The following is a 392980-nucleotide window of genomic DNA, read 5'->3' as shown; positions in this document are numbered from 1 at the left end:
TGAGCTACTACATCTGCCTTGCTGTAATAGAGCATGACTTCATGAAAGAAATCTGATAAAGGTGTCTCTTGAATTTGCACACTTGGAATACCTTTTATTTCATTTTCAGGAACTAGATTTCTACCCTTTAATTGAGCGACTACAACATTTGCATCTCCTCTCGCATACTCGTGAAAAGGAGTTAATGTTTCTTCAAGTGTAGGATCAGATAATACCGTTGTTCCATCAGCATTTTTTACAGGTATAGCGGTAGCTGTTTTATTTTTTAAAACCGGCTTTCCATCTTGCTTTGTAAAAGTAAGGTCAATACGTGAGATATGCGTTCCATATTTATCTGGTTCTGTAATAATAACACCATTTACAACTTCTTTTTTTACAAGTTTATGCATATGAGCTGCAAAAATAGTGCTTAGTTCCGGACAAGCATTCGCAATATCTTGAACCCCAGTACCAGGGATTCCATTCTCATTTTCTAGTCCCATATGCATAACCCCTACCATTACATCTACTTTACCTTCTAATTCTTTAATTGCCTTTTTTGTCTCTTCTACTGGATTTTTCACCACTAAACCATCCAAATGATCTGTCCCTTTTTCAAAATCACTAATCATTGGTGTATTCATACCAATAATTCCAACTTTAATTCCACCTTTTTCAACAATCGTATATGCAGGAAGAAAACGCTCTCCATTTTCCTTATAAATGTTTCCTGCTAACGTCTTTCCCTTATATTGCTCACTGACTTTTTTTAATGTATCTAATCCAAAGTTGAATTCATGATTTCCAAATGCCCAAGCATCATATCCCATTGTATTCATCGCTACCATCATTGGAGATTGTGGCTTATCATTGAATAATTCTACTGAGTTTCCTTGAATTGTGTCCCCGGCATCTAATAATATGGTATTCGGATTTTCCTGACGCACCTTCTTTATAACCGTATAAAGCTGCGTTAAACTTCCACTCGTATTTGCTCCATCAAGTGCATAATCCCAAGGCATAAATCTACCATGAATATCTGCCGTACCTAACAATGTAATATTAACATCAGATTCCTCAGCCTTAGAAATAGCTGGTTTGGCTGTTACTGCTGTTACAAGAAGCATAAGAATAATAAAATAGCATACATAGTTCTTCCATTTCATTTTTTGCATAATGACAATATTTCTCCCCTTTTTGTACTGCTATAAAGTTGCTTGAACTTTAAAAATGTAACTTATTATTCGGAAAAATTCAACTGCAAAAGATAATTTTGGAGGTGGTTCTGTTGTGAAAATATAGAGAATAAAATGCATATACCCCCTAGCAGAATAGTATTTACTTCTTCCTCCAACGTGTGAAGAGCGCTAAACCAATGGTAGATGTATATGTACTTTCAAAATTATGGACATATAACTCATTTCCGAAAATCATTATAACTTAAAGATATAGTGTGTAATGCTGATTACATTTTCGGATTTCATTGCTAATTTATTTCCTTCTAAATGAAAATGCTGAGATCATTTCCAAAAATAATAACCCCGCCTTCATTTAAGACGAGGTTACACTTATACAGTAATTCGGATTCAGTTTTTTTCGAATGTTCGTTTCCTTTTCAAGAGTAAGATCTGCTAGTTTCTTATTTCCTTCTGCTCATTGGTTTCTTTCAACTAAATTCATCATAATTTTAATCAGGATTTGTATTTTATCACTCGAACCCTTGATGCTATCCTAAATCGCTCAATAAATAGATAATAATTTTTACTTTTCAACTTCACAAAGCAACTTTATCTCTTTGATTTGTTCTATATGACGCTGTTCATGCAAATAGATTAACTCTATCCACTGATCAAGAAGTAATTCTCCAAGAGCTGGATGGATCACTGATTTTTTTGCTAATTTAGATTCATCTTCTATTGTACTCAGAAAACGCATCAATTCTTTTCTAGAGTCGTTTAACAAATCAACCATTTGCAGCACTTCAAATGGTTCTATACTTGGTTCAATCATTTCTGGTGCTATAAATTTTATCGATCTATCTAATACAATATTGTGAATTTCTTTACGCTCATTTTGGAAACTATCCATCTTTTTTAATCCTGACGAAATAACCGTTATAACTCTCTCATCTAATAAAACTAAGTGATGACAAACTTGTGCTATACTCCATTTATCCTTATCTGGTTTTTTATTAAATTGAGCATCACTTAACAAAGTAATTTCCTCAAATAATTGATTTCTCGTTTCATAAAACTTGTCATTTACAAATATATTCATGTGAATTCTCCTTTCATTAGAACCTATATACTTAGATTCCTGCGTTAGAAATATTCTCTATAGAAAAAAGATTTTCCTTCACTACTATTTCAATCAAATCTTTTCTTGCTTTAATAGTTTCGCTAATTCACGACTAAATATATGAGTTTTCTCAACATCCTTGAAGATTTCCTTGAGGTTATCATGTGCTACAGCTACACCCTAATACTTTCCACCGAATCCTTTCAATACAACTACATAAAACGTTCCTAATTATCAATCTAGCATTAAATAAATGTAAAAAATGCCCCTATTCATTCATTTTTCATGCGTATGTATGTACATTTGTTAATTTATTCGATATATTATGTGTATTGAATGATTACGAAAAGCTTATAGGTCGCTAAAAAACACCTTATATTTTTATATCCATGAAAACTACAAAATGTATAAAATTCCATTTGTCAAATGAATTTAATGCGGAAGGAGGTTTGTGGTTACTTCATCGGGATATAATCATCAGTTTTGAACTGATAAAAATATAGGAGGCGACAAAATGTTTCGTACGATTTCAAATTTCATGAGAGTAGCTGAGATAAGAAGGAAAATCCTTTTTACATTGGCGATGTTAATCGTTTTTCGAATTGGCACGTTTATTCCAGTTCCTCATACTAACGCAGAGGTATTAAAGGTACAAGATCAAGCCAACGTTTTAGGTATGCTAAACGTATTTGGTGGAGGAGCATTGCAACACTTCTCGATCTTCGCTGTAGGTATTACACCATATATTACAGCTTCCATCATAGTACAATTACTACAAATGGACGTTATACCTAAATTTTCGGAATGGGCAAAGCAAGGTGAAATGGGCCGTAAGAAGTCAGCTCAATTTACTCGATACTTTACAATCATTCTCGCATTCATACAATCCATTGGGATGTCTTATGGTTTTAATAATATAGCAGGTGGGCAATTAATAACAGATCAAAGCTGGACTACATACTTATTTATTGCGACAGTTTTAACTGCAGGTACTGCATTTTTACTTTGGTTAGGCGAACAAATTACCGCTAACGGAGTAGGTAATGGTATTTCGATGATTATCTTCGCAGGACTTGTTGCAGCGATTCCAAATGTTGCGAACCAAATTTATTTACAACAATTTCAAAATGCAGGCGATCAATTATTCATGCACATCATAAAGATGGTTTTAATTGGTCTCGTAATTTTAGCGATAGTTGTTGGCGTTATTTACATTCAACAAGCCGTGCGTAAAATACCAATTCAATATGCAAAAGCTGTTTCAGGAAACAATCAATATCAAGGAGCAAAAAACACTCATTTACCTCTTAAAGTAAATAGTGCTGGTGTAATTCCAGTAATCTTTGCTTCCGCATTTTTAATGACGCCGCGTACAATTGCGCAGCTCTTCCCTGATTCAAGCGTATCAAAATGGTTAGTTGCAAATCTTGATTTTGCACATCCAATTGGAATGACACTTTATGTCGGTCTTATCGTTGCTTTCACATACTTCTATGCATTCATTCAAGTAAATCCTGAACAAATGGCTGAGAATTTGAAAAAGCAAAATGGATATGTACCTGGTATTCGTCCTGGTAAATCAACAGAACAATATGTAACTAAAATTTTATACCGTTTAACATTTATCGGTGCAATTTTCTTAGGCGCAATTTCAATTTTACCGCTCGTATTCACGAAAATTGCTACATTACCACCTTCTGCGCAAATCGGTGGTACAAGCTTACTTATCATCGTCGGTGTAGCACTTGAAACAATGAAGACTTTAGAAAGTCAGCTTGTGAAACGTCATTATAAAGGATTTATAAATAAAGCGAATTAAGTAAAAAACACAGTTGGTTATTTTTCCAACTGTGTTTTTAATTCTACTACCTCTAATTTTCCCACTAATGTATCTATTACATTTTCCAACTTCATTATTTTTTCTTCTAAAGCTTGAATGCGTTTATCGCTATCTTCTACTTTATTATATTTTAAATCATCATTGGACGATTTGAACTGCTCCCATAATTCGAAAATAGTATTTTCAGTAGATGATTTTGATTTTTCACCATTATCGGTTGCAATAGTATTTGATTTTAATTCAAATTGAAGCTCATATGTATTTCCAGTTAACTCTTTTGCTATATGCGAAATTAAATCTTTATAAGACTTTTCAACCCACTCTTGTTGAAATTCGTTTTTAAAATAAATAGTCAATGAATTTTCATGTATACTGGCTGTCGTTTCTTTGATCCATGTTTCATATGAAGGTCTTGAAATTGTTACTTGTATTTTATCTTTTATTTGATTCCAAATTATTTTTGATTCCTCTTGTCCGGAAGTGAGTTGCTTATTTTGCATATGATGAGTTTGTGATATTGAAGCGGCGTTTGATCCTATTTCAAACCAAATTTGATATTCTTCATTAGTAATTTTCTGTACGGTATTTGAAATTATATTTTTATACTCACCTTCAAGCAAATCACGATGAAAAGCATCTTTACAAAAGATTATTAACTTATTCTCATCTATAATAGCATTTGTATTTCTAATCCATGTCATAAATGTTTTCTCAGCTACTTTTGGCCTTAATGCTTTCTTTACTTCATCCCAGCTATTAAGCCTTTCTTTTTGAACATCTTTCAATTTATTTGGTTCGTCATTACATAAATCAAACTGAATTTCAAACGTCGTATTAAACATTTCTCTTAATGTATGAAATACTAATTCTTTGTAATGAGATTCTAACCAGTCACGTGCAAATTCATTCGGACAATAAATCGTTAATATATCATCCTCTAATAAAACAGTAGTATTAGAAAACCAAGTTTCATATGATGGTTTTGAAATTTGCGGTCGAATTTTTTCCTTTACTTCAGTCCAATTCATTTTCATAATAACTCCCCTCTTTTTACAGTTCTCTTTCATATAGCTTAATAATATTACGCCTTTCCAATAAATAAAGTCAATCCGTATCGTTAATAAAATTCAAGCAGCCCTATATATAACAGGGCTGCTTCTTTATACAACTACATTTCCTTCTCAAATAATTTCCCTTGTTTGAAATAGCTCCGGAGTGTGGATCGATTAGCTAAAAATACACCAACCAAAATAAAACAAGCACCTATGCCCATTGTAGGATTTAAAGGTTCTCCTAATATGATATATCCTACAATAATAGCAATTAGCGGTGATACATATAACCACGTTGACGGGAATACAGGGTTTGTTTTTGATAAGAGCCAATAATATAATCCGTGCCCACCAATTGATCCGATAAAGATAAGATATAAAATAGGCCACTGTACACTCCATGAAGCTAATACAGATACACTCGGTTGTTCTACTATGACGGATATAATTAGTAATAAAACTCCTCCGTAAAACATTTGAATACCATTAATGAGAAATGGTGACACACTTTGTAAATCCGAAAGTATTTCTTTTGAGCGAATAGAGCCTATTCCGTAAAATAACTCTCCTATTATTAAAACAAAACAAGCGATACTCCATATGAGATTTATTTCTTGGTGCATTCCTGGTAAAGAAACAAAAATAACACCTATTAGTGCAATAATTAATGCTACGAGTTGCTCTTTTTGTAATTTCGCCTTATTTCTCTTTGCTTGTAATAATAAAATCATCATCGGCCCCGTAGCAGAAAGTACAGCAGCTAACCCTGAAGAAATATATTGTTCCGCCCAGTACAAAGTTGCGAATGTCATAAACGTTAAGCAAAAACCAGCATATATAATACGTTTTGAAAATACATGTGGAATAATTTCTTTTCGCTTTAACTTAAATATAATCATCAGAATTAAGCCTGCTAAAAAGAAACGAATTCCTGCTGAAAATAATGGGGGCGCTCCTGCTTCAATTCCGATTTTTATCGTTAAAAATGTTGTTCCGAAAATAATACATACTAAAATATAATTGAAAATGACCATTTTTCTTCCTCCTTTTTACTCTTAACATGAGTATAGAAGGTATGGTGTATAACAGTGTATCTATGTATATAACAGTTACTAAAAATTGTAGTTGATTCTCTTTATATTTTTCGCTTTAATAAAATAAAAACGAAAAAGGTGAAACCATGAAGATTGTCCTTCGTAAAGAATCCAACATACCGTATTACCAACAAATATATATGCAAATCGTTGAAAGAGTACAAAGTGGCATGCTTGCGCATGGTGACTCCCTTCCATCTTTACGCTCTATGGCCGAAGATTTGCAGATTAGCCTATTAACTGTTCGTAAGGCATATAAGCAATTAGAAAAGAAAGAATATATACGCATTGAGCAAGGAAAAGGTGCTTATATACATAAACATGTAAAGAAAGATTTCAAACCAATTCCGTACAAATGGCAACAAACGAAAACGATTAATGTTATGCGATCTCAATATGCAATGAATCAGCACCGAAAATATTACGATTTTTCACAAGCAATTTTATATCCTCGTTTATTGCCAAATCCATTCTTAGCAGACGAAATGCATAAAATACTTCATAAAGACCAGATGATCCTAGCAACTTATGGGCCAGTACAGGGTGATTATGAACTGCGAGTTGAAATAGCAAATTACTTAAGTGAACACCAAAATTTAGTGACCGATCCATCTCAATTATTAATTACAAGCGGAGCACAACAAGGACTTGATTTAATTGCTCAAACATTATTAAAACCTGGTGATATTGTATTAGTGGAAAATCCTTGTTACAGTTCTGCACTTGATATTTTCATCAATAAAGGCGCTAAAATTATACCAGTTTCTCTTGATAATCATGGAGTTCGATCCGACTTAATCGATGATATTTGTCAAAGTAAAAATCCCGTATTATTGTATACGAATCCAACTTTCCAGAACCCGACAGGTACAGTAATGAGTAATGAAAGGCGAATGGAACTTATAGAATTAGCAGAGCTATATGAGTTTTTTATAATTGAAGATGATTCTTTCGGAGAAATATATTTTGAGGGTGCTACTATTCCCCCTCCTATCAAAAAATTTGATACGAACGGTCATATAATATATATAAAAGGATTTAGTAAAACGTTAGCACCAGGATTGCGTATCGCATCTCTTATTGCCGATGGGCCTATTTTTGAATGGTTATATGCTGTAAAAGGTTCAATGGATATCGGTAGTCCTTTATTAACGCAAAAAGCACTCCTTCCTTTTTTACGTGCAGAACGTATGAAAAATCATTTAGAAAAATTACGTACGGCTCTACAAATTAGACGTGATATAACGATTGATATGTTATCACCACTTAAAGAATTACGATTTGAAATACCAAATGGTGGCTTTAATTTATGGATTACACTTCCTGATTTGATAGATCCCTTTACCTTATTACAAAAAGCAAATGAAGTAGATGTCTCTTTTTTACCAGGAACAGCTTGTCTATTAAATACCGATATAAGTAATAATCAATTACGGATTAGCTACTCAATGTTAAATGAAAAAGATATGTTGATTGGTTTAGAGAAATTACATGATACAATACGAAATTGTATATTATTGAAATAACATTACATATCCAATAATAAATACTAGCCCAAAATGAAAATGTGAATTTTGGGCTAGTATTTATTTCTAAGTTTTTTCCTGGTTCAACTTCACTTTCTCTACAAGCCACTATCTTCATTATCCTCCGACTTTCATTACAATTTTACCTCTAACATGTTGACCTTCACTCAAAATATGAGCTTCTCTAACCCCTGCTTCATAAAACGGCACAACTTTACTTATGATTGGTTTTATTTTTCCATGTACAATTAAATTTGATAATTCTTCTAGTTGCTTTCCATTTGGTTTTAGCCATAAAAAACCTGATTTTATCCCTTTTACTTTTTGAATTGGCTCATGAACAATCGAAACGAAAACACCACCAGGTTTTATAATTTGAAAACTTTTTTCTTGTACTTCACCACCTATTGTATCTAACACAATATCAAAATCAAATAGTAGTTCTTCAAATTTATCTTTTTTATAATCAATAACAAGATCCGCTCCTAAAGACTTTAAAAACTCTTCATTCTTACTACTTGCAGTTGTGGCAACAAAAGCTCCAAATGATTTTGCGATTTGGATTGCTAAACTTCCAACTCCGCCAGCTCCAGCATGAATGAGTACTCGGTCATGTTTTTTTATTTTTGCGTAATCTACAAGACTTTGCCACGCTGTAAGTCCTGCAAGAGGAATAGAAGCTGCCTCTTCGAAACTTAGATTAGTAGGCATATAAGATACTAAATCCGATTTTACTGTAATGAATTCAGCATAAGAGCCCTTCCCTATATTTTCAGGTTTCGTAAATACTTTATCTCCTACTTTGAAGCACTCTACCTCTTCCCCAACTTCTTCAATAACCCCAGCTACATCCAACCCTAAAATAATTGGAAATGAAAATCGTAACTGTTGTTGTAAGTCTCCTTTTCTTATTTTCCAATCAACAGGATTAATAGATGTTGCGAGAATGCGTATTAATACCTCGTTATCTTTAACAACCGGTTTTAAAACTTGTCTTTCTGTTAATTCTTCAACACTACCATATTGATCTATAACAATTGCTTTCATTTCCATTCCTCCTTGCTATTTATTTTAATAACATACAAATATTTCTCAAAATTTTTTGCCTTGAATTATCATAAACTTATTTTTGGGGGTAATTACGTAAGAAGCGTTATGAATTCCGTAAAAAAACGTACACTCACCTTAGAATCACTCAAAACTGTATTTTCAATTACATTCAAAAGAAATGGGGAGAACTCTATGACTGAAAAGATATTTAAAATAAACGAGATTGATATATGTACAGAAAGCTTTGGGAACCCTAAAAACCCAGCTATTTTATTAATTATGGGTGCTACGTGTTCAATGGTTTATTGGGATGAAGAGTTTTGTGAACAGTTGGCTAACACGGGGAAATTTGTTATTCGTTTTGATAACCGTGATGTGGGATGCTCTGTTACATATGAGCCTGGAACTTCCAATTATACAGTTACAGATATGGCTGAAGATGCAATTGGGGTACTCGATGCTTATCATATTGATAAAGCACATCTATTTGGTATGTCATTAGGTGGTATGATCGCTCAAATCGCTGCTGTAAAACATCCCGAAAGAATTTTAACGTTAACATTACTGGCTACAAGTGTGATAGGCTCTGACGATAACACGCGCGATTTACCTCCGATGGACGAAAGAATTTTAACACATCACGCAAATGGCACGCATTTAGATTGGACAAATAAAAATGTTGTAGCAAAATATTTAGTTTCCGGATCTCGCCTATTATGTGGATCCAAACGAACATTTGATGAAAAAAGAGTCTATAATCAAGTAAAACAAGAAATAGAACGCGCAAACAATCTATTAAGTATGTTTAATCACGCTTTACTTCAAGGTGATGATGCTTATGAAGGTGTGCTTCACTCCATACAAGCACCTACATTAGTTATTCACGGAACAGACGATACTGCACTCCCTTTTGAACATGGTCTCGCACTTATTGATGAAATTCCTAACTCAGTCCTACTAACCCTTGAAGGCGCAGGACATGAAAATCATCCTGATGACTGGGAAGACATCATTCATGAAGTTATTGAACATACATCTAAAATATAGATAAATAACGAATAGAAGAGGCACACCATAATTCGTGCCCCTTCTATTCGTTACATGTAAAAAAGCCCATCACTGTATCCGTATGTATAGTGATGGGCAATACTTATTTTTTCTATGTTTAAAAAAACGGACAATCTAATTGATCAACAGATTCCCATGATTTTTTTTTTATATTTTCGGTGGATTTATTAGCTTCTAGTGGCACGTTTTTAAAGGGATTTACTTCGACCTTTAATAAAGATGATGGCTCCACGTATAATGAGAAAACATGGCTACTTGGTATAGCTTTTGACACATCAATATCTCCTACTTGTTTAAAGAGTTGCTGCGCTGCAAAGAAAAAGAAATTGGTTGGGTTTGATTGTTTATTCAGCCATGCAATCATTTCAGGTGATACTGATTTATGAATATTGATTTTTACTCGATCACCACGTTTATATCGCCTAGATCGCATACTTCCACCAACTAACTTATCGTTAAGTTTGTAAATCCTAACTCTTTTTGCTTATGCTCTCTATATTTTGGCGAACAAGTGTAGACTAATAATCCACGTGCATTTGTAAATAATGGATTATCTACAAAGATTACATTTGTTAGTCGTCCTTTTTGTTTTAAAATCATTTTTAAACTGTTTTTAATAATTACTGCGCCCCCGCCATAAATAAATACGTATGGATCGTCCTTCATGTCATCAATTTTGTTTATAATATCTGTTGCGACACGCGCTGCTAAACCTAATAATGCTGGTTGTGATTCTTCAACTAGTAACGCATTTCTTGGGTGCTTTTCATTTAAATAAATTTGGTTAAACTCTGTAATACTATCAATCGTCTTTGTTGGATACTTCCGATTCCATCTTGTAATAATTTGTAGTAACGTTTCTTTCACACCGTATGATAAGCCCTTACTTAGTTGTGGTCTAAAGTTCACACCTAGTGAAACTACTTCTTCTGTCGTCCCTGCACCAATATCAAAAGACAATAAAGTTTTATCAACAAAATCAATTTCTGAAACTTGATTTTGTTCACATTCTATTTTATGTTTCACAACATTTCCTTCTTCATCATATACAATGCCCCACGTACCAGAAGCGCCCTCAGGTAGGCATTTACAATATTCGATTGAAATATTAATTGTCACATCACGTCCGTTTGGATAATGGAACACAACCTTATGATTCCCCATATAACGTTTCGCATTTTCCGCAGCTATTTCTTGTGTAATAAGCTGCATAGGAAGAGCAACAGATAAATCATAACGAATATTAATATGACTTGAAGTTGGACTTTGACGCATAGCACTTACTGCTAAACCAGATAGAATTGTAATAACCATTAACTCATCAGTTGACTTATTTGATTTCTTCTCAACCTCAGTGCCTTTTAATTGATCTTGAATGACTTTTTCCCCAACGATATACCGCACGTTATTTAACATTAGTGATGGAGAACTAATGGTCACGTCAATGTGATTTTCTAATTCGGATAATGAAACATCACTCTCATCTAACAATCCTGTAGGCTCTCCTATATATAAAGAATATATACTCGGAATAAAAATAGGGTCTTGCCCTTTCACCATTAACTTCAAACCGTTATTTCCTGCATCAGCACCAGCTTTTAATAGAATAGACATAACTACCCCCTAAATTAATCTGACATCCCTTCCAAATATATGCGAGCCCATTCTTTTACATTCAAATGTAATGTAATTTTTTATTAATCATAAAAACAAAATATCATGTTCTTGCACCATTTATGTAAAAAGTATTTGACATAAAACTTTTCCAATTTTATACTATGGATGTAAAGAGTTTTTTACAACTATGGAGGTGTTATTTCTAATATGAATCACAAAAATTTCATTTTACTAACAATCGTTTTATCGTTACTTGGAGTACTTATACATGGAGTCTATAAATACATCTCTGAAGGTGCGATTTTAGGTGGAACAATCTTCGCAAGTGCAATAATAATTAGCTACCTCATCAATCATATTACGTGGGGAGATCCAAACGGAGTATCAGAAGAAAGCAAAGATGAAATGGGACAGCAAATACAATATAAAAGTTTTAAAATTGCTTATTTTGTACTTATATGCCTTATGTTTTTTATTTTAATATTATCAGAAGGATTTGCATTCCTATTACTCGATGAAATAAAGAATCTTCCTCTTTTTATCGCCCTTTGTTCTTCGTTCTTTATTTATCCTATCGTCGAACTTATAGTCGCAAAACAATATAAATAAAAAGATGAGATTTTGTAAAGTGATAATAATGTTATTTAATTCTGATTAAAAAATATAAGAGCCTCACTACAAATCATATTGTAGTAAGGCTCTTTAAAGTTGTTTAATTTCTAACCTTTTAAATGAGTTTGTAGACAAATATAAATAATAAATTTGTTTAAATCTTGTTCAACTAAAGCTCCCATTAGTTGAAGTGTAATTCTTCAAAAATTATTGAGATTCTTCTAGAAAATTAAAATCACCATCAATAAGATCCTGTAAATACTCATCAAAGCTGTTTGCAATCACTTCATATTCATCAGGGTCATGTAAAAAACGAATAATTTGACCACATACCCCTTCGTCAGAAGGATTAAAATCAATATACAGCTTGGATGTTCCACCGTTGTTCATGCAATCTGAAAAGTGAATATATGTGCCAGGGAGAAGTCCTTTTGGATTTATTTTAGAGTCAACAGCATCCTCTTCATCTTGGTATTCTAAAAGATAGGAGACGTCTTCTCCTTCTTTTGAACTTTCAATCATCTCCTGTGTAGAAAGCAAATAATATGGATACTCTTCAACATCTGAACCTAAAATACATACCGTGACTTCGTTTTCTCCATATTTTCGCCAATATGTACCATCGATATTTTCAAGTAAAGAGATTAATGATTCTGGACAATTTGGATATTTCGTCCTTAATATATCAATGTCTCCTTTTGTAGCACCGCACGATTTATTTAGTGCTTCGAGATCATCTGTTGATAATGCTGCTCTCAAGCCGTTTAAAAATTTGTTTACCAAATCCATTATATTCTCCTCCCAATAATGAAATATAAAATTTTTTAGTCTATATTCTTAACATAAATGAGATTTGACCTTTAACGATTTTCACATCTAATTTAATTAGTACCATTACGCTCTAGCTCTTCACGATTAAAGTATTGTTCTAGTAGCTCTTTACCTGTTTTGATTGTTGTATAGTACTCTCCATCATACAGTTTTCCTTCTGATGGATTGTGAAAATCTTCGTATTTCTTGAATTCTTCATTTTCTTCAAATGATTTCTTTGCAAGGTCCATGTCTTCTGCTTCTATTTTAGCAAATAATCTACCTATATCGAATACCCCTTCTTCATCAATACTCTCTTCTAAAAGGTAGTGTTCCTCTTCCTCTATAGGTGTTAATTTACTTTTTGTTACAGAATATAAATGTTTCGTTTCTTCTACTTGTACCATGATAAAAATCCAACCAACTCTTACAACCGTACATGGTGCCAACCCTTCAAATGTAAATGCAACTACCTTTTGGTCTTTCATAAATTTCCCCATCTTACCTACCCCTTAATTCGTTTATTTTATACTATAACCATAGTCTCTTAAACATTTATCTGCTCTAAGTGAATCTCATCTTTTTATATTTACATTCCCTCAACTATCGCTTTTAATTTATTCACAGTCCGCCAATTTCTTACTGTAGCTGGTGTATGTAACTTCTGAAACTGGTTCATTAATTTAGAATTTCGAATGCTATTTTTGAAAAATAAATACACAACTTTTTCATAAATATAGCAATCTTCAGTCTCGTTTTTTTGCATAAGCAGCTGATCTTTTTCTTTTTCAGAAAGTTCGTTTGCTAAGAAAGCAACATGTATACTTTCACCTTCTAGCAATGAATCGGCTTCATAGGGGCATCTTTTTATCATATTTATAAATTCCTCATGTGTTCTTAACATGACTGGAACATCCAAACCAAAAACGTTTTTAATTTCCGATTGTATTCGTTTATTTAAAAAATCAACATCATTTTCAGATTCGAACACGATATTACCGCTTTGAATATATGTTTTTACTTGTTTTAACTCTATTGATTCAAACATTTGTTTTAAATCCGCCATTTTGATTACCTTATGCCCGCCTACATTGATTCCTCTTAGTAATGTAATATAAATTGTCATATCATTTCTCCTCGTTTAAATGTGTTTCAAAGTTGATGTAAAGTTATTTAATATAACCTATAAGAACCTTGCTACATTTTATTGTAGTAAGGTTCTTGGTGTTTAATTTCATTTAACGAAAGCACCTGTTTGTTGAATAAAAAGTGCTTTCGTTATAGAGCCGTTGACTTTTTAAACAAAGGTATGTACCCTCCACTAGGCCCATAAGCAACTCCAATTTCTTTCCATCCATATTTTTCATAATATCCGTTAAGATCTGAAGTAAGATAAAGAAATTGATACCCTCTCTTTGCAGCTTCTAGCAGTCCATGATTCAACAATTTTGCTCCTATAGAGTTGCCCCTAAATTTTTCATCTACAAACAAACACGCTAGCCACGGGCTCAAATCTTGACGACTATTTAAATCATTGCGAATTAATGCATACGTTCCGACAATCTTATCATCTACTTTTGCAATGTAAAAACTTGGTATGTCATTTGGATCAGTTAAAGCATTAGTCATACAATCTTCATAAAAAGCACGCCCACCTTCCTCACCCCATTCTTTCCAAAAAACATCTACTGCCTTATTAAATAAGTCATCCTTCTTTAGTAATTGAATTATTTCCATAAAGCTATGACCCCCAAAAGTATTATTTAATGATTGTACAACTAACTAAAATTAATGCTTTTCAAGTATCTTTATTTTTTTATGTAACTAGCTATAATTTCTTTACTCTTAAATATAGCCTTTTAATATTTATTCTCTTGTCTTTCAAAATAAAAAACTTACTACTTTGTTATGCAAGAGTAAGTTTTTTTTATCGTTATTTCATGATGGATAAATGCATTATAATTTGTTGACCAATTGGTCCCATTCTTCTAAAGCCTTTATCTTGGAAGCCGACTTTTTCATATAAATTTTGTGCAGGAATATTTTTTTCATTCACAGCAAGTACAACTTCATTTTTCATCGGAAAATAACGTTTTACAAACCCTTGTAATAAAGCCAATGACTTTTTAGCATATCCTTTTCTTTGTCTATTTTGATTTATAGAAAACGAAGTTAAAAGTAGAGCGTTTTCATTATCTGTGAACTCCTGTACTCTATCTCCCGTTTGCAAGGCGAAAAGACCAACAGGTACCCCATTGTAATCTAAAATAACAATCACATTTTTTGTTCGATCACTTTTTGCTTTCTCCAATAATTCACCTGGATCTGATGTGAATTGAACTTGTTCACTTGGTAAAGTAAATGTTTGTATAACTTCTTTATATTTCTCCTTATACGGAACTAATTGAATTTCCCCTGTATGTATGTTCATGCTAAACTCTCCCATTTTTCAACTTATTAACTTAAACCTTGCTGCGCTTTTGAATGCACTTTTCCATCTAAAAAGGTAATTTCAACTAATGAAGTTGGATCGCTTCCCTTCCATGAAAAAATTTGTTTAATTTGTGTAGAATCTTCTACACCTTCTTCTATAAGTAAATTACCATCAAAACCAATTACATCTTTCACTTCTATATAAGTCATTCCTTCATTTATATTCGAGAAATGATTTATATTGATAGTCTCTTTCTTCTCACTTTCCAACACAGTAGAAGAAGTCGCTGTTTGTTTTTTCATTTCCTTCTTCTGTTCACACGCTGTCATACTGAAACCTAAGCATAAGCTACATACTATTAATGCGCTTTTTTTCATCATAACAGTTGTCCCCCCCATCATAATTAAACCATATATTCCCTTAAAAATAAACTGAATATTAAATATTATATTGAAAAATCCCCGTACATTTTAGTACGGGGTTAGTTTTATTTATTCAAATGATTATTTGATTGGTCATTCTGTTCTTTTCTTAGTTCTTGTTCTTCATCTTTTGGTAATTGTTTATCATTATCTTTAATTGGATTCGTTTCTCGATTTTCAATCATGTCATTTGGAACTTGTGGCATTACTCGGCCAACAATTGCTGCTAACTCATCAAGTATACCTTCACCTGTTTTTCCTTTTTTAATTTGCTTTCCAATTTGTTTCAGTCGCTCATACGTATCAACATCCGCTACAACGACTGCATTAGCACCATCCGGATCGTTTTTTAAACTTTCTGCTACAGAGTATTTAATGGACTCCACGCGAGTTCGATCGAGTTTCGCTTTTACATCAATACCTACAATAGCATATTTCCCCACAACTACCGCTGTTGCATCATTGACACCTGGCACACTTGCGGCTAAAGATGCTAAATGATCCGCTGCTTTTTCATTTGGCTTATTTGGTTTGTTTGTATAATTAACATTTTTCGTCGAAACATTTTTTTGCTCTGGTTTTTCGTTTGGATTGTCCTTTTTTCCAATACTGCATCCTGTTATAAAAAAGCAAATCATCAACATATATATTAAGATTTTCATTATTCTCACCACTTTACTATTAAAGTTTAATCATAAATTTTTTCAACAGCTTGCATTTTCTTCACTTTTTCCTCTGCTCCGCTATTTGCATTAATGAAAATTTGGTACGTATCTTTCCGTAAAGTACCTACAAATTCATAGCAAAGTACTTCATTATGCAAATCATTTACTACGACAGCTTTACGTTCTTCCATAACTTTAACATCTGGATTGATTTTCTTTCTTGCTTCTGCCGCAGTTAGCTTTGCTGAGGGAACTGTTCGTTTTTGGTGTGATGCTAAATATTCTTTTGCGGAAAAACCAACGATAGAACCATCATCTAAAGCAATTTTCATTTGAATTGCTTCTGGATAAATTCGTACGCCATTCTCATTTACTACATACGTAAATACACCAACGTTATCATATTGTGAGCTATCAAAAAGCTCCATATTATTAAACTTGTGGTCCTTTAAAAATGTCAAACCTTTACTTCCTGCATCGTTTAAACTAATTTTCTGTTCTTTAATTTCTCGGTTATTCATAACCCAAATTGGATATCCGCCTTTTCCGGTAATATCCATATAAAACTCATTATTTGTTGCTTCGTCTTTAATTTTCACACTATAAAAAGATTCTTTCGCACCTTTTCCGCTTTTCTCAACATCTACTTTTTCATTTCCTTTTAAGTTCAAAAACGATTTTGCAATTTTCGCTGCTTCATCTTTAGAAATTGCTTTTCCTTCTGCTTCAAATCCGCCTTTTTTATTTTTTTGCGCACTAGTAAAGGTCGGTCCGAAGTTTGTAGACGAATACGATGTTACGTTTTTCTCTACTGTTTTTAATCCATCAATAATTGTATTGTCTGCAGGATCACGATTTGATGCGAGTGCCATCTCAACATCCATCCAGCGTAAATTATTTTTCAAAACAAGATGTTGTACTTTTCTTAGTTCATCTTGTATATTGCCTGCATTTGAATATAAAGTTTCCAACGTTTTGTATTCTTGATCATTTAACGGCTCTTTTTCTAAATCACGAATGGCTGCACGGTAACTAAAATCACCGATATTTGCTAAAAATTCTTCCGTTTTATTAAAAGGCATTAATGTTAAAGGCAGTTGTCCTACATCCGAACGAGCTACAGATGTTATTCTCCATACGTCTGCTAATGCAGGTGATAAAGATGCACGTGAATTCATCGCAAGCGTTGTTCCAATTTTGTCGTGCAATAAATCAACCTCATACGCTAAATCATGAAACGCACGTTGATAGCTATTTTCTGCTCGAATTAATACTGCATTCTTCTCTTGGTGCTCTTTATAGCCCCAGTATCCAGTTCCAACTACACCGATTGTTAATAATACGATTACAATACCTCGTAACACAATTCCACCTCCGCTCTATTTACAGAAAATATGTTTCCCGATCTTTTTAATTTGTGGACGAGTCCAAATCCATTTACTTGTTGCGGTATCTGGATTGAAATAGTACAATGCATTTCCTGTTGGATCCCATCCATTAACTGCATCTAATACAGCTTTTTTCGCTGTTTCATTTGGCGTTAAATATATTTGTCCGTCTGCTACCGCTGTAAATGCTCTTGGCTCAAAGATTACACCCGAAACGGTATTTGGGAATGATGCACTTGTAACTCGATTTAAAATAACCGCAGCTACTGCAACTTGCCCTAAGTACGGTTCACCACGAGATTCTCCATATACCGCGTTTGCCATAAGCTGAATGTCATTTTGAGAATAACCATTTGGAACATTTGTCCCTTTATTTTGAGATGGTTTATTTTCTTGTGCAGTACCACCACTATTTCCTTTATTCGTTGTCGTTCCTTTATTAGCTGTTGACTTGTCATACTTCGTTGCTTTTACTAGCATTTGCTTCGTTTTAGCTCCAGCTAAACCATCAACAGGTAGTCCAAATTTCTCTTGAAAATTTCGAAGTGCCCAGTATGTACCCCATCCGAAAACACCATCCACTTTTCCCGTATAAAATCCGTTATATTTCAAACGAGATTGCAGTTCAATGACATCTTCGCCAGATGCTCCTCTTTGAATGACTTGATTAGAAAAAGCTTCAACATTTTTTAGTTGTATACTACTGACCATCAAAGATAGTCCTATGAACGCAAGTAAAACTGCTATTTTAAAAATAGCTTTTTGACGCATGATTTTCCCTCCTTAATTATGTAAATGATTTCTTGGTTATGTTTTGTAAAAGCCTCGCTTTTATGTAAAGAAGACAAAAAAATCCAAACTCATATCGTTGAAAAAATATGTAAACAATATAAAAAAAGATAAAAGGAGTTCATCATGAAAAAATTGTTAAAGCGTATCGCACTCGTCATTTTGTTCATAACTACATGTTCAAATATATATACTGTCCCATCAATTGTTCATGCGCAGCCTCCGTATGCCAAATGGGGGAAACTTGCTGTAGAAAAGACGAAAGAACAATACCCAAAAGCGGAGATTATTGATTACCTTCATATAGGTAGAAAACCGAAAACCGTTCAAATAACGGTTGAAAAATTTAAATTGTGGCTACGTGAAGATGGAAAAGAATATGGTGTTTTTGTTGATGTTGAGTTTGAAACGAAGACGGATAAATTTATAAAAATGTCGTTTCATAAGACAAGTAGATAAAATGAAAGAAACCCCACTATTAAAATGTTAACAGTGGGGTTTCTTTCATTTCTAAAATTCTTTCCTAAAATCTCGATTCCCTAAAAACCTTACCAATATACAAATAGCACCAATTACAATCGCTATCCCTATACTGTATAAAAGTACTCTACCATATCCGCCTATTCTCGGATCTAAAAACGGATAAGGATACCAATTTACAATCGTGCCACGTATTAAGCTGTACACAACGTAAAAGAACGGGAATAAGAGCCAACTTGCAGCTTGTTTCCAAGTGATTTTCTTATTAGGTGGATTTATAATCCAATCTAAAAGCATGGCAATTGGCATGATATAATGTAGCACCGTATTTACCCATGGTATTGCGGTTTGAAGTGATTCTTCTAATCCTCTTAATAGCAAAAAATAAATGAGTCCTGTCGTAAGTATATATACAGTTGCGGCACCACGAAGTATACTAAACTGCTCTGACCGACCAAATGTAGCTGTTCCGATGCTACTTAAAAGGAGAATACATGCAACTAAGATGTTACTTTCGATCGTAAAGAAACTAAAAAAGTTAACTGGATTGAACGGTTTCACTTGTGCCCTTATTATAAATTGCGTAATAATGGCGCTACATGCTAGAAGACTTAAACATAGTCTAAATAAAGATAATGTTTTTACACTTCTCATACATTCTCTCCTCTTCTTATATCAACTTATCATTCTCTTGTACATGTTCAATAAATAATTTCAATGGAACGAGTCCACGTTTTGGCATATGACTACTTATTACAGCAACAAGCTCTAATTGAGGTATGATAACGATGTATTGTCCGCCGTACCCCATAGCAAAGTACATACAATACGGTATGTGAAATCTTTCGTTATTCAATACCCACCAGTGATATCCATATGCCCCGACATGTTCATACGTTTCAAATAGAGGTGTACTTGATTCTTCTAACCATTTCGAGGATACAATTTCATTCCCCTGCCAATATCCATTCTGCAAACATAATATTCCGAGCTTTAATAAATCTTTAGATTTCATTTTCATACCGAAGCCGCCGACATGTATGCCTTGAGGATCTTGCTGCCACTTATATTCAGTAATTTGTAAAGGATCAAATAAATATTTTTTCGCAAACTGTTCTGTCGGTATTCCAGTAGCTTCTTGAATAATATAACTAAGCAAATGTGAAGACCCTGAGTTATAATTCATTTTTGTAGCGGATTCTTCAATTATTGGTTGTTCTAATATGTACTGCACCCAGTTTTCCGATTCTACAAAATCATTTGGGAACACTACTCCATTTCCGAACTCTTTCCAATCCTCACCTGTAGTCATCGTTAATAAATGATAAAGAGTCAAACCCTGCTTTTCATTAGATACATTTTCAATCCATTCTGTAATCGGTGTATGTATATCATTTATATATCCTTTATCGATTGCAATACCTACTAATATGGACACAATACTTTTTGTAATCGAATTTATTTTATATAAATTACTTGCACATTCTATCGTTTTATAATATTCATTTGTTAGCTCAACTTTTTGATAAACGAGAAATGTATTTACTTTTTTCTTTTCAAATTTATTTTCTAGTTGCTTGAAATCCAACACTTTACCTCCAATTAAATCATTACCTTATTTATTATATCTTGTAGCTTTAATTAAAACATAAATGTGTTCAAATAAAAAACAAACCTGCCAGTAATAAACTGACAGGTTTGTTTTTTATAATTTTGTACGAACATTCCAAAGCTCTGGGAAGAAACATTGATCAAGTACCCTTTTCAAATAAGATACACCAGAAGATCCACCTGTTCCCATTTTATGTCCGATAATGCGTTCTACCGTTTTCATATGACGGAAACGCCATTGTTGTAGCCAATCTTCGATATCAATTAATTTTTCAGCAAGCTGATATAAATCCCAATATTTCTTCACATCTGCATACACTTCTATCCATGCCGCTTCTACCGTTGCATCTTCTTCATAAGGCTGCGTAATATCACGGTTTAACACATCTTTATGAATAGGGAATCCTTCTTTTACAAGAGCTTGAATTGCGACATCATACAAACTTGGTGTATGTAGCGCTGTATGAAGGCGAGCGTGTAATTCTGGATCTTTTTCATAAATTTTTAATGCGTGAGGCGTTTTATAGCCAAGTGCATACTCAATCATACGATATTGATACGATTGAAAACCAGAAGCTTGACCGAGTGAATCACGAAACTCAATGTACTCTGATGGCGTTAATGTCGCAAGAATATCCCAAGATTGAATAATTTGCGACTGAATTTTTGATACACGTGCTAACATTTTAAAAGCTGGTTGTAATTTATCATTTTTAATAGATTCGATTGCTGCGTTTAACTCATGTAAAATAAGCTTCATCCAAAGTTCACTTGCTTGGTGAATCACGATAAACAACATTTCATCATGATGATCTGATAATCTCTTTTGAGAAGATAGTAAACTATCTAATTGTAAATACTCCCCGTACGTCATATTCTCTTTAAAGTCCGTATGAATTCCTTTTTCCATAATTACCTTTTCATTTTCTTTCATATTAGCCAAACGCCCCTTTGCCCCTTTTTATATAATTCTACTTATATTGGTCTAATAACTGCTCGAACTGGACTTCCATCTGCATCTGTTAAGGCAAGTGGTAATGCGATTAATTCATAATCGCCGTCTGCTACATGATCTAGTACGACATTTTCTAAAATGTGTATGCCATGTTTAAACAATTGATGGTGCGCTGCTAATTCTTTATCATCTAATGGATCAACTGATGGTACATCAACCCCAATTAAACGAATTCCCTTTTCAGAAAGAAATGGTGCGATATCAGCACGTAAATGCGGGATTACAACTGGGAATTCATTCGCTTTACCATGTGAAGATGTGCGTAACAACAAGCGTTCTACGCCTTCTAAATGAAAGTTTTCTAATTCCTTTTTCCCAATGCTTTCAAGATTAGAAACATCAATGATCCGTGCTGGACCGACATAAACTTGAACATCTAAATCTATTACTTTCTTTCCATCATTATCAAAATGAAACGGTGCGTCAATATGAGTACCTGTATGAATACTCATCGTTAACTTTCCGACATTTACTGAACCACTTTCTTCTTTTGACCATGAAACTTCATACGAGAACGGCGTATCTCCTGGCCAAGTGGCAATATCATTATTTAGCGGTTGTGAAATATCAATCCACTCTGATGATTTCATGTTTATGCCACAACCTCTCGCTTATTTTCAAACTGCTTATATTCTTCATCTTTCATGATTTTCTTTAAAATTTGAACAGAATGCCATACTTCTTCGTATGTATTATATAAAGCAACTGGCGCAAGTCTAACGCCATTAGGTGCACGGAAATCAGGGATAACTCCATTTGCTTTTAGCGCTTTACATATGCGTGCTGCTTCTGCATGCTCTAAATAAATATGCCCGCCTCGTTTTTCATCCTCTAATGGATTTCCAATTGTAAATCCAAAGTCTTTTAATTCATGATTAATTAAATTAAGCATGTATCTTGTAATATGTAGCGATTTTTCACGTAAACGTTCTATTCCAGCATCTTTAAAAATTTCAAGAGAACCGATTAAAGGTGCAGTACTTAATACGTGCGGTGTACCAATTTGATAAGCACCTGCATGATCAGCAGCTGTTAATGTATGTTCCATATCAAACTGCTTATCTTTTCTAGAACTAAACCACCCTGATAATCCAGGAAGTCTATTAAAATGCTTTTTATTTACATAAAGGCCCGCAACACCACCAGGTCCTGCATTTAAGTATTTATAATTACACCAAATTGCGAAATCAACATCCCATTCTTTGAAATAATGCGGAATAGAACCGATTGAATGACATAAATCGAATCCAATATGAATACCACGCTTATGTGCTTCCGCTGTTAAACGTTTCATATCAAGGATTTGGCCACTTCTATATAGTACAGAAGGTAATAAAATTAACGCGATATCATCTGTCATTGCGTGAATAATATCATCTTCAGAAAGTGTTCTACCATCTCGGCTTTTCACTCGTACTAAATGCTCATCTGGATCTAATCCTTTTAAACGAATTTGACTTTGAAGTGCATATATATCTGACGGGAATGTTAATTCATCAGCAAGGATTTTTGTGCGTATTCCTTTCGGCTCATAAAACGTCGCAATAACTTGGTGTATATTCGTAGTAGTGGAACCGGTTACAATTGTTTCTTCCGGTAAAGCTCCAATAAGAGGCGCTGTCAATTCACCTAATTTCTCTGAAAGGAAAAACCACGGATGCTCACCTTCAGTCCAGCCGTCAATTCCATACTCTTTCCATGAATGTAGCAACGTAAGTAACGATTTCTCTGCTCTTTTTGAAAGTAGTCCTAATGAGTTTCCATCTAAATATATTGTTCCTTCTTTTTTATAGAATTCAGTTTGAAAATCTTTCAGTTCATCATGTTTATCACATTCAAGCACATATTCATAAGTTGGTTGAAATGGTTCTTTATACATGGTGTCACCTTCTTTTAATTTTCTTTTTATTCTAACTAATTGAAATATATCACCTTAGTTGATATAACGTCAATGATATTATGTCAGTTGACTTTATATATAAATTCCTTTTACAATACAATTATATTTTCAGATATTTCAGTATAAAGAGGTGATTCTTTGAAAAACAATACTCTTTCAGCAAGAAAACACCGCTCCTTAGAAACAAAGAAGAAACTATTACACGCTGGGTACACTATTTTTATACGTAACGGATTTCAAAAAACGACAATTACACAAATTATTAAACATGCAGAAACTGGTTATGGAACGGCATATGTATACTTTAAAAACAAAGATGATCTCCTCATAGTTTTAATGGAAAATGTTATGAATCAATTTTATGATATTGCTGAGCGCTCCTTTTCGCCTCAAACAAAAGAAGAAACACGTAGCATGATTCAAAATCAAGTTAGAGCATTTCTACAATTAGCAGAGAAAGAACGAGCTATATTGCAAGTTGTACAAGAAGCAATCGGATTATCAAAAGAGATACGTCAAAAATGGGACGAGATACGGGAACGCTTTATAAAAAATATTACGCAAGATATTACGTACTCTCAAGAAAGTGGATTAGCACAGCCTGAATTAAATAAAGAAATTGTAGCACGTGCTTGGTTCGCGATGAATGAAATGTTTCTTTGGGCGATTGTGAAAAATGATAAAGAGATCGACTTAGAAGAGATTGTACATACGTTAACTGAGATGTATACGACAGGATTATATAAATAGCACACCTTCAAGAAGTAAGGTGTGCTATTTTACATCTATAAAAATATTTTATCTGGGTACGGTAACGCTAAAGGTGGCTTTTCGGATAAAGAGAAATATTGTAGTTTTAAAGATTCACCATCTATCGATTTTAGCTCGCCACTAGTAACTTCACACTCAAACACAACAACAATATATTCCACTTGATCGCCATTTGGATATGTATGACGGTACTCTTCTCCTCCAAATACCCCTTTTTGTTTTTTCACTTGCACTTTCAATCCTGTTTCTTCCCAAACTTCCCGAACTACTGCTTCTTCTGGAGTTTCCCCAAGTTCAATTGCTCCAGCTGGCAAACTCCAGTATTCTCCACCAGGATATTGAAATAAGATTTTCTCTTGCTCATTTTTAATAACAGCAGCTACACTCGGTATTAGAATTAGTTCATGGCCTAATTGCTCACGGATTTTTTTATAATATAGCGACATCGACATATAAATCTCTCCCACTCTATTAACGAATAACTGTATTTTCTGATATTAATTGTATAATATTTTTAATGCTAACTTCTATATAGAGAGGAAAAAAATATGTCATCAGAAAAACTAGTAAACGAATTTCTATCATTTAATGATAATGTCTTAAAACGATATTTCCAAGGTAAGAAAAGCGAACATAGTCTTACCTCTTCTGAACTTGCTTATTGGATAACAGAAAGATTTTGTATTGATAGAAAGATGTGCCAAACAGCAACTACTATTTTTAATGAGAAAACTTCAAAAAAATAAACTTTTACTCAACATGTTAAGTAAAAGCTCATTTTAAATATTTCATTAACGATACAATAATACAAAATAGCGATGTAAGTAAAAGTAACAGCCCCATATTCTTATTCTCTTTTTCATCCTTTTTAACATTTTGTATCCCCATTCCAGCAAGCATTAAACCTAACAGTAATTGCAAAATAAGCATACTTTGCTTCGAATCATCATTCCAACTGTAAATAGAATAGCCCATTACAATAATAGCGAGTATGAATGTGGTAATTCTAATCATAAAAACACCCCCTATTTAATTCTATTGTTTTAACCTACTTACAATTCCAACAATAAACTTATACTCATCTCTACTTTTTCTTACTTTCTTAACCCCTTCTTTCGTATCAAAAATAAAACACGTTTTCCGAAACCAAATTCGTACATATAAAGACTCAAAATAAATAGGTTTTATAATTCCTCGTTCCTCAAATTCAGTTCCATCTTTATTTTCAGTTTCCGTTCGAACAAACCACCTATTTCCGATGCCAATTTCAATATACTTCACAAAAGTCCACCTGCCGGAAATTAATTTCTAACTATTCTATTATTTCCCCGGTAAGCGCACATTCCGACAGAACATGAGCCCACAAAGAAAAAGTAGATTACAAAAATCTACTTTATAGCTTATATTTTTGCATTCGTTTATAAAATGTACTTCGAGGTACATCTAAAAGTTTGGCAGCTAATGAAACATTTCCGTTTGTCTTTTCTAGCGCTTCAATCATGCTATCACGCTGTATTTTTTCCCGGAAATTTAATGTATGCTCCGTTTTATTTTCTGTTTGCAATGCAAGTTGATGTTGATTTTCCATCATAGTTTGTAATAAAAAAGAGATTTGTTTTTCGCATATTTCGCGACCTTGCGACAAAATGTAAATGCGTTCTAATACATTTAATAATTCTCGAATATTTCCGGGCCATGTATGCTGAGAAAATTGATTACAAATGCTTTTTGGAAATACAACATTCCAATTCTTTCGTTCACAAAAATCTTGTATGAAGTATGGAATATCCTCTTTTCTTTCTATTAACGATGGAACATATAGCGGATAAACATGTAACCGATAATATAAATCTTGACGGAATTTCCCTTCTTCTACTAATCGCAGTAAATCTTTATGTGTCGCTGTAATAATACGAATATTTACTGGTACTTCTTTTGAACTGCCAATCGGGGTTACTGTTCGTTCTTGTAAAACACGCAATAATGCTACTTGCATCTCTGGCGGCACTTCACCAATTTCATCTAAAAATATTGTTCCACCGTCTGCTTGTTCGAATTTCCCTTTATATCCTTGGCGCCGCGCACCTGTAAACGCACCTTCAGCATAACCGAATAATTCACTTTCCATTAATTCTTTCGGCAATGAACCACAATTAACAGCTATAAAAGGGCCATTTTTTCTTGGACTATTTTCATGAATCGCTCTCGCTACATATTCTTTCCCTACACCTGTTTCACCACAAACATATACACTAGCGTCAGTTGGAGATACAAGCTTAATTTCTTCTAAAGTATGTTGAAATGCATTGCTTGTCCCAATAACTCCTGGGAAAGTAATTCCGTTTATAAATGGGGAAGTTGAAAATACATTTCCTTGTTTATTTTCCTGTACATAAATACATTTCCCGATCATTCTATCATTACTATATACTGGTACTTCTAATTTAGGCTTCAATCCATGTTGCATTAAATCTTCAAGTTTCATTCGTGACCAATTAGAAACTCGTTCTCGAACCTTCTTGCTTGCAGAAACGATAACATCACGATGATTACAAATGACAACTTGTTCATCACTGTCAATTACATCTAAAAAACGATGGATTAAATGTAATTCATTTTGATGCACTCGAATACTACATTCACGTTCAATCGCATGTGCAATCGAGGTTACCATCCCGAGCATATACGGATGTGAAAATTCAATTGGACAAGAGAAATCTAGAACTCCAATTAATTTCCCGTCATCATTATGAATGGGAGCGGCCGCACAGCTCCAGCTATGAGATGCGACAGAATAATGCTCTGTACCACTTATCATAATAGCCTCTTCAATCTGTAACGCGGTTCCTATCGCATTTGTACCAACAGCTGCTTCCGTCCATTTCACACCCTCAATGAAGTTAATATGTTTCGCTCGTTTTAACGTTTGTTGATTTCCGCTTAACGATAGAACGTAACCGTCTGGATCAATTAATAATGCCATCATTTGCAGTTCATCAATGGTTTTCCTCATATTTTGTAATTGAGGTATTGCTATATCAAGGAAGATTTCACTCTTTTTCTTTTGATCTTGAAAAATATTAGAAGACAAAATTTTCTGACCTTTATTCATATGAGGATTCACATTTGCTTGTTTACATCGATGCCATGACTCTGAAATTCTTTCGTTCATACGGTTCGAATCAAGGACTCCTTCATCAACAAACTTTTTCCATGTATGTAAGTAAAACGGTGAAGCTAACATTGTATCATCTCCCTATTCATTATTTTGGAGATCTGTAAAAACATACTTTTATTATAAAACTGAATAAAAGCGTTTTCAATAAAACTAGAAAGACGACACAAATATGTTAATAATTTGAATATCTTAATGCGCTTCTTTATTCTTTTTTAGTAAAACTATATTTTGTATAATAGACGCAAAGAAAATACATAACCAAAACCACTTTTGTGGAGTGCCGTTTATAAAGAAAACTATCACCGCTATTGCAAATAAAATAGTGGATGCTAAACTAAAATATAATTTTGTTTTCATTCCCCTTATCCCTCACCTCTCTATCACTTTATAGTACATACTAACTCTTCATTTTTCATCTCTACTATGTACTTCTGTAAAACATATTCTCTTCCGCCATGTTTTTCATACCAATCCTGTATTCTTTTAACATGCATCTCGTCACTTCTAATTTTTGATTCAATTTCTTTATACTGTTCATAACTATCATATTCCCATATGGCGAATATTTCTGTTGTACCATCATTATTATCTTTCATCCAGCGTCCTATTAGCCTGGAACCATGCTTTACCTGATTAGGTAAGTTCGTGTTATTGAAATGATCATTAAAAATTTTAATAAATTCATTTTTTACTATATAGTACTTTCTTATATAAAACATACATTTCCACCTCTTTTATGAACAGACTCAAATACACCTTCCCATTACTACCGTATTATAATACTTCCCGTCCGACAGTCTTTTATCATGTTTCAAAATACCTTCTACTTCAAAACCTAATTTTTTATATAGTTGAATGGCTTTTTCATTTGTCTCTAACACTTGTAATGATATCTTTTGCACTTCATTTTCATCAGCCCACTGAATAGATTGTTGCAAGAGACTCTTACCGATTCCATATCCCCAAAACTCTCTTAAAATACAAACGCCAAACTCTACTTTATGGGATAATCTTTTCAAATTTGATCCTTCACATCTTGAAAATCCTACGATTTGGTTGTGCGCTTCTGCAACTAAAAACAAATTCTTTGTCTCTTCACTATCTGTTTTTATTATTTTTTGAAACCCTATCTTATCTATAAATCCCTCTCCAGCTTCTCTATCCATATTTTCAGTTTCTCCATCGATCTGAACTCTAATTTCCGATAACTGCTCAGCATCCGTTTCAGCTGCAGAACGAATTGTATAAGTTAATCCATTTATATGAAACTCTTGTCCTTTTATAATCATTACAAACTCCTTTTAAATGCAGTCTATTGATGCTATCAAAATTTCTTTGCCTTGTTTCTCAAATTGTTGAATCTTTTCTTTACTAGTCTCTTCATCTGTTATAATAAGGTCAATTTCTCTCAGTGACTCTCCTTTTATAAAGCAATTTGTTCCGAGTTTATTATGAGGAGCTAAACAAATGTTTCTTCTAGCAATTTTACTTACTGTTTTTCCAAAATAAGCAACTTCCGGCGTTGCAGTACTTATACCATTCAATGAAATACCACCACCTGTAGAGAAATACAGATCAATAGATAATCTACTGATCAATTCTGAGGCAAGTGTATCTGTCATATTTCCTGATGGTTTCACCTTTCCACCAATTAAGTACGTATCTACATTCTTATACTCCCGTAACTTACTAGCAATTTCTAAAGCATTCGTAATCACTGTAAACGATGTTTCAGGTAAATACTTTAACATGGCATAATGAATAGAAGCCCCGCCAATAAAAACGGAATCTCCTTCTTTTATGTAGGATGCAGCAACTTTCGCAATCGCTTCTTCACCTAGTGAACTATCACGATAACGTTTCGATGGTTCAGCAGTTAAATTCCTTACTCTAGTAAGTTCGATTGCACCTCCATGTGTTCTTTTTAACAAGCCATCCTTCTCCATAATAGATAAATCTCTTCTTATAGAATCAATAGACATATCGAAACTTTCCGCAAGATCTTTAGCAATTACCCTTCCATCTTTCTTCAGTAACTCTAAAATTTTTTCTCTACGCTCTTCAGTAAACATGTTCCCACCACCATTATTGAAGATTCAGAAATTTAATCTTTATTTTAATTATATGCATGTTTCTTCCGTTTTACAATATTTTCAATTCTTATTCACTCCGTTTTATTCAGCTTTTTCCCTCTTTCTATTCCGTTAACTTCAGAACCAAATAAATGTATATTTGCATATTCCACAAACATACTTCCATTTAACTTCCTATTGATGTAAAATTATTCCTATGTTTTACTTTTTAACACAGAAAGGAATTATTATGAAATCTATAATTAAAGTAACTTGTACAGCATTATTATTTACAGGACTAATGGCAGGATGCAATGCACTATGGGGAAATATATAAAAATGAATACTATAGAGCAACTGTTGAAAATGCTAAATTCGAAAAAATAGATAAAGAGTGGCGTCTCACAGCTCGAGTTACTATAAATAATGCTCGTACTGACGGACAAACGATAGATCTTTCAGAAATAAAATATTTCATAAAAGATGAAAAAACGGGTGAAAAATACGAAGGTGAAGTTATACAAAATGAAAATGCTAAAAAGGTTCCATCTGAGTTTTCTTTAACTACCGACATTGTATTTAATATGAAAACTTCTCCAAAAGATTTAAATAATATGTATTTATACATAGATAGCAAAGCTGCGCCGTTAACAGATACATATTGGAAACTTAATAATTTAGCATCTAAATAAAAACAGTCATGTAAGACTGTTTTTTTCGTTAGTAAAGTTATAAAGTTTACTAGTAACCTTTCTCAAGCAATACATCTTTTGCACAAATCGTCACTTCTTCAAATGGGCAATCAAATAAAACACCCAATTCGAACCCTTCATTAGTAAGATCTATTTCATGACATAACCACCAAGCGCCTTCAAAATGTTCCGGAATAGAACATTTCGTTACTCCTGTAAAAGTTACTTCCAGTTTATCAAATTCACTGAAAGTACCACTGCAATCTAACGTAATAATTAGCTTATCTTTTGATCTTCTGTCTACTGATTTGACTACACTGTCATGTAGTGAGTAATCATGTAACTGAATAACATTTGTTGGGAGTTTTTTCTTAATCGAATGGAATTGCTCTAAGTAGAATCGATCTAAATGAGCCCTTCTTTTCTCACAATCCTCTATCCATTCTTTCATAAGTTTTTTCAATTCACTAGAAGGATATTCTGAATTAATTGTGGTGCTATGAATAAATGGGTGTATGGATTCAGGAAGGAATTTTAATAAATCTGTTTTCCTTTCCTTTATTTCCTCTATTAAACTTTGTATATCCATTTCTGACCATTCTTTTATAGACTCTATAAAACTTACAAATTCTATAATTTGCATTTCTTTATACCAATCTCCAGTGAAATTCTTCAATCGCACCTCTCCTAAAACATTTTAACATCCAACAAAAGCAATACATCTATTTATTATATCATTCCAATAACTATTTTTTCTAAAGAAAAAATGCAAAACTATAAATATTCCGCCTTTTATTTCTAAAACTTCAGAATATTTACAATAGTTGATAATTAGCATACATTTTACTAGTACAAAGTTTCACCTGTACAAAATCTAAACAAAAAGGGATGGTTATATGTTGAAGAAATTAGTAGCAGGTACACTAGTAGCGGGATTTGCATTCACTGGAGGACTAGGAGTAGCAAGTGCTGAAGAAAAAAGTAATGAAATTAAATCATTTGATTATTTAAAAGTTGATGAACAGAATGTTACTTCTTTTACAAAATTAAGTGAGCAGGCGAAAAAAGACATCCAAATTACTATGGTTCTACCTGAGCAAAATGAAAATGGAGATTGGTTAGCTTACGGGTTTACTAGTAGAGAAACATTGGACGCTTATGTTGAAAAGGATAAAAAAGCAATTAAAAATAAAATTAATCCTTTAGGTAGCGGTGCTGGTAGTACAGATTTTTATGAACATATTAATAAAGGTGGACAATATATTTACTGGAGCAGCGGTTTTAAAAACTTACCTTCTAGCTGGAATGACAGAATTTCTTCTGTAAGTACAGCATCGCCTTCAGCAAGTTATTCAACGACACTTTGGGAGCATACTTCAACACAAGGATTAGGAAAAGGTGTTGTATTTAAACATGCTGATTGGTATGGTAAAACTGCTAATTTATCTGCTGAATGGAACGATAAAACTTCAGCTATTGACATTAAAAAATAATAAGGTATTTAATTTCTTCTATAAAAATTCAAACCACTATTCTCTCTTTCATTTAGAGAATAGTGGTTTATTATATTTCCATTTAAGCATGTATAGCATGTCCTACAGCTTGCAATAACGCTTCATGAATCGCTTCAGATAAAGTTGGATGTGCTGCAATATAATCTCTCATAATATCAGCGGTAACTTCTGTATGAATCATTACAGTTCCTTGTCCGATTAGTTCGGTTGCACGAGGACCGATAATAGAAATCCCAACAATTTCTTGATATTTAGGTTCCACAATAACTTTTACTTTACCCGTTTGTTCTCCAATAATAAGCGCTTTTCCGTTCGCTGTAAAAGGAAATTCTCCGATAAGAATATCACCATATTGTTCTCTTGCATCTTTTTCGCTTAAACCAACACTTGCGATTTCTGGGGATGTGTATATACATCGAGGTACTGCATGATAGTTTACTTTTACATCTTCTCCGCTCGCGTGTAATGCTGCTGTCGTTCCTTCATGGAAAGCAACGTGAGCAAGTTGTATTCCACCAATCACATCACCTGCTGCGTAAATATGTGATACATTTGTTTGCATATGTTCATTCACAGAAATTCCTTTATTTGAAAATTGAACACCTGCTTTTTCTAAATCTAATTTTTGTACACGTGGTTTTCGGCCGACAGAAACGAGAACATATTCCGGATTGGCTTCTTGGATACTTCCTTCATATTCAAATGAAGCTTGCTTCTTATAATTATTTAATCCTTTTAAAGCAGCTCCTGTAAATATTTCTACGCCATCATTTTCTAGTTTATCTCTTAAAATATGTGCGATATCTTCATCTTCACCAGGTAATAATTGCGACGCCATTTCAACAATCGTAACTTTTGTTCCAAGACGACTATAAATACTTGCAAACTCGCAACCTATTACACCACCGCCAACGATTAATAATGATTTCGGTATATTTTCTAGGGACATTGCATGGCTACTATTTAAAATCCACTTCCCATCAAATGGAGCAAAAGGTAATTCAGTTGGTTCTGATCCTGCCGCTATAATGAACTGGTCTCCATCTACTATATCTACATTATCACCGTGTGTAACTCGCACACGGTGATCCGTTTCAAATTTCACTTTACCTTGTATAACTTTTATTTTATTTTTCTTCATTAAATATTGAATTCCTTGGACGAGCTGCGTTACGATTTGTGATTTCCTCGCCTGTATTTGCTTCCAATCAATAGATATACTTCCTTCGTTAAACATAACTCCATAATTATTCGCTTTTCTCACAATGTCATGCACTTCCGCACTTTCTAACAATGATTTTGTAGGCATGCAACCAACATTTAAACAAGTCCCGCCAAGATCCGCTTCATCAATAAGAGTGACATCTTTCCCATTTTGAGCCGCGGTAATTGCTGCTACATAGCCAGCAGGTCCGCCTCCAATAACGACTAATTTACTCATTCTCTCACCTTCTCTTTATAAAAGAATTGTTACAGGTTCTTCTAAATAACGTTTAATTGTGCGTAAAAATGCAGCTGCTGGTGCACCATCTAATACACGATGATCGAATGTTAAACTTAAAGGTAATATACTTCCTTTTCTTAATTTTTTCCCTTTATATACTGGAACATGTTCAATTGCCCCAACACCTAAAATACCAGTTTCAGGCGTATTTAATACTGGTGTGAAATATTCAATACCGAAGCTACCTAAATTACTAATTGTAAAGGTTGTTCCTTGCATATCATCACTACTTAGACTACCTTCTCTTGCTTTTTGTGCAACGTTTTTAATTTCTTTAGATAACTCTACTAAAGATAAATGATTAGCAAAGCGAATAGCCGGAACTACTAATCCTTTTTCTAACGCGACTGCCATACCTAAATGAACATGTTCAAATTGATGAATTGCATCATCTATATAAGTGCTGTTCATTTCTTTATGCTCCGCAAGTGCTACTACAACAGCGCGAGAAACAAAATCCGTAATGCTTAGTTTGTTATCATAGCGTTTTTGTACAACTTCCGCTATTTCTTTATGTAAAGCTACTAAATCTGTCACATCTACTTTCATCGTTAATGTTAATTGCGCACTATTTTGTAAGCTAGCATGCATACGGTTCGCAATTGCTTTTCGCATACCAGTAACAGGAATGACTTTACTTTCTTCTTGTTCAAGTACTTCTGAAATTGCAACTCTTTCCTCAAGTGTCTTTAAAACATCTACCTTTGTAATTCTTCCTCCAGGTCCTGTACCAATTAATGATCTAATATCAAGATTTTCAGTTTTTGCAATCTTTTTCGCAACTGGAGATATTTTGATTCTTTGCTTCGCTACTTCTTTCGCATATGGTTCTGTATGTTTTATATTTTTAGGTTCTGCATTAGGTGTTTTTTCTTCTACAACATTTGTATTTTCATAGACTTCTACTTTTTCGTTCGGCTTACCGATATAGCAAATTACAGTACCCGGCGGCACTCCCTCATCTTCACTTACAGCTATATCAAGAACAGTTCCATCCGCTGGTGCTTCTATTTCAGTTTCGATTTTTTCCGAGTTAATACTAGCAATTAGTTCACCTTTTTCTACATTATCACCTGCTTTAATATTCCAGCTTGTAATAATACCTTCTTTCATCGCCATACCTAACTTTGGCATTACAACTTCAACAGCCATGTTTCTCTCTCCCTTCTCATCGTTTCATTACACATGTAATAAAGATTGGTCTCCGATCATTTCTGATACGGTTTCAATTACTTTTTCCGGCGTTGGTAAATATAACTTTTCAAGTGGTGGAGAGAACGGAACTGGTGTATGTGGTGCTGTAATTCGTTTAATAGGTGCATCTAACAGATCGAATCCTTTATCCGCTACAATTGCTGCAATATCCGTTGCGATACTACATCTTGGATTTGCTTCGTCAATAACAATTAGGCGATTCGTTTTTTCAACAGATGCTAAAATCGTATCTTCATCCAGTGGTGATAAAGAACGTGGATCAATGACTTCTACTTCAAGTCCCTTTTTCGATAATTGCTCAGCAGCTGCAAGTGCTGTATGAACTTGTTTTCCAATTGCGACGATTGTTACATCAGAACCTTCACGTTTAATATCTGCTTTCCCTAAAGGAATTGTATAGTACCCTTCTGGTACTTCGCCTTTCATATTGTAAAGTGTTTTATCTTCAAAGAAGATTACTGGATCATCATCTTCAATTGCCGCTAATAATAAGCCTTTTGCGTCATACGGAGTAGAAGGTACGACAACTTTTATACCTGGAATGCTCGTAAATAACGCATATAAACTTTGTGAATGCTGTGCCGCTGCGCTAAAACCAGCACCATGCATCGTACGTACTGTAACTGGCACTTTCGCTTTACCACCGAACATGTAGCGGAACTTTGCGCCTTGGTTTAATACTTGATCAAGGCAACTACCTATAAAGTCATTAAACATTAATTCAGCAATCGGACGTAATCCTGTTGCAGCAGCTGCCATTGCCGCTCCCATATAACCCGCTTCTGAAATAGGTGTATCTAAAATACGATTTCGACCAAATTCTTGTACAAGGCCTTTCGTAACACCGAGCACACCGCCCCATGCTTCATCGTCTTGCAAGTGATCAACTTGTGCACCGCCTGCAACATCTTCTCCGATTAAAATTACATTTTCATCACGACGCATTGATATTTTCATCGCTTCATTAATTGCAGTTGACATACTTACTGTTCTAGTCATTATTTTTCACCCTCCTCTTATTTGTAAGAAACGTATACATCTTTTAATAATTCTTCATCCTCTGGATATGGACTATTTTCACTAAATTCAATTGATCTTTGAACTGCTTCATCTACTGCCTTTTCTATATCGACAAGTTCAGATTCAGTTAATAGCGCTTCATGAATTAAATGCTTACGGAAATTCACAATCGCATCTTTTTCATTTAAATGTTCTTCTTTTTCTTCTGAAGTTTTATACGTTTGTGCTTCACCTTCGAAATGACCGTAATTGCGATATGTCATACATTCAATTATTGTTGGACCACCACCATTACGCGCACGTTCTACCGCTTCTTCCGCGGCTTTATATACTGCAAGTAAATCTTTTCCATCCACTTGAACACCTGGAATATTGTAAGCTTTTGCTCGATCTGCAATGGAATCACAACTTGACGCATATTCAAATGTCGTTGCTTCACCGTAACCGTTATTTTCGGCGATAAAAATAACTGGTAACTTCCAAATCGCTGCTAAGTTAACCCCTTCGTGAAATGTCCCTTCATTATTTGCTCCGTCACCGAAGAAGCAAACACTCACATCTTTCGTTCCTTTATATTTAGCAGTTAATGCTGAGCCGCAAGCAAGTGGAAAACCTCCGCCTACAATCCCATTTGCACCAAGCATTCCTTTATTTAAGTCGGCAATATGCATGGAACCGCCTTTACCTTTACATAACCCTGTCACTTTCCCGAAAAGTTCGGCCATCATCCCGTTTAAATCACAGCCTTTTGCGATGCAATGTCCATGTCCTCTATGCGTACTTGTAATACTGTCACAATCCGTTAAGTGGGCACATACACCAACTGCTACTGCTTCTTCACCTGCGTATAAATGAACGAAACCTGGCAGAACGCCTTGCGCGAATAATTCATGCACCTTATCTTCAAACTTACGAATTTCTAACATTTTTTCATACATCCAACGAGCTTGTTCTTTCGTAATTTCATTCCCTTTACTTTCAGTTGTTTTTAACATGTTCAGCCCTCCTATTTTCTTGTTCATCTTTTATATTGCAAGTACTGTGCCAAATTCTAATCCCTGATTTCATAGGTTTTCTCTTTTCTTTCATAATAAAAAAGTGGACAAAATGAGACATATGTCTCGTTTTGTCCACTTTTGTTCACCTAATTTGAGAATTATTATCTTATTCATTCTCAAAACTCTTCTGTAACTTCCGGATGTAAATAATTTGACCAATATGATAAGCGTTATGAGTTGTTACATTCGCTAATATTTCCCACCATTTTGCAGAAACAGGAAATCCAACTACATCACTTTCAACCTTCTCTTCATTTATAAGCTTTTGCCATTGTAACAGTTTCTCTAGTAGTTTTTCTCTCAACTCATCGAAGGTTTGATTATTTGAAAGCATAAAACTTTTGTTATTATCACCAATAGCCGGCACGGCATTCACATTCGATTCTTTGTACCTAGTTTGCCACGTTGAATTCCAATACAGTAAATGTTGTACAATTTCAGCTATACTATTACTCTCTTCATTCGGTTTCCAGAAAGCTTCTCTCTCAGGTAGATCTTTCACTGCATCTGAAAATGGAATATACCAACTAGGGTCGTTTGCATTTGCTAATAATTGATCTGCTAAAACATCTTTCACATGGGCCATTTTTTTCCCTCATTTCATTAACATATTCATACTCACTTCTCTATATACGCTGAGTCTTTATAATTCCCTTTTTTAAAAATCCCATAGAATATAGAATTAACAGGTATTGCTCTCAAAACGAATGTAAGAATAATAGATTTTCTTTTCATAACTCGTTATGATAAAAGAAAAAGAAAGCTGGCGAAAAATGGATGAAAAAATCGCAGTTATAACCGGGGCTTCAAGTGGTTTCGGTCTTTTAACAACACTTGAGCTTGCGAAAAAAGACTATTTAGTCATAGCTACAATGCGAAACCTTGAAAAACAAGTGAACTTAATATCTCAAGCTACTCAACTCAACTTGCAGAAAAACATAACTGTTCAAGAATTAGATGTAACCGATCAAAACTCAATACATAACTTTCAATTATACTTAAAAGAAATAAACAGAGTAGACCTTCTCATTAATAATGCAGGATATGCACATGGGGGCTTTGTAGAAGAAATTCCAGTAGAGGAATACCGTAAACAATTTGAAACGAATCTTTTTGGGGCAATATCAATCACTCAGCTTGTTTTACCTTATATGAGAGAACAAAAAAGTGGAAAAATCATAAATATAAGCAGCATTAGTGGTCAAGTTGGATTCCCTGGTCTATCCCCTTACGTTTCTTCAAAATATGCGTTAGAAGGCTGGAGTGAATCACTTCGTTTAGAAGTAAAACCGTTCGGAATAGATGTTGCTTTAATTGAACCTGGTTCTTATAACACAAATATTTGGGAAGTGGGTAAACAACTAGCTACTAACCAATCTGATACACCTTCTCCTTACAAAGAATATATGGATAAAATACAAAAACATATTAATAGCGGCAGTGATACATTTGGTAATCCGATAGATGTTGCTAATAAAATTGTAGAGGTTGCTGAATCTAAGCGTACGAAATTACGATATCCGATTGGAAAAGGTGTAAAATTTATGATCTTTGCGAAGAAGATTCTTCCTTGGAGATTGTGGGAATACCTTGTTTTGAGAAGCTTTAAGAAAATGTAGTTTACTTTTTTGATAAACATTTTGAAAGAGGTGCTAATCAAATGTTAGGTTTACCGTTTGGAAAAGTGTTTTTAGTTCCATGGACTGAAGAATGGCAAATTGAGTTTATGAAAGAAAAACAACTCATTGAAGAACAAATTGGCAAACATATTTTAGCGATACACCATATTGGTAGTACCTCTATTCCACATTTAAGTGCAAAGCCAATTATTGATATTGCAATCGAATTAGAAAATTATACGGATGGTTTAACATGTATTAAAAAATTAGAACTACTAAACTATAAATACAGAAAAGATGCATTGCCTGAACGATATTATTTTAATAAAGGAGAACCACGAACTTATCAAATTCATATGTATGAACAAGGAAATACATATTTAATAGAACAATTACAATTCAGAGATTACTTAATAGACAATAAAACTTCTCGTATTCAGTATGAACAGTTAAAGATTCAACTTTCACAAGCTAACCCTAATGATAAACATAAATATGCAGAGGATAAAACAAATTTCGTTACATCTATTATAGCTAAAATAAATGATAAATTTAAATAAGAAACCATTTACTACTCAATGGTTTCTTATTTATTAGTTAACTCTTGATTTGTACCATCAATTATATAATCTGCAAATTCATGTGGTTTATGACTTTCTACATACATATCTTCAGCAACCATCCAATTGTTTTCCCACATATCACGTGCTGTTTCGCCATCTCTAGCAATCCCTCTTTTTATACGTGTTTCACGAGGACAATTCACCCATATTTTCAAATCATATATTTCCGCCAGTTCCTGACGTGTTGCATATACACCTTCTATAATAACAATTCCATTTGCAAGGACAGTATGAGATTCTGCTAAAGAATCCGTTTCCAAATCGTAACGTTTATAACATCCTTCAATGCCATTACTAATCGGATCTAAAACTTCTTGTAAAAGGCGTTTCCAATCAAAATCTGCACCAATCGATTTATTCGTAGGATGTTCATTTATAATTTGTGAGGATGGTAAATAAAAATCATCCATATGAACAATAGTTACAGTTGAAAACTTACTTTTTATTTTATTAGCTAACGTACTTTTTCCTGCACCACCACAACCATCAATACCTATTAGTAGTGATTGTTCTACAGACTTCACTCGAATTTGTTCTAATATGTTATTTAACCCCAAACCATTTCATCCCCTCGTTTTATATCTATAGACTTACTTTTACGCTGAAATCGGATCGAAGTAAAAGTAGCAATGAAATCATAACTACAAATGCAAGTAAACCGATTGTAGAAAAGATGTATTCTTTCGATTCTCTATCAAATTTCCACTCCATCCATGCGCGTAACGTCCATAACGTTGCAAAAAAAATGAAAAAGGCATACCCTATGTTTGCATTTTCATCTCTATTAACATAAATAATAATACTTACAAAATAAATAATGAACAATACAATTTCCAATTTTACATGCAAGCTATTTACATACTTATATCCAAAGAAACCCCTCTTCTCCATATTCAACTTTCTTCTTAAAAATTGCTCTAAAGAATATCCGCCTATAGCAATTCCTATAATTATTATCCAAACAGAAGGATTCCACATGTTCAATCCCTTCCTATTACTACGTTGCATTATTTAAAATAAAGTAGACTATATTATGGTTATCCTTTTCTAAATAACTTACAATCCCTTCAGGGTATGTTGGCTTCGTTTTTAATTCTTCCACTCAAAAATATGCTCACTTACAATTGCTAACTTTTGAACATCAACTTTCAAATCATATTCTTCCATCAACTCCCGCATTATTGCTTCTTGTGCATCTCGCCAAATTCAATAGAACCTCCTGGAAAACGATAAAATGATTCATTCTCATCACATTGAACAAGCATTTTAGAATGATCTTCATTTAAAATCATTACTTTAGCACGTAATTTAGGATTTTTCATTTGTCTCCCCATTCATTCCACATATGATTAAATCCAATAGTTATAAAAGAAATGATTAATCATAATTCCTGTTATTATTAATAATGGAACTGTTCCTAAAGAAATGACATATTCCCTCGATTCTTTATCATATTTCCACTCCATATATGATTGAAAGCAGGATAAAATTATTAAAAATAAAATGGGTAAATTACTAATATAAATAGGATTTAAAGTGGCACATATCATCGTTACAATTATATAAGAAATGATAAGAGCCCTAGTGCCCCATTTATGAGCGTTGTTTACATATTTACTATTCCAGTCAGTTTGTTTCGGTATATTTAATTTTTCCCTCATAAATTTTTCCAAAATAACTAATAATATGATCCATAATACTAATAAAATCCCTTTAGCTAAAAGCAGTGATGTCTCCTCCTTTACCTTTTATCCGGTTGATCACTCGGATACGTAGCATTCTCTTTGTTTTCAACGTCCCAACTAATAATTGTCGCACTATCTCGTCCGAATTGATGATGAACGTGCTCTAATACATGATGAACACTTTCTTCAAGTTCTATATTATTTCTATTCATATCATTATACAGATTCAATGGTGTTTCATAATGACGTTCCCCGCATTCTAATACCCCATCTGTGACCATGACAATTCGATTCTTTCCAGCACGTAATTCACGAATTCCTGTTGAATAGCAAGGAACGGTTAAATCAAAAGTGTTTACATTTCCAATCCATTCGTAAAAATGACGTTGATTTAATGCATATTGTCCTAACTTATGTAACTCTTCATGAAATACATAAATGAGGCAATCGCCAATAGACAACCACCATATATAATTTTCTTTTCTTACACATATTAAGCAAGCTGTTTCACCTTTAATACTTTGGCACTTTTCCTTAAATGAAGAGGATTGAAAGATTGTAAGTAGATGATTTTCAACAGATCGAAATACTGTATCAATCGATTCATTCATCATTACTTTTATATTTTCATATTCCTTTTGGATTGTATTTACTACTAAATCAACACTTTCCGCACTATTATGTCCATCTAAAATAGCTGCAAATTCCCAATCACCATTTGACCAAACTAACGCACCATCTTCATTCTTTTTTGCTCCGGCGCTTATATTTCCACCATATGTACCGAGCACAATGTCACCATATTGTTTTACTAAAACTTCGTCTAAACACATCTTCTTATTTCCAACCCATGAACATTGTCTATTATTTGTTGTATACATTTCCATCACCAACCTTTCCATATATAATATCATAAAAAAAGGAAAAACAGGATTTATATTCCGAAAATTCATTCTTTTAATGATGCGATTTTTTAAATAAATTTACAACTCATTATTTCTTCAAAAACGTAATCCCAATTACGATTCCAATCACAATTCCAATTACTAAATTATTAGTAAAAAACCCTTGAAACACACCGATTACAACCCCTATACCGACACCTATCGCCATTGCATCATTTCTATTTTTATTTTTAGTCAAAATTGCATCGCCTCCCATCGTTTCTCCCTAAATAACATACACTTACTTGAATGTATTAATATATTCACTATCTCACTTGAATATTTCCCCAAAATATACTTTAACTTCATATATAATATTTTTCATTTTCTGTACATAATCCTTTTATCACAATAAAATTTCAAGTGACCATTAATTATACATAGGCATTTACTATAAGAAAGCTTCGTAATTTATTGAAGGAGGAAAGATTTAAATGCATCCTCACTGGAATCCAAATATAAATCAACAATATGTGTATTCCCCCCATCCCGTAAGAAATAAACTGCATCATGATTCACAATATATGATGCAGCGTATCGCAAGTCTTGAAAGTCAATTAGCGAAACTAATCTCATTAATCGAAGAAAATAATCAATTAATTAAATCAATGGAACAACAACAAAACCAAGTTTGTGCGCCAGCTGGCGGTTCTGTTATCGTTCGTATGTAATTTTTTGAACAAAAAAACACACTTTGTATAATAAAGTGTGTTTTCCTTTTATCTTCTTTTTTGATGAAATCCTTGTGTAATGCGGTCTAATATAATCGCAATGACAACAATAGCTAGTCCGGCTTCAAATCCCATTCCGATATTAACTTGTGTTACAGAGCGGTATACATCAACTCCAAGACCTGGTGCTCCTACAAGAGATGCTGTTACTACCATCGATAAAGAAAGCATAATGCTTTGGTTCACACCAGCCATGATCGTTCCAGTTGCAAGTGGCAATTGTACTTTAAATAATTTTTGTGATGCGGTAGAGCCAAACGCATTCGCTGCTTCAATTAAATCTTCTGGAACTTGTCTAATTCCTAAGTCAGTAAAACGAATTGTCGGTGGCATTGCAAAGATTACTGATGCGATAATCCCAGGTACAACACCTACTCCAAAAAATGTAATCGCAGGAATGAGATATACGAATGCCGGCATTGTTTGCATAAAATCTAATGTCGGTTTTAAAAAATTTGAGAAGCGTTCATTTTGAGATGCTAAAATTCCGATTGGGATTCCTACAATAATTGAAATAATAACAGACGTAAGTACAAGTGCTAATGTTTGCATCGTCTGTGCCCAGTAGTTAATATTTAAAATAAATAATAAACCGATCAGTGTAAAAATAATTAAAGATACTTTTCTCGTTGTGTACCAAATGAGGAAACAAAGGATAATAATCATCAATATGGCTGGTATTATTGTTAAAAAATTAGTGAGTAAATCAACGAATCCACCGATAATATAAGAGAATCCTCGGAATAAGCCTTCAAGGTGCTCATATAAACTTGCAACAAATGAGTCGACCCATTCCCCTAATGGAATACGGGGTATACTATTCATCGTCTTTCACCTCTTCCTCAATGTTACCTGCAAGAGCTTGAATGACACTTTCGCGTTTAATAATTCCTCTTAGCCTTTTCTTCTCATCAATTACGGGTAACGGATATTTCATCTCCGCCATTTTTGCATATGTTTCTTCCAGTAAAGTATCTAAATACACGTGCGGAATATCGTTTAGTAATAAATCAGCAATTGGCCATTGTTTTTGAACGGCTTTACTCGCATCATCCGCAGTTAATATACCTAAAAACTCATACTTTTTGTTAACAACATATACAGTTGAAACACCTGCATTTCTCATAATCTGAAGTGCTACACGTGGTCCACGATCAATTAATAAAGTCTCTGGTCGTTTTAATATAGATTCCGCCGTAATTACTTTTCCTAAATTTACGTCCGCAACAAACTTCTCAACAAATTCATTGGCAGGGCTCATCATAATTTCTTCCGGCGTTCCAATTTGAACAATCTCTCCATCTTTCATTAACGCAATCCGATCACCAATTCGAAGCGCTTCATCTAAATCATGCGTAATAAATATAATTGTTTTCTCCATTTTATCTTGTAGCTCTAACAATTCATCTTGCATTTCTTTGCGAATCAGTGGATCTAAAGCACTAAATGACTCATCCATTAACAATACATCTGGATTATTTGTTAATGCCCTTGCGATTCCAACACGCTGCTGCATACCGCCACTAAGTTGACTAGGATAATTATCTTTATGATGATCAAGTCCTACTAACTGTAGCGATTCTAATGCTTTATTCTCCCGTTCCTCTACTGGAACTCCTTGTATCTCTAACCCGTATGCAACATTTTGTATCACTGTACGGTGCGGAAATAAAGCAAACTTTTGAAAGACCATGCTCATCTTTGTTCTTCTCACTCTTCGTAACTCTTCTTTTCCCATCGTTGCGATATCTTCACCATCTATGTATATATGCCCCGCTGTTGGTTTAATTAATTGGTTTAACATCCGAACTAACGTAGATTTCCCGCTACCAGACAAACCCATAATAACAAAAATCTCTCCAGTATATACTTCAAAGGTTGCCTTTTTTACACCAACGTTCATTCCTGTCTCTTTCAAAATTTCCGATTTGCTTTTTCCTTCTTTTAATAAAGACAGCGCTCTTTGCGGGTGTTTCCCAAATACTTTTGTTACGTTTTCAACACGCACCTTTGTATTATCCATGTCACTACTCCTTTTCTACCCATCTATTCATATAGTGTTGCGATTTTACAAAGAAATATTACATAAAAATGACATTCATAAGATTTCTTTAAAATTCGCGTTTCCGTTCATAATAAGAATGCTTACTTATACATTTATTTAAAAAGGCAAACGTTTCTTAGGAGGGTTTCGATGAAAAAGAAAATATGGCTTATATGCCTTGCATTATTTATTACTATGATTTTCTCTTCATGTAATGCAACAAATGCAAATTCGAAAGGAAAAATTAAACTTGGTGTAACAAGTTGGAAAGAAAACATTGCAACGGCAAACATGTGGAAAGTTTTATTAGAACAAAAAGGTTACAAAGTTGAGCTCATGTACTTAGAAAAAGCTGCAATTTGGACTGGCGTTGCTCGTGGTGATGTTGATGCTAATTTAGAAGTATGGCTACCCGTTACGGATAAACCGCTAAATGCTCGTTATAAAGATGATATTGTCTTAAAATCAAAATGGTATGAAGGTACTGGCCTTGGCCTTGTCGTCCCTTCTTATGTGAAAAACATTAACAGTATTGAGGATTTAAATGCTCATAAAGATGAACTAGATAACAAAATTGTCGGTATCGAACCCGGTAGTAGTCTTATGAATTTAACGAATAAAGCGATGAAGGAATATGATATTAAATTAAAACTTGTCCAATCTTCTGAAGCTGCGATGATGAGTGAATTAAAGAAAGCATATAAGAAAAAGAAACCAATCGCTGTTACGCTTTGGAATCCGCATTGGGGGTTTTCAGAATTTGACTTAAAATATTTAAAAGACCCTAAGAAAGTATATGGTGAAAAAGATGACATTTATTACTCTGTTCGTAAAGGTTTCGAAAAAGATTATCCGGATATTGTAAAATACTTTGACAAATGGAAAATGAACGATGAACAGCTTGGTACATTAATGGTCGAGTTAAATAAAACGAAAGATCCCGAAGAAGCGGCGCGAAAATGGATTAAGAAGAATCAAGCGCTAGTTGATGAATGGGTAAAAGATTAATAAAAACAGGCTAGAGGGTTCGCATATCCTCTAGCCTGTTTTTATCTTATTTTTTCGTAACAACATCATCTACAATCCCATATTCTTTCGCTTCTTCAGCAGTCATAAAATAATCTCTTTCTGTATCATGTGCTACTCTTTCAATCGATTGCCCCGTTTTTTCTGCAATCATTTTATTAATATCACGCTTTAACTTTAGTATTCTTTTCGCTGTTATTTCAATTTCTGTTGCCTGGCCTTGCGCACCACCAAGTGGCTGATGAATCATAATTTCACTGTTAGGGAGCGCAAACCGTTTTCCTTTTGCACCTGATAATAATAACAATGCACCAAATGATGCTGCAAATCCCATGCATAGCGTTTGTACATCTGGTTTAATGAGATTCATCGTATCTAATATGGCAAAACCCGCTGTTGTTGAACCACCTGGGCTATTGATGTATAAATAAATATCTTTCTCTGCATCTTCCGCTTCTAAAAATAATAATTGAGCTACAACACTACTCGCTACTTGATCATTTATTTCTGAACCGATAATAATAATGCGATCTTTTAATAACCTTGAATATATATCATAGGAACGTTCTCCTAATTTCGTTTGTTCTACTACATATGGAATTGCATTCATTTTAAATCCCTCCAATAATTGTTATGCCGCATAAAGCATACAACTGTAGGAAGAAGGTTTTTTCGCATTAAATTGTAAGACTGGCTGTTTAGATGGTAACTTAGTAAAATCTATTATAGGAAGAAGTTTTGTTAATAATTCCGGCTTTTCCTCCCGAATAGAAGTTACTACAACTTCAATGTCATCTGTGAATTCGACTATCTCAATCCCTTCTTCACTTACAGTTTTCAGTCTATTTCTACTCCGAAATAAAGAAGCTTTCACTGCACCTTCTGATACGGAACATACTTTAGCAATATCAGCGATACTATATTGAAAAACATCCTTTAATAAAAAAATTGTGGATTGTTGTACATTTAATGACGATAATACTTTCCCTACCATTTCATGCAAATCTGCAATGTTCTCTTGTGGGTCTTCAAAAGTAATTTGTTCCTTTATTTTTTCATAAACTGATTTTGATTTTATCTGGTCTAACCAACGATTTCTAGCTATTTTATATACAAGCGTCATACAAATATCTTTATTACTATATTTTTGAATAACTTTACAAACTGTTTCTTGGGCAAGATCTTCGCCGTCCCATTTGTTTTTCGTTAAAAATGTACAGTACCTTTTCAATTCTCCATATTGCTCAATTAAAAAGTTTATATTTGAATGATTCATATCGATATGATTCTTTAAAATCTGAGTTACTTTTGTGCACAAAATAACCACTCCTTTTCAGCGCTTACTTAATTAACGATTAAACAAATAAAAAAGTTACGGGGCATATAAAAAAATTATGTTTATGTTCAATAATTTGCGGTCATAAATATGTTATGTACAATTTTACGTGAGGAGGAACAAATTTGCCAAAATTAACAATTGAAGGTGCGGGAACTTTTGATGTAAAAGAAGGCACAAAGTTAGTATTAGCGATCGAAGATAACGGTGTACACATTCTCCATCGCTGCGGTGGGAAAGCACGCTGCACAACTTGTAGAGTAGAAATTATAGCAGGTGAGTTTTGTGAAGCCAGTTCTAATGAAAAAAATGCGATTACAGAAAAAGGAATTGAAGATCACTTACGTTTATCATGCCAAATGCACGTACATAAAGATATAGTCGTTCGTCCTATACTTACAGTAGAAAATTCAGGTCTTGATGCAGGCCCACGTCCAGCAGAATGATATGCTAAATTTCAAACAGCTCGCTGGTGAGTATGCTGCTAACCTTGTAAAAGATGGGATGAAAGTTGGACTTGGTACAGGTTCTACTGTATATTGGACGATACAAAAATTAGGTGAGCGTGTAAAAGAAGGCTTATCATTTCAAGCTGTACCAACGTCAAAAGAAACGGAAGTATTAGCTAAACAACTAAATATCTCTCTAATTTCGTTAAACGACGTACAAAGTCTTGATCTTACAATTGATGGAGCGGATGAAATTGATGCTAATTTACAGCTTATAAAAGGTGGTGGTGGCGCATTACTTCGCGAGAAAATTGTTGCCACTTCCTCCAAAGAACTAATTATTATTGCTGATGAATCGAAACTTGTAACACATTTAGGTACTTTCCCATTACCTGTTGAAATTATACCGTTTTCATGGAAACAAACCGAAAGGAAAATTCAATCTTTAGGTTGTCAAACAACGTTACGTTTAAAAAATAATGAAACATTTATTACCGATAACAATAACATGATTATTGATTGTATATTCCCTCATAACATAACTAATCCTACCAATTTACACACTCAATTAAAAATGATTACAGGTGTAGTTGAAACAGGGTTGTTTGTTAATATGACTAGTAAGGCGATTATTGGAACAAAAAATGGGATAAAGGAATTATAATGAAAGCTGACTCTTACAGTCAGCTTTTTATATTTTCTCTTTATTGCGTATCATTATGATATACTATGAAAACAAAAGCACATCACACTAGAAAGGGCTGAACAATTTGCACTCCAAACTCATAACAGAACTTACAGATTTAGAAACTGCCTTTCATATTCGAAAAGAAGTATTTGTAAAGGAACAAAATGTACCTCTTGAAGATGAATTCGATACATTCGATGAAATCGGTGAGGAATGTAAACATATTTTAGTTTATTATAACGAGCTTCCTGTAGGTACAGGTCGTATACGATTTGTTGAGGGCGCAGGAAAATTAGAACGCATTTGTATTTTAAAAGACTATCGTAAATATGGATTAGGTAAAGTCATCATTCAAATGTTAGAAGAAATTGCTCGTAATGAACAAGCTACAAAAGTGAAATTACACGGGCAAACACAAGCTGAAGGATTTTATAGGAAATTAGGCTACGAAACTTCTTCTGATATATTTATGGAAGATGGTATTCCACATATACTTATGATGAAAGTGTTATCATAATAGAAAGGTGGCTATATTGTTTATTCATATAGTTACCTTTCTGTATCTTATTCACTTGAAAGCAAAGAACCTAGCATACATAGTCTAAAAAGAACCTTAATGAATTGGCGTTCTCTAGTTTTCTATTCGCACTATATTCTGTTTGCTTTCACTTTAAAAAGATTATTTTATTAAACTCACTATGAATTGTTATCTACTATCTCTTGTCTTTCTTCTCTTATTTGACCGATTAATGAAACTACAGAACCAACTGCTTGAATCCAGCTCCCCGTAATTACTATAATCTGTCCATCCTCCTCATTGCCTTCCGAAATTCCCTCCACTTTATCCCGACTAGCTTTCAATTCATCAATTCCACCTATTGCCTGTAATGAATTTCCAGTCGCTTGTAACACATTCCCGGCAATGTTATACGATTCATCTATATCGGAACTATCCTCTAATTCTCCACCTATTGCTGTAATACCACCTAATGCTTGTATCCAATTCCCTGCAATCACTACTTTTTTTTGTGTATTATCTTCAAATTCTATAATGAGTCCTGTTAAAACCGTTACATTACCAATTGATTGGATTTCATTACCGATTTTTTCAAGAGATATTTCCCCTTGTCCATCAGCTTCCAGACCGTTCCCTGTTGCCTGTAATACATTCCCCCATATGTTTAAATCTCTTCTTAATTCGTCGTTCAATTTTTTAAAAGGTGTACTACCAACTGCAGCAATAATTGTCCCTACTGCAACAAACCAAGCACCAACTATCTCCTTAATCGGATCATCCATTTTCAATCTATCCCGTCATTAATTTACTACTTACAGGATATGAATTTATGCATCTCCATGTTAATAGCCTACTTCTCTCCATTTGAATAAAACTCGATATTTCGTTAATACTATAAATACATCAAGTATGACATCCCTGTTTGGAGCAGTTAGCTTTTGCTAATCGCTCTTTTATTTCGTTCTTGCTTCTCGAAGAATTCTTTAAATACGCTTCCCAATACGTACACATTCTGTATTCCCCCTCGAATACAATACATAACTCAATATAATATCTATGTATCTAGATTACTCCTCCTGTATCGGCTAGTTAAACTTGACTAACTGCTCCTTTATTTATAATAAAATTAAATTTCTATAATTTTTTTAAAAATTCATCTCGATATTCATAATTCCAAACATCTAAAATCAAAAAATATAATTGTATCATCACAGGAAAATTTTCCGAATAACTTTTTTGTTAAAAAGTTTTCACCTTAAAATTAGACAAGCATATGTTATTGAATGGAGATTCTCCATTCATAAGATTCTTACCTTTCTTATCTAGAGCACACTTTAATGTGTGCTTATTTTTAGTTAGAAACTACAACATCCTCAAATATATTTCTTTTTTTACAAAAGCGGATATTATTCTTTTGTACAAGCACTCTTTCCTTTTAATTAATAATATATATTGATATCCCAAAGAAAGGAGAGCAAAATATTTATGGCTAATTATTTTTATAAAGATGGTAAAAAATATTATAAAAATCAATCGCATTCGAACGATCAAAAAAATAACTGTTTTATTGAAACTCATACGATAACTGGTTCTGCAGAAAATGCAAATGGAAATATACCTTTATCTGTTTTCCTTGAAACCACCGCGCCACAAACTGTATTTGAGGATTTCACAAACAATCATAATAAAACATTAATTCAGTTATTCGTTGTCGGGATGAGTGCACCCGTTCAAGTAACTATTCTAACAAGAAAATCTAGCCGCCCAATTACTGCAACATTACAACCTGTTCAAACAAAAATATTTCAAGTTGAAGATTTTCAAAGTCTTACTTTTACCAAACAGGAAGGTCCTACTAGTATAGTTAGTTTATTTGTGCAAAAAACATTTTGTATTTGCTGTAACGATAATAAGGATTCGTGTGATGAATATTATCAAGATTGTAATTAATAGATGAACGCAGCAAAAGAAACCGTTTTATACAGGGTTCTTTTTATTTCGCCCATACATTTTCAAAAACATTTTAGAATCATACACTATGATTTTTCTTTAAATCTCTCCCTCCCCGTTATTTTATGAAAATAACACTTTAGTTTAATTACGGGACTTATCATCATTTAATGAAGGAAAGTAAAATTTAGAAAAAAAGACGACGTATTCAACGTCGTCTTTTTTATAAACAGAAAAGTGAATTCTCAAGATTTCTTTTTGCATCAAAGCCCATTATCTCTTAGTTCATACCTAGGTAAAGCTTACACTGTTTTCCATAATGATAAGGCATAAATCCAGTTTGGATCCCCATTTCCTTGATAGCTCTGGACTGCTTCATATACTTTTCCTTCGTGTAGAACTCTATCTCCCTTTTCATATGCTTTCTTTGCATCCCAACCTTCATATGAAGCGCTTTCAGTTTTTGTAGTAATTGTGAATATATCACTCTGTACAGATTCATTTCCAGCTACATCAACAGCTTTCACTACATATTTATAAGTCGTATTAGAGAGTAAATTTTTATCCATATAAGCAGTCGTATTAGATGTTGCAATCTTTTTCATTAATCCTTCTGTTTCTCTATAAATATCGTAATGGTCTACACCAATATTATCGTCAGATGGACTCCACATTAAATCTACGCTTGACGCTGTCGTTCCCATACTATGTAATCCTTTTGGTTGTGTTGGTACTTCTGTATCAGGAGCCTCAACTGTTGTTTTTACTGTAAGCATTGCACTTTCTTTCGAGACATTTCCAGCTGCGTCAATAGCTTTTACAGTATAAGAGTATTTTGTACTTGGTTGTAATTTTTTATCAATAAAATGAGTTCCTGGTACTGTATCAATCATCTCTCCGTTACGGAAGATTTGATACCCTTTTACCCCTACATTATCCGTAGAAGCGTTCCACGTTAGTTCTATACTATTCGCTGTTACGTTTTGTGTCTGAATTCCATTTGGAGTACTTGGAGCTTCTATATCTGGTTTCACATCATTGATAAGATTAATATCAATTACATTATAGAATGCATTTGCTGTATCAGCTACATCCCATACTGCTAAAATCACATGATATCCACTTCGATCAGTAGGTACATTGATTTTGTGAGTTAAATGATTTGAGGCTGCAGAACCATCATGTAGTACAGTTCCAATTGGTTCAAAATCTGCTCTTGTGAGCGCTTTATTTGGATTCCATCCTCTTTTTGTAATATAGTAATGCCATTTGCTCGTTAAGTGAGGCGCTGTATATTTCCAAGTAAAAGTATTTTCCCCGCCTGTGATTATATTTTTAAACCAACGATCAGCTATTTGTTGATCTAAAACACCACCAAATTTACCACCTGCAGAAGCGATTTGGCCATCAACTGGGCCAGCTTGCGGGAACCCTTTTGGAGCTTCCAAACTTTGTGGTTCATACATAACACTTCCGCAGTTTACATTTAGTGCACCATAAGTTGGACTACATAAAGCAGATCGACTACCAGGCTTTTCAACAAAACCGTGTGCGTATGCGTTTTGAGGAATAAGTGTCGTGCCAATAATTCCGGCTGTTAATGCAACAGCTCCTAGACTTTTTTTGTTCATTTTCATGTTTTGTAGTTGTTTTAAAAATCGATTATTCATGTTCCTGTCCCCTTCTTGTTATACTTTGTAGTGTAATGTGGGCTTCGATGTAAAAGAATAACAAGAGACAATCTTGTATCGATGTATGTGTTATTTATTCATACACCATAGTGAGAATATATTTCGTTTCTTGTGAAATATTTCACTTAACGAATATATCATGACATAGAAATCACTAAAATATGTGCAGAAGTTGCGCAGAAACTGTGAAAGCATTACTAACACGTAAAACTATCGCCTAAATTTATAATGCAGATATTTAACCTTTCAAAACAATCGATTCTTCGCTTCATATAACAGAAGAGTGCCTATATCCTTTCATATAGACACTCTTCTCATGTATAATTTTCTAATTATTACTGGCCTGCAAATGTAGTAATTTCATCAACAGCTTGCTTATATCCACCTGCTTTTCGGAAAGACTCCTTCAAATTCAAAGCTGCTTCTTTAAATGAAGGATTATTTAATACGATTTCTACACTTTCACGTAGTTGTTCCTCAGTTAATTCCTTCATAGACAACTTAATCCCAGCTCCGAGATTCTCCACTTGCTTTGCGATTACTGGTTGATCTGCACTTTGCGGAATTACAATGAGTGGAATCCCGTTATATAATCCTTCATGTGTACTGTTCATTCCGCCATGTGTAATAAATAACTTTGCATATGCGAGTAGTTTCGTTTGTGGTACATAGTTTTTCACAATGAAGTTTTTAGGAATATTACCTAAATCACTTATTTTCGTTTTATTACCAATAGACATCACAATTGTATGATCACTATTCTCGAACGCCTTCATACAAAGTTTATAAAAATCAAGCGCTTCATTGAAAACAGTACCTAATGAAATGTAAATCGGGCTTTTTTCTTCAAGTGTAGTAATATCAAACTCTTTATTTTTTATTTGTGTAGAGATGGATGGACCTACAAATTTAAATGTTTCATCAAACATATCTCCAAAAGGTTGGAATTCCTTTATTGTATACACAATAGTAAGTGGCGCTGGATTACAGAAAACTTCATACTGTGAGTTTATTTCAACACCATATTTTTCTGCAATTCCCTTCGTTAAGCTTTCAAAATCATTATGTATCTTATCCTGAACTTCCACGGGGATATTTTTAGACAAGTGGTCTAACATTTGTTCAAATGATTTTTCATCCTGTGCAAACGATGTACAGGAATTTATTGCTGGAAGCTTTAGAATTTGAGCAATTATATGTCCACAACCAAACATTGAATCATGAATGATGTAATCAAAATGTTCCCCTTCAATTTGTTCAAGAACATTTGGTATAATAACATCTGCCGTATGTAAAAGACCATTTATTCTCTCTGATAAATAATTTCGACCACCAGAAAGAAAAGCTTTTAAAAACTTTTGCTCGTCAATTGTTCGTACAGTAGCACCTGTCTTTTCAATACGATCTCTAAAAGATTCAATTGAAAAATAAACTACCTCTTCCCCGCGTGAAACTAATTCTTCTACAACTTGCAATGTTGGATTTATATGTCCTTCTGATCCAGTATTAACGAATAAAACACGTGCCACTTTAAACACTCCTTAATTTAAATCTTTTTCTAAGTTGTCATTAGAATTATAGGTATTTTGTCTTATTCTTCTAAATGGACCTAGCAAGCCTAAACCCAAGGTCATCTATATGAAATGTAGGATGACTACGGCGACGACAAGTCGCACCGCAACCTCTAGCTGCTTCAGCCCAGCTACCACCTCGGAAAATTCGGTACGATCCATATACCTTTTCATCATACAAATCAAAGCACCATTCCCAAACGTTTCCTAACATATCATACAAACCCCATGCATTCGGCTTTTTTTTACCGATTTCATGAATACGTCCATCTGAATTTTCATTATACCAAGCAATCTCTTTCAGTTCTCCATATATGTATCCCGTAGTTCCTGCCTTACACGCATATTGCCACTCTGCTTCAAAAGGTAATCGGTAGCCATTTGAATCTAAATTACAACTAACAATTAGACCATCTTCACTAATAGAATAATATTCTTTTAATCCCGCTTTTTTGGAAAGTAAATTACAAAATATAATGGCATCATTCCATGAAATATTTACAACTGGTTTATTTTTATCTTTGAATAAATTTGGTTTATTATTCGCAATCGCATCATATAATTCCATCGTTACAACGTACTTTGCTAGAAGAAATGGTTTAACTTGGACTTGCCATTCTTTTTTAATTCGATCATCTCTTAATACTACTTTTCCTTCTGGAATTTTCACCATATTAGAATCAACCGGGCCAATGAATCTATTCAATCCTATCCCCCCATTTTACTTCTTTTTATAATCTAACTATTTATGGTATCGTACTTCTCTAAAAATAGTCTTACTTCATTTGAGGATTTTAAAATAATAACTTCTTTATCTTTACTCAATTGATTTAGCCTCTTTAAAATTGAAGGTCGTTTCGTTTTAGGATATTGCCATATCCATTTGAAAAATTGCAAATCAAACCTTTCTTCACATCCAGCACCCATATCCGGTCTTGTTTTATTCCGATATTGTACAACCCTTTTAAAAGCACGATAAACACATATTGTTCTATGAATATCAAGAAAGATAATTGTATCAGCTGCGTTAATTCTTATGTCCATTGTCCCGCCATAATTCCCATCAATAATCCAATTTTCCCCTTTAACTAATTCATTTTGAACCGTTCTTTGCTCCTCTTTCGGTACACCTTCCCAATTCGGTTTCCAAAATAACGCATCAAGATGATGTACTTTAATATTTAATTTATTCCCTAACTGTTTTGCTAATGTAGATTTTCCTGAACCACCAGAACCTATTAATATTATTTTTTTCATAAATACCCCTTCTTACATCTTTTATTTCTTCCGTAACATAAACTCACAAAACATTCCAATCCCAACACCAATTGTATAAGCAACTAAATCACTCCACAAAAATCCGTAACCTAATACGAGTCCACCTAAGGTTGTTGCACGAATGCTATCTATCCATTCGGCATGGTACAATTGGCTCAATTCAATCCCGTAACAAAACAGCAAACTTATAAAAGCCAATTTCTTCGTTTCCATTTTAGGAAATAAAAATCCGAATCCAGTAAAAATCATACATGCCCATAAAGCATCTCCTAAGTAGTCATTTAATAGATGAGGTAACGTAAATGCAAATTTTCTGGAACATAGACCTAAAATAATTACAACTATAGTAAACAATGCATATAATAATCTATTTCTTTTCATATTCATCTCAATATCCCCTAATATGTAATTTAAAACTGTAAATAGCTAGTAAAATATAATTATTTTACTAGCTATTTTTTAATGGCTTTCATAATAAGAAAATGTGGGTTTGTATTTAGATAATGATATGATTTTTCGTTTACTTCTCTCATTTTTTCAACCGGCCTCGGTTCCTCCATTTTATCTAACACAAAATAATTTGTTGTTTCATTAATTATATCTTGGAGTGATCTTCTAAAAAAGCTAACTTCTATTGTAATATTTGGTTTAGTCCACGTATCTACTAATAATTGTTTTTCAAAATAATTTTCACAAGGAAACTTTGTAAAATCCATAAAAGGATGATGAATGGAGTATATAAATTCGCCACCTGGCTTCAATACTCGATGAAACTCCTGAAATACTTTATTCCAATTTTCTAAGTAATGAAGCGTTAACGAACTTACAATAACATCAAAAGTATTATCTTCAAATGGTAATACTTCTTGCAAATCATGACAAAGAAACGTTGCTTTATTACCCGTACTTTCCTTTGCAGCTTTTACCATTTCAGAACTTACGTCAATTGCAGTAACATTTGCTCCCCCTTCTACAAATTGGGTAGTATACCACCCAGCTGCACATCCAGCATCTAATATACTCTTCCCTTCTAAATTCTTTGGAATCATCTCCATCATCGCTGGTCTTTCATAATAACTGTTATATGGATTTGCCAAGTCTAGATTTTCTTTATATGTACTCGCTAATTTATCATATGTATCTTTGATCGTGTCTTTCATTACTTCCACCCCTTATACATATTAATCTAATAACTCTTGCTGCTTTTTCTTTGAAAATGATTGTAGAACTAAATCATATGACCAATCAATCATCTTATTAGTTTGCTCTTGCTCTACATCTTTATGTATATACACTGTATTCCAATGCTTTTTATTCATATGATACCCCGGAATGATTGCTTCTGGATACTCTTCTCTTAATCTTAATGCAAGTTCTGGATCACATTTTAAAGTAATCGCAGCTTTTTCTCCTTCTTCATGGTTTATTATCGCAAATATTTTATTATTAAGCCTCATACATGTTGCATTCCAACCATCAGGAGAATCTTCAGTCGCTTTTCTTTTTGATAAACAATATGTTCTTGTTGCATTCATTTTCATTGGCACCTCTTATTCTTTCACTATTTGATTTCGATGCATTACAATTTGTTTCGTCGCTTGAAATTGGTGTTCACCATAAAACTTTATTAATTTCTCTCCACAAAATAGACTAACAATATGAACATGAGAAATCTCTTGAAGTAACATTGTAAGCATCTTCTCCCCAATCCCTTTATTTCTTACAATCTCATGCACAACAACATCTTCTATGTACGCTCGAAAAACACCATCAGAAACAACTCTAGCAAATCCGATTAATTCATTTTCTTCCCATACCCCAATTGCTATACTATGCTTTAACATTTTTTGAATATCGATTTCTTTTCTTTCTGGCCACCAACCGACAGAGTCATAAAGTTTTTTTATTTTTCCTACGCAGATTGGTTGTTCATGTTGTAATTTATACGTGTACATTTTCTTTCTCCCATCAAATTACTCATTATATTTATTTTGTCTTACTTTACTTCCTTCAATATAAGCTATAGAATCCAACCTGTTATTAAACCCTTTATAAAATTAATTTATAATATAGATATTACAATTGCAATATAAACAGTCCCTCTCTCATCCTTTCCTATTTTTTCTATATTAAAAATAGCACATAATATATTAAGTTGACTAATGATAAAAACCGCCCAATAGGACGGCTTTTATCTTCATTTAACTTCATACCACCAACCTTTTCGATCAAGCCAACCCTTCATACCGTTTAATTGCGCATCGCTAGTTGGATCCGAAATAAAATACGTTAAGCCATCCGATTGTAAAATGAAGGTAGCGGTCATTTTAACTGATGTTAATGCTTTCATAGCTTCAGGAGCCTCATATGGTGAAAAAGCACCTGATTGAATGATGTTTTGTTTAGAAACTTGTGCTTGTACATTCTCTTGTTTTGGTACTGATTCAGTAAACCAGGAAAGTGGTTTATTTCCTATTAATTGATTTAAATCACATTTGCCGATACCTGGTACATTACCTGTCTCGGTGTATTGCCAAATATCACAAGGATATGCTGGTTTATTACCGCCATACCTAGGAATCCATAAAAAATCACTTTTTACGTTCGCCATACCGAAAGGCTCATATACATGATGCCCAACATATAAGCCAACTTTCTTAGCACCTAATCGGCGTAACTCGTCGATAAAAGCTTGTGTACCAGCTCTCATATCATCTATTGTTTTCACTTCTACGTCAGCAGCCCAAACTGTAGCACTCTTATCACCGCGATTCCAAAAATCTTGCGCTTCCTTCTTCGCATCAGCAATTGAAATAAAGCGACAGAATGCATAGTTACCAAATGGAATATTTCTAGTTTTCATTGCTTGGACATAGTTTTTATATAAAGGATCTACATAATTTGATCCATCTTGTACCCTAGCGATTACGAAATCTAGTTGTGGAGCTGCTACATCCCAGTTAATGTTACCGTTCCATTTCGAAATATCTACAATATAACCGATTGCTTAACACCTCCTTTATTAGTATTATATTTAGAGCTCGTCTTATTGCTCTTCCACTCCTAAAAATTCAATAGTATTTGCTAGTATATATAGTAAATACGACAAGTGTCTTCAACAAAGACAGTAACTCATTTCCATTAAAAAAGAAAATCATAGCTATACGAATCGTACTATTTGTCCCCATAATTACATCAGGTTGAGTAGTTGCTTTAAAATTAAAATAGCATCACCTTGTTTGGTGATGCTTTTAAAATCAATTTTTCTTCTAGAGCACGAATCCAATCACTATAACCGCTTCTCTAAAAAGTGTTGACTATATCCTTTAGGATGATCTTCAACAACACCATATTCTCGGTAGCCGTGCTTTTTATAAAAATCTGGCGCTTGAAAACTAAATGAATCTAATAATATTAATCTACACCCTTTTTTCTTCGCGATGTCTTCGATTTTATGTAACAGTTGACTGCCATAACCATCATGACGAACTGTTTCATCAACCCATAAAAAATCTATATGAAGATGATAAAAATACATCGTTCCTGTTACCCCACCAAATATTTTTCCATCCTCATCTTTTACTACGAAACTTACTTGCTCCATCGGCTGTTTTGCTTCATCTCTTAAAATCGACATGTTATATTGAATTACTTTATTTTTTATGTATTCTCCTTCAGTTGGAGTACCACTTTCTATATGTTTCATATATTTCTTCCTTTCAACTTAGTAAGCTACCTTTAATTTTTACTTTTCCTTTTTATAATACTAATAAATACGAATCCACCATAAGTAACAAAACATGAAAAACCAATTATCCCTGGTACAGAGACATAGCCTATTGTTATATAACTTATAACAGCAAAACTAACGATAGACAATAAAATAGATGGCCAAAATATAAGTGCTGTTTTTCTTCGTCTCTGTTTCGATGTACTTGCTTTCTCTTCAGAAACACGTGTGCCAAAAAGCAATACAATACAAATGAGGATTGCTGCAAAGTAAATCGTATCCAATGACAGATTATGATCATAAATCGCGATTCCAACTTCAATAGCGATAATTGTTAAAATTAATATGATAATTGTTGAAGTTTTTAAGTTTCTATTCAATTACTTGCCCCCTAGAATGCTTTCACTATATATATGTCGTATATGTACTTCAAAGCTGATGCAATAGTTTCATCGGCTTCTTTATTTTCAAATCGATTAGACAAATCTTTTCCTCCAATAACATAAAGAAGCGGAAATTCATTAAACACTCCTAGTATACCAATATTTATTATAGCTTTTGGCAATCCACCTGTCATATGTGCTAAATGATTATGCGGTATCCCCTCATATTCTCCTTGCTGCCTTACCATTCCATTTATTATTGGTTCCCATAATTCCGGCTCAGTTTTATACCCTCGAAAAATTTGCACTAAAAGTGAATGTATTTCATTTAACTCTCCAACATTTTGTTCATCTCTAGGGTTTTCTTGAACATGTATGTTAGGGAAGTACGTTGAAACATACTTTCTAACAGTATCCCATCCTCCGCAGTGCAATACAATCGCCTTTGCAATATAACTGTCATGACACGCTATCATCACTTCAACAGCTTTACTGAGTGATATTGTATCTCTTCCTTGCAAATGTGGATATAATTGTGCACTATCTTCTTTTGGATTAAATTTAATTTGGTGAAGCATATCATTCCAACTAATTTGTTTGTTTTTTACCATGTTTGCTACTGCAAATCCAATTGCCACTTTTGCTGCTGATGCTAAAGGAACATATAGTTCATTATTATAGGAGGCAATTATATCTTCAGATTTTGTAGAAGACACAATCACTCCAACTTGACCAGATTGTATTTCTTTCATTCTTTCAATGACAGTTTGCATATTCGCACCTCTTTTTATATTGTTTTATTACATTCTTAAATTTCGATATAGAATGTATAAAACCTTTTTTGTTACTTGATATGTATGCATACAATAAAAAAGATAGCATGAAACTTTCCCATGCTATCTTTCTAAATTAAATATTAAGCAAAACTCAATAATCTATTCTTCCGTAGGTTTTTTAGGACCTTTAAGCTCCAATTGATAAAAAGCTAAATCTAACCACCTGTTAAACTTATAACCAGCCTTCTTAATTGTCCCCGCATGAACAAATCCATAGTTTTCATGTAAGGCAATGCTTTTCTCATTTTCTGCATCAATTCCAGCAATTAAGGTCATATATTCCCTTTCTTTTGCAACTGTGATCAATGCTTTCATTAAAGAAGCTCCTATCCTATTTTTTCTATATTCCTTATGAACATACACAGAATGCTCAATTGAATATTTATAGGCAGGCCAAGCTCTAAACGGCCCGAATGTCGCAAACCCTACTACTTTATTATCTAATTCGTATACTAAAATTGGATAACCTTCAGCCTTTTTTGTTTCATACCAGTCTATTCTATTTTCAAGGGTTACAGGTTTATACGTATATACGGCTGTTGTATACAGTATGGCATCATTATAAATATCTAACATGTATGTTACATCTTGTTTCCTTGCTTCCCTTATCATCGTTTTCTTCCTTTCCTAAAGTTTATCTTCTTTCTTTTCACTACTACATACGAATACGAGCTTTTCGAAAACCATCAAATATATTTAATGCAGCAGATATAATGTAAATGATAATACCTCCACCTATTAACCACGTTTTAAATTCCTCTGGAGAAGTAGTAAACACATTTGCCACAAACGTAATAAATCCTTCGTTAAATAAATGCGGATTTACTACAATTACAATGAATACTATTGTTCCAGCTATTTGAAGAAAAGCATTCCCAATTGCCAACTTTTTCGTCCATTGTTCCTGTACTAACTTATAAAGAGATATACCTATTTCAAAAACAATCATAATTACAACGATTGGCCAATACTGAAGTAACACATCTTGATTAAAAGTTGGCGCGACAAACTTCAGTCCGTTTTCTGTACCATGATATACACCTACAAGATGATTCGCATAAAAATAAAGTGTTGCCCATATTGCCGTCCACATTAACCCGCCAAATACTTCGAACTTTGAGATCGACTTTTTCTTTGGAACATACGAAGTATTTTTCAAATCATCAGGCGTCCATTTTTTTAAACTTGTCGTCAACGGTTGGGTACCTTTGTCTTTATCTGTTCTTTCTAAAATTGCAAATACAAGTGTCAACCAGAAAAACACATGGAGGACTACTTCGATAATTTCCCCAATTCCTTTACCTATCAAATTTAAAATAACGTTTAATACCGCTTGCTCACCATTATATCCTACAAAATTTTCTGCAACCATTGCAATGAGTGCGATAACAGTTGCAATTGGTATAATCATTTTTAATAACGTCGTATATACATCAAAATAACGTGGTCCAATTAAATGCATCGGTCTATCCAAATATCCATTAGCCAATGAAACGGGACTTCCTAATTTTTCAAGAACTCTTTTTTCGTCGTTTTCACTATAATCATCAGGTAACATATCCTCGATTGTTGACCGTAATTCAAGAATAATATCTTCACGATTTTTTTCAGGTAATCTCTTCGCTACTTCTTCTACATAAATATCAATCAAATTCATTTTTGTCCTCCTCCTTTAATAAGTTATAAAGCTCTTTCGAATCCTTTATCCATTCTTTCTTCAGCTGCAAAAATATCTCTAATCCGTATTCACTTAAAACGTAATACTTACGAGGTCTACTCTCCGTTTTATCCCAACTACTCGTTACTAGCTCCTGCTTTTCTAATCGGCGAAGTAGTGGATATAAAGTACTTTGATCGATTATAATCCCTGATTGTTCCAATAATTGGACAAGTGAATACCCATACTGCGGTGTTCTTAACTGGCTTAAAACCGCTAATGTTAATGTACCTCTTCTTAGTTCAGTAATTAACGAATTTAATAAAGCATCCATTCACTCACCTCATTTCCATTACTATATGTCATACAGTATGTGTTTTATACTATGTATCGTACAGTATTAGTGTGATAAAAACAATACGTATTTACAAAAAATAGATAACAAGAAAAGCACAAACTATATAATTTGTGCTTTTCTTGTTAATTTAAACGGCTATTACAATCTTAATTTTGTACCTCGTGTAATATAAACTCTCCTTTTTCTTTAGTAAATGGGGTAACACCTACAATTGCCTCAATATTAATTACTCCATATACATGCGGATATTCTTGACCGTTAGAAGCAAGTTCGTATTTTATTTCTGCTTTTATTAAGGATGGATCGATTGTCAGTAATAAAACATCTTCTTCATGATTAAAATATTTTTCAGCAACTTTTAAAGCTTGCTGTAAAAATGAACAATGAATAAATCCCTCTTCTTTAAGTGAAGCTTCATTAACTTCTCCATCTACCTTTGCGATTTCCCAATTTCTTTTTGTTATTATCTTTGTAATCATAGTTAGTTTCTCTCCAAGTCTTTATATAGAAAAACAAGAGGTTCTTCTTTTTGTTACTAGAAAACCCTCTTGTTTTTCATATTTATTTTAATCCTTTTATTAAAGACGATGCTTCTCCGCTATGGAAAATCCATAAATCATGGAGCGATCTTGTACATCCGACATACAATAACTTCGCATCGTGTTTTGTATTTTTATAATGTTCTTCGTCAACATCGATTAGTAGAACGGCATCAAATTCTAGCCCTTTCGCCAAGTATACAGGTACTACTGAAATACCACCTTCATATTTACTTTGATCTGCTTCAATCACGTTTACGGCCAATCCTGCTTTTGTTAATTTCTCATATATATCGCGGCATTCATCGTCTGTTCTTCCTATTACCGCAATGGTTTTCACATCTTCGTTTTGTAAATGTTTTAACGTCTTCATAATCTCATTAAATTGATCTTCTGCATGGATTACTTTAACCTCTTCACCACTACGAAAAACTGGTGTTGCGAGTCCAACTGGAATCTCTGCATTTTTAATTATTTCGTTCGCAAATTCTATAATTTCTTTTGTAGAACGATAACTTCTCGTTAATTCATAATAACCTGTTTCTTGAAATACTTCCTTAAAAGCACTCCAATCTTCAATCCCTTGATAATCATAAATTGCTTGAGATAAATCACCTAATATAGTGAAAGAATTACCTAGTGTAATTTCTTTTAATACATACACTTGGAATGGTGAGAAATCTTGTGCTTCATCAATAACAACGTGATGGAATTTCTGTCCGATTTCAATACCTGTTATGCGGTGATGTATGTAAATTAAAGCTGGTAAATCTTCTACATACACTTCTTTTTTACGACAATTCTTTTCAGTTTCTTTTACAAGTTCTTCAGGCAATATTTCGAGTATTTCTTTACTTTTCAATATTGAACTATATAGTGAAAGTGCACTCATTTTCGGCCAAAACTTCATATAGGTGTTCAATCTCTTTGTCGCTTCTTTTTTTAATAATTTCTTCTCGTTTGTTTCTCCATACTTTTTCAGTTCAATTTCAATCCAGCGCTTCATTCGGCCGACTAATCTTTCTCTTCTTTTCTTTAATGGATAGTGTTTATATTCAACTTGCATCCATTTTTTTATGTCTTCTACTGGAATAATAGCTTTGTCCCATGCCTCAAAATCACTTGTTGGTATTAATTCTTTTTCAAATTGAACCATTCTCTCTTCAATAAAGGACTTAAATTCCAGCGTGCCTTTCAATTTACCGAGCATAACCTTTTCTTCATCACGATTAATAGAAAATGCTTCTTTCAATTTTTCTTCTGTCTGCTTCAGTTTCACCGAATCATCTAACATGCGTAATGCCCAATCCGGAAATGTTGTTTGACTAATATTCCCGACACCTAATTCAGGAAGTACACTCGAAATATAGTCCAAAAACAGACTATTCGGAGCGAATACAATCATTCTCTCAGCTTCCAGCTGCTCACGATATTCATAAATTAAAAAAGCAAGGCGATGTAAAGCGATTGTTGTTTTTCCGCTCCCTGCAACCCCTTGAATTAATAATGGTAAGTTTCTTTCCGCACGAATAATATCGTTTTGCTCCGATTGTATCGTTGAAACAATATCCTTTAGTTTATTATCTTTATTCTCACCTAATCGATATAGAAGAAAATCATCGGCATGCGATACATCTTCATTTCCTTTTACATATGTATCAACAACACGTTCTAATTCTCTTTTTCGAATAGAGATATTTCGCTTTAAATAAACATCACCTTCTACTAATCCATCCGGTGATTGATAAAACGCTAATTCTTCACCGCCGGTAAATGAATAAAACATACTTGCGACAGGTGCCCGCCAATCAATTACAATTGGTTTCATCGTATCTTTATGTGAAACACCTACTTTACCGATATAAATCGGCATAACGTCTTCCTTTCCATCCTCCTGAAAATCTAATCTTCCAAAGTACGGCTCTTGTACACCGATACGTAAGTTTTGCCTATTAGATTCTCTCATACTTTCAAGAATTTGTTCTTTAAAATCATCCCCATAATAAACTGGAATTTTTTCAAGCTGTTCTAATTGATCATCCATCGTACGTAATGTATCTTTCATTTTTTGTAACTCTTCTTCAAAAATGTTGTTCATTTGATGATTCCCTCCTGTCCGTTCTAATTTTTCAGTCGAAATATAATTGTATTAAAAATCCATTTATAAAGTCAATAGTTTCAATTTAAATTTTCCGAAAAAACTCACTTTTCATCTTTCTAATTTTGAAATCTTATCGTTATTTTTACATTATAAGAATATAAAACATCTAAGTTACAACACTTTACATATAATAAAATAATGCATATAAATACTATTACTTTCTATTAATAATAACGATTTATACACTAACTTACTAAACTCTCATCTACCTTTCTATCGATTTCCCCCTTTCACTTGTAAAATAATGAGAAGTGTCAATAGGTAAATACCAAAAATAAAAAAGGAGTTTATTCGAAATGACTACAACCAATAGAAAGCATGTAAAGTTACACTTAATTATTTTTGTGTTAATTGTGCTAGCAAGTGGTTGGATCGGTGTATTTCTTGATTCTCTTCTAACAGATCAGCCTGAAGGAAATTCTTTAGGCATGGGCTTATGGCTTATACTTCCTTTCTTCGTCAGCATATTACTTAGAGTTCTTAGCCGAGATTGGCATGATTTTGGTATTAAACCAAATTTAAAAGGAAGCTTTAAATGGTATTTCGTAGCAATACTTATTTATCCATTCGTTACACTTATAACTATAAGCTTAGCTCTATTTTTCGGAGTCGTTAACATATCTAACTTTGAGATATCCTCATTATGTTCACTCATACTCATGTCTACTATAGGTAATTTTATTAAAAATATTTTCGAAGAGTTCTCTTGGCGCGGTTATTTAACCCCAAAGCTTATTGAATTAAAGTTAAACGATTGGCTAATTTATTTAGTTTCTGGTTTTATTTGGGCTCTTTGGCATGCTGCTTATTATATAGTCTTTTTACCAAATGAATATTTCGAATCCATTTCAAGATTAAATATGCTTTTATCAGGCTGTATACTTATGGTTTGTTGGTCTATTATGTATGTCGAAATATATAGACTTACAAAATCTGTGTGGCCATGTGTGTTCATGCATGCACTTGAAGACGCCGTACCTACTGTTTTAATAACTATAACCGGTATTATTACGCTTACAAATAGTAGTGATTTTTGGTTAAATCCTATTAATGGTGTCGTTGCTACTTCTTTATTTCTTGGCATCGGGATTGTACTAAGATCTATAAGGATAAAAAAGAACGACAATTAAATACGAAAGACAGTCAATTATTCACACTATAAAAGTAAAAAAGAGTAAGGAATTAATCCTTACTCTTTTTTACTTTTATACGATATGATAAACATTCATTTAATGACGCTTGCTCTTTATATTTTCCCTCTTCAAAGTCATACGCTCCTCCTGGGGAAATTCCAACTATACTGAAATGAGCCTCTGCACATAAATTACTAATCTCATCTATCGTATAGCAACGTAAAGATTGTGTCACGATATCATTTGAAGAATCTGTTTCCCACCAGTGGTCCAGCATCCTAGCATTTTCACTATCATATTCATATTTTCGCATTGCAGAATAAATCGGCATTTCTTGTCCATTTGCTTTTTCCCAATATAATGGTTGATAAATATCAATAAGTGCACACCCATCATCTTTCAACCAATTATGGATTCGCTTTAATAAAACCAATTGTTCTTCATCTGTTCCCACACCAAATCCGTCTAAATAACTAACAACATCAAACTTTTCTTCAAAGTTAATTTTATAAAAGTCAGCACAATGAATCACAATGTCGTTAGTAGAATGTTCTTTAGCAAACATAACTAACTCTGGTACAAGCTCAACCGTAGTCATTTTTATATCCAAATTAGACATCGCTCTTGCAAACCCGCCATTTCCAGCACCTAGTTCTAACATCGTCTGAAATGGATATCCCACTTGCTCTTTAATTTCTTCAGCAACTTCCTGTAACCAATTTTCATTATTTATATCATGGCTTAGTAATTCAAATTGTTTTTTATAAAATTCTTTTACATTTAATTCGTTCATTATTATTCTCCTCCTGTACGTTATTTTTCTACTACAGGTGAGAAACTAAATTTCTGACACCCATGAAAAACCCTCCTTTTTATTCCCCTATATTTACAATTTATCAAAATAATAAGAAATTTAAAAGTCTAAATATAAAAAATAGATAATGGATTATTCCACTATCTACTCTTTAGTTACTCTTATTTTTCTTTTTGATACTCCACCCAATCTCCAGAATCAATCACTTTCAATATCATCTTTTTATCTTGAGCGATATATACATATGCCTCTATTTCCCTATCAGCAGCATATACTGTTTGCTTGATTCGATCATATAAATCATTCTCCGCATTACCTGTATATTCTTCTAGTTCATCTAACTTACGCAATATCTCATCATTTACTTCATAAACTTCACCATAGACCTTTTCTTCATTTGAATAAATCATCGCCGGATAGCCTTCGTTTGTATCAAATAATTTGCCATACGTCCACGCTCCGTCTGCGATGCATATTGCACCTTGCATAAAATGAGCATTCGTTTGCTCTTTTCTTAACGTGCCATACACAAAAACGTGATGCATTAATCCCTTTCCCCTTTACATGTCACTACTTTCTAATTTGTAAATAAGCACGAATCATAAAGTAACTCACTTCATTCGGAAGTTGTTCCTTTATAGATTTCAAACCACCATCAGCATTTTGCACAGCAGTTTCAATCAGTTGTTCATATTCTGCAGGAACAAAACTGTTCCAGTCTACTTCCATTCCATCTTCAAAACAACGAATTAAATGATTTTCAATCGTTTGTCTTGATAATCCACGTTCTTTCGCAATTTCATCTAGATCAATGCCTTGTTTATACATTTCATACGTTTCCAAATGAGAATTTGCTGAAGCTTTCCCTGACTTCTTCCGCTCTGACACCACTTCTGTTTTAATAGTTTCAGCATAGTTTGGGTTTTCCTCAATAAAGTGCTGAACTGCTTGTAAGAAGTGAGAACCATACTTCACAAGTTTATGTTCACCAATCCCTTTCACTGTTAAAAGTTCAGAGTCACTTTGCGGCATTTTTGCACACATATCTTTCAAAGTTTGATCAGAGAAAATAACGAATGGAGGTACACCTTCTCCTTGCGCAATTTCTTTACGTACTTCGCGAAGCACTTCAAATAAAGGATGATCTTGAACAATTTGTCTTGTCTCTACTCGTTCTTTACGTAAAACAGTCTCTTTACCTAATAATACTTCTTTCCCTTTTTCTGTTACTTTTAATGTTGGATACGTACCATGTTCAACTGCAATTAACTCATCTGAAATTAGAAACTCAATAAATTCACTAACTTCTTTTACGCTACGATTTGATAGTAACCCGTATGTTGGTAAAGTATGAAAATTGAATTCAATAACTTTCTTATTTTTCGAACCAGTTAAAACTTGTGCAATCATTTGTTTTCCAAATCGTTGGTTCGTTCTAATCATGCAAGATAGAACCATTTGTGATTCTCTCGTTACATCGATACTTTCGCGGTCGTCCGTACAATTTTCGCAGCGGCCACAATCTTCTTTCGGTTCTTCTCCAAAGTATTGCAAAATAAATGATTGTAAACATTGTTCTGTATGACAGTAATCAGTCATATTTTGCAGTTTTTCAAGTTCATTTGAAAATCGAGATTCACCTGTCGATTGATCAATTAAAAAGCGCTGTACTTGCACATCTTGAGAAGAATATAGCAATATACATGCACTATCTAATCCGTCACGGCCAGCACGTCCTGCTTCTTGGTAATAACTTTCCATATTTTTTGGCAGTTGATAATGGATAACGTAACGAATATTCGATTTATCAATCCCCATACCGAATGCAGATGTCGCTACCATTACACTCACTTCATCACGTAAAAAGAGTTCTTGCTGCTCATTTCGATCGGTATCACTCATACCAGCATGGTATTTTGATACAGATACTCCCGCTTTCATTAAATCCTCATACAATTGATCAACTACTTTTCTAGTAGCTGCATATATAATCCCAGATTCTTTTTGATTTTGACGAATATAATCCGCTAAATATGCATTACGATCTTGTCCTTTAATAACAGAAAATGATAAGTTTTCGCGCTCAAACGTTGTCATAATCGTATTTTCTTGATTAATTCCAAGCGTGTTGCAAATATCTTCACGAACTTGTGGTGTTGCCGTCGCAGTTAATGCTAGTACGAGCGGCTTTTCTGGAAGATAATCTAATATGCGATGTATATGTAAATAACTCGGACGGAAATCATGTCCCCACTGAGAAATACAGTGCGCCTCATCAATTGCAATCATCGGAATTTTCATATCCATAAGTTGATCAACAAACTCCATTGAATCAAGACGCTCCGGCGCCACATAAAGTAACTTATAATGTCCTTGTTTTGCCAATTGAATTCGTTGATTCGCTTCTGTAATAGAAATAGAACTATTAATATAAGTAGCTGAAATACCATTTTGCACTAATGTATCTACTTGGTCCTTCATAAGTGATATTAAAGGTGATATAACTAACGTCGTTCCTTCGAATACTAATGCGGGAATTTGATAACAAATTGACTTACCACCACCCGTAGGCATAATACAGACTGTATCTTTCCCATCTAATACATTTTTAATTGTTTCATCTTGTCCTCTTCGGAATGACGAATAACCGAAATAAGACGCTAAAAGTTCTTGTGCTTTTGTAAACAAAAAAGAGTCACCTGCTTTTCTTTATCTTTCATCTATCCCTATTATATCATCACTTATGTGACTTGAAAGTAATCAATACATGACTAACAGCTTGCTTTTTCATTATTTTATGCTTCTCTACGTTTTAAAGGTTGTTTAGCAACGGTGTTTTAATGGCTATTTATGTTTATAAATTTTAAAACATAAATAAAGCACATTTAAAATGAATTACAAAATAAATATACATTTTATTACTCTTCCTTGAATACTACTAATCTTATACATATGAATTCAGGAGGTTACTATATGAAGCAGCAGAATATTAGTTCCATCAAGCAGAAAACAGTACCGAACCAACTCCAATTCTCGAATCATGATGCGTGGAAATATGAATCGTATTATAAATACCAGCCATTATTTTCTTATAAAAACCTTTTTCATTTTCTTTCTCAACTTTTTAAACGTTAATACGTGTGTGTGATATATTATCCATAATAATTTTCTCAATATATACCTGATAGACTTACTATAATACAACTGTTATCATATGAAACATTCTGTTGGATAAACCCCTTAAGTTGACCTGCCTATTTCAGCAGGTCTTTTTTGATTATTATTTAATTCAGTACAATTATATATGTTTACATGTCTTTTCTCCATTTTATAACCATACGCCACTCACAACAAATGATGATAATAACAAGAAGTAAAATATAAGTTCTTAAGATTTAATGAAGTAATTCTTTTTTCTCAATACACAAAACGAATTTCACTTGTTACTATAAAAGTACTCCAGATGAGTTTTTGCTCATCAACATTATCTAGTTAAAGGGATCTGCTGCGGGAAGCGGATCCCTTTGACTTTATTAAAGATCTATTTTCATTTGGACACATTTACCAGGTTTTTTTAATAGAATTTTATGATAACATTACTTAGTCGAGTCCGACATCTCGGCAATACCCTTTTGAGGCTCTGCAACTTCCCTTGCAGAGCCTTGTTTATTATCGTATTCATTTTATTTATATATACCACAATAAAATTCTTCATCTTTTTCCATATCAATTTCTGAAATTAATCTAGGACACGTAACTAAAAATAAATTCCCATCATACTTTGAGTTATACATGTTCAAAGGAGTGTTACCGTTTATGTATTCTTATTGGCAATCGTATTACTCCCCCTATCATAACCCTTATGTACACTTTGATACATCTGTACGTAATTACCGAATTAGTAAAAACGAGAACTTTTTAAAAGGTTATATGCGTTCTTTATGGGAACAACATGTCGCTTGGACGAGATTAGCTATTATAAGTATTGTCTTTAATTTACCAGACGTTAACGTTACAGTTGGGCGTCTTCTTCAAAATGCAACACATATGGGACTATCTCTTGAACCATTCTATGGTGAGGATGCTGTAAAAAAATATAGTGCACTAATTAAAGACCACTTAGTCATTGCAGCGGATCTAGTTAAAGCCGCAAAAGCTGGTGATCAAAATACAGCTGTCGCTATAGAGAAAAAATGGTACGCTAATGGTGATGAAATTGTGGCGTTTCTGACTAGCATCAACCCATATATAGAAAAAGAAGAATTTCGAAAAATGTTTTATGAACATTTAGCATTAACAAAAGCTGAAGCACTTGCCTTCCTAAATAAAGATTTTGAAGCAAGCGTAAAACTATACGATAAAATTGAAAAAGAAGCATTAGAAATGGCAGACATGATAACAAACGCAATCGTAAAGCAATTTCCGCAAGTGTTTCAATAATAATAAGCCGATTTGAAAACACAAATCGGCTTATTAAACTTTGTATCAATGAAATTTCACCTCTCCCCTTTACATTTAACGTATATCGATATATTTTATTAATATCCGTTTTTTATAGGAGGAAATCTTTTGATTAACGCCATTGGTCTCGTATTTATACTCACAAATAAACACGAGAAAAAAAAGAAAGTTTATCTAAATGAAAAATTCGCATTAATAGACATTATTGATTCTAAGGAAGTAATTGATGATGACGGTAACTTACTAGTTGAACTAACATGTAAATACAGTATATATTTAGATGAAAAATATTACTGTAAATCTCTCGATGATTATACTGGGCAAGTATTTCCGTTCTTGAGCGCTAAAATAGGAAAAGGTCTTCTCAGAAATTTAAATTACTATTTCTCATACGTTGATGCTTATGATAAGAAACCACCTGTTAAAGAAATTAGACCACTTATGAAACAAGTAACGAACAGATAGCGAAAAATACTTAAAAAAGAAAGCATCTAACTTCGGATGCTTTCTTTTTTGAATCTAGAATAGAACTCGTTAAGTTCTATCCTTCTTCTAAAAGTATGTATCTAGACATACTTTTAATTAAAAACAATGGAGGATTTAACTGAATGAAATACTCAGAAACGATTGTTAGTAAACGGCTTCGAACACTTAAAATATTTAGTATGTTTATTATGCTAGTTTTAATTGGATGGCTTGGATATACAAAATTACTTTATGAGAATGGATTTCTTCAAGAAAAGAAAAATTCTGTTGAAGTAATGAATACTAGCATTACAGGTGAAATTGAACAAAGTTTCCATGTAAACTTACAAGGTTACCGTAAAATAGACGTTGATACTATTATAGATGCAAGTAAAACCGATCCGAGCGAACTATCATTAATAGAGCTAATTAATACATCTTGTTCGCGAGATTGCATAAGTGAACCATTGACATATGTGGACGAAAACAATGGATATATCTTTTATAAAGAATCTACCGGAACTAATGTAGCTATAAAAATTAAAAAACGAGATACATGGGAAATTGAAAGAAAATTAATTCAAGATGGAATGTAAAAGCTTCATATACAAAAAGAGTACTTACTTTTAAGTACTCTTTCAAAAAAATTTACCACTTGCGGCACTTATCGTCATCATCATCACGCTTACGATTGCAACGGCAATCATCACAATCACAATGACGTTTACGTTTACAACCACAATCATCACAATCTCTACGTCTACATCTTCCAAACATTAGATCATCCCAAAATCTATTACAATCCTGGAATTGTCTACAACGACAATTGTTTCCCATGAATATGACTCTCCCTTCAATAGCATTCATCATATTCTATGTTTGAAAGTATAAAACGGCTTGTTTACTAGTCTATATTCTACGTTTTATAAAAGTTATTTTAGCATCCTTAATAATTCTTCCTTACATATTCAACGGAAATACAACATAGAAAAAAGCCCAATATTTGGGCTTTACATTCATGTATATTTTCTTTCTTCTCTCTCACAATAGTATGTAACTGCTAAGTTCACTAAAAATGCAACAAAAGCAAGGGTGCTCGTTGTTAAGAATATGTATTCTAATATTGATAAGTTATTAAAATCAATTAATAATAACACAAGACCTATACAAACAAAGCTAGATACATTACTTTTGAAAACTTTTTTCACTCTTAATCACCTCCATCTTCATACCTTAATTATACATTGGTTACCTATATACATTGTAAAACATTTGTTATATCAACCAAGCTTATGTAAACCGAAAAGCTGACTATAATTTCCCTATAGCTCCCTCCCTTCCCCCACAGCCTCCTTCAACCTCTGCAACATATACCCAATCCCTTTACACCCAGCTAACGGATACGTAATGATTTCTTCTGGATATAATTGTGTCACTACTTTCTTATGTTTCTTTCCTGCAAGTAAAACGATTTCATCAAACTGAAGCAAGTCCTTTTCAATCATCTGTTGTTTTAATTGTTCCATACTAATAATCTCATCACTCTTTGAATCAAACGCAAGATCATAGTTTTCTAATAGAATATCATTTGGTCTTAAAAATCCATGCTTCGCAGATAAGATAACCCAATTCTCGAAAAACATAGTTGCATACGCCTGACATGCTTTTCCGAATGGGCTAATATATACATCTTTTGCCTCCATCGGCCCGTAATCTGAATACTTATCCCAAATTTTCTTCTTTCCGCATGGAATTATGCATAACCTTTTCATCTTTATTTCTTACCTCACTTCTAACTTTTTAAATATAAAAATATAGAACTCTCTACTTCTTCATACGCAGCTTCTATATCTCCAATTCCCACTACGTTCCAACCATTATTTGTTTCTATCGGTCTTTCATTCATTATGATATGAACTTGTGTCATATTTTTAAAATCTTCTTCAAAAGATGCTAAAACAGGTTGATTTATCATATATGTTTTATTATGTATACTTACACTTAAAAAAGTTTTATGTAATGCTTTATTTCCGTTTAACTTTACATTCATTGGATTAAACGAATTTAATTTTATATTCCCTACAATATACAGATGATACCCTTCTTCTTTATAAAATTGCATGAAATCCTTGTCTCTTTCGTTTTGAACAAAATGAAGAATTTGCTTTGTTTCTTTACTTATTGCAATTTCATTATTTAAACTCAAATCCACATTTATATTTTGTTTTAAAAAGGCATATAACGATGTATCACTATTAAAGAAGCTCGTTTTCCATTCAGGAAGGATTTCATCTAATAATAAACATAAAAGCATTCCTGGGCTATAGCAGCTCTTTCTAATGTTACAATTAGCTTCATATGCATCTAAAATAAGTCCGCTATATTTTCGTAATGTTTCGCTTTCATCCTTTTTGCATACTGAATTGTATGCATTCATTTCAACATACCAAGCAGGCCCCTCTATGCTTTCAACCATACATTCATATGTTATAAACTCTTCTTTCATAAAACTAGCTCTACGCTCTCTTAGTTCAATAAATCGCTTAATATAATTAATTCTCTCAGCTTGTGACTTACAATGAACAGCATCATATAAACAAATTCGTTCTTTATTTCGCAATTCTATATTTTCTTCTGTTATAGGATATTGAAATCCTATAGATTCATTTGGAAATCTCCTTTCTTTATTCAAATATTGATAACAATGAAAAAGTTCATGCACCACAACCGCAAGTAAAGTTTCATAATCTTTATATCTATTCATATTCACAATAGCAGTCGGATAATCTTTGAATAGTATAAATGTATCAGCTTTAAATTGTTCATCCCACTTTAATACGGTATACTCATACTTATCATCACCTTTCAAAAATAAAGGATGATGAAATACATACACATACTCATCATTATATAATGCAAATGCAGCCCTATTAAAACCAGGCCATAGCGTATTCAATAATTCTATACTTACATCTTTCTTTATTCGATTTAATATATTGTTCATTATATGTAACACCCCTATATCATTCTACATACACCTATTCTATTCCACTTAAAAACAACCCTTTTATTTACATAAATATTAGAAATACATATATCTTATCTCAATCTATAATGTGTTATATAAATATACATGTGATGATTTTATGAAAAGGAGGTGAACATATGAAAAATATAATCCCTGCACTAGTACTCTATATTATTGTTTGCATAATCGCTATGATTGCTCCAGCATCTGAAGGCTATAATCACGTTGGCTGGAAGTTGTTTGTTGGACAAGCGTATGCCATACCTATTTTCATCATTGCGGCTATTATTACATTTTATATAAACAAGAAGAAATCTACGAATAAACAGTTATAAGGATAGCTAATGCTATCCTTATTTTAATTCGCTAATCAGATCCAAAATAACCCTTGTTGTACTTTCTATCCTTCCTTCCGAAAAATCAAACGTAACACCTGTTTTTTCATATATTTCTTGTATAGGTAGGTTCCAATCTGAACTAGCTCCCTCTTTAAAGAAAGCAATCGCTTTTTCTGGATCTTCCCGATAAATTTGAAACAATTGCATTGCTCCTATTTGTGCAATTGCATATTCAATTTTATAAAAAGGAAACTGAATAAAATGAAATGAGTCTAACCAACTTGAACTAATTTCATCTTCTAATCCAGCAATATCGACTGATGAATATTGATACCTTTCACATAGTTCCATATATTTCTTATCACGTTCTTTTGGAGTATGGTTTGGATTTGAATACAGCCAGTGCTGAAATACATCTCCTGCAATTGACGACATTAACAGTGAGAAAGCACGATATAATTGTACGCGCTGTACTTCTTTATATTCATCCTCTTGCTTATAAAAGATATCCAGCTTATCCATTACTAGCAACTCAAGACTGAGAGAATAAAGCTCAGCCACTTCTTCGCGAAGATATTTTTCTTGCATACTACTATCATTGTTAAATTGTTTATAAAAATGAAAGGCATGCCCTACTTCATGTATGAGTGCATTAATTGCATAAAATGATGGACTAAAATTAGAATACACAAAAACCTCTTTACTATGAGGCAAGGTAAAACAAGCGGCTCCTGGCGCTTTATTTTCACGTTCTTCTACGTCAATGAATCCAGCTTTCCTGATATGAATAAATTTCTCATAAAAATATAAATCAGTCTTCCGAAACATTTCTTCCACCCCATCCAATAAATCAACGGTATTTTGAAATGGGACTTTTGGTAAATTACAAGGCGTTAAATCCCAAGGACGATACGTTTTTACACCGAGATTCTTTTTAGAAAGACTTCCTAACTGTTTCCAAATTGGTACAACATACTTTTCTATAGATTCATGAAGTTTATAACACTCTTCGATACTATAGTCTCTATTTTTTTGTTTAAAAGCATATTCACTATAATTATTAAATCCTGCATGTAAAGCTATCTCATTCCGCAATTGTACGAGTTCATTCATAATACAATCTATTTCTATTTTCACTGCACTTCTTGCTTCACATAAAGCGTACCAAGCTTTTTTGCGAATAGCCCTATTGGGGCTATCTAGCTTTGCTTTTACGTATGCATACGTCTTTTGCTCACCTTCCCAATTAATAGATATGTTAGACATTATTTCTCTATATTTCGTAATAAGTTCTTGCTCTTTAATGGAAAGAGCAATGTTCTTTTCATTAAACATTTTACTTTTTACTACTCTTGCTTTTTTCGTAAATCCATATTTCTGCTCATCTAATAAATTTGAAAATGGACACTCTCTAAATTTCTGGTCAAATTTTGCATTGTATCTTTTTAAAAGTGGCTGAATTGTACTTTGATTATACATATGTAAATCACGTATATTTCTGTCATTTGTATCTCTATACATGGCGATTAAACTACTTGTTATCTCCTCTTCTACTTCAGCGTTTACACGCAATTCCTCCAAAAGCCAACGCTCTAATTCTGAAACAGAAGTAATATTTCGCACTAAAAGTGACTGTAATTTACTTTCTAAATCATTAAGCATACACAATCCTCCCATTTTAAATTTTCTGTTTTTTAGAGATAAAAAAGGACAAGTAGTCAGATTGGCTACTTGTCCTTTTTTGTTAAACCATACTCAATACTATTAAGCTTGGAATGCTTCTGTTAATACTGGTACGATTTGTTTTTTACGAGATACAACACCTTTTAAAGTAGCAGTGTTGTTTTCTAGAGATACGTTGTATGCTTTCTCAACAACGTTTGCTGCTTTACCGATCGCAAGACCGACAGAATCGTTAGTTAAGATATCAGTTACAACGAATAAGAATAGGTCTAAACCTTTTTCTTCTACTACTGCAGTGATAACTTTTTCAAGTTCCGCTTGGTGTACAAGAACGTCGTTTGTATCAACAGCGTTTACTTGTGCGATTTCAACTTTCGCATTACCCATTTGGAATTCTTTAGCGTCAAGAGAGATTAATTGCTCCATTGTTTTTCCGCTTAAGTCAGCACCAGCTTTTAACATTTCTAAGCCGTAGCTATCAGCATCTACACCAGCGATTTCCGCTAATTCACGAGCTGCTGCTACGTCTTGCTCTGTGCAAGTTGGAGATTTAAATAGTAAAGAATCTGAAATGATTGCAGATAACATTAAACCTGCAACTTCTTTACGAATTGTAACGCCATTTTCTTTGTACATTTTGTTTAAGATTGTAGCTGTACATCCAACTGGCTCACAACGGTAGTAAATAGGATCGCTTGTTTCAAAGTTAGCAATACGGTGATGGTCAATAACTTCTAACACACGAACAGATTCGATATCGTTAGCACTTTGTTGACGCTCGTTATGATCAACTAAAATAACGTTGTTCACTTCGCTTGCTACTGTCTCAACAAAACGCGGTCCTTCTACTTTAAAATAGTCTAACGCAAATTGAGTTTCACCGCTGATTTCGCCTAAACGTACAGGCTCAGCATTCATTCCTAATTCTTTTTTCAATTCTGCATAAGCAATTGCAGAACAAATTGCATCTGTATCTGGGTTTTTATGCCCGAAAACTAGTACTTTTTCCATGTTTTCCACCTCTTCATGAAAAGGATATCTTAAAGAAGCAAATATGACAATATTTAAAGCCCATTTTTTTATAAATAATTGCACTTTCTTCTATATTTTTCATCGTTTTTCGTAAAAAAGATCATCTAAAATGAATTAGATGATCGAAACGTATATTTTATTTAAAATAAGGTAGGAGCCTGCACTACATGATTTAGCGCGAAATTTGATGCTAAACCGTTATTTACAAGGTTAACATCTATAACTTGATAAAATGCATTCCCAGTATCTGCAATTTCCCAAACAGCTAAAATAAGGTGATATCCATTTCTATCTGTAGGTACATTTGCTTCATGTGTCACGGAAGTTCCTGGTCTAGCTCCTCCGTCATTTTTCACATAAAACGGTACTAAATCTAAATCAGATCGTGATAATGGTTTATTTGGATTCCAATCTTTTTTCGTAATATAGTATTTCCATTCTTTCGTACTATGAGGTGCCGTTAGTTTCCACTTGAATGTATTCGTCCCGCCGTTTAACATAACTTTCTTCCACCTATCAACTGTTTGAACGTCTAAAGCAGGAAAATGACCAGCTCCGGCAATTTGTCCATCAGAAGGTCCTAATTGCGGGAATCCACCTATTCCTTCTACACTTTGTGGTTCATATTGAATCGGTCCGCAATTCACATTTACCCCTTGCTTACATAAATAAGAACGGCTCGCTGGTGATTCAACATATCCATGAGCTGAAGCTTTTTCTGAAAAACCGAAAGTTAACAATCCCGTAAGTAATATGCTACCACTTAACATAACTTTCTTCACTTTCTGTAAACCTTTCGTTTTCATCCCGACATCCCCTTTCGCATAATAAAGCGAAAACAACTATAGTTGCCTAGTCATCTCCTCTACATTCATTATAAGATGAGAGACTATACAAACATAACCCTCTAAAAACTTTCTCAAATTCAATTAGTACATTAAATAAATTTTATTAATACATTCAAATAACACCGCTAGAGAAATATAGACGGTGTTAAATATACTCAATTAAACTATTCGTTTATAAATAAATTACGAAATTGGCAAAGTTAGTCTAGTTATCAAATAGCCCTCTCCCTCTCAGATTTGCGGAAACTGGCTCCTTTCCGATTTCACGTGCCCATATAGATAACTGGCCGATATGGTGGATTTCGTGGACAATGACATGACGTATTAACTCTCCGTGTGTACATTCAATGACTCGGCGCCTAATTGGTGCGTCTCTTGAGCTAATCGGCTCTTCATTGAAGTCAGCTTTTGAAAGTTTCCGAGAATCCATTTCATTTGTCCAAGAGGTCACAAATGGCTTCACTTTCCCGTGGTATTGAGCTGAAAGATTTTTCACTTTTTGTAAGCTGGCATACTCTTCAAACAATGGCTCCTCAGGCACTGATTCACCACACAACCCTAAGATCCACATATATTCCACATCTACAATATGAAATAGGGTATGTAGTATACTGCCGAATCCACCGACCCGTTTCTTTACCAGTTCTTCGGCCGATATGTCTTCGCACCATCTAAACCAATCATCACGAACTTGCCAGTTATATTGAAACAGTTTCAACATCACAGCAACCTCCATCTTTTAGATTGACATTTAATATTCACCAAAGGACTTCAAAATTCCTATTTAAGTAATACCTCTTATACAACTGTTAAAACCTTATACAAATTGGCCCTCAAATTGAACATTCAATATGAAGTTAATGAATGAAAAGAAAACCCCTATTATACAGGGGGGGATCAATCTTTTTACAAATCAATACTCAGACCTAATAACAGATTTTTCGTTTAAAAATATCCCTCTTTTTAAATAAAAATACTAAATCATTTTATAATAAATAACCGTTGCATCTAAATTACCATTTGGAGATATTGCGTATTCTGGTATTTTTCCAACTTCTTTATAGTCTAATGATTTATACAATCTATTAGAAGGGTCTCCTTCTCTCGTATCTAGCACTATAAGAGACCTATTTTCTTGCTTTGCTCTTTCCTCTGCTTTTTGCATAAGCAAACGTCCAATGCCATTACGTCTGAAGTTTGGATGAGTCATTAACTTACAAATTTCAGCTCTATGAATCCCATTAGGCTTTGTAACTAAATGTAATTGAATACTCCCTGCCACTTCATTATTTATTTTAGCAACATACAAGATCACTTCTGGTGCTAATACAGTTTCCCAATACTTCGCTGATTCTTTTTGTTCCAGTGGAGGTAAAAAACCAATTGACGCCCCATCATCTACAACCATTTTCAAAAGTTTAGAAAGCTCTTCCACATCATCTTCTATTTGCTTAATCTCTTCAATTACTACATTTTGCATTTACTAATCCCCCTTTTGTTTCATTGTACCAATTTTTAAAGAAGGAATAATGATATACTAAGATGAAATTCTTTAAAACATGATTTTTTAGGGAAAGGATAACGATATGAAATATATATTAGATAGAACATATGCAAAATAATTACTCGAATGGGCATATAAACAAAACCCCGGTCCTTGGTTTGAACATTCAATAAATGTTGCTCAGGCAACTGAAAACATAATTATAGAACTTATTAAAAATGGGTATAACCTAGATGCTGATATAGCATATAATGCTGCCCTCCTGCATGATATAGGAAGATATAAAGGGTTTACTAAATCTGTTATTCATTCCTATGATGGTTATATGTATTTGAATAATTTAGGGTATACAGGAAACGCGATTATTTGCGTGACACATTCATTCCCGTGTAAAAATGAGCATTTAGATATAGCAGCGGAGTGGAGTCTCGTTCCTGACCATATGAGAATCCAGTTAGTTGAAATATTGAATGAACATTGTAACTACGATTTATACAATAAAGTAATTACTCTTTGTGATGCTCTTGCTGACGCGGATGGTTTTACTACGCTGGAAAGAAGATTGATTTCCGTTGGTTTACGTCATGGTACAACGTCTCATACATCATTACATTGGAAAGGGTTTTATGCAATTAAGAAAGAATTAGAAGCTTTAATCGGTAAAAGCATATACACAGTTCTTCCTGATGTAGAGAATTCGATTTATGAAGATATAGAATATTAAAGTGAATAAAAATTTAATCTCACATAAAAAACGTTTTAAACTTTATGTTTAAAACGTTTTTTTATTCAATGCTTTTGATTTTTCAGTTCTGTTAAACATTCCTGTACTAAAGTTACCGCTTGACTCATTGCAGCTCCACCAGCAAATGCTGCTGATACACCACACGCTTCCAGAATTTCTTTATCTGAACACCCTTGATCAAGACAACCTTTTGTATGATAAACGGTACAATATTCATCTTGCGTTGCTAGACTAATTCCTAATGCGATAAGTTGTTTTTCCCTTTTTGTTAAAGCGCCCTCTTGAAAACAAGCTTGCGTGAATGCATTATATGTTTCTGCAATTTCAGGAATTTGGTTTGTAAAACTACCGATACCTTCTTTATAATGATGTAGAACGTCATTTACTGAACTATGTTGTTCGTGTTCCATCTTATTATTACCCCCATTCAAATTATGTGTACCTATTGTAGTATGTGATGAAAAGTAGGCAATATACCTCATTGATTAGAGTGAATATTCTGTTTATTACAACTACAATTTCAGACTATCATCCACTACTGATTGTTCTTTATAGTTTTTCCTTTCAATTTCTTTACTTCTTTCTTCCCAAAACGTTAAACCTTCAATTCCCACATTTTTAGGATCAAATACTGGATCTTTCCCTTCCTTTTTCTGTGCTTCATAATCTTTTAACACTTTTAATGCAATTTTACTTAATAGTAGAATCGCGATTAGATTTAACCATGCCATACTACCAATTCCTAAATCTCCAAGATTCCATAAAAGTGACGCCGATTCCACGCTACCGATGTATACCATAATTAAAAATCCAATTTTTAAAACTGGTTTTAACCAGCTATGTTTAAGCTCACGATCTAAATAAGTAAGTGTCGTTTCAGCGATATAGTAGTAAGCGAGTAAAGTTGTAAATGCGAAGAAGAAGATTGCGAATGAAATAAATATTGGACCAAACCCTGTCATAACAGTTTCAACTGCTTGTTGTGTATAGATTGGACCTGCATCAACATTCCCTATATTCTTTACAATGGCGCTTTTTCCTTCAGGTATAACATTATACATACCTGTTATTAAAATCATAAGAGCTGTCGCTGTACATACAACAATTGTATCGATATATACAGAAAATGCTTGAACTAGCCCTTGTTTTGCAGGATGGGATACTTCAGCAGCAGCGGAGCTATACGTCGCTTCTCCAACACCAGCAACATTTGAAAATACAGCACGCTTTACTCCCCATGCAATTGCTGCACCGACGATTCCGCCAAACATTTCATTTACACCAAAAGCACTAGAGAAAATTAAAGCGAACATACTTGGAATTTCTGTTACATTCGCAATTAATACGATACATGTAACAATTACATAACCTATTGCCATAAATGGAACAAGCATTTGCGAAACGCCCGCAATTCTCTTTACGCCACCAAAAATGATTGATGCTAATAATATAACTAATAATATTCCAGTTATATATTTGCTAATGCCATTAGAGTTTTCAAATCCAACTGCGATACTACTAGACTGAATACCTGGTAATAAAACGCCATATGAAAGTGTTACAACAACCGCTACAATGACTGCAAACCATTTCATTTTCAGGCCTTTTTCAATGAAATATGGTGTACCACCTCGGTATTCATTCCCAACTTTGCTTTTATACACTTGAGATAATGTTGATTCAACAAATGCACTCGCTGCTCCTAAAAGAGCCATTACCCACATCCAAAACACAGCTCCTGGTCCGCCAAAAGCGATTGCTGTCGCGACTCCTGCGATATTACCTATTCCAACCCTACCTGATAAGGCTAAACAAAATGCTTGAAAGGATGAAATTCCCGTCTCCGAGCTCTTCCCTTCAAATAATAATTTAATCATCTCTTTAAAATAACGAATTTGTAGAAAACGAGTTGCAATTGTAAAATACACACCTGCTCCTAATGCAAAAACAACTAAGCCAATACTCCATACTTGCCCTACTAACCACTCTACTAATTGCTCCATCCAAATCCCCCTTAACATTCTTTTGAAAACTATTTTATATATAAGAAAACGGACAACTATTATTAAACCTTATAGTTGTCCGTATCTCTCATTATTTCATCCCTCTATTTATTAACAGTTAGATTCTCTATTACTTTATATTGACCCAAACACTTTTCACTTCTGTGTAATTATCAAGCGCATATGAACCTAACTCACGACCAATACCAGATTGTTTAAACCCACCAAATGGTGCAGCTGCATTTTCTAAATTATAATCATTAATCCATACTGTTCCTGCCTTTAATTTATTGGCAACTTGATGTCCTGTTTTAATATTTTGTGTCCATACGCCCGCAGCGAGTCCGTATGAAGAGCGATTTGCTCTTTCGATGACCTCTTCTGTTGAATCAAATGGAAGTACAACGACAACTGGTCCAAAAATTTCTTCTTTCACAATTGTCATATCATCAGTAACATTTGTGAATACAGTTGGCTGTACAAAATATCCTTTTTCAAATGCCCGTTCACCACCAGCAGCAACAGTAGCGCCTTCAGCTTTTCCTTGTTCAATGTAATGTAGCACACGCTCTTGTTGTTTTTTAGATACGAGCGGTCCCATTTCTGTTTCCTTCTCCATACCTGCTCCAAGTTTCACGTTATTCGCCATTTCCACTAGTTCATTTACGACTGTTTCGTAATGTTTTCGGTGAACGAACACGCGAGAACCGGCACTACAATTTTGGCCGTGATTATACATAATGCCTTGGAATGCACCGTTAATCGCTTCTTCTAAATCAGCATCTTCTAAAATAATATTTGGTGATTTACCACCAAGTTCTAACGTTACATGTTTAATTGTTTCTGCAGATTGACGCATAATATATTTCCCTGTAACTGTTGAACCTGTGAAGGCTACTTTATCAATATCATGATGGTTTACGATTGCAGCTCCTGCTTCAGGGCCAAAACCTGGAACAAAGTTTACAACACCGTTTGGAAAACCTGCTTCTTTAAAGAGCTTCGCTGTATATAATAACGATAAAGGCGTTTGCTCTGCTGGTTTTAATACGATTGTACAACCTGTTGCTAGTGCAGCTCCCATTTTCCAAGAAGACATAACGAGTGGAAAATTCCAAGGAATAATTTGACCTACAACGCCAACAGGTTCATGGCGTGTGTAATTTAAGTAATCTTTTGAAATCGGAATCGTTTGCCCAATAATTTTCGTAGCCCATCCCGCATAATAACGATAATTTTCTACAGTCGCTGCAATATCATCATCCAGTGCTACTTGATATGGTTTTCCATTATCTAAAGCTTCTAACTGCGCTAATTCTTCTCCATGCTCTTCAATTAAGTCTGCTAATTTATAAATAAGGTGCGCTCTTTCAGCGGTAGTCATTTCTACCCAAGGTCCTGATTCAAATGCAGATCTTGCAGCTTTTACCGCTACATCAATATCCTCTTCTCGCGCTTCGCATACGACAGCTAAAACATCTTCTGTTGCTGGATTGTATGTCTCAAATGTCTTCCCGCTAATGGAAGGTACAAATTCACCATTAATAAACATTTTAATTTCTTCATTTAAAAACGCTTTCACTTTTGGTCTCAGCTCAATGTTTGTCGTTAACATATATGCTCTCCTCCTTATTTAAACAGCTGCATGAGCTGCAATTTTTGAAATAATCGTTTGAAGTTTTTGATCTTCTTCTTCAGTTAATCCGAGTCTCGGATAACGAGAAGGTCCCCCAGCTTGCCCGTATAATTCCATTGAGCGTTTAACGATTTGTACATATTTTCCTGATCCTTCAAGAAACTCGCAAAGAGGTAAAATAGCATCGTTTATTTCCCAAGCTTTTTCTAATTCACCATTCTGGAAATGCTCATACATTTTCGTAACAAGTCCCGGTACGATATTTCCTGCTACTGAAACCCATCCCGTTGCACCTACTAAATAAGACTCCATAACTAAATCTTCAGATCCACAGAAGACTTGAAAAGCACCTTCGCTTTGTCGTACTAAATCTCTTGCTTTACGAATATCTCCGCTAGATTCTTTAATATGTGTAACATTTTCACATTCTTTTCCAATACGTAGCATGAGCTCTGTACTCATATCAACACCAGATGTAAACGGATTATTGTATAACATAATTGGTATATTTACAGCGTTTGAGATTTCTTTAAAATGAAAATAAATTTCCTCTTCTTTCGGCTTACAATAGTACGAGTTAATAATTAATGCGCAATCCGCTCCGTGTGCTTCTGCATGTTTCGTATATTCAATCGTTTCTTTCGTCGTTTCTGCTGCAGTTCCTACAATAACTGGAATACGGCCATCAACTTCTTTTAATACTGTTTCTACCATTTTAAATCGTTCTTCTTTTGATAAACTAACAAACTCCCCTGTACTTCCATTAATAATAATGCCAGCTACCTTTTGATCGATAAAATAGTTAACGTTTTGTTTTACACCGTTCCAATTAATTTCTTGAAACTCATCCATCGGTGTAATCAATACTGGAAATGCCCCTTTAATTTTTTTCATATTTATCTCTCCCTTTACTATTTTATTTTAATAAAAATCCTGTCGGAAACGGATCTGTAGGGTCTAATAGAAACGTCTGCATTCCTGTAATAAACCCTCTACTTTCAAAGCGAAAAATGTATCCTTGTTCTTCTTTCTTCACTTGTTCCACTGTTATAAAGCTATTAAATATACTTTCATTTTTAAAAGGTTTATCCGCTATATAATCATTTTTAAATAATGTATGAACATAAGATACAATAGTAGAAACAAAACCAGGCGAACGTACGATAAAGTTATCTTCATGAAATGTAATCGACTTTATTTGGTTCTTTTCTGTTTGCATAGATTCTACTAAAATAAGTCTTTTTATTAATGACTGTTTTTGTATAGCTTGAAGTGTAACTTCACTCCATTTTTTTAATTTAGAGATATTTTCAATACTGATTTCTGGTGAATATGCATCCTTTTCTACAACTGCATATACTTTATCTGCCTGAATGAGAGAGTAACTTATATTACCAACTTGTAAATTTTTCTCAATCATATAACATAGTTTACTTTCAAACGAAACAGATACAACTTCATCATTCTCTACATACGCATGGATTGAAAATATACCAGATAGCGTTTCGATTTTGTATTGGTTCGTCTCTCTCTTTTTTAAATACCCGCTTTCTAGTAACATCGTTATGACTGCGACAATCCCCCCATAATGAAGCGGAATGGATCCTTCATGATTAAAAAATAATACAGCTGCATCGACTTCCATATGAATAGAAGGAACGACAATACATCCATTTAATCCGATAAAACCACGTGGTTCATTTAATAAAAGCTTCATTTCTTCTGCTAATTCACCTGAAAATTGTTCGTTTAATTGCTCTAAACTGTAGTAGTATTTGCATGGTACATCTTTCATTACACGAAATGCTTCACCATTTACATGTACGTCTACTGCTGTATACATTTTTTGAATGTTCATTTTACATCCTCCGTTTCATGTTCCATCGGCGGAATTAGCAAAAAGCCTTCTTTAAGTGGGTCCTTTTCATTATAAAAAAATCTATGCATCCCCATAAGCCAAGCTGAACCTGTAATTTTCGTTACGACAGCTTCAATATTTTCTACAGATGTTGTATTTATGACGCACCCTTTAAATAAAGAGCCAACGATACTCTCATGAATAAACTCTTCATCCACTTCAATTTTTTGATTTGCGTATAATACAGCTAACTTCGCTGATGTTCCTGTACCACATGGAGAACGATCAATTCCTCCTGGCGGAACGACAACTGTATTTTTCACATGAGCACTTTCATGAGTAGGATCTGTATAAAATTCAATATGGGTTAACCCTCTAATAAACGAATACTGCGGATGAATGATTTCAAATTCCTCATTAATGATATTTCTAATATGAATTGCCTTATCGATAATTGTAGATGCATTTTCCGGTACTAACTCTAAACCTACTGACTTCGCATCGATAATGGCATAAAAATTCCCTCCATACGCAATATCTGCTTCTACAGTTCCAATCCCTTCGACTTGTACAGTAATATGTTTCAGTAAAAAAGCTGGTATGTTACAGAAAGAGACTTCTTTCGCTTTTCCATCTTGAACAAAGATATCCACTTCAACTAAGCCGGCTGGCGTGTCTAACTTTAACGAAGTAATCGGTTCAACTACCGGAATTAAACCTGATTCAATTAAAGCTGTACATACACCAATTGTATCGTGACCACACATCGGTAAATACCCACCTGTTTCTATGTAAATAACACCAATATTTGCTTCAGGATGACATGGATCTGTTAATAGTGCTCCTGACATTACATCATGACCACGTGGTTCATTCATTAACAATTTGCGAATCCAGTCATACTCCTTTTTCATATGTAACATCTTCTCTGCCATCGTCTCTCCAATTAACTTAGGAAGTCCACTAATCAATGTTCTCGTTGGATTCCCGCCCGTATGTGTATCAATCGTCGTAAAGGCTCTTTGTGACCTCATCCGTTTAACACCCTTTCTGTAAAACGACTCAAACGAAGTGGTTCAATAGGAATAATTGTTTCTTTTTCATTTAATAATTCTTCAATCACTTTCCCAGTAACAGCTGCAAGGCTAATGCCATCTCCTTCATGCCCTGCCGCTATAAAGTAATTCGGGATATGTTCCACACGTGAAATGATCGGTAAATGGTCTTCTGTCCACGGGCGTAATCCAGCATATGAACGAATCACCATCATATCCGCCATTTTCGGATAAAAGCGAATTGCTCTATTCGCAATACATTTAATAACCTCGTTATTTATCCTCGTATGCATCCCTACAAACTCTCTACTACTACCAATTAAAAAATTTTGACTTTCTGTCGGCTCAAATACAAGAGCTACCCCATATTTTTCAGTTAAAGCATCCACTTTTCGTTTTCCGCCAAATTTAGAAATTAAATAACCAAATTCCATTACTTTACGACAGCCAACGTGTTGTTGCCTTGAAGCTACAATAATATGCCCTTTTCTCGGTTCAATTGGGACATTTATATCCAACATTTGTCCGATTTTTGGAGCCCATACACCGGCTGCGTTCACCACTTGCTTCGCAGTAAACGTCTCATTTGTCGTTTCTACAATAAAGGATCCGTCTATATCTCTTTTCATTTCTTTTACTTCCGTATGATTAAAAGCTTTCGTACCAAATTTCTTCGATTCTGCAAGAAGTGAGAAAGCAAGAAGATATGGATTTACAGTTGAATCCGTTGCGCATTCTAACCCGCCTAATAAATCATCTGCAAAAAATGGCGATTCTTCTCTTATATCGTGTCTATCAAGCATTCGAAACGGTAATCCAGCTTCCTTTTGACGATTCACCCATTGCTGCGCTGCTTCCATTTCTTCGTCCGACTCACATACGAGAATACTTCCTGGTGCTCTATATTCAAATGAATGCTCTAACTCTTCACTTAATTCTGTTACTAATTTTTGACTTACTAACGACATTTGACTATCAAACCCTGGGTCTTTATCAATAGCCAAAATATTCCCGTCACACCGTGAAGACGTCCCACTGACAAATTCTCCTTTTTCAATGATTGTTACGTCTCTACCGTATTTTGATGTGTAATAAGCGATAGAACAGCCAATAATACCACCGCCTATTATTAAAACGTCACAGTGCCTCACTTAGCACCCCTCCTTTCTTTTTACTCCCTCACTTTCTTTTATGCAATTGACGTGCCAACTCTACATATATACACTTTTTATAAAAAATATTTTTATTTGTAAAAATATTTTAAATTTATCGTAAATAGGTGTATTATTTTTTTATCACTGTCAAAATTTTTATACATAACAGGAGGACAATATGGCATTCTCATTTCCCACAATAAAAGAATTTCTAAAAACTTTATCCATTGATCATACATACAGCATGCAACCTATTGAGCAAGTTGGAGAAAAATTTTATTACCGCCCTTCTACTACTGAAGAATATAACTGCGCTGTTATATATGAAGATGACTCATTCACCACTTTAATTGACATGTTTTCCAATGAAATAGTTGTCATCATAATGAATGAAAATAAAGTGCCTATATGCTGTATAACAGCTCAGCAAATCATTCCGTTTCTTGTTAAGACTTACAATGAACTACAATCTTTTTATAACACCGTAATACAAACAACGGATTCTTCTGTTACAGTTATCGATGATAAAGAATGTGTTCGCACTTGGACAGATGGCGCCGAAAAGATTTTTTCGGTCAACCATACTGAAATTATTGGACAACCTATCACTCGTTTTTTTGACTATAAAGATTTGGAAATCTTGCAATCATTACATGACGGAAAAAGCATAATCGCTCAGTTCCATCAGCCTCGTCCAGATTTGTTCGTATTAATTAATTCAAATCCAGTGTATTGTAACGATGAAATTATCGGAGCTGTCGTTTCAGAAACTGATGTAACAAATCAAGTCGCTTTAAACGAAAAACTATTCAATATGTCACATGAAATGCACCGTTTAGAACAAGAGGTCGCAAAGTACAAAGATGAATCAGATCCTTTCCTTGCGATGAATGGAAAGAGCCCTGTTATTCAAAGAACAATACAATTAGCTAGAAAGGTTTGTTCGGTGAAATCAACTGTTTTAATACTCGGCGAAAGTGGTGTTGGAAAAGAAGTATTTGCAAAAGCAATTCATGAAGCAAGTGAAGCTACTAAGGCACCTTTCATTTCAATTAACTGCGGTGCAATTCCCGAGGCGTTATTTGAAAGCGAATTATTCGGGTATGAGCGTGGGGCTTTTTCTGGTGCAAATAGTAAAGGAAAAAAAGGTAAAATAGAGCTCGCGCAAGGCGGTACATTATTCCTTGATGAAATAGGAGAAATGCCGCTTGATATGCAGGTAAAACTTTTGCGTGTACTACAAGAACGAAAGTATTACCGTGTTGGTGGAGAAAAAGAGATTCATATTGATTTCCGCATTATCGCTGCTACAAATCGTGATTTACAAGAAGAAATGAGAAAAGGCACGTTCCGAGAAGATTTATACTATCGTTTAAATGTAGTTAGTTTGCATATTCCACCGCTTCGCGAAAGACGAGAAGATATTATCGAATTAACATACTCTTTCTTAAATGATTTTTCAATCAACTATAACAGACCAATTCGTGACTTACCTTCAAGCATTATGCATGAACTACTTCATTACAATTGGCCAGGTAATATTCGCGAACTCCGTAACGTTGTTGAGAGACTTGTCGTATTTGCGACTGACGGTATTATAAAACAAGAATATTTACCATTTCATACAAATGAAACGTTAGACAACCATACGGCACATTCCCTATTACTCAGCAATAATAATACAATCCTCTCTTTGCAAGAAGAGATGGATGAACATGAGAAAAAAGTCATCGAGAGGGCTTTACGCATTTTAAATGGGAATAAATTAGAATGCGCGAAACAGCTTGGTGTTACGAGGGCCACTTTATATAACCGCCTAAAAAAACTCGGGTTACAATAAACATTCCTTCTCTACTATGGCATAGTTTTTGCATAATAATTTGTGCAAACCGAACTAGAGGAGGAATACATATGACGAATAAAGATCACTTAATTGTTTGTCGATGTGAAGAAGTTACATACGGACAACTTCAATCGACAATTGCTGAATATAAATGCTCGGCAAGAGAATTAAAACTAAGAACACGTGCTGGCATGGGATTTTGTGGTGGCCGCACATGTAGAATGATGATAGATCGAATGATTGAAAGTGCAAATCCCGACGTAAACACTAATGAAATGCCATTAAAATATCAACCACCAGTTCGCGCAGTTACCTTTGGAGCGGTAGGTGAAAATCAATGAATAGAATTACACATCACCCTATTTTAGGAAGTTTAAATAGTAGTAAGCGCATCACTTTCCAATTTAACGGGCAACAATATGAAGCCTATGAACATGAAACCATTGCGGCGGCTTTACTTGCAAACGGAATACGAACATTAAGAGTACATGAAGATAGTGGAACGCCGCGAGGTATTTACTGTAATATCGGGCATTGTTCTGAATGCCGCGTGACAGTAAACAATCAAACGAACGTACGAGCATGCTTAACTGTTCTAGAAAAAGATATGGTAGTTGATAGTGGTAAACAGCATCCAAATATCGTGAGAGAGATGGTGAAAAAGTGATGAACGATGTCATTATTATCGGAGCTGGACCAGCAGGTTTGTCAGCCTCCATCTCTTGTGCTCGTTTTGGACTAAATGTACTTGTTATTGATGAATTTATGAAGCCTGGCGGAAGGTTGCTCGGACAATTACATCAAGAACCTACTGGAGAATGGTGGAACGGAATAGAAGAATCAAAACGCCTTCACGAAGAAGCAAAATCACTTTCAGTTGATATTCGATGCGGCATTTCCGTCTATAATTTAGATAAAGATGAAAGTTCTTGGTTCGTACATACGAATATCGGTACGTTAGAAGCACCGTTCGTTTTACTTGCTACTGGCGCTGCTGAGTACTCCATTCCCCTTCCTGGTTGGACACTTCCAGGAGTCATGTCGATTGGTGCAGCCCAAGTAATGACAAATGTACATCGCGTTCAAGTTGGGCGAAAAGGAGTAATTATTGGCGCTAACATTTTGTCATTCGCTATTTTGAATGAATTACAACTAGCGGGAATTAAAGTGGAACATATCGTACTTCCTGAAAAAAGTGAATTAAGTCAAAAGGCTAGTGAACCAGAAGAAGTTTTAAACTCTCTCTTACATGCTGCACACCTTGCCCCGTCACCTTTATTACGTATAGGTAGTCGATTGATGAAATATAATTGGGTGAAACAAGCTGGATTAAACTTCTATCCAAATAACGGTATGAAAATAAATGGCACACCACTTCACCTTCGAAAAGCAGCTCTTGAAATTATCGGTACAGATCAAGTTGAAGGTGTACGGGTTGCTACTATTGATACGAAAGGAAACATCATAACTGGATCGGAACAAATATATGAGGCAGACTTCGTTTGTATTGCCGGTGGCTTATACCCTCTTGCTGAGCTTGCTGCTGTAGCTGGCTGTCCTTTCCGTTACATTCCGGAATTAGGCGGCCATGTTCCTCTCCATTCCGAAACAATGGAAACCCCTCTTCCCGGTTTATTTGTAGCCGGCAATATAACTGGCATTGAAAGCGGAAAAATCGCGATGGCACAAGGAACTGTTGCTGGATATTCAATCGTAAAACAAGCAAATACAAAATCCCAGTCGGTTGAACAACACTTGCAACAGGCGATCCAACATGTACATACCGTACGACAACAAGCTGCCATTCAATTTAACCCGATGATTGATGTCGGTAGACGGAAAATGAATGAAATTTGGCGTGATTATTCCCTAACATATGCACATACTAAAAAGAGCTGCTGAGATTACTCTCAACAGCTCTTTTCGCTACTCATCTGAGTTATTAAATTTCGCTAATGCGTAAATGCCTTCTTCATCATCTAATTCAAGTTGTAGTCTTGCTGCGAATGAATTGACATTATATTCTCTGTCAAGTAATAAGCGTAATGCTTCGATTAAGTTTGCTTGAATTAATATTTGTTGACGGCCATTTACCTCTACTTCTGCAGAGAAACCATATTCATCATCATACATTAGCTCAACTAAAACTTCTTCTGGACCAACTTGTCTTTTTTCAGCGATATATACACAAAGCGCATTGATAAGTTCTTGTTCAGAAATTTTTATTGTTTCCATGCTACTTCATCTTCCTTTTTCTTACGTTGATCTTTGAAGTATTTAAATGCACGAACTGCTAACATTACGATACCAGCCATTACTAACATATTTACCATAAACGCTAATACAGAACCAAGAGCTCCCATATTTGCAAATAGGCTACCCATTAGTAAACCACCAAGACCACCTAGTAATAAACCTTTCATAAAGCTTCCTTTATTACTCTTTGGTGCTGTGTTTGTTGCCTTTGTTTTTGAATCTGTTGTTGTTTTTTGTGAGTTTACGTTATTATCTTTTTTGTTCAAATCAACTTTTGACTTTTGACCAGAACTTGGTGTGTATGATTTTTTACCAGATTTGTAACCCTTCGCTGCTGCGTGATCTACAAACATGAAGCTACTAGCTCCAAAGATAACCATGAATGCTGTCATGACTGCTACAAGTTTTTTCAACATATTATATCCATTCTCCTTTTATATAGATATATGTGAAATCTATCTTTCTAGTAAATTCAGAATGATAGATTTGTTTTTAAAAACATTTTAAAGGTTCTTATGAACTCATTATATGAACTTTTGTCGAAATATGCAAGCATTATTTACTTACGACAGTTTGGTGACAAAGGAAAAATTAAGCAAAACAGAATTGACTTTAAATGAAACAAAACATATTATAGGTTCATAAGAACTTTTTATTATTTTTGGAGGTGAAAAGATGGAAACATTTCATCTCACACGAAACGAAATGGCTACCCTTCTTCTATCTTTAAGAGGATGGAATACGAAAAAGCCTCTCGGTATTTTACAAGAAGCGTGGGCAAAGTCACATAAAAAAGATATTGAAAGCGGACAAAGCGTAACTGCTTTTATTACTACCGCACTTTCACCTATTTTTGAAAAACTAATTAAGATTGAAGATACAGACGTCGGTTTTTCATTAAATGAGATAGTTGCGCTTGGAAATCAGATTGAAAATACAAGTTTCTCAGTAACGGCCATGCAAAACTGGGTGAAACGAGATATTAAAGAAATGATTGGCTCTCCTCAAAAAGGAAAAAAATATTCAATTGAACAAGCAGCCTTACTATTCATTGTTGAAGATTTAAAAACAGCACTTGATTTTGAATCCATTCGTAAGCTATTACGCCTTATCGTAAATGACCCAGCCGATCGAAGTGATGACTTAATCAATCCTGTTCATTTATATGGAGCATACTCTTCTCTATTTGAAGAACTCAATCAAGGGAATTGCTTACAACTAAATGCAACAGATACAATCCATACAATTGAAAATATCGTGAAAGAAAGAGCTGATAAAATTGCAAGCAAGTTCGATCAGGTTAACAACGAACAACGCGAAGCAATTCGTAATGCGATTATTATTGCCACATTATCTGTGCATACCGCTTATGTACAAATGTTAGCAAAACGTTACGTAACAGCAACTTTATTTTTACAAAATTTAGAAGTGAAACCGTAAAAAATAGGAGCAGAAATGCTTCTATTTTTTTATAACGAAAACAAGCATCAATCTGTTACATACTTAGAACAGGTTGATGCTTGTTTCTCTAGGTATTAATTATAAAAAACCATAATCGCCTATTATTAATTCAAAAATGATCATTTCATTCTATTATATTTCGAACAAGTTTTCTCGATAAATTTAATTCCCTCATCTTTGTAACTCTTTATAAATTTCGATTTGAGCTTTTGAGCTATTAGCAAAACTTAACCAACCCTGTCCCACATTACTAATATTTTCAGTTACCAAAAGTTCAACTATATCTAGATGTGAAACATTCGTTATTATCGATTTATTTATACCATTAACTTTAGCACCTGACATATACTTAGCGATCTCAGGGTTTAATGCAAAAGCAAAATCAATTACAGTAGCACCTTGCGGTAAGTTCACGGAATCTAACTTAGGAGTAAATACAACAATGTTATCTTGGAATAGTTCATATGATACTAAATCATAAAATTCAATCGCATCTTGAGTTACTAGATCATTTGTCTTAATAAAATGATTCATCAATTTATGAATTATATTTTGCATCTCCTTATCAGTTATACTTTTTGTAAGAATATGAAATACCCCTTTATCTCGTATCTCCTGATTTATTTTTGTTTCAATACATATCATTATTTCATGGTTATTGATTACCACTTTGGTCTTTAAGTATTTGTTTAATACATCACTTTCAATTGCTATGTTATCTTCAAATTGATGAGGAATTGGTTTGTACAGTTGATGTATAATTCCTAATATTTTATAACAGTCTAAATTACTTGAGACCGTGATGATTATTTTTGACACCACCGTAATGTCTTGAATATCTTGGAGACGAGAATAAGCTGTATAAATAGGACTTACTTCATAGTTAACTTCAAATATTAAAGGTGGATTTAGAAAATTATTTATATCTTGCATTATATTTTGAGACAAACCCTCTAATAACTTAACATAATTTTGTAAAAGTATTTTCATGCCCTTATATTTAGAATGATTAAGATAATAAAAACCTAAATCTTCTAACTCGTGTTGAATATGAAATAGCCCCAGCCTTTTACAAATCGGAGCGAAAATTTTGAGTGTTTCATTTGCATAAGGAACTTGTTTTTTTACAGCTTTTACCTGTAAAGTCCTCATGTTATGTAGACGATCTATTACTTTTATAATAGCTACTCTTATATCTCCTTGTGTAGCTAACAATAATTTCTTTAAATTTATTGCTTCATACTCTTCTTTATTAGGGATTTGTTTTTTATCAATTTTAGTTAATCCTTCTACAATATCAGCCACTTTTTTACCGAATATATCACGTATATACTCAATTGTATAATCTGTATCCTCCGCCACATCATGTAGTAATGCTGCAACTAAAGTTATAATATCAGCCTTACACTCTAGCAAAATTTCTGTAACTGCAAATGGATGAGTAATATACGACTCACCCGAAACACGAAATTGTCCTTCATGAGCTTTCTCGGAAACTAATATAGCTATATGTAATTGTTCTAATTCTGCTCTATGTAGATATGAGGCCTTTTCTAATAATGCTTCTTTCATATTTTCACCCTCATCACGCTAATTTTCTATAAAAATTTCATTAACATTATAATTCGTTATTTGAAAGTGAAGTACCTGTCTAAGTGAAAAGAGAATATTTATATTGTTTATTCCCCACAAAGTATTTTGAAGCTTCTAAATCAACTCAAATGGAATATGCATATTCTTTTTTAGGTAACCTTACTATCTCTCGAATAAAAGGGGATTTTTCTAAAATATCATCTAACTGCCCCTCACTAAAAACGTAAATACCACCTACATATGAACTGTATGCCTTTTTCTCAGTTATTACCGCTAATTTGGTATTTTCCTTTTTAAAATCACCCTCCAGTCCTTTTTCAAATGATAAACTTTTAGCACCTGAAAAATAAAGCTGAATTAACGCCACTAATTGTTTGTCCTCTGATTTTGCAAAGCACTGAATTTCATGTAAAATCATTTCATCTTGTAATGGGAGAAAGTCCTCTACTAATAAATCCTCTTCTTTATGAAAGAAATTTTGTAATTCAGTAGTATAGAACTTAAGATTTTTCTCAGTTATCTTTTGAAAAATGGATTGCAACAATAAATCTTTTCCTATTACAAACGGATGACCAAAGCCATTATTATAAAGTCCCTCTTTCATTTTCATTAGTTGTTCGATCAAAGGGATTCCCGATTCTTCAATTACAAGTTTACCGTTAATAAAATGCATACTAGCAATCAGTTCTTCAATTCGTAAGCCCTCTAATTCAAGCGTAGAATAATATAAATCTCTATTCCAAAAATCTAATTGATCCATTCCTAATGAATTAAATAATAGTTCATCTATAATTGGAAAAACTCCATCTTCTGTTAAAGCTTTCGTTACATCATCTAATAATCCAGGGGTCTGATTTAAAATCGTGCGTATTTCTTCGTCCTCTTGAATGATTCGTACCGTCCAATCACCATGATCTTCACCCGATATTTGCTGAAAACAATGTGAATATGGACCATGTCCAACATCGTGTAGAAGGGCTACAGTAGATACTAGCTTTCGTTCATATTCCGACAAATGTATGTCACCAATCTCAGTAAGATGTTCTATCACTTTATTTACTAGTACATATACACCTATCGAATGTTCTTCCCTCGTATGTATTGCGTTCTCATGTAAAAAATAAGTATGTCCTTGTTGTTTAATATAGGCCAATCTTTGAAATATTTTTGTATCTATCAATTGAAGGATATGTCTATCCTGAATAAATATTGGTCCATAAATCGGATCTGTAATATACATACGTTCCCCTCCTATTTTTGTAAATTAAAGACCTTCACTATTATACTTAATTTTCAGTCTATTATCATTGAAATATGAGAAATTTTTAATAATCTTTTCATTATTTCTTCATGAAAACTGGGCTTATATGCTTTACTATAATACTTATGAGAGACATAAAAGAATTGAAATAGCAATCCCCTATATAAATAAGGTATAATATACACATAGTGAACCTTTTATGTTATTAAATAAAGGCGCATCTATTCAAAAATTCATAAATTAGAAGGTGCATCAATGGTTAGTAGTTTTATTCATTCAGTATTAACATTTTTTGAAGGATTAGGTTATTGGGGCATTATGCTTGGACTTATGATTGAGATTATTCCAAGTGAGATTGTCCTTGCTTATGCGGGATACTTAGTATTTAATGGTAGTATCTCATTTTTAGGCGCAGTTGTATTTGGTACAATTGGCGGTGTTATTGCTCAAATCTTTATTTATTGGATTGGACGATACGGTGGACGCCCTATTTTAGAACGTTACGGAAATTATATTTTTATTCACAAAAAACAAATAGACGCTGCTGAGGATTGGTTTAATCGTTACGGAACTGGCGTAATTTTTACAGCACGCTTTATTCCAGTAGTACGTCATGCGATTTCAATTCCTGCTGGTATTACAAAAATGTCATTCCTACGTTTCACTACGTTAACAGCAATCGCAATCATCCCTTGGTCTATCATTTTCATTTACTTAGGCGAAAAACTAGGTGAAAATTGGGAGAACATTAATGATATTGCTGGACCGTATGTGAAATCATTCGCAATTGGTGGCGTCTTACTTATTCTTTTATACTTCGTTATAAAAAAATGGACAAAAAAGCGTAAAAATCTTGCGTAAAAATATAAATAAAAAAACCGCTATTCATTCATTACGGATGTTAGCGGTTTTTATTATAGGTTTGATTATGTATTAGAAATTGCATTATTTCTTCTTTATGATTTAAATCATGCTGAATGAGTGATGAAAAGTAATTATTTAATCTCACTTTTTTAGTGCCCAATTGGTAGTCATTATAAAAATATTGGGTGGGAATTCGCTCAATTTCATCCACTAATTGTTTACGAGTAACACTAAATTGATTTAATAGTTCTTCTTTTGAAATACCAGATCTCGCATATTTAATTGCTCCCTTATTCATTTCCTCAACATCTATTGGAACATTTGGTACACATTGTCCACATTTAAAGTATGGAATTCTATGCTTTATTAATAACACATCCCAAACGATAAAATGTGAAATCACATCCGCAATTGCCCACGAATCTTTTTTAAAAGATTGAAACCATATATCATCAGCTAATCCCTTCAACGTTTGACACCATTCTATTAAATTTAACTTTTCTTCCAAAATGTTTTCTTTCTCCATTATTCCTTCCTTTCTCCCACTTATAATTCATTCATATTTATGTCTTCTAGAAATTGTATAAAAAGCCTCCATAATTACATGGATAAGCAACAATTCACTCATTCATTTCGTATATTATTTCAAAAAGAAGTGGTTCCCCTATGCATTGGCAACAAAAAATACAATACTTAATCGGACGCCCTATCGGTATTTCCTTCATCAATGGGCAAGGAACCTCTGGTGTATTATGTTCAGCACATGATGGTCAATTATATGTGTATGAATACCTTTATCAAGCACAGTTCGCAATGAAACATTATGATTTTAGACAAATTCAAGATATACATGCCTTTCCGAATTGTCCAAATCAAAATCCTCTATACTAAAAAAAAGGAACAGCTTATAGCCGTTCCTTTTTCTCCACACTTATTTCTCAGTATAAAAGTTTTGCACTGCTTCATCAAAGTAAATCCAGCCTTTCCAACCTAAATGAATTGTATCTTTTAAGAAATACTTATCATATTCATGGCCAGAAAAATCAACTACTGGGTATCCTGCTTTCTCAACTTGTTCCCGAACTTTTTTATAATACACTTCACGGCGTTCTTTAGGGAAACCAGCGTAATCATACCACGGTCCATTTACAGGTACAGAAATAAAGAGTGGCTTAACATTTTTCTCTTTAAAAATATCTAAAACAATTTGTAAGTCATCATATTCTGGTGATTCTTCATACGATTCATTTGCTCTAAAGTTTTTTAGACCTTTTAGTTTTTTCTTCAGATTATTCTTATAATAATACGGATTTTCAATTCCGAATGCGTTTGTAGTAGATTCCGCTTTCCCTTCTTCCTCCGCATGTTTACGTGCATCTACCCAAGAAATTGAACGTAATCCCATATTTGTTTTTTCTTTCATCGGCTCAATCTTAAATATAGAGTTAAATAAATCTCTATGATCTAAGATATTTCGATGCATATAAGCAAGTGGTTTGACTAAACCTGCTTTTATGTTATGTTTTGTATCGTTATATACAATACCCTGTAATGAATTTTTTAATATATCATCTTCTTGAACAACTTTATAATCTAATAGTCGTTTCGCAATTTTCTTCTTCATTTCAACATTTATTTCATCATTAAAAATAAAATGATATGCTTGTTGTTTGGAGAAATTATTAGTAAAATCCCCTTGTGATACACCAGTTTTGGTAAACCACTGTGGTGATAGAACAAAGACTACCTTTTTACCTTCTAATTCATCCATTGTAGATGTCATATTTAATATATGAGCTAAACTTTGTGTACCGCCAATCCCGATTAAATATGGCGTAAAACCTGCGGGATTCACTTTGAAGTAATTAGATGGATGATATGCATCCATTCGTAAAAATTCAGATGAACCGTACATCGGTAAATACTGCGAATTCTCTAACATTTTTTGCTGTAAGAAAACACTTTGTAATTTTTCTTTTTGTAAGGAAGTTGCCGCATCTTCTACCTTCTTATCACTAATAAGTGATACTAAACTTTTCGATGGGATTAGTATGATAATGAAAAAAAGCACACACGCTAAAATTATGGGACCAAACGCATGCTTCATCTTCATCTGTTATTCCTCTTTCTCTCGCTATTAAATTGTAACCCTTGTTTTTGACACGTCATCTTTTTCTCCTTTTTCTCTATACATGTTCCATTCTATTTATCTATTATATACATGTATGTATTTCCTCCCTTGTCCTATTAAGTCCTATATAAATAGCACAAGAAAATGTTTCCATAGAAACACGTTAATTATACAAGATTCTACATAAATTTCACACTAGAATTTTAGTAATAATTTTATTTTTAATCAGTTAAAATACATAGAAAATGTCTATAATTCATCCAATGATGTATGGAGTTCAAAGTATGATAATAAGCGCCCACTATGATCAACATCATGAGTATATGTAAAACCTAATTTTCGTAAAAGTTTTTTCGAATTTTCATTTACTACTTTTACTCTAGCAATTATTCTTTTTACATTCATCATCTCTTTTGCATATTGAATAGAAGCCTCCGCTGCTTCTGACGCATATCCATTTCCCCAATACTCCGGATCAAGTAAATACATAATTTCTATTTCGCCTGTTTCATCTACTTTTCTTAAACCACAATGTCCTAAAAGCTTCCCTGTTTCACTATTGAATAACAACCATACACCAAAATTATGCTGTTCCCAATGTAATATAAGTTTCCTGATATAATCATTTGCTTCTTCTTTTGACATTCCTCTTGATTTAGCAAGCCATTTGCCAACAACTTCTTCCTTTAATATGCTATAAAATTGATCAACATCTTCTATAATGGGCTTTCTCATGAATAACCTTTTGGTATGTATTACTTTCTTTTCTACAAACATAAACCTTTATTCCCCTCCAAAATTTTATACAGACTAGTACATTATACCATGTACTATTTACCCGACTTTAACTAAAAAAACAGACTATCACACATGTGAAGTCTGTTTCTCCATAATTTTATTTTTGTACATCTGCCCATTTTAAACTTGTAGCTGGACCGAATTGATGTACATATAAATCTTTCACATATGGCCTTTGTAAGTATGATAACCCGCGCTGGAATACCGGTGCAATTACTGCATCATCCAGTAACATTTTCTCAGCATCTTGCATTGCTTTCCAACGAGCTTTTTCATCATTACCTAATTCTGTTTTAATCTTCTTAATTAACGCATCATATTCTGGGTTTGCATATTCTGTATTGTTCACACTGCTTCCAGAAAAGAATACTTCTAAGTAAGTCATTGGATCTGGATAATCCGGTAACCAGCGTGATAATGACATTTCATATTCTTTCTTCTTCTCTAACGCCAGTTTTTGCGTATGTGGTTGTAATTTTACATTTACTTTTAAGCCTGGTAAGTTTTTCTCTAGCTCTTCTTTAAGGTATTCTCCTACTTTTTTGAAGTTTTCTAAGTCATAGTTTAATAACTCAAGCGTTACTTCATTTGTACCTGTCTCTCGCTTCGCCTTTTCCCAATATTCTTTCGCCTGTTTTACATCAGTTTTATTAAACTCACCTGCTGTACTTCTAAAATCTTTTTTGTCTGGACCTTTTAAAAATCCTTTTGGTACGTAATAGTTAGCAGCAACCGAACCATCATTTAAAAATGAAGTCGCAAGTCCTTTCTTATCAAACACTGTACTTAGCGCAAGTCTTGCATTTTTATTTTTAAGAATCGGTACATTTTCATTGAATCGGAAGAAGTACATAACCGGATCTGTATATTGTTTTAGCTCTTTATTATTTTTATATTTATCTACGAATTCAGTTGAAATGACAGCCCTATCAACTTTATCTGTTTCATATAAATTTACCGCAGTTGAAATTTCTTTAACAATTTGATAGTTTACTTCATCTAACTTCACTTCTTTTTTATCCCAATACTTATCGTTTTTCTTCATTGTAAAGCTCGCTTCATGCTTCCAATCAGATAATGTAAATGGCCCGTTATACACTGCTTTATTTGCTTCTAATCCGTATTTATCACCTTGTTCTTTCGCATATTTTTCGTTAATTGGATAGAATGATGGTAAAATAAGTAGTTTCGTAAAATACGGTACAGGATGTTCTAACTCTACAACGAACGTTTTATCATCCGTCGCTTTCACTCCTAATTCCTCTAACCCTAGTTGTTTCTTATTTATTTTCTCCGCATTTTTCACATCGTATGCAATGTATGCATATTGAGAAGCAGTATCCGGATTAATAAGCTGCTTCCAAGCGTATACGTAATCTTGTGCTGTTACTGGATCTCCGTTAGACCATTTCGCGTCACGTAAGTGAAATGTATATGTTTTTCCATCTTTACTCACTTCATATTTTTGTGCTCCAGCCTCAATCACTTCATCATTTTTCGATAAGCGGAATAATCCTTCCATTACGTTATTTAAAACGTTAAATGATACTGCATCTGTTACTTTCCCTGAATTTAACGACGGAATTTCACCCGTTTCTAGTAACTGTAATACTTTCTTCTCATCTTTCGGCTTTGTCGTTGTTTTTTCTTTTGCGCAGCCAACTAAAATTGAAGAAACTAATAGGGTACTAACTAATGAGTAACGAACAACTTTTTTCATTTGAAAACCCCCTCTATTTTTTAAGGTAAGTAACGACGAGCACCAGCGTATTCTTCTATATATCCTGGTGTGTTTAGCGGTATAATCTCTACCGATCTTTCAGCCCTCGGTGAGTGAAGCATATTCCCATCACCAATATACATCCCTACATGATGAACACTACCTTTTCCTTGGTCATGTGCAAAGAAGATTAAATCTCCTTTTTGTAAATGTTCTTTATCAACCGCAACTCCATTCCTCGATTGCGGACCAGAATCCCGCGGAATTGTAATACCGTGTGATTTATAAATCGTATGTGTAAATCCAGAGCAATCAAATCCAAAACCACTTGTACCAGCCCATATATATGGTAATCCTAAAAACATTTTCCCTGTGTTTATTAAATCATCAGCCGTCGGAGTTGGAATATCATTTTGGGAGTGATAAACAGTTCCGTCATTTTTTCGTAGCCAAGCTTTCTGCCCGTTTGGTAACAATACGCGGTATGAAATTGTATCTTCACTAAGTAAAGGAAGTCGCGTATTATAGCTCACTTCAAGCGATTTATGTTTTTCAGAAGGATTTATATATAAAATAGCTGTCGGTTTCGTTACTAAAACGAAAGGTTCGTTTGTTTTATCTGCAAATTCCTGATTATATGTTAATTGTTTTTCAGGCATCCATCCTGGATACCCTTCTTCATTTCGTGGTGTTGGTTGACCATGGACTAACACTTTCACCCAGTCCCCTTTTTTATCAACAACCGTTACTTCTTGACCTAATAGCGCTTGCGTTTCTAATTTATTTGCATTTGTTAACCAAAGTTTCTCATCAAGCGTCATTGATTTCGTCCACTTCCATAAATCAACTGGATTTGTAGCGCTTGGTACATCAATTGGTCGTAATGAATCAGGCGCGGTCCAAAGTGTTGCGGCAGATACATCGATAAATGCCTTACTATCTTTCTTCTCTTCAGCATTTGCTGATGTAAACGATGAAAATATAAATAAAGTTGTTAAAAATGCAGTTCCTACTTTTTTCATACATATCCCCCTTAAAAGATAGTTTACTAATCTCTTCTCCTAAAATTTACTATTCACTGTCGATTGAAGGTTTACCTTTGATCCAGAATACGTCATTCCTTCCGGTTCTTCCATTAACCAAAGCGGTGCATCCAGATCGAAGTAATGAATATTAGGATGTGCAGCAGCTAAATGGGCTACAGCGCTAACAGAAAGTGAAGATTCCATCATACTTCCGACCATACATTTTACACCAGCTGTTTCGGCAATATCGGCAATACGCCACGCTTCACGTATGCCACCACATTTCATTAATTTAATATTGAGCAAGTCTGCATATCCTCCTTGAACAATTTTCAATGCATCACTCGCTGAAAATATGCTTTCATCTGCCATAATGGGCGTTTGTACATGATCTTTGACATACTTTAATCCATCCCAATCTTTCGCATGAACAGGTTGTTCAATAAATTCGATGTTTAAATTTCGATTTTCCATCTCTTTAATGATCGTAACCGCTTCTTTTGGATTCCACCCTTGATTTGCATCTAATCGTAACGTCGTATTTTTTGGTACACTATTTCGAATTGCTTCAATACGTTCTAAATCTAAATGAGCAGATTTTCCCACTTTAATTTTTAAAGTTTGAAATCCTTTTTCTACATGTTGCTTTGCCTCTTTCGCCATAATAAAAGGTTCATCTACACTCACCGTAATATCTGTATGAATTTCTTTCTTCCCGCCTAATAATGCGTAAAGTGGAACGTTTTGGTGTTGACAATACACATCATATAAAGCAATATCTACCGCCGCTTTCGCACTTGGATTTCCAATACAACTCATTTGAATGTGCTGCAGTAACTGCTGAAATTGAATAATATCTTGACCAATTAAACAGGAACGCATCGGTCCTAAAATTGCTTCTTCAATTCCGTTAGCGAAATCCCCCGTAATAACTGGTGTTGCGGTTGCAGCACCCTTCCCAACAATTCCTGCATCTGTATAAATATATACATCTATACTTTCTATTTCAGTTACGGTACGAAGCGCCGTTTTAAACGGTGTATGAAGATTTACACGTCTACGATTTACTTTTACATCGGTAATTTTCATATTGTTCATCCTTTCGTTGTCTGACAAAGTGTAACCTTAATCCACAAAATAGATTAGTTTTTTACGGGCAATTAATCTCCTCTTTCGCTTGCTTTTCATATAGGAGGTTAATGTAAAATAAAAAAATCCAGCCATAAGAAGATTCTTATGGCTGGATTTTGTCTAGGAATGGGTAGACAAAGCAGCGATTTGATTATATTTTTTCTGTGCATCTTTTAATGCTACAAGTAGTGCTTTTTGAGACGAACCGAAGTATCTATTTTTTATTTCTGTTACCAATAGTGGATCATTAATATTTTTATGTAGAAACAAATATTTAACGAATTGTGATGTTAATGCAATTGTCGCTGAGCAATCTGCATCTACAATTTCCCCAGTCTCCTTAACAAGTACAAATGCTACAAAATAACTTTTGAACTTTTCGGTAATAGGATTATTTTGAGGTGCTTTCGCATCCCCTACGATATAAATTGTATTTGAAGCGTACACAGCTATCTTCCTTTCTAATACGGGATAACGGTTTTCTTAATAGTCGTATGAGTGATAAACTCAACGTTGATTAAAAAATGTATCCGCTTACCTTGTATTATAATAAAATTGACAGAATTTTAACAACATTTATTCCGGTGTATATTCCATAATTATAAAAACAGCTTAAACTCTTCATGTTTACAATATGTGATTGTTACTTGTACCATGCCATTCAGACATAAAAAAACAGCTAGCAATCGCTAACTGTTCTATTACACTACTTCGGCAACACAAATATAGTTTCATTTGACTTAGAAAATTGATATTCTTTTCTCGCAAACTTCAAAATTTCTTCCTCATCGTCTGTTAAATTTTCTATGTTAGTCTTTAAAGAATCCTGATCTTTCTTTAAAGAGACCAATTGTTTTTTTTGATTCGTTATAGTATCTTTTTTTTCTACGATTATTTCTTGTTGTTTCGTTAAAATAAATTGAACGTACAAAGTAACCGCCGCAATAAATATAAACATGAATATAAATCTTCTTAGTTTTTTCTTATTAATTGCTCGCTTCTCATTAGGCTGTGATAGTTGCTCTTCTATATTAGGAACATTTATTCGCTTGAGTTTCCTCATTATGAAATCCCCCTAACACATATATTTTCACTACCCTCGGCATAATCCCTTACTAACTATAATTCTATTCTTATAAAATAAGCTCCTTCACAAAAATATCTTACAAATTAACCAATTAAAGATAGCATTCGACGACATTTCCATATTTACATTGCATTTTTTTATGTATGCTGCCATAAAATAGTAGTTTCTGTTATTCTTTTTCTACTATTGTAGAAGAGTTTTTTTACACACAAAATACCTTACCTACATATCGATGTTATAACATGCTTACAAGGGGGAAAAATATGCATTACCGTACATTAGGTAAAACTGGAATAACTGTCTCTGAAATAGGTTTTGGGGCATGGGCAATCGGTGGTGATGAATGGGGACCTGTTAACGATAAACAATCTATAACCGCTATAAAAAAAGCAATTGAGTGTGGTGTGAATTTTATTGATACTGCAGATGTGTATGGTTTAGGACATAGTGAAAAGTTAGTGTCTACCGCAATTAAAGGACATCGTAATGATATTATCCTATCAACGAAAGGCGGTTTAATCGGACATCACTACGATCCGAATGGAGAGCCTGTATATGATACTCCCGAAAAAATTATCGCCGTATTTGAAACAAGTTTACAACGTCTTCAAACAGATTACATTGATCTTTATTTTTGTCATATTTGGTGGCATAATCGTAGAGAAACAGAAGCATTTTTACGTGCATTTGAAGTATTAAAACGTGATGGAAAAGTAAGAGCAGTTGGTGTTTCGACACATGATTTACAATACATTCGTCATTTCAATAAAAACAATGAAATTGACATCGTACAAATTGATTACAATATATTGAATCAAAAACCAGAAAATGATATTTTGCCATTCTTACAAGAAAAAAATCTAGGAGCTGTTATTCGTGGGCCGTTAAAAATGGGTATTTTAACTGGAAAATTCACAAATAAAACAACTTTTCCAAATGGAGATTTACGCAAAGATTGGCCAAATGAAAATTGGTTTCAAGAAGACTTACAAAAGGTAGAGAAACTTCGGTTGCTCTCAAATAAAAATCAGACCTTAGGGCAACTTGCACTTCGCTATATACTCACTCATCCAGCAGTGAGTGTTGTAATCCCAGGTGCAAAAACAGAAAAACAAGCACAAGAAAATGCAAATGCGTCTGTTCGCCCTATTTTGAGTGATGAGGAGATTAGCTATATTCAATCAATATAAAAAAGCCCGGCCTGGGCTTTTTAATTTTGTAAATCAATATCATATTCCATACTTTTGGCCGTTTCTTCAGCAATCTCCACACCTAACAAATTTTTCACAATATGAAATGACATGTTAATACCAGCTGAAATCCCTGCCGAGGTAATAATGTGTCCTTCATCTACAAATTTCACATTCTCCATTACTTCTACATTCGGAAAATCTTTTTTGAAAGTTTGAATACTAGCCCAATGCGTTGTTGCTTTTAAACCTTCCAGTAAACTAGCTTTCGCGAGTAATAACGCTCCAGTACAAACTGAAGCCATTAGCTTTACTTCTTTCATTTGCTGACGAACCCAATTTATTATAATATCATTTTGCACTTCATTTTCCCTAACGTCTTTACCACCTGGAATGATTAAAATATCAATTGGTGGTAAATCTTCAATACTATAATCCGGTTTTACCTTTAATCCATTTCTTGCTGTAATCATTTCTCCATTTTGGCTAACTGTATAAACAGTAAATGGTTTTTCTTCATCCACTTCGGTTACAGAAAAAACTTCAAATGGCCCAGCAAAGTCTAACACTTCTATCTCGTTAAATAAAAATATGCCTACACTCCATTTATTTATCATACGTTCACTTCCTGTTTTTAATGTTTTAAAAGGTGCTCGTATCCTTTTTCTAATGCAATATCATATGCTATTCTCTCATCTTTCAAAATATTTAAGTATACTCTTCTATATGTTCTATTAATTACTATATTTTCCTGTCAAAACGACAGTTTACATAATAATATTATATCGTCAACTTCTATCTTTTGTTTTAAATATTAAAATTTTCTGTTAAAATAGCGGTAATTATGTTTAATAAGGAGGAGAAATTATGTTACAAATAATACCTTTAAATAGTGAGGACTATGATTTAATTACAGCTGCTGAAAAAGTAATTGAAAAAAACTATAAATATAGCCGTCATCATATCGGTTCCGCTGTACGTACTAAAACAGGTAATATTTATGCAGCAGTGCATGTTGAAGCGAATGTTGGAAGAATTACAGTGTGTGGTGAAGCTATGGCGATTGGAAAATCTATTTCAGAAGGCGATCATGAATTTGATACCATTGTCGCAGTTGCTCACCCACACCCTCATGAAGATATAGAAAAATGTTGGGTTGTTGCTCCATGTGGTATGTGTCGAGAATTAATAAGTGATTACGGAATAAATACGAACGTTATACTTTCATATAATGGTGAACTGGTAAAATGTAACGTAATGGAATTATTACCTGAAAAGTATACAAGCGAAGTAGAATAATCATTCATACTTTCAACATATCAAATAATATTATTTCAATAAAAAAACAATCCATTTTTAAAACGGGTTGTTTTTTTATTTCTTTTTTATGCAGTTTATTTTATTTTTCTATTTTCAATAATTATAAAATCATCATTAACAAAAATGAAATCCAAATATTTAAGTACGCATCGCGGTTCGTTTTTTCATTTGAAAACAAAAATAAAATTTCTCCTTACATTTGAAAAACATTAATATGAACTCTCTAAAATCAGCAACCTTATCATACCAATCTATAACAATTCTGTCTTCTTCCCTTACCTGTTTCCTTTAACACATATGATTTTAAAACAAGCGCTGTTAATGAATCCGTTAATGTTTTATATGATAAATTAGATAACGCTAATAGATCGTTCGTATATAACATTCTATGCTTCTCTAATAATAATAGTACTAATCGTTCAGACGGTTTTAATGCCTCATCACTTTCTAGTATAAAGTCTATATTTTTCATTTCTCTAATTGTTACTCCTTATATAAAAAAAATACTTGCACGACTAATTTAATATAAAAATAATACACAACAAGATTTGAAGTATATTAAAATAACATCGTTTCGAAACACTATTATACTATAACATAGAAAAAGCATTTCCCGAAATAGGAAATGCTTTTTTATATTGCTTTTATGTTTCTTCCAAACTTATATTCTAATTCGAATTCTTATCCGTACAATTCCCTTCCAATTTTCGCTAGTCATCCCGATGTATTTGTAATAAATCAAGTTCCTCTAAAATGATTTAAAGAAATAAAAACGGTTAGTCTATCATGCTCTAAACATGAATGCCGAACCGTTTTCCAGCTTCTTCTCAATTAACGCGTTCTACCTTAAATGTTTCTTGCGATATGCGGTTTACTGTAATGACTTGTTCCACCGCCGCCTACTACTACTTTACCGCCTTTTTCAAATATTAATAATTTACTTGAACCATCTCCAAGAAGGACAATTACTTCAGCATTATTACTTGTCGCTACATAAATTACATAACCACTTTTTGATATACATGTTTCCCAATTTGCATCAAATTCTGATCTTAATACACGGTTTGAATACACTTGATTTTCAATTCTTCCTTGTGCTTCCTTTTCCAAATTTATCCCCCTACTCCTCTAAAATATCATTTATAGAAAAATAACAGTTCTATTGAAAATAGCGACTGTCTTTAATATAAATAGTATATGTAGTTAGTAGAAGAATGCTTGGACAATGAAAACGTAATAACATATAGGTACTATACAATTGAAACAAGACAATCGATACTATATCGACTGCCTTGTTATCATAGATAGTTCTTTATTTTTCGTTTCGCATAGCTTCAAAAGTAAACATTTGATTTGCATTTGACGGTTCATTTTCATAAACATAGTCAGCCGAGCAAGTAATGTTAGAGAAACCTATACTTTCTAACAGAAGTTTAAACTCGTCTATTCCATACCAGCGCACCGCAAAGCGTTGCAGTTCTGATTGTACTAACTGTCCCTTACTCCATTTTTCATATTTTAAATATGATAGAGTAACTTGGTTCAACCAATCTATTTCAATTGATTTATTTTCTAATGTAATTCCGTCTCCGCTTGGCAAAGAAAAGGTCGATGTATGAATCTCTCCAGTCTTCCAGTCATGCGGAAGCATAATATCTACGATTAAACGCCCGCCTGGATTAAGATGTTCATAAAAACATTTCAATGCGTTTATAGAATCCGCACGATTTTCAATTAAACAGAAGGATCCAGTAGGAATGATAATTGTCTCATATTTATGTGGCAGTGAAAATTGTTGTAAACTTCCTTCATACAAATGAGGATGTAAGCCTCTCTCATTACATCGTATACGGCACGATTCTAGCATTTCAGGTGAATAGTCAATCCCATCCACTTTAAAACCATCTTCAAGAAGTGGGATGATAACACGCCCTGATCCTACTGCCGCTTCGAGAATTCTTCCTCTACCATTTTTTAAACGTTCTTGGTAATACTCAATATCACCATTTAAAGAATACCCGACAGGCTTTGTGTAATCATAAAGTTCCGTGCAAAGTGTACTATAAAAACTAAACATTTATTTTCTCCTCCGTTTTATACGTACGGAAGATTTTAACTCAATTAATCTTCCTGTACCTTTATTTTTAATAAACATTCGAAAGAGCTGACTGTCATAATATATCACTCGCTTTCCATACAATATAATTATATTGTATAATATTCCATTCAAAATGAACATATGAAAATTCAGAATTATATTGAAAGGAGGATATGATGAATTCATTAATTGGATTTATTTTTCTTCTTATCACTTTTAATACAATGATTTTCTTTATAGCAAAGAAATATAAACGGATATGGACAATAGCCAGTGGTATTTTCATACTTTCTTCTCCCGTTGTTTTCTTCGCCACTTTGCACGTAATTGGTGAAAAAGTAGGAGATGGATTCGCTGGAGGTTTTGCTGGGCTTACCTTTAGTGGTCTATTGATCATGAATGCAATTTTTTTATTTGTTGTAAGCATTTTTGTATCTACTAATAAAAATTCATAATAAACTCCCCATTTCAAAGTTTAAAGAGCTTACTATGCAGTAAGCTCTTTATTCATAACTATTTATTTCACAATCGGCAATGTTACTTCACTTAATTTTACTGTAAGCTTCGTGCCCGCTTTCGGTCTAATTGTATAATCATAGTCACTAGCGATTAAAATAACCCCTATTTGATGCCCCGCTTTAAATACATAATCATCAGGCTGCATATCCCATGTAAATGTATAATCTTTGCCCGGTTGAATCGCTGTTGAATTTTCTATACTCTTTAAGTTTTGTGGATCCATCCAGCCTCTCGTTACAATTTCCGGCTTTGCTCCACCATAATCAACAAGTAAAGCAGTTAAATTTGATACAGATCGATCAATATTTCCTGTAATTGAAATCTTTGGTGTACCGCTTATACGCGTATCTTTTTGAAGTACAGGCATTGTATACACTAATCGATTGGCTACTTCTAATTCTGGGTTTGCTATTAATTGATTTGATTTCATTTTTGCATCATCCACGAATGAGAAAACTTTATTTGCAGAGCCCATACTTAATGGCAAATTAACTGCTTTGTTACTTAAATACATACGAACTTTTGACGGTACAGCTGCTGGATCCGGCCAATTTTTTATTTTATCCCAAGTTTTATTTTCACGTTGTACATCCACCATCGGTTCATTCATAATCCCATTTTCAATTCCATACAACCAGTAATCGAACCATTTATTTTGTGTTCTTTGCCAATCATTTGTTGATGTTCCACCGTGTCCACCTTGATGTAACCACATTTTACGAGGGACATCATTTTCTCCAAGTGCTTCCCACCACTGCGCAAACTGCTTCGTCTTTACATTCCAATCATTTAAACCATGAACAACAAATACACTCGCTTTTACGTTTTTAGCATCTTTTACATAATTACGTTTATCCCAAAAATCATTATAATTACCAGTTTTCCGGTCCTGTCCAGCTGTTAGCTCTTTTATTACTTGTCCGCAAACTTCAGGATTTTCTCTTGTTAGAACTGCTTCTGCCATGTTATCTGTATCTTCTCCTTGGTATCCACCAGGCGCAATGACTGCACCGTTTGCACGATAATAATCATACCAACTACTAATCGCTGCGATTGGAATAATTGTTTTTAACCCTTCAACACCAGTCGTCGCAACAGCATTCGGTAACGTACCATTATAAGATACTCCTGTCATCCCTACATTTCCTGTTGACCAATCAGCCTTAACTTCCTCACCATTTTCTGTATATGCTTTCGCACGTCCATTCACCCAATCAATGACAGATTTCGTCCCTAATATTTCTTGCTCATCCCCAGTAGTTGGACATCCGTCTGATTTTCCAGTTCCTATACTTTCACCTAAAATGACTGCATAGCCTCTTGGCACATAATAATTTCCGTATGAACCAAGATTAACAGCTCCATACGGTTTCCCTTCATACGCATACAATTCTTCATCTACATTATATACAGGAACATCTTTTAAGCCAGATCGATATGGACTCATTTCATAAATAACGGGAACTTTCACATTCGAATTAGTTTTTGGACGCATAACCTTTACTGATACACGATCCTTTTTTCCATCTCGATCACTATCAACTTCTGTTTCCACAAATAAATTTTCAATAATTGCTTCATCAAGCGAATAAATCGGTTTTGTCATTCCATTTTCTAATTCGATCTTCGTGTTTGAACGTAACGCTTCTGAAATATTTCCATTTAACTTCACATCATTCTCATTTATGTAGTTTGTTTCTTTACTGTCTGCATACGCAGTCATACTAGAAACTCCTGATGTGACTGATAAAGATAAGATTGTTGATAATGTAATTGCTATTTTCTTTTTCCCCATACCCTTGCCTCCCCATATATTTCTCCTTTTACTATACACTAAAATTACAGAAAATTCAGTTTATATTTTATGCAACAACTTGAAAAATTTGTAGAACACTCTTCAAACGAGATTTTGAGGTTATATATTCTGATTTACTGCTCTCATATAATCTATAAAAAACATCGCCTAATAATAGACGATGCTTCTAAAAGTATTGAATTAATCATTCTCTATATTAATATAAAATCGTATCTCTCCATCTAAAGTAGAGACTCCATAGTCAAAACCATGTCTCTCTAAAATACTTTTCACTATCGCTAAGCCTAACCCTGTACCTGAATGGTCTTTACTACGAGAAGATTCTAAGACGTAAAAAGGTTCCCAAATTTTATCGATATCTTTCATCTGTTCCGCATTCATACCATTTTGAATTTGAAAATATATATTTTCATTTCTATCTTCTAAAGTAATTTTTATATTTTGATTTGCTGTATATTTTATCGCATTAGATATTAAATTTTGAAAGACCATTTTCATTTTATTTATATCAGCATTAACCACTACATCGCTAACATTATAGTTCACTTGCAAATTGATTTCTTTCGATTCCAGTTCAATCTTATGCTTATCTAATATACTTTGGACTAGTGATTTAATATCGAATTCTTCTTTTTGTAAAACATCTCTTTCTAGTTTAGAAAATCGTAATAACTCTTCAATTAGGTTTGAAATGTGATCAGTTTGTTTAATGATTGTATCTATGTATGTACCATCATCTAAACCATCTTTTATTCCCATAGAATATGCTTTCACTAATGCGATTGGAGTCTTTAATTCATGCGTCACATCACCCATAAATCGTTTTAAATGTTCATTTCGATCTGTTAAATCTTCATGCGCTTCATTTAGTTTTTCACTCATGATATTAATACTATTAGCTAAGTCCCCTATTTCATCATTTGTTTTCACTTTCGCTCGTTCAAATTTCAAATTTGAAATATCTTCTGCAACATTACTTAATTCTTTCAATGGTCTGGTGATTGTCGTTGAAAGTATCCATACAAGTACGATAATGAGAAAAATCGTAATGCCAAAAATGTAAAAATAAAATGAATTTAACGTTTTTATTATTTCATTAGAATTTGCGATCGAAACTCCTACTAAAATTAACATATCGTCTTTCGCAATGTATTTCACAAAAAAACTAGATTTAATCTTTTCTTGATCATATATTTTATTCGCTTGCCCGAAGTTCTTTACTTTCATTACTTCTTCTTTTGTAATCCAAAGTTTATTAAGGGCAACCCTTTTCCTTGTAAGTTGCATACGTAACTCATCATTAATTCGATCTTCCGAATTGTTAATTGATGTATACGCAATCGTAACATTTCCTTTATTTTCAATGCTAGTAATTGCTTCATCCAGTTGTTTGCTCGGTATGGACTGTATTTGTGCTGTAATACCTTCTAAACTTTCTCGCGTTTTGTAAATATTATATTTCGGTAAAAGATAGTTAATTAATAATAAAGAGATTGTAAAAATAAGAATAACAGTTAAAGAAATGCTGAGAAATAGCTTTTTTCCAAGTTTATTCACTCTGCTCCTCCAAACTATATCCTAAACCACGATGCGTCTTTATAATATTTTCTCCTACTTTTTTACGTAATCTTCTTACATGTGTATCAACAGTTCGCTCTTCTCCGAAATAGTCAAATCCCCATACGATATCTAACAATTTTTTTCGAGTTAAAATCATGCCTTTATGATTTAAAAAACACTTTATCAATTCTAACTCTGTTTTTGTAATATCTAACTCTTTGTCATTTTTATAAACTTTATTTTTAGTGAAATCTATTTTCAAATCTTGAATTTGAATGACATCATCATGCTGTATAAGCTTTTTCGCCCTAGTTATTAATACGCCTGGATGAAATGGTTTTTTTACATATTCATCTGCGCCACTTTGAAGGGCTGCTAATTCATCTTCACTTTCACTTTTCGCTGTAAGCATTAACACTTTTACGCTTGAATTCTTTTTTATTTCCTGACAGACAGTAATACCACTATGTTTCGGCATCATCCAATCTAAAACAGCTAAATCAACTTTTTCATCATAAAATATTTGAAGTGCTTCTTCTCCATCTTTTGCTAATAAAACTTCGAAGCCTTCTTTCTCGAAATAAGCCTTTAAAATCCTTAACATATCTTGTTCATCATCTGCTATTAATACTCTCATACATTATCCTCCATTGCTATTAAACAAAAACCAATTGTATTATACAACTTCTTTGTTACATCAATGTGACAGAAAAATATTTGAACGTTTTAAGGGTATAGTAAAAACGAGGTGTTGTATTATGATTAAAAAAATCGGGGTCATTACTCTTCTTTGTTTCTTATTATCAACAAATGTGTTCGCAAATACAAATCAACAAATTGAAGTGTTTGATTGTCAAAAAGAAATGGTCGTTCAAAAACAATCTTTAGATCCAGCTATTCAAAAAGAAGCTGTTCAATACGCTAAATCCATTACTGGCCCGTTCAAAAACTTAAACGTCGTTCCAAAAGATGGTCACATGATAAAAATCCCATTATCTAAACCAACTTCTATTACAAATCAATGGTTACATACAACAATTGATGAAGTACTTATTCTCCTCCCGCTTAATCAAAAACCTTATATTATGCTTTACGATGATGAAAATAATCCGCATTTTTATTATGTGAAAGGTGATCCGAAGGGGTTATTGAAAGAAATGAATGTTAAATTATAATGTAAGAAAGATCCCACAAATATCATTTGCGGGATCTTTTATTTATCAGTTAGCAACTACATTTTCATTTAAAAAATGAATAACCTGTCTTTTATGATGGTTATCATGATCTATAAATTCTTTAATAATATATATAAGAGAATACGGCGTTCCAGTATGAGGACAATGTGATACCCCATTGGCTGTTAAAGGTGTCTTTAGATTTTCATCAGGCAGTAATTTAAGTTCTTTTACGAGTAACTCTCTTTTAGCTTTTGCTTCTTCAAGAAGTTTCACCTTAGATATACCTGATTTAGCATAATTAGATGCTAATTTATTATATGTATCAAAATCAGGGAACTCCATTCCCTGTCCATTTCTCACTGACGATAATGTCTCACGTAAAAGATAGTCATCCCAGTTCATAATATGTGATATGATCTCGCTAACAGTCCATTTCCCCTCTGATATTGGAGCCACCCACAATTCCTCTTTCATACCTTTCAATGTATTTAACCAAATTGAATATTCATTGAAATCATTAATAATTTTATTTTCTCCCATCATCCAATTCCCCATTCTAATATTAGATTCATATAAATTATAACATCAATCTACACAAAAATAGAACAAAAGTTCTATTAGAGGGATAAATAATAATTCATTACATCCTTTTATATAAGTTCAAATAATGGCTCGCTCCCACATATTTTGTCCCTTTCACAAATCCACTCGAAGTATAAAATTTGTCACCCTGTTCTGTATCTGTATGTAAGACAACAATATTAAAATATTTTTTCGCATCGTTTAAAATTCGTACTAACAGTAACCTCCCTAATCCTTTCCTTCGGTATTCTTTTGCAATATAAAATCTCCTTACCCTACCAATCTTATTGTTTTCTGTATATGGATCCTCATTCAGCCCTCCTATTCCAATTAACTTTTCCCCTTGAAAGATACCATGTAAACATTCTCCAGTTTTATTAAAGGTGTTTATTTTATTTTCATATTCACTTATTAGTCTTATTAGGAAATTAAATCCTTCTTCTTTACTTTCTTCAATGAGATAGTCGTATTCGTATATCATTAAATCTTCAATTTGTTGAATATGTATGTCTTTCAAGTAAATTCCCCCCTTAATATGAAAATACATAAAAATGCTCAAGAATCTTTTGTTCTGAGCATTTTTATGATTGTTACTTTATTCAATTCGTAGAATGGCTATTCTTCACTTCAGATATAAATCGATAATATAATTGTCTAATTTCTATACATTTAAAGCTATTTGTACACAAAAATCATGAATAAAGCCGTTTAAGTAAATACATTTATAATATCTCTCAAATATTATATTAGTTTATATATTTGCCATCCTTCTCTAACAGACTCAAGATACATTATAATTTGCTAATTGATATGTTTGTGTAACCACTGTTCAAATATCTTTAACTGTTCTGCAGTATGAAAGTAATGTTCCCCCGTCTCCATGACTTCTAATTCACAACAATGTTTTTTTGTAAAATCGTTAATAGTTTCAAATTCGCACAGTTCATCTTTTGCTCCGTACATAATATATGTATCTATATTCCATTTATTAATAGGATGTTCTTTTACATAGCATAAATAATCCCAATATAACTTTTGACCAATAGGTGTCTCTATAGTCATTTCTTTTTGCAAAAGTTCTGGTGTTACATTAAACCATTTCATCATATTTTCGATAATTCGTTCCATATTAACTACTGGTGATAAAAATAATGCCTTTTCTATCACATCATTTTGATAGGCTAAAAGGCTAAAATAAGCTCCTATACTACATGCAAACACGCTTACTTCTTTCCAATGTTCTTTTGCGTAATTCATAATTATAGATAATTCACTAACACAAAACTGTACTTTGCAAGGAGTATTATCATTTGTTCTTTCTCCATGCTCAGGTAAATCAAAACTTAATACTTGATAACCTTTTTGATTAGCTTCTTCACCTAATTTTTGAATAACTGCATCTTCCTTATTTGACATATTTCCATGTACTGCAATAAAAACTTTTTCACTTTTATCTCCCCACAAAACCGCGGGAATATTACTAATGTTAAAATTATCTTTCAGCATATTTCCTCCGTGTAATAAGATATATAGGAATTGGCAAAAAACTGCACACACTTTATAATCTCTGCACAGTAGGCAATATTCCCTTCAACTCAAGTAAATCATCTATTACTATATCCGCCTGAGCAAGTTCATCTTCTTGCGCAAAATCAAAATTGCATCCAATCGCAAGTAAGCCATTATCTTTGGCTGCGTTTATATCAGATAACCGGTCCCCAACTACAGCTGCTTCTTTTATATCATATTTGTTTAAAATACTTTTTACTAAGTCACTTTTATTAAGTGAGTTTATTTGTTCAATACTAAATGTTTCAGTAACCCATTGGTCTAAATCATAATAAGATACGATTGCTCGTAAATATTCAGTTAAACCATTACTAGCAATATATATTGAACAATTATTTTCTTTTATATATGCTAACACTTCTTTTACATTCGGGTATAATGCACCTTTTCCACTCTTAATGTTTTCAATTAATCTTTCTAAAAAAAATGCATCTGTTTGTTCTCTTACTTCAAGAGAATGATTTGGTAATAACGCTTCCCAAACTTTCGGTAAAGGCACACCCATGATTTCACGGTATTTATCAATAGGTGTTACCGTATCCCATAATTGCAATGAACGTAAATGATCAAAAGTATCATCTAACGATAATTCTAAAATTTTATCTGTTTGAAATAACGTTCCGTCCATATCAAAAATTAATGCTTGTAACATTTTACTCTCTCCTTTTGAATTACAATACAGTTTTACTTGATATATTTTTCAGCATCTCAACGATAATTTCCGAACAATAATTCGCTGCTGTTTTCGCGAAGTCATCATAAGAGACTTGTGCTTCATCGTCTGCGCTGTCTGAAATACATCTTATAACGAGAAACGGTATATCATTTATATAGGCAACATGTCCAATTGCTGCACCTTCCATTTCTGTACAATGCGGTGCATATTCGTCTATTAACTTCGCTTTTAGGTTTGAATCTTCAATAAAACATTCACCGCTTACAATTCTTCCTTCATGAACCGCAATATGTAAACAACTACAATTGCATGCTTTACGTGCTAACTCTACTAATTCCTTACTTGCGACAAATTCTTCTTGGAACGGGAATAAGTTTTTCATTTGAGTTTTACTTACATCGTGATGGGTAACATTCGTTGAAATAACTACATCGCCAACTTTTACATCCGGATGTAACCCGCCAGCAACACCTGTATTGATGATAGCATTTACATCAAATTTATGAATTAATGTTTGCGTACATGCGGCTGCATTTACTTTCCCTACACCAGAACGTGTAATAATTACTTCTGTTCCCATGAATTCTCCAACGTAAAAAGGTATTCCAGCAATTGTTTGTTCTTCTATTATAACTAGTTTTTCTAAAAGTAAGTCTATTTCAATTTGCATTGCTCCGATAATGCCGATTTTGTTCATGTATGTAGTCCCCTTCATTAATTACTCCCTTTAATTCTTTCAGACATAACTGACAATAAAAATTTCGGAAGTACAAGTTGTCTCTTTAACCGTTTCGGCTGTGAGAGTAACCTATACAGCCATTCGGTTCCAGTATCCCTCATAATTTTCGGTGCTCTTTTTACAGTACCAGATATTATATCAATCATGCCTCCAATACCAATAGATAGCGGAACGTTTAACGTTTGTATGTTTTCATAGATGAATTCTTCTTGTTTTGGTGAACCTAGTCCTACTAGCAATAAATGCGGCTTGAATTGCTTGATTTTTATTTTTACTTCTTCTATTTCTTCAACATTTACAAATCCATGCTGTCCTTTAAACTGTGCTCCTGGGAACTGCTCATTTAATTTTAATAATGCCTTTTTATTACTTTCTGGTGCGGCTCCAAAAAGAAAGACACGGTATCCATTGTCATTACAATATTTTATTAAATCATGAGTGATATCTGCCCCAGTAACACGTTCTTTCAAAGTTCCCTTCAATATTTTCGAGCCAATTATGACGCCAATCCCATCCGCTGTTATTAGATCCGCAGATAGTAACATCTTTTTAAACTGCTTTGATTTTTCTGTGGTTTCCTTTGCAGACATAACAATTTCAGGATTTGCAGTTACTACAAACCTTGGTTTCTCTTGTTGTTCATGTAGCCAACCTTTTAATAAACTTATAGCTTTTGCGTATTCTAAAGTTGAAAAAGGTATTCCTTTTATAAGCTGGTAATCCACTATACTCTCCCCTTACGTAAGCTGCAAATATTCATCGATATCTTTAGAAATTTGTTTAAAAGCTTTATCCCAAAATTCATAGCTTGTTATATCTATTTCAAAATGTTTTTTCATAAGCTCTTCCACTGGAGCTTTTCCTGTTTCTCGTAAAAACTCTTTATATTTCGAATGAAAAGTACTTTTACCTTCTTGAGCTATTTCTAATAAGCTAAAACTTACTAAATATCCAAATGTGTATGGATAATTGTAAAAAGGAACATCTGCTATATAAAATTGAATATATTTCATCCATACAAACGGCTGGTATTCACTTAAAGCATTTCCATATGCTTCTTTTTGTGCCATTATAGATAATTTCTCAATTTCATCAGCACTTAATGGACCCTCTTTACATTTTTCATAAAATGTTTTTTCAAACTGATACGATGCTCGTATTGCCATTACATAATTAAAACTATTTCTTATTTTCCAGCTAAGCAATACCTTTTTCATATCTTTACTATCCGTTGTTTCAATTAGATAATTTAAGAGTACCGTTTCAAAAAAAATAGATGCTGATTCAGCCGTACTCATCGGCAAATAATCATCTAAAAAAGATGTAGATTGTTCAAAACTCATATTATAAAAATGCCAAGCATGTCCTAATTCATGAGCAAGTACTCTTACACTATCAATTGTTCCATCATAACGCATTGAAATACGGGATTCTTTTTCACTGAAAAAAGGAGCACAAAACCCACCTGGTGGTTTATTATCTCTCGGTTCAGCATCTACCCATCCATTTGCTATTGCATTCTGTGCGAACTGTGCCAATTCTTCATCTATATTTTTTAGTGCATCATATATGTTTTTTACTGCTACTGAAAAAGGAATAATAACCTCATTATTTTCCTTTACTGTCATAAGTTCATGCCATGTAATCGAAGCTCTACCTTTCTTATACACATTTAAAGCACTAACTAATTTATCTAGATTTTCTTCTGTCGCATTCCACATTTGTAATAATACAGTTTCAGTAATACCATTCGCATGTAGAGATTGCGTTAAAATCCCTCCATCTTCTAATTCATTACTCTTTGTATTACGTATTCTCCCTATTTGATTTAATACAGTAGCAAAAATTTCTTTTTCCTTATGTAAGGCATTTGTTAATAACTCGAATACTTCTACTCTTTCCTTTTCATTATCACTATTCATTGCAATATTATTCGCTTGTCCAAATGATATTTGCTTATTATTGTGCTCTATTTCTATCTTATTTCTTAATTGTATGTACATATTTTCCCATGCACCAAGTTCATCTTTTATTAAATTAGTATTAAGATTATTGGAAGTTTCCATTTCGCTTTTCTGTATTACTTGCTGTACTTCACTTTTTAGTTCCTTCACTTTCACAGTCAATTTAGTAAGGTCAGATGAAACACTTTCTTCAACCGATTGACAGTACAAATAGTATTCTGCTTTTTCAATAGCTTGTATAAGCTTTGAAAGAATCTCTACATCTTTTGTTACAAAATATTGCTCTTTCAACTCCAAAATCGGAAATAGAATATCCTCATTCAAATACAATCGATTTAAATCCCATCTAGCAATTTCTTGCATTTTTATAGCCGCCTCCTATTTTTACAAATAGTTACAGATATTTCTCCCTACACAATTATATATGAAATGACAAAATTTCGATATCATTAAACATTCAGATTACTATAAATACATTCTTATTTATACTCTTTTCTTCTACCATTAAGTATCATTCCACATATAAAAAATACTCCCTCTACAAGATTGCATTTGATATAGGAAAACTTCAAAGATTTTATCTTCATCAATACCATATCGACCGATTATCACAGATTAAAAAATAAAAAAGGATTGATCAAAAGATCAATCCTTTACTCTACTTCATTTAAGAAAAATAACGTTATAACGCCAGGACCTGTATGTGCTCCGATTGCTGCACCAATTGTATTTACGATAAATACTTCACAACCGAATCTTTCCGTAATTAATGATTTTAATGCTTCAGCTGTTTCTAAATCGTCACCGTGAGTCATACCAATTGTTTGACCTTTAAGGTCTTTACCACGCTCTTCCATAATATCAACAATACGGCTTAATACTTTCTTTTTCCCTCGTACCTTTTCAAGTGGTACAAGTTTTCCTTCTTCCACGTTTAAGATCGGCTTAATGTTTAGTAAACCACCGATAAAACCAGCTACTTTACTTAAACGTCCACCTCTAACAAGGTACTGTAAGTCAGCTACAGTGAAGATGTGCTCCATATGGTTCATTAGAAAAGCGACACGGTTTAAAATATCTTCTTTTGATGCGCCGTCTTTTGCCATTTTAGCAGCTTCTAATACGACAAGCCCTTGACCAAGCGAAGCACATTTCGTATCAATAATTTCTAAATCTAAATCAGCATATGTTTCCTTTACTTCTTCTTTAATAACAACTGACGATTGATATGTACCGGACAGTTCAGATGAAAAAGCTAAATATATACAAGGATTACCTTCTTTTGCATAAGAAACAAATTTTTCTTGGAAAGTTTCAAGTGAAGGCAATGACGTTCTATAAACAGCGCCTTCTCTCATGTTTTGCAATAATGTAACTGACTCTAATGTTACTCCATCTAAATACTCTGTTTCTGCTTCATCATATACACGGAGTGGAATTAAATCAATATCATATGCTTGCAGCAATTCTACTGGTAAATCCGCCGCACTATCCGTAATGATTTTAACACCCATTTTTAAACCTCTATTCTGTTATAAATATAAAATAATAAAATAAAAATAGTACTTTTAAATTATATACGTAAAACTTAAATGAAGAAAGGAAAACACTTTATATTGTATGCACTATTCTTCAAAACTTGAACTATTAATGAAAATGATTCTATTTTAAACACCTTTTTCTTATTATTTTTCTATAACACGAATAATTTTATAAATATTTTGTATCATTATATTTTAATTCTTTATCTTAATATAATCTTTTCAAATTCATACTGTTTAAAATTTAAAAGCCAAATCCAATAAAGGAAATGGCTTTTAAATTTTCATAAAATAACCAAACTTTATTTTCCATCACATTGTTCTCATTATTATTTTGGCGATGTTAAATATTAGTCCAGTTATGATTAATATTTATAGCCTGTACTATAATTAAAACAGTGAATATTCACCTGTAAGAATCACTAGATAAAAAACAAGTTAAACATTTTATAAAATATTTAATTTTACTAGTAAAGCTAATAAAATTTGGAGAAGAATTTGAACATTTACTGCTATGTCTGTATCCGTAGTCGTAACTGTAACATTTCTAGAATTTCTAATAACAGTTTCTTGTTTATTAATTTGTTTAATAGATGATTTTTGAAACAATTCTTGTGCTACACGGTCAGCTTTTTCACTGTCTGCTATAGAAACACTTATTATAACCACAATAGCTGCTTGTAATGCTGCTTGAATAGATAAAGCAGCTTTTGTATCTGTAGTAGTAACTTCTACATCTGCTGAATCTACAATTGTAATAGATTCTTCAGAAATTTGGTACGTTTTACTTTCTTGCGCAGCTGCTTCTGAAACGCTAGCATTTTTAAAAGACGGATGAGGATTTGAGGAATCTAATGCACTCCACTTTTTATTTTCATCTGAATGACATGTTTTGTCCATACGTTCACCCCCTTTCAATCTAAATAATTATTAACTTGTGATTGTATTTCAGAAACAATACTTTTAATTTGCTGCTTTTTTTCTGGTGATAAATTTTTTAGTTTTTCTTCATTGATCCCATGCCTATTAAAAATATCTGAGAGTAAAAGGTCTATAATTATATTCTTTTGATCCTTATCAAACTTAAAGGAAGAAAATTTATTTAAATCATCCATTTACAATGTCACTCCTATCAGTTTTCTATAAAAATTTCAAATAACTACCAGCATTATATGCATTTAAATAAAAATTGCTTGGACAAGTAACTTAATCTTCTATTTTCACTTCTTTTTACTAATAAAATCAAAAAGCTGTCTTCTAATACGAAGACAGCCTTCCTTTACTTCACATATATAAGTTTTATTCAATGTTAAATTATAAGTTCACCTTTGTTATTGTGTAGTTTTCCACACTTAATTTCCCATTAATCTTGAATATTAATTCAGTCATAATGAGAAGTCCAAGCTTGTACCACATATTACAACAAAAAAATATTTACTTAGAGTGAACCCTTATAACTAAATATAAATGGGATAGACACTTTATAAAATGTTTAGTTTAACTAGTAACGCTAATAAAATTTGAAGGAGAATTTGAATATTCACTGCAATATCTGTATCAGTAGTTGTTACGGTTACGTTTCTGGAATTTTTAATAAATGTTTTTTGTCTATTAATTTGTTTAATAGATGATTTTTGAAACAATTCTTGTGTTATTTTATCTGCCTTTTCACTATCTGCTATAGAAACACTTACCACAACCACAATAGCTGCTTGTAATGCAGCTTGGATAGATAGCGCAGCTTTTGTATCTGTAGTAGTAACTTGTACATCTGCTGAATCTACTATTTCAATATATTCCTCAGAAATTTGATCGATTTCATCTGTTTGTATAGCTTCTTCTAAAAAATTTGCATTTTTACTAAATGAATTAGAATTTAATGATTCTGAATCCTGATTTATTGATTCAGAATCCACTTTTTTTGGTTCGCAATCCTTTTTTATTGGCTCAGAATCCACTTTTTTTGGTTCGCAATCCTTTTTTATTAGCTCAGAATCCACTTTTTTTCGTTCAGAATCCCGATTTAATGGATCCCGGTTTTTCTTTCGTCTACAAACTTCACAATCACACATAAAATCACCCCTTTTAGACTAAAAAATTAGCAATATGAAAATATTGGCTAACTACTAGCATTTTATGTATTTTCAAAAAAATTGTTTGGACAAGTAACTTGATTTTCTATTTTACTTCTAATTCTTTTTTCTAATAACAAAAAGCTGCCTTCTAATAAGAAGACAACCCTCTTTTATTTCACATTTATATAAAAGACCCATACTTAAATACACTAAACTTCATATAATATATTGCATCCTTTCTTTTTAGAATAAGTAGTCGTTACTGAAGGGCACTTTTCAAAGTGCTCTTATCTTTAATCCCCCTCTTTTTCAGGAAGAGTTTTTTTACTAAACCCTAATATGATTTGTATCACTAAGGCTAGGGATTACCACATTTCCTTAATAACTTCAATTAATACAGTAGCTACTAATTAAAATACCCCTATGATCTTCTCTACACTAAAAAAATCGTGCGTTACCGAACGCATGAACTAATTTTTATTTTGACTATGTAACACTAAATTCACAAGATTATTATCCTATATTTGGTGAAGCCATCATTTCAATGCCAGCAACCCCACACTTTTAACTAATAACTTAAACAAATGTGCTATCTCAAGGTTCCTTTGATATAGTATCTTATGTTCTATATAATGAAGAGAGCGCTAGTATTCCGAAGGAGGATGTATATGAGTATTCAACTAGCTACATCTAACGATTTAAAATGGATTAATAGTCAATATGACTCAATAGGATTTGTACGAAGTGATTTAAAACGAGATCAAGTTGCAATTATTACATATAACAACGAGTATGCAGGTGTGGGACGATTAGTCCAAATAGATGATGATACTATAGAAATGGGTGGAATTTTTATTCTTCCTCAATTTAGAGGGTTACAATTAGCTGGGGAACTTGTATCATTTTTAGTAGAAACTGCGAAAAAATTACAAGTAAAAAATGTATATTGTCTTCCTTTTGAGGAATTAGAAAACTTTTATAAGAAATATGGCTTTACTGAAGTTGATGCTACAAAAGAGGTTATCCATCCAATTATTCTAAAAAAATATAACTGGTGTTTGGATACTTATGATAAACATGTTTTACTATTTAAGTTGTGAGTTTCTAAATTAAGATTTAACACCTTGTATTTCCCCACATGTAAAAAAGATTTATCACGTTTCACCTAGTTAATTAACGTATTGTTAATTACTACATTGGCAGTATTTCACTTCCAATGCATGTTAGCTAGCTTGTTTGCAGACTTGCTAGCACTTTTTGTGTTTTTCTATTAAAAACTCCTAAAAAAATTCAACTGATTGATAGTGAAATAATCATTTATGTAATTCGCACACGAACTTCCTGTTCTTGTAATAATTGGACGTTTAGTTCCAATATAATATTTTGCATTAACTGGTAGATCTTATCATGATTTTCACTTTGTTCTGATGTAAATTCAATACACTGAAATATATAACCTTCTACACGTAAGCTTCCTTTTTCAATTATAGATGGATTTTTTCCTTTCTTTATTATTTTTGGCAATAAGAATTCTTTGTTTGTTACAATAATTTCCTGTGATACTTCTTTTATTTCTATAACTGTTTCTTTAAAAACAATCTTTTCTATTAGACTAATTTCACCTTTATACCTCCCTATTTCAATTGGTAATTTCGCAGTTATATAATTATTTACATCTGCTTCAACTTCCTTCTCTAATATTATACCGTGGATAGGAATCCATGAAGATGAGCCTACCCAACTCTCTTCAATATTCCCTTTTTCTTTTTGATTAGAAAGTTCTAAAAGTACCCTCTTTTCATGAAGGTTTGAAGAAACTAAATTACAATCAATCTCTCCATGATAATATTCCATTGTAGTTAGTAACGTAGAATCCAGCTCACGCCCTCTTGCAACTTCTTCATTACGAAATACATATACTTCTTGATTTTTCATATTCATATTAGGGAATTTTTTAAAACTAGTAACATCTGAAATAATAGAAAATGGGGTTTTCACTTCTATTGAACGTTCTGAATTCGCTATTTTTGATTCAGTATCTATACTTTTTCCCTCTAATCCACTCGTTTTATGTTCTTTTCCTAGGACAATTTTTTCAATTTTTTTCTCAGATTCATTTTCTTTTTCTTCTTTTTGGGGCTCTGGTTCTTTATTTTCCTTTTCTGCTTGTATTGCTTTTTCTTCTTTTTTGGGATCTGTTTCTTTATTTTCCTTTTCTGCTTGTATTGCTTTTTCTTCTTTTTTTGACTTTGTTTCTTTATTTTCCTTTTCTGCTTGTATTGCCTTCACCTTACGTTCTGGTCCTTTACCTTCTTTCTCTACTTGTATTGCTTTCTCTTTTTTCTCTGAATCTGTTTGTTTACTTTTCTTATTTTCTCTTATTTCATGAGATTGCTCTTGATCAATCAGTATCTCTCCTTTGTAAACTTTGTTCCATATTTTCTTACCAACCCATGGATTTTTCATCACCATCCCCCCACCAATGAAACTCATAAAAATATATTTTTGTACGCGACCATTTCATTATTATATATGTTTTATAAAACAAAAAAAAACATTGTCTTTTTATCAAAGACAATGCTTTTTTAGTTTTACACTCGTACTTGTTGCACTTGTAAAACTTTCACAGTAAGATCCAGTACAATTTTCTCACGAAGAGTCTCAAATGATTCGTTTAATTCTGTTGGACAAGGAGAGAAGTCTAATTCAAAAAATTGAGCGCTAACTAATTCGCAATATGGTTGTTCATTATAAAAAACAGTATTTTCAAAGAAGTATTTGTCTAAACGTGGTAAGTCACCGTTATTAGGATTAATAAAGTGAGATGTAGTATCTGAGGAAGCAGCTACTATTGCTAGTGATAGAAAATCTGTTTCTGTTAAATCTGCAAAACCAGAAAATGGAACATTTGCGATACGATCAAATAGTACTGAATTACATCCACTACCTGCATATTCAATGTTTTTACGAATATATCCTTGTACAAATAACTTTGCTCTTGTAACTCGGCGGTAATTTGTACCTGGTACTGGAGTGAATGCTACTGGAACTAACTTACACTGTGTTAAAAATACGTTTTTTAACACACGTTTAATTTCGGATGCTGCAGGTGCTAATGGAACATCTGATTCTACAACAATTTGAATTGTTCTTTCGGCTAATACCACTGGAATTTTTACAATCGGTGCTCCTGGTGTAAGAATTGGTGCTGCTGCCTCATCACTTAATGGTGTTTGGGTTTGTCCTACTACCTGACATGGTACATTAATTGGACATTGTTCACTCATAATATATAATCTCCTTTATAAAAAAATTAGAGTTTTTCAACTCTCTATACTGTATATGTACTTTTTCTATTAATGCGTGGGTTTGTATCATAGTCACTTTTATCATTTGCAAAATAAGAGATTCATTTCCCCTTGATAGTTAAAAACATATAAATTAATAAAAGGAGCCTATACTGATATCTACCTATATAAAATAGAAGGTCTCGACTTTTTTCTGTTAGAGCTAATAGGTGTTCCAAAATTAATTTTTCAAGAGTCTTTTATTCCATCTAACAAAGGTTAATATTTAATAAGAACCATTTACCGACTTTTTAATATCCACAAAATAGAAGGTCTCGACTAATTTATCTTTTTATAAAAAATAAAAACGGACTAAAAAAGCCAGTTTTTACACTCAATATATTATAGAATATTCTTATTATTTAACTAATTATTTTATTTTCTAATGTTTTGATAGAGTTTTTAAAAACTCTATCAAAGCATTCTAGTTATCTGTCTTTCCCTTTAAACTCTTTACTTTGTACACATCTTACACTCTCTGCCCATTCATCTATTATCCACAAAATACGTATCATACGCCTTATCAAAAACATATCCTAACTTTTCTGCTAGTTTCGCAGATGTAGTATTTGCTGCATCCCAGTTTGGATATATCCCTTTTTCTAAACAATCCAAGATTAACGCCGCACTAACTATAGTTGCCAACCCTTTTCTTCTATGGTTGTGATCAGTCGCCACTTCGATTTCAATCCCATTATCATAAATGCTATATGATGATGCACCGCATATAACTTCTCCTGTATACAAAATACAATACCCTATACCTCGATTTATATAATCTTCAACTGATTGAAATTGACTTGTAAAATCTTCAGAGACTTTATGTAATGTAGGGTTATTTACGATATCTTCATCTATTCTTCTTAACTCGTATCCTTTTGGAAGCACTGATATAAAAGATTGTAATTTTGAACGATTAAAAACTTCTGCATTACGTTTGAATTTATAGCGTAAAAACTTATCTATTTTTCTTCCGTAAAATGTTTCTAAACGCTTTTTCCACTCTTCACTATTTACGATTACTAACATTCTATCAGGAATGTTACGTACTAATTCTTCTGTTTCTTTCGCATTTGAATCCCCAGCATAAAATGTGAAAATCCCTATCGTAACTTGCGCTACTGTTGGATTTTCAAGATTATTTACCCAAGCGGTACCCATATGTCCTTGTAAATAAGAAAGTAAAACAACGTTATTGAAATCTTCGAACATAGTAACTAATTTTTCTCTTGTATGTATATTCGCTTCATATATCATTTACATTCCTGCTTTCTTTAGAATTAATGTACTTCTACTCTTTTCTACATATAAGCAAACGTCTACTACATTCCATATAATTATAAATTATTCATAAATATAAAATTATTATAACATTTCATCAAAAAGTAAATGACTTCCTAGTGTATAGGTTTATAGATAATATACTTAATAATAATTCACAATCTATAATCTTTTATTATGTAAAAACCCTCAACATTAGTCTAAGGGTTCATTTAAATATATATGTTATAACTCATCCTTATAAAGAAATGATTCTGTTGCCCCGTTTTTATATACTTTAGTCACTTGAACAACTGATGTGTACGCATTATCGTCATTCGATATCATCTTTCTCATCTCTTCTATCTCGGTATTACCAGCTCCACTCTCAATTTTCAAACAGTTCGATATGTTGAGGTATCCACTCGATGCGAAAAGAATAATAAACGTAAGATCAGGGAAATTAATGAACAGTATTCCAAACTTTAAAGGGTTCGTAGCCGTATCAGATAATACTAGTCGGAAACTTAATAATTCAGGCACTTGAACAAAATCTTTAGAAACAATTGCTTCACCTATTATAGTAATTTGCTTTACTATATTTCCCATCTCATCTATAAACTCAGTACAACTAGGTGCATCAATTGTTTTTGCTTGAAGTGATAAATTCAATTCTGGATTGTGAAAGTCAAAAAAGAGTGTACTTCCTTCGGTTAAACATTGCGGACAAATATTTCCAAGTAGACTAAAATCCTCTTCAATAAATTTAACTTTCGTTTTACAACTACAAACTTTTCCTATTCGAATTGCATCAATCTTAGAGCAATCTACAAAAATAACCTCATTGTCCTCTTGTACGAAGGATACGATACCATTCCTCTTATTAAATGAAAGAAAATAAGATACAACAATTTCATTTCCTGCTATTACAATACTCTCAACTTTAGTATACGGTTCAAGACTTTGTAAAAATTCACATATACTATTTTGGCAACATCCACAATCACGTTTCGGCTCACAATCCACTTACACTCCATCCCTTCCCAATATGTTTTTATCTAATACATATAATATGAGCGGAGTATAAAAAAAGCTTGGACAATATAACTTTAACGTAAGAATTCACACTAAGTATAAGGAATAACACATAATTTTTACTATAAATATATATAACAATTTCATCTTTCATGAAAAAAACGTTATAATGAAGTGTAGCCTCTACGATTACGTTATAAAGGAGAATAAAACAATGGCTAAAATTAAAGTATACCAAGCAAAAGAAGAAAATATGGATGCAGTAAAGAACATCATTGATGTCGAGGAACAAAACCCAACTGCTGAAAACTTACAAAATCTATATGCATGTGTATTAGAAACAGAAGATATGGCATTGCCTGAATCATACATTGAAGAAGATATCTTAATTGATTCTATGGAAGTTATGGTTAACGCTTCTCAAAACAAACTAAGAGACTTAGGTGCATACGATGTTATCGAAGTTCAAAACAAAGGTAAGAAAACACAAATTTTATTATTAGCAGACGAAGAATACGAAATTATCGAAGGCTAATCTAAATCCGTACATACGAAAAAGCTCCTTTCCAATTGGAAAGGGGCTTTTTCATTACGCTTTTGATGTTTCACTCTTTTTATTCTTTTGTTGTTTCTTAATTACCATACGCTCGTTTCCCATAAAGAAAATAAATATGAATGCTAGACCTGCTGGTACTAATGCCCACATAAATGTTTGAACAATTGAACTAGAAAGAGCATCAATAATCTTATCTAATATTTGTGGAGGAATTTGAGATCTTGCCGATTCTGATAAAATGGCTCTTGAATCCCCTAATGTGTTTGTATTCATTCCCCCGCTCATACCTTTAAATGCTTCTTCTAATTGATCTTGGAAACCTGTTCTTTGGATCATTCCGAAGATTGTAATACCTAGTGTCATTCCTAATGAACGAATGAAATTACTCGTTGAAGTTGCAGATCCACGCTGTTCCATACCGAAGTTGTGAATAGCTGCCATACTTAGTACAGAGAATGAGAAACCTACTCCAAATCCAATGATAATCATATAAAACGTTAATAATATTCGACTTGTTTCTGGCGTTAATGTGCTTAATAAAAATAATCCAATTAGCATAATAACAGCAGAAATAATCATAATGTTTCGGTAGCTAAGCTTCGTCGTTAAAAATCCACCTAACTGCGCTGTTACGACTGATCCTAACATCATCGGTAAAAGTAATAATCCTGAGTTTGTTGCAGTGCCACCGTATACACCTTGAATGAATAACGGTATGTATACAGTTGCTGACATGAACGCAGCACCGTAACATAATGCAATAATGGTACTCATTCCGAATAAACGTTGTTTAAACATTTCAAATGAAATGATTGGTTCTTCTACTTTACGTTCAATAAAAATAAATGCAATAATTAAAATAGCGAATCCGCCAAATAAACTTAAAATAAAGTTAGAATCCCAATCATACTTTTGTCCACCTAGTTCTAAAGCAAACATTAGCGAAACTACTGCACCAACTAAAGTAATTGCGCCAAACCAATCAATTTTTTGCTTTCTATGAACTCGTGATTCTTTATAAAATAATGTAATAAAAATAAGTGCTAAAACGCCAAGCGGTAAGTTAATGTAAAATACCCAGTGCCAGCTTATGTAATCTGTAATATACGCACCAAGCAGCGGACCAAAAATACTTGATAAACCAAATACTGCTCCGAATAATCCACCCATTTTCCCGCGCTTTTCAGGAGGGAAAATATCAAAAACGATAGTAAACGCGATCGGCACTAATGCTCCGCCGCCAATACCTTGAATGGCACGATAAATACCTAACTGTGTAATATTTTCAGCAGTACCACAAAGTGCCGAACCAATCATAAAGACGATTAAACCGAAAATAAAGAATCTCTTTCTACCATACATATCTGATAGTTTTCCGAATATCGGCATACCTGCCATTTCTGCGACCATATAGGCAGAAACGACCCATACAAAGTTTTCAAGGCCTCCTAAGTCACCAACAATCGTTCCCATCGCTGTTACGACAATGGTATTGTCCATTGATGCCATTAAAATACCTAGCAATAAGCCTGCCACAACAAAGCCGAGCTTATTATTCTTCTCAACCATAACCTTGCTCTCCCTCGTACTACTTATATTTGTTTATGTTCTTTTACGACTGCATTACCTTTTTGGTTAAAACTAGTATGATATTCTACAACACTAATTTCACATCCTGGACCAATGGTAACGTTGTTTCCTCTTACAACTTCAGCAATCGTATGCTCTAAATAAATTTCATCTCCTTCAATGATAGACGTTTGGAGGCTTCCAGCATGACTTGTAAATGGAATAAATCTCGCTTTTTTACGAACGGTAATCTTTTTACCGCCGATTTCTCTCACTTTGCTACCTTCATAGCGAAGTGAAATTTCAATATTTTCAGCATTAAGTAATCCATCACTTTCAAGGCCACCAGTTAGTGATAGTTCTTCAACTTCAATATCTCCTTTTACATTTAAAGCGCCTTTCACATCTACGAAATCACCAGTTAACTTCCCTTTAACTTCTATCATACCTCTTACTTTCGTTTTTTCAATATGAGCATCACTATTCATTTGTGTATTTCCGTATACTTTTACATATTCAGCAGTTACATTTCCTTGTACTTCACTATCTCCATACACGACATAATTTTTCACTTTCATATTACCTTGTACATCACTCGTGCCGTACGTTTTAAATTCATTACAACTCATATCATTAGAAATCGTTCCTTCGCCGCGTATCTTCACTTTGTTATAATCCCCGCCTGCTGAACTACCAGAACCATTGACAGTAAGACTATGTTGATGTTCCATATTACTTTCTCCCTCCCATTAAACCTGCTTCATTTCTTTTACATTTGCGCTTTTATCAACAGTAAGAACACCCGTATATTCAATCAATTCAATCTCACAGTTCGCTCCTACTGTCACATTGTTTCCTCTTACCGTTCTTATGTGAGCATAATCAATATCAATATTGTCGCCTTCTAATAGTTCAGCCTCTAATTGCATACCAAATACTGATTTAAACAGTCTACTAAAAGTACTTAGTCTATGTTTTACTTTAATCGTTTGACCACCAATTTCTTTTGCTCGACATGTACCGTGAATATTAATATTTATTTCATCGGCGCTTAATAATCCACCAATTGTAAATTGTCCTTCTGAAGAAAAAGTATCCACTTCACAATTCCCATCAATCGTTGCTTGACCGTTGATTTTAAATTCGTCTCCAGTTACATTTCCACCTACTGTACCTTTTCCTGCAATTTTTAAACTGTTCGCCTTCACATCTTGCGTAATTGTTGCTTTCCCATCAATTCGCATCGTTTCCGCAATAACTGTACCATCAACTTTACCTGATCCACTAATTCTTGCATTGCTACTTTTCAAATTTCCAGTAACAGCACCATATCCGTTACATTCAAATTGGTCACATTCAATATTTCCATTAACAGTCCCTTTTCCATTTAATTGCACTTTATGAAACTCGCCGCCATTCGATGAACCGTAACCATTTATAATCAAATTATCTGTACGCATACTTTCTCCTCCACTACAACAGTTTCGTTTTTAATGCTTCGGTATATTTCATAATCGCTTCGCGTAAAACACTTTTGGTACCTTTTTCAAAAATTAAATCGTCCACGTTTGAAACTAAGAAACATGTAGAAATCCCTAACTTTCGGACGATGATTAAGTCACAAGTTTTATGCTTAATCGCTTCATAATTTTCACGTAAAACTTGCAAGACCATTTTTCCTTCTTCTAAACTAATCTCTCCCGATTGTAGTAACTCTTCTAACATATACACATAAAGAATATCTACAAATTGAAACTCTATTGTTTTATTCGTTTGTTCTATGAAGAATTGTAAAACTGGCTCTGATGCAATCCCTTTACGTAAGACGTCTTCCTTAGTTAAAAGAATTTCGCTCACACTCGGTGAAAACATATTTGCTAGTTCATCAAGTGATAAATCTTCTTTCATCGTTTGGATTTTATCAATACGCTCTAATATCTTTTCTTTCGGAAAAAATGTCTCTTGACCCGTGAATGTTGACTTTCGTACAAACCAATCTTCCGGTATTAAATTTTTTCTTTTCCACCTATATAACTGTCCGTATGAAATACCAGTTAGTTCTAATAAATCTTTTTTTGAAATTAAATCTGTACTCAACTGTATAACACTCCTTCCTGATAACAATGTAACATAACACTGTTACGTTGTAAATGGACTTTTATCGTAAGTAGCGTAACAATGTGTAAAACAAACCTGTTTCACACACGAAAAAAAGGCTCTTACACATTATGTAAAATGCGTAAAAACCCTTATTTATCAACATGTAAACCATATTTCATAAAAATCAATCCACCCTTGTGAATTAATCATTATATTTTGTACTTTTTCGTGAGAAGTTACTTGTTGTTTGTTACGATATAAAGGAATAATATGAATGTGACGTAACAAAATGTCCTCAATATCGCGTAACAATGTAACTCTATTCTCTAAATCTTCTTCTTTAAAATAAGGGGAGAACTTTTTATGAAAGTCCATGCTGCTTTGCCCATGAATAAAACTATTTTTTGTAAGAAACATATATAGCAGACTATCTTCTATTCGTTCGCTAATTGTTGCACTATCATGCATCATATCAGCCTTTTGTATCGTACTGATTTCCAATAACTCTTCAACTTCAAGAAAATTAGTTTCTACACGAATCCCGTACTTCGCACACTCTTTCTGTATCCATTGTGCATCTTCTACATGATCTTGTCCTGTAAATGTGTAGAGTTGTAGCACTTCATGATGATACATACTCCTTTTCACTAAGCATTCTATCTCTTCCTTAATCTCTACTTTTCTTTCATTTGCTAATATTAGTTTTTTTGCCACTTCTCCACGTTCTCCGCCGAGTTCTTGAACAATTCTATCGCCATCAATGATTTTATGTAGTGCCTTTCGAAACAGCTCATCTTGCATTGGTCCTTCTTTTACAAGATTGCACGTTACATATGTCACGTTCGATTCAAGCCGAGACAACTCTTTATTAGGCTTTTCTTTATCTTTATATTGCGCCTTTACTAACACGTCATACGTATTTACATTTTTCTCTACATTCATTAGTTCAATTCGGTCAAGAAAAGGTCTTTCACGATAATATAAATCATGCACTTCCAATACAAATAATTGTGCATTTTTCTCGCGTAATATAAAAGGTCCTGTACCAATAAAGTTTCCTGCTTCATCTTCATTTACGATAGAACACTGTTCTGCACTTAGCATATGTAAAAACATCCTATTTTCCGTATGTAATTGAATTTCAACAACAAATTCATCCACTGCACGGACATTTTCAACATGTTGCAACATCCATGCGTGTGGGTTGTTTTCCGCTTTCATAAATCGATTCAATGAATGTATAACATCATGTGCGGTAAGTCGTTTTCTATTATGAAGATGAACGCCTTTTCTTAAATAAAATGTCCAAACCTTTCCAGCGTCATTATATTGCCAGTGAAAAGCAAGTCTTGGCTCTATACAATTTGTTTCCTCATTCACATATACGAGTGTATCAAAAATATGTTTAACCATATGACATTCTGAGCGCATCGTAGCGTAGACCGGATCTAAAGCGATGTCTAGATTCATTTGTACTTGCAACCGAAGTACATCTTTTCTTCCTTCAGGTGTCCTTTCTATTTTATGACCAAATATTGAATCTACCCAAGCTTCATACTCTTTCTTTACTGATGGAAATTGTGAGCTGTATCGTTCCACAAATGAGATTCCACTTTTCACATCCCCTTTTTTCGTTAGTTCTTTTCCTCTGTCTAAAATTAATTTCATCGGTTGCTTTTGAAATATTAATTTAGAGCGATTCCCTCTCCCGCGCCCTGGAAACCAAGTGATCCAATTTAACTCTTCTAATTTTTTTATAATTAATTTACTATTACGCTCCGTACAAAATAATATTTCTGCTATCATTTGTACTGTTACTTCTAATTGCTCTCCTTCTTTTTTCCCTTTCCCATAGGCAACCCATAGTTCAATGTATTGATCTAAAATAAACATCATATTCCCCCTAAAAGGTGAAAAATATTCCCTATTCTTTTTACCCTTTTTCCAATTCTCCTTTCATCTTATCATTTCAATATAGAAAGGAGGAAATAATATTGAACAATCTCTTTTTACGTTACAATAAACCAATCATCATTAGACTGTGCGGTGAATTATTAACTCGAACAACAGAATCCATGTTAGCTATCATTATGATTATTTATGTTAATAAGATGCTAAACGGCAATATTATGATGACTATGCTTATTTTCGGATTACAACCGCTTTCGGACATTATATTTACACTTATTGCTGGAAGAATGACTGATAAATATGGGCGAAAGAAAATTATGTTACTCGGCTTATTGCTACAAAGTGTTGCAATCGGCAGCTTCATCTTTGCTCAATCCGTTTTTATATTTGCTTTGTTATATGTCATAAATGGGGTTGGCCGTTCCTTATATATTCCTGCTCAACGTGCACAAATAGCTGATTTAACAAAACAAAATCAGCAAGCAGAAATCTTCTCGCTTCTGCAAACGATGGGAGCAATAGGTACCCTAATCGGCCCTTTAATCGGTACTATTTTTTATAAGACTCACCCTGAATATGTATTTACAGTGCAAAGCATTGTACTTATAGTATATGCAGTCGTTGTTTGGACGCAGCTTCCAGAAACCGCTCCGGCAATGACGACACCAACGCAAAAGCTTGAAGTATCATCTCCAAAACAATTTGTACACAAACATTACGCCGTATTTGGACTTATGGTTTCTACACTTCCTATTAGCTTTTTTTATGCACAAACTGAGACGAATTATCTTATTTTCGTGAAACATACTTTTACGGATTTCGAACTCATACTCGTTTTTATTTCAACATGCAAAGCTATTATGGAAATCTTTCTGCAAGTTTTCCTCGTGAAATGGTCTGAACGATTTTCCATGGCGAAAATCATCATTATTTCTTATGCCTGCTATACAGTAGCTGCACTTGGCTACGGGCTTTCAGCAACAATCGCGTCACTATTTTTCACATTACTCTTTTTAGTCATCGGTGGAAGTATTGCTTTAAACCATTTACTTCGATTCGTTTCAGAAATCGCTCCTTCAGATAAACGTGGATTGTATTTTTCAATTTACGGGTTACATTGGGATATATCTCGAACGTGCGGTCCTGTTATTGGTGCTGTTTTATTAAGCAAACTAAACGGCAGTATGCTATTTTATATTTGTGCTTGTTTCTTAATAATTGGGGGCATTATTCAGGCTCTTTTTGTTCAAAATTTAGAGCGTAATAAAATAAAAAAAGACATTTCAGAGCATACTCCTCATGTTTTATAGGCTGCTTTGCTCATCCTTTTAACAGTAAAAAGAAGGCTATCACAAAAGTCTTGATGACCTTTGGTGATAGCCTTCTTTATTACCCTGCCATTTTATTAATACTATCTTCTGGTGAAAATACCGAAATATGATTTACGTTACCAGTTGATTCTGGAATAATGAATTTCAACTCAAACTGATTGTTTACTTTATATACGTATATTTTATCTTCCCCATTTACTTTAACTGAAGCTGGTTTTCCTAATGCTTTCTCTATTTCTTGTAATGTAATTGATTTTAGCTCTGCATGATAGGAGCGTACATCAAAAACTTGTGATCCTTTATTAAAACCGAAGGAAACATTTTCATTTGTAAACGTAGCGTACATTCCGTTACCTGCTTGTTCCGTTTTATCTGCTTTCCCCCACGCTTTTTCTATTTCTTCAATATCTCCTGTATGAGCTGCGAACGGAACATTAGGTACTTTTCCTTCTTTCGCTAGTTCAAACAAATCTTTAATGTGGTTAATTGATTTTTGATTTATTACTGTATCTTTCGTGCTTGAATCTGTCTTTGGTTTTGCTGATCCTTCATTATTTGATTTTGCTTCAGGCTCTTTCTTTTCTTCAGAAGAATTATTTTGTTCGTTTTTACTATTTTCAGAGGTTGGGTTTGTTTCCTTTTTTTCGTCTGTCCCTTTACATGCTACTAATGCAAATATGCATGTAAAAGCGAGAAATAACATAGCTATCTTTACATACACTTTCATACATTTCAGCCCCCTATTATAATCTTATTCCTTTTGATAACCAATCCATGACACCACTTTTCAAATTGTGTTTGTTCCAAAAAATAAATACTTCACTCTCTCCCAATGCTTGTACAACATATTCTACAAAAGCTGTTCCTAAAAAATAACCGAGTCGGTTGTATCCAAAATACTGTCCTCCCGATAACCGGAACCACTCTTTCTCTTTTTCGAGCGTCCATCCTTCTATATAATCTTCCAAAAAACGATTCTTTATTTGTTTTTCATTTTCTATATAGCATTGTAACCAACGTTCACCATCATTGTTATATGAGTAGTACACTGATTCATTTACGCCTTTTATAATTTGCTTTGATAAATATGTTGCAACACCTTCACGATACAAAGTAACTGCCGCGTCAGTCCACTCAGCTTTTGTCCAATCCATTCCATCATTGTGTAACATAACATTATGATATATATGTCCTATTTCGTGAGCGACAATAACACGAAGGTGATTTACATCTGGAGATAATTTTTCTGCCGCAAAAAATATGTCCCCAATAATTTCCCTTTCTACAAATGCATTAGAGCCAAACCCTCCAACAAATAGATGGAAATTCATATTTACATCAAAGTTATATTTATAATGATATTCATTCGTTATCTCTTGAATAATAGTCGGTAATGTTTCTGCAATGATACGAATTTCTTCTATTTTTGCGGGATATCGTTTAATGGCATTAGAAACTCGTTCTCTCGTATGTGGACAATGATACTTAAAGTATTCTTCAAATATCTCTGGATGCGAAGTAAAGTATTGGTTGAGGACTGCTAATTCTACATCGTTACTTTCCCATAATTTTAAAAAACTTGGAATTGTATTATTTATCATTTTTTCCATCTCCTTATATATCCCTTCTCGCCATTTACACTGCAATCCTTCCTGAAACGTAGAAAAAGCAACAAAGATGAGTCTTCTTTGTTGCTTTTTCTGTTTAATCAAACCATTTATCACCATCAGAAATCCATTTACCATTATGCAAATCATAACATTCATCATAATAATAAAAAAAGCTGCCCAAAAAGGACAGCTTTACATATGTATTTTTACACTTCGATTGACTTACCATCTTCAACAATATGATAAAGTAAGTGAGCTAAATGATGAATTGGGCCATACTCTTCCTCTTCTTCATCTGTTTCACCTTGGAACTCAAGATCATTTAAGTATAGTGCTAAAAATTGATAGTATAGTTTTAAATCAAATCCGTAGCACGCAGTTGGCTCTTCATGATCGCCTTCGTATTGTAACATTAAGTATTGATCATTACCTTCTGCATCTTCTGCGTCAAAGAATACGAAGAATCCAACGTTTGTATCTAAATCAAATAGATGACGAGTGCCTTTTTCTGTTGCTTTGTTGAAGTCCTCTTCACTTAATTTATGTACTGTTGTCGCTTTAGCATTATCTTCTTGATGGAAATTTACTGTAAATGTTTTCAATGCTGACACCTCCTGATTGTATAATGCTAGCATAACATATAAAAAGGACTGCTTACAAATGTAAACAGTCCGTACATTCATTTTCGCATTGCTCGTAATAAGAAGCTTACGATGAAAATTAAAACGATCGCACCGATTAAAGCTGGAATAATTGCATATCCGCCAATGACTGGACCAAAACTACCAAGTAATTTCGAACCAATCCAAGAACCGATAATACCAGCAATAATATTACCAATTACACCACCAGGTACGTCCTTTCCAGTAATTAAGCTCGCAAGCCATCCTAATATACCACCGACGATTAAAGACCAAATCATATGATAACCTCCTTTATATTTTACCAATCAAAATATAATTAGAAACAATTGCTTACCATTAGTTATGTTACATTTTTCAGTAGTTATTCATACAAATCAACTATTAGATTATTTCAAAATAATGAACGACCAGTTTTTCGACTCGAGGTTGATGTTATTCGTAATACACATATTAAGGACAGTCAGGCTTTAATATTGTCCGTATAAACTCTTTTTTAAATGCAGGATAGTTAAAACCAACTGCAATTTTTTGAATTGGTCTATTATCAAACGTTGTTGGCTCGGCTATTTTTCTAAAATCTGCCACACTTTGTCCTCTAGTTACGTCATTTGTCGTACTGATCCAAACTGCTGACTTTTTATATTCAAAAATATCATCATTAATAAAGGAAATGAACGGAAGTAAATCATGAATCGGACTTCCAGCAATACCCGGGTATTCTTTTTTATAAAAGTTCTCATAATAAAAATCGATCATTGGTTTAATAAGTTTCGCCTGTCCTGTTCCTTCTTTATTAATAATATCCACCATTTCAGGAGTAATGAGGGCTTCTTGCGTTACATTTAACGGAAAAATAGTCGCATTCTTTGCGTACTTCATCACAATATTTGCGGCGATTGGATCTCCATAAAAATTAGCTTCTGATACAGGAGTAACGTTACCAGGAAATAAAAACGCACCGCCCATAATATAATATGAACATACCTTATCCATTACATTTGGATATAATAAAAATAACGTTGCCAATGTTGTTAAACGCCCTGTCGCTACGATAATAATATCTTCTGGACAAGGTTCAATTAATTTAATTAGTTCACAAAAATTTTCCCGTTTACAAATCCTCATATCAGGTGGAATAATTGGCCCTAAACCATGATCTCCATGTATTTCAGGAAAGAACAAAGGTTCTTCAGCTGTCATCGGTCTTGCTGCACCCTCAATGATTTTTACTTCTGTAGCATAGTATCTTTCTAAAAAATACACATTTTCCGTTACAATTTCTCGCGATACATTCCCATATTCAGCAACAATACCTATAATATCCAATTGACATGTTTTATTTGCATAAATTAACGCCACCGCATCGTCAATACCAAAGTCTCCAAAAAAGATGATTTTCTTATTAACTATCCTCACCCCTCTTCAACATAATCTACTATTATTATTATGTAAAAAAGACAAGGCTGTGAAACGGTGCAAACTAAAAAAGTCGCCTATTTATTGGCGACTTCAATCTTTTTATAAGATAAATATGCTAGTACATTTTTACTTGAATCGTATTTCGGATTATTTCCTTTTCTCGGTTCTCTCATATGTGTTTTTTCAAATCCAGGAATATCTGGAATTTTCTCCATAAATTCAAACATTTCTTCTTCAGTTCCTTCAATACGTACGCGAATCATTATTACTTTTCCTCAATTCTCATTTTCTCTGTACTAAGTATAACGTACTTTGAAAAGACTGCAAGAAATTTATCTTTTTAATGTCGCGCTTTTTTTGCATACAAACAATGCCATTTCAGTATAAAACGATATAATTTTATTATTTTCATATTGAATGTTAAAGAACTCTTGCATTTCAACTGATGTTTTCATCATACATTCTGTTAACTTCACGCGTTTCTGCAAAGGTACATTCATCATATCGCACCACCAGTCAAATTCAAATTTCTTGTCAAAAGTAAGACATGACTGCATTTGTAAACCATTTTTTTCTAATAAGGTAATCCATTCTGTTTTTTTCATCGCTCGTTCATGACTCGGATCTCGCTTTTTTTCTATAAAATTATAAAATGTATCAAATTCATTATTTTCCGGTGAAACATTATCTATTAAAATAAACAATCCATTATGTTCTAACGTACGATTTACTTCACATATAAACTGAGCTGGATTCGTAAAATGATGTGCTGCAATTCGGCATGTAATCGTATCAAAAGAACTATCGGCAAACGGTAAACTTTCAGCGTTTCCAGCGACAAAAGATACATTTTCATATCCATTACTTATAATAAAGTTTTTCGCATTCTCTAGCATTTTTTCTGTTAAGTCTAAGGCAACTACTTCTTTAAACAATGGAGCTAATACATTCGCAACATGTCCACCGCCAGTAGCAATATCAAGAAGACGATTATTATGACGAGACTCAACTTGTTGAACCACATATTGTAAGTCTGGTCCATTAGCATGAATTTTACTTTTCACATATTTTTCCGCATTATTACCAAACTGTTGTTTTACAAGCTCTTCTTTACTCATTTTATCATCTTCTTTCTATTGTTATTTACATATAGGATTCATATAATAATTAAAGTTCTCTTTATGTATTTTCAAATCCTCTTTTCAGCTTACTTCTTATCATGCTGTCCTATCATCAATATACTAAACAAAAAAGGCTACGGGAACTTGTCCCCTAACCCGACTAAATATTTATTACATTTTTACTTTTTCATATACATCTATATAATATAAATCCTCTTTCAACTTCATAATAACGTCTACTTCGTTATAAGTAGCCTCACGAGCATGTAAACCAAATTGATCCATGCCGATCCATATCCATCCAGGTGTATGCTGTAGAACATCTAGGTTAAAATAATCTAATTTAATAAGCTCCGATTTTATAAATTTATCTTTATTAGCGATTTGTTTATCCATTAAGCCGTATTCTTTTCCATTTTCAAGTAGCGATATAATTTTCCCTAAAATCGGATGTTCACGTATAATAAAATGATATTCCCTTTCGTCTACATTCGCCATAATTAAACGGGAATTAGATAAATCTAATCCCAAACTCGGCATATTTATTTTAATCACCTCCTATATCGGTTTCATCTCCATCCTAACAAACAAATATTTAAATAATATTAATATAATGTAAAAATATAAAGGCTGATTTCCCTTTAGAAATCAGCCTTTATATTTTTATATCTTTTCTTTTTCCTCATTATTTCTAGAAACTAAATTTCCAACAGCATCTGCCGTTACTTCAACTACAAATTCACAAATACCTGCTACAACTTCCCCAATTACTTCATCCATCTTTCCCCCCCTTATTTTATGTAACATATTTCTAGTATAGGAGATATTGGTTATTTTTAACTATCGGAAAACGTGACAACAACATTACAGTTTTGTAAGCTTTTTCAACTTATTTAGCTTCTATCCTTTGAAACTCCAAGTATGATTCACAAGCATATAGGCCATCATAATATTAGGTAAGTTCCAATTATGCTAGAGGAGGCGTGTAAAATATACTACGTAAAATTAATTAAAGGTCAATCATTCTATGCTTTTGATCATCGTTTCTTAATGTCTGAAGAAGAAAAGGTTTCCGAGAAAGTTTATAATTACTTACGTCGTAATGAATTTTTCGAAGTACGTAAAGAAGAATATTCAGCCTGATGTATTAAAAGCATCAAGAAAAATATCATTTAATAGTGATATTTTCTTGATGCTTTTATTTTATTTATCCTTACTTTCAATGAATATGTAATCATTGGTTTTATACATTTTGACTTACTTATTTCATCTATTAACACATCAAATTTTTGACAAATCAAAAAGATTGAAATCCACTCATGAAACACGTAATATAGACTCTGACTCTAAAAAAGTTCGTTATAAATTCTATATAAAATAAGGAGGTTTTATATACGAGTTTTTCATTTTAAAAGACGGAGAGGTTTTACATTATGTGGCGTAATAAAAATGTTTGGATTGTGTTAATTGGGGAGTTTATTGCTGGTCTAGGGCTATGGCTTGGTATTCTTGGCAACCTTGAATTTATGCAAAAATATGTCCCTTCTGATTTCATGAAATCAGTTATATTATTTATCGGACTATTAGCTGGTGTACTAGTTGGTCCTATGGCTGGTCGTATTATCGATCAGTATGAAAAGAAAAAAGTTCTTCTTTATGCTGGGTTCGGTCGCGTTATTAGTGTTATTTTTATGTTTTTCGCTATCCAATTTGAAAGCATTGCCTTCATGATTGCATTTATGGTTGCTCTTCAAATTTCTGCAGCATTTTACTTCCCTGCATTACAATCTGTAATTCCACTCATCGTACGTGAGCATGAGTTATTACAGATGAACGGTGTACATATGAATGTAGGTACAATCGCTCGTATTGCAGGTACTTCACTAGGTGGAATTCTTTTAGTTGTAATGAGTTTACAGTATATGTATGCCTTCTCAATGGCAGCATACGCTTTATTATTCCTCTCAACTTTCTTCTTACAATTCGAAGATAAGACATCAACAACACCAAGTAAACAAGCTGCGAAAGATAATAGCTTTATGGAAGTATTTCGTATTTTAAAAGGAATTCCTATTGCTTTTACAGCACTTATATTAAGTATTATCCCTCTATTATTTATAGCCGGATTTAATTTAATGGTAATCAACATTAGTGAAATGCAACATGATCCAACGATTAAAGGCTTTATATATACCATTGAAGGTGTCGCATTTATGTTAGGGGCCTTCGTTATTAAACGTTTATCTGACCATTTCAAACCTGAAAAATTATTATATTTCTTCGCTGTTTGTACCGCTTTTGCACACCTTTCCTTGTTCTTTAGCGATATAAAATGGATGTCTCTTACATCATTTGGTTTATTTGGTTTTAGTGTTGGTTGCTTCTTCCCTATTATGTCGACAATTTTCCAAACGAAAGTGGAAAAAAGCTATCATGGTCGTCTCTTCTCATTCCGTAATATGTTTGAGAGAGTTATGTTCCAAATTGTCTTACTCGGCACAGGCTTCTTCTTAGATACGATTGGATTGCAATATATGGTTCTCATTTTCGGTGTGATTTCATTATTAATTGTTTTCATTTCATTATCTAAACAGAAACAATATGAAAAACAACCTTCGCAATCTGCGAATTTATAACATAAATAAAGACGCATGGATCATATTAGATTAATCCATGCGTCTTTGTTATATAAAGCCTTATTTATTACGCTTATTATAATTATTTAAAGGAGTACCCTCTTTCGCTTTCGAATACAGTATACTAACATGATATATACAGGAGGTGCGAAATTGTCTGATGGTATGCAGTTATTTAGTATCTTTATTTTTGTATTAGCTCTGTTTAGCATCATAAACTTTTTAGCAATTTCCTTATCTGGACATAACCTTAAAAGAAGAATTATCGCAGGTTTCATTTTTTTACTACTAACTCCTATTGTTTTTTGGCTACCGTAGCATTCGCTTCTATATTCGATAAAGCTGGATTTGGCGCAGGTGGGATAGCCTTCATTGTTGCAATTATATATATTTTAAATGGAATAATGATCCTACTTTCCTCATTATTTTTCCTCAAAAGAGACATAACATAGACTATAGTACTCTGCATGAATCTGACTTTATACTAGATTCATGCTTTTTCAATTCCCCAAAATTTTTATGTGAAATTAAATAATTCTTTATAAAAATTTAAACTTTATTTATTACAATATTCGTATCGTATTCGCAAGTTTATTGAAAATGAAAAGAAAGGAGTACAAAATGAAAAAGATTCTATTAATTATTCCAATATTCATTGTTCTACTTAGCGGATGTAGCAATAATGATATATACGGTTCTTGGGAAGTCGTTGACAGCAAAAATAGTCTTTGCCCTGCATCTTATAAATTTGAAACAGTTGTAAAAGAAGAAAAGAAAGAAAAAATTGTTCAAAACTTAGTAGAGATGCAAACAACGAAGAATAAAGAAGATTTATACAAAGGTTCATTTGTAAAGAATTCTAATGTATATCACATTGATTATGGTAACTCATTTACATCGGATCAAACTTTAAAAGTTGTCGATGGCAAATTAAATGTATACTTTTATGCAGTGGAAAAGTTATGTACATATAAAAAGAAATGATTACACTTCATATAAGACGCAGAAAATATTTTCTGCGTTATTTTTAATTTACAAAACCTTCCCAAAAACATTTTCCTCTTTTAAATCTTTAAATTTAAATGTAGTATTATATAATAACAATATTTTAATGCGAGGTGCTTTTTTTGAGAAGTTTAAGTTCATTAATTGTATCAACAATCTGTTCCATTATCCTAATCCTATGGAGTGCACTTTCATTTTATGAAAGATTCACGACAGGAAATTCATACTATTGGCTTAGTGGTATATTAGGCCTCGTTTTCGTGTTCTTTTTCATCCAAAATATGCGGGATATACTTAATAAAAACTATAAAACATCCTAAACCGTATAGAAAGATATAATAAACAATTCAGTTAACCAGTCCTTATTTACAACGCCCTTTCAAAAAAGACTAATCCTCCCTCTAAATTTGTCAATCATTTTAATTTTCATAAAAAAATGATAAAATGTAAATATGTGTTTTCAGAATAATTAAAAACGCAGAAAGAAAACACTGTTTTTAGGAGGGGTTTTGATGACTTACACGTTAGCAACTAGAATGAAAGCATTCCAATCTTCTATATTTAGTGAATTAGGGGCTTATAAAAAAGAAAAAATTGCAGCAGGTCACAAAATGATTGATTTAAGTATTGGGAATCCTGATATGCCGCCTGCTGACTTCGTAAGAGAAGAAATGGTACATACAGCAAGTGAAAAAGAAAGCTACGGATACACATTAAGTGGTATTCAAGAATTTCACGAAGCTGTAACTGAATATTATAACAACACTCATAACGTTAAATTAAATGCCGATAAAGAAGTTTTATTATTAATGGGTTCACAAGACGGACTTGTTCATTTACCTATGGTTTATGCAAATCCGGGAGATATTATATTAGTTCCGGATCCAGGATATACAGCTTATGAAACTGGAATTCAAATGGCTGGTGCAACATCTTACTACATGCCATTAAAGAAAGAAAATGAATTCTTACCTAACTTAGAGTTAATTCCTGCAGAAATTGCCGATAAAGCGAAAATGATGATTTTAAACTTCCCAGGAAATCCCGTTCCAGCAATGGCTCATGAAGATTTCTTTAAAGAGGTAATCGCATTCGCGAAAAAGCATAACATTATTGTTGTCCATGATTTTGCTTATGCTGAATTTTATTTTGATGGCAATAAACCAATTAGCTTCCTCTCTGTACCTGGTGCTAAAGAAGTTGGAGTAGAAATCAACTCTTTATCAAAAAGTTATAGTTTAGCAGGTAGCCGTATTGGTTATATGATTGGTAATAAAGAAATTGTTCGTGCGCTTACGCAATTTAAATCCAATACAGATTATGGTGTGTTTTTACCAATTCAAAAAGCGGCATCAGCGGCACTAAGAAATGGCGCTGCGTTTTGTGAGAAAAATCGCGATATTTATCAAGAACGTAGAGATACTTTAGTTGATGGATTCCGAACATTTGGTTGGAATGTTGATAAATCAGCTGGTAGTATGTTCGTCTGGGCCGAAATTCCGAAAGGCTGGACTTCTATAGATTTCGCTTATGCATTAATGGATCGTGCAAATGTCGTTGTTACACCAGGTCACGCATTTGGACCTCATGGTGAAGGATTTGTACGTATTGCACTTGTTCAAGATAAAGAAGTGTTACAACAAGTTGTTGAAAACATTCGAAATAGCGGTATTTTTTCTCTTGAAAAAATAAATGAATTAGTCAAAAATTAATGGTAACTCCCCTGCTTAACTGTAGCAGGGGTATTATTTATTGGAGGTACTTTCATTGCATATTAAAGACACTCTTCCTCATCGTTATCCTTTTTTAATGATTGATAAAGTAACAAATGTAAAACATGGTGAATCCGTTACGGGATATAAACTCATTTCAAATAATGAGTGGTTTATAAATGATAATCAAAAACATATGCCTCATATGTTAATTGTAGAAGCACTTGCTCAGCTTAGTGCATTTGTAAATACAAATGACTCTGAAGGTCTAGGCTTCCTCTCTTCGTTGGATGGGGTTGAATTCCACGGAAACGCATATCCCGGTGATAAACTTGATTTACATTATAAGCTTGCTCGCAATCGTCGAGGTTTTATTCTCGGTAAAGGTACTGCGACTATTAACGATCAGCCGATTGTAACTATAGAAAAGCTATTAATATATCAAGCAGAATAGAGACGATGTAATTCGTCAGGATATCTCTCTCCTACAAATTCGTCTCACCAACATGAACAGAGTAAACAAATTACTTGGTTAGGAGCAGGAAAATGGAAAGTACTATCGGTATCGATGCTGGAGGAACATTAACGAAAATTGCTTATTTGAACGAACAAAAGCAATTAGCTTTTGAAAAATTTTATTCAAATGAACAAGATAAAATAATAGATTGGCTTAAGAAAAACACTTGTATAAAACAAATATGTATAACAGGTGGTAAAGCAAAACGATTACAACAACTACTTTCAGACTCATATAAAATAGTAGAACTAAACGAATTTGAAGCTACTCTTGTAGGTGTCCGATACATATTAAAAGAAGAGCAATATGATATAAACAACTTTATTTTAACAAATATAGGTACAGGTACTTCCATTCATTACGTTTATAATGACAAATATATTCGAGCTGGTGGAACGGGTGTTGGCGGTGGTACTATTATGGGGCTTTCAAAATTGTTAACAAATATAGATCATTTTGAAGATGTGATTCCTTTAACAAAATTAGGTTCTAGAAAAGAACTAGATATTACGGTCGGTGATATTTATGGTGGCATTCTCTCTCCTATTGATAATAGCTTAACTGCAAGCAATTTTGGTAAAGCTGCTATTTCAGAATCAAAATATAATAGCTCAGACATACTTGCTACTGTACAAGGACTTGTCGGTGAAGTCGTTACTGCATTAAGCCTTCAATTCGCCGAAACAAAAAACATTGACCATATTATTTACATTGGTTCAACTCTATGTAATAACGTACACCTTCAAAATATTATTAGTAGCTACACAAAATATCAAAATAAAACACCCATCTTTTTACAAGATGGTGGTAATAGCGGTGCGATTGGTGCTTTACTTCATATTACGGATTAAAAAAGCTGACTTTTGTCAGCTTTTTTACAACGGTACTTCAAATTCAATAATTGATTCCCCGCCCTCTCCAATTCGCTCTACACTAATTCTATCAATTACACATTGTAACTTTTCAGGTAAACTATGAATATCCTTGGCTACTTCAGCAGCTAACTCCTCATTACTTTTTCTTCCTACTGTTACATGCGGTATGTATAGAATATCCGTTCTCAAAAATTGTAGTAAGGGACCTGTATATAATCTATCGTGTAATACTTCTATTTTTTCTTTCCCACTCTCCACTTCCAAAAACAAATAATTTCCTACATTAGTGATACGATTTGCAAACTCAATTTCAATTTTGCTTATCCCTTTTGCTGAATTCAAAATATGAGATTTTAATTCATCATTTGAAATATTACTCTTAAACGGAAATACAATTGTTATATGCGGTGGAATTAATTCAAATAAAGGATCATGTATTTGTCTAATGTTCTCTATTTTATCGATGGACATATTATTTAGAAAAACTAAAATTGTACGCATTTTTATCCCCTCTACTTTCCCTTATTTTAATATGTATCATATTCTATAACTGTCTTGCACTTCAACAAATTATTTTACTTACATGTAAAAATAAAAAACTTCTCAAATGAGAAGTTTTCATATAACATGATTACTATTTTCCCGCCAAACTTTTCTAAACTTTATATAACAAGCAATTCTCCACGGAATGATATACGATACTGCGACTACGTAAAATAATAAACCAATCGTTTGTTGATCTAAATCCACAATAAATTGTCTTGAACCATATCTTAAAATAACAAGTGCAATAAAAGTAATTAAAAAAGCTGCATTTTTTTTCGTATAAATATTCCCATCATCTCTTCGCTCATAATTTGTTAAAACTATAAGTGGTACGGCGAAAAGAATTCCAATGAATGTTGCTATAATAACTTGTAAAATAGCTGGATGCATAGGACCAAAAAACCATAAAACACCTGGTGTTAAAAATAATAATGGCCACAAAATACGTTTTCCCGTCCCCTTAATTGACTTATGCATAGAACGATAACGACGCCAAAATATTAGTAGTGCAATACATAAAAATACGGTAATGAGTGAAGATGTGTCTCTCATTTTCTATCCTTCTCTCTTTAGTAATCTAATACTATTTCAAATCGTTTATTCGAATGATACTTTTCGAATAAATATACCACTAGTTACGATATAAAGAACAGTTAATCCAATTGAAATAACAGTAAAATATGGAATATCTACTAAAGATCCATCACTCGTAAATAATAAACCAGTTATCCCTGCTTCCCCATAAAGCACACTATTTGTTGATAAGAAAAGTGTTCCACCAATCATAAGACCAATCCACTGAAATCGTTGTTTAAAAACCACTACCACTTGGAAGAAACATGCTGTTGTAACATAAAATAAAAATTGCAAAATAAATTGTTGTACCGATTGCTCCCCAAAACTAACATTTACTAAATTATATTTTATATCTTGTAAAAGCATAACTTGAAGAAATGAAAAAAATGCAGATTGCAATACGATATAACAAACTGCCCCGATAAAATATTGGATTCTCGTTACACCGAATGAAACTGCTAAACGAAATAGCTCATCTTGTATGATGAAAACACTCCCTACTATAAATAGCATAATTGCTATTGAAGGGTTATTTATAATTTCGGGTAAATAACCAATGTTCGCTCCATTTAAATGAGCAGCATGTAAAGCCCCTTTTATTAATAAAGCTACAATCCAAAATATTATAATTGCTTTATAATGAAAATTTATATGTAACTTCAACTGCTTCATTAACATCGTCATTTCACTTCACCACCAGTTATGTGTATAAATAGTTTTTGTAATGTAATTCTATCAATTACTAAACCTTCTTTTTCAAGAGAGTAATAATCTTCATTAGAAAGTTCTTCCCATATAACAGTAATGCCTTTATTCCCATAGACTTCTCGATTTATTACTTTCTTATTTATCGAAAATTCATCTACTTTATCTATTTTCCCTGAAATAATATGAGCTTGTTGCAATAAATCTTCTACCGATGATTGAACAACTAGTTTTCCTTCTTTGATGATGATCACATCTTCAATCACACGGGTTACTTCTTCTACTAAATGTGTTGATAATATAATTGTTCGTGGATACTGACCATAATCTTCTAGTAGTAAACTATAAAACAACTCTCGATGTGCTGCGTCCAAACCTGTAGTCGGTTCATCAAAAATTGTTATTGGTGCCCTACTTGCTAATCCTTGAATAATTCCGACGATTGTTTGCATACCGTGTGATAGTTTATGATATTTCACTGTCATATTAAGCTGAAATTTATCAGCGAGTTCTTCAGCGTACTTTCCATCCCAGTTTTTATAAAACATGCTGCACATCTTAAAGATTTCTTTTACTTTATAACTTAAATGTGCTTCTTCTTTCACTTTAACAAAACAAATATTTTGCATTGCTTTACTATTTTCAAAAACATTTTCACCAAATATTGATACGCTACCACTACTTGAAGTAATTTGGCCTGCAAGTAAATTTAATAGTGTCGTTTTTCCTGCACCGTTTCTACCGAGTAAACCATATATTTTATGCTCTTCCAAAGAAAGCGTTACTTCATTTACTGCTACTTTCTTTTTATATCTTTTCGTTACATCTTTCGTTTCAAGTGCAATCATCCCTCTTTCCCCTCCTTCGTAATTTTTTGAATCATATCCATCAATTCATCCTTTGATATTTCTAATACTTTTGCTTCTTCCCACACTTTCGGTAAATATTCAGTCATAAAAGTATTTTGTCTTTTTTTAAGTACGACTTCTTTTGCTCCCTTTGCAACAAACATCCCGATCCCTCTCTTTTTATATAAAATCCCTTCATCCACTAATACATTTACCCCTTTAGCTGCAGTAGCTGGATTTATTTGTAACATCTTCGCAAATTGATTTGTTGATGGAACTTGTTCTTCTTCCAGTAATATGTCTTTTAAAATATCAGATTCAATCGTTTCTGCAATTTGTAAGTATATTAATTTATTTTGCTCCAGAGTAGGTTTCACAACTTCACCACCTTAGGTTCATAGGTTCATTACTTATGCAATTAACCATATCACATAAAAATGTTTATTTCCATAAATTTCTTTTACAAAAAAGAGAGTCATCCGTTTACGGATGACTCTCTTTCTAAAATTTTGAAGTTTCAACTCTTGTTCTCAATTTCTTTTCATTTTATTCCAACTGCTGCACTGGATATTTAGCAAATAAAGATTTCCGAAAATCTTTATCATTTATAAGCATTGTAATTTTTTCGTTATTGTCGCTAAGGAACTTTACTACTTTCTTTTTATCCCATATATCATCTTCTTTTGGAAAATCATCAATTTTTTCATACAAGATTGATAGTATTTCTTCTCTTTTTATCTTGAAATTTTTATTTTCTACTTGAAACTCGTAACTTTTCGCATTTGGTACTAAAATAGCTAGATAAATAACGTTAAAGAGAAAATTCTTCTCCATCGTGTCCTTACCATCAAACCAATACGTCTCAACCATGTCTTCTGTCAGAGTTCCGTTTCCTTTTGCACCATAGTTTACCTTTATATTTTCATTCTCCAAACTAATACTTTGAAATGTATCACCACCAGGTAAATGATTAACAATTGCAACCACAACTGAGTTATTACCAACGTATGTCCCAGCATATTTTTTAAAATCACTAGGTTCAACATCAGATATTTCTTTTATTCTTTCTCCGTTAGAACAAGCAGCAATAAATAAAAAAATTGTTAGCATAACAACTACATTACGATGCATATATTTCATTTAGCATCCCCCACTTTTATTGATATTTCGTTCATTACAATACATCTTCTCAAAACCCTTTAAAATATACGCATTTTAATCAAAATTAAAAAATTTCAATTTTTCTGTTTACAATTATCCATTAATTGTATATAATTACTAACGTAAGAAAAATATTCTAAAAGGAGGTCGAAGGAAATGATGAAATTACAATTACATGCTTTAACTTTAGCGTTAACTGCACCTGTGTTTTCTGGACAATTAAATATGAATTCGACCAACCTAATGGAGAATTGAAAATCGTACATTATTTCGATTAATTCATAAATTCGCCACAGGAGGTCGTATACTTTCCTGTGGCTTTTTCACGCCCTGCCATAGGAGAACTATATCTTCCTGTGGCTTTTTTGTGCGATTTTTTAGCCTCCTACATCATTTTTTTAAGAAAGGAGCAACATTCGATGACTATTAGCGTATTGTTTTTAAGTATTACGATTCAAAGAAATAAAATTTCTAAAGATGAAATGTTTCATAATGAGCAAATTGAAAAAGCTATGAATGATGTTAAGGAGCGCCAAGCACTTTATTGTGATCACATGTAATTCCTTTTCGAAAGGAGGAATTCATTTATGACTTTTCATATTTTCTTTTTTACGACTGTACTTCAGAAAAATACTTTAACTGAAGCTGAGATCACTCGTAAACAACAATTAAAACAACTGACTGATAAAATGACTGACATTAAAAGTTCATATTATACGCATATGTATTAAAAATATATTTTTAAGGAGCAATTCCCTAATGAAATTTAAAGCATTCTTTTTAACCATTACGATTCAAAAACGTAAACTTTCACAGAAAGAAATTTCACGTGAGCAACACATTCAATCTATTATGGACGAAGTGAAAGAGCGTCAAGCCTCTTATTACAGCCGTCCGTTTTAAATAACTTTTAAAGGAGCAATTCCCTAATGAAATTTAAAGCATTCTTTTTAACTATCACCATTCAAAAACGTAAGCTTTCACAGAGAGATATTTTACGTGAGCAACACATTCAATCTATTATGGACGAAGTGAAAGATCGTCAAGCTTCTTATTACAGCCGTCTTTTCTAAATAACTTTTAAAGGGGTAAAAACAAATGAAATTTAAAGTATTCTTTTTAACGATCACCATTCAAAAAACTAAGTTCTCAGACAGTGAGATATTGCATGATCATCAAATTAATAAAGCTATGGAAGATGTAAAAGAACGTCAAAGTCACTACTGTAGCCATCTATAATTCCTTTCGAAAGGAGGAATGTATTATGAAGTTTCACCTTTTCTTTTTAACAATTACAATCCAGAAAAAAAACTATTGTGATGCGGAATTAAAACAAGAACAACAATATAAACAGGTTATAGACGAAATTCGAGATCGTAGAAGCAAATACTACTCTCACCTATAATCCTTTAAAAATATAAAACTTGAAAGGGGTCGATTATGATGTTGCTAGCACGCTGTAAGGAAATGATTTGGATAGTTCAGAGGGATTCCACATAGTTTTATTGAGGCTATATCATACAAGTTTACCGTTATATTTGATATGTAATAAATATATAATAAAAGTTTATGCATACACTTTTTTTCATTGATTAACAAACAAAAGATACACCACTTAAAAAGCGGTGTATCTTTCCCAACTTATACTATTTTCGATTACTTCGTTTCGTCTTAAACAATCTCACTAAGTTCGATACAACTGTTTTTGTTACTGCATAAACTGGTACTGCCAAAATCATTCCGATAATTCCCGCAAAGTTACCTACCCCTAAAATTAAAATAATAATTGTTAACGGATGGATATTTAATTTTGAACTCATAATACGCGGTGAAATGATGTTACTTTCAAACTGTTGTACAATTGTTACGATAATAATTACGTACAACGCTTGCATCGGAGATACGAACAGACCTACAATAACAGCTGGTGCTGCACCGATAAATGGACCTAGGTTAGGAATGATATTTGTAAATGCTGCTATAATTCCTAAAACGAAAGCGTACGGTAAATCGATAATTAAATAACCGATAAAAGTAAACGCACCTACAAATATACAAACGAGCGCTTGCCCTTGAATATATGCAGATAATGTTTCATTCGTTTCCTTAATGATACGAAGTCCTTCTTCACGGTAAGACTCAGGTAATAAACTAACTGCTTTCCCTGGGAATGCATGTCCATCTTTAAACATATAAAATAAAATGAACGGTACTGTGAAGATCACTAATGCAACGTTCGTGATAATACCAAATAAAGCCGTTGCACTCGACGTAATCGTGTTTGGTATATCCTTTAAGTATTCAATCGCATTTTTTTCAATTGTTTCAATGGAAACATAGTTTTGTGTAGATAGCCATTCAAACAATCTATGATGGGATAAATCTTGTATGTATAGTTTTCCCTCTTTAATATAACCTGGCATATTTTTTACTAAATCCATTAGCTGTTGTGAGATTGTTGGAACAACTACCCCAACTCCAACCGCAGTTAATGTTATGATAAAAAGATATAACAGTAAAATCGCTAAATTTCTAGGTACTTTTTTATTCTCCAAAAAGACTAACAATGGGTTAAATATGAAGTATAAAAATAACGCGATTAAGATTGGGAAAAACAATGTTGATATGAAGATACCAATCGGTTGAAATAGAAACGATATTTTTGTGCAAATAAATATGATCGCTACAACCATTAGCACTTCTAATGTCCAAAAGTGCACTTTCGATTTCAAAAAAACGTCCTCCTTTAAACTAGCACTCCTCTTCATTGTACCAAAATAAGCAAGAATTTCACATAATATTTTCCTTTACAATATTCCAAAATACCAATAAATACACTACAATGAGATTACATACAAATTTGCAGGTAAAGGTGATAAAAATGACACAATGCATCATATGCAGAAAAGATACGAAAGAACTTAGTGAACAATATGTCATCCCCGAAATATTATGTGGATATTATTTCACAAACTCAATTTGTGATACTTGCCATGAACAAATGACAACAAATATTGATCGTCCCTTAATTCGGCATAAATTAAGTCAATTTAAGATTGAGCAAATGAAAAAACAAATTGATTCCCCGCTCTATACGAATGAACATGGTGAGGAACTTGCGGCTGCTGAGACAGATGTTGTTGAAGTAAGTGATGAAATACTTTATTCCAATGCATTAATTATGAAACTATGTAAAAAGCACGATATTTCGCTACATAATGAAATTTGGAAAGAAGAACGTGTAACGAAAGTAGCTAGCTCTATTCAACGTGAATTACTTTTAGATAACCGTAAATACAAAATGAGTGTATTAAAAACAGCTTATACTTTCGCTGTCCAAGCTGTTGATGGCTATTTTGAAGATCCAGATGCGATTGTTATTTCTAACATTCTATCAAATGCCGATTTTATGGAATTAAAAGAAAAAAGTATAGTTCGCGATTTAAGTAAAAGTTCTTTATGGAATACATTAAATACAAATAGCGAGAACCATTACTTTATTTTATTAAGTGATAAAGATGGCCTGTTCTGTTTCATTCGTCTATTTGATATATTTGACGTTGTCGTTCATTTATCAGAAAAGAGGTATGAACTTTCATCTCCAATTGTCGGCGTAAATGATGTAAATAGGCAGGAATTTTATGTCCAAACTTTAAAACAGTATATGGATGGGCTATTTAAAGAAAAAAAACCTACTATTTAATCGAAATCAGAACATACGGTCTCCTTTCTTGATGAAAAGACACTGTGTTATAATAAGTATGAAAAGAACAATACAATCACATAAACCAATTATTAATTGTAAATAAATAAAAAAGACCAGTGTGCGGCTACACACTAGTCCACGTAACTTAGCAGATTGGATTGTTCATTTATCCTATTTGTTTCTTACAAACAAAACAACCCACATTCTATTGGCATAGGTGGGTTGTTATTTTTTGAGCTTGTCTATTAAAACGACGACGAACGTTAACAATGCAACGAGAAACAGTCCACCCTGCAGTAGCAACGCTATTTCACTCACGTATTATCACCCCCCTCCTATTTGGAGAAGTGATAATTGAACAACCAACCGTACCTTAAGTTACTATTTAATTTTACCATATTTTCTAATAGTTTACGACGAAAACCCGCAAGTGAAATACTTGCGAGTTTTTTTATCCCGTATTAACAGGCAGTAAACAAAATGAAACAAAACATAGGTGGAATTGCCTGTTAATGGCCGATTGGTTCAACTTTATTTCTCACTATTTTTTTAATGCATATGCATCAGCTATCATTTCACCAACAATTTTATTTTCTTGTTTCTTCTCGTCTTTCAATAAAGGAAATAACAGTTCTGCCACTTCATATGCCTCTTCTAAATGGGGGTATCCCGATAATACAAACGTATCAATTCCTAACGCTTCATATTCTTTTATTCTTTCTGCTACTGTATGCGGATCTCCAACAAGCGCAGTACCAGCACCACCTCTTACAAGCCCAATTCCAGCCCATAAGTTAGGACTTATCTCTAACGACTCTCTCGTTCCTTTATTTAAATGTGTCATTCGTTTTTGTCCAACTGAATCATATCTTGCAAATGTTTTTTGAGCGATCTCAATTGTTTCATTATCTACATATTGAATTAACCTTTCAGCCTCTTCCCATGCTTCTTCTTCTGTCTCTCTTACAATTACGTGTAGTCTAATACCAAATCGTACGTTACGCCCCTTCTCTTCCGCAAGTTTTTTTACTTCATCTATTTTCTCTTTCACTTGCTCTGGTGGCTCTCCCCAAGTTAAATATACATCACTATGTTCAGCTGCAACTTCTTTACCTGCAGCGGACGATCCGCCAAAATAAATTGGTGGATACGGTGTTTGAACCGGAGGAAATACAACTTTACTCTCCGTAACTTTAATATGTTTTCCTTCTAAAGAGATTGTTTCACCTTGTAATACTGACTTCCAAACCTTTAAAAATTCATCTGCAACTTCATATCTTTCATCATGTTCAAGATACAATCCATCACCTTGCAATTCAACAGGATCTCCTCCAGCAACTACATTAATAAGTAATCTCCCATCTGAAATTCTATCAAATGTAGATGCCATTCTCGCTGCAACTGTCGGTGACATTAACCCTGGTCTAACTGCTACTAAAAATTTTAATTTCTCTGTCTCAGCCGCAAGAGCTGATGCTAACACCCATGGATCTTCACAACCTTGACCAGTTGGAAGTAATACACCAGTATATCCTAAATAATCAGCTGCCTGTGCAACTTGCTTATAATAACCATATTCAGCTGATCTTCCTCTTTTTGTCGTTCCTAAATATCGACCATCTCCATAAGCCGGAATAAACCATAATAATTCCATATCTTTACACACCCCTTATTTATTTTGAAACGTATACTAACATACTCTATATAAATTACCCCTAATAATTTACCCCGCTATTTGCGGGCAGTAAGATCCCGATTGGTGAGGGCTGATAATCAGTGGGGGATGTCCCCTACTGATTAAAGTTTCACTTTATATGTTAATTCCCTGTCTCTCCTTTAAAATTATCTCGCCATCTTAAAAACTTCACTTCTAGTAAACGTACGAGTGAATCAGAAAACTTTCCAACGAATGCAAAAATAATAATGCCGACAAATACGATATCTGTATTTGAAAATTGCCTTGCATCCATAATCATATAGCCGATACCTTCTGTAGACCCCATAAGTTCTGCTACTACTAAACTCACCCATGCAACTCCTAATGATAATCTTGCTCCGAGTAATAGGTTCGGCAATGCTGCTGGTAAAATTAATTTTGTAATTAATTTTCTTTTACTAAACTCTAACACTCTGGCAACATCGAATAACTTTGAATCTACACCTCGTATCCCTAAAAACGCGTTTACGTATAGAGGAAAAAATGCACAGTCCGCAATTAATAATACTTTCGATGTTTCTCCAAAACCGAACCATAATACGAAAAGTGGCGCAACAGCTAAATGAGGTACAGTTCTTAACATTTGTACAGATGGATCTAAATATTGCTCACTTCTCGTTGAAAATCCAACAATCGTTCCTAAAATAATTCCTAAACTCCCGCCGATAAAGAAACCAGCCGCAGCCCTAAATACACTGATACTTAAATGACCGAATAACTCTCCTGTTTTAATAAGTTCTTGAAAAGCTAGTAATATATCTAATGGCGTTGGTAAAACTGTTTTAGAAACTAAATCGAATACGCCGGCTAACTGCCAAATAATTAATACGATAATCGGTATAGTAATTGCTCTTACTAGCACTTTTACATTCGTCTTTCGCACTTTCTTTACATTGTTTTTGCCAATCGTTATACTCGCCCTTTTCATAACAGCTTTCGTATTCTCCAATTTACAAAACCTCTTTTCATTTCGCCTTTAATGCTTTTTCTACGAAAGAATTATCTACCACTTTATCTGTTTTGATTTCTTTCTTTATAGAGCCGAGCTTATATTGAAAATCCGCTGTCTTTTTCTGTTCGGCTATTATTTCTTTCGTTACTGGAACTAAAATTGGTTTGTCGTGATCAAACACTTCTTTTACAATTTCTTCATCTATCTTCTTTGCAGAAGTATATATTTTTATCGCTTCATCTAAGTTTGACTCTTGCCATACACGTGCTTTTTCATAAACTTTAAGGAATTTCTCAACTAATTCTGGATGTTCCTTCGCAAATTTTGTTCTCGCAATTAAAAACTCTGGTGAAGAAACATTTAATAGTTCACCATCTGCAATAACCTTTGCCTCTTTATTTAACGTATGTAGTGAAATGAATGGATCCCAAATGGCCCATGCATCTACTGATCCGGATTCAAATGCCGGCTGCGCTTCATCTGGTTGCAGTTGAATGACATTTACATCTTTCGCATTTATACCTTCTTTTTCTAATGCTCGATATAATAAATTAAATGCGCTACTTCCTTTTGCTACTGCAATTTTCTTACCCTTTAAATCTTTTACACTCGTAATTTTACTATCTTTTTGTACAAGAATTCCTGTTCCTTTTCTTGCATAACTTGTATTAGCAATTTCGGTAAATTCAATACCAGCTGCTTGAGCTGAAATAACTGGAGAGTTCCCAACTTCACCAAAATCTAATCGATTTGATGCAATTGCTTCAAAATAAGGAGGACCGCTTTGGAACTCTGTCCACTTCACTTTAACACCTTCTTTTTTAAACTCTTCTTCAAACCATCCTTTTTTCTGTGCGAGTAATAGTGGACTTAATCCTTGCTGTATACCAATTTGTACCGTTACATCTTCCTTCTTACTACTTGCTGTGCTTTTTTCACATCCGAATAAAAATAAAGAAATAGATAAAGCAAAAGAAAGAACTTTGATTTTTTTATACATATGTACTCACTCTTTCCCTATATACTTGTTTGAATTAGTCCCCCGTGTTCAAACTGCTGTAATACTTTCTTTCGCATTTGTTGGAATGACTCCGAAGTTTTACTACGTGGATAAGGTAAATTATTTTCAATCACTTTATGTATTTTTCCAGGCTTTGCACTCATGATGACAATTCGGTTCGAAAGATATATTGCTTCGTCTATATCATGTGTAACGAGTATCATTGTTGTCTTTTTTTGTTCCCAAATGTTGAGCAGTACTTCTTGCAAATGACTTCGGGTAAATGCATCCAGTGCTCCAAATGGTTCATCAAGCAATAATACATTTGGATCCCTTAGCAAAGCTCTCGCAATCGCAACACGTTGTGACATCCCGCCTGAAATTTCTTTTGGATATGATTTTTCAAAACCGCCTAATCGAACAATTTCAACCCATTCCTTTACCTTATCCTTTACATACTTATCTTTTAACGACAAATCTGCAGCAATATTTTCTTCCACTGTTAGCCATGGAAACAATCGATGCTCTTGGAATATAAATCCTTGCTTCTTACTCGGTTTTGTTATATGCTCCCCATCAATAATGATTTCTCCTTCAAAATCGCTGTCTAAACCTGCAATAATTTTTAATAATGTACTTTTTCCGCAACCACTCGGACCAATTACTGTAACAAAATCCCCTTTTTCTAATTGAAAATTAATATTCTCTAATACTTGCACAGTACCAGTTTGCTTCGAAAAATATTTTGATACCCCATCAATTGAAACAGTCACTTCTTCGCCTCCTTGAAATGATTCATCTAAATGAACAGATTCAGTATTTGTGCAATAAAAAAACCAAAGGCACTTTATCAATAGATAAAATGCCTTTGGTTTCTCCAATCAGCAATACGTAATGGAATTAAGTACATATTATACAAATTTTTCCGATAAGTCAACTGGGTTTTAATGAACGTTATTTACTTTTAAAAATAGTAACAGTTTCTGAAATGATTTTTGGAAGCGACTCTTGAATTGTATTTTTGACTGTATGAAGAGCTTTTTCTACATACCCGTCTTCAAAGTGTTCTAACGGCTCAGTTAATTCATCCTCATCCAATATATAAAATTCTCCACTTGGAAGTACCATAATATCAAGGATTAAATCTTCAAAGGATACCACTTGGTCCGTTATATATGTATTCTTAACAATATTAAAATAAGAACCTATATAACACCCCTCCTGATCTCTCCAAACGTATAAATTATATGGCCGATTTCCCCAGTAATATGCAACTGTATAACTTCCTTTCGGGATCGTTAACTTCGTATCGTTCGCTGCCATTGTAAAAGAATACTGTACTTCATGATATAAAATAATTTTGTCCTGCTGCGCTTCTATTAGTAAACAAGCATGATCTATGGTTGTACCATCATATCGGATTTTTCTTTCAATAATTTCAATGTCTGACGTACATAAGCAACTCATTTTTTTATTTCCCCTTTTATTTTAGTTCTTTCATTATATCCCTTTATATTTCCACTAAGAAAGCGTTCAGTCAATTTGTTTCTTGTTTTTAAAGATAAAATCCATATAATCTCATTTTCTACTACACAAAAAAGTCCCTTCTAAATTAGAAGGAACTCCAATAGCATTATTCATGTTTCAACTTCTCCGTAACCATATCATAAAATTTCCGTTCCTCATCAACATTTAAGTGAACACGACTTACTGTTTTAGAAAATCCATATAACAATTGTGCTTTCACTGGCTCTTTTAGCGTTATTTCAAATGTTGGGGGTTCCTTTATAAATTCCATCACAGTTGCGTCAAGAACCTCTTTCTCTTCTTCTTTCTTTAAAGGTTTGCCTTTATAAAACACAATTTTATCAATTTGTGTAAATGGTATAACAATTTTCTTTCCTAATCCGATTTGAATGATTATTTGTTCTTCTGTAATGATAATCGGATTTTTACGCATTGCTTGTATTTCAGCTAAAAAATATAACATTGCATATACGTTTAATATAAGTAAAATCCATGCTATTACTGGATTCCATTGATGAAGCAAATAATGAAAACCAATACTTTCTATTAAGGTTCCATGGATAATCATAATATATACACCTATTGCACCAGTCTTTTTGTGATATGAGTATACAGATTCACCTTCCTGTACTGTTGCACGCCACGATAAAAATGCATAATAGATTAACTTACACTCTGTTACAATGATATCTACTAATTTATTTCTTTTCATAGTAGCATCAAACGCTGCATCAATCGCATAAGAAAATGAAGAATATTCTCTTCTATATTCTTTATATCGTTTGATTGTTTCAGGAAGCACTTTAACGATTTTATAGAGAAGGAATAATTCTAGACCTACAAAGGCAATTTCTCCCGCAACTATAATATAAGAAACGTTTGAAAAAGCTTGTAAATAGTCACTTGGAATAATAAATCTCGCAAATATATATCCAGCTATTACGACAGGAAATATATACGTTAGCGAGTATCTTTTTCGAATAATAAAGAAATATGTAATAACCGGAATTACAAACATACAATCTAATAAAGAACCAAGCACTACTTCTTTCGGAGCGGCTGGTACAATCGGAAGGGCATACAATAAATAGTTTGATAACACGATGAAAGATACGAGTCCAACCCAAATACCTTTTCGCCTTCGCGATAGTGAGTCATTCATACGTTCACTCCTCTATTTAAAAACCTCGTTTAAATGATCTTTATAAAATGTAATGGCACGTTCAAATTCTTTAACTTCTTCTACTTTTATAACCGTTTCAAGTAATAATTTCATCGCGGATTCATGATCGTTAACGTTATATTTTGCTAATGACAAAAATACTTTTATCACGGCATTATCCGGAAACTGCTGCAAACCTGTTTCTAAAACAGTAATTGCTTTGTCATACTCACCTATACAACGATATGTACTGCCAAGACCGATATATGCACCGCAAAGTGACTCCCCATCAAGACCATTTGCAATTGCCTGTTCATAATACGGCACAGCGTCTGTTTCAAGTCCCATTACATCATGTATCCAGGCACATTGAAAAAGCACTTCTGCATCCCGCGTAAAATTGGTTAACCCCATTAGTATCTCTCTAGATTGCGCATATTTCTTTTCATTTCTTAGTTTAATCGCTTGCTTTAATAAATGTTCCATAGAATCCACTCCTCACCAATTATTTTATGTATCCATCTTGAATGGTTAACGTTTGTGTAAAAGTAAAATTCCCATAAATTAAAGTTTCACTTACCTATATATACTATGCGGATTCACTCTTATCCAAATACTTAAAATTATAAAGCAGTAATGTGATTACATAGTACTTCTAACCTTTTGACAATTTCTTTCGCCGTTTCATCTTTCCCATTACATAACTTCCCTTTACCGTCCTGTCCAATTACGTAGTGCACCGCTCCACGTGAATATAAAGAATGTGGTGAATTTGCAATCATTACATTTGCCTTAGATTCTTTCATTCTATTTTTCGCTCTTTCAAACAATTCTTCTTCATTTACATCACTTTCAAGTTTAAAGCCAACGAGTACGGTTTCTGGATCCCACTCTTTTATTTGCTTTAATACTTTTGGAGCCTTTTGAAAATGAATAATTGGCGCTATATCACTTGAAATTTTCCCATTCATATTAAGAACATTACCATCTTGATCACAAATTTTGTCTACAACCCAATCTGATCCAGCCGCTGCCATAATGACCGCATCGACTTTTTCATGTGTAATTATACTTTTCATTTTATCTTGTAAATCAACAATTCCTTCAAATGGGTGTAATTCTAATTGATTGTTTACATCGTTCGGTTTCTCAGCGAAATAACCGTGTAAATATATAACATGTGCTCCTTTACTTATAAACTCTTCAGCGATTATTCTACCAATTGTCCCTTTTGCCATATTCGTATGACCACGCACTTGGTCCCATTTTTCTAAACAACCACCACTCGTAATTAATACCTTTTTCCCCTTCATTGTAACCATCCCTTACTGATTTTTCTTACGAAACCATTCTGTTCCAAAGTCAACTATATCTCGTTGCTTCATAAGACGGCACGTTGCATTTCCTATTTTTCCATTTGTTACAGTTCCTTTTCGCTCAAACTCTACACCGATTTCTACAAACTTATCAGAATCGTAATCCATATCAACAAACTCTTTCCATACTCTTGCACCATTCTCTATAATTGGTGCCCCTACTTTTATTAACTCACATGCACCGGTACGTACTTCAGATAAATGTACAGACGTATTGGAATCATATCCAACACCAATTAATAATATGTATCCATCTAAATCGTATATTTTTCTTAATGGAGATTCCTCTCCTAAACTCATTGATAGCGACTGATTCATCGTTATTTCTTCCGCATGTTTTCCCCATGCAGCAAAACTTCCTAATGGATGGTTGCTACGTACTACATTCGGATATGTACGAAAACATTCAACTACTTTTCCCATTGCCCTTGTTGGTGTTATATGTGGCTCAAACGCCGGGACGTTATCTCGAATAATTTGCCACCATTCTTCAGGTACAGGTGGTCTTGACCAATGTTTCGGATCAGATAAATCCGAAGATTGAGTTGGCATAATAATTGTTCCTTCTTCCGTAATAACTTTCATTAACGCCTCTACTACCGCAACGGCTCCGCCAGATACCCAGCCAATAGAACTGAGCGAAGAATGCACAATAACCGTCATTCCTTTTTCTAACCCTAATTCTCTTAAATCATTTGTAATTGTTTTGATTGTATTTGGCAATTGTGTACTTGCCACTATGTCATTCATTTTCACGATTGTTCCCCCATTTTTTAAAACTAATACATACATATATTATCATATTTTTCTTAATTTTTAACTTAATCATTTCTGTCACTACAAAAAAAAGGTTATATATTCACATGCATAATAATCAAATGACAATATATCGATCTCAAATAACAATAGCAGATAAATTATTCCCTTTTCTACTATTTGAACTAATTTGCTTAATTGCATACGTTTTTTTCAGTATGAAGAAAAATAAAAGTGATACGTCAAAACAATACAAACACTATATATAAACGAAAGAGCCCATCACAACTGATAAGCTCTTCCGTTTCATTTACCCTTCAATTGTAACCCCTGTAAACATCGATAAGTTTCCCGTTATTTTCTCGCCTACACGTAAAAATAACCCTGCGGCTCTCCCGCTAATACAGTGTGAACCAATTAATAGTTTACCAGTATACGGACCATCCCATGTGTCAATTGTATAGTCAGGCATTTCTATGTATTGCTGATATATTTTCCGTTGTTCAAAGTAATACTCCGTTTTATCTTCAGCTAATAGTTCATCATTTTCGTATATAGATACCCCTCCGCCTTCACGGCCGTATAAAGGTTTAGAAACATATGATTCATTTCTTTCTATAAACGGTTTATTTGTAAAATATGTTGGTAAGAAGTAGTTCTGAATGATTTCTCGCTCTTCTTTCTCAAAGAAAACTCCCTCTTCGAACAGTTGCCAAATTAATGCGAGTACACTTTTATTTTGCATAAGAAAAGCAGCAGGTGGATTAATAATTTTCACTCTTCCTTGCGCTATATGATCTAAAAGCTGAAGTCCAATTCTTTTCCCATTTTTATCGGTATCTGAAACTAAATATTCAATTGGATATAGTCTATATAAATAATGGATTCGTTCACCATTTGGTGTATATATACCATCATCTGCAACGACGATATCTTGTATGCCTATATAGTCCGTTGATTGATCTAAGCAATAGCTTCTTAAAAATTGAACTGTTTGATGATCTTCATCGTGCCAATCATAACTAGTAAAATATATCGTCTCTTCAGGACCTATATTATAGTCATGTTTAATTTGTTCCCACGCCTGCACAATATGCTCTTCTATATGATTTGGGTGATTCACATCGTGATAACGGCATAATACTTCATTTGCGACAGACGGCTCTAAATAACCTGTAGGTGTGTCACAATTTACTTCTATTAACTTTATATCTTCACCATTTACGATAAAGTCAAACCTTGTAAAATATGAAAACAAACCAGCATGTTTCATTCTCGCAATTTCCCACGTTTCAGCTGGAAATCCTAGTTTTTGAAAATCTTCTGTCGTATTGACAATGTATTGATACGTTCTATATAACACGTACATAACTTCCTCTGTCGCTTTTGAAATAGCAGTATAAGTTTTTACTGGCATACGATACATACCTGTTGCCATATATTGATTCCATTCTTCATTTTCTAATAGACTCGGCCATGTAAAACCATTCCGACCAGCCTCTTCCGCAAGTGAAAACCATACTTTCATATACTCTTTCTGCTCTTGTTCTGTATACATAATCCTATTATCCTTTCGTATTATGATCCGGCTGGCGCTTTTGCGTTTCCAATTCCACTTGAACCAGAATTCACTTTCGGCGTTTGAGTAGTAGATGATTTCGGCGTATTTGTATCTGGCGTCACTTTATTTGAGGAATTGGGCTGTTGTTTGTTTAAATCTACTTTATTGGAAGAATTATTGTTGTTACTGTTAGTTCCACCGTAGTATCCTCCACCACCGCTGCCACCAGTTCTATTTTGGTCTTTTTCACGATATGGAATAATATTATTTGCATACGGCTTCTTCATTACATTGGGTTTTGCTGTATAATTCATATTTGAAGTTCTGCTTGCTAATAAATATCCTGCTACGAATGGCAGTATCGGTAAATGTGAGTTTTCATTATACGATGAAAACGATGGATTAATTTCCTTGCATAACTCATCATTTTCTACATTTTCATTGGTAGGAGTTTTATCATCACAATGTAAAGCTTCTTGTTCATTGCCTTGCTTTGCACCATCTGTTTTAACAGCAGTACTTTCTTGTTGAGCAGTTTCTTCTTCATAATCACCACACCCAGTTAATAAAAATGATGATACTCCTATTGAAGCAGCGACTTTTATAAATTTACTTTTATCCATTCTCATGTGTTATACACCTAATTTCTTTTATCTATATTTTTCCATATAACTTTATTATATAATGTATATGTTAATTTTTTCAAACTAAACCCTATATGCACATTTGCATATTTTATGCTTTTTATTCCATGAATAAAAACAAACTATCATTAGATTATAATTTTATTTATAGACTATAATAAATTGAAAGACGACCTAATACCCGGGGCGTCTTTCAATTGTTTTATTTTTATGTATTAAACGTCTCAATAAAATCTCTAATGGTCCATTCAGATTGTTTTTCTCCATTATTGTAGCTAATATGACAGACAATATCCAAATGCTTATAGCTACCAATGCAGCAAGAGCGTTACTTACATGCCCTCCTAAATCAAATGCTACAGGTGATAAAAGTATAACAAGCAGTGCCTCATTCAAAACAAAAAATGTTAATGAGCGCTTTCCCAAAGCAATTAATGAAAGGCTAAAGTACCCTAGATTTTTCAATCTGCTCCCTATTATACCGAAACCCGTTGCATATGCTAATCCTCCAACAATTCCAGTTAAAATATGGATTCCATTTATCATTCCAGCTGTAAATACACTTGGATACCATATAGTCCCTATAAAAGATAGAGGAAAAGCACCTATTAAGGATATTGCTAATCCTATAATTGTTATAAAATATAATTTTTTCAAATGTTGCTCTGGTTTTATTAATAACTGATATCTAGCAATCCACAAACCAAGAATTACCGAAGGAAGAATTGGGAACATAAAATGGATGAGAACAGGTATAATAGGAAAGAAAAGTAATCGTAACATTGTAGTACTTAGATACGTGTCTTTTGCTGAAACATCTGGTGAAAAACCGTAATCGCCTATTGCTTGCATATTAAATCCCCATATTATTGGAATAAAAATGATATACAATATAGTGATAATCGAAAATGTTCGAATTAATGTTTTCATTTTACACTTTAATAGCGGGCTAACGAGAAGCCCCGCTACACCATAGGCCATAAGAATATCTTGCCCTCCAATTAAGACTGCTAACACAACCCCAAACAGTATTAAATACGAAGAGCGTCTTCTTACTATTTTTACAGCATGATTTTCATTTTTCCCTTTTGATATTTGCCCTTCGAGTGCTAGAACCAAACCGTAGCCTAATAATACGGCAAACATCGCTCTTGCACGGTTATCAATTATGAATATACCAAAAAGGTTTACAATTTGATCAAAGAAACTTCCGCTTTCCACCCTATGCATAATTCCAGGATCTGCAGCATACAAGTAAAGCGGTGCATGGGCAAGTACGATTAATAGTAACATAATACCCCTTGCTAAATCTAATGAGACTGCACGCTTCTTCTCAATTGCTCCATTATTTATTGATTTACTCATATTTTACTTCCTTCCTTAGCATCAACTAACCTTTCTTACATTTTTGTCAAAAACTAATAACTAGTTGCTATTAAAATTAGAAAAAATAAAGTGAAACTTTAATCAGTGGAGCTTTTGTTCATCCACACACTGATTATTATCCCCGTACCAATTGGCGTTTACGGGCTTCAGGGCTTCCACCTAGCTTCCTTACTCCAGCCGAATTTTGAGGTGGGAGTTTTACTGTCCACAAATAGCGGGATACATATAAAACGAACTATTTCTTCAAATCCTATTCCGGATATTATATTCTAAGATGGTTTTAATATGTTTTATTTTTAAAATACAAATGAAATCTTTCAATCCCCGGATATCTTTCTCCTAAACTTTTAACCTGAAAACCAATTTTTTTATAAAATTCTACTGCCTCATTGTCTGTCTCTGCTTCTATATAAGTTAATTGAAGCATTTTTACTACTTCTTTTATCATTTGCAACGCAATTCCTTTATTACGATATTGTGGAGCAACTGCTATGTGACATATTCTCGCTTTATTTGCTCCGATTATTTCAATACCTATACAAGCCTTTTCTTCATATCTGTACAAAGCCCCTTTATTACTTTCATAATATAAAACTGCTTTCTTTAAGCTAGTTTCACTTGGCCCGACTGCATACTGTAACACATTTAAAATTGGATCTTTCTCAATTTGTTCCACGCGTTGCAAATTCATTTCTACATCCCTTTCTATGAAAAAAGATTAGCTCTTTCTATAAAGAGCTAATCTCATTACGCCGTTATTTTTTCTTCTTTTTTCACAACGACCGCTACATAACTATGTAGTATCATTCCGACAATAACAAGACTCATTCCGACCCAAGATAAAGATGACGGAATTGGCGCAGATAGCAAGATGAGCTCTCCTACTAGCGCAAATAAAACTTCACCGGACTGTGTTGCTTCCACTGTTGCTAGTTTTTGCGGATCATCTTTTACAAGATCTGTCGCAAAGAAGAATAATACAGTCGCGATTAAACCTGAACTAACCGCTACAATAAAACATTGGAAAACTTGACTACTTGACGGTAGCCCGCCTGTTGATACTTCATAGCCTGATAGTAAAAACCAAAATGGTAAACTAGCCAATGTCATACCGAGAACCCGCTGGAATACATCTAATTCCCCTTTACAAACTTGCATCATTTTTCGATTCCCAAGAGGATACGCAAACGCTGCAATAAGTACAGGAACTACACATAAAACCGTTTCACGAATTCCTAATGAAGAAGCATGTTCTACTTGCATGAGTACAACACCGCATAAAATAATACCCGACATAACTAATTCCTTCATTGGAAGTTTTTTATGTAGTGGATCTACTGCAAAAAATGGTGTTAACAAAATCCCTGCGACGATCGTAATTTGCCATGTTGATGCAACAAGCCAACCAGGTCCAAAAGCTCCAGCAAAACTAAGTGGTGCATAAAAGAGACCGAATCCAACGATACTCCACACTAACCATTCTTTCGGATTATTTTTCATATATTGAAAGAGTTGCTTTAAGTTACCTCTATACATGACAATCAGTAAAAGCATTGGAACCATAAAGTAATACCGTAATGATGCACTCCAAATCCAGCTTCCACCTTCTAAGTCCATCGCCCGGTTTAAAACGAAGGTAAAGGCAAAGAAAAATGATGCCAATATCCCTACTGCAATAGCTTTCATTATAAAACCCCTTGTTTAGTTTCTTCTTATACTATACAACAAATTAAATATAATTAAAATTCGAAATCTTTATCTCGCATCTATTCTAACTCTATATAGTTTTCTTAACTGACTAATATGAGCTTGATGGTACCGATTATGATCGGCTATATGCCATATTCCCCACCTTATAGTCGCAGTTACTCCCTTCTCATAAAAAACTTCCCTTGTTAAATCATTTTCTGTTAGTTTCATACACTCCTCATAAAACATATGTTGCACTGCTTCATAATCTTGCATTAATTCTTGTAATTTATACTTTCTTAAACTAGCCAATCCTCCCATTTTATTCAACATTGGTCCATATTTATTTTCAAGTGTCGGTGGAACTTCCTCTCCTTTTAAACGGTACACCCAGTATAAATCAACAACCGCTAAATGCTGAAGTAGCTGCCCTATACTATTTTCATTATTTTCTGATCCTTTATAAGACAATTCTTTCTCATCAATACCTTCTACTAACTTTTGCAATCGTTTAAATGTATCAGTAACCGTCGCATACAAAATCGCCACTTGCGGGTTCATATTTTTTTCTAAATGGAGATCTTTCATACTAAACTCCCTCTATTAAAAGAACAAGACCATATGTTCATCATCACTATACACACCATTCATCTTTATAGCTCTCTTTTCAATCCCATACGTTTTAAAGCCCATTGATTCATACAATTTTTTTGCTGGTTCGTTTGTAGATACAACACCTAAGTTCAATTGTTCTAAGTTCATTTCTCTTGCTCTTTCAATTGCCTTATGTATTAACTCACGTGCAAGACCACTTCTTCGATTACTTGCATCTACATACATCGCAACGATATGACCTTTATGTTTATACGCCTCTTTCTCTTCTGTTAGTAAAGTGACAACTCCGACTAATTGATGATCCTCATTAAAAGCACCGAATGTACAACTAGTAGTAGCTGTTAAATTACTTTCCACTCGTTTAATAGGATTTTCCTGGCGAATCGCCTCTTCATAAGTTGTTACAAATGCCTCTGGGTTTACTTGTAATGCTTGTAAACGTAAATCCCAATATTTTTTCGCATCTTCTTTCATAAGTAATCGAATCATATTTCTCCAGCCCCTTCAAGTTAACATAATATTTTTATAAACTACCATTTAAAGATTCGTATTCTTCTCTTAACATACTATAACGATAACGATGAATGAACTTCCCTTGATGAAATCGATCATTTCTCATTAATCCTTCACAAATAAAACCAGCCTTTTCATAACTCTTTCTAGCTTGAAAATTATCTTCATCTACACGTAGCCAAACTTTTTCTAATTCAAATTCAATGAATGCTAGATGTAACATACTATATAAACCTGCTAATCCATATCCTTTACCCCAATACTCTTTATTACCAATCGCGATTCCCAGTTCTGCATTTTTATTTGTTTTATCAAAGTTTTTCAGATCTACCCATCCAATATGTATGCCACTTTCTGTAACGATTGCTCTTTGTTCATAACCATTTTTTCGATCTATACATGCTTCAATCCATTTTTTCGTATCTTCACGAGTGAACGGTGGATATTGATCTGGTACAACTAAATGTTTTGTTACTTCTCTATCTAACGACCATTGATATCGATCTTCTACATCATCTAGTGTCAGTTCTCTTAATTGAACATATGGTACATTCATTGCGTTATCCCCTTTTTATTTTCCTATAGAAAACCCCTCGAACATTCTTCCTCCATACTGTTCTAACGTTTTTTCTACAAAAGTAATTAATTTACTTTTCTCTCCCGTTGTATAAAAATGATCGAACGCCGCTACAAATTGGTCTGCGTATTGCTCATCATATCTTCTTAACACTCTAATAAACCATTTTGAATTTCCAAGCCATCTTCCATTTACTCTTAATACATATTCATGTAGTAAATCAGCTAATAAATTCGCGATAAACAATTCTTCTTCTCTTTTTGATGCACCAATAAAATCGTCCAAAGTATCCGTAATAAAATACCGTTTCTGCTTCATCATTTCTTCAGTCCATTTAGCTGGCCCTTTATTTAGTAAATCATTTGCTTCTCTTTTTAATTTCTCAACAATTTCATTTTCCCCTTTCAATACAATACCCTCTGAAACTAATTGTGGTAACGAAGGTCTCCCCCGGTCACAATCCATTTTAAAAAAGTTTTTATACGTTTCAAAATTATGTACAAACACTTCAACAGGCCATCCATTACTATAGAAAGATTCTCTATAACAAGACGTTAAATTTTGATCAACTATAACAATGTCCAGATCAGATGTTTTTGTCGCTTCTCCTCTTGCAACGCTTCCTCCCAGTAAAGCTACATCACAATTCGGAAATTGTGATGTAATTATGCTTTGTGCTGCTTCCATTGGTTTCATAACCGTTCCCCTTTTCTTATTTCACTTTCTTTTTTTCAGCTCTTTCTCTCGCCTTTTGTATATACGGTTCTGCGTCTGGTGTTTTGCATGACGTTGCCCCGTGATTAACTTGTACTTTCCCAATTTCACGTGCAATTTCAATCGCTTTTTTCTCTAAGTCTTCATTACGAATTCCTATCGCGATTAAAGCACTATTCATCGCTTCTTTTTTTCTATTTTTTTCATTATGTATATTTGCTTTAATCTCTTCTAAATACGGAGTGAAGAAGTCATCATGTAACGTTTTATTTTTAATCGCTATATTTGCTAATAGAGACCATCCTGCTCTTCCAATCCATTCATCATCAGACTTTGTCCATTCTTCCATTCTTTCTATCGCGATTGGCGACGTACAAATAGCCGTCATCAAAACGTCCATTAAACAATAATAATCAACTTCCTGTACCCATTTGTTTAGCTGTTCTGTCGTAACTTTCTTTGGTTCTAAAATCATTGTTGCTAAAGTCATTGCATCCATATTTTTTGTTTTCCATAATGAAATTGCTAAATCATGATCTTTTTTTATCTTCTTTTTTAACAATTTTAAATTAGCAAAACTAACTCCGAATAGTGGCTCTTTCGCTCCGTGGTTTTTATACGTTTTACGATTTTGTTCTGTTCCATATTCCTCTAGTTGCTGCATTACTTCTTCAAGTAACATATGCCCACCTCTTTATCTTTTATGTTGACTTCATATATGTATGTACGATATATTCTACATTACTTTTTGGTTTTCCTATATTTATTTTTAAAAATACGGTATGTGAAATTTTAAAGTTTCTACAGATAACTAAAACAACCACTAAAAACCTGTACATTTTACATATACAGGTTTTCATTTCTTCAATTTCTCATATTGTAAGAAATAGAATATGATAGAACTTTTGTTTGATTTTCTCTATATTTGTTGTAAGCTCTTTACATCTGACCACTCTTCTATAGACCCGGCGTCCGGAAAAACTGTAACTACATTAAAATTCGCGCCTTTTTCTTTTCCAATTTGTTTAGCAGCTAATAAATTCGCTGCCGCAGACGTTCCTATTTTCATACCAGTTTCACTATAAAAGCGTGCCATTTCATACAAGGTTTCTTCATATGAATAAGTCCATTGTTTTTCTATCAAATTGTCTTCCTGTTCTATGAAATGTTGTTTCCTTCCTAAGCCGAACCCACCTGATCCAGCATATTTCTTTAAATCATTTGGTGGTTGTTCGGAACCATAAGGCAATTCAGCAGGCATTACTAAATGTAGCTCAACTTCTTTTGTATAATTCTTTACTGCTTTATAGACCCCCATTATAGTTCCACCAGTACCAGCAGATGCTACCCATGCGTGTATTGGTTTTCCATTCATTTGTGTAATAATTTCTTGACCTGTACCTTCTATATGACTTAATAGATTTGCATTATTATAATGTTGGAATAAAAAGTATAACTCTGGCTTTTGTTTGCTAATCTCAATTCCCTTTTCAATTACTGCGTAGAAACCCATACATTTATCAACTATAATCACGTTAGCTCTATAATGTTCAAGCTCATTTAATAAAGATTTCCCGGTTCCAGAACTTAAAACTAACATACATTGAACCCCTAAATAGTAACAAATATAACCAATTGATCTCGCTAAGCTTCCACCGCTATACTCTAAAATAGGTCGTTTTTTGTCCGCTTCTTGTAAATATTTATTAATCATTCCAAGTGCGGCTCTATCCTTAATCGATCCTGTAGGGTTGTGCCATTCACATTTAGCATAAATAGAAAGATCCTTCGTTTCTTCGCATTCTAATTTAATGAGAGGTGTATTCCCAACATTTTTAGCAAACTCATCAAAATGCTTTAATGTCATACTTCTATACCTCCTAAATAAATCATATTTATTTTTAGCCAAAATACTTTCTACATTTCCATAACTCTCTTAGCTAAATCTTTTTATATAAATATCCCTACAAACGCTGTAGGGATTTATGACTAAATCATTTTGTTAAACTCCATTACATACGAAAAGAGCTTCTTTATTCAAATGCGTTCATAAGCACAATTCTCCACCCATCTGGATCCTCTATTGTGGTCCCTTTTTCTATCCAATACGGATTTTCTGGTTCCACCTCATGATAGCCCATATTACTTAATCGATTCACTATTTTTTCAATTTCATCTTTATTAGGAATATAAAATACTAGTAAATTATCTTTTGTCGGTGCCGGACATGGACTTCCATTAACGTGCGTTGTAAACTCTAAATGATACTCGGCATCCGGTAATCCAAACATAACCCCATCATATCCTTCATGGTTATGAAATTCTCCTATACGCTTTAACCCTAACCCCGTCTCATAAAAATTAATAACTTCTTCAAATTTATCTGTTGGTCTTGCAATTCTAAATTGAACCCAATTCTTCATGCAAATCTCCTCCTTTTCATTTTCCAAAGCTTTATAGTAATTATTATAAGTTGCATATATTTCCTTTCATATCCCTCATTAGTGTGAGAACTACCTAAGTTGAAAGACCTATTAGTTTATAAATAGTAGGACTTTAGTATTAAATTCATATAAAAGTAATTATACAAATATTGAGATGAAATAAATAGTTCTTCCTTATATTTTATTACGTATGAAAAAGTTCTCCTTGCAGGGCCTTTATATACCGATCAGCAGATCTTTGTACAGCCTTATTCGCATCTTCCACCACACCATGAAATGCATTATATAGTCGACTAAATTGGATATCTTTTACTTTCTCTGCCATATCTCTAACTTTATTCGCTGGTAATGGGATGAGATTTGGATAACTATACATAAAACTTACCCATTTTTGATCGGAAACTACTTGTATAATATCACCTGATAACAAAATTCCTTTCCCTTCGTTACCTTCTTTCCAATGCATAACAGTCCCGCCCTTAAAATGGCCTCCTAAGCGATGCAATGTAAGTTCTTCCGATAATATCAAATGTTCCCCAGACCAAAATTTAATTTGTTTACTGGGGCGAACCACCCACTCTTTATCATCTTCATGAATATAGAGGGGTACATTGAATGTTTCCGCCCATTCTACTTGTGTAGAGTAATAATGTGGATGAGAAAGTGCTATTGCTTGAATACCACCTAAATCATATATACTCTTGATCGTTTTATCATCTAAATAGCTAATGCAATCCCACATAACATGTAGAGTTTTACTTTGTATTAAAAATGCTGTTTGTCCAATTGCAAATTTAGGTTTTGTAGTAATGCTATACAAACCACTTTCTTCTTTTATTATTTCATTTTTGTATAAATTGCTATTTTGCATAGTTTCTAATGTTGTCCATGACTGCCCAATTGGATTCACATATTGCCTTTCCTCATTGCAAATATTACAACGGGAAGGTGCTTCTTCATTTTCGGGATACTGTACTCCACATGTAGTGCAAATATAATTAACCATATTCCCACTCCCTTTTTAAATTTAATTGTTCTTATACTAATATTTTAATAGAAAACAAAAATATTCGAATCAATAATTGGAATGAAAATGAAGTAATACGAAAGTATGATTAGCCCCTTCCTTTTAACACTTTAGTCTAATTTATTTAATTTTTTATTTGCTGCTTCCAAGAAAATAGAGTTTTAAATATATTAAAACTTTCTAATACACTTAACCCTTTAATCGTTAAAAGAAAGAGCAAATCTTCATAAAATAAATGAAGCAATTGAAAGATTTTGTTACAACTTTATCACTATAATACTTACTAATACACATCAGGGGGATAGTAGATTTAAATTAAGGAGAGAGTATAATAAAAATTGTAATTATACTGTACGAAGTATGTAATACAGAAAGCAGTAGCAACATAAAGTTTGTTGCTAAAACTATCGGGTGAATTTAATTTGATGATTGAAGAGTTTGTAAAGATAAATGAATATTGATTTCAAGCTTCATTTTAGGGGAAATAAACATCACAAACTACATGAATTAAAAAGTAGCCTTAAGGCAAAAGTTATATCCATGAAATATTTAAATGCATATGCAATTTTATACAACCACTTTTTTATAAAGTAAGAAAAGTGGTTGTATATTTTAGAAAATATTCTTTGTTACAAAATCACGTTACATATTTCATTAAACTACAACTACTCATTTTCTTTTTTCTTCTTTTGTTCCTCAGATGGCTCTTCTGTTGGATCTGGTTCTTGTTCATCCTTTTTGTTTAACTCATTATTTTTTTCTTTAGCAGGATCTTGTTTTTCATTTTTTTCCTCCTGTCTTTGTTCAGAAGGTTCCTCCGTTGGATCTGGCTCTTTTTCGTCTTTTGGAGCTGGATTACAGCCAATTAATAATCCTACTGTAAATATGCTTGTCATAAATATTGAAAGCATTTTTTTATAATTCAATTAAAGCACCTCCTAAAATTAATATCCTTTGTATTATTTCCAATTCATAATTCAATTTATCCAATTATTTGTGATGTTTCTTTCAAAATGACATTCCTTTAAAATCTTGCATATTTTTGAACAAACTTTTTTGCAATTGTAAAAAAGTTTTTTTGCAATTACCTCCCTATAATTGCTAATATAGTAGAGTAGAACTTTTATAGAGAGAAGGAAAATTATGCACAATGGAATTCGAATGACAACTTTAGTAAAAAGGGCTATGTTGATTTGCGCGGGGGTATTATTTACATACGAAGCGGCTTTAGGATCAGCACATATTGCTCTAGCAAGTACAGAGGATGAAGCAAAATCTGTTCAACTTGTAAGTGAAATTCAATCATCTCTTGCACCGAAAGAAGCTCCAAAACAATATAACGGGCAAGTTAGAAAAGTCGCTTACTTAACATTTGATGATGGTCCTGGAAAATACACAGCTGAGCTTTTAGATATGTTAAAGAAAGAAAATGCAAAAGCAACATTTTTCCTAATCGGTTCAAACGTAAAAGCATTCCCGGATCTTGTAAAACGTGAAGATGCTGAAGGCCACTATGTTGGGATGCACAGTATGACTCATAACTACAAGAAACTTTACACAGAAGGTCATTACGTAGATGAAATGAAGGAAGATCAAGGCTTAATTGCTGGTGTTCTAGGTAAATCACCAGTATTAACTCGTCCATCTTACGGCTCAATGCCTGGATTAAACGAAGCTCTTCGTAACAAAGTTGTCGAGAACGGCTTAAAAGTTTGGGACTGGACAATTGATTCTTTAGACTGGAAATATAACAAAATGCCTGTTGACGCTGCATCTGTTAAAATCGTAGAAAACGTTCTACATGGTGCGACAAATCCAACAGAAGTTATCCTTATGCACGACATTCATCCACAATCAGTTAAAGCAGTACCTGGTATTATTAAAGGACTGAAAGAAAAAGGATATGAGTTAGAAGCCTATAGTGAGAACGAACACTTCCCATTAAACTTCTGGCACGATAATCGTATGTAATAAAAAAGACTTGATTTCCTCTAGTAGGTTATCAAGTCTTTTTTTATCATTTTTGGAAATTTCCTTATAGAGAAAACCTATACACGATTTCATCGTATCAATAATATATATATCTTCTCTTTTAGTAAGAAAAAATCAAATAAATGTAACTTTGAAACATCACATGCTATACTATAGCCTAGTTTAAATAAGTAGGTGTTATATGATTGTATATACAGTACAAACTGAAGAAGCTTGGAAACAATTTAAGAAACTTGGTTATTTAGAAGGTAATAAAGAAGTCATCGATTCAGACTCTATATATTCATATGACTGGATGGTGCGCGTAGCTAAAACAAGATTACCTCATTACGAAGGTAACTATCCTATTTGGATTTTTGAAAAAAATAATTATCCGAACCGAAATCATAAAGCTTGGGGTAGAGAAAATTCAAAAATGGTAATTTTAACACTAGATGTACCGAAAGAATGGGTGCTATGGAGCTATTTTGACTATTGGTGCTGCGCTATGACTGACGGATCAATATATTTACATACAAAAAATAAGTGTACATTAGATGAATGGTATACCTATATGGATAAAGAATACGGGATAATATTCGATTTCGACTATTTATTATCACATCCTGATTGGTGTCTAGGCAAAGAGGATTCATTAGAAAAACAAGGTGTCATTGGTAGAATTCCCCTTTCCTTCGTAAAAAAAGTACGACGTTTTCGTGCTAAGGAAGATAAGTCTATTAATACAATCAGAAGTGATAAATGGGATAACAGAAAAGAAAGCCGTATTAATAAGATGAATCGAAAATTAAAAAAGAAAAAAGATAAGCAAAAAAAACTACAAAAGCGACTTATACGGAATTAAAACACATATACATATCAAAAGACAGTCAAAAAATAGGATTGAATATACAAATTCAATCCTATTATTTATATTATCAACACTTTAGCACATATTACTCTTAAGGAGTGATGTGTATATGGATTTTCTTTCAGCCGAATATTTGTCTGCCTTACTTGCCATCATTGTAATTGATTTAGTGTTAGCCGGTGATAATGCCATTGTAATTGGGTTAGCAGCAAGGCGATTACCAAAAGATCAGCAAAAGAAAGTTATTATTTGGGGAACTATCGGGGCAATCGCGATTAGAGCCCTCGCTACCTTAGTTGTCGTTTGGTTATTAAAAATACCAGGGCTACTTCTAATTGGTGGTGTACTCCTTATATGGATCGCTTACAAATTAATTGCTGAAGGTAAAGATCATGATATTAAGGCAGAAGAAGGATTTTGGTCTGCTATAAAAACCATTATTATTGCTGATGCGTTAATGGGTATTGATAATGTACTTGCTGTTGCAGGAGCTGCGCATGGCAATTTTTCTTTAGTCATCATCGGACTATTAGTCTCCATTCCAGTAGTCGTATGGGGCAGTACATTAATTTTAAAATGGGTGGACCAATTCCCTGTCATTATTACGATTGGAGCAGCTGTTTTAGCTTATACTGCCGCGAAAATGATTGTAGATGAGAAATGGTTCGCTGGATTTTTCGAAAGTAACCCTTTCATTAAATGGGCATTTATCATTATTATCATTGCTGGTGTAGTATTCTTTGGAAAAATGAAACAAAAAACTAAGGATAACTCTGTATAATGACTACGTTATTTCTACAAACAAAAGCGCTACTCATATGAGTAGCGCTTTTTACTATTTATTTCGTTTCTCCGTCTTCAGTCGTCTTTACCTTCGTTTTATTTTTATCACGATTGTTATAGTTGTACTTCGAACGATCGACCGGTGTAAATCCTTCCGGTGTATAGAATCGTAATAAGTCACCGTTTACGACTTGGTCAGAGTATTTCAGTGATTTTTGAACCATTTGTTCATTTTGTTTTATTTCGTCTGTTAATTCTACAGATTCACCAGTAGCTGTATCATAGTATTTTCCATTCAGTGCAGTAACTGTTGGACTTACGAAGTTACCGTTACGGAATGGAACAACTTGTTTATGCTCTGGTGATAATAAATCTGATCCGAACTGGACATAATTTTTCGTATCTGTACCTAGTAAGTGTAATAGTGTCGGCAGAACATCAATTTCTCCGCCGTATTGATGTTGTACGCCACCCTTCATTCCTGGAACACGAATGATTAATGGTACACGTTGCAGTTGTGCATTTTCAAATGAGTTCATTTCTTTACCCATTATTTGAGACATTGCTGCGCCATGATTATCAGAAATACCGTAATGATCACCGTACATAACGATAATTGAGTTATCGTATAAACCAGATTGTTTCAAGTAATCCAAGAATCCTTTTACAGACTCATCTAAATAACGTGCTGTTTGGAAATACGTATCTACTGATGAATCACCTGTAGTCGCTGGTTCAATTGTTGCTTCCGCTTTATCAATCGGATAAGGGAAATGGTTTGATAGCGTAATGAACTTCGTGTAGAACGGTTGTTTCAATGTTTGTAATAACGGAATTGATTCATTAAAGAACGGTTTATCTTTTAATCCATAGTTTACTACATCTTTTTCATTCATATCATAGTATGACGCATCAAAAAATTTATTAAAACCAAATGATTTATAAATATCGTCACGGTTCCAGAACGTTTTATAGTTACCGTGGAACACTGCTGATGTGTATCCTTGTTGACCTAAAATAGCTGGTGCTGATTGAAACGTATTATGAGCTTTATTTGTAAAAACAGATCCTTGTGGTAATCCAAACATTGAGTTTTCCAGCATGAATTCCGCATCAGATGTTTTACCTTGTCCTGTTTGATGGAAGAAGTTATCAAAGTATAACGTATTCGCATCTTTTGTAAATGAATTTAAGAACGGTGTAACTTCTTGCCCATTTAATTTATAATCAATTAAAAAGTTTTGGAATGATTCTAAATGAATATAAATTACGTTCATTCCTTTTCCTTTACCAAAGTACTCTGGATTTGGACTTGCATATGTTGATGCAAGATAATTTCTAACTTCTGTCATATTATCTCCATCAGCTAATGCTCGTTCTGTTGATGCTTTCGCACTTTGAATACCATCATAAATCGTATAGTTGTATGCCCCTAAATATTTCACAATATAATTACGATCGAATGTTCTTGTTAATAATTCAGGACGATCGGATTCTGCAAGACCTAAATTAATGCTGAATAATAAAATACCTGCTACAAATACTAGGGATAATTTATGTTTCGCAACACGAATTGGTTTTGGACTTGCAAATTTTGTTGCGACTAAAGCAATTAAAATGATTGTATCTAAGAAATATAGTGGATCATAGACGTGTAGCAATGCAAAAATACTACCACCTAAATCTCCAAAGTTATTCGTTTGTGTTAATGTCGGGAACGTAATAAAGTCACTGAAAAAGCGATAATATACTACGTTTGCGTATAGCAGTATAGACATTAACAAATTAATAACAATTAACCAAATGTAAGCACGTTTCCCCTTTGCGAATAATGCGAGCCCTAAAAATAAAACTGCTGAGCTTAACGGGTTGAAAAACAGTAAAAACTTTTGAATTGTGTTGGATATCCCTAAATTAAATTCTGTCACATATGCTGCGTATGTTTTTAACCAGAATAAAATAATGGCAAACACGAAAAATCCAAAGTGATTGCTTAACACTCGCTTACTCTTTAATAGTAATTGTTTCATCTCTCCACCTCTTTTGATCATCCAAGGCTTATTTTTTTATAAGTCTGTCTCTATTCAATTTTTTATCTTCAAATAGATTTTGTTTGTTTAACTAAATGAAGAATATTAGTAATTATAATTTGAAGCTAGTATTTATTCAACTATTTCTTTCTAGACATTTTGACCTTGGTTTCTATTTAATAAAATAAATTTGTAACATTTTCTGTTTTCTCCCAAGTCTCATCCACTAATTATGACTCCACATACTATAAACCTTTCTTTACTGCTTCGCAAATAAATATGTCTCCAGTTCTGGAACATTAATGTAATATAACGAAATTCACAATAGATAGTATTTGTTTTTTTCGGTGTATACTAAATTCCTTCATATATTTCAAGTTTATTCTTGATACAGTCCTTTCTCTATATATAACATCAAAAGGTCTTTTCTTCTCTAAAGTTATTTCTGTATAATTATTCACAATTCATAAAATAAAAGATTATAAAAAAACCTCGCTCTCATAAAGAGAGCGAAGTTTTTCATCATTTATTATTGACCTTTGTACATTGCTTCTACTTGTTTTTGAAGTTCTTCATTTTCTAAGAACTCATCGTAAGTAGCCTCTTTATCGATTACACCGTTTGGCGTTACTTCGATAATGCGGTTTGCAATTGTTTGTACGAACTGATGGTCATGAGATGTGAATAACATTGTACCTTTAAATGCGATTAAACCGTTGTTTAATGCAGTGATAGACTCAAGGTCTAAGTGGTTCGTTGGATCGTCAAGTGTGATTACGTTCGCACCACTTAACATCATTTTAGATAGCATACAACGAACTTTTTCGCCTCCAGATAATACAGAAACTTTCTTCTTAACTTCTTCACCTGAGAATAACATACGGCCTAAGAAACCACGTAAGAAGCTTTCTGACTCATCTTGTGGAGAGAATTGGCGTAACCAATCAACTAAGTTGGAGTCACTGTTCTCAAAGTATTTAGAGTTATCTCTTGGGAAGTAAGATTGAGATGTTGTAACGCCCCATTTGAATGAACCGCTATCTGGCTCCATTTCACCCATAAGGATTTTAAATAATGTTGTCATCGCAATATCGTTACGACCGATAAATGCAACTTTATCACCTTTATTTAAAGTGAAGTACACATTATCTAACACTTTTTCACCATCAATTGTTTTAGAAAGACCTTCAACAGTTAATAAGTCATTTCCTATTTCACGCTCAGGTGTAAAGCCAACAAATGGGTAACGACGTGATGATGGTCTAATATCATCTAATGTAATTTTATCTAATAATTTTTTACGAGAAGTTGCTTGTTTCGCTTTAGATGCGTTTGAGCTAAAGCGTGCAATGAAGTTTTGTAACTCTTTTACTTTCTCTTCTTTTTTCTTATTAGCATCTTGTGTTAATTTTAAAGCTAATTGGCTTGACTCATACCAGAAGTCATAGTTACCAACATAAAGTTGAATTTTACCGAAATCAAGATCAGCCATGTGCGTACAAACTTTATTTAAGAAGTGACGGTCATGGGATACAACGATTACTGTATTTTCAAAGTTCATTAAGAAGTTTTCTAACCATTGAATCGCTTTTAAGTCCAAGTGGTTGGTAGGCTCATCTAGTAATAGAATGTCAGGTTTACCGAATAATGCTTGAGCAAGTAATACTTTTACTTTCTCTGCCCCAGTTAATTCTGACAATTTCTTATCATGAACATCTTCACCAATACCTAAACCTTTAAGAAGGATTGCAGCTTCTGATTCTGCTTCCCAACCGTTAAGCTCCGCGAACTCACCTTCAAGTTCAGCAGCACGCATACCATCTTCATCACTAAAGTCTTCTTTCATGTAAATGGCATTTTTCTCTTGCATTACTTTATAAAGTTGCGTGTGACCCATAATTACTGTTTCTAATACTGGGAACTCTTCATATTCGAAGTGGTTCTGTTTTAATACTGCTAGACGCTCACCTGGCGTAATATGTATATCACCTGTTGATTGTTCGATTTCTCCAGATAAAATCTTTAGAAATGTTGATTTACCCGCACCGTTTGCTCCGATTAAACCGTAGCAGTTACCTGGCGTGAATTTTATGTTAACATCTTCAAACAATTTGCGATCCGCGAAACGCAAACTAACGTTACTTACTGTAATCATTTGTGTCCTCCTACTAATACCGCTTATTTCAGCGTTTTCTCACCGATTGTCTTAAAAAATCGCATATTACGACTCAATTATTGTAGACTATAGCTATTATATAGTAGAAGATGGATGAATAGCAACGGTTGATTGCTATTCCTTTCTTTTCAAAATTGAATAAAACATTTGTTTTTAATTATATTAAAGTTACATGCACACTTTAAGGATGATTTATTTTGAAGAAAATATTTATAATTGTAGCATTATGTTTATCAATTGCTTCCTTAACTGCATGTAGTAGTAATAACAATGCAAAAACACCTATTGAATCAAAACAAGAGAAAAAAGAATAAAGCACCAGTTTGTGTAAAAAACTATTTCACCATTTGTATTGTTAACTTATCTTTTAACATTGACCTATATGAGTCAATTTCATATTTTGTATTATTGATTTTTTCTTTTTTCATTTTTAACATATCGAATATTTCTAACTCTAAATTCCTTCTAGCTTCAAGAACTTTTATTACTCCTTCTACACCTGAATGGTTATGTTCTTTCCCATAGCCTTGGTTAGTGTAATAGTCGACAATTCCTGTGGACCATTCTGGAGTTCTTTCTTTTAATGCCTTCCTAAATGAAAATTCAAGATTATCTTGTTCTACATACAATAACATTGGATTTAAATTCTCTATGATTTTTGCAACTTTCATTACATAATTTATTATTTTTTCTTTTTGTTCACCATATTTAATCATCCCAATAGTTAATGGATTTTGTATGAAACAACATTCAAAGATATAAACCTTATTGTCTTCTAGAGCAATTTCAGCAAAGTCATTCCATTTGTCAGCAATTAATTCAACATTTTTATCGAATGGTAATTCATATATATCGTTTTTGAAAATATCGTGAAATAATTCGTCCGAAAATTGGTCACCAAACTCATTTTTTATCTTTCTGTATGGTAATAAATAATTGCTTCCTTTTTTTAGAACTCTTTTAAGAAGCACTTCTTTAAAATCTCCACTGTTATATAATAATCTATCGAATTCAAATTTATTAAAACAAGATACACCATCATAGTCGGCTGGGTGGTTCAAATTCCCCTCTAAAAATAGTTCAACTTCACTTTTATTTTGGCTTAGAATTTCATTTATTAGCTTTGCAGTGGTTGATTTTCCAAATCCAGGTAATCCTTCTACTATTATTAGTTTTGTATTCATAGTTATAAATCCCTTCCTTCAAAGTATTTAACCAAGATTAAAAAAATCACTTACTCCACTGCAATCACCCCTTCAAAATATGATATTCACCATTTCTTTTGAAAAATCATTCTTAAAGCAACCTGACCATTAGTTTAAGAACATTTTTTCACAATGTCTATAATTATTTTAACATAAATTTTCCATTTACCTTTTAAAAAAATATAGTCCACTCTTATTTGAGTGAACTATCTAAAGTAAATTATATCTTTTAAATCAAACACTTTGTCAGTAATCCCCAATCGTTGTGCTGGTATGTTTACTGTTTACTTTTTCCCTTCCTTCGTGGTAAATGGCATACTTTTAAAAGGGGATTCTTTTATTTTCTTTTGCTTAATCTCTTTGTATAATCCTTCATTTTACTCGTTAACCCTATTAAAGCAGGTAATAATATTGGCATCACAATTATCGCTAATAGTAACAGTGCAACCCCAACAACAGATGCTACTTGTATAAGTGTCAATACACCTGAAGGGATTAATGCAGCAAATGTACCAACTAGAATCAGTGCCGCTGATAATACGACTCCCCCTATGTGACGAGATGCATTTACAATTTTCGTCGCTGGGTCCCCTTCTAACTCATTGTATCTCATCATTACAAAAATACTATAATCCACTCCTAAAGCGACAATCATTATGAAACTAAAGAATGGAACATTCCAGCTTAATGAATCTACATGTAAAACATGCGTACTAATTTGTTCACTTATACCTAGTGATGCAAAGTACGCTAATATTAGCGATCCAATAATAAAGATTGTGTTTAATAATGAACGTGTAATCATGATTAATACGATCGCAATGCCAATTAACATAATTGTAGCTGTACGTAAGAAATCTTGGCCTGTTACTTCTTTTAAATCAACGTTTCTAGCTGTTGTGCCACCGATTGCTTTTTTCGCCGATTTTAATTCTGTACCATTTAACGTACCGTCTATCGTTTTATTAATTTCTTCAATGATTGGCATCGCTTCTTTTGAATATGGATTTACGTCTAAAATGATTGTCATTTTAGCAGTCTTTCTATCATGTGACATGTACGTATTCAATGCTTTTTGGAAATCTTCTCCCTCTAACACTTCTTTTGGAATATAAAACTTCTCAGAGCTTTTGGATTCATTTAGCTCGCCTAAATATTTCTGTGCGTCATTTAGGCCGTTACTTACTTTTCCAAGCCCTTCTGTACTTTTAGATAAGCCTGATTGTAATTGCCCCATCTTTTCTTGCAAGTCTTTCAGCCCAGTTAATAGCTGGCCTTGCCCATCATTTATTTTTGTTAATCCGGTTTGTAACTCTGATGACTTGTTCGCAATTTGTTTTGAACCTGAAGCACCTTCATTTAATCCATTTTTAAGATCATCTGCCCCTTTTTGTAATTTAATAACTCCATTGCTCATTTCTTTTAAGCCGTTATCCACTTTCGATAACGATTGATTCGCTTCTTTAAATGACCCCATCGCCGCTTTATGCTGCGTTGCTAATTCATTTAATTCTTTTGATAGTATACTTAATTGCTTTTGAGCCTCTTTAGCAATTCCTATCGTTTGCAGTATGTTCGGATCATTTGCTAATTCTGGTTTCGTTTGAATGAAATTGGTCATTAACATTTCGATTTGTTCGTATCCTTTTTTCGCACCATCAATCGCTTGAGAAATGCTTCCGAAGTATTGATTGTAAGCACTTAAACCTTTTTCTAACTGTGCATAGCCAGCATGAAGCTGTGACGTTGCATTAGATAGGACATTTATATTTTCATTTACTGAAGTTAACCCACTCTCAATTTGCTGTGCTCCTTGTGCCCCATCGTTTATTCCATTCGATAATTGATTCAACGCTGTTCCTAAAGCCGATACACCATTTTCCGCCTCGTTCGTTCCATCAATTAACTTTTGAACATTTGCGAGGCCGTCTGACTCATTACCACCCATTTTATTTTTAGCATCCGTTAAACCATCATTGATTTCTTTTATGCCACCATTGGCATCTCCTAAACCTGTATTCAATTCTCCCGCTTGTTTATTTATATATAGTTCTTTTATCCTTTCACCGGTTGGACGCGTCGGTGAATATACTTCTGAAACACCTTTCACTTTCAAAATCTTATTAGTTAGTTCGTCTAAAGTTTGTAGAGACGTTCCTTCATCTAATTTTTTGTTTGATTGAATCACTAACGTACTTGGTGAAGAAAAACCAGGCGGAAAATGATCTTCTATTACGTTAATCCCCATCTTTGATTCGTACTTATTGTCTACTTCAAATAAGTCATTGTAATTTAGTGTGTTAGAGTATTTCATTACGAAAGGAATCGATATCACAAATACGATGATTAAAGCTGCGAACGGTCTTACTACTGAGTTTTTCGCAAGAAATCCCCATAAACGACTATCCTCATGACCTTTAAATGTTTTAACTGGATAAAACATTCCTTTTCCTAAAAGCACCATAAAAAATGGATTTAACGTAGTTAATACGAGTAATAATACTGCTACACCAATTGCTACGGCTGAAGTAGATTGATATAATTTAAAACTCGCTAAAGCAAGAGATGCAAAACCAATTAGTACTGCTATCCCGCTATATAAAACGGTTTTCCCTGCTGATTTAAACGTTTCTTTCGTAGCCAAAAATGCATTTTCTTGTTTACTTAATTCTTCTTTAAATCTTGTATATAATAAAATGTTATAGTCTGTTCCAACCCCAAACAGGACAACGACTACAAACACTTGTGTAAAGTTAGAAAACGGAAAATTAAATTGATCTACTAAATGGGCAATAATCCCCATTGAAACTAAATATGATACACCAACAGTAAGAAGGGAAACAATCGGAACAATTGGTGAACGAAATACAATGATTAATACAACTAGAATGAAAATGATAGAAATAACTTCTGTCTTCTTCACTCCCTCTTGAGAGGAAGTAAGAAAATCACCCGCTATTAAATCACTTCCTGTTAAGTACGTTTTTACCCCTTTCGTTTGCACTTTTTTATGAAGCCCATTTGCAACTTTTGATATTTCACCATTTTTTTTATTTACAGAGATTTGCGTTAAAATGGTCGTATTGTCTTTAGATATCAACTGTTTTTCCAAATCTTTATTATCTAAATGTGAAACAACTTCCTTAATTCCTAATTGCTCTTTTTCATTTTGTAAAGCATTGATTGTTTTTATTATTTCCTCTTTTTGTTCAGTTGTTAAAGCTGTTTTACTTCCACTATTAAAAACAGCTATAATTTCATACTTTTCAGTCCCGTCTTTATCCATCTCTTTTATCATCTTGTCAGCAATACTACTTTGTTCTGTATTAGGAATCGTAATGTGCCCTTTTTCTTTCACTAATTTATCCATATTAGGCATCGTTACGATCATTGTAATAGTAATAACTATCCATAATAGAAAAGATAAACTTCTCCAATTTTTCAGCTTACTCATTTTAATCATCTCCCATTTTGAAAATTAAAAGGGAATGAATATTCATTCCTATCCTTTTAAAAATACTTTTTTTCGGAATGAACGTTCATTCCTATCATCCTATTACATTATTTTGTAAATTCTATTAAACTACCTTTACCGGAATGAATGTTCATTCCTATCGTTACACAAATATCCTCTCCTACTCTCATGTTTTAAATATATCCAGGAATGAATATTCATTCCTATACTTATTAGCTATAGAATCAAATGATTCTAATAGCGTTCCAAGAACTTTCTTCCAATTCTTTTACTAATTCTTTTGAGTATTCTAATTGTCCTGTTGCAATTACCTTCGTTAGTTTTTCTAGCGGTTGATATACAATAATAATTAAAGCAACTGGAGGCAATGGACGAAGAAAACCTTTTGCGATTCCATCTTCAATAATATTCATAAAGAAGCCTATAAAATCTTCAAATATTTTCTTACTTTGTTCATCAAGAAAATAACTATCACAGTGAGAATTTGTAAATAAAAAAGCATCCACATTGTTTCTCGCAAATTCAAATAAACGGTTGTACGTATGACTAAACTGTTCACGAATATTTGCTTCAACAGGAAAATCCGTTTTTATCATTTCAGAAAGCTCTAACATACTTTTTGAAAATAATGAGTTAACAAGTGCCTCTTTATTTTCAAAATAGCGATAAATAGTACCCGCACCGACTTTTGCCTTTTCAGCGATCATTGGAATTGTCGTACCATCGTACCCACGCTCTGCGAAAAGTTTCATCGCAGCATCAAAAATATCCTCTTGTTTGTTTTTAGCCATTTTTTCCACCTCTATTTTCAGGAATGAAAATTCATTCCGTTTTTAATTATAAATTACATGGATTAAAAGTCAAGTGCGTGACCAGTATCGGTTCGGTTTTAATCCCTTGTTTGTGAAAAAATTATATCAGCGATTTTCAAGATATATCGACTTACCTACAAAAACTGACAGTATAATTTGAAGCCGTCCCAAAATTTTATTTGGGACAGCTCAATTTCCTATTTATAACTTAAAAGAAATCATAAATAAATGCTTTACGTACTGGAACTATATTCTCAAACGCTCGTATTTCCTCTTCACTTCCGCTAATTAATTCTAGTTCATTAAGTTCTAACGGACGTTTGTATCCAAACATTATTGTAGATAATGCATTTATATCTAGCCTAATTCCTTTATCCTTTATTTCTTCTTCTATAATTGTTATTTCATGATTTGCAAGCCTCACTGTAACGTTATTCCACGGTGCAAATGAATCTATAATATGTAAAATCACTTCTTGCTGTGCATTGTTCCAATTCAACTCATATTGTTTTAAGAACTGCTCCACATCTACAATTCTGCCCATAAAATATGGCTTTATTTCTGCTTTCACGCGTGGCTCTTTTAGTGTATATAATAACGGTTCATTTTCACTTACTGTCATTTCAAATTCTTTAATCATAGAATCATGCTGACAAATAAAGTTCCACAGACCATTTCGCGCTTCATTATACAGTGGAACAAATTCTTCTACTGTCATTTTATAGTTTTCTATTTTATATAGCATGTAGCCAGCTGCCGTTTTATTTTTATCGTAATAAATCGCTAATGTTAAATCATCATAAACAGCTTGTAACCACCATTTTTCATCGCGAACTAGCATACCGGAAAAACGTTCTGCAAATGTTTCATAAATCTTTTCGACCTCTTCTGGGTGATTTTCTTTATTGAAACGTTTTACAGTACCATTTACTTGTTTTTTCATAACTAAATCACTCTTTGTCATATGACATACAAAGAGATTCGCACAAAGTTCCCAGCCGTATTTACGGTAAAATGAAACAGCAAATGGATGTAGCATTGATACTGTATATCCGTCATTTTTCATCGTTTGAAGTGAGTGTTGAAGCAATTCTTTTACATACCCGCTTCTTCTATACTCTGGATACGTCGCTACCCCTGCAACGCCTCCCATTTTTAATTTTTCTTTGCCTATGTATATATGAAACGGAATAAGATGCAGTTTTGCTGCTACATCTTTCCCTTCCATAATACCGTATATTTCATGACTTTCTTTCATCTTTGTAAGTTGTTGTTGCAATCGTTCCTCATCAACTTTATATTGAAAAGCGTATTCCGATAAGCGTAATGCTTCTCTAAATCTATCTTCTTTTAATCGTATAACGTTCATATATTTCTCCTCCATTCCTTGTTTGAATTGTACCATAATTCTCAATATTCCAGCGCGGTGAATGCAATTATATGGACTTAACGACACGAATCCAATATAAAAAGCAGATACATCCCGTATCTGCTTTTTATTACTTTATTTTGCTAACTTTTGAAGTTCTTCGAAGAATGTAGGATATGATACGCCTACTGCTTCTGCGTCTTCAATTGTTGTTTTTCCTTCTGCTAGACAGCCGGCAATTGCAAGCATCATTCCGATGCGGTGATCACCGTAACTATTTACTGTATTGCCTTTTAGTGCTGATTTCCCGTAAATAATCATCCCGTCATCAGTTGCTTCTATGCGCGCTCCTAGTTTCGTTAACTCCGCAACGACTGTATCAATACGGTTCGTTTCTTTTACTTTTAATTCGTGCGCATCTTTAATTACTGTAATTCCTTCTGCTTGCGTTGCCGCTAAGGCGATAACAGGAATTTCATCGATTAATCTTGGGATAATATCTCCGCCAATTTCGATTCCTTTTAATGAAGATGTTTCAATTGTAATATTTGCAGCTGGTTCTGATGCTCCTTCGTTAATTGGCTCTACAGTAAAAGTAGCACCCATTTTCTCTAAAACATCAATAATACCTGTACGAGTTGGGTTCATTCCTACATTTTGTAATACTAGTTTACTATTTGGAATAATTGCACCTGCTACTAAGAAAAATGCTGCTGATGATACGTCACCTGGTACTTGAACGTCTGTCGCTGTTAACTTTTGTCCACCTGCAAGTTTCACTGTTTTTCCCTCGCGAGTTACGTTAACACCAAATGCTTCAAGCATTCTTTCCGTATGATCACGTGAAATATGTGGTTCTGTAACAGCTGTTACACCTTCTGCACGAAGACCTGCAAGTAAAATAGCTGACTTTACTTGCGCACTCGCTACAGGTGAAGTGTATTCAATTGCTTTTAAATCTCCACCACGTATTGTTAACGGTGTAAACGTCCCTTCTTCGCGGCCATCAATGTTTGCACCCATTTGTTTTAATGGATTTGTAACACGTTTCATCGGTCTTTTTGCGATAGATGCATCACCTTGTACGCAAGAGAAAAATGGTGTATTTGCCAAAATTCCTGACATTAAACGTATTGTTGTACCAGAATTACCAACATCTAATACAGCTTTCGGTTCTTGTAAGCCTTCTAATCCTTTACCAACTACAGTGACTTCATCACCGTTTTGCACGATTTCTACTCCCATTTCTTTAAAGCAAGAAATTGTACTTAAACAGTCTGCACCGGGCAAGAAACCTTTAATTGTTGTTTTTCCTTCTGCAATCGCGCCGAACATGACAGCGCGGTGTGAAATGGATTTATCTCCTGGAATTGTAATAATACCATTTAATCCGTTATTAACAGGTTCTATTGTTCTTTCCTTCATGTTTTCACCTTCTCATTTAAATTGTTTCATAAGTTTGGTATTTTTCTTCTCTAAGCGCTAGCTTTGCTTTCATACGATCTTCTTCTCTTTGGAAGCTAATACGTAATACCCCAAGCAACCCTTCACGTGCTTCTAATATTTGCAAGTTCGTAATACTAATTTCTTCGCGTGCCAAAATACTCGTAATATGAGCCAATGCCCCTACTTTATCTAAAACATCGACGTATAAGTCGTGATAGGCAGGAATTGCCCCTCTCTTTCGTACTGGTAAAGAGTCACGGTATTCTTTCGCGTCTGCAAAATAGTTTTGAATCTCGCCTGCATCTCCGGTAGAAACTGTATCATATAAATCTTCCATTTCAGAGATCCACTCTTTTAATAATACCATTAAATGCTCGCGATTTTGCTTAACAATATCACTCCACATTTTTGGGCTACTAGATGCGATACGTGTAATGTCTTTAAACCCTCCGGCAGCTAGTTGATGAATGAGCGGATTATCTCCTGCATGTTTCTCCACTTGCTTTACTAATCCAGCTGCGATAAGATGCGGAAAATGACTAACGATCCCTGTTACATAATCATGTTCCTCTGTATTTAGAACGAGAAAATGAGATCCTGTTCCTTGTAACCAACGCTTCAGTTCTTCCACATGTTCATTTGGCACATGATTCATCGGCGTTAAAATATAAAATGCATTTTCAAATAAATGTGCTTTTGCACTTTCAACTCCCGTTTTATGAGAACCTGCCATCGGATGTCCACCAATAAAAGAGACTTCCTTTGAAAATAAAGCTTCCGCTTCATTCATGATCGTCCCTTTTGTACTACCAACATCTGTTACAATAACATCTTCTCGTAAATGAAATGACGCTAATTTGTGTAATAACTTCTTCGTTTCTTCAACTGGAGAAGCAAACACAATTAAATGCGCCTCTTCACATGCATGCTGTAAATCTACTGCTACTTCATCTACTACATGTAATTCTTTTGCACGCTCTACTTGTTCTTGAAATATATCATAACCTGTTATCGTTACATCGTGCTCTTTCTTAATTGCTAATGCGAGAGAGCCTCCGATTAAACCAGTTCCAATTAAAACTACCTTTTTACGCATTTTCCTCATCTCGAGACTTTCTTTTTTTATTTTCAAAGTGTTGTTTTAACACTGAAATCACTCCTTCATTTTGCTCCCTTGTTCCGACTGTAATACGGACACCATTTGGGAACGGACGAATAATAAATCCTGCGTGTGCACAAGCTTCATAAATCTCCCCAGCATTCTCAACTGGCAAGAAGATGAAATTTGTTTGCGATGGATAAAACGGAATTTCATTTTCTTTACAAAAGCTTTCGTATTGTTGTAATCCCTCTGTATTCACACGAACTATTTCCTCAATAAACTCGTCATCACCAAAAGCAATCGTCGCTGCTTTTTGCGCTAATGAAGATACGTTAAATGGCAAACGTACGACATTTAATTTCTCGATTAGCTCTTCCTGTCCAATTGCATATCCAACGCGGAAAGAAGCTAATCCGTACGCTTTAGAAAATGTTCTAAGTACAAGAATGTTTTTATGTTTTTCTAAAAGCGGTAATGTCTCTGGGAAATCCTTTGCTGTTACGTATTCATAGTACGCTTCATCAATGACAATTAACGTATTTTCACTAATACCTTCAATAAATTGAGTCAATTTTCGATCATTCACATATGTGCCTGTCGGGTTGTTCGGATTACAAATCCATACGATTTTCGTATTATTATTTATTGCTGACGAAATTTCGTCTAAATCGTATACACCGTTATTTAAAGGGATTTCTTTCACTTCACAACCTTCAATAATTGCATGATGACGGTACTGCGGGAATGTTGCACCAGCCGTTACGATGTTATCTCCTGCTTTAAGTACTGCACGGCTTATTATTTGAATGACTTCATCTAAACCACTACCGCAAAGTATTTGTTCCATTTGAACATGTAACTTATTTGCAATTGTTTGACGGAGTGCTGTAGCACCTCCGTCAGGATATAAAGCATGTTCCAACCACGATTTTTGCAACTCATCTAAAACACGTGGTGAGCAGCCGAATGGATTTTCATTTGATGCTAATTTGACAAATGAATGATCTCCGTACACTTCTTTCATTTGTTCAGGTGATTTACCTGGTTTATATGGTTGTAATGATGATAGTTGATCTTTTACTTGCATGTTAAAACCACCTTTTTATTAAAATTCTTTTGCGTATTTATTATGTTGCGTAATGTTTTGCTGAATTAAATCCATACGATCTTTTCCGAATTGTTCGACTAGTGCATGTGCAAGTTCCCATGCTATAACAGATTCAGCTACTACACCTGCTGCTGGTACTGCACAACTATCAGATCTTTCAATACTCGCTTGGAATGCTTCTTTCGTATCAATATCAACGCTTGCTAACGGTTTGTATAATGTAGGTATTGGCTTCATAACACCTCTTACGACAATTGGCATTCCTGTTGTCATACCGCCTTCTAAACCGCCGGCATTATTCGTTTTTCTCGTGTATCCATTTTCTTCATCCCATAATATCTCATCGTGTACTTTACTTCCTGGCTGTCTTGCTGCTTCAAAACCAACGCCAATTTCAGCACCTTTAAATGCATTAATACTCATAATTGCACCAGCAAGTTTTGCATCTAATTTACGATCGTAATGAACGTAACTACCAACGCCAATTGGCATACCTTCTGCAATGACTTCAACAATACCGCCGATTGAATCCCCACTACTTTTAGCGTTATCTATCGCATCCATCATCTCTTGTTCTACTTCTTTATCTAAACATCGAACTGGTGAATTTTCAGTAATCGTTTGAATTTCTTCTATTGGTAAGTTTGAAATTCGTTTCGCTTGTACCCCACCAATTTCAAGAACATGCCCTGCAATTTCTACGCCTAATTCTTTCAAAATTTGTTTCGCAACTGCACCAGCAGCTACGCGAACTGTCGTTTCTCTTGCAGATGAGCGCTCTAATACGTTTCTTATATCACGATGTCCATATTTAATTGCACCGTTTAAATCTGCATGTCCTGGACGTGGTTTTGTAATTGTACGTTTCATATCTTTACTTTCTTTTTCCGAAATTGGCTCTGCACCCATTACTTTCGTCCAATGTTTGAAATCATCATTTTTAACGATTAACGTTATTGGTGAGCCAAGTGTCATCCCATGACGAACACCACTTACAATTTCAACTGTATCAGTTTCTATTTGCATGCGTCTTCCGCGTCCGTGCCCTTTTTGCCTTCTTAATAATTCTTTATTAATATGTTCCGATGTTAATGTTAAACCTGCTGGTACACCTTCTAAAATAACTGTTAACTGCGGTCCATGTGATTCTCCAGCTGTAATGTATCTCATTTCTCTTGCCCCTTTACTATTTTTTTGTACAAAAAAGTCCCTACTGAGCGCTCAGTAGGGACGATGTTTATCGCGGTACCACCCTAGTTGTAGACAACTATCGTCTACCTCTCTTCTTCTGTAACGATCGTTTGACCGTCTTTCCCTCCAAAAGTTGGCGGAAAAGATGCTCCAAGGCTGTAATTCATGCTTATCTTTGTACTGATTCACACCGACCATCAGCTCTCTTTAACAGTGAGATAAGCACTACTGTCTCCTCTTCAGCGCATATATGATATGGAATTAAGATAATTTATTTTTGAAACCTTTTAACTCATCCATGAATCTATGGAATTCTGGAATATCCATTTGTTGTGCAGAATCTGATAATGCAACCGCTGGGTCTGGGTGTACTTCAGCCATTACTGCATCTGCGCCAATTGCAAGCGCTGCTTTCGCTGTTGGTAATAATAAATCTCTGCGTCCAGTTGAATGCGTTACGTCAACGATTACTGGTAAATGTGTTTCTTTCTTTAAAATCGGTACTGCTGAAATGTCTAATGTGTTACGTGTCGCTCTTTCGTATGTGCGGATACCACGCTCACATAGAATAATTTGGTCGTTACCTTGTGCAATGATGTACTCAGCTGCGTTAATGAACTCATCAATTGTTGCTGCTAATCCACGTTTTAATAATACTGGCTTGTTAACTTTACCTACAGCTCGTAATAAATCGAAGTTTTGCATGTTACGTGCACCAACTTGAATGACATCAACGTAGTCTAGCGCCATTTCAACATCGTTCGGATTTAAGATTTCACTAATGATCGCTAAGTCGAACTCATCTGCTACTTGGCGTAAAATTTGTAATCCTTCTACTCCTAAACCTTGGAAATCGTATGGAGATGTTCTTGGTTTGAAAGCACCACCGCGCATTAATTTTAGACCTTGGTCTTTCATCGCTTGCCCTACTTGGCGAACTTGCTCTAAGCTTTCTACCGCACAAGGTCCCATGATGAACGTTTGTGTTCCGTTTCCAATCAATTCACCTTTTACATTAACGATTGTATTTTCTTGTTTCTTTTTACGTGATACTAGTAATGCTTTACGGTTATCATCTTCTTGTAATTCTAAGCTAGCTTTGAAGATTGTTTTGAAAATGTGTTGAACTGTTGACGTTTCGAATGGTCCTTCGTTATGCTCTGCGATCATATCAAGTACTTCACGCTCACGTACTGGATCAAAACGTTTCGTACCTTGTACTTGCTTTTGCTCCCCAATTTTTTGAACGATTTCACCACGTTTGTTTAAAAGGTGTAATAGTTGTAAGTTAATTTCATCTACCTGTTTACGTAATTGATCTAATTCATGATTTGCCATTTGGAAATCCTCCTCTAATGTTTTAAAAGTATAGTAAGAGAATGAAAAATTCTCTATTTTCTGAACTGATAAATTATACAAAATTTAAGTGGAATCGATACCTCTTCTTATTTTAAACAAATACTTACTATAAGGACACTATCAACTCAATCAAAACCCACTTTTTTGTACAAAAAATCCCTACTGATCCAATCAGTAGGGACGATATTTATCGCGGTACCACCCTAGTTGTAGACTTATTTCGTCTACCTCTCTTCATTGTTAACGATCATCTGACCGTCTTTCCCTTCATAAAGACAATACTATCTTTACTACGAAAAAGATGCTCTAGGACTGTAATTCGCTCTTGTTTTTGTACTGGTTCGCACCAACCACCAGCTCTCTGTTACAGGGAAACAACAACTACTGCTTTTCCTTTCAACGCATATATATTTAATTTTCAAGTTAGACCACTAAAATACAAAAAGTCCCTACTGAATAAATCAGTAGGGACGATATTTATCGCGGTACCACCCTAGTTGTAGACTAACTTTCCGTCTACCTCTCTTCGCTGTTAACGATCAATTGACCGCTTTTTCTTCATAAAGACAATACTATCTTTACTACGAAAAAGATGCTCCAAGACTGTAATTCATGATTATCCCTGTACTGGTTCACACCAACCACCAGCTCTCTGTTACAGTAAGACTAACCACTACTGTGATCTCTTCATTGCACTTTGTTTATTCAAATGTTTTTGAAATTGAATAAGTATGATTCGTATTATAGAACGCTTTTCAAAACACTGTCAACAACTTTTTATATTTTTTTTAAAATTCCACTTCCGTCCTACATTTCTTCTTGTAAATTCTCCATAACAATTCCGATGCGAATTATCTCATTATCTATTGCATTTAATACATATTTTTCTACTCCATACTGGATTAATATTTCTTTTATTTGAATGATTTCATTTTCAAGTAAATCGGCTTCTTGAAGCGTTTGTAGTAAAGTGAAAAATACATTTGCATACAATTCTTTATACATTTTTATACTCTCTGTCTTTTCAAGTATTTCATTAAACAACTGTTTTAACTCCGTTTGATTCCCTTTTCCAACCAAACCTGAAAATGTTTTTATTATAGATAATCCTCTTTCTACTATTTCATCCATAAATAAAATAATACGCAAAAGCATTACATATTCTCTAGCTGTGATTTCACCCATTTTCGGTCGCTCTCGTAAAAATACACTGAGCCAAGATGCCCAAAATTTTTGTTGTTCTTTTGCACTTAACGTTTTGACGTAATAGCATAAAAACTGCATAAATTTAATTTTATTTTCTTCATTTTCTCGTATAAGTAACGGGTATAACCAATCTGTTTTTTGCTCCCAATACAGTACACATTTAATAAATACAAAACTGAGCCATTTCAAGAAAGCTTCCCTCGTATGCGGATGTAATACTTCCAAATGTTCTACTGCATACTTAATAAATCGTTTCATTTCTGTAAATAAAGGTAAATTGATTTGCGTGTAACATAAGCCTGCCCATGCATATTTCGTAATCTCATTTTCTTTCTTTAAATCTAAGCATGGCAACAAATATTTTCGGCACCATTGCTTCTCAATATGATAAAGAAATGTAACATCTGCTACTAAACGAGCTAACATAAAATTTGTCCGTTCTTTACTAACTCTTACTTGTTCTTCAAATAAAAATAAATATTCATATACATTACGATCGTATAAATGATCATATGATAACAGTTTTAATAATACAGCTGTCATTTTCCCAACAGGATGCTGGATCGATTCATTGTAAAAGTCTTGTTTTCCAAGCTTAAAATCTGTATCACTTTTCATTACTTGAGGGAATACCGAAAAAGCAAAACGTTTCACACTGCGTATACTATTTTCCTCTAACTCTTCTAATCGATTACTAATTTCATATAGAAAGCTACTAATTAACCAATGAAAAGAAGTATTTCTAACAAATTTCTGTAATAGCGGAATTACTTTTTGGATTTGTTCATTTGTCAATCCTCGATTATTTCGCCACTCTCTAATACAAACAAACCATACTTCATTACTTATTTCGTGCGTACCAACTAATTGATAGGCAAATGAAATACTCCATTCTATATTCAACTTACATGCTTTCGATAACATCTCTAAAAAATGGCGTTGTTCAAAAACACCATCTTGAGAAAATTGACGAACTTGCTTCATAATTTCATCGTCTTTCAACTGCAATAATCCATCAGCAGTTACATTGCAAGTAATACTTTGATCTGCCGTCTCTTTCTTTTGTACACTATATCGATCAGAATGAAAGTGAGGATGTTTTTGCTTCATTAACTCATAACCTTTTGCTGTAGATGGACTATTCGAATCACAAGTGAATAATAAATCTAAAACTAAACAAGCATCAAATGCTCTCTCCTCTGCAAGGTCCTTCAATACAATTTGAATAACCTCTTCCTTTGTTTTTTCTAAAGAGTGTGCGAAATGATTTTTTATAAGTTGAAAAACTTCGTGTTTATACGTGACATCTAAAAGAAGTCCTTCCTGTAACAACCATTTCATTTTGGCATCGGCGCTAACGAATATATTTTTATTCATCGCATCAATTGCAATTCGGTTCTGAAGCATGCTGTTTGCTTCTATCATTTCTGTAATATAATAATTTGCTTTTTTTTCATTATTTTCACACAAATAGGCTAAACACTCTTTTACAGTTTGAATTAAAAATGCAAGATCATTTTGCTGAAACTCTTTTTCAACATTTTCCTTATCCTTTTTTTTCAGTGCCGTTTGTCGTAGTGATAACATTCGCATCTTCTCTATTCCCATCATCATAATTGGTACGGCGTAATAGGAAATATGAGGTTTCATCTTCTCATTCCAAATTTGCTCCACATAAGAAAATGTAGACACTGGTAAACGACTCGATTCCTCAAGTTCTATTGATTCTTGCGTATCATTTCCCCATTTTCTTTCCCGCTTCAATTTCAGTTTTCCGTCCAAAATAAACGTTAGTAATAATAAAGCAATTTCTTTATGCTCAGGAAAAGAACATTTTTGCAGTAAGCAAGAAATTTTTTCAATAGATTTACTATCTTTTTCAGCTGTTTCTAATAAAAGAAGTGTCCATCTTGCAAACAACAACGGGTCCATTTTAATTTTCGTTTCGTTTAAGTAGCTACAAATTGTTCTCCATAATAACGGAGATATTTTAGAATGATTTTTAAAAATTAATTGAAATAATTCTTTTTGATGACTAAAAAGAAATTGTTCCACCAACCATTCTGCAAGTAATTCATCTACCTCATTATCGTTTGATGTAACTAAAAATAAATTTTGTAATTTCCCTTCTGCTTCAAGCCATTCCACCCATTCATAATCATGAGCGAATTCAACAAAGTAGCGGACTGTTTCAATTTTTTTTATGGATTGTTTTATGTACGATAATTGTTCCTGCTCTACTGACGGTGGAACTGTTACTATGTCACGAATCCGCATTCGTTTTGTAATATAATTATCTCCCATTAATTCTGCCCATCGCTTCACTGCTTTAACAAGAGATTGATGATTATTACCTTTATTCGGGTATACAATCGGCCGTATTCCTAAATGCTCCCAATGGTACGTATTTTCCCCTTGTGCAACAAATGCATAACGCCTTGTACTTGGCGGTAAACCAGTAGCCAAATATTTCATTACTGGGTCATTATGGCTATATCCAACGAATAAAACAGTATAATTCGAGAATAAATCAACTAAAAACCTTCTTGCCCAGCCTTCGGTCAAGTAAGCCCTTCCAAAATCACCATCTGTTAAAATTAAAGCTTCTTTCTCTTGTTCTATATTGCCATGTATGTAAGCGAGTCCTTTAAACGCTCTACCTGTAGGTAACGCAGGTGCGTAATATACGTTTAATTCTCTATTCATTTCTTTCATCGCAGTTGTAAAATGCCGATCAAAATTTGTCGTGACAATGCGGACTTCCGTATCTAAAGGAAACAACCTCGGAATCGCATAATGAAGCGGATTCGGCTTTGATTTTTCAATATGAACTAAATCTCTTGCAACTTGATGTATATCTTTTGTTTTCGCAATTTTACCAAGATAATAATCATGAGGTTCTGTTATTTCACGCGTTTCTACATATAACGTTTTCGCAATCTCATCAACTAGATCATCAAAATTCGGTAAGTTTGATTTCCCTTTCATAGAAACTCCCGCTCCAACAAATAGTACTAACTTTCCTTGTTCAAGATGATCAATTAACTCCTCTGGAATTTCTACTTCTGAAGTAATCCACATCATGGATTCCCCCTTACCTAAAAATGTCATATACTCTCATTTTACTATAACATTTTTTCTTTTTTTTTTTAATATTTAGACAAAAAATGAACATGAAAAAGTTTTATGTAAATATATTCGTTACAATGTATGAACTCCTAAATTTATTGTAAAACTATGTATAAATCGGAGGTGTAAATATTGAATGGTTTTACTGTAGTACTTATCAAATTTATATCGTGCATTATCGCATTTAGTATTGGACTCGCTTTATTTTTCCCTGCAACGTTCGTCCAAATTATTTCATTTAGTCTCTTTGTTACAATCGTTTCCTATATGTTCGTCGATAAAATCATATTAAACCGAATAGGCAATACCGGTGCCATTATGTCGGATTTCTTACTAACGTATTTAAGCGTATGGATTTTCGGTAATATTTTATTAGACAATTACATGCAAATTGCATGGGGGAGTTTCCTTTCCGCTACTGTCTTTACATTATCTGAAGTAATCGTTCATCGCTTTTCTAACTCACACACAAGGCACAACAACGATAACATTCATATTAATCGCCGCTTTGCATATGGTACGGAATTTGCTGAAGAACAGAATGTATTGGATAAAGATAAGAAGAAATAACATTTTGATGCAGGAGCGCCCTTTTTAATTATGTGGTGCTCCTTTTTTGTATTTTTTCATTATGGTACGTGAAATTATATAAACGACTATTTCAAAATATCGACTTACCGACAATATTTAACGCTATTTTTCTAATAAAAAAACTGCCTCTTATTTAGAGGCAGCCACTTTCAAGTCTTTTAATGCAATAACATCCGCAAACGCTCCCAATACTGTGTTATGATGTTTCACAATATCTTCAGCACGTAACACTTCTGTATTAAATGTACTATGCGCATCACTCACTAACGTTACTTTATATCCTTCACTACATGCTCTGCGCGTTGTCGTATCTACACAATACTCTGTTTGCATTCCCGAAAGAATAACGTGTTCAATTCCTTTCTCTTGTAACACTTCGCTTAAGTTTGTCTTATGGAATGAATCTGGCGTCGTCTTCTCAACAATATTATCCCCTTCTTGCGGAGTGATGGTCGCATGGATTCGCCATCCATCCGTACCTTTTTCTAACGGATGGTCTTTAGGACCATTATGTTGGACATAAATAACTGGAATATCATTTGAACGACATTCCCCAATAAGCTCTTGCAATGTTTGTAAAAACTTTTCCCCATTATGTACTGGCATTCCAGCTGTATACATACCGGCTTGCACATCAATTACGATTAATGCTTTTTTCATTTCGCACAGCTCCCTTCGTTTATATAAGCCATTGCATATTCATTATAATTGTTTGTATTCCATCATCCAACAATCTTCTAGTTTCCCCTCATGCAGCTCATGTTCCTTTAAAATCTTTACTTTTTTAAATCCGCATTTTTCATAACACTTTATCGCTCGTTCATTATTTACTTTCGGATCCATTGTGATTGCTTCTGCTCCCATTTCACCCATAATGTATGTAATTGCTGCCTGAACGAGTTTTTGCCCAATTCCTTTTCCCCAATAGGCTGGTTCACCGATAAATTGGTCCATTCCCCATACATCTTGTGATTCTTTATAGCCATATAACACTTTCCACTCTGAATCAACTGGGTACATTTGTATGTAACCAATCGGAACGGTATCAAATTCTATTAAACATCTTTTTTCATTACTGTTTGGATTATGTATAAAATGATCAAGCACCTTTTCTACAGATTGCGGATTATCTCGTCCTTCGTAATACCGCAGGACTGCTGGGTCCGTTAACCATTTAGAAATGATAGATGCATCATCTTCCATTACGTATCTAATCAATAAACCTTCTTTTTGAAAAAGCATATTATACCTCTATTATTCCTTTATATTTTTTCTTGATGTTATATCTTTCATTGCACCTACTAATGCATATGGTAGTAATGTAATCGCAAAAAATGCTGTAAATACGTTAAAATGAGGAATTTCATATGGAGTGAACCATTCCGTAAAAAATTCAGAATGTAAAATTCTATTTAAAAACTCTCCACTTGGCTTAAAATTTGGTGCCCATCCAGTAACCTCACAAATAATAAACAACAATTGAACAATTATAAATGCCCCTAGATAGCGAAACCATGTCCGTTTCCAAATCGGCTGCTCCTTATTTAATTCATGTTCCATCTAGCTCCCACCTTTTTATTTCCATCCTATTAATTATACACTTCCCATGGTTTATTTGTTAAAATTTCCTATATAATCATTCATGCTGGGGGAATTCATTATGTCTAATCCTATCCTTAAATCAACATTAATCATTCTTAGAGGAAACTCCGCAAGTGGTAAAACAACAATCGCAAAGCAACTACAAAAACATTTCGGACAAGGTACACTTTTAGTATCGCAGGATATTGTACGTAGAGATATGCTTAGAGTACACGACACAATGGGTAACTTATCACATGATTTACTATTTGAAATTACAAAGTACGGAAAAGGAAAATGTGAATTTGTTATTTTAGAAGGTATATTGAACAGTCGTAGGTATGGTGAGATGTTAAAAGAATTAATGCGTTATTTTGATGAAAATGCATTTACATATTATTTTGATTTATCATTAGAGGAAACTATTAGACGACATAACACAAGGGACAAACGATATGAATTTGGTGAAGATTCCCTCCAAAAATGGTATAATCCGCACGATACAATTGAGGTTGCCAGAGAAACTATTTTTACAGATAACTTTACGCAAAAAGATATATTTGATGCAATTCTTAATGATGTTGCGATCAAAAAACAAGCCTAACATAATATGTTAGGCTTGTTATGTACTTTGTGTTTCCGTTTTTATAATTGAACAATCTTTACATAAATAATAGTATATATTCATTTCCCCGAACTGGAAATCAACTACTAGAATAAGTTCACGTTCCTCGATATCTTGTGTAATTGTAGCAACATACATACTTCCGCTAAAAAAATAAAAGCCAGCCTCAATAAAGAGAACTGACTTCTATTTGGATCATTATAGTTACTATAAAATTTTCACTTTAACAGTTTTTCTTCCCCAATTCATAGCTTTACTTTTTGACCCCATTAATACATCAATACGATTACCTTTAATTGCGCTTCCAGTATCACCAGCGATAGCTTCTCCATAACCTTCTACCCATACTTTAGATCCTAATGGGATTACTTTCGGGTCAACTGCGATAATTCTCATATTCGGATTTACCGTTAAATCATGCCCCATAGCAGTTAAAACGCGTCCACCATATGTACCATTTTCACTTGGATCAGCAGTATACGCTGTCGCTACTACCGTTAATTCACGTTTAGCAGACTGTATGTTGTTTTTTGATACTTCTTTCGCTCTCTCTTCTTCTTTAGCCTTTGCTATTTCTCTTGCTCTCTCTTCTTCTTTAGCTTTTGCTATTTCTCTTGCTCTCTCTTCTTCTTTAGCTTTTGCTATTTCTCTTGCTCTCTCTTCTTCTTTAGCTTTTGCTATTTCTTGCGCTTTTTCTTCTTCTTTAGCTTTTACTTCTTCTTTAACTTTTGCCTCTTCTTTAGGTTTTACTATTTCTTGCGCTTTCGGTTCTTCTTTAACTTTTACTTTCTCTGATACTTTCGCCTCTTCTTTAGGCTTTACTATTTCTTGCGCTTTCGGTTCTTCTTTAACTTTTACTTCTTCTTTAGGTTTTACTATTTCTTGCGCTTTCGGTTCTTCTTTAACTTTTACTTCTTCTTTAGGCTTTACTATTTCTTGTGCTTTCGTTGTTTCTTTCGCTTTTGCTACTTTCTGCGTCTTTACTTCTTTCTTTTCTTTAACTGATTTTTGTACTTTCGCTACTTGCTTTGCTTTCTCTTCAGTTTTCTTTTCAGTTGGTGCTGTACTTGATAGGAAAGAAACGTTTGCATAAGCTGTTTTTCCTTTATACTCAAATTGCAGCCATCCGTCTTTTACTTGATGCGTTGATTCAATTACATCATCTTTTTTTAGTCTGCCAAGAATTTCTGAATCTGTGTTTGCTTCAGTACGTACATTTAACAAATTTGCCGTTACATGATACACATCTTTAGTAAACTCCGAACTTACAAATACTTCCTTACCATTTAACTCAATTTTTGACCAGCCATCTTCGGTATTAATGACTTTTAACTCTTGCCCATTCTTTACTTTTTCGACAACTTTTGATTCTGTAGTCGGTTTTTCACGTACGTTAAGTACATCTGCTGTTACGATTGTTTCTGCGGTAGCGGTTGTGGTAAACGCCCCCAATCCAAAAATAGTTGCTGTTGCTGCGCCAATTACTTTTTTCATATTAGCCTCCATTATATTTTTTTGAATTTTATCAAATGCCTCTGTAAAATTGTATAATTTTACATAATATCAAAACATTTGCAACAGTATATTAATACCGCTTAATATACTGTTATTAAAACTCATCACTTCAATACTAACAAATTCTTATTTCTAATTCTATATATTATAAATCTCCTTATCTTTTATAAAAGCTTCATGCCCTTCTTCACACTAAATAGTCGTTGCAATTCCCGCCAAAAATAAACTTACGATTGCTAAAAATTGAGTAGCGACTATAGCCCCTCTTAAATGAAACTTATAATCTTTATATCCCTTCATTCCTTCCGTACTAGGAATCACAACAAACCTTGGAGTAATCCAGCAAAAAATTAGCCAATCAATTATAAGTAAATCTACTAAATTGAAAATCATTAAAATACCAAAAGTGTGTAAATAAGCATCCATATACATTAATTTTTCATGCTTATGTAATATATATGTAGAAACGAAAGGACAACCGAAAAGAATAGCATTATATACAATATTAAAGTAAATGGTTTGCTTTTTTTCATGAATCGATTTTGGAAAAACTACTTTTTGAATATCTTTCGGATAATCAGTTAACGATAGTCGAGGATTATAATATAAGGACCCTAAAATCATTACGGATAGTACAGTAGACATGATGACACCAACGTACATCATTTGCTCAAATTGATTCATATGCTACATTCACCTTTTTCTTTAATTACTATGTTGCTCCTTTACTTAATTACACATTGTATGCTCATAAATAACCAAAAATTAATACCACCTTCAACACCCAATCAAAATTCTTGCAATGCAAAAACAATTTTTATAAAGTGAAAGCCTAATTAGTTAAGTTAGGATTGGTAAAAACTATGAAAATAGATCATATTGCAATTTGGGTAAATGATTTAGAATTAATGCGTTCTTTCTATACGAAGTACTTTAATGGTAAATCGAACTCTTTATATCATAATGAATTGAAACAATTTGAATCTTATTTTATTACGTTCGAATCTGGAGCAAGACTTGAAATTATGCGTAAAAAAGGTATAGAAAACGAGCCTAACCTTAACATAACTGGCTATGCTCATATGGCTTTCTCTGTCGGTAGTGAAGAACGCGTAAATGAATTAACTACAACATTAAAAAATGATGGTTATCCTTTATTAAATGGACCACGTTTCACTGGAGATGGCTATTACGAAAGTGTGATAAGCGATCCTGAAGGTAATCAAATTGAAATTACGATTTAATTTATCTTTTTTCTGAAGAACAAATGAACATTAGTTTGGAGGAGTATTATACAAAAGCTAAATTTGAAGAAACAGATTTTAATTTATCTTTCCAGCTCGTATCCAATAAAGAAGTAATGGCGCCATGAAAATCATCAACTATTCAGCTGTTATAAAGTATATGATCCATTATGGGGTTTAAATGCAATACAAAAAATGCTTAGGATTTCTCCGAAGCATTTTTTGTATGTTACTAATAAATTTATTCCTTAACCATTTAGTCCATGATTGAGCCTATGGCCCCATCTTTTACAAGTGAGGGCACCCCTATTAATCTAAATAAGCGTCTCATTTCCAATCTTCCAGCTAAACCATTTCCCATGCCCTTCTGTTTCTCCAACCGTTTCACGATATTCGTTTCCGTTAATATAATAATCAATATGAAGGTCACGATCCCACATGTTGTTATAAAGGTGGAATACATCACGTTTTGCGCCAATTTCTTGTATTTGTTTTTCTAACTTATGTTTTACTTGTTCTGGTATTTGATTTGCGACGTGTGTATGGAAAATACAAATAACAGCTTCTTCACTTATTTGTTCAATAATAGATGATAATAGCTCTACACCGTCTCCTTCTATTAATTGGACAGATTCATTTTTCACTAAAGATGCAGCTTGATCAAACATCTCAAGCCTTTCTTTATGTTCTGGCCAAATTAAAGCACGTAACCATAAATAATCTTCCTCATTATGTAAATCATTCACATGTAAGTCCAGTCCGATTCTTTCTACGACAGATGGGCTTTCTTTTAGAAAATGCGGCACATTCTCCCCTCTTATTTCAGAAGTTACATGCACATTTGAATTTATATTTCCGTACATTTCATCCGTCCCGTACGAATAACTATATTGGTCCCAGAACAGTTGCAACCCAGAACTTGTCCCAATTTCAATTAACGCTAACGGCTTCTTCACTTTGTTAAATATGTAGCAGAAACTTGGGTATAAATATGCGCACCTTCTTACTTCATTCGTTTGAACGAGTTTCGTTTGTAACAAAGTAATGATTTCTTCTCGGTACTCTTTACAGAAATCTTTAAAGTGATCAAAAGCTTTATCTAAATTTGTATCGGCATTTTCAACTAAACTACTATAATACGTTTTTAAATGATGTTCTTTCCCTGCTAACAATAAATAATGTACTGCACCTAATAGTAAGTTTGGGACTGGTTGACCTACCTGAGCATAGGACGATAGTGTAAGTACTTCCTCATCTTCAGCAATTTTCATCGATAAATATTCATATAAATCACTTGACCCTTTACATTCCTTTATTGAAAAGTTTCGAAATAAGTTTGAAATTTGCTCTTTTGTACGCATTAGAGTTCCTCCTTTTTTTCAGAATAATCTTACCATTACAGAAAGAATACTTCCATAAAAAGGTACTCAATTTAGTCACTTAAGGATACGTAAGCTTTTTCGAGATAATTTCAAACTGTAATTTTTTTCTATTTATCACCTTAAAAGAGCTTGTTAAATAAGATTTTTGGCGAATAAAACGTTAAATAGTTTAAAATTATCAGATAACACTAGATATTTTAGTCTATTAATTATTATAATAGAGTATGAGATGGTTATACAATTGAGACAAAAAAGGTAAATACCTAGGTGGGGCCTAGGCGGTGTTTCTCTTTTACGGCTTAGACATAGAAAACACCTACTCTTTTTTGCCAATATAGGGGATGGAGAGATTATCATGAGCAACATGCAGCAAAAAACAGACGTTATCTTAATTGGTGCAGGAATTATGAGTGCAACGTTAGGCTCATTACTAAAAGAATTAGCACCTGAATGGGAAATTAAAGTTTTTGAAAAACTCGCAAGTGCCGGGGAAGAAAGCTCTAATGAATGGAATAATGCAGGTACAGGGCATTCTGCGCTATGCGAACTGAACTATACTTCCGAAAAATCTGACGGATCTATAGATATTAGTAAGGCTGTAAAAGTGAATGAGCAATTCCAGCTTTCAAGACAATTTTGGGCATATCTTGTAAAAAGTAAATTAATTCGTAATCCACAAGATTTCATTATGCCTCTACCTCATATGAGTTTAGTACAAGGTGAAAAAAATGTTGAGTTTCTAAAAAACCGTTTTGAAGCGCTTTCAAAAAATCCACTGTTTCAAGGTATGGAATTTTCCGATGCTCCTGAAACATTAAAAAAATGGCTTCCACTCATTATGGAAGGACGTACACCTAACGAACCAATGGCTGCAACGAAGATTGATTCTGGAACAGATGTTAACTTCGGTGCATTAACACGTATGTTGTTTGATTACTTACAAACGAAAAATGTCGAGCTAAACTACAAACATAGTGTCGAAAATATTAAACGCACAAAGAATGGTTTGTGGGAAGTAAAAGTACACGATATGAATAGTGGTAAAATTGAGCATCACACTGCAAAATTCGTCTTTATCGGCGGCGGTGGCGGTAGTCTACCTCTACTACAAAAGACTGGTATCCCTGAATCAAAACATATCGGTGGATTCCCTGTAAGTGGACTATTTATGGTATGTAAAAACCAGAAAGTTGTCGAGCAACATCATGCGAAAGTATATGGTAAAGCTAAAGTTGGCGCTCCGCCAATGTCTGTACCTCACCTTGATACGAGATATATAGACAATAAAAAAGCTTTACTATTTGGACCGTTCGCAGGGTTCTCTCCTAAGTTCTTAAAAACTGGCTCAAACCTTGACTTAATTGGTTCTGTAAAACCAAATAACGTCTTAACGATGTTAGCTGCTGGTGTAAAAGAAATGGGATTAACAAAATACTTAATTCAGCAAGTTATGTTATCTCACGAAAAACGTATGGAAGAATTACGCGAATTCATTCCGAACGCGAAAAGTGAAGATTGGGATATTGTAGTTGCTGGTCAGCGTGTACAAGTAATTAAAGACACTGATGCTGGCGGTAAAGGTACACTTCAATTCGGCACAGAAGTTGTCAGTGCGGCTGATGGATCAATCGCGGCGTTACTAGGTGCATCACCGGGTGCTTCTACTGCCGTTCACGTCATGCTTGAAGTATTAGAAAAATGCTTCCCAAGCCGCATGGTAGAATGGGAAGGAAAAATAAAAGAAATGATTCCTTCTTACGGCATTTCATTAACAGAAAATCCAAGATTATTCCAAGACCTTCACACTTCTACAGGTCGTACCCTTGGATTAAATGAAAAAGAAACGGTTCATAATTAATGAAGAAATGAAAACGTCCGATATATTCGGACGTTTTTTCGTTACTAGAAATTATATTTATCAATATTATCCTTTGTAAATACAACTCGTTCTGGTAGTACGATAATTCCGTTTCCTTCTGCCTCATAATCATATCCTTGAATAGAGTTTGGCTCTACTTTCACTTTTCCGATTCCTTCTACTTCAAAGCTATCCCCTACTTTTAACTTCTTCCCTTTTACTACTATTTCATTTGCTACATACGTTGCGAGTGCACCTTGTTGTTTTACATCCCATAATCCGAATTGCTGTACTGTTCCTCGTTTTACATAATCACGCATAACATTCGGTGTAGAAAACCCTGTTACAACGACTTTTTTATCCATTTTTAAGTTTTCCGCTGCTTGTGCCATCGCCGGAAGTGCCGTTGCATCTGGACAAATGACTGCATTAATATCTGGATACGTTTTTAAAATGTTCTCTCCTACAGATAAAGACTTTTGCGCATTATTTTCGCCGTACTGCGTCGTTACAATTTCCCAATTCGGATATTTCTTTTTAATAATTTCTTTCGCTTTCGTTACCCATTGGTTTTGATCTGTTACTGTTGGGCTAGAATAAAAGAATGCTACTTTTCCTTTATCTCCAATTTGTTTGGAAGTCATTTCAATTAATAAGTTAGCAAGTTGATCTGGTGTTCCTTGGCTTATATAAAATGAACGGTCTTTCGGATTCACATCAGAATCCCACGTTAAAACAGTCATTCCTTTTTTCTTAGCTCGTTGTAATGATTGTGATAAACCATCTACTGACGTAGAAGAGACCATAAGTGCATCATAGTTTTGATTAATAAAGTTGTTTATATATTTCACTTGCCCCGATACACTTGCTTCAGACGGTCCATCATACTTCACTTGTACACCTAGTTTATCTCCCATCTCTTTTGCTCCTTCACCGCCCGATGTAAAGAAGCCAACTCCAGTTAATTTCGGAATGAATGCAAATTTCACATCATCTGCCCTTTTCTTATCTGCCGTTTGACTAGAGCAAGCGATTAAACCGATTAAACAAATGCATACAATGAATACAATCCCCAGTTTTCTCTTCATGACATTTCCCCCTTATGCAAGTTCTTTCTTTTCCACGGTGTGAATTGATGTAATTTGAAATGTCTCATAATAACTGAAAGAATAAGAATAATACCAATAACTACGTTAGATTGTTCATTTGTTAAACCCGTCATTTGCAAGCCATACTGCATGAGCCCAATGAAAATACTCGCCAGTACAGTACCGATAATGCTTCCTTTTCCGCCTGTAATAAGTGTACCACCTAAGACGACTGCTGTAATGATTGGTAAAATTGTTTCACTTCCCATATCAGCACGTGCGGAACCGAAGTAGGCAGTTAAGAAAGCGCCTCCTAATCCACCTCCTAACCCGGAAAGTATGTAAGCAATAATGACTACTTTTTTCGTTTTAATCCCAGTGTATTTTGCTGTATTTTCGTTCGCACCTGTTAATTTTACATGGCGCCCGTATATAGTTCGATGAAATAATACAGTACATAAAACTGTTAATACGATCAGTAGCCATAATAAATTCGGTATTCCTATAAAACTACCATTTGCCAGTTGTACAAATGCGTCAGGCAAACCACTTATCCCTTCATATCCAGAAGCACCTGCCCCTCCTGAAATGACGAGTGCAATTCCGCCGTATAAAAACATCGTTCCGAGTGTAACGACAAGTGGCTCTACATCTGTCATTTTTATAATGATTCCGTTTAAAGCTCCTGCTAAACAACTAATTATAAGAGTTAATATGACAGCTAGCAAAATAGGTATTCCATTCATCCAAAGTACACCAATTATAATCGAAGTTAACCCCATAATAGATCCTACAGAAACGTCAATTCCTCCTGTTACAATAACGAAAGTCATTGGTATCGCTGCGATTGCTATAAATAGAAAATCATTTGTACTAAATAAGAGATTACTAACGTTTAAAAAATCACTATTGATTAAACTAAAGAGAATGAATTCTACAAGAAGTAATACAATTAGAACCCCTTCCCATCTATATACATACTTCATAGATTCATCCTCCTTTCTGCCTTCCACTTTTTCATAACACTATCTAATATGATGATAAGTAATAATAAAAAACCTGAAATAGCATTATTCCAAAATGCTGGTATTTTTAAAAAGACGAGTGAGCTACTTATTGTTTCTAAAAATAACGCTCCTAATGCAGCTCCAAATAAAGATCCTGTTCCTCCTTTTAAATGAATTCCGCCTAGTACAGCGGCTGCGATTACTTGTAATTCTAATCCTGTACCTGTTTGATTTGGGACGAACCCGATATTCATAACAAATATGCAACCAGCGAGCGCAGCGCTTATGCCTGAAATCATAAACGCATATATCTTCACTTTATTAACAGGTATACCAATAAGTCTCGCGCCATCTTCATTGTCACCTACCGCATAAAAGTATCTTCCAAATGGCACTTTTCTTAAAAAGAAGTATAGTAGTAGTAAAATAATAAGAACGAACCATACAGTTATAGGTAAACCAAGAATGATGATAGATGACAGCTGCTTAAAATCGTTTGGAATATCTTCAATCCACTTCCCGCCTGTGAAAATTAACATTGTACCTCTAATAATTCCTAGCATGCCTAATGTCATAATAATGGCTGGTACCCGAAACTTCGCAACGCCAATCCCATTTATAAAACCGAGAATAGCGCCAAGTAAAATAGCAGCAAGTATGGACAAAAATGCATGATATCCATCCGTTAACAACATCCCGCAAACAGCTGCGCTTAATCCCATAATTGAACCGACTGATACGTCTATATTTTTCGTAAATAAGACGAACGATTGGCCAATTGCTAGGACAACTAAAATAACGCTTGATTTCATCATTAAAGATAACGAGTTAAGCTGAACGAAACTTGGATTTATCATTCCGACAATGGCAATGTAAATGAGTAATAATAGTATGATAGATGTTTCGTGCATTTTATACATACGTTTCATTCCGTTACACCTCCGTATGCAAGACGTGTAACTTCATCTACAGTCATATTTTGTTTCTCTAAATGAGAAACAAATTGTCCATTTCGCATTACATATACACGGTTTACTAATTGGACAATTTCTTCAACATCTGAAGAGATTAATAAAATTGCGAGTCCTTCCCTTTTCATTTTTTCTATCGTCTCATACACTTCAAGCCTTGCTTTCGCATCAATTCCGCGAGTCGGCTCATCAAGAATAATAATTTTCGGATTACACGCAAGATATTTTGCAAGCACGACTTTTTGCTGATTACCTCCCGATAAAGATGCTAGAACTTCATCCATGCTTCGTACAACAATTCGAAACTGTTCTATATACGCCTTCAATAAAGCGCTTTCTTTTTCTTGGTTAATGAAAAATCGACTATTCTGATGTAAACTTGCTGCAGTCATATTTTCTTTAACCGATGCAATTGAGAAAATACCATTTCTTGCTCTATCCTCTGGCACATAAACTAATCCCTCGCTAAGTCTTTTATGCAAAGAGCATGAATCAATTGATTTTCCTTCTAATAAAATAGAACCTAATTTTATAGACTTCAATCCAAATATGGCTTCTGCTAATTCCGTTCTGCCTGATCCAACAATGCCAGCAATTCCTACAATCTCTCCAGCATGTACAGTAAATGATATATTTTCGAATGCGTGACTCGTTATATCAATTACTTCTAATATTTTTTTCGTTTCTTTTGTCTCTTGCACTATTTCTCTTTTCTCTTCTTGTTTATACCCTTTCGGCAATAACCCCTCCATTAGCATGTCATATGTATAGTCACATACATCACCTTGGCTTACAATCATTCCATCACGTAATATCGCTACTTTGTTGGCAATTTCAAAGATTTCTGGAAAGCGATGCGTAATATATATCATTCCAATTCCTTTTTCTTGTAAGCTTTTCATCATCACAAAAAGACTCTTTATTTCGTGAGTTGTTAATGTCGATGTTGGCTCATCTAAAATAAGAATCTCGGCTTCCCGTATTAATCCTCTAACGATTTCTACTAACTGTTGCTGCGCAATGGATAGTGATCCTCCTAATTCTTTAAGGTCAATATCCCATCTTAAACTGTCAATCAATTGCTGAATCTTTACTTTTAATTCCTTTTTCTTCCCTTTTAGTCCGATACATATATTTTCTTCAATGGTCATATGCGGAAAAACGAGTGGTTCTTGTGGTATTAAGTAAATCCCTTCTCGGTGTGCTTTTTCCGGATTTACAAACTGTTTCCTCATTCCTTTTACATACATTTCTCCACTATCATACGAATATAACCCCGTTAATATTTTCATTAATGTTGATTTTCCAGCACCATTTCCTCCAACTAAAGCGTATATATCGCCACGCTCTACTTGTAAGTTCACCTCTTTTAACACATGTTGATTTGAAAACGCCTTACTCATTCTCTTTACATGTAATAAAGGTACGTTCTCCACATGATGTCACCTGCCTTCATCCAGAACATTTTTTGAGAAAATGATTATTTGTTCTACTTGTTTTGTAGCATTGTATATTTCTTTTTTCATATCTAGAACACTTTTTTCATCAGACAATTAATCGTTTCAACTGGAATAAACAAAATATATGGCACATATGTTTAAGCAGTGGTCAATTGTTGAAAGGGATGACGCGTATGACACAGCTGAACTTTGAAGAGAATTTATTAACGAAAGTAGCTTGGTATTATTATAAAGACCAATTAACACAACAGGAAATTGCTTCACTTCTTCACATTTCAAGAAATAAAGTTGTCCGATTATTAGATAAGGCGCGGAGTGAAGGTATCGTTACATTTCACGTAAAAGGGACTGGTTTGCACTGTTTAAGTATTGAGCGTGACCTAATGAAAAAATTCCATTTAAAAGATGCTTTTATTATCCCTACCCCAGTAAACAATTATCACGCTTCTCTCGGAAAAGCTGCTGCACAATATTTAGAAACTCAGCTCCAGCAAGGCGATTTACTCGGCATTGGCTGGGGTGAAACGATTAGCAAAATGCTAGAAAACATTCATTTTGAAACTTCTATTAATCTTTCAATTGTAACGCTAACAGGCGGAGTAAATCACTATCTCCCGAGAAAACAAAACTATTTTCACTACATGCAAGGCGATTTTCACATTATCCCTACGCCGTTTCTAGCATCTACAACCGAAATGGCACAAAGTATTTTATCCGAACCGAGTGTAAAAGATATGCTTCATGTCGCTTCACTTGCTCATACGGCTGTTGTCGGTATTGGCGGATTATCTCAAGACGCTACGATTGTAAAAGAAGAGAAATTAACGCTACGTGAGATGACGTATATTCGTAGTCAAAACGGTGCGGGCGATATTTTAGGGCAGTTTTATAATACGGATGGTGATTTATTAAAGCTCCCACATCATAATCGACTAATTGGTACGCCGCTCTCGATTCTGCGCAAAATGAAACATGTCGTTGGTGTTGCTGGAGGTATAGAAAAGATAGATGCAATTTATGGTGCCTTAAAAGGAAAGTTCATTCATACATTAATTACCGATGAGGAAACGGCCCTCTCCTTATTACGAAAGGATGGTGATTGTTAATGTCTCATTTATTAGCTTTTGATGCTGGTACAGGAAGCATTCGAGCTGTTCTTTTTGATTTATTAGGTAATCAAATTGCGGTCAGTCAAAAAGAATGGGTTCATAATACGGATCCTCGTTACCCGGGTTCTATGAATTTTGATGTAATAGAAAACTGGAAGCTAGTACAACAGTGCACGAAAGAAGTTTTACAAAGAAGTAATGTCACGCCCTCTTCTATTCTAGCTATTAGCGCTACTAGTATGCGAGAAGGTTTTGTTTTATATGATAAAGGTGGGCAAGAAATATGGGCTTGCGCAAATGTTGATGGACGTGCATCCGCTGAAGTTAGTGAGCTAAAAGAAATACGGTCACATCTTGAAGAAGGTTTATATACTAGATCTGGTCAAACTTTTTCATTAGGTGCTTTACCTCGACTACTTTGGATTAAAAAACATGAACCAGACGTCTATAGTAATATTCATTCTTTTACGATGTTAAACGATTGGATATTATATAAACTAAGCGGCGTACTACAAATCGACCCTTCAAACGGATGTACATCCGGTATTTTTGACCTACAAAATAGAGTATGGGATAACGATGTCGCTATCGAGTGCGGTCTAACTTTGCCATTTTCACCAACAGTAAATGAAGCTGGTACAGTAATTGGCAACGTCACAAAAGAGTGTGCAACATTAACTGGATTATGTGAAGGAATTCCTGTCGTCGCCGGGGGCGGAGATGCACAAATGGCCTCACTTGGAACAGGAGTCGTGAAACCTAATCAAACGTTAATATGCGGAGGTAGTTTTTGGCAACAAGAAGTCAATGTTACAGAACCAAAAACAGATCCACATGCTTCCATTCGGGTAAATTGTCACGTCGTACCTAACCTTTGGCAATATGAAACGATTGCCTTTTTCCCAGGCCTTGTTATGCGCTGGTTTCGAGACGCTTTTTGCCATGAGGAAAAGAAACTTGCTGACAAACTCGGTGTAGATGCTTATGCATTATTAGAAGAACAAGCGAAAGACGTACCTGTTGGTTCACATGGCATTATCCCTACCTTTTCAAATGTTATGAACTACATTTCTTGGCGTCATGCCGCACCTTCTTTTTTAAATTTAAGTTTAGATGCTGACAAATGCGGAAAAAAAGAACTGTTCCGTGCTATTGAAGAAAATGCTGCCTTTGTTACACTTGGCAACTTAAAATTAATAGAAAATCTCACAGGGACATTCCCTTCTGAAGTCATTTTTGCTGGCGGTGCTGCTAAAGGAAAACTATGGCCACAAATTTTATCGGACGTCCTTGGTATTCCTGTAAAAGTACCTGTTGTGAAAGAAGCAGCTGCTTTAGGAACTGCGATTGCTGCTGGATTTGGCGCTGGCATATATTCATCTATGGAAGAAACTGCCGAAGAGTTTGTACAGTGGGAGCAAACATTCGAACCAGTTACTGAAAATCACGAACTATATAAAGAGTTCTATGAAACATGGAAAACTGTATATGACAGTCAGCTCGCTTTAGCTGATAAAGGGCTCACCTCACATATGTGGATTGCGCCTGGTGCACTGTAACACATTACATAAAGGAGTGAACTGTATGTTAAAAGCGAATGAAAATGACTTCTCCTATCGATTCGGTGATAACGGGCCCAAATATTTAATACAAGGTCCAAATATTGATCTTGGCCTTGTTGTCATTCAGCCTGGGCAGGAGTTTCAAAACCATTATCATACGACGTGCGAAGAGGTCTTTTATGCATTAGAAGGTGAAATAGATTTCTATGTGAATAACGAAAGAGTTCCAATTAAACAAGGTGATGTCCTGCAAGTTCGTCCTCATGAATCTCACTATCTTATTAACCATTCTGACAAACCTTTTAAAGCAGTTTTTATTAAGTCACCACATTTACCAAGTAAAGATACGGTACAAACGGAAAATCCAACATTAACGAAGGAGTGATTTCGAATGACTTGGGGATTTAAAAATCGATTAAATACAATTTTACCTGATGGCAGAGCGGTTATGTTAGCGATAGATCACGGCTACTTTTTAGGACCAATTCATGGGCTTGAACAGCCACTTGAAACAGTTAAAAACTTACTTCCTTATACGGATTCGCTCTTTTTAACGCGTGGTGTACTTAGCTCCTGCATTCCTGAAAACTGCAGCACACCGATGGTTATGCGTGTATCTGGCGGGGCTACTGTCGTCGGTAAAGACTTAGCGAATGAGACAATTGTTACGCCTGTAAAAGAAGCAGTAAAACAAAACGCAATTGGCGTAGGTGTGTCTGTTTTCGTCGGATCAGACTATGAAACACAAACAGTTTCGAATCTCGCAAATGTAGTTTCAGAAGCTCACGATTATGGCCTGCCAGTACTCGGCATTACCGCAGTTGCCAAAGAACTACAAAAACGTGAAGCTCGCTTTCTAGCACTTGCTTCCCGCGTATGCGTTGAAATGGGTGCTGACATTATTAAAACGTATTACTGCGAAGGGTTCGAAAAAATTACAAGCACATGCCCTGCCCCAGTCGTAATTGCTGGTGGACCAAAACTGGATTCAATTGAAGACGCATTAAACATTACGTACAATGCACTGCAAGAAGGCGCAATCGGCGTAGATATGGGCCGAAACATATGGCAATCTGAACATCCTGCTGCGATGATTCAAGCGATTCATGGCATTGTGAAGAATGGATTGAATGTGAAAGAGGCACTCCAATTATTCGACGATGTAAAAAATTAAAATAAACGACAGACTATTACTCTTAAATATATACAAAATTAATATTTACAATAAAGAAAAACCTCTATGTTAGATTACTAAGTAACCTAACATAGAGGTTTTCTTTTACATTTTTTTGTTCCGGATTTAGTCAGATTTCTACAGATCGCGTACGTTCCAAACAATCTCACCGCGCTCCCCCCATGTACTGTGATGCCGATGAAACCCTATCTTTTCTAATACCCGGAAAGACGCTGTATTCCAAGCGCCTACAGTTGACCAAAGTCTTTGGCGCCCCGTAGCGATCGCGGCCTCAAGCACTGCTGATGCTGCCTCTGTCGCATAACCATTACGATGAACTCTTTGGAACAACTCATATGCAATCTCCGGCTCTTCAAGCGTGGCACGACCAATAATTAAGCCACAGTATCCGATGAAATCCCCTTCTTCTCGCCTACGTATAGTAAGAAGAGAAATACCATTTTCAGTTGCTTTCTTGCGCATTTCGATAAGAGAGCTATGAACAGATTCAATGGTAGGCATGTCCACACCACGTTCACCAATTAATTGTCTCAGCCAGACTGCATCAGATTCCTCCCACATATTCAGATCGAGTCGTTCCGTTTTTAACTGAAACGCCATATCTTTAAAAACAGCTGTCATACCGGTAACCTCCTATTGATTTCACTGTACTACTTATAATAGTTTCGTACTTTATCATATGGGAAACCTGCTTGATTCATACATTAGTATTATTTTATGCATAAGCAATTCCTCTGCTAAATAGACCTTGTTATCAAACTTCATTTTAAGTCTACAATATTTGATTTATGAATGAGTTTAAATTTACATTTAAAAATGTATCGCACTTTCTTTTTTGTTAAAATAAAGAAAAGGAGGAATGATTATGAAACGAATGGGTTTTGAACGGCCTAGTGATTATTACGATGACAGGTTATATACTATCGATGAAAAAATTTGTGCCCTATTAAAAGAACGAAAAGAACTTTCAGGTGGTGATCCAGGTTTTCCACATGATGAAGCCATTTATAAATGGGCAAAGCAATACGGATTTTATCCAGACTATCTAAATTCACTGTTCTCTTCTATGATGGACGAAGGTGAATTTAAACCTCGCGTAGAACCAACTACATTCAAAAAACATATACCTGTTTTTAAAACGTATGAACATAAAGGTATTATGTATACCGTAACTTTTATTCGGCAATACGCAAATGCTAGTGTAGTTTATTTATATAGCGATTGGGATTCCACGAATGAAGCTTTTAATGAAGTTAAGCCTCATAGTTTCTTCCAATTATCAATAGATGATACATATGACTGCTGGCCAGAAGGTGGCGGCGGCACTGATGGACATTTGAGTCATCATTTCGTTGTATCTCCTGCTCTTCCTGATAATTTGTCTGGAATAAGCTTACGATTCAAAGAACTCAATATGCCGTTTAGGAAAGATCAAGCTGTGCTTGAATTTGAAATTCGCTTGGATTAAAGAGAGCGTAATCTAGTTGAAAATCAGACTAGATTACGCTCTTTTATTTTGTACTTATACGATGTATAAAATTTACATCAATGCTTTTCGATATACCGATAACCCGACAGAAGATATCGATATATTAACAGAATTAGACAAAATCATTTATATAACACCCACTCCATTAACATGATTGCCGATTCAATACGTTCTTTCGTATCCCCTAAAAATAGTTTATGAAGTAATGCCTCCAAATGAATTGGTTTATTAGGCAACACTTGTATATACCTTAAAACAGATCCCGCTGGCGGTGTAGGCTTGTTATTAATAGCCCATATCCCTTCTAACAATGTCCAAGTTGACGTATGAACAATGTATGAAGCTTTTAACTCATCATGTGCTTTCAAAGCAGACTGAATTTTAATGAGCGAACTACGCAACCAATGAGAAATACCTTTCACTTTGTCGCTAGAAACACGATAGTTTTCAAATTCATATGTAGCTATTTCCTTTAACTTTTTCAACTCGCCGCTTTTATCAAATAAAATTTCCCCTTCTAAAAATGAGTATAATTCCATCGGATTGTTTTTGAAGTTTTCTAGTATTTGATTAACGTCTGCATACTTATATTCAACTAAAATTTCTTCTCTCGTTTCAGAATGAAATTTCTTATTTTGTCCGTCTTCTAAAAGAACATAGAAGTCTAAATCCGAATCAGGATATGCATCACCTCTTGCGACAGATCCGATAAGCATACATCCAGTTATCTTATTTATAGATAAGATTTCAGCTACTATGGTTTGCACTAATTTTTTATGTTGTTCATGTTTAATAAATATTTGTGCTTCTAACATTTGTAACCTCCACACACATTATTAAGGAGTTATTCGTTACCTATATATTTTTTACTTCTCTTATATCTTTCATCTTCTACATACTTATTCAACAATTGTCAGTTCATATACAATTACATCTTCACTGCTTTTTGTTTTATCTTGAATCGTTACAATGTCTCCAGCCTTTATTTTCGAAGCGTTCACTACTTTTACCATCTCTGGTGGAACAACCCCTCCATCGTTCTCTTTATTTAGTGGTAACCACTTAACTGATTTACTAGTTGCTTCTAAAATTTTATATTTAATTGTACCATCATACTTTATTTCACCAACAAGATCTTTTACTAATGTAGGTGTGTATTTGCCCCCTTCTTTTTCCAAAGAGATATGATCACCTATATCTGGGATACCGTTTCTTACAGGTGCCTTCCATTTTGTTGAGTTTAAATCATTTAAACTTACTTTCACACTATCTTCTTTATTTGAACTAGCATCTTTTAGAAATATATCATTATGTTTCTTATCAATAATGATATACTCCTTCTGCTCTACTATTTTTGCACTGCTTTCACGTTTTTCTTCCTCATTCTTAAATACTTCTTCTTTCACATTACTATTACTACACGCTGATAATAATGTCGTTGCTAAAGATGTCATTAGTAATATTCTTTTCACTTCATTTACCTCCATTTACAATTAAACAAATAAACATATATCACATCCATATTTTACTATAAATCAAAAAAGAGGATATTTGTTTATTAATAAACAAATACCCTCTACCTTTACATATATATTACAACTGCTGATAAGCCGCTTTTGATGATTTCACATAATAAACCGCATGATCCACATTAATAATATGATCTGGTTTTGGTTTACCACGGCTCGCTCTATGACCTGCTAAATGCTCTTCACTTGTTTCCCAGTTTTTCCATGCTTCTTCAGATTCCCAGCGAATCATAACGACTACTTCTTCGTCGCCGCGTCTTACTTTTTTCACAAGAACACTTAAATCAATAAAACCTTCAAACTTTTCAATAATACCTTCTCCAGTAAAACGTTCTACAACTATATTTGATGTACCTTCTTTTACTGTAAATGTTTTCGTTTCGATAAACATATATCCCACTCCTTCATTGTAATACGAATACTACTATACTTCTATTATAGTTGATTATGATAATTATTTTCAATTATAAAGTTTGAATTTTTCGAATTACGCTGTTTTCTCTTCAACTGCCCCATCTAAAAATTTGAAATATGGGAGTAAGATTCCGATTAAAGAAGTGACACATATAATTGAACCGATAATAAAGTATAGTGCTCTTACTCCCCACATTTCACTCAATATTCCCCCTACTAACACACCTAATGGCATAGCGGATCGTATGAAAAATAATCGCACCGAAAATACTTGTCCTATCATATTGTTCGGTACTGTTTGTTGGCATATTGTCGTGTTATGAACATTGAAAAATGCAATACAAATGCCTGCAACTACTTCAATGAACACCGCAATTACTATACTATGATTGAACCCTAAAGAAATGTATGTTAGTCCTCCTATAAACAATCCACCAAGCATAAGTATACGCCGGCTTTTATATGTTACTTTTCCGACTAGTATAGATCCAACTACGTAGCCAAACGGGAAACCAGCCATAAAATAACCAAACTCCGCATACCCCGCTGAAAGCTCATCTTTTATATAAGGTAGATTTGTGACCATTGTTACTCCTACTCCAAATTGAACAAAAGTTAGAAATATACCGAGCCAAACGATGATTGGTTTTGTGAAAAAATATGTAAAACCGTGAAGAAATTGTTCTAGCCACGTTTTCCGAATGGATTGTGACGTTCTATTTTCTTTTATATAAAGTAAGACAGTACCACTAACAAATAAACAAATGCATACGAAGAATAATGCAAGTTTTGTTCCAATCAAATGAATGACTACTCCACCTAATACTGGCGCAAGAAACATCATAAGGCGAGTCATTCCATCAATGTACGCATTTGCATCTTGAAGTTGTTCTTTCCTTACAATGCTCGGTGTAATTGCTTGACTTGCAGGTGTATAAAGTGGTGTAATAAGCCCCACTACAATTTGAACAACATAAATGTGCCAAACTTCTATACTACCTAAAACTAGCATCACTAAAGGTAATAAAAATACAGACGCTCGTATCCATTGTGAAAATATCATAATCCACTTCCGGCTCCATTTATCAATAAATGGGCCACTTATTAATTGCAATATGAGTGATGGGATGAAATATAATAACCACATACTACTTAAAGCCATTTCCGATCCTGTTAACTCATATACTAGAATTGAATTACACAACGTTCCGAAAGCCCCTCCTAATTCAGAGATTGCACTACCAATCCACATAAAAAAGAACGAACGATTTTTCAATATATTTTTCAATTTCACACACCAACTTTTCTTTTATATTCCTCCCTTTATGTACATTCTCGTTGTTAATTATCTATTCAAAAACATATCTAATTCTTTCGCTAAAGACTGTACTGCTTTCTTTCTCAATACATATTTCCCCTCATGTATATCAACTAACTTCGCCGCACGTAACAATTTCAAATGGTGATGTACTGTCGATTTACCGAGTTGCAGTCTTTCTGTAATTTCCTGCAAAGTCCGTTCTTGTTCGAACAACATTTTTACAATGCGTAGCCTCGCTTCATCCCCAAGTGCCTTATGTTTTTGAACTAAAAAATAATTCGGTTCATATAGATCTTCAGGATGGATGCTTTCGTTTGCAACTGGGTAATGAAATACTTTCGTATCTTCAATATCTGCCTCAACATTCCACGGTCTGTATGTCATTTGCGGGATAAGAAGTACGTTGTGAACACTTGGTTCTGGTATATAGTTCACGCCGCCAGTCGCCCACTCGACAAACTCTTCTGGTTTCATCTTTCTATTCATTTCAGTTTTCGCTTCATAATCTCGTTTTAATATAGAAAGAATTTGTTCTTCCTCTCTTTTAATAACACTGTCGTACCATCCTGTCATAACAGCAATTAAATGGGATTTCAGCACTTGTACATCAACATCACATATAAAACGAATATACGTAGAGAAAAACTGATGATCATGTGTTAATTCCTTTAGTTCATGTATTGCAGTTACATCTCTACTTGCGGCTAAACGTCTTTTTTTCTCATATTTCTCCCCTAAAAACGGTAAACATATATACTTCAAATCTTCTTCTGAAAGTGAATCGATTTTAGCATGAAACTGCGATACATCCTGCATGTCTTCTTCATACAACAACTGAAGCAATGCTTTCCACGTATTATTTTCTTTGACAAATTGTAAGTGCTCTCTCATTTCTTCTGTTAATGATTCCTTAATTTCTTCCCATTCATTTTGACTCTTTTCAAGGGTATCGATTAACCTTTTATGAGTAATTGCCGCAATGCCAAGTGCACATTCGAAAAGTATCGAATACTTGACTTGAACATGGTAAGTTTCCCTCTTTCTACTCGTTATGTGATAGACCTCCATTTTATCCCCTCCTTGTTTACTATATATTAAATTCTATTTTTATCGAATTTTACCTTCTATGTTTTTAGAATTAATAAAATTTTAGTTGAAACACATTCATTCTAAATTAAGAAGAATAGGAGCTTTTTTATATACAAATAATAAGCCTCAAGGAGTTGTTGATATGCATTTTATATTAAATATGTTAGGAATTTTCGTTGTAATATTAATCGTTTTCCTATGTTCGCCTAATAAAAAACAAATAAAATGGAGACCAATCGTTATTCTAATCATATTGGAGCTCTTTATTACATGGTTTATGTTAGGCACGAAGCTCGGCAGTATTATCATTAATAAAATCGCGTCATTTTTCAGTTGGCTACTATCGTGTGCGAATGAAGGTATTCGGTTTGCCTTTCCTTCCGCTATGGACAGTCCACACATTGATTTCTTCTTTAGTGCATTACTTCCTATCATTTTCGTTATCACTTTTTTCGATATTCTTTCGTACTTTGGGATCTTAACTTGGATTATTGATAAAGTAGGTGCAGTTATTTCAAAGATTTCTCGTTTACCAAAGTTAGAAAGTTTCTTTTCGATTCAAATGATGTTTTTAGGAAACACCGAAGCACTTGCGGTTGTTCGTGATCAGTTATCCGTTTTAAAAGAAAATCGTTTGCTGACTTTTGGAATTATGAGTATGAGTAGCGTTAGCGGATCCATTCTTGGCGCCTATTTATCAATGGTTCCAGCAACATATATTTTCAGCGCTATCCCTTTAAACTGTATTAACGCATTAATTTTAGCCAATGTATTAAATCCTGTAGAAGTTACGAAAGAAGAAGATGTCGTATATACACCTTCAAAAGATGAAAAAAAGGATTTCTTTTCTACTATTTCAAACAGTATGTTAGTCGGGATGAATATGGTTATCGTTATTTTAGCTATGGTAATTGGTTATGTGGCATTAACTGCATGTTTAAATGGAATTTTAGGCTTTTTCGTCACAGGTTTAACAATTCAAAAAATCTTCTCCATTATCTTTAGCCCCTTTGCTTTTTTACTCGGTTTATCGGGCAGTGATGCGATGTATGTAGCTGAATTAATGGGGATTAAAATAACAACGAATGAATTTGTTGCCATGATGGATTTAAAATCGAACCTAAAGTCTTTACAACCACATACGATTGCGGTTGCAACAACATTTCTAGCTTCTTTTGCTAACTTTAGTACAGTAGGTATGATTTACGGAACTTACAATTCATTATTTGGCGGAGAAAAATCAGCCATAATCGGTAAAAATGTGTGGAAGCTTCTCGTTAGCGGAATGGCAGTTTCCTTATTAAGCGCTATGCTTGTTGGGCTATTTGTATGGTAAATAAATAAAAAGACACCCAAGCAAATTGAGTGTCTTTTATTATTATTTTCGAATTTGTCCATTTCCACGAATCACGTATTTAGTAGAAGTTAATGCAGGTAGTCCCATTGGTCCCCTTACGTGTAACTTTTGTGTACTGATGCCAATTTCAGCGCCGAATCCGAATTCAGATCCATCAGTAAAACGAGTGGATGCATTATGATACAGTGCAGCCGCATCTACAGCTGTGAAGAATTTGCTGACGTTTTCCTCGTTTTCTGAAATAATCGCTTCGGAATGCATAGAACCATACGTATTTATGTGATGAATCGCTTCTTCTATAGAAGAAACTACTTTCACTGCCAACGTGAGTGATAAAAATTCTGTTTCCCAATCTTCTTCTGAAGCAAGTACAATTGACGAATCGATTGCCAATGCCTTCTGATCACCACGTAGCTCCACGCCTTTTTCCTTCAAAGTTGAAAACAGCTCGCTACCAAATTGCTGCGCCCACTTCTCATGAAGTACAATCGTTTCAATTGCATTACATACAGATGGACGCTGCGTTTTTGCATTTATAATAATATCAATTGTCATTCGCTTATCCGCTGTTTCATCAATGAAAATATGACAATTTCCCGCACCTGTTTCAAGTACTGGAACAGACGCTTCTCTCACTACCGTATCAATTAATTGTTTGCCACCTCTTGGAATAAGAACGTCTAAGTAATCATTCATTGTAAACAACTGCTTTGCGCTATCTCGCGACGTATCTTCTATAAGCTGTACACTTTCTTCTGGCAAGCTTGTTTGTTTAAGCGCTCGGTGAATAACGGAAACGATGGCTTTGTTAGAATTGATAGCAGAAGAACTACCACGTAATATAACTGCGTTTCCTGTTTTCAAGCAAATTGTAGCAGCATCTACTGTTACATTTGGCCTTGCCTCATAAATCATCCCAACAACACCAAGTGGTACACGCATCTCCTGAATAGATAGTCCATTTGGTCGCTCCCATTCGCTTACACGTTCTCCAACTGGATCACGTAATTCGATTAACTGCTTAATTCCCTCTGCCATATCAACAATTCGTTGTTCAGTTAGCATAAGTCGATCAAGGAGTGAATCAGAAAATCCTTTTGCCTTACCTTCTTCGATATCACGTTTGTTTTCCTCTACAATATAAGCTGTTTCTACTATTAGCCTTTCAGCAATAGCAGCAAGTGCTTCGTTTTTTTGACTTGTAGATTTTAGTACAAGTTCTCTAGCAATTTCTTTCGCTTTTTTTCCCTTTGCCAACACTTCATTCATTTTTGTTTCCTCCTTCTTAATGTTAAAGTGATCTCTATTCTTAAAATGAAACCCAATGATCTCTATGGATGACTTCATAATTATGCCTGTCGCCTCTTGCTTGAATATGTTGGCTTTGCATACCTTTGACATCTCTTAGTTCCTCTGCGCTATATGTGCATTGTCCTTTTCCAATTATGCGCCCTTGTTGCGTGATCACTTCTACGACTTCGCCCACTTTGAAAAATCCTGATACATTCGTAACACCAGCAGGAAGAAGACTCTTACCATGCTGAATGATAGCAGTAGCTGCTCCAGCGTCTACTTCAATTTGTCCGCTAACAAGCGAATGCAACGCGATCCATTGCTTGTTCATCTTCATCTCTTTTTGAGGGGCATTTCCGACATACGTACCATCACCTTTGCCCTTCAAAACATCTACAAATTTCTCTTGTCCACGTCCTGTTCCGATAAATACACTCACGCCAAGAGAAAGTGCTGTCTTCGCAGCATCAATTTTTGATTTCATACCGCCAGTCCCAAGTTTGGACCCAGCATCTCCTGCAAGAGAAGCAATCTCTTCCGTAACTTCAGGAAGGAAATAATATTTTTTCGCATCCGCATTTTTCTGTGGATTTTTGTCATATAAACCATTCACATCCGTAAAAATCATAAGCATATCTGCCGAAACAAGTCCGCTTACTAAAGCTGACAGCATATCGTTATCACCGAACGTTAGCTCCTCTAAAGAGATGGAATCATTTTCATTAATGATTGGAAGAGCAGAACGGTTTAGTAACTCTCCTAAAGTAGCGTAAGCGTTACTATATTGTTCTTTTCTAGAAAAATCACTTCTCGTCAGTAATAGTTGCGCAGTAACGATGCCATATTTACGAAATTCCTCCGTATACGCCTGCATTAACAAACTTTGTCCGACAGCCGCAGCAGCCTGTTTTCCTTTAATTGTCACAGGTCTGCTAGGATATCCTAGAGCAGAAAAACCTGCAGCGACAGCCCCAGATGTAATTAACAAAACTTCATGCCCTTCCTCTTTCAATCGAGCCAATGCGGCAACATGATCTGAAAGTTGTTCTTTAGAAATGCCTCCGTGACTATCTGCTAGAGAACTGCTCCCAATCTTTACAACAATTCGTTGTTTTTTCACTTTTTTATCCCCCAAGTCTAAAATCAAAGTTTTTTATAAATTACACTTCTATTCATATAGCTTGCAGCGATTCTATTCTTTTCAATGCTGCGCCTAGCCTATTTAAGAGCAAAATAAAAATGACCGCTTCGCCCTTAATAAAATAAAAAGGACGAAACGGTCATTGTTCCGCGGTACCACCTTAATTGATATACATAGATATCCACTTGGCGCCTATAACGCAGGCGAACGCCTAAACTTTCATTTAAGACTCAGGGATAGGTTCGATATATTCTATACGAGGAATCTTTCAGCCGGTGAATTCCACTCTCTTTCGCAAGAAGACATATGTACTATTTCCCTTCAACGATTTTCGGTTTAATTTTTTATATTATGCGATATAATTTGATTTGGTGTCAAGAAGTATTTTTAAAAATAAATAGAGCGGTAAGTTACTTGTATGAAATTATTACCGTACTGAATGAAAATACAAATCGATATAAGTTTAACTCATATTCATCAACATAAAACCTAAAATTAAAGTGCATATATTTACATAATGTCGAATATAATTGATTTTTATCTTTTGGTGTTGCAAAAAGGAATATATTCTCTTAGAATATTTCTTTATATTACATAAAGATGTCATTGTTATTTTAAGATAGCAATTTCAAAATGATATAATTTATTATAAAAGGAGCAAGATTGAGTTATTATGGATAAACAAATTGGATTTATCGGTTGCGGAAATATGGGAATGGCTATGATTGGTGGGATGCTACACAAAAAGATAGTGTCTGCAAATAATATTATTTGTTCGGATTTAAACACTACGAATTTAAAAAATGCTAGTGAAAAATATGGGCTAACTACAACTACTGACAACAATGAAGTAGCTAAAAATGCTGATATTTTAATTTTATCAATTAAACCAGACCTATACACATCAATCATTAACGAAATAAAAGAAGTAATCAAAAACGATGTTATCATCGTAACGATCGCTGCCGGGAAAAGCATTAAAAGTACTGAAGAAGCTTTTGCTAAAAAATTAAAGGTTATAAGAGTAATGCCTAACACCCCTGCTCTTGTTGGAGAAGGAATGTCTGCATTATGCCCTAATGAAATGGTGACAGAAAAAGATTTAGAAGATGTGCTAAACATTTTCAATAGCTTTGGTCAAACAGAGATCGTAAGCGAAAAATTAATGAACGTTGTAACATCTGTAAGCGGTTCTTCACCAGCATACGTATATATGATTATAGAAGCGATGGCAGACGCCGCTGTACTTGATGGTATGCCACGCAATCAAGCATATAAATTCGCTGCTCAAGCTGTGTTAGGCTCTGCAAAAATGGTACTAGAAACAGGCATACATCCAGGTGAATTGAAAGATATGGTTTGTTCTCCTGGCGGAACAACGATAGAAGCTGTAGCAACATTAGAGGAAAAAGGATTACGAACTGCAATTATTTCAGCAATGCAGCGCTGTACACAAAAGTCTGTTGAACTATCTGGGCAAACGAAAAAGTAAAACTATAAAAGAGATCACGTTAGCTTTGAATTTAGTTAGAAAACGGTGGATTACATACTCTCTCGCTTGCACTAAATGATAAACGGACAAACTCATAGATACTTGAGTTTGTCCGTTCTTTTGATTATACTACAATAATTTCATTTGTATCTTCTTTTGAAATTTTAGTTTTATCCCTTCCTTATTCCCTACTATGATTGTGTAATTTTATTAGAAACTAATAATTTTTCAATGCATTTCGGTAACATATCTAATAGCGTTTCAAATGCGTAATTTACATCTAAACGTTCTGTCCATTGATGTGCATCTTTTCCTACCGGCCCCATATTTAATACCGGAACGTCAAACTCTTCTAGATCCTGAAGTGGAATCGAATAACCTTTATCCCATAATGGCATATTGTCTACAAGTGAACTCATTGAATCTAGTGGATTCTGTAAGCCCACATAGCTCAAATCTGAAATTCCCCCAAAATAGTTTTGTTTTTCAAATGTAATGTTATGATTGTAGTGAGCATACTTTTCCATTTCTGCAACTACATCTTTAATTAACGGATTGTTGCGTGAACTTACAGCTGGATAATATGGTGGAGCAAAGAAAAGTACAATCATCGGCGCCTTTTCTTTACATAAAATAGATAGTTTATCTACTAAATCAATTGTTACCGCACGATCATCTTTATCTTCTCTATTTTTTATTATACTAGATTGAATATCATCTATTTTCTCTTGCCCATGTTGTTCAATTGCATAAGCGATAAGCTCTTCATACGTTAATACATTTACTTTCATATTAGGCGGTATAAACGGATTATATTTAGAAAAACGATATGCTTGCTTCTCGTATGATTCTTCTATTTTCTCTGCTACTTTCGTTACTTTTTGACGTAACATTGAAACGACATCTGTCATCGTTTTTTCCAGTAAAAACAAATTGAATAATGTGACTGCACGATGCGGAATTTGTACAGAATAATCCTCCTTTAAATCACGTTGAAGTAAGTTAGTTGGGGGAGGACTCGCTTCTCCTTCTACAACATCACAAAGGTCCGTATTCAATTCTAATTCAGCCGTTAATAAAGCAGCCATATAACTCCCATTTAAACCTGCAAATGGCTCACCTACATGTGTCTCTTTTCCGTAGCAAAGGAATCCAGGTAACACTTTACCAATAGAACCAGTGTAAATATACTTATTTTGGTCACCAGGATGTCGTGAAAACATAGGCTCTGAATTTAATACCGTTTTATAATCCAAGTTATGTTCTCTTGCTAACTCTAGTAGTCTTGGAACAGCAGCCCTCATCCCTACAGAGTTTACTTCTTCATCTGGAACAGCTAATAAAAGAACATTCCCGTCAAATCTTCCTTCACAGGCTTGCTCAATCATTGCCATTTGTAATGTGAGGCCGCATTTCATATCCATTGTTCCTCTGCCAAACAGCCAATCTCCTTGTTCTATATCTTCACGTACATGGTCTGGTAATTCATCTTTATGAGAATAAAACATAGATGTTAACTTTTTAGGACTAAATGCATCTTCTTTCCAAACTCCGTAATCTTGCACATCTACAACATCAAAGTGACTAACTAGAATTACGGTATTTTTTGTACTATCGCTTTTCTTCACTAGGGCTGTAACAAAATATCGTCCGTCCCCCGTCGGATTTTTTTGCAAATGATGCGGGTTTTCTTTGAAGTACTGTAAATCAGATAATTGTTCCACAACAAAGTCTGGCAATATCACTTCAGCTTCTGTACCTGTAATACTAGGAATTTCAACAAGACTGCTTAATAATTGAATCAATTGTTCTTTTGATTGCCACTTTGACATATAAATCCCCCTATTTTTCCGCATTATGAAAATGAATTCCATTATATGAATAAAAAATGACGACAGTTATCAAAATTATAGTTCTGATGTACTGCCGATTTTTATTGATATTTCATGAGCTGCTTGTTTTACCTTACTAATAAGAAAAGATAGTCGATCATCATTTATGCGATGACTAATTAACCCAACACTTAATGCTCCTACTACTTTATGATTAAATCCGATAATAGGTGCAGCTACTGAAGCTGTCCCTTCTGTTTTTTCACCATAACTTACCGCATATCCTTCAGTTTTTATTTGCTTTATTTGATCTAAAAGAATGTGCTTTTGTTCTGGTAATGAAGAAAGTAAATGTTCTACAATATGTTCCATTTCATTCGTTTTCATATTGGCAAGCATCGTTTTATTTGCGGCACCAATTGAAAGTGGAATTTGTTCCCCTAAGTTATCAATAACTCGAATTTTTAAAGGGCTATCCATTCTTTCAATGATAATAGAATGTGTTCCATTTGGAATGTTCAAATAAACACTTTCTTCCACTTCAGAAGCCAAACGCTTCATTACTTCTCTTGCGACTGATCTGTAGTCTACCTTCTCCAATTGTCGTAATCCTATTTCCATCCACATTGGTCCAATTTTGTACTGTTTCGTCTCTGAAATTTGCGTAACTAGCCCATGCTCGATTAGAGAGTTAAGTAATCTATGTACTGTACTAACTGGGAGATGTGTTCTGTCCGCTATATCAGAAATGGCCCAATACTCTTTTTCATTAGTAGAATTTAATAACTTTATAATACTTATCGCTCGATCAATGGACTGTACCATAACTCACCTCTACTTCACTTGTAATATGTTAGTACGCTCAATTACCTATCAATTTAACAAAAATTCGAAATGAAATCAATCCATTTATTCAATTTTCTAAAAATAAAATATGCTGCGAACTATAATTTGAAAGCGCGAACAAAAAAATATTGACTTTTCTTTTTAATTATCTGAAAATTATAACAAGATTTCACATCACGGAATACATTCCACAATACGGAAAAACATCAAACTTCATTCTATCAACTATGAAAGTGAGGAAAACAATGACGCAAGTAAGTAATACAAACAATGAATTAAAACGTACGATGAAAAGTAGACACTTATTCATGATTGCACTCGGTGGTGTGATTGGAACGGGGTTATTTAACGGATCTGGTTTTATTATAAGTCAAGCTGGACCTGGTGGATCCGTACTTGCCTTTATGGCCGGTGGATTATTAATGTATTTTGTTATGCTATGTCTTGGTGAGCTCGCTGTAGCTATGCCTGTTTCAGGCTCTTTTCAGGAATATGCAACTAAGTTCATCAATCCTGCAACTGGATTTACAATCGGATGGTTGTATTGGCTAAGCTGGGCGAATACGACCGGTCTTGAATTTACAACTGCCGGCATTACAATGCAGCGCTGGTTTCCTGATATTCCTGTTTGGGTTTGGTGTTTAATATTTGGCGTTACAATCTTCACGATTAACGCATTATCTGCTCGTAGTTATGCAGAAACAGAATTTTGGTTTTCAAGTATAAAAGTATCTGCCATTATAGCTTTTATTATCCTTGGCGGTGCCGCTATGTTCGGTTTTATTGACTTAAAAGGCGACGAACCAGCCCCGTTATTATCAAATTTCGTAAATCATGGCGGTTTATTCCCAAATGGACTTGCAGCTATTCTATTAACAATGGTTACAGTCAATTATTCCTTCCAAGGTACAGAACTTGTCGGAATCGCAGCAGGTGAAAGTGAAGATCCAGCAAAAACTTTACCTCGTTCTATTAGAAATATTATATGGCGCACGATGTTTTTCTTCGTCTTAGCAATCTTTGTTCTTGTTGCTTTAATTCCTTGGAAAGAAGCAGGATTAACAAAGAGCCCATTTGTTGCTGTATTTGATAATATTGGTATTCCATATGCAGCTGATATTATGAATTTTGTTATTCTTACTGCTGTTCTTTCTGTCGCAAACTCTGGACTGTACGCTGCAACTCGCATGCTTTGGTCATTATCAAAAAATGAAATGGCTCCGGCTTTTTTAAAAAAATTATCTTCACGAGGAATACCTTTAAACGCTTTAATTTTGACAATTTCTATTTCTGCTTTTTCTCTTTTAACAAGCGTCGTAGCTGCTGAAACAGTTTACTTATGGTTAATTTCCATTTCTGGCGTCATTACAATCATTGTTTGGATGTCAATTTGTGTCTCTCAATTCTTTTTCCGTAAACATTATTTAGCAGAAGGTGGAAAATTAGAAGACTTAAAATTTAAAACTCCACTTTATCCACTTGTACCAATTCTTGGTTTTGGATTGTATGGCATTATATTAATCAGTCTTATTTTTATCCCAGAACAACGACTAGGAATCTATTGCACTGTACCGTTTATCATTTTTTGTTATACTTACTATCACTTTAAAGTTAAGAAAAGAATTTCTACTAACACTCATAGTGAAAGTGAAATTAGCGAGACTATGTAATACTATACTTATATATAAAAGACCGCACATGGCTTTCATTTCATATGCGGTCTTTTATCATTGGCATTTGTTCTACTCCCTTTTCATTCATTACCTCATACGAGTCAGTATTACTATATACCTTTACTTGGGTTGTAAGTTCTTTGAAAAGTGATACCGATTTCCATAATGCGGTAAATACTACAATACTAGTAATTGGATTTTTTCACTTTTAATACGTTATTGATTTTCCTTACTGTTACTGTTTTGATATATTGAATATATATTGCTTAAAAATTTTAAAAAAGACAGGAGTTATCTACAATGATAAAAGGGTTCGGGGGAATATTTTGGAGAACTAACAATCTTGATGTTATAAAAAAATGGTACAGTGAAGTGTTGAAAATTGAAATCGAAGATTGGAATGGGACTGTGATTAAACCCCAATTAGGAAATGAGACTATTTTTTCTTTCTTTACCGAAAATGATAATTATTTTCCAATAGAACAGCAAGTGATGTTAAATTTTGAAGTACATAATTTAAATGAGACTATTCAGCATCTTGAACATATTGGTGTACCTCTTGAAAAGAAAGAAGAAATTAGTGAGTTCGGAAAGTTTATTTGGATTAAAGATCCTGAAGGTCGTCTAATTGAGCTTTGGGAGAAATAGACGGTTATAATCCGTTGCTATTAAGCTAACGGTTGCTTTCATCCAACAAAATAAATAAAAAAGTCGATTTCTTAACTCCACAGGAAATCGACTTTTTCTATCCCATCGCAATAAAATGAAACTACTTCCCTTGATTAGATTGTTTCCAAACAAAAAATACGAAAAATAGTTTTTTCTGGCTGCTTATTTATCCCTTCTAATTCGCTTTAAAATTATATAATGGCTTAATAATGTGCTTTATATCTATCGTTTCTTTTGTATTTGTTATAATTTCATCCATTGGCTTGTATACCATTGGTGCCTCATCAATTGTGCTCTCTACTACCGATGTAGTCCAAACCTCTTTCATCGTATTTTGGAAGTCCTCTAGACTCAATAATTCTTTAGCCTTCTTACGACTCATGATACGTCCTGCCCCGTGCGGACCAGAAAAGTTCCAGTCTGGATTACCTTTACCAAATATTTTATCTTGTATTGTCATCGTTGTCCCAATCGTGTAACCTGCTCCTGCATGTGTATCTGGCATAATACGAATTTGACTATCCTTTACGAATTCTTGGTTACAAAGATCAATAATCTGCCCAGTTGCAGTCTCATCAATGTTATTCGTAAATACTTTTGCTTCATTGTATTTCCCTTGTAATTTCAACATCTTTCATGTCCCCTTCCTTTTGAAAGAATTATTTTATTACGTTGTATGTGTTCTTATAATTACTATCATCCACCTCCTGCTTTCCATTATATATGTACTATATCCTTCACTATAATAAAAAATTATAATGATGCATTTTGTTTACATAACATAATTACTGTCTCTTTATATTTATACCTACACATAAACATTCCCCCCTCCTCAATATCGGTCATATAATAATTAAACAAAAACTCCCCTTAAATCGAAAATGATTAAGGAGAGTTTTTTATATACGATGAAATTATAGTTCAGATTTCACTCGAACAGAGACATTGTTTTTAATTATTTTTTTGAATTCTTTAAAGGTAACAAAATTGTTACTTTTCTCATCCCAAAGACGAAAACGGAGTGATCGTAAGCTTGTAGCAAGTGTAATCGTTGGTACATTTTTTAACGGAAGCGTATTATTGTGTGCCTCTTCTAGTTTATAGTTAGGTACTCTTGGACTTAAATGGTGAACATGATGGAATCCAATATTACCAGTTAGAAATTGCAAGATTTTTGGAAGTTTATAAAATGAACTTCCTTCCACTGCCGCTTTCACATATTCCCAATCTTTATCCTCTTCAAAATAAGAATCTTCGAATGTGTGCTGTACGTAAAACAGCCAAATTCCTACTGAACCTGCTATTAAGAATATAGTGCCATGCACTAACAGAAACGATTGCCACCCAATTGCCCAGCAAAGTATAGCTATTAAAGCAACGATTATAATATTCGTCAAATACGTATTCATACGTTCTTTCTGTCTAGCACCTTTTCGGTTAAATCTATTTTTAAGTAAGAAAACATAAATCGGACCTAATCCAAACATAACGAATGGATTGCGATATAAGCGATATGCTAAACGCAGTCTAAATGGAGCAGCTACATATTCATCCACTGTAAGCGTCCAAATATCTCCTGTACCTCTCTTATCCAAATTACCACTTGTAGCGTGATGAATAGAATGCTCATGTCCCCATTGATCAAACGGGAATAAAGTTAACACACCCATACATGTCCCTACGATTCTATTTGCAGGTCGACTTTTAAAGAATGAATAATGGGTACAATCATGAAAAATAATGAAAATCCGTGTCATAAAACCAGCGGCTAACAGAGATGGAACTAACGATAACCAATAAGAAACGGACAAACTTTTATAAGCAAGGTACCATAAAATAATGAACGGCACAATTGTGTTAATAAGTTGCCACACACTTTTTTTAATCGTTGATTTTTCATACGGAGCAACTTGTTTTTTTAAATTTTTAGTATTTTCTAATGTCATTGGTCTAATTCCTTTCCTTTATGTTGCTAATTCACATTATAGCATACTATTAGTATCAGGTGTTAAAAGTAGCTGTAATAAATATTATATAATATAAAAATCTCTTTTTTCTTACTCATTACTTACAAATTACTTACGGTCAAAAAACCTTATATAATCGGACTGATGGAGCATTTCAATTATAAAAGAAACATCTATTTTTTCCAATAAATATATATAAAAGCAGAGGACTTTTTCACTTCTGCACATCTTTTCATTTTTTAAAATGGTAATTTTTTTCGATTTGTATTTATGTAACAGTTTTTTCTCACAAGAAGAAAAGAGCTGCCATAAGTCAGGTTTCACCGACTTATGGCAGCTCCTTTTCATTTTATTTTAGCGATGGATCCAAACTGCACCTGCAGACTTGTCTTCAGCTTGACCTACTACTTCAAACTTCAATCCAAGTTTCGGCAACTTACGTCCGGCATCTGGAATAACACTGTTGATGTACTGCTTAGAATCATCAAATTTCGCAACGCCTGGCAATCCTTTATAATCAAAGATACCGCGGGTTGGCGAATTTACTTTCCATGCTGGCGTTTGATCAAATGAGAATGCCGCATCGGCAATTTGATAACGCGTACTGCTCTTCACAGTTGGTTGTCCATTTAATGTTCCTACGATTGCCTCTGGATGAGAATCTACTACCCCAAGGAATCCTTCGCCTGGATGAACGCCTACCCAGTTATCTGTAAAGCTTTGATCCGCATACCATACAATCATTCCTGTATTAAATACTGGACCACGTGCATGTTGTAGCGCCGTGTCAGACCCAGCGTAATTTCGCCACTCGATATAGTAGTTATGTTTTTTCTGTTCAAATCCGTTAGACACAGTAAATCCTTTTAGCGTCATTGCTGGCTGTCCTTCTGCCTCATCAGAGAAAACAACTTTTCCATCTACAGTTAATGCTGCATTGTCTAACGCAAATCCTTTATAAGCTACTGCAATATCTGTTACATACTCAAATTGCAGTTTTACTTTCTTTCCTTTAAATTGGCTTAAATCGTATGATTTATCAACCCACTTACCATCTGTTGTATCTACGCCGCCTTTTACATCTTTTTCGCCCATTCTATCAATACGTGTCTTCGTTCCATCTTCTGCAATCGCATTTACGTCAAGGAAATCATACTTCGCTTCCAATTCATAAAATGCCTTATAATCAAACTTAGCATCCGTTGCAGTCGTTAAGTCAAATACTGGTGTCTCAAGTGTTGTATGAATGTCATTTCCTTTTGTGCTGTAATAAAACTTCTTACCAAATGCTGATTCGATATTTTTTATATCTTTGTCTGGCAAGTTAACACGAACGATTCCTGGTCGTTTTGATTTTGTAACACTTTGATCTAAAAATGTTGCAGTACCGATTCCTGTGCGCAGTTTATCATAATCTACCTCAACGATATTCGCCCAGTTACCCTTCATATTCTTTTGGAAAAACTCTTTATTTTGTGGCGAGAAACTTGTTGGCTCTGTTCCCGCAATTTTTCCAGCCCAGCTACCGCCGCTCATAAGGGACCATGATTCAACAGGTTCACCTTGCCCTGAATACTTTGTATCATATTCATCTGGTAAGCCTAAATCATGACCGTACTCATGTGCAAACACACCAACTGCTCCGTCTTCAGGCTCAATTGTATAATCATATGCAGCCATCTTTCCGCCCCAATTTGAAACTGAAGATTTTGTACCATCAATTGCATATGGCTTTGAGCCTAGTTTTGAACGATGAGACCAAATCGCATCATCTTTCAATTTACCGCCGCCAGCTTCTTGACCTACGCCCGCATGTACAACCATTAAATGATCAATAATTCCATCTGGCTCGTTTTTATTTCCATCACCATCTTGATCGTATTGATCAAATTGATCATAATCAGCTAAATTAATGCCTTTTGCTACCGCTGCTTTTAATGCTTCTTTCACAAAATCTTTTGGTCCTAAAGGCCCCTTGTTATCATGACCAGTACCCGCATCCGCACCATAATCTGACGCTTTTCCTGGAACAGTAAGCCATTCTGTTACAGTTCCATCAACTGTGTAGCTTCCGCCAGATTGTTCTTCATAATATTGTTTAAATGTATTAATCTTCGATCCATCAAATAACGTAAATGGCTCATCACCAAATAACATTTTTTGATAATGTTCACGATTAAAGTCCTTAGAATACATATAACCCGGTTCTTGATCAATATTATTATGCTTAAAATCGCTAAATTCTACGAGTAAAACAAGCACTTTATCTTTTCGAACAGCTCCATTGTACTCAGCTTGCTTCGCTGGTGTAGTAGGTACTTTTCCATTTAATTTTCTAGAATTCAATCCTGCATCTTGTCCAGCAACTGGTCCTACTTCTGGTTGCTGCGCCTGTTCATTCTCCTTCATTTTTGCATCTTTTACTTTTTTCATAAAATCTGTAGCTTCTTGCGTAAGGTTATCTCCTGTCAAGATTTCTTTTCCAGGGTTTTCCCCTTTCTTTTTCTCAACATATTTTTCGACAGCCTTTGATGTCTCGGCTTGTGATGCAGATTGATCAATTACTCCCCGTTGTTTCAGCGCTTCTGCCAAACGTTCCTCTGGTATTAAGTGCTCATCTATTGGTAGAGATGATGTTGGTGTCTCAGCATACGCTGCATGACTTCCAAAAGCAAACGTACCACTTAGTACTGCTGCTGTTGTTAATACCGCTAATGGTTTTAATTTCTTTTTCAATGTATTTCCTCCCCAGTGTCTGCAAATTATCGTTTTTTGCCGATAACAACATAATATTCGTTATAATACGAATATTCAATCTTTTTCAACAAAGAGAATGTTGAGAAAGATTTTTTTAGGCAGGGCGAAAAATATATGATAGCAATAGGTCTAATATTGCAAAATCCTCATTCACAATAACTTATAAACGTAGAGAATATTTTTGTAGAAACAGCGATTCTCTTTACTCTTGTTTTCGAATGAAATTTCATCTACACAAAAAATGCCAATTCCTAAGTACTTGCTAAGGAATTGGCATTTTTTTAACGAGAATGCTTTATGAATAAGCGGATTGCTTCTTCTGGTATATAGAACTTGCCATTGCTTTCTACAACGACACTACCTAATTCATATTCTTTATTCTTAATACGAATTATATTTTTATTTACAAATAATTGAGCTTTTACATTATTACGTTTTACTATGAGCACCGGGTTTTCTGCATCAGTATTACCTATTGTTACTGTTGCACCTTTTCGTTTAAAGGCTAATTCACTCTCTACAAATAATTTGTTTGTTACTTCTTCTAAGTTAAAGCCCATTGCTTTCGCCATCGTCTTCGCAATGTCTATGTTTTGGATCAAACCGTTTGGCTTTTGAGGACCGTAAGAATATAAAAACACATCCTCACCTGTATGGCCTCCTGTTGTGAAGCCTATGTTCGCATGATTGGCCAATAATGTAGTAAGTATTGGACCTACATCCGATTTCTTTTTTGCTGCTTTTACTCTTTCTTTTTCCTCATAAGTTAAATTGTCCAAACCGTATAATTTAGCTACATCTTCTACATTTGATAAATCAGATTTCAGTTTATTTGTAGCACCTTCAAGTGTCATTTTCGATTTTTTTAATGGATCAATGTATGCAGAGACCGGCGTAATATTATAGCCTTTTGTCGTATTCGTATTCCCAATAGAAATACCGCTGTTACCATGATCAGTTACAGCTATTAACATCGTATTACTATCTTTTTTTGCAAATTCCAATGCTTCTGCAACTGCGTTATCAAATGCTAATACATCACTAATCATCCCTATTGGGTCGTTCACATGAGCTGCCCAGTCTGGCTTACTTCCCTCTACAAATAAAAAGAAACCATCTTTATCTTTTGATAGTGTTTGAATTGCTTTTTCCGTCATTTGAGAAAGTGTTGGTTGCTCCGGATTTGTTGCTTCACGATCCATATCAAACGCAAGAGCATTATGTGAGAAAGAGCCCCAAATTTTCTTAGATTTAGAGTTCAATAATGCATCTTTCGTTTCGACAAAGTCGTATCCTTTGTCTTGAATCACCTTTACTAAATCTTCACCATCTTTTCTTTTTATAGGTAGCAGTGCCTCTTTTCCCCCACCTAATACGACATCTATATTTTGATACACTTGCTGCTCCGCAATTACGTCAAAACGCTTACGGTTAATATGGTGAGCAGAAAATCCAGCGGGAGTAGCGTGCTGAATTTCAGCTGTAGCAACTATTCCAGTTGCGCGACCAGTGCGTTTGGCACCTTCTAAAACATTGGCAACTGGACGTAACTTGTCCTCTTCTTTTATTGATTTTAATCCAGGTGAACTTACAATAGAAGGTAATATACCTACATATCCTGAATTCGATTTATTCCCCGTCGCTAAAGCTGTAGCTGCTGGAGCTGAGTCTGTTATAGCTGATTCCGCCGAATAGGTACGAACTCCTCCTGTTACAATTTCATCTAGTGCAAGTGGTTCCCCTTTATACAAGCGAGCTAATGTCGTTGCTGAAGAACTCGTTCCGTCCATAACCATTATGATTACATTTTTCGGTTGCCGTTCTACTTGTTTCACCTTAGCTTCCACCGTATGATCATTCATCATGCTTTCCGTACATAACATACTTAGTGTGATTGTTCCTACTAACAGTAACTTCTTCATCAATAAACCCAAATTCGACATTGTTGTTCCTCCGTATGTTTCACATTCATTTATATACAAAAAGATTTCCACAACCTATATATGTTTTATTAATCCCCAATTTTCATGAAGCTAACAATCATTACCTTTACTTTCTTTTATTAGTAAAGCAACGAACGGTACATATCATAGCTTTTTATGTTCAAATAACTAGAGACCACACCTTTTTTATAAAAACGTCTTATCATTCTCTTCACTAAAATTTGTTTCTCAATAAAAATCCGATTGAAATAAATAAGAATTTATTGTTAAACGATAAAATTTATGTTAAATTAATATGATAATTTAAAAATGAGGTGCTTTATATGAAACAAGGATCAACACTCTTTTTAAAGACAGCAATTATCCTTATCGGTATTCCTGTTTTTGCTTTGTGTATATTTTTAATTCCTAATATCGGGAATTACGCAGCGGACTTATACCCGGATATTGCATATATAAAATATCTTGTTTTAATCAATCTATATGCAACGGTGATACCTTTTTATTTTGCTCTATATCAATCCTTTAAACTTGTAAGCTACATTGATAAGGGGAACGCCTTCTCGAAATTATCTGTTAGAGCTTTAAAAAAGATAAAACAATGTGCTATTACAATTAGTGTATTATATGTAGTAGGTATGCCGCTTTTCTATCTTGTAGCAGAGAGAGATGATGCACCAGGTATTATAATAATTGGCATGATCCTTATCTTTTCTTCAATAGTTATCGCAGTCTTTGCTGCCGTTCTCCAAAGACTTTTAAAAGATGCGATAGATATAAAATCAGAAAATGATTTAACGGTCTGAGGTGAATAACATGGCAATAATAATTAATATTGATGTAATGTTAGCGAAAAGAAAAATGAGTGTAACTGAACTTTCAGAGAAGGTTGGAATTACAATGGCTAACCTTTCTATATTAAAAAATGGAAAAGCAAAAGCAATTAGAATTACAACTTTAGATGCTATTTGTAAAGCGTTAGAATGCCAACCAGGGGATATTTTAGAATATCAACCGGAAGATACCGAATAAAAAGAGTCCTTCATACGAGAAGGACTCTTTTTATTACATATTACGGCGCAAAACTAATTTGACCAGTAAACAATAAAATAATTGCGATGATCCAAAATATAAAAAATGATGAGGACAGTATTAATGAAAGAATAGCAATCCCCTTCTTCTCTGCTTTTTTCGTCATCGTAATGATAGAAAGTATAATTCCTGCAACTGTGAGTGCGACTGTAATATAATCTCCCACTATATTACCTGCATTCGCTATCCTTGTTGGCGTTATAAAAACGAATAGAAAACATAAAATGCCGATGAGTAAAGATATGTAGCTTATTATGCTGTACTTCTTTTTAGGAACTATTTCAGTTTTCATACTCACACCCCTTCTCTATAGCTATGAGTTCATATTAGCACAAATATCCATAATTTAGTTAACACAAAAAAAACAGATACAGCGAGAACTTCCACTGTATCTGTTTTTAGTTAATATATAAACCTGCTATTTCTTCTTTATTATTATAAGTTATAATGAATGTCCGTTGTTCTTTACTATATTTCGCTACAAGAATAACAGTATATGAACCATCTTTTTCTTCAATCGATTTTTTCTCAATTTTTTCGAACGTACCGGCTTTCTCAATTACAGGTGTAAGATCTTTCATTTTTTCTTCTGGCAATCCAGCTTTCATTTTACTATCAAATTTTTCGTGTACGTCTTTATACTTCGCCTCATTTAGTAATGATACAATTTCTTCCGCCTTTGGAATAAACTTTTTTGACGTACTTTCATCTACTTTATTACCGGTACATGCTGCAAGCGCGAACGCCGCGATAGCACTTATAATAATAAGTAACATTCTTCTCATTTTCATACACCCTTTCTTTTTAAAGTGAAACTATAACTAAAAACGAGTAAAGCACAAATTGCTATTGAAACTTCTGACATTATGATCCCGCTTTCCCCTGGTACATATAGCGATATAATGCCCGCTAATGCATTTGCAGTTCCATGGATGAGAATTGCATAGACAACATAACGAAATTTCTTTTGGACGACAGCTTGTAATATAATGAAGGACAGTCCAATATGCAATACCATCGCGAAGATGCGCTCAATACCGCCGAAATAATAACTGTCACCATTTTGAATGACTGTTTGTGACAATAATAGGGATATTACCGGGATACCAACTATCAACACCGCTTCAATACCACCATGCCCTGCTCCAAATAAAAAACCAGACTGCCAATCTCGTTGCTTCATAAAATAACGCATTGCGATAAAACGAGCTATCTCTTCAAAAATTCCAGCTGATAAACTAAGCAGAAGTACAAATAATACAGGCTGCATTATTGAAAACATTTGAAAATCTGTGCTAGTTCCATTTACATAATTCAGTATTGGTATGCGGATCAATATTTGCGATACAACAAAAGCCAATACACCTAACATATATGGAATATAGCGTTTCTTCCAAACAGCATATAAAAGTGCTACAAGCGGTAAACCAAAGCAAATCATTGTTGTAAAAATAAGTCCATTCATCTCGCTTCACCTCTTACTTGAAGTATATAAAAACGAGTGAAGAAAGTATGTAGTTCTTTCCTATTCGGTTTCATTTTCATCATAGATGGTCATTTTATCTCTTTTAATATGAATGTTTGCGTGAAATAAGGACGTACATAAGTTGTTTCTAACGTCGCATTATTTGTTTTATTCATAATACGTTTTAATGAGAATAACCCGTATCCTCTAGCCCCCTCTTTACTTGAATTGTTTTTCTCATAAATTTTTCGCAGATCAATCTCTTCACTCTTTGAACTATTACGCACGATAAAATATTGTCGTGAATCCATTTCAAAGAAGGCGATTTGCAATATCTTTTCCTCACTATGTACTGCTTCTTCAATTGCATTGTCTACTAAAACTGAAATGATACGAATAAATGAAATAATCGTCATCGAAACACTTTCGATGTTTTCCGGTATATCAAGCATTACTTTTATTTGTTGGTGCTGAGCAGTGCTAACTTTCGCCCTTAATACACTTCTTACTTCAGGAATATATATGCGAGATAATTTCGCAATATCAAGTTCATGATCATTTATTGTTTTTAACGTAGGAGCTATAACGTCATAATACACTTGCTCAATTTCTTTCACATTTTTCGTACGTATTCCCTCTTCTAACGATAATAATACATTCATATAATCATGACGGAAACTAGCAAGCTCGTCATGCATATCCTCTAATTTCTCCACATAATCTAATAACTCTTTATCTAAGCGTTTTTCATGCTCTTCTTGTAACTTTGCTTTCGATAAATGTGAACTTATAAGTACTATAATGACTAATAATAAAAATACAATAATCGCTGAAATATAACTTAATTCACTGTATTGTCGATTTAATTGTGATAAAAACGCAGTAGATGGCTGAGTTAAGATTAATTCAATAATAAATCCGGCAATTAATAATATATAAGTTACATAGTATAGCCGACTACCTACTATATATTGAGCAATTTTTCGGATTCTTTTCCGAGCTACAAAAATACCGATAAAAGTAAGGGTTGATACGATAAGATGAATCATGCTACCCGTCCATAAATATAAATTGAATGGCGTTAACATAAAGGTTTTCATTCCTAAATCGAAAAGCAACATTTTCACTAACGTTATAATTACCATACTCACTAGTGCAAAATATACATTATGCTTAAATTTCAATTCATTTTGCATTAATCCTAAACTTATTAAAAATAACACAATAGTACTATTCAACTCTGGGTATCTCGTTACTGTTACGACAATAGCCAGTAAAATAATGAATACTGCACTTAAAGCTATTAACATTCTAACTGACAATCTGTTGTACCGGATTAATTGAATGTATAAAAACGTATGGCTTATACTAGTAAGCAGTATTGCAAATAAATCATAAATATACATTACATCTCACCCTTTAATATGTTACGTACTTTACTCAATAAACGACGTGATACTGGAATACGTTTCCCGCTTTTTAAAACTATCATTTTTTGCTTCACATCGTAATAAGACATTTGCTTCGTATTCACGATATATGACTGATGACAACGAAATAAACGTTCATCTATTATTTCTATCTCCTTTAATGTTCCATAAAAATAAACGATACGATCTAACGTCACTAATGCTAAACGGTGCGGTTCATCGGTCATAACATATTCAACTTCATGAAACGGAACCCGCACAGTCGCATTACTATTTTCAACGATAAAATCATCAGATGGAATAATATGCTTATTACGCGCTTCATATTGGAGTAAACATTGTTCAAAAACGTTACACCTCTCCTCGTATGGCAACCCTTTATCAATAAAAGTTAAAGCTGATACCATGTATTGATATGAAATAGGTGCAAATTCAGAATGCGTCGTTACAAACACAATAATTCCTTGCGTATCATACTTTCGTATCTCTTGTGCCACTTGTAACCCTTTACGTTCTTCTCTTTTTATCTCTATATCTAAAAAATAGATTGGGATATACTTCGCCTTAGGAATGTTAGTAATGATGTTTTCACTTTTACTAGTTACCTCTATAAAATCAAAAGGCAACATATACTCCTCACAAATCTCTTCAACTAGCCGCTTCATTTGCTGCGCCTGTATAACATCATCTTCTAAAATAAAAATACTCATGTGATCACTCGCTTTATTGAAATCTTTTCATCTATAGATTTATCTATAACTATATAATTCAAATCGTTATACCAATCTCCTCCTAAGTACTAGAAAGTATTAATTTTCTATAGTTTTTATAAAGCATAGAAAATAACCTCTACTTTCAAGCAAAAAGTAGAGGTTTTATTTGAATTATTTATAAAATAACCTCTCTATCAATCACTACGTTAAAAAATTCCGAGTAATGCGATAAAGAATAATTCGCTACATCACAATTCCCTTGAAACATACATGTTGAAATACCTAATTCTTTTGCAGGTAATAAATCTAATTCTCTATCACCAATAGCTAAATCAATACTGTGCTTTTTATGCAAATAATCATAAGATAAAGCGTTCGGTTTTCGGGGGAAACCATCGTCAATTGTAACCATGTCTACGAAGTATTTGTTCCAGCCGTAATATTTTAAAATTTCCATAACCCCTGCCCTATGTTTATGGGTCATAATCACATTTTTATCTGCAAATTTCAAAACCTCTTCGACACCTGCAAAAGGTTTCATATCTTTTGGAGTGAATTTCTCCTTCAAAATTTTAATCTTTTCTTCCTGTTCGCATGAAATATTATAATACTGAATTGCATGAGAGTATGATATTTTTAAGTTTTTGTATATTTCTTGTTTATCCACACTATCACCTAAAATTTCAGATAGCATCATTGTATATGCAGGATACGTATCAAATAACGTCCCATCAAAATCCCATAAAATATTCATTATATTCACCTTCTATTTTCAAATCATTGGATGACTACATCCGCCCTATCCTTCGGCAATTCAGTTTCTAAGTAATAATCCTCTGCCTTCCAATACCTATTCTCAAACTTTGAAAGGTTTTTCTGCGTTTCCACACTCTCGCGTAGAAACCTTGTCTCTCTTGCACAATCCAAATACACCATATAATGAAAGAAATCTCTCCATTCTTTTCGCTGAAGAAATACTCCTTCAATTACAATTACACCTACAATAGGGATCTGTACTTTTTTCATTTCACATATATCTGTTTCTTCATGATAGAAAGGTAATTTCAATTTCGTTTCATGTTGTAGCTTTTGAAAAAATTCCTGCCGGAGCCATTCAATGTCCCATTGTAAATGGTAATACTCATGCCATTCTTCATGGTTTGTATGATAGCGTCTATTACGCTCCACTATATGATCATCAATATGAAAAATATGAAACGGAATACTTTCTTGTTTCATATTTTCCTTTAAGTTTGTTGCAAATGTCGTTTTTCCGGAACGACTTAAACCATCTATACCTAAAATGAATCTGTTTTCTTTATGTTTTTTCATAACATTTATAATTTCAGCCGTGTGCATTACTTCTTCCACTCTTCTTTTAATAACGAGTATAAAATGGTATCATGAGCGACTCCATTTTGAATCATATGTTTTCGAAGTAATCCTTCTTCTTGAAAACCTGCTTTTTTTAACAACTTTTGAGAAGCTTTATTTTCTACATATACAACAGCAGCAATTCTAATTAGTTGCAATGTTTCAAACCCGTAAACTAAAATCGCCTGTAACGCTTCAGATGCATATCCTTGTCCCCAATATGTATCGTCTAATTCATAACCAATTTCAGCACGTTTATGATGATTGTTAATTAAATGAAATCCGCACGTTCCAATTAATTGCCCTGTCCCTTTTTTCTCTATTCCCCAGCGAAATACACTTCCCTCTTCATAACGATTTTTAAACGTTTGAATCGTTGTTTTCGCTTGCTCAATATTTTCGAAAGAATCCATTCCGAAATAACGTATAACAGATTCTTTTGAAAAATAATGAAACATCATTTCTGCATCTAACAATGTAAGTTCTCTTAATTGTAAACGTTCTGTTTCTAGTTTCGGAAACCCCATCTCTTTTTCTCCTTCTATTCTAATGAACTGCAAATTTCAATATAATTCCCATCTGGATCGGCAATGTATGCAATTGTTTGTCCCCACGGTTTCACAATTGGTTCAACTAAGATTTTAATACCTTGCTCTCTAAATTGTTCGATTGTTTCTTGTACATGATCAACAACGAATCCCAATTCAAAATGAGAAGATTGTAACTCACCTTCTGTAAGTGGTAGTCCTGTTAATTCTTTCACATCTTGCCTTGTGTTCATCGCTAAAATTGTAGAACCAGTATTAAATTCAATATATGTACCATGCTCTGCTTTTATAGGTAACTGTAAAATATCTTTATAAAATCTTAAACATTCTTCAAACTTTTCTACATATAAAATGATGTACTTCATTTTTAAATTCATTTTACATCCTCCTTTATATCCATCCCTAAAATTTCGACAAATGTCTCATAAAAACCTTGTTCCTTATAGCAACGAGCACAAAAAAATGAGGCCGATTTCTCGGCCCCCCAGCTTATTGGCATAAAACAGGAGATTTGGTTTGGACATAACCAGTTCGTACCTTTATTATATTTTATTTTTTCTGAATTTTGAATACTTTAAATACCCATTTATATTGAGAAAGTTTTTTTGCTTGCATAAAATCATATCAAGTAAGAAATGCTACAAATGGAGGTGTATACATATGGAACCAATGCTATGTCCAAGCTGTAAAACGAACCGTACTCGCTTTAATATTCTTGAGCAACAAGTAAAACCAGTCAAGTTAAATCCACAAACTGGTCAAGTAGAAGAAGAATACACAAACGAAACGATGAATGCTTTTCATATGTCCTATCAAGGACCAACATACAGAGTCCAATGCGCTGTATGCGGACTTGTTGAAAACCCGGAGCAATTTATTAAACCTGCGCAAAATCAATCTTTTTCTTAAATAATTTTATTACCCCCTACCAATTTTTTGTAGGGGGTTTATCGATTTAATATGTTAATCAAAAAATGTTTTTCTTCCTTATTATAAGTTACACCCAAACCTCTTTAGTCATCTTTTATTTTTTTGATCTTCGATATGAATCATTTTTTCTTCATTTATTATTTTTGGGTTGGGTTCTTCGTAACTGTTAATTTTGTGCCTTTATATAGATTTTTATTATATAAAAAAGAGTGAACAAAAATACGATTATATAGAAACAAAAGAAGTTGATTCCGATATTCTTCTCTCTTTACAAAATCAACTTCTTTTTAACTCTACTTTTTATTATAATATTTCACTTTTTAATTTCTTAATTTTCCAAGAGAGTCTTATAAAGAAGTATATCCACATACAACCTGTAAGACCTGTCATAACTTTCGCCCAAATTGGCACTCTTGATTCCATCGGGCTTAAAAATAAGTTATACATTGATGGTAATATACTTGCTGATATAATAACAAGGAATAGCAATAACTCATTTAGCTTTTGTACCCTCGTCTCCTTTTCTGAGTATATATCAGGTAATTCATTTACCTCTTCTACCTCTTTACAAAAATAATTCCATCTTGTGAAACTTGTTACACGTTCCCAACCTGACATTTCATATATTTCGAAATACTCTTGTTGTTGTTCTTTCGAATCTCTATAAACTAATCTAAAATCAGCTTTGTATATTACATCTTTTGGCTCAGTTTTCTTAAACGTATACATTAAATTATATTTTTGTAATGCCCAACCTTGCTGATGCATCTTTCGTAAAAAAGCTTCTTCTTTTTCTAAATTCCATGCCGTAAAAAACTTAAATACCCTTTTAGTCTCCATCTTCCATTCACTCCCCTAAAATACTATTCCCATTCCTTACAGATCTCTGCAACCTGTTATACTCTAGCTCTAATACTTCTTTACCAAGTGGCGTTAACTCATAGCACTTCTTTCTATCTGTAGAGGCCACTTCAACTATTAACTTCTCTTTTAGTAACTTCGTCGTATTCCCATATAAAGTACCTGGACCGAGCTTTACTTCTCCATTTGTCATCTCTTCTACCATTTGCATAATTCCGTAACCATGCATTGGTTTCACTAGTGATAACAATATGTAATATGTCGCCTCTGTTAACGGAATATATTTTTTCGCTTTCGCATTCATTATAACCACCTCCGATACATCGCTTACTGATATATCGACTAACGATACATCGTATATCGATATTGTATAACTACATTCCAAAATATGCAAGTATAATTTAATAACTGGATATTCATTTCTTTGAATTAAAAAATCATATCAATTTTCTGAATAATTTGTTAAAATATAGAAATATCCGCTTATATTTTGAAAGGAATGATACATATGATAAATAAATTGAAAGAAAACATAGGATCGGTTTTTGTCGGTAAAGAAAATGTTATAGATTTATTACTCGTTTCATTGCTTGCTGATGGACATGTACTGCTTGAGGATGTGCCTGGTACGGGGAAAACGTTACTTGCGAAAACACTTTCTAAAAGTATTGGTGGTAATTTTTCTCGCGTCCAATTTACACCGGATGTACTACCGAGTGATGTAACAGGTATTGAATATTTCAATCCAAAAACGAGTGAATTCGAGTTAAGACTTGGGCCAGTCATGACCAATATTTTGCTTGCCGATGAAATTAACCGCGCTATGCCTAGAACACAGTCTAGTTTATTAGAATCGATGGAAGAACGACAAGTAACGCTTGAAAAGCAATCTACTCCTCTTCCGAAACCGTTCTTTGTTATTGCGACGCAAAATCCAATTGAATCACAAGGAACTTTCCCTCTTCCAGATGCACAGCTTGATCGCTTTTTAATGACGATTTCAATTGGTTATCCGTCTCCAGAGGATGAACTACAAATGATGCGACGTTTTCGTAGCGATGTACCACTAGAAAGTGTCACATCTGTTATTTCTTTAGATGATATTTTAGAAGCACAGAAACGAGTAAAAGAAATTTTCGTATCAGAACCGTTAGAACATTACATTATTAAACTTGCTCACGCTACAAGAAATCATGATTACATCGCTAACGGTGTAAGCCCGCGTGCCACATTAGCTTTAGTACGCGCAGTTCAAGCACTAGCCTTTTTACGCGACAGAGAATATTGCACGCCAGAAGATATACAATTTTTAGTTCCTTCTGTTTGGAATCACCGTATCGTCTTATCAATGGAAGGTGCATTACGTACGACAAAAAATGAAATTATGCAAAGGATTTTAAAAGAGGTTGACGTACCAGTGGAGATTGAACAAACATGAATGGACAGCGCGTTGTAACTGTACCTTTATTTTTCCAACTCCATATTATTCAACTAACTGTCCCAGGCGCTATACTATTTACATTTTTTATGCCACAACGAATCATTATGTTTCTCTTTTTCTTCTATTATTTATTTGCGATTTTCATTTATAAATATGTCGCTTACATAGAGAAAACATTTGAAGTCGTAAATGAGAAACAAACTACTCGGCTTTTTCCTAATGAATCTGGGCAGTTTTTTATTCATTTAAAAAATGGAGCAAATATACCGCTCGTTAACGGTGTTTGTTATTTTCATTTAAATCCGTCACTACTACCACAAAAAGATCAAGGAATTGAACAAATATCAAAAACACTATTCTCTTTCCCGTTTTCACAACCTGCTCATTCGGCGCAAAAGTGGGATTTAACATTAACCGCAACGAAACGTGGTGTGTTTCAAATTGAACAGTTCGAATGTGTCTTGAAAGATCCTTTTCATCTTTTAACTGTACATTTGCCCATTTTTGATAAATTGAGGACTGAAATTATTGTGTACCCTTCTCCTAAAGAAGTAGCAGGCTTACAAGAACTACAGCAACTTTTAACCGGATCTTATCGAACGAATTTTTCTTTTTACAATGATGAAACATCTATTATCGGTGTTAAACGATATGAACGTGAGTCTTTCCGTTCTATTCATTGGAAAGCATCTGCTAAAATGCAAGAATTACAGGCGAAGCAATATGAACCTGTAAAAAATTATAGTTGGACGATTTGTCTTTCATTAGCTGCTGATCGCGGATTTGGTTGGAAAGATAATATAGAAGACCTTATTTCATTTGCAACATACATTTGTCAATACGCAACGAAGCATCAAATACCGTTTGAACTATTTATTAGTGTATTAGCTGAAGGTGGTCCTCTGCACTTACCATTAAACGAAGGGCAAACACATTACGGAATATCTTTAGAGGAATTAGCGCGTATTTCAGATGATAGTACGTTACTTCCGAAACAAGGATTTCTTCATTATGTAACGAGAAAAAGAGAACGATCGTCTACAATGATATACATTGGTTTACAGAGAAATGAACTCCCTCTTCTCTCTCAGCCTACGTTTCTCATTAATAACGAAGGGATGGTGGAAAAGCTTGAAAACTTGGCTTTATCACGTTAATGACTTTATTCTGCTGCTCCTCCTTTCGTTATTAACGGAAAGAGATGAACTCATCGGCATTGCTATATTTTTAGCAACAGGCTATATTGGAGTATTTCTTATCCATAAACTAATGAAGAAAAAAACAACAGGTTTTGTCATACTGTTAATTACTCAAATAATCGGTTGTTCTCTCTTTCTCTCTTTCTCTCTATTTGGCACAATAATGTTACCGCTTTTCTTCTTTATCGTATATGTAATCGGACCAGGATATCCAGTTCAAAAATCATTAGGCGGTATTGTTTGGTTTAGTATTTCAGCCGTATTTTATGCGCCCTTTCCACCTTTGTGGAAACTGTTACTGTTAGTTATACACATAATGATTACATTTTGGTTAACCGGGGCAAATCGTAATCAGCAGTTATTACGTTTCGCGTCTCTTATTACGATTGGAATAATTAGTGCTTTCCTCATTCCTATTTTCCCATACATTCGGCTTCTTTTTTCTTATACCGTACAAGTAGTTGCTTTAGGATTTGGATACGCCATTAATCCGTTATTTTCGGCAGCTGAATCAAAAGAAACAGACGATTTTTGGTCGAATAAAGGAAATTTAAAAGATCCTCAAATTAAGGATGAATTTGGACATCGTTCTTTTGATCCAACCCTTATAAATAGTATTACAATATTAGTTTGTACAGTCATCGCTTTTTACGTCGTTTGGAAAATAATAAAAAAACGAAAACAATTAAGTTTACCAAATATCTCTGCCTTCGAATCTACTATTATCACTGATAAAGAAGGAATGAGTTTAAAACATTTTAAACGAAACAAACCGCCACATAATGAAATTCGAAAAGAAATTTTTAAACTGGAGAGTAAATTAACTCCTCCTTTAAATAGAAAAAGAGGAGAAACTGTTGAAGCATGGTTAGAAAGAATAAATAGTGAAGAAGATGTAAATATTCAGAGTCATATTATTGTAAATGCTTATAATACAGTACGTTATTCAAATAGTGAGGATATGATGCTACTTCAGGAATTTAAGGAAGAGATTCATAAGCTTTATTTGTATCAGAAGAATTTGAAGAAAAGAAAGAAATAACATAACAAAAAAAGACTCCTATTTTCATAGGAGTCTTTTTATACTTCTACGTTACTTTTTAAATTGAAGCATTTTTCCCTGCTTCAATTTCTAACGACTCTTCATGCCACCAAAGTGTTTCTTCAGGGTCTTCTTTTGCAATCTGGTGTGCTTCTTTTTTCGATTCTACTGTAGGATATGAACCTTTTAGTGCACGTCCTGAAGTTGTAACGAATAATACACTAAATACGACTAATCCAATAATACTTACACCTGCTAAATAAAATGCCGGTGCAAGCGGGTTACCGGTTGCATGAACTAAGTATGAACATACGAGCGGTGTTGTTCCACCGAATATCGATACAGAAATATTAAATGAGATCGAAAGCGCTCGATAACGTACATCGGTGAAAAATAGTGATGGTAATAATGAAGGTAATGTTCCTTCATATACACTTAGGAAGAATCCTAATACGAAAATACCTGCAAATATAGCTGCAATATGTCCGTTACCTATTAGTAAAAATGCTGGAATTGCAAATACTGTTAAACCAAGTAAACCAATTTGCACGACGCGTTTATTACCAATTTTATCACTTAATTTACCGAAATAAAGTGCTAGCGGAATCATAAGTGCCATCGTAATAGAAATAATTAATAAGCCAGTTGTTTCTTTGACTTTAAGTACTTGAGTTAGATAAGAAGGAATATACGAAAGAATCATGTAATTCGTAATATTAAAGAAGGCGACAATTACTGTGCTTAATAAGAAGTCTTTTTTGTGATATTTTAATATATCCATAAATGAAAATTGTTCGTTGTCTTCAGATTCCTCTTGTGCTTTTTCCATCTCTTCAAAGATGGGAGATTCATCTAAATGACGGCGTAAATATAAACCGACCAAACCAATTGGTGCAGCTATTAAGAAAGGAATACGCCAGCCCCAGCTGAGCATTTGCTCATCTGTTAACAATAACGTCAAAATGGTAACAATTACCGATGCAGCAATGTAACCTGAGAGTGTTCCAATTTCAAGACCACTACCGAGTATACCACGCTTTTTATCTGGAGAAGATTCTGCGATATAAACCATTGCTCCTGAATATTCGCCGCCTGTAGAGAAGCCTTGAATCATTCGGGCAACTAAAAGTAGTATTGGTGCCCATACACCAATTTGTTCATAGGTTGGTAGTAATGCGATGAATAATGTAGAAAGTGCCATTAAAATAATAGTAGTACTTAACACGATTTTTCGGCCGTACTTATCTCCTATTCTACCAAAGAATACACCTCCGATTGGTCGAACGAGAAAGGCCACTGCAAAAGTAGCAAATGTAAGTACAAGTTGCAATCCACTATTATCAACACCTGAGAAGAATAATTGACTTAAGATAACCGCTAAATACGCGTATAATCCGAAGTCAAACCACTCCATTGCATTCCCTATACCAGTAGCAACTACTGCTTTCCTGGCTTGTTTAGGATTGACAATATTAACGTCTTGAGGTTCAAAATTTAAATCATTATTTTGTTGCATATAATAAATCAGCTCCTTTTTTAATTTAACTTCTTTAAGCACACCTTCTCTTATTGAATAAAATTAATTCGAAGCACTTAAGGAAAATCAACGTCTCCTTGTCTGTTATTATTATTTCACATAATTAATTATTTGTCCAATTAAATGCTCTTTTTGTATAAATTTACACCCTATTTAACTTTTTATAAAATGAAGTTTAGGCTATATAATATATACCTTTACACTACAAATGAACCTTTCATTTATTTATATTTATAACGTTTCTATAATTGCTTCCTATAACTTAGAAACCAGTAACTTTTACTAAAGATTTGCATATATTTAAAAAGTGAACTCATTAGCTCGAATTCTGTTTTATTACATTCAACTATAATATTATTATAGTTTTAAAGGAGGCTATTTTATGTTGGAAATAATACTTTCACTTACTACTGTTTCTTTTCTCTTAATTATTTCTGGATTTTTCATTACCTTAAAACAATATAAAGAAATTAAAAATATAAAGACTATATTAACTACAAAAGAAGAAAATGAGAAAACTCCATCCGAAAACTCCATCCCTCTGCAATTAGACCTTAGCGTTCTCAATAATTTACTCGCTTCTGGAATAAATAAAGGTTCTAATACAAGTAAAGAAAATTATGAGTCTAATAAAACTAAATGATTGTTATGCTTATAACAAAAAGAAAATGTATCTCCTCTTTTATCTAATCTTATTAACAACTACCTCTGATTAAAAAGGAGACTGCTTATGTGTAAAAATCCAATTTCTATTATTATCCCCATACAACATAAAATAAAAAATTTACCTAAAATTTTGAAAGCATGTGAACAACTACAACCTTTTGAAATTATCCTTACTATTATTAGTAGTGTCGATGATTCTATTGATATTGCGCGATCTTACAATTGTGAAATTATTACACTAAAAGAGCCGATAGAATCTACTAATTGTTATGTAATTGGTGCAAAAAAAGCAAAGGGAGAGTACCTCTTATTTTTAGATGAAAATTACATTATTCACGCCTCCTCACTTATACAATTTCTTCAACCGTTACTAAATGGATTTGCTGACGTCGTATTAAATAATTTAGATGATTTTTTTTATCAAAAACAACAGCCAAATTTAGCAATGATTTGGCAGCAAGTTACGAATCATTTTTTTCATCGTCCAGATTTAAATGTTAACTCCTTATTATTTCCTCCCTATGCAATGACAAAAGAAGTACTTGAGGTAATTACTTCAGATAGTTTATCAAATCCAATATTGGCACAAATGAAAATTATTGAACATAAATTTCGGATTTGCGATCAATTAAAAATTTCTATCCCTCAAGTTCCCTCTTTTCCTTCAACTCAACTCATTCATTATCATCTTGCAGCCATTGCAAATTGGATCAATCTAGTGCGAGATCAAAGAGGAAACTATACCGATTGTAATCGAAATCGTGATATTATTTTAGGGCTTCAAAACGGTGAACCAAAATACATCCCAAAAATAATTACAGGTAAAGAGTTTTATTCAAATACTTATGGAGATAAGCAATTATCAGTTATTATCCCTGTTCAAAATGAAGAAAAAACGATAGAATCTGTCATTTTTGAGGTACAGAAATTAAAACCTTTTGAAATTATCGTTATTGTTAATGGATCAACAGATAAAACAGAGGCATTGGCGAAGGGTTGCGGTGCAACAGTTATAAGTTACGAAGAAGCACTTGGAAATGATACGGGACGTGCTGTCGGTGCCTTTTTTGCAAAAGGTGAAATACTATTATTTGTAGATGGAGATTTCTTAATTTCTAGTTATGATTTATTACCATTTGTACAATCTATTCAAAATGGCACGGACTTAGCTTTAAATAAACTAGAGTACTACTATATGTATCGTCTACCGTATTCTATCGTCACCGCATGTAAATATGCTATCAACTTAGCATGTAATCGGAAAGATTTAGGTATGGGATCCACAATTGCTGTCCCTCATGCTTTTAGTCGAAAATGCATTCATACAATTGGGTTTGATTCACTTCTTTCACCAACCTTAAGTCAAGTTAAAACAATTTTAGCAGGCTTTCATGTACAAAATGTCCATTCTGTCGACGTTGATAAATTGAATCGTGTTCGACCTGAAAAACACTTCTCTGAGGAAAGTTCCCTTTCATTAGCAACACAACAAATCATTGGCGATCATATAGAAGCAATTTCTTACCTCATCGAACAAAAAAGAGGTAAAGAGTGCTTTTAATTATACATCCTACCTACTAAATAATATATTATCTCATTTTTAATATATGACAGAATAAAAAAGATGGGTTGTAACCATCTTTTTTATTTTTAGATTAGATCAAAAGAAAAGTAGCAGGCAGGCTTTTCATTTCTGTATCTTTCTTAAGAAGTTTGAAAAGAGAGGCTTGTTAATGCAGAGTCAACACTTAAATCATCTTTTAGTGCAATTGAGAAACATGCAACTAATGGTAAAGTAATAACAATTGATCCACTAGGACTAATTACAATTGTAGGACTTGTCCCACATGTGCCCCCACAATCCACTTCTGCATCAATTCCACTACCAGGGGTAATTGTAATTTTAAGACACACATCTAAACAAACATTATTCGTAGTACATGCCATAACTCTCCCTCCTTTCTCTTAACAATATATGCAGTTTATCGAATTTAGACACGACTCTCCTACTAAATTTTATAAATCAGCTGCTATTTTCTTATCAGTTTTATATATGTTTAATTTATTATTAAACTAGATAAATTAATTAATAAATTCAGATCATCTTTTACTGAAATAGAAATACATGCGGTAAATGGTATGACATTAAAATTAGATGAAAATTCATAATTGCACCTTAGAGATATTTCTGCCCCAACATTTGGATAGACCTTAATTTCTAAATACATATTAAAACACCTTTTATTGATGTAAGAAAAGGTATTCCCTCCTTACTTGCATCTGATATTAAGTTATATAGAACTTATCGTTACTTCTTTATTTATTTTTTACTTGATATACTTAAAATAAGTTAAAATAAAAAAATAAAAACCTCTTCATGTATTTTAAGAAGTTTTTACTTTTCACTTACACCTGAACCAAAATGGTAACTTTTTTAAATTTTGTTTTCATTCCAATACTCAACTTATACTCTATCCGTTGCTATTCCACGCCTATTAATAATAGTAGCTTCCAAATTAAAATAAATCTTTAAAATCCCTATTCTTAAGTAAATAAGAAAGCCCTTCTACATGATCGCCGGTAATTCTCAATACAGCTGGTGGATGTCCTACTGTTGCAAAGTGCTCATTTGGACGAATACGATTTGGTTTCATTACATCTACAAAATGGGCACATTCGACTTTATACCCTTCTAATATTGCCTTTACTTGCGCAACACACGCTGTGTGAAGAGTGTCCCAGCCAATTCCCTCTAAACATTTTCTACTAATAGCATGGGGAACAGCAATTGTAGATCCCACTCCTAAATCTTTACGGTTACAAGCAATATTCAACATATATTTATATAAATTTACAATATATAGGGGAAATCTAAGATTTAAATTTAAATCGTTTAAAGCTATATCAACACCATCCGTAACAGCCTGTGTTAACGGATGAAGATCTTTTGCTGGAATAGCAAAATCAGCATCAATAAAGAGAAGTATATCCCCTGTGGCTTCTTGTGCACCAATTGCCCGTCCTACATCATGCCCTAATGCTTCTTGATAAACAATTACGGTTGCCCCTAATTGCTTAGCAATTACTTCTGTCCGATCTGTTGACCCATTAATGACAACAATTATTTCTTTCGGTTCAACTTTTCTTGCCTCAAGAATAACTTCTTTAATCGTCGCTTCTTCATTTTGTGCTGGTATAATAATTGATAACTGTTTCCCATTATAAATCGATGAATTCATACCCCATCCTTTATGAAAACTTGAATAATTCTTTTGTTTTTTTAGTTGCTCTATAATTTCTCTTTTTCTTCCTCCATCTGTATAGTTACCTCTAGCATTTTTTCGTTGTAACCAACTTTCCAAAGCTTTTATGTTCTCTTTAATCTCACATACTTGTAATTTAGTTAATTGATTTTTATAGAAAGAGGTTTTGTTTGCGGTTATATTATTCAAAGAGGTGTTAGTGATGGCTGACGAGGATTGTAGTCGCCACCCTTTCTCAATAAGGGTGATTTGGGAAAGAACTGGATTTTGCAAGGTGTCATATTCAATGTCTTCAATTGCTTTTTTAGTCATAGCATATGGCATAGATAACATCGAATCATATTTTAAATCCATACGCCCCAATACATCATTTACTATTTTTCTATACACCATAGCAATACTTGGCCATTCTACTCTCACCTTTTCAAAACATACGGAGTCTATGTTATTCAAGATTACATCCTGTTCCTTTTTCAGTAGTGGTTCTATAAATCGTTCTAATTCTACCGAAAAAATAACATCTTCTCCATTTAAAAATAAAATTACATCTCCATTAGCGATTTTCGCCCCATGAACTGGTACTTTCCATTTATTTTTCTCTTCAATAACAACAACGTTACTCTCAACAAATGTAGGTATGGATTGTATCGCACTCATTCTATCATCAGCTACAATGATAATTTCTAATGGTTTTATATGGTGCAATTTGTTTAAAATTTGATTCAATTTCGATTTTTCTTCTCCTAAAACTATAACGACTGACAGTGCCACTTCTTTTTGTTCTTTTTTTACAGTCTGATTAGGCTTTACTTTTTTTATATATTCAATTGTTTCACTCTTACCTACAGCTGCATGCCCTGCTTTTTTATCGAAATATAAGTCTATTACAATTTGATTTACTTCTGTATCTTTATCCAGTTGTTCTAATTCAAAAATGAATGGTATTAAATGATTTTGCACATCAAATTCACACGCGAAATTTTGCAAAAAATAAATATTCGGTACATATTTAATGTGATTAAAAAATTTCACAACATTAATTCTTTCGCCAAATTTCTCCTCAACTTCTTCTCTTGATAAACCTGGATAAGACAAATCGAAAACTAGATTTATTGGTACAGGTATCCATTTTAATAAATTTGTTTGAGGATTATTAATTAAAACTGTGGAGCCCTTAACGAATCCAGCTAAAATTAAAGACATAAACCCTCCCCCGGAACTGCCATAAAACAACACATTTTTCGAATCAATATTTAACTTTGTAAATAATATTTCTAAAATATTTGCTATATCTTGTAAGTAAAATCTATCTAACTCCCCTTGTCCCCAACCTAAAGATAATTTTCCAAGATATAATGTAGGATCATTATAATATATAACAGTATCTTCAAACTCTTCCATCCAAGAATGTCTATGAAAAATAGGTGGACCAATTGGCTGTTCTTGAAATCCACCTGCTCCGGATCCAAAAACAATAGTGTTAGAAGCACCCGGCTTAATACGAATTAAAAATTCATACGTTACTTTACCCCAATCAACCTTGAGTATAAATGGTTCTGTAGTTTGAAAATCCATTTGCCATAATTCTTCATATGAAATGTTAATTTTTTTGTATTGGTCTAACAGTTTAATCACCCTTTCCATCTATTTCAAGGTGTTCTATTAAGTAAGAGAGAGCTTCAACGTGATCACCAATTATTCTTAATACCGCTGGAGGATGTCCATTATGACTTACATTCTCCATTAAACGAATTCTATTCGGTTTTACAACATCAACGTAATGTACACATTCTACTCTATACCCTTGTAATATAGCTTTTACTTGTGCAAGACTAGGGCATAGTAAACTTTCCCAGCCTATTGCATCTAAACATGATCTACTCATAGCATGTGGAATCGCTACTAATGAGCCATTACTTAATTCTGGACGATTATATGCTAAATTAAGCATATACTTTACGACGTCTACAACATAAAACGGAGGATTTAACATCGGATTCAAATCATTTAATGCTATGTCTACACCAGCTGAAACTGCTTTTGTAAAGTGATGCAAATTACTTCCTGAAACACTAAAATCACCATCAATAAATAAAAGAATATCTCCTGTAGCTTCAAGCGCTCCAATAGCACGTCCAACATTATGACCAAGTCGTTCGTTATATTCAATAATAGTAGCACCAAGTCTTTTAGCAATATTGGCCGTTTGATCTGTTGAACCATTTACAACGACAATTATTTCTAGCGGTTCTATTTTTCTTGCCTCAAGTATTACTTGTTCTATAGTCTCTTCTTCATTTTGCACTGGTATAATGACAGATAGTTGTTTCCCGTCATAAATTGAAGAATGCATTCCCCAACCTCGATGATACGAAGGATACTGCTTGCTTTCACCTAATCTTTGAATAATATCTCTTCTTTTTCCTGCATCAGTAAACCCTACTCTTCTTCCCTTTTTCTCTATCCATTTAGAAATACCGATTAAATATTTTTCCACTTTCCCTTTTTCATTTTCTGATAATTCTTTTTTAAATAAATACCCTTCTTCTTCTAACATTTCATCTTCAGATAACGTTTTTATTGCATATTGATCGTTAATCCGCCAGCCTTGATTCACTATGTTCATATGAGCTAGAACGATATCTTTTATATAACCAAAGCCGATATTTACCACTACTTCTTTCGTAAGTGCATATGGTAATGAAAATATTGAATTGCTTTTTAAATCTGGTCGACATAAAATTTCATTTAACATTTTTCTCCAAACAATATCCATATTTGGACATTTACCAACTTCGATAAATTTATCTATTTTGTTTAATACTACATCAGCCTGATTTGTAATGACTGGCTCAATAAAATTCTTCATTTCATTTGAAGATAATAAAGAATTACTATCTACAAATAACAATACATCTCCTTTTGCTGCCTTTACAGAAGCTTCATACCCATCATAATACGTACTATATTTATCCATCAAAACAATATGGCATTTATGTTTCTTTGCTATTTCATACAAATTACTTCTATCGTTAGGAACTAAAATTATAATTTCAAGAGGATTTAGCTTCCATATAGATTGAATTGATTCTTCTAATATTTGCGTTCTTTCACTATACAAAATAATAACCGTTAACGATTTCACTACACTCCCCCTTTGCACATCATGTGACATAAAATATTAATACCATTTCCTATGAATTTGCTACTTTATTAACATATTCAACAGTGAATTATACTGTGTAAAAACAACCGTCTATTTTTGAAAATATAAGTTCTACACTCGCTTCCTTCCTCTTATCATTGTGTGTTACAACAATCCCCATTTAAAAACAAAAAAAGCCCTAATTTCTTTAGGACTCTTTTAAACTAATTTATCAATATTATTAATTTTACATACTACCTTTTTCCATGTTATACCGCGATCTTTTGTATTAAATATTTCTTTTTTATTACACGCCCAACCTTTACGCCGATTAAAAAAATGCAAACAAAATACATTTTTTAACAATGGATTACTTGATACTTTGATCCATTTTGATTCTTTTTTTATTATTTGATACACACTTCCATTTTCACTATTTATAACCCAGCCATAATAGGAACTAAAAAACGAAACAGCCACTTTACTAGTATTTATTGTTTTATTTGAAATATGCCACGAATTCCCCTTATCAAATGAGTAATTCATTAAAAATTTGTCATCATTAATTTTAGTTGGTATTACTAATAGGTTATTTTTATAGATTGCTTTATAAGCCATAGCAGTCCCAGTATTAATTCCTTCAAGACTTGGAATATCTTTTATAGCTTGCCAACTTTCCCCACCATTTATTGTTTTAAATACCGTTGATGTTTCATATTGTTTTTGTAATGAAATAAATCCGACTAAATCGTTTATAAATGTTATCCCTGAAATACTATCACTAATACTTATATTTTTTATTACTTTCCAAGCTTTCCCTTTCATTTTCAAATAGTATAAATTATGTTCAAATTTATTTGATGCAAGCTTTCTAGATAATACAATCCATATACTATCCATATTCGTAGCATGCAATTGCACTTGAACATCAGTCGATTTCTCCCAATCTTCTTCAACCGGTAAAATAAACTCACTCCATCTTTCCCCTCTATTAACTGTATAAAATATAGCTGGCAATAAATTGTCATTCGTTTTTGTTAAACCATATGCCCAAGAGCTTCGAGCATTTATTGGATATACAAATAATACAATTGAATTTAGAGGATTAACAACATCCCATTCTACTCCTCCGTTTCGAGTATATAAGATGGCTTGCTTTTTATTTGCATATTGAATACCAGCCCAACCATATTTATCCGTTCTCATTTGTAAAGAAGTAAATTGAATATCATTATTTTCCAATATATCACCTCATTCTTATTTTATATATATTCGTATGCTATTATTTTCAAAACGTTCTATCACTCGTTGTTAGTACCACTCGTTGTTAGTACCACTCGTTTTATCTACTATCTTTATATTTACTTTCTCTTTTCTTCAACAGTAAAATATCATTCAATCATGTATCAAATATAATGAAATTCCTTCTATTTTTTTCGTTATCATTTACCAACAACTGTATTTTACAAAATTCAACTATAAAAAATGCACCCCAATTGTAAAACTATTTTTAACAATTAGAGTGCGCTTTATATAAAATTTAGCTTTTAACTTTTAAGCACTTACTACAGCAGCAACTTTATCCATACAAGAAATAAATTGAGTAATAAATGCATCAATTTCTTCTTTTTTAATTATATATGGAGGAAGTAAACGGATGATGTTCCCTTGTGTAACATCAACTAACATCCCTTTCTCCATTAGCTCTACCTGTAATTTCTTTACATTTTCATTCGTATCATTCAAACTAATTCCAAACATCATACCAGCATGGCGTACTTCCTGAATATAATAAGAATTTTCTTTCTGAATTTCTTGCAATTTATCATTTAGATAGTGTGACGTTTCATACGCTTCTTGCATTAAACCATCGTCAATCAATGTGTTTAATACCGTTAACCCTAAAGCCGTTCCCATTGAAGAATGAGCAAACGTTGTGCCGTGATCTCCTGGTGCAAATACATCACATAACTTTTCACCTACAATAATTCCGCCAAGCGGTATCCCGCCTCCTGCTCCCTTACCAATTTGAATAATATCCGGAGTAATATTGAAATTTTGATAAGCAAATAGTTTACCAGTTCTCCCCATACCACTTTGAACTTCATCAACGATAAGAATAACATTATATTTATCACATAAGTTTTGAACACCATGTAAATATTCACTTGATAAAGGGTATATCCCCCCGCTTCCTAATACAGGCTCTAGCATAATCGCAATTGGATTTTCTTTAACGATTGTTTCTTCTAATTGCTCTATATTCTCGCGCTCTACTTCATATACAGGAATCGATGTTTTAGGGAAATTTTGATATACACTTTCTTGTCTCGTGAAATGAAGTGCCCCTAACGTCCGCCCGTGGAAACTATTCTTCAGCACTACGATTCCTTCACGTTCTTCATGCGTATTAGCTCTATATTTATCAATTAATTTCAACGTTGTTTCTGTCGCTTCCGTACCAGAGTTTGTAAAAAAGACTTTTCCGTTTTTTAAAGAACAATCAACTAATTTCTTTGCATATTCAATCGCAACTGGATTTAAAAAATGAAATGGAAGATGCAATGATTTCGTAACTTGTTCCATTGTCGTTTGCACGATTTTCGGATGGTTATACCCTAATACGTTCACTCCGACACCAGAAAATAAGTCTACATACTCTTTACCATCCACATCATAAAGCTTGCACCCTTCTCCTCTTTCTATCGCAACCTTCGTACGACAGTAAGTAGGCATCATATATTCTTTATCTAATTGAAACCAATCCGACATTTTAAATTCCTCCTAGTTATTTTCCCTGTTTATTTCTGTTCATTCTCTATAAAGTCATGTATAAATTCATTTTTAAGATTGAAATTTTAATTGTTATTTTCTTCCCGATATTCATTTTTCCATAATTTCTTCTATTTCAACAGGTCCACTACATACACGTTTTTTTCATCTAGCGGTCTGTTACTAGTTTGGACTTTGCGTGTCATACATAATCAAGGCTATGAAATCATATTTAGTAACAATGGACAAAAAAGATTTGGAGGCTATATAGATGGATGAAAACTATGGTAAACAGGGGCAATCTTTACTAGGGAATGACTTTAATGAAAATAGAGAACGTACTGAACAAGCTATACTTCACTCACAAACAGTTGGTTCACGTGGACCTGTTCTAAAGCAAGATAGTGTACTTCACGAGACGCTACAAGAATTTATTCACGAAAAAATTTTAGAAAGACCTGTTCATGTAAAAGGATTTGGTGCGTTCGGTTATTTTCAAACGATCTATCCAATGTCTGAACATACTAAACTACGTTTTTTACAACATTCTAATGCGAGAGTTCCTGTTATGGTGCGATTTTCATTAGCCGTTAGTACGAAAGGAACACCTGACACTTCTAGAAATGTACGCGGTTTTTCTACAAAGTTTTATACAGAAGAAGGCATTTTCGATCTTTTATGTAATCACATCCCTGTCTTTTCCGTTCGTGATCCGATGCGTTTCCCTGAAACGATTCAAGCGTTGTTACCTTCACCTATAAATAACTTAATAGACCCGAATAGATTTTGGAGCTTTGTCGCTAGAGCGCCTGAATCCATTCATTTCGTTGTCCATTTATATTCTGATGCTGGTACGGCCAAAAGTCTTCGCCACATCCCAGGACATAGTGTTAATACATATGTATGGAGAAATGCAGAAGGTAATCGAAAGTATGTAAAGTATCATTGGTACCCCTTTGAAGGTGTACAATACATTACTAGTGAGGAAGCGAATAAACTGGCTGCTGAAAACCCTGATTATAGCGGGAAAGATTTATATGATGCAATTGCAAATGGTAAACCAGTAGAATACGGTTTATATGTCCAGCTCATGGATCCGAAAGATGAAGCACATCTTTCTTATGACCCTTTAGATGATACAAAAGTATGGGATGAAAAGAAGTATCCTCTTATACCAGTAGGCAAAATGGTATTAAATAAAAATCCTGAAAATTATATGGAGCAAGTAGAAAAAGTCGCCTTCTCCCCTTCTAATTTACTAGACGGTGCAGAACTATCAGATGATAAAATGCTGCAAGGGCGTGCTAACATTTACAGTGATTCTCAAAGAAGAAGAATTGGTTCCGAATTTCGCAAATTGGCGATTAACAAACAGCAAAATTGGACACCTGCTAATCAAATAACGAGCGGTGACGGAAGATACGTTGAAGGTAAACTTGAAAGAACTTCTATTACGAAACAGGATGACTTTACGCAGCCTACTGAATTTTATACGAAGTTAAAACCTATAGAAAAAGAACATCTTGCTAAAAACTTAGCTAGTGATTTGAAAGTTATCTCTGATGATATTAGAAAGGTCGTTTTAGGATATTTTCATAAAGTGTCTGCCGAGTTGGTAAAGAGGATTGAAAGTGCGCTGCAAAAGCTTTAAGTATATAAAAAAACGTCATTTTAAAAATAAATAATGACGTTTTTTTATGGCGAAATTACTAGTAATTTCTACCGCTTCATTTACAATTATTAATGAATTTTTTCGCACCCAAAATTAAGTTATTTCATTTTACATTATGGTACTCATTTCTCTTTTTCAAATAATCTTTTTCACATTTTAACGGCTTGAATTTCACTTTTTTCCCTTTCTTCTTTTTCGTTTCTATAACGATCCATTCCCCTTTTTCAACATCTAGGTTTAAGTGTTTCATTACATTGATATTATCTTTTTCTTTATAAAGTAAAAATGCTTCTTGCGCACTCACAAATAAACTAGGCTGCTCACTAAATCCACCACTATCATAAATTTTAGTTAGCGAATTATAATAAGAGTCATTTTCCTTTCCACCATACATCAAATGGGCAGCCTCCAGATCTCTTTTACTTACTTCCCAAAAACTATGTTCATCAATATTTAAATTAAATGTGGATTTAATGTCACTTATTCTATTTTTCACATGCTTGTCATCTCGAATTTTCCTTTTTTCAAGACAATCAGAAGATAGCTCTGGTGCATCTGTTTGAGAATGTACAACTTGTTGAATAGATACACATAATATAAATACACTTAAAATATACAATATTTTTTTCATACTTACGTTTCACCTCAAGTAATTTAGATACTATATTATTTGAGGCTCACAATATTCTTATGCTAACAATGTGAAAGGCCCTATAAATTGGACTTTTATAGGGCCTTTCATATTAACATTGCTTTATCAAATTCACTGGTGAAGCAATTACCTTACTACTTTTTACGTCATATAGTCCTATAGGTGTTACCCGTATAAAAGGCAGGTGCGTCGCAGAAAAGAATAAAATGGTAAATGCTGGATCGTCATACACGTAACCACGCTCTTTTAGTAATTTCACCAACTGTTTCTCTTCCTGTATTAATTTATTCATTTTTAAATTAGACATCATCCCGAGCAATGGTAATGCGATTTCGTGTAATACTTCATTCTTTTCAGCTATTACCATTCCCCCGCCAAGCTCTTTTACTCTATGAAAAGCTGTAAGCATATCTTCTTTATTCTTACCAATAAGAATGATGTCACCGGTACCAGAATAAGAGCTAGCAAGACCACCTAGTTCTTTCGCAAACCCCTTTACAACTGTATTCACTCGCCAAGTACCATCACGAGCAATCATCATAAGAAAACACTCATCATGATCTAAAGAAAGTTCATCACGGTTTAAATCAATTTCAGTCGTGTATGGTTTAGTTATAACGTTATTTAATAATTGTATACCCACTTTTTGAGAAAAAATCATATCCTCTTTTTCTATAGACCAGTTTAATAATAATGGAGTTACTTTGAATTTACTCCAGTCTATTTGTAATGATTCATTTTTGTTTATTCCGTCAAGCTTCACCCATTTCCCTTTTGCAATTACGCTTATTGGAACTGGGTTTTCTTTACTTTCCAAAATATTAATATTAGCAATTCTACCTGTCGCAATTGAACCATGTATATGTTCCATATTATAATAACGAGCGATATTATAGCTTGCCATATGATAAGCATCTATTATAGGCACTCCTTGTTTTATCGCGGTAGCTATCATTACGTTTGTCATTCCACTTTCATAAAACGAAGGATGTGAGCCGTCTGTAGTAAGAATGAATCTATCAAACTGCTTTACTCCTAGTTCCAACAATTCTTTCAGTAAAACTTCTAAATCTGGACGAATTGAAGAATTCCTAAGGGAAACAGTGTAACCTTGCATAAGACGGGTGAAAGCTTCCTGCCCTGTCATCGCTTCATGATCACAATCTGTACCTAGCAGTTTTAATTTCGCTAAAGTTGTTTCAGATGCTCCTGGAAAATGTCCTTCTACTTTTTTATGTAATCGTTTCGTTTCCTGCACCCAATGTAACATTTCATCATCGCCATGTAATAACTTTGGCCACGCTGTTAGCTCGCCGCCTTGAAGAACTGCTTTATGCTTAAGCCACTCTATTATTTCTTCACGATTAAATAAAGATTCCCCGTTTTGCAATTCAGTTTGTCCATCAAAACGACACCACCAATACATACTTGCTGGAATCTTTTCAAATTCATCTAATAAACGAAATGCTTCTTCACGTTGTAATGTGAAAAATAAAGTTAAATTATCATTAATGAAAGTCGTTGTCCCAAATTGCATCGCATGATTCGCTAAAGTCTCTGGATTATATAATTGATATGGATGTGCATGCGGTTCTATGTAACTAGGAACTACATACTTTCCATCACAATCAATGACTTCACATTCATGTAGTTGCGCTGGTAGTTTTTCTCCTACATATACAATGCGGTCATCATAGATCCAAATATTTGCTTGCACCCACTCGCGCATATAGGAATTTAAGTATGTTGCATTCTTTAATAAAATGTGCGGACTTCTTTTGCCGTCTATTACTTCAACATGTTCTCGTAATTGTGTGTTACTCCATCTAAACTGATTTTCTCCCAATGTATTTCACTCCAAATCAATTTACTTTTATTTATTAAAATAAAAACAATTAACAAACTAAAGTATTTTCCATTCATAACTCCCCTGTATAACCCCTATACCCTTCATTATATGGAACGATTGCAAAAATAACAATTTTCAAAATTCAAAACATACTTCTTTGATTCTCAATAAAAAAGGATGTCGTGTAACCGACATCCTTTTTTATACTAAACTATACGATTGAAATACACTTGATGTCATACTAGGAATGCTAATACTGTCCTTTACAGCAGGAGCCTATTCGCATTCTATTCATCTATTTCTTAAATTCAATTTGCATCATTTTATTAAACTGTGTACCAATATCAATCACACCTAAAGAATTAGTACTGACAGCCAATGTATGTTTGCCACCCATTACTCCACCAGCAAAAGTAGTAAATCCAGGAATTCCTCCTGTATGCCCCCAAACTGAAGCACCGTTTGGAAGTTTAGTTTCATAGATTCCAAGACCATATCCATGACCAATGTCTTCTCTTTCTGTAGGAACTGTTGTCATCATTTCTTTTAGCTGAGTTTCCTTTAGTAACTTGCCACCAAGTAAAGATGAAAAGAACTTATTTAAATCGTCCGCATCTGAAATCATATCTCCCGCTGAATTAGCTAAACTCGGATTATAATACGTCATGTCTTTCAATTCACTTGTTTCGTCAATTTTCATATACCCTCGAGCATGATTCTTTCCTGGGATGACGGGTGAATTACCTGGTAAAAACGTATTTGATAGGTCCAAAGGCTCAATAATGCGCTTTTCGATTTCTTCTGCGTAACTATTACCAGTTATTTTTTCAATAAGCATTCCTAGTATTACGTATCCTGTGTTTGAATACGACCAACCTTTACCTGGCGAAAAATCTGGTGGTAGAGCAAGTCCTATTTTCACTATTTCTTCTGCTGTATACGTTTTTTTCGAATTCATAATGTTAGCGTCTTTTGACTTTAAATATTCAGCTATACCACTCGTATGGTTCAAAAGTTGACGTATCGTAATTTGATTCCCATCATACCCATTTCCTTGAATGAGACCCGGTAGCCACTTTTCAATTGGATCGTCAAGTTCCACACGATTTTCTCCTACTAATTGAAGAACAGTCGTAGCAGTAAAAGTTTTCGTCACACTACCAATCCGAAAACGATAATCCGATTTCATCGATTTCTTTGTACTTAAATCCGCCACGCCAGCAGTGTAGCTACTAGTTTTTCCGTTTTTAAAAGCCTTAGCTAATATACCTGGTGTTCCAAGCTGTACCGTTTCCTGCATTACTTGTTTCCAACCATTCCGATTCTTTTGATGATTTGCTTCTGACGAATTAGAAATATTTTGAGTAGACTCTGCTTTCACAGTAAAACCTGGTGTGAATAGAGTAGTACTCGCTATTAACACTGCCAAACTTCCTAACTTTATTGAAGTACATTTTTTCATAAGGTTCTCTCCTCTTTTAAAATCGTATTGATTCAAGTTATACCTTAATCCTAAATGATAAAACTTTCTTTTTTCTTATCCATTCCTTACGAAATACTTACTTTCAAAATTAGACGACCAAATGGGAAAAAGTAATGTATGAAAATAAAAAAGAACGTGTTTTCAATTTATGAAAACACGTTCTCTTACATACTTAAAACCCTATATCAACTTTTTAGTTTATTCACCTTTACCATCCTGCACTAGCGTTCATACCATTTCCGATAATAGAAAGTAATAGTGGCCATAATACTGGTCCTAACGTAAGCAGTACATTTAGAAGTATAAGTATTCTATATACACCGGTGAAATTATGATTTTTACGATTAACAAATACGAGACTGACTAACGATATTATGGTTGTTAAAAATAAAACTAACATTACCAACCAATACCACACCATTAAACTGAGACTCCATGGTGTTAATAGCTCGTGTATGATACAAAATGAGATTCCTAATACAGCAAAACTAAAGCTAGTCACCGCTGTTTTTATAAGCCACTTACTTATTTTTTTATCGTATGTATTTTTACAATATAAATCTATTAAAGTGAATAAAGATAAATATGCCATTAATACGCCTATCCAAGACAATAACCAGTCTCCGTCCCCTTTGAATAATAAGAACAGTAACCAACACATACCTACTGCTGAAAAAACAAAGGAAATAAGTATGCTTTTTAATACCGATTTCATTACACATTCACACCCTTAAAAAACTTAAAAATTAATTATAATTTATAAAAATTAAGTATAGGTTAACATGTAATGAAGTATAAGTAAATAAAGTTAATTTTGTTTTCCTATTTGAAGACGGTTTCATATAAGAAAATAATTCATGTTAATCAAATTTACGTATAAAAAAAGAAAAGGTGGATATTTATATATCCACCTTCCCATCTCCCTCTACCCACTTCATTATTTTTTCCACATCTAAATCCGTATACGTCTTTTCACCATAACGAACAGACTCATATAACGAAGTAATATTTCTCGTTCTACTAATTCTTTTTAACCACTGTTGCATCGTTTCATAGGACCTTCTCTGTTCATGAAATGGTAATGTTCTTTCCCATTCAACTAACGTTTTTCTTATCGTATCTGTCGGTAACGACTGTTCTAACTGATGAATGACTTTCTTGTTATTTTCGGTTCTTACCGTATTTTCTTTTGTTACCGATTTTTTCTCCTGTTCTATTTCTGGTTTCGTTAACTTTTTCCTAACGGATTTATAAAGAAAATATATAATTACCCCTGCAATAACTACATAAAAAACTATACTAATCCATGAATTTGAAAGCACAGAAAGCACATCACTCCATGAATTCTCCCGTTTGAAAAGCGGGATTTTCCTATCTATTTTCGTTCTTGTATCTACAACTCCTGTTTCTTCATCTATAATTCTTTCAGGCTCATCAAACTGTTCGTTTATACTAGTAAAATCATAATTTCTTTCCAACATTGTCTCCGTCTTATTAAAAAAACGTTCTTTTACTATGTCTTGCAAATGCACCACACCTTGTGATAACGTTATCGCACTAACCGTAAAGAAAAGTAGCATTAAAACTCTAACACTCCATAACTTCACTTTCATATGCCGCGCTTTATTAACCATGACATAAGCCCCTTCTTATTCTTTAATTACAATCCATTTATTCGTTCTACTGTATTTCTTTGGTGAAGTACCAATAATTAAAGGAACCGCATCCAGTTTCTTTCGACGAAAGCCTGCTGTGTAAAAATAAGAAGAAGATACTGGCGTGTCCTGATTCGATATTGAGGCAAGTACCTTTAATACATTTTGCAAATGTTTCCGATTATCCCCATTTTTTATATGTAGCAAACCGTTATCTTTTACACTATTGATCCATACTTCAAATGAACAGTTTTGCATGAGCAGTTGTTTACATATGCCTGCCGTTAATTCAATTAATTCTTCTGTATCATTTCGCAAAGAAACACCACTTTTATTTTGCAAGTTGAGATAAATCGCATATTTATCTGATTGTGTTCGCTCGTACTTTTTCGCAGTTATCGTCCCTGTTTTCGCTGTTGCACTCCAGTGGATGGAACGAAAATCTTCATTTTCATAAGACTTCACTCCCATTACTTTCGTTTCATCATATAGCGGTGAAGACATCGCTTTTCGAAATCCCCGTGACCATTCTTGTAATTCAGGAACTTGCATTTTCGGAACAGCTGGTAAGACTAAATAGGAGGGCGTATCAACTTGTTTATATGTTATATGGTTCGTTATGAATCCAAAGAGATCAGTAATAACAATTTCAACTTCTTCCCATTTCGCAATTCCTCTTTTTAACGCTACAGCTTGTAAATCAAATGAAACTGACTCTCTTCCTTTTAAATTAAAATTCATATAATAATTTGAACCTGTACTATAATTTTTATTTATTTCATCATGATTCCAAGTTAGCTTATTTTCACATTTAAATCGAAATACGATATTAAGAATAGGAAATATCGACTTGTTTGAAATTTTAATTTTACATGTATTCGTTTCACCTATAAAAACGTTTGAATTCCCCTGACTGTATTCCCATTCAACACGAGATACTTTACGCATGTATACATGCATCGCACCTATTAAAATTACATACAAAAATACGAGAGATAAAAACAATAGATTACTTGAAAATACACTTAAAATAACGGCTACAACTGACATAACTCCCATTACGAAAGGCTCCGCTAAAGGTGTATACACAAGCTGTTGATTCATCGTACATTCTCCACTGGCACACTAATCGTATGAAGAATTTCTTTCATGATTTGTTCTTTCGTCGTTTTCATCTCTCCCTCAATCGTTAACGTTAAACGATGAGCGCAAACGAATGCAGCTAGTAGTTTTATATCATCTGGCGTACAATAATCTCTTTCATTTAATATTGCCCGTGCTTGAATCGCTCTCATAAATGCCAACGTCCCCCGCGGACTTACTCCAATTTCAATTAGCTCATGCTTACGAGTTGCTTCAATGATTTCAAGGAGATAATCTTGCACATCATTTGTTACTAGCACATCCCTTGCGCGTTTTTGCATCATAATAATTTCTTCACCTGAAATAATAGAATGTAACGTATCTAGCGGATCATTCTTTTGAAAACGATTCATCATTTCCTTTTCTGCTTCCCTCGTAGGATAACCTTGTCGAATCGTAAGTAAAAATCGGTCTAATTGAGCATCAGGTAAAGGAAATGTACCTGCTGATTCGAGTGGATTTTGCGTTGCAATAACTAAAAAAGGTTCTGGTAATGAATGTGTCTGTTTCGCAATCGTAACTGTACGTTCTTCCATAACTTCAAGTAACGAAGATTGTGTTCTCGGTACAGCTCGATTAATTTCATCGACTAATACTATATTTGCAAAAATAGGTCCTAATCTCGTTTTAAAATCCGATTCCTTTACATTAAAATATTCAAGACCAATAACATCTCCAGGCAAAGTATCCGCTGTAAATTGTATTCTTTGAAATTTAGCGTCCACACTTTTCGCTAAACTTTTCGCTAATGTTGTTTTTCCCGTCCCAGGTACATCTTCTAATAAAATATGCCCTTTTGCTATAAGGGCTATAGCTGCAAGTTCAATCGATTCATCTTTTCCTATAATAACCTTCGAGATATTGTTAGTAATTTTCTTTAATGTACTCATACAGTATCTACCACCTTTTTATTATCCGAAAATTAAGAATATATTTTTTCCAAATTATAACATGTAATTCAAATATGAAATAGAGCAAAAAGGAAACTTATATTTTTTCTTCACTGCATGTAAAAAAAGCACCTATTGTCTTCCGTTGACAATGAAGTGCTTAACTCACGTAATTTTCATATTGGGCATTTGACACCTTATATACATTCACTATCTTTCCTCTCTGCACAAATGAATATAATGACCAAAATCAGGAAACACATCCCAGTGATTTTCAAGATTATCATCACCCTCTCGTTCCTCAACTAATCCTCTATTCACATCCACCTTTTCCATTACTGTATAACCATTTTCGCGGAAATTGAAAATCATGCTAGTTTTTTCTTTTTCATTCGTATCATTATATTCCCAATACATAGCTGTTCTTAAGAAAATTCTATTATCATTTATAACTTCAAAATCATAATTTAAATACTTACGAACTAAGTCATCATAAAACCCAACTAAAACCCAATCTTTTGTAACATTAATAACATACTTAATCCTTTCACCTTCAGTTAACACGGCCGTATATGGTTCGTGATTTTGATGACACAAGTATGCTTTACATGCATCAATTATATTCCAAGGTTTCTTTCTAATATCTGACCATTCGTCACAATAATAAATTTTCAAAGTTAATAATCCCTACCTTCTATACCTCTTAAAAACATACCTATTTTCTAGTTTTTTCATCTGGTTGTTGCATTCACACAAAGTAATAATGTTTTGAGCATATGAATCACTTATGTATAATAATTTACAGTATCGTATTACTTACTACTTTCAATTGTGGGTTTTACTATACACATTACTTATTTCACTTTTAAAATCATCATACATTAAAAATGCCTCTTTTAATATTTCCTCTAACTCCATATAGTTTCGATATACTGGTGTTTTTATTCTTTCACTTGCATTCATCAATAACCTTGAATAAACACTCCAAGGACTACCTAGTCTTACTTCATTATTATGATAGACAACCCATACAAACACTGTCATTCCATGTTCTAAATTTATATGAAACCATACCATATAATTTGGAGAATAATCTAGAACACCTACCTTAAAAAATTTCTCCTTCTTATCAAAAGTTGCTACATATCCCAACCTTATAAATATTTCATTTACCTTTTCCATATCATAATCCTCAAGTCTATCATTTAAATCATTAAGATTTGATCTAAAGTTACCAGACAATTTTTTATATCTATCTATAAATTTAATTTTTTTCAGAACTTCTTTAATTTCAGGTTTCATTTCAACATTCATTTTCTAACCCTCCATGAAACTTTTCCATTATATTCACTTCATTTATTTTCTATTTCACTCCAAATATCAACATCACATTCATTTAAAATCGCTTTAATTTTGTCCTTCTCAAATACTACTAAATACTCATACGGTAAAGCTAGCACTTGAATAATTGCAGGTTTCATTTTTAATAATTCGTAGGCGTATATGATTTCCAATTCTCCTGATACTTCTTCATTGATAGGACCTATATACCAACCTGAATCACCTTCATCACAACCACTAGATCTTTGTAAATACACCTCTTCTTGTTGCAACACATTTTTCGCTATCACAATCTTATCGTTAAATTTTATTAATTCTCCCTCTATATTTAATCGACGTAAGCAATGCGATTGCTCTAGTTGTATCCATAATGCAATCGTTAAATCTTCCGTCGTATCTATAAAAGGGTTTCTAGTATAATCCCGGGTGATAATTTGATAATAATCTTCATACTTATATAAACTATAAACAGACCATCCAATTTGTATTGAAAATCTATCTGCTAATTTATCTTTTACATTAGATAATAAATTAAATAAAGTTTCTACATGAAGACTTAATGGTTCTTCTACTTTAGCTTTTATATTTTTATTACCTATATTTTTGATTATTGTTTTCAAATCAATATTCTCCACTTCTATTGAATTTCCTCACTCAACCTGCATTCCTCAACTTGCCTTATATAGACTTTCGTTATTAACACCAATAAAATTTCTAATATTAAAACTCTTCTTCCCATACTTCTTTTGCATCTATTAACCTTTGTGATAAAAATTCATAAAAGTTCTTTGCTGTACTATAGTCATCAAGTCCGCCTTGTCTATTCCAGGCAATTATTGGACACTCATTATTTTCCATATGACTCATATCTAAACAATACGCATATTCTCCAGCATCTTCAATAACTACTAAATTGTCACTCATTTCTAAACCTCTATAGTCCTCCGTTACAATAACAACTGAAGCTATATTTGACTTACCAATCCCTAATATATCAACACCAAATAACCCGCCGGAACCATATGTATTTAAAAACCACTTATAGCTATCTGGTAATTCTACACTCAGCCTGTATTGAACAGCATAAATTTGACTTTCATTTACTCCGCCTGTAAAGTCGTCTATTTCCTCATGTTCTTTAATAAAATTTGTTAATTCCTCTTTATTCATTAACTACTACTCCTTATTTTGCAGCTTCTATTTATATTCTCATTATAAAAATGCTTTTCCTTAGCTTCACGTAATCATTTCACTGCACACAAAAACTCATAACAATATATGTATACCTTTTCAAATATCGTTTTTCTTTTATATCACATCAAAGTTTATCTATAACCTTCTCTCCTTCATCATAAGCATCTCCAAGTGGTTTAAAATTTCTTTTTAGCCAATACCAATATTGCCCTTGATTGTTAATGAGGTTTATAAGTAAATCAGTAAAAGAATTTGCGATAATTTGTGCCTCTCCAACTATACCGTGCCGATCGAAGAAACTATCATAACATCTACCTAATCTCTCTTCACTTAAATCCATCGTTACATACCCATCCATACAATCTTTACCTATAATATACCAATTTGATGAAATATCATCCGCACATAACTCTCCTATAATTATAGGATTAGCTAAAACAAATTCCTCTGGCGCCACAATATGAATAGCGTATTCCTCATTTTCAAATAAAACAAGTCCTCCACAAAGACTATAAAACTCTTTCAGATCACTTGGAAGCACATGCTTATCCTTATCAAATTTAGGTAATCTTGTAGGCCCATGAACCCGACAATTTGGTAATGTTTTTATTATTTCAATTAACTGTTTCATATTATATTTATACCTTCCTTCCATTTATTTCTTTATTTAATCATTTCAAAATTAATTCACACATATTCTTCTGCTACCCTCCAGTTCTTAAAACAGTAGTATGTAGGTCACAATTTTTAAAAAAGGTTTTTACTTTCTTCTCATTAATTCTATTCCACGATTTCTTTTGTAGATTAGACCACTTATCGTAATAATAAATTCCCATTATGTTATACACCTTTCCTTTAATATCACGAATAATACACCCTTGTTCATTAGCCTCGTCAATATTTTTTTGAGGAACTATTTTTGTATACAGGTATTTCAAAATTTAATTCTCTCTTTAGCTGATTACCTTTTAAAGCCAATATTTCTTCTCTATTGTAATCAACCATTGCCAAGAAATACTCTTCAAAATTCTCAAATCTGTCTATTTCCTCTCCTGCAAACCAAATTATCTCACCTGGTTTACGTGAATTTGATAAACATAAAACAAATAAGTCCTTATCAAATTCAGCGACCGCTATTGGTAATAGCTCCTGTCTTAAAACATCACTTTCTTTTAAAACATCGTCATCAATAACTGTTAATAACATTTGAGCGTGATCCATTATAGCTGATTTCTTCAGCTGTTCAATGCTAAATAAGTCCACAGTTTGATAAATACCTTTCCAACCATTGGCATGTTGTAGAAAATCTCGATATATTAAATCCAGTTTATAACCCAATTCTTGTTCAAGAGCATACACATACTCTTCACTTGCTCCTACTTCAGGAAAGTGATGTGGCCATATTTTCTCTACATCTTGTTTCATTAAATCTTGCTTCACTAAAGCTAAAGTTGTTATCTTTTCTTTCCAATTAATCACCTAGTAGTCCTCCTCTACATATTTAAGTTCATTAGGTTATAACCCATTATTTATCTATTAACCTGTCCATAAAGATTTAACCAACTCTGATGATTCAGTTTTCCCATCTAAGTTGTATTAAAGACAAGACTATTATGCTCTTTATATGATTTTTCGTTTTCCGGAAAATTTTCAACACTCTACTTAAATCACATAGCCGTATGTAAATACAAAAATAGTGACAGTCGGATTCCCAAAACTACCACTATTTATAACCTCTTTTATTTATTGAATTCTATATGTTTTTGATGTACTGGTTATTGAATTTCTTCTACTTCGACAACCTCTATCTTCACTTCATACATATTTGGGATATTTATTTCTTTCGGTACCCATGCATAATAATTTTGATCATTCTCTAATATAAATTGAATTAACTTTATTTCTGATCCATTCCAGAAATTTTTAAGATTATCAATGTAGTCCTCTAAATCCTCTTTATAGTCCAGTTGTAATATATAATCTCTTACTGTAAGGGCAAACACAATTAAACTTCCTAATAGATCCTTTTGCTCATTTTCTTCTTCATATTCTTGTGGTAAAAACCACACTTGACCTATTCCTATTGTTTTTTTGTATTTTTCATAAAAACTACTATCGTCCATATTCTCATAATCATGTATTAATTCATCGACCAATGAATGCCATTTTGGCGGAATAATATTTTCCAATGCAGGATTATGTTCAATTCCTTCTACTATTTCCTCTATTTCTTCTGTCTCATCTTCATAGTGATATTCACTTAAGTCTATATACTTAAATTTTATTTCATTTTTATAATGTGCCAAATCATATGGATAATGATTATTATCTTTTAAACTTGTATCATCAAGTTCCAAAATTTTCACAAGCGCTGCCGTTTCAAAGCTCCAATATCCTACATATCCAGGTTCTTTATGCGCGTTTTTCCACTCATAATCATAATGGCCTTTAAACCATTCTTTCTCCATATACGTTTGTAATCTTTTAGACGCTTCTTTTTTATCTGTTTGTGCAAGTTCTATAATCTCTCTCGTTTTTGCATATGGATTGTCTTTATAATATCTATTCGTTATGTTTGTGTATCCGATATCACTAGCACATAAGAGAAAATCAATTACTGCGTCGTTCATATTTTTTTATCAACTATCTTTTTTAATCTTTCTATATTTTTTTTATCCGTTTCTAATAGAATTCCTAAGGAAATCATCCATAGCATATATATATATCCAACATTGTTAGTACCTGTTTGCTCTAAATCATCCAATGCATTATAAAAATATGCTTCCATTGTACTTATGTCTTCTCCTAAAGAATACATGGCCCTAATATCGTTCATCTCATGTATAAAATTCGACAAATAATTTTCTAATATAATACTTTTGTTATCATTAGGATATCTTTGAATACCATTTTTTTCATCTTCTTCTAAACTTTTAATCTCTTCTCTATTTTCTTCAATAAACTCTTTATGATACTCTATTCCCCTTTTACATTTTTCTTCTATACATAATTGATTTCTCATTCTATTTGATTCCTCCTAGCTTCTAAATTATGGCCATTCTCCAATAATATTTCCCTTTACATCTATCCTAAATGTTTTCACATTTCCACTACTATCAGGTTTATTATCTTGCAGTACAGTTTAACATTTACTTTCCAATTTCCAATTTATACAAAAAAATAACATATCTATAGATTTCGAATAAAGGAAATATTTATTTGAGAGCAATAAAAAAACCTTAAGGTAATTACCTTGAGGCTCAAAAATCACGAGTTCATTAGTTTCATGTTTATATTCAAAAGAGTTACCTCTCCTCTTTGCACAAATATAAGTATTGGCCAAACTCGGGGAATATATCCCAATTTCTAGATACATCATCTTTTATCTCTCGTTCTTCTACTTCACCAGTTTTAGAATCTTTTTGCTCCATAGCAATATGACCATTTTCTTGATACCCCAAAATCATACTTTTTAACTGTGTATCCCCGTCATATTCCCAATACATTATTGTCCTTAGGAATATTCTATTATCTTCTTTAACAATAAAATCGTAGTGTAAATATTTACGAAGAAAATCATCCAAAAAACTTACCGATACCCATTTATCAGTGACATTTACTAAATACTTTGGCTGCTCTCCATCATTGAGAACAGCAGTATAAGAATGACGTTTTTCATGAAGTGTCTTCGCTACATTCTCATCAATTATGTTCCAAGGCTTCTTTTTTATATTAAACCACTTATCGCAATAATAAATTTCCATTAATTATACACCTTCCCATTAATATCGCGAATAATAATCCCTTTCTCATTCGCCTCTTCAATATTTTTTTGTGGAACTAGCTTTGTTTGTACAGGGACTTCCAAAATTAATTCTCCATCTATTCGACCACCTTTTAAAGCATTAGGATTAAATTTACCTGAAGAAATTTCTGAACCGGAAGAATACTTTTTAGTAAACTCACTTAAATAACTTAATGCCGTCTTTTCTTTTACTTCAGCCAATTGGATAAATTTCCTCGAGACAATTTCTTCACCCGGAATATAAGAATCCACAACATATTTCTTCCTATTGATTTCCTTTTTCTCTAACTCTACTTCATTATAAGGATATCGAGAGCGCTTTTCCTTATTAAATCTATTCCCTGCTTCCCATTGTTTTTTCACAAAATCGGGTATTGATTTCTTTTTAGATAGTGTTTTATCCATACCCTTATAGTTGTTATCTCATGCTAATGTTTAATTGGGGATTTTTTCAATACACTCAACAAAAGAGACCTCAAATATGAGGTCTCTTTTGTTGACTCTTCTTCATCTATAACTTCCTCTTTACTAATTCAATACCAGACAATCTGCCTTATTGAAATATACTACAATACTAATGAAAACATATTTTTGAAAAAGTTCTTTTCTGCCCTCAGAATTTAGCAAAATAGCTATAAGCTATTACAAATTTAAGCTACGCTTAACTTGCACTAATAAGTCTATTAATCCATTTCTTTCTGGATTTTTTTCCACTTCCTTTTTCATATGTTCTTCCAAATAATTACAAAAAGTTTCAAAGTCCAAATACAATTGTTGTTCAGACTCAACAGCTGGAGAATCTAATTCAACTAACACATGTTTATCATCTAAAGGTGTAGGTAGCTGTGACATATCAAATTCATCTAAATCAGATTGAAAATGAACGAATACTATTTCTTGTCCAAACCCCTCCTTTTTTACAAAAAACTCAAAGCTCTTTCCAAGTACTTACCGTTTATAAAGTTAAAATATATTGACATCAATTCATCATTTTTCTCTTTATCTTCAATAAATTCATAATTACTATTCATTTTATCCTCCTATAAATATTGTATCTTAATATCCTCGGCAACACTGGCTCCCTTACCTCCACCCTCTTAAACTCCCACAAGCACACCCCACAGGGAAAATTCACCCCATAGGGTAAGTTATAACCGTTTACTAACGAGGGCCTCTCTTTTCAATGAGGCTACATTTTCGAACTGTAATCACTTCTTAATAACTACTAATCTACCTCTATTATTTGTATCCCTTTAAGTTCTGCACAATTATTAATGCCTCTTTTTTAATACTCATCTTCAAATAGACAATTATATATAGTAACACCTGTTTCCTTTAACTCTAACGAAACATCCTCCACTTCAATACTTAACGTTTCTTTATCAAGATTCTTTATTCCGTTACTATCTAATAATTTTAAAATACTACTTCCTATTTTCTTAGATTCATCATTGTATGGCGAGGACTCTTCAACTAGCTCGATTGTACCATTAGTATATCTATATCTTAAATATTTAACCACTGCATATGGCGCGATTGCCGAAATCATTAGCATTACACAATTAATTTCTGATTGCTTCCGAACGTACTCACTGAATTCTACACTACCAAAACGAAATTTCACATCTAGTGGTAGAAGAATGTAAGAAAAACATGTTGAATAACTAAAATCAGTAATATTATCAACGTTTATATTTGATATTTTATTAATTTCTCCATCCCAAAAATGTTTATCAACAAATTTCCCCAAAACATATTGGAAATCACCTTGTTTATATAATTTATTAACAACTTTTAGTATCTCATCACTCATAATTATTCTCCTTTATTGTACAGGGTACCCATGTATATTTCCTTTACCATCCATATGAACCTTTACCCTCGTTTCTCCATTTTTCCCTGCTCCCCACTGCGATTTGGTTGAGACATTATTCCCATGACCAGGAACATGTTTACCCTGTTTTCCTGCATCAACTTTTGGAGCACCTGAAACGCCAGCATCAACATGCCCTTGACTTGCTAGTTTATCATTTTTTCCAATGTTCCCTGCTACACTGGCTCCCTGACCATCAACACCTGTACCCTTACCCCCACCAGAAGACTGGATTTTTTGAATAGTATCCTTAGTATTTTGAATCGATTTATCCCATACAAATCCACCATGTGCAAAAAGACTAGCCCCAGCAGCTGTTGCTGCTATATCTAATGGAATAACAATTGGTGATGCTAACCCACCAGTTCCTACTTCTGCCACAATAGTTAAGAAATTCGATCCGCCTATGAGCGAAATAGCTTCAAACATTTCTACAATGGAACCGGCTATTTAATAATATTGTCCTGCTTTTTCTAATGTTTTTTGACATTGAAAAGCATACTATATAACTGCAATTGAAGCCTATGTGCATATACTGTTAGCTTTAATTCATAAAAATAATTTCTATAAATTTATAGCATACCTTTCAATTAAAAAAGCACTTTATTGCCTCAAATAGACAACAAAGTGCTTTAAGTTCATATGTTTTTAAGTAGCATAAATTTGTAAGTTTTGTAGTAACAGTATGACACCTTTTGTATATCATGACAACTACTACGTTAAAACTTACGAGTTTGTACGAGTTCGCTAGTTTTTTGTCCATTCCATGTGTTTATATTCATCACCCAGTAAAATGTCATCTCGCCTAAGCTCGTACTTCGTTTTCTATTCTATTATTGCACATAATACTCTATGATGGTATTCCCTTCATGAAGTACGTATTTTCAAATACCTTATTATTTTTAAGTTAAATGCAAATATACTTCAGTATTCGTTTCTGTATATGTGCTTATGCACATTTAATTTTAGCATCACAAGCTTAGTCGTTCTCATATATAAAGACAAACAGTTAGTTTTATTTTCCTCTCTCTTCAATGTCCTGTATTATTACCCAATCAATACCATCTTCCAACTCATTTTCAAGTTCTTCTAACAACTTAAACCCTTCTTGTTCAATACCAGCATCATATCCATAAACTTCAAAATATCTTTTCTTATATTTTGTATACCAATAATATTTACTGTACAATATGGTATTTTTATCTTCTTTTTCCACTAAATCTATTACATTATTAGTAAAGAACTCATAATAACTTAAAAATCTCTTTAATTTTTCATCACTAATATCCTTTCTAACGACTAAGTTATCTTTTTCTAGTTCAATCATTTTCTTCAATTCTAATTCACTTATTATTTTCATAGTGCTACCCCTTTCTATTCTGGATAATACTTCACTTCTATATCAATATCCATTTTCTTAAATAACCTTTTTAGTTGTTCTACAGCTTTTTCTTCAGATACTAACCATTTTTATCAATATCTAGTAAAAATGTTGAGAAAGCGGACGGTTTATTTTCAACCTTTATTTCATCAAGCTTCTCCTGCCAACAATTAATAATCACTGCCACATGCTGATGTTTATGTAAGTCTACACCCACATAAATGTGTTTCTGTTTTTCATGCATGGTTCATCCTCCTATTCAGCTGTCAATTATTGAATGAAAATGCCGGAAACCTTAGTTCGAGCGTTCACCATCCGATGCGCATTGGTACGAAAGCCTATCCATTTTCACCTTTACATAGGGATATATAAGAAAATGTGTCCCTTTTTTAAGTAACCTTTTAAATTATTGCTTCATGTTTTCCATTTGCCTGTATTTGTCCGTATGTATATATCCCTTGATAAAAACTTTCTCGGTCTAAAATGCGTTTCACTTGCACTTTCGTAAATGCTTTCCCTTGGGTTGTTTGATAGCCTTCTTTATTCAATGCTTCTGCATGATTGTTATGTATCTTTAGTTCCTTTTCACCTTTTTGTTTCATATAGCCAAATGTTACCCTTCCCCCTGCATATCCACCTTCTTTTGCCTTTTTATTTCTTCCTTTCGTTAGCTTCAGCGCTATTTCAAGCCGTTGGTATTGGTCTAATAACTCCATTAAGCCATTGACCAAAAAATCGTTTGGGTCTTTTTTGTGAATGCTGTAAAATGGCTGTTCAATGCTTTTAATGTCACAGCTATATTTCTTCAGCTCTCGTTGTATCAGTACCTTCACAATATCTGACCGCCATAATCAGCTTGTGTTCAGCACCACCACATAATCAATTTGGACAGACGAAAGGTGAGCCAACATCTCCTGTAAGCCCACCCTGTCTATTTCGAATGCTTCTTCATTTAGTTTTGCGCCACTAATTCCTTCATCTCTAAAAATATGTATCAAGTTTAAGTCTTGTTCCTTACAATATGCTTTAATTTCCTCTTCTTGATATTTCAAGCTATATCCATCTCTTGCCTGCCTTTGAGTTGAGACTCGTATATACCCAACAACGTTCAACTTTTCACCCTCCCGTTACATAAATTGTAATTTTCGTAACGCTTTTTAACGAATAGCGAGTATTATACGACCTTCTCTTGTAAAAATACAACCCAAAACTTTAAGCCAAGGTAGCACAAGCAAACACCTTCACTTTATCCATTGTTTATCGCCACGAGCTTTGTCAATCTCGTTAGTTTTTTACCCACTCCATATAATAACTACCCCTGCCTTGTAAAATGCCATCTCGCCTATTTATCGTACTTATCACTCTATCCGAGTATTAAAACCAAACTCCATGATGGTACTACCATCATGAGCTCTCGATTCTCAAGCAAAACATTTTCTTATTGTCTCACTCAATTATCAACTGTTTTAATATAAATTAAAGTAAAAAACCTTGAGAGGCATTTAGCCAATCAAGGTCCTTATATTGTGCTATATCTCTTAAATACCTATATCTAAAAATTTATAAAATCATGAGCAGGCAATTAAGATTCAATAGTTGTTCGATCAACAAAATTTTGATTTTCTTTAATAATCATTCTTGAAAGTCGTCTTCCTGCTCTCTTAAAGAAGAATTCATCAGCGAACTCTTGTGAATCAATTTGCGATAGTTGGTTGATAACTCCATTTATTTTATCATATTCAATTCGTCCCATTAAATCTTCATTCGGTCCATATTGATAAACCACCCTCTCTTCATCCTCAAATTCCTTCAACATTAAAACAAAAACTGCCATGAATCTTCACTCCTCATAGTTTTTCTCCCAATTCCATGGTCTTCCAGATTCTATAGTTTTGTCATGAGCTGTTCTATAATTAGTCTGGAATATACCCTCAAATTTTGACTCGAAAATTTCGTGATGTAATAATTGTATATCAGAATCTACTTGTTTCCCATCTATCAATCTTTGCCATGCTTGAGCTAGTTCGTAGTCCGGATCAAATCTCCCAACTCCATGATCCTTTATATGAGAGTTATTAAAAACATGATCTTTAATCCTTTGTATTCTAGCAACAGAAAAGCCTGTATTTTTAGCAATTGCATTCACATCTTCTGTTCCTAGATTTCTAAATTTTTCATACATTTCTTCTGCAATAGCTTCTTCCTTAAAGAACTGCTCTGGGGATATATTTCTTCCACCAGTTTCAGCATATTGTATAGAATTACCCGTACCCTTAGCACCATCTTTTGACTTCGCAAACTTATAATAAGCTTCTATCAATTCACCTTGAGGTATTTTGGTTACAATAGTTCCACCAACACTAGAGAATGCATAGGACGCATCCCTCTTAAATGATTGTAACATTTCAAGCGTTGGCTTCAATTCTTTTGCTAGTTTTACTGCATTAGCAATTGTACTTATTCCACTTGATGCTTTTGCTCCTTTTGCGATATGGCCTATTTTTATTTAGTGCCTTATCGCCTAATATTGTGGTAGCTATTTGCCTTGATCCAAGGAGAGATATAATATTTGTTATTCAAATCCATAAAAAGAAATCAACACTTATGAATTGTGATTTCTTTTAACAGATAACTATTTTCCTGTAAGGTTTGTCGCTATATTTGAATATCAATTTACTATCATAATTTTTTGATTCACACGTGAAATTTCTCAAAGAATAAAACCTTTTAGTTTACTAAAAAACCTTGAAAGGCACATAGCCAATCAAGGTTAAATAACTACTCAACATTTACTGAAACAAATGTAGTTTCATCACTTGGAAAATCATCAGGAAATGCATTGCATATTAATTCTTTCGTTATTATTTGATATAAAAATTCTACCATCGTAAGTGAGTAAGTATAATTCTCTGGTGATCTCGATTCGTATACCACAATTTTCCATTCATCAGGTTTTCCATCTGTTAACCAGTGCAATTCATCACCATTATCAGTGTATGCCCATGGAAGTATCCCCCCACTTGAAGGGTAAACATCATGTTTATAATATTGCGGAAAATTTTTCTTAGATTGAATATATGAATCTGTCATTTCCTTCTGCCTACCAAGATAATTTACATTTTCATCGTTTACAAAAGGAGTTAATATCCACAAGAAATTGTCAATACCGCCTGTGCCATAAATTTCAATAAATTTTACATAGTCTGTAGGCAATTCCGTACCAAGAGCGCCGAAAAATTTTCCCCATTGTTCTTTATCCCCAGTTTTTTGTGGGAATTCTGGAGGAGGGAGAATTTTAATTAACTTATCCAAATAAATCGACTCCTATTTTTTATTTATTATTGTAACATCTAAAGAAAAATCATTTGTTCCCCTTGCTTTTAACGTAACACCTTTATGCATTAAATTATTGCTCCCGTAGATCGAAATTGATTGGCTAGTTCTGCTACTAGTACGAATCATGTCCTGTGTAATTGTTGCATTAAACATAGGATTTTTAGGTTGCAAAGAAATATTAGGCACTCTTTCCTTTATACTATCTGTAAACTCATCTATGCTACTTTGAGCAAAAAACTCTGATTTATCAATACCATTAACATTCACTTCTGCTAGAGCAAAGTTCCCAGACTTTTTATATCCACTAGTCAAATTTCCTCTTAGTTCTTTCACTCTATCAATTATATGTGCTTCTGCTACTGAATCTATTTGCCTCGTTGGATACACTTTTCCCGTACCCTTAGCACCATCTTTTGACTTCGCAAACTTATAATAAGCTTCTATCAATTCACCTTGAGGTATTTTGGTTACAATAGTTCCACCAACACTAGAGAATGCATAGGACGCATCCCTCTTAAATGATTGTAACATTTCAAGCATTGGCTTCAATTCTTTTGCTAGTTTTACTGCATTAGCAATTGTACTTACTCCACTTGATGCTTTTGCTCCTTTTGCGATATGACCGATTTTATTTTGTGACTCATCGCCCAATAAAATGTCATCTCGCCTATGCTCGTACTTTGTTTTTATACCCTAGTATTGCACACAGTACTCCATGATGGTACAACTATCATGAGTCTTTGCTTTTTAATAGCCTGCTTCTTTTTCTTTCCACTTCAAAAATAAGTTCTTTATTTCTCATTTGTCTTATATGCCTGTGTATAATTACTTTAACACTGTAAGCTTTGTCATTCTTGTGTGTAAAATATAAGATTAAAAACTTAATTATGTTAAATCTGGTAGTTTTGGCATTTTAATAGTTTAAGAAGTAATAAATGCTATGAATGAACGTAGAACAAAAGGGAAGGTGGTTTCTAATCCGTCAACTGGATTGGCATACTTTGAAACAGAAGTATTGACAAATGGTGAGCTGGATAAAATTACAGCTTGGATGGATGATAGCGATTGGTGGTACGAGTATATTAAAAAATAAACATTTGAAAGGAAAAACATATTAAGGCTTATAAGCTAGCTCTTTTTTTGGGATGATATACTCCATGAGAGTAATGATAATCTGTTTTTCATTTGCTTTTGAAATCGGATTAGTTTTATTAGGAACATTGTAATGATCAAGATTTACAATATCATAGTAGTGTATTGATCTTAAAGCACAGAAAGAATAGTTCTCCTTACCGCTAGGCATTTTTACTGAACCTTCAAATGCACCATTTTAGTCTCCGATTGAAAATAGTCTTTCTCGTCTCTGTAATGCTTCCTCACATAATCTTTTGATATTTAATATACAAACTGAAGCTTCATCACCAAACCCTTCCAATAATTTACTATCCAATAGATTAACACAAGTTGCAATTATATTTTTTATATCATTTTCATCAAAAATTGTATCGTCATAAGGATCTATTCCATATAGAGGCTGAATATCAAAAGAAACCTTGTTTCTAATATAGTATAGATAGTTTTGAAGCTCATCATCGAATTCCACACATTTTGATTTAAAATTAATGCTATCCATATTTTTTCCGATGTAAAAGTCTAAACTCATATTATAATCCTCCTATTTTTTAGGGAACGCAGTTATTACATTTCCATTCTTATCAATAACTACTTTCAAAGTGCTAACAGGCCTTCCATTAGCTTTAATACCAATGGGTTGTCTGAAAGTTTGTTCGAATATATATCCTTCTCTCCCAAAAGTATTTTGCTTAACTAACACACCATTTCCTTTTAATGTACTATCTATTCCGGCCCTTATATCAAAGTCAGAATTAAATTTTGATTTGTTTGCAAAAGCTGGATTATTGGTATTACTTCCATGCCTTTCTAAAATATGATTAGTATATACTCTATTATGTAAGGTATAATTGTCAGCTACATCGAACACCTTTTTAAGTTGAGATTTTGGTTTTTTACTAGGATTACCTGTATTTTTAGAATTATTTCTTTCTTTATCGAGCTTTTTAGTCTCTTTAACTTTATTAACACGCTCTCTAGAAGATGGAGAAGACTCGAATTTTTGAAGAGTCTCCTTAACATTTTGAATCGATTTATTCCAAACAAACCCATCAGTTCCTACTTCTGCCACGAAAGTTTAAAAATTAGATTCGCCTATGAGCGAAATACCTTCAAACATTTCTACAGTGGACCCGGTTATTGAATAATATTATCCTGCTTTTTCTAATGTTTCTTGACGTTGAAAAACATACTATGTAACAGCAATTGAAGCCTGTGTGTATGTGAAATACGAGGTACAAAAGAGTATTCGCTTAAATAATAATTTTCAATTTAAATCAACAAAAGAGACCTCAAATGTGAAGTCTCTCTTGTTGATTATTTTCCATAAGTAACTCGCCATTTATTTGTTTATTTTAAGACAGATAACGTGGTTCATTCAAATATATATCCTAAAGAAAAATTTTTTCCTGCCGTCATAATCTAGTAGAATAGATTCAATTAATTCTTATTAATTGCGATAAATTCACTAGGAATCTCATCTGCTAACCAAACTTTTTCATTTCCTAAATAAAATTTAACGCCTTCTTCCCTAGCTTTTTCAGTATTAACTTCTAAAATAATAGGATGCTTATCTTTTCTTTTTCCCACTAATTCAGCAGTTATAATATCTTCAGAAAGATGGACATATTGTCTAGACATAGGTGATAACCCATTTGATTCAATAGAATTTAAAAAGCGAGGAGATGTACCATGATAAAGAAATTCAGGTGGAACTCCTTCTTCCTTTACTATTTTCATGGGAATAGAATGTCCATACAAGGCACGAATTTTATTTTCTTTTAGCTCATGCCTTTTTTTCTCAGATTTCTCAATCATTATTTTTAAATCTTCTATCTTCACATCTCTCCATTCAATGGATTGGTGAAGTGCGTGTAAAAGTTGCTCAACAGAAACCCACCCATTCTCGTCTAACTCCAATTCGTATTCCCATGGAGCATGACGTAAAGCATAAGATACTTCTTTACTTAAATCATTAAATATTTTTTGATTATTCAATTTCTTCACTCCGGTTGTAATCTATCATTTCTTTCATAGCAACTTCGACCCAATCCCAAAAGTCATCAAATTCTTTTCTTTGTTCAAAACCTTCAGAAGCAAAATCATGAATAAGTTGAACTTTACTTCCTTTGCCAATCTCAAAACACGCAATGTCATCGTTGTCATCTCTTCTAGCAAAAGGAATTAAATTTCTTTTTGGATATCTTTCCTTTAAATCATGATACCTTCTAGTAGCCTGTTCAGATTCAATTAAATACCATACATCAAAATCAACTAAATTCAATTCCACGAATTTTTGGTAAGATTCAGGATATACATATATATCTTTATCAACGTAATACTTTTCCATAGCTATAGCACTTCTTTCTATTTCATTTTTTCTAACTCAAATGAACCCATTGGATTATTATTTCTAAAACTAGTCTTTTGCTTTAGAACTCTTAAGTCTAGAGCTTCTCCCCAAGTTCTAGGTACTCACTTTTTAGTTGTAAATCTATCAATCAGGTTTGTTGGAAGTGGATCTTTATAGTTTCTAATAGTTGCTTGAACTTCTATTCCAACCTCTCTAGCTGCAGCAATATTGTCTTCCTGCTCTTGTAAGTTCAATTGTTGTTCTTGCAAAGTAAATTGTTTCATCTTGGTTTGCCAGCTTGTACTTCTATAATCTCTTGAGTTCGTCTCATTGTTTCTTTAAAGAGTCGACATTGATTTCTATTAGATATCCTAAGTACACTCATACTCTCATCTGCCTCTTATTCTTGCAACCAATTTCGTACCACTGATGAACACTCTTTACAGGTGTTAAAAACATAGAAAAACCTTGATTGGCATATATGCCAATCAAGGTCTCAGTTTATATACCACCTATTATTTACACATTTCTCTTTCCCATACTCTTTTTCCGTCAGTTAAAAACACTGCACTTGGCGGATCATCATAGAGAGAAATTTCAACCAATGAACTTTTTTCTTGTTTTAGCCAATTATATACAGTACCTTCGTTTGTATTAGGTCGAGATAAAATATTATTTACTCTAAATACAGCTGCATCATATTCTGTATAATTTATATCATCCTCATCTAGTCCATTGTCTGTTTCAAAAACTGTATCTAGTTCTCCAATAATCCTCAATCCACTTTTCCATTCTAATATCATGTCACTATGTTCATAATTTATTAATGTTCCAATTAAAGAATCGTACCCCATTTGCATCCTCTTTTCTTATGATTTTTATGGTCTTGATGGTACTATATGAGCGCCATCTTTTCCATAATGAATCAACCCTTTAGTAGTCTCATGGTATTCACCAGTATTGCGGTCATAATATTTTCCTATTGGCTCACCAAAGTCTACTCTTTCTCTACCGTTTTTTAATAGTTCACCTTTCCCGGCGAACTTATCAAGCAATTCTTGTGCTATTTTATTATCGCCATAGAAAATGCTCTTATTTTTTCCATTTGCTAATTCTTGTTTATAGTTCGGTGTATCGGGAATATGCTTTTCTTGAGCTCCTGCTTTCACTTTTATTGGATAACCATTTACTTCACGGTATGGACCTTTAGGTACAGAATCTTTTCCATAAGAAGGTATTCGATTACTCGCACCCTTACCTCCACCAGAAGACTGGATTTTTTGAATAGTATCCTTAGTATTTTGAATCGATTTATCCCATACAAATCCACCATGCGCAAAGAGACTAGCCCCAGCAGCTGTTGCAGCTATATCTAATGGGATAACAATTGGTGATGCTAACCCCCCAGTTCCTACTTCTGCCACGATAGTAAAGAAATTAGATCCGCCTATGAGCGAGATACCTTCAAACATTTCTACAATGGACCCGACTATTGATATAACATTTCCAGCCAACCTTCCAGCTTGGTAAGTTGTCTTACTTTCTAATTTATCATTCTCATGTGGTTGTAGTCCAAAAAAGTTTTCTAGTGCTGCATCACCAGCACCTTGAAAAAATTCGATAACTCCATGCAAAAATGATTGCGCATAAATGGCTGTTTTTTCATGCCATGATCTATTGTCTTCCTGTTCTTGTAAGTTCATTTCTTGTTTTTGCAAAGTAATTTCTTTCATCTCGTTTTTTCGAGCTGTTTCTTCTATAATCCCCTGAATCGAACTCACCCAATCCATATTCAACCCTTGTGTACTAAACGTACCACTCACAGGGCTAAATCCTTTCCCGCTTTGTACTTCAGCGAGTCCGGCTGTGATGCTAGCCGCTAATTGGAGGGCGGTGCTGTAGTTGTTGCTGGATGAATGATTGAATTCATATAGACGCTCTAGTTTTTCTTCTAGTTTTTTTCTCATTGCAATTAAGACTGCAATAATTGCGTCTACTCCAGGCATTGGTGTAAGTACTTCGATTGCTTCTATACTTGCAATGGATTGATTGATTTCTTGTATTTGTTGTTTTATTTCATGTTCGATAACATCTGTTGAAGCAACTTTTGCTTGAAAATCGTTTGGAAATGCTTCGTTTTGGCGAATTAATTCTTCACATAAGCATATAATTCCTTGCGCTAATGGCCGAAATGTTTGGACAAGGTAGGCTTTTGCACTACTGTATGTTTGTCCTTGTAATACTGTATCTATCGCAAATGCATCAATAGATTGAATGGCTTGTTCCATACTTTGAATCGTAGCATTACATATAGCGTTCATACTTTGAGTTTGACTTTGTACTTCTCCCAAATACATGTTTAAACTCATGTATTGGCCTCCCTTTGTAGTTGCTGCTGTTCATAGGAAAGGTCGTTTTCTTTCTCACTGAGATGCCGTTTTTCTTTAAGCAACGTCTCTTTTTCGTTTTCTAATTCGAATGTAAGTTTTCTTTCATACTGTCCGATCTCTTGCCGCATATTCGTAAAAAGGTGATATGCTTCTTTGTCACCATACCAAGTTTCTAGTATTCGGTTAAATAAACGATTACTTCTATTTTTCCATTCATGAAAACTAGCCTCAGCTCGTTCTTGATTTTGCAGCGCCATTCGGTTTTCATTTTGTTCTTCAAATATAATTCGTAATTTTTGATTACATTGACTCATTCTCGTTTCAATTTCTTGACTCATCTTTTCTCCCTACCTTTTCCCCTTTACGTAGGCTATTACATTATTGAAAAGTCTTTTGAAGTCCGGTATCCATTTTCTCAAATTCATTTGCTACGGAATGGATATTATCAATCGTTTGTTGAAAAGCAGCGCAAAATTGTTTCGTGATCTGTAAATTTTGCTGATTTGCTTCTTGTGCTTTAAAGTTCACAGATAGTGTCGTACGCGTTGCCTTATTTATAGAGCGGCTAGTGGCACTTTGCATTCTATCTGAAGCATTTCTCATTTTCGTTGCAAGTTGCGTTGCCCTATGCAAATTACTCTGAAATTCTCCCATCACTTACTCCTCTCTACCATTTATTTACAAGTAAATTATACCACGGAAAAATATTCTAATAAACCGAATGTTCAAATTTAACACATAATTAATCACCGTTACTAAAGGTAAGAACAACACTTACCTTTCAACATAACTGTGTCGGAAGTAGGTTCTACTTATACAAAAAAGATGACCTCAGCTATACGCTAAAGTCATCTTTTTCTACCTTATTATTTCACTAACTCTCCATTATAAGCTTTTATATCAAGCGGAGCAGTTAAAAACTGTGCTGCTTTACTAACGAAAGATGTAAAGTGTTCACTCGTATTATGACTCGCAACTGCCTCTTCATCTTTCCATACTTCTACCATCGTATAAACACTTTCTTTTTCTGTATCTTTATATAAGTCATAAGATACATTTCCACTTTCTTCTCTTGAACCGTGAATGAGTGGCTGAATTTCTTCTAAAAATGATTGTTGTTTCGCTGGATCTACTTGAAATATTGCGTGAATAATAATCATGGTGCTTCCCCTCTCATCTTTCACTTATTGAAGTTCTTTTATAAAATTATTTCCACTCTGCAACTTTTTCAATTGGAAGACGTACTGATTGGTAACCACTGTCAGCAGCTTTTCCGATTGAAATTAACATAACTGGTACGTGACGTTCTTTATCTAATCCGAATGCTTCTGCGATTTGGTCTTTTTCAAATCCGCCAATTGGACAAGTGTCATAACCGTGAGCACGAGCTGCTAGCATAAATTGCATTGCTACAAGACCACCGTCAATTAGTACTGTATCTTTCATTACTTCTGGTGTAACCATTGAGAAGTAACCAGAAAGTTTTTTCATTTGATCTTCTTTTACTTCTGCTGGCATTAAACCGCGCTCTACTGCTGTACCGTAAATTTCTTCTGCGTTATCAAAGTTGTTTAAGTCACCAAATACAGCAACCATCGCTGAAGATGTTTCTACTTGAGATTGATTAAATTTCGCAAGTGGTGCAAGTGTTGCTTTTGCTTCGTCACTTTCAATAACAAGGAATCTCCATGGCTGCATATTTACTGAAGATGGTGCAAGTGTTGCTTCTGTAAGAATTTCTGTCATTTCTTCTTTGCTAATTTTCACTGAAGGATCGTACTTACGAATTGAACGGCGGCCTGTTAAAATTTCGTTAAAGTTATTTGTTTTTACTGAGTTAGTCATAGTTGAAGTCTCCCTTTTTTATAATTCTTTTATATTTTCTTGAATGTGATTTAACATATTTAAAAGATTATCGCGTTCTTCCTCACTTAATCCTTTAAATGCAGATGCTGCAAAACGTTCTTTTTCCTCTTGAAACGCCTGAATTTTATTTCGTCCCTCTTCTGTAAGAGAAACTAACGTAATTCTGTTATCATCTGGATTTTTACGCCTTACTATCATTTCATTTGCCTCAAGCTGCTTTAAATGCCTCGTTATCGCAGCATTATCAATATTCACTTCTTGCTGAAGTGCTTTTTGACTAATTTCACCTACTTCATATAACTGAAGTATAAGCTCTAATCGAGACTGGCTCATACCCGTACACCCTTCAAACTTCGAACTTACTTCTTTATTTAGAAAGTGTAATTTATATAAAATAATCGCTTCTTTTGAGCATGAACTTGTCATATTAACCCTCCTTTACATCCAAATCAAAAACGTTTGATGTATCAATAGTTGATATGTCAATTAATATAATCTATATCGATTTAGAATGCAAGCATTTTGTTTTCATTTATATTTTTCCAAATTAAGGCGCTTCGTCGCGTTACAAATAATGTTAATTGCACTATAATAGTACTAATTTAAATGACTGGAGAGTGATTGTAATGCGGCAATACACAAATAGAAATGAGGAAATAAAAATGGAAAATGAAATGAGGATATTCACATATGACAACAATAAATATAGGGATTGTTGCGCACGTAGACGCTGGCAAGACGAGTTTGACTGAGCGTATTCTTTATGAAACGAATGTGATTAAAGAAATTGGCCGAGTAGATAGTGGCAATACGCAAACTGACTCAATGGAATTAGAAAGACAGCGCGGAATTACGATTAAAGCATCTGTCGTTTCTTTTTTTATTGATGATATAAAAGTAAATGTCATTGATACACCTGGACACGCTGATTTTATCGCTGAAGTGGAGCGATCATTCCGCGTTTTAGACGGTGCAATTTTAGTTATTTCTGCCGTTGAAGGTGTGCAAGCACAAACAAAAATTTTAATGCGAACATTACAGAAACTAAATATCCCAACAATATTATTCGTAAATAAAATTGATCGTAGCGGTGCAAATACTGAAAAAGTTATGAAACAAATAAAAGAAATTCTTTCAAATGAAGCATTCCCTTTCTACTCTGCCCTATACGAAGGAACGAAAGAAGCCCGGATCATTGAGTACAAATCATATGACGATTGTATGGAACTGTTAGCACCATATAATGAATCATTACTTGAGTCATACGTAAATAACGAAATTGTACCGGACACTCTATTAAAAGAAGAACTCATTAAACAAATAGCGCAAGCAAATGTGTACCCAATCTTTTTCGGATCAGCCATAACAGGTATGGGTGTAACTGAACTGCTCGAAAATATTTCAGACCTAATTCCAGCTAATAAGCCTGCTGAAAATGAAACATTATCTGGTGTTGTTTTTAAAATTGAACGTGAATCTTCTGGGGAAAAGATTGCCTATGTAAAAGTTTTTTCTGGTAACTTACATGTTAGAAAATATATTGATATACAGCGCAATGAATCTCTCCCACATAAAGAAAAGATTAAAAAAATGTGCCTATTTCATAATGGAGATGCTTTACAAACTTCTACCGTTCCAAGCGGTGAATTTTGTAAAGTGTGGGGACTGAATGATATTAAAATTGGTGATATTATCGGTGAACGGACTGATTATATAAAAGACATTCACTTTGCCGAACCACAAATGGAAGCTGCCATCGATGCAGTACCAAAAGAACGAATTCATGACTTATACGCTGCTCTTATGGAACTATGTGAAGAAGATCCACTCATTAAAGTGTGGAAAGACAATGTTCATAATGAACTATACATTCGCCTTTTCGGTGAGGTGCAAAAAGAAGTCATTGAAACAACACTGTATGAGAAATATAATTTGCAGGTTACTTTTTCAAATACGCGAGTTGTATGCATTGAGAAACCAATTGGCGTAGGTAATAGCATGGAAGTAATGGGTGAAAAAGCGAATCCATTTTACGCAACAATTGGTTTTAAAATTGAACGTGGTGAACTTAACTCTGGCATAACGTATAAATTAGGTGTTGAGCTTGGTTCATTGCCTTTAGCATTTCATAAAGCAATTGAAGATACAGTATTTCAAACGTTAAAACAAGGTTTATACGGATGGGAAGTTACGGACATTTCTGTCACGTTAACACATACAGGTTATGCTAGTCCTGTTACAACAGCGAGTGACTTTAGAAATTTAACACCGATCGTATTAATGGATGCTTTAAAGCAAGCTGAAACATATGTATATGAACCAGTAAGTGAATTTGAATTAACTGTACCGGAGCACGCAATTAGTACTGCAATGTATAAGCTCGCTGCCGTTCCAGCAACTTTTGCAGAGCCTATATTCAATAACAATTCTTATCAGTTAACAGGGTCATTACCCGTTGCGAAAACAGAGAATTTTAAACGAATGCTTCATTCATTTACTGAAGGAGAAGGTATCTTCACAACAAATCCAGCTGGTTTCACAAAGCTGAAGCCTCCCTTCCCTACTCGAAAACGTGTTGATTATAATCCGCTGAACCGGAAAGATTATTTGCTTCATGTGTTGAAGGCTTATTAAATCATAAAAATATCAAAAAGCGTCCACTAATATGAAATGTGGGCGCTTTTTTTATAAACCATACTAAGGTAACGCTGGTTCAAACTCTCCAGTAATCGTTTGATATCCATTATTGTTCTCGTATTCCTGCTTCCGCTCTAACCCGAATTTTTCTAAAATAGGAAGGTCATTTGTTGAAAATACATAACTATTTTCTAATGCAACGTGTTCGTGCCACGCCCAGTTTGGTACGACAAAGAAATCTCCTTTAGACCAGTCGAAGCGAACGCCATTAATTATCGTATATCCTGATCCTTCATGCACATGATAGATTGATGCATGTGTATGGCGATGCGCTTTTCCTTTGAATCCCTTCGGTAATTTTTGCATCCAAGCTGCAATCGTTGGACATGCTGTTTCACCATTCGATGGATTTATATATTCAACCGCATAACCATCGTATGCATCTGGTTCAAAACGACTTAGTCCGTTAAGCGCCACTTCCGTCCCTGCCCATTTATAAGAACTAAGTGGAGCTTTCTTTGCATATCGGTCAGAAACTGGTCGAACCATTCCGCCTCCATAACGCTGAGCAGTATAATTATCCGGCACATTTGGCTGTTCAATTTTTTCTGGATACGGCTCAAAGAACGTACCGCCAAGATAATAAATGGTCGGAATATCAAGGCAATCCATCCAAATCATCGGTTTGTCACCTGTATGACCATGTCCGTGCCAAAGACCATTTGGCGTTGTTAAGAAGTCGCCCCGTTCCATGAAAATACGCTCTCCTTGCACAATTGAGTAAGCCCCTTCTCCCTCCATGACGAAACGTAATGCATTTTGAACGTGCCGATGTGATGGAGCAGTTTCACCTGGTTGTATCAATTGAACCGCTGCATATAACGTTTGTGTAGTCGAGGCCCACCCCCAAGGTTTTCTATAGTTAAGTCCTGGATTTTGTAAGTAAATGGCCCGGCGTTCTCCCCCTCGGTCTGGTGTAAATATTTGCGTTGCTTCCGTTAACTTTTTTTGGAGCAATTCAGATTTCCAAAGGTATGCTTGTGCATGTGGTTCTGGTGTATGTTTCATTAAATCAGGGATCGCATTCCAAAGTGGTCCGAGATGATATTGTTCTATATCACGATTGAAATCTTGTACGAGTGTACTTTCAAAAAAAGCATTTTTTTCCGCCATTTTATTTGCCTCCTTTATCGTTCATTAAACTTACATAAATTCCGTTCGATTTGTTTATAATGCTTTTCTGTATGTTCTACGATAAGGTGATTCACAATAAAATCAATCGACTTATTGTTAAAACGAGGATTACGACTCGGAGCCTGAATATGTAACTCTTCGTCTGTTAATGTGGTCAATACATTTTCTATCGTGAGCGGTATAGAAGACAGCTGCTGAATGACTTCTTCTATAGACTGATTATGAATATTCTCTTCTGAAACTGCTTGTAGGCGTACTTCATCCGTTAAACCACGGCCCCATAAGTTTTCGCGATTTATTTTAATATTGCTAATTTCTTTTGCCCAATACGGTATAGCTTCCGCTACATGTGTAATGATCTGCATAATTGACCATTCATCTTCTGAAGGTTTCCAATAAATGATTTCCTCTGGTAAAGTCTTAACAATCATTTTTATCTTATTGATTGATTCATAAATAGACTCGGCCGCATGGGCTTGTAAGTTTTTCGTCATAGCACTGGCACCTCTAACTTTTGTCTCACTTTATTTTCTAATACACCTACTCCATCAACTTCGATTCGAACGATATCTCCATCTTTAAGAAATACTTGCGGATTACGTGCAACTCCTACACCACCTGGCGTACCTGTTAAAATGACGTCCCCTGGCTCTAGTGTCATTAGACCGGATAAAAACGAAACGAGATATTGTACCGAGAATACTAAGTTAGCTGTATTAGACTGTTGACGTTTCTCTCCATTTACCGTTAATATGATTTCCAAACCAGATGGGTTCTTTAATTCATCTGAAGTAAGTAACCACGGTCCCATTGGGGCACTACCTTCAACTGTCTTCCCTTGGAGCCATTGAATTGTACGGCGCTGAATATCACGATAAGTAATATCATTTACAATTGTGTAACCAGCTACATATTGGAGGGCATCTCCTTCCGAAACATTTCGGGCACGCTTTCCAATTACAAAAGCAAATTCAGCTTCATAATCTAATTGTTCCGAAATCGGATAAAACGGAATATCATCTTGCGGACCAACTACTGTATTTGCAAATTTTGCAAAGATAACCGGAAAGGCAGGTAATTCTCGTTTCATTTCCAAAATATGTTCACGATAATTGTGACCTACACATATAATTTTTCCTGGCGAAGGTACCGGGGCCTCAATTTTCACTTCACCTTCTTCAAATACCAATTTTTCTTTATGATTTTTCATAAGTGCATAATCGATTGCCTCTTTTGCTAGATTCATACTTTCCGTACCACCTTGTAAGAATCCATTCATATCTTTTGGTATATACGCCTCTGCAATTTGAGTGGCCCGAAGGTTTCCCTCACTTGTCAGTTTTGCTTTATAAGCAGCATGCAAATCAATCAAATTCCCGTTTTCTAAAGCTGCAACTCTCGTTTCTCCATTATGTGTAAAAGTAACAAGTTTCATAGTAATCTCCCTTTCCTCTATATGATTGAAAGTTCTACCGTCTCAAATAATCGAAAACGATGATAGCGTTTAACTGTCTCGACTCACTTGTTATTACAAAAGATAAAAAGTATTTCGCTCTGGTCCAAGTGGTATATGTCCCAATTCTATTAACTCTACTATTGGTAGAAACACATTTTTTTCTTCAGCTAATTCAGCAGCACATGCAACAGTACTTATGTACATCGCATGCCCAACTAGAAATTTCAAACATTTTTCCTCTCCGAAATGTTTGAACGCTTTTTTATAAACACCATGAAAAACTGCTTCTGGTACTTTATCTACAACATCTATAAGAAGTTTTTCGTTACCTACACTTATAATTTTTTCTTTCAACTGATCCGGTACTTCTGCTAGCGTCCCCCATAAATCATTATCCTCAAATGAAATTCGTTCAATTGTCTCACTTAATTGGTTTCTTGAAATCCATTTCATTTCATATTCACTAATGTGTAGAGCACGCATAAATTGATCTAATTTTTTCTCAGCCTCTACATTTTGCTTTCCAATGTCGCTATACCAGTTCATCGTCATGAACCGCTCAATCATTCCATTTGCAGAACGCACATGAGAACCATACTTTTCTTCATTTATGAATTGAGACAAAGCCATTTCTTATCGCTCCTTTCACATTACTTATCCAATTTTTTATCATTTTAATATTTTGTCGTCAGTTCAGGAGGTCCGAATTTTGGTCCGTACGGTCCCTCATCAAGCCATCTGCCTAGCCTTGGCACGATAGATACTAATGAAGCAGCAATATCTCGTTTTAATTTCATTTCAGGAGAACTCCCTTGAAGATGATGAAGTGCTGTAGTTGATGCATCGCGGTTCCACTGCGCTGCAATTCGGCGTTCTTTTGCAGCTGCTTCAATTGCTTCTACTCGCTCTTCTTCAGAATGAGAATGTAGTGCTTTCTCAATTCCTCTTGCAGCAAGAACAGCATCTGGAATACCAGAATTTAATCCACGTGCTCCGAATGGGGCAAATAAGTGTGCTGCTTCTCCAGCTAGAAGAACACGACGTTTTTCGTCAGTAAACGAATTTGCCACTACTTGATGGAAACGATAAGAAGACACCCACGTAATTCTCTCCGCATATTTAGCATCCATGACTTTCGGCAACCATGTCTTTACACTTTCAATATTTGTATAATCATCTGGATTATCTGATTCAAGCAGTTGTAAATCGATACGCCACCCGCCTTTAAACGGAACAAACATTACATTTCTTCCTTCCATAGCTGGATGCTGATAATGGAATATTCTTTCTAAAGGAAGTGGATCTGTTTCATCTTCTTTTGCATCTACGACGATAAAAGTATCTGCTGTACGTGGACCTTCAAACTGTAATCCAGCTTGCTCTCTTACGATGGAACGTGCTCCATCACATCCAATTACATACTGCGCTTTTAATATTTCGTCATTTGTGATTGTTAGTTCTACTCCAGAATCTGTAATGTGTAACTTCTTGACCGGGGCATCCCAAAGGAATTCAACACCTTCTTTTATACACGCCTCATACATATGTTTTTCAATTTCATCTTGATGAAGAGCTGTGAAATGAGGTAATCGGTTAAACTTAAGGTTTTCATCCTTACCGTAATCTCTTACATATACTTCTTTCCCTTTATAAAATGTTCGTTTTACAGGCCAAATTATTCCGTTATGTGCAAGCGCGAAACCGAGACCTTCTGAAGTCTCTTCCAGTAGTTTTAACGAAGCACTATGCAAATAGATTGCTCTACTTCCCGGGCGTGGTCTTCCGAATGAATCTGCCTCAATTACTAAAGTTGATATCCCCTTCTTTTGTAATGCAAGTCCTGCTACAAGCCCGACTGGTCCCGCACCAACAACAATAGCATCATACTTTTTTTCTTTTCCCATCACTATCTCCCCCTTATTAACAATTTCTCGTTACGGTATTCTTACTCGTACTTCTTAACTTTCTACAGTTTTTATCTCTGGCATCATCTTCTTCCGAATATATCCAGGTATTGGCTGCGCTTTCACTTTTTCTTTAAAAGAAGTCCATGCACGAGTTTCATAACCTTCTGCCACAACCTGTTCCCCTTTTACAAAAACATGCTGGATTGTAAAAACTTTATTATGCAATTCTTTTACAGTACTTTTCACAACTACTTGATCTTCAAAACGAAGAGGTGACTTAAATTGACATTTTGCTTCTAGTAATGGCAAACCAATTTGTTGTTCTTCGTAAAGTTCAACTGAAGGAAAGCCAATTTTTTTAAAATATTCATGAGTGGCTTCATCCATCCATTTATAAAAATTAGGATAATACACAATGCCTGCCGCATCTGTATCTCCCCATCTCACTTGAAAAGTATACTCTTCCATTATTTCTTCACCCCTATCTATTAAATTGTCGGACTAATATTGGAAGATACTTGTTCTTTCAATTTCAATTTTTGAATTTTCCCACTTGCTGTGACAGGAAATTCCTCTGTAAAGATTACTTTCTCTGGTAGTTTATAAATTGCCATTCTCTCTTTAAGATAGAGTTTTATTTCTTCTTCCGTACTTACTACCCCGTTCTTTAATCGTATGACTGCACAAGCAACTTCCCCTAGCACTTTATCTGGAAGTCCTATAACAGCTGCTTCGATTACTTTTGGATGTTTCATAATAACTGCTTCAATTTCCTGAGGATAAACGTTAAGTCCACCCCTTATAATCATCTCTTTCTTTCGTCCTACGAACCTTAAATATCCTTGAGAATCAAGTGTGCCTAAATCTCCTGAATAATACCAATCTTCATTATCTAAAACCTGCTTTGTCTGTTCAGGCATATTATAATAACCTTTCATTACTCCAAATCCCTTAACTGCGATTTCTCCCACTTCCCCAGGCGGGAGCGCTACTCTATTTTCATCTACAATTTTTAATGTTACTCCTGGAATTGCCTTCCCGAGAGTTTCTGTTATATTCTGCTTTGTATCATCATACGAGGTCATCGTAATCGAAACCGTTTCAGTTATCCCAAATGATTGGCAAAGGTTAATGCCCATCCGTTCTCGAATCTCCGTCACTGTTTTTACTGATATAGGTGCTGCACCAACTAACCCGGCACGTAATGAAGATAAATCATATTTATCAAAGTCCTCTAACTCTAGTTCCTTTATAAACATAGTTGGTACACCTTTTTGAATGGTTACCTTTTCTTGTTCAATTAATTGTAAAGTTTCGCGTGGGTGGAATTTTTCTTGTAATATGATCCGTCCTCCCATTGCTACTGCGCAAAGCATATTAATTGCCATACCGAAAATATGAAATAGTGGTGCTGAAATAATGAATACATCCTTTTGTGTACAAAGCAGCTCTGTTCCTATCGTTCGTGCAGATTGTACAACGGCACGATGTGTAACCATTACACCTTTTGGAGTTCCCGTCGTACCTGACGTATATAAAATACAAAACAAATCATCGTTCACATTTATATGAACTGGTTCAATATCCATTTTTCCTGTAAGAATTAACTCCTCATATAAACAGTAATTCTCTTGCGAAAATCGTACTGTAATAACCTTTTGTACTTTATTAACGACTTTTTCAAATCCAAAATTCTTTTCAAATTCCCCTGAAGCTATTAATAGCTTTGGAGCTGAACTTTCCAATATATACTCAATTTCATATGATTTATATTTTGGGTTAAATGGAACGATTATCGCTCCTAATTTCGCAGCTGCAAAATATATAACTACTGTTTCGGACCAGTTTGGTAGAGATACGGCGATACGGTCTGCTTTACCTACTCCTAGTCTCTTAAATGCCGTAGCCAAACAATCTACTTCATGTTTCAATTGTTTGTATGTAGTTCGTCTCGTTAAATCATATATTGCTTCTTTTTCACAGTAAGATGAAGTAACCGTTTCTAACAGCTCATACACCGATAATAAGTTTTTATCCTTTTTCATTGTCCCACTCACTTTCTATCGTCTTACCAACTAGCCCGAATTTTTCACTTTAAGAAACGATGTAGGTAAAACCAGGAAGGACTCTCCCTGGCTTGTTCTCCCTAGTACAACGCTTCCCAAATCGCTGCAATTCCTTGACCTCCGCCAATACAAACAGCGGATACTCCATATTTATTATTTCTTCTTCTTAATTCATAAATTAATGATAGAGAAATTCTAGTTCCACTCGCAGCAAGTGGATGACCTATTGCAATTGCCCCACCGTTTACATTTGCTTTTTCAAGATCGAATCCTAATTCTTTTTGACAAGCTAAGTACTGCGCAGAAAATGCTTCATTAATTTCAATCAAATCTAAGTCTGTTAAAGTTAAACTTGCTTTTTCTAATGCACTTTGAATTGCTGGAACTGGACCGATTCCCATATACTTCGGTTCTACTCCTACAACAGCCCAAGAAATGAGCTTAGCAATCGGTTTTAATCCTCTATCATTTGCAAAATTACTTGATGCCAAGACAACGGCCGCTGCACCGTCCACCATGCCACTTGCACTACCAGGAGTTACGACGCCATTTTCCACAAAACGAGGTTTTAACTTTGCAAGTTTTTCTAGACTCGTATGACGGATATGCTCATCCTCTTCAATCACTTGTGCTCCTTTTCTTCCTTTCACTGTTACTGGAACAATCTCTTCTTTGAAATACCCTTTTTCTCTTGCTAAAAGAGCTCGTTCATGACTCGACAGTGCATGCCGATCTACTTCTTCTCTCGTTAAGTTATATTTTGCAGCTAAGTTTTCAGCCGTTTCGCCCATCGTACATTTACCATACGTATCATACAGACCATCCCATAACCAATCTTCTATTACCGGACCGCCAAGTGGACTTCCCCATCTCATGCCAGGTATTACATGTGGTACTTGGCTCATGTTCTCCGTTCCTCCGGCAAGTGCAACTTCCGCTTCCCCGCTAAGAATATAGCGAGCGGCCGTTAAAATAGATTCAACACCAGTTCCGCAAAGTCGATTGATTGTCAGAGCTGGGACATGAATAGGTGCTCCAGCTTTAAGACCAACATGCCTTGCCAATAAATGGGCATCTTTGCTAGATTGTTGAACGTTACCAAATACAACTTGATTAATATCTTCAGCAGATATAGAAGCTTTTCGTATTGCTTCCTTAGCAGCAATAGCTCCTAAATCTGTTGCATTCAAGCCTCGGAAAGACCCCGAAATTTCAGCGAACGGAGTCCTTGCTCCCTCTAATAAAACAATTTCTTTCATATCCTTTTCACCTCATTATTTCCCTAAATAAACTGGTTTTCTTTTTTCAACAAATGCTTGTAATCCTTCCTTACGATCCTCTGTTGCGAAAGCATTCCCAAAACAGGTGCTTTCAATGATTAAGCCTGTTTCAAGGTCAGCATTACTCCCTACATTTACCGCAGTTTTTAACATTTGAAGTGCTACTGGAGGTTTTTTTGCCAATTTATATGCCCATTCCTTGGCTTCTTCAAATAACTCTTCTGCCGGTACTATTTTGTTGATAATATGTAAATCGAACGCACGCTTCGCATCAAACATGTCTCCGAAGTAGAGTAATTCTTTCGCTATTCCTTGACCGACAATCTTTTGAAGACGCTGCGTACCTCCGCCTCCAGGAATAATTCCTAACCCTACTTCTGGAAAGGCGAATTTTGCTTGATCCGAACAAATGCGTAAATCGCATGCGAGTGCGAGTTCAAAACCACCGCCAAGAGCTAATCCATTAATCGCAGCAATAACTGGTTTTGACATATTTTCAATTTTGCTAAATACCGTTCGTGAAGTTTTATTCATTTTGTTTACACCGACAAGGTCAAGTGCTACCATTTCATTAATATCAGCGCCTGCGACAAACGCTTTCTTTCCGCTTCCTGTAAGAACGATTACTCGTACGTCTTCATTTGCTTCTAGTTCATTAAATAGACTGGAAAGTTCATGAAACACTTGTGTATTTAGCGGATTTACAGGTGGTCGATTAATCGTAACAATCGCAACTCTATTTTCAATTTCACAAATTAAAAACTCGTAATTCATAACTTTATCCCCCATTCTTTATTCATAATCATAAAAACCTGCGCCTGTTTTTTTACCATGTCTACCTGCTCTAACTAGCTGCTTTAAAAGAAGTGGTGGCGCATATTGATCATTGTTTAATTCTTCTTTGAAGTACTCCATCACATGATAGCCAATGTCTACACCTGCAAAATCTTGTAGTGTAAACGGCCCCATCGGATAATTGAGGCCAAGTGTAACTGCCTTGTCAATATCTTCTGCAGATGCAACCCCATCTTCAAGCAATTTAATTGCTTCAATGAACTGCGGAATCATTATTCTATTTACAATAAAACCTGGTGAATCTTTCTTTACTTCAACTGGTTCTTTCGAAAGTTTTTTGGATAACGCTTTCAATTTTTCCACTGTTTCATCACTCGTTTTATAGCCTCGAACAACTTCTACAAGTTTCATAAGTTGTGCAGGGTTAAAGAAATGCATACCTGCCACACGCTCTGGACGATTCGTAGCTGCCGCAATTTCAGTTATTGACATAGATGAAGTATTTGTCGCCAATATAACTCCTTCCGGAACGATGCGATCTAGTGTAGCAAATACTTCCCTTTTCAAATCTAAATTTTCTAACACTGCTTCAATGATGACATCTGCATCTTTCATATCTTCTAAAGTTGTAGTGAGCCTAATTCGGCTAAGTGCCTTTTCTTTATCTTCTTCCGTCATCTTGCCTCTCGTAACACTTTTTGTCATAAAACCATTCATACGTTGTATTGCATGATCTAAATAACGTTCTTCAATATCATGTAAAATAACTGTAAATCCGTGTAATGCAGCTAAATTTGCAATGCCAGAACCCATAGATCCTGCACCGACAATACCAATTGTTTGAATTGACATTCTTTTACCCCCTCGAATTGATTTTTAAATATTCTGTAAATAAATTATATCTATATCCAAAAAGTTTTTGTATGTACATAGTGTAGGAAATACATATATTTATTTCGTACATTTTGAGGGTATTCATTCTAATTCAAACAGCTTTATACCTTATCACGCGAAAGGTATAGTTATTTTACATATAAAAAGCGCGCACCTCAAAGTAAATAATTTTTTCTTGAGGCACGCACTCTATGATGTGAAATTCGAAACTATATGTTATCGTTCTTTTCCATTTGATGAAATAACTTCTTTATACCAATAAAAGCTTTGTTTCTTTATTCTTCTTAAATCTTTTAAATCGTCTTCATCACGATTTATATAAATAAAACCATATCTTTTTCTGAAACCTTGATGCGTAGAAATTAAATCAATTGCCGCCCAAGGGCAGTAACCAATTACATCTACTCCATCTGCAATTGCCAATTCCATCTGTTCAATATGCTTTTTCAAATAATCAATTCGGTAATGATCTTGCACAGACCCATCTTCATCTACTTTATCGTAAGCACCTATTCCATTCTCTGTAATGATAATTGGTAAGTGATAACGATCATTTACTTCTCTTAATGTAACTCGGAAGCCAATTGGATCAATCTCCCAACCAAAATCGGTTAATTCTAGAAATTCATTATCGTCACCCATAAAGAATCCTTCTTCACCTACCTCAATTTGTTGATCACCAGCCTCATCAATTACAAAATTCTCATCGTACTCACTAACAGTAATAGAAGAATAATAGTTAAAAGCAATATAGTCTGGTTTAGAACTAGATAGAATCTCCATATCTCCTTCTAAAATTTCTGGTTCGATGTTTTTACTTGTCAGGAAATTCCAAGCGATATTGTTATATCGTCCATATACAGCCATATCAAGGTATAACCAATTACGAATTGCATTACAATTTTGCGCTGCTATTATATCATTCGGATTGCACGTTTTTGGATACACATAACTAATATTTGGTGCTGGACCGATTTTCGCATCCCGTATCATCTCATGACATAAGTTTGTTACCTTTGCCTCCGCTAACAGCATGTGGTGATTTTGCTGATATAACTCTTTTTGAGATAATACAGATGTACCAATAGCCCCACCGTGTAAAATCATCATATTCTGCTCATTAATTGTTAACCAATTTTTTACTCTATCTCCAAATCGATCAAATAGAATTTCACAATACTTAACAAAAGCATCGATGGTAGAACGGTTACTCCAGCCACCCTTTTTCTCTAATTCATACGGTAAATCAAAATGATACATCGTTACTAGTGGCACGATATCATGCTTCAGCAATTCATCAATAAGATCACTATAAAACGCAATGCCTTTTTCATTCACTTCTCCAGTTCCATTTGGAAGAATTCGAGTCCAAGCTATAGAGAAGCGATATACTTTCAGTCCTAATTCAGAAAAAAGCTTTACATCTTCTTTAAAATGATGGTAATGATCACTACAAACTTTGAAATCTGACGTACCTTCAGGAATAACCTTTACATCTTGAACAGAAAGGCCTTTTCCATCTTCATTATAAGCACCTTCTACTTGATAGGCGCTTGTGGAAGCGCCCCATAAAAAGTCTTTTTTAAATGTAATATTGAGCATATTTTACCTTTCCCTTTCAAAAATAGTATTGTGATAGTTTGGTTCTATTAGTTTTGTTTCACTAAAAATGTTTCATAAACACTAATAAGCTCTTCTGCAATGATTTTAAATCCTTCTGCACTCATTAATTGATCTTCTGCATGTGCTAACAATAAGCTTACTTCTACTTTCTCACCAGCTGCTTCTTTACTAATCAATCCAGCATGTGCTCTATGGCCTTCAATAAACGTTTCACTACCTTCATTCATTAATTGTCTTGCTTGTTCAAAGTTACCCATTTTTGCTTCTTGGATCGCTTCAATATAGGAAGATCGTGCGCTACCTACTGCTGATATAATTTGAAATACTACTAATTCATTTTGTTCCATAACAATTCTCCTAACATTGTTTTATTTTTATAATTCGAAAAAACAATCAGTGGAGTTTTGTTCATCCCCACTGATTACTCGCCCCCACCAATTGGGCTACTGCAGGATACATGATTATTGCTGTGTTACTGCTTGTTGTTCTGCTTCATATGCTTTCTTATCTCCCATTTTAAAGAACGGATAATATAATAGAATTTGAGAGATAATGATTAAAACAGTCATGATAAATAGTAACCAACCACCAGAAATATAAGCTGCGAATGGCGCTGGTGTTACCCATGGTAATTCGATAAGTGGGTTAAAGTTAGATAAAATCCCTGTAATTTTAAGGAATACAACACAGATTAACCCGCCAACTATTGAAGATGCTATTAATGGAATAAAGTAAATTGGATTCAGGACAAGCGGTAATCCAAATACAATCGGCTCATTTATATTAAAGATATTTGGAATGATACCGATTTTCCCAAGTGATTTATATTGCTCTGATTTCGCAAATAATAGATTTATAGCTAAACCTAACGTATTTCCTGTACCACCAATGGCAACTGCAAAATGCATTAAACTAAATCCTAAATAAGGAATTTCTGCAAAAGGTGTTCCTGAAGCAAAGGCTGTAATTGCTGCTGTAAATAATGGAGCTGTCGCACTATACCATACATTTATAATTGGTGCTGGGTGTAAACCGAAGAACCAACATATATTCATGAATGTAAAGATAGCAATGACTGACCATACAGACGATCCGATGACTTTTACAGGTAACGAAATTACTTGACTCACAAAGTTAAAAATATTTTCATATGGCGTAAAGCCAAATATTACTCTAATAAAGAATATAATCGTGAAAATGATAATTGAAATAAATACGGGATTAATCGCATCAGCTACCATAGGTGGTACCGATTCCGGTAATTTTACTCCAATATTTTTTCTTTTTAATGCACAGTACAATTTACCAGTAAAAACACCGACAAACATGGCAACGAATATTCCATCACTACCTAAATACTGATTTAAAATAGCTGGAATTTGTTCTTCTCCAACCTTAATCGACATTGGCATTAAGCATAAGAAACTACCTAGCGCTATAACAGCGGCCGTCATTCCATTCATGCCTTCCTCTTTCACATAAGAGTAAGCAATAATGACAACCATATAAACCGCTAGCAAACTTAATGTCGCACTAATCATATCTTGCATATGCGTATATAAACCAATTTGAATTAAAAACTCTTTCCACCCTTTAAATGGTAGATTACCTAAAATAGCAAATAATGTAACGCCGATCGTAACAGGAATTGTCATCATCATCCCTGATGTAATAGCATTTACTACTTTACTATTTCCGAGATAATTTGTTAGTGGAGTGATGATTCGTTCTAGTCCGTTTTTTGTCCCTTCTAACAATTTCATAATTACCTCCAATATTTCTGACTTTTAATTAATCTATTTTTTACCTTTTTCTACATAGCTCATATCATTTACAGATTGAACTTTATATTTCCCGTCTTTATACACAACTTTCGAAACACTTGCATTTCCTAATCCTTCTTCCACTTCATTTAACGATTCAGGAGATATTGAATACAACAGTCCCATTAATGATGTACCATGTGATACGACAAGAACTTGACCGCCGCCATTTCTTTCTACTTCTTTTGCAATTTGATCAACTTCATTTTTCATTCTCTTAGTAACTGTTTCTGTGTCTTCAGCTTGTTTGCTCTTATCAATCTTTGCTGCCGTTTTCAGCATAATATCGATGTCGAAATTATTCATAAATTCTTCATGAGTCATATTATTTGCTTGTGCAAGTTTTTCCCGAAAATTATGATTTAACTCCCCTTCAAACTCACCGAAACATGCTTCCCGCAAATTCTTTCTTTGACTGATATTCAAATCTTTATTTCCACTTTGATCTAATACGATTTTCGCGGTTTCAATTGCACGTCCACTATCGCTACTATATGCCTTTTTAAACTTAATTCCTTTCAAACCTTTCCCAAGGTTCTCTGCTACTTCAACTCCATCTTTAGTAAGGGGAGCGTCTGCCCACCCCTGTACTCTATCAGTCGTGTTTAGCATTGTTTTCCCATGCCTTACTAAATAAAACTCAACCGGTTTCTCTTCTTTTTTCTCTTTTACTTGCTCTGTTTTATTAGGAGAACATCCAAACAAGGAAACTGTTAAAGTAGCAATTACGCAAAACGATACTATTTTTTTATTCATCGTATAATCTCCTTATGGGGCATTATCGGTAATAGAATGATTATTTCCTAATGAATTTATGTAACAAGCTATTTTGACTGATTAAACAACCAATTTATCATCTCTTTATCCTGTAAAGCTGGTACCCAAGAGAAGTGTCCCATTGGTTTAACGATTCCAGTTGGATATTCTGTATATTTAATTGAAGAACCACCTAGTTCTTTAATAGCTTGTACAGCATCTCTGCTATATCTCACATCAACCAGCGGATCATCTTCTGCATGGAAGACCCAAATTGGCATATTTTTAATATCCGTGAATACTGAAGTATCTTGTAATGGTTCATATTCACCAACAAGCTTATTTCCCGTCAAATCTCCTATTCCACAAATCGGAACAGCAGCTGCGAAAAGACCCGGGTTCTTTTTAATAACATTCCAAGTCCCAATTCCACCATTGGACATACCAACAACATATATGCGATTTTTATCAATATCATATTTATCGATGGTTTCTTTTAGTAAATTAAACATCGTAGTATAGTTGGGTTCCTCGGTCCAATATGCAGTAAGAGTTTCAGCTGCTTCAACTTGAGGCGCTAACACATATGCAGGGTTTTTCTTTTGCTGTTCTGGATTAGCCCACACTACAGCGCCCTCATTTCCTACAACTTGCATATAGTTGTCATTTCCTCGTTCACCTGATCCGTGTAAAAATAAGACTAATGGATATTTTTTATTAGCTTCTTTTTTAGGCTCAAAAAGTCTATATTGCATTTTGCTTCCAGAAGCATCTTTATATACCTCTTTTTTAAAATCATCTACAACAGGAGTAACTACATTTGAAATTTTATTTTTCTTTTCAGATGCTTTAAAAGTTGCACCTTCTTTTGTTTTAATTTCTTTCGTAAGAGATAAATTATAATCTAAACTATCTCTTGTACTTAAAAACTTTTCTTCATTAAATGTTGAGGTAGATGCATATTTATCGTTTTCATCTAATTCAATTACAACGTATTGTCCTTCTTTTGAAGTCTCTGATACATCAGCTTTATTATTTGTATACACTTTCGTTATTTTTCTATTTTGAGGTTTCCCATTCACTTCCACCTCAACTTCAAAACTATCTTTTGTTAATTTTGAGCTATCTATTGTATCTCCAAAATCACAAACGACGGTAGCTCCTACCTCCCCATACGGAAGAACATTCGTTATAAGTGTTATATCAGAGTCTTTTAAAGTCTTATCTTTGCTTTCTGATGAACACCCTGAAAGTACCAAACCACCTGCCAGACTCCCTACTACCATACATAAAATTGGAAATTTCCTTATCTTTTTCAGACGATTACCTCCCTCAGAATATGTATTTTTCAAAACTGACATAAGTCATATAAAGCTTGTAGATCGTTTTTAATCGCCTAAAATAGTTTTCACTTGCTCAATTACTTTTTTCCCATCTAACATGCCATAAGCTGCCATATCAATTACTTCAATATGCTTTTCTGGTAATTGGCTTTTTACATTATTTAATGCATATCGAACTTGTGGTCCTAATAAAATCACATCAGCTGCTGGGCCAACATTTTGTGCCTCAGTTAATGCATAAGCATTAATTTCACAGTTATAACCTACTGATTCTGCATACCCTTTCATTTTGTTCATTAACATACTCGTAGACATACCTGCATTACATAAAAGCACGATATTTCTCATAATTTACAACCTCCAATATTTGTATGAAGCAATTTGCATTTCGTTTATCGATGCAAACGCTTTCTTTATGTTTTCAATATAAACTATGGTCTTAGACTAGGGTCAATAACTTTATTCATATATTTTTTATAAATTGATTTAAAAGCATATTACAGCATAAAAAAAGAGCATTTAATTGTTAGACATTGTCTCCAATTAAATGCTTTTTTCTATGCTTCTGTATGTATGACTTCCCTTTTTATTTTAATAATAGGAATCATAATAATATAATGATCAACTGTTCTTTTTTCACTCTTTGTTTCACAAACATATCGACATAAAATGTCTCCATTTAGTGCGTAGCCCTGACTCTGCATAATATATAATGGTTCATCTAAAATCAAAGCTGATAGTGGTTCATTCACATCTTTTTCAAATAAATAATGCAAGCACTCCCCCATATTTACCTGTATAACAGATTCATCAATTGGTAATTGACATTCTTTCATTTTCACTTCAGAAATAGCCATAACCCAATAACTATTATCAATATTTTTTATTTTATATTCTTCAAGCGGAATACATAATGCTGGAGATACTGTTGGTAAGAAATTCAACCATTTTTTTAATAGAGGATTTACACATAATGTGCCATCATTCAAATGAACATGTTTCAGAAAAAAATAAGTGCCGGCCGGTTTTATCATCCATTGTTTATCTTCTTTTTTATATTCTTTTAATAAGTTTATAAATTCATTTATTTGCTTTGTTTCTATCTCTAACTGTTTTATCGCTTCATTTTTTTCAGTTATTTTATCACTACATTTATTTATTATGTCATCAAATTCTAACCCATTAAAAACTGCTCCAATTTCTTTCACATGAAATCCCATTTGTCGGAAACTTCTAATTGCTAAAAACACGCCAAAATCCTCGTACGTATAAAATCTAAAACCATTATCTTTATCTTTTTGTGGTTTTAGGAATCCTTTCTTTTCATAAAACCTTAATGCATCTATTGAAACTCCAAATTCCTTTCCAACTTCACCTATTTTATATTTCTTCATACCTATCACCTTCGAATCTATAATTCCTTTACATACCTTTATAGTGTAACAAGTTTTGAAAAACAATTATATACAAAATAAAAAGAGATTTCGTACAAAAGCGAAACCTCTTTTCAATAAAATCAAACTTATTTTCATTATACAAACTAAAACACTACTTAATATTTAGAATTTAACTACCCTACTACTTCACCATGCATATCATAAAGTTTTAATGCCATCATTAAATTAAATCTCACTTCGGCATGATTTAAATCAACTGAAATGAGTGACTCAATCTTTTCAAGCCTATACAAGAGAGAACTTCGATGAATAAAGAGTTCTTCTGCAGCACTTTTTACATTTCCATTGTTTTGTAAGAATACATGTAATGTATTATATAAATCAATATTCTTTCCTTCTGAATATTCAATTAGCGGACCGATTTGTTTCTTAACAAAAAGTTCTACGGCTGTTGAATGACTTAAATGATGTAAAATGGCATATGAACCCAAGTCTTCAAATAACGCATACCCCTTTTTTCGAAAGCGGCTATCTATAATATTTAGAGCCTGCACGGCTTGCTGATAACTAATATAGTAATCTTCTAATTGTTTTGTAACGCCACCAATCCCTAATAACACTTGGCAACCAATAGGTGATGCCTGTATCCATTTTTGAATGCTATGAAACATCGATTCCCAAAATGTATCAGCTCTCTTCTTCTGCTCTTCGATAGGAACAATTAAAAGTTGCTCATCATTATGAGATACTGCTAAAATGCCTGTCCCTAGTTCCGGCAGACGGGTCTTAATTAAATCCCATATAAGTGACTTTTTCGCTTGTTGTTCGAGTAAATTTCCTTTTTTTAATTCTTTTTCATCAAGTGAAATAGATAACATGGCTATTCGATGTTTTTTGAAAAGGTTCCATTGATACAAGTTGGCATATTGCAAAATGTTATCTCGATCTTCAATTTTTTCAGTAAGTAATTTACTAATAAAACTGTCTTTCATTTGTTCTTTCGTATCAAGAACGAGCTTTTGTTTAATAAACTGGATGGAACATATATTTCGGGCTAAATCTACTGTTAGTTGATCAAATTCATCCATCCCTCCATTCGTTCTTCGTACTGCTAAATATCCTAAGAAATTACCACCCCCATTTATTATCCAAAATGAAAAACAATAATCAATATGATTTGGATCAGTAATATGGAACGTATCAGTTTCTCTTTGATTTTTACGTTCTTCTCTTGCTAAATCAGCTAAATGCTCTGCTAAGCGACTATCCTTTTCATCATGAAAGGCTATTGGTTGCATAAATCTATCGAAAATAAATACTGTATCTTGAAACAGACTACCAAGCATTGTTGTAATACCTTCAAAGTTATTATCATCGACCGTTTCTTTTAATAAAGCTTGCTGATAATCTAATAGAAAATGAAGTCGTTGTTTATGCTCTTTCTCACCATTATATAATCTTGCATTATCAAGTATAGTGGCTAAGTGATTCGCTATCATTTCAAGTGATTTTGCATCTGTTTCCGTAAAAATCCCTTCGCATTCCTTTTCAACATGTAAAACGCCAATCGGTTTCATATCAATAATGATTGGAGCTGTAAACTGTTCACCACCAACCGTTTCAAAAAATGGGAAGTGATCTTTTAGTACATATTTATCTTCAACCATAATTTTGAATGGGCGCTTCATTTCTCCATATGATGGTGGTTGAAAAACAAAACAATTTTCAGCCTCGTTATACAGGTAAACACATGAAAAATCAGCATTTGTTTCCATTCCAGCTTTAGAAGTTACCTCAAATACATGCTTTTCTAACGGAACATCTAACGATAGGTTTTTACTAATCCATCCAAAACCTTCAATTTTTTTCAACTGCGATTCTTTTTGTCTAGCCACAGCTATCGCCACTGCTATATCTCTTCCAAACTCTTCAAATGATATTTCCATATCTAAAAGTGGGACATAACTTGAAAATGCAACAACACAAAAACCAAAATGTTGTATGTCATCTTTTAGTGGGACAGTAAACCAAGTCTCTACACCAGCACTTTTCAACGTTTCCGCTAGTAGGCACACTTCTGGTGAATCTGCCGTTTGATCCGTTATACTTTGATACTGGAGTCTTGATGAACATTCATCAGAGTGAAGAGGAAAAGCGGACGCTAAAGAAGTTAAATTTCCGCTCCAAGCCTTTGGTAAAAATTGTCCTCCTTCATTAAAAATGACAGCTACGAAATTACAATGTAATTCTGAGCAAAAGGAATGAGTTAAATACTGAAGTGCTTCTTCTTCCGTATCAATTTTAATAAGTTGACGTGATGTATTTCGCAAATGATATTCAATTCTTTTCATTAACCGCTCTCTCTTATTACCAGACATGCCCCATCCCCCACTTTATCTTTTCTATCTATTGTATAAGAAGCGTTACATAAAATAAAACTAAATATTAAAATTATTCAGCGAACAATTTGAAATCCCGAAGAAATATATCCCCGGGATTCTTCATTCATTATTTTGCTGTAGTTACATTGCTATCTCCGCTTACAATCTCTTTTTTCTCTTTATAATAAATGCCATATTCCTCTTTCACAAATAACATTGCTATACCACCGATTACAGCAGCACTCGCAATAGCCGCAAAATTATATTGAGGTAAGAAATGCATAGAAAGTAGTACACCTACAAAAGTTGGTGCTACAACGCCTCCAAGACGCCCAAACCCCATTGTGCTTCCTACTGCTGTTGAACGCATATTGCTAGGATAGTATTGAGAAACAAATGCATTGGACATATTTTGTAATCCAACTGAAGAAGCACCGATTACTGAAATTAACAAAAATCCAACAAACATGTTATTCGCAAATCCAATTAGGGATAACGCAATCGCTCCACAGAAAAATAATGGGACAAGCACCTTTTTGAATCCAACTTTATCCACGATTGGACCGAATATGAGTGTACCAACGATAGCGCCAATTTGCATGACAGCTGTAAATGAAAGACTTGATTTCAGATCGTACCCTGACTGCATCATAAGTCTTGGTAACCAAGTATTCATAGAGTAAATGAGTACGAAAGCACTAAAACATGAAATCCAAAACATAATTGTACTTACTGCACGCTTTTCCTCGAACAACTTAACAACAGGAGAACCAGCTTCTTTCGTTGGTCGTTTTATAAATTCTATTGCCGTATCTTCACTTAATTTTGGATTTACTTTCGCTATTACTTTTTTAACTTCTTCTATTTTTCCTTTCCCTAGAAGAAAACCAACAGACTCTGGAATACTTCTCATTAAAAATGGAAGAAACAATAACGGAATTCCTGCTAACCAAAAAACAGGTTTCCATCCTGCTGTCATTAAAAGTGATCGACTTGTAAGTGCCGCTACCATTGCCCCAACTGAATATCCGCAAAAAATAAAAGATACAATAGCAGTTCGAACTCGTTTCGGCGAAAATTCAGTTGCTATAGCAATTACATTCGGCATAACTCCGCCCAACCCAATACCAGCGATGACACGAAAGATCGTAAATGTAACAGGATCGTTCGCAAAACCAGATAGAAATGTAAATAGACTAAATAAGATTGTAGTTAGCAGTATAATATTTTTACGACCAATTTTATCAGCTAATAAACCGAAGAAAATAGCACCAATTGCCGTTCCTATAACTGTATAACTACCAATTGCCCCTGCTGTAACATCCGATATCCCCCACTCTTTAATGAGCGACGGTACTGCTGCTCCATAAATAACAACATCATATCCATCAAATGCAATTACGATAAATAGCCAAAATATTAACCAAAGGTGCATGGAATGAATACGACTCTCATCTATCACATTCATTGGGTTAATCGATTTCATCTTAATAACCTCCTTAAATGGGGATTTTTCTTTTCTCGGCCTCCAAAACTAGTAAACGCTTTCAATTATCCCTTTCTAATTTTCTAAAAACTTTTCTGAATTTTCCGTATTTAAATTGTAATCATTACTTTTAAAAATTGTTATCCGCTATTTATAGGAAAAAGTAAAGTAATATTCCTATAATTAGCGGACTTCGCTTCATAGGATTTGAATTTCCGTCTATCGAACTTCTGTAATGAAAGTAGCGAATCAAAATCAAATTATAGAGAATTGGGGTTGATACATTGAAAAGGTTTATTTCTATTTTCATTAGTCTCACTATGCTTTTTATGTTAGTAGGATTTGAACAGGCGAAAAAAGACACTACAAAACTAGCAGACACCATTTTTATTAACGGAAATGTCTATACGGTAGAAGCAAAGCAACCTTGGGCAGAAGCAGTTGCGATTAAAAACGGGAAAATTATTTATGTGGGTAATACGAAAGGTGCAAAAAAATACAAGAATAAGAATACAAAGATCATTGATTTAAATGGAAAAATGTTACTTCCAGGATTTGTTGATAGCCACCTTCACGCTTCCGAAACTGTAAACTCTCTTTATTCTGTTGACTTAGTAAACGCTAGAACAGTTGATGAATATGTTCAGGCAGTTGAACAGTATAGGAAAGAACATAGTGATTTAAAAGTTATTCATGGGGCTGGTTGGAGCAATACCCTCTTCTCATCATCTGGTCCGACAAAAGATTTATTAGATACTGTTGTGAAAGACATTCCTGTCGCTTTAATTTCCGAGGATTACCATTCAGTTTGGGCAAATTCGAAAGCGCTTGAGATAGCCGAAATTACAAAAGATACTCCAAATCCTAACGGTGGAGTAATTGAACGAAATGAAAACGGTGAACCGTCCGGTACGCTTCGTGATACCGCAACAAATCTTGTACTAGACAAATTACCAAAGTACAATACGGAACAGTATAAAGAAGGTTTAAAAAATTTCCAACAACTCGCAGCGAGTAATGGATATACACAAGTAAATGATGTCATTGTTCCTCAGCAAGATACTGTCATTGAAGCACTAACAATGCTCGAGAAAGAACGAGCATTATCTATTAGACATAATCTTGCGTTAACGATACAACCAAATGAAGGTCTAGAGCGTATTCCATATGTAAAGGAACAGCGCGCAAAATTACAAGGCCCACTTGTAAAAATGAATACGGTCAAGTTATTTATGGATGGTGTACTTGAAGGCGGAACTGCCTACTTACATGAGCCGTATAACAATAAACCAAACTATTACGGCGTTCCTGTTTGGGAGAAACCAGCATTCGAGCAAATGGTTCAAACATTAGACAAAGAGAAATTCCAAGTTCATATCCACTCTATCGGTGATGCTGCCACTACAGAAACATTAAATACATTAGCTATCGCCCAAAAACAAAACGGAAAAAGAGATAGTCGGCATAAGATTACACATCTACAATTAGTAAAAGAAAATGATATAAATCGTTTTAAAGATTTAGGCGTCATTGGTGTTCCGCAGCCAACGTGGTTTCTTAAAGACGGCGAATACTTTGCACAAGCTGTCGAATTATTAGGAGAAGAGCGTGCAAATGAACAATATCCTATGAGAAGTTTCATAAATAAAGGTGTTGTTATGGCTTCTTCTAGTGATTATCCCATTACACAAGGACCCTACTTCTCTCCTCTAGCTGGTATTCAAATGGGGATCACTCGTACAAGTTTACAAGATACAAATTCACAACACGCTTTAAATCCAAAAGAAAAAGTAAGTTTAGCAGAAATGATTAAGAGTTATACAATAAATGGAGCCTACGCCAATTTTTTAGAGAAAGAAACTGGATCTATTAAAGTCGGCAAAAAAGCAGACCTCGTTGTATTAGACAAAAACTTATTTAAAATTCAAAAACATGATATTCATAAAACGAAAATTTTATTGACGTTATTAGAAGGAAAAGAAACATTTCGTCATACAGAGTTTCGTTAATTTCAACATAAAAAAGAGGTGCATGAATCACCTCTTTTTTATGTATCGGAACAATTATAATTCAACTCTACTTGTTCCTATTGTTTCTTCCAGTTTTCTCATTATTTTTGCTATCGCTTCAATTGAATTTTCGGTTTCATATTCTCCAACATTTAAAGAATGATTTGCGTTTTTAACAACATCAATCGTTAAATTTGTTTTATATAACTGATCCATTTGATTTGCATTATAATGGTGGTCGTTATCCCCAATTACTAAAAGCCCTTCGTGACTACTATGTAAAATAGAATCAAAAATAGATTCAAAAGTTAGTAAAGGTGTCAGTACTATCATTTTTGACTGTAAAAACTCTTCTCTCTTCATTACATCATTTGCAATCGGAATTGTTCCAAGTGATTTCCCTAAAAACATAGAATTGCTATAGCGTCCATTTTTCAACACTTCATTCATTACAGGATTAATATCATCCATCATTACTTTCGTTACTTCTTCTATTGGTTTATTCATTAATTGTCCATCATAGGAATAATGAATATGTACTACATCTATTTCATGTTCAAGCATTAACATCGTTGCATAATAGAATAACGGCTTATCATAATTTTATCCTGAACCTGAAAACATAAAGCAAACCCTACTAGAACCTTTTTCGATATGTGTGTAATGAATTACTTTGTCATTTATATGCATCTCTTTTTTAGTCCCCTTCACCCTTTTCCCCTCCGAATACGTTTATTTTTGCAAAACAATATGTTCTGTATGAACTGCTATATCCTTTACTTTTTCTTTTATAAACGCAGGCTGTAAATTATATACCTCTAACTCTTCTACCGGCACCCACTTAAACAAATACGATCTACCCTCTTCTTCCAAAATATATTGATCCGCTCCATTTGCAGGTAACTCATGTAGCTCTACTTCATAATAAAAACTAATCTCATGAAACTTTCGCTCAGAAAGTATAAAGAAATTTTCTACTGACCATATTAATCTCTTCACTTTAATAGGTACGTCTAGTTCTTCTGCCAGCTCCCGTTTTAACGCATCTTCACTATTTTCTAGCATTTTCACTCGTCCGCCCGGTACGTACCAAAAATCTTCACCGTCCCCTTGCAAAATAAGGATTTTATTATCATGTTTACAAATTGCTCCGACACGGTAATTAAAACATGTTTCCTCTACTTTAAACGTAAGATCCATCTGTAATGCCCCCTTATATATTAAATATCGAATTATTAAAAAACGATTATGTATGTACAAATAAGATTACTAAATTCGCTCGCTTCATTCAATCATTTTCGAATTTTCCGAACTCTTACTTTTCATCATTACAAGTGTATATACATATGTTACAATCACATTGCACACTAGAAAAGCAGTATGGGGGTACGAATGGAAACGTTATTAATCCAGCAAACTGAGAAATCAAATAAGTTTTGGAAAATCGTTGTGAAAGAAAAAGACTATGTTGTGCTTTACGGAAAAATCGGCACAGCTGGTAGTGTAAAAGCGAAAGAGTTTGAAACAGAAGAAGAATGTATGAAAGAAGCTAACAAATTAGTTGCTTCCAAACGTAAAAAAGGATATACAGACCCGTTTCCTGGGGAAGATTACATAAAAGAGAAAACAATAACAGAAGAAGAATTTTGGGAACTACTTGATCGTGCCAAAACGAAAGGCGAAGATCAAGAAGAACAAATAGAATGGCTTACTTCTCACCTCACTAAACGTACAGTACATGAAATTGTAGCTTTTGATACACATATGCATCGTATTTTGAAAGATTCCTATACTTCTCGCTTATGGGCAGCAGCCTATATTATTTTAGGCGGTTGTTCGGATGATTGTTTTGATTATTTCCGTGGATGGTTATTATATCAAGGAAAAGAAACTTACGAAGCGTGTATTGAAGATCCAGAACGGTTAATACCTGTATTAGAAGATTTGAGTGAGTATGACGTACCAAACGTTGAAGAACTTTCTTTATACTTCGGTTATACTGTATATGCAGAAAAAACCGGGGATGAGGATGATACTTACTTTACACTTTATCACGTACTAACTAATGAAAGAACTTATAATGCCGACATTGAATTCGATTGGGATGAAGATGACGAAGAAGGATTGAAAAAAATGTTTCCTAAGCTATGGGAAATGTACGGGGAAGAACCGATTGAATGGTAGATGAATATTAGGACTCTGTTTAGCAAATAGACAGAGTCCTTTTTCATTGGATTCTTATTTAAACTCTCTTTATTTCATGCCACTTTTCTAACAGCACCTTTTCTCTTTCCTTTGAAATACCTGCTTTTAATTCCCTATTTTCCATTTCCTTCATCCACCCATACACGTCTGTAACTGTATCTTCTAAACTTCTAAAAGTAAGCCCTTCTTTAACGGCACTCTCGACACTAATAGAAAATCCACCTTTCCACGGCTTCGTTTCACCTTCTAATGGGAAAGTTTCGGGAATCCACAAAGGCATTTCTGTCCAAGGCTGCACATTATGTTCACTCATAAACGATTCGTCTACCCAAACAAATTCAGCATCGCTATTCGTAACCTTTTTACACGTATTTAATAGCTCTTCCATCGTCAATTTATCATTCGGACCTGTTATATTGAATGTACCTGCTTTATTATTTTCTGCCATGTTGAGTCCAAAGCACGCGACATCTTTTATATCAACCATCTGCACTGGACGGTCTTTTCTTCCTGGAACTAACACTTTACCTCCTTTTGCTACACGCTGAATCCAGTATGTTAGTCGATCTGTATAATCAAACATTCCTGAAAGAAGTCCTGCTCTTACATGTAAAACACGCCCCGGCCAATACTTCTCTGCTTCTTTTTCACATAATACTTTCAGCGCACCATAATGCTCATAAGGAGAAACTTCACCATTCTCTACAGCCTTTATTTGCTCTTCCGTCGGTTCATGTTGTAATATATAGTCTTCTTTTATGTCATGTGGAATCCAGTCTTTATATACGGAAAGACTTGAGATGAATATATAATGCTTTATATGATTTTTTAATACTTCTCCAACATTCCGAATATGATGCGGAGAAAAGCCACACGTGTCTATGACAACATCCCACTTTCGATTCTCTAAGCTTAATACATTACCATTTCTGTCACCGATTAAATGTTCCACTTCAGGGAAAATCTCTTTGTTTGTTCCACGATTAAATACTGTAACCTCGTGCCCCCTGTTCAAAACTTCTTCTACAAATGCTCTTCCTAAAAATCGTGTACCGCCTAGTATTAGAATTTTCATGGTTCTCCCCCATTCGTGATAAAAAATCTATTCTTTTGTTTAACGATTTTTTGTTGTGAAAAGTTACGGGGGATAATTTAATTTTTTCTACAAGTTCAATATATGCAATTTCGACACTTTTTCTATCTTAAAAACAATAATATGGAAATATTCATTCTGTCGATTTCCATTTCATATATAATTAAAATATCGGATATTCGATTAACCACTTATACATACTTAGGCAGGTGAAAAATATTAATAAACACATAATTTATCATTCAACATTATGTATTTATTTTCTTACATCACTTGTATATATCATCTTGCTGAACATAGAAAATGGTCGTAATTATTTGGGGTTTACAATGGTTGTTCCGCTTTTAGCGGTTATTTCATATCAAACATTATATAAGAAACAAAAAATAGTTCATACATTTGGAATTTCACGCCCAAAAATAAAAACACTAATTTTCTCCATATTATTTCCACTACTTCTAGGGCTATGTCTCCATTTTTATTTTTATATTTATGATATAAAGTTCTTATATCATCATTGGAATGAATTAGGATTTCTCTTGTTCGTTGGTCTTACAATTGGATCTTTATCTGCATTATTAGAAGAGATTATATGGCGAGGGAATTTTCATTTCTATTTACGAAAAAAATATTCATTTATGCAAACAGCTATTATTATAGCTTTGCTTTGGTCTTCATGGCATTTACCAGTAGCTACCTTTTATAAAAATTATGAGTTTCAGTTTGTAGGAATATTAAGTTATCTCTCTTTATTATTTATATTGTCTTTAATTTTGACGTACACGAGAGAATATGGTGGTTCTGTAATATCACCCGCAATTTTACATGGTATGTTTAATGTATTTTATTTAACAGATGGAGTAGAAACAAAATGGGATATTAGCCTAATGGAATTAATTAAATTTATCTTGCTGGTAATTGTGTTTGGCATGATGTATCTAATACATCGAAAAGTTAAAAAATAGTTAAAAGTACCTAAACAAATTATAAAGTACTTCAACACCTATTCAATAATCGTATAGGTGTTGAAGTTTTATAATCTTAGTTGCACAACTTGGTTAATACAACACTTTTTTCTATCGTAGAGAACAAAACAAGTTTAACTAAACCTTTTATTCTTATTTTTATAAAAATAACCATATTAATCTTTTAAATAAGGAAGTATGCACTCTTTAATTAACTCCCATCTATCCTCTGCATTTCGTATAACCTCAGTAGCAATCACTACCACCAGTTCCTTCTCTGGTACGCAGCAAATCATATTCCCACCATCACCCATAGCACAGTATGAAAAGATTCCATCTTCTTCTCGTAACCACCATAAGTAACCATATTGATTTTGGTTCATTTCTGTCGATTCTTTTATCCATGATTTTGATAGTATTTGTTTTCCATTATGAATACCTTCATTCAAATACATCTGTCCAAACTTAGCCATATCCCTAACCGTTAACGTTAGTCCCCATCCGCCCGTCGAAATACCATTTGGATCGTGAACCCATCCTTTCACATCTTTTCCAAATAAGTCATCAAATCCAAATGCTTTCATTTTATAGTTTGGAATTTCTCTCATGCCGAGTGGCTGAAATAAGTATTCATTCGCAAATTCATGCGCATTTTTTCCTGTTGCGTTCGTTATAATCGCTGATAGTATATGAGCTCCTGCAGATGAATATTTAAAAGATCCAATTTCTCCGCCGTTTCCTATCCTATTTAACGTATACTGTATCCAATCTTGTTGTGTACATAGTTCTTCTAACGGTTCCTGCCAGTCTACGAATGGATGTGGAGCTGTCATCGTAAGAAGATGTCGTACTGTTATTTCAGATGAATTAACGTTATATTCCGGGAAAAATTCTATTACTCTTTGATCAACGCTTTTTATATACCCTTTATCTACACATAGTCCAATTAACGCAGAAGTAATCGTTTTTGTGACTGACGCTATATGAAATGCATCATCTGAACCGTGACCGTTATAATATTTTTCAAAAATAACATTACCTTTCCGCACTACTAACATACCATTCATATTTTCATATTCTTCTTGTATAATCTGATCTAACTTTTCAGCAGTTTTCATTATTCTTTCCCCTTTAACCTATGATTAAAAAGGTTCGATAGGTACATATATATCAACTATATGTTTATCTTCGGGATGCTGCTTTGGATCATTTCTATATACTTCAAAAGGATATGAGTCCCTCGGCTTATATCCGCTATTTGGAAGCCACTCACCGTATAAGAAATCCCATGCTCCTTTATATTCATCCTGGAATATTTCAAAATGCCCTACTGCATACTTTCCAGAAGGTATTACCATTATTCCAATATCACTCGTTTTTACTGCGGACGCATCCGGAATTGTTATACATAAACTTGTTCTTAAATGATAGTCCTCAGTAAATTCATGATGATCGTGGTAAATGGTTAATACTTTCGTATCCTCAAATACATGATAGTTTTGCTTAGCTGCGTAATAAAATAATTTCTCTATCATTTCTGGAAAAGCTATAGTTAACTCCTCATATGTACCAATATGTCTTATGTATGCGACGTTTATATCATCCGCTGTTACAATTTCAACATTACCTCGAACCTTCTTACATTCATTGTATTGAGAAGCTCTGCTTACGTCTTTGCAATTCTTGCTATTGTCGTTTCGATATTGAGATGGACTTACGCCGTAATAATTTTTAAATGTTCGGGAGAAAACAGCTGAATCTGTGAAACCGAAGTGATACGCAATATGTGTAATCGTCATGTCTGTGCGATATGTAAGTAGATGTGTTGCCCTTTCTAACTTCAAGCGATTCACATACCGAGATAACGGCTCGTCTACTATTCCTTTAAAAATTCTATGAAAATGAAACTTTGAAAATCCTGCTACATCGGCTAGCTCTTCAATTGAAAGTGAATCATTTATATGCGATTCTATATAATCTTGCACTTTATAAATGCGTCGTAAATATTCATTTCTACTTTGTTTACTCTCCATACTTCTAACCCCTCACAACAAAAAGGCTAACTTTATGCTAGCCTACTGTTACACATGTTTCAAAAACAAAACTCTACTCCCGCCGTTCCCATCATAATTTGTATGTACCGATACACCCTCTATCTCATCATCCCCAGCCTCAATTCGAAAACCAATCTCCTTATGAAACTGTATCGATTTTTTATTAACTGGTGATGTGATTGCTTTTACAACTTTACGGTTATTTGCACGAGCAACATCAAAGAAATAAGAATACAATGTCGATGCGATTCCTCTTCTTCTATACTTAGGATTTACACCGATAAAATGAACGTATGCTTCATCTTTATGCGTTTGGGAAAAGAATCCGCATAAAAAACCTAACGTTTCTCCCTCTTCTTCAATGATAAAACTCGTTTCTTGAAAGTGAACGAAGAACAATTTTGGCAACATGTCCGCCATGTCTCTCCCGCCCCACCAATTATTTAAAACAGAATGAATCTTTACATAATCTTCCCCTTGTATGTTTCTTACTCGCATGTATTTCTCCCTCTCACTCACTTCATTTTTTCATAAATTTTAATGACTGTTTCTACTAATAGGATGAATACCCAAATACCGCAAAATACAAGTACAGACTGGAATATGGATCCAATAATAAAAATAACACCAACTGCACCTGATCCTGAAATTGATACTTCCCCAAATCCTGGGTCATATATAAGAGATCCAGCAGAAAAAGCCATTAAAATAGATCCTATTAAATAAATCACACTCATTATTTTTAATATCTTTATAGAAAGATAAGAAGTTTGTTTTTCTTCCACTTGTGATAATTCGATTTCTCCACTCGCAATTCCTTTTTGCAAACAGTCTTCACATAAAAATTCTTCCTTAATTTTTTTACCACCGTGTAACGTACCTGTTATCTCTTTACACCTTGAACATTTTCGATTTATCATTTTGATATCACTCCAATCTCATAAGATTATACTTATATAATTCTGCACTTACCTTAATATTCCTTTTATGTATTTTATAGAGAAATGAGGTGTTTTATGATGTCTAAACTTACTTTTGGTTATAAAAAGCCTACTGAACAATATGTATTAAGACCTAGTTGTTATGCGATTATTTTTAATTCCTCTTCAAAGATTGCTGCTATCCAAAAAGGAAACCATTATTTTTTACCTGGTGGCGGTATGGAAGGTAATGAAACAAAAGAAGAATGTATACATCGTGAATTACTAGAGGAATTAGGATGGGCAATTGAAATTGAACAGTATATCGGTAATGCAATGCGATATTTTTATGCTAAAAAGGAAGATACATATTATTTAAATGATGGGTTCTTCTACATTGCGAACATGGTGCAGAAACAAACTGAAAACTGTGAGGAGGATCATGTTCTAAGGTGGATGTCTCCTTTACATGCTGTAGAGCTTCTCATTCACGATCATCAAAAATGGGCGGTTGAACAAGCGCTTTTATTACGAAATAAAAAATGATCTCCTTCTATATGAAAGAGATCGTTTTTACTGTTAACTTACTTTTTTCAAATTGAGAGCTGGCTTTTTGATTCCGCCTTTTTTTACAACATATAAACCGATAAAGATAATAAGACCGCCAACGAGCTGCATCGTATTAATTTGCTCTCCAATTGTTACTGCTGCAAAAATAACTGCGAACAATGGCACAAGATACATATAAACCATTACTTTCGTTGAGCCTATTTGACTAATACCGACATACCACATTGCTAACCCAAAGATGGTCGCAAAGACAATTGAATATGCAAGAGATCCCCAGCTTGGCGTATCTACTGGCCACGTTAATGTATTTACGTTAAATAAACAGTATATAACGAGAGGTACAATTCCAATTAACGTAGACCATGATGTGACTCTCATTGCAGAGTATTTTGTAATAAGAGGTTGTGCTAAAATTGGATACCATCCCCAAGCAATTGCTGCGACTAATCCAATTATATTTCCGAGCCACGCATACTCGTAAGTAGCTCCTCCTGTATGCCCTGTTAATAAAACGAATGCTGCACCAATAAACGCTACTATTGAACCAATTTGAACTTTCATCGAAAAACGTTCTTGTTTGTGTAATACTGCTAATATCCCTGTAAAAATAGGTGACATCGCAATTAATAATGAGGCGTTCGTTGCTGAAGTATATTTCACAGATAGCATAAACATCGTTTGATACATTGCCGTACCAACGATACCGACTGCTATTAATCGTAACCAATCTTTTCTTTCAATACGTAATGAGCGTTCCATCATAAATGTAATAAGTAATAATACCGGAGATGCTACTAAAAATCGTAAACTATTAAATTGAATGGATGACATATATGCCACGCCATACTTTCCAATTGTATAATTTGCTCCCCATACTAATGCTACTGATACTAGGAGCCACTCCATTTGCCATCGTTTCATCCGAATCTCCCCTTCCCTATTTAGCATAGTAAAATTGGCTGGATATAACACCGTCCAATTGGCTGTTTTTTTACCCAGCCAATTTGTTATACTGAATGTATATAAGAGATACGGAGGCGTTTGTATGGAATGGAAGCTAGATAACGATAGTAAAATCCCTATTTATCAGCAAGTTGTTGACTTTATTGAAAAACGTATTACATTCGGAGAACTTCCTCCAGGTAGCTTCCTCCCTTCCGAACGGAAATTAGCTACGCAATTAAATGTAAACCGAAGTACAGTAACAACTGCTTATAATGAACTTCGTGCTATGGGAATTGTAGAAAGTACGACTGGTAAAGGTACACGTGTAAGTACACATATGTGGGGCGTTTCTCCAACATTAACTCCGAATTGGAGAAATTTCGTAGAAGGTGGTACTTTTTTACCAAACTTACCGTTACTTCGCCATATTCGGGCAGAAGTACAACAAAATGAAAATATTATAGATTTTGCAAACGGAGAGCTCGGTTGTAATCTCTATCCTCACGAGCAACTACAAACGATTTTACGAGAACAACCGTTAACGCATTCATTAAGTTATGATCATCCGCAAGGCTATCTCCCGCTAAGACAAGCGGTCGTAAAATATATGAAAGAATATTTAAAAGTTGAAGCGACTGAACAATCCATTATGATTACATCTGGCGCACAGCAAGCACTTCACCTTATCGTTCAATGTTTATTAAATCCCGGTGATGCTGTCGCTTTCGAAAGTCCATCGCACTGTTATTCCTTACCGTTATTCCAATCAGCAGGTATTCGTATTTTCCCATTACCTGTCGATGAACACGGTATTAATCCAGACGATGTACAAGAGTTATATAGAAAACATCGTATTAAAATGATTTTTTTAAATCCAAATTTCCAAAATCCTACGGGAACAATGCTTCATCCAAACCGTAGAAAAAAATTGTTATCACTTTGCGCAGACTTACGAATTGCGATTGTGGAAGATGATCCGTCCAGTCTACTTACGCTAGAAAAGAAACAACCTTGCCCTACTTTAAAATCAATAGATGAAAATGGGACAGTCATTTATGTACATTCCTTATCAAAAATGATTGCACCAGGCTTACGAGTTGGCTGGCTTGTCGCTCCGCAGTCTGTAGTAGAAAGGTTATCCGACGCAAGGCACCAAATGGAATTAGGAATGAGCATTTTCCCACAGTGGCTTATGCAACAATTTTTCGAAACTGTACCATTTCAGTCTCATATCGTACCGTTACGAAAACAATTAGCAGAAAAAAGAGACGTTATCGTTCGCGCCTTAAATGAGCAACTTCACGACAAAATCTCTTTTTCAAACCCGACCGGCGGTATATACATATGGGGAAAACTAAAAGAACCGATAAACGAAAAACAACTTATTATGCAAAGTTTAAAACAAGAAATCGCATTTATGCCAGGTAGTATTTTCGGTGCGAAAGATGGTTATATTCGTTTATCTTATGGAAAAGTGAATATTGATCAAATTGAGGAAGGTATTTCTCGTTTGCGTGAGGCTATTTTGGTTTGTGGAAAATAACTTTAAATAAAGCTTTCTCGTTTGACAAAAGAAAAATCTACCATTATTATCAACACGAGCCTAGTTATAGGAGTGATAAAAATGAAAATTTACGTTGATGCAGATGCTTGTCCTGTAAAAGATGTGATTATTTCCGAAGCTACGAACGTAGAAATCCCTGTTACCCTCGTTACTAGCTTTTCTCATTATTCTAATGCAGAACAGCCAACAGGCGTAGAAACAATTTATGTTGATTCTGGAGCAGATGCTGCAGATTACCGGATTATGCAGTTAGCAAAAAAAGAAGATTTAATCGTAACACAAGATTACGGTCTTGCTTCGCTTGCTTTAGCAAAAGGGTGTATCGTTCTACACCATAAAGGGTATAAGTATACGAATGAAAACATTGAACAATTGTTACAAACTCGGTATTTAAGTGCAATGGTTCGAAAAAGCGGTAAGCGTACAAAGGGACCAAAACCATTTACAGCAGAAGATAAAGAGAAATTTAGAGCGCTCTTTAAAAGTATGATTGCACTTTAGAAATGAATCTTCTATTTGTAGGGAAAGCTTTATAAAAAAGAAGAGAATATCGGAATGAACATTCTCTTCTTGGGGTTTACCCTTTTAAAATGAAGGTAAATTATCTAAGTTATTTTCTTTTATGCCATCCGGTTCACTACGTATAATATCTCTACCATACTTATGAAATACGTCCACATGAGCTAACTTCCCTGATTTTGCTTCACTAAGAGCAGTCATATAATCTAACTCTCTCCCGCTACTTGTTTTAAACGCTATTAAATCCCCGTCATCATTTTTACGAACGGCAACTATTTGTTCTGCCCCTGAATTGCCTTCATGGTCTACTTCAAATTGAGCTTGTTCTTCTCCTTGATGTAAGTAATCATTATAAACTTTTTCAAAGTCTTTGTTGTCCATAAAACTCACCTCCAGCACATTTCATTAGTATGGTTGGGAGGTGTTGGTTTTATGTACCTTTTTATTACCGTAACAAGTCTTTACTACTCCAAATAAAGAATACTGGTCATTTTTTGTAGCCTAATACAAATCTATTTATAGTTCCTTACCTTCTTAATTTAAGCTAAATTTAAGTGTTAATATTTTCCTGACAACTTTATAATTGATTATGTCGAAACGAAATTTGAAATGGAGAATGGCTAAGATGAATATAGATATTAATCGTTTAACTGATATTTGTTTAGAGTATCAGCAATCTAGATTTTATGTTACTAGAATCCCTAAAGATTTCTTATCAATTGCCCAAAAACGTTTTTCTATACCAACGGATGATCAAATTATTGCTTTTTTAAGTTGTAATTTATTTGGATCAGGCAAGTATGGTGTTTACTTTACGAGTTCGGGTTTATACTGGAAAAATTGGTTATTAGGTAAAGGAAATTTGAAATGGGATCAATTAATTGAAGTGCAACAAATTGAAATTGATAAAGATGGTTTCTTATCTTTTGATGCACAAAAAAGCTTTAATATTAGCGGGAGTGATTATCCACCACTGTTATTTAAAGAATTACTTATAGCTCTTACAAATTCATTCCAAAATTCTAAACAACATGATATACATCCAGTTATAAAAATTAATGAGATAAAATCAATTTGCTCATTATTTGAAACATACAATGAATTATTAGAACCTGATAACGGATTATTTGTAGACACTCATATTTCAGACAAAAAATTAAAATCAATTGAGGCACGATTTATCGTTTCAAAAGAAGAACAAATCATCGCTTTTTTAGATACATCTGTCCTTGGGAATATGGGGAAAGGATCTGATGGAGTATTAATTTGTGAATCAGGTTTATATTTTAGAGAAACCTTTGTACACTTATATTTCCCATGGCATGTCTTTAAAAATATCCCTATTACTTTAACTTCAGATGAATTTGAAATTGGAAAAAGAAATATTTTTCATCTTCAACATGCTAGAATGGCTAGTCAAGATATTTTATTGTTCATCAAGAATTTAAAACAGTATATGAATAGTTTATATGAAGAAAATCCACAATTACATATTTAATACATTTCTTATTACATACAAGCACATGTATAGTTAAGTCGAAAATTTCAATTCAACTAAAAAACCGATTATTTTTGTAGAGAGCCTACATGTATAATCGGTTTTTACGCTTATTCTTTTCTTATATTTCTCTTTTTTAATACCTACGCAAATCCTTCAAAGTTTCCAATATATCATCTATAAAGGCTGTACTACCTTCTGTCTCTAAAACTCTGAAATAAAAACTTCTTAAGAAAGTTCTAATATTTTGTACTAAAATAGCATGCTGCGGATGTCGGATATCCTCAACAGTTGCTATACTATGTAGCCAGTTGCCCCACTCTTCTTCTGTTAAAAGATTTTGGTTACGTAACGACATAATTGGCGTTACTAATCTCTCATCCTCAAAGTGTATATATACGTAATCACTCAATCGAACCTTCTGACGAACAGCAGCTAGTATTGCATATGAAAACTCACGATTTTGTATTGTACGTGCTAACGCATCTAGTGCATCAGCCGCATGCGCCGTAGAGTGTGCCCAACCTTTTCCTTCTACGTAGCCTCTTACATCTTCTTCTAAATATACATATTCCAGTACTTGTTCTGCCACACTGTACAGTTGTTCTTCGGATAACAACGGTTCTCTTTCATGAACAGATAAAATAAGTGGCGGAATTAATACGGAGAATGCACGTTTAAAAACAGAGTCTGTGCCCTTTTCACCAATTTTATAAAATAAATAATCAGGACTAATTGCTTGTAACATTAATCCTCTTAACTCTTTTTGTCTAAACACATCATTTGTAATCCATGTATGAAGCGTACTATAAATTAAATCATCGCGTAATTCAGCATCAGGTGATCCGATATAATCTAGCATCCACTGTGCATACGGATATGCATCTACATCTTCTGGTACAGCATAATTATTATTTTTAATTTGTAGTAGTTCTTCTTTTAATTCTAGTACTTCATTCATTATATTTCCTGTCCCCTTTTTACTTTATTAACATATTTTCGCCTTATCCCCTGTAATTACCTATCCTTATATGAACTTGATTCAATTATATATAATTTATCCTGATAAATAAAAGGAAATACATTAGAACATCACAGTCTCTCACTTTGTTTACATGCATTTCATGTAAGTTTAAGTTATAAAATAAAGGATGTTTTTTCTTTTGTATTCACACATAGTTACAATCAAAAATTTAATCATTTTAGAACTTGTTTAATAAATTCTGTTTTAGCTTTTGTGTATGCTTCTCTATCTTGGTTAAATCTTTTAGCTAAATCTTGTTTAAGATTTGAATACTCATAAACTAATTGTGGATTTTCTCGTAAGCGGTTACGAAATAAAAGTTGTTGCTCCCATCGCTCAGTTCCTTTAACCATCAAATGCAAGTGAGCTACACGCCTATTATTATTAACTTTCACAAAGAACCTTCTCCAAGGTCTCTCATCTAATTCTGGGCTTACATAATGCCAATTATATATGGCCAATGTAGCTGAAATATCTAGTACTCTATCAAATGAGTCTATTTCAGCCATTAGATCAATGATAGGTTTTGCAGGTAAACCAGGTATGGATGTACTTCCTATATGTATTACTTTTCTTATACCTAGAGGAGCAAGCAGTTCATATAATTGCTGCTCTTCACATCGGCCTTTATCTTGCCAATCAGGATTTGCATTAACTATCTCTACTGACTCATTCGCCCATACAGGCCAATCGTTCGGATTATCTTTCTTATCCATCCAAAGCATCCCCTTTCACGATTTTTTCTATATAAACCGTATTAAATTCCTTTAAATACAACTACCGTATCATCAAAATCACTATTCCGAAATACACATCCGCACACTCTTTCAGATTATGCTAGTTCGTTTGCAAATGTTGTTTTTCCTGACGCTGTAATACCACTTACTCCAACTCTTGTTGGATGGGTTACGTTTAATTTTAAAATATGATCTACAATTTCTTTCATACGTTGTTTTCGGTTCATGATATTTCCTCCACACAACCAGTTTACATAATATTATTATGAGTGAGATTTTGTGTCACTATTTGTCGGTAAGTCGATATCCTTTGTCGAATCGTTGATATATCGAAAAAATCGTTGATATATTTTAAGTTACGATAGATATATTTGAAAAATCGTTGATATATTATGATTGGCTTACTTTCCCTTAAATCCTCGATATAAAGCAGTGCGTAACTCTTGTTTGTATTCTTCAATCTCTGGCATATTGAGTTCTTCTGCTAGCCTGATGGCCAATTCAATATCATACGGTACACGTACGAGTTGAATGGAAAAGCTCGCTGCTTCTTTTTTATCGTAAGTTCCTTCAAATATTAAATAGGACGCTTGTGTAATTTCAAGAGGATTTCCTACACTACCAGCATTACATAACGTTTTCCCTCTGAAATTTTGAACGAATGCTTGGTGAACGTCACCGTAGCAAACGACATCTGGTTTTCTTTCTCCTTCTATATTCTCTGTGAGCTCACTGTTTTCGAACATACTAATACGCTCTTCTCTTGAGGCATGTGGTTGTATTCTTTCATATAAACTTCTTGGTGAGGCGTGGAACATACGAATCAGTTTGCCGCTCATAAAAAATTCGATTGAAAATGGTAAGCTTCTTAAATAGTCATTTTGTTCTTCCGACAGTTGTTTTTGATGCCATTTTAACGCCTCAAATTCAGTCGGTTTTGTAATGAAATCATCCCAGTTCCCCATTACAACTCCTTCACATTCTTTACGAATGATTTCAATCACTTCGCTAGAATGAGGACCTTTCCCGACTAGATCTCCAAGACAAATGATGCGCTCGATTCCTCTTACTTTAATATCTTTCAGTACAGAATCTAATGCTGGAATATTACCGTGAATATCTGAAATTACCGCTATTTTATCCATATGAATCCCTCCATTACTTATTGTTTATTATATCCTCATGTTGTGATTGATACCATTTTGGAATATAGGATGAAAAATTGTTATGATCTTCGATAATTCGGTTTAATCTCTCTTTCATATCATTAACTAAATGTGGCGTACTTCGGTTTGTCCATACGATATCAGCTGGGAATGTCATTGCTGCATATAATGAGTACAGTTGCCAAAAATGAAGCGATGGTTCGCCTCCGCAATAACCTTGAACTTGTCCAACCGCAAATGGTTTGCTTATTCTTGTAGTAAAAATCGCTACGTTATAAAAATCGTGTATTGGATCGCCAAAATCATATCCACCAAAATCGATAACGATAAATTCCTTATTATGAATCATACTATTTGCTGGATGGAAGTCATCGTGTAAAAATGTGATTGGGCGATTTTTCAATAATTGTTTATGCTCCCCTACAAAACTTAATACTGGCTTCAAATCAAGGAAGTCTATTTCATAGTTTGCTAACGCTTCTACGTATCTTTCGTATTTATTCCATCGAACCGTTTCCCATTTATTACTTGCACTTTCTCTTTCAATTGAGTGGATTCTCTTTAATACTTCCCCTGCTTTTCTTCCTGCATAATACTGTTCTTCCACCGATAGCTTCCCTAAACCTTCTTCACCATTTACACCTTGGGCCCATTCAAATACTTGAACACATTTATTTAAATCCTCCAGCTTTATAAAATGAATTAACTGAGGCGTAGGAATATGTAATAACTCTAATTGTTTCATATACGTATATTCTTCTTGTTTACGTTCAAAATGAACAGCATCACATACTTTTACAAAATAAGTTTCTTCGTTCTTTAATTCAATTTTATATTTCTCTTCATGTGAAAAACCTTTTGAAATAGCTGTACACTTTACAATACGAGGCCATTCTAGTTTTCTCTCTATCTCTCTAAGTATTTCCTTCACAACGTTCACCTCTATCAATATATGTACAAACTACCTAACACTTCATGCTCTCGTTTATTTTCTCCTTTAAATTCCACTGCAAATGGATATTCGCCATGATTCTTTATGTATTCTTGCACTAGACCTTCTCCAACCGGTTCACAAAACTGTACTTGAATGTCACCAAACGATACACTTTGACACTCCGTATTCCATTCTTCATTTTTCACGACTGGGCTTGCAGCTAGCCCCATGACTGCTTTCCATTTCCGCACTGTTTCTCGAACATTTTTCACTGCGTAATGAATCGTTTCAATTTGTTGTACTTTGTTTTTATGTTCAGTGATCGTCCCAATGTTACGTAAATCGTTTCTTCTTTCTTCGTCTGTTTCATTCCACTGTATAAAGAAGGGGAATTTCGGTCCGTTTTCCTCTTGCTTTACAAATAACATTTTCCATTCTAAAAGGCGGCCATCTTTCCTCATACGTTTTCCTTCAAATGGTCCTATCGTATGTAAACCGTGCTTACTAAACTTAACTGCTAGCTCTTCAATGGCATCTGTTCGAATTGCGATTTGTAGCATCCCTTCTCCACCTTGTAATTTCACTACTGTTTCTTGTACTAATGGATTGTCTGCTTCTTTCGCTTTTTCTTCATGCTGAACTGCTAAAAACTCTATATACGATAAATCAAAATAACATAAACTATTCCAAGTACCCCAGTTCGTATGCTCTCCGCCTAGTGCAGTATGAAATCCACGCTCCTGCATTTGTTTTGCCGCTTCCTCCGGTGTACCATGTACTGCGTGTACGAGATGATCAAATCGTAACATGTCTTTCTCCCCTTTCTCTCCATCCTTTTATTGTATATTTTATTTTTCTTTCATTCAATTCAAAAAACTTTAAAACCCAGTTGATTTATACGATTAATATGTATTATAATAAAACAAATTTAATTATTGCTGATTGGAAAAACCAAAGGCACTTTTCTCATACGGGAAAAGTGCCTTTTTCATTTATTATTTACAGGGGGATTATTTATGCAGAAATTAATTGTCTTTGCCATTATTGGATTTTTCGCTCAATTGATTGATGGTGCGCTTGGAATGGCGTACGGGGTAACATCTACCTCACTATTATTAATGTTTGGTATCGCACCGGCTGTAGCTTCCGCATCTGTTCACTTAGCTGAAGTCGTTACAACCGCCGCTTCTGGTGCATCTCATATCAAATTTGGAAACGTTGATAAATATACCGTTTCCAGGCTTACATTGCCAGGAGCAGTTGGTGCATTTATTGGGGCATGTTTTTTAAGTAATTTACCTGGCGATGTCATTAAACCGTACATTTCCGTATTTTTATTTACTTTAGGGGTTTATATTTTATTACGATTCCTCATTCAAAAACAAATTGTCACTTCAAAGAAACGTATGTCTGCAAAACAACTTGTTCCGCTTGGCTTATTCGCTGGATTCGTTGATTCAACTGGTGGCGGTGGCTGGGGACCGATTACGACACCTGTACTTTTAGCAAGAGGAAATGAAGCTAGAAAAGTTATCGGATCTGTAGATACGAGTGAATTTCCTGTTTCACTTGCTGCAACAATTGGTTTCTTCATATCACTTGGCTGGGAACAAGTAAGTTGGGTTTGGGTATTTTCTCTCATGCTCGGTGGTATCGTTGCGGCACCAATCGCTGCATGGTTAGTACGCATCGTTCCTTCTCATTTACTTGGCGTATTAGTTGGTGGCCTTATTATCTTTACAAACATTCGTACATTGCTTACTACATTTAAAGTGGATCCAACGATTATTTCACTTTCTTACGTGGCAGTTGGTCTTGTCGTTATTATTTCTATTTTTATTGCTGTTCGTAATCATTCCAAACGTTCTAACGCATCGACAGCCGGATATCCGAATGATCAAAAACAAATGCTTCCATAACGATAAAAATACCGCCCGATATACTTCGAGCGGTATTTTTCATTTTTCTATTTTCCAATTAATCATCGTTTCTGTAGTGCCAGTTCTCTTCATATGTAATTTCTCTAATACACGAATCGATCCCTCATTTTCAAGAAGTGTCTCTGCAATAATTGTTTCTACCTCTCCTGTTTGAAAAGCCCAATTTATTAGTTCTCTTACAGCTTCTGTCGCATACCCTTTATTCCAATATTTCTCAATAAATCCGTAACCAATTTCTACTGTATGTTCCTCATTTGGTTTCCCTTTAAACCCAATATCACCTAGAACGATGTCATCTTCTTTGCGAATGACATACCACGCACCCCAAGGTAATACATTCTCATCTTTTTTTACATTTTCTACATGCCCTACAATATGTGGACCACTATTATATCCTTGCTCGTTAGCAACGTGAATACTCTCTTCTCTACACGGCACTATATAGAGCCTTTCTGTTTCTAATTTCATGTTGATTTCCCCTTTTCAATTAAACAATACCTCAATTTTATCAGAAATAAAAAGAATATTCATTCTACTTATCAGATTTATACTTATTCTTTGAAACGAATTTAAGGAATAATCCTCTTTTAATAGTTATGTCGAATTATATTTTCAGAATTTTCTTTTATTTTTAAAGGGTTTTCCAATATTTTTTGCGAAACATTTGTATAACAATTTCTTTCTTTATTTTTTGTTACATAACAGTAGGTTCGGGTGGAGTTTTGCAAGCGTTTCCTATACAATAACCGATATTTTTTGACTTTTCCTAACAAAATATCTTGCAATATATTCAGAAACTCATTACAATTGCCATATATTAAATATCTTAGCAATATATAAATCCTCATCAATCCGATGAGGTAGAGGTTGCGACTTTTAAGAGTAAAACGGACGAGACACAGAGAATGTCACTGACTCCGTTTGAAAGGAAAAGTTGCCGAAGTTTATATTTCTTCTCTGGAAATATGAGCTGGGGCTGTCTCCGAAAGGAACAGAACTGTCACGTTTACAAAATTACCGTGTAAACGTGGGGTGCTATCTTAACGGAAGGGTATGATGGGGTGGTTATTTGTGAAACGTTCCGCCTAATTCCTTTGGCGGTTTTTTGTATTTTTCTCCCCCGCTCCTTCCTAACCTACAAGAAAAGGAGTGTTGAACATGAATAGCGCAACAAATCAATCTACCTCTAAAACGCAAACTACACAAGGACAAGGTGAATTAAAACGCGGATTAAAATCTCGTCACCTTACGATGATTTCTCTCGGTGGTACAATCGGTACCGGACTATTTCTTGCCAGCGGTGGTGTCATCCATTCAGCTGGTCCTGGCGGTGCACTAATCGCATACGCCGCAATTGGAATTATGGTGTATTTCTTAATGACAAGCTTAGCTGAACTTGCAGCTTACATGCCTGTTACTGGATCTTTTAGCACGTATGCAACAAAATTTGTTGATCCATCACTTGGCTTTGCACTTGGATGGAACTATTGGTATAACTGGGCCATTACAATTGCTGCTGAACTCGCTGCTGTAACATTAATTATGAAATTTTGGTTCCCAGATACCCCTTCTCTTATTTGGAGTGGATTATGTTTAGCTATTATTTTCCTTTTAAACTATTTATCTGTTAAAGGGTTTGGTGAATCTGAATATTGGTTCGCACTTATTAAAGTAGTTACTATTATTATCTTTTTAATTGTCGGCTTCATGATGATTTTTGGAATTATGGGCGGCGAATCTGTTGGCTTTAAAAACTTCACTGTTGCAGATGCACCATTTAACGGCGGCATTATGGCAATTATCGGTGTATTTATGGCTGCTGGGTTCTCATTCCAAGGAACTGAATTATTAGGTGTAGCTGCTGGTGAAACTGCTGATCCAGAGCGTAACATTCCGAAAGCAATTCGTTCAATCTTTTGGCGTATTCTTTTATTCTATATCCTTGCGATTCTCGTTATCGGTTTATTAATTCCTTATACAACTGAAAGCCTTGCCGCAAGTGATGTAACAGTAAGTCCATTTACACTTATTTTTGAAAAAGCGGGCGTTGCCTTTGCTGCTTCTGTTATGAACGCTGTTATTTTAACGGCAGTACTATCTGCTGGTAACTCTGGAATGTATGCATCAACTCGTATGCTTTGGGATTTAGCTCGCCAAGGGAAAGCACCAAAGTTTCTTGGTAAATTAGATAGCCGCGGTGTACCTGTTAACGCATTAATCGTAACATCGATTGTCGGTAGTATCGCTTTCATTGCTTCTTTATTCGGTGACGGTGTTGTATACATTTGGTTATTAAACGCATCAGGAATGTCTGGCTTTATCGCATGGGTCGGCATTGCAATTAGTCATTATCGCTTCCGTAAAGCATATATCGCACAAGGAAAAGATTTAAAAGACTTACCATATAGAGCAAAATGGTTCCCGTTCGGTCCAATCTTTGCATTTGCACTTTGTGTCATCGTAATTTTAGGACAAAACTACGGCGCATTTATGGGCGAAGCAATCGATTGGAACGGTGTACTCGTTTCTTACATCGGTTTACCACTCTTCTTAGTACTATGGTTAGGATATAAATTTACGAAGAAAACGAAAGTGATTCCACTTGATAAATGTGAATTGAAATAAAGTGAAACGAGCAAACAAATATGTTTGCTCGTTTTTTATTCCAATGCTTCTCCCTTCCCTATTGCTCCTGTTTTTGCAATAATAAAGGAAATATAAATAAAGGTTGGGATACCATGAACATTCGCATTACTGATGAAGCAAAAGCAGCTATACATAGATTAGAACGTGAAGACACAAAAATCATTCGCATTAGAGGAACAATGACAAACTCTTGTAGTATTTTCGTTGATGTTGATTTAATTTGGGATACATATGATGCAGATGATGTTGTATATGAAGGTGCTGATTTTATTGTACAAATGGATTCATTTACGAAAGACTACACTGGTGATACGGTGAAACTTGATTATAAGACGACAGGTTTTAGTATTACGACTCCGAGTGAGACTTTAGTTTATGGATTGTCGATAAAAAAATAAAACTTGTTCTCAACTGACCACTGAGGTGAAAAAAATGGGTAAATATGTTCCATTAAAATTTTTATTTAACGAAGAATTGGCAGAAAAAATGGCTGATTCTATTTGTAAACACGATCCTACTTTCTCTAAAAGAAACTTTGTATCTTCCGTAACATGTAAAGTTGAAAATTTAGAGTTAAAGCAGCGTATTGAAGTAATAGCAGATGAATTACACAATGCTTTACAAAAAGATTTTCATGCAGCAATACATATTTTACTGAAAACATTGGGGCCAGAAAATACAACAGAAGTAGGCACATTTACAAACGGATATATGTACATGCCTATCGCAAAATACGTTGAAAAATATGGACTTAACGATTTTGACTCCTCTTTCAACGCCATGTATGAAATAACAAAAAGGAATACTGCTGAATATGCCATTCGGCCTTTTCTTGAAACATATCATGAAGATACACTAGACATATTACAACAGTGGATTCATGACGAAAACAGCCACATTAGAAGATTAGTTTCTGAAGGTACAAGACCAAGACTTCCTTGGGCTAAAAAAATTGGAGCTCTAAAAGGTGACTTTAAGAACAATTTACAACTTCTTGAACCTTTAATGAATGACCCTTCTAAATATGTTCAAAAATCTGTAGCCAATCATATCAATGACATTACGAAAGAAAATAAAGAACTCGTTTTTCAATGGTTGCAACAATTGCGTGATAAACAGCATCCAGTTAATCCTTGGATTATAAAACATGGGTTACGAACGGTTATTAAAAATGGTACTTTACCAAAAGATTTTTCTTTTTGAGTATTTTAAACAAAACCGCTTATGCTTCAAGAATGAAGTATAAGCGGTTTTTCCTTTTGAATAAAGCAATAATAAACGTAAAAAGTGCTTTAAAATTCTTCTTTATACCTTTATTTTACTAGCTCTTCTATGTTATCATTTTTCTTGATTTTTTCTGATGATAGCCAGAGTGAATAACTTGTTCCATCCTTGTTCCTTAAAAATATGTTAAATTCCTTATTATATAGTTCTTCTTTAAGAATAGTGACTACCTTTCTCAAATCCTCTATTACATAGGAATCATTTCTATATTTTATCTCACTGTCATTGAAAACTAAAGTCAATTCATACTCTAGACAGTTGCCGTCTTTCGGCTGTGAACAAGTAATATCTTCAATTACAAAACGATCATTTTGAATTTCATTTAACCTTTCGCCTACTTTTGTTTCAGTTTGAATCAAATATGTCCAATAACCTCTTACAGTGTTTTTCATTGTTAAAAGCAGTTCTTCTTTCGTTATAGCTTTTTGCACATTATCAAAAGGTAAGCCTATAGATTCACCATTATGATCCTCAATTTCAAGTTTTGTTATCTTTTTATTACTCTTCTGAATGAATTGGAATAGAGCATATAAACGATCTAATTCTTTTGATTCAAATTGACTGTAATCAATCTTGTCACTCGTTTTTAAAGTTAATAATAACTTATCAGTTGGTTTCTCCTCTATATAATCATCATCCACTATATATTGAAAAACATTTTTATTTTCAGGTTCCACGTAACCTAATTTTTTAATTTCTTCTAGCATGGGTTTGAATTTCTTATATTCCTCATATGTTTTTTTCCCGTATTGATATTCATCCCCTTTTATTCTTGAATATAAGAAACCATCTACCTCTACTCTAAATTGAATATTTTTATTATTTTTTGCTTGAACAGTATGATATGTATGTCCCATATTCCCTTCATGTATAGCACCCCAATCTGTTACAATCACATCAATTCCGTGCTTTTTTTTCACATATTTTTTCACCTGATCTTCATCTTCATAATTACAACCACTTAAACATAAGAAACATAACAATAGCAACATTACATTTTTCATTCTTTTCATATAGCACCTTGCCCTCTTCCTTGCATAAGAAATGTTCGCTAATTAAAGACTGTATAAAAAAGAGAATAATAACACCTATACATTATTATTCTCTTTTTTATAGAAACGGGTCGAATCACAGGCAATACCCCATCCTATAACGATTAATGTTACAGATAATAACTTAAGGCCCGTCTTATATATATAATCCAAATCTTTAAGGTAAACAAAAGATATTACTCCTAATACAGCACCCACTATCCCTAGAATCAAACCCTTATACTTTTGTAAAAACATCTTATTCCCCCTTTCGTACAAACTAAATATTCCATATATAAACAATACTAAATTATGGAATATTTTCAAAGAATAAAATTTTTATATTCAGTATATATATATCAATTTCTTATATAAATAAAAACATCCCCATAGATAAGTAAATCTAAAGGGAGTGAACGGTTCCACTTTTTTATAAACAGTACGACTTTATTGTTATGTAACAGAAATGTGAAATATCTTGGCACAATGCAGTTTCACTATATAGCCCATCCAAAATTTAGTTGTACTCTCACCTTGCCTTATAACTTCAAAGGATTTCCACTCGATTATCCCGAATATACAAATAATCACTCTATCAAGGAGCGAATTTATATGAATCTATTCGAACATGAAACGTAAAACCGTTCCACTTTAATAAGAGGTCCTCCTTTTTTCTTTTCTCATCATATCATTTACTTACAAAATAGGAGGATACAATTATGAAACGTGATCCATTATTTTTAACTTTATTAGAAAGTGCAAATACACATTTTAGCGGCTGGGATTTTTCTTTCATTTCAGAAACGGGTCGAATGAATAGCGATCCTTTATCGTGGTCGTACGGCAGCACTGCTTTCCAGCTTATGCAGCGTGCAAAATCAATGCTTGATATGGGCACTGGCGGCGGAGAATTTTTATCTATGTTACAACCGTTCCCATCAACTATTTTTGCGACTGAGGGCTATGCTCCAAACGTGCCAATTGCTCGGAAGAAATTAGAACCTTTAGGGGTTACAGTTATAGAGGTAACGGATGATACTGCTTTACCATTTCAAGATGGTCAGTTTGATTTCATTATAAATCAGCATGAATCATATGCTGCCTCTGAGGTAAACAGAATCCTTTCTCCAAATGGAATTTTCCTTACACAACAAGTTGGTGGTCTCGATTGTGCGGAACTAAATGAGCAGTTTAGCGCACCGCTAAATAGCGAATTTGCAAGTTGGTCGCTTGAAACGGCATGTAGTCAGTTAGAGGAAAATGGATTTACTATTTTAGAAGCAAAAGAAGAGTTCCCTTTTCAACGTTTATATGACATTGGTGCGATCGTCTATTATTTAAAAGCAGTTCCGTGGCAAATTCCTGATTTTACTGTCGAAGGTTACTATGAGGAATTATATCGTATACATGAGATCATCTTGCAAAAAGGATATTTTGATGTGAAGCAACATCGTTTTATGATTAAAGCGATTCGCGGTTAATCATGGAGCATATGAAAAAGAGATGGATCTACCATCTCTTTTTTTATTTTCACTCAATATTTTCTATATTTAAACACTTCGTTTCACAGTAATAGCCTTTGCCACCAACATAAACTTTTTCTATTTTATTCTCGCTATCGGTTGCTAATTTAACTAATATTTCGGAAGGCGAGTGTAAAGAATAACCTTGTTCAAATACATAAACTTCTTTTTGTAAGTAGCGCTGTTCATAAAGGTAGCAAGCTAATGCACCGTTTGAAGTTCCAGTCGCCGCTTCTTCATTGATATCGTATAGCGGAGCAAAGTTTCTGCATATAATTCGATTGTCATTAAAAGTATATAGATGCATCCCGACAACATTATAATACTTGCTGATTTCTTTAATTTTTTCAAAATTAGGTTGCATTGTATGTAATTGTGTTTCGCTTTTTATAGGAATTAAAATATCTTTTAAGCCCGTGGAGACAATTTGAATTGGGTATGCATTGTCTATATCTTTAATGTCAAAGCAGTCGATAAACTCATTTGGAGATATAACATCATAGAATATCGGTTCGTTTTGTTCCATGAATATGATGTCATCTTTTATGGTAATAGTAAGAACACCGCTGTTCGTTTCAATCGTATAGCGATTCTTGAAAAGTTTATTTACATGCATCAGTATCGCGAAAGAGCCAATTGTGGCATGACCACATAAATCAACTTCCTCTTTTGGTGTAAAATACTCAATTTTATAATCAGCAATTTCAGATTCTGATATAAATGCGGTTTCCGCATAGCCCAGTTGTTTGGCTATTGCCATTTTTTGAGTAGTGGTCAATGTATTCTCCATAAATACCACTCCTGCTTTATTTCCGCCTTTATGATCCTTGCTAAATGCACTTGCAACATAAACAGATATTTTCATAAGATACCTTCCTCCCCTATAATAAATTGTAGCATAGAACGTACTACATATATATTGTTGGATAAATTAGCCATAAAGCAAGAGACAAACTATTTTTTAGCATCTGAACTCTCCAAAAAATAGTTTGTCTAGAGCCTGAGAGTTGGATCTATCATCTCTTTTTTCCCGTTTATTTTTAAAAATTTTGTGGTGGCTTCTAGATTGTTAAGTACGTTCACGTCTCGCAATCGCATCAGCTAATGTAATAAGTTGCTTGCACGTTATCTTTCCAGCTAACTTTTCTTTTATAACTTTTTCCATTTCTTTTGTAATAATCATACCTTCTATTGCTAGAGTCGCTTTAGCTGCCTCGAAAGCTTTATTCAGTTCTTCTTCACTTTTGAATGCCATAATTTAAGTTATCTCCTTCACATCATTTTCATTTCCTTTTCTAATGAAGCAAATTGTGTACTTATACATACGTTCCTTTTCCCCTCATCTACATATTTAAATTGCATTTTGATTAGAACTTGCTGAATTAAGTTTTTTATTATACAAACAATTGGTTTTTAATGAGGTATTTTACTCATTTTTATTAAAAAACATTCTCCTTATAATTATATTTCACATAATATATTGTACAACTTTCGTTTCAGAAAGGAGTGTTCAAAATCGATAACATAAGTAGCGAATTTTTAAAACAATATTACGATAGTCGAGTCTGGTTATATGATACACATTGGCTTGGGGTCCCCATTCTCAAACTTCCCACTGATCTTTTTTTGTATCAAGAAATTATTTACGAATTAAAACCCGATTTAATTATTGAATGTGGTACTTGTTATGGTGGTAGTGCGTTGTATTTAGCTTCTATATTAGATCTAATTGGAAAAGGTCACGTTCTTACTATCGATATATTCCCACAACCAAATCGTCCATCTCATGACCGCATTACGTATGTAACAGCTTCTTCTGTTTCTGTACAGGCCGTCCAAACCATTTTAAGTATGCGCAAACCTGATGATGTAATTTTAGTTATTTTAGATTCTGATCATAGTAAAGAGCATGTCTCAAAAGAACTTTTACTTTATAAGTCTATCGTTACTACTGGCAGTTATATTATTGTAGAGGATACATCTATTAATGGAAATCCTGTTTCGCCCGATTGGGGGGCAGGTCCAATGGAAGCTGTAGAAGAGTTTTTAACTAAAAATAACAATTTCATAATCGATGAATCTAAGCATAAGTTTTTCATCTCATTTAATCCAAAAGGTTTTTTAAAGAAGATAAAGTGAAACTTTAATAAGTGGGGTTGTGTATAACCCCACTTATTCTATAATCTTCATTTTTGAAAAAGGATAATATACAAATTCCACTTTGCCTATTATATTATCTTCTTCAATATATCCTAAGCCGTTTCGACTATCTCTACTAAGTTCACGATTATCTCCCATTACAAATAACTTATTTGGCGGGATTTTTGTCTTTTGAAAGTTATAAAACACTTGCGTATTATTGAATAAATCTTTATTTGTATACGGTTCTTCTTGCTTTTTATCATTCACATATACTGATCCATTCGTTATGTTAATTACGTCACCAGGAAGTCCTATTACTCGTTTTACATAATATTTCGACTCATCCTCTTCCTTTATAATGACAATTTCTCCGTGCTCTAAATTAGAAAAATGTACTGCTGCTTTATTTACAAATACGTAGTCTTCTTCATATAAAGTCGGTTGCATCGATTTCCCTTCCACTTTACATAAAGTAAAAGAATGATAGGCTACTACCAAAACAAACACGAAGAGTATGTATTTCCCCCAGCCTCTTTTAATCTCCTGTTTCATATCCATTCCCACCTTATTTAAACGCTTTTTAACTCAAAAAATATATCACTGCACAATATGTTTCCATGCAGTGATACTATTTTTACTGGGTCTTGTTCGGCTGTTCTACTGGGACTGGATTTCCACCCGCTCTTTTCGTTTTCAATTCAAAATACGCATCCAAAATCTCTTTACCAATCGCGGAATTAATTCCTGATTTGTCATCATTCACCCAAGGTACAACAACTGAAAAAGCTACTTCCGGATCAGTATCATATGGTGCATAACCGGCAAGAGTTAAATTATAACATTTTTTTCGGTTATTGTTTTCATCTCTCCCAATATCACTTTCTCCACCGTATACAGTTTCAGCTGTTCCTGTTTTTCCAGCTGGTTTATATGGTAATCCTTTAAATGTTGCCGTACCTGTTCCGTCAGTTTCTTGAAAAACTCTTCTAAATCCTTCTTTTACATGATTAATGTATGAAGTGTCCATATCCACTCGATTTAAAATAACTGGTTCAATAGACCGAACAACTTTTCCAACATCCTCTGGTCTATGTGGTTGCTCTCTCACTTCTTGCACAATTTGTGGTTTCATTCGGTATCCGCCGTTTGCAATTGTTGACATATATTGAGCAAGCTGAAGCGGCGTATATGTATCGTACTGTCCAATCGCATAATCAAGTAAAAAGCCAGGTATGTTATCCGTTCTACCCATTTGACCAATCGATTCATTCGGCAAGTCAATACCAGTTGGTACACCTAAGCCAAACTGTCTAAAGTAGTAACGCATTTTATTAAATGTCTCTTTTTTAATATCTAACGGATTGTTTGGCACATAATTAATACCTGCCATTTTTAATGCTGTATTAAACATATAAACGTTTGATGAAACTTGTAAAGCTCTTAAATCATCAATATCACCAAAATCTTTCCACGATTTCTTTGGCTTAGTACTTCCTTTAAAATACATTGGTGCATCAAAGAAATGCGTATACGGCTTAATTGTTTCAGTTTGATATCCGGCTAATAACGTAGCCCCTTTCACAGTTGACCCTAACTCATAAGAACTTGTCATCGTTCCTAAAGCGAAGTCTTCTATTTGCATTCCGCCATCTTTATTTACAATTTTCTTTCCTGCCATTGATAAAATTTGGCCGTTTTTCGGGTTCATCATTACAACGAACGCGCGATCCATCATCGGCTCTGCAGAATGAAATGCTCGTAAATTCTTTTCAAGACTTTCCTCTACTTTTTTCTGTAACTCCATATCTACTGTTAACATTAAATTATTTCCACTTTTTCCTTCAGTCACCTTTTCTGTCCGAATAATATTTCCCGCTTTATCCGTAATATTTTTAGACTGTTCTTTCGTTCCATGTAATGCATCTTCGTACTGTTTCTCGATATAACTCTTACCAATGCGATCATTTCGGTTATAATCGCGCACTAAATAATAATCTAACTGTTCTCTCGGCAAGCCCTCATTTTCAGTAGAAACGCTACCAAGTATGGAACGAAGTATTTTATCATTTGGGTATTCACGTTCCCAATCCACTGTCGTATCCACTCCTGGCAAACTTGCCAATCTTTCACTTACGATTGCATATTCATTTTGACTTACATCTTTTTTAACAATTTGCGGCGTCATTTTATATCCCGCATTCATCCTACTTTTAATTGCTAGTACTTCTAGATCCTCTTTTGATAGTTCGCTTAATTCTTCTAGCGTAATTCTTTCACGGCGCAACTCTTCAACTTTTTTATCTAATTCTTTTCCTTCTATCTCTTGCTTTCTAAATGTACCCTCATCCTCTTTCGTCACTTTTTCTGCTGCTCGCTTTTCATTTAACTGCATCCAAAAATCTTTTTTATCGGTTTCTGTTAACTTAGCTATATCTTCTGGCGACATTTCAATTAGCTGGGCTAAATTTCTTGCTACTTGTAAAACTTCTTTCGAATCTGCTCCTTTCATTTTCGTATATGTAACGGTTCGTAGCGGTTTGTTATTTACAATCACTTGACCTACCCGATCAAACATCTTCCCTCTAGGAACAGGAGTGCTTACCGTTACATCTTCCTTTTTGTTTACTTCATTTCTATACGTTTCTCCATCAATGATTTGTACTTTACCTAATTGAATTATAATAGCTGAAAATAAAAGAAAGACGATAAAAAATAGTACATTTAATCGAAATGGAATATGAGTCTTTTTCTTTTTCGATTGTTTCTTCTGCTCCTTTTTCTGTCTCATTTCGCTCCCTCGCTTCATTCTATTAACATTTCTACATAGAACCATTATGTATCAAATTTATTTATATGATATATATAGAATTTTATATTAATTACTAAAGAAATAAAAGATTTAATTTTCAGTTTTTTAATTTTATGTCCTATTTATTACCATTCCCCTTAATTCGTCATAACATGAATTTTATTCAAACAAAAAACTGAGGTGTTCTCTATACACCTCAGTTTTTCATAAAAATAATAACTTATTTAACCGACGATACACCTTCAACAAACTCACCAATCTTATTTTGAAAAACAAAATCAAAGTTATATTCTTGCCCTGTTAACTCTTCATTTACTAAAATGGTCGTTGCCCCTATTTCCCTCTTTGCAATTTGCGGGAATGAAGCGACGGGTTGTACTTTTAATGACGTTCCCATAACGATAAGTACATCTGTTTCATATAAACGTGTTATCGCATTTTGATATTGCGGCAATGTATCTCCGTATAAAACAACGTCTGGATTTAAAATGAAATTACACTTCCCGCAGCGAGGCACTTCATGATCAATCATATACTGCAAATCATATCCCGCTTTACACTTCGAACAATGTGCTGTTTGAAGTGTTCCATGTAAATCAATGACATGCTTACTACCGCCTAATTGATGTAAACCGTCAATATTTTGCGTTAAAATCGTAATGTCTTTCCCTTGTTCTTCTAATTTAGCTAAAAAGCGATGGCCACGATTTGGTTTATATTGATGAAACGTATTAATTTGAAAGATTTCTTTATAATGCTTCCAAAATTCTTTCGGACTTCTATTATAATATCCTCTTGATAAATACATCTCCACATTCGCATCAGCATACAATCCATTTGCTGAACGGAAATCTGGGATACCACTTTCCGTACTTGCACCAGCACCTGTTAACACTGTAATTTTCTTCGCTTGCTCTAAAATTGAACGTACTTCTTCAAATTGCACAAAAATCACCTCTATGTATATTGCTATACTTATTATACCAGTTGTTTACAGGAGGTGTTGTACGATTCGGTGTATTTAATTCTTCTAAGTTAATTATCTTGTACTAACTATTTAACAAATTTACCAAGTAGCCATGATTAAATTAGAGCTTCGTAATCTTCTTTAAATTTTAGATTAAGACCTTTATTACTACTTTGAGCCTTTTCATATACGCTATCAAAGCCTGTCATATGCTGCAAGTCGAATCCAATAGTATCCCCAGAAAATAATTGTACATCCTTATATCGATTTGTCTTTGCCCCTATCATTAAATTCGGTGCCACAATAACAGCAGCAATTCTATTTTCAATAACACGTAACTTTAGCATTGTAATTGCTTTTTCTTGATCAATTTCTTCATCACAAAAGTATATAAACACTTCATGACTATCTCCTTCTCTTGGCGCACGATAGACACATGTACGGTCGTATAATTCATCGATGTTATACGCATGTATATGAATTCTTTCTTTCCCTTTTTGCACACTTAAAGAGTTTGCATATTCTTTCACAAGAGGCAACTCTGTATCAAATCCATTATTATTTAAAATACAGTCACCCTTTGTCTTACTAATCGTAAACTCTGTATATTCTTTATCACTATAATACGGATCATCATCAGTAATAAACGAATGCTGCTCTATATCAAATATACTGAAAGCATGTTCTTTACTTCCATCACCTTGTGTGAAGATGGGTTGTAATCGTTGCCCCGTATGATAAGCGATTCGGTCAGATTTTTGACTCAGTTTAGAATGATATGCCATTGTACATAATACACTGCCTTCCATCTCAATAGAGCGACCTTTTAATATATTTGTCCATTTAGACATTTTCACATTTCCACCTGTCAAGTTGATAAGAATGTCCATTCCCTCTTGTTCCAGACGCTCCATTAAAAGCGGGTAAAACATATCATGACAAATACACACCTGAATTTGCTTCCCATTTAGTATTATTGGTGTATACAGCTGCTGTAAGCACTCCTCATCATACTCCCCTTCAAAAGCTACTTTTTCAGCTGTTGAATGCTTAGCATATAATTTCCATTCCGTTTCTTCTTCGGTTGTCGGATTATAAAAATATGCTTCTTCTGTACCGAAATCGGAAGAAACGCCTATCAACACCGGGGTGTTACAGATAGTTGAGATACGTTTAGTCATTTCAATGCACTCAGTTACATCTTCATTGCCCAAAATAAATGCCTCGGGAAAAACAACTAAATCAACAGAATGTTCTAAAGTAATATCTATGATTTTGTCATAGATTTTTTCGTAGTTATATTTATTTTTACCGTCATAATATGGCTGCACCAATAAAAATTTCATACCCGTTTCTTCACTCTTTAAATCCTCCGTACTTCGAAAGGTTACATTACGTAGCCCAAGGTGATATTGATATGTATCAAATACATGTTTTATCTCGTTCGAACCTACAAACCATCCAAACTGGTGATATCTAGATGCGTTGAGCAAACTACCAATTGCATGTTTTGAATTCGCTGTTTCTATTTCAATTCCAAGCAAAGGGTAGTACAACTCAGTTACTTTCTTTGTTTTAATAAAATATAGCAAAGGATGATGAACAACATCTGATTTTAAATGAATGGCTAATTGCATAAGAAAGTCTATAAACCCATCTGTGATTGTAAAACCTGCTGAAATATCTATCTTTGGTATATAATAATAGCTCTTATCAGTTTTAATTTGTTTTTGTTTAAATTTTACTGGTTCAACTGTGTAAGTAGGTGAAATAAGTCGTTGTTTTTCAAGTGAAAATAGCATTTTAAAATACTCTGGCTCTTTGTCTTCAGAAATTGACAAATTCGTATGAGCGAGTTCAGCTAATACCTTTTTATTTATCAGTTTAGACTTCGTCTCACCACCAGAACCGTTATCTCTCGTGATATGATCGTTCTTGAAATGAATTCTAGTTGGGCTAATTACATCTAAATTATCAAGCATCGAAGCATCGATAAAAACAATTTGATGATCGCCTATATTTTCGTGTACCGTTCTTGTAATCTTAACACCACGACGGTATGTATCTTTTTCTGTTGTAGCATTACTATTATCGACAATCATAAATCGATATTGGCATGGAGAGATTAGTAAATTACCAATATTCCCGATTTGATATTTAGATGAAGGTGTTGAACCTTCTATTTCAAATGCAGCAAAAGGCACATACCTTCCTTCATATAGCTGAATACCTGGTAAGTCCTGAATGTTTAATTCAGTAACATCTAAAAACCATACAACATCGTATTTAGGTAAATAACCCCTACCGGAAAATTGGAACTCCTTTTCACTAAAAAAACCTAAATTCTCGCCAATTTTCTTAAGTTTCTCTTGAATTGATTTTGTAGAATCTTTCGCCATATTTACCCCTCATTCTTGTGAATTACACTGAGTGCTTAACCTAAAGTCAAATTCTCTATATTCTATTAGATAACTAATTCTCAAAGCATCAATATCAATTTCCTTATATAAATATATAATAATACTCATTTTTTGTAAAAGCTTGGTAAACACTACATTCTTGCTGTATCTTTAAATTTACCAGTTATGAAAAAACTTAGTACAATTAACAACTCTGATGATTATCCCTTATCCAAGTCACACTTTACTAATATCAAAATCTACTCTGTTTGTTTTACATAAAAAATAGTGTGATATTCTTTATCACACTATTTTTAAATGATTATTTTGTATGTCTTTGAGTTTGTCAGCCCTTCTTAATTAACATCCTTTTTACCTAATGCGTCGCGCCCCCAACCTCTACAATATCTACCTCAACTTTCGTCGTTACCTCAACTGCCAATTCTATCCCTTTACTAATCGTAGAAAGTGACATACTCGGTTGACCTGGATAGTTACTCGCTTGTTCTGGTAAGAACGGAATATGAATAAATCCGCCTTTTATTTTCTTATCGCGTTTCTCTAGTTCATGCATGAGACCGTAGAATAAATGATTACAAACGAATGTACCTGCTGTTTGTGAAACGGAAGCTGGTATACCTTCTTTTTGCAGTCTTTTTACAATTGCTTTCATCGGAAGTGTAGACCAATAGGCAGCTGGTCCTTCTTCTACAACCGGTACATCTACCGGCTGATTCCCTTCATTGTCAGCAATTCTTGCATCATCAACGTTAATTGCGACACGCTCTATCGTAATATCTGGTCTGCCTCCAGCTTGTCCAATACATATAATCATTTCAGGGTTTAGTTCTTCTATATACTCTTTTAATACGCTGATTGATTTTTGGAATACAGTTGGTACTTGTTTACTAATAATCTTATATTCTCCCACTGTTTTTTCATGCAAACTTTTTGCGACTTCCCAAGCTGGATTAATGCTTTCTCCGCCGAACGGGTCGAACCCTGTTAGTAATACTGTTTTCATAGTTTTCCCTCCTAATTAGAAACGATATACAAGACCGTACATAATAAACATATTTATAATAAAGATTGAAAGAGCAATTGGTACTTGCGCTTTAATAACTGCATTTTTATCTTTTAGCTCTAAAAGCATTGCCGGAACGATATTAAAGTTTGCTGCCATTGGAGTAAGTAGCGTTCCGCAATATCCAGCAAACATACCGAGCGCGGCCATAATTGCCGGGTTTCCTCCGTGCATTTGAACAATTAAAGGTAAGCCAATTCCGCCAGTAATAACGGCAAACGCTGCAAATGCATTTCCCATTACGACTGTAAAGAGCATCATTCCTAAACAATATGCCATAACAGCAACGAACGGATATTCTGTCGGTAATACTTGTCCGACTAAATCAGAAACGACTTGTCCAACGCCAGACTTTGCGAAAATACCGCCAAGTGCTGCTAACATTTGCGGTAAAATAACAGCCCAGCCGACAGCTTGTAATAGTCTGCTTCCTTCTTGAACAGGCGTTGTTATTTTCGATTTCGTAATACGCATCGCCGCAATGAATGCAAGTAGTGCCCCAAGTGCTAATGCAACTAATGTGACTTTATCCGGATCAACAAGGGATACATTCCCCCATTTAATCTTCCCTAACGTTAACGTACCGATAATTGTAAAAATAGGAATTAATAGTGCAGGCATAAAAATTTTATTTTTTAATTTCTCCGCATGTTTCACACGTTCTTGTACTGGAACTTCTTTCTCCTCTGATTTTGTTACTTTATTTAATGAAGCTAACACGACCATAGTGAGCACGATACAGCCAACATAAAACGAAGGGATTACATTTCCGAATAAAAAGGTAACTGCAAATAGCGCCCAAAATGAGCTAGAACCAAATCGATTTGGATGTTGACGATCAAATGCAATACGAACGGCGATAAAAGCAACGATTATTCCTAATACGTAATAAATTGTATCCATTGTAATGATGTTCATTTTATATTGCCTCCTTCTCTTCTTTTTCTTTTGATGCCATCGTTTTCGCTATATATTTATCAAATCTTCTAAATCTGATCCAGCTTACGATAAGTGCTGATATTGCAGTTGGAATGCCCCAAAGCGCCATATCCCATACACCGACATGCATACCTACTGAATCGAAGAATCCTTTCATTAATAAAATAGCACCAGTCGCGATAAATATATCCTCTCCGAAAAACCATGCTGTATTTTCCGCAGCTGCTGCATTCGCTTTAATTTTTTCTCTTAACTTTTCAGGGAGCTTACCATATTTCCCTTGCGCAGCCCCTTCTGCCATCGGTGCAACGAGCGGTCTTACCGTTTGTGCATGACCACCAATGTTCAGCCCCAGTGCTGCTGATGATTCTCTTATCGTAAAATATGACATTAATACTCTTCCAGTTGTTGCACCTTTTGATTTCGTTATAAGTGCTTCTGCTCTTTCTTTTAAACCGTAACGCTCTAAAATTCCGATTACCGGTAAAGTTAATATAATTGGCATAGACATATATCTATTTTCTATGAAAAACTTACCGAACAAGCTGATCACATCATAAAAGCTTAATCCCGAAACCATACCCGTAACAATACCTGCAACCATAACTACTAAAAGTGTATTCAATCTAAATAAAAAGCCCACCGCAACAAGTAGTATCCCGATTAATTTAATCATTTCTAGCACTTCCCCCTATTTTTTATTTCGGTGCACAAATAGAAATACCATTAAGTTCGAATGTTCTGTATATTTTTCCCGCAAATTGGACTGCTTTCTCTCCATCACCATGTAAACAAATTGTTTTCGCTTGAACTGCTACTTTCTCTCCGCTCACCGCGTTTACATACCCTTCTTTCACCATTTGAAGCACTTGCTTTATCGCTTCGTCTTCATTTTTTATGAGCGCATTTTCTTCTGTCCGGCTCGTTAATGTCCCATCTTGTTTATACGTACGATCAGCAAAAGCTTCTTGTACGAGAGTTACATTATATTTTTCCACAGCCTGTATAAACGCCTCGCTATTTGCTAATCCGTAAAGTAATAGATTGGGATTACTATGACAAATTGCCTTCGCAATTGCATCTGCAATTACCGGATTAGTCGCCGCCATATTATATAGAGCACCGTGCGGTTTCACATGATGCATTTTCCCGCCTGCTGCTTTCACAAAAGCGTCTAATGCACCAATTTGATACAATACATAGTCGTATACTTCATTTGGTGAAACGTTCATATTTCTTCTTCCAAATCCAATTAAATCAGGAAAACCAGGATGTGCCCCTATTGCTACGTTATGCTGCAGTGCCTTTTCGACCGTTTTCCTCATTACAGTCGGATCACCCGCATGAAAACCACAAGCAACGTTTATAGAGGAAACGAACGGAAGAATTTCATCATCATTCCCCATTTTATAAGCTCCAAAACTTTCTCCTAAATCACAGTTTAAATCGATTGTCGTCACGATGTTCCCCTCCCAATGTCAGCTTCGTAAAGCGATGAATTTCTTTAATAGATTCATATTTACTTCTTGTTCTATGTACAATTGTTCCGCTTCTTCAAGCGTAATTTTCTCAAATGAAACATAATCCCCCGGTTTTAGCTGAGCAAGAAGAGGTAAATCTACTGAAATGATATTTCCCATTCTCGGATAGCCACCTGTCGTTTGCCTATCTGCCATTAATATAATCGGCTGTCCACCGTTTGGCACTTGAATCGTTCCGAATGTAACGGGACTCGATAAAATCTCTTTTTCTTCCACTCTATTTAAAACTTCTCCTTCAACTCTATAACCCATACGGTCAGCGTAATTAGATACTTTATACTCTTTCGTAAAAAATGCCTGTATACTTTCTTCTGTAAATTGATCATATTCAAAGTTAGTTATGACACGCAGCTTAGGATACTTCTTATACTTTGGCAGTACGCTTTTGCTAATTGCCCATTTCGTTTTGTTTCGCTCATCGTTTTGTAAGTTTTGAATGCAATGACTCGCCATTTCTGTGTGCGTTCCAATTTGAAAATAATCTCCCTTTTTCAGCATTCTTCCTTCAATACCACCAATTGCAGCACGTATGTAAGTACTTTTGCTTCCCATTATGCGATCAATCTGTATACCACCTGCAAAAGTCACATACGCTCTGCAACCGCTTTTCACTTTCCCAAAACAAAGCATACTACCTTCTTCCGCTAAAATGGGACGCCATAATGGAATACGCTTTCCATTCAGTAACGGCTCCATATTTGCTCCGCCAATCGCAAGTAAAGTCGTTTTCTTTATTAACAATTTAGGCCCCATAATTGTCATTTCGAGTCCCGCTTCAGTCTCTTCATTACCGACTAACATATTGATCATCCGAAGTGCACTTTGATCCATGGCCCCGCCAACTGGTACACCGTATTGTTGATAATGAGCTCGCCCTAAATCTTGGACTGTTGTAAACATTCCTGCATGTAAAACTTCTACATCCATTCTTTAGCCCCCTCAAGTGATACGTACTCTTCCTTCGTTATTGGGATAAATCGTAAATACATACCGCTTTGAATATATGTTGGTGTTTCTTCTTCTGGATTAAATAAGGAGATTGGTGTTCGACCGATAATATTCCATCCACCCGGTGTTTCAAACGGATATATACCTGTTTGATTTCCGCCAATACCTACTGAACCAGGAGCAATTTGTAACCGTGGTGTTTCTTTTCTAGGTATTTCTAGCTCTTTTGATAGCCCTCCTAAATACGGGAATCCTGGTGTAAAGCCTAACATATATACAAAATATGTTGTTTCACTATGTATGCGAATCACATCTTCCGTTCGTAATCCTCTACAATGTGCGACCTCTTCTAAATCAGGTCCATATTCTCCCCCGTAGCAAACTGGTATAGAAATATGTTTCGCATCTTGATTCACTTCTTCTTTATACGAATTACACAGCTCTTTTATATATTGGCAGACATAATTATATGGCCCTTCACTTCTCTTATTTCGCTTCCATACTTCGTATACATTGTAGTAGACTGCTAATGAAGTAAAAGATGGAACGCACTCAACCATCCCTACAAACGGATGCCGCCTCAACGCTTGAAACAATCGCTGCACTTTTTCGTATGTCTCCATCCTCATTTCTTCACCAAATGTAACAATTATGGCTTGATCCCCTAATGCAGAAAATTTCATCCCACTCCCTCTTTCTATGCCAAAAAGCCGAGTTCTTTCGAAATACGATGTGCTGTTTCTTTCACTTTCGCAATAAAATATGCAATATTACTTTCGTTATACTCAATTGCTAATCCCGAAATACTAATACCTGCTACAACCGTTCCATCGCTTGCGAAAATGGGCGCTGCTATAGCCGCTGTATGATTTTCTAACTCAGAGTAGCTAATTGTATGTCCTTCCTTTTTCGCCACTTGTAACACTTCTAGCAATTGTTTCTTATCCACGATTGTTCCATCTGCAAACTGTTTTAAATCCGTTTCCTCTACGTATTTCCGTTGCTCTTCCTCAGAGAAATACGATAGTAAAATTCTCGGACATGCACCCGCATAAAGTGGCGCTCTTCTTCCAACCGCCGTATACACGCGTACAGGCTGAGCACCTTCCATCTTTTCCACATAAATCGCGTCATTACCATCTTGAATAATTAAATTAACTGCCTGCCCTAAACTATTTCTAAGCTCTTTCATATAGGGAATCGCAATATTTCTTACGGATAATCTTTGTGAAACAAGTTGACCGAACCGTAAAAAAACGACTCCGAGACGATATTTCCCCTTCTCGTTTTTTTGTAAAAACTCCATTTCTTCTAAGGAGCCAATTAAACGATAAACAGATGTTTTCGGCATACTCGTAAGCTGAACCATCTCTGTTAAACTTAGCTCTTCATGCTCATAAAACAACTCTAAAATATCCATTGTCTTAACTGCCGTTTTATTTATACTCATTCTACCTCCCTCTTGTTCCGAATTTCGGAACTTAAATTCCGTTTTTCGAAACAAACATATAATTTAAAATTATAAAATATTCTTTCAATTCTATCAATATTTTTTTCAAGCCTATGAACCGATATATTTGTCAGTAGTTTAAAAAACGTAAATAATTAAATGCATTTGTAAATTTTCACATCAAACTATTACATATCCAACATATTTCAATTATCATGATATATGTAAAACAACATATAAGGAGTGTTTCTTTTGAAAAAGTTGCTAGTAATTCCTGCCATTATGTTATCTTTTTGTATAGGTTATAATGTAACATTTGCGACGAATGAAGATACTCATGCAACCGCTACAGTTGCCCAATATCATAAAATAGCGAACGAAGAAATTCATTTTTTCGGATCAAGTATTTCTGGCTTTAACTACTCTCACGGTGATGAATTAAGCCTTTTTGTAAAAAATATAGGCGATTCTCCTTTTAGTTACACTTTATATAACGCTAAAGGTTCTTGGATGATTGACGGAACTTTAAAAACTGGGGAACAAGCAATCAATGAATTTAATATAAATTGGAGTGATTGGCTTCCTGAAGGTGAATACAAAATAAAATTTAGAAATAATGATGGTTCTCTTTCAAAAGTTCAAGTTATAGCAAAACCTAACATTTAAATAAGTAGGACAAAAAAAGATGATTTCTGTATTCCCAGAAATCATCTTTTTTAAATTCCATTTAATTTGTCAGTATACTTTTTCGCTTCTTTCATGACAAGATCTGTTACCTCTAGTTTACTTACAAATATTCTAGAATAAATCTAGGCTTGTACTGACCATCTTTAAGTATCTTTTCAACTTTATATACAGTTAACGTCTGAGTAAATTTTTCAGTCCTCAACTTGACTTTTCTTTCAAAAACTTTAAAATTTCTTGGTTGAATTGTTGGGGATTTTTTCGTGCAAATGTATGTCCCTGTCCAGAAACTGAGACAAATGAAGCATTTGGAATTGTCTTTGCTAAGTATATGGAATGTTTGCGTTTTATAATGTCATGCTCCCCAACCAATATTAAAGTCGGGCAACTTATTTGTTTTAAATCTAATTCTGAGACACCAATATCATGGAGTAACAAACTGAGAATGGATAGTTTCTGCTGTATTTTCTTACTAAATAAGGACGGAATGAAAACAAAACTATACAATGCATAAATAGCTGCTAACACTAAAAAACGAACTCCACTTGTTTTTGTGTTTCCTGCATTTAAAACGAGTCGATGAACGTATTCGGGATACGAAGTAGTAAACATCATTGCTAAGTTGGCTCCATCGCTAAACCCGAGAAAGTCTGCTTTCCGAATGTTTTCTAAAAGCATTATTGTTTTCAAATCATCGACCATTAGTGGGAAGTTTAAATTTTTGGAGACGTTAGTCGAACGCCCATGCCCACGGCTATCGACTAAGAATATTTGAAAATACTTTTCCAATTCAGGCACCTGCTTAGAGAAATATTTCCCGCTGCCACTATTCCCATGTAACAAAAATAGTGGAAAACCTCGTCCGCTTTTCTCGTAATAAATTTGACTGCCATCTGCCATAATAGCATATTTCCTTTCTTTTTCCACAAAATCACCTACTCGTAATATATATGATCAAGGAGACAAACCTTTTCTTGCTTGCTTCTTAATAGTCTTTTATTTTCAATTGATTTATTATACAAAAAACACCCTATAAAATAGATTTTTTTCGGGTGTCTATTCTATAGGGTATTATATTTCATACTTCTTTATAGCGCTCTTACTTGTTTCAACGGCCAGAAAACAGCTTGGCCTTTTCCGACAATTTCATCTTCTGAAATAAATCCGAACATTCGACCGTCTTTCGAAACTTCACGATTATCTCCTAAAACAAACACTTGGCCTTCTGGCACTTTCGTTTTTCCAGTGATTTGTTCTAACGTAAAGTCTGGAGTTAATACACGGCCTGCTGCTTTTTCTTTAAACTCTTTTAAATATGGTTCTTCCATCGCTGTTCCGTTTACATATAAAACATCGTTTTTATACTCCACTGTATCGCCTGGTAAACCAATCACTCGTTTTACTAAATCGTATCCTTCTTTTCCGTGGAAGACGATAATATCAAAGCGATCTAATCCACTTATACTATAACCAATCTTATTCACAAGAACTCGTTCGTTATTTTCTAAAGTAGGCATCATCGATTCACCTTGTACTAATGAAGGTGTAAATAAAACACCGCGAATAATAGCAATTAATACAAGAGTAAATCCTATCGTTTTAGCCCATGAGAATAATTCTTTCTTCGTATTTTCCTTCATCGTTTCTCCTCTTTCTTAACTGTTTATTGTATGATTTGAACTAATTCTTGTACTAAATTAGGATCAATTTCAGAAAAGCATGATTTCCCTTCTCTAACCGCTGTACCGACATGAACTTGCGAAATTCCAGTTTCATCTAGCAATCGCTTTATATTTTCTTTTGTCACACCAGCTCCAACTACAAGCTGAATTTGACCACCGCTTACCTTTTGCATTTCTGCAAGCACCGGAATATTCTCTACTATATTTCCTTGTCCACCTGAAGTTAAAACGTGAGTCACTTTATGAAACTTCTTTAAAGTTTTCATCGCTTCTACTGGATTCTCTATATCATCTATCGCTCGGTGATACGTTACATTTATTCCATCTACAACAGATAGTAAATTCGCTAATTTCTCTTCATCCACTTCATTTCGTTCGTTTAATACACCTAATACAACACCAGCTGCACCTAACTTCTGCGCAATGATAATATCTTCCTTCATCATTTCAATTTCTTCTTCCGTATATGTAAAAGACTTCGCATGCGGACGAATCATAACGTGAATCGGTATATGTACTGCTTCTACCGCTTTTTTAATAAATGCATAACTCGGCGTTAAACCGCCTTCTGTATAAGATGTAATTAATTCAATTCGCTTCCCGCCAGCTCGTTCAATTCGTTTCACATCTTCTAAACATGTTGCAATAACCTCTAGCATGAGATGACCTCTTTTCGTGCTTTTTTCTTATTATACAGTAGCTGAAATAAGAAACATAGCATTCTCCTATAAAACTGTAAAAAGAAGAATAAAAAGAAAGATTTTTTTATTGATTGCCTTCGTTGTTAATATTATATTCTACTAAAAAAGGAGTAACCCCTGGAACTTCTGACTAGGTGTCACTCCTTTTTATTTTACAAAAATACTAGGTTTCCCCTATACATTTAGTTATTTTTCTTAGTTACTTCATTATAATAGTGGCTAAATGCCTCTACTAATGCGTCAACTGACGCATACAATTCTTCTGGTGTATTATCTACCCCTCCCATTTCAATAAGTAATGCATTTGGAGAAAGGTCTTGATTATATACTCCGTTCCCGCTTTTACGATCTTTAATAAAAATCCCTCGGCTTAAACCGTAATACTTCTCATCTAAATATGAATTTATTGCCGTTACTATTTTTTTATTTTTTTCATAGTTAGGATTTTCTCGTCCTAAAATAAAATAAAGCCGAGCATAATTCTTTCCGTTAATATTTTTTGTTGTAATATTTTTTCGTGCATCGTCTCTATGAAGGTCCATTGGAAACATAATATTTTTATCTTGTGCTAATTTATCTTGTAATATTTGACGGGATCCTTTGTAAGATTGGGCCCAATTTAAATTTTTATTTCGCAGAAAATCCCTCATATTTGTCGTATCATGTGAAACACCTATTCCTTTTTCTTCTAACTTTTGTTTTAAATAGTTTCCAACAAACGTAATATTCACTTCATTATTTGTACTGGAAGCATCATCGGGTATCGTAGCACCTGGAATGAGAGGAATAAACGCTTCCCAACTATGTGTATGATAAATAAAAACTTTATTTTCACCGTTATTTTTTGTATTTGAATTTTCACCAGTAGAATTGTTTTCTTTCCCACTCTTTGGGTGTTTAATAGCAGTACCTTTATCTTTAATGTTATCTAAAGGAATACTGGATTCTTCAGGAATGTTCGTATAATCTGTTCCTTCCCCAGCAATTAATATTTCCGAATAAAATTGATTCATATTAGGAAGTTCTCTAGTTAATAAACTTCGGAGATCATTTACATTAATGTTTGTAGAAAGTGACAGTAAAAAAGATTCCAAAGACGCTCGTCCTTTTTCTTTATGAAATTCTTCTGCAAAATAACGATTTTCACTTCCTATCATATACATAAGACCTTTAGTAGAATTTGTTCCTAACAACTGATTCATATAAAATGATTTAAATACGCTGGAATTACTAGAAATGAAGAATGAAGTGAGGATACATATAATAGTGAATAAAATACATATCACTACATATCTTACATTTAATACTTTCAATTTAATTTTATTCATTTTATATCTCCCTTCATTTACTATATTCTTACGCTTAATTTTCAATGAATATGATTAATAATTTAATAGAACTGCCTCAAACTACTATGTTTTCATTTAACCTCTTTCCGTAAAGCAAATGAGGTTAAAGTTGCCATATGCAAATATCATCAAAGATTTTAAAACAAATCAAATAACCTGAGTCTATATAAATATAGAACTCAGGTTATTTAATACTGTTTACTCGATAGGAGGCACTACATTTTGATGGACTTTTTTATTTTCCATGTCAATGCCTAATTGGTCTTTCAATAACTTCATACCTTTTTTTGTAAGATGGACGGCTCTATTCTTATCCGTTTTTGTAATCCATTCCTGTTCAAAAAATAGTTTTGCTATCGCAGATCCTAACCAACCAGAAATATGGTAGCGTCGTTCACTCCAATCAAGACAAGGTTTTGCAAATACCCTTCTCTTTATATCTGCCGTTTCAATATTTATTCCAAAATTCAGAAACCATTGCTTACCTTGTTCCGTTACAATGTATTCTCCTTCCTTTAAAATTATAAATTCCCTATGTAGTAATTTTTCAGTTATCTCTACACCGAGTCTGCCTGCAAGATGATCATAGCAAGTTCGAGCATAACGAATTTGTTTTAATTGATCCGATTGTTTTAAAGACCGAACTTGGACTGATGGTGCGATTGTTCCTAACTTTTCAAGAACTTCTGCTACCTCTTGATTAGCAAGTCGATAGTAACGATGTCTACCATGTTGTTCAACTGTAAGTAGATTCCCCTCTACTAATTTAGAAAGATGAGAACTAATCGTTGGATGTGACACCTTTGCCATATAAGCCAATTCGCTAGCAGGTAGTGCCTGATTATTCATTAGACAATCTAAGATAATTGCTCTTGTAGGTTCAGCAATTAGTTTAGCTATATATGAGATATTCGGATATACATTCATATTTCGATGATACCCTAACTATTAAACTGATACAATTATTTTAAGTTTAATAGTAAAGGAGAATGTATTATGAATGCAATTGATCTTAGTATATTAAATTTGAAAGAAACGAGAAGGCGCTCAGAAAAATTATGGAATTCTCTTCCCGATAATTTTCTTAATTGGAAGCCTGATCATGAAGCTATGTCCTTTGGTGAGATGATTCGTCATGTATGGAGCTCAACTTTTTACTATCATATGATTTTAAAAAACAACGGCTCAATAAATGATATACATTTCCCGTATGATGACGAGCCAATTACTTGTGTAAAAAAAGAAATTGAATTGGCACAATCGTACTTTACTGACTTCATAGAGTATGTTCAATCCATAAGCATAGCTGAGCTAGATTCAACCCTTATTGATCGAAGCGATGTTGGCTATCAAAGATATTTAGGCGACATGCTATTACGAATTGCCTATCATGATGCGGTCCATGCTGGTCAATTTCTACAATATTTACGAATGATAAACTTGGAAAGACCTTTAATATGGGATTAGATACGACAAATGTTTACAACGCTTCGTTTTAAACTAGTATATTAAACACATAAAAAGCACGTGTTTGATTACTACTCAAACACGTGCTTTCAAAACAACTATATTACTCATAAACAATAAAATACAAGTTTAAAATTACTACGACCGAAACGCCGCATCCGCCAGCATAGATAGTGTTGCATCATCCATCGGCGGATTGTGCAATCCTGCTCTGACGTTTAAATAGTAACGATGAAGCGGATTTTTTTCTGATAAACTTTTTGCTCCTACGATGCGCATTGCTTTATCTACAATAGATATTGCTGCATTTGTTACAGCATATTTCACTGCTGCTAGTTCGGCTTGCAATGATAGTTTATCCTCTGCCTCATCGTACTTTTTCGCAATTTGATATAAAAAGACGCGAGCTTGCATAAGCTCAAGTTCTAATTCTCCAACTAATCTTCTAACATTCGGCAATAAACTAATAGAATGATTTAAACTATTTGGCTTGTATGATCCCGCAAACTGAACTGCATAATTTCTTGCTGATTGTGCAATTCCTAAATAACATGCTGGTATATGTAGCAACCAGCCAATACCCTTTTGTTTCACTTTCCCGCCCTTTACATCTGTAAAAAAGCGATTTTCTATCTCTACATTTTGTAAGACAAGGTCATGACTAGCAGTCCCTCGCATCGCAACGCTATCCCACGTTTCTTCAATGGATACACCGAGCGTATTTCTCGGAATGACAAACTCACCAACTTCTTCTCGACCTTCAATACTCGCTGAAATAATAAAATAATCAAGTATTGGCGCCATCGTTGTAAAAGTTTTTCTTCCATTTATAATCCACTTCTCACCTTGTTGAACCGCTATTGTTTCTGGCTTACCACCACGCGTCGGACTCCCTGTTTTTGGTTCTGTTGCTGCCCGATTAAAGAGTGCACCGTTACGTACTTCTTCGCAAAACCATTTGAACATCTCATCATTCCAAGAGTGATTTTCCGCTAGCTCTTTCACAATGCCAATATGCCAGCCAATCGATAACGCAGTAGCTCCGCAGCCTTCCGCGATTTTCTCTTGAAATAAAACAAAGTCATATAAAGAAATCGCACTACCACCAAATTCCTTCGGTAACGTTAATTTCGTATATCCGATATCTTTCAAATCACTTATATTTTCAGACGGAAATGATCCTAATTCACTTAGTTGATGCTCTCTTTCCATGAACTTCGGAATCAATTTATTTATTTGTTCAATAATGAAAGATTGTTCTTCTGTTTCAACAAATGAGAGTGCCATACTATAATCTCCTTTATGTTCGATTCATCAACCGCTCACTTTTTCATTATGATTATATGAAGCTACCTCTCTATTGTTTCACTATTCCGATAAAAATACAATGTTTTTGACCAATAAGAAAAGTTCCCATTTAAAATAGGTTCTTTTCTTATATTAGTCTCCCTTCAATGCCTTTAACGGCAAAGAGGTTACATATCCAATGTACGAGAATAATTCTTTAAAGAAGAATGGTATTTCTGTGTCTAACGTTTTATATGCTGATGTCGGCGTTGGTGAAGCATACGCTTCAATATTAATATGTTTTGCGATTCTCATTGCGCGTTTCATATGAAGTGGATCACTTACAATCGTGTATGTGCGTATTCCGTTCTCTATTCCAACTTCCTTCGCATTCTTTAAGTTTTCTTCTGTGAAAAGGGATTTTGTTTCAATTAAAATATCTTCCTCTTTTACACCTTGTTTCATTGCATATACTCTTGCAGTACGCGCTTCCTCAAGTTCTGCCTCGAACTTTGTACCACCCGTAAAAATAATCTTTTTAATGTTTCCGTTCTTATATAAAGAAATCGCATGATTAATTCTTTCTTTAAATACAGGGGATGGTTTTCCATTCCAAGAAGCCGCTCCTAGTACGATACCAGCATCCGTTTTCATACTATCATCTGTTTTAAAACGATAGCTCCAAATATCGTAAGCTGCATAACTTACATATAAAATAGCAGAACAAATCATTAGTAAAAATACTTGAAAGATTCGTCTTTTCTTACTTTTCTTATTTTCTTTCATTTGTAATTGCCTCCGTACATCATCCATACTTCTATAAAAAACATTTATATCAAATCGTTTTGTTTGAGTTTATTTAAAAGAAGGAACTTTACTTGTTATTTATATAAAAGGGTTTTCATTTAAAATTGAGGATTATCAATTCATTTTTATTTGCGGTTTTCATTACATGTTTTAAATTCATAAGTTTATTACCATACAACTACATTGTAACGAATTTTTTCTCAGAAGGGAACGATGAAACAAAAGTAATTAAAATAAAGTAGCATTTTGTAAGAAAAAAGGTATATTTTTCATGTATTACGAACAATATACCTTTCAAAACACGAATTATAACTTTTCTTCATACAATTCTAATTTTTCTAACAATTGTCCTTTTACGCCTGGCCATTCACTCGAGATAATACTATACACAACCGCATCTCTCACATGTCCACTTGGCAATTTTCTTTCATTTCTAAGCACACCCTCTTTTACTGCACCTAACCTTTCAATTGCTCGTTGTGCTTTTTCATTTCTTGCATCCGTCTTAATTTGTACTCTCAGCATACGCAGTTTTTCAAAAGCATAGTGAAGAAGCATATACTTACACTCTGTATTGATACTCGTACGTTGCACACTTGGATGATACCACGTTTGTCCTAACTCGACTGTTTTCTCTTCTACTGAAATATTATATAGACGTGTACTTCCTACAATCGTATTCGTCTGTTGATCCACTACAACGAAAGGTATTTGAGTCCCCTTCCCATAACCCTGTATCGCTTTTTGAACGTATTGCTGCATATCTTGCGCACTATCCATTTTAGAGATTAAATACGCCCAAATATCCCGATTTCCTTCTACAATCGAAAACAAAGTTTCGACATCATCACTATCTATTATCCGTAACTTTGCTCTTTCGTGAATGATTTCCATTTGTAAGCCCCCTTTGTTGTTACTATATCATACGAAACGAAAACGCTTTATAAGAATAATAGAATATTTTTTAAAAGAATTCCTTTTCAAATATAATCTTCTCGTATAAGGTAGGAAGGCTCATCAATAACCTTTAAAAAGGAAAATTTTGATAATTCCCAATAAATTCTATATAATGATAAACGGGAGGGGATAAAAATGCTAGATCAAATTACTTGGGGAACGCCAGGCAGCTTATTATGCTTAGGTTTCTTTTTTGCAGGGCTAGGAATCTTCTTAAGAAGTATGACATCATATTCAAAAAATAAATAAAAACATCACAAAAACAGAAAATAGTATATTTTCACGTTTTAGGATATTTGATTTTCTTAGCATGATAGTGATGTGGGAATACCCCGATTTTAAACAAAAGAAGCCTTCCTTTTACAGAAGGCTTCTTTTGTTAGAGATTTATCTTTTTAAAACTTTAAAGTAACAAATAAGCAATCGGCGTAATAATAAGTAATGTTAATATCGTTCTTTGTACGTAGAGAATAATAAGTTCCGATACTTTTAACGGAATGTCTGTCGATAAAATACAAGGAATGGAAGCTGAGAAGAACAATATAGATGATACCGAAACAACCGCAATGACAAACTTTGTCACAAGTGGTGCACTTACAACTAAAAGAGAAGGTAAAAACATTTCTGCGATACCAACAGATGCCGCTTTAGCAGCTAGTTCTGCTTCTGGAAGCTGTAAAGCCCACGTAAATGGATAGAAAATATAACTGATCCAATCAAATATTGGTGTGAATTTCGCTAAGACGATACCAATTAATCCGACTGACATAATGGATGGTAAAATGCCCATTGTCATGATAAATCCGTCTTTTAAATTTACTGCGATATTTTTCATAATACTTGGTGCAGATTTCGATACTTCTAGCGCATCTTCCCAAGCGCGTTCTAGCATTTTCTCTTTATAAACGGGCTCGGGGAACCCTTCTTCTGTTACATATGTATCTGGTTTTCTATTAAGTGGTGGAATTCTTACGGTGATAGCAGTTACGATGAATGTTACAACAAGAGTAGTCCAAAAATAAACATTCCATAAATGCATAATGTCTAATGTTTTTGCGATGATGATCATAAATGTTGCGGATACTGTAGAAAAACCTGTAGCGATAATAGCTGCTTCTTTTGTCGTATACTTCCCTTCTTTATACACGCGATTCGTAATTAATAAAGCCAACGAATAACTCCCCACAAAGGATGCAACCGCATCGATTGCTGATCGTCCTGGTGTATTCCATAACGGTCTCATAATGGGACGGCAAAACGTACCGATAAATTCAAGTAATCCGTACCCGACTAATAACGCTAAAAAAGCCGAGCCAATTGGCACGAGTAAACTTACCGATATTACTAGTTTTTCATACAAAAACGGCCCTACATCTGGCGCAAAGAACCAAGCTGGCCCTACTTTCAAGCAATACAATACGCCAAAGACAACACCAACTACTTTTAAAATCGAAAAACAAATGTCTACGATAGATGCATTCCACTTTTTCGTATAAAACGGATAAATCGCACCTATTATCATAACGAGTAGTGCATAATAAGGTACGACGCTCGGAACAGAAGTCCTGATCCATGATACGATATGATCAATCATAATGGACGAAGCACCGTTTATCGTAACTGGTACGAAAAACATAAACACCCCAACTAGACTAGCGAGTATAAACCGGAGAATACCCCCCTTCTCACTCCCAGTCTTAATTACATTCCTTTTTAATTCAATTTCACTCAAAATTCGACACCTCCCATTATCTAAATATTCTGTATATTTATGTTAGATTCCTTCTTTCCATTTCTAATATTTCATCATATGAAAAAGCCTATTTTAAAATAGGCTTTTTCTACTATCTCTCATAATCATCCACAATCACTTGAATAACACGATACGATTCCTCTGCCACTATTTTATTACTAGTCTTATTTGCATCATATGTAATTAACGCTTTCCAAAGTGCCCATCCTCTTGCTCTATTCCACGTTTCTTCATCTATGCGCAATACGTCTTTAAATATGTTTCTGCTATTCTTATCAAAAAATGTCCATGCCATCGCTGCATCACAAGCCGGATCTCCTACTCCTAAAATACCAAAATCAATTACGGCGCAAAGCTTTCCGTCCTTAACGAGTAAATTTCCTGGTGCAACATCTCCATGAACCCAAACTGGTTTACGCTTCCACGTTGACTGAAGTGCTAAATCCCAAAGATGCTTTAATACTGTTTCATCAAAAACGTCCTTATTATTTTCGATAGCACCTCTCGCCTCTTCGTCATATACAGATATAAGCCCACCTCGGTAAAAATTATGCGCTCCAGCGATCGGTCCGTTACTCGCATCAATGGATTGCAATTCTACTAAAAATGATCCTAAGTCCGTTGCAAATTCATTTAAATCACGAACATTTTGTTTCGTAACGGTTTCTCCCTCTATCCATTTATTAACAGACCAAGGCCATGGATACGATTCAGATGGATTACCTTTCGCAACTGGTGTAGAAATCGGTAAAGAAAGCTCCTTACTTAATATAGGTAGCCACTTATTTTCTTTCTCTACTTGCGGTGCATATGCTGCATCACTTGGTAATCTGACACTCATCTCATCCCCTAGGTGAAACGTTCTATTATCATGCCCACTAAACTTTACAGGCTTCACCTCTAAATGTGCCCATTCAGGAAACTGTTCCCCTATCAACCTTTTAACTAAATCAGTATGAATTTGATTCATTCACTTGCCCCCTTCTCTTTTGAAACTTACTAAGTCCATCTGTACTCCCAACATATTCAAAACCATTTTTCTTATAAAAGTCATTCAACGTACGATTATGCCCGACGCAGTCTAGCTTCAAGTACTCTTTATCATGTTGTACATTTTCGTATACCCACTGTAAAATCCCTTCTCCGATTCCATTCCCCTTATACTTCCGTTTTACCGCAAATCTATGAATATATAAAGAATCGAAAACTTTCTCTTTACCAAAAATACGCTCATCCCATTCACTTTGTTTAGGAGATACTGTAACTGTACCGATTATTTCATCTTCTTTCATAACCACATATGTATATTGCTCTCTTATACCTTCTAGTATTTCAGCCGTAGCTTCTCTGCCTAACAAATACTGCCACTGATCCACTTCTTTATGTTGTAACCACTGTGCTACTTCTTTTAATAGAGTGATGATGCTATCGCTTTCATTTTCAGTAGCAATTCGAATTGTATATTCTTTAACTGTATTTCTCTCCATATTTCTGTTCTCCTTTCATATGCTTACTTCTCTCTTTATTAATTTTCGTTTTATACATTATATACCAAGATTAACCACTACACCTTCAAAGATATCTATTTTACAACTTGTATTCCATCAAAAAAACCGCCCACTATTAGTGAAACGGTTTTAATTCCTTAAGCATTCACTTCGACTTCACAAAATAATATAAAAACCACACCGCATGATTTTGTTCATCTGCAGCTATTCTGCGTAACAACTCTTTCATATGTGCATCCGATGTTTCATCTGCAATTTCTAAGTAAAAATCTACAGTCTTTTGTTCATCTTGTATAGCGAATTCTAATCCTTGTAAGTACGTATTCGGGCATTCTTCCATGATTTGTGGTTTAGGTTGCTGACCAGTTAAATTTGTATAGATTTGTACAAAATGATGAAAATGCTTTATTTCATCGTTACGAATTTCAAGAATTTGATTTCGTTCCGCCGCATTTGGAGCCATGTTCGCTAATTTCGCATAGCAATTTATAGCACTAAACTCTCCATTAATTGCTTTCTCAATATCACGAATCAACTTATCATTTTGCCTATACGAATCATAATAATTCGAATTATACATCGTATCCCCTCCATTATTTCGCATAATATTTTATGCAATTTGAAATAGCAGGAGCATGTATACAGAGAGAAGTCGAAAATCTGAATTCTTCTATTCTCTTAAAAATATAGAAAAACCTATCCTACCTGATTTCCCTATAAGTTAATAAAAATCAAAAAACGCTTCACTCCTAGTGAAACGTTTTTATCTTTTATGCGTGTAATTCCGTTTTATGTTCCTTTATTACACTACGTTTGAAAGCAGTCGCTAAAATAATAACGATACTTACCACACCAATCCAAACGAGCACAGTAAGGGGTATACTCCAGCTTAACCCTTTTCCAAAGAAGAATATTTCTCTAAGTCCTTCAATCATAAATCGCATTGGCAACCATGCGTACACCCAGTCTTGATAAAATGGTGACAACATTTCCGGTGCTAATGATAATAACGGTGCACCGAAGAATAGTAAGAGAGCAAATACACCGATTCCCTTTAGTCCAACTAATGAAAGTACCGCCGATATCATTAAGAAGAAACTAAAAGATGTAATAGATAAAAACAGTGCCGTATCAGTGAAATTCGAAATGTTTAATCCTACCATTCCATCCGCAATCCATGTGAGGCCAAATCCAATTACAAGTGCCGCGACAGCTCCTGTTATTATTTGTTTTAGTTTTAATACGAAGTTTTCTTTTCTTGTACCTACTGGCATTTTACTTATCGCAATAAAGATAATTGCTGAGCTCGCTAAACTTGCAATCCATAACGGCTGGAATAAAGACATTGGCGAGTTACCGTTCGCACTATTTTTGCCAATCTCATTTACGTTTGTCACTTTCTTCGTAATCGGTGTTACTATATTTGAAACTTGATCTACTGTTACTGTAGCTCCTTTTGCTTTCAATCCTTCTAATAGTTGTATGCGAACAGTATTGTTCATATTATCAACTACCCCATTTAATATTTGCCCTGCCATAGTTGAAGCCGCTGTATTCATTCCTTGATTTATGAATATTTCTACCTCTGGCGAAGATGGCTGTAGTGTTCGTAATGATGCTTGTTTTGTGCTAAAGTCTTTCGGAATAACTAATGCTGCGTAATACTCTTGATTATTTAAGCCTTTTTGAACTGCTTCTTTATTTTTCACTTCTACCCACTTCACCGCAGGTTCTTCCTCTGATTTTGATGTCTTTTTCATATTATCAACAATCGTTTGCCCCATATTCATCTTCGGTTGATTCGGAATTTCTACTCCTTGATCCTCATTTACAATAGCGATTGGCAAGTTTTTCGGCTGAGGTTGAACGGTTGGAAATAACGTTAATGAAAAAATAAAAACTACAAGTAGTGCAATAACCGGTGATAATAATAAAAGTTTATTTTTAAACATTTTCTTTTTTCCTCCTATAATTTGATTTATAATAACCAACAACGTGTTGTTTATTTATATTTGAATTATATGTTCGAGTTGAACCTTATACAATAATCAAAAATCGTGAATGTGTCGGTTATAAGACACATTCTTGAAAAGTGTTGAGAAAAATTAAGGAGGGACATGCTTTGCGCGATAGTAATTTAGATTTACGTGTTATTCGTACGAAAACTGCCATACGAAACGCATTGGTCGAATTAATTGAAGAAAAAGGTTTTGACGCCATTACAGTGAAAGATATTACAACGAAAGCAAACATTAATCGCGGTACTTTCTATGCGCATTATCAAGATAAATTTGATTTAATGACGAAATGCCAAGAAGAAATTATGTATAAATTTTCTAGCATTGCCAAACAGAGATTACCTGAAGTGATTGCTGATCTTGGGTCAAATCCTTCCCCAACAATGCCGTTTATACTTATCACTTCTATTCTTGAATTTCTAAATGAAAATAGTGATTTTATGAAAGCTGTATTAAGTCCAAAAGGAGATTTATCTTTCCAAACAAAACTGAAAGACTTTATGTGGAAAACAATATTTGAAGATACGAATGGCGCTCTCATTAATAAGGAGAATTTACTTGTCCCAAGCCAATACTTAGCTTCTTATATGGCATCTGCTCATATAGGTGTTATTCAGCAATGGTTAACTACCGGGCAAAAAGAAACACCTGAGGAAATTGCTCGCATTTTATCAACAATCGCAGTTCATGGGCCTTTTTATGCAGCTGGCTTAAAAAAATAAGTCAGCTATATAATAAAAGATCATCCACTATAATATCGGATGATCTTTTATTTCATGACAACACTTCAATATACCCTTCAGTCCCATGTACCCGAATTCGTTGCCCATCTTTTATTCGTTTCGTAGCATTCTCTACCCCGACAACTGCTGGTAATCCATATTCACGTGCGATAACTGCTCCATGCGTCATAAGTCCACCAACTTCAGTGACTAACCCTTTTATAGACACAAATAACGGTGTCCAGCCAGGGTCAGTAAAAGCAGTAACTAATATGTCTCCTTCTTCTAAATTCGCTTCTTCCATGTTTAAAATAACGCGCGCTCTTCCCTCAACAACTCCTGAAGAAACAGGTAAACCTACAATCACATCAGCCGGGAGGTTTTCTCGTTTATATTTACCTGTAATAATTTCTCCAGCAGACGTCATTACACGAGGAGGCGTTAGTTTTTCATATAATTTGTAATCATTTTTTTGTTTTTGGATTAGCTCGTAATCTAGTTTATTCGTGCGAACGACTTCGTGAAGCTCTTCAAAAGTTAGGTAGTATATATCATCGACTTCATGAATGACACCGCTCTGCGTGAGTTTCTCTGCTTCTTTCAATAACGCCTGCTTATATATGAAATAACGGTTAATCATACCGTATTTCGGGTATTCACGATAACCGATGAAATTCCGAATGTTACGAATCATACGCTTCGTCTCTTCTACTTTTTGTTTACCATCTGGCAAGTGCTGCAGTCGCTCTACTAACTCTTCTTCTTTTTTCAAAGCTTCCTGCAGTCCTTTTTCAAATTTCCGTTTACTAGCACCGGCTTCAAAATCTCTTATATTATTTAAAATCATCGGGATAATTGTAGTTGGCTGTTCACTCCAGCGCGTTTTCGTAATATCGATTTCTCCGCTGCATCTCATTCCGTATTTATTTAGAAAAGCATCGATTGCCTCTCGAGCTTTTTCTCCGCCTTTAAACTGAACCAATTCATCTAAAAAGCTATCATCTTCTACATGTTGTAAATACGTAATAACTTCTTGATACGGCCGAATCACATCAGCAACATCGAGTAATGCTAGCCCCATTTCAGATGTAATATTATTTTGTACGGATTGAGAAAGCATGTCTGCTGCATTCTTTTCGCCTAACCATTGCTCCATTTTTTCATTCATCCATGTTGAAGCATTCATACCTGCCATAATGACAGCCATACTTTGCGGACTAAATAATATTTTTTGTAATTGCTGCTCGATATCTTCTAAAATAAAATCAAATACAGCCGATCCTGATTTCGTTTGAATGTTTCGTTTTAACTCTTCAATCGATGCTTGATTATTCTTTATTAAGTCCATCACAATTGCCGGGTCGTTTTCGATTTCTGGTTGCGAACTGGCAGGTAGCAGACTTTTACTACCACTTTTTTCTTTTTCATCATCCGGTAACAATGTAATAAAATTATCTCGCTCGATTACAGTCGTTAATGCATCTCTGACGAGTGGATCCGATTTTCCTAACGTGTTTATTAAGAATTCTCTGCTAGCAGGTGAAGCTAATTGTTGCGTAGCATCAACAAATAGCCTGCCTCCCGCTTTACGCATAGGAGCACTAGTCGTTAACAGGAAAAAAGATAATCCTAGTGGTTTCATCGCATCGGTCATCATTTGCTGGTGACCAACCGATACATACACATGATTCTCCCCATCATTTGCTTCAGGTATTGGATATAAAGTCGTGATTGGGCGACTTTGGACAATATAAAATGTAGCATCCACTAAACACCATTCAATATCTTGGGGACAACCAAAATAAGCTTCAATCTGTCTTCCAATCTGTGCTAGTTGTAATATTTGTTGTTCAGACAATGTTTGATTTTTTTGCTGAGCCGGATCAATCTGTTTCGTCTCCGTTCCGCCCTCTTTCAAAGCATAAATAGCTATTTTTTTAGTCGCTATCATCGTTCCAGTAATTTTTCCTTCTTTTACTTTATAATTATCAGCAGAGACCAGTCCTGATACTAACGCCTCACCAAGTCCAAAACTGGCATCAATTGATAATACCTTTCGGTTAGAAGTAACCGGGTCAGCCGTAAATAAAATGCCCGAAGCCTTAGGGAAAACCATTTTTTGAACGACAACACATATAGAAACTTGATTATGTTCAAAATCATTTTGCATGCGGTATATAACTGCTCGCTCTGTAAATAAAGAAGCCCAGCACTTTCTTACATGCTGCAAAATTGCTTCTTCTCCGATAATATTTAAATACGTATCTTGTTGACCAGCAAACGAGGCATACGGTAAATCTTCAGCCGTAGCACTAGAACGCACGGCATACGCATGTTCATTTCCAAAACGTGAGAGATAATGAGCTACCGCTTCCACTACATCAAAAGGGATTTCTACTGCCATAATGACTTCTCTAATCTTCTTGCTAATTTCACCAATTTGAGCTCGCTCTTCCTTTTTCAACTTTGTTAGCTGCTGCAACAAAGTATGAAGCTCTTCATTTTGATCGATAGCCTTTTCATATCCTACCGTTGTAACACAAAATCCTTCTGGTACTTGTATCCCTTGAATGTTGGATAACTCCCCTAAATTCAAACCCTTTCCACCAACGAGTGAAAGCTGCGTGTTTCCTATTTCCTGAAAATCGAGAACGAAAGAACTCATGTAACATCTCTCCTTATTATGCATGTGTTCTTGATTGTAGCAGGAGTAAATACGAATAAACAGTCTATTTCGAATTTGATTTACATGATATAATTAACTTAGGAAGAGATATTCCCCCCTCTAATTCACTTCAGCTACATCACCAAACTTAAACATCCTTTGATTATGAAAAGCATCGGTACAAGTAATCGTCTTATTTAATGGCGTTCTATCAACTACTGTTATGTTTTTTGTATAAACCCACATTAAAATATTAAGATAAATATTTTATTAACCCATCACCCCCCTCAAAAAAATTGTAGAAACTATTATATAAATTGATATGTCTCCACCTTGATTCTAGGACTTAATTTTTGTTTTTTGTAATCCCCCACTAATTCTTTTTTCAAATGCCTCAAAATGGATTTGAGAAATTAGGGAACTATAATATCGTATTGAAATATATTAAGGGGGATAAAAAGTGGACAAGGAAATGAATTATGGAAGTGATTACAAGTTTATTCCAGCAACTTCAATTGAAAGTGGTCATGGCCTTGAAGTATTGCCTGATTTATTTTGTTACACGATTCAAATCGTCAACATATGTTTTGTTGGAAATCCGCATACCAATGATTTTGTTTTAGTTGATGCTGGAATGCCTAAATGTGCAAATGAAATTATCACTGTCACTGAGAAGCGATTTGGTATAAATAGCCGCCCAAAAGCAATTATTTTAACTCATGGGCATTTTGATCATGTTGGAGGAATAATTGAACTCATTAAGTATTGGGATGTTCCAGTCTATGCCCATCAACTGGAGATACCGTTCTTGACTGGACAACAAAGCTATCCTGAACCAGATCCAACAGTTGAAGGTGGTATGGTAGCCAAAATGTCTCCCCTGTTCCCTAATGAACCGATTGATTTAGGAAATAGCGTAAAAGTACTACCTACCGATGGAACAGTTCCCCATATGCCAGAGTTTAGATGGATTCATACACCAGGGCATACTCCAGGTCATATTTCATTATTCCGAGAAAAAGACCGAACTTTAATTGCTGGGGATGCTTTTGTTACAGTGAAACAGGAATATCTATATAAAGTATTTACTCAGGAACAGGAAATAAGCGGCCCCCCTCGTTATTTAACAACAGACTGGAAAGCCGCTAAAGAATCAGTCATTAAATTAGAAGAAGTAAAGCCTCTGGTCGCTATTACTGGACATGGGATACCGATGTCAGGTGAATTGCTATCAACAAGCCTCAAAACACTCGTTCAAGAATTTGATAAAATCGCTGTACCCAATTATGGAAAATATGTAGACAAAAAGATACATTAAGCATGAAAATATTTTTTCTTCTTATATTTAAGAAACAAAATCAAAACAAAAAAATTATTAAGTTTAATATAAAAACAATGTACTTAGGCAACATCTCTATTATAAGAATGGAACTACACCTTGTGAATAAAACTTGATACTCCGCAAATACTATACGTAGTATAAGCCTGCTTCTTACCCAGGTTGTACTTCTTACCATTAAAGGGTGATTAAAACGGGTTACGCTATATAGCATAACCCGTTTTTTATGAAATATTTTATTCCATATACGTTTAAACAATGGAGGAAAATGATGAAACATATTGTTGCTTTACTAATTAAATACACAGCGATAACTGCAGTATTATTAATGGTACTCGGTATCTTTCAAGGCATTTCAATTCCTAGAGTATTACTCATTTCTCTTTTCCTAACAGGAGCTGCCTATTTAATCGGTGATCTCTTCATTTTACCTAAATACGGAAATATGATTGCTACAATAGCAGATTTCGGCCTAACCTTCTTCGGGATTTGGCTTTTAACATCCTTATTTACGAATTTAGATGCTACTCGTAATATTGGCCTGTCTTCATTTATAGCCGCATTAATTATTGGCGGAACAGAGGTTTTCTTCCACATTTATATGAAGAGGTTAGTACTGCGTAACGACGATGAATTAAGAAATCAGAATCATATTCATCATGATAAATATGCTATGGAAATGTCAGATGAATATATAGATTCTTCTACAATAAATAAATCCAAAGTTGAGGATACATCTAAAAAATAAAAAAGTGGCCAATGCCACTTTTTTATTTTTGTTTATTAAGCTTGGTCAGAATTTCTTACATGTAACGGAGGTGGAACTATCCACCCTTTTTTCTTACTTAAACGCAGCAAAGTTACACCTGCTTGCGCTTTTTTCATATGAAATTGTCCGAATAGCATCCCTACATCTTCTCGAAGACATTTTCCCATCACTTGACTACATGTCACAAGTCCAGCTGCTAATCCTGTAGCAACAGCTGCTGCTATTTCAGCATCATTAATACGCGCTCCTGGAGGAATATCTTCGATAGATGCAACTGGTCGTTCTGGAGGAGCAGGAGGTAAAGCTACGCCATTAACCTTTAAAAGAGTTTTTAACTCTTCTATTTCCGAGTTCATATCATTTTCAATTAAGCTTTCTAAAAACTTCTTCAAATCTTCGTCACCTGTGTGATTCATAAATACTTGATGGCTTGCGATTGCACCTTGTGCAGCTAAAAGATAACTCCAAATATCAAATACTTCTCCGTAATGTAACGGTTCATTTTGAGGATTTCCACTTAAAATACCCATTTTTAAATTCCTCCCTTTCGAAAATATCATAATAAATATGGATTTCAATAGTGAAATCCAATTTTTAAGTATGCTTTTTCCTGCAAAAGATTTTCTACTATGCATGGAAAACACCTTTCCAACACTGCGTGTTTATTGTTTAGGAAAGTAGTTTACAAATAAAATACTCAAAGATTATGAAAGAAGATTATCAATAATCTTTGAGTGAGAATCCATTTACTATAAGGGTTTTTATTTATATATATAAAAGAAATTGATTTACATATCTGCTATCTTTTACACTAATTTACTTAACGGTTAGCTCTACCACCAAGTTGTTGTTCAGCCATTGCTACTAAACGTTTTGTAATTTCACCACCAACAGATCCATTTGAACGAGCTGTTGTATCTGCACCAAGTTGTACACCAAACTCTTGTGCAATTTCATATTTCATTTGATCAAGAGCCTGCCCAGCGCCTCGAACTAACAATTCATTACGACTTCCACTATTATTGTTTGTCATATCGTTTCACCTCCGATGTTTTTAATATGCTACGAATCATGAAATAATAGTTATCCTTTTTATGGAAATTAGATTATGTATAAATATTGAGCTTCTTCTTAAAATAGGGCAAAAGATATAAGAAAGAAGAGTTGCTATAACGTACTTTCATAACAACACTATGTATAGATTTCTCTTTACTAAAGATTTCTGTTTTGCCAAGAGATACATATAAATTATGAAAAATGATTCCTAAGGAGATATGTGATGAAAGCTGTAACCTATCAAGGACCAAACCAAGTACAAGTTAAACAAATTGATGATGCAAAGTTAGAGAAAAAAGATGATATTATTGTAAAAATTACTTCAACCGCTATCTGCGGTTCTGATTTACATTTATATCAAGGTAACATGCCGTTACCTGAAGGGTACATTATTGGCCATGAGCCAATGGGAATTGTTGAAGAAGTTGGTCCAGATGTTACGAAAGTAAAAAAAGGCGATCGTGTTGTTATCCCCTTTAACGTTGCTTGTGGACATTGTTTTTATTGCCAACATGAAATGGAAAGCCAATGTGATAACTCCAATCCTCATTATGATTCTGGTGGATACTTTGGTTATACAGAGAAATTCGGTAACCATCCAGGTGGACAAGCAGAATATCTAAAAGTTCCTTTTGGAAATTTCACTCCATTTGTTATACCAGAATCATGCGAACTTGAAGATGAATCTCTACTGTTTTTATCCGATGTTTTGCCAACAGCCTATTGGAGTGTAATAAACGCAGGTGTTAAGCCAGGTGATACTGTTATCGTCCTAGGTTGTGGACCTGTTGGATTAATGACACAAAAATTCGCTTGGATGCAAGGAGCTAAGCGCGTAATCGCAGTCGATTACTTAGATTACCGAATGAATTATGCAAAAAAGATTAACAATGTTGAGATATTTGATTTTACAAAATTTCCTGATATGGGAGAACATTTAAAGGAAATCACACATGGCGGTGCCGATGTAGTCATTGATTGCGTGGGCATGGATGGAAAAAAATCACCACTAGAATTTTTAGAACAAAAATTAAAATTACAAGGTGGAACTCTCGGTCCTATTCAAATTGCTACGAAATCCGTAAGAAAATACGGAACGGTTCAAATGACGGGTGTTTATGGCGGCAATTATAATGCTTTTCCACTCGGGGCATTTTGGGTTAGAAATATTAATCTTAAAATGGGACAAGCACCTGTTATTCATTTTATGCCGGAACGGTTTGAAAAAATAATAAACAAAGAATTCGATCCAAAAGAGATTATTACACACAAAATCCCCCTTGAAGAAGCGAGCTACGGTTATCAAATTTTCAATAATCGTGAAGATGATTGTATAAAAGTCATTTTAAAACCTTGAAGATACAATTTATTATTCTTCATGAAAAGGTAAGATTACACTCCGTAATCTTATCTTTTTTATTACATGCTAAGTAGCTATTCCCCCACTCTCATCTCATATCGAAAATAGTTATTTCAAAAAGACTTTGCATTTTACGGTAACGATTTATTGGTAAAAAAATGAATTAAAGTATTAAGCAACCAATTAACGGACACGATAACAATGTTAACTAACTTAAAAAGAGGTGTCCTTCATGTTTTATTATAAAGAGGAAATAATTAATATGATTAAGCCGGATAAACCAGATCCAGCCGCTGCAAAAGTTTTACAAGAAATATTAGGCGGGCATTATGGTGAAATGCGTACAATGATGCAATATTTCTTCCAAAGCTCAAATTTTAGAGGTAAAGAGAAGCAATATCGTGATTTACTTCGAGGTGTTTTTTTAGAGGAAATAAGCCATGTAGAACTTGTACAACATACAATTAATCAGCTATTAACTGGATCTGGTGAACCTACGCCAGGAAATGCTGGTATTGACAAAGCACCGCTTGATGAAGCGGTTAAACATGCAAACCCTCACCATTTTATTGTAGGTGCTCAAAGTTCATTGCCTGTTGATGCAGCTGGCAATCCTTGGAATGGATCTTGGGTATATAGTCATGGAAACTTAATTAGCGATTTACTAGATAATGTCGTACTTGAATCTACAGGTGTACTTCAAAAGACTAGAATTTATGAAATGAGTTCTAATCAAACATTTAGAGAAACTCTTGCATTTTTAATTGTACGTGATAATGCACATCAAAATGCTTTTGCAAAAGCTTTAGAGACATTAGGGGTTGAATGGGGAAAACTCTTCCCTGTGCCAAACTATGATATCAATAAATATCCAGAGTGTAGAAAATATGTAGACATGGGATTCCATAACGCACAATTTAATTTTAGCTTAGATCCAACAAGAATGGGAGAAATATTCCAAGGTGAATCACCAAGTAGAAACAAAGGAACATTAACAGTAACTGACCCACCAAAAGGTTTTCCTGTACCAGAACTCCCTGAAATGCCAAATGAGCATAGTCCCGGATTAAAAGATATGGATCTTTAAGATAATTATGGCCAACTATTTATTCATAGTTGGCCATAAACCTTTATATGGATTCCAGTTACACTTTAGTCCACTTCAATTACATCACCAAACTTAAACATTCTTTGATTATGAAAAGCATCCGTACAAGTAATCGTCTCATTTAATGGATTTATATCATCTACTGTTATGTAATTTTTATATAAGTAGCCATTTTTATAATATGTAAGTAAAACCTCTTTCTCACCTAAATATGAAATTAACAGCTTGTTTTCAATCCTTTCTTTTGCATCTTGCGTTAAGATTGGACGTGGGACTTTTGTTTTCTCGTGTATCATTTCTTTAATACAGGCGAACTGCTCTGGCATACTAGCAAAAGGTTGCCACTTTACCATTCCTCTTCCTTTTGGCATATTAGCATTCTTCACGATTTGTGCCCTCCTAATAATGTGTTTCTATATCTTGCTGTTGCGACGCTTGTGTAAGAAATCCCACGTAAAATACTGTTCTTACCAAATCGTATTCGAATTTCGTCCATAACTCTCGTTAATCTCATTTCTTTTTCTCTTTGTATAATGTTATCGAAAAGCGAAATTTGCTCTTCTCCTTCATGTATTAAATTTGTTAAGGAAAGACTTATCGACCGAATCGGCTCTCCTGTATGCCGCTCGTATAAAAAATATGTACAAACATTATAAATATCCATCGTCAAATTCGTTGCTCTGTTTAACGTATGTGCTTTTTTTATTCCCCCTCCGTATTCATTACTATATCCAACTGAAAAATGGATCGTTTGCGCGTATTTCTTTTCTCGTCTCAATCTGTAACAAACTTCTTCTGTATGCTCTAATAAAATAACGATGAACTCTTCTATTGAATAATCACGAAATAATATTTGGCTTTTCGCTATAGATGTTGTCGCTGGAACATATTTCTCTGCTATTCTGCTAAAATCAATCCCGTTACTATGCAAGTGTAATTCCTCTCCTATTACACCAAATGATTGCTTTAAATACTTCAACGGGTACTGCGCTAAATCCCCAATCGTATGTATACCTTTTCGATTTAATTTCATTTCCGTTTTATACGATATACCCCAAAATTTACTGAGTGGTCTAATACTCCATAACTTCTCGGGTATATCGTCATACGTCCACTGCGCTATTCCATCGTTATTCTTTTTCGCTTCCACATCCAGTGCTACTTTACTCAATAATAAATTGGGTCCAATACCAATCGTACTTTCAATCCGTGTACGTTTATATATTTCTTGTTTGAACTTTAATGCGAACTCGCACGGATTACTCGCAAACAAATGAATACTCGCGGTCATATCCATAAAAAACTCATCAATACTATATTGATGGAAATCTTCCGGCGCAACATACTGTAAAGCTAAACCTGTTATGTAAGTTGAACATTTCATATACGTATGCATAATCGGATTCACAATAATAATATCTGGTCGCTTCGGTATTTCGTACAATCGTGCCATTTTCTTAATTCCTAGCGCTTTTAATGGCGGTGTTGCTGCCAATACGATTGATCCACTACGGTTTACATCTCCTACAACAGCCAATTTTGTATATCGTGGATCAAGTCCTTTTTTAATACATGATACGCTTGCATAAAAGCTACGTAAATCTACACATAAAATAATACGATTCGGTAAAAGAGAATAATCATACAAGGTTATTACTCCTAACAAAAGAACGTTTGTTCTTATTATATACGAACTTATGTTCTTTTTAAAGGTATTTTCATGAAAATTTTGGTTAAAATAACCGTTATATCTGTGCGCTATCAATTAAGGCTGGAAAAACTATGTATACAAAACTGCTAGAATTTCAAGTAACTCATAAGCATAAAACTACTAAAACAAACCAATTAAATCTGTATTATCAAAACAAAATTTATATAAATTTCTTTGTTTCTTATATGTGTGAAGATAATAAAATACTATTCCCAAAACAAAAAAGCAAAGATTTTTTAATTTACTTCAGCTTTCTTGTCTCTAATGCATATATTCTTCTAGATTTGATTTTTTCTTGTATATTTTTTCAGCAAAATCTCCTACATAGCGCATGTACCAAGATTCATCCGCATAACTAGTTACATTCTCCTTTTTTCTATTGTTAATAGCTTCATAATAAAAGCTGTTAAACGGCAAAAGTGCGAAGTCTTAAATTAGACTTCGCACCTTATACAAATTTACAATTAGTGACAATATCAATACAAATATAATAGTATATATATACATAATAATCACTTGTTATATTTGTTGCTCTTTTAATCGGCCAATGTATAAACCAATCCTTTTACTTAGCTATCTCTCATAATTGGTTTGATTGTTTCTAGATACTTAATCCCCTCTATACTCATTTCAAGCGGTAATTCATTCCGATTGAAATTACAAATGGCAAAATTTATCCGTTTTTCCTTTTTGCCTACTTGCTAAATTCAGCAAGTAAAATGTTTTTAAAAAATTCCGGATTATTAATGTTTAAACTGTTCGCATTGATAGCAAATGTATGTTTGCCTCCAAGTGTTCCACCAGCAAAAGTAGAAAACCCTGGAACGGCACCCCTGTGTCCCCATACCGAGACACCGTTCGGAAGTTTAATTTCAAGAATTCCAAGACCATATCCAGTTCCCTCTCTTTCTGTAGGAACTGTAGTAAGCATTTGTTTTAGTTGCTGTTCCTTCAGTAATTTGCCACTGAGTAAGTAAGAGAAGAATTTGTTTAAGTCGTCAGCAGTAGAAATCATATCTCCATCCGAGCTACCTGGGTTAATATAAGTAACGTCTTTTAGCTCACTTGCTCCGTCTAGTTGCAAATAGCCACGGGCATGCTTGGTGCCTGGAATCACGCTTGAATTGCCAGGTAGGAATGTATTTGACAAATCAAGCGGTTCAATAATCCGATTTTCAACCTCTTCGGCATAACTGTTGCCAGTTACTTTTTCAATAAGGATCCCCAGTAATACGTATCCTGTGTTTGAATAAGACCAACCCTTTCCTGGGGCAAAGTCTGGGGGAAGTGAAATCCCCATCTTTACAAATTCTTCAGCCGTATACGATTTTTTTATATCCGTAATATCAAAGTCTTTTGAATTTATATAGTCAGCAATACCACTTGTATGATTCAATATTTGCCGGATCGTAATCTGGTTACCATCATATCCGTTTCCTTGAATGACACCAGGCAACCATTTTTCAATGGAGTCGTCTAGATTCAAACGGTTCTCTCCAGATAATTGAAGTAGAACTGTTGCAATGAACGTTTTCGTCACACTGCCAATACGAAAGCGAAAATCTGCTTTCATTGGTTTCTTAGTTCTCAGATCCGCTACCCCAGCAGTATAACTCCAAGTTTTACCACCCTTAGAAATTTGAGCGAGTATTCCCGGGTATCCTAGTTGCAGTGTATCCCGCATTGCTTTCTTAACGGAAGTACGATCGCTTTGAGTACTTGTTTGTAACGAACTAGATACATTTTGCGCGGGTTCTGCTTTTACAATTGAGGCTGGTGTTATGTATAACAGGGAACTTCCAGCTATTAAAAGTGCTAGACTTGCACATGTAATTTTACTGCGTGTTTTCATAAAGAATTCCTCTCTTCTATTAAAATTGTATAGATAGTTGATAGCAGTGTCATATACGAACCACACAGCTATCAATTCTCCCAATGATGAAAAGGCAACAATGCATTTGCAATCATTGTACTCATTTGTTACTGATTGTTTTATATGTAGGCCGTACTTATTCCCCCCTTTCACGCCTCCTCATATTTTTATCCTACACAATGAAAATCTCTTTTTCCTTACCTATCCCTTACAAATTCCTTACATTCAAAATCGTTTCTATAATGAAAGGATTGAAGTAGCATCTGTGCCCGAAAGCGCAAAAAAATAGATTACCTGCACACTAAAAAGTATAGCGCACAGGTAATCTATTTGTTTTTGAGATTAATAAAAAACTAATTTATTCTTTGAATTCTTCCATCAATAACAGACTGAATTGGTTCTTTTGATTTTTTTATATAATCTACTAATGCTTCAAAATCAGTTGGTCCTGTTTCAGCATCTTTACCGTTTTTAAAGGATACAAATCCATCTCCACCTGAAGCTAGAAATGCGTTAGCAACGACGCTGTAAGTTTTAGAAGGATTAATTTCTTCTCCATTTGTTAAGCGAATACTTGTTACTTTTTCTCCATTAGGCTTGTTCGCATCCCAAGTGTATTGGATTCCTGAAATTTGAAGCATTCTTGTTATGTCTTTTTGCCATTGTTGATTTAAAACATCACGAATATCTTGACCTGTTAAATTTACTTTTATTAATTGATTTCCGAATGGTTGAATACCATATATCTCTCCCCATGTAATATCACCAGCATCTAAGTCATTACGAATACCACCAGGATTCATAAGTGCAATTTGGGATTGCATTGTTGTACGCTGGGCATCAGCAACTAAATTTCCAAGAGTAGATTCACCAGCCATATTGATTTTGCGATCTAGTGGAGCAATAGACTTACCTACAACTTCATTGACAAGAGGTGCGATTTTTGCTTGATATTTCTCCATCTTCTTCTTTATTTTTTTATCAGGCTCCATGCCTTCATGGTAAGTTGTAACAATTTCTGCTTTTTTCTCAACAATATCTTGTGTTTTACGATCAATCTTTACATCAACATCAGCAAAAGCCATACCATAAGAATTTGCTTGTACGACAAGTTTATTATTGACAGTTCCATTTACATAGGTGTGGCTATGCCCACCAAAAATAACATCGACTTCTGGATCAGTCTCATTTGCTAATCGGACGATATCACCATTTGTTACGCCGTTCCCATCTGTTGTACCTCCGTTATGCGCAAGAACAACGATAGATTTAACGCCTAGTTTTTTTAATTGCTTTACGGATTTGTTAATAGCTTCAACTTCATCTGTAATTTCTACATTCTTTAGCATAGTAGGCATAACAAGGTTAGGAACATCCGTTGTTACGACTCCGATAAACCCAACAGGAACTCCTTGTACCTTTTTTATAGTGAATGGTGGTAAAAATAAACGACCGGTGGATTTATTATAGAAATTTGCGGCAACATATGGGAATTTTGCTCCTTTAAAATTTCCTGTTTTCTCATGGTATCCACCATAAATAAGGCGGTTCATTTCTTCAACACCTTCATCAAATTCATGATTTCCTATGGTTCCAACATCGAATTTCAAATCATTTAGAAATTCAATCGTAGGTTCGTCTTGTAATAATGCTGAAACAGGAGTACTTGCTCCAACAACATCGCCAGCATGTACCTTTAATGTATTCGGATTTTGTTTTTCACGATCACGTAAATAAGCCCCTAAGTACTCAATTCCCCCTGCATCTTTATTGTTAATTTTTTTTACAGTGTCTAGTTGCCCATGAAAATCGTTAATACCGAGCATTTGTACATCTATGTAGCGGTTTGGTGCTGTACTTGCTTGGGCTGAAGGCACAGCGAATACACTAGTAAAAGTAACTGTACTTAATGCTAAAGCAACTGGAATGATTTTTTTCAACATAAAATTTCTCTCCCCTAATTAAAATCTGACATAATACAATGTTATTTTAATATATTAAGAGAATTATTTCTATAAAAATTCTACCAATTATAAAAATTAATAAGATTTTATTGTTTTCTGACAAAACTTTTCTTTGTTTTGAGGATTATTCAAAATATTATCTTGATAGTAATATAACAATCCACCTAAGAGACCTAAAAAAAGCTAATCCATACATTTTAGCTGGTAAGAAGAATATTCAATTCGAAACTAATAGAGGTTTATCAACCTAACATCTCAATATCACCATTTAAAAATGAATAAAAATTTCGTTATGGAAGATTTCGATTCTTTAAATTGATTACAGTGGTGCACTACTCCGCATTTAAAAAGATGCTCCTGGATTTATCCAAGAGCATCTTTTTAAATGCGGGGACATCAAAACTTTAACTTGATGGGGATATGGCACTACCCCCATTAATAAATATTACTAACCTTATATCTAGGTTAATATTTATCATATTTTTTATAAACAGGATTAATTAGATTTAAAAAAAGATTTCTTTTTCTTTACTCGTAATAAATCACCTGTCCATCCTTTAAATCGCATATACATATACATACCTCCCGTTGTAAAAATAATAAATAAGAGAGCAATTAAATAGCTATATTTCCATTCTAGTTCAGGCATGTATTTAAAATTCATCCCCCACAATGCTCCTAAGGCTGTCAAAGGCGTACTCACAGCCGTTAATACAGTAAGAGCTTTCATAATTTCATTCCCACGATGAGAAGAAACAACTTCTTGTAAATGAATCATCGTGTCTAATTCTTCTTGGTACTCTTTAACAAGTTGTAATCCACGCTCTAATTTCAAGTGTGTTTGTTTATAACAAAGAGTTTTTGTTATATTTTCTAACCAAGCTTCCTCCAAGCCTTGTAACACTTCTTGTATTAAGCGAAACACATGTGTGTTCATAAATAATTCATGACGAATATGATAAATTCTTTCTAAAACTGCTATGTTATTATGATGATAAAAATCCCATAATACATTTCTGAAATTGTTTTCAAAATAGTCAACCTCTCGCAAATAGTGAGAAATAAACATTGATAAGATAGTACATACTCCTTCAGCGGAACTATTACAATTTTTTGTACCCACCGGGAAATTATGTATTAATTCTTGAAAATCCTCTTCCTCTTTTTCCTGGACCGTTATCAGTACTTCATGAGCTACGAAATAATGAAGAAATTTTTGAATTTTGGCGTCTTTTTTATCTTGATCATATAAAAAAGAACCATATACACAAGTTTGACTTGGTGATAACGTATAAACATATAAGCCATTTTCACAAGGAGAACTTATTTTCTTTACAAATTGAGAGAAATAAGATATTACATCACGAGGGATTATAGAAGAAAGTTTTTCAAGCTCACTAGTTTTCACATGATACCAATTCCATTTCGGCATTTTTATGCATTCCATATTATTCTTCCTTTCTGAATAGTTTTATGTTTGATCGAATAATATCCGTAATATGAAATTTGTATGTAGGTATTCATGTCTTCGAGGAAAAGTTTTTAAATCACCTAAATTACAAGCTAAATGGCATAGGAGGTCTTCTTCTATTACAAGGAAGACCCCCTATATATTAGTTATTTTTATTCTCAATTTTAAACATTTCCTCTATACAAGCACTTTTCATCTTTTCTTATTTATATGTGGAAAAGAAGCCACATAATTTGGCACGTCTATTCAACGAACTCTATTTCGGTCGTTATTATAATTTAGATTCATATGCAGATTGATTGGTGATGTCCTCAAATACTTGACTTCCAATCATATAGTATCCATGAAGTGCAGCCTCTTTCGAAGCGTCTACCATACGGAAAGAAGAAATTTCACCTTGCATTTTTTCAATTCGTTTTTTGTGGATATCTACTATTCCTCCTGTCCAAATAATAGTTTCATACTGGTCTAACTTAAATTGTTCTTGTAATACACGCATAACGTCTTGGAAGTGTGCATCCAACTCTTTTTGAATCAAAGTATCAACCTGACTTGTCTCATGATTTTCTTCTCGACCTCCATATCCTTTTTCTAATATTTTTGGCATGTCATTAATATGCAATTGATTACTTTCACCCGCATGATTCTGCAGGATATTCTTAATATTTTTCAAAGGCTTGCTACATCCTAGTTCTGTCTCATAATGATTTAAAATGACATTCTGTTTCATATCTGTCATTTCTAATGTACGAAATCCACCATCAATAATTAAGATACGATCTCGTTCCTGAATGATTCCCTCTTTTAAGAAATAGGCATGTAAAGCGACCGGTTGCTGAAGAATCAAAGCATTTTCCACCGTAATATTAATAAATTTCCCATCAATTTGCACGGAAGTTTCTTTTTTTAGTGCACGTTGTAATTGCTCATGCTGACTACCAAAACAAGTAACGGGAAGCCCGGTAACAACTAAAGGTAACACGACATTTTCTTTATAATCCTTTGCAATGCAACCAAATATTTGTTGTTTAAACTGTTCGCTTTCATAATAATTTTCTATTTCTTCGTCAAATGGAGGAAGAAATGAAGCGTCAGATTGATGCGCTTCATTTCCCATGTAGTATGCAAAGTCTAAGTCTATAAAACTCACCTTTGTTAAATCTTCACTTTCAGCATGGTTAGGTACAGGGGCTAGTGTGGAAACTTCACTCTTAATCGTCACCTCAGAATCTACATCCTGTCGATATGCCCGCTTGGTAAAGCCAATTCCTACATCAATTGCATACAGAGATTTCATACTTTTCCCTCACTTTCTCTTTTTAGAATTCAATCTAGGCACTCTCTTCTTTCTCTTCTTTCATATATTTCTTTTCATTTTTCGTTTTTTCTCCGTCTATGTCCTTACTATTTTGATTTATTTCGTTATCCTTTTCATCTTTTTTCTTTTTGTTATTTTCGTTTTCTGTTAAATCTTTAATAGTAGAAATGACAACCGGTGTGGCTGTAAGAAGTTGTGGTAATGTTTGTTTTGCAACATTAGCTGCAGTTACAGAGAATTGTTTACTTGTCTCAGTTACTTTCTCTAATGTTTCCTTTATGTTTCCTTCTTGTAGTTTGTCTTTTACTCTTTTTCCTTTTGTTTGTATAGCTTTCCGATTTTCTTTTTTTAACAGGGAGACCATGACTCCGGTCGTAATCCCAATCACAGCATATTTAAATATTGTATGTTTCATTTTTCTCACCCTTCTCTACTTTTATTTTCTTCCATGCTACAACCTAAAATAATTAACTTATCTATTTATCAGATGTTGCAATCTATTAGAGAGAATGATAGTTTTGCGGCTGCCTATCACTTGCCGTTGGTGTTTCAGCTGTTACTAGGAGTAAAATTCTCCCTTGATCTAGTTTTTCTTCATATAAGTTAGCTTCCTCCTTCGACAACCCCATTTCCTCCATTTGATTTCGGAGTTCGTCCCCTTTTTTGGAGAAAAAGTTGATAATACTTGTACCCAATCCTTGTTCTTTTACTCCAATCGTATTTGTGTTTGTATCATCCGCAATCTTTTTTGTTAGATGTTTTTCATGTGTTAAGACGTAAATGTCATCTTGGCGAATCCCTTGCAATTCTAGCTCTTTTACTTTCATAACTACTTCCTGTTCATTTTCATATTCATGAACTACCGGTTTTCTTTCATTCTTATGCATTATATTTTTCCTCCCTTAGATTTTTTATTTTCTTATTTAGTTGTTATGTAATATGTAATACACCTATTTTAAAGATGTTAAACCTAAATTTTCAAAAAACTTCACACAATAGATTATTAATGTTTTTGAATATCAAAGAAATGTCACGAGAAATTTGCTTTGATAAAAGTGTTACAAATAACGATTTGTTTGGAAGGCAAGCCCCTTATTTTATAGAAAATTTCTATTTAGAAAAAGTTACAAAAGAAGTACAAGATACTTTTTTCGTTAATTAAATCAAAATCAAAAAACACTCCTTTTCAAAGAGTGCTTTTAAAAAACATATAACCTAATAAAAATGTTTCTATTTTGATTACAGAAAGAAAGTCTTTATTAAAACATATGGTTGCTAATTTAATTGCAATCTTCCTTGCATCCAAGCAGCAATATCATTTATAACATACTCAGAGATATTAGCAGAATTATAATATTCATCCGGTTTACTTATTTCTCCATAATCTTCTGTAAATAAGGAATTTAACTTTGGATATAGTCGATAATCAATGTTATGTCGTTCTTTTAATTGTTCTTTCCAAAGAGGGATTTCGATTTTCGATTGAACTTGATAGTCTCTTTCTCCTTGAATAATAAAAAGCGGTGTCTTTTGTTCTTTTGACATTTCCACCGCTTTAATTTTACGGATAGAATCCTTACTTCACAGGATTTCTTTGCTGTTTTCACTATATCCTTACTATACAAATGAAAATATACAAACTTTGCATAAAAAAATGATTTTATAGTATCTTTTTAATATCCATGTCCACTTTGCCAACCACCGTGTCCACCGTGTCCGCCTTGCCAGCCACCATGTCCACCTTGCCAACCACCGTGTCCACCTTGCCAACCACCGTGTCCCCCTTGCCAGCCACCATGTCCGCCCGGCCAACCGCCGTGTCCACCTTGCCAACCACCGTGTCCGCCTTGCCACCAGCCTGCATAGCCTTGTCTCTGTGAGTTCATTCCTTCGCATCCCTTCTTATTAAAAATTCAAATACTGTAACTGGGTATTCTCTAAATATAATTATGTATCCCAAAAATAAATGTATCCGCAAACATCTCGATTATTGGTAAAGTAATTATCTAATGAAAAAACATTTATCATTGCAAATCTAAGCTCATAACACGATTTGCACAAGAGAATAACCATACAATGTTATCCCTCCTTTAAAAACCTATTTAAGAAAAACTTAAGAAATTCACTTCTAAATTCATAAGAATTTTTTTCTATACTGAATCATGTAAATGAACAAAAGGAGAAACAATTATGAAGAAATTTATACTTTGCATAATAGGAATAGGCCTTCTTATATACTTACTCCCCTTCATGTTACGCGGGGATCTAGACATATTAAATCCACTTGCTGAAGAGAAAAATGTATATGCCGTTGCGGAAGGATATGGTGTTCCCAATTATCATACGAACGGTAGAGCTATATACTCGTTAAAAGGCATTGATGAATCTGGAAATGAAGAAGAGTATACAGTAGGAACGAATACTCCTAATGATTTTATAAGAAAAACTTACTTAAAAATCCATGTAAAAGGTAAGTATGTCTATTCTTACGAAGTTATTTCTGAAAAAGACATTCCGGAGAAAATAAGAAAACTAGTAGAAGATAGTATATAAACAAAGAGCCCACTCTTATGAAGTGACCCCTGTCAAGTAGACAGTATTCAAAAAACACAACTAAGCAACCTGAGTTCTATATTTATATGGACTCA

General features: G+C 34.0%; 413 protein-coding genes, 17 pseudogenes, 1 riboswitch and 4 other annotated features. Of the genes and pseudogenes, 102 read left to right on the top strand and 328 right to left on the bottom strand.

Annotation, left to right across the window (positions count from 1 at the left end; translation table 11 throughout):
* On the bottom strand, positions 1–1154 hold a 1154-nt coding region (locus JDS82_RS07830), incomplete at its 3' end, for a metallophosphoesterase (protein ID WP_199713003.1).
* A gap of 586 nt (positions 1155–1740) precedes the next feature.
* A complete protein-coding gene (locus JDS82_RS07825) occupies positions 1741–2256 on the bottom strand; it encodes a DinB family protein (RefSeq protein WP_199712995.1) in 516 nt (171 codons plus the stop codon).
* A gap of 535 nt (positions 2257–2791) precedes the next feature.
* Here JDS82_RS07825 and secY point away from each other — a divergent pair.
* Entirely contained in the window at positions 2792–4096 is a 1305-nt protein-coding gene (gene secY, locus JDS82_RS07820; protein ID WP_000490148.1) for a preprotein translocase subunit SecY, read from the top strand.
* A gap of 17 nt (positions 4097–4113) precedes the next feature.
* Here the strand turns inward: secY and JDS82_RS07815 are convergent, their stop codons facing one another.
* Both JDS82_RS07815 and JDS82_RS07810 read right to left on the bottom strand, forming a co-directional pair.
* Positions 4114–5151 carry a DnaA N-terminal domain-containing protein gene (locus JDS82_RS07815; protein WP_199712987.1) on the bottom strand — a complete coding sequence of 346 codons (1038 nt, stop codon included), beginning with the start codon at positions 5149–5151 and terminating at the stop codon, positions 4114–4116.
* Between the two features lie 134 nt (positions 5152–5285).
* Positions 5286–6203, bottom strand: a complete 918-nt coding sequence (locus tag JDS82_RS07810; RefSeq protein ID WP_199712985.1) for a DMT family transporter — start codon at positions 6201–6203, stop codon at positions 5286–5288.
* A 146-nt stretch (positions 6204–6349) separates the two neighbouring features.
* Between JDS82_RS07810 and pdxR (JDS82_RS07805) the strand changes: the two genes are divergently transcribed.
* Complete coding sequence (pdxR, locus tag JDS82_RS07805; protein ID WP_199712983.1) at positions 6350–7789, top strand: MocR-like pyridoxine biosynthesis transcription factor PdxR; 1440 nt, start codon at positions 6350–6352, stop codon at positions 7787–7789.
* Positions 7790–7906: 117 nt separating this feature from the next.
* Here the strand turns inward: pdxR (JDS82_RS07805) and JDS82_RS07800 are convergent, their stop codons facing one another.
* Positions 7907–8836: an NADP-dependent oxidoreductase gene (locus JDS82_RS07800; RefSeq protein ID WP_199712981.1), complete on the bottom strand. Its 930-nt coding sequence runs from the start codon at positions 8834–8836 to the stop codon at positions 7907–7909.
* A gap of 195 nt (positions 8837–9031) precedes the next feature.
* Here JDS82_RS07800 and mle point away from each other — a divergent pair, with 195 nt between their 5' ends.
* The gene (gene mle / locus JDS82_RS07795; protein ID WP_075307293.1) at positions 9032–9886 is read left to right on the top strand and encodes a BCA family alpha/beta fold macrolide esterase; all 855 of its coding nucleotides are present in this window, start codon (positions 9032–9034) and stop codon (positions 9884–9886) included.
* 118 nt (positions 9887–10004) lie between these two features.
* Here the strand turns inward: mle and JDS82_RS07790 are convergent, their stop codons facing one another.
* Both JDS82_RS07790 and JDS82_RS07785 read right to left on the bottom strand, forming a co-directional pair.
* The gene (locus tag JDS82_RS07790) at positions 10005–10340 is read right to left on the bottom strand and encodes a hypothetical protein (protein ID WP_001257748.1); all 336 of its coding nucleotides are present in this window, start codon (positions 10338–10340) and stop codon (positions 10005–10007) included.
* An 11-nt stretch (positions 10341–10351) separates the two neighbouring features.
* Positions 10352–11521, bottom strand: coding sequence for a ParM/StbA family protein (locus JDS82_RS07785; protein ID WP_000025617.1), 1170 nt, complete (start codon positions 11519–11521; stop codon positions 10352–10354).
* 210 nt (positions 11522–11731) lie between these two features.
* Between JDS82_RS07785 and JDS82_RS07780 the strand changes: the two genes are divergently transcribed.
* Complete coding sequence (locus JDS82_RS07780; protein ID WP_061672237.1) at positions 11732–12133, top strand: hypothetical protein; 402 nt, start codon at positions 11732–11734, stop codon at positions 12131–12133.
* Between the two features lie 210 nt (positions 12134–12343).
* Here the strand turns inward: JDS82_RS07780 and JDS82_RS07775 are convergent, their stop codons facing one another.
* The 9 genes from JDS82_RS07775 to sleB all read right to left on the bottom strand — a co-directional run bounded on the left by JDS82_RS07775 (position 12344) and on the right by sleB (position 18626).
* Positions 12344–12925, bottom strand: a complete 582-nt coding sequence (locus JDS82_RS07775; RefSeq protein ID WP_075307303.1) for an SMI1/KNR4 family protein — start codon at positions 12923–12925, stop codon at positions 12344–12346.
* A gap of 92 nt (positions 12926–13017) precedes the next feature.
* On the bottom strand, positions 13018–13446 hold the full coding sequence (locus JDS82_RS07770; protein WP_199712980.1) for a hypothetical protein: 429 nt from the start codon (positions 13444–13446) through the stop codon (positions 13018–13020).
* An 89-nt stretch (positions 13447–13535) separates the two neighbouring features.
* Positions 13536–14072 carry a DUF1697 domain-containing protein gene (locus JDS82_RS07765; RefSeq protein ID WP_199712979.1) on the bottom strand — a complete coding sequence of 179 codons (537 nt, stop codon included), beginning with the start codon at positions 14070–14072 and terminating at the stop codon, positions 13536–13538.
* Between the two features lie 152 nt (positions 14073–14224).
* Positions 14225–14683 carry a GNAT family N-acetyltransferase gene (locus JDS82_RS07760; RefSeq protein WP_199712978.1) on the bottom strand — a complete coding sequence of 153 codons (459 nt, stop codon included), beginning with the start codon at positions 14681–14683 and terminating at the stop codon, positions 14225–14227.
* A gap of 196 nt (positions 14684–14879) precedes the next feature.
* Entirely contained in the window at positions 14880–15377 is a 498-nt protein-coding gene (locus JDS82_RS07755) for a GNAT family N-acetyltransferase (RefSeq protein WP_061672234.1), read from the bottom strand.
* 26 nt (positions 15378–15403) lie between these two features.
* Entirely contained in the window at positions 15404–15760 is a 357-nt protein-coding gene (locus tag JDS82_RS07750; protein WP_048566279.1) for a hypothetical protein, read from the bottom strand.
* 107 nt (positions 15761–15867) lie between these two features.
* Positions 15868–16464, bottom strand: a complete 597-nt coding sequence (locus tag JDS82_RS07745; protein ID WP_048566278.1) for a YhcN/YlaJ family sporulation lipoprotein — start codon at positions 16462–16464, stop codon at positions 15868–15870.
* Positions 16465–16490: 26 nt separating this feature from the next.
* Positions 16491–17831, bottom strand: coding sequence for a germination protein YpeB (ypeB, locus tag JDS82_RS07740; protein WP_061672233.1), 1341 nt, complete (start codon positions 17829–17831; stop codon positions 16491–16493).
* A 15-nt stretch (positions 17832–17846) separates the two neighbouring features.
* Complete coding sequence (gene sleB / locus JDS82_RS07735; protein WP_001249054.1) at positions 17847–18626, bottom strand: spore cortex-lytic enzyme; 780 nt, start codon at positions 18624–18626, stop codon at positions 17847–17849.
* A gap of 144 nt (positions 18627–18770) precedes the next feature.
* Between sleB and JDS82_RS07730 the strand changes: the two genes are divergently transcribed.
* Positions 18771–19103, top strand: coding sequence for a DUF3889 domain-containing protein (locus JDS82_RS07730; protein WP_000734891.1), 333 nt, complete (start codon positions 18771–18773; stop codon positions 19101–19103).
* A 51-nt stretch (positions 19104–19154) separates the two neighbouring features.
* Here JDS82_RS07730 and JDS82_RS07725 read toward each other — a convergent pair whose 3' ends face one another.
* The 5 genes from JDS82_RS07725 to kynU form a co-directional block, all read right to left on the bottom strand.
* Positions 19155–19778, bottom strand: a complete 624-nt coding sequence (locus JDS82_RS07725; RefSeq protein WP_001258051.1) for a Pr6Pr family membrane protein — start codon at positions 19776–19778, stop codon at positions 19155–19157.
* A gap of 16 nt (positions 19779–19794) precedes the next feature.
* Positions 19795–20712 (bottom strand): serine hydrolase domain-containing protein, encoded by a 918-nt coding sequence (locus JDS82_RS07720; protein WP_199712977.1) that lies wholly within the window; start codon positions 20710–20712, stop codon positions 19795–19797.
* A 117-nt stretch (positions 20713–20829) separates the two neighbouring features.
* Entirely contained in the window at positions 20830–21669 is an 840-nt protein-coding gene (gene kynA / locus JDS82_RS07715; protein WP_000661951.1) for a tryptophan 2,3-dioxygenase, read from the bottom strand.
* 41 nt (positions 21670–21710) lie between these two features.
* Positions 21711–22340, bottom strand: coding sequence for an arylformamidase (gene kynB, locus JDS82_RS07710; RefSeq protein WP_000842468.1), 630 nt, complete (start codon positions 22338–22340; stop codon positions 21711–21713).
* 2 nt (positions 22341–22342) lie between these two features.
* A complete protein-coding gene (gene kynU / locus JDS82_RS07705; RefSeq protein ID WP_199712976.1) occupies positions 22343–23629 on the bottom strand; it encodes a kynureninase in 1287 nt (428 codons plus the stop codon).
* A 159-nt stretch (positions 23630–23788) separates the two neighbouring features.
* On the opposite strand from kynU, the gene JDS82_RS07700 reads away from it, so the two are divergent.
* Positions 23789–24400, top strand: a complete 612-nt coding sequence (locus JDS82_RS07700; protein WP_199712975.1) for a TetR/AcrR family transcriptional regulator — start codon at positions 23789–23791, stop codon at positions 24398–24400.
* A 35-nt stretch (positions 24401–24435) separates the two neighbouring features.
* Here the strand turns inward: JDS82_RS07700 and JDS82_RS07695 are convergent, their stop codons facing one another.
* Positions 24436–24873 (bottom strand): NUDIX hydrolase, encoded by a 438-nt coding sequence (locus JDS82_RS07695; protein ID WP_000062933.1) that lies wholly within the window; start codon positions 24871–24873, stop codon positions 24436–24438.
* A 96-nt stretch (positions 24874–24969) separates the two neighbouring features.
* Here JDS82_RS07695 and JDS82_RS07690 point away from each other — a divergent pair, with 96 nt between their 5' ends.
* Positions 24970–25167, top strand: a complete 198-nt coding sequence (locus JDS82_RS07690; RefSeq protein ID WP_061672229.1) for a hypothetical protein — start codon at positions 24970–24972, stop codon at positions 25165–25167.
* Positions 25168–25195: 28 nt separating this feature from the next.
* Here JDS82_RS07690 and JDS82_RS07685 read toward each other — a convergent pair whose 3' ends face one another.
* The 6 genes from JDS82_RS07685 to JDS82_RS07660 form a co-directional block, all read right to left on the bottom strand.
* Complete coding sequence (locus JDS82_RS07685) at positions 25196–25435, bottom strand: DUF3953 domain-containing protein (RefSeq protein ID WP_016087594.1); 240 nt, start codon at positions 25433–25435, stop codon at positions 25196–25198.
* 21 nt (positions 25436–25456) lie between these two features.
* Positions 25457–25702 carry a DUF3977 family protein gene (locus tag JDS82_RS07680; RefSeq protein WP_000873845.1) on the bottom strand — a complete coding sequence of 82 codons (246 nt, stop codon included), beginning with the start codon at positions 25700–25702 and terminating at the stop codon, positions 25457–25459.
* Between the two features lie 112 nt (positions 25703–25814).
* The gene (locus tag JDS82_RS07675) at positions 25815–27665 is read right to left on the bottom strand and encodes a sigma-54-dependent Fis family transcriptional regulator (protein ID WP_199712974.1); all 1851 of its coding nucleotides are present in this window, start codon (positions 27663–27665) and stop codon (positions 25815–25817) included.
* Between the two features lie 314 nt (positions 27666–27979).
* Positions 27980–28318 (bottom strand): NIPSNAP family protein, encoded by a 339-nt coding sequence (locus JDS82_RS07670; RefSeq protein WP_199712973.1) that lies wholly within the window; start codon positions 28316–28318, stop codon positions 27980–27982.
* A gap of 27 nt (positions 28319–28345) precedes the next feature.
* Positions 28346–28888, bottom strand: a complete 543-nt coding sequence (locus JDS82_RS07665) for a GNAT family N-acetyltransferase (RefSeq protein ID WP_199712972.1) — start codon at positions 28886–28888, stop codon at positions 28346–28348.
* Between the two features lie 12 nt (positions 28889–28900).
* Positions 28901–29671, bottom strand: a complete 771-nt coding sequence (locus tag JDS82_RS07660) for a DeoR/GlpR family DNA-binding transcription regulator (protein ID WP_199712971.1) — start codon at positions 29669–29671, stop codon at positions 28901–28903.
* 250 nt (positions 29672–29921) lie between these two features.
* Between JDS82_RS07660 and JDS82_RS07655 the strand changes: the two are divergent.
* Positions 29922–30363: pseudogene (locus tag JDS82_RS07655) on the top strand (hypothetical protein).
* 49 nt (positions 30364–30412) lie between these two features.
* Here JDS82_RS07655 and JDS82_RS07650 read toward each other — a convergent pair.
* Positions 30413–31039, bottom strand: a complete 627-nt coding sequence (locus JDS82_RS07650; protein WP_088113249.1) for a DUF4085 family protein — start codon at positions 31037–31039, stop codon at positions 30413–30415.
* A 220-nt stretch (positions 31040–31259) separates the two neighbouring features.
* Here JDS82_RS07650 and JDS82_RS07645 point away from each other — a divergent pair, with 220 nt between their 5' ends.
* On the top strand, positions 31260–31856 hold the full coding sequence (locus JDS82_RS07645) for a hypothetical protein (RefSeq protein WP_048560853.1): 597 nt from the start codon (positions 31260–31262) through the stop codon (positions 31854–31856).
* Positions 31857–31938: 82 nt separating this feature from the next.
* Here JDS82_RS07645 and lpdA read toward each other — a convergent pair whose 3' ends face one another.
* The 5 genes from lpdA to JDS82_RS07620 form a co-directional block, all read right to left on the bottom strand.
* The gene (gene lpdA, locus JDS82_RS07640; protein WP_199712970.1) at positions 31939–33318 is read right to left on the bottom strand and encodes a dihydrolipoyl dehydrogenase; all 1380 of its coding nucleotides are present in this window, start codon (positions 33316–33318) and stop codon (positions 31939–31941) included.
* Positions 33319–33333: 15 nt separating this feature from the next.
* Positions 33334–34533, bottom strand: a complete 1200-nt coding sequence (locus JDS82_RS07635) for a dihydrolipoamide acetyltransferase family protein (protein ID WP_199712969.1) — start codon at positions 34531–34533, stop codon at positions 33334–33336.
* 27 nt (positions 34534–34560) lie between these two features.
* Positions 34561–35595, bottom strand: coding sequence for an acetoin:2,6-dichlorophenolindophenol oxidoreductase subunit beta (gene acoB / locus JDS82_RS07630; RefSeq protein WP_000198893.1), 1035 nt, complete (start codon positions 35593–35595; stop codon positions 34561–34563).
* A 17-nt stretch (positions 35596–35612) separates the two neighbouring features.
* Entirely contained in the window at positions 35613–36611 is a 999-nt protein-coding gene (acoA, locus tag JDS82_RS07625; protein ID WP_064057140.1) for an acetoin:2,6-dichlorophenolindophenol oxidoreductase subunit alpha, read from the bottom strand.
* A gap of 169 nt (positions 36612–36780) precedes the next feature.
* Positions 36781–37260 (bottom strand): DinB family protein, encoded by a 480-nt coding sequence (locus JDS82_RS07620; protein WP_000951599.1) that lies wholly within the window; start codon positions 37258–37260, stop codon positions 36781–36783.
* A 187-nt stretch (positions 37261–37447) separates the two neighbouring features.
* Here JDS82_RS07620 and JDS82_RS07615 point away from each other — a divergent pair, with 187 nt between their 5' ends.
* The gene (locus tag JDS82_RS07615) at positions 37448–38293 is read left to right on the top strand and encodes an oxidoreductase (protein WP_206773377.1); all 846 of its coding nucleotides are present in this window, start codon (positions 37448–37450) and stop codon (positions 38291–38293) included.
* 41 nt (positions 38294–38334) lie between these two features.
* Positions 38335–38853 carry a GrpB family protein gene (locus tag JDS82_RS07610; RefSeq protein WP_199712967.1) on the top strand — a complete coding sequence of 173 codons (519 nt, stop codon included), beginning with the start codon at positions 38335–38337 and terminating at the stop codon, positions 38851–38853.
* A 26-nt stretch (positions 38854–38879) separates the two neighbouring features.
* On the opposite strand, the gene JDS82_RS07605 is transcribed toward JDS82_RS07610, so the two are convergent.
* From JDS82_RS07605 to JDS82_RS07580, 6 genes and pseudogenes are all read right to left on the bottom strand, one after another.
* Entirely contained in the window at positions 38880–39473 is a 594-nt protein-coding gene (locus JDS82_RS07605) for a uridine kinase family protein (protein ID WP_199712966.1), read from the bottom strand.
* Positions 39474–39512: 39 nt separating this feature from the next.
* Positions 39513–39894 (bottom strand): annotated as a pseudogene (locus JDS82_RS07600) (DUF4181 domain-containing protein).
* 19 nt (positions 39895–39913) lie between these two features.
* A pseudogene (locus JDS82_RS07595) lies at positions 39914–40238 on the bottom strand (NUDIX domain-containing protein).
* Between the two features lie 27 nt (positions 40239–40265).
* Positions 40266–40589: a DUF4181 domain-containing protein gene (locus JDS82_RS07590; RefSeq protein WP_199712964.1), complete on the bottom strand. Its 324-nt coding sequence runs from the start codon at positions 40587–40589 to the stop codon at positions 40266–40268.
* Positions 40590–40657: 68 nt separating this feature from the next.
* A complete protein-coding gene (locus tag JDS82_RS07585) occupies positions 40658–41482 on the bottom strand; it encodes a PP2C family serine/threonine-protein phosphatase (RefSeq protein WP_074650819.1) in 825 nt (274 codons plus the stop codon).
* A 112-nt stretch (positions 41483–41594) separates the two neighbouring features.
* On the bottom strand, positions 41595–41762 hold the full coding sequence (locus tag JDS82_RS07580) for a glycine zipper domain-containing protein (RefSeq protein ID WP_064449442.1): 168 nt from the start codon (positions 41760–41762) through the stop codon (positions 41595–41597).
* 217 nt (positions 41763–41979) lie between these two features.
* Here JDS82_RS07580 and JDS82_RS07575 point away from each other — a divergent pair, with 217 nt between their 5' ends.
* Positions 41980–42216, top strand: coding sequence for a hypothetical protein (locus tag JDS82_RS07575; protein WP_000553344.1), 237 nt, complete (start codon positions 41980–41982; stop codon positions 42214–42216).
* A gap of 48 nt (positions 42217–42264) precedes the next feature.
* On the opposite strand, the gene JDS82_RS07570 is transcribed toward JDS82_RS07575, so the two are convergent.
* Together JDS82_RS07570 and JDS82_RS07565 are read right to left on the bottom strand one after the other, a co-directional pair.
* Positions 42265–43101: an ABC transporter permease gene (locus JDS82_RS07570; RefSeq protein ID WP_199712963.1), complete on the bottom strand. Its 837-nt coding sequence runs from the start codon at positions 43099–43101 to the stop codon at positions 42265–42267.
* On the bottom strand, positions 43094–44299 hold the full coding sequence (locus JDS82_RS07565; RefSeq protein WP_046954107.1) for a quaternary amine ABC transporter ATP-binding protein: 1206 nt from the start codon (positions 44297–44299) through the stop codon (positions 43094–43096). Before JDS82_RS07565 ends, JDS82_RS07570 begins: the two co-directional genes overlap by 8 nt.
* 171 nt (positions 44300–44470) lie before the next feature.
* Between JDS82_RS07565 and JDS82_RS07560 the strand changes: the two genes are divergently transcribed.
* Positions 44471–45328 (top strand): glycine betaine ABC transporter substrate-binding protein, encoded by an 858-nt coding sequence (locus JDS82_RS07560; RefSeq protein ID WP_199712962.1) that lies wholly within the window; start codon positions 44471–44473, stop codon positions 45326–45328.
* 46 nt (positions 45329–45374) lie between these two features.
* On the opposite strand, the gene clpP is transcribed toward JDS82_RS07560, so the two are convergent.
* Both clpP and JDS82_RS07550 read right to left on the bottom strand, forming a co-directional pair.
* Complete coding sequence (gene clpP, locus JDS82_RS07555) at positions 45375–45956, bottom strand: ATP-dependent Clp endopeptidase proteolytic subunit ClpP (protein WP_000991621.1); 582 nt, start codon at positions 45954–45956, stop codon at positions 45375–45377.
* 21 nt (positions 45957–45977) lie between these two features.
* Positions 45978–46664, bottom strand: a complete 687-nt coding sequence (locus JDS82_RS07550; RefSeq protein ID WP_199712961.1) for an RNA polymerase subunit sigma-70 — start codon at positions 46662–46664, stop codon at positions 45978–45980.
* Positions 46665–46807: 143 nt separating this feature from the next.
* Between JDS82_RS07550 and JDS82_RS07545 the strand changes: the two genes are divergently transcribed.
* The 3 genes from JDS82_RS07545 (at position 46808) to JDS82_RS07535 (ending at position 48336) form a co-directional block, all read left to right on the top strand.
* Positions 46808–47128 (top strand): 2Fe-2S iron-sulfur cluster-binding protein, encoded by a 321-nt coding sequence (locus JDS82_RS07545; protein ID WP_001125375.1) that lies wholly within the window; start codon positions 46808–46810, stop codon positions 47126–47128.
* A 1-nt stretch (position 47129) separates the two neighbouring features.
* Positions 47130–47795 carry a ribose 5-phosphate isomerase A gene (gene rpiA / locus JDS82_RS07540; RefSeq protein WP_199712960.1) on the top strand — a complete coding sequence of 222 codons (666 nt, stop codon included), beginning with the start codon at positions 47130–47132 and terminating at the stop codon, positions 47793–47795.
* 106 nt (positions 47796–47901) lie between these two features.
* Positions 47902–48336: a GNAT family N-acetyltransferase gene (locus JDS82_RS07535; protein ID WP_048560834.1), complete on the top strand. Its 435-nt coding sequence runs from the start codon at positions 47902–47904 to the stop codon at positions 48334–48336.
* Between the two features lie 179 nt (positions 48337–48515).
* On the opposite strand, the gene JDS82_RS07530 is transcribed toward JDS82_RS07535, so the two are convergent.
* Positions 48516–49118, bottom strand: coding sequence for a DUF6944 family repetitive protein (locus JDS82_RS07530; protein ID WP_048560833.1), 603 nt, complete (start codon positions 49116–49118; stop codon positions 48516–48518).
* Positions 49119–49821: 703 nt separating this feature from the next.
* On the opposite strand from JDS82_RS07530, the gene JDS82_RS07525 reads away from it, so the two are divergent.
* Positions 49822–50286 carry a hypothetical protein gene (locus JDS82_RS07525; RefSeq protein WP_064057134.1) on the top strand — a complete coding sequence of 155 codons (465 nt, stop codon included), beginning with the start codon at positions 49822–49824 and terminating at the stop codon, positions 50284–50286.
* Between the two features lie 302 nt (positions 50287–50588).
* On the opposite strand, the gene JDS82_RS07520 is transcribed toward JDS82_RS07525, so the two are convergent.
* From JDS82_RS07520 to JDS82_RS07440, 17 genes are all read right to left on the bottom strand, one after another.
* The gene (locus JDS82_RS07520) at positions 50589–51956 is read right to left on the bottom strand and encodes a lytic polysaccharide monooxygenase (RefSeq protein ID WP_199712959.1); all 1368 of its coding nucleotides are present in this window, start codon (positions 51954–51956) and stop codon (positions 50589–50591) included.
* A gap of 356 nt (positions 51957–52312) precedes the next feature.
* Positions 52313–53506, bottom strand: coding sequence for a macrolide family glycosyltransferase (locus tag JDS82_RS07515; protein ID WP_064460364.1), 1194 nt, complete (start codon positions 53504–53506; stop codon positions 52313–52315).
* Positions 53507–53576: 70 nt separating this feature from the next.
* Positions 53577–54254 (bottom strand): formylglycine-generating enzyme family protein, encoded by a 678-nt coding sequence (locus JDS82_RS07510; RefSeq protein WP_001078764.1) that lies wholly within the window; start codon positions 54252–54254, stop codon positions 53577–53579.
* A 32-nt stretch (positions 54255–54286) separates the two neighbouring features.
* Positions 54287–54805, bottom strand: a complete 519-nt coding sequence (locus JDS82_RS07505; protein WP_000720540.1) for a DNA topology modulation protein — start codon at positions 54803–54805, stop codon at positions 54287–54289.
* A 21-nt stretch (positions 54806–54826) separates the two neighbouring features.
* Positions 54827–55213 carry a ribosomal maturation YjgA family protein gene (locus JDS82_RS07500; protein ID WP_001056435.1) on the bottom strand — a complete coding sequence of 129 codons (387 nt, stop codon included), beginning with the start codon at positions 55211–55213 and terminating at the stop codon, positions 54827–54829.
* Positions 55214–55278: 65 nt separating this feature from the next.
* Positions 55279–55986, bottom strand: a complete 708-nt coding sequence (locus JDS82_RS07495; protein WP_074650466.1) for a class I SAM-dependent methyltransferase — start codon at positions 55984–55986, stop codon at positions 55279–55281.
* A gap of 21 nt (positions 55987–56007) precedes the next feature.
* Positions 56008–56361, bottom strand: coding sequence for an MmcQ/YjbR family DNA-binding protein (locus tag JDS82_RS07490; protein WP_033658841.1), 354 nt, complete (start codon positions 56359–56361; stop codon positions 56008–56010).
* Positions 56362–56376: 15 nt separating this feature from the next.
* Positions 56377–56781 carry a GNAT family N-acetyltransferase gene (locus JDS82_RS07485; RefSeq protein WP_000288955.1) on the bottom strand — a complete coding sequence of 135 codons (405 nt, stop codon included), beginning with the start codon at positions 56779–56781 and terminating at the stop codon, positions 56377–56379.
* 242 nt (positions 56782–57023) lie between these two features.
* The gene (locus JDS82_RS07480; RefSeq protein WP_033658753.1) at positions 57024–57830 is read right to left on the bottom strand and encodes a GH25 family lysozyme; all 807 of its coding nucleotides are present in this window, start codon (positions 57828–57830) and stop codon (positions 57024–57026) included.
* Positions 57831–58115: 285 nt separating this feature from the next.
* Positions 58116–58532 (bottom strand): GNAT family N-acetyltransferase, encoded by a 417-nt coding sequence (locus JDS82_RS07475; RefSeq protein WP_199712958.1) that lies wholly within the window; start codon positions 58530–58532, stop codon positions 58116–58118.
* A gap of 32 nt (positions 58533–58564) precedes the next feature.
* A complete protein-coding gene (locus JDS82_RS07470) occupies positions 58565–58936 on the bottom strand; it encodes a hypothetical protein (protein WP_048566251.1) in 372 nt (123 codons plus the stop codon).
* A gap of 11 nt (positions 58937–58947) precedes the next feature.
* Positions 58948–59712 carry a serine hydrolase gene (locus tag JDS82_RS07465; RefSeq protein ID WP_064057130.1) on the bottom strand — a complete coding sequence of 255 codons (765 nt, stop codon included), beginning with the start codon at positions 59710–59712 and terminating at the stop codon, positions 58948–58950.
* Positions 59713–59874: 162 nt separating this feature from the next.
* Positions 59875–60387, bottom strand: coding sequence for a GNAT family N-acetyltransferase (locus JDS82_RS07460; protein WP_000617498.1), 513 nt, complete (start codon positions 60385–60387; stop codon positions 59875–59877).
* 43 nt (positions 60388–60430) lie between these two features.
* On the bottom strand, positions 60431–61432 hold the full coding sequence (locus JDS82_RS07455; RefSeq protein ID WP_199712957.1) for an HAAS signaling domain-containing protein: 1002 nt from the start codon (positions 61430–61432) through the stop codon (positions 60431–60433).
* Positions 61419–61766 (bottom strand): PadR family transcriptional regulator, encoded by a 348-nt coding sequence (locus JDS82_RS07450; RefSeq protein WP_048560821.1) that lies wholly within the window; start codon positions 61764–61766, stop codon positions 61419–61421. The genes JDS82_RS07455 and JDS82_RS07450 overlap by 14 nt, the downstream gene beginning before the upstream one ends.
* A 170-nt stretch (positions 61767–61936) precedes the next feature.
* Positions 61937–62269, bottom strand: a complete 333-nt coding sequence (locus JDS82_RS07445; RefSeq protein ID WP_199712956.1) for a DUF952 domain-containing protein — start codon at positions 62267–62269, stop codon at positions 61937–61939.
* A gap of 82 nt (positions 62270–62351) precedes the next feature.
* A complete protein-coding gene (locus tag JDS82_RS07440) occupies positions 62352–64427 on the bottom strand; it encodes a HelD family protein (RefSeq protein WP_199712955.1) in 2076 nt (691 codons plus the stop codon).
* A 359-nt stretch (positions 64428–64786) separates the two neighbouring features.
* Between JDS82_RS07440 and JDS82_RS07435 the strand changes: the two are divergent.
* Positions 64787–65652 (top strand): annotated as a pseudogene (locus tag JDS82_RS07435) (CPBP family glutamic-type intramembrane protease).
* 20 nt (positions 65653–65672) lie between these two features.
* On the opposite strand, the gene JDS82_RS07430 reads toward JDS82_RS07435, so the two are convergent.
* The 3 genes from JDS82_RS07430 to recQ form a co-directional block, all read right to left on the bottom strand.
* Entirely contained in the window at positions 65673–66416 is a 744-nt protein-coding gene (locus tag JDS82_RS07430; protein WP_199712954.1) for a class I SAM-dependent methyltransferase, read from the bottom strand.
* A gap of 182 nt (positions 66417–66598) precedes the next feature.
* Positions 66599–66982, bottom strand: a complete 384-nt coding sequence (locus JDS82_RS07425; protein ID WP_000546569.1) for a gamma-glutamylcyclotransferase family protein — start codon at positions 66980–66982, stop codon at positions 66599–66601.
* Between the two features lie 25 nt (positions 66983–67007).
* Positions 67008–69125, bottom strand: coding sequence for a DNA helicase RecQ (gene recQ, locus JDS82_RS07420; protein ID WP_000494296.1), 2118 nt, complete (start codon positions 69123–69125; stop codon positions 67008–67010).
* A gap of 285 nt (positions 69126–69410) precedes the next feature.
* Here recQ and JDS82_RS07415 point away from each other — a divergent pair, with 285 nt between their 5' ends.
* The 4 genes from JDS82_RS07415 (at position 69411) to JDS82_RS07400 (ending at position 71959) form a co-directional block, all read left to right on the top strand.
* Complete coding sequence (locus JDS82_RS07415) at positions 69411–69572, top strand: hypothetical protein (protein WP_199712953.1); 162 nt, start codon at positions 69411–69413, stop codon at positions 69570–69572.
* Between the two features lie 681 nt (positions 69573–70253).
* Positions 70254–70877 (top strand): hypothetical protein, encoded by a 624-nt coding sequence (locus JDS82_RS07410; protein ID WP_064449444.1) that lies wholly within the window; start codon positions 70254–70256, stop codon positions 70875–70877.
* A gap of 129 nt (positions 70878–71006) precedes the next feature.
* Positions 71007–71363 carry a hypothetical protein gene (locus tag JDS82_RS07405; RefSeq protein ID WP_000606235.1) on the top strand — a complete coding sequence of 119 codons (357 nt, stop codon included), beginning with the start codon at positions 71007–71009 and terminating at the stop codon, positions 71361–71363.
* A gap of 143 nt (positions 71364–71506) precedes the next feature.
* A complete protein-coding gene (locus JDS82_RS07400; RefSeq protein ID WP_061673376.1) occupies positions 71507–71959 on the top strand; it encodes an SET domain-containing protein in 453 nt (150 codons plus the stop codon).
* A 52-nt stretch (positions 71960–72011) separates the two neighbouring features.
* On the opposite strand, the gene JDS82_RS07395 is transcribed toward JDS82_RS07400, so the two are convergent.
* From JDS82_RS07395 to JDS82_RS07380, 4 genes are all read right to left on the bottom strand, one after another.
* Positions 72012–72200 carry a hypothetical protein gene (locus JDS82_RS07395; protein ID WP_071742436.1) on the bottom strand — a complete coding sequence of 63 codons (189 nt, stop codon included), beginning with the start codon at positions 72198–72200 and terminating at the stop codon, positions 72012–72014.
* Between the two features lie 179 nt (positions 72201–72379).
* Positions 72380–72571: a hypothetical protein gene (locus JDS82_RS07390; RefSeq protein WP_016087535.1), complete on the bottom strand. Its 192-nt coding sequence runs from the start codon at positions 72569–72571 to the stop codon at positions 72380–72382.
* 114 nt (positions 72572–72685) lie between these two features.
* Positions 72686–73135: a DUF6884 domain-containing protein gene (locus JDS82_RS07385; RefSeq protein ID WP_199712952.1), complete on the bottom strand. Its 450-nt coding sequence runs from the start codon at positions 73133–73135 to the stop codon at positions 72686–72688.
* A gap of 20 nt (positions 73136–73155) precedes the next feature.
* Positions 73156–74367: a peptide ABC transporter permease gene (locus tag JDS82_RS07380; protein ID WP_199712951.1), complete on the bottom strand. Its 1212-nt coding sequence runs from the start codon at positions 74365–74367 to the stop codon at positions 73156–73158.
* 161 nt (positions 74368–74528) lie between these two features.
* On the opposite strand from JDS82_RS07380, the gene JDS82_RS07375 reads away from it, so the two are divergent.
* Positions 74529–74726, top strand: coding sequence for a DUF4017 family protein (locus tag JDS82_RS07375; protein ID WP_016087532.1), 198 nt, complete (start codon positions 74529–74531; stop codon positions 74724–74726).
* Positions 74727–74744: 18 nt separating this feature from the next.
* Here JDS82_RS07375 and JDS82_RS07370 read toward each other — a convergent pair whose 3' ends face one another.
* From JDS82_RS07370 to JDS82_RS07350, 5 genes are all read right to left on the bottom strand, one after another.
* Complete coding sequence (locus JDS82_RS07370) at positions 74745–76391, bottom strand: M3 family oligoendopeptidase (RefSeq protein WP_199712950.1); 1647 nt, start codon at positions 76389–76391, stop codon at positions 74745–74747.
* 102 nt (positions 76392–76493) lie between these two features.
* Positions 76494–77423 carry a manganese-dependent inorganic pyrophosphatase gene (ppaC, locus tag JDS82_RS07365; RefSeq protein ID WP_199712949.1) on the bottom strand — a complete coding sequence of 310 codons (930 nt, stop codon included), beginning with the start codon at positions 77421–77423 and terminating at the stop codon, positions 76494–76496.
* A 161-nt stretch (positions 77424–77584) separates the two neighbouring features.
* Entirely contained in the window at positions 77585–78250 is a 666-nt protein-coding gene (locus tag JDS82_RS07360) for a lytic polysaccharide monooxygenase (protein ID WP_199712948.1), read from the bottom strand.
* A gap of 247 nt (positions 78251–78497) precedes the next feature.
* Positions 78498–79013 (bottom strand): DinB family protein, encoded by a 516-nt coding sequence (locus JDS82_RS07355; protein ID WP_199712947.1) that lies wholly within the window; start codon positions 79011–79013, stop codon positions 78498–78500.
* Between the two features lie 255 nt (positions 79014–79268).
* Positions 79269–79772, bottom strand: a complete 504-nt coding sequence (locus JDS82_RS07350; protein WP_048566246.1) for a GNAT family N-acetyltransferase — start codon at positions 79770–79772, stop codon at positions 79269–79271.
* A gap of 106 nt (positions 79773–79878) precedes the next feature.
* Between JDS82_RS07350 and JDS82_RS07345 the strand changes: the two are divergent.
* Positions 79879–80520: pseudogene (locus JDS82_RS07345) on the top strand (HD domain-containing protein).
* A 65-nt stretch (positions 80521–80585) separates the two neighbouring features.
* Here the strand turns inward: JDS82_RS07345 and JDS82_RS07340 are convergent.
* The 7 genes from JDS82_RS07340 to JDS82_RS07310 all read right to left on the bottom strand — a co-directional run bounded on the left by JDS82_RS07340 (position 80586) and on the right by JDS82_RS07310 (position 88244).
* Positions 80586–81023 (bottom strand): carboxymuconolactone decarboxylase, encoded by a 438-nt coding sequence (locus tag JDS82_RS07340; RefSeq protein WP_142286982.1) that lies wholly within the window; start codon positions 81021–81023, stop codon positions 80586–80588.
* Between the two features lie 30 nt (positions 81024–81053).
* Complete coding sequence (locus JDS82_RS07335; RefSeq protein ID WP_242474884.1) at positions 81054–82544, bottom strand: alanine/glycine:cation symporter family protein; 1491 nt, start codon at positions 82542–82544, stop codon at positions 81054–81056.
* Between the two features lie 130 nt (positions 82545–82674).
* On the bottom strand, positions 82675–84159 hold the full coding sequence (locus tag JDS82_RS07330; RefSeq protein WP_064470068.1) for an aldehyde dehydrogenase family protein: 1485 nt from the start codon (positions 84157–84159) through the stop codon (positions 82675–82677).
* An 18-nt stretch (positions 84160–84177) separates the two neighbouring features.
* Complete coding sequence (dapA, locus tag JDS82_RS07325; protein ID WP_000721279.1) at positions 84178–85074, bottom strand: 4-hydroxy-tetrahydrodipicolinate synthase; 897 nt, start codon at positions 85072–85074, stop codon at positions 84178–84180.
* A gap of 22 nt (positions 85075–85096) precedes the next feature.
* Entirely contained in the window at positions 85097–86038 is a 942-nt protein-coding gene (locus JDS82_RS07320) for a proline racemase family protein (protein ID WP_001025554.1), read from the bottom strand.
* Complete coding sequence (locus JDS82_RS07315) at positions 86035–87072, bottom strand: proline racemase family protein (RefSeq protein WP_199712945.1); 1038 nt, start codon at positions 87070–87072, stop codon at positions 86035–86037. Before JDS82_RS07315 ends, JDS82_RS07320 begins: the two co-directional genes overlap by 4 nt.
* A complete protein-coding gene (locus tag JDS82_RS07310; RefSeq protein ID WP_061673370.1) occupies positions 87069–88244 on the bottom strand; it encodes an NAD(P)/FAD-dependent oxidoreductase in 1176 nt (391 codons plus the stop codon). The genes JDS82_RS07315 and JDS82_RS07310 overlap by 4 nt, the downstream gene beginning before the upstream one ends.
* Positions 88245–88425: 181 nt before the next feature.
* Here JDS82_RS07310 and JDS82_RS07305 point away from each other — a divergent pair, with 181 nt between their 5' ends.
* From JDS82_RS07305 to JDS82_RS07290, 4 genes are all read left to right on the top strand, one after another.
* A complete protein-coding gene (locus JDS82_RS07305) occupies positions 88426–90087 on the top strand; it encodes a sigma-54 interaction domain-containing protein (RefSeq protein WP_064449450.1) in 1662 nt (553 codons plus the stop codon).
* Positions 90088–90158: 71 nt separating this feature from the next.
* Positions 90159–90431 (top strand): (2Fe-2S)-binding protein, encoded by a 273-nt coding sequence (locus JDS82_RS07300; protein WP_000182240.1) that lies wholly within the window; start codon positions 90159–90161, stop codon positions 90429–90431.
* A complete protein-coding gene (locus JDS82_RS07295; RefSeq protein ID WP_088091565.1) occupies positions 90428–90757 on the top strand; it encodes a (2Fe-2S)-binding protein in 330 nt (109 codons plus the stop codon). Before JDS82_RS07300 ends, JDS82_RS07295 begins: the two co-directional genes overlap by 4 nt.
* A complete protein-coding gene (locus tag JDS82_RS07290) occupies positions 90757–91992 on the top strand; it encodes an NAD(P)/FAD-dependent oxidoreductase (protein ID WP_199712944.1) in 1236 nt (411 codons plus the stop codon). Before JDS82_RS07295 ends, JDS82_RS07290 begins: the two co-directional genes overlap by 1 nt.
* A gap of 24 nt (positions 91993–92016) precedes the next feature.
* On the opposite strand, the gene JDS82_RS07285 is transcribed toward JDS82_RS07290, so the two are convergent.
* Both JDS82_RS07285 and JDS82_RS07280 read right to left on the bottom strand, forming a co-directional pair.
* Positions 92017–92325 (bottom strand): YxcD family protein, encoded by a 309-nt coding sequence (locus tag JDS82_RS07285; RefSeq protein ID WP_000447764.1) that lies wholly within the window; start codon positions 92323–92325, stop codon positions 92017–92019.
* The gene (locus tag JDS82_RS07280; RefSeq protein WP_000914471.1) at positions 92313–92762 is read right to left on the bottom strand and encodes a hypothetical protein; all 450 of its coding nucleotides are present in this window, start codon (positions 92760–92762) and stop codon (positions 92313–92315) included. The genes JDS82_RS07285 and JDS82_RS07280 overlap by 13 nt, the downstream gene beginning before the upstream one ends.
* Positions 92763–93021: 259 nt before the next feature.
* Between JDS82_RS07280 and JDS82_RS07275 the strand changes: the two genes are divergently transcribed.
* Positions 93022–93786, top strand: a complete 765-nt coding sequence (locus tag JDS82_RS07275; RefSeq protein ID WP_087980697.1) for a DUF1836 domain-containing protein — start codon at positions 93022–93024, stop codon at positions 93784–93786.
* 192 nt (positions 93787–93978) lie between these two features.
* Here the strand turns inward: JDS82_RS07275 and JDS82_RS07270 are convergent, their stop codons facing one another.
* Together JDS82_RS07270 and JDS82_RS07265 are read right to left on the bottom strand one after the other, a co-directional pair.
* Positions 93979–95379 carry an HD domain-containing protein gene (locus JDS82_RS07270; RefSeq protein WP_199712943.1) on the bottom strand — a complete coding sequence of 467 codons (1401 nt, stop codon included), beginning with the start codon at positions 95377–95379 and terminating at the stop codon, positions 93979–93981.
* 145 nt (positions 95380–95524) lie between these two features.
* Positions 95525–96640, bottom strand: coding sequence for an HD domain-containing protein (locus tag JDS82_RS07265; protein WP_199712942.1), 1116 nt, complete (start codon positions 96638–96640; stop codon positions 95525–95527).
* A 276-nt stretch (positions 96641–96916) separates the two neighbouring features.
* Here JDS82_RS07265 and uptA point away from each other — a divergent pair, with 276 nt between their 5' ends.
* Positions 96917–97522, top strand: a complete 606-nt coding sequence (uptA, locus tag JDS82_RS07260) for an undecaprenyl phosphate transporter UptA (protein WP_199712941.1) — start codon at positions 96917–96919, stop codon at positions 97520–97522.
* A gap of 40 nt (positions 97523–97562) precedes the next feature.
* On the opposite strand, the gene JDS82_RS07255 is transcribed toward uptA, so the two are convergent.
* Complete coding sequence (locus tag JDS82_RS07255) at positions 97563–98051, bottom strand: hypothetical protein (protein ID WP_098058371.1); 489 nt, start codon at positions 98049–98051, stop codon at positions 97563–97565.
* A gap of 140 nt (positions 98052–98191) precedes the next feature.
* Here JDS82_RS07255 and JDS82_RS07250 point away from each other — a divergent pair, with 140 nt between their 5' ends.
* The gene (locus JDS82_RS07250) at positions 98192–98416 is read left to right on the top strand and encodes a hypothetical protein (RefSeq protein ID WP_000558706.1); all 225 of its coding nucleotides are present in this window, start codon (positions 98192–98194) and stop codon (positions 98414–98416) included.
* A 40-nt stretch (positions 98417–98456) separates the two neighbouring features.
* Here the strand turns inward: JDS82_RS07250 and dltD are convergent, their stop codons facing one another.
* The 7 genes from dltD to JDS82_RS07215 form a co-directional block, all read right to left on the bottom strand.
* Positions 98457–99638 (bottom strand): D-alanyl-lipoteichoic acid biosynthesis protein DltD, encoded by a 1182-nt coding sequence (dltD, locus tag JDS82_RS07245; RefSeq protein WP_000782316.1) that lies wholly within the window; start codon positions 99636–99638, stop codon positions 98457–98459.
* Between the two features lie 267 nt (positions 99639–99905).
* Positions 99906–100433, bottom strand: a complete 528-nt coding sequence (locus tag JDS82_RS07240) for a GNAT family N-acetyltransferase (RefSeq protein ID WP_064057123.1) — start codon at positions 100431–100433, stop codon at positions 99906–99908.
* Between the two features lie 118 nt (positions 100434–100551).
* Positions 100552–102174 (bottom strand): peptide ABC transporter substrate-binding protein, encoded by a 1623-nt coding sequence (locus JDS82_RS07235; protein WP_199712940.1) that lies wholly within the window; start codon positions 102172–102174, stop codon positions 100552–100554.
* A gap of 20 nt (positions 102175–102194) precedes the next feature.
* Entirely contained in the window at positions 102195–103196 is a 1002-nt protein-coding gene (locus JDS82_RS07230; protein WP_199712939.1) for a C40 family peptidase, read from the bottom strand.
* A 39-nt stretch (positions 103197–103235) separates the two neighbouring features.
* Positions 103236–104297, bottom strand: a complete 1062-nt coding sequence (locus tag JDS82_RS07225) for a dipeptide epimerase (protein WP_199712938.1) — start codon at positions 104295–104297, stop codon at positions 103236–103238.
* Positions 104298–104450: 153 nt separating this feature from the next.
* Positions 104451–104777 (bottom strand): DUF3870 domain-containing protein, encoded by a 327-nt coding sequence (locus JDS82_RS07220; RefSeq protein ID WP_000271317.1) that lies wholly within the window; start codon positions 104775–104777, stop codon positions 104451–104453.
* Between the two features lie 259 nt (positions 104778–105036).
* Positions 105037–105393 (bottom strand): FtsB family cell division protein, encoded by a 357-nt coding sequence (locus JDS82_RS07215; RefSeq protein WP_199712937.1) that lies wholly within the window; start codon positions 105391–105393, stop codon positions 105037–105039.
* Positions 105394–105680: 287 nt separating this feature from the next.
* Here JDS82_RS07215 and JDS82_RS07210 point away from each other — a divergent pair, with 287 nt between their 5' ends.
* Positions 105681–106607 carry an aldo/keto reductase gene (locus JDS82_RS07210; protein ID WP_000559363.1) on the top strand — a complete coding sequence of 309 codons (927 nt, stop codon included), beginning with the start codon at positions 105681–105683 and terminating at the stop codon, positions 106605–106607.
* A 20-nt stretch (positions 106608–106627) separates the two neighbouring features.
* On the opposite strand, the gene JDS82_RS07205 is transcribed toward JDS82_RS07210, so the two are convergent.
* Both JDS82_RS07205 and JDS82_RS30160 read right to left on the bottom strand, forming a co-directional pair.
* On the bottom strand, positions 106628–107224 hold the full coding sequence (locus JDS82_RS07205) for a DJ-1/PfpI family protein (RefSeq protein ID WP_199712936.1): 597 nt from the start codon (positions 107222–107224) through the stop codon (positions 106628–106630).
* Positions 107225–107241: 17 nt separating this feature from the next.
* Positions 107242–107304 (bottom strand): annotated as a pseudogene (locus JDS82_RS30160) (ankyrin repeat domain-containing protein); the annotation flags it as partial.
* A gap of 170 nt (positions 107305–107474) precedes the next feature.
* Here JDS82_RS30160 and JDS82_RS07200 point away from each other — a divergent pair.
* The gene (locus JDS82_RS07200; RefSeq protein ID WP_199712935.1) at positions 107475–107906 is read left to right on the top strand and encodes a cytidine deaminase; all 432 of its coding nucleotides are present in this window, start codon (positions 107475–107477) and stop codon (positions 107904–107906) included.
* Positions 107907–108168: 262 nt separating this feature from the next.
* Here the strand turns inward: JDS82_RS07200 and JDS82_RS07195 are convergent, their stop codons facing one another.
* From JDS82_RS07195 to JDS82_RS07185, 3 genes are all read right to left on the bottom strand, one after another.
* A complete protein-coding gene (locus JDS82_RS07195; protein WP_000789031.1) occupies positions 108169–108399 on the bottom strand; it encodes a hypothetical protein in 231 nt (76 codons plus the stop codon).
* 374 nt (positions 108400–108773) lie between these two features.
* Complete coding sequence (locus tag JDS82_RS07190; protein ID WP_000409900.1) at positions 108774–109037, bottom strand: hypothetical protein; 264 nt, start codon at positions 109035–109037, stop codon at positions 108774–108776.
* Between the two features lie 202 nt (positions 109038–109239).
* On the bottom strand, positions 109240–110004 hold the full coding sequence (locus JDS82_RS07185) for a class I SAM-dependent methyltransferase (protein WP_199712934.1): 765 nt from the start codon (positions 110002–110004) through the stop codon (positions 109240–109242).
* Positions 110005–110198: 194 nt separating this feature from the next.
* On the opposite strand from JDS82_RS07185, the gene JDS82_RS07180 reads away from it, so the two are divergent.
* On the top strand, positions 110199–110480 hold the full coding sequence (locus tag JDS82_RS07180; protein ID WP_098094597.1) for a hypothetical protein: 282 nt from the start codon (positions 110199–110201) through the stop codon (positions 110478–110480).
* A gap of 62 nt (positions 110481–110542) precedes the next feature.
* Here the strand turns inward: JDS82_RS07180 and JDS82_RS07175 are convergent, their stop codons facing one another.
* From JDS82_RS07175 to JDS82_RS07165, 3 genes are all read right to left on the bottom strand, one after another.
* Entirely contained in the window at positions 110543–112339 is a 1797-nt protein-coding gene (locus tag JDS82_RS07175; RefSeq protein ID WP_199712933.1) for a Xaa-Pro dipeptidyl-peptidase, read from the bottom strand.
* 201 nt (positions 112340–112540) lie between these two features.
* Positions 112541–113917, bottom strand: coding sequence for an ATP-binding protein (locus JDS82_RS07170; RefSeq protein ID WP_199712932.1), 1377 nt, complete (start codon positions 113915–113917; stop codon positions 112541–112543).
* Positions 113910–114557 carry a response regulator transcription factor gene (locus JDS82_RS07165; RefSeq protein WP_001264414.1) on the bottom strand — a complete coding sequence of 216 codons (648 nt, stop codon included), beginning with the start codon at positions 114555–114557 and terminating at the stop codon, positions 113910–113912. Before JDS82_RS07165 ends, JDS82_RS07170 begins: the two co-directional genes overlap by 8 nt.
* Before the next feature lie 121 nt (positions 114558–114678).
* Between JDS82_RS07165 and JDS82_RS07160 the strand changes: the two genes are divergently transcribed.
* Positions 114679–115095, top strand: coding sequence for a hypothetical protein (locus tag JDS82_RS07160; RefSeq protein ID WP_048566233.1), 417 nt, complete (start codon positions 114679–114681; stop codon positions 115093–115095).
* 45 nt (positions 115096–115140) lie between these two features.
* Here JDS82_RS07160 and JDS82_RS07155 read toward each other — a convergent pair whose 3' ends face one another.
* The 11 genes from JDS82_RS07155 to JDS82_RS07105 all read right to left on the bottom strand — a co-directional run bounded on the left by JDS82_RS07155 (position 115141) and on the right by JDS82_RS07105 (position 124241).
* Positions 115141–115638, bottom strand: coding sequence for a DinB family protein (locus tag JDS82_RS07155; RefSeq protein ID WP_199712931.1), 498 nt, complete (start codon positions 115636–115638; stop codon positions 115141–115143).
* A gap of 100 nt (positions 115639–115738) precedes the next feature.
* The gene (locus tag JDS82_RS07150; protein WP_000651673.1) at positions 115739–116197 is read right to left on the bottom strand and encodes a GNAT family N-acetyltransferase; all 459 of its coding nucleotides are present in this window, start codon (positions 116195–116197) and stop codon (positions 115739–115741) included.
* Between the two features lie 284 nt (positions 116198–116481).
* Positions 116482–117186, bottom strand: coding sequence for an alpha/beta hydrolase (locus JDS82_RS07145; RefSeq protein ID WP_000910326.1), 705 nt, complete (start codon positions 117184–117186; stop codon positions 116482–116484).
* A gap of 52 nt (positions 117187–117238) precedes the next feature.
* Positions 117239–117901, bottom strand: coding sequence for an HAD family hydrolase (locus JDS82_RS07140; protein ID WP_000938418.1), 663 nt, complete (start codon positions 117899–117901; stop codon positions 117239–117241).
* Positions 117902–117920: 19 nt separating this feature from the next.
* Positions 117921–118622 carry a 5'-methylthioadenosine/adenosylhomocysteine nucleosidase gene (locus JDS82_RS07135; RefSeq protein WP_001033370.1) on the bottom strand — a complete coding sequence of 234 codons (702 nt, stop codon included), beginning with the start codon at positions 118620–118622 and terminating at the stop codon, positions 117921–117923.
* A gap of 17 nt (positions 118623–118639) precedes the next feature.
* Positions 118640–119389, bottom strand: coding sequence for a WecB/TagA/CpsF family glycosyltransferase (locus JDS82_RS07130; RefSeq protein WP_199712930.1), 750 nt, complete (start codon positions 119387–119389; stop codon positions 118640–118642).
* 12 nt (positions 119390–119401) lie between these two features.
* A complete protein-coding gene (locus JDS82_RS07125) occupies positions 119402–120991 on the bottom strand; it encodes a M3 family metallopeptidase (protein WP_199712929.1) in 1590 nt (529 codons plus the stop codon).
* Positions 120992–121281: 290 nt separating this feature from the next.
* Entirely contained in the window at positions 121282–122142 is an 861-nt protein-coding gene (locus tag JDS82_RS07120; protein WP_199712928.1) for a DegV family protein, read from the bottom strand.
* 474 nt (positions 122143–122616) lie between these two features.
* On the bottom strand, positions 122617–123069 hold the full coding sequence (locus tag JDS82_RS07115) for a spore coat protein (protein WP_000361677.1): 453 nt from the start codon (positions 123067–123069) through the stop codon (positions 122617–122619).
* 14 nt (positions 123070–123083) lie between these two features.
* Positions 123084–123284: a spore coat protein W gene (locus JDS82_RS07110; protein WP_000342253.1), complete on the bottom strand. Its 201-nt coding sequence runs from the start codon at positions 123282–123284 to the stop codon at positions 123084–123086.
* Positions 123285–123650: 366 nt separating this feature from the next.
* Complete coding sequence (locus JDS82_RS07105; RefSeq protein ID WP_199712927.1) at positions 123651–124241, bottom strand: spore coat protein; 591 nt, start codon at positions 124239–124241, stop codon at positions 123651–123653.
* A 671-nt stretch (positions 124242–124912) separates the two neighbouring features.
* On the opposite strand from JDS82_RS07105, the gene JDS82_RS07100 reads away from it, so the two are divergent.
* Entirely contained in the window at positions 124913–125344 is a 432-nt protein-coding gene (locus JDS82_RS07100) for a GNAT family N-acetyltransferase (RefSeq protein ID WP_147787685.1), read from the top strand.
* A 217-nt stretch (positions 125345–125561) separates the two neighbouring features.
* Here JDS82_RS07100 and JDS82_RS07095 read toward each other — a convergent pair whose 3' ends face one another.
* The 4 genes from JDS82_RS07095 to JDS82_RS07080 form a co-directional block, all read right to left on the bottom strand.
* The gene (locus JDS82_RS07095) at positions 125562–126710 is read right to left on the bottom strand and encodes a BC_2427 family protein (RefSeq protein ID WP_199712926.1); all 1149 of its coding nucleotides are present in this window, start codon (positions 126708–126710) and stop codon (positions 125562–125564) included.
* Positions 126711–126835: 125 nt separating this feature from the next.
* The gene (locus JDS82_RS07090; protein WP_001975871.1) at positions 126836–127531 is read right to left on the bottom strand and encodes a CsxC family protein; all 696 of its coding nucleotides are present in this window, start codon (positions 127529–127531) and stop codon (positions 126836–126838) included.
* Between the two features lie 546 nt (positions 127532–128077).
* The gene (locus JDS82_RS07085) at positions 128078–128848 is read right to left on the bottom strand and encodes a GNAT family N-acetyltransferase (protein ID WP_097951314.1); all 771 of its coding nucleotides are present in this window, start codon (positions 128846–128848) and stop codon (positions 128078–128080) included.
* Between the two features lie 249 nt (positions 128849–129097).
* Positions 129098–129877, bottom strand: a complete 780-nt coding sequence (locus tag JDS82_RS07080; protein WP_199712925.1) for a BC_2878 family exosporium-associated protein — start codon at positions 129875–129877, stop codon at positions 129098–129100.
* A gap of 223 nt (positions 129878–130100) precedes the next feature.
* Between JDS82_RS07080 and JDS82_RS07075 the strand changes: the two genes are divergently transcribed.
* Positions 130101–130421 (top strand): hypothetical protein, encoded by a 321-nt coding sequence (locus tag JDS82_RS07075; protein ID WP_001062728.1) that lies wholly within the window; start codon positions 130101–130103, stop codon positions 130419–130421.
* 54 nt (positions 130422–130475) lie between these two features.
* On the opposite strand, the gene JDS82_RS07070 is transcribed toward JDS82_RS07075, so the two are convergent.
* The 5 genes from JDS82_RS07070 to JDS82_RS07050 form a co-directional block, all read right to left on the bottom strand.
* Positions 130476–132011 (bottom strand): MDR family MFS transporter, encoded by a 1536-nt coding sequence (locus JDS82_RS07070; RefSeq protein WP_199712924.1) that lies wholly within the window; start codon positions 132009–132011, stop codon positions 130476–130478.
* Positions 132012–132034: 23 nt separating this feature from the next.
* On the bottom strand, positions 132035–132742 hold the full coding sequence (locus JDS82_RS07065) for a hypothetical protein (RefSeq protein ID WP_000401023.1): 708 nt from the start codon (positions 132740–132742) through the stop codon (positions 132035–132037).
* Positions 132743–132760: 18 nt separating this feature from the next.
* Positions 132761–133471 (bottom strand): bactofilin family protein, encoded by a 711-nt coding sequence (locus JDS82_RS07060; RefSeq protein ID WP_048566222.1) that lies wholly within the window; start codon positions 133469–133471, stop codon positions 132761–132763.
* A 13-nt stretch (positions 133472–133484) separates the two neighbouring features.
* Positions 133485–134108 (bottom strand): YhbD family protein, encoded by a 624-nt coding sequence (locus JDS82_RS07055; protein ID WP_199712923.1) that lies wholly within the window; start codon positions 134106–134108, stop codon positions 133485–133487.
* Positions 134109–134267: 159 nt separating this feature from the next.
* Positions 134268–136004 carry an ABC transporter substrate-binding protein gene (locus JDS82_RS07050; protein ID WP_199712922.1) on the bottom strand — a complete coding sequence of 579 codons (1737 nt, stop codon included), beginning with the start codon at positions 136002–136004 and terminating at the stop codon, positions 134268–134270.
* Between the two features lie 101 nt (positions 136005–136105).
* On the opposite strand from JDS82_RS07050, the gene JDS82_RS07045 reads away from it, so the two are divergent.
* Positions 136106–137332 carry an MDR family MFS transporter gene (locus JDS82_RS07045; protein WP_199712921.1) on the top strand — a complete coding sequence of 409 codons (1227 nt, stop codon included), beginning with the start codon at positions 136106–136108 and terminating at the stop codon, positions 137330–137332.
* A gap of 79 nt (positions 137333–137411) precedes the next feature.
* On the opposite strand, the gene JDS82_RS07040 is transcribed toward JDS82_RS07045, so the two are convergent.
* The 8 genes from JDS82_RS07040 to JDS82_RS07005 all read right to left on the bottom strand — a co-directional run bounded on the left by JDS82_RS07040 (position 137412) and on the right by JDS82_RS07005 (position 142687).
* Positions 137412–138080 carry a YjgB family protein gene (locus JDS82_RS07040; protein WP_199712920.1) on the bottom strand — a complete coding sequence of 223 codons (669 nt, stop codon included), beginning with the start codon at positions 138078–138080 and terminating at the stop codon, positions 137412–137414.
* Between the two features lie 16 nt (positions 138081–138096).
* On the bottom strand, positions 138097–138954 hold the full coding sequence (locus tag JDS82_RS07035; RefSeq protein WP_000609528.1) for a gluzincin family metallopeptidase: 858 nt from the start codon (positions 138952–138954) through the stop codon (positions 138097–138099).
* A 215-nt stretch (positions 138955–139169) separates the two neighbouring features.
* The gene (locus tag JDS82_RS07030) at positions 139170–139565 is read right to left on the bottom strand and encodes a hypothetical protein (RefSeq protein WP_000847587.1); all 396 of its coding nucleotides are present in this window, start codon (positions 139563–139565) and stop codon (positions 139170–139172) included.
* A gap of 77 nt (positions 139566–139642) precedes the next feature.
* Positions 139643–139885, bottom strand: coding sequence for a GlsB/YeaQ/YmgE family stress response membrane protein (locus tag JDS82_RS07025; RefSeq protein ID WP_000638305.1), 243 nt, complete (start codon positions 139883–139885; stop codon positions 139643–139645).
* A gap of 172 nt (positions 139886–140057) precedes the next feature.
* Positions 140058–141023 carry a nucleoside hydrolase gene (locus JDS82_RS07020; RefSeq protein ID WP_048566217.1) on the bottom strand — a complete coding sequence of 322 codons (966 nt, stop codon included), beginning with the start codon at positions 141021–141023 and terminating at the stop codon, positions 140058–140060.
* Between the two features lie 77 nt (positions 141024–141100).
* The gene (locus tag JDS82_RS07015) at positions 141101–141289 is read right to left on the bottom strand and encodes a DUF3970 family protein (RefSeq protein WP_199712919.1); all 189 of its coding nucleotides are present in this window, start codon (positions 141287–141289) and stop codon (positions 141101–141103) included.
* Between the two features lie 69 nt (positions 141290–141358).
* Entirely contained in the window at positions 141359–142144 is a 786-nt protein-coding gene (locus JDS82_RS07010) for a class I SAM-dependent methyltransferase (RefSeq protein WP_048566216.1), read from the bottom strand.
* A 174-nt stretch (positions 142145–142318) separates the two neighbouring features.
* Complete coding sequence (locus JDS82_RS07005; RefSeq protein WP_001139549.1) at positions 142319–142687, bottom strand: hypothetical protein; 369 nt, start codon at positions 142685–142687, stop codon at positions 142319–142321.
* 450 nt (positions 142688–143137) lie between these two features.
* Here JDS82_RS07005 and JDS82_RS07000 point away from each other — a divergent pair, with 450 nt between their 5' ends.
* The 7 genes and pseudogenes from JDS82_RS07000 (at position 143138) to coaW (ending at position 148868) form a co-directional block, all read left to right on the top strand.
* Entirely contained in the window at positions 143138–143290 is a 153-nt protein-coding gene (locus tag JDS82_RS07000; protein WP_071723536.1) for a YqbF domain-containing protein, read from the top strand.
* A gap of 290 nt (positions 143291–143580) precedes the next feature.
* Positions 143581–144783 carry an MFS transporter gene (locus JDS82_RS06995; RefSeq protein ID WP_199712918.1) on the top strand — a complete coding sequence of 401 codons (1203 nt, stop codon included), beginning with the start codon at positions 143581–143583 and terminating at the stop codon, positions 144781–144783.
* Between the two features lie 153 nt (positions 144784–144936).
* Positions 144937–145235, top strand: a pseudogene (locus JDS82_RS06990) (hypothetical protein).
* 169 nt (positions 145236–145404) lie between these two features.
* The gene (locus JDS82_RS06985; protein ID WP_048560750.1) at positions 145405–145767 is read left to right on the top strand and encodes a hypothetical protein; all 363 of its coding nucleotides are present in this window, start codon (positions 145405–145407) and stop codon (positions 145765–145767) included.
* A gap of 533 nt (positions 145768–146300) precedes the next feature.
* Complete coding sequence (locus tag JDS82_RS06975; protein WP_199712917.1) at positions 146301–147500, top strand: LL-diaminopimelate aminotransferase; 1200 nt, start codon at positions 146301–146303, stop codon at positions 147498–147500.
* A 55-nt stretch (positions 147501–147555) separates the two neighbouring features.
* Complete coding sequence (locus JDS82_RS06970; protein WP_048566211.1) at positions 147556–147954, top strand: 3-hydroxyacyl-ACP dehydratase FabZ family protein; 399 nt, start codon at positions 147556–147558, stop codon at positions 147952–147954.
* A gap of 92 nt (positions 147955–148046) precedes the next feature.
* Positions 148047–148868 carry a type II pantothenate kinase gene (gene coaW / locus JDS82_RS06965; protein WP_199712916.1) on the top strand — a complete coding sequence of 274 codons (822 nt, stop codon included), beginning with the start codon at positions 148047–148049 and terminating at the stop codon, positions 148866–148868.
* 24 nt (positions 148869–148892) lie between these two features.
* Here coaW and JDS82_RS06960 read toward each other — a convergent pair whose 3' ends face one another.
* The 6 genes from JDS82_RS06960 to JDS82_RS06935 form a co-directional block, all read right to left on the bottom strand.
* Positions 148893–149393 carry a 2'-5' RNA ligase family protein gene (locus tag JDS82_RS06960; protein WP_075307504.1) on the bottom strand — a complete coding sequence of 167 codons (501 nt, stop codon included), beginning with the start codon at positions 149391–149393 and terminating at the stop codon, positions 148893–148895.
* Between the two features lie 117 nt (positions 149394–149510).
* Entirely contained in the window at positions 149511–149990 is a 480-nt protein-coding gene (locus JDS82_RS06955) for a CcdC family protein (protein ID WP_199712915.1), read from the bottom strand.
* A gap of 45 nt (positions 149991–150035) precedes the next feature.
* Entirely contained in the window at positions 150036–150698 is a 663-nt protein-coding gene (locus JDS82_RS06950) for a DUF4052 family protein (protein ID WP_199712914.1), read from the bottom strand.
* Complete coding sequence (locus tag JDS82_RS06945) at positions 150695–151567, bottom strand: ABC transporter ATP-binding protein (protein ID WP_199712913.1); 873 nt, start codon at positions 151565–151567, stop codon at positions 150695–150697. Before JDS82_RS06945 ends, JDS82_RS06950 begins: the two co-directional genes overlap by 4 nt.
* On the bottom strand, positions 151564–151944 hold the full coding sequence (locus tag JDS82_RS06940) for a GntR family transcriptional regulator (protein WP_000805194.1): 381 nt from the start codon (positions 151942–151944) through the stop codon (positions 151564–151566). The genes JDS82_RS06945 and JDS82_RS06940 overlap by 4 nt, the downstream gene beginning before the upstream one ends.
* Positions 151945–152113: 169 nt before the next feature.
* A complete protein-coding gene (locus JDS82_RS06935; RefSeq protein ID WP_199712912.1) occupies positions 152114–152707 on the bottom strand; it encodes a DUF4825 domain-containing protein in 594 nt (197 codons plus the stop codon).
* A gap of 440 nt (positions 152708–153147) precedes the next feature.
* On the opposite strand from JDS82_RS06935, the gene JDS82_RS06930 reads away from it, so the two are divergent.
* Genes JDS82_RS06930 through JDS82_RS06905 form a run of 6 tightly spaced genes read left to right on the top strand, consistent with a single transcriptional unit; the run spans position 153148 to position 154133 of the window.
* Positions 153148–153288 carry a YrzI family small protein gene (locus tag JDS82_RS06930; protein ID WP_000156179.1) on the top strand — a complete coding sequence of 47 codons (141 nt, stop codon included), beginning with the start codon at positions 153148–153150 and terminating at the stop codon, positions 153286–153288.
* A gap of 27 nt (positions 153289–153315) precedes the next feature.
* Positions 153316–153459, top strand: a complete 144-nt coding sequence (locus JDS82_RS06925) for a YrzI family small protein (RefSeq protein ID WP_199712911.1) — start codon at positions 153316–153318, stop codon at positions 153457–153459.
* A 28-nt stretch (positions 153460–153487) separates the two neighbouring features.
* Entirely contained in the window at positions 153488–153631 is a 144-nt protein-coding gene (locus tag JDS82_RS06920) for a YrzI family small protein (protein ID WP_199712910.1), read from the top strand.
* Between the two features lie 26 nt (positions 153632–153657).
* Entirely contained in the window at positions 153658–153801 is a 144-nt protein-coding gene (locus JDS82_RS06915; protein ID WP_088321442.1) for a YrzI family small protein, read from the top strand.
* Positions 153802–153826: 25 nt separating this feature from the next.
* The gene (locus tag JDS82_RS06910) at positions 153827–153967 is read left to right on the top strand and encodes a YrzI family small protein (RefSeq protein ID WP_000669812.1); all 141 of its coding nucleotides are present in this window, start codon (positions 153827–153829) and stop codon (positions 153965–153967) included.
* Between the two features lie 25 nt (positions 153968–153992).
* Positions 153993–154133, top strand: coding sequence for a YrzI family small protein (locus JDS82_RS06905; protein WP_064057102.1), 141 nt, complete (start codon positions 153993–153995; stop codon positions 154131–154133).
* 241 nt (positions 154134–154374) lie between these two features.
* Here the strand turns inward: JDS82_RS06905 and JDS82_RS06900 are convergent, their stop codons facing one another.
* Positions 154375–155460: an AI-2E family transporter gene (locus JDS82_RS06900; protein WP_000837880.1), complete on the bottom strand. Its 1086-nt coding sequence runs from the start codon at positions 155458–155460 to the stop codon at positions 154375–154377.
* 149 nt (positions 155461–155609) lie between these two features.
* Between JDS82_RS06900 and JDS82_RS06895 the strand changes: the two genes are divergently transcribed.
* Positions 155610–156431, top strand: coding sequence for an HNH endonuclease (locus JDS82_RS06895; protein WP_000189705.1), 822 nt, complete (start codon positions 155610–155612; stop codon positions 156429–156431).
* A 228-nt stretch (positions 156432–156659) separates the two neighbouring features.
* Here the strand turns inward: JDS82_RS06895 and JDS82_RS29685 are convergent, their stop codons facing one another.
* The 24 genes from JDS82_RS29685 to JDS82_RS06780 form a co-directional block, all read right to left on the bottom strand.
* Positions 156660–156752, bottom strand: a complete 93-nt coding sequence (locus JDS82_RS29685; RefSeq protein ID WP_001289320.1) for a putative holin-like toxin — start codon at positions 156750–156752, stop codon at positions 156660–156662.
* Positions 156753–156975: 223 nt separating this feature from the next.
* On the bottom strand, positions 156976–158088 hold the full coding sequence (gene ssuD, locus JDS82_RS06890; protein ID WP_199712909.1) for an FMNH2-dependent alkanesulfonate monooxygenase: 1113 nt from the start codon (positions 158086–158088) through the stop codon (positions 156976–156978).
* Positions 158089–158251: 163 nt separating this feature from the next.
* The gene (locus JDS82_RS06885; protein WP_199712908.1) at positions 158252–159100 is read right to left on the bottom strand and encodes an ABC transporter permease; all 849 of its coding nucleotides are present in this window, start codon (positions 159098–159100) and stop codon (positions 158252–158254) included.
* A 16-nt stretch (positions 159101–159116) separates the two neighbouring features.
* On the bottom strand, positions 159117–160103 hold the full coding sequence (locus JDS82_RS06880) for an aliphatic sulfonate ABC transporter substrate-binding protein (RefSeq protein ID WP_199712907.1): 987 nt from the start codon (positions 160101–160103) through the stop codon (positions 159117–159119).
* A 17-nt stretch (positions 160104–160120) separates the two neighbouring features.
* Positions 160121–160876 (bottom strand): ATP-binding cassette domain-containing protein, encoded by a 756-nt coding sequence (locus tag JDS82_RS06875; protein ID WP_199712906.1) that lies wholly within the window; start codon positions 160874–160876, stop codon positions 160121–160123.
* Between the two features lie 181 nt (positions 160877–161057).
* Positions 161058–161570, bottom strand: a complete 513-nt coding sequence (locus JDS82_RS06870) for a ribonuclease FAU-1 family protein (RefSeq protein ID WP_048566193.1) — start codon at positions 161568–161570, stop codon at positions 161058–161060.
* A 166-nt stretch (positions 161571–161736) separates the two neighbouring features.
* Positions 161737–162792, bottom strand: coding sequence for a hypothetical protein (locus JDS82_RS06865; RefSeq protein ID WP_048566192.1), 1056 nt, complete (start codon positions 162790–162792; stop codon positions 161737–161739).
* 12 nt (positions 162793–162804) lie between these two features.
* Complete coding sequence (locus JDS82_RS06860) at positions 162805–163278, bottom strand: tetratricopeptide repeat protein (RefSeq protein WP_048566191.1); 474 nt, start codon at positions 163276–163278, stop codon at positions 162805–162807.
* 137 nt (positions 163279–163415) lie between these two features.
* Positions 163416–164105: a phosphopantothenoylcysteine decarboxylase domain-containing protein gene (locus tag JDS82_RS06855; protein WP_048566190.1), complete on the bottom strand. Its 690-nt coding sequence runs from the start codon at positions 164103–164105 to the stop codon at positions 163416–163418.
* 12 nt (positions 164106–164117) lie between these two features.
* Entirely contained in the window at positions 164118–164918 is an 801-nt protein-coding gene (aacC, locus tag JDS82_RS06850) for a BA2930 family N-acetyltransferase (protein WP_131233603.1), read from the bottom strand.
* Between the two features lie 316 nt (positions 164919–165234).
* Positions 165235–166482 (bottom strand): glutathionylspermidine synthase family protein, encoded by a 1248-nt coding sequence (locus tag JDS82_RS06845; protein WP_199712905.1) that lies wholly within the window; start codon positions 166480–166482, stop codon positions 165235–165237.
* A gap of 20 nt (positions 166483–166502) precedes the next feature.
* On the bottom strand, positions 166503–167114 hold the full coding sequence (locus JDS82_RS06840) for a hypothetical protein (RefSeq protein ID WP_199712904.1): 612 nt from the start codon (positions 167112–167114) through the stop codon (positions 166503–166505).
* 189 nt (positions 167115–167303) lie between these two features.
* Positions 167304–168494, bottom strand: coding sequence for a DUF418 domain-containing protein (locus JDS82_RS06835; protein ID WP_199712903.1), 1191 nt, complete (start codon positions 168492–168494; stop codon positions 167304–167306).
* 301 nt (positions 168495–168795) lie between these two features.
* Complete coding sequence (locus JDS82_RS06830) at positions 168796–169206, bottom strand: GNAT family N-acetyltransferase (RefSeq protein ID WP_048560724.1); 411 nt, start codon at positions 169204–169206, stop codon at positions 168796–168798.
* A 56-nt stretch (positions 169207–169262) separates the two neighbouring features.
* Positions 169263–170201, bottom strand: coding sequence for a DMT family transporter (locus tag JDS82_RS06825; RefSeq protein WP_048560723.1), 939 nt, complete (start codon positions 170199–170201; stop codon positions 169263–169265).
* Between the two features lie 69 nt (positions 170202–170270).
* Entirely contained in the window at positions 170271–170792 is a 522-nt protein-coding gene (locus JDS82_RS06820) for a DinB family protein (protein ID WP_048560722.1), read from the bottom strand.
* Between the two features lie 15 nt (positions 170793–170807).
* Positions 170808–171308, bottom strand: coding sequence for a GNAT family N-acetyltransferase (locus JDS82_RS06815; protein WP_048560721.1), 501 nt, complete (start codon positions 171306–171308; stop codon positions 170808–170810).
* Positions 171309–171342: 34 nt separating this feature from the next.
* A complete protein-coding gene (locus tag JDS82_RS06810) occupies positions 171343–171888 on the bottom strand; it encodes a GNAT family N-acetyltransferase (RefSeq protein ID WP_088058846.1) in 546 nt (181 codons plus the stop codon).
* A 15-nt stretch (positions 171889–171903) separates the two neighbouring features.
* Entirely contained in the window at positions 171904–172605 is a 702-nt protein-coding gene (locus tag JDS82_RS06805; RefSeq protein ID WP_048560720.1) for a nucleotidyltransferase domain-containing protein, read from the bottom strand.
* A gap of 16 nt (positions 172606–172621) precedes the next feature.
* Positions 172622–173305, bottom strand: coding sequence for a DNA alkylation repair protein (locus JDS82_RS06800; protein ID WP_048560719.1), 684 nt, complete (start codon positions 173303–173305; stop codon positions 172622–172624).
* A gap of 237 nt (positions 173306–173542) precedes the next feature.
* On the bottom strand, positions 173543–174490 hold the full coding sequence (locus tag JDS82_RS06795; protein ID WP_048560718.1) for a pyridoxal-phosphate dependent enzyme: 948 nt from the start codon (positions 174488–174490) through the stop codon (positions 173543–173545).
* A gap of 166 nt (positions 174491–174656) precedes the next feature.
* Positions 174657–175046, bottom strand: coding sequence for a VOC family protein (locus tag JDS82_RS06790; RefSeq protein ID WP_048560717.1), 390 nt, complete (start codon positions 175044–175046; stop codon positions 174657–174659).
* A gap of 205 nt (positions 175047–175251) precedes the next feature.
* Complete coding sequence (locus JDS82_RS06785; RefSeq protein ID WP_048560716.1) at positions 175252–176073, bottom strand: MBL fold metallo-hydrolase; 822 nt, start codon at positions 176071–176073, stop codon at positions 175252–175254.
* Between the two features lie 686 nt (positions 176074–176759).
* Entirely contained in the window at positions 176760–177020 is a 261-nt protein-coding gene (locus tag JDS82_RS06780; RefSeq protein ID WP_001106983.1) for a hypothetical protein, read from the bottom strand.
* Between the two features lie 217 nt (positions 177021–177237).
* Here JDS82_RS06780 and JDS82_RS06775 point away from each other — a divergent pair, with 217 nt between their 5' ends.
* From JDS82_RS06775 to JDS82_RS06765, 3 genes are all read left to right on the top strand, one after another.
* Positions 177238–178065 (top strand): peptidoglycan-N-acetylglucosamine deacetylase, encoded by an 828-nt coding sequence (locus tag JDS82_RS06775; protein ID WP_048560715.1) that lies wholly within the window; start codon positions 177238–177240, stop codon positions 178063–178065.
* Between the two features lie 202 nt (positions 178066–178267).
* Positions 178268–178930 carry a DUF3841 domain-containing protein gene (locus JDS82_RS06770; protein ID WP_199712902.1) on the top strand — a complete coding sequence of 221 codons (663 nt, stop codon included), beginning with the start codon at positions 178268–178270 and terminating at the stop codon, positions 178928–178930.
* A 115-nt stretch (positions 178931–179045) separates the two neighbouring features.
* Positions 179046–179717, top strand: coding sequence for a TerC family protein (locus tag JDS82_RS06765; protein WP_048560713.1), 672 nt, complete (start codon positions 179046–179048; stop codon positions 179715–179717).
* A gap of 58 nt (positions 179718–179775) precedes the next feature.
* Here JDS82_RS06765 and ltaS read toward each other — a convergent pair whose 3' ends face one another.
* A complete protein-coding gene (gene ltaS, locus JDS82_RS06760; RefSeq protein WP_199712901.1) occupies positions 179776–181749 on the bottom strand; it encodes a lipoteichoic acid synthase in 1974 nt (657 codons plus the stop codon).
* 529 nt (positions 181750–182278) lie between these two features.
* Positions 182279–183904: an ABC-F family ATP-binding cassette domain-containing protein gene (locus JDS82_RS06755; protein WP_000633870.1), complete on the bottom strand. Its 1626-nt coding sequence runs from the start codon at positions 183902–183904 to the stop codon at positions 182279–182281.
* 218 nt (positions 183905–184122) lie between these two features.
* Here JDS82_RS06755 and JDS82_RS06750 point away from each other — a divergent pair, with 218 nt between their 5' ends.
* Positions 184123–184239 carry a YgdI/YgdR family lipoprotein gene (locus tag JDS82_RS06750; RefSeq protein ID WP_223261020.1) on the top strand — a complete coding sequence of 39 codons (117 nt, stop codon included), beginning with the start codon at positions 184123–184125 and terminating at the stop codon, positions 184237–184239.
* A gap of 21 nt (positions 184240–184260) precedes the next feature.
* Here JDS82_RS06750 and JDS82_RS06745 read toward each other — a convergent pair whose 3' ends face one another.
* The 10 genes from JDS82_RS06745 to JDS82_RS06700 all read right to left on the bottom strand — a co-directional run bounded on the left by JDS82_RS06745 (position 184261) and on the right by JDS82_RS06700 (position 201279).
* Positions 184261–185109, bottom strand: coding sequence for a P-loop NTPase family protein (locus JDS82_RS06745; protein WP_088321453.1), 849 nt, complete (start codon positions 185107–185109; stop codon positions 184261–184263).
* 358 nt (positions 185110–185467) lie between these two features.
* Positions 185468–188584, bottom strand: coding sequence for an MMPL family transporter (locus JDS82_RS06740; protein ID WP_199712900.1), 3117 nt, complete (start codon positions 188582–188584; stop codon positions 185468–185470).
* A 245-nt stretch (positions 188585–188829) separates the two neighbouring features.
* Positions 188830–189396, bottom strand: coding sequence for a TetR/AcrR family transcriptional regulator (locus JDS82_RS06735; RefSeq protein ID WP_001107298.1), 567 nt, complete (start codon positions 189394–189396; stop codon positions 188830–188832).
* A 229-nt stretch (positions 189397–189625) separates the two neighbouring features.
* Positions 189626–190786 carry a GNAT family N-acetyltransferase gene (locus JDS82_RS06730; RefSeq protein WP_001100977.1) on the bottom strand — a complete coding sequence of 387 codons (1161 nt, stop codon included), beginning with the start codon at positions 190784–190786 and terminating at the stop codon, positions 189626–189628.
* 135 nt (positions 190787–190921) lie between these two features.
* Positions 190922–192211, bottom strand: a complete 1290-nt coding sequence (aroA, locus tag JDS82_RS06725) for a 3-phosphoshikimate 1-carboxyvinyltransferase (RefSeq protein WP_000664597.1) — start codon at positions 192209–192211, stop codon at positions 190922–190924.
* Positions 192212–192227: 16 nt separating this feature from the next.
* Complete coding sequence (gene tyrA / locus JDS82_RS06720) at positions 192228–193328, bottom strand: prephenate dehydrogenase (protein ID WP_001228146.1); 1101 nt, start codon at positions 193326–193328, stop codon at positions 192228–192230.
* Positions 193321–194421, bottom strand: a complete 1101-nt coding sequence (hisC, locus tag JDS82_RS06715; protein WP_061673331.1) for a histidinol-phosphate transaminase — start codon at positions 194419–194421, stop codon at positions 193321–193323. The genes tyrA and hisC overlap by 8 nt, the downstream gene beginning before the upstream one ends.
* An 18-nt stretch (positions 194422–194439) precedes the next feature.
* The gene (gene aroC, locus JDS82_RS06710; RefSeq protein ID WP_061673330.1) at positions 194440–195612 is read right to left on the bottom strand and encodes a chorismate synthase; all 1173 of its coding nucleotides are present in this window, start codon (positions 195610–195612) and stop codon (positions 194440–194442) included.
* A gap of 53 nt (positions 195613–195665) precedes the next feature.
* Positions 195666–195885, bottom strand: a binding site (T-box leader).
* A 9-nt stretch (positions 195886–195894) separates the two neighbouring features.
* The gene (locus tag JDS82_RS06705; RefSeq protein WP_001273578.1) at positions 195895–196971 is read right to left on the bottom strand and encodes a bifunctional 3-deoxy-7-phosphoheptulonate synthase/chorismate mutase; all 1077 of its coding nucleotides are present in this window, start codon (positions 196969–196971) and stop codon (positions 195895–195897) included.
* A 194-nt stretch (positions 196972–197165) separates the two neighbouring features.
* Positions 197166–197401, bottom strand: a binding site (T-box leader).
* Positions 197402–197455: 54 nt separating this feature from the next.
* Positions 197456–197692, bottom strand: a binding site (T-box leader).
* A gap of 107 nt (positions 197693–197799) precedes the next feature.
* Positions 197800–201279: a DUF4020 domain-containing protein gene (locus JDS82_RS06700; protein WP_242474888.1), complete on the bottom strand. Its 3480-nt coding sequence runs from the start codon at positions 201277–201279 to the stop codon at positions 197800–197802.
* Positions 201280–201459: 180 nt separating this feature from the next.
* Between JDS82_RS06700 and JDS82_RS06695 the strand changes: the two genes are divergently transcribed.
* Positions 201460–201897, top strand: a complete 438-nt coding sequence (locus tag JDS82_RS06695) for a YndM family protein (RefSeq protein WP_001013096.1) — start codon at positions 201460–201462, stop codon at positions 201895–201897.
* 150 nt (positions 201898–202047) lie between these two features.
* Here JDS82_RS06695 and JDS82_RS06690 read toward each other — a convergent pair whose 3' ends face one another.
* From JDS82_RS06690 to JDS82_RS06680, 3 genes are read right to left on the bottom strand one after another with little or no spacing between them, the layout of a single operon-like run.
* Complete coding sequence (locus JDS82_RS06690; protein ID WP_064057085.1) at positions 202048–202578, bottom strand: cysteine hydrolase family protein; 531 nt, start codon at positions 202576–202578, stop codon at positions 202048–202050.
* 42 nt (positions 202579–202620) lie between these two features.
* Positions 202621–203160, bottom strand: a complete 540-nt coding sequence (locus tag JDS82_RS06685; RefSeq protein ID WP_064057084.1) for a GNAT family N-acetyltransferase — start codon at positions 203158–203160, stop codon at positions 202621–202623.
* Positions 203161–203172: 12 nt separating this feature from the next.
* A complete protein-coding gene (locus JDS82_RS06680) occupies positions 203173–203478 on the bottom strand; it encodes a YfzA family protein (protein ID WP_064449469.1) in 306 nt (101 codons plus the stop codon).
* Positions 203479–203578: 100 nt separating this feature from the next.
* Here JDS82_RS06680 and JDS82_RS06675 point away from each other — a divergent pair, with 100 nt between their 5' ends.
* Positions 203579–204103: a kinase gene (locus JDS82_RS06675; RefSeq protein ID WP_064449470.1), complete on the top strand. Its 525-nt coding sequence runs from the start codon at positions 203579–203581 to the stop codon at positions 204101–204103.
* Between the two features lie 228 nt (positions 204104–204331).
* Here the strand turns inward: JDS82_RS06675 and entB are convergent, their stop codons facing one another.
* On the bottom strand, positions 204332–205618 hold the full coding sequence (gene entB, locus JDS82_RS06670) for a cell wall-binding protein EntB (RefSeq protein ID WP_242474883.1): 1287 nt from the start codon (positions 205616–205618) through the stop codon (positions 204332–204334).
* Positions 205619–205831: 213 nt separating this feature from the next.
* Positions 205832–206323, bottom strand: a complete 492-nt coding sequence (locus tag JDS82_RS06665; RefSeq protein ID WP_064057082.1) for a hypothetical protein — start codon at positions 206321–206323, stop codon at positions 205832–205834.
* A 179-nt stretch (positions 206324–206502) separates the two neighbouring features.
* On the opposite strand from JDS82_RS06665, the gene JDS82_RS06660 reads away from it, so the two are divergent.
* Positions 206503–206883 (top strand): VOC family protein, encoded by a 381-nt coding sequence (locus tag JDS82_RS06660; protein ID WP_064057081.1) that lies wholly within the window; start codon positions 206503–206505, stop codon positions 206881–206883.
* Positions 206884–207197: 314 nt separating this feature from the next.
* Here the strand turns inward: JDS82_RS06660 and JDS82_RS06655 are convergent, their stop codons facing one another.
* A complete protein-coding gene (locus JDS82_RS06655) occupies positions 207198–208244 on the bottom strand; it encodes a DUF2332 domain-containing protein (RefSeq protein WP_064057080.1) in 1047 nt (348 codons plus the stop codon).
* 376 nt (positions 208245–208620) lie between these two features.
* On the opposite strand from JDS82_RS06655, the gene JDS82_RS06650 reads away from it, so the two are divergent.
* Positions 208621–210123, top strand: a complete 1503-nt coding sequence (locus tag JDS82_RS06650) for a malate:quinone oxidoreductase (protein ID WP_000069157.1) — start codon at positions 208621–208623, stop codon at positions 210121–210123.
* Between the two features lie 44 nt (positions 210124–210167).
* Here the strand turns inward: JDS82_RS06650 and lsrB are convergent, their stop codons facing one another.
* The 4 genes from lsrB to JDS82_RS06630 are packed head-to-tail and all read right to left on the bottom strand — an operon-like array spanning position 210168 to position 214625.
* On the bottom strand, positions 210168–211211 hold the full coding sequence (gene lsrB / locus JDS82_RS06645; RefSeq protein ID WP_048566170.1) for an autoinducer 2 ABC transporter substrate-binding protein LsrB: 1044 nt from the start codon (positions 211209–211211) through the stop codon (positions 210168–210170).
* Positions 211208–212197: an ABC transporter permease gene (locus tag JDS82_RS06640; RefSeq protein WP_000878528.1), complete on the bottom strand. Its 990-nt coding sequence runs from the start codon at positions 212195–212197 to the stop codon at positions 211208–211210. Before JDS82_RS06640 ends, lsrB begins: the two co-directional genes overlap by 4 nt.
* Complete coding sequence (locus JDS82_RS06635; protein WP_199712897.1) at positions 212194–213147, bottom strand: ABC transporter permease subunit; 954 nt, start codon at positions 213145–213147, stop codon at positions 212194–212196. Before JDS82_RS06635 ends, JDS82_RS06640 begins: the two co-directional genes overlap by 4 nt.
* Positions 213144–214625 carry a sugar ABC transporter ATP-binding protein gene (locus JDS82_RS06630; protein WP_199712896.1) on the bottom strand — a complete coding sequence of 494 codons (1482 nt, stop codon included), beginning with the start codon at positions 214623–214625 and terminating at the stop codon, positions 213144–213146. The genes JDS82_RS06635 and JDS82_RS06630 overlap by 4 nt, the downstream gene beginning before the upstream one ends.
* Before the next feature lie 197 nt (positions 214626–214822).
* On the opposite strand from JDS82_RS06630, the gene JDS82_RS06625 reads away from it, so the two are divergent.
* Genes JDS82_RS06625 through lsrF form a run of 4 tightly spaced genes read left to right on the top strand, consistent with a single transcriptional unit; the run spans position 214823 to position 218494 of the window.
* Positions 214823–215755, top strand: a complete 933-nt coding sequence (locus JDS82_RS06625; protein ID WP_199712895.1) for a sugar-binding transcriptional regulator — start codon at positions 214823–214825, stop codon at positions 215753–215755.
* The gene (gene lsrK / locus JDS82_RS06620) at positions 215755–217317 is read left to right on the top strand and encodes an autoinducer-2 kinase (protein WP_048566165.1); all 1563 of its coding nucleotides are present in this window, start codon (positions 215755–215757) and stop codon (positions 217315–217317) included. Before JDS82_RS06625 ends, lsrK begins: the two co-directional genes overlap by 1 nt.
* 25 nt (positions 217318–217342) lie before the next feature.
* A complete protein-coding gene (locus tag JDS82_RS06615) occupies positions 217343–217705 on the top strand; it encodes a cupin domain-containing protein (RefSeq protein WP_000909987.1) in 363 nt (120 codons plus the stop codon).
* Between the two features lie 6 nt (positions 217706–217711).
* A complete protein-coding gene (gene lsrF, locus JDS82_RS06610; RefSeq protein WP_000219775.1) occupies positions 217712–218494 on the top strand; it encodes a 3-hydroxy-5-phosphonooxypentane-2,4-dione thiolase in 783 nt (260 codons plus the stop codon).
* 138 nt (positions 218495–218632) lie between these two features.
* Here the strand turns inward: lsrF and JDS82_RS06605 are convergent, their stop codons facing one another.
* Positions 218633–219136 (bottom strand): GNAT family N-acetyltransferase, encoded by a 504-nt coding sequence (locus JDS82_RS06605; protein WP_199712894.1) that lies wholly within the window; start codon positions 219134–219136, stop codon positions 218633–218635.
* Between the two features lie 238 nt (positions 219137–219374).
* Here JDS82_RS06605 and JDS82_RS06600 point away from each other — a divergent pair, with 238 nt between their 5' ends.
* Positions 219375–219983, top strand: coding sequence for a hypothetical protein (locus tag JDS82_RS06600; protein ID WP_081113682.1), 609 nt, complete (start codon positions 219375–219377; stop codon positions 219981–219983).
* A gap of 143 nt (positions 219984–220126) precedes the next feature.
* On the opposite strand, the gene JDS82_RS06595 is transcribed toward JDS82_RS06600, so the two are convergent.
* From JDS82_RS06595 to JDS82_RS06575, 5 genes are all read right to left on the bottom strand, one after another.
* Positions 220127–220819 (bottom strand): nucleotidyltransferase domain-containing protein, encoded by a 693-nt coding sequence (locus JDS82_RS06595; protein WP_199712893.1) that lies wholly within the window; start codon positions 220817–220819, stop codon positions 220127–220129.
* 84 nt (positions 220820–220903) lie between these two features.
* Positions 220904–221491, bottom strand: a complete 588-nt coding sequence (locus JDS82_RS06590) for a hypothetical protein (protein WP_199712892.1) — start codon at positions 221489–221491, stop codon at positions 220904–220906.
* A 106-nt stretch (positions 221492–221597) separates the two neighbouring features.
* Entirely contained in the window at positions 221598–221924 is a 327-nt protein-coding gene (hmoA, locus tag JDS82_RS06585) for a heme-degrading monooxygenase HmoA (protein WP_061673316.1), read from the bottom strand.
* A gap of 96 nt (positions 221925–222020) precedes the next feature.
* A complete protein-coding gene (locus tag JDS82_RS06580) occupies positions 222021–223241 on the bottom strand; it encodes an MFS transporter (RefSeq protein WP_199712891.1) in 1221 nt (406 codons plus the stop codon).
* A gap of 51 nt (positions 223242–223292) precedes the next feature.
* Positions 223293–224336, bottom strand: coding sequence for an ArsR/SmtB family transcription factor (locus tag JDS82_RS06575; RefSeq protein WP_199712890.1), 1044 nt, complete (start codon positions 224334–224336; stop codon positions 223293–223295).
* 163 nt (positions 224337–224499) lie between these two features.
* Here JDS82_RS06575 and JDS82_RS06570 point away from each other — a divergent pair, with 163 nt between their 5' ends.
* Entirely contained in the window at positions 224500–225693 is a 1194-nt protein-coding gene (locus JDS82_RS06570) for a NupC/NupG family nucleoside CNT transporter (RefSeq protein ID WP_000545486.1), read from the top strand.
* Positions 225694–225735: 42 nt separating this feature from the next.
* Here JDS82_RS06570 and JDS82_RS06565 read toward each other — a convergent pair whose 3' ends face one another.
* Entirely contained in the window at positions 225736–226983 is a 1248-nt protein-coding gene (locus JDS82_RS06565; RefSeq protein ID WP_064449476.1) for a glutamate-5-semialdehyde dehydrogenase, read from the bottom strand.
* A gap of 40 nt (positions 226984–227023) precedes the next feature.
* Complete coding sequence (gene proB, locus JDS82_RS06560; RefSeq protein ID WP_199712889.1) at positions 227024–228127, bottom strand: glutamate 5-kinase; 1104 nt, start codon at positions 228125–228127, stop codon at positions 227024–227026.
* A 144-nt stretch (positions 228128–228271) separates the two neighbouring features.
* Positions 228272–228482, bottom strand: a binding site (T-box leader).
* Positions 228483–228821: 339 nt separating this feature from the next.
* Here proB and proC point away from each other — a divergent pair.
* Positions 228822–229640, top strand: coding sequence for a pyrroline-5-carboxylate reductase (gene proC / locus JDS82_RS06555; RefSeq protein WP_061673313.1), 819 nt, complete (start codon positions 228822–228824; stop codon positions 229638–229640).
* A gap of 191 nt (positions 229641–229831) precedes the next feature.
* Here the strand turns inward: proC and JDS82_RS06550 are convergent, their stop codons facing one another.
* Positions 229832–231472, bottom strand: a complete 1641-nt coding sequence (locus JDS82_RS06550) for a M20/M25/M40 family metallo-hydrolase (protein WP_199712888.1) — start codon at positions 231470–231472, stop codon at positions 229832–229834.
* A gap of 75 nt (positions 231473–231547) precedes the next feature.
* A complete protein-coding gene (locus tag JDS82_RS06545; RefSeq protein WP_000250770.1) occupies positions 231548–232297 on the bottom strand; it encodes an IclR family transcriptional regulator in 750 nt (249 codons plus the stop codon).
* A 266-nt stretch (positions 232298–232563) separates the two neighbouring features.
* Between JDS82_RS06545 and JDS82_RS06540 the strand changes: the two genes are divergently transcribed.
* Positions 232564–233988, top strand: a complete 1425-nt coding sequence (locus JDS82_RS06540) for an amino acid permease (protein WP_000195554.1) — start codon at positions 232564–232566, stop codon at positions 233986–233988.
* A gap of 303 nt (positions 233989–234291) precedes the next feature.
* Positions 234292–234639, top strand: coding sequence for a VOC family protein (locus JDS82_RS06535; protein ID WP_000589594.1), 348 nt, complete (start codon positions 234292–234294; stop codon positions 234637–234639).
* Between the two features lie 196 nt (positions 234640–234835).
* Here JDS82_RS06535 and JDS82_RS06530 read toward each other — a convergent pair whose 3' ends face one another.
* The 4 genes from JDS82_RS06530 to JDS82_RS06515 form a co-directional block, all read right to left on the bottom strand.
* Positions 234836–235291, bottom strand: a complete 456-nt coding sequence (locus tag JDS82_RS06530; protein WP_199712887.1) for an RtcB family protein — start codon at positions 235289–235291, stop codon at positions 234836–234838.
* Between the two features lie 283 nt (positions 235292–235574).
* Positions 235575–236606 carry a Delta(5) desaturase DesA gene (gene desA / locus JDS82_RS06525; protein WP_000171508.1) on the bottom strand — a complete coding sequence of 344 codons (1032 nt, stop codon included), beginning with the start codon at positions 236604–236606 and terminating at the stop codon, positions 235575–235577.
* A 375-nt stretch (positions 236607–236981) separates the two neighbouring features.
* Positions 236982–239363 carry an immune inhibitor A domain-containing protein gene (locus JDS82_RS06520; RefSeq protein WP_199712886.1) on the bottom strand — a complete coding sequence of 794 codons (2382 nt, stop codon included), beginning with the start codon at positions 239361–239363 and terminating at the stop codon, positions 236982–236984.
* A gap of 302 nt (positions 239364–239665) precedes the next feature.
* Positions 239666–241327: an alkaline phosphatase gene (locus tag JDS82_RS06515; protein WP_199712885.1), complete on the bottom strand. Its 1662-nt coding sequence runs from the start codon at positions 241325–241327 to the stop codon at positions 239666–239668.
* Positions 241328–241650: 323 nt separating this feature from the next.
* Here JDS82_RS06515 and JDS82_RS06510 point away from each other — a divergent pair, with 323 nt between their 5' ends.
* Both JDS82_RS06510 and JDS82_RS06505 read left to right on the top strand, forming a co-directional pair.
* The gene (locus tag JDS82_RS06510) at positions 241651–242133 is read left to right on the top strand and encodes a DUF2975 domain-containing protein (RefSeq protein WP_199712884.1); all 483 of its coding nucleotides are present in this window, start codon (positions 241651–241653) and stop codon (positions 242131–242133) included.
* Between the two features lie 10 nt (positions 242134–242143).
* Complete coding sequence (locus JDS82_RS06505) at positions 242144–242359, top strand: helix-turn-helix domain-containing protein (RefSeq protein WP_000974615.1); 216 nt, start codon at positions 242144–242146, stop codon at positions 242357–242359.
* A 40-nt stretch (positions 242360–242399) separates the two neighbouring features.
* Here JDS82_RS06505 and JDS82_RS06500 read toward each other — a convergent pair whose 3' ends face one another.
* The 9 genes from JDS82_RS06500 to JDS82_RS06460 form a co-directional block, all read right to left on the bottom strand.
* Complete coding sequence (locus tag JDS82_RS06500; RefSeq protein WP_000845551.1) at positions 242400–242711, bottom strand: hypothetical protein; 312 nt, start codon at positions 242709–242711, stop codon at positions 242400–242402.
* Between the two features lie 106 nt (positions 242712–242817).
* Positions 242818–243204, bottom strand: coding sequence for a DUF3887 domain-containing protein (locus tag JDS82_RS06495; protein ID WP_001253791.1), 387 nt, complete (start codon positions 243202–243204; stop codon positions 242818–242820).
* Positions 243205–243206: 2 nt separating this feature from the next.
* Positions 243207–243884 (bottom strand): YhfC family glutamic-type intramembrane protease, encoded by a 678-nt coding sequence (locus JDS82_RS06490; protein WP_001013694.1) that lies wholly within the window; start codon positions 243882–243884, stop codon positions 243207–243209.
* Between the two features lie 89 nt (positions 243885–243973).
* Positions 243974–245290, bottom strand: a complete 1317-nt coding sequence (locus tag JDS82_RS06485; RefSeq protein WP_199712883.1) for a GHKL domain-containing protein — start codon at positions 245288–245290, stop codon at positions 243974–243976.
* Positions 245290–246024, bottom strand: coding sequence for a response regulator transcription factor (locus JDS82_RS06480; RefSeq protein WP_199712882.1), 735 nt, complete (start codon positions 246022–246024; stop codon positions 245290–245292). Before JDS82_RS06480 ends, JDS82_RS06485 begins: the two co-directional genes overlap by 1 nt.
* 178 nt (positions 246025–246202) lie before the next feature.
* Positions 246203–246781, bottom strand: coding sequence for an HAD-IA family hydrolase (locus JDS82_RS06475; protein WP_048560666.1), 579 nt, complete (start codon positions 246779–246781; stop codon positions 246203–246205).
* Positions 246782–246804: 23 nt separating this feature from the next.
* A complete protein-coding gene (locus JDS82_RS06470; protein ID WP_199712881.1) occupies positions 246805–247386 on the bottom strand; it encodes a kinase in 582 nt (193 codons plus the stop codon).
* The gene (locus tag JDS82_RS06465) at positions 247386–247928 is read right to left on the bottom strand and encodes a GNAT family N-acetyltransferase (RefSeq protein ID WP_000506655.1); all 543 of its coding nucleotides are present in this window, start codon (positions 247926–247928) and stop codon (positions 247386–247388) included. The genes JDS82_RS06470 and JDS82_RS06465 overlap by 1 nt, the downstream gene beginning before the upstream one ends.
* 14 nt (positions 247929–247942) lie before the next feature.
* Positions 247943–248326, bottom strand: a complete 384-nt coding sequence (locus JDS82_RS06460) for a VOC family protein (protein WP_001049855.1) — start codon at positions 248324–248326, stop codon at positions 247943–247945.
* Between the two features lie 283 nt (positions 248327–248609).
* Here JDS82_RS06460 and JDS82_RS06455 point away from each other — a divergent pair, with 283 nt between their 5' ends.
* Complete coding sequence (locus JDS82_RS06455) at positions 248610–248858, top strand: hypothetical protein (RefSeq protein ID WP_048547666.1); 249 nt, start codon at positions 248610–248612, stop codon at positions 248856–248858.
* Between the two features lie 324 nt (positions 248859–249182).
* Here the strand turns inward: JDS82_RS06455 and JDS82_RS06450 are convergent, their stop codons facing one another.
* Together JDS82_RS06450 and JDS82_RS06445 are read right to left on the bottom strand one after the other, a co-directional pair.
* Positions 249183–249719 carry a DUF2812 domain-containing protein gene (locus JDS82_RS06450; protein ID WP_064057067.1) on the bottom strand — a complete coding sequence of 179 codons (537 nt, stop codon included), beginning with the start codon at positions 249717–249719 and terminating at the stop codon, positions 249183–249185.
* A 7-nt stretch (positions 249720–249726) separates the two neighbouring features.
* A complete protein-coding gene (locus JDS82_RS06445) occupies positions 249727–250044 on the bottom strand; it encodes a PadR family transcriptional regulator (RefSeq protein WP_064057066.1) in 318 nt (105 codons plus the stop codon).
* A 204-nt stretch (positions 250045–250248) separates the two neighbouring features.
* On the opposite strand from JDS82_RS06445, the gene JDS82_RS06440 reads away from it, so the two are divergent.
* Genes JDS82_RS06440 through JDS82_RS06430 form a run of 3 tightly spaced genes read left to right on the top strand, consistent with a single transcriptional unit; the run spans position 250249 to position 253422 of the window.
* Positions 250249–251178, top strand: coding sequence for an AAA family ATPase (locus tag JDS82_RS06440; RefSeq protein WP_048560660.1), 930 nt, complete (start codon positions 250249–250251; stop codon positions 251176–251178).
* Positions 251175–252338: a DUF58 domain-containing protein gene (locus JDS82_RS06435; RefSeq protein ID WP_001014378.1), complete on the top strand. Its 1164-nt coding sequence runs from the start codon at positions 251175–251177 to the stop codon at positions 252336–252338. The genes JDS82_RS06440 and JDS82_RS06435 overlap by 4 nt, the downstream gene beginning before the upstream one ends.
* Complete coding sequence (locus JDS82_RS06430) at positions 252313–253422, top strand: DUF4018 domain-containing protein (RefSeq protein ID WP_199712880.1); 1110 nt, start codon at positions 252313–252315, stop codon at positions 253420–253422. The genes JDS82_RS06435 and JDS82_RS06430 overlap by 26 nt, the downstream gene beginning before the upstream one ends.
* A 58-nt stretch (positions 253423–253480) precedes the next feature.
* Here the strand turns inward: JDS82_RS06430 and JDS82_RS06425 are convergent, their stop codons facing one another.
* The gene (locus tag JDS82_RS06425; protein ID WP_001186936.1) at positions 253481–254938 is read right to left on the bottom strand and encodes an MFS transporter; all 1458 of its coding nucleotides are present in this window, start codon (positions 254936–254938) and stop codon (positions 253481–253483) included.
* Between the two features lie 403 nt (positions 254939–255341).
* On the opposite strand from JDS82_RS06425, the gene JDS82_RS06420 reads away from it, so the two are divergent.
* Both JDS82_RS06420 and JDS82_RS06415 read left to right on the top strand, forming a co-directional pair.
* A complete protein-coding gene (locus JDS82_RS06420) occupies positions 255342–255602 on the top strand; it encodes a hypothetical protein (protein ID WP_064449483.1) in 261 nt (86 codons plus the stop codon).
* An 87-nt stretch (positions 255603–255689) separates the two neighbouring features.
* The gene (locus tag JDS82_RS06415) at positions 255690–257186 is read left to right on the top strand and encodes a glycosyltransferase (RefSeq protein ID WP_061673305.1); all 1497 of its coding nucleotides are present in this window, start codon (positions 255690–255692) and stop codon (positions 257184–257186) included.
* A gap of 143 nt (positions 257187–257329) precedes the next feature.
* On the opposite strand, the gene JDS82_RS06410 is transcribed toward JDS82_RS06415, so the two are convergent.
* The 5 genes from JDS82_RS06410 to JDS82_RS06390 form a co-directional block, all read right to left on the bottom strand.
* On the bottom strand, positions 257330–257572 hold the full coding sequence (locus tag JDS82_RS06410; protein WP_071742369.1) for a hypothetical protein: 243 nt from the start codon (positions 257570–257572) through the stop codon (positions 257330–257332).
* Positions 257573–258141: 569 nt separating this feature from the next.
* Positions 258142–260463, bottom strand: coding sequence for a bifunctional glycosyltransferase/dipeptidyl aminopeptidase/acylaminoacyl peptidase (locus JDS82_RS06405; RefSeq protein ID WP_199713018.1), 2322 nt, complete (start codon positions 260461–260463; stop codon positions 258142–258144).
* A gap of 52 nt (positions 260464–260515) precedes the next feature.
* Entirely contained in the window at positions 260516–262033 is a 1518-nt protein-coding gene (locus JDS82_RS06400) for a glycosyltransferase family 2 protein (RefSeq protein WP_074650715.1), read from the bottom strand.
* 219 nt (positions 262034–262252) lie between these two features.
* The gene (locus JDS82_RS06395) at positions 262253–263275 is read right to left on the bottom strand and encodes a hypothetical protein (protein WP_199712879.1); all 1023 of its coding nucleotides are present in this window, start codon (positions 263273–263275) and stop codon (positions 262253–262255) included.
* A 312-nt stretch (positions 263276–263587) separates the two neighbouring features.
* Positions 263588–264805: an aspartate aminotransferase family protein gene (locus JDS82_RS06390; RefSeq protein WP_064469845.1), complete on the bottom strand. Its 1218-nt coding sequence runs from the start codon at positions 264803–264805 to the stop codon at positions 263588–263590.
* Positions 264806–265076: 271 nt separating this feature from the next.
* Between JDS82_RS06390 and JDS82_RS06385 the strand changes: the two genes are divergently transcribed.
* Positions 265077–266456 carry a catalase gene (locus JDS82_RS06385; protein ID WP_199712878.1) on the top strand — a complete coding sequence of 460 codons (1380 nt, stop codon included), beginning with the start codon at positions 265077–265079 and terminating at the stop codon, positions 266454–266456.
* A gap of 124 nt (positions 266457–266580) precedes the next feature.
* On the opposite strand, the gene JDS82_RS06380 is transcribed toward JDS82_RS06385, so the two are convergent.
* From JDS82_RS06380 to JDS82_RS30335, 27 genes and pseudogenes are all read right to left on the bottom strand, one after another.
* Entirely contained in the window at positions 266581–267108 is a 528-nt protein-coding gene (locus tag JDS82_RS06380; protein WP_199712877.1) for a hypothetical protein, read from the bottom strand.
* A 112-nt stretch (positions 267109–267220) separates the two neighbouring features.
* Entirely contained in the window at positions 267221–268975 is a 1755-nt protein-coding gene (locus JDS82_RS06375; protein ID WP_199712876.1) for an adenine deaminase C-terminal domain-containing protein, read from the bottom strand.
* 298 nt (positions 268976–269273) lie between these two features.
* The gene (locus JDS82_RS06370) at positions 269274–270440 is read right to left on the bottom strand and encodes a serine hydrolase domain-containing protein (protein ID WP_064057059.1); all 1167 of its coding nucleotides are present in this window, start codon (positions 270438–270440) and stop codon (positions 269274–269276) included.
* 229 nt (positions 270441–270669) lie between these two features.
* Positions 270670–271176 (bottom strand): DUF3902 family protein, encoded by a 507-nt coding sequence (locus JDS82_RS06365; protein ID WP_000843825.1) that lies wholly within the window; start codon positions 271174–271176, stop codon positions 270670–270672.
* 184 nt (positions 271177–271360) lie between these two features.
* Positions 271361–272095, bottom strand: coding sequence for a hypothetical protein (locus JDS82_RS06360; RefSeq protein WP_098057001.1), 735 nt, complete (start codon positions 272093–272095; stop codon positions 271361–271363).
* A gap of 15 nt (positions 272096–272110) precedes the next feature.
* Positions 272111–273220 (bottom strand): DUF58 domain-containing protein, encoded by a 1110-nt coding sequence (locus tag JDS82_RS06355; RefSeq protein WP_016087357.1) that lies wholly within the window; start codon positions 273218–273220, stop codon positions 272111–272113.
* Positions 273217–274149 carry an AAA family ATPase gene (locus JDS82_RS06350; protein WP_098057002.1) on the bottom strand — a complete coding sequence of 311 codons (933 nt, stop codon included), beginning with the start codon at positions 274147–274149 and terminating at the stop codon, positions 273217–273219. Before JDS82_RS06350 ends, JDS82_RS06355 begins: the two co-directional genes overlap by 4 nt.
* 210 nt (positions 274150–274359) lie before the next feature.
* Entirely contained in the window at positions 274360–274824 is a 465-nt protein-coding gene (locus tag JDS82_RS06345) for a hypothetical protein (RefSeq protein WP_061673297.1), read from the bottom strand.
* Between the two features lie 150 nt (positions 274825–274974).
* Complete coding sequence (locus JDS82_RS06340; RefSeq protein WP_098057003.1) at positions 274975–275463, bottom strand: hypothetical protein; 489 nt, start codon at positions 275461–275463, stop codon at positions 274975–274977.
* 38 nt (positions 275464–275501) lie between these two features.
* The gene (locus JDS82_RS06335; protein ID WP_002108115.1) at positions 275502–276110 is read right to left on the bottom strand and encodes an immunity protein Imm33 domain-containing protein; all 609 of its coding nucleotides are present in this window, start codon (positions 276108–276110) and stop codon (positions 275502–275504) included.
* A 100-nt stretch (positions 276111–276210) separates the two neighbouring features.
* A complete protein-coding gene (locus JDS82_RS06330) occupies positions 276211–276660 on the bottom strand; it encodes an SMI1/KNR4 family protein (RefSeq protein ID WP_001030886.1) in 450 nt (149 codons plus the stop codon).
* A 148-nt stretch (positions 276661–276808) separates the two neighbouring features.
* Positions 276809–277315, bottom strand: a complete 507-nt coding sequence (locus JDS82_RS06325; RefSeq protein WP_080482906.1) for an SMI1/KNR4 family protein — start codon at positions 277313–277315, stop codon at positions 276809–276811.
* A 263-nt stretch (positions 277316–277578) separates the two neighbouring features.
* Complete coding sequence (locus JDS82_RS06320) at positions 277579–278163, bottom strand: SMI1/KNR4 family protein (protein ID WP_000611507.1); 585 nt, start codon at positions 278161–278163, stop codon at positions 277579–277581.
* A 296-nt stretch (positions 278164–278459) separates the two neighbouring features.
* Positions 278460–279706, bottom strand: a pseudogene (locus JDS82_RS06315) (PoNi-like cognate immunity protein).
* Between the two features lie 283 nt (positions 279707–279989).
* Positions 279990–280448: a hypothetical protein gene (locus JDS82_RS06310; protein ID WP_064471182.1), complete on the bottom strand. Its 459-nt coding sequence runs from the start codon at positions 280446–280448 to the stop codon at positions 279990–279992.
* On the bottom strand, positions 280448–280894 hold the full coding sequence (locus tag JDS82_RS06305; protein WP_098057004.1) for a hypothetical protein: 447 nt from the start codon (positions 280892–280894) through the stop codon (positions 280448–280450). Before JDS82_RS06305 ends, JDS82_RS06310 begins: the two co-directional genes overlap by 1 nt.
* 237 nt (positions 280895–281131) lie before the next feature.
* Positions 281132–281520, bottom strand: a pseudogene (locus tag JDS82_RS06300) (hypothetical protein).
* A 254-nt stretch (positions 281521–281774) separates the two neighbouring features.
* A complete protein-coding gene (locus JDS82_RS06295; RefSeq protein WP_001278748.1) occupies positions 281775–282302 on the bottom strand; it encodes a hypothetical protein in 528 nt (175 codons plus the stop codon).
* A gap of 12 nt (positions 282303–282314) precedes the next feature.
* Positions 282315–282812 (bottom strand): annotated as a pseudogene (locus JDS82_RS06290) (hypothetical protein); the annotation flags it as partial.
* Between the two features lie 565 nt (positions 282813–283377).
* The gene (locus JDS82_RS06285) at positions 283378–283722 is read right to left on the bottom strand and encodes a hypothetical protein (RefSeq protein WP_000691896.1); all 345 of its coding nucleotides are present in this window, start codon (positions 283720–283722) and stop codon (positions 283378–283380) included.
* 112 nt (positions 283723–283834) lie between these two features.
* Positions 283835–283987: pseudogene (locus tag JDS82_RS06280) on the bottom strand (IS110 family RNA-guided transposase); the annotation flags it as partial.
* 157 nt (positions 283988–284144) lie between these two features.
* Positions 284145–284855, bottom strand: a pseudogene (locus JDS82_RS06275) (recombinase family protein).
* A gap of 470 nt (positions 284856–285325) precedes the next feature.
* Positions 285326–285577 carry a hypothetical protein gene (locus tag JDS82_RS06270; protein ID WP_000268085.1) on the bottom strand — a complete coding sequence of 84 codons (252 nt, stop codon included), beginning with the start codon at positions 285575–285577 and terminating at the stop codon, positions 285326–285328.
* A 428-nt stretch (positions 285578–286005) separates the two neighbouring features.
* Positions 286006–286295, bottom strand: a pseudogene (locus JDS82_RS29680) (cytoplasmic protein); the annotation flags it as partial.
* Between the two features lie 226 nt (positions 286296–286521).
* On the bottom strand, positions 286522–287055 hold the full coding sequence (locus JDS82_RS06260; protein WP_098057007.1) for an SMI1/KNR4 family protein: 534 nt from the start codon (positions 287053–287055) through the stop codon (positions 286522–286524).
* A 12-nt stretch (positions 287056–287067) separates the two neighbouring features.
* Positions 287068–287412 carry a deaminase domain-containing protein gene (locus JDS82_RS30340; RefSeq protein ID WP_223267306.1) on the bottom strand — a complete coding sequence of 115 codons (345 nt, stop codon included), beginning with the start codon at positions 287410–287412 and terminating at the stop codon, positions 287068–287070.
* Between the two features lie 50 nt (positions 287413–287462).
* Positions 287463–287733 (bottom strand): annotated as a pseudogene (locus JDS82_RS30335) (T7SS effector LXG polymorphic toxin); the annotation flags it as partial.
* A 232-nt stretch (positions 287734–287965) separates the two neighbouring features.
* Between JDS82_RS30335 and JDS82_RS06250 the strand changes: the two are divergent.
* Positions 287966–288172: pseudogene (locus JDS82_RS06250) on the top strand (N-acetylmuramoyl-L-alanine amidase C-terminal domain-containing protein); the annotation flags it as partial.
* Between the two features lie 237 nt (positions 288173–288409).
* On the opposite strand, the gene JDS82_RS29665 reads toward JDS82_RS06250, so the two are convergent.
* The 12 genes from JDS82_RS29665 to JDS82_RS06190 all read right to left on the bottom strand — a co-directional run bounded on the left by JDS82_RS29665 (position 288410) and on the right by JDS82_RS06190 (position 295245).
* Entirely contained in the window at positions 288410–288742 is a 333-nt protein-coding gene (locus tag JDS82_RS29665; RefSeq protein WP_016087338.1) for a hypothetical protein, read from the bottom strand.
* Between the two features lie 12 nt (positions 288743–288754).
* Positions 288755–289282, bottom strand: a complete 528-nt coding sequence (locus tag JDS82_RS06240) for a hypothetical protein (protein ID WP_098057009.1) — start codon at positions 289280–289282, stop codon at positions 288755–288757.
* Between the two features lie 368 nt (positions 289283–289650).
* Positions 289651–290208, bottom strand: a complete 558-nt coding sequence (locus JDS82_RS06235) for an RNA 2'-phosphotransferase (protein ID WP_064057272.1) — start codon at positions 290206–290208, stop codon at positions 289651–289653.
* Positions 290201–290560, bottom strand: a complete 360-nt coding sequence (locus JDS82_RS06230; protein ID WP_098057010.1) for an SMI1/KNR4 family protein — start codon at positions 290558–290560, stop codon at positions 290201–290203. The genes JDS82_RS06235 and JDS82_RS06230 overlap by 8 nt, the downstream gene beginning before the upstream one ends.
* A 125-nt stretch (positions 290561–290685) precedes the next feature.
* Complete coding sequence (locus JDS82_RS29660; RefSeq protein ID WP_242474882.1) at positions 290686–290847, bottom strand: hypothetical protein; 162 nt, start codon at positions 290845–290847, stop codon at positions 290686–290688.
* Between the two features lie 231 nt (positions 290848–291078).
* Positions 291079–291417, bottom strand: coding sequence for a hypothetical protein (locus JDS82_RS06220; protein WP_000540188.1), 339 nt, complete (start codon positions 291415–291417; stop codon positions 291079–291081).
* 24 nt (positions 291418–291441) lie between these two features.
* Positions 291442–292932 carry a polymorphic toxin type 50 domain-containing protein gene (locus JDS82_RS06215; protein ID WP_098057011.1) on the bottom strand — a complete coding sequence of 497 codons (1491 nt, stop codon included), beginning with the start codon at positions 292930–292932 and terminating at the stop codon, positions 291442–291444.
* Positions 292929–293291, bottom strand: coding sequence for a DUF3958 family protein (locus JDS82_RS06210; RefSeq protein WP_098057012.1), 363 nt, complete (start codon positions 293289–293291; stop codon positions 292929–292931). The genes JDS82_RS06215 and JDS82_RS06210 overlap by 4 nt, the downstream gene beginning before the upstream one ends.
* A 40-nt stretch (positions 293292–293331) precedes the next feature.
* A complete protein-coding gene (locus JDS82_RS06205; protein WP_001988920.1) occupies positions 293332–293607 on the bottom strand; it encodes a TIGR04197 family type VII secretion effector in 276 nt (91 codons plus the stop codon).
* A gap of 212 nt (positions 293608–293819) precedes the next feature.
* The gene (locus JDS82_RS06200; protein ID WP_070173393.1) at positions 293820–294113 is read right to left on the bottom strand and encodes a putative quinol monooxygenase; all 294 of its coding nucleotides are present in this window, start codon (positions 294111–294113) and stop codon (positions 293820–293822) included.
* Between the two features lie 46 nt (positions 294114–294159).
* Complete coding sequence (locus JDS82_RS06195) at positions 294160–294798, bottom strand: nitroreductase family protein (protein ID WP_098057013.1); 639 nt, start codon at positions 294796–294798, stop codon at positions 294160–294162.
* 18 nt (positions 294799–294816) lie between these two features.
* Positions 294817–295245 carry a MarR family winged helix-turn-helix transcriptional regulator gene (locus JDS82_RS06190; RefSeq protein ID WP_000204172.1) on the bottom strand — a complete coding sequence of 143 codons (429 nt, stop codon included), beginning with the start codon at positions 295243–295245 and terminating at the stop codon, positions 294817–294819.
* Between the two features lie 264 nt (positions 295246–295509).
* Here JDS82_RS06190 and JDS82_RS06185 point away from each other — a divergent pair, with 264 nt between their 5' ends.
* A complete protein-coding gene (locus JDS82_RS06185) occupies positions 295510–297453 on the top strand; it encodes an elongation factor G (RefSeq protein ID WP_098057015.1) in 1944 nt (647 codons plus the stop codon).
* Positions 297454–297516: 63 nt separating this feature from the next.
* Here JDS82_RS06185 and JDS82_RS06180 read toward each other — a convergent pair whose 3' ends face one another.
* The 19 genes from JDS82_RS06180 to JDS82_RS06090 all read right to left on the bottom strand — a co-directional run bounded on the left by JDS82_RS06180 (position 297517) and on the right by JDS82_RS06090 (position 317857).
* Positions 297517–298629, bottom strand: a complete 1113-nt coding sequence (locus tag JDS82_RS06180; protein WP_087984600.1) for a cupin domain-containing protein — start codon at positions 298627–298629, stop codon at positions 297517–297519.
* Between the two features lie 14 nt (positions 298630–298643).
* Positions 298644–299144 (bottom strand): DinB family protein, encoded by a 501-nt coding sequence (locus JDS82_RS06175; RefSeq protein ID WP_098057016.1) that lies wholly within the window; start codon positions 299142–299144, stop codon positions 298644–298646.
* Positions 299141–300085, bottom strand: coding sequence for a fumarylacetoacetate hydrolase family protein (locus JDS82_RS06170; RefSeq protein ID WP_098057017.1), 945 nt, complete (start codon positions 300083–300085; stop codon positions 299141–299143). The genes JDS82_RS06175 and JDS82_RS06170 overlap by 4 nt, the downstream gene beginning before the upstream one ends.
* 93 nt (positions 300086–300178) lie before the next feature.
* Positions 300179–300736, bottom strand: coding sequence for a hypothetical protein (locus tag JDS82_RS06165; RefSeq protein ID WP_087984597.1), 558 nt, complete (start codon positions 300734–300736; stop codon positions 300179–300181).
* A 44-nt stretch (positions 300737–300780) separates the two neighbouring features.
* Complete coding sequence (locus tag JDS82_RS06160; RefSeq protein ID WP_087984596.1) at positions 300781–302010, bottom strand: FAD-dependent oxidoreductase; 1230 nt, start codon at positions 302008–302010, stop codon at positions 300781–300783.
* Positions 302011–302064: 54 nt separating this feature from the next.
* On the bottom strand, positions 302065–302481 hold the full coding sequence (locus JDS82_RS06155) for an acyl-CoA thioesterase (RefSeq protein ID WP_087984595.1): 417 nt from the start codon (positions 302479–302481) through the stop codon (positions 302065–302067).
* Positions 302482–302501: 20 nt separating this feature from the next.
* A complete protein-coding gene (locus JDS82_RS06150; RefSeq protein ID WP_087984594.1) occupies positions 302502–304058 on the bottom strand; it encodes a class I adenylate-forming enzyme family protein in 1557 nt (518 codons plus the stop codon).
* A 101-nt stretch (positions 304059–304159) separates the two neighbouring features.
* Complete coding sequence (locus JDS82_RS06145) at positions 304160–305338, bottom strand: acetyl-CoA C-acetyltransferase (RefSeq protein ID WP_087984593.1); 1179 nt, start codon at positions 305336–305338, stop codon at positions 304160–304162.
* Between the two features lie 15 nt (positions 305339–305353).
* Positions 305354–306133, bottom strand: a complete 780-nt coding sequence (locus JDS82_RS06140; protein ID WP_087984592.1) for an enoyl-CoA hydratase/isomerase family protein — start codon at positions 306131–306133, stop codon at positions 305354–305356.
* 18 nt (positions 306134–306151) lie between these two features.
* The gene (locus JDS82_RS06135; RefSeq protein WP_087984591.1) at positions 306152–307006 is read right to left on the bottom strand and encodes a 3-hydroxyacyl-CoA dehydrogenase family protein; all 855 of its coding nucleotides are present in this window, start codon (positions 307004–307006) and stop codon (positions 306152–306154) included.
* Between the two features lie 258 nt (positions 307007–307264).
* Entirely contained in the window at positions 307265–308650 is a 1386-nt protein-coding gene (locus tag JDS82_RS06130; RefSeq protein ID WP_087984590.1) for a glycoside hydrolase family 1 protein, read from the bottom strand.
* Positions 308651–308697: 47 nt separating this feature from the next.
* Complete coding sequence (locus JDS82_RS06125; RefSeq protein ID WP_000437092.1) at positions 308698–309018, bottom strand: PTS sugar transporter subunit IIA; 321 nt, start codon at positions 309016–309018, stop codon at positions 308698–308700.
* 114 nt (positions 309019–309132) lie between these two features.
* Entirely contained in the window at positions 309133–310434 is a 1302-nt protein-coding gene (locus JDS82_RS06120) for a PTS sugar transporter subunit IIC (RefSeq protein ID WP_087984589.1), read from the bottom strand.
* Positions 310435–310467: 33 nt separating this feature from the next.
* Entirely contained in the window at positions 310468–311250 is a 783-nt protein-coding gene (locus JDS82_RS06115) for a histidine phosphatase family protein (RefSeq protein ID WP_087984588.1), read from the bottom strand.
* Positions 311251–311318: 68 nt separating this feature from the next.
* Entirely contained in the window at positions 311319–312611 is a 1293-nt protein-coding gene (locus tag JDS82_RS06110; protein WP_087984587.1) for a prolyl oligopeptidase family serine peptidase, read from the bottom strand.
* A gap of 27 nt (positions 312612–312638) precedes the next feature.
* On the bottom strand, positions 312639–312941 hold the full coding sequence (locus tag JDS82_RS06105) for a PTS sugar transporter subunit IIB (protein WP_087984586.1): 303 nt from the start codon (positions 312939–312941) through the stop codon (positions 312639–312641).
* 209 nt (positions 312942–313150) lie between these two features.
* Complete coding sequence (locus tag JDS82_RS06100; protein WP_199712875.1) at positions 313151–313987, bottom strand: MerR family transcriptional regulator; 837 nt, start codon at positions 313985–313987, stop codon at positions 313151–313153.
* A 176-nt stretch (positions 313988–314163) separates the two neighbouring features.
* Positions 314164–316368, bottom strand: a complete 2205-nt coding sequence (locus tag JDS82_RS06095) for a helix-turn-helix domain-containing protein (protein WP_087984584.1) — start codon at positions 316366–316368, stop codon at positions 314164–314166.
* Positions 316369–316498: 130 nt separating this feature from the next.
* Positions 316499–317857 (bottom strand): MFS transporter, encoded by a 1359-nt coding sequence (locus JDS82_RS06090; protein WP_087984583.1) that lies wholly within the window; start codon positions 317855–317857, stop codon positions 316499–316501.
* Positions 317858–318177: 320 nt separating this feature from the next.
* Here JDS82_RS06090 and JDS82_RS06085 point away from each other — a divergent pair, with 320 nt between their 5' ends.
* The gene (locus JDS82_RS06085; RefSeq protein ID WP_179192148.1) at positions 318178–319866 is read left to right on the top strand and encodes an amidohydrolase; all 1689 of its coding nucleotides are present in this window, start codon (positions 318178–318180) and stop codon (positions 319864–319866) included.
* A gap of 54 nt (positions 319867–319920) precedes the next feature.
* On the opposite strand, the pseudogene JDS82_RS06080 reads toward JDS82_RS06085, so the two are convergent.
* Positions 319921–320556: pseudogene (locus JDS82_RS06080) on the bottom strand (alpha/beta hydrolase).
* Between the two features lie 42 nt (positions 320557–320598).
* Positions 320599–321066, bottom strand: a complete 468-nt coding sequence (locus JDS82_RS06075; protein ID WP_000366235.1) for an NUDIX hydrolase — start codon at positions 321064–321066, stop codon at positions 320599–320601.
* A 192-nt stretch (positions 321067–321258) separates the two neighbouring features.
* Here JDS82_RS06075 and JDS82_RS06070 point away from each other — a divergent pair, with 192 nt between their 5' ends.
* The gene (locus tag JDS82_RS06070) at positions 321259–322050 is read left to right on the top strand and encodes a DUF4240 domain-containing protein (protein ID WP_087984582.1); all 792 of its coding nucleotides are present in this window, start codon (positions 321259–321261) and stop codon (positions 322048–322050) included.
* A 58-nt stretch (positions 322051–322108) separates the two neighbouring features.
* On the opposite strand, the gene JDS82_RS06065 is transcribed toward JDS82_RS06070, so the two are convergent.
* Positions 322109–323146: an SDR family oxidoreductase gene (locus JDS82_RS06065; protein ID WP_087984581.1), complete on the bottom strand. Its 1038-nt coding sequence runs from the start codon at positions 323144–323146 to the stop codon at positions 322109–322111.
* Positions 323147–323373: 227 nt separating this feature from the next.
* Here JDS82_RS06065 and JDS82_RS06060 point away from each other — a divergent pair, with 227 nt between their 5' ends.
* Positions 323374–324129 carry a CPBP family glutamic-type intramembrane protease gene (locus tag JDS82_RS06060; protein ID WP_199712874.1) on the top strand — a complete coding sequence of 252 codons (756 nt, stop codon included), beginning with the start codon at positions 323374–323376 and terminating at the stop codon, positions 324127–324129.
* Between the two features lie 176 nt (positions 324130–324305).
* Here JDS82_RS06060 and JDS82_RS06055 read toward each other — a convergent pair whose 3' ends face one another.
* From JDS82_RS06055 to JDS82_RS06040, 4 genes are read right to left on the bottom strand one after another with little or no spacing between them, the layout of a single operon-like run.
* Entirely contained in the window at positions 324306–325247 is a 942-nt protein-coding gene (locus JDS82_RS06055) for a serine hydrolase domain-containing protein (RefSeq protein WP_087984579.1), read from the bottom strand.
* Positions 325248–325271: 24 nt separating this feature from the next.
* Entirely contained in the window at positions 325272–326162 is an 891-nt protein-coding gene (locus JDS82_RS06050) for an AraC family transcriptional regulator (RefSeq protein ID WP_064449302.1), read from the bottom strand.
* A 48-nt stretch (positions 326163–326210) separates the two neighbouring features.
* A complete protein-coding gene (locus JDS82_RS06045; protein WP_061671903.1) occupies positions 326211–326681 on the bottom strand; it encodes a GNAT family N-acetyltransferase in 471 nt (156 codons plus the stop codon).
* A gap of 17 nt (positions 326682–326698) precedes the next feature.
* Positions 326699–327103: a DUF3980 domain-containing protein gene (locus tag JDS82_RS06040; protein ID WP_061671904.1), complete on the bottom strand. Its 405-nt coding sequence runs from the start codon at positions 327101–327103 to the stop codon at positions 326699–326701.
* Between the two features lie 96 nt (positions 327104–327199).
* Here JDS82_RS06040 and JDS82_RS06035 point away from each other — a divergent pair, with 96 nt between their 5' ends.
* A complete protein-coding gene (locus tag JDS82_RS06035; protein ID WP_064449304.1) occupies positions 327200–327649 on the top strand; it encodes an NUDIX hydrolase in 450 nt (149 codons plus the stop codon).
* A 33-nt stretch (positions 327650–327682) separates the two neighbouring features.
* On the opposite strand, the gene JDS82_RS06030 is transcribed toward JDS82_RS06035, so the two are convergent.
* A complete protein-coding gene (locus tag JDS82_RS06030) occupies positions 327683–328594 on the bottom strand; it encodes a DMT family transporter (protein ID WP_064449305.1) in 912 nt (303 codons plus the stop codon).
* 124 nt (positions 328595–328718) lie between these two features.
* On the opposite strand from JDS82_RS06030, the gene pdxR (JDS82_RS06025) reads away from it, so the two are divergent.
* On the top strand, positions 328719–330161 hold the full coding sequence (pdxR, locus tag JDS82_RS06025) for a MocR-like pyridoxine biosynthesis transcription factor PdxR (RefSeq protein WP_064449306.1): 1443 nt from the start codon (positions 328719–328721) through the stop codon (positions 330159–330161).
* A gap of 81 nt (positions 330162–330242) precedes the next feature.
* The gene (locus JDS82_RS06020) at positions 330243–330683 is read left to right on the top strand and encodes a YaiI/YqxD family protein (protein WP_000708783.1); all 441 of its coding nucleotides are present in this window, start codon (positions 330243–330245) and stop codon (positions 330681–330683) included.
* Positions 330684–330767: 84 nt separating this feature from the next.
* Here the strand turns inward: JDS82_RS06020 and JDS82_RS06015 are convergent, their stop codons facing one another.
* Complete coding sequence (locus JDS82_RS06015) at positions 330768–331082, bottom strand: DUF3892 domain-containing protein (RefSeq protein WP_061671908.1); 315 nt, start codon at positions 331080–331082, stop codon at positions 330768–330770.
* 244 nt (positions 331083–331326) lie between these two features.
* On the opposite strand from JDS82_RS06015, the gene JDS82_RS06010 reads away from it, so the two are divergent.
* A complete protein-coding gene (locus tag JDS82_RS06010) occupies positions 331327–332199 on the top strand; it encodes a hypothetical protein (protein WP_087984578.1) in 873 nt (290 codons plus the stop codon).
* Positions 332200–332335: 136 nt separating this feature from the next.
* Here JDS82_RS06010 and JDS82_RS06005 read toward each other — a convergent pair whose 3' ends face one another.
* From JDS82_RS06005 to JDS82_RS05985, 6 genes are all read right to left on the bottom strand, one after another.
* Positions 332336–333160, bottom strand: a complete 825-nt coding sequence (locus tag JDS82_RS06005) for a DUF2785 domain-containing protein (RefSeq protein WP_087984577.1) — start codon at positions 333158–333160, stop codon at positions 332336–332338.
* 236 nt (positions 333161–333396) lie between these two features.
* Complete coding sequence (locus JDS82_RS06000) at positions 333397–333939, bottom strand: GrpB family protein (RefSeq protein WP_087984576.1); 543 nt, start codon at positions 333937–333939, stop codon at positions 333397–333399.
* 116 nt (positions 333940–334055) lie between these two features.
* Positions 334056–334187, bottom strand: coding sequence for a uridine kinase (locus tag JDS82_RS30030; RefSeq protein ID WP_087984575.1), 132 nt, complete (start codon positions 334185–334187; stop codon positions 334056–334058).
* Positions 334188–334361: 174 nt separating this feature from the next.
* Complete coding sequence (locus tag JDS82_RS05995) at positions 334362–335105, bottom strand: metallophosphoesterase family protein (protein ID WP_064449310.1); 744 nt, start codon at positions 335103–335105, stop codon at positions 334362–334364.
* 13 nt (positions 335106–335118) lie between these two features.
* A complete protein-coding gene (locus tag JDS82_RS05990) occupies positions 335119–336057 on the bottom strand; it encodes an aminoglycoside phosphotransferase family protein (protein WP_064057535.1) in 939 nt (312 codons plus the stop codon).
* A gap of 14 nt (positions 336058–336071) precedes the next feature.
* Positions 336072–336869: a VOC family protein gene (locus JDS82_RS05985; RefSeq protein WP_087984574.1), complete on the bottom strand. Its 798-nt coding sequence runs from the start codon at positions 336867–336869 to the stop codon at positions 336072–336074.
* A gap of 207 nt (positions 336870–337076) precedes the next feature.
* Between JDS82_RS05985 and JDS82_RS05980 the strand changes: the two genes are divergently transcribed.
* Positions 337077–337979: a sulfite exporter TauE/SafE family protein gene (locus JDS82_RS05980; RefSeq protein WP_081257519.1), complete on the top strand. Its 903-nt coding sequence runs from the start codon at positions 337077–337079 to the stop codon at positions 337977–337979.
* A gap of 39 nt (positions 337980–338018) precedes the next feature.
* Here JDS82_RS05980 and JDS82_RS05975 read toward each other — a convergent pair whose 3' ends face one another.
* The gene (locus JDS82_RS05975; RefSeq protein WP_087984573.1) at positions 338019–338468 is read right to left on the bottom strand and encodes a GNAT family N-acetyltransferase; all 450 of its coding nucleotides are present in this window, start codon (positions 338466–338468) and stop codon (positions 338019–338021) included.
* Between the two features lie 385 nt (positions 338469–338853).
* Positions 338854–339046, top strand: a riboswitch (Lysine riboswitch).
* Between the two features lie 112 nt (positions 339047–339158).
* Between JDS82_RS05975 and JDS82_RS05970 the strand changes: the two genes are divergently transcribed.
* From JDS82_RS05970 to JDS82_RS05960, 3 genes are all read left to right on the top strand, one after another.
* A complete protein-coding gene (locus tag JDS82_RS05970; protein WP_064057531.1) occupies positions 339159–340625 on the top strand; it encodes an amino acid permease in 1467 nt (488 codons plus the stop codon).
* A 113-nt stretch (positions 340626–340738) separates the two neighbouring features.
* Positions 340739–341044, top strand: a complete 306-nt coding sequence (locus JDS82_RS05965) for an iron-sulfur cluster biosynthesis family protein (protein WP_199712873.1) — start codon at positions 340739–340741, stop codon at positions 341042–341044.
* Positions 341045–341078: 34 nt separating this feature from the next.
* Complete coding sequence (locus JDS82_RS05960; RefSeq protein ID WP_000521706.1) at positions 341079–341849, top strand: DNA alkylation repair protein; 771 nt, start codon at positions 341079–341081, stop codon at positions 341847–341849.
* 110 nt (positions 341850–341959) lie between these two features.
* On the opposite strand, the gene JDS82_RS05955 is transcribed toward JDS82_RS05960, so the two are convergent.
* Positions 341960–342943, bottom strand: a complete 984-nt coding sequence (locus JDS82_RS05955; protein ID WP_000827142.1) for a hypothetical protein — start codon at positions 342941–342943, stop codon at positions 341960–341962.
* A 75-nt stretch (positions 342944–343018) separates the two neighbouring features.
* Positions 343019–343219 (bottom strand): hypothetical protein, encoded by a 201-nt coding sequence (locus JDS82_RS05950; protein ID WP_000479693.1) that lies wholly within the window; start codon positions 343217–343219, stop codon positions 343019–343021.
* Positions 343220–343680: 461 nt separating this feature from the next.
* Here JDS82_RS05950 and JDS82_RS05945 point away from each other — a divergent pair, with 461 nt between their 5' ends.
* Complete coding sequence (locus tag JDS82_RS05945; RefSeq protein WP_199712872.1) at positions 343681–344442, top strand: class I SAM-dependent methyltransferase; 762 nt, start codon at positions 343681–343683, stop codon at positions 344440–344442.
* Between the two features lie 49 nt (positions 344443–344491).
* Here JDS82_RS05945 and JDS82_RS05940 read toward each other — a convergent pair whose 3' ends face one another.
* Entirely contained in the window at positions 344492–345349 is an 858-nt protein-coding gene (locus JDS82_RS05940) for a PhzF family phenazine biosynthesis protein (protein WP_087984570.1), read from the bottom strand.
* A 204-nt stretch (positions 345350–345553) separates the two neighbouring features.
* The gene (locus JDS82_RS05935) at positions 345554–345739 is read right to left on the bottom strand and encodes a hypothetical protein (protein ID WP_000874724.1); all 186 of its coding nucleotides are present in this window, start codon (positions 345737–345739) and stop codon (positions 345554–345556) included.
* A 251-nt stretch (positions 345740–345990) separates the two neighbouring features.
* On the opposite strand from JDS82_RS05935, the gene JDS82_RS05930 reads away from it, so the two are divergent.
* Entirely contained in the window at positions 345991–346623 is a 633-nt protein-coding gene (locus JDS82_RS05930) for a cephalosporin hydroxylase family protein (RefSeq protein ID WP_002096491.1), read from the top strand.
* 33 nt (positions 346624–346656) lie between these two features.
* Here JDS82_RS05930 and lepB (JDS82_RS05925) read toward each other — a convergent pair whose 3' ends face one another.
* From lepB (JDS82_RS05925) to JDS82_RS05875, 11 genes are all read right to left on the bottom strand, one after another.
* Positions 346657–347178, bottom strand: coding sequence for a signal peptidase I (gene lepB / locus JDS82_RS05925; protein ID WP_000806886.1), 522 nt, complete (start codon positions 347176–347178; stop codon positions 346657–346659).
* An 82-nt stretch (positions 347179–347260) separates the two neighbouring features.
* Positions 347261–349414 (bottom strand): peptidoglycan D,D-transpeptidase FtsI family protein, encoded by a 2154-nt coding sequence (locus JDS82_RS05920; protein WP_087984569.1) that lies wholly within the window; start codon positions 349412–349414, stop codon positions 347261–347263.
* Positions 349415–349655: 241 nt separating this feature from the next.
* Positions 349656–350381 (bottom strand): NAD-dependent protein deacylase, encoded by a 726-nt coding sequence (locus JDS82_RS05915; RefSeq protein ID WP_064057526.1) that lies wholly within the window; start codon positions 350379–350381, stop codon positions 349656–349658.
* Between the two features lie 137 nt (positions 350382–350518).
* Complete coding sequence (locus tag JDS82_RS05910) at positions 350519–352801, bottom strand: nitrilase-related carbon-nitrogen hydrolase (RefSeq protein ID WP_199712871.1); 2283 nt, start codon at positions 352799–352801, stop codon at positions 350519–350521.
* A gap of 376 nt (positions 352802–353177) precedes the next feature.
* A complete protein-coding gene (gene pcp, locus JDS82_RS05905) occupies positions 353178–353825 on the bottom strand; it encodes a pyroglutamyl-peptidase I (RefSeq protein WP_061671922.1) in 648 nt (215 codons plus the stop codon).
* 15 nt (positions 353826–353840) lie between these two features.
* A complete protein-coding gene (locus tag JDS82_RS05900; RefSeq protein WP_088063875.1) occupies positions 353841–354803 on the bottom strand; it encodes a DUF979 domain-containing protein in 963 nt (320 codons plus the stop codon).
* Between the two features lies 1 nt (position 354804).
* The gene (locus JDS82_RS05895) at positions 354805–355500 is read right to left on the bottom strand and encodes a DUF969 domain-containing protein (protein WP_061671924.1); all 696 of its coding nucleotides are present in this window, start codon (positions 355498–355500) and stop codon (positions 354805–354807) included.
* Between the two features lie 22 nt (positions 355501–355522).
* Positions 355523–356284, bottom strand: a complete 762-nt coding sequence (gene pxpA, locus JDS82_RS05890) for a 5-oxoprolinase subunit PxpA (protein WP_088092425.1) — start codon at positions 356282–356284, stop codon at positions 355523–355525.
* A gap of 18 nt (positions 356285–356302) precedes the next feature.
* Positions 356303–357292 carry a 5-oxoprolinase subunit C family protein gene (locus tag JDS82_RS05885; protein ID WP_061671926.1) on the bottom strand — a complete coding sequence of 330 codons (990 nt, stop codon included), beginning with the start codon at positions 357290–357292 and terminating at the stop codon, positions 356303–356305.
* On the bottom strand, positions 357283–357996 hold the full coding sequence (gene pxpB / locus JDS82_RS05880; RefSeq protein ID WP_061671927.1) for a 5-oxoprolinase subunit PxpB: 714 nt from the start codon (positions 357994–357996) through the stop codon (positions 357283–357285). Before pxpB ends, JDS82_RS05885 begins: the two co-directional genes overlap by 10 nt.
* A gap of 14 nt (positions 357997–358010) precedes the next feature.
* The gene (locus tag JDS82_RS05875; protein ID WP_088081130.1) at positions 358011–358763 is read right to left on the bottom strand and encodes an IclR family transcriptional regulator; all 753 of its coding nucleotides are present in this window, start codon (positions 358761–358763) and stop codon (positions 358011–358013) included.
* A 252-nt stretch (positions 358764–359015) separates the two neighbouring features.
* Between JDS82_RS05875 and JDS82_RS05870 the strand changes: the two genes are divergently transcribed.
* Entirely contained in the window at positions 359016–359429 is a 414-nt protein-coding gene (locus JDS82_RS05870) for a hypothetical protein (RefSeq protein WP_060487271.1), read from the top strand.
* Between the two features lie 219 nt (positions 359430–359648).
* On the opposite strand, the gene JDS82_RS05865 is transcribed toward JDS82_RS05870, so the two are convergent.
* The 5 genes from JDS82_RS05865 to JDS82_RS05845 all read right to left on the bottom strand — a co-directional run bounded on the left by JDS82_RS05865 (position 359649) and on the right by JDS82_RS05845 (position 364106).
* Positions 359649–360374 carry an alpha/beta fold hydrolase gene (locus JDS82_RS05865; RefSeq protein WP_098191311.1) on the bottom strand — a complete coding sequence of 242 codons (726 nt, stop codon included), beginning with the start codon at positions 360372–360374 and terminating at the stop codon, positions 359649–359651.
* Between the two features lie 161 nt (positions 360375–360535).
* The gene (lepB, locus tag JDS82_RS05860; RefSeq protein ID WP_088063882.1) at positions 360536–361087 is read right to left on the bottom strand and encodes a signal peptidase I; all 552 of its coding nucleotides are present in this window, start codon (positions 361085–361087) and stop codon (positions 360536–360538) included.
* A 23-nt stretch (positions 361088–361110) separates the two neighbouring features.
* Positions 361111–361788, bottom strand: coding sequence for a copper homeostasis protein CutC (locus JDS82_RS05855; protein WP_199712870.1), 678 nt, complete (start codon positions 361786–361788; stop codon positions 361111–361113).
* Positions 361789–362012: 224 nt separating this feature from the next.
* Positions 362013–363158, bottom strand: coding sequence for a stage II sporulation protein P (locus JDS82_RS05850; protein ID WP_088081133.1), 1146 nt, complete (start codon positions 363156–363158; stop codon positions 362013–362015).
* 219 nt (positions 363159–363377) lie between these two features.
* Positions 363378–364106 (bottom strand): ArsR/SmtB family transcription factor, encoded by a 729-nt coding sequence (locus JDS82_RS05845; protein ID WP_088081134.1) that lies wholly within the window; start codon positions 364104–364106, stop codon positions 363378–363380.
* A gap of 69 nt (positions 364107–364175) precedes the next feature.
* Between JDS82_RS05845 and JDS82_RS05840 the strand changes: the two genes are divergently transcribed.
* Positions 364176–364646, top strand: a complete 471-nt coding sequence (locus JDS82_RS05840) for a DinB family protein (RefSeq protein ID WP_075307790.1) — start codon at positions 364176–364178, stop codon at positions 364644–364646.
* Positions 364647–364784: 138 nt separating this feature from the next.
* On the opposite strand, the gene JDS82_RS05835 is transcribed toward JDS82_RS05840, so the two are convergent.
* The 8 genes from JDS82_RS05835 to JDS82_RS05800 all read right to left on the bottom strand — a co-directional run bounded on the left by JDS82_RS05835 (position 364785) and on the right by JDS82_RS05800 (position 372949).
* A complete protein-coding gene (locus tag JDS82_RS05835) occupies positions 364785–365933 on the bottom strand; it encodes an acyl-CoA dehydrogenase family protein (RefSeq protein ID WP_088081135.1) in 1149 nt (382 codons plus the stop codon).
* A 153-nt stretch (positions 365934–366086) separates the two neighbouring features.
* Complete coding sequence (locus tag JDS82_RS05830) at positions 366087–366719, bottom strand: YdcF family protein (RefSeq protein WP_060487279.1); 633 nt, start codon at positions 366717–366719, stop codon at positions 366087–366089.
* Between the two features lie 327 nt (positions 366720–367046).
* Positions 367047–367634 carry a GNAT family N-acetyltransferase gene (locus tag JDS82_RS05825; protein WP_199712869.1) on the bottom strand — a complete coding sequence of 196 codons (588 nt, stop codon included), beginning with the start codon at positions 367632–367634 and terminating at the stop codon, positions 367047–367049.
* Positions 367635–368100: 466 nt separating this feature from the next.
* Entirely contained in the window at positions 368101–369429 is a 1329-nt protein-coding gene (locus JDS82_RS05820; RefSeq protein WP_199712868.1) for a YjiH family protein, read from the bottom strand.
* A 112-nt stretch (positions 369430–369541) separates the two neighbouring features.
* The gene (locus tag JDS82_RS05815) at positions 369542–370420 is read right to left on the bottom strand and encodes an aminoglycoside phosphotransferase family protein (protein WP_199712867.1); all 879 of its coding nucleotides are present in this window, start codon (positions 370418–370420) and stop codon (positions 369542–369544) included.
* Entirely contained in the window at positions 370401–370937 is a 537-nt protein-coding gene (locus JDS82_RS05810) for a GNAT family N-acetyltransferase (protein WP_000440848.1), read from the bottom strand. The genes JDS82_RS05815 and JDS82_RS05810 overlap by 20 nt, the downstream gene beginning before the upstream one ends.
* Before the next feature lie 166 nt (positions 370938–371103).
* Positions 371104–371538: a ferritin-like domain-containing protein gene (locus tag JDS82_RS05805; RefSeq protein WP_000282819.1), complete on the bottom strand. Its 435-nt coding sequence runs from the start codon at positions 371536–371538 to the stop codon at positions 371104–371106.
* A gap of 190 nt (positions 371539–371728) precedes the next feature.
* The gene (locus tag JDS82_RS05800) at positions 371729–372949 is read right to left on the bottom strand and encodes a YhgE/Pip domain-containing protein (RefSeq protein ID WP_199713010.1); all 1221 of its coding nucleotides are present in this window, start codon (positions 372947–372949) and stop codon (positions 371729–371731) included.
* 131 nt (positions 372950–373080) lie between these two features.
* On the opposite strand from JDS82_RS05800, the gene JDS82_RS05795 reads away from it, so the two are divergent.
* Positions 373081–373698, top strand: a complete 618-nt coding sequence (locus tag JDS82_RS05795; RefSeq protein ID WP_199712866.1) for a TetR/AcrR family transcriptional regulator — start codon at positions 373081–373083, stop codon at positions 373696–373698.
* Positions 373699–373750: 52 nt separating this feature from the next.
* Here the strand turns inward: JDS82_RS05795 and ppsA are convergent, their stop codons facing one another.
* Entirely contained in the window at positions 373751–376363 is a 2613-nt protein-coding gene (gene ppsA, locus JDS82_RS05790) for a phosphoenolpyruvate synthase (protein ID WP_199712865.1), read from the bottom strand.
* A gap of 460 nt (positions 376364–376823) precedes the next feature.
* On the opposite strand from ppsA, the gene JDS82_RS05785 reads away from it, so the two are divergent.
* Positions 376824–377681 (top strand): MBL fold metallo-hydrolase, encoded by an 858-nt coding sequence (locus JDS82_RS05785; protein WP_199712864.1) that lies wholly within the window; start codon positions 376824–376826, stop codon positions 377679–377681.
* Between the two features lie 292 nt (positions 377682–377973).
* A complete protein-coding gene (locus tag JDS82_RS05780) occupies positions 377974–378450 on the top strand; it encodes a YndM family protein (RefSeq protein ID WP_199712863.1) in 477 nt (158 codons plus the stop codon).
* 35 nt (positions 378451–378485) lie between these two features.
* Here JDS82_RS05780 and JDS82_RS05775 read toward each other — a convergent pair whose 3' ends face one another.
* Both JDS82_RS05775 and sasP read right to left on the bottom strand, forming a co-directional pair.
* A complete protein-coding gene (locus JDS82_RS05775) occupies positions 378486–379001 on the bottom strand; it encodes a DUF3231 family protein (RefSeq protein ID WP_199712862.1) in 516 nt (171 codons plus the stop codon).
* A gap of 290 nt (positions 379002–379291) precedes the next feature.
* A complete protein-coding gene (sasP, locus tag JDS82_RS05770; RefSeq protein WP_199712861.1) occupies positions 379292–379504 on the bottom strand; it encodes a small acid-soluble spore protein, SasP family in 213 nt (70 codons plus the stop codon).
* Positions 379505–379750: 246 nt separating this feature from the next.
* On the opposite strand from sasP, the gene JDS82_RS05765 reads away from it, so the two are divergent.
* Both JDS82_RS05765 and JDS82_RS05760 read left to right on the top strand, forming a co-directional pair.
* Positions 379751–380884, top strand: coding sequence for a zinc-dependent alcohol dehydrogenase (locus tag JDS82_RS05765; protein WP_199712860.1), 1134 nt, complete (start codon positions 379751–379753; stop codon positions 380882–380884).
* 235 nt (positions 380885–381119) lie between these two features.
* Positions 381120–381974 (top strand): manganese catalase family protein, encoded by an 855-nt coding sequence (locus tag JDS82_RS05760; protein WP_060487291.1) that lies wholly within the window; start codon positions 381120–381122, stop codon positions 381972–381974.
* A 65-nt stretch (positions 381975–382039) separates the two neighbouring features.
* On the opposite strand, the gene JDS82_RS05755 is transcribed toward JDS82_RS05760, so the two are convergent.
* The 8 genes from JDS82_RS05755 to JDS82_RS05720 form a co-directional block, all read right to left on the bottom strand.
* Complete coding sequence (locus JDS82_RS05755; protein WP_199712859.1) at positions 382040–382381, bottom strand: YolD-like family protein; 342 nt, start codon at positions 382379–382381, stop codon at positions 382040–382042.
* Entirely contained in the window at positions 382378–383643 is a 1266-nt protein-coding gene (locus JDS82_RS05750) for a Y-family DNA polymerase (RefSeq protein ID WP_199712858.1), read from the bottom strand. Before JDS82_RS05750 ends, JDS82_RS05755 begins: the two co-directional genes overlap by 4 nt.
* Before the next feature lie 757 nt (positions 383644–384400).
* Positions 384401–385558, bottom strand: coding sequence for a serine hydrolase domain-containing protein (locus tag JDS82_RS05745; RefSeq protein WP_199712857.1), 1158 nt, complete (start codon positions 385556–385558; stop codon positions 384401–384403).
* Between the two features lie 374 nt (positions 385559–385932).
* On the bottom strand, positions 385933–387522 hold the full coding sequence (locus tag JDS82_RS05740; protein ID WP_199712856.1) for a bifunctional metallophosphatase/5'-nucleotidase: 1590 nt from the start codon (positions 387520–387522) through the stop codon (positions 385933–385935).
* 517 nt (positions 387523–388039) lie between these two features.
* Positions 388040–388990 (bottom strand): magnesium transporter CorA family protein, encoded by a 951-nt coding sequence (locus JDS82_RS05735; RefSeq protein WP_064057515.1) that lies wholly within the window; start codon positions 388988–388990, stop codon positions 388040–388042.
* Between the two features lie 295 nt (positions 388991–389285).
* The gene (locus tag JDS82_RS05730; RefSeq protein ID WP_199712855.1) at positions 389286–390311 is read right to left on the bottom strand and encodes a ParM/StbA family protein; all 1026 of its coding nucleotides are present in this window, start codon (positions 390309–390311) and stop codon (positions 389286–389288) included.
* Between the two features lie 34 nt (positions 390312–390345).
* Positions 390346–390747: a hypothetical protein gene (locus tag JDS82_RS05725; RefSeq protein WP_064469877.1), complete on the bottom strand. Its 402-nt coding sequence runs from the start codon at positions 390745–390747 to the stop codon at positions 390346–390348.
* Positions 390748–390832: 85 nt separating this feature from the next.
* Positions 390833–391219, bottom strand: coding sequence for a YflT domain-containing protein (locus JDS82_RS05720; RefSeq protein ID WP_048566116.1), 387 nt, complete (start codon positions 391217–391219; stop codon positions 390833–390835).
* Between the two features lie 119 nt (positions 391220–391338).
* Between JDS82_RS05720 and JDS82_RS29650 the strand changes: the two genes are divergently transcribed.
* Complete coding sequence (locus JDS82_RS29650; RefSeq protein ID WP_064473419.1) at positions 391339–391494, top strand: hypothetical protein; 156 nt, start codon at positions 391339–391341, stop codon at positions 391492–391494.
* A gap of 113 nt (positions 391495–391607) precedes the next feature.
* Here the strand turns inward: JDS82_RS29650 and JDS82_RS05715 are convergent.
* Both JDS82_RS05715 and JDS82_RS05710 read right to left on the bottom strand, forming a co-directional pair.
* Positions 391608–391907, bottom strand: a pseudogene (locus JDS82_RS05715) (alpha/beta hydrolase); the annotation flags it as partial.
* A gap of 98 nt (positions 391908–392005) precedes the next feature.
* Positions 392006–392218: a hypothetical protein gene (locus tag JDS82_RS05710; protein WP_199712854.1), complete on the bottom strand. Its 213-nt coding sequence runs from the start codon at positions 392216–392218 to the stop codon at positions 392006–392008.
* A 304-nt stretch (positions 392219–392522) separates the two neighbouring features.
* Here JDS82_RS05710 and JDS82_RS05705 point away from each other — a divergent pair, with 304 nt between their 5' ends.
* Positions 392523–392885 carry a YxeA family protein gene (locus JDS82_RS05705; RefSeq protein WP_199712853.1) on the top strand — a complete coding sequence of 121 codons (363 nt, stop codon included), beginning with the start codon at positions 392523–392525 and terminating at the stop codon, positions 392883–392885.
* Positions 392886–392980: the final 95 nt, after the last annotated feature.

Source organism: Bacillus cereus group sp. N14, assembly GCF_016483555.1.
Classification (GTDB): domain Bacteria; phylum Bacillota; class Bacilli; order Bacillales; family Bacillaceae_G; genus Bacillus_A; species Bacillus_A wiedmannii.
Note: the sequence above shows the minus strand (reverse complement) of the source record. Positions and strands in the feature narration are given on the sequence as shown.

Bases quoted from the DNA above. Each gene is read 5' to 3' on its own strand.
- JDS82_RS06845 (WP_199712905.1), bottom strand. From the start codon at position 166,482: ATGTATACAGAACAAGAGCAGAAAGAGTATATGAAAGTATGGTTTTCA.
- JDS82_RS06705 (WP_001273578.1), bottom strand. From the start codon at position 196,971: ATGGCAAATCATGAATTAGATCAATTACGTAAACAGGTAGATGAAATT.
- dltD (WP_000782316.1), bottom strand. From the start codon at position 99,638: ATGAAGATGAAGCATGCGTTTGGTCCCATAATTTTAGCGTGTGTGCTT.
- JDS82_RS07770 (WP_199712980.1), bottom strand. From the start codon at position 13,446: ATGGGGAAATTTATGAAAGACCAAAAGGTAGTTGCATTTACATTTGAA.
- JDS82_RS06855 (WP_048566190.1), bottom strand. From the start codon at position 164,105: ATGAAGGGGAAAAAGGTATTAATTACGAGTGGTGGTTGTTTAGAAAAA.
- JDS82_RS07385 (WP_199712952.1), bottom strand. From the start codon at position 73,135: ATGAAAAGGTTATGCATAATTCCATGCGGAAAGAAGAAAATTTGGGAT.
- JDS82_RS06165 (WP_087984597.1), bottom strand. From the start codon at position 300,736: ATGGCTTTGTCTCAATTCATAAATGAAGAAAAGTATGGTTCTCATGTG.
- JDS82_RS07025 (WP_000638305.1), bottom strand. From the start codon at position 139,885: ATGATTTGGTCTTTAATCGTCGGTGGTATATTAGGATGGCTTGCGAGC.
- JDS82_RS07335 (WP_242474884.1), bottom strand. From the start codon at position 82,544: ATGGAGCAATTAGTAGAGTGGTTAGTAGGGCAAGTATGGAGTATTGGC.
- JDS82_RS07465 (WP_064057130.1), bottom strand. From the start codon at position 59,712: ATGCAAACTGTCATTGAAAGAATGAAAGAAATACAATCTGGTCAAGTT.
- JDS82_RS06005 (WP_087984577.1), bottom strand. From the start codon at position 333,160: ATGAATGAAGTACTAGAATTAAAAGAAGAACTACTACAAATTAAAAAT.
- JDS82_RS06380 (WP_199712877.1), bottom strand. From the start codon at position 267,108: ATGAAAAAAATATTGTATATTTTAAGTGTATTTATATTATGTGTATCT.
- JDS82_RS06160 (WP_087984596.1), bottom strand. From the start codon at position 302,010: ATGGGAAAAGAAAAAAAGTATGATGCTATTGTTGTTGGTGCGGGACCA.
- JDS82_RS06180 (WP_087984600.1), bottom strand. From the start codon at position 298,629: ATGGCGGAAAAAAATGCTTTTTTTGAAAGTACACTCGTACAAGATTTC.
- JDS82_RS06635 (WP_199712897.1), bottom strand. From the start codon at position 213,147: ATGAAACGTATGTATAAAATGCACGAAACATCTATCATACTATTATTA.
- JDS82_RS07180 (WP_098094597.1), top strand. From the start codon at position 110,199: ATGATGAATTCATTAATTGGATTTATTTTTCTTCTTATCACTTTTAAT.
- JDS82_RS06925 (WP_199712911.1), top strand. From the start codon at position 153,316: ATGACTTTTCATATTTTCTTTTTTACGACTGTACTTCAGAAAAATACT.
- JDS82_RS07225 (WP_199712938.1), bottom strand. From the start codon at position 104,297: ATGAACAATATGAAAATTACCGATGTAAAAGTAAATCGTAGACGTGTA.
- JDS82_RS06100 (WP_199712875.1), bottom strand. From the start codon at position 313,987: ATGAAGAAATATAAAATAGGTGAAGTTGGAAAGGAATTTGGAGTTTCA.
- JDS82_RS07585 (WP_074650819.1), bottom strand. From the start codon at position 41,482: ATGTATACAACAAATAATAGACAATGTTCATGGGTTGGAAATAAGAAG.
- JDS82_RS07400 (WP_061673376.1), top strand. From the start codon at position 71,507: ATGAAATACTCAGAAACGATTGTTAGTAAACGGCTTCGAACACTTAAA.
- JDS82_RS06455 (WP_048547666.1), top strand. From the start codon at position 248,610: ATGGAACCAATGCTATGTCCAAGCTGTAAAACGAACCGTACTCGCTTT.
- JDS82_RS06530 (WP_199712887.1), bottom strand. From the start codon at position 235,291: ATGTTGAAATTACAAGGGAAATACAATGAAGCAAAAGTATTTACGAAT.
- JDS82_RS06195 (WP_098057013.1), bottom strand. From the start codon at position 294,798: ATGACTAACTCAGTAAAAACAAATAACTTTAACGAAATTTTAACAGGC.
- JDS82_RS07755 (WP_061672234.1), bottom strand. From the start codon at position 15,377: ATGAACATACATACAGGGGAAATTCAATTAGTTCCGTATAAGGAGAAA.
- JDS82_RS06340 (WP_098057003.1), bottom strand. From the start codon at position 275,463: ATGAATGTTGAAATGAAACCTGAAATTAAAGAAGTTCTGAAAAAAATT.
- JDS82_RS06010 (WP_087984578.1), top strand. From the start codon at position 331,327: ATGAATATAGATATTAATCGTTTAACTGATATTTGTTTAGAGTATCAG.
- JDS82_RS06650 (WP_000069157.1), top strand. From the start codon at position 208,621: ATGAGCAACATGCAGCAAAAAACAGACGTTATCTTAATTGGTGCAGGA.
- JDS82_RS07455 (WP_199712957.1), bottom strand. From the start codon at position 61,432: ATGAATTTGATTGATATTTATGTAGAAGAAGTAGCGAAGAGATTACCT.
- JDS82_RS06355 (WP_016087357.1), bottom strand. From the start codon at position 273,220: ATGAATCAACAGCTTGTGTATACACCTTTAGCGGAGCCTTTCGTAATG.
- JDS82_RS06590 (WP_199712892.1), bottom strand. From the start codon at position 221,491: ATGGAGGTAAATGAAGTGAAAAGAATATTACTAATGACATCTTTAGCA.
- JDS82_RS07375 (WP_016087532.1), top strand. From the start codon at position 74,529: ATGAAAAATATAATCCCTGCACTAGTACTCTATATTATTGTTTGCATA.
- JDS82_RS07485 (WP_000288955.1), bottom strand. From the start codon at position 56,781: ATGTACACGTATAAATTACAACATGAACAACCAATCTGCGTAGGAAAA.
- JDS82_RS06690 (WP_064057085.1), bottom strand. From the start codon at position 202,578: ATGAAAAAAGCATTAATCGTAATTGATGTGCAAGCCGGTATGTATACA.
- JDS82_RS06270 (WP_000268085.1), bottom strand. From the start codon at position 285,577: ATGGCAGTTTTTGTTTTAATGTTGAAGGAATTTGAGGATGAAGAGAGG.
- JDS82_RS07255 (WP_098058371.1), bottom strand. From the start codon at position 98,051: ATGGAGAAAGAAAACATTTTGGAAGAAAAGTTAAATTTAATAGAATGG.
- JDS82_RS06730 (WP_001100977.1), bottom strand. From the start codon at position 190,786: ATGAACGTTATACGATTAAAAGAAGATAGATTTAGAGAAGCATTACGC.
- JDS82_RS07780 (WP_061672237.1), top strand. From the start codon at position 11,732: ATGAATCACAAAAATTTCATTTTACTAACAATCGTTTTATCGTTACTT.
- JDS82_RS07200 (WP_199712935.1), top strand. From the start codon at position 107,475: ATGTTACAAATAATACCTTTAAATAGTGAGGACTATGATTTAATTACA.
- JDS82_RS07230 (WP_199712939.1), bottom strand. From the start codon at position 103,196: ATGAAAAAAGTAGGAACTGCATTTTTAACAACTTTATTTATATTTTCA.
- JDS82_RS07725 (WP_001258051.1), bottom strand. From the start codon at position 19,778: ATGAGAAGTGTAAAAACATTATCTTTATTTAGACTATGTTTAAGTCTT.
- JDS82_RS07300 (WP_000182240.1), top strand. From the start codon at position 90,159: ATGACGAATAAAGATCACTTAATTGTTTGTCGATGTGAAGAAGTTACA.
- JDS82_RS07040 (WP_199712920.1), bottom strand. From the start codon at position 138,080: ATGAAAGTGTATGTAAAGATAGCTATGTTATTTCTCGCTTTTACATGC.
- JDS82_RS06095 (WP_087984584.1), bottom strand. From the start codon at position 316,368: ATGTCTGGTAATAAGAGAGAGCGGTTAATGAAAAGAATTGAATATCAT.
- JDS82_RS06470 (WP_199712881.1), bottom strand. From the start codon at position 247,386: ATGCACACGGCTGAAATTATAAATGTTATGAAAAAACATAAAGAAAAC.
- JDS82_RS06040 (WP_061671904.1), bottom strand. From the start codon at position 327,103: ATGATAAATCGAAAATGTTCAAGGTGTAAAGAGATAACAGGTACGTTA.
- pxpB (WP_061671927.1), bottom strand. From the start codon at position 357,996: ATGAAATTTTCTGCATTAGGGGATCAAGCCATAATTGTTACATTTGGT.
- secY (WP_000490148.1), top strand. From the start codon at position 2,792: ATGTTTCGTACGATTTCAAATTTCATGAGAGTAGCTGAGATAAGAAGG.
- JDS82_RS07505 (WP_000720540.1), bottom strand. From the start codon at position 54,805: ATGAAAAAAATAATATTAATAGGTTCTGGTGGTTCAGGAAAATCTACA.
- JDS82_RS07460 (WP_000617498.1), bottom strand. From the start codon at position 60,387: ATGATAAGGGAAGCAAGGAAACAAGATGTAACATACATGTTAGATATT.
- JDS82_RS06545 (WP_000250770.1), bottom strand. From the start codon at position 232,297: ATGGTACAGTCCATTGATCGAGCGATAAGTATTATAAAGTTATTAAAT.
- JDS82_RS06085 (WP_179192148.1), top strand. From the start codon at position 318,178: ATGCTTTTTATGTTAGTAGGATTTGAACAGGCGAAAAAAGACACTACA.
- JDS82_RS07660 (WP_199712971.1), bottom strand. From the start codon at position 29,671: ATGTTTACTGAAGAGCGTAGAGAAAAAATTTTAGAGTTACTGAAGAAA.
- JDS82_RS07350 (WP_048566246.1), bottom strand. From the start codon at position 79,772: ATGCAAAATGTAGTAATTGAAGAGATTAAGCAAATAGAAGATGATGTG.
- JDS82_RS07785 (WP_000025617.1), bottom strand. From the start codon at position 11,521: ATGTCTATTCTATTAAAAGCTGGTGCTGATGCAGGAAATAACGGTTTG.
- JDS82_RS06740 (WP_199712900.1), bottom strand. From the start codon at position 188,584: ATGAGTAAGCTGAAAAATTGGAGAAGTTTATCTTTTCTATTATGGATA.
- JDS82_RS07360 (WP_199712948.1), bottom strand. From the start codon at position 78,250: ATGAAAACGAAAGGTTTACAGAAAGTGAAGAAAGTTATGTTAAGTGGT.
- JDS82_RS07160 (WP_048566233.1), top strand. From the start codon at position 114,679: ATGATTAAAAAAATCGGGGTCATTACTCTTCTTTGTTTCTTATTATCA.
- JDS82_RS05945 (WP_199712872.1), top strand. From the start codon at position 343,681: ATGAAACGTGATCCATTATTTTTAACTTTATTAGAAAGTGCAAATACA.
- JDS82_RS06825 (WP_048560723.1), bottom strand. From the start codon at position 170,201: ATGAAAGCTATTGCAGTAGGGATATTGGCATCATTTTTCTTTGCCTTT.
- JDS82_RS06820 (WP_048560722.1), bottom strand. From the start codon at position 170,792: ATGAAAGATCTCCATTTAGAAAAAAATATGAACCCGCAAGTGGCGATT.
- JDS82_RS06435 (WP_001014378.1), top strand. From the start codon at position 251,175: ATGAATGGACAGCGCGTTGTAACTGTACCTTTATTTTTCCAACTCCAT.
- lsrK (WP_048566165.1), top strand. From the start codon at position 215,755: ATGTCTCATTTATTAGCTTTTGATGCTGGTACAGGAAGCATTCGAGCT.
- JDS82_RS07065 (WP_000401023.1), bottom strand. From the start codon at position 132,742: ATGGAACATCAACATAGTCTTACTGTCAATGGTTCTGGTAGTTCAGCA.
- JDS82_RS05815 (WP_199712867.1), bottom strand. From the start codon at position 370,420: ATGAATCAAATTCATACTGATTTAGTTAAAAGGTTGATAGGGGAACAG.
- JDS82_RS06200 (WP_070173393.1), bottom strand. From the start codon at position 294,113: ATGATTATTATTCACGCAATATTTCAAGTAGATCCAGCGAAACAACAA.
- JDS82_RS06595 (WP_199712893.1), bottom strand. From the start codon at position 220,819: ATGTTAGAAGCACAAATATTTATTAAACATGAACAACATAAAAAATTA.
- JDS82_RS06665 (WP_064057082.1), bottom strand. From the start codon at position 206,323: ATGAATCAATTTGAGCAAATGATGTACGTTGGTGTCATCATGTCTACT.
- JDS82_RS07070 (WP_199712924.1), bottom strand. From the start codon at position 132,011: ATGGTTGAGAAGAATAATAAGCTCGGCTTTGTTGTGGCAGGCTTATTG.
- JDS82_RS07445 (WP_199712956.1), bottom strand. From the start codon at position 62,269: ATGATTACAAAGATAATAACAAAAAGAAATTGGGAAATCGCAAAGGTA.
- JDS82_RS06770 (WP_199712902.1), top strand. From the start codon at position 178,268: ATGATTGTATATACAGTACAAACTGAAGAAGCTTGGAAACAATTTAAG.
- JDS82_RS07140 (WP_000938418.1), bottom strand. From the start codon at position 117,901: ATGTTACAAGCATTAATTTTTGATATGGACGGAACGTTATTTCAAACA.
- JDS82_RS06485 (WP_199712883.1), bottom strand. From the start codon at position 245,290: ATGTATATTTATGATTTATTTGCAATACTGCTTACTAGTATAAGCCAT.
- JDS82_RS06145 (WP_087984593.1), bottom strand. From the start codon at position 305,338: ATGAAAGAAATTGTTTTATTAGAGGGAGCAAGGACTCCGTTCGCTGAA.
- rpiA (WP_199712960.1), top strand. From the start codon at position 47,130: ATGCTAAATTTCAAACAGCTCGCTGGTGAGTATGCTGCTAACCTTGTA.
- JDS82_RS07330 (WP_064470068.1), bottom strand. From the start codon at position 84,159: ATGTTAACGACAAACATTGAGCTGAGACCAAAAGTGAAAGCGTTTTTA.
- JDS82_RS05845 (WP_088081134.1), bottom strand. From the start codon at position 364,106: ATGAATGTATATCCGAATATCTCATATATAGCTAAACTAATTGCTGAA.
- lsrF (WP_000219775.1), top strand. From the start codon at position 217,712: ATGACTTGGGGATTTAAAAATCGATTAAATACAATTTTACCTGATGGC.
- JDS82_RS07005 (WP_001139549.1), bottom strand. From the start codon at position 142,687: ATGCCGAGTTTGGGATTAGATTTATCTAATTCCCGTTTAATTATGGCG.
- ppaC (WP_199712949.1), bottom strand. From the start codon at position 77,423: ATGGAAAAAGTACTAGTTTTCGGGCATAAAAACCCAGATACAGATGCA.
- JDS82_RS06540 (WP_000195554.1), top strand. From the start codon at position 232,564: ATGACGCAAGTAAGTAATACAAACAATGAATTAAAACGTACGATGAAA.
- JDS82_RS06835 (WP_199712903.1), bottom strand. From the start codon at position 168,494: ATGAGTAAATCAATAAATAATGGAGCAATTGAGAAGAAGCGTGCAGTC.
- JDS82_RS06190 (WP_000204172.1), bottom strand. From the start codon at position 295,245: ATGACAAGTTCATGCTCAAAAGAAGCGATTATTTTATATAAATTACAC.
- hisC (WP_061673331.1), bottom strand. From the start codon at position 194,421: ATGCAAGTAAAAGATCAACTATCATCATTACAACCATATAAACCAGGT.
- JDS82_RS06445 (WP_064057066.1), bottom strand. From the start codon at position 250,044: ATGAATGCGAAAGCGAAAAAATATATTCCGTTAACAGAGGCGACATAT.
- JDS82_RS06515 (WP_199712885.1), bottom strand. From the start codon at position 241,327: ATGTCGAATTTGGGTTTATTGATGAAGAAGTTACTGTTAGTAGGAACA.
- JDS82_RS06745 (WP_088321453.1), bottom strand. From the start codon at position 185,109: ATGAATACAAAACTAATAATAGTAGAAGGATTACCTGGATTTGGAAAA.
- JDS82_RS06050 (WP_064449302.1), bottom strand. From the start codon at position 326,162: ATGGAGAGTAAACAAAGTAGAAATGAATATTTACGACGCATTTATAAA.
- JDS82_RS07240 (WP_064057123.1), bottom strand. From the start codon at position 100,433: ATGTTTGTAGAAAAGAAAGTAATACATACCAAAAGGTTATTCATGAGA.
- JDS82_RS06960 (WP_075307504.1), bottom strand. From the start codon at position 149,393: ATGCGTACAATTTTAGTTTTTCTAAATAATATGTCCATCGATAAAATA.
- JDS82_RS07270 (WP_199712943.1), bottom strand. From the start codon at position 95,379: ATGAAAGAAGCATTATTAGAAAAGGCCTCATATCTACATAGAGCAGAA.
- JDS82_RS06420 (WP_064449483.1), top strand. From the start codon at position 255,342: ATGTTGGAAATAATACTTTCACTTACTACTGTTTCTTTTCTCTTAATT.
- lepB (WP_000806886.1), bottom strand. From the start codon at position 347,178: ATGAAACAGGAGATTAAAAGAGGCTGGGGGAAATACATACTCTTCGTG.
- JDS82_RS06150 (WP_087984594.1), bottom strand. From the start codon at position 304,058: ATGAAAAAGGATAAAAACTTATTATCGGTGTATGAGCTGTTAGAAACG.
- JDS82_RS06425 (WP_001186936.1), bottom strand. From the start codon at position 254,938: ATGCAACAAAATAATGATTTAAATTTTGAACCTCAAGACGTTAATATT.
- JDS82_RS06115 (WP_087984588.1), bottom strand. From the start codon at position 311,250: ATGAATAAAAAAATAGTATCGTTTTGCGTAATTGCTACTTTAACAGTT.
- JDS82_RS06935 (WP_199712912.1), bottom strand. From the start codon at position 152,707: ATGAAATATATGCATCGTAATGTAGTTGTTATGCTAACAATTTTTTTA.
- JDS82_RS07115 (WP_000361677.1), bottom strand. From the start codon at position 123,069: ATGGACAAAACATGTCATTCAGATGAAAATAAAAAGTGGAGTGCATTA.
- JDS82_RS06920 (WP_199712910.1), top strand. From the start codon at position 153,488: ATGAAATTTAAAGCATTCTTTTTAACCATTACGATTCAAAAACGTAAA.
- JDS82_RS07410 (WP_064449444.1), top strand. From the start codon at position 70,254: ATGTATTCTTATTGGCAATCGTATTACTCCCCCTATCATAACCCTTAT.
- JDS82_RS06535 (WP_000589594.1), top strand. From the start codon at position 234,292: ATGATAAAAGGGTTCGGGGGAATATTTTGGAGAACTAACAATCTTGAT.
- JDS82_RS06030 (WP_064449305.1), bottom strand. From the start codon at position 328,594: ATGAAACGATGGCAAATGGAGTGGCTCCTAGTATCAGTAGCATTAGTA.
- coaW (WP_199712916.1), top strand. From the start codon at position 148,047: ATGGAAAGTACTATCGGTATCGATGCTGGAGGAACATTAACGAAAATT.
- JDS82_RS06215 (WP_098057011.1), bottom strand. From the start codon at position 292,932: ATGAGTTTAAACATGTATTTGGGAGAAGTACAAAGTCAAACTCAAAGT.
- JDS82_RS05935 (WP_000874724.1), bottom strand. From the start codon at position 345,739: ATGGCATTCAAAAGTGAAGAAGAACTGAATAAAGCTTTCGAGGCAGCT.
- JDS82_RS07775 (WP_075307303.1), bottom strand. From the start codon at position 12,925: ATGGATTTGGTAAACAAATTTTTAAACGGCTTGAGAGCAGCATTATCA.
- JDS82_RS06930 (WP_000156179.1), top strand. From the start codon at position 153,148: ATGACTATTAGCGTATTGTTTTTAAGTATTACGATTCAAAGAAATAAA.
- JDS82_RS07305 (WP_064449450.1), top strand. From the start codon at position 88,426: ATGGCATTCTCATTTCCCACAATAAAAGAATTTCTAAAAACTTTATCC.
- pdxR (WP_199712983.1), top strand. From the start codon at position 6,350: ATGAAGATTGTCCTTCGTAAAGAATCCAACATACCGTATTACCAACAA.
- clpP (WP_000991621.1), bottom strand. From the start codon at position 45,956: ATGAATGCAATTCCATATGTAGTAGAACAAACGAAATTAGGAGAACGT.
- JDS82_RS07760 (WP_199712978.1), bottom strand. From the start codon at position 14,683: ATGGAAATAATTCAATTACTAAAGAAGGATGACTTATTTAATAAGGCA.
- JDS82_RS05735 (WP_064057515.1), bottom strand. From the start codon at position 388,990: ATGGAATGCATAAAAATGCCGAAATGGAATTGGTATCATGTGAAAACT.
- acoA (WP_064057140.1), bottom strand. From the start codon at position 36,611: ATGTTAAAAACAACTGAAAGTAAAGGGAATGAAATTACGAAAGAACAA.
- aroC (WP_061673330.1), bottom strand. From the start codon at position 195,612: ATGAGATACATTACAGCTGGAGAATCACATGGACCGCAGTTAACAGTT.
- JDS82_RS06110 (WP_087984587.1), bottom strand. From the start codon at position 312,611: ATGTCAGTTTTGAAAAATACATATTCTGAGGGAGGTAATCGTCTGAAA.
- JDS82_RS06120 (WP_087984589.1), bottom strand. From the start codon at position 310,434: ATGAAATTGTTAGAAGGGACAAAAAACGGACTAGAACGAATCATCACT.
- JDS82_RS06765 (WP_048560713.1), top strand. From the start codon at position 179,046: ATGGATTTTCTTTCAGCCGAATATTTGTCTGCCTTACTTGCCATCATT.
- JDS82_RS05955 (WP_000827142.1), bottom strand. From the start codon at position 342,943: ATGAAAAGAATGAAAAATGTAATGTTGCTATTGTTATGTTTCTTATGT.
- JDS82_RS07315 (WP_199712945.1), bottom strand. From the start codon at position 87,072: ATGAGGTCACAAAGAGCCTTTACGACGATTGATACACATACGGGCGGG.
- JDS82_RS06135 (WP_087984591.1), bottom strand. From the start codon at position 307,006: ATGTCAATTCAAACAATTGGTATTGTCGGTGCAGGATCTATGGGTTCT.
- JDS82_RS07145 (WP_000910326.1), bottom strand. From the start codon at position 117,186: ATGCTGAAAGATAATTTTAACATTAGTAATATTCCCGCGGTTTTGTGG.
- JDS82_RS07610 (WP_199712967.1), top strand. From the start codon at position 38,335: ATGTTAGGTTTACCGTTTGGAAAAGTGTTTTTAGTTCCATGGACTGAA.
- JDS82_RS06090 (WP_087984583.1), bottom strand. From the start codon at position 317,857: ATGAAATCGATTAACCCAATGAATGTGATAGATGAGAGTCGTATTCAT.
- JDS82_RS07010 (WP_048566216.1), bottom strand. From the start codon at position 142,144: ATGAGTAAAGAAGAGCTTGTAAAACAACAGTTTGGTAATAATGCGGAA.
- JDS82_RS06915 (WP_088321442.1), top strand. From the start codon at position 153,658: ATGAAATTTAAAGCATTCTTTTTAACTATCACCATTCAAAAACGTAAG.
- JDS82_RS06285 (WP_000691896.1), bottom strand. From the start codon at position 283,722: ATGAAAATAATAAGTGAATTAGAATTGAAGAAAATGATTGAACTAGAA.
- JDS82_RS05950 (WP_000479693.1), bottom strand. From the start codon at position 343,219: ATGTTTTTACAAAAGTATAAGGGTTTGATTCTAGGGATAGTGGGTGCT.
- JDS82_RS05725 (WP_064469877.1), bottom strand. From the start codon at position 390,747: ATGAAACATACAATATTTAAATATGCTGTGATTGGGATTACGACCGGA.
- JDS82_RS07800 (WP_199712981.1), bottom strand. From the start codon at position 8,836: ATGAAAGCAATTGTTATAGATCAATATGGTAGTGTTGAAGAATTAACA.
- JDS82_RS05740 (WP_199712856.1), bottom strand. From the start codon at position 387,522: ATGTTGAAAAAAATCATTCCAGTTGCTTTAGCATTAAGTACAGTTACT.
- JDS82_RS06450 (WP_064057067.1), bottom strand. From the start codon at position 249,719: ATGGAGACTAAAAGGGTATTTAAGTTTTTTACGGCATGGAATTTAGAA.
- JDS82_RS07810 (WP_199712985.1), bottom strand. From the start codon at position 6,203: ATGGTCATTTTCAATTATATTTTAGTATGTATTATTTTCGGAACAACA.
- JDS82_RS06895 (WP_000189705.1), top strand. From the start codon at position 155,610: ATGACACAATGCATCATATGCAGAAAAGATACGAAAGAACTTAGTGAA.
- JDS82_RS06655 (WP_064057080.1), bottom strand. From the start codon at position 208,244: ATGCGTACAAAAGAGCAAATTTCAAACTTATTTCGAAACTTTTCAATA.
- JDS82_RS07790 (WP_001257748.1), bottom strand. From the start codon at position 10,340: ATGCGATCTAGGCGATATAAACGTGGTGATCGAGTAAAAATCAATATT.
- JDS82_RS06385 (WP_199712878.1), top strand. From the start codon at position 265,077: ATGGATGAAAACTATGGTAAACAGGGGCAATCTTTACTAGGGAATGAC.
- JDS82_RS06640 (WP_000878528.1), bottom strand. From the start codon at position 212,197: ATGAAGTATGTATATAGATGGGAAGGGGTTCTAATTGTATTACTTCTT.
- JDS82_RS07280 (WP_000914471.1), bottom strand. From the start codon at position 92,762: ATGTTGAAAAAACTTGTAGCAGTCATGACAGCATTCATGGTTATCTTT.
- JDS82_RS06660 (WP_064057081.1), top strand. From the start codon at position 206,503: ATGAAAATAGATCATATTGCAATTTGGGTAAATGATTTAGAATTAATG.
- JDS82_RS07665 (WP_199712972.1), bottom strand. From the start codon at position 28,888: ATGATTATAAAAGGACAAGAGTTTCATATAAATGGATTAACTTATACA.
- JDS82_RS29660 (WP_242474882.1), bottom strand. From the start codon at position 290,847: ATGAAACAATTTACTTTGCAAGAACAACAATTGAACTTACAAGAGCAG.
- JDS82_RS05840 (WP_075307790.1), top strand. From the start codon at position 364,176: ATGAATGCAATTGATCTTAGTATATTAAATTTGAAAGAAACGAGAAGG.
- JDS82_RS07565 (WP_046954107.1), bottom strand. From the start codon at position 44,299: ATGGATAATACAAAGGTGCGTGTTGAAAACGTAACAAAAGTATTTGGG.
- acoB (WP_000198893.1), bottom strand. From the start codon at position 35,595: ATGACTAGAACAGTAAGTATGTCAACTGCAATTAATGAAGCGATGAAA.
- JDS82_RS07500 (WP_001056435.1), bottom strand. From the start codon at position 55,213: ATGAATATGAAAAGAAATAGATTATTATATGCATTGTTTACTATAGTT.
- JDS82_RS06615 (WP_000909987.1), top strand. From the start codon at position 217,343: ATGTTAAAAGCGAATGAAAATGACTTCTCCTATCGATTCGGTGATAAC.
- JDS82_RS07085 (WP_097951314.1), bottom strand. From the start codon at position 128,848: ATGATATATGAAGCGAATATACATACAAGAGAAAAATTAGTTACTATG.
- JDS82_RS07730 (WP_000734891.1), top strand. From the start codon at position 18,771: ATGAAAAAATTGTTAAAGCGTATCGCACTCGTCATTTTGTTCATAACT.
- JDS82_RS06155 (WP_087984595.1), bottom strand. From the start codon at position 302,481: ATGGAAGAGTATACTTTTCAAGTGAGATGGGGAGATACAGATGCGGCA.
- JDS82_RS06230 (WP_098057010.1), bottom strand. From the start codon at position 290,560: ATGGAAAAGTATTACGTTGATAAAGATATATATGTATATCCTGAATCT.
- JDS82_RS07295 (WP_088091565.1), top strand. From the start codon at position 90,428: ATGAATAGAATTACACATCACCCTATTTTAGGAAGTTTAAATAGTAGT.
- JDS82_RS05965 (WP_199712873.1), top strand. From the start codon at position 340,739: ATGAACATTCGCATTACTGATGAAGCAAAAGCAGCTATACATAGATTA.
- JDS82_RS06860 (WP_048566191.1), bottom strand. From the start codon at position 163,278: ATGGAACATTTATTAAAGCAAGCGATTAAACTAAGAAATGAAAAGAAA.
- JDS82_RS07450 (WP_048560821.1), bottom strand. From the start codon at position 61,766: ATGGATGCTTTATTAAATTCGTTAATTACTGAACTAAGAAGAGGTACA.
- JDS82_RS05985 (WP_087984574.1), bottom strand. From the start codon at position 336,869: ATGTTACGATTTGATCATCTCGTACACGCAGTACATGGTACACCGGAG.
- JDS82_RS07185 (WP_199712934.1), bottom strand. From the start codon at position 110,004: ATGTTTAGTTTTTATAGTACACTTTGCACGGAACTTTATGATTACACA.
- JDS82_RS06550 (WP_199712888.1), bottom strand. From the start codon at position 231,472: ATGTCAAAGTGGCAATCAAAAGAACAATTGATTCAATTATTAAGCAGT.
- uptA (WP_199712941.1), top strand. From the start codon at position 96,917: ATGGTTAGTAGTTTTATTCATTCAGTATTAACATTTTTTGAAGGATTA.
- JDS82_RS07250 (WP_000558706.1), top strand. From the start codon at position 98,192: ATGCATTGGCAACAAAAAATACAATACTTAATCGGACGCCCTATCGGT.
- JDS82_RS06830 (WP_048560724.1), bottom strand. From the start codon at position 169,206: ATGAATTTGCAACGCGTGGAACAAATTGAGAAAGATCCAATTTTAAAT.
- JDS82_RS06365 (WP_000843825.1), bottom strand. From the start codon at position 271,176: ATGAAATCGGTATTAAAAAGCATACTTATTTCCTTTGTTTTTTCAGCA.
- JDS82_RS05830 (WP_060487279.1), bottom strand. From the start codon at position 366,719: ATGAAAGAAAATAAGAAAAGTAAGAAAAGACGAATCTTTCAAGTATTT.
- JDS82_RS07075 (WP_001062728.1), top strand. From the start codon at position 130,101: ATGGCTAAAATTAAAGTATACCAAGCAAAAGAAGAAAATATGGATGCA.
- JDS82_RS06495 (WP_001253791.1), bottom strand. From the start codon at position 243,204: ATGAGAAGAATGTTACTTATTATTATAAGTGCTATCGCGGCGTTCGCG.
- JDS82_RS06125 (WP_000437092.1), bottom strand. From the start codon at position 309,018: ATGGAACAAAATGAATTAGTAGTATTTCAAATTATATCAGCAGTAGGT.
- JDS82_RS07110 (WP_000342253.1), bottom strand. From the start codon at position 123,284: ATGGATGATTTAAATAAATTTTCTTCCTTTAAGTTTGATAAGGATCAA.
- JDS82_RS06170 (WP_098057017.1), bottom strand. From the start codon at position 300,085: ATGAAACTTGTTACTTTTACACATAATGGAGAAACGAGAGTTGCAGCT.
- JDS82_RS05780 (WP_199712863.1), top strand. From the start codon at position 377,974: ATGAAACATATTGTTGCTTTACTAATTAAATACACAGCGATAACTGCA.
- JDS82_RS06675 (WP_064449470.1), top strand. From the start codon at position 203,579: ATGTCTAATCCTATCCTTAAATCAACATTAATCATTCTTAGAGGAAAC.
- JDS82_RS07120 (WP_199712928.1), bottom strand. From the start codon at position 122,142: ATGGGTGTTAAAATCATTACGGATAGTGCGGCGGATTTACCAGTAGAA.
- JDS82_RS07135 (WP_001033370.1), bottom strand. From the start codon at position 118,622: ATGAACAAAATCGGCATTATCGGAGCAATGCAAATTGAAATAGACTTA.
- kynA (WP_000661951.1), bottom strand. From the start codon at position 21,669: ATGAAAGAAAATGAAAAGGTAATTATGGAAAAAGGAATTCATACGGAC.
- JDS82_RS07690 (WP_061672229.1), top strand. From the start codon at position 24,970: ATGTCATCAGAAAAACTAGTAAACGAATTTCTATCATTTAATGATAAT.
- JDS82_RS06795 (WP_048560718.1), bottom strand. From the start codon at position 174,490: ATGACATTAAAGCATTTTGATGAGTTTGCTAAAAATGTTGGGAATACA.
- lepB (WP_088063882.1), bottom strand. From the start codon at position 361,087: ATGAAGGAAAATACGAAGAAAGAATTATTCTCATGGGCTAAAACGATA.
- JDS82_RS06880 (WP_199712907.1), bottom strand. From the start codon at position 160,103: ATGTATAAAAAAATCAAAGTTCTTTCTTTTGCTTTATCTATTTCTTTA.
- JDS82_RS05900 (WP_088063875.1), bottom strand. From the start codon at position 354,803: ATGAACATCATTACAATGGATACAATTTATTACGTATTAGGAATAATC.
- JDS82_RS06410 (WP_071742369.1), bottom strand. From the start codon at position 257,572: ATGGCATGTACTACGAATAATGTTTGTTTAGATGTGTGTCTTAAAATT.
- JDS82_RS07765 (WP_199712979.1), bottom strand. From the start codon at position 14,072: ATGACAATTTATATTACATTACTAAGAGGAATCAATGTAGGCGGGCAT.
- JDS82_RS05810 (WP_000440848.1), bottom strand. From the start codon at position 370,937: ATGGAGAGAAATACAGTTAAAGAATATACAATTCGAATTGCTACTGAA.
- JDS82_RS06390 (WP_064469845.1), bottom strand. From the start codon at position 264,805: ATGTCGGATTGGTTTCAATTAGATAAAGAATATATGATGCCTACTTAC.
- JDS82_RS05760 (WP_060487291.1), top strand. From the start codon at position 381,120: ATGTTTTATTATAAAGAGGAAATAATTAATATGATTAAGCCGGATAAA.
- JDS82_RS06840 (WP_199712904.1), bottom strand. From the start codon at position 167,114: ATGAGAATGGATAAAAGTAAATTTATAAAAGTCGCTGCTTCAATAGGA.
- JDS82_RS07670 (WP_199712973.1), bottom strand. From the start codon at position 28,318: ATGTTTTATATAAGAAAGTACTATATAGTAAAAAATGAATTTATTAAA.
- JDS82_RS07430 (WP_199712954.1), bottom strand. From the start codon at position 66,416: ATGAACGAATTAAATGTAAAAGAATTTTATAAAAAACAATTTGAATTA.
- JDS82_RS07090 (WP_001975871.1), bottom strand. From the start codon at position 127,531: ATGAGTGAACAATGTCCAATTAATGTACCATGTCAGGTAGTAGGACAA.
- JDS82_RS07570 (WP_199712963.1), bottom strand. From the start codon at position 43,101: ATGAATAGTATACCCCGTATTCCATTAGGGGAATGGGTCGACTCATTT.
- JDS82_RS06945 (WP_199712913.1), bottom strand. From the start codon at position 151,567: ATGATTGCACTTGAAACGAAAGATGTAACGAAAAGATATAAAAAGAAA.
- JDS82_RS06735 (WP_001107298.1), bottom strand. From the start codon at position 189,396: ATGGCTAAAAACAAACAAGAGGATATTTTTGATGCTGCGATGAAACTT.
- JDS82_RS06790 (WP_048560717.1), bottom strand. From the start codon at position 175,046: ATGAAGAATTGGGTTCAATTTAGAATTGCAAGACCAACAGATAAATTT.
- JDS82_RS07105 (WP_199712927.1), bottom strand. From the start codon at position 124,241: ATGTGTGATTGTGAAGTTTGTAGACGAAAGAAAAACCGGGATCCATTA.
- JDS82_RS07620 (WP_000951599.1), bottom strand. From the start codon at position 37,260: ATGGCCCATGTGAAAGATGTTTTAGCAGATCAATTATTAGCAAATGCA.
- JDS82_RS07125 (WP_199712929.1), bottom strand. From the start codon at position 120,991: ATGCAAGAAATTGCTAGATGGGATTTAAATCGATTGTATTTGAATGAG.
- JDS82_RS07205 (WP_199712936.1), bottom strand. From the start codon at position 107,224: ATGATAAATAAATGGAGTGTAGGCATATTTTTATTTAACGAGATAGAA.
- JDS82_RS07635 (WP_199712969.1), bottom strand. From the start codon at position 34,533: ATGGCTGTTGAAGTTGTAATGCCAAAGTTAGGTATGGCGATGAAAGAA.
- JDS82_RS07530 (WP_048560833.1), bottom strand. From the start codon at position 49,118: ATGGATGATCCGATTAAGGAGATAGTTGGTGCTTGGTTTGTTGCAGTA.
- JDS82_RS05805 (WP_000282819.1), bottom strand. From the start codon at position 371,538: ATGTATAATTCGAATTATTATGATTCGTATAGGCAAAATGATAAGTTG.
- JDS82_RS05970 (WP_064057531.1), top strand. From the start codon at position 339,159: ATGAATAGCGCAACAAATCAATCTACCTCTAAAACGCAAACTACACAA.
- JDS82_RS07475 (WP_199712958.1), bottom strand. From the start codon at position 58,532: ATGAAACATATAGAAAGTGGTACTCCAACTGAAGGAGAATACATAAAA.
- JDS82_RS05730 (WP_199712855.1), bottom strand. From the start codon at position 390,311: ATGAAATCTCTGTATGCAATTGATGTAGGAATTGGCTTTACCAAGCGG.
- JDS82_RS06140 (WP_087984592.1), bottom strand. From the start codon at position 306,133: ATGAATTACGAGTTTTTAATTTGTGAAATTGAAAATAGAGTTGCGATT.
- JDS82_RS07050 (WP_199712922.1), bottom strand. From the start codon at position 136,004: ATGTTTATTTTAGATCAATACATTGAACTATGGGTTGCCTATGGGAAA.
- JDS82_RS06505 (WP_000974615.1), top strand. From the start codon at position 242,144: ATGGCAATAATAATTAATATTGATGTAATGTTAGCGAAAAGAAAAATG.
- JDS82_RS06800 (WP_048560719.1), bottom strand. From the start codon at position 173,305: ATGTTACTTGAAGAAGTAATGCAGCAACTAGAGGAATATGGAACAGAA.
- JDS82_RS06405 (WP_199713018.1), bottom strand. From the start codon at position 260,463: ATGGATTTTCAAACTACAGAACCATTTATACTCAAGGTTGATTGGGGT.
- aacC (WP_131233603.1), bottom strand. From the start codon at position 164,918: ATGAATGACATAGTGGCAAGTACACAATTGCCAAATACAATCAAAACA.
- JDS82_RS06460 (WP_001049855.1), bottom strand. From the start codon at position 248,326: ATGAATTTAAAAATGAAGTACATCATTTTATATGTAGAAAAGTTTGAA.
- JDS82_RS06075 (WP_000366235.1), bottom strand. From the start codon at position 321,066: ATGGATCTTACGTTTAAAGTAGAGGAAACATGTTTTAATTACCGTGTC.
- JDS82_RS07560 (WP_199712962.1), top strand. From the start codon at position 44,471: ATGAAAAAGAAAATATGGCTTATATGCCTTGCATTATTTATTACTATG.
- JDS82_RS05705 (WP_199712853.1), top strand. From the start codon at position 392,523: ATGAAGAAATTTATACTTTGCATAATAGGAATAGGCCTTCTTATATAC.
- JDS82_RS07215 (WP_199712937.1), bottom strand. From the start codon at position 105,393: ATGAGGAAACTCAAGCGAATAAATGTTCCTAATATAGAAGAGCAACTA.
- JDS82_RS05885 (WP_061671926.1), bottom strand. From the start codon at position 357,292: ATGGATGTAGAAGTTTTACATGCAGGAATGTTTACAACAGTCCAAGAT.
- JDS82_RS06905 (WP_064057102.1), top strand. From the start codon at position 153,993: ATGAAGTTTCACCTTTTCTTTTTAACAATTACAATCCAGAAAAAAAAC.
- JDS82_RS06700 (WP_242474888.1), bottom strand. From the start codon at position 201,279: ATGTGGATTACTTCAGAAGTAGAAATTCCAGAGGAGTTAATTGATCAT.
- JDS82_RS06975 (WP_199712917.1), top strand. From the start codon at position 146,301: ATGACTTACACGTTAGCAACTAGAATGAAAGCATTCCAATCTTCTATA.
- JDS82_RS06370 (WP_064057059.1), bottom strand. From the start codon at position 270,440: ATGAAAAAATGTACTTCAATAAAGTTAGGAAGTTTGGCAGTGTTAATA.
- kynB (WP_000842468.1), bottom strand. From the start codon at position 22,340: ATGAAATCATCAGAGTGGATTGATATTTCACAACCGCTAAATAATGAT.
- JDS82_RS07695 (WP_000062933.1), bottom strand. From the start codon at position 24,873: ATGTCGATGTCGCTATATTATAAAAAAATCCGTGAGCAATTAGGCCAT.
- kynU (WP_199712976.1), bottom strand. From the start codon at position 23,629: ATGTATAAAGAACCATTTCAACCAACTTATGAATATGTGCTTGAATGT.
- JDS82_RS06910 (WP_000669812.1), top strand. From the start codon at position 153,827: ATGAAATTTAAAGTATTCTTTTTAACGATCACCATTCAAAAAACTAAG.
- JDS82_RS05855 (WP_199712870.1), bottom strand. From the start codon at position 361,788: ATGCTAGAGGTTATTGCAACATGTTTAGAAGATGTGAAACGAATTGAA.
- JDS82_RS07175 (WP_199712933.1), bottom strand. From the start codon at position 112,339: ATGGGGAAAAAGAAAATAGCAATTACATTATCAACAATCTTATCTTTA.
- JDS82_RS05835 (WP_088081135.1), bottom strand. From the start codon at position 365,933: ATGGCACTCTCATTTGTTGAAACAGAAGAACAATCTTTCATTATTGAA.
- JDS82_RS07415 (WP_199712953.1), top strand. From the start codon at position 69,411: ATGAAGCAGCAGAATATTAGTTCCATCAAGCAGAAAACAGTACCGAAC.
- JDS82_RS06440 (WP_048560660.1), top strand. From the start codon at position 250,249: ATGATAAATAAATTGAAAGAAAACATAGGATCGGTTTTTGTCGGTAAA.
- JDS82_RS07060 (WP_048566222.1), bottom strand. From the start codon at position 133,471: ATGCGTACAGATAATTTGATTATAAATGGTTACGGTTCATCGAATGGC.
- JDS82_RS06065 (WP_087984581.1), bottom strand. From the start codon at position 323,146: ATGAAAATTCTAATACTAGGCGGTACACGATTTTTAGGAAGAGCATTT.
- JDS82_RS06625 (WP_199712895.1), top strand. From the start codon at position 214,823: ATGACACAGCTGAACTTTGAAGAGAATTTATTAACGAAAGTAGCTTGG.
- JDS82_RS07290 (WP_199712944.1), top strand. From the start codon at position 90,757: ATGAACGATGTCATTATTATCGGAGCTGGACCAGCAGGTTTGTCAGCC.
- JDS82_RS07100 (WP_147787685.1), top strand. From the start codon at position 124,913: ATGAGTATTCAACTAGCTACATCTAACGATTTAAAATGGATTAATAGT.
- JDS82_RS06210 (WP_098057012.1), bottom strand. From the start codon at position 293,291: ATGAGTCAAGAAATTGAAACGAGAATGAGTCAATGTAATCAAAAATTA.
- JDS82_RS29665 (WP_016087338.1), bottom strand. From the start codon at position 288,742: ATGAGTTTAGACTTTTACATCGGAAAAAATATGGATAGCATTAATTTT.
- JDS82_RS05850 (WP_088081133.1), bottom strand. From the start codon at position 363,158: ATGAATAAAATTAAATTGAAAGTATTAAATGTAAGATATGTAGTGATA.
- JDS82_RS05745 (WP_199712857.1), bottom strand. From the start codon at position 385,558: ATGAAAACACGCAGTAAAATTACATGTGCAAGTCTAGCACTTTTAATA.
- JDS82_RS06205 (WP_001988920.1), bottom strand. From the start codon at position 293,607: ATGGGAGAATTTCAGAGTAATTTGCATAGGGCAACGCAACTTGCAACG.
- JDS82_RS07035 (WP_000609528.1), bottom strand. From the start codon at position 138,954: ATGATAAATAATACAATTCCAAGTTTTTTAAAATTATGGGAAAGTAAC.
- JDS82_RS07165 (WP_001264414.1), bottom strand. From the start codon at position 114,557: ATGAGAGTATTAATAGCAGATGATGAACAAGATATGTTAAGGATTTTA.
- JDS82_RS06805 (WP_048560720.1), bottom strand. From the start codon at position 172,605: ATGAAACCAATGGAAGCAGCACAAAGCATAATTACATCACAATTTCCG.
- JDS82_RS07235 (WP_199712940.1), bottom strand. From the start codon at position 102,174: ATGAAAAAAGTTGTTCGTTACTCATTAGTTAGTACCCTATTAGTTTCT.
- pdxR (WP_064449306.1), top strand. From the start codon at position 328,719: ATGGAATGGAAGCTAGATAACGATAGTAAAATCCCTATTTATCAGCAA.
- JDS82_RS07615 (WP_206773377.1), top strand. From the start codon at position 37,448: ATGGATGAAAAAATCGCAGTTATAACCGGGGCTTCAAGTGGTTTCGGT.
- JDS82_RS05995 (WP_064449310.1), bottom strand. From the start codon at position 335,105: ATGGATAAAATAGCGGTAATTTCAGATATTCACGGTAATATTCCAGCA.
- JDS82_RS06055 (WP_087984579.1), bottom strand. From the start codon at position 325,247: ATGAAAACTGCTGAAAAGTTAGATCAGATTATACAAGAAGAATATGAA.
- JDS82_RS06995 (WP_199712918.1), top strand. From the start codon at position 143,581: ATGTGGCGTAATAAAAATGTTTGGATTGTGTTAATTGGGGAGTTTATT.
- JDS82_RS06955 (WP_199712915.1), bottom strand. From the start codon at position 149,990: ATGAGAGACACATCTTCACTCATTACCGTATTTTTATGTATTGCACTA.
- JDS82_RS05765 (WP_199712860.1), top strand. From the start codon at position 379,751: ATGAAAGCTGTAACCTATCAAGGACCAAACCAAGTACAAGTTAAACAA.
- JDS82_RS07825 (WP_199712995.1), bottom strand. From the start codon at position 2,256: ATGAATATATTTGTAAATGACAAGTTTTATGAAACGAGAAATCAATTA.
- pcp (WP_061671922.1), bottom strand. From the start codon at position 353,825: ATGAAAACAGTATTACTAACAGGGTTCGACCCGTTCGGCGGAGAAAGC.
- JDS82_RS06000 (WP_087984576.1), bottom strand. From the start codon at position 333,939: ATGGATAAGAAAGATAATCCGAACGATTGGCCTGTATGGGCGAATGAG.
- JDS82_RS06175 (WP_098057016.1), bottom strand. From the start codon at position 299,144: ATGACGAAAAACTTACAAGCCCATGCGGCCGAGTCTATTTATGAATCA.
- JDS82_RS07575 (WP_000553344.1), top strand. From the start codon at position 41,980: ATGCATCCTCACTGGAATCCAAATATAAATCAACAATATGTGTATTCC.
- JDS82_RS05975 (WP_087984573.1), bottom strand. From the start codon at position 338,468: ATGAAATTAGAAACAGAAAGGCTCTATATAGTGCCGTGTAGAGAAGAG.
- dapA (WP_000721279.1), bottom strand. From the start codon at position 85,074: ATGAAAAAAATTAAAGGGGCATTTCCAGTATTGATTACACCGATGGAT.
- JDS82_RS06305 (WP_098057004.1), bottom strand. From the start codon at position 280,894: ATGGATAAAACACTATCTAAAAAGAAATCAATACCCGATTTTGTGAAA.
- JDS82_RS06185 (WP_098057015.1), top strand. From the start codon at position 295,510: ATGACAACAATAAATATAGGGATTGTTGCGCACGTAGACGCTGGCAAG.
- JDS82_RS06865 (WP_048566192.1), bottom strand. From the start codon at position 162,792: ATGAATGACTCACTATCGCGAAGGCGAAAAGGTATTTGGGTTGGACTC.
- JDS82_RS06870 (WP_048566193.1), bottom strand. From the start codon at position 161,570: ATGAGTTGCTTATGTACGTCAGACATTGAAATTATTGAAAGAAAAATC.
- JDS82_RS06015 (WP_061671908.1), bottom strand. From the start codon at position 331,082: ATGGACAACAAAGACTTTGAAAAAGTTTATAATGATTACTTACATCAA.
- JDS82_RS07745 (WP_048566278.1), bottom strand. From the start codon at position 16,464: ATGAAAATCTTAATATATATGTTGATGATTTGCTTTTTTATAACAGGA.
- JDS82_RS07340 (WP_142286982.1), bottom strand. From the start codon at position 81,023: ATGAGGTATATTGCCTACTTTTCATCACATACTACAATAGGTACACAT.
- JDS82_RS06105 (WP_087984586.1), bottom strand. From the start codon at position 312,941: ATGAGAAATATCGTGCTTTTATGTAATGCAGGTATGTCTACGAGTATG.
- JDS82_RS07440 (WP_199712955.1), bottom strand. From the start codon at position 64,427: ATGAACAACATTTTTGAAGAAGAGTTACAAAAAATGAAAGATACATTA.
- JDS82_RS06360 (WP_098057001.1), bottom strand. From the start codon at position 272,095: ATGGTTAATAAAGCGCGGCATATGAAAGTGAAGTTATGGAGTGTTAGA.
- JDS82_RS07395 (WP_071742436.1), bottom strand. From the start codon at position 72,200: ATGGGAAACAATTGTCGTTGTAGACAATTCCAGGATTGTAATAGATTT.
- JDS82_RS07675 (WP_199712974.1), bottom strand. From the start codon at position 27,665: ATGTTAGCTTCACCGTTTTACTTACATACATGGAAAAAGTTTGTTGAT.
- JDS82_RS07425 (WP_000546569.1), bottom strand. From the start codon at position 66,982: ATGCATCACGTTTTTGTGTATGGCACGTTAAGAAAAGAGCAAACGAAT.
- JDS82_RS07645 (WP_048560853.1), top strand. From the start codon at position 31,260: ATGTTGAAGAAATTAGTAGCAGGTACACTAGTAGCGGGATTTGCATTC.
- JDS82_RS07275 (WP_087980697.1), top strand. From the start codon at position 93,022: ATGGAAACATTTCATCTCACACGAAACGAAATGGCTACCCTTCTTCTA.
- JDS82_RS07095 (WP_199712926.1), bottom strand. From the start codon at position 126,710: ATGAAAAATCCATGGGTTGGTAAGAAAATATGGAACAAAGTTTACAAA.
- JDS82_RS05960 (WP_000521706.1), top strand. From the start codon at position 341,079: ATGGGTAAATATGTTCCATTAAAATTTTTATTTAACGAAGAATTGGCA.
- JDS82_RS06565 (WP_064449476.1), bottom strand. From the start codon at position 226,983: ATGAATGAAGTGTTGGCAAAGGGAAAAAAAGCGAAAGAAATTGCTAGA.
- JDS82_RS05775 (WP_199712862.1), bottom strand. From the start codon at position 379,001: ATGGGTATTTTAAGTGGAAATCCTCAAAATGAACCGTTACATTACGGA.
- JDS82_RS06605 (WP_199712894.1), bottom strand. From the start codon at position 219,136: ATGACAGCTGTTTTTAAAGATATGGCGTTTCAGTTAAAAACGGAACGA.
- JDS82_RS06815 (WP_048560721.1), bottom strand. From the start codon at position 171,308: ATGATTCGATTACTTATGAAAGAAGATGCGAAAAAATATTGGGATTTA.
- sasP (WP_199712861.1), bottom strand. From the start codon at position 379,504: ATGACAAACAATAATAGTGGAAGTCGTAATGAATTGTTAGTTCGAGGC.
- JDS82_RS06490 (WP_001013694.1), bottom strand. From the start codon at position 243,884: ATGAATGGACTTATTTTTACAACAATGATTTGCTTTGGTTTACCGCTT.
- JDS82_RS07685 (WP_016087594.1), bottom strand. From the start codon at position 25,435: ATGATTAGAATTACCACATTCATACTCGCTATTATTGTAATGGGCTAT.
- JDS82_RS06680 (WP_064449469.1), bottom strand. From the start codon at position 203,478: ATGGAACATGAATTAAATAAGGAGCAGCCGATTTGGAAACGGACATGG.
- JDS82_RS06070 (WP_087984582.1), top strand. From the start codon at position 321,259: ATGGAAACGTTATTAATCCAGCAAACTGAGAAATCAAATAAGTTTTGG.
- JDS82_RS07370 (WP_199712950.1), bottom strand. From the start codon at position 76,391: ATGCTTAATGATTTAGAAAGTAAATTACAGTCACTTTTAGTGCGAAAT.
- JDS82_RS06475 (WP_048560666.1), bottom strand. From the start codon at position 246,781: ATGAATATTTTATGGGATTTTGATGGGACGTTATTTGATACGTATCCT.
- JDS82_RS05825 (WP_199712869.1), bottom strand. From the start codon at position 367,634: ATGGAAATCATTCACGAAAGAGCAAAGTTACGGATAATAGATAGTGAT.
- JDS82_RS06465 (WP_000506655.1), bottom strand. From the start codon at position 247,928: ATGGGGTTTCCGAAACTAGAAACAGAACGTTTACAATTAAGAGAACTT.
- JDS82_RS07195 (WP_000789031.1), bottom strand. From the start codon at position 108,399: ATGAAAAATATAGACTTTATACTAGAAAGTGATGAGGCATTAAAACCG.
- JDS82_RS06570 (WP_000545486.1), top strand. From the start codon at position 224,500: ATGCATTTTATATTAAATATGTTAGGAATTTTCGTTGTAATATTAATC.
- JDS82_RS07285 (WP_000447764.1), bottom strand. From the start codon at position 92,325: ATGGAAACAATAAAAATTTCTGAACAAGAACTTATCAATGCGCTTTGT.
- hmoA (WP_061673316.1), bottom strand. From the start codon at position 221,924: ATGTTTATCGAAACGAAAACATTTACAGTAAAAGAAGGTACATCAAAT.
- JDS82_RS06755 (WP_000633870.1), bottom strand. From the start codon at position 183,904: ATGATTACAGTAAGTAACGTTAGTTTGCGTTTCGCGGATCGCAAATTG.
- JDS82_RS05710 (WP_199712854.1), bottom strand. From the start codon at position 392,218: ATGAACTCACAGAGACAAGGCTATGCAGGCTGGTGGCAAGGCGGACAC.
- JDS82_RS06480 (WP_199712882.1), bottom strand. From the start codon at position 246,024: ATGAGTATTTTTATTTTAGAAGATGATGTTATACAGGCGCAGCAAATG.
- lpdA (WP_199712970.1), bottom strand. From the start codon at position 33,318: ATGAGTAAATTAGTCGTTATTGGAGGCGGACCTGCTGGCTATGTAGCA.
- JDS82_RS06785 (WP_048560716.1), bottom strand. From the start codon at position 176,073: ATGGTTAATTATATTTGCACTACATGTGGAGTACAGTATCCCGAAAAT.
- JDS82_RS05895 (WP_061671924.1), bottom strand. From the start codon at position 355,500: ATGATTAAATTAATCGGGATACTACTTGTTGCGGTGGGCTTTTTATTT.
- JDS82_RS30030 (WP_087984575.1), bottom strand. From the start codon at position 334,187: ATGAACCGAAAACAACGTATGAAAGAAATTGTAGATCATATTTTAAAA.
- JDS82_RS06035 (WP_064449304.1), top strand. From the start codon at position 327,200: ATGATGTCTAAACTTACTTTTGGTTATAAAAAGCCTACTGAACAATAT.
- JDS82_RS07520 (WP_199712959.1), bottom strand. From the start codon at position 51,956: ATGAATAATCGATTTTTAAAACAACTACAAAACATGAAAATGAACAAA.
- lsrB (WP_048566170.1), bottom strand. From the start codon at position 211,211: ATGAAGAGAAAACTGGGGATTGTATTCATTGTATGCATTTGTTTAATC.
- JDS82_RS06415 (WP_061673305.1), top strand. From the start codon at position 255,690: ATGTGTAAAAATCCAATTTCTATTATTATCCCCATACAACATAAAATA.
- JDS82_RS29650 (WP_064473419.1), top strand. From the start codon at position 391,339: ATGTTTTTGAATATCAAAGAAATGTCACGAGAAATTTGCTTTGATAAA.
- JDS82_RS06045 (WP_061671903.1), bottom strand. From the start codon at position 326,681: ATGCGAGTAAGAAACATACAAGGGGAAGATTATGTAAAGATTCATTCT.
- JDS82_RS06325 (WP_080482906.1), bottom strand. From the start codon at position 277,315: ATGAAACAGTTAATTGAAATAATAAAAACATTACCAAATTGTCGGGTT.
- JDS82_RS07155 (WP_199712931.1), bottom strand. From the start codon at position 115,638: ATGGGAGAAAATAAAATTATTAATGATTTCAATGAATATTCAATTTGG.
- JDS82_RS06810 (WP_088058846.1), bottom strand. From the start codon at position 171,888: ATGAATGTACCATATGTTCAATTAAGAGAACTGACACTAGATGATGTA.
- JDS82_RS06575 (WP_199712890.1), bottom strand. From the start codon at position 224,336: ATGGAGGTCTATCACATAACGAGTAGAAAGAGGGAAACTTACCATGTT.
- JDS82_RS06775 (WP_048560715.1), top strand. From the start codon at position 177,238: ATGCACAATGGAATTCGAATGACAACTTTAGTAAAAAGGGCTATGTTG.
- JDS82_RS06220 (WP_000540188.1), bottom strand. From the start codon at position 291,417: ATGGGGTACGATTCTTTAATTGGAACATTAATAAATTATGAACATAGT.
- JDS82_RS06130 (WP_087984590.1), bottom strand. From the start codon at position 308,650: ATGCTCAATATTACATTTAAAAAAGACTTTTTATGGGGCGCTTCCACA.
- JDS82_RS07380 (WP_199712951.1), bottom strand. From the start codon at position 74,367: ATGAACAATATATTAAATCGAATAAAGAAAGATGTAAGTATAGAATTA.
- JDS82_RS07815 (WP_199712987.1), bottom strand. From the start codon at position 5,151: ATGAAAATGAATTGGACTGAAGTAAAGGAAAAAATTCGACCGCAAATT.
- ssuD (WP_199712909.1), bottom strand. From the start codon at position 158,088: ATGGAATTATTATGGTTTATTCCGGCTTATGGAGATGGTCGATATTTA.
- JDS82_RS07265 (WP_199712942.1), bottom strand. From the start codon at position 96,640: ATGTATATTACAGATCCGATTTATGGACCAATATTTATTCAGGATAGA.
- JDS82_RS05980 (WP_081257519.1), top strand. From the start codon at position 337,077: ATGCAGAAATTAATTGTCTTTGCCATTATTGGATTTTTCGCTCAATTG.
- JDS82_RS06500 (WP_000845551.1), bottom strand. From the start codon at position 242,711: ATGAAAACTGAAATAGTTCCTAAAAAGAAGTACAGCATAATAAGCTAC.
- JDS82_RS06510 (WP_199712884.1), top strand. From the start codon at position 241,651: ATGAAACAAGGATCAACACTCTTTTTAAAGACAGCAATTATCCTTATC.
- JDS82_RS07355 (WP_199712947.1), bottom strand. From the start codon at position 79,013: ATGTTGAAACTGTTTCAATATAACTGGCAAGTTCGTGATGATTGGTTT.
- ppsA (WP_199712865.1), bottom strand. From the start codon at position 376,363: ATGAGTTCTTTCGTTCTCGATTTTCAGGAAATAGGAAACACGCAGCTT.
- sleB (WP_001249054.1), bottom strand. From the start codon at position 18,626: ATGCGTCAAAAAGCTATTTTTAAAATAGCAGTTTTACTTGCGTTCATA.
- JDS82_RS06985 (WP_048560750.1), top strand. From the start codon at position 145,405: ATGAAAAAGATTCTATTAATTATTCCAATATTCATTGTTCTACTTAGC.
- JDS82_RS07525 (WP_064057134.1), top strand. From the start codon at position 49,822: ATGGCTAATTATTTTTATAAAGATGGTAAAAAATATTATAAAAATCAA.
- JDS82_RS05875 (WP_088081130.1), bottom strand. From the start codon at position 358,763: ATGAGTATAAATAAAACGGCAGTTAAGACAATGGATATTTTAGAGTTG.
- JDS82_RS06685 (WP_064057084.1), bottom strand. From the start codon at position 203,160: ATGCTTTTTCAAAAAGAAGGTTTATTGATTAGATACGTAATGGAAGAT.
- JDS82_RS06310 (WP_064471182.1), bottom strand. From the start codon at position 280,448: ATGGAAATTTATTATTGCGATAAGTGGTTTAATATAAAAAAGAAGCCT.
- JDS82_RS07320 (WP_001025554.1), bottom strand. From the start codon at position 86,038: ATGAACATTCAAAAAATGTATACAGCAGTAGACGTACATGTAAATGGT.
- JDS82_RS05940 (WP_087984570.1), bottom strand. From the start codon at position 345,349: ATGAAAATATCTGTTTATGTTGCAAGTGCATTTAGCAAGGATCATAAA.
- JDS82_RS06600 (WP_081113682.1), top strand. From the start codon at position 219,375: ATGATTATGAAACGAATGGGTTTTGAACGGCCTAGTGATTATTACGAT.
- desA (WP_000171508.1), bottom strand. From the start codon at position 236,606: ATGACATTAGAAAATACTAAAAATTTAAAAAAACAAGTTGCTCCGTAT.
- JDS82_RS05720 (WP_048566116.1), bottom strand. From the start codon at position 391,219: ATGCATAAGAATGAAAGAAAACCGGTAGTTCATGAATATGAAAATGAA.
- proC (WP_061673313.1), top strand. From the start codon at position 228,822: ATGGATAAACAAATTGGATTTATCGGTTGCGGAAATATGGGAATGGCT.
- ltaS (WP_199712901.1), bottom strand. From the start codon at position 181,749: ATGAAACAATTACTATTAAAGAGTAAGCGAGTGTTAAGCAATCACTTT.
- JDS82_RS07580 (WP_064449442.1), bottom strand. From the start codon at position 41,762: ATGGGAGGCGATGCAATTTTGACTAAAAATAAAAATAGAAATGATGCA.
- JDS82_RS07210 (WP_000559363.1), top strand. From the start codon at position 105,681: ATGCATTACCGTACATTAGGTAAAACTGGAATAACTGTCTCTGAAATA.
- JDS82_RS06950 (WP_199712914.1), bottom strand. From the start codon at position 150,698: ATGACGATGTTAATGAAGCAGTTGAAGTTACATATAAATTTTCATTAT.
- tyrA (WP_001228146.1), bottom strand. From the start codon at position 193,328: ATGCGTAAAAAGGTAGTTTTAATTGGAACTGGTTTAATCGGAGGCTCT.
- JDS82_RS05920 (WP_087984569.1), bottom strand. From the start codon at position 349,414: ATGAGACAGAAAAAGGAGCAGAAGAAACAATCGAAAAAGAAAAAGACT.
- JDS82_RS06330 (WP_001030886.1), bottom strand. From the start codon at position 276,660: ATGAATAAAGAGGAATTAACAAATTTTATTAAAGAACATGAGGAAATA.
- JDS82_RS06350 (WP_098057002.1), bottom strand. From the start codon at position 274,149: ATGAGTACATTAAAGAAAATTACTAACAATATCTCGAAGGTTATTATA.
- entB (WP_242474883.1), bottom strand. From the start codon at position 205,618: ATGAAAAAAGTAATTGGCGCAGCAACAGCAACTATTTTTGGATTGGGG.
- JDS82_RS07015 (WP_199712919.1), bottom strand. From the start codon at position 141,289: ATGATTCGCGTACGTATTGAAGGAACTGAAGAAGAAATGTTTGAATTT.
- JDS82_RS06295 (WP_001278748.1), bottom strand. From the start codon at position 282,302: ATGAGTGATGAGATACTAAAAGTTGTTAATAAATTATATAAACAAGGT.
- mle (WP_075307293.1), top strand. From the start codon at position 9,032: ATGACTGAAAAGATATTTAAAATAAACGAGATTGATATATGTACAGAA.
- JDS82_RS05910 (WP_199712871.1), bottom strand. From the start codon at position 352,801: ATGGCGAAAGATTCTACAAAATCAATTCAAGAGAAACTTAAGAAAATT.
- aroA (WP_000664597.1), bottom strand. From the start codon at position 192,211: ATGAAGGAAAGAACAATAGAACCTGTTAATAACGGATTAAATGGTATT.
- JDS82_RS07490 (WP_033658841.1), bottom strand. From the start codon at position 56,361: ATGAATGCAACAAGAACATATTGTTTATCAAAAAGAAAAGCGACTGAA.
- JDS82_RS07495 (WP_074650466.1), bottom strand. From the start codon at position 55,986: ATGAAAGACACGATCAAAGATACATATGATAAATTAGCGAGTACATAT.
- JDS82_RS06020 (WP_000708783.1), top strand. From the start codon at position 330,243: ATGAAAATTTACGTTGATGCAGATGCTTGTCCTGTAAAAGATGTGATT.
- JDS82_RS07750 (WP_048566279.1), bottom strand. From the start codon at position 15,760: ATGATGAAAAAAAGCGCATTAATAGTATGTAGCTTATGCTTAGGTTTC.